The sequence below is a fragment of the Flavobacterium okayamense genome, from assembly GCF_019702945.1.
GTDB classification, from domain to species: domain Bacteria; phylum Bacteroidota; class Bacteroidia; order Flavobacteriales; family Flavobacteriaceae; genus Flavobacterium; species Flavobacterium okayamense.
Map to the genome: position 1 here is coordinate 1 of NZ_AP024749.1, position 461,373 is coordinate 461,373.

The following is a 461,373-nucleotide window of genomic DNA, read 5'->3' on the forward strand; positions in this document are numbered from 1 at the left end:
TCACATATTTGTTTCCCCGAATTAACCAAAAGACATCTATTGTCTTTATTCTGAATTACAGTTAATTAATCTAAAAAACAACTATAAAAGACTAACATTTATGAGTAGAACTGCGCAATCAGTATGGGAAAACTGTCTGTCATTCATAAAGGATAACATCCAGGAGCAAGCCTATAAAACATGGTTTGAACCTATACAGCCAGTAGACTTAAACGAAAATGCGTTATCTATTCAAGTCCCTAGTAAATTTTTTTACGAGTGGCTTGAAGAACACTATGTTAAACTTTTAAAAGTTGCTTTAACAAAAGAACTTGGTAATGGCGCAAAGTTATTGTATAAAATTAAGATGGAAAACTCTTACAGCAATAAACTTCCACTTACCCATCAAATTCCAAGTAATGACAGACAACCTGTAAAAACTCAGGAAGTAGATGTCCCTATTGTTCAAAAAGACCCAGAATTAAAAAATCCTTTTATAATTCCTGGTATCCGTAATATAAATATTGACTCTCAATTAAACTCTAACTATAGTTTTGACAACTTCTTAGAAGGAGATTCTAATCGATTGGCTAGAAGTGCAGGTATGGCAGTTGCTAATAAACCTGGTGGAACTTCTTTCAACCCATTATTGATTTTTGGTGGAGTTGGTTTAGGAAAAACACACTTAGCACACGCCATAGGTGTTGAAATAAAAGAAAAGTATCCAGAAAAAACTGTTTTATATATTTCAGCTGAAATTTTCACACAACAATATATAGAATCGGTTAAGAAAAACACTCGTAATGATTTTATTCATTTCTATCAACTAATAGATGTTCTAATCATTGATGATGTTCAATTCCTTTCAGGAAAATCTGGAACACAAGATGTTTTCTTCCATATATTTAACCATTTACATCAAAATGGAAAACAGGTTATTTTAACATCTGACAAAGCACCTGTTGACATGCAAGATATAGAGCAACGTTTATTATCTCGCTTTAAGTGGGGATTATCTGCAGAATTGCATCAACCTGATTATGAAACAAGGGTATCAATTTTAAACAATATTTTGTATCGTGATGGTGTTGAATTACCTGAAGATATAATTGAGTATGTTGCTAAAAACATCAAGTCTAATGTTCGTGAATTAGAAGGTGCAATAATTTCATTAATTGCACAATCTTCATTCAACAAAAAAGAAGTAACAATAGAACTTGCAAAACAAGTTGTAGAGAAATTTGTTAAGAACATTAAACGTGAAATCTCTGTAGATTACATTCAGAAAGTAGTTTCTGATTATTTCCAATTAGACATAGAGACTCTACAATCTAAAACAAGAAAACGTCATGTTGTTCAAGCAAGACAATTAGCTATGTTTTTTGCAAAAAAATTCACTAAGAATTCATTAGCAAATATTGGAAGTCAAATTGGAGATAGAGACCACGCCACAGTACTTCATGCTTGTAAAACTGTTGATAATTTAGTTTCAACCGATAAGCAATTCCGAAAATTTGTAGAGGATTTAAACAAAAAGCTATCGCAATAATGCCTACCAAGATTTTGATGGTTTGTTTAGGTAACATTTGCCGTTCGCCATTAGCTGAAGGCATCTTACAATCTAAATTACCGAAAGATAAATTCATAGTAGACTCTGCTGGAACTGGCGGTTGGCATGCTGGAGAAAAACCAGACAAGCGTTCCATTGAAATTGCAAAAAACAGAGGATTAAACATTACTAATCAAAGAGCTCGTCAATTCAAAGTTTCAGATTTCGACACTTTTGATTATATTTATGTAATGGATATGTCGAATTACAAAAATGTTTTAGCGCTTTCACAAAACGACAACCATAAGCAAAAAGTCAAATTAATCCTAAACGAACTCTTCCCTAACGAAAATGTAGAAGTTCCCGATCCATATTATGGCGGACAAGATGGATTTGAACAAGTCTATGACATGCTAGATAAAGCTTGTGATGTAATCGTTGAAAAATTAAAAAAATGAAACCAATACAATTTTTAGGAAAACTATATTTAATACCAACAACTTTGGGTGAAATGCAACCTGAAGATGTTTTACCTCAAACCATAAAAAGAAGTATTGATTTTATTGATCACTATATCGTTGAAAACGAAAAAACAGCCAGACGTTTTATTAAAAGTGTTCATCCAGAAAAAAAACAATCAGAATTAAAACTTAATCTTTTAAATAAACACACCGAAGAAAGTGATTATCTTAAAATGATGGATCCGCTTTTAAATGGAATGAATGTGGGTTTAATGAGCGAAGCCGGCTGTCCTGGCGTGGCCGATCCTGGAGCTGTAATTGTAAAAATTGCTCATGAAAGAGGTATTCAAGTTATACCATTAGTTGGACCAAGTTCTATTTTATTAGCAATTATGGCGAGTGGAATGAACGGACAAAGTTTTGCTTTTAACGGGTATTTACCTATCGATGCAAGTGAAAAAAGAAATGCTATTAAACAATTTGAAAAACTTTCACTAGAAAAAAACCAATCACAATTGTTTATTGAAACGCCTTATAGAAACAACAAATTATTAGAAGATTTAATTCAAATATTAAGTCCACAAACACTTCTATGTATTGCTTGTGATATTACACTTCCAACAGAATTTATTAAGACAAAAACTGTAAACGAGTGGAAAAAAAACAAGGTCGACTTACATAAGCGACCTTGCATTTTCATTATTCACAAAAGTTAATATTATAACTCTACTTTAGCGTTTTTATCGGCTTGGATATGTGAAACATCGTAACCTCCGAATTTTTTTATGTAACTTCTTAACGAAGTTCCGAATCCATCTTTAAAACCGCTTCTTCCATTACTTCTCAGGTATTTTTTTACAGAACCTGCACCACCTAAGTGAGCTGCAGCTAATAAACCTGATTCAGTAATTTCAACTCCGTTAATTACGCGACCGCAATATTTTTCAATTTCTTTGCGTAATTCCCATTTGTTTCTTGCAATTAAAGCTGTAAAAGCTTTGTTTTGCCATTCTGCATTATACAGAAAAGTGTTAAAGTCGTAAATACCAATTGTACGCAATGTACTTCTTCCAAATTGATATTTTCCCATGTAACCAAAAGGATTTACTAAACTCAATTTACCTCTTGATTCTCTAAAAGCAATTGCTTCTCTAAATCCTACAAACGTTTTCCCAACAAAAGGAACTATAACATCTGCATTGTCTTCGTTTTCTTCTTCAAGGGATACACTATAAACATAGTTTTCATTACCTGTTAAGTGAAACCCTTCTACTCTTTCGTTATCTACCGATTTAAAACCAGTTAACACTAATTGAACTAGGATGGTTAGTCCCAAAAAATACGAACCTTTTCTTATCATAAATTTTCATTTCTCAGCGTCTGTCACCCATCTGAAATTTGCGATGCAAAGATACAAAAAAAATTATATTATTGATTTACAGGATGTTAATTTTTTCTAAAAGTAGATTAAGTGCCCTTTAAGCCCGTTAAAATCACCTATTTGAAGTGTCGGTGCAGGTACTTTAATTGTGTTGAAAACAGAAAAAAGTGTCTTTAAAAAATGTGATTTTGTTTTAATTTTCGTCAAATCTACATCAAGACTTAGATAGAATTCACGTTTTGATTTTTGATAAAATCCTTCGTCAAAAGCTTCATATTTTGATCCATAAAGCATACCATTTCCACCGTACCCCAATGCAATGTTTAACCATTTTGGAAATGCTTTAGATTTAGTAAACGAATGTAAGTTAAATGACAACCAATACGTTTGCCCATTATAATCTTTTATAACTTGTTCATTGAAACTACTTCCTAAGGTTTCTGGTCGTAATGGAGCATAACGCGTTTGATGGAAAGAAAATTTAGGTACTATTCGTTGCTCATTCCAAATTAATTCTTGTGCTACATACAAACCCGTACCAGAAGCATTTGCTAACATATCACCCCAAGAAAATCCCCATTCTTGCGAATGTCCATCAAAAATTTCAACCACAGTTAAAAAACCAAAACCAACAGTTGAACCATATAATAGTTGCTCATTTTTTGAAGCACCACTCCAAGCTAAAAGTTCAGCACCAGCTCTACCAACATGATATGTAGAATAAAAATGACCTACTTTATCTAATTGCAACCATTGATTGTTATCGTCAACAGTATGAAAGTTTGATTTAGGATAATCTTTATACCACAATTGATTTAAACCAACTAAAGCTGTTCCTAATACTATACCTTCTGAAATAAGTACAGTCTTTTTTCTTTTTATATTTAAAGTATCTGAAGGCTTAAAAAAAGAATCGAATTTAGATTGCGAAAAACTAACTATTGAAAAAATAAGAAGTAAAAAAAGTGATAATCTATTTTTCAAAACCTTATCTGTTAATTCCTAATTTATTTACCCAATTAGCGTATTTTCTTGCATTAATCATATGCTGTTCATAATTTGAAGCAAAAGCATGAAATCCAGGTTTATCAGGACTTGCACAGAAATAAAGGTAATCGTGTTTTTCAGCATTTAAAACAGCATCAATAGATGATATATCTGGCATTGTAATTGGCCCTGGAGGTAACCCTGGATACTTATATGTATTGTAAGGAGAATCAATAACTAAATCTGCATGCAATACTCTTTTAATTACCTGATCAAAATCTCCAGATAGTTTTTTTATAGCATAAATAACAGTAGGATCAGCTTGTAAAGGCATACCTGTTTTTAAACGATTCAGATAAACTCCAGCTACTCTTGGACGCTCACTAACTTTTGCTGTTTCTTTTTGAACTATTGAAGCCAAAACAGAGACCTGTAATGGTGTAAGATTTAAATTTTGCGCTTTTAATTTTCTTGCATCTGTCCAAAATTTTCGATACTCCTTTGCTAATTTATCTGCTAATGTTTCAGCTGAAGTATTCCAGTAAAATTCATAGGAATTTGGGATAAATAAACTAAGTGCATTATCTTGATTAATTTCATTCTTAGTCAAAAACTTTTCATTTGTAAAAGCCTGAACTAATTGCAAACTATCAGGTTCAAGTTCGGCAGCTAATCTTTGTGCTAATTTTTCAATACTTTCTTGATTATTAAAAGAAACTTTTACAGGAATATTACTTCGCAAAGCACGAATCATATCAAAACTTGTCATTTCTTTTTTCAATAAAAACTTACCAGCTTTTACATTTGAAGAATATTTTCTTTGATTAGCTACAAAATCAAACTTATCCATATCCTTTATAAATGGACTTAATTCTTCTTTAGCTTGTTCGTAAGTTGCATCTGTTGGAATATACACAAAAACTTCTTTTTGATTAAAAGTTGTATTTGGTGTAAATGCTTTAGTATAAATATAAGCTGCAATTATTCCAGCTATTACAATTCCAGAAACCGCTATAATAGCAATTAGTTTTTTTAAATTCAAGAGTTGAGTTTATTCGTTAATTAATTGAAATAATGCTTCGTCTTTATAAACGTTATTTACCTTATTCCATTGTTTTTTTATTCCTATTTTTTGAAAACCAAATTTAGTAAAAAGTTGCAAACTTAATTGATTATCTGTTCCAATGTTAGCATATAATTGATGCAATTGTAATTTTGAAAAAGAAAAATTAATTAAAAGCTTTAAAGCTTCAGAACCCAAGCCCTTATTTCTATCTTTTGAATCTTGTATAAGAATACCAATACCTGCTCTAGAATTTTGGGGGTCATAATCAAACAAATCGATTAACCCCAATGGATCCTTGGAATCGTTATAGCAAATAACTAAACGCAATTGTTTAGCTTCATAAATATCTTGTTGAGCATTTTCCAAATATTGACGAATTAAATACCTACTATATGGAGTTTGCGTATGACTAATCTCCCAAATAGACTCATCATTTTCAATTGCATAAACAAACTCTAAATCCTCCGGCTCTAGCGCTCTTAAATAAATATTTTCACCCTTTAATGTCATCTAGATTTCAATTTCACCTCTAAATACAAATTTTGCCGGACCAATTAAAAAAACATCAGAAAAACTTCCATTTTTCTCGTTAAAGCTAACTGCCAACTCTCCGCCTTCAACATTCAATTTAACTTTATTAGAATCCGTTTTATGATTTGCATACATTGCCAATGCAACAGCTGTAACTCCAGTACCGCATGACAAAGTTTCATCTTCAACTCCACGTTCGTAAGTACGAACTGAAAATGTGTCGTTAGTAACTTGACTTACAAAATTGATATTACTTCCCGCATTACCATAAAGTTCAGAATATCTAATCTTTGCGCCTTCGTCTTTTACATTAACTTTTTTTAAATCATCTACTAATTGAATATGATGAGGAGAACCTGTATTTAAAAAAGTATAATTTGGTTCAATTTTAATCGAATCTACATCTATCATTTGAAGCGAAACAATATTATTTTCATCAATAGACGCATAATGATAGCCGTCAATAGCTTCAAACTCAGCTTCATTATTAATAACCTCTAGTTGCTTTGCAAAAGCTACTAAACTCCTTCCTCCATTCCCACACATACTACTTTCATTTCCATCAGAATTATAGTACACCATTTTAAAATCATATTTTTCATGATTTTCAAGTAAAATAAGTCCGTCAGCACCAATACCAAATTTTCTATTGCATAAAAAAGCAACAAGTTTGGTATCATTTTTGGGAAAAAACAAAGTACGATTATCAATCATTATAAAGTCGTTACCCGTACCTTGATATTTGTAAAAAGTTAATTTCATATTTAATGTAAATTCGAAAACAAATGTACGGATTATTAATAAGATGTTAAACATTGTTAATCGAACGTTAAACTGATTTTTTGTTAAAATTTTGTCATTAATTTTACTTAAGAATTTAAAAGCTAGAAGAAAATGAAAAAAATTGGAAGTTTACTTGTATTATCACTTTTAAGTGGTACTGTAACATTAGGAGCTTATAAATTATTTTTAGAACCTAAATCTAATACCATTACTACTGTAGCTCCTACATTTAGTAAAAATGTAAGCTTAGGAGCTGAAAATATTGATTTTACAAATGCCGCAGACATGGCTGTTCATAGTGTTGTACATGTTAAAAATGTAACAACACAAAGAGTTTATAGAAATCCGTTTGAGTTTTTCTTTGGAAATGGAAGCGGATCTCAACAGCAAATGCAAATTGGAACAGGTTCAGGTGTTATCATTTCCGAAGATGGTTATATTGCTACAAATAATCACGTTATACAAAATGCAAGTGAGTTAGAAGTTACTTTAAACAATAATAAGTCTTACAAAGCAAAATTAATAGGTACTGATTCTAAGATGGATATTGCGCTTCTAAAAATTGATGCTGATGAAAAATTACCCTACATGGTTTTTGGAGATTCAGATGGACTTAGAGTTGGCGAATGGGTTCTTGCCGTGGGAAATCCTTATAATTTAACTTCTACAGTTACAGCTGGAATTGTTTCTGCAAAAGCAAGAGATTTAAGCAATGAAGGTTTACAATCTTTTATTCAAACTGATGCTGCAGTAAACCCAGGAAACAGTGGAGGTGCTTTAGTTAATACTAGAGGTGAATTAATTGGAATAAACACTATGATTTCTTCACCTACAGGAAGTTATGCTGGATATTCTTTTGCAGTTCCTTCAAATATTACTCGAAAAATAATCGAGGATCTAATGCAATTTGGTAATGTTCAAAGAGGAATTCTAGGTGTTGAAGGAGCTGAGCTAAACAGCGCGGCTGCCGAACACTATGGTGTTTCTGAAACACAAGGTTTTTATGTTAACGGAATTACCAAAAATTCTGGTGCAGAAAAAGCCGGAATACAAGAAGGTGATGTAATTATCAAACTAGACGATAAAAGAGTTAGAGGTTTTTCAGACCTAACTTCTTACATTAATACAAAAAGACCAAATGAAATTGTTAATGTCACGGTAATTAGAAATGAAAACGAAAAAATAATTCCAGTAAAATTAACTAAAAAAGAATTAATTACTTACGAAGTTAACGGAATTGAATTTGAAGAAATAACATCTTCTGATAAAAAAGAGTTTGGAATTACATTTGGCGTTAAAATTAAAGATGTAACTAACAGTTCCGTATCGGACTATGCAGATTACTTAAAAGGAAGTATTGTTTTAAGTGTTGACAATGTAAAAGCAAAAGACATTGATACTATTACAAAATATTTGAAAGAAAAAGGGAATCAAAGATCTCAGTACCAATTATTAACAAAAAATGGTACCATTGAAAGAGTTATCTTCTAATTATAATTAATTATTAATTCGAACCACGCCTTTTGCGTGGTTTTTTTATTTAAAATATTTTACGAAAACGTTTGAAATGAGTATTTTTGCACCAGTTTTAAAAACAACACATTTATTTTTTACTTCATGAGTAACCATTCTTTATACGAAAAAGAGCTTGCTTTTCAAGCAGACAGAAGAAAAGCTTGCGTTGAGTTCATTAAAATCATTAGTGATTTATGGTATGACAAATCAATCGAATTGATTTTATTTAGAAATCAATTAATCGATAGAAATGTTAGCGACATCATCAATTTACATGAATATGCTGGTGAATTTGTTCGCAAACCAATTAATGTTTTTGACTCTGTTGAAATCGCTAGTGCTATTCAAAGTTTAGATTTACCACCATCAAGAATTGATATTGGTAAATTAACGTATGAATATCATTTAGAAGATGACAAATACAATGACGCCAAAGCATTTGTAATTGACAAGTTAAAAAATGCCAAAGATTATTCTGAAATCAAACCAAAAGATGTTGTCTTATATGGTTTTGGTAGAATTGGTCGTCTTTTAGCTCGTGAAATGATGAGCAAAATTGGAAAAGGTCAACAATTAAGACTAAGAGCAATTGTAACTAGAGATAAAAGTGACGCTGTTCTTTTAGAAAAAAGAGCTTCATTATTACGACATGATTCTGTTCACGGTGACTTTGAAGGTTCAGTTCAAGCAGATGTGGAAAACAATGCTTTATTAATTAATGGAACTACTGTTCACATTATTACCGCTAACGGGCCAGAAGAAATTGACTATACCCAATATGGCATTGAAGATGCATTAGTAATTGATAATACAGGTGCTTTTACTACTGAAGAAGCATTAAGTCGTCATTTAACTTCTAAAGGTGTAGATAAAGTTTTATTAACTGCTCCTGGAAAAGGTGTTCCTAATATTGTTTATGGTGTAAATCATACAGATTACAATCCAGATGAAGTAAAAATTTACTCTGCTGCTTCTTGTACTACAAATGCTATTACTCCAATTTTAGCTGCCGTAGAAGAAACATTAGGTGTTGTAAAAGGCCATTTAGAAACAATTCACGCGTATACAAACGACCAAAATTTGGTTGATAATATGCATAAAAAATACCGTCGTGGTAGAGCTGCAGCTTTAAACATGGTAATTACTGAAACAGGTGCCGGAAGTGCTGTAGCTAAAGCTTTACCAAGTTTGGCTGGAAAATTAACTTCTAATGCAATTCGTGTTCCTGTACCAAATGGTTCACTGGTAGTTTTAAATTTAGAAATAAGCAAAGAAACGACAGTTGAGGCATTAAACGACATTATGCGTAAATATGCATTAGAAGGAAATTTAGTGGAGCAAATTAAATTTTCTTTAAACAATGAGTTAGTATCATCTGATATTGTTGGAACTTCTGCTCCTTCAATTTTTGATAGCAATGCTACAATTGTTTCTGCAGATGGTAAAAATGTAGTTATGTATGTTTGGTATGATAACGAATATGGATATAGCCATCAAGTTATTCGCTTAGCTAAATATGTTTCTAAAGTAAGAAGATATACTTACTATTAATAGATATTTACATAAAAAGAAAAAGCCCAACAAATGTTGGGCTTTTTTATTAAAATGAAATCTTATATTCTAAGTTGGCTACAAAACCTCTTGTTAAACCGTCTGGTCTTTTATCTCTTACTACAAGAGGTGAACCAAAACTTAACTCTAAACTATTTCTTTGATTAATCATATAATTCAAATACAAATTAGCATTTAAAGTTAAACCATTCGAACCTTTAATTTCTTTTTCAACATCATCAACATCTGTAAATTTATCATTAGCTAAATGGTATATTGGTAATAAACTCGGAGTAATCAAGAATTTATCTGCAATATTCAATTTATAAGAAGTTCTCAACAATATGTCTCCAGCTCTTTTAAAGTTATTTGTAGAAATATAATCTGAACCAGATGTAGCTAAAAACTCGTTATTGTTTTGAGTTAAAGGCTGTTGGTATGCAAAAACAAAAGCCCAATTTTTATAACTTTTTGAAGTTCCAAGAATTAAATCTAATGTTCCTAAACTAGGTTGAAAATCCATTGGCAAGGCAAATCCATTATCTTTCAGATTTCCATCCGTAAAAGGAATTTTTAAACCTCCAATAATCTTAACACTAGAATTAACAGAATAACTAGCTGTTAAGTAAGCATCAGCAAGGGATGAAGAACTAAATCCATCAACACTTTGTGACAAATAAGTAAGCTTTGCTAAAACTTCCCAATTTGCATTCAATTGTCTTGAATATTCTAAATAAGACCCAAAAACAGAAACATCATTATCTGCAGCACCTATATTTGCTCCAAATTTCAAACTATTTGAAAAAGAAATTGAGTCTGTTGCTGTTCCCTGAAAATTTTCTAAAGTACAAAACCCTGCATCGCTACAACCTTGAGAAAATATATTTTGATAAAAAAATACAGCAAAAATTAATACTGTTGATTTAAATATTCTACTCATAACTATTCATTTTAAAAATTATCTAGTAAATGTTCCTTCAGGTAAAGATACTAAGTTTTGATTCATATTTAAAACCGTATGCGTCGTTGCCGACATAGGAACATTATGCACTAATGGTTTAAGTAAAAAAGGTGAAGGACTATTATCTGGTTCAGGTTCAATACTAATTACAATTGTACCACCTCTTAAATCTGTTGGGAAAGTTAAACCTGTAGGAGCATTTTGAAGAAAATCTTCACCAGGATAAGATGGTCCGTTACTAGAGTTTCCTTTAAAAGGAGAAGTAGCAGCATTTTCATCAGCCATATTTGTTGCTAAAAATTTACCAGTACTTACAGGCTCACCATTTATAACAGCCCAACCCTCATATTTCCAACCATTAGGCAAAGTTGGTAAAGTCAATCCATTCATAGGTGTACCTGTTGAGTTATCTAAAAACCAAACTCCGCTTTCTTCGTTATCCATAGAACCGCCATCTGTTGGAGTAGCTAAAATATATTTACCTGCAGAATTTGAAAAATCATTACCTAAAGCAGAACTGTGAGTTACATTCATAATTCCAGAATTTCCATTAAAATTTCCTGCTAAAATATGTACAGCACTTGGAGCTGGATCATCTCCTACTGCCGGTTCAATTGTTAATACATAAGAAGTTGCAGCATTTAAGCGATTCGTATTTAATTCAAAAGTTGTTTGAGAAAGTTCTCCTAAATCATTAACACTAAATCTACCCGCTGTGACAATATTTCCACCACCAACTAACCAACCTTCATATACATAATTTGGAACTAGATTCTCTAAACCTTGAATATCAATTGTAAGATTACTTTTACTTACATTATCATCATTATCACTACTACATGATAAAAACAAAAAAGACAATGTTCCAAATAAAAAAAATTTCTTCATAGCTTAAAATTTATAATTTGACATAAACAAAACTATACAAGAAATTATTTTTGAAATGTTATGTAACTAACATTACTGTGATTTTATTAAGATTTCTCCTCTAGTAAAATCTAAAAAGCCCTCATCTTTTAATTCATTCATTAGGATATTAAGGGTTGGACGAGATGTTCCTATCAGAGTTGCCATATCCTTTTGCGTATAGGGATGTTTTACAACTGTATCACCTGAAACTTTGTTTTGATAACCAAAATCCTCTCCTAATTCTTTTAAAAACTCTTTTAATCTTGTCTTGGTATCTTTAAACAATAGCAATTGTAATCTGCGTTCTAATTTTTTAAAACGATAACCAATAAACTTATAAATCTTCAAACTAAACTCTTTATTCTGTCTCAATAAGTCCATCATTTCTAAAGAAGTGATTGGACAAATCGAAGTGTTTTTCTCAATTGCTTGAGCAAATTCATTCCTATTTTCTTCTCCTAAAATTGCCTTTTCTCCAAAAATTTCACCTTTCGATAAAATTGCCATAACAATTTCTTCACCATCTTCAGTTATGTACCCAACTTTTACTTTACCTGAATTAACTAAATAAACCATATCTGATTTATCTTCTTCAAAATAGATATAATCATTTTTATTAAACTCGTTAAAATTATGAGAATCTTTATATTCCTTAAATTTATGTGGACAAAGAATTGTAAATAAATTTACATCTTCAAAATACCAAAGTGAATTCATAATTATTGTTTTATTAGTCCATCAACTATTTCATAGAATAAATTCGAATTCCAATTTGCCAGCCCCAAATTATCTACTACTATTCTTCCTTTTTTACTAATTAAATAAGCTCTTGAGTATTCATCCATTTTCATTGGACTTGGAATTGGACTTAAACTAAAAAAGATTGGGAATGTATAACCATTTACTTCTATAATTTTTCGAACATCAACTTGACTGTCATTTGTAACAAAAACAAACTCTAATTTAGTATTATATTTATTATAAAACTTTTCTAATCTGTCAAGATTATCTAAATTCTCTTTATCTGAAGTAGACCAATAGTACACAAAAGTTACTTTATTAGCTTTTGTAATAAAATTTTGACTATTACCATTTGGAGAAATAATCTTCCAATCATAAAAAGAAACAACTTGCTGCTTTTCAAATTCTATCACATTAGGTTCTGGAAACTCTTTTTCACAAGCAGTAAAACAAAATATTACAATTAATTGTAATAAGTAAAATTTTAATTTCATTCTATTAGTTTTTTATAAAAATACAAAAAACGCTCAAGTAAACCTTGAGCGTTTTATAAAATATTCTTAAAATTAATTATGCTTTTCCAGCAGCAATTAAGTTTAACGCAGAACCGGCTTTGAACCATTCTATTTGACCTTCATTATAAGTATGGTTAGCCATAATTATATCTTTAGAACCATCAGCATGAACAAACTCTAAAGTTAATGGCTTTCCTGGAGCAAAATCTGTTAAATCTAAGAAATTGATAGTATCATCTTCTTGTACTTTATCATAATCTGCTTCGTTAGCAAATGTTAAACCTAACATTCCTTGCTTCTTCAAGTTTGTTTCGTGAATACGAGCAAATGATTTCACTAGAACCGCTTTAACTCCTAAATGACGAGGCTCCATTGCAGCATGCTCACGAGAAGAACCTTCCCCGTAGTTATGATCTCCAACTACTATTGAAGCAATACCAGCAGCTTTATATGCTCTTTGAACAGCTGGAACAGCATCATAAGAACCTGTTAATTGATTTTTAACCAAATTTGCTTTTCCGTTAAAAGCATTTTCTGCACCAATTAACATATTGTTAGAAATATTATCTAAGTGACCACGGAAACGTAACCATGGACCTGCCATTGAAATGTGGTCAGTTGTACATTTTCCAAAAGCTTTAATTAATAATTTAGCTCCAGTAATATTTTTACCATCCCAAGGTGTAAATGGATCTAATAATTGTAAACGTTCAGATGTTGGAGAAACTACAACTTGAACTCCAGAACCATCTTCAGCAGGTGCTTGGAAACCTGGATCTTCAACATCAAATCCTTTTGTTGGCAACTCATCACCTACAGGTGGATTTAATTTAACTGCTTCACCTTTATCATTTAATAAAGTATCTGTAATAGGGTTGAAATCTAATCTTCCTGAAATTGCTAAAGCAGCAACCATTTCTGGTGAAGTTACAAAAGCATGAGTATTAGGATTTCCATCTGCTCTTTTTGAGAAATTACGGTTGAAAGAGTGAACAATAGTATTTTTCTCTTGTTTATCAGCTCCTTCTCTATCCCACTGACCGATACAAGGTCCACAAGCATTTGTAAATACTTTAGTACCCATTTTTTCGAAAGTTTCGATAATTCCGTCTCTTTCAATTGTATAACGAATTTGTTCAGAACCTGGATTAATACCGAATTCAGCTTTTGGAGTAATTCCATGTTCAACAGCTTGCTCCACAATAGAAGCTGCTCTTGACATATCTTCATAAGAAGAGTTTGTACAAGAACCGATTAGTCCCCATTCTACTTTTAACGGCCATCCATTAGCTTCAGCTTCCGTTTTCATTTTTGAAACTGGAGTTCCTCTATCTGGTGTGAAAGGTCCGTTAATATGTGGTTCTAATTCAGATAAATTAATTTCGATTAATTGATCGAAGTACTTTTCAGGGTTTACATACACTTCTGCATCTGCAGTTAAGTATGAAGCCACTTTATCTGCAGCATCAACTACTTCCTGACGACCTGTAGCCGATAAATATCTTCTCATTGAATCATCATAACCAAAAGTTGAAGTTGTAGCTCCAATTTCAGCACCCATGTTACAAATAGTTCCTTTACCAGTACAAGACATTGCTTCAGCACCTTCTCCAAAGTATTCTACAATTGCACCTGTTCCACCTTTTACAGTTAAAATATCAGCAACTTTTAAGATTACGTCTTTTGGAGCAGTCCATCCGTTTAGTTTACCAGTTAATTTTACACCAATCAACTTAGGAAATTTTAATTCCCAAGACATTCCTGCCATTACATCAACAGCATCAGCACCACCAACACCAATGGCCACCATTCCTAAACCACCAGCGTTAACTGTATGAGAATCGGTACCAATCATCATTCCTCCAGGGAAAGCATAATTTTCTAGAACAATTTGGTGAATAATACCTGAACCTGGTTTCCAAAATCCAATTCCGTATTTATTAGAAACTGAAGATAAAAAGTCAAAAACTTCTCTTGATTGTGAGTTTGCAGTTGCTAAATCGGTTTTAGCACCAACTTTAGCTTGGATTAAGTGATCACAGTGAACCGTTGTAGGAACGGCAACTTTATTTTTTCCGGCATGCATAAATTGCAATAATGCCATTTGAGCAGTAGCATCTTGACAAGCAACTCTATCCGGTGCAAAGTCAACATAATCTTTACCTCTCACGTAAGCAGTTGAAGGATTTCCATCCCATAAATGCGCATATAAAATCTTTTCAGATAAGGTAAGTGGACGACCTACAATTTCACGTGCTTTATCAACACGAGCAGGCATATTTTCGTACACTTTTTTAATCATTTCAATATCAAAAGCCATAACTCAAATATATTTTTTGTTCTTAGTTTTGTTTAAAGTGCCACAAATTTAATAAATCTAAAGGAAATTTAAAAATTTTTAATAAAACCTTAAATTCATAAAAATATTATTTAAAAACATTCTATTTTAATGAGATTGTGCTATCAAAAAAACAAAAAAAGAGGTTTTAATTAATAAATTAACAATTTAAAGTCTTTTAATTATCAAATTGATAATTAAGAACTAATTATCTCTCAAATCCATAATTGGTTTTTCAAAAAAACGATATAACAGGAATGATAAAATTAGTGTAATTGATAAGTATAAAACAAGCAATGGCACTGTTGAAATCTCTATATCCAAATACAATAAACTTTGTTTAAGCAAAACAGCTATAATACTATAATGTAAAAGATACACACTATAGGAAACCTTACTCACAAACTCAATAGGAATTCGTAAAAATGAAAAAGTTTGTCTCCAGCTAATAAAAAAAGGTAATCCTAAAGCTACAGTAGTTGATGTTAGTGTGAAATAAAAAACTTTAAAATAAAGTGGTGTATTAATTAAATCGAAACGCAATACATTCATCACTGCAAATTGTAAAAAAAATAAATGCGCGGCAACTATAAATAAATACACTCGAATTTTGTGTAAAAAATCTTTGTAGAAATAATGAATCCAGGCTATGATAAATCCAAATAAAATTGCATCAATTCTATAAATTACTGTAGATTTAATTTCAGTATTCCATATGTCCATTTCATAAATCTCAAGATTTAAATACGCAAGATATCTGAATAAATGAAAAATGAAAATAAGACTCAACGTTAGTATTAAAAAAGAATACTTTCTACTTATTTTAAAAAATTTACTACCAAAAAACAAAATAAAAGGAACAAGTAAATACGTCCATTCTTCAACCGATAAACTCCAAGATTCCCTAAAAAATGGAATTTTATACGTGAACAAATTCTGTATAAATAAAAAATAGTTCCACCAACCTTTAAAATCATAATTAAAAACAATTGCCAGAATAATATTTAGCAATAAAACCAAATAATAAGCGGGTAATGTTCTATACCAACGTCGTTTCAAAAAAGTTTTAATACTTGAAAAATTAAAATCTTCTTTAAGGTATTTTTTTAGTAGGATGGTTCCAATTAAAAATCCACTTAAAACAAAAAAAACTTCAACCCCAAAATACCCAAAAACGCCACTTATCGCAATGAACGTTGGATTATAACTATCTACAACATAAAACAAGTGCGAAAAAACAACAAAAGATATCGCAGCAGCTCTAACCACATCTAATCCAAATATTCTTTCACTAGATTGCATTTGTTGACTCATTTATAGTATTTTTGTTTAAAAAGTAATCGGTTTTGTCAAAGATATATAAATACATCATTTTTACATTTATACTTTCAAGTCTTTTTGGAACATTTACGTATTTATCTTTAACAAATAGACACCAAGCCATTATTAAAACAAAGCTACTTTACGTTTTTGGTCTTGTTGATAATGATTGGAACATTGAAAAAAATGAACACCATTTTAAAATGTTATCGCCAACATTTGTTATTGATGGCATTTACAAATCAATGGAAGGCCCAAAAGCAACAAGAGTAATGCAATTAAGCAATTCTGATGAATTGTATTGGATAACTGGTTTTGACATAAAAGCGGTTGATGCAAAAACTAATGAGGAAGTTTCTAAAGAATTCATCTGTCACATGAATGTTGATTTAAATGATGTTAGCTACTATACTACTTTTGGACTTGAAGATAGAATCGGGAAACAGTATCCACGTTTAACATCATTATCAAGTGGTTTTGAAAGCTATTCCTATCCTAAAGGATATGGAATTCCTATTAAAGGAAATGAAATTTTAACTGTTATCTCACAATCACTAAATCATAATCAAGAGAAAATCAATAAAAAAATAAAACACCTTATTGATTTTGAATATGAAAAATATGATGGTTCACAAAAACCATTATTGAGTAAAACGGTATACATACAATTACCTTATAACAAATACGACCCATTTAAATCTCCTTTAGATCCTAATAGTAACCAATGTATTCCTGTAGAAACTAAAAACCACAGTTATGTTGATGAAAACGGAAATATGCTTTCTGGGCATTGGGTAGTTCCTAAAGGAAAATTTACCTATAGAAGTAGCATAACGGACCAATTGCAATTGAAAGATAGCTTACGTTTACATTTTTCTGCCATTCACGTGCATCCCTTTGCTACCTCAATTTCTTTGTTTGACAAAACGGAAAACAAATATATTTTTACTAGTAAAATTGAAAATTACAAAGATAAAATCGGTTTAGTTAACGTTGAACCTTTTTCTTCTGAAGAAGGTATTTCGTTGTATTCTAATCATGAATACGAATTGATTTTAGATGTAAACAATACTACTAATATTGACCAAGACATGATGGGAAGTATGTTTTTGTTTTTCTATGATAAGGAATTGGATGAGAAGTTGAAGTAATTATTTTTGAAATTTACTAAAATCAATTTCCTCTTTCAAAAAAACTAAATCTACAAAATATTCATCCTCGGAATAATTATTTAAATAAACTGATACATAATCTTGTAACCTAATTTTAAATTCAACTACCGTTTTATCATAATCAACAATACTTGAAAATTTTTTAACAACTTTTCCATCTTGTTTATATTGTAGCAATATTTTTGTCCTTGATAAATCAATCAACTCTTCCCCATTAGGATTTTTATTTATGTAATCATAAAATGTTTCATCCTCTTTAATCAAATAATAAGCATCTGAATTTTTATCAATTTTTGTGTCAAAATTTATGACAACAATATCTTTAGAGTCAATTCTAAATTCTTTCCAATTATTCCTAGCAAAGTTTATAAATTTAGAATGTTCATTTTCTTTTAATTCATTAAACTTTTTTTTAGATCTTTTATTAAAAAAGTAGGCAGATATATAAAAAACAAATGTTATTAATATAAATATCCAATTCATATTTACACTAACTAAAACAACTTCTTAATAATATCTTCTTCAGAAATTCCTTCAGCGTCGGCTTTGTAGTTTTTAACGATTCGATGTCTTAAAATTCCGTAAGCAACCGCTTGAACATCTTCAATGTCGGGTGAAAATTTACCATTTAAAGCGGCTTGAGTTTTTGCTGCTAAAATCAAATTTTGAGACGCACGTGGACCAGCACCCCAATCGATATATTGTTTTACAAAATCTGGTGCTAATACATTATCTGGTCGGGTTTTACTAACCAAAGTAACCGCATACTCAATTACATTATCAGCTACAGGAATTTTGCGTATTACATTTTGAAAATCGATTATCTCTTGCGATTTAAACAAAGCTTTAACATCAGCTTTAACATCCGTAGTTGTTGCTTTTACCACTTGCACTTCTTCGTCAAATGTTGGATAATCTAATTTTATCGCAAACATAAAACGGTCTAGTTGTGCTTCAGGCAATGGATACGTTCCTTCTTGCTCAATAGGATTTTGCGTTGCCAACACAAAATAAGGTAAGTTTAATTGATAATTATGTCCGGCAACAGTAACCGCTCTTTCTTGCATGGCTTCTAAAAGTGCCGCTTGTGTTTTTGGTGGTGTTCGGTTAATCTCATCCGCTAAAATAATATTTGAAAAAACAGGCCCTTTTATAAATTTAAAATTGCGATTTTCATCTAATATTTCGCTTCCTAAAATATCAGACGGCATTAAATCAGGTGTGAACTGAATACGTTTAAAATCTAATCCTAATGCTTTAGAAATCGTATTTACCATTAAGGTTTTTGCTAATCCTGGAACACCAATTAGCAAAGCATGCCCACCAGCAAAAATACTTAATACAATTTGGTTTACTACTTCTTCTTGACCAACAATAACTTTAGCTATTTCTTGTTTTAATTCTTTTTGTTTTTGAACTAAATTTTGGATAGCAGCTACATCTGACATAATTTCGATTTTAATTTTGACTAAAGTAAGAAAAAAATTGCATAAAAAAGCCCTTCAAAAGAAGGGCTTTAATTATTTTTTCAACCAATTACTAGTGAAGTCACATTCTTGGTAATCTTTATCAATTTTGATATAAGTCTCTTGGATTTTTTCTTCCATCCACTTAGAAATAGCTTTAATTTGCTTATCTCTTAATGCTAATTCTTTAATCTTTAAATAATCACTTGCATAATCTGCTTTGTGCTCTGGAAGTTTATTATTTATAGTAAGAATTTTGTAATATTTATCACCTCTTTCTTCTTGATCTAAATATGGAAGTGAAACCTCACCCACTTTTAAATCAACAATTTGATTGTACAATGCTGGATCCATTTTTGTTAACTCAAACTTAGTTTCCATTGTTTGAGGATTAAACAGGACACCACCATTATTTTTTGTCTCTTTTTCATCAGATGAAGCTTTAGCAGCATCTTCAAAAGAAATTTCACCTTTTACAATTTTTTCTCTAATAATTTCAATATCGGCTTTTGCTTGTTTTAAAGCTTCATCTGTAACTTTAGGTTTAATTAAAATGTGACGAAGTTCAATTTCTTGCCCTTTAATTTTTTCAACTAAAATAATATGATAACCGAATTCTGTTTCAAAAGGTTCAGAAATTTCGCCTTCTGCTAAACTGAAAGCTACTTCTTTAAATTCTTTTACAAAAGGAGTTTTACGTGTTATTTTGTAAAAACCACCTGTTCCAATAGACGCTTTATCATCAGTATTTAATACAACTTTACTGTAAAAACTTGCACCTTCTAATACTTCTTTTCTAATTCCTTTAAGCTTGTTTATTGCATTTTGTTTCTCTTGTTCAGAGATTTTAGGTTTTATAACAATTTGAGCTACTTCAACTTCGGCACCAAACATAGGAATTTCATCCTGTGGAATTTCTTTAAAGAAATTACGAACTTCTTCTGGAGTGATTTCAACTTCATCAACAATTTTTTTCTGCATTTGAGAAGTTAATTTATTCATTTTGATAACATCAAAAAAGAAACTTCTAAAGTCCTCTTCATCTTTTTTGTTGTAATAATTCACAACTTTTTCAATCGATCCAACTTGCTCTACCATTGCATCAATTTGCTGGTTCATATAATCATTTACTTCTTGATCGGTAACAATTATACTATCTTGAATCGCTTGATGCGCATACAATTTATCTTCTAATTGTTTTCCAAAAAGTTCGCAACGTGTAATATTTTTAGTATCTACACCTTGTGCTTTTAATTGAATATATTCTAAATCGATATCAGAATCTAAAACAACATAATCTCCTACTACACCTATAACTCCATCAACCTTTTGTTTTTTTGGTTGTGCAAAAACCGAAGTTGTTACTAAAAGAAGTAAAGCTAAAGGCTTATTTATAAATTTCAAATTTCTTGTCTTTAATCGCATCATCCGTTATTTCCTTTTCTATTGTTTTAACTAATTCTAATTTTCTATTATTTATAATAACTTGTTTAATCGTTGGTTTTATAAACTGTAGAGGCGCTGGACTCTCTTTTGGTAAAACCTGTCTAACTTTTACTAACCAAATTGTTGTAGAATCTGGATATTGATAATTTAATCCATCTGCAACATATTGTTGTTTATTATCCATATTGATAAAAGGCAACTTTTCATAAACCTGATTAATATCTACCCAAACCGAGTCGTTAAAAGCATAACTTTTAAACTGAATAGACAAATCGTTTAATTCCTTTTTATCTTTTTCGGTAAAGGACGTAAACTTTGCTTTAATTTTTTCAAATTTTGGATTTTCTTTAACTAAATTAATATACCTTAACTTGACTAACTCACTACCGTTTTTGAAAAATTGTTTATTCTTTTCATAATACTGATTAATTTCTTCATCAGTAACAATTGTATCAATTTTCCGAATAACTAATTCTTCTAAATAGGCTTTTGTAAATAAATCTGTTTTGTATTGATTAATAAGTTGCTTGAATTCTTCTTGTTTATCATCTGACAAATTAACTTCAGCGGCATTTAATAATAAATTTTGTGTAGCCCATCTATCAATATAAGCTTTAACAATTGCAATACTATCCGCTTTAGAAGTTCCTTTAGGAACCAAGTTTAAGATATCTTCTTTGAATAAATAGTTTTCTCCAACTCGAGCAATAGCTTCTGGTTCTTGTGGCTTTTTAAAATAGTCGCAAGAAATAAATGAAATTAAAATCGCTATTACTAAAATTCTTTGCATTCTATTTTGTCAATTCTGATTTTACTTGATTAAATACTTCTTGATTAACTTTTACTGTAAAATCTTTCTTTAAATCATTAACCCAATTATCTTCTAAATATTGTTGGTAATCACTAACAACTGCTCCTTTACATTCTTCTAGAGGCTTAGGTTCGCTTGACTTAATCGATTTTACATTTGCCACAAAATAATAATTCCCTTTTTGAACAATTTTAGTTGTCCCCTCTTTATTAATATCAAAATCAGGCAAAACATCATAATCTTTCTCAAACAAACCTGATTTTACCATGACATTTACTTTACCATTCTTATTAATTTTCTCTTTGATGTAATCTACTGATTTGTTTTTACCCGCATATTTTTGAGCTTTTTCTACAAAACTTTTATCCGTTGAAGAATAAATATCTACATCATATCTATCTTTCCATTTGTATTTATCTATATGGCTTTTATAAAAACTTTCAAGACCAATTGTATCTTGTTTAGCTCTATCCCAAATTTCTTTTTCCATTAAATCAAACAACAATAAACCATCTCTATACTCTTCCATTACATAACGAAATTCTGGAACTTCTCTCTCTAAATTTTCATTGTAAAAACTTATTAATTGTTCTTCGCTCCAATTTTTATATAAATCTGCAACTAAAGTTGAAATTGGTCTTGTTTTATGTCCTACTTTTTGTTGGCTTTCTAAATAACTTAAAAATGCAGAACCATTTACTTTCTTATCATTATTAATTGTCAATAATGTTTCATTATAGTTTTTAGCACCTTCTGGTTGTTTCCAATTTAAACTGTAATAATCATCATTAACTGTATTTACAATCTTATTATAAAGTTTAGCATTTTTATCAAGTGAATATTTTTTGCTTAACTTATTTACTAAAGAATTTGTAATTAAACGAGAACGATCATCTCTTTTAATATTGTTTTCAATATCAAATCTAAGATCTTCTAAACTCTTTAAAGGATGTTTATCAATTAACTTAACAATATGCCAACCAAATTGAGACTTAAATGGTTTTGAAATTTGTTCTTTTTCCTTTAATCCAAAAGCAACATCTTCAAATTCTTGAGATGTTAATTGCCCTGAACCAAATTTTTGTAAAACACCACCTTTAGCAGCAGTTGATTTATCATCAGAGAATTGTTTAGCAAGCTCTTCAAAACTCTCTCCTTGTTGAATTTTTTGATAAATATCATTAATATCCTTTTCAACTTCTTTAGTTTTTTCAGGATCAAGGTTTTCAGGTTTTAGCAACATGATATGAGCCACAGTTACTTCTCCTCTATTTTCTCTTTTATCAGTAACTTTTATAAGATGGTAACCAAAACGCGTACGAACAATTTTAGATACTTCACCTACTTTAGTGTTATAAGCAGCTGATTCGAATGGATAAACCATTTTAAATGCTGAGAAATATCCTAAATCCCCTTTATTAACTTTAGCAGATGGGTCTTCAGAAAATTTAAGTGCTAAATCTTCGAACTTTTCACCAGATTTTAGTCTTTTAGTTATATCTAAAACCTTATTATAAGCTTTCAAAGTATCTTTTGCATCTGCATTTTCATCAACCATTACTAAAATATGAGAAGCTCTTACTTCAGTTTTCATTCTGTCATAAGCTTCGTTAACTAACTCAGTTGTAACTTTAGAATCATTCAAATAATTCTTAGCCAATTGAGTTCTATAAGAATTTAATTCATTCTGATATTTAGTATTATTTTGAAGGCCTAATTTTTTAGCTTTTTCTACTTTTAGTTTATAACCAATGAAAAGATCTAAATAATTGTTTAAGTTTTTTTGAGAATCGTCTTTAACTAATTCTAAATTTTTGTTATATACTCGAGTAAATTCATCCGTATAAAAAGAATCGTTATCGATTGTAAATAAAACTTGTTTTTCGCTTTGTTGTGCAAAACTCACAACTGAATTTACCAGAACAAATAGAAATACTACTACTTTCTTCATTATTAAAAATAGATTTTTGGTTGCAACTAGCAAAAATAATAATTAGAAACTATTAACCAAGAAGAATCTAAAGCTATTAACAAAAAATTATCGAGTTGAATTTTTAATTTAATAACGTAACTTTGCAACCTCAAAAAAAATGACGATGAGTTTTTTACAAGAAATAGCAAAACGAAGAACTTTTGGAATTATCTCGCATCCTGATGCTGGTAAAACAACTTTAACTGAAAAGTTACTTTTATTTGGTGGTGCCATACAAGAAGCTGGTGCTGTTAAAAGTAACAAAATTAAAAAAGGAGCTACTTCCGATTTCATGGAAATCGAACGTCAAAGAGGTATCTCAGTAGCAACTTCTGTTTTAGCTTTTATTTATAAAGACAAAAAAATTAATATTCTAGATACTCCAGGTCACAAAGATTTTGCAGAAGACACCTTTAGAACACTTACAGCAGTTGATAGTGTTATTGTGGTTATTGATGTTGCCAAAGGGGTTGAGGAACAAACTGAAAAACTTGTTGAAGTTTGTAGAATGCGAAACATTCCTATGATTGTATTCATTAACAAACTTGACCGTGAAGGTAAAGATGCCTTTGATTTATTAGATGAAGTTGAGCAAAAGTTAAAATTAACAGTAACGCCTTTGAGTTTCCCAATTGGAATGGGTTACGATTTTAAAGGTATATATAATATTTGGGAAAAGAATATTAACTTATTTACAGGTGATAGTAGAAAAGATATTGAAGACACTATTGCTTTCGACGATGTTGCTAATCCAGAATTAGATAAAATTGTAGGTGAAAAAGCAGCAAATAAATTAAGAGAAGAATTAGAATTAGTTACAGAAATCTATCCCCAATTTGACAGAGACACTTATTTAAAAGGAGACTTACAACCTGTGTTTTTTGGTTCGGCATTAAATAATTTCGGAGTAAGAGAATTATTAGATTGTTTTATTGAAATAGCTCCACAACCAAGATCTAAAGAATCCGATACGCGTTTAGTTAAACCAGAAGAAGATAAATTTAGTGGATTCGTTTTCAAAATACATGCTAATATGGACCCTAAACACAGAGATAGATTAGCATTCATAAAAATTGTTTCAGGAGTTTTTGAAAGAAACAAACCTTATCTTCATGTTAGAAATAATAAAAATTTAAAATTCTCTAGTCCTAATGCATTCTTTGCTGAAAAGAAAGAAGTTGTTGACATTTCTTATCCTGGAGATATTGTTGGTTTACATGATACTGGAAATTTTAAAATTGGAGATACTTTAACTGAAGGAGAATTAATGAATTTCAAGGGAATTCCGAGTTTCTCTCCAGAACATTTCCGATACATTAATAATGCAGATCCATTAAAAGCAAAGCAATTAGAAAAAGGTATCGACCAATTAATGGATGAAGGAGTTGCTCAGCTATTTACATTAGAAATGAACGGAAGAAAAGTTATTGGAACTGTTGGAGCTCTTCAATATGAAGTTATTCAATACCGTCTAGAGCATGAATATGGTGCAAAATGTAGTTATGAAAACTTCCCTGCGCACAAAGCATGTTGGGTAAAACCTGATGATGCTAAAAATGATGAATATGCAGAATTTAAAAGAGTTAAACAGAAATTCTTAGGAAAAGATAAATACGGCCAATTGGTGTTTTTAGCAGATAGTGAATTTTCAATCCAAATGACGCAGCAAAAATATCCAAGTGTTAAGTTATTCTTTACTTCTGATTTTCATAGTAATTAAATTTTTTTAATACTTTTTTTTTTATTATCATTGCAGTCTCAAATTAAAACTTAACCTAATACAGAAATATTAAAAACATTATTATGAAATCTAATATTTTTAAATTTTATGTAACTTTAATGATGGCTTTTGTAAGCTTCTTAAGTGTTGCACAACCAGTTGACCCACCAGCAGATGATGATCCGCCACCAGCACCGATTAACATGTATTTAATTTGGTTAGCAATTATTGGAATTGGGTTTGTATTTTACTTTTTAAATTCAAGAAAAACAGTAAATCAATAATAAAAAAAGCGTTGAAAATTTCAACGCTTTTTTTATATCTATAAATATTATTTTATTTCATTTTTCTTCCTTCTCTCGCTAATAAAGTATTTTTCAATAACATTGCAATTGTCATTGGCCCAACACCTCCGGGAACTGGAGTAATATGAGAAGCCTTTTTCGATACATTTTCAAAATCAACATCTCCAGTTATTCTATACCCTTTTTCAGTTGTTTCATCTGCAACTCGAGTAATACCAACATCAATAACTACTACATCATCTTTTACCATTTCTGCTTTTAAATAATTAGGGACACCTAATGCAGTAATAATAATATCAGCTTGTGAAGTTATTTGAGTTATATTTTTTGTATGACTATGCGTTAAAGTTACTGTTGAATTTCCGGGAAAACCTTTACGTCCCATTAAAATACTCATTGGACGACCAACAATATGACTACGACCAATAACAACAGTATGCTTCCCTTTAGTTTCAACATTATAACGCTCTAATAATTCTAAAATTCCAAAAGGTGTAGCAGGAATAAAAGTACTCATGTCTAAAGCCATTTTACCAAAGTTTTCAGGATGGAAACCATCTACATCTTTACTTGGATCGATAGCCATCAATATTTTTTGAGTATCAATTTGTTTTGGTAAAGGAAGCTGAACAATAAACCCATCGATATCGTCATTTTCATTAAGTTCTTTTATCTTCTTTAAAAGTTCTATTTCAGTTGTTGTACTTGGCATTTTAATTAAAGTCGATTCGAATCCAACTCGTTCACAAGCTTTAACTTTACTTCCAACGTAAGTCAAACTTGCACCATCGTTACCTACAATAACTGCGGCTAAATGAGGAACTTTTTCTCCGTTTTCTTTCATCTTAGCTACTTCTGCAGCTATTTCATTTTTAATGTCTTCAGAAACTTTTTTACCGTCTAATAATACCATTTTGTTTTGTTGTTGTGTGTTTATTTATATAAAAAAAGAAGACGCGAAAAATCGCGTCTTATCTGTAATTATCTCATTCCTTTCATTCCACCCATCATTCGCATCATGTTCTTCCCAGCTCCTCCTTGCATCATTTTCATCATTTTGCTCATTTGATCGAATTGCTTCATTAACTGATTAACTTGCTCAACTTTAGTTCCTGAACCTTTTGCAATTCTTGTTTTACGTTTACCATCAATAATCGAAGGCTTACTTCTTTCTGCAGGTGTCATCGAATGAATAATTGCTTCAATGTGTTTGAAAGCATCATCTTCTATTTCAACATCTTTTAATGCTTTTCCTGCACCAGGTATCATTCCAACTAAATCTTTCATGTTACCCATTTTCTTAATTTGTTGGATTTGCGTTAAGAAATCGTCGAAACCAAATTCATTCTTAGCAATCTTCTTTTGTAGTTTACGTGCTTCTTCTTCGTCGTATTGTTCTTGTGCTCTTTCTACTAAGGAAACAACGTCTCCCATACCTAAAATTCTGTCAGCCATACGAGATGGATGGAAAACATCGATTGCTTCCATTTTTTCTCCAGTACCGATGAACTTTATTGGTTTATTAACAACCGATTTAATAGAAATTGCAGCTCCACCACGTGTATCACCATCTAACTTAGTTAATACAACACCATCAAAATTTAATCTATCATTGAAGGCTTTTGCAGTGTTAACTGCATCTTGACCTGTCATTGAGTCAACTACAAATAATGTTTCGTGAGGTTGAATTGCAGCATGTACATTAGCAATCTCGTTCATCATTTGTTCGTCTACAGCTAAACGACCAGCCGTATCGACAATAACCACATTAAATCCATTTGCTTTTGCATGTTTAATTGCATTTTGAGCAATTTCAACAGCATTTTTATTTTCGGGTTCAGAATAAACTTCTACACCAATTTGATCACCTACAACATGCAACTGATTAATAGCCGCTGGACGATAAATATCACAGGCTACTAATAAAGGTTTTTTACCCTTCTTTGTCTTTAAGAAATTGGCTAACTTTCCAGAAAAAGTAGTTTTACCAGAACCCTGTAAACCAGACATTAAAATAACAGAAGGAGTACCAGATAAATTAACACCAGCCGTTTCACCTCCCATTAATTCAGTTAATTCGTCTTTAACGATTTTAACCATTAATTGACCAGGTTGTAACGTTGTTAATACATCTGAACCAATTGCTTTTTCTTTTACTCTAGTTGTAAAATCTTTTGCAATTTTGAAGTTAACATCGGCATCAAGTAATGCACGACGTACTTCTTTTAAAGTATCAGCAACATTTACATCGGTAATCTTACCGTGACCTTTTAATATATGAAACGCTTTGTCTAACTTATCGGTTAAATTATCAAACATCTTGTCTAATTTTTGTAAGCCGCAAAGATAACATAAAGATACGTAGTCGCCAAGTCTATTTTATCAAAAAAAACCAGCTTAAAAGCTGGTTTAGTCTAATTTTTCTTTTTCATTTAATTTTTTTCGAAGGTTAGATAATCTGTTCCTCCATTTCCTCCACTTACATCAACTAATTGAATTTTTGTATCGGTATAAGAAATGATATCCCAATCATCTGTTAATTCATCAGCAAAAACTGTAGGAGAACTAAACATGATATTAAAATCTAAATCGTTACTACTAGGACTATCGTCATTACTATCACTATTTGTAACTGACCAAGCTCCTGTATAAGTATTTGTTCCGTTTGTAGCTGTTAACACATTTGATGCTCCAAAGGTAAAATTGTAACCTGTAAAATGATATGTTTCATTAACACCATCATCTTCATAAAAAGTGATTCTCCAAGTACCACTTGATGCAGTATTTATAACAGGAGTTGGATCAGCCGAACTACTGTTATCATCATCGCTGCTACACATTGAAGCAACATTAAGCATAAATAAAAATGCTAAAACTGAAATTAATTTTAACTTACTCATATCTACTTGATTTTTAGAACATTAAATTTACAAAAAAAATCCCAACCGAAGTTGGGATACTATGATTAATCTTTAATTTTAAAAATTTTTCGAAGTATGTCCTCCATTAAACACCACTTAGTAATGGATGACTGTAACAAGTTGGCACCTACAAAAAGAGTAAACCACAACCAATTTTGGTTAACATACATAGCAAGCAGTACACTTATAATTATGAAGGCTCCAGCAATTGCTCTTATTAATCTATTTATCATTTTAATTGTGTTTTTCAACAGCTAAAACTGCTGTGTGAATATGTGAAATTGTTTCTTGTTTTGAATTAAATTTTTCGACCAAATCAAATAATGTATCTACATTTTGCTTTTCAACAAATGCAAAGAATACTACTGATTCGGTTTCGTTCATTTCAGAACCAAACCAATTGGTTTCAACTGCATCTTCTGTACTATCTCGGTAACCTTTAACATCACGATACGAATAGGACAATACTTTGGCTTCTTTAAGCATTTTTTTGACTTCTTTGTCAAACTCAGCTATTGCGGTTACTAATACTAATTTCATTTGCTTAATTTTTAATTATTGTTTTCCCATTTTTTACGTTCAGTGATGTAATAAATCAATGGAACTACAATTAATGTTAGTAAAGTTGAAACAATCGCTCCAGCAACTAACGAAATGGCTAATCCTTGGAAAATTGGATCAAATAATATGATAGATGCCCCTATTACAACTGCTCCTGTTGTTAGTAGAATTGGTGTTGTTCTTACCGCACCAGCTTCAATAATAGCTTGTTTCATTGGAATTCCATCGTTTAAACGAATCTCGATAAAGTCGATTAACAAGACGGAGTTTCGAACCATTACACCAGCCAAAGCAATCATTCCTATAAAAGAAGTTGCGGTGAAGAATGCTCCTAACAACCAGTGACCTAATACAATTCCAACTAATGAAAGTGGAATAGCAACCATCATTACAATTGGTGTTTTAAAGTTTTGGAACCAACCCACAATCAACATATAAATTACAATAATTACGACTAAGAAAGCAGCACCTAAATCACGGAAAACTTCTAAAGTAATTTGCCATTCTCCATCCCATTTTACTGTAAAATCACTCTCAGAATCGGGTTGTCCCATGTAAATTTCATTAACAGCGTAACCTTTAGGCAATTTCATTTGTTGTAATTTCTCGTTCATTCCTAAGATTGCATACACCGGACTTTCTAATGCTCCAGCCATATCTGCTAAAACGTATACAACTCTTTTTTGGTCTTTGCGATAAATCGCATTTTGTAACGTATCTACTTTTACTTTTACCAAATCACTAACTGGAACAACATTACCCTGACTTCCTTTTATTTTCAAGTTTTGAATATCTTGAATAGATGTTTTTTCAGCATCGTCTAAGGCTAATACAATTCCAACAGGATCAACAGAACGCTCATCGTATAAGTTTGAAACCGGCATTTCACGAAGCAAATAGGTTAAATTACCAACCACTTGCTGTGGTGCAATTCCGTTTAGCATTGCTTTTTCTTTATCTACTTCTAATTTGTATTCTACTTGTGGTGCTTCCACCATCCAATCGATGTCAACAACGTCTGAAGTATTTTCAAGAATGTCTTTCACTTGATTAGCCACATCTATTTGTTGTTTATAATCTGGTCCATAAACCTCAGCAACCAAAGTTGACAATACTGGTGGTCCAGGTGGAACCTCAACAATTTTTACATTGGCACCATATTTCTTTGCAATTTTTTGCACTTCTGGACGAACTAATTTTGCAATGTCATGACTTTGTAAATTTCTATCTTCTTTGTGTAATAAATTCACTTGAATATCAGCCATATTACTTCCACCACGCATATCATAATGACGCACTAAACCGTTGAAGGTTATAGGTGCTGAAGCTCCAATATAATTTTGATAATCTACCACTTCTGGTACTGTAGAAAGATATTGCGCAATTTCTTTAGTAACAGCAGCGGTTCTTTCTAATGTTGTTCCTTCTGGCATATCAATTACCACCTGGAATTCATTCTTATTATCAAAAGGTAACATTTTTACCGCTACTGATTTGGTAAAGAACATCGCAACAGAACCTAACAATAAGAAAATTGTAACAGCAAACATTACATTTCTTTTGGCTGAACTATTCAATAAAGGCTCTTCAAACTTCTTATAAATTTTGAAAATCCAAGATGTTTCTAATCCTTGTTCCTCTTTGTGTTCTTGGTCGTCTTTTTCTTGTAATAAATGATATCCTAAATAGGGAGTTACTGTCAATGCTACGAATAAAGACAACATCATCGCGATTGAAGCTCCAATAGGCATCGGACTCATATAAGGTCCCATCATTCCACTTACGAAAGCCATAGGTAAAATAGCTGCAATTACCGTAAAAGTTGCTAAGATTGTTGGATTACCTACCTCATTAATCGCATAAATTGCTGCTTGTTTGAATGGCAGACGCTTCATTTTAAAGTGCCTGTGCATATTTTCGGCAATGATAATACTATCGTCGACGACAATACCAACTACGAACACTAGGGCAAAAAGAGTGATTCGGTTTAAGGTATAACCCAACATGTAGTAACTGAACAATGTTAATGCAAAGGTTAATGGAACTGAGAAGAATACTACTAATCCACCTCTCCAACCCATAGCTAGCATTACTAAAATAGTTACGGCTAAAATGGCAACACCTAAGTGCAATAATAACTCACCTACTTTGTGCGATGCTGTTTCACCGTAGTTTCGTGTAATTTCTACATGAACATCAGTCGGAATTAAATTTTTCTTTAGTTCTTCAACATGCGTTAAGATTTTCTCTGAAATCTTCATTGCATCGGCTCCTTTTACTTTGGCAACAGAAATGGTTACTGCTGGATATTCTGAACTATGCGCTTTGAAACTCTCATTAGCTTTTCCATATCCAAATGAAACATAGTTCTTTGGCGTTTGTGGTCCATCTTGAATAGTTGCCACTTGTTTTAAGTAAACAGGCATGTTTTTATTAACACCTACAACTAAATTTTCAACATCTTCTGTATTTGCTAAAAACTTACCCGTTGTAACTAAATATTCTTGATCATTTTGCACAAAAGCACCCGATTGTGAACTTCCGTTATTGGCTTTAATCATTTGCATAATGCTTAATGCATCTACACCATTTTCAGCCATTTTATCTTTATCTAAAACTACTTTTAGTTCGCGAGTTCTACCACCAATTTCTTTTGTTATAGCAACATCTTTTACTTTTTCAATTTCATTTGTCACCTCTTCCGCTAACTGACGCAATTGAAAATCATCGTAATTTTCACTCCATAAAGTTAAACCCAGCATTGGAACATCGTCAATAGAGCGAGTTTTAACCATGGGTTGCATCACGCCTTCTGGAAACATGTCTTGGTGTTTCATTAGTTCATCGTATAATTTAACATACGAATCTTCACTATTTTCACCTACATAAAACTGAACCACCATCATTGAATAGCCATTAAATGCCATACTATGAATATGTTCTACTCCTTTTATGTTTCCAATGATTTTCTCAAGTGGTTTAACCACTCTATTTTCTACTTCACTTGGATTTGCTCCTGGATACATGACCATAACATCGGCCATAGGAACGTTAATTTGTGGTTCTTCTTCCCTTGGAATCAAGAACGAACTATACGATCCAATAATCATCAACGCTACCATTAATAAAATGGTTAGTTTTGAGTTGATGAAAAAATTGGCTATTTTACCTGAAATACCTTCTTGCATTTTCTTATTGTTTAAAAGTTAAAGGTTTAAAAGTTTGAAGTTGTTACAACTTGACTGTTAAACTGAAACTGATTACTTAACACTAATTTTAGCTCCGTTGAACAACTTACCATCAGATGAAACAATGTATTGTTCTTTATTGTTTAAGCCTGATAACACTTCAACTTGGTTACCAAAAGTTTTACCTAAACGCAACCAACGTAAAATAGCTGTATTGTTAGCTCCAACTGTATAAATTCCTGTCAACTGACCTTGTTTTACTAAAGCACTTTCCGGAACTAAAACGATATCTGAAGTAGTAACATTTGCTTTCTTTTCGATTGGGAATTGAACATTTACAAACATTCCAGATAAGATTTTAGCATCCGATTTATCCAAATCGATTTTCACTAAATATTGTCCACCAGTATTTTTTGCAGACAAACTCACTTCGCTTACCGTACCATCAACTTCAGTTTCTAACGATTTTACTAAAACTTTTACTTTCATTCCGTTAGTAATTGAAGCAATATCACTTTCAGAAACCATAGCCGTAACTTGGAGTTTTTTAGCACCTTCAACACTTACTAAAGGCATTCCTGGATTTGCCATATCACCCTCTTTTACGAAAGTATTTGTTACAACTCCATTAAAAGGTGCTGAAATATTTGAATAAGCAAACTGAGCATTGATTTCGTTACGCATTTGCTTTGCAGCTTCTAAACCGGCTTTTGCCATTTCGTAACGAGCTGTCATATCATCTAATTCTTTTTGAGAAGCACTTTGTTGGGCAAATAAATTCACAAAACGATCATAATCTTTTTTCGCATTATTATAAGCAGCTTGTGCTTGAATTATGGAAGCATCAACTTGAGCTTTTTTAGCTTGTAAATCAGTATTGTTTACCGAAACTAATAATTGCCCTTTTGATACTTTTTGTCCCACTTTGACATTTACTTTCGTAACAAACCCCATCATACGAGTACTTAAATTAGCACTATTTTCAGCTTCAATCTTTCCACTTGCCGAAACGTATGGACTTGAGTCTGTTTCTGAAATACCAGCCACTTTTACTGCAATTGCTGGTAAAGTAGCTACTTCTTCTCTTTTATCACCTCCACAAGAAATTAATAATGTAGAAGCTAATGTTAATATTGCGATTGTTTTTTTCATATTTCTATTATTTTTAGTCTTAAACATCTCGACTCCGCTCGATGTGACAAATCTGTTTAGTTAGTTAAAAATTGTTGGTATTGTTTAGTGAAATTATATTCGAAAACAGCTTGTAAAAACTCTAATTCTTTTTTTGATTGTTGGGTTTCTGCCATCAATAAATCGGTAGTTTTTTCTAAACCTTGTTCGAATCTATTTTTACGTATTCTGTATGATTCTTGTGCTTGTTCGAATGCTAATTTTGATAAGTTCACTTTATTTTCAGCATCGGCTAATTGGCGGTTTGTTTTGTTTAACTCCAACTGACTTTGTTTTTTATATTGTTCAGCTTCAGCTTCAGCTTTTTGAAAATCGGCTTTCGCTTTTTGGTTTTTACCAATGCTTTTATAGCCATCAAAAACATTCCATGATAATTGAGCTCCTAGTAAATATCCTTTTGCAGAAGTTCCGAATAATTTATCATCATACATTTGGTAATTTCCGAATGCGTTTAATCTTGGTAAGAAACCTAATTTTGTAGATTGAAACATTTTTCCATACGCTTCTGTTGCTTTTTCCATTGCTTGAATATCTTTTCTATTTTCAGAAATAGTGGCAACATTTTCTTCCACTTGAATTTGATTTTCTAAAGCTTCACTTGGTTTAAAAACCTTACCATTCATATCTTCATTTAGTAAGAAAGCCAAATAATCTGAAGCATTTTGAACGTTACTTTTTGCATATTGTAATTGGTTTGCGACTTCATTCACACGAACTTGCACATCTAACAAATCTGTTTTTTGTAGCATTCCATTTTTGAAATAGTTTTCGACCATTTTTAAGTTTCCTTGCGCAGTTTCATTAGCTTTTTCTAGAACACCAACTGCTTTATAAGCTAATTGTAATTGCATATACGCTTTTGAAACTTCCAACTGTAAATACTCTTTAGTACGTTCCGTTTGCAGCCCCATAGCATCCATTTTTGCTTTTGCTGCTTTTCTTTCGTACAAACCATCTAAATTGATTAATGGTTGTTGCACTTCAATCATAGTTGCAAAATTTTCAGTGTGTTCAGGATCATTTAACAAAGCAGGATTAAAATCATTCATTGTTAAAATTTCCTGATTTAATTTTGAACCAAATGCCATCAATGGATTTGTGGTGGTTATTGCTGTATGTGAAGCCGAGATATTTGGCATAAACAAAGCATTCGACTGACGATAATCAGCTTGAGCAGATTTGAATGCTTTTTCTGCAATTTTAATTTGCAAATTTTTATCGTTCACTTTCTCAAGTACCTCGCTTTTAGAAACTGATAAAGTATCTTGAGCTACAACAGTTAATCCCGTTGAGATAATAATTGCAAGACTTAATTTTACTTTGTTCATTGTTATTATTTTTAAGCAAATTTAGGTTTAGAAAATTCCTCATTCAGTAACAAGAGTTACACTTAATTGTAACCCTTATTACTAAAAAGACGAAAGCATCAAAAAGATGCTTTCGTACTAACCAATAAAACTAAAACAATCATCAACGATGTCGATGTGCTATTTTCGCGTTCCGCCATGTCCTCCAGCTACAATTTTTAAAATTCTAACATTTAAATAAAAGAATTTAAATAATTGTAAAAGAGGATTTTGCATTTTACGCTTTTGAGATTTTGATATTCTTTGTGTCATGATTTTTTTTTACTTTTATTATTCAGGAATTAACCACCAAAAAGGGCGCATTTTTGCTTTCCAAATAAACGCATAATGTAATGCTAATTTTACCCAATGACCAGCTAAACCGATATCTCCAAAAGTTTTTTGAATATCCCTGCCATGGGTATCTGGATATTTTTTAAAATCTGGAACAATTGGATATGTTGTAATACTTACTCCACTACCTTGTGTCATTCCATATCCTGCAGAAGCTATACAAGCTGCTCCCATATTACCCAAAGAGCCTTTATGATGTAACGATTCTTTCCCTTCTTTTATACTATCGATAATATTATCGGCTACTAATTTTGCAGTAATACCAGATGGCATTCCTGTTCGTGGTGGCGATGGAAAAATATCAGTACCATTTTTACTTTTTCTAGGTTTTGAAATAGAATGAGGAGGTGCAAATGCAATTCCTGGAGCAAAAATATTTTTATACGACGGATTTTGATACGTTTCTGGCCAATCTTGGACTGTCCATTCTTCATAAGGTTTTGGAGTGTAATCAGCATCAACAATCATAAAACCTTTAAACAGTTTATCCGTTATATCTTGTCCTTCTTTATCATACGCTTGAAAACCATGACCCGAAAAGGCAGGTATTAACATTCCAAAATCGAAACTTTCAGTTTTATATTCACCTTCTAAATTTTCATAATGTACCAATCCATCTTCAACTTTTGTTACTCCAGCTCCTAAAATCCACTTGATTCCACGATCTTCAAAAATCATTTCGACCATATCTTTAGATTTCATGTTGAAACCGTTATATTCCATCAACATACCATCCATACCAAAATCACCTAATTCATATTCGTTTGAAATCCAAGTAATTTCAGCTTTATCACGAACGCCAAATTTTTGTAATTCTTTTTCAACATTTAAAATATATTCAAATGCGGCACCTTGACAAGTAGCTTTCGCATGACCTGTTCCAATAAGAATTTTTGATTTTTTATCTGATTTTTTAAGTGAATCAATTAATTTATGTAATGCTTCAGAAGCATGCTCTGCATGGTCGTATGTACAAACCGAATACACCTTATTTGTCGCTGGTTGTAAGCCTTCTGTTAAATCAAAAGCTAATTTTGGTCCGGTTGCATTAATTAAGTAATCGTAAGTTACTTTTTCTTGTTTTCCAAGAGTTTCACCATAAACACCTTCAACTAAAATATAAGGTTTTTGTTCAGACACATCTCCTTCTGGATGAAATGAAATTGCTTTTGCTTGTTTGTACCCAATTCCTTTTCTTTTATATAATGGCTCAAGTGGAAAGATTACATCTTTTGGTTTCATTCTTCCAATTCCAACCCAAATATTTGATGGCACCCATTGGTAATTTCTATTTGGGGAAACCACCAAAACTTCGTACTCTTTGGAAAGTTTTCTTCTTAAATGAGCCGCTGCCGTATGGCCTGCAATTCCAGCTCCAAGTATTACTATTTTTGACATTTATGATTAGTTTTGTTACATCAAAATTAGATTATACCGATTTGATTAACAGCAACATTTGTTACATAAAAAAGCACCGAATTGGTGCTTTTTTATATTTAATGTTCTCCATAACCAATGTCATCCATCTTTCCTTTAAAAACACGATATTGTATGGTAAAATAAATAGCAACTAAAACTACTGCAATAAAAAACCAACTCATGCCAACAGACAGTCCATATTCATGAGCTGCGACATTCTCAACGGTTAACGATGGATTAATAGTATTAGTCGATGGTAATAATTTTGGAAATATTGAAGCTACTGTTGAAGCTAATCCACCAATTAAAAACAAAGTTGAAAATATAAATCCGTAACCATCTCTTTTAAAACTTCTCACCTTGAAAAGTCCGAAAATTCCAGTAAAAGTAATTAAAGGTAAAATCCACAGAAAAGGATATTGAATAAAATTATGAAATGGTTTTGGTTCAATTATGTGCCAGATTAATAAAGAAACAATTACTAAAGCCAAAAGAATAAAATTTGCTCTAAAAATAAAAGTTTTCAATTTTTCATTTAAACTTGAATTAGTTTTATAGATTATCCAATTAGCTCCATGAATAGTAAGAGAAACAACTGCAATTACTCCAAGTAAGAGAGTAAACCAATCTATAATTCCTTGGTGAGTTGATGTTGGACTAAATTCTGGATTCCATAACGGTAAAAAGAAATAATGTGCTTCATGAGAAGAAACTCCATTTTCTACCATGCCAAGGTTAACTCCACGAACAACATTCCCAAGAGCAACTCCAAAAAATAATGCTAAAAGTAAACTGGCTATTCCAAATGCCTTATCCCAAAGTACTTCCCACATTGGGTGATGAATTTGTCCTCTCATTTCTAATCCAATTGCTCTAAAAATTAATAACCACAATACCATAATTAACGGTAAATAAAAACCGCTAAAAGAAGATGCATACAATGTAGGAAATGCAAAAAACAAAACGCCACCAGCTGCGATTAACCAAACTTCATTAGCATCCCAAAATGGACCAATTGCATTAGTAATTGCCTTTTTATCTTTTTCTTCTTTTGCAAAAAATAAGTGAATGATACCTGCTCCAAAATCATATCCATCTAGCACAACATATATTGCAAGCATTAAAACTAAAACGATATACCAAAAATATTCCATGTTTTTAATGTGTTTGAGTTTGTGGTCCTTTTCTAATAATTTTTCCAACCAATAATAAGAATAACATTCCCAATAATAAATACAAGCCAATGAATCCTAAAAGGGTGAACAAGGTATTTCCAGAGGAAACTGTTGGTGATGCGCCTTCAGAAGTTCGTAACAAATTGTAGACTAGCCAAGGTTGGCGTCCCAATTCTGCAGTATACCAGCCTGTAGTGTTAGCGATATAAGGAAAAGGAATCATAAATAAAAATGCCCATAAAATCCATTTTGTTTGAAATAACTTTTTCCTAAAAAGTTGAAATGCTGCCAATGACATTAATCCAATAAAAATAGTACCTAAGCCAACCATTATATGATATCCATAATATAAACCTGATATATTGGTTGGATAAACATCTTCTTCATATTGATCTAAACCCTTTATTTCTTGTTCCCAATTTCCGTAAGTTAGAAAACTCAAAATATTAGGAACTGCAATTTTATTATCCAATTTTTTATTCTTCACATCAGGCTGACCAATTAAAACAATTTCAGAACCACCAGTTTCGGTATGAAAAATTCCTTCCATCGCTGCAAAGGTAACCGGCTGATATTTTACTACATTTTTAGCCAATAAATCTCCTGTAGGCATTGCCACAATTACTGAAGCAATCAACCCAAAAACAACACCTGTTTTTAGAAAAAGTTTACCAAACTCGATATTCTTTTTGTTTAAAATATAAAAAGCTCCAATTCCTGCAACAACAAAAGAACTCGTAACTAACGAAGCTGCTTGGTTATGCAAATATGAAGGCCAAAGCCAAGGATTTGTAAATAACGCTCCAAAGTTATTTAATACAAACTTTCCATTTGCTAAGATTTCATATCCTACAGGATTTTGCATCCAAGAATGCGTAGCGATGATTAAAAATCCGCTCATCCATGAACCTAAAAACACTAAAAACCCAGTTACAAAGTGTAATTTATGTCCTAATAATTTTTCACCAAATAAAAAGAGTCCTAAAAAAGATGATTCCAAAAAGAAAGAAAACATTCCTTCCATGGCAAGTGTTTGACCAATAATCCCTCCTGTTAATTCAGAAAATTTTGCCCAATTCGTACCAAACTGAAATTCCATTGGAATTCCTGTAACTACGCCCATGGCAAAATTTAATGCAAAAATTCGCATCCAAAATTTAGCCGCTTCGTTATATTGTTCAAGGTTTGTTCTTAAAAATTTCCATTTAAAATATACTATCATTAATGACAACCCCATCGTAAGTTGTGGAAATAAATAGTGAAAGGTAATCGTAAATGCAAACTGCATTCGATCATAGAAAAGCATTTCTTCCATAGTAAATTATTTTACCGCCAAAGTTCTTTAATAAAATTAGATAAATAAGTAACAACTATTACATAAAAAACAAAAGCATTTTTTTAAAATGCTTTTGTACTAACCAATAAAACTAAAAACAAATCAATCTATTTCTTAGACTGAATTATTTAAACAAATTTAGTTTACATTTTTACCGAAGACAGTTACAAATGTTACAATTAAAAAAGCCTAGCAATTGCTAGGCTTTCTGATATTAAAGAAATATTAACTAATCTTCTTTTTTAGCTTCAGATTTTTTTGAAGAACAACATCCACCTGATTTAGCCTCAGTTCCACAAGATTTTTTATCAGTAGAAGCAGTTGACTTTTTATCAGAAGAACAACATCCTTTTTTAGCTTCAGTTGAAGCAACTTTTTTTGTTTGTTTTGGTTCTTGAGCATTAGCATCTACAGAAAACATAAAAGCTGTAATAGCTAAGATTGTGATTACTTTTTTCATTTTTTTATGATTTAATTTTTTGTTTTATAATTCATTTAATAGACTTAATAGCAAATATATACATATTTTTAAATAAGCCTTGGTTTTTATTATTTTTTTAAGATTTTCTTTGAGTTAAAATATTTTTGATCAAAGATAAAAGTTAGAATTACCAGTTTTTCATTTGGCGACTCTAAATCAAATTTCATAGAATTTTTCCCAATTTTATAATCTACAATAGATCCTTCAGATATAATTTTCCCATTAATTGAAGAAATTATATAATCAAGTTTAGCTTCATACGGAGCATTAAATTCAACCTGTATAGTATCCCCTTTTACAGGATTGGGATAAACTGTAAATTCAAATGGGTTACTCCCATCAATAATTTGCGTAGATAAAGTAGGATTATAAACTAATTTCACTTCATAAATTGAAGGATCAGCACTTGTTAATCCCGTTTGATTATCTGTAAAGGCTGATGCAGATGAACTTAAAATTCCTCCATATAAATGTCCAATTACAAATTCATTACTGGCAATATTACTCAATTGAATGACTTCGTTTGAATAATGAGGTAAATTTTTATTTGGAATAAACTCAGCTCCAGCGCCTTTTAAATTTGGCATTTCAACAGGAAATTGATATTCTTCTAAATCCCCATTACTTATTCGAGAAACTCTACTAATTGTTTTTACAAATGGAACCGTATTATCTTGAATTAATGAACCTCCTTGATAATAATACTGACTCATTCCTCCAAAAAACAAACTATGCATTTGATTTGAATTAGAATCATAAAGTCCAACTTTACCACTATGGTAATTACTCAAATATTGATTGAATTGAGTTTGTGGAAAATAACCTCCAGCTTTAATATCTACGGGATACAAAAAAGGTAAATCTGCGCTGATTTGAAACACTCCTGAAGAAATTGTATAGCCTAACTCTCCATTAGGAAAAACTTGAGGCACTAAATTATAATCCCTTCTATGTAAATGAACCGCATCAGTAATAACATTATAGTTTGAAATAGAAAGATTACTTCCAGAATTATCAATTTCAAATTTTCTAATTGAACTTGAATAAGTTTGTGTAAAAGTAGGATTATTCATAGGATTGTAACGTCCATCAAATTGATGTCCTCCTACCAAATAAAATTCATTGCCTATTTTCCCTAATTGTCCACCAGTAATTGCAAATTCAGGACCAGATATTTGTTTAAAAAATGAATTAATTGAAGTTCCATTTTCAATTGCATTCATTAATCCAACAACATCAATTGATGTTAATTTATCATGAGTAACATGATCATTAGCTGTTGTTGAAAATGCATAACCACCAATAATATATAAAGTATCACCATCTTGATAGAAATTCATATTCGTAGATTGCAATTGCTCACTTAATCCAGTTGCTAAAGTTGTTACTGAAGCAGACCAAAATTGATTATTTACTACGTCTACTACATAAATAGATGTATTATTTTGATTTTCTGGAAAAGCATTAAATGGTTGACGTGCATGTAAACCATCTTTTCTTCCTCCAATAACTAACCATTTCCCATTAGATTGCGCAAATGCATATGAATGCAAGCCTGGCAAACCTGTTACATTAACAGGAGTTAGTACAACATCATAAGGAAATGAGCTTTGTGCCTGAGTGAATTGTAAAAAACTCAGTACAAATAAATATAAAAACTTTTTCATTTTGTTGTAAGTTAATATTGTCTGCTATATGCAGAATTATTTTAAAACTCTATTTACAACGAAAACTTAGGAGGATGCCAAATATTTGAGAAATAATTTGAAACTAAAAAGTTTCTATAAAAAACAGTAGTTTTTTCTTGTAATGGAATTAAATATATTGTAGGATAAACAGAAATCTCTTTTACAAACTGAACTGGACTAAAATTAAGGCTCATTACAATTTTACCTTTATCGCAACCTGAATCTTCACTTTTTTGACAACTCATTTCACAAGTTTTACCAAATTGCACCTTCATAGCTCTTATTGAAGGCAGAACAGTTAGTGCTATTAAGTAAAAAAGTAGTATGTAAATTTTAAATTTCAAGTTGTAAATATATAAATTAAATTGAATTAATCACTTTTTCTATAATTTCTTGTTTTGATAACACATTTGGAGTTTTCCAAACCATTTCTCCACTTTGGAACAATGCTAACATCGGCGCGCTAGAAATTGAAAACTCATCGGCTACAGTAGGAACGTCATCGATATTTACAACAAAAATACTTAAGCGTTTGCCTATTGAATTTTTAACTTGTTGTAATGTAGGTTCAATCATAGCACAAGGTTCACAATTTGCATTTATAAATTCAATAAGGGCTAAATCTTCTTGATTTAATAATTCTCTAAATTTTTCTTGCATATTTCTAATATTAAAACGAACAATTAGACTGACAAACTCTATTAAAGAATACCTGAATTAAAAAAAATAATGCAAAAAGTAAAAAGAAATATTCTTCAGTTTTAAAAGCATGTACACTTATACCTACAGCTAACACCAAACGAACAATTCTCATTATATTCCAATTCTTAAATAAATTCATTTGTCATTAATTTATAGTAAAATTAGATAATTGTTTTTTTTTTAAATGTAACATATATCACATTCAGTAGTTAATATCTTTTTGAAATTTGTAGCTTTGCAAACCAATTCTTCAAAACCCAAATGGAAAGTTTTTTCAAAAACAGCATTTTATTTTTAATCATTTTTAGCTTATTAAATTTAAGCCTAAAAATAGCTGTTATTCAATTTGAATATACTTTTAAAAATAAAGCTTTTATTGAAAAATATTGTGAGAACAAAAACAAACCCGAATTAAAATGTAATGGTAAATGTCATTTAAAAAAATCCATGACTTCAACCGATAGTCAAAGTGAAATTTTTCAATATTCAATTTTAGATTTAATTCCTATAAATCTCAGCCATTATATTGCTTCAAACGATATTATTCACGTTATTCGAAAAGAAAAAATTTATTCTACAAATAAATTAAGACCTAATCTTTTTCAAATCTTTATTGACCACCCTCCCCAGAATTTGATTTAACATACAAACTCATTTGCAAAAAAAGTTTAATCAAATTCATTCAATAAAAAAATGAAAAAAAATATTTACACCCTTTTCTTATTGGGTGTTACAATTGCGCATGCTCAAGATTTAGAAACAAAGAAAGAATCTGACTCAACAATAACAACTTTACTTAACGAAGTTATTGTCACAGAATATTTACCTAAAAACCCGTCACAAATACTTGTAAAACAAGATTTTTCTGAAAAAATAACACAACCTAAAAACTCAGGTGAAATTTTTAAAGATATTAATGGATTTCATTTAATTAAAAGAGGAAATTATGCTGTTGATCCTGCTTTTAGAGCTTCACAATATGAACAATTAAATGTTCAAATTGATGGTGGTACAAAGGCATTTCATGCTTGTCCTAATAGAATGGACCCAGTCACAACATTAATTAATCCTGAAGAAGTAACTAAAATTGAAGTTATTAAGGGTCCATTTTCGGTTCGTTTTGGAAATACATTTGGAGGTGTTGTAAACATCGTTTCTAAATCACCTTCATCTAATCAGAAATTATTAAGTGGAAGTATCTCTTCTGGATATGAAAGTAATGGAAAATCTATAGTTAATGTGCTTACTTTAGATAGTAAAGTTAAAAAGTTCGACTTCTCTGGTAATTTAAGCTATAGAGATTACGGTAACTATGAAGATGGAAATCAGAATGAAATTCCTTCTTCTTTTCGTAGTATTAGTTATGGTTTAAAAACGGGTTACCAGATAAATAACACGCAACGAATTCAAGCTACATTTCGTCAAAATTTTGGTAGAGATGTCTTACATGCAGGATTACCAATGGATACTCAGGAAGACAATAGCACTTTAGCAAATCTTGATTATAAATTAGAATCTAATAGTAACTATTTTAAAGGACTAAATTTAAAATTCTATTATTCGTTTGTTGATCACATCATGAGTAATTATAGACGACCAACATTTACAAGAATGTCTGCAGTTTCAAACGTAGAAGCCTTAACATATGGTGGAAAAATTGAAACTGAATGGTCATTAGGGAAAAACATCAATTTGTTTTCAGGAATAGACCTGGTAAATCTATCTCGCGATGGTGGAAGGACTAGAACTATGAAAACAGACATGATGGGAAACCCATTACCTATGCCAATGGTATTTTTCGATAAAGTTTGGCAAGATAGTTACTCTAATGATTTTGGGTATTTTGCTGAAACAAAAATAAACGCTTCAGAAAAATCTTGGTTAACTATTGGTTCCCGTTTAGATTTTATTACATCTGATGCAAATGATTTAGATCCAACTTTTGCAACTTTGTATCCTAATTTAGATAAACGGAACGAAACACTCTATAGCGGAACGGTTTCTTATCTATACAACTTTAATCAAAATTATAAATTTGAGGCTTCATTTGGTAGAGGTTCTAGAGCAGCAAATATTGAAGAACGTTTTATCGCATTTTTTAATATTGGAAGAGATGCCTATGAATATGTTGGTAACCCAAATTTAAAACCAGAAATAAATAATCAGTTTGAATTAAGCTTTGATGGAAAAAAAGAAATTAAAGGAAGTATAAACACTCTACAATTTGGAACTTCTGTGTTCTATTCAATTTATGAAAATTATATTTTAGGTGTTGTTGATGAAACTCTTATTAGAAAATACAATTCTACAACTCCTCCTATTCATCCTAAAGTTTTTAGAAATATTGACAATGCACTAAAAACTGGTTTTGAGTTTTTTACCAATCTAAAGTTTTACAATAATTTCACTTTTGGAACAGATATAGCGTATACCTATACAGAAAATAGAGATTTCAACGAGAGTTTACCGTTAACACCGCCATTAGTTACCAAACTAAAACTGAGTTATGAAAACAAAAAGTTTTGGACAAATGCGCAATATACTTTAACGGCTAAACAAAACAAGATTTCTGAAAGTTATGATGAAATTCCAACTTCAGGATATGAAGTTATGGATTTAAATATTGGATATAAACCAATAAAAAATCTCTCTTTAGGAATGGGCGTTTTAAATCTTTTTGACCAATATTATAACAATCACTTAACTTTTGCGTTTAACAATGTGGCTGGTTTTGGAAGAGTTCCAATTACTGAACCCGGAAGAAATTTTACTTTCTTTGTTAATTATAAATTCTAATTTAAAAAAGCCTCAAGTTAATCTTGAGGCTTTTTTATTTTTGGGAAAAAACGTCCCGTTATTTTTCGATATTTAATGTAATCTGAATATTTTTCCATCAGTCTTTTTTCTTCATAATTAGATTTAAAAAAAAACCAAATGAACAAGTGACCACTAATTATTAATTTATAAATAGAACCTAAATAAATAGAATAACCAAAAGTAAAAAAGATTATACCCGAATAAATAGGATGTCGAGTATATTTGTACAATCCTGATGTAATCAGATTAGAATTATTTTTTGGGGTTGGATAAACCGTAAGATTTCGGTCTAAATTAAAAACAGAAAAGATAGCTACTAAAAAACCTAAAATTGCAAGTATTAAAGCTAAATAATGTAGAAAAGCTAGTGTTTTAAACTTTTCAAAATAATCAAAAACATACAATCCAAATAAAATAAATTGGATACCAACAAAAAGATAATCCTTACTCGTTTTCTGCATTTTTAGTAGCTAAAAATCGTATAACTGAACCTTTCCCTTGATGATAAGGGCCTTCATTTAGCGATACGATTTCTTTGGTTAAAAAATCAAAAGATACTAAATTAAATTCATCTTTAACTTCTTCTTCTGAAAAAAGCATGGATATTTCTTTTGGACCTCCTGAATTATAATTTAATTGTTCTTTAGTAAAAGCTTCAAACAATATTTTCCCATTTGGTTTCAAGAAAGATTGTATTTTTTGATGTGCTTCTTTTCTAATTTCAAAAGGAAAATGAGCGAAAATTAAAACTATAGCATCAAAAAAATCTTTTGGATAACTACATTCTAAAACATCAAAAACGGAATATTGTAAGGTAACCTTTTTGTCCAATGCTAATTGTAGTGCTTTATCTTTTGCCGGTTCGCTATAATCAAAAGCATAAACATCATACCTATTTTGAGCTGCAAATACGGCATTTCTTCCTTCCCCTTCAGCTACAAATAAAATTTTCCCTTTTGGAAGTAAATGTAAATTTTCTTTTAGAAATTGATTGGGTTCAACACCGTATGCGTATTCTTTTTCGGCATATCGATTATTCCAAAATTCTTTCATTATTTATCTTTCTTTTTTGGAGAAGTAACAAACATATTAAATAACAAGCCACCCATCAAACCGCCATAAAGTGTACTATTTAATGGTTTAGAAGTAATGACACAAGTTCCCGAAGCACAGCCCACATAAAAGTAATATGTATATCCTGCAATTAAACCAACTACAATACCTATTCCTGTAACTATATATTGTTTTTTTGTCATTTTACTTTTTATCAAATACAATGCTCCAAATACCTCTTACTTCATTTTCACCGTAACCAACAGCTAAATCATTTGGATACAATTCTTTTATTTTTTTTGCTACTTCTGGTTTAATAGCATCTGGTTTTCCATGGCATTGTAGACACATAGTATTCGTGGGAATTGGATAGTAAAAATGCACTTGCTCTCCTTCCTCAACTACAATTGGCTTTACCTCTTTTTTTCCAGCCAAATCCTTTTTGAATTGCTCAATGTATTTTAACTCTTCTACATTAGCTTTATTATTCGGATTTCTATTTTTATCGGAAACTCGTTTAATTTTAGCATTGTAGTGAACCGACATACTGTCTGTTAATGGAATTGCTTCATGATTACAAAATGTTAAAGCTTTTTCTGTTCCATCTCTTTGAATAGTTCCCATTAAGTTTTTACCTAACACTTTTTTTGTACCAAGAGCATATTCTAAACCAATATCTTCAAAGGTTTTCTCTTTTTCTTTGGCAACAAATTCTTTTCCAGTTTGTTCCCAATTATCATTTCCATGACCTTGCCAATGTTCCTTGAACCAATTTGGTTGTTCAATTCTATAATCAAACATATAGGCAGCAATTTTCATAGCCGCACTATCAGGAAAAACTTGTTTTGGCATTACTCCAAATTTTCTTACCGCTCCATACATTAAAGCTTTATCATCTGTTGGGTTGGCAACAAAATCTGAAACATGCTGAATGAATTCCTCTCTCGTGTAACCTTCTTTATCAATATATCTTGCTTTTATAGCAACCATAGGCGGGGCAATTCTTCCTTCCTCCTCAGCTGCAATTGGACTATGACATAAATAGCAATGTTTTTCCATTAGTTCCTTAGCTTCTTCTGGATCATAATTAAATACCGAAACTTCATGATAAGTATCCTCTTTCTTTTGGTTACAACTAAAAAGAGCCATAACTATAATCACTAAACTAAATAATTTGATTTTTTTCATCTCTATTTTATATAAGTCTCAAAAATACTTTTATTAAAAAGGTTTTTTAGTAACTAAAGTTACAACGATTAAAACCTAATATATAAAAGCTATTTAATAATAAATAAAAACTATTATTAATGCATTTACAATAAATATTTTTAATACACAAGTATTTTTGTGGCAAATCATCATTTTTATTTAGTTGAATTTTGTCTCATCAAAAATTAATAAAAAAAATATTATGGAAGAAAATGTAACATTTATGCCTAGAATTGGAGAGAAAGCTCCGGCATTTACAGCAAAAACAACACAAGGAATTATTAACTTTCCTAAAGACTATGAAGGAAAATGGATAATATTTTTTAGTCACCCTGCAGATTTCACTCCAGTTTGTACTTCAGAGTTTATGACATTTGCCAATATGGAAAAACAATTTAATGAAGCAAATTGTGAATTAGTTGGACTTTCAGTAGATGGATTATATAGTCATATTGCATGGTTAAGAACCATCAAAGAGAAAATTGAATATAAAGGGATGAAAGACATTGAGGTAAATTTCCCTTTAATTGAAGATATTTCTATGGAAGTTTCAAAACAGTATGGAATGATTCAACCAGGAGAAAGTAGTACACAAGCGGTTAGAGCAGTTTTTTTCATTGACCCTAAAGGAATTATTAGAACAATTTTATATTACCCTTTAAGTATTGGTAGAAATTTCCAAGAAATTTATCGCGCATTAATTGCTTTACAAACTGCTGATGCTTTTGAAGTGGCTTGTCCTGCAGATTGGCAACCAGGGGATGAAGTAATTGTTCCAACAGCTGGTTCTTGTGGTGTTGCTAAAGAAAGAATGGATGACACAGAAGAATTAGATTGCAAAGATTGGTTCTTCTGTACAAAAAAATTAGATAAAGATTTAGTACTTAAAACAATACTAAAAAAATAATCTAAAATTACTATGAAAAAGAAGAGAAAGACTAGTAAATACTAGTCTTTCTTTGTAATATAGGTTACAGTTAAAAATTATTGAAATGTATAATTTTGAACATTAAAATAAATCAGAATGAAAAAAATTGTATTTATACTAACTCTCGCTAGTTTAATTTCTTGTCAAAACAAAGAAGTTAAATATGAAGAGATTAATATAGTTAGCAAAACTCCTTTAATGATAGAAGCAAGTGATTATTTCAAACCAATATCTATGGTTTCTAGTGATAATATTCCTGATAATTTTCAAGAGCTAAATAATCCCGTAAATATTACATCTGTAAAATTTGAAAATCGACTTAATGAAAAAGAACTTTTAGGACAAAAGTTGTATTACGATAAAAGATTATCTAAAAATGGTACAATTAGTTGTAATTCTTGTCATAACTTAGATACTTATGGTGTAGATAATTCTTCCTTTTCATTAGGAGACACGAAAGAATTTGGCGGAAGAAACTCACCAAGTTCTATATATGCAGCTTTACACTTTAAACAATTTTGGGATGGACGTGCGAAAGATGTCGAAGAACAAGCAGGTATGCCAATTTTAAATCCTGTTGAACATGGCATTCCTTCACAAGAATTCTTAGTTAATCGTTTGAGAAGAATTGAAGAATATCAACAATTTTTCAAAAAAGTATTTCCTAATGATAATCAACCCATTACGTATTCAAACCTAACAAATGCTATAGGAGCTTTTGAGAGAAAATTAATGCCTGAAAGTAGATTCGACAGATGGTTAGATGGTGATGATGATGCCTTAGATACAAATGAAAAAGCAGGTTTACAATCCTTTATAAATAATGGCTGTATTGCTTGTCATAGCGGAGTTGCTATTGGCGGACAAATGATGCAGAAATTTGGTGTTTATGGTAATTATTGGGAACATACTAAAAGCAAGAAAATTGACAATGGTTTACATGACATTACGAAAAACGAAAGTGATAAGTTTGTTTTTAAAGCACCCAGTTTAAGAAATATTGAAAAAACATATCCTTATTTCCACGATGGATCTGTAAAAGATTTAAGTGAAGCAGTAAAAATTATGGGGAAACTTCAAAGTAATAAAGATTTGAGTGATACTGAAGTAAAAAATATAGTAGCATTCTTAAAAACATTGACCGCAGAAGTTGATCCAAAATTTAAAAAAGCCGATTTATAAATCGGCTTTTGATTTTTAAAACTGAAAATAAATAAACGGTTGCGTTCCTTCGGCGGCTGTTGCGTATACAATCCAAAAAACAAAGCCTAATAAAATAGCTTTAATTACTAATGGAAGTTTTCCAAATAACACCTCATTTTTGGTTGTAATTGAAGTTGGTGTAAAGTGCCAAATAAATCCGAATACTAATAAAATAAATACATTTTTATAACCAACTAATATAGCTTGAATTTGAACCCAATTCCATTTTAAATTTGTAATATTCTCTACGATTTGAAATACAGTTTCAAAATCTTTTGCTCTAAAAAACAACCAACAAAAAACTACAAAGTGAAATGTCAATAAAATTTGAATTCCTTTTACAAAAGCATTTTTGGGCAACTTAATAAATTGTCCGAAATAGCGTTCAAAAGCCAAAGCTAATCCGTGTAAAACACCCCAAAACACGAACTTCCAATTGGCTCCATGCCATAAACCACCCAAGAACATGGTCATAAATAGATTGAAATAGGTTCGTACCTTTCCCTTCCGATTTCCACCCATCGAAATGTATAGATAATCTCGTAACCAACTTGACAAGGAAATGTGCCATCTTCTCCAAAATTCAGTAACCGATGCCGATTTATATGGCGTTAAAAAGTTGGGTGGTAAGGTGAATCCCATTAATAATGCTAAACCAATTGCCATGTCTGAATAACCTGAAAAATCGCAATAGATTTGAATGGCATAACCATAAGAAGCCATTAAGTTTTCAAAAGCCGAATAACTATTGGGTGCATCAAAAACACGATCTACAAAATTGACCGAAATATAATCGGATATAACTGCTTTTTTGATTAATCCACCTATAATTAAAAATAATGCCTTATTAAAATCTTCTTTGGTTAGATTTAATTTTTGATAAATCTGTGGTATAAAATCACTCGCCCTAACAATTGGTCCAGCAACCAATTGCGGAAAAAAGGAAACGAAAAATAAGAAGTCAATAAAACTCTTTGTTGGTTCTAATTCCTTTCGATAGACATCAATCGTATAACTTAAGGTTTGAAAAGTGTAAAATGAAATTCCAACAGGAAGAATAATTTCTTCAAACTTCATATTTCCACTAAACAACATATTGAAATTATCAATAAAGAAATTGGTATATTTAAAATAAGCCAATAACCCTAAATTGATGAGCAAACTTAAAACCAAATAGAATTTTCTGTAAAACTTTACTGTCTCAACATAAATCAATCGCGATAGGGTATAATCGACAACTGAAGAAAAAATGAGCAACCAAAAGTAAATTCCACTTGATTTATAATAAAAAAACAACGAGAAAAGCACTACATAAGTTATCCTAAAATAATGTGTTTTTCTACTTGCAATATAAATAGTATAAAATAAAATGAAAATACCAAGAAACAATGCACTATTAAATAATAGCGGATTTTTTGGGTCAAAAACGAACCAAGACATAACTGTTTCCCAAGTTAAATTTTGAAAAAATTGAATGATATTATTCATCAGAATTAACTTGTTTATAAGTATTTAAGAGTGCTTCAAAGAAAAGTGTTCCTTGTAGTTCATATCCTGCTTTTGAATAATGTACTTTATCTCTCGCCATTAAACCTTTTGTGTAATTTTTATTTACACTTTGTAAACCACCTAAGGCTTCAAATAGGTTCCAAACCGCATAATTTTCTGCAGCAGCGGTTTCAATTATTTTTTGCGTGTATTCTTCCACTAATGTATTTGGATATTTTCTTTTCCAAAATGATGGTGGTGGCGTTGTTACTAAAATTTCAGCCGTAGGATTTTGAGCTCTAATTGCCGAAATCATTTGGTTCAATCGCTCAAAATATGTTTGTGTTTCTAATTTATCAAAACTCTCATTTGTTCCTAATGAAATAATAACTAAATCTGCTTCTAGAACTTTTAGCTGTTCAAAAAATAGTGGGAATTTTAAATAATCTGATGCTTTAGCGCCATTTACCCCAATGTTACTATAAACGATTCCAGGTGCATTTTTTTCTAGAACGATACCATTCAAACTGAAAGCAGTAGCATCTTCAGTTGGAATTAAATAGATTTTTTCCAATTCAGTCGAACTATAGTACGAATAACTATTCGCATTTTCTTTTAATTGAAGCGGAATAAATTCTTTTCTGCTGATGATCTTTGGTTCTGTTTCGTTTGTAGGAATCTTCAATACTTTTCCTGCTCTAATATTGTTTGAATATAAACCATTAGCTTTTTTAATTGCACTTACCGAAACCTTATATTTATTAGCTATAATGGAAAGCGCTTCACCGCTTTTAATTTTATGGTAAATAACTTTTGGCGTTGCCGATTCAATTTTTATTTCGTTTGATGCTGTAGCCAAATCAATCAATCGTTGGTTTTGAGGCGAAACCACTTTAATTGTATTGAAGGTATATTGTTCGTCTCTTACTAGTAATTCAATGGCAAAATCTTTTGCAGTTGTTTCCATTGAAATTCCGCTTAAACCTATTGGTTTTGTACTATCAGCAAAAACATTACGAGAACATTCTAAAGTTGTTGAAGCTGTATACTTAATAAAATAATTTCCGTTAGTTTTTGCCAAGTTGTAGGGAAACGTAAAGCCTAAACCTCCATTACCAAAACGCTCTTGCAACATCGCTCGCATTTTCCCTGAAAATAAATCGGCTTGAATATGCGAGTCGCCAATATGAACAATTCGAAGTTTAGTATTTTTCTCTTTTTCTAATTGGTTTAGTTTTGCATAAAAATTCGAAATTGCTTTGGCATTTATAATTTCACTTTTATAACCTTGTTCCAAAATGGAATCACTAACAATCGTATCTATAACAATTTCGTCTTGAAAAACTTCAAGCGAATCAATTTGAGAAAAACCCAATTGAAAAGTTAAAAAAGCAAAGATTATTCCTATTTTAATTTGCATAAACCGAATCTTTTTGTTTTGCTACACTATCTTTCTTTATCTTGACAACTTCCCTATTCTTTTGTCTCAATTTCTTGTATTCTAAATAGCCATTATTAATGTTATCAAAAATTAATTTAGCAACAGCAACTGAACCTTTGTAGTTAAAGTGCGTAAAATCTTTATTTGCTCTTACAGGTTCTTCTTCAACCCATTTAATCATGCTATTCTCACCACCCATTTCTTTGTACAAATTCACAAAACCTGATTGTGAGCTTATAGCATAGTTTTTCTGTGCTCTTACTAAAGGAACTACGGCAGAATCTGTTTTCATCTGTAAATCGTATTTCGTAGCTTTATCGGCTGTGGAAATCACTAAAACTTCTGCATTTGGAAAACATTCTTTAACGTGAGCTACTACTTTTTGCATTCGCTTTTCGTACCAACTATAATTATATGTTCCATAGTTTAAAACGTTTGTTCCGTAATGCAAAATAATTAAATCGTACCCAAGCTCATTTTGAAATTCGTTCATCAAACTTTTGTTAAACATCGATAAGGGTAAACCTGAATTTCCTCTACTTGAAAAATTATCTATATGTATACCTTTTCCATCATCAAAATTAAAGCCATAAATTGGAATGCTATCAGTATCTTTAAAATAAACTTGTAAGGAATTAAGTTCATTATCACTAAAACGCAATTCGTTCAACTTCTTATTAGGAGAAAGGTTTTGCTCAATAGTATCACCATCTACAATTCTAAAAACTTTTCCATTTTTGTTTTCAGAATAACCATAATATAACGTTGGTTTTGGCAAACTTTTTACAAAGCGCATTCTACTTGCTTTATAACGAACCCAAGAATTAGGTAAGGTATCGTGTGCATAAAAAACATGTCCGTTTACACCAAAATTATCCTTTGGATGTTTTGTTTTTAAATACGATTGTGTTTTCCAATTACCAGAAAACTCGTGTTTTAACGAACTTCTTGAACTAGCCGACTCTGAAGTAATATTTACAAACCCAACACCAGTTCCGCCATACTTTTCTTGAAAAAGCGAGCGTAAATCTTGTACAATCATATCGCCATCTGTCATAGAATCACTGAAATAAGCAATACGAACATTTCCTTTATTTTCTGTTTCTAATTGAAATAAACTTTCGTAAAACTCAAGTAAATATTGGTAACCAACGTATTCTTCTACATCTTCAGGAGGAAAAGTAATACCATTTTCGGCTTCAAAAACAATTTCTTCTTTTATCATTTTTGAAGAAGTTGTATCAGCTTCAGTTAAAGCTTCTAACAATAAACTATCGACTACTACATTTTTAGACGTACCTTTTGGTGTTGGAAACAATTTATTGGGTAAAAATTCCTTCCAAATAAAAAAAGAAATCGTTGCCAACACTAATGTCAGCAACGTTTTAAAAAAATACTGTTTTGAAATTACCACTATAAATTAGAATTACATTCTTTCAGGAACTTGAATTCCTAGTAAGCGAAACGCATTTTTAATCGTTAAACCTACCATTTTAGATAATTGCACACGGAAAATTTTCTTATCCATATCGGTTTCTCCTAAAATCGAAACATTTTGATAGAATGAATTGAATTCTTTAACCAAATCATAGGTATAATTAGCAATTAAAGCCGGGCTATAATTAGCCGCTGCATTTTGAATTACTTCAGGAAATAATTGTACTTGTTTGATTAATTCTTTCTCTTTTTCGTGTAAAGACATTTCGACTCCGCTCAATGTGACAGAAGTGTAATCGAAATCGGCTTTTCTTAAAATCGATTGAATTCGTGCATAAGTGTATTGAATAAACGGACCTGTATTTCCATTAAAATCTACCGATTCTTCAGGATTAAACATCATGGTTTTCTTAGGATCGACTTTTAACATATAATATTTCAAAGCGCCTAAACCAATCGTTTTAAACAATTTCGTTTTTTCATCTGTAGAGTAACCATCTAATTTCCCTAATTCTTCCGAAATTCTTTGAGCGGTTTCCGTCATTTCACTCATTAAATCATCAGCATCTACAACCGTTCCTTCACGAGATTTCATTTTTCCAGATGGTAATTCGACCATTCCATAAGATAAATGATACAAATGCTCTGCCCAATCAAAACCTAATTTCTTCAAGATTAAGAATAATACTTTAAAATGATAATCTTGTTCGTTACCTACTGTATAAACCATTCCACCAACATCTGGATTATCTTTCACACGTTGGATAGCAGTTCCAATATCTTGCGTCATATACACCGCTGTTCCATCAGAACGTAGCACGATTTTTCTATCTAAACCATCTTCGGTTAAATCGATCCAAACCGAACCATCTGGATCTTTTTCGAAAATGCCTTTTTCTAAACCAAATTGTACGACTTCTTTACCTAACAAATAGGTATTAGATTCATAATAGTAGCTATCAAAATCAACACCTAGGTTTTTGTAGGTTTCTTCGAAACCATCGTATACCCATTGGTTCATTTTCTTCCATAAAGCCACAACTTCTTCATCCCCAGCTTCCCATTTACGTAGCATTTCTTGTGCTTCTAAAATAGAAGGCGCTAATTTTTTAGCTTCATCTTCTGTTTTACCTTGCGCAATTAAATCGTTAATTTCTTTTTTGTATTGCTTATCAAACTCTACATAGAAATTCCCAACTAATTTATCGCCTTTTAAACCTGTAGATTCAGGTGTTTGTCCGTTTCCAAATTTTTGCCAAGCCAACATTGACTTACAAATGTGAATACCACGATCGTTGATAATTTGTGTTTTATATACTTTTTTACCTGAAGCTTTAATAATTTCAGCTACAGAATACCCTAATAAATTATTACGAATATGACCTAAATGCAAAGGTTTGTTGGTATTAGGCGAAGAATATTCCACCATTATTGCCTTTTCTCCTTCAACAGGACTCGCATAACCAAAAGTTTCTTGGTCTTTAATCGAATTGAAGAAATTCACGTAAAAAGCATCAGAAATCACAATATTTAAAAATCCTGCTACAACATTAAATTTTTCAACCTCAGCAACATTTTCCACTAAATAGTTTCCTATTTTATTTCCTATCTCAAGTGGATTGCCTTTCAATAGTTTTACAAGCGGGAAAACAACCATCGTAATATCACCTTCAAATTCCCTACGAGTTGCTTGAAATTCAACTTTTTCAATTTGTAAATCGAATAAATTTTGAACGGCAACTTGAATGTGTTTTGTAAGTGTTTCTTGTACTGTCATTTTCCTATATTTTTAAAGGTGCAAATTTAGTAATTAGTGATTAGTAAATAGTAATTAGTTGTTAGTTTTTTTCGTTTAATGGAATTAAAAGTGTTAAAGAAAATATAAAAGTAGAATTAACTGTAACAAATGAATGTTTATGCTGTCTATTAACCTAAATCATCAATCAAACCAATTAAACAATTCTTAAAATGAAATTATCACTTTACGTACTTTTTTTATTGAGCAGTCTAGGAATTTACGCTCAAAATACAGGAAGTGTTTCTGGAAAAGTAATCGATCAAAAAACAAACGAACCTTTACCTTATGTTACCATCGTTGTTAAAAGTAATGACGCTACAGTTACTGGAGGCATTACAGACGATAAAGGTGAGTTTGAAGTTTCTAAATTAGCTTCAGATAACTACACAGTTGAAATTCAATTTATAGGATACAAAACAGTCGTTAAACAAGTTAACTTGACAGAAACTAAAAAAGTTGAACTTGGCACTATTTTAATTGCAGAAGATGTACAACAACTTGAAGGCGTTGAAGTTGTAGCCGAGCAATCACAAATGGTACAAAAAATTGACCGAAAAGTAATTAATGTTGGAAAAGATTTAATTGCTTCTGGAACAACAGCTTCGGAAATTATGAACAATGTTCCTACTTTGAGTATTGACCCACAAACTAAAGAAATTAGTATGCGTGGTAACTCTAATGTTCGCGTATTAATAGATGGAAAACCATCGAATATTCCAGTTGAACAGTTATTACAACAAATTCCGTCAGCATCTATTAAACAAATTGAATTAATTACCAATCCTTCTGCAAAGTACAATCCTGAAGGAATGAGCGGAATTATTAATATTATTTTACATAAAAATTCTCAAGACGGATTTAACGGTTCTATCAATACTGGCGTTACTTTTGGAATTACACCAAAAACAAACACAAACATCAATTTGAACTACAGAGTTGGTAAGGTAAATTTCTATACTAACTATGGTTACAATCATGGTATAAATGCAAATAATGGTTACATTGAAAGTGAAAGACCTTCTTTAGAAAACCGTCAAGATTTTAGTTTTAGAAACTTAAATAATTCTCATTTGATTAAATTAGGAATGGATTATTATATAAATGATAAGAATAATATTTCATTCTACACCAATCAAAATATTACAGATACAAATGGTGACGGAAGTTCTTTAGTGAATTTTTATAATCCTATCACAAATAGAGATACTGACCAATATTTTTTCAATAATAATGAAAGTTATAACCAAACTTACGATTTAGCATATCATCATGATTTTGATAAAAAAGAAGAAATTTTAGATATACAATTAAACTATTCTAAAACAAAAAACACAGAAGAAACTAAATACGACGAGACAACATATAACCCGACTGAAAATAGTATTAGATTTAATAACATTGAAGGAAACACAAACTATTTCCAATTTAATTTAGACTATATTAATCCGTTAACTGAAACTTCTAAATTAGAACTTGGAGTTGAATCTAGGTTACAAGATACTTCTAGTGATTTTGATGATATACAAACATCAACAACAACAATAAATAATTTTGAGTTTAATCGAAATATATATTCAGCTTATGCAAATATTGGTAAGCAAATAGGTAAATGGAGTGGACAACTTGGCGTGCGTTTAGAATATTTTGATTTAGATGCTGATTTTGCTTCAACAGGTTCAGCTAATCAAAAAGTTACTGATGATATTTTTACTGCGTATCCCTCTGCATTTTTAACATATACAAAAGATGATAAAAACTCTTTCAATTTAAATTATTCGAGAAGAGTTGACAGACCAAGTATTGGACAATTAAATCCAATTAGAGAATGGACAACACCTTTATTAGAATCTAGAGGAAATCCCGATTTAGTTCCACAATTTACTAACTCATTAGAAATAAATTATACTCGAAAAATGAAAATTGGTTCCATTACAAGTGGTGCATTCTACAGGTTAATTAATGACGAAATTTCTAGAGTAGTTTTTGCTGATCCAGATAATGTAAATAGAAACATCCTTTCTTATGACAATTTCAATAACAATAATGCATTTGGGGTAGAATCATCTGCCAACTTAAAATTCGCAAAATGGTGGTCTGTTAATACAAGTGCCGATGTGTATTTTAGAACGGTTAAAGGAACTGTACAAAATTCAGACACAGGTGTTTTTGAAAATGCTGAAGTTGATGTGACTGCTTTTAATTTCAGAATGAATAACAATTTTACAGCTACTCAAAATTTACGTTTTCAATTATTCGGATTTTATAGAGGTCGCGATTTAAGTTTACAATTTGAAAGAAAAGAAATGTATAAAATAGATATTGGTTCAAGTTATAATTTTGCCAAAGGTAAAGGAACTATTACAGCACGTTTAAATGACGTTTTTGACACGATGCGTTTTGCTTTCGACGGAAATATTCCTCACAGACAATATGGAGCATTTTACTGGGAAAACCAAACTGTTTATTTAGGCTTAAATTACCGTTTTGGTGGTGGAAAAAACAGAGCTCTTTCTAGAAAACAACGTGATGATAACGAATCGCAAGGTAGTGGAGGAATGTTTTAATTTCTTAGTAATTAGTCGTAAATGATTAGTTAATAGTAAAAACGCTCTGAAAATTCAGAGCGTTTTTTGTTTTTATTCTATTTTTTTATTCTCTTTTTTCTAAAAAAATCACCAACGAATAATAGCACTTCCCCAAGTAAAGCCTGAACCAAAAGCAGCTAAAACAACTAAATCACCTTCTTTAATTTTTCCTTGTTCCCAAGCTTCCGTTAAAGCAATTGGAATGGAAGCTGCAGTAGTATTTCCGTATTTCATAATATTATTATGCACTTGACTATCTTCTAATTTAAATTTCTGTTGGATAAACTGTGAAATTCTCAAATTCGCTTGATGCGGAATTAACATATTAATATCAGAAACTTGAAGATTATTCTTCTGTAAACCTTCATTAATTACTTCGCTAAAACGAACTACTGCATTCTTAAATACAAATTGTCCGTTCATATATGGATAATAACTTTCATCATCAGGATTGTTGTCTTTGATTATATCCGTTACCCAACGTTTTCCCATTCCTGGTGCAACTAATGCTAATTCTTCAGCATGTTGCCCTTCCGAATGTAAATGCGTAGATAAAATACCTTTCGAATTATCTTCTGTTCGTGACAAAACCGCCGCTCCTGCTCCATCACCAAAAATTACTGAAACACCTCTACCTCGAGTTGTAAAATCTAATCCACGTGAATGTACTTCAGAACCAATAACTAAAACATTTTTATACATTCCTGTTTTAATAAATTGATCAGCAACAGACAATCCATATACAAAACCAGAACACTGGTTTCTTACATCCAAAGCACCTACTGTTTTTAAACCTAAATCGCGTTGTACTAAAACTCCTGGACCAGGAAAATAATAGTCAGGACTTAATGTTGCAAAAACAATAAAATCTATATCCTCTTTTGCAACTCCAGAACGTTCAATTGCCATTTCAGCGGCTTTAACACCCATTGATGTAGTTGTATCGTCTAAACTAGAAACATGCCTTCTTTCTTTAATTCCAGTACGCTCTTGAATCCATTCATCATTAGTGTCCATCAACTTAGACAGATCTTCATTAGTTACCACATTATCAGGAACGTAATAACCTAAACCTGAAATTCTTGAATTATACATCATCATATTATCAAATTATTAATTTATTAAAGCAAAACTATAAAATTATCAAAAAAATATTGAATTTAAACACTTGTATTATTGAATCCAAAAAAAAAAATAATTTAAGTAAAATTCTATTTAACAAAATTTAAAGAAATCTAAAATCTCAATTTTTTAAATTTGGGAACCAAACAAATAAATTCCTCGATGAAAAAAACTATTTTTTATTTGTCATTACTTTTAATGACATTATCAACACAAGCTCAAGAGAACTTAAAGTATCAAAAGCCACCCAAAGAAATTTTAGATTTGGCGGATTATGAAAGAGCTCCTAGTGTAAGCATGGATTCTAAAAAAGAAAATATGCTTTTAAGTTACACTAATACATACAAGAGTTTAGACGAACTAAATCAAGATGAAATGAAATTAGGCGGATTACGTATTAATCCATCTACAAATATTTCAAGTACTGTAACTTATATTAATAATTTAAAACTTTCTAAAGTAAAAAACGGTTCGCCAAAACAAGTAATTGGTTTACCTGAAAATGCTAAGATTACAAATATTTCTTGGTCTCCAGATGAGAAAAAAATAGCTTTTACTAATACAACTGAAAAAGGTGTTGAATTATGGGTTATAGATGTAGCAATAGTAACTGCAAAAAAATTGACTGCTGATAATTTAAATGCTAACTTAGGTAATCCTACAAATTGGTATAGAGACAGTAATAAAATATTAATTAAGGTTCTTCCTGAAAACAGACCTAAATTAATCGATAACGAAAAAGATTTACCTGAAGGACCAATAGTGTCTGAAACATCTGGCGGTAAATCTTCACAAAACAGAACCTATCAAGATTTATTAAAAAACAAAATAGATGAAGCCAACTTTGAGACTTTAGTTACTTCAGAACTATATACCGTTGATTTAAATGGTAATAAAAAGCTTTTTAAACCTGCTGCAATTTATGCAGATGAAAGTTTTTCACCTGATGGAAACTACATCTTACTTACTAAAATTAACAAACCCTTTTCTTATGTAGTTCCTTACAGCAGATTTCCTCAATCTGAAACTGTTTATGATATCAATGGAAATTTAATTAAAGAAGTAAACAATGTGCCATTAGATGAAATAAGAGCAAAAGGATTCATGTCTACTCGCGCTGGAAAAAGAGGAATCGGTTGGAGAGCAGATGAACCATCAACATTATACTTTTCTGAAGCATTGGATGGTGGAGATGCTAACAAAGAAGTAGAATTTAGAGATGAAGTTTTTTTATGGAAAGCGCCATTTAATGAAGCGCCAAAATCATTCTTTAAAACTCAATTGCGCTTTGCAGGAGTTACTTGGGGAAATAAAGATATTGCGATGTTTATGGAATATTGGTACGATACTAGAACTCTAAAACGTTATTTAATCAATCCAAGTATTGAAGGTGGTAATCCTAAAAAAATCGAAGAGCGTAATTATCAAGACAGTTATAGTGACCCTGGAAGTTTTCAAATGAAAAAGAACGATTATGGAAGATATGTTTTAAATATTGAAAACAATAAAATGTATCTTTTGGGTGAAGGTTTCACTAAAGAAGGACAATTCCCATTTATTGATGAATTTGATTTAAAAACATTAAAAACTAAACGCTTATACCGCTCTGATCTAAAAACTAAAAAAGAAAATTTACTTTCTTTAGAAGATGCAAAAAAAGGGGAAGTATTAGTTCGTATTGAATCGAAAAATGAATATCCTAATTACTATTTCAGAAATTTAAAATCGAAAAAACTAACTCAAATAACCGATTTTAAAAATCCGTTTGAAAGTTTAAAGAATGTTTACAAAGAAGTAATTACCTATAAAAGAAATGACGGTGTTTCTTTATCAGGAACTTTATATTTACCTGCTGGATATGACAGAACAAAAAAAGACAAAAAACTTCCTTTATTAATTTGGGCCTATCCACAAGAATTTAAGGATAAAAATAGTGCTGGACAAACCACACAAAATCCAAATGAATTTACATTTCCATACTATGGTTCGTTTGTATATTGGGTAACCCGTGGCTATGCTGTTTTAGATGATGCTGCTTTCCCAATTATTGGTGAAGGAACAACAGAACCAAACGACACATTTATTCCTCAGTTAGTTGCTAATGCTGAAGCTGCAATTAATGCGGTTGATAATTTAGGTTATATTGACAGAACTAAAGTTGGAGTGGGCGGACATAGTTATGGCGCTTTCATGACAGCAAATTTACTTACACATTCAAAATTATTTGCTTGCGGAATTGCACGAAGCGGTGCTTATAACAGAACACTTACACCGTTTGGTTTCCAAAGTGAACAAAGAAATTATTGGGATGTTCCTAATATTTACAATGGAATGTCGCCATTTATGAATGCTGAAAAAATGAAAACGCCTATTTTATTAGTTCATGGCGAAGCCGATAATAATCCAGGTACTTTTACTTTACAAACAGAACGTTATTATCAAGCTCTAAAAGGTTTAGGTGCACCAGCAAGAATGGTAATTTTACCAAAAGAAAGTCATGGATATCGTGCAAAAGAAAATATTTTCCATTTGTTATGGGAACAAGACCAATTCTTAGAAAAACATTTAAAAAATTAATATTTAAAAAAAATCCCGAATCAATTTCGGGATTTTTCTTTTAAATATAATATTGTTCCTATTTCGTGTTCTCTATCAGAGTTAAAATAAATTAAACTTTGATTAAAATTTCCTTCAATTAAAAAATGGCTCCCTTTGAAAAAGCTCTGCTTAACTTCTACTTCAATTTCGGAGTTTTCTACTATTTCAAATTCGTTTGGATAGAATAATTTTTTTTCACCTTTTATTTCAATTTCAGAAACATCATCAAATAACGACGCTACATATTTACTTGACTTTTCTTCATAAATAGTTAAAGTTTTACCTTTAACTATTAACTCACCTTCTTTCATTACCATTATTTCGTCAGCAAAAGATAATGAATCATTAACATCATGTGTAGCAATAACACATGTAATATTTCTCTTTTTTAAATAACTAAAAATATTTCTTCTTAAACTATTCTTTCTGAAATTATCAATATGACTAAAAGGTTCGTCTAATAATAAAAGTTCAGGTTCTTTAGCTAAAACTTTTGCCAAGGCAACACGCTGCATTTGACCACCGCTTAAATATTTTACCTTCGTGTTGAAAAATTCACTCATTTCAACCACCTCAAGTAATTCATCTATCCTAGCCTTCTTTTCTTCAGGAAAAAAATTAGATAAATATTTACCTACATTTTCTGAGACGGTTATGTATGGCATCAAATCAAAATCTTGTGCTAAATATTTTATTTGTGACATACCAGGAACCAAGTTAAATTTTGGACCAGTAACCACTTCACCATTCCAATAAATATTACCAGATTTTGCATCTTCTAGACCATAAATCAACTTTAACAATGTACTTTTTCCGCAACCACTTTCCCCAATAATCGCAAGACTTTCACCTTGTTTAATGGCAAAAGAAAGTAAGTTTAGCGTATTAAATACTTGATTACTATATTGAAACGAAAGTGATTCTACTTTTAACATGAAAGAAATAAAAAACAAAAGTATTAAGTTATTTTTAAAAAAATAAATAATTACTATATTGCACCGCCCAAAATTAATACCAATATGAAATTTAATCTTTTAAAAGGAGCTCTTTTTTTAATCTCTTTATTTTCTTTTACAACTTCACAAGCGCAATATGGTCTTGAAGTTAATTATGGTTTAAACGGAGTTTTTGAACCAAGTATTAACAATCTTTCTCACTTTGGAGCTGGATTAACCTATGATTTCGATGAAACCTATGGTTTAAAATTAGATTTTGCTTCTGATAAATTTAGAACAGATATTTTAAAACTAGATGAGAAAACAGGTGTTGATATTACTAGAATATCAATTCAAGGTACTGCTAATATTTCATCATTAATTACGCGTGCTAGCAGTCATGATTTCTTTAACCTAATCGCTCATGGTGGTGCAGGTTATTCTTTAGTAAAATCATCTCTAGGTGGTGGTAATGACAACTTAGTTAATGTAATTGGAGGCTTAACTCCACGATTCAGAATTACTGACGGATTGTTTTTTGCAATAGATACATCTGTTGTGTTTAACATTTCACAACATTACAATTTTGACGGTACTTTAGCTTATACGGATGCAGTAAATTCATTTACAGGAATAACTTATAACGTTACTGGTGGTATAATTTATAAGTTTAACGAATACTAAAAATAAAACCAACCCAAACTATTTTCATGTATAAGGCTTCTCATTTTTTGAGGAGTCTTTTTTTATGTCAATTTGTCACCAAAACAACTTTGGTATTTTATTTGAAAAACCTTTTACAAGTTTAATTTAAAACAGATAGATATGTCAAGTGGAAAAATTAATGTTTCGGTAGAAAACATATTTCCTTTAATTAAAAAGTTTTTATATAGTGATCACGAAATTTTTCTTCGTGAATTAGTTTCTAATGCAACTGATGCTACTTTAAAACTAAAACACTTAACAAGCATTGGAGAGGCAAAGGTTGAATACGGCAATCCTATCATTGAAGTGAAAATTGATGCCGTAGGTAAAAAACTTCATATCATCGATCAAGGCTTAGGAATGACAGCCGAGGAAGTTGAGAAATATATTAATCAAATTGCTTTTTCTGGTGCCGAAGAATTCTTAGAAAAGTATAAAGATTCTGCCAAAGATTCAGGTGTAATTGGTCATTTCGGTTTAGGATTTTACTCGGCTTTTATGGTTGCTAGTAAAGTGGAAATCATCACCAAATCATTTAAAGATGAACCAGCAGCACATTGGACATGTGACGGAAGTCCGGAATTTACGCTAGAGCCACATGATAAAACAGAAAGAGGAACTGAAATTATTTTACATATAGCTGAGGATTCGTTAGAATTTTTAGAAGAAGGAAAAATTAGAGAACTTTTAACTAAGTATAATAAGTTCATGCCAATTCCAATTAAATTTGGCACTAGAAAAGAAGCGCTACCAAAACCCGAAGACGCTGGTGATGATTATAAAACAGAGTACAAAGATGTTGATAATATCATCAATAATCCAAATCCTGCTTGGACGAAACAGCCTTCTGATTTAACAGATGAAGATTACAAGAATTTTTATAGAGAATTGTACCCAATGCAATTTGATGAACCTTTATTTAACATTCATTTGAATGTAGATTATCCGTTCAATTTAACTGGAATTTTATATTTCCCTAAACTATCTTCAGATTTACAAATTCAAAAAGATAAGATTCAATTATATCAAAATCAAGTTTTTGTAACAGATAATGTTGAAGGAATTGTACCAGAATTCTTAACGATGTTAAAAGGTGTTATCGATTCTCCAGATATTCCACTTAACGTTTCACGTTCCTATCTACAAGCTGATGGAAATGTAAAGAAAATTTCAAATTACATTACACGTAAAGTTTCCGATAAATTGAAATCATTATTCAATGAAAACCGTGAAGATTTTGAGCAAAAATGGAACGATATTAAAATTGTATTAGAATATGGAATGCTTTCGGAACCTAAGTTCTATGAAAAAGCTGGAGATTTTGTTTTATACCCTACAACAGAAGAAAAATATTACACTTTAGCCGAATTAAAAGAAAAACTAGCTTCAAATCAAACAGATAAAGATGGAAAGTTAGTCGTGTTATATGCTTCAAACAAAGATGCTCAACATAGTTATATTGAAGCTGCGATTGAAAAAGGTTATGAAGTATTATTATTAGATTCACCTATTGTATCACATTTAATTCAAAAATTAGAAGCGGATAATGAAAATCTAACTTTTGCTCGTGTAGATGCGGATCATTTAGACAAATTAATTCAGAAAGAGGAAAATCAAATTTCAAAATTATCTGATGATGAAAAAGAAAAACTTAAAACTGCTATAGAAGGTTTTGTTCCTAAAGAAACTTATACTGTTCAAATGGAAGCTCTAGATAGCAAATCAGCTCCATTTATGATTACGCAACCTGAATTCATGAGAAGAATGAAAGAAATGAGTCAATCAGGTGGCGGTGGAATGTTTGGCATGGGTAATTTACCCGAAATGTATAATTTAGTAGTAAATACCAATTCTGAATTAGCATCAAATATTTTATCAAATGAAAATGAGGAAGTTCAAAAATCACTTGTAAAACAAGCATTAGATTTAGCCAAACTTTCTCAAGGATTATTAAAAGGAGAAGAGTTAACTGCCTTTGTAAAAAGAAGTTTTGAAAGTTTAAAATAGTTTATTTGATACTTCACAATCCTTTTAGATTCTAAATCAAGTTTAGAATTATAATTAAATTTAAAACCTGTAAGATTCTCTTACAGGTTTTTGTATTTTTAAAGAAAAAAAAAAAATGAAAAACTTTCTTTTAGGAGTGTTATTATTTTCAGTTTTCAGTTTTGGACAAGTAGACCAAAAAAAAGCTTTGAATATAGGAGACATAATAACATTAAAATCAATAATTTTAGTAGAACATCGAAATTTAAATATTGTTTTACCTGATGATTATAATGATGAAGAAAAATATCCTGTTATCTATCTATTAGATGGTTCAATAAACGAAGATTTAATTCACGTAACGGGTTTAGTGCAATTTTTTAATCTTCAATTTAAAATGCCAAAATGTATTATTGTTGGAATTTCTAATCTCGATAGAAAACACGATTTCACTTTTCCTACAACTGATAAAGATTTAAAAAAAGATTACCCAACAACAGGTGGCTCAGAAAATTTCATAGAATTCATTGAAAAAGAATTACAACCTTATATCAATTCAAATTACAGAACCAATGGTAAAAATTATTTAATTGGCCAATCACTTGGTGGATTATTGGCAACTGAAATTCTAATAAAAAAACCGAATCTATTTTCACATTATTTAATTACTAGTCCAAGTTTATGGTGGGACAATCAAAGCTTATTAGAATTAGGCAAACAAGTCTTACCAAAGAATAATTATTCAGAAAAATATATTTACTTGGCCGTTGGTCAGCAAGAACACAAGATAATGGTAAAAGATGCTAAATCACTTGCTTTATTGTTAAGTAAAATAGAAACCAAAAAAACTGATTTTGTAATTTTTCCTGAAGAAAATCATGCGACAATTTTACACAATAGTTTGTACAAAGCATTTTCATTATTATTCCCTTTTACAGAAAACAAATGAATTTACAACCAATATTACATAACGAATTAGTAACATTAATACCTTTACAAAAAGGAGATTTTGATGAATTATACAATATTGCTTCTGACGAATTGTTGTGGGAACAACATCCTAACAATGATAGGTTTAAAAAAGAAGTCTTTGAAGAGTTTTTCAACAAAGCAATAGAATCTAAAGGAGCATTCAAAATTATCGACACTGTATCCAATCAAGTTATTGGCTCGACTCGATTTTATAATTATGATGCAAATTTAAAAACTATAGTAATTGGTTATACATTCATCGATCGAAGCCTTTGGGGAACCAATTATAACTCCACAGTAAAACATTTAATGATGGATTATGCTTTCCACTTTGTAGAAAACATACATTTTCATGTTGGCGAAACTAATTTCCGCTCACAAAAAGCAGTTGAAAAACTAGGTGGAAAGAAAATTGGCGAAATAAAAGACGATACTTCGCCAAAAACAAATTGGATTTATGAAATAAATAAAAAGTCTTATTAACTAATTCTTTAATACTTCATTTCCTTCTTCTTTCTTAGTAGAATTAAGAAAATTTGAATCTTCTTTTGCTAATTTATTTCGAGTTGGAATTTTATAATTCAATGAAAAACCAATTCGCCTAGAATCATATTTACTGTAATATTGTAAATCGGTTCCAATTGCACCTAAACCTTGTTTATTTGTATTAAAAATATCGTTTACATATAATGAAACAGATAAATTATCAGATAAGAATTTCTTTGCAAATGTTGCGTCTAATTGCTGACTAAAAGGTTCTTGAATGGCATAATATTGATAATTTCCTCCAGTAGTAGATGTATTATAATTAAGTGTGAATTTAATTTTACTAGGCAACTGAACCTGAGACATTAAATTAAAATTCCAAAAACCTTTATAATCAATTCCATCAAGAAAGTGTTTTTGATGTCCTATATAAATATACAAAAAATTAATTTCATCAGGATTGAAATCAAACTTTAAGGTTTCTTTCAAGCCTTTTAAAAATAACATATAAGGCAATGGTAATCCAAAGTTAAAATTATGAACTTTCAGTTTTGGGGCATTTACAGAAACACTTGCAGCTCCGCCTGGTGTCTCAATAATTCTATTTACTACTTGATTACTTGCATCGCTAATAGAATATCCAATATAAAAATATTCAAAAGCACTTACTCTAATTTCATAATTATCAAAAATTGTAGGATCTAAATTTGGGTTACCAAAAAATGAAACATTTGGATTTTGATAATTTGTGTTATTAGGATTCAAAGCCGAAGTATTAGGCAAACTAATCTTTTTGTTGTAATTAGCATTAAAAAACACTTGCGGCATTATATTGTATTGTATTGTAGCATTAGGGAAAAATCGGGTTAAATCAAATGGCGTTAATAAACCAGTATTTGTTTCTCCTTTAATTTTATAGGATTCTAATCTTCCGCCTAAAATGAAATCAAACTTTTTATAAGTCGATTGAAATTCAGAATAAGCCGCATATGTCGTTCTCCAATAATCTAAATTTTTTACATCAAAACTCTCAGTTACAAAATCTAGTTTATCAGCTAAAACTCCAATGCTAAATTTTGTTTCATCTAATAACTTTAATTCTTGAGAATAATCTGTTTTAAATTGATAAAAATTTTGATTATAATTATTTTGAAGACCAGCAGTTCCATTTATCAATGAAGTTAAGTCAAAATCATTCTGATTATTGTTATAATTAAATCTGAAGTCTAATTTTTTGCTTCTATCTTCAAATCGTTTTTGATAATTTAATGCTACATCATTTCGATTTCTTTTATTTTTACTTAAATCAGAAGAAACAAAACCAAATCCATTAGCATCTATTGTAGATCTATTATTACTGGTATTAAAGTCATAATTTACCAACAATCTATCGTTTCCTAAATCAAATTTCAAACCGGTTTTAACAAAATAAAAACGATTTGTTCTATCGGAAAAGTTTTGAGAAATTACTTCATTTGGACTGAAGAAGTTACTCCTTTGATAGGCTTCATTATAGCTTTGTCCTATTTGTATTTGCCAACCAAACAGACTGTTTTTTGCACTAACAAGTAAACTATTATTAAAACGATGACGAGAATCATCATATTTTGTATAACTATATCCGTTTGAATACGTTGCAGATAGATAATTTTTAGCGTTTTTGGAAGTAATTATATTAATAATAGCACCACCTGATGTTGCTGGAAATTCGGCTCCTGGCTGCGTTATTATTTCAACTTTTTCAATTGAATTTGCTGGTAAACTTTCTAAATACGAAGTCAATTCATTTGAATAAATATTTAATGGTCTACTATCCATAAATACTTCTAACTGTTTACCTTGATACATCATACCAGCAACATCAGAAACTATTAAGCCTGGAAGCTTTTTTAAACCCTCCATAACCGAACCCGAATTTAAATGAGCTTGTTCTGAAAAATCAAAAATGGTACGATCTGCCTTTTGCTCTACGGCTTTTTTCTTTTTCACAAGAATAACTTCTTCTAATTCCGTTGATTTTATTGAATCATTTTCTGTTTGAGAAAATAAAAAATTAGGTAGTATTAATAAAAAAAAGGCAGGTATTAAATTTTTCATTTAAGCTTAATTATCTTGTTATATCATAGTTTGACTTATTTCTAGTAATTTTGTTACAAATTAATTTCATTCTTTACAGTTTTATAAAATGATTTTATCCTTAGAAACTCCGGCGCTACTTTTCTCAGCTACTTCATTGATACTTTTAGCTTACACAAATAGGTTTTTAACAATTGCACAGATTATTAGAAATTTAAAAAGAAATTATGAGCAAGAACATTCTAAAAGTATATTATTAGAAATTAAAAACCTTAATCTACGCTTAACATTAATTCGTTACATGCAATTATTTGGAGTAATGTGTTTGTTTATATCTGTTTTTGCAATGTTAATGCTTTTCTTAGAACAACAGTTAATTGGAATTTATTTATTTGGACTTTCACTATTATGTCTATTAGTTTCATTAGCATTATCTTTTTGGGAAATTAGTATATCGGTTAAAGCATTAAAAATTCATCTTGAAGATTTAAAATAAAAATTCAATTAAACTTTTTTATGTTTTTATAATCTAATTAGCATAAACTATTAAGATTATGAAAAAAAGACTCTCTATTCTAGTATTGTTCTTGGGTATATATTCATTTTATGCACAAGAAAACGTTACTCCTTCTAATGTTGGAAACAATTTTAGTCTTGAAGGCGCCTTAGCTACTTTAAAAGATGTAAGTACAATTGAAGAATTTGAAAAATTAATTAATCAAGAAAAAAGTGATGTAAATAATTTAGATCTGAATAATGATGGTGAAATAGATTATATTCAAGTCGAAGAATTGGTTGAAAACAATATTCACATTCTTGTGTTAAGTACTTTTTTAGATGAAAATGAAAAACAAGATATTGCAACTATAGCAATTGAAAAAACAGGTGAAGAAGAAGCTTATTTACAAATTGAAGGCGATTCTGATTTGTTTCCTGAAAATACTTTAATCGAACCTTTCGACTCTAAAGAGGTAATTAAAAGTAACTCCAAAGGTCCTTCTCTTTTTGATATTGAATGGAAATCCATAGTAGTTAATGTATGGACTTGGCCAGTAATTCGTTTTATATACGCCCCTAATTATGTGGTTTGGATTTCTCCTTACCGTTGGCGTTATTATCCTTTATGGTGGAAACCTTGGGCACCGATTCGATATTCAGTATTTTATTCAAGAAATGCAAGACATCGTGTGTATTTTAGAACAACTACAATAAGACGTTCTACTATTGCCAGAAAAATATATTTACCAAGAAGAAGAACCTCTACTATAATTGTTCGCAATAATCGAAATACTACTATTGTAAAAAAGAATAAAAGAGGCACAACAGTTATACGTAAAAAATCTAGACGATAAAAAAAAACGCCTTTTTGGCGTTTTTTTTATTCTATTATCCAAAGTAAGACGGGTTTTTCAGTATTTTTTAATTTATCATCTAACTTGTACATAAACTCATTAGAAACTGCAGGACAGCCCCAACTTAATGGAGAATATCTCGGATAAATCTCTTTATTTTTTACGGCATTCCAAGAATGTAACACCACTACTCTTTTTACAGCAGTTTCATTAGTTTCTTCCAACCCATGTAGCCAATACTTTGTTTTTATTCCCCATGAACTAACGTCTCTATCCCCTATTTTATATTTCCCTTTCATTGAACAATGACTATTAACTCTACTATCAAATTTTACATTTTGCCATTTATGTAAATTATCTTCAAATTGATCACAACTTCCATGGGTAACTAAATTTTTATCAATTACTTTCTCAGCATCAAAGTCATAAATAAAAAATCTGCTTTTACCAGAATGAAGACTCAAATCAACCAAAAAATAATAGGACTCATCAAATTTATTTTCTTTACAAAATGCTAAAGCTTCTTTATGAAAAGCGTTATAATCTTTCAAAGATTTAATAGTATTAATTGTTTTCGTCTTAGACTTTACTTCAGAGTTATTACAACACAAAAAACAAATTGAAAAAATAATTATTACAAATCTCATATAATTTAATTAAAGTATAATAACTTCAATATTGAATTTTTATTAAGTTTTATAATGTTAATTTCTTACTAAAGTTTATATATCCAAAGCTAAATTCTAAATTCTTATATTTGCGCCCCTTAAATTAAAGTCATGTCGAATAATAATATTTTAAAAGGAGCTGTATTAGTTGGATTAGGCGCTTCTAGTTATGGAATGTTAGCAACATTTGTAAAGTTAGCATACAAAGAAAACTTTACAACTGCTGAAGTTACAACTGCGCAATTTGTATATGGTATTTTAGGAATACTTATTATCATGGCTTTTCAAAAAACTAAAAAACAAAAAGAAGAAATAAAGATTACAAAAAAGCACATTGTCCAATTATTACTTGCTGGAACATCTTTAGGTCTAACAAGTGTTTTCTACTATTTGTGTGTTAAGTACATAAACGTATCTATTGCAATAGTATTATTAATGCAAACGGTTTGGATGGGTGTTTTATTAGAATGGTTTTTAGATAAAAAAGCGCCTTCTTTCCAAAAAATTATAGCCGTAGTCATTGTACTAATTGGAACATTATTGGCAACAAATATTATAAATAGTGAGTTTACTTTAGATTGGAGAGGATTAGCTTTTGGAATTTTAGCAGCCGCTTCATTTACTACGACTATGTTTACTGCAAATAAAATAGCTGTTGGTGTAAATAATGCTAAAAGAAGCTTATACATGCTTTTAGGTGGCGCAATTATCATTGCTATTTTCACATTGATTTCGCAACAAACACCTTTTAATTTTGAAATTTTTGCAAAATGGGGAATATTAGTTGCTTTATTTGGTACAATTATCCCTCCTATTTTGATGAATGCAGGTTTTCCCATTACAGGAATTGGCTTAGGCAGTATTGTTTCTTCTCTTGAATTACCAGTTTCGGTTTCAATGGCATTTTTTATTCTTAACGAACAAGTCATTTTATCACAATGGTTTGGTATTGTTTTAATCATTACAGCAATTGTAATTATGAACTTAAAACTCAAGAGTAAAATATAGTTATTAACCAATATTTGTTAAAATATTAATCAAATCTCAAAATATTAGCCTTTATTTTTTGGTATTTTTACATCACTAACAATAAAACTAAAATTATGAGAAAATTATTTGCCGAATTATTCGGAACTTTTTGGTTAGTTTTTGGCGGTTGTGGTAGCGCTTTGTTTGCTGCCGGAATTCCAGATTTAGGGATAGGCTTCGCTGGTGTAGCATTAGCATTTGGTTTAACAGTTTTAACAATGGCTTATGCTGTAGGTCATATTTCAGGAGGACATTTTAATCCAGCGGTAACAATAGGACTTTGGATAAGTGGAAGATTTAATTCTAAAGAGATTGCTCCCTATATACTTTCGCAATGTGTTGGCGCTATTTTAGCAGCAACATTTTTATATTTGATTTTATCAGGAAAAGAAGGATTCTCAATAGATGCAACCCAAGCAGGGGCATTTGCAAGTAATGGTTATGATTCATTTTCTCCACAAAACTACGCAATGGTAAGTGCATTTATTGCCGAATTTGTCTTAACAATGTTTTTTATTATTATTATAATTGGAGCAACAGACAAACTTGCTAATACAAAATTTGCGGGATTAGCGATTGGTTTAGCTTTAACTTTAATCCACCTAATCTCTATTCCAATAACTAATACATCTGTAAATCCTGCTCGTTCATTATCACAAGCTCTATTTGTAGGAGGCGAGCCTTTAATGCAACTTTGGTTGTTTTGGGTTGCACCAATTTTAGGAGCATTACTTGGCGGTTTGCTTTATAAAAATCTTTTACAAGACAATAAATAATATTTAAAAAGGAGAAGTTATACTTCTCCTTTTTATTTTTGCAATATGAATCTTTTTGAAAATGATAAAATAATTTTACCACTATCGGATGGTATTTTTGAATATTACCCAAGTTTTTTTAATTCTGAAAAAGCTAATGAATTATTTTATTTACTAAAAAAAGATATTACTTGGCAACAAGACTCAATTACACTATTTGGAAAAACACATTTACAACCAAGACTTACAGCCCTATATGGAAATAACGGAAAAAGCTATAAATATTCAAATGTTGTAATGCATCCAAAAAATTTCACTCCATTATTAACTCACATAAAAGAAGAAATAGAGGCAATTTGCCACGAAAACTTCACAACAGTTTTACTTAATTTATATAGAGATGGAAATGACAGCAATGGTTGGCATTCCGATAATGAAAAAGAACTTGGAAGAGACCCAATAATCGCTTCATTAAGTTTAGGAGAAGAAAGGAGTTTTCATATAAAAAACAATACAAAAGAGGAAAAATTTAAATTGAATCTTGAACCCGGAAGCCTTTTACTAATGAAACAAGGCTCTCAAGTACATTATAAACATCAAATTCCAAAGACTCAATTATCTAAAAAACCAAGAATAAATTTGACGTTTAGAACAATTCTTTAAAATATTTATATCTTTTATTCTAAAAGCAGCTCTCGAATTAAAAAAAAATCAAAAATTAAAAAAGTTATTTCTTGAATAATATTTTTTTGTAATATTGAACTATTAACCATTAAAATTAGAACTACAGATTAAATTTTTCAGGTAATGAAAAAGAAGAAAATTTCAGAATTAGACAATGAAACTTTAGAGCGAATTGTCACTATGGCACAAGAGGAAAAAAAACCTTTTGAAGTAATTAAAGAAGAATTCGGAGTAAATGAAAATGATGTAACCGAATTAATGCGAAAAAAAATATCAAAAGATGCTTTTGAAACTTGGAAAAAGAAAGCGACTGCATCTAAACCAAAACCAAAACCTCAACGATTTAATGATATTGAAGATGATGATTTAGACACTAAATACTACTTTAAAAATAAATTTGACTAACTAATCCCGAGAAATCGGGATTTTTTTTGTAACAAAATTCTAATATTATCTACTTATTACAAAAGATTTATACAAATGAAAAAAATAATCCTTTCAATTGCATTAGTAAGTTTATTGTGGAGCTGTAAACCTACTGCAACTACAACTAGAAATGATGTTGATGTTACTATTGACTTAGTAAACGTAAAAGACGACAAAGTGATGGTTACAATTGTTCCACCAACAATGACAACCGAAACAACTACTTTCATGATTCCTAAAACTGTACCAGGAACATATTCTGAAGACAATTATGGTCGTTTTATTGAAAATGTAAAAGCATTTGATGCAAAGGGTAATACGTTATCAATCGCAAAATTAGATGAAAACTCATATAAAATAAACAATGCAAAATCATTGGCAAAAATAACATATTGGGTAAACGATTCATTTGATACTGAAACTGGTGGACATTTTTCTGGTGAAAGTACAGATGTTTTTTCACCTGCAGGAACAAACATTAAAGCAGGAGAAAACTTTATGTTAAATACTCATGGATTTGTTGGGTATTTCGGAGACAAAACAGAAGCACCATACAAATTGACTATTACACATCCTTCTAGTTTATTGGGAGTTTCTGCAATGACAGATACTGATGCAAGCGAAACTTCAGATGTATTTTATAGTTCAAAATATGCTACTCTAGTAGAAAATCCATTAATGTATTCTAAACCTGATTTTACTTCTTTCATGGTTGATGATATGGAAATTATAATTAGTGTATATTCTCCAAATGCAAAATATACTGCTAAGGACATTACACCTAACATGGAAACTATGATGAAAGCGCAAAAGCGTTTTCTTGGTGAAATGAATACAACTAAAAAATATGCTATCTTATTGTACTTATCAGATATGCAAGCTAATGACGCCAAAGGTTTTGGAGCTTTAGAGCACCCAACATCGACAACTGTTGTAATGCCTGAAATGATGGGATTAGAGATGTTACAAGAACAATTAAAAGATGTAGTTTCTCATGAGTTTTTCCATATTGTAACTCCATTAACAGTTCATTCAAATGAAATTCAATATTTTGACTTCAACAATCCTCAAATGTCGGAACATTTATGGATGTATGAAGGAGTTACTGAATATTTTGCTAATTTATTCCAAGTTAATCAAGGATTAATTGATCAAGATGAATTCTTTGAAAGAATGGCTGGAAAAATCCGTCAATCAAGACAAATGAATGACAAAATGAGTTTTACTAAAATGAGTAAAAACGTATTAGAAGCACCCTATAAAGATCAATATATAAATGTTTACCAAAAAGGAGCTTTAATTGCGATGTGTGTTGACATTATTATTCGTGAGAATAGCAATGGTGAAAGAGGAATTTTAGATTTAATGAATAAACTTTCTCAAGAATTTGGTACTTCAAAAGCATTTAAAGATAACGAATTATTTGGTAGAATTACTGAATTAACTTATCCAGAAGTTGGTGTATTTTTACAAATGTATGTAGCTGGAGAAACACCAATCAATTACGATGAATTTTTCGCTAAAATGGGAGTAACTGAAGCAACTGTTGAAACTACTGGAAACCCTTTCTTAAAAGGAGGACAAGTTCCTTACATCACTGTTGATCCTTCAACAAAAGAAATAAAAATTTTACCAAGTATTGAACTTAATGAGTTTATGACAACTTTAGGTTTAAAAAATGATGATAAAATTTTAGCTGTTAACGGTACAAACTACAACTTAGATAATATCTATGATTTAGTAATGAGCAGCATGAACTGGAAAGATGGTGAAGATATTACAATGAAAATTAACCGTGATGGAAAAGATATGGATATCAAAGGTAAAATTGTAATGCCAAAAGAGAAAAAAGACGGGTATCAAGCAACTGACGATAATAAAAAAGCATTACGCGAAGCTTGGTTAAGAGGATAATTATTCTCTTCACATTAAACATATAATCCTCAAAGTACTCAGTATTTTGAGGATTTTTTCTTTTATTTGTGTACCAAAATTAAAACTATGCACAATCCTCCTTACTTTACAGACGATACAATTGTTTTTGGAATATTAATGATTCTAATAGGATTTGTTTTCTACACCTCTTCTAAAGAAGAAGGTTTTTGGAAAAAATTCTATGGAATTGTACCTGCTTTGTTAATGTGTTATTTATTGCCTTCAATTTTTAGTTCATTACATATAATTGCTCCAGAATGGACAGAACTAAATGACCAAAATGAAGTAATCGAAAAAAGTTCTAAAATCTATTTTGTTGCGAGTCGTTATTTATTACCTGCAGCATTGGTATTAATGACATTAAGCATTGATTTAAAAGCGCTTATCAATCTTGGACCTAAAGCTTTAATTGTTTTTCTAGCAGGAACTTTAGGTATCATTTTAGGAGGACCAATAGCAATTTTAATTGTTTCAATTTTTTCACCTGAAACTGTAGGAGGAGCTGATTTTGACGCAGTTTGGCGTGGGCTTTCTACTTTAGCTGGAAGTTGGATAGGTGGTGGCGCAAATCAAGCCGCAATGCTTGAAATCTTCAAATACAATCAAGAAAAATACGGTGGAATGGTATTAGTTGATATTGTGGTTGCAAATATCGGAATGGCAGCTTTACTTTATGGAATTGGGAAAAAAGAAATAATAAACAAATGGCTTAAGGCTGATAATTCATCTATTCAAGAATTACAAGACAAAGTATCAAGTTATCAAGAAAGTGTAAAACGAAACCCTTCCTTATCAGATTATATGATTATTGGAGCAATAGCTTTTGGTGCTGTAGGATTTTCTCATTGGGGTTCACAAGTTTTGGCTGATTTTTTCAATTCTACTTTTGAAAGTGTTCGTGATCCTAAGAGTTTCATTTCTACTTTTGGAGGAACTTTCTTTTGGATGATAACTTTGGCTACAATAATTGGTATTGCGTTGTCATTTACCAAGTTAAAATCGTATGAAGGAGCAGGGGCTAGTAAAATTGGTAGTATTTTTATTTATATTCTTGTAGCTTCAATCGGTATGAAAATGGATTTAAGTGCCGTTTTAGATAATCCCGGACTTATTTTAGTAGGTATAATTTGGATGATAATTCATTTTATTATCATATTTTTGGTTGCCAAAATTATTAGAGCTCCTTACTTCTTTATTGCAGTGGGTAGTCAAGCAAACGTTGGAGGAGCCGCTTCGGCACCAGTTGTAGCTTCGGCATTTCATCCATCGTTAGCTAGTGTAGGGGTTTTATTAGCAATATTTGGTTATGTTGTAGGAACTTATGGTGCAATTTTATGTACATTTTTAATGGAAATTGCTGCACCAAAATAAAATTGATTTAGATAAATGAGAAAAATTTTCGTATTAAGTTTAGTATTAATTAGCATTTTTGCTTGTACAAAAAAAGAAACAACAGGTAATTTACATTTAACAGGTAATGTTGAAGGTTTAGGGCAAGGAAAACTATACATTAGTAAAATTCAAGACTCTACATTAGTTGTTTTAGACAGTATAACAATTAAAGGTAAATCTAATTTTGAAAGTTTCTTGAATATTGACGGTCCTGAAGTTTTATACTTGTTTTTAGATCGTGGACAAACACAATCTATCGATAACAGCATACCTTTTTTTGCTGAACCTGGAGAAATGTCAATAAATACAAAACTGAAAGAGTTTTTTAATGCAGCTAAAATTACAGGTTCAAAAAATCACGAATTATGGACTGAGTTTAGTAAGCTAAATCAAAGGTTTACAGAAGACAATTTAGATTTAATTGAAAAACGTTTACAAAACGAAATAAACTTTAGCCAAGAAAGACAAGATAGCATTGACAAGGCTTATGAAAAGTTAATCAAAAGAAAATACCTTTATGTTGTTAATTATGCAATGAATCATGCTGATCATGAAATTGCCCCTTATTTAGCAATTACAGAAATTGCAGATGTTAATGTGATGTATTTAGATTCCATCGCAAATAAAATGTCTCCAGAAGTTTCAGAATCGAAATACGGGAAGATTCTTAAAGAACATATTAAAGAGGTTAAAAACAATCAATAAAAAAGAGGCTTTTGAGCCTCTTTTTTATTTCAATATTTTAGACACTCCTGAAGTCCGCTTTTCTTTAAACCTTGAGTTTTTTCCAAAAAAAAAGAGAAAACTTTCGTTTTCTCTTTTTGAGCCGATGGAGGGACTCGAACCCACGACCTGCTGATTACAAATCAGCTGCTCTAGCCAGCTGAGCTACACCGGCGGCTCTAAAGCGGTGCAAATATAATTCGGAAATTTACATTTGCAAAAAAAAATCCGCTTTTTTTTACTATTTTTTTTAGTTCAATCCGTTGATTTTTTCAACTACCTGATTTACAAATCCTTCGAAATCTTTACGAACTTGTCTAAAATGAGCTTTTTTGTTTTCAACTTCACGATTATTGATTTTTACTAACAATTCATCGTAAGTGCTGTAAATAGAATCAACAATTTCGTCTGTTTTTTCAGTAGGTTTTCCACCATTAGTAATTTCCCATACATATACAATGTCTACTAAATCTCCTAAAACATAGTTGATTTCTTTTTTCAAGTTTTTAACGCTTGCCATTTTGTTTACATTTAAAATTCGGTGCAAAGATAATTATTTTAGTTAATACTTAGTTGTTAAGTATTTGTTGTTTTTTTATATTTGAATATTAAACTCATTAAAAATGAACAACCTCGAACGCGTATATAAAATGTCTTTTGCAAGTGTTTATCCGCATTATGTTACCAAAGTAGAGAAAAAAGGTCGCACTGTTGAAGAGTTGCATACTGTCATTTTTTGGTTAACGGGTTACAACGAAAAAGATTTAGAAAATATCATTACTAATAAAGTTAATTTTGAAGATTTCTTTACCAATGCGCCACAAATGAATGCAAACGCTAAAAAAATTACAGGTGTAATTTGTGGTTATCGCGTTGAAGATATTGAAGATAAAATTATGCAACAAGTTCGTTACCTTGATAAATTAATAGACGAATTAGCAAAAGGTAAAAAAATGGAGAAAATTTTACGCGAGTAATTATATCCAAACTTCAAGTAAGTTGGCATTACCCGAAATTATAGCTTTTTCAATTTTAGCTGGAAGCAAAACAGTATCGCCCATTTTATAAGAATACAAAGTATTTTCAACTTCTAATGAAAATTCGCCTTGTGTACACATGAAAACCGCAAACGAACCCTTATGGGCCTCCCAATTCATTTTTCCTTCTAAAGGAATAACATTAGTTTTGAAATAATCACAATGTACTGTTTTATTGCTATGATTAATTTTGTTTTCATAATCAACCTTAGCTTTTGTAGTATTGAAATTAATTGCGTCTAAAGCTAAATCTGTATGTAACTCACGACCATTTCCATTAGCATCTACTCTATCCCAATCGTATACTCTATAAGTAACATCGCTAGTTTGTTGAATTTCGGCAATTACAACACCGCCACCAATAGCATGAATTGTTCCGGTTTCTAAAAAGAAAATATCTCCTTTTTTAACTTCTGTTTCATCTAAAAGTGAAATCAATTCTTTAGAAGCTAATTTCGCTAAATATTCATCTTTATTAGAATCCTTTTTAAAGCCTACTACTAATCGTGAGCCTTTATCGGCTTGCATAACATACCACATTTCGGTTTTCCCAAAAGAGTTATGGCGCTTTTGAGCCAATTCATCATTAGGATGCAATTGAATTGATAAATCTTCTTTAGCATCAATAAACTTGAATAACAATGGAAATTGTTTGCCAAAACGTTCTAAAACACTTTTCCCTAAAATTTCAACTGGATATAATTCGATAAGTTCATTTAAATCTTTACCTTTTAAATCACCATTGCTTACTACACTAACATCATTAGGAACAGTTGACAATTCCCAACTCTCACCTGTAGTCTCAGATGTAATTTCTTTATTTAAAACAGATTGTAATTTGGTTCCGCCCCAAATTCTATCTTTTAAAATAGGCTTAAATTGTAAAGGATAAAACTTCATTTACTTACCGTTATAGGTTACAAAATTTCGAGGCGTTTCATATAAAGTAATCTCTAAATCTTTATCACTATCAATATATGGACGTAATTTTTGCCAAATCACCACACAAATATTTTCAGCTGTAGGATTTAAATTTTTAAATTCGGCAACATCTTCGTTTAAATTTTTATGATCAAAAGCTTCCTCAATATGCTCTTTAATTAAATCGGACAAAATTTTAATATCAATTACATAACCAGTTTCTGGATTTATATTTCCAGTAACACTTGCTATTAACTCATAGTTGTGTCCGTGAAAATTAGGATTATTGCATTTACCAAAAACGGCATCGTTTTTTTCCATAGACCAATCTTTACGATATAATCGATGTGCTGCATTAAAATGTGACTTTCTGGAAACAGTTACTCTCATATAAATTTAGAAATTAGAATTCTGAATTTAGAATTTATGGTTTTCAATGTAATGATTAAACTCTTCAAAAATAATTTTAAACCAAGCAGTATATTTTTCAGGATTTTCTTGCATATCAGTTTTAATAACATCAATACTCATCCATTTCCAAGATTCAACCTCCTCTTTGTTAATCTTTGGTTCTTCATTGTATTTACCGATCATTACATGATCTAATTCATGTTCCGTTAAACCATTATCGAAAGGCGCTTTATAAATAAAATGAAACAGTTCTGTCAATTCAACTTCAAACCCCATTTCTTCTTGCAATCTCCTTTTTCCTGCTTGAATATTGGTTTCACCAGGTCGTTGATGACTGCAACAAGTGTTGGTCCATAACAATGGTGAATGGTATTTTGAAGCAGCTCTTTGTTGAAGCATTATCTCATTATTATCATTTAGAATAAAAACCGAGAATGCTCTATGCAAAAGGGCTTGTTCATGAGCCGCGATTTTTTCCATTAGACCAATTGGCTCATCATTAATATCTACTAAAATTACTTTTTCTTCTGCCATTTTATTTGAATTGTGTCAAAATTAATAAAATAAAACCTAAAAATAGATTTTAGAAAATGTTAATATGGTTTTAATTGGTTTTTTGAATTTGTACCTTTACTGAAAACCGTTTTTATGATAGAAATATTAAAGACTTTTTTGTTTTTATTTGCTGTAATTGACCCCATTGGCTCAATACCTGTCTATTTAGAAGCTTCAAAACATTTTAACTCTTCAGAAAAAAAGAAAATAGCTATTAGAGCTTCAATCATTGCTTTTTTTGTACTCCTATTTTTTATAATTGCTGGTCAAATTATAATGGAAATAATGGAAGTTTCATTGCATGCATTTCAAATTTCGGGAGGAATCATTCTCTTTTTATTTGCATTAACAATGATTTTTGGTGAAGGTAAACCTGAGTCTGAAAAGCATTTAATTAAAGATTATAAGCATATTACTATTTTTCCAATTGCTCTACCTTCAATAGCTTCTCCAGGAGCAATTATGGCAGTAGTTTTAATGACTGACAATCATATTTACACCATAAAAGAACAAATAATTACTACCTTTATGGTATTACTTGTTGTAAGCATTACTTGCACCTTCCTGTTGTTTGCTAAAATATTAAAACATAAAATTGGTGAAACAGGAATAACAGTAATAAGTAAGATTATGGGACTTTTATTAGCCTCATATGCTGTGCAAAGCATATTAAGCGGTTTTAAAGACTTCTTTAATTTATAAACAATGAAAATACTATCTGGAAATCAACTCAAAGAAGTTGACAAAATCACGACAGAAACTCAAAACATAAGTTCATTAGAATTAATGGAGAAAGCTGCTGGTGCTTGCGCTGATTGGATTTTAAAAAATTATAGTAATAAACAAGCTTTTTATGTCTTTTGTGGACCTGGAAACAATGGTGGTGATGGATTGGTTATTGCTCGAATTTTAAAATCAAGACTTTATAATGTTACTGTTTTCATAACCTCTAACATTGCTTATTCTGATGATTTTGAGCAAAATTTTGAACTTTGGCAAAGAATTTCTGGTAATACAATTTCGATAAACAATGAAGATGAATTTCCGAATTTGAACTTTGAAAACATTGTTATTATCGATGCACTTTTTGGCTCTGGAATCAATCGTCCTATTAAAGGACTCGCTGCTGATTTAATTCATTATATAAACGCCGCAAAAAAAGAAGTAATTTCAATTGATATTCCATCTGGACTTTATGTAGATAATAATGCAACAAATCTTCATAACGCAATAATAAAATCTTCCCACACTCTTACGTTAGAACTTCCTAAACTAGCATTAATTCTCCCTGAAAATAAGAATTACAGCGGCGAGATGCACATTATTTCAATTGGATTAGACAAAAATGCTATAGAAAAACAAGAATCTAACTACGAATGGATTACAGAAGAGTATTTCAAAGATTTCTTAAAAAAACGAAATAGATTTAGCCATAAAGGTGATTTTGGACACGTAAAAATTGTAGCTGGAAGTAAAGGAAAGATTGGCGCCGCAATATTAGCTTCAAAAGCTAGTTTAAGAATTGGTGCTGGTTTAGTTACTGCTGAAATTCCAGATTGTGGTTATGTTGCTTTACAAAGTTCAGTTCCTGAAGTAATGGTAGCTAGCAATGGAAAGAATTTTATTAAAAAAAGAATTGACCTTAACGACCACTTTATAGGGGTTGGTCCAGGTATTGGAACAAATGATGAAACTAAGACTGAAATTTTACGATTAATAACCCGAACTAATGACCCGCTAGTTATTGATGCTGATGCTCTCAATATTTTAGCTGAAAAAAAAGAGTATTGGGTTAAAATTCCTATTTACAGTATTTTGACCCCACACCCCAAAGAATGGTCTAGATGGATTGGCAACTGGAATAATGATTTTGAAAAACTAGACCGTACAATAAAATTTGCAAAACAATATTGTCTTTATGTTGTTATTAAAGGAGCTTACACCGTAACAGTAACTCCTAAGGGAGATTTGTTTTTTAATAGTTCTGGAAATGCGGGAATGGCTACAGCTGGAAGCGGAGATGTTTTAACCGGAATAATCATAGGATTGCTTTCACAAGGTTATACTTCTGGTAAGGCTAGTGTAATTGGTAATTATTTACATGGTCTTGCGGGTGATATTGCAAAAGAAAAATTTGGGGAACGCAGTTTAATTGCTTCAGATATTATTGATAACATTGGGAATGCATACGAATCTATTATGAACCAATAGCTTCTGCAATCTTAATAGCACATTTTTCACCATCAATTGCTGCAGAAATAATTCCTCCAGCATACCCTGCTCCTTCTCCACAAGGATATAAACCTTTAATTTGAACATGTTCTAATGAAATAGGATCACGAGGAATACGAACTGGAGATGAAGTTCTACTTTCTGGAGCATGTAAAATTGCTTCATTAGTAAAATAACCTTTCATGCTTTTTCCAAATTCTTGGAAACCTTGTCGCATAGTTTGCGTTAAAAAACCAGGAAAAACTTCTCCCAACTCAACAGAAGTTGTTCCAGGAACATAAGAAGTTTTAGGAATTTCTTTTGAAATTTTATTTTGTGAGAAATCAACCATTCGTTGGGCAGGAACTTTTTGTGTACTTCCAGCTAATTGCCAAGCTCTTTGTTCAATATCTTTTTGAAATTCCATTCCTGCTAACGGACCAAATTTTGCAAAGGGTTTAAAATCTTCCAAACGTAATTCAACCACAATTCCAGAGTTTGCAGTCGCCTGATCTCGTTTAGATGGAGACCAACCATTCGTTACCACTTCACCTTCGGCAGTAGCACATGGCGCAATTACTCCACCTGGACACATACAGAACGAATACATACCGCGACCATTTACTTGCTTAACTATAGAATATGGAGCTGGTGGTAAATAATCGCCACGAAAATCACAAGAATATTGAATACTATCAATTAACGATTGGGGATGTTCAGCACGAACACCTAAAGCAAATGGTTTTGCTTCAATTTCAATTTCTTTTTGATATAATAATTCGAAAATATCACGAGCTGAATGTCCGGTTGCTAAGATTAATTTATTGGCTAAAATTTTATCTCCATTTTGAGTTACAACACCTTCAACTTCATTGTTCTTAATCAAAATATCAGTCACTTTAGTATCGAATAAAACTTGTCCGCCACAAGAAATAATTTTCTCTCGAATATCTTGAATAATCTGTGGCAATTTATTGGTCCCAATGTGTGGATGTGCTTCCACCATGATTTCATCCGTAGCACCAAAACCAACTAACAAGCGTAAAATTCTATCGACATCGCCACGTTTTTTAGAACGTGTATATAATTTACCATCAGAATACGTTCCTGCTCCACCTTCACCGAAACAATAATTAGATTCTGGATTTACTATACCATCAACATTAATGGATTTTAAATCACGACGACGACCACGAACATCTTTCCCTCTTTCTAAAACAATTGGTTTTAAACCTAATTCTATCAACTGAAGAGCAGCGAAAAGTCCAGCCGGACCAGCGCCAACAACAATTACTTCGTGAGCATTGGCAACATTAGGATAATCGGGTAATTCAACTTTAGTTTCAGAATAAGATTCACCAACTAAAAAAACATTGGCTTTAATGTTGAATTTTATACTACGCTGGCGTGCATCAATAGAACGTTTTACAACCTCTACTTTTTGAATTTCTTTTGGTGAAACCTGAAATAACTTGGCAACATGTTGAACAAGCAAACTTTCGTTTGCTGATACTTCAGGTGAAACTTGAAATTGAAATTCGCGTGGCATTTTTAATAAATTAATTCAGTGCAAAAATAGTAATTTGAAATCAATAAAATTTCTAATGAATTTGAATCTATTTTTTAACTACTTTTGTTTCTTAACATTTAGGAAACTATGAAAAAAAACTACGCTTTTTTATGGCTAGCATTATTTATGACTAGCTTTTTGCATTTGTGCTTCGCACAAAGCGTTACTCTTACAGTGGAAACTGCTGACAACTGTATGAATCCTCTACCAAATGCTGGAGTTTATACACTGAATGGAACTTTAAATGGAAAAAACCTTTATACAAAAGGAGCGAATTTAAGAATTGCTTGGTCTGGAACACAATGGGAAGTACAAGGTGACGACCCAAATATAGGAGGAGTAAGTTGGTATACGGCATGGGCTAATACTCAAAACACAAACACACCTCCTACAAGTTGCTGGACATCTTTAGCAGGTTGCTTTCCAATATCACTTTCTGGTCCAGATGCATTTCCTATAGTCGATGTAGTAAGCAATTCTGCAACAAGTTTTAATTCTGGCACTAACACTGTAACATATACAGTTACTTTTTCTGGTACTATTAATAATTTAAGTTCTTCAAATTTTTCATTAAATACTAATGGAGTAACTGGCGCAAGTATAACAACTGTTAATCAGGTTAATGGCAGTACTTGGACAGTACAAATAAACATTGGAACTGGTAATGGTACAATTCGATTAGATATAGCAAATCAAACAGGAGCAGGTGCAATTATTGGTTGTAACACAAGTTTTCCGATACAAGGAGGCACATTTAATACTACAACAACACCTGTTACATTATCTGCGGGAGATATAGCTTTTACAAGCCATAATAGTGATGGAACAGACAGTTTTAGTTTTATTATATTAAAAGATGGAGGAATACCAACTGGTACAAAAATATTTTTTACTGATAACGGCTGGAATAATTTAACAAATTCTTTAACTGAAACTGAAGGAGTTTTAATATGGGATGTAACATCAAGTATTGCACAGTATGAGCAAGTATTAATTACTATTAATGGTGCATCTTCATACACTGCTTCAAATGGAACCGCTACAAGTGTTTCTGGATCTTTATCTCTTTCATCTGCAGGCGATCAAATTTTAGCATTTCAAGGTAATTTAGCATCTCCTACATTCATCAGTGCAATTCACATGAATGCAGAAAGTTCTGGTAATTTAGGTTCATTATCAACTTGGGATGATTTTACAAATGGAACTTCTTCTTCGAGAAGTGCTATTCCTCCTGGGTTAACTAATGGCATTAATGCTATTATGGTCGTTGATGGTACATCTGCTCCTTATACTGAATACGACAATGCTATTTTTAACTGTACTGGGATTCCTGCTGCGACTGCAAATGACACACGCCTAGCAATTAACGACAGAGCAAATTGGACAAAAGACAATACAACAACTTTTAACAGCCAACCTAACTGTACATTCTTAAATACAAATAATTTCGGTTTGGAATCTAAAATAAAAATTTATCCCAACCCAATTGAAAACGAACTAAACATTGAAGCGTTAGAAGATTTTGAAAATTTGAAAATCAATTTATATGATTTCAATGGTAAATTAATTCTATCAAAAACAATAAATGATAATAGTTTAAAGATTAATACATCAAATTTAAATTCGGGGATATATTTAATATCTATTGAAAATGAACTGGGTAAATTCAATCAAAAAATAATAAAAAAATAAAACTAAAAAAAGAGTCACATTTAAGTGACTCTTTTACATTTTATATGAATAGAAGAATTAAACTAATTTGGGATTTTAGAGGTGTTTCAGCATTAAAAATTGCTGAACATCATGAAATTCATCTGAAAGAATACTTAATAAAAGAAAATTATCCTTTACAAATTACAGGGTTTACTGAAATTAATGAAATGTATGCTATAGCATTCGTTGTTGTTGAAGAAAAAGATATGATTACTTTTAGGGATGCTTTAAAGCCTCATCGTGGAGAAGTTTATCAATAAAAAAAGGAGCAAATTACTCCTTTTTTTATTGATATTTCTTTATATTTTAAGCAGCATCTTTTTGCTCTTCTTCTATACTTTCTGTATCAGCCTCAGGAGCAGTTGTGTTATCAGGATTTAAACCTGCTTTAACTTTCTCTAATTTATCGTTTAACGTTTCTTCCGACATACCATCTTCTTTCATCTTTCTGTCTTTACAACGTGAACACAACTGATCAATTCCTTTAGTCTCATAAGATTCAGCTACAGTACCATTCATTTTCTCTGCACTATTTTTAATATAGCCACAATCTTCGTATAAATGATATCTACCTCCAGACTTTGTCCAAAACACATTATTTGTTCCTGTTAAAGCTTCTACCATATTGGTTTCTTCCGTATATTTTTCAACAGAAGCCATATTTGATTCGAAACCACCAATACCTGCAATAACTAGAGCAATACCAGCAATACTTCCTAAAATAGCTTTACTTTTACCATCTACTTTTTTATTTGTTAAAATAAAAATAATTAAAGGTAAGAAGGCTACAAATGCCATAACTACACCCAATTGATTTTGCATGTAGAATAAGAATTTATTTTTTTCTGAAGGAGGATCTAATCGATTAGATTTTTTCCATAAAACAGAACCTGCAAAAACAAGAATTAAATCAAGTACAATTAATCCTATTACCCAAACATTAACAGGTGATTCTCCTGAATTTACAGCACTCAGGAACATACGAATTGCAAAAACTTGAGCTACTATTGCGCCCAACCATAATAGACCTGCGAATAAACGAAATTGTCCTGCTTGACTTTTTGCTTCTTCAGTAGGTTTCCAAACATTTTGATTTTCTGACATAAAATAATTATAGATTAGTTATTGGTTTTTAATTCGCTACTTCGCTAATGAATTTAATTCGCATTAATCGTAATTCTTCGGTGTCATAATCACCATCGAATTCTTTTAACGCTTCATCAATTCTATCGGATTCAGAATCCATAAAATAATCGTGAATTTCTTCTTGTTGGTCTTCATCTAAGATATCATCTACCCAATAGCTAATATTTAGTTTTGTTCCCGAATAGACAATTTGTTCCATTGCTTTAAGCAACTCATCCATCTCTAATCCTTTTGCTTTTGCAATATCATCTAAACCTAATTTTTTATCAACGCTTTGAATAATATAAAGCTTTAATGCCGAATTTGTTCCTGTAGATTTTACCACTAAATCATCAGGACGTATAATGTCGTTATCGTCAACATATTGCTCAATAAGTTGGATAAAAGGTTTTCCGTATTTTTTGGCTTTTCCTTCACCTACTCCTTGAACATTTGAAAGTTCTTCAATTGTTACTGGATATTTTAAAGCCATGTCTTCTAACGAAAACTCTTGAAAAACAACATAAGGAGGAACACCTTCCTTTTTAGCCACTTTCTTACGTAAATCGACAAGCATTTTCATTAAGGCTTCATCCGAAGTGCCAGTAGATTTTGCAGCAGCTACAATATTTTCATCTTCTTCTTCACTATATTCATGATCTTCAGACATCATAAAAATATAAGGCTTATCAATAAATTGATGTCCTTTTTCGGTTACTTTTAAAACACCATACGTTTCGATATCTTTTTTGATTAAGCCATCTACTAAAACCTGACGAATTAGTGCCATCCAAAATCGCTCATCAAATTTTTCTCCTCTACCAAACAAAGGATTGTTATCAATCTTATGCGCTTTGATAATAGCATTTACCTTTCCTGTTAAAGCGAAAATAATTTCTTTTGATTTAAATTTCTCGTTTGTATCGCGAATTACTTTCAATAATAATTGTACTTGATCTTGAGCTTCAACTTTTTTCTTAGGATTGCGCACATTGTCATCCATATCTGCCCCCTCACCAGTTTCTACATCAAATTCTTCACCAAAATAATGTAATAAATATTTTCTTCTTGACATTGACGTTTCAGCATAAGCCACAACTTCTTGCAATAATGCATAACCAACTTCTTGTTCAGCAATTGGTTTTCCTGCCATGAACTTTTCAAGCTTTTCGATATCCTTATATGAATAGTATGCTAAACAATGTCCTTCTCCTCCATCACGTCCTGCACGACCAGTTTCTTGGTAATAACTTTCAAGTGATTTCGGAATATCGTGGTGAATTACATAGCGAACATCGGGTTTATCGATACCCATACCAAAAGCAATTGTTGCCACAACTACATCTACATCTTCCATTAAGAACATATCTTGATGTTTGGCTCTTGTTTTAGCATCTAAGCCGGCATGATAGGGAACGGCACTAATTCCGTTTACTTGTAAAAGTTGGGCAATATCTTCCACTTTTTTACGACTCAAACAATATATAACACCAGATTTTCCTTTGTGTTGTTTAATAAAACGAATAATATCTCCTTCAACATTTTTAGTTTTAGGGCGTATTTCGTAAAATAAATTGGGACGGTTAAAAGAAGCCTTAAAAGTATTAGCATTAGACATGTCTAAGTTTTTCAAAATATCTTCTTGAACCTTTGGTGTAGCAGTAGCTGTTAAACCTATCACAGGAATATCGTCTCCTAACTGTTTAATAATTCCTTTTAGGTTTCTATATTCTGGTCGGAAATCGTGTCCCCATTCGGAAATACAGTGTGCTTCATCTATCGCTACAAAAGAAATTTTAACATCTCGTAAAAAATAAATATATTCTTCTTTAGTAAGGGACTCTGGCGCAACGTATAACATTTTAGTTACACCATTTACAATATCTTTTTTAACCTGATTGATTTCGGTTTTAGTTAGCGAAGAATTTAATACATGGGCTACACCTAATTCAGAACCTAAACTTCTTATGGCATCTACTTGATTCTTCATTAATGCAATTAACGGAGAAACTACAATGGCAGTTCCGTCTAACACTAAAGCCGGTAATTGATAACACAAAGACTTTCCTCCACCCGTAGGCATGATTACAAAAGTGTTATTTCCGTGAATAATGCTATTAACTACTTGTTCTTGAAGTCCTTTGAACTGGTTAAACCCGAAATATTTTTTTAATTCCTTGTGTAAATCAATTTCGTTCGGTTTCATTCGCTATTAATATGATTTTACCTAAATTTGCAAACATAAAGATACAATTTTCTTTAAAAACACAAAACATAATTACAATAACTTTGAACACAACAACAACTATACTACAATCGGCTCAAAAAACCATTTTAGAGGAAAGCAAAAGCATCTCACAATTAACTGATTATCTTACCGTAGAGTTTGCAGAAGCGGTTTTAAAAATTTATGAAACCAAAGGAAGATTAGTCGTGACAGGAATTGGCAAAAGTGCCATCATTGCGCAAAAGATAGTAGCTACTTTAAATTCAACAGGAACTCCTTCTTTATTCTTACATGCATCGGAGGCGGTTCACGGCGATTTAGGAATGGTTCAACCTGGCGATATTATCATTTGTATTTCTAAAAGTGGTAATAGTCCGGAAATTAAAGTTTTAGTTCCGTTGTTAAAAAGACATGATAATATTTTAATAGGAATGACTTCCGATAGAAATTCGTTCTTAGGAAAAGAATCACATTATATTATGCATGCACATGTTGATAAAGAAGCGTGTCCGAATAATTTAGCACCAACAAATAGTACTACTGCTCAATTGGTTCTAGGTGATGCGCTTGCAGTTGCTTTAATGGAATTGCGTCAATTTAAAAGTGAAGACTTTGCTTTATATCATCCAGGTGGCGCTTTAGGTAAAAAATTATTACTTCGCGTAGCCGACATGCTCGATACCACACATACGCCTCAAGTAACTCCAGAAGCTTCTATTAAAAAAGTTATCATGGAAATTTCAGAAAAACGATTAGGTGTTACTGCTGTAATTGAAAATGAAAAAGTTATTGGGATTATTACAGATGGTGATATTCGTAGAATGTTGAACACAAATGACACTTTCACGCATTTAACAGCTAAAGATATCATGACTAAAAATCCGAAAAACATTTCCTCTGAGATTTTGGTTTCTGAAGCTTTAAGTATTTTGGAAAACAATTCGATTACACAACTTGTTGTTATTGATAACGATAATTATAAAGGCATTTTACATTTACACGACATTTTAAAAGAAGGAATAGTATAATGGCAAAAAATCTTGGCGAAATGTCATTTTTAGACCATCTTGAAGAGTTAAGATGGTTATTAGTTAGAAGTACAATTGCAATTTTAGCTTGTGCGGCGGTTGCATTTTTCTTTAGTGATTTTATTTTTGACAATATTATTTTTGGGCCAAAAAATCCAGATTTCATTACTTATAGATGGTTTTGCGATTTATCGCAGCAATTTGGTTTAGATAAAAGTTTGTGTGTAACTGAAATCCCAATGCGCATTCAAAGTCGTGAAATGGGCGGACAATTTTCGGCTCACATGTGGACCTCTATTACTGCTGGTTTTATAATAGGTTTTCCATTTATATTATGGGAATTTTGGAAATTTATTAGTCCAGCACTATATGAAAATGAAAGAAAATATGCGAAAGCTTTTATTATAATTGCTTCATTATTATTCTTTATTGGAGTTTTATTTGGCTATTATTTAATTGCACCACTTTCGGTTAATTTCTTAGCAAATTATAATATAAGCGAACAAATTTTCAACGATATTGACTTGGCTTCATATATAAGTTTATTGCGATCTTCAACTGTTGCTTGTGGTTTGCTTTTTGAACTTCCAATTATCATTTATTTCTTAACTAAACTTGGTTTAGTAACGCCTGCCTTTTTAAGAAAATATCGAAAATATACTTTAATTATAGTGCTCATTTTATCAGCAATTATTACACCGCCAGATATTTTAAGTCAAGTTATTGTAGCCATCCCTATCATGATTCTATATGAAATTAGTATTCTAATTAGTGCTATGGTTGTAAAAAAACAAATTGAAACAACAGACATCGTAAAAAAATAAGTTATGAATAATCCTGTAAAAGAATTCAACGACTATCGAGCTAAAATGAATGAAAAATTATTAGCCGATGATAATAAAGTGATTAAGCGTATATTCAACTTAGATACGAACGCTTATATGGAAGGCCATTTAGATGTTAAAACCAAAGAGCTGTTAGGCCTAGTTGCTTCAGCAGTATTACGTTGTGATGATTGTATTAAATATCATTTAGAAACAAGTTATAAAAACGGAATTACTAAAGCTGAAATGATGGAAGCCATGAGTATTGCAACATTAGTAGGTGGAACAATTGTAATTCCCCATCTAAGAAGAGCTTATGAATTTTGGGAAGCACTTGAAAACAATTAGATAATTTGAAAATGAATCAATTTGAAGATGTAATTATTTGTTAACACCTCTAATTGATTAATTATTTTTAACTTTATTTGCTTGTTGAATAAATGAAGTTTCGAAGCAATTATAATATTTTCAAATCTTCAAATTTTTAAATTTTCAAATTAAAAAAATGAAACTAAGAGCTGATAACTTAATCAAAACCTATAAAAAACGTACTGTTGTAAAAGGAATTTCCGTTGAAGTAAATCAAGGTGAAATTGTTGGTTTATTGGGACCAAATGGTGCCGGAAAAACGACTTCTTTTTATATGATTGTAGGTTTAGTAAAACCAAATAGTGGGAACATTTATTTGGACGATACTGATATTACCGATTTCCCAATGTACAAACGTGCGCAACACGGAATTGGTTATCTAGCTCAAGAAGCTTCGGTATTTAGAAAGTTAAGTATTGAAGATAATATTATGAGTGTGTTACAATTAACGAATCTTTCAAAAGCAGAACAAGAAGCCAAAATGGAAGAGTTAATTGATGAATTTGCCCTACAACACATTCGCACCAATCGTGGTGATTTACTTTCGGGTGGTGAAAGAAGACGTACGGAAATTGCTCGCGCGCTTGCTACTGATCCAAAGTTTATTTTATTAGACGAACCTTTTGCAGGAGTTGACCCTGTTGCGGTGGAAGATATTCAGCGTATTGTAGCGCAATTGAAAAACAAAAACATTGGTATTTTAATTACCGACCACAATGTACAAGAAACTTTAGCGATTACCGACAAAACCTATTTAATGTTTGAAGGTGGCATTCTAAAAGCTGGAAAACCAGAAGAATTAGCGGCTGATGAAGTGGTAAGACGTGTTTATTTAGGACAAAATTTTGAATTACGTAAAAAGAAAATCGATTTTGACGCACCTAAAACGACTATCATTCATGGTAAAGGCGAATTAAATTTGAATAAGGATTTGGAGTAATTCCTCTAAACTTTAATTCTGAACTATTTTAATAAAATTTGAAAAAAGAAGTCAAATTTTTCATTATTACAATAGACTATGATTTCATCTACTGAATTTAGGAAACATATTTCTAAAATCTTATCTGGAAAATTAAAAGAATTGGGTTTTAAAGGTTCTGGCTTTAATTATATAATGGATTCTGAACATTTTGTTTTTACTATTGGTATTCAAGCTAGTAGATATGGTGGACAATGTTGTACAGAATTTGGAATTCAACCCAAAACAGTCGATACTAACGGATATGAAAAATTAAACTTTAAAAAACTCAAATACTATAATTGTGAATTTAGAACACGTCTATCACCAAAAGGACAAGGCGATTATTGGTGGAAATATTCTGAATTAGAAAATAGAAATATTGAGATTGCTAATGATATTTTAAATGTTATTGAAAAAAAAGTCATACCAATAATTGACTTATTCAAATCAAATAATAAAATTCTTGAAACCATAGAAGTTAAAGACCTTGACAACATGTATGTAAGTACTGCAGAAAAACTTGGAGGAATGAGTTTTGGAACAAGTTATATACGAATGGCTTGGGTACTAACAAAAGTATTTGAAAAAGAAAATCCAGCTAAATCAAAAGAATTTGCTAAGTATGCATTATCTAAAATGAATGAAAAAAGCGTTTTTTTTGGAATTGATTATCTTAAGTCAATTGCTAATAAAAACTAATTTTTTCCTAAAATAATCAAACCAATCAATTATTACTGCTATTAGCAAAAAGCCATAAAAAGCATCTTCAAAAGGGATTGTTCCTATTCGAATACCTAAATTTTCAGCATCGTTGTACCAAACTACGGGTTCATCAATAAAACTTCCCGTAAGGATTCCGTTTACGATAAAAAAGAAAACTAAGGTTATAGCGTAGGAAAGATAATGTCGGCCCAAATACGTTTTTCGGTATAGATGAAACAACAAATATAAAGCTAACAGTCCAAAAGTAGAAGCGGTGTAACATTTGTCATAATTCATTACAAAAACTACAATGGAAAACGTTAAAAGAAAATTGGTAATGAGTTTATGTGATTTCTCTAGCGGATTTTGCTTTAGTAAAAATTCCATCGAAAAATAAACAAACACACTAGAATACGGAATACAAATAAAGAACAAAACTTCCTCTAGAGGTAAATTGAAAACTTTAATTCCAGTTAAATAGCGTTCGTTAAATCCCCAAACGCCAATATTTGTAAAATATGAATCCCAAACTAAAAAGAAAAGCCCAACAATAGCAATTCCTTTAAATAAAGGAATCCAATTCTTATAATACGCATGTTTCGGATAAAAACTAGCCAAGAATGGCACAGAAAGTGTCAGTAAATCTATTATTAAGTAGAGATACTTTTCCATTTACATTGAAAAATACTTTTTAGGAACAAACAACATCCCAAAACATTCACCATGCTCTTTCCCTAAATGTTTATGGTGAATTTTGTGTGCTTTTCGTAATCCTATTAAGTATTTATTTTTAGTGTTTTTAAACCATTTAAAACGTTGATGAATTAAAACATCATGCACTAAGAAGTAAGCGATTCCGTATAGTAAAATACCTAAACCAATGAAAAATTTAAAGTTTAAGACCGGCTCTAATCCAAAATAAAACAAGGCAATACTCGGAATAGCAAATATGACAAAAAACGCATCGTTTTTTTCCAATATATTTTGATATCTAGGTTGGTGATGATCCTCGTGTAAATACCATAAAAATCCGTGCATCACAAATTTGTGAGTACACCAAGTTACACCTTCCATGGTTATGAAAGTCGCTAAAGTTATTCCTATGAACAATAAATATTCCATTAAGCTTGGATTATATTAAACTGATAACGTAAATACGATTTACCCAAAATTACTAATTTTAAAGGATTTGACACACGAATTCTTTTACTTAAAAATTCATTTGGTTGTGTTTTACTAATCTTTTTCATCAAGCTTTTATAGTAACGATAGGCTGTATAAACGCCAAATTTAGCTTCAATTGGTAATTTTAAAATTCCTTTAAAAGCTTCTTCGAAATCTTGATTGATTTCATTTATTATTTTTGTTTTGTCTTCATTACTCAAAGATTCAAAATCAATACCAGGAAAATAAACTCTTCCTAAGCTTTCGTAATCGTGTTTTAAATCACGTAAGAAATTTACCTTTTGAAAAGCTGAGCCCAATCGCATAGCACTTGCTTTTAACTCTTCATACTTCTCTTCATCTCCTTTTACAAATACTTTCAAGCACATTAATCCAACCACATCAGCAGAACCAAAAATATATTCTTCATATTCTGCATACGAATTATATTCTTTCTTGGTTAAATCCATTCGCATACTATTCATAAAAGGTTTAACCAATTCTTGTAATTGATATTGATGCACTACTTTTTGGAATGCATTTAAAATAGGATTTAGACTTATTTTTCGTTCTAGTGCTTTTTCGTATTCTGCTTCAAACTCATCAAGTAATAACTCTTGATTAAATTCATCAAAAGTATCTACAATCTCATCTGCACAACGCACAAAACCATATATAGCATAAATATCGTCTTGTATTTCTGGCGAAAGCATTTTTATAGCTAACGAAAATGAAGTACTATAAGTAGTTGTAATTTTCTTGCTACACTCTAGCGAAGAAACGTCGAATAATGATTTCATAATCAGATGGATTTTAGAATTTTTTCACTTACAATTTTACCTGAAATAATTGATGGAGGAACACCTGGACCAGGAACTGTTAGCTGGCCAGTAAAAAATAAATTTCGAACTTTTCTACTCTTTATTTTGGGTCTTAAAAATGCCGTTTGACTTAAAACATTCGCCAAACCATAAGCATTACCTTTGTATGAATTATAATCTTCAATAAAATTTCGCACACAATAGCTTTCTTTAAATAATATAGAATCAGAAACATTTTGATTTATTAATACTTCTAAACGTTTAATAATCTTATCAAAATATTTAGCTCTCAATTCATCTGTATCTTCTAATCCGGGTGCAATTGGAATTAAAAAAACTCCGGCTTCTTTACCTTCTGGAGCAAAAAAAGCATCTGTTTTTGATGGAAAACTTGCATAAAACAAAGGCTCTTTAGGCCATTCTTTTGTATCATAAATTGTTTTGGCATGAACTTCAAATGAAGTATCAAAAAACAAGGTATGATGTTCAATGTTCTCAATTTTTTTATCAAACCCAACATAAAAAAGCAATGAAGACGGAGCAAATATTTTCTTATCCCAATATTCCTCTGAATACATTCTATATCTTTCTTCTAATAATGTTTCTGAATGATGATAATCAGCACCACTTAAAACAGCATCAAAAAATATTTCTTCACTATTAACTACTATTCCTTTTGCATTACCATTATCAACTATGATTTTTGAAACATTAGCATTTGTTTGAAATTCTACTCCAAGACTTTGTGCTAAAGTTACCATAGCTTCAACCACTGCATACATTCCCTTTTTTGGATGCCAAGTACCTAATCCAAAATCGGCATAATTCATAAAGTTATAAAAAGATGGCGTATTAGAAGGTTTAGCACCTAAAAATAAAACTGGAAATTCTAGAATTTGTATTAAACGTTCGTCTTTAAATACTTTTCTAACATCTCTTTTAATCGTTGAAAAAAATTGATGAACACGTAAAGCTGTTTCTAAGCTAATTAATTCTAAAATTGAATCTCCAGGCTTATACACCATTTTCTCAACCGCAATTGCATAATTGTCTTTTGCCTCTTGAATGAATTTTTTAAGCTTTTTCCCACTACCCGCTTCAATACTTTCGAAAGTAGAAGCAATATCATCTAAATTATCAGAAATAGTGATTTCTTCATTTTCACCAAAATACACTTTATAAGCTGGAGCTAACTTATCTAGCTCATAATAATCAGAAGGTTTTTTATCAAAATCATTGAAAAATTTTTCAAAGACATCAGGCATCCAATACCATGTGGGCCCCATATCAAAATTAAAACCGTCTTTAGAAAATCGCCTAGCTCTTCCTCCAATCGAAGCATTTTTCTCAAAAACAGTAACATCTAAACCGCTTTTTGCTAAATAGCATGCTGCCGATAAAGAGGAAAAACCAGAACCAATAATGGCAATTTTCTTTTTCATAAAATTTTTTGTTTAACAAATATAGTATTTTTATTGAACAAAATAAAGTATAGCAAAAAAAATTATAGCTCTAATAATAAATTTTGAATACCATTGTAGGTATAAACATCCTTTATAGTAGACTTAAAATCAAAAACTTGTTTTCCTAAAATACAGAATCTATCACTTTCTCGAGTTAAAATTTCTGACTTGAATTGATTTAAATAATCAACTAATTTTTCAGATTCAGGTTGAACGGTAAAATAACTAACAAAAGTTACTTTAGAATAGTACTTTTTCACTTCTATTAAATCTTCCATTGGAACGCTACCTCCAAGATAGATAACATGTTTGTTTCTTTTTAATAACAAATAATTCACAAACATAATTCCTAACTCATGTATCTCATGCATTGGTAAAAACAAAACAAACACTTCACTATCGTCAAAAGTATTTTTTTGCTGTTGTTCAATTTCAGAAAATAATTTTTGGCGAATCAGAGAACTAATAAAATGCTCATGAATAGGTTTTAAGGTTTCAGTTTGCCATAAAAAACCTATTTCGTCTAATAAAGGTATAAATACTTCATAAAAAATTTCTTCAAAACTTTTTGTTTGAGCTATTTCATCATAAGTTTTTTGAAACAAACTTGCATCAAAATTAAACATTGCAAGTTTCATATTAGAAACTGCGTAAGATGCATTCGTCTTTTCTGAATAAATTTTTTGAGTTAAAGAAACTATTTCTTGCTCTGAAAGTTTAGAAATTTTGGAAATTTTATAACCAAAATTATTTAGGAAAGCAATATTTAATATTCGTTTTAAATCATTAGAATTATAGGAACGAATATTATTTTCGTCCCGATTTGGAGAAAACAAATCGTAGCGTTTTTCCCAAATTCTAATAGTGTGTGCTTTAATTCCTGAAAGATTTTCTAAATCTTTTACACTGAATACAGATTTTATATTGTTCATCGTAAACACTGTTTTGATTAAACAAATATAAAAATTATTTTTTTGTTGTTTCAACTAATCGTACAAAATCTCCATTAAAAAGATTTACATCGACCAAACCATTAATGCCTTCAATTTGAGCTTTCTCGGTAAATTGCCAAATTAACCAATGTTTATCGGGATGTTTTTTCCAAAAATTATAATTTGCTATCCAAAAAGGGTAATCTGAAAATTCTTTTTTTAAAAAATCAGTATAATAACTTTCTCCCGAATAAATAATAGGCTTCATTTTATAGTGTTGTTCCACCCTATCTAACCAACGGCGTAACCCAATTTTTAAACTATCTAACGATTGGGTTCTAGGCAATTTTTCAATATCTAAAACTGGGGGCAAATCGCCTTGTTCAATTTTAACAGTTGCAATAAAATTGTTAGCTTGTTGAATGGAATTTTCGTTGGGACGGTAATAGTGGTAAGCACCTCTAATAATACCTTTTTTCTTTGCGTTTTTCCAATTTTCTTTAAAACGTTTATCTTTTTTGTCTTTCCCAGCAGTTGCCCGTATAAATACAAAATCTAACGAAAAAGTATCTTCGATTTTTCCAAGATTTTCCCAATCAATTTTTTTTTGATATTCAGAAACATCAAACCCAACCATGAAATCTTTATGTGAATCTAAAACTTCGTAAATATGAATATCTACTATCTCTCTATCTTCTTTTGAAAGTGAATCGTAATTTTTAGTTTTAAATCCTAAGTAGTATAAAACTCCATCTCCGTATTCATAAGCGAATATTCCAATTCCTAGTAGAACAAAAAACAGAAATAAATATCCAACAACCTTCCACTCTCGATTTGTTTTAGGTTTATTTTTTGAAGTTGAATATGTTTTTCGCTTAATGGTTTTTGCCATTATTTAGATTCTGCAAAATTTAAAAAGATAGATATTAGAATGTATGAAAAAATGATTAATGGAATTGCTAAAACTCCAAAAAACAATAATAAAACAACAGAATAAACTAAAAAGCTAAGTTGCACTTTACTTTTTGCCCAATTAATTTCTTTCATTTTTAAAGAAAATAATTTTATTTCAGCGTTTAACAAATAAGCACTAAGTACAGTAATTCCTAATAAAACGTAAGGATTGTAAAGTAAGTTTGTTAACCATTCATATTGATCTGCATATTGAATCATTGGAATACTCATAATAAACAACGTATTTGCAGGTGTTGGCAACCCAATAAAATTTTCGGTTTGTCTATCGTCAATATTAAATTTTGCCAAACGGTAACAAGATGCAATTGTGATTAAAAAACCTAAATAAGGCACAAATCCCATGTAATAGGTTTCATCTGTTAACATATAATCTATATCATTCATTTGAATATATTCAAACAGCTTAAAAATCATTAAACCCGGAACAACACCACTCGTTACCATATCAGCTAATGAATCTAATTGTAAACCTAGTTCGCTTGAAACATTTAATTTACGTGCAGCAAATCCGTCCCAAAAATCAAAGAAAATACCTAAACATACAAAATAAAAAGCATGATCGAAATAACCATTAAATACACTCACTAGAGCTAATAAGCCTGAAAAAAGATTAAGTAAAGTTAATGCGTTTGGAATATATTTTTTAACTGACATAGTTCTTGTTTAAACTTTGAACAAAGATAATACAATAAGTTAGCACTTTTAGAGTTTACTAATTAAGATTTTTATTTGATATTTGTAAAAAAATTGTTTTTGAAAAAGTTACTCTACTTTTTACTAATTATTTCGTGCATAGAAACAACTGCTCAGGCTGTTAGAAAATATTCTAATGAGTTTATGAGTATTGGTGTTGATGCTGCAGCTTTGGGAATGAGTAACACCGTTACTGCCCAAACTGGAGATGTTAACTCTGGTTATTGGAATCCTGCTGGTTTATTAAACCTTGAAGACAATCAAATTGGATTAATGCATGCTAATTATTTTGCCAATATTGCGCAATATGATTATGCGGCTTTTGCTATGCCAATTGACGATAGAAGTGCTGTTGGAATTTCGTTAATTCGTTTTGGTGTTGACGATATTTTAGATACTACTCAACTTATAGATAACCAAGGAAATATTGATTATAACAGAATTTCTTTATTTTCTACTGCTGATTATGGATTAACCGTTTCTTATGCCAGAAGTTTACCTATAGACGGTTTGAATTATGGTGTAAATGCAAAAGTTATTCATAGAGTTATTGGTGATTTTGCGAGTTCATGGGGTTTTGGTTTTGATATTGGACTTCAATACATTAGCGATGAAGAGGATTGGAAATTCGGTTTAATGTTGCGAGATATTACTACAACGTATAATACTTGGACAATAAACGAAGAAAAATATCAAGATATTCAAGACGCTATTCCTGGAGAAAATCAAGAATTACCAGAAACATCCGAAATTACACTTCCAAAAGCTCAATTAGGCGTTTCTAAAAAATATATAATTAGATACGATTACAGTATTACTGCTGCTGCAAATCTAAACATGCAATTTACAGAAACAAATGATATTATATCTACTGGTTTTGTAAGCATAGATCCAGCTGTAGGTTTTGAAGCTGGTTATTTGGATTTAATTTTCCTTCGTGGAGGTGTTGGTAATTTTCAACAAATTACACAAATTGATGGGAGTGATAAGCTGAGTTTTCAACCCAACTTTGGTGTTGGTTTTAGATACAAAGGAATTCAAGTAGATTATGCTTTAACCGATTTAGGAAATCAAAGCGCTGCTTTATATTCTAACATTTTTTCACTTAAAGTAGATTTTAGTATTTTTAGACATTAATTTATTAAAAATGCTTCAGAAATTCTTCACATTACTTTTTTTTTGGATTTCAACGTTTATCTTTTCACAGACGAATCTTTCGGAACAAGCTGAAATCAGTATTTTAAATTGTGGATTGGGTAACGAATCTTATTCGCTTTATGGTCATACTGCTTTGCGAGTTAAAGATACTTCTCAAAATTTAGATATTGTTTTCAATTATGGAACGTTTGATTTTAGCACGCCAAATTTTATTTTAAAATTCGTAAAAGGTGATTTACAATATTTTGTCTCCGCATATTCTTACAACGATTTTGAATATTCATATCAATATGAAAAACGTTCAATATTCGAACAAAAATTAAACCTTACACAAGCTCAAAAACAAGAGTTATTTAACAAAGTTTATAATTCGCTTTATTCTGAAGAAAAATTTTATACTTATAAGTTTATCGATCGCAATTGCACTACAATGGTTATTGATAAAGTAAACTCTACCATCAAGAGTAATACTATTGAGAGTATAAAACCGATTACAAAATCATACAGAGAGATTTTATATCCTTATCAAAAGAATCATTTCTTTTTAAATTTAGGTATCAATATAATGTTTGGTACAAAGGTAGATCAACCTGCAGAACGACTTTTCTTACCTTTTGATTTAATAGCTTCATTAGAACAAAATGAAACTTTAGCAAAACCTAAAGCAATACTTTATGAAGCACCGAAGAGCAATTATACCTCATCGATATTTGACAGTATTTATACCTTAATTATTGCTTTAGGTTTAATCCTATTAGCAAAGAAAAATTGGCTAACAAACACCTATTTTATTCTCTTAGGAGCTACAGGATTATTCTTTTGTTTAGTAGGCTTTTATTCTTTTCACGAAGAAGTATTATGGAACTACAATGCGTTATTGTTTAATCCTTTATATTTAGTTTTATTTTTCTTTTTACTTAAAAAACAAGCTAATAGAATTAAAATAACAGCAAGAATCATTTTAGTCTTTCACTTGATCTATATTGCTATGATGCTTAATAAAATTCACTTAGGAATTATTGCCCCTTTTCTAGTGGCTAATTTCATTTTATTGAGTAGAATTTTATTGCCCTCTAAAAAATAAAACAGTGCTTAGGGTTTTCATAAAAATATTAACATCTAAGAAAAGTGATCGATGTTTCATGTAGTATAAATCATAACGAAGTTTCATTAAACTATCATCAAGATTTTCGCCGTAAGGATAGTTAACTTGAGCCCAACCTGTAAGTCCAGGTTTTATTACATGTCGCGTTTTATACAAAGGAATGTTTTCAGCAATTTGTTCAACAAATATAGGCCGTTCTGGCCTTGGTCCAATAACTGACATTTCACCTTTTAAAACATTTATAAATTGTGGAACTTCGTCTAATCGAGATTTGCGAAGTAATTTCCCAAATGGAGTAATTCGAGTATCGTTTGTTTTAGCGAATACAGCACCTTCTTTTTCTGCATTAACAATCATTGTTCTAAGTTTTACAATATTAAAACTTTCACCATTTTTACCAACTCTTTCTTGTTTGTAAAATAAAGGTCCACGATTCCATATTAGATTAAAAGACCAAATAAAAGGTATTATAACTAAAAGACCCAGTAAACCTAATAATGCAAAAACAATATCAAATAAACGAGAATAGAATAAATAAAGCTTATTTTGATTACTTCTACTAAAAGGAAAGAATTTATACAATTCTTTATCATCAAAGTTTATCGGTAATCGATAAGTTGCTCCTTCATAAACGTCTGCATATTCTCTAATCACTACTCCGCTTTCTAAGATATTTAGTAATGCTTCATACATTTCAACCGAAATTGCTTTATTAGAATCGTTTGTTACTACAACTTCCGAAATATTATTTCCTAAAACATAATTAAAAAAATCACTCGTATTTACCTGAAGAATATTTGCTTTATTTTTCTTTTCATCTGTTGGAACATAAGCCTTAACTCTGTAATGCGGATTACCTAAGGTCAACTCTTTTGCATATTCATCAATTTTTTTACTACTACCTACTAAAATAACTTGTTTTATAAATCTATTAGATGCTAAAAAACTAATATAAATATTTCGCCAAAGTGCTAAAGCAAAAAGTATAGAGAAGAAGAAATATACTATTTGCAAACGATTATTTGGTAAAATTGGTGTATAAAATGGTGTAAGCAAATAAAACAAAGTTGTAATTGCACTTGTCAAAATTACACTTCGTATTATATAATAACGGTTACTCGCTACATGTAAATTATACATTTCAAAAATAGTTCCAAAACTATTGATATATAATGCCAAAACAATTGTCCAATAAAAGCTTGTTTCAGTAATTTTAAAATAATCAAAATTAAAATAAATGCTTACCCAATGTAGAATCCCTAAAACAAAAACAATATCTAGAATTCGCAAAAGAATTTTGCGTTCAGATATTTCAAAGTGAATTTTTTGGTTTTTAGGAGGCATATTAAAGATTTAATACGCAAAGTAATTAATAATTTTTAATAAAAAATGAATTATTGTAATAGTTTTTGCCAAAAAACTTTTACAGTATTCCAATCCCAAGACTCAGCTAATTCTCTTCCGTTTTTTGATAATTTTGAAGTTAAATTCGGATTTTTAAGAAGTAAATCAATTTTATTAACCATTGCATTAATATCTCCATCTTCAACTAACAATCCATTTACTTCATCTTCAACTAGAAAAGGAATTCCACCAACATTTGTAGAAACGACTGGCAGTCCAAGTGCCATAGCTTCCATTACACTTACAGGCGTATTATCAAAATGTGTTGTATTTATAAATATATCTTTAGTTTCGGATAACTCTCTCCATTCGTCTTTAGACAATCTCCCCATAAAATTAATCGCTAAACCTAATTCTAAACTTTTCTGTTTACAAGCATACAAACTTCCGTCTTTATCAGGTCCAACCATTGTAAGCGTAGCTTCTGGATAAATACCTTTTATTTTCTTAAAAACTTCAATTGCCATAAAAGGATTATAAATTGTGGCAAAAGCTCTTACCCAAAGTAATTTAGGAGCTATATCTTTTCTTTGAATAAAGTTATACTTTTTAATTTCAATTGAATTTGGAATAAATGTAACATTTGAATACCCTACACTTTCAAATTCATGTTTTAGATAATTTGAAGGTGCTACATTTTTGTAGGAGTTTTTAAAAATTAATTGGGTCAAAAAAGGATTTTTATATAATCTTTGAGGTAAGTTTCCACCATGTAGAATTGGTATATATTTTATTTTTCTAATTCTAGCTATTTGGCTGCAAATAAATGCAAACCAAAAGGCATTAGTACTGTAAGTATCAACTAACATGAAATCAACTTTAGAGCAAGTTAAAGTTGTCCAAGCCATATGCAAAAGTCTCAAAAGAAAATTTTTCTTGTTAGAAACTGAGACAACATTATACCCAACTAAATTCAAATCTTCACCTAGTGTTTCAACAGTAGTTTTATTTATACCATATTGACTTAACTTATTCCCTATGTACAATACTTTCATTCTCTTCAACAAATATTACATTTAGCAATGACAATGCATAAATAAAGGCTGGAGCAGCAAGCCTCATAGCAGCATGATTAATTGTAAGCCCCCAAAATGCTAAAAATGAAATTATAAAAATATTTCTACGATTGGCCAAAAACCTTAATATAGGCGTAAACAATAAAATTATAAAAGCTAAAACGCCAAACAAACCATGTTCAGCGACCATTCGAGTAATTTCATTATGAGACGCTGCTTCAATTCCTGTTAACTCTTCTCTATATTCTTTGTTTTTACCAACTCCTACTCCAAAAAAAGGATTATCTAAAAACATTTGCATTTCTGTGCTCATTAAAGTTTCTCTACCAGAAAGTTGACTTTCCTTCTCAATTCCTCTTGCGCTTTGATTTGCATATCGTTTATCAATCATTCCTTGAGTTTCTAATGAACTGTAAGTCCAAATTCCCAAACTGAAAATTATCCCAATAATTGCATAATAAATTAATCTTGCTTTAGCTTTAAAATTTAAAAGCAAAAATGTGAATATCAACAAAAAAACTATCATTGCTAAACCTGTCATTACACCTCCTCTAGAAAACGTAACAATTGCTCTAAAAGAGACAATTCCAAGTAAAATTGCATTAAAAAGTCTAATCGATCTACTTTTAGAATTTAATAAAATTTGAAAAAAGAATAAAAACATCCCTAAGCCCAAAACTGTTGAAACTTGATTTGGGCCATAACCTCCAGAAGCTTCAAAATTAGATTGTGTATTTGTAACAACATCTTTAACACTTGGCGTGAAAAGAAAAATATAAGTTGTAACAGTAGCTATAGGTAAAGTCATATATAATAAAACTTTCTTCAATACTTCGAATTTTATATCTTTCCCAAAACAGTAAATTGCACTTATTCCTAAACATACAGGACCAGAAATATTAAAAGCTATTGCCTTTCTTATATTTGTATCAAACCTAAGATTATTAATACCCACAAAAATACCCGGCAATAACAATAACAAGAATAGCACATAAATATAGGAGCTCTTTTTTATTCCATCATAAAACATCCCCAATATCATGAAAATAATAATAGAATATTTTGCATATTCTGTAATATGCATACCGTTTGTCATTCTAAAAAAAACTTCAATTCCAGTGATGTAAGCGGCAACTTGTAATACTTCTAAATTTCTATTTTTATTTTTTATTACATACCAAAGTCCGCCACCAAAAACTATTAAAGAATATAACTTTGTAAGTACTGGCAATAAAAAGCATATTACACCTAAAATAATGTGTAAAAAAATTAATTTTAAATATTTATTTCCAGAATTAGTTTCCATTTATTAAACTGAAATATTTTTTAAAAACCGCATTATCGGTATAATGATTTTCAATTGTAACTTTTAGATTTCCTCCCAATGTAACTCTTAGATTATTGTCTTCAATTAATGTAGATAAAGATGATACAAATTTGCTAATATCATCTACTTCAACTAGAATCCCATTATCGTTATTTTTAATAATCTTGGGTATTTCACCTACAGTTGTTGATATTACAGGTAAACCATGAATTCCATATTCTAACAAAGCAACAGGCAAACCCTCTGATTTAGAAGTTAAAATACCTATTGTTGACTGTTTCAAAATATTTGAAATATCTTCTTTTGTACCGTATAAAAATAAATTTGTATGTAAATTAAGTTCATTAATTTTTTGTTTCAATTGACTTGAATATTCATCTTGAAAATCTTTTCCAATTAAATGAAATGTCCAATCAGGATATTTCTGCACAATATTCTCAGCAATTTTTAATAAAAAAAAATGATTTTTTTGAGGCCTTAAATTTGCTAATAAAACTATTCTTTTATCTTCTTTACCCAAAAGCTCTGTTGATGCATTAGACAAAATATCTTCTTCTATTACAAAATTTGGCAAATAAGAAACTTTATCACAATTTAATTTATTCACACTCCATTTTGTTAATTGTTCGTTCACAGCAAAAATATTTGAGAAAAAATATGAAAAAATTGAAAGGACCCCACTACTTCTTTCATTCAAAAACTCACTATTCCCATAATGATCGTGCCAAACAACTTTTACTTTAGGATAAGTTAATTTTACCAATACTGCCCAAAAAAAAGAAGAACTGTGCGCGTGAATAAATTGTACCTTATGTTTAATACAAAATGTTCTTAATTTGAAAAAAGCTCGAACATCGTAATTATTTTTTTTATTCAAAAAACTATACTGTACTACTTTTTCTATTTGTTCTTTTAAAACACCTTCTTTTCTTGTCGCAATTAAACCCGAAAATGCTATTTTATTTGACAAACCATTAGCATAGTTTACTGCCATTCTCTCAGCACCACCAGGTTCTAAACTATCGATTAGTTGTACAATTCTTGTATTTTGGTAATTTGTTTCTATGCCAGATAATTTAAGGGTAAATATATAAAATCAAAACGGCTTATGTCACTTTAATAATTTAGAAATTTCAGTTTCGAATTGATCCGTAGTAAATTTTCTTGACCAAGATTGTGCTTCATTAGACATTTTTGTAAACATTACAGAATCATTCATTATTGAAACAATGCTATTAACATCTTTTTCTATATCATTTGTAAGTAAAATTCCTCTTTTTCCATAATCAAGCATATAAGGAACACATGAAACAGAAGTAACAACTGGAACGCAACCCCAAAACATAGCTTCAGCTACCACTTTTGGCCAACCTTCACTTTTAGAAGGCAATAACAAAAAATGACTTTCTTGATAAGCTACTTCAACTTTATCTTTAGGCTGATTACCTTGTAAAAAAACTTTTCCTTTCAAATCATTCTCTGAACAAAATCTTTCGACTTCTTCTCGCATTTTTCCATCTCCAAAATAATCTAATTGCACATCAAAACCTTTTAAAATTAATTGTTTTATAATTTGGGTGACATATAAAGGTTGTTTTCCTTCAGATAACATCCCAACAAATAAAAATCGAATTCTTTTAGATAAATCTCTGGACTCTACTTCTTTATTATCACTCTCAGAATAGGTTGCCGTAAAAAAAGGTTTAATATTCTTGGTTTGATTCGGCCATTCTCCATAAACTAAAACCTGCATATTTTTAGTCAAAAAAGTATTACTTAAAATCCATTTTTGAATACGATAACTCCAAGGTTGTGAACTTTTGGGATCCCAATTTCCAGCGTATTTTGCTGTTTTAGTTTTTTTAGGATAAAATATTTGAGCGATACACGCTAATAATGCCATATTCCCTGGACATCTTAAATGTAAATGATCTGCGGAATGAACTGTTTTAAGAATAATAAAAAAATTGATTATAGAATAATAAATCGCTAAAGGAATATTAGTAATTGATTTAATATTAAACTCTTTTAATTCAATTGTATTTGAAATGGGAAAAGAAATTTCATCAATTAAAAGACCTTTATCTTCTCTCCAAATAGGGCAACAAAATTGTATTTCATCTGTATATTTTGCCCATATCTTCATTTCTTTTTGATATGGACCGTACATGTACTTTTTCCCATTTAGTACAACTATTGGCGCAGATGAAACTACAACTAACTTCATATTATAAATATCCTTTTGAACCTTTTTCTGAAACTTTAACTGCTGGAACACCCACCATAACAGCATTCTCTTCAACGTCTGTAGTAACTAATGAGCAAGCACCAATTACTGCATTATTTTGAATCAAAATTTTGCCTGCCAATACAGCATTGGCTCCTATATAAACATCATTTCCAATAACAGGAACGCCTCTTTTTTCACCTTGACCTGAAACACCAATAGTTACACCTTGAGAAATATTACAATTGTTCCCAATATTTGCTTTAGCATTTAAAATGATTCCTCCAAAATGTCCAATATAAAAAGAATGTCCAATAGTTACCGAAGCGGGAATACTAATCCCAGTTGTAATTTCAATAACCTTTTGCCATAATAACATTATTAATTGAAGCAATTGCTTTACAATAGGAAAACCCATTTTATAAACACTATGTGCTAATCGATATTGAGTAATAGCCCAAAATCCTTGTGTAAAAAATACTATGGTAAAAAAATTACCCCCATATTTTTTATACTTATTATAATCGGATTGAAGTAATTTTATAAAATTCATTTTACTATTTCGGTATAAAAATCGATATTTTGTTGGACAATAATTTCTGGGTTAAACTTTTCTAATACTGATTGTCGCCCTTTTTCCGCAATTGATTTTGCTTTTCCTTGATTATCAAAAACTTTTAAAATTTGTTCTGCAATATTTTTGGGCTCATAAGGATTGGCTAAATAACCATTATAACCATCTATAATAACTTCAGGTCCTGGGCCTAGAGCAGTAAATACGACTGGTTTTTCACACAACATAGCTTCTGGCGCCACTAATCCCAAAGTTTCCATATGGGAAGGAAATACACAAACCTCTGCTTTAGCATATACTTCAGGAATTTCATCATAAGAAACCGTTCCTTTAAAAATCACATCATGGTCAAAAGGCTGAATTTTAGGTAATTCAATATTTTTTAACATTTCTATATACGAACTCCCGTCAGGAAAAAACCAATCTCTACCATAAATATTTAATATCGCTTCGGGATATTTTTCTTTCACGAAAGGAAAAGCTTGAATTAATTGCCGTACTCCTTTTTTCTCGCAAACGGTACCTGCAAAAACAATACTATTCTTTTCATAAGAAACATTTTTTAAAGGAGTGAAATGTGTATTATTTACAGGATAAAATATAATTTGAGTTAATTTATTTAAACTTAAATATTTTGCTGTATGATCTTTAACATAGTTTGAAACTGCAATAAATGCATCTGCTTTTTTGAAGGAACGTTTTTCTTGAAAACCTTTCCATTTGTTAATTCCTCTATTTTCAGATTCGGCAAAAAAGTGATGACCACCATGCAATCGAATTACATATTTAATTGTTTTTATTTTTTTTATAAATGCTAATCCTAATTCAGCGGACTCTACAACATCAATAGGGTTTTCTAAATTTATCTCTTTAATTTTAGCATTAACAGCTTTTGCGTTTAAAAACCAAGTTAACCCTTTTTTATTGTTTTTTTTTAACCGAAAAATAGTTACTCCATTCTCTATCGAAGATTCATTTAAATTGGTATAATTAATACCTACAACACTAACTTTATGACCTGCTTCGACTAATTTTGGAGCAATAGTTTTTAAGAAAGTACCAACGCCGCCGTGTGGAAAACCTTCTTTTGGATATTCATTAGAAATAAAACAAATGTGCATTATAAAAACTGCTTTTGTAACTGAGTATGTAAAGAAACGAAATATCCTTCTTTTGTAAAATAATTTTCCCAGATTTTCCTATTATCCAATTGCAGTTGAATAAAATCCTCTTCTGCAATTGACTTGTAAAATTTGTTTATCTTGTCTTCAAAATCAGAAAAATCTTCTTTTACTACTATACAATGTTTATCCCATTTTATGGATTTTGAAAATGGTAAATCAAAATTTGTATCCACAATAACCGGAATTCTCCCAAGTGCTAACGTTTCATAAAAACGAACCGAAAAATTGCCTGCACCGCGCATGCAAAATGTAAAGGGATTTTCTTGAATGTTATTAAAAAACTCTATAGTAGTTTTGAAACGATCATTTTCCGAAACGCTGCCAGCTCTGTATTTTGCTCTATGAATAAAATTAGCTTGAATTGTTGTTAAACTTTCTATCTTTTTTAAAAAATAGAATCGTTTAACACTTGACGGATAAAAGGATTGAAAATCGGTTGCATCTTTACCTAGTAATCTTCGAAAGTTTACTTTTGTAAAAACTAAAAACTCTTTTACTACTTTTTTAAACCCTGCTGCCGAATGACCTACAAAACCTATGGAAGGTTTTTCGTTTTTATCTATAGTATAAAAATTCAAATTATATTTCTCAATGGGGTCTTCGAAAAAAGGCGACATAATAAACGTGTTTTTTGCCAGCTTATTTTTAAAACCACCTAATCGAATTGTAATTACCGATTCGTCATGAATTGTTTTTCCAGCATCGCCAGAAGTAAAAACCAATAACTTTTTATGATTTTTTTTTGCTACATCTAAAAACCTTTGATAATACTCTTTTTGTTGCGTTTGCCATAAATATTCTACACTTAAAGGTAACGCTATGAAATCGGCATCTTCAACTGAATCTGTAACATGATAGAAATTTTCTAAGTTGTAACTTTTTTTTAATAAATACTCTACTAAGGGAAAAACATAACCAAAATGAGGTGCTTCAGCAACTTTATTAAAATCGGTAAACAATTTTATTTTATTCATTTCAGTCATTTAATAGTTGTGCAATATTTTTTGATGCTTCATCAACTGGGTGAAGCACAATTTTTTGTAACCACAATTTTCTATCCTTTCCTTCAACTTGTTCGTTATTTATTACTTTTTCAAGCTCCATTTGAATTGATTCTTTTGAATGTAACCACCCAACAGCATCTAAACCTTCCATACTTCTAAAGTGCTGATAATTGTAAATTGTTTTTACCGACCAATTTTTATCTGTTACTGGATCATAATTATAATAAAAACAAGGCTTGTTGAACATGGCAAAATCATGAGCCATAGTAGAACCTAAATTTACAACTGCTTCACAATGAAATGCTAAATTTACTTGTAACAAAATATCTTCTTTTTTAGGAAAATAAACTCCCCAATTTTGAGTAGCATTTGGTACATTCCAAATAGGGTCAATTGGAACTATTATATCTTTATACTGATTAAGCACCTCATCATATCTTGTAGAAAAATCGACTGGACATCTGCGGAAAATAATTTGTGGCCTTATACTTGCTTCAATGTGAGAAACTGCTTCCGCTACATCTTGTAAATATTCTGGATCATAAGGCGATGTTTTTACATCGTCTCCACTGAAACAAATCCACTTGCGGCTTATATCTAAACCATATTGATTTGCGAAATCATTTCTATTAATAATTTTATCTTCTTGCGTATAAAACTCAAATTGTGGTGTTCCTGTAACTAAAACATTTTCCGAAGTAATTTCAGGATAAAACTGTTTCATTTCAACTTTCATATAATCAGACCAAACCACATATTTATCAGCTAAAATCGCCAATCTTCCTTTTGGTAAATTATCCCAAGAATAAATAGTTGAAATAATTGGAATATTAAGCTCTTTTGCAGCCAAACAAATAGGCATTAAAGAAGCCACCCGTTGATGCGTAATAAATATAGATTTTGGATCTAGCTGTTTTAATTGCTTTTTGTATTGTTCAATGACTTTCTTTGACCAATTTTTTTGACCAATTTTTTCTAATCTTAGAATATTTTGATAATTAGACGATGCTATTTTACCAAAAATCTGAGCAATTTTATTAAGTACTTTTAATTTAAAACCTTTTGGATAATAATTCCAATTTTTTAAAATACTGGGATTATTTACAGTTTTAGCATTAAAACACAAACGCGCAAAAGTTGCTGTTTCTCGAAATAATCGGGTTATAAAACTTTCTTTTTCGAAAGTTAGTTTTTGATATTTAAAATCAGCATCAATCTGGTAAAAAGCTTCTTTGGGTAAAGTACTTAAAATGAAAATTTCATTATTATTTAATTCAGCAATTAAATTAGAATAGAGATAATTGCGAATACCAACACCATCGGGAACTATAAAAAGGATTTTGTTCTTTTTATTTATCATTTTGCATAAATATCGCCAAAATTAGACATTTTTAGCTCTTTTCTTTCTAGTTTTTCCAAAAATTCATCTAATGTTAACCAGTTTTCGCTCATTTCCAATGTTTCGCCTTTTGAAAAATTAAACCATTGGTAACCCACTGATTTAAGTTGTCTCATACATGCAATCATTTCTTCTTGTAATTCAGGTATATTATATTCAAATGAAATAATTCCACTTTTATGCTTTAAACCTTTAAAAACTTCTAATTCAAAACCTTCTACATCTACTTTAATAAATTTTGGTTCACCGTATTTTTCGATTAACATTTCTAATGTTTTAATCTCAATTTCAACACTTTTACTCCAAACTGAAGATTTATGTCTTGTATTTTTTACCTTTTCAATATAATCACTCGAAAAAGTACTCAGTACACTACTATCTGCTTCATAAAAAGTTTTGATTTCATTTTTACTACCTAACCCAATATTTTCAATTTTAATATTAGGAAATTTTTCACTTAAGTAAGCTACACATTTTTTTTGAGGTTCTACAGCAACAATCGATGCTTGTAGCTTTTGAAAAATTTCGACTCTGTTCCCATAATTGGCACCAACATCAAAAACTAAGTCATTAGTCTGAATAAACTTAGCATAAAATTTTGTTCCTTCTTCCAGTAAGTTTTTATTAAGAGGTTCGCCTTTATCTTTATTTAACAATCCTTTAATTAAATTCCATAATCCAAAAATTATTAATATCTTTTTTATAGCTTTTTTAAGTCTCTTATTAACTTTCATTTATACCTATATTGTAAAATTCCTCATTATGTATATAGCTTGCATACTTTGAAAATGCACTATTGTACATTTCTTTGGTTCTTAACAAATATATTCTTTTCGCTTCAGAAATAACAAAAAAATCAACAAATGTCTTTAAGTTCTCATTATCAGATTCAGAATTTTTAACATCAATATGACTAGGATTACCTTCTAAAACCATTACATCTGAGTTACTTTTTATGTAATTCAAAAAAGTAATGCTATCGGAAAAGACAATTTTAGGCAAATCTCCTTTAATCCTCTCAATTTCATCTTTTAATACTACTAAAATTTCTTTTTTCCTTGCAATAGAAACGGTTCGAATAGTAGTATCTTGAAAGTCTCCTAAAAGACTAGTAAATCTAGAATGTATTGCTAAATATTCTGAAGGTAAATTGAGATTATCTAATTCCTTTTGTAATAAATTACTTTTTTTAAATAATTCTTGAAAAAGTGCGCTCCATTTTTTCTTTAAAACATCAGAATGTTTTTCTGTATAAATCGTATTCAAATAATCAATATTTGCATAAACAATAAACTTTTGCTTATTCGATTTTTGTATTGTCTTTATCCAATTAAAGGAAAAATTATCCATTAAGAATAGGAATTTGGTTTGAAATGGATTCCACTTTAAATCGGAATCAGTTGCTAACCAATTGTATTGATTTGGTTCTAAAAAAGTTTCTAAATGAAAAGGATGTTTAAAATAAATTTTAAAATTGGCATTAATTTCTTTAGAAATAGCATAAAATGAAACAATACCCTTAAGCCGATCTACTAAACCACCATGACCAAAATTACCATCAAAGACGATAATAATTTCTCTTTGTTTTGTTTTTTTAAAATCTAGGTATGGAAAATAAATTATAAAGAGTTTAATGTTCTTTATAAAATGTTTTAAAAGCTTAAAAGTTTTTTTAAAAAAAATCATCAAAGATTATATATAATTTTTTCTGCCAAGATCCAATCTTCCATTGTATCAAGATTAACGTTATTTTTAGGATTAGACTCGATATATCCAATTGAATTTTTAAACAAAACCCCTTCTTTAATTAAGTTAGTTTTGATAATATAGATTGATCCATCACGGTAATACGTTTTAGGTAACTCTTGCCTTCTAGGTATGATTTGAGTATCTCCTGTTGCAATTTTTAAATGCTCTTGATTATCTACTTCAAAAGTCCAATGCGGATTAAATTGATGAGGCACTTCTAAAACACTTATCAATGTATCTACGTTAGTAGTTTTAAATTTTTCAATTGCTTTATCGATTACGCCTTCTTCACGAAAAGGTGTAGTAGGTTGTAATATGCAAATAGCGTCAAAAAAAACTTCCTGATTTTCATAAAACTTTAAAGCATGCTGTAAAACCTCTATTGTTGGTGTTGTATCTAAAGCTAGATTTTGAGGCCTAATAAATGGAACTTCTAAACCAATTGTCTTACCAACTTGAGCAATCTCATCAGAATCAGTAGATAAAATTACTTGAGTTAAGAATTTACTAGCTAATGCTTTTTCGGCTGTAAATTGTAACAATGGTTTGTTTCCTAAAAGCTTAATGTTTTTTTTAGGAATACCTTTTGAACCTCCCCGAGCGGGAATTACAGCTAATATTTTCATTAATAGGTTATGGTTTTATGAAACTTTAAAGGTAATGTTACTAATAAATTTGCAATATTTTCTCCAGCATTACCACCGCCATAAATTTCAGAAATTTGAGCTTTACCCGTATCAAGATGCTTTTGTATTGCTTCTTTTATGTCTTCTTTATTATAATTAACATCTATAACGTTAAACCCTCTATCTCTTTTATTTTGCCTAGAACCGATATTAACAACCGGAACACCTAAATAAGCACATTCTCTAATACCAACACTCGAATTTCCAATTAAGCATTTAGAATTATTCAGTAATTTTAAGAAATCATCACCTTTCATATTCTTAAAAAAATGAACATGTTCCAATTTATTTTTTTCTCTAAATGCTCTAATTCCTGTTGAAGTTCCATCTGCACCAGCATCTACATTAGGCCAAAACCATAAAGTTGGTATTTTTAATTCCTCGATAGCATGTAATGTTTCTTCAATATGTTTACGTGAATTTTGATATTCATTGGTAACAGGATGTTGCATTACCACTAAATATCCACTTTCTAAATTGGGTTGTGCGCCTACTCCACCATATTTTTCATACGGATTAAAATCTAAAGAAGCTTTTTCAACTTCTTTTGCTAAATCGATTGAAGGACAACCCGTATTAAATACAAATTCCGTTTCTTCTCCTAATTTTATTACTCTTTCCAAAGCACTATCAGATGCTACAAAATGATAATCGGCTAATTTCGTAATGGCATGACGTACTTTTTCGTCGATATTACCGGTAACTTCTCCTCCTTGTATATGAGCCAATGGAATATTCATATAAGATGCAGCAATAGCTGTAGCCATAGTCTCAAATCTATCGGCTACAGTAACTACAATATCTGGTTTCAAATTATCGAAAACTGTAGATAATTCTAAAATTCCAATTCCAGTTGTTTTAGCAGCTGCAGTTAAATTTTCACCTTCTAAAACATTAAAAACTTTTGCTACAATTTCAAATCCGTCATTCTCAATATAGTTGACTGCAGAACCATAACGATCTAGTAAAGCCGAAGCAGCAATAATAAGTTGCAACTCTAATTTTGGGTGCTCTTTTATAGCTTGAATTGCAGTTTTTACTCTACTATATGAAGGCCGCGCAGTGATGACTACTGCTATTTTTCTTTTCTCACTCATTATGCTAAATCTTCTGCATTTAAAAAACTCCATTGTTTCATGGGTTTATTTATCTTTTTCCCTAAAACAGTTAAAAATTGGCTTGCTTCAATCCCATAACCTTTTGGTTTTTTAGCCTCTAAATCTTCAAAAGTTAATACGTGATTCACTTCTAAATCTTTATTGATTGCCAATGATTTTTCAAAAATACTTTTTAATTCTGAAAAGGCTTCGTTTGAAGCTTTATTAATAGGATTATTTAAAGCTATATTTATTTCATTAGAATATTTTACTAACGATGCAATTTCATCAATTGTTAACGATGATTTTGAATCTGGCCCAAATTGTCTTCTGTCAAAAACCGCATGAAACTCAATGATTTCGGCACCAACAGCTACAGCAGCAATACAGGTAGCAATGGAAGCCGAATGATCTGAAAAACCAACTCTTACATCATATCTTTCTTTTAACTCTCGAATTACATTTAAACCATATTGTTCTGGTTTTGTTGGATATGATGTTGTACACTGCAAAATTGAAAACTTTGCATTTCTTTCTTTCAAAAATGAAACGGTTTGATCTAATTCTTCCCAACTGCTCATTCCTGATGAGAGAATTATAGGTTTTCCCGTTCGAACAATTTTTTCAAGAATTAACCAATTATTAACTTCACCAGAACCAATTTTATATTGAGACACGCCTACTTCCTCTAACCAATCTACAGCTAAATTGCTAAATGGAGAACATAAAAATTCTACTTGGCAATCATCACATTTTTGCTTGATTAACTTCCACTGCTCCAAAGTAAAACTCATACGTTTCCAATAATCGAAACGAGTATTATCTTCTAAAGAAAACTTGACACGAAAAGGCTCAAATTCACTACTTTCTGCTTCGGGAATATGCATTTGAAACTTTACTGCATCTACACCAGCTTGAGCTAAAGCTTCTATAAAAGAAAATAAAATACCTAAGCTTCCTTCGTGTGCTTGACCTATTTCGGCAATGGTATATAGTGATTTTTGGTTCATAAACAATTACATTTTCTTTAATCTCTTAAAACTTTCTATACACGTTTCATGCCCTTTAAACAAAATATTCACATTTTCTTGCTTGTAAATATTTTGAAAATCAACATATGATTTGACGGGTATTTTGCAAAAAGTTTCTATATATCTTATCTCATTTGAAACTGGCAAAAAACGTGTTCTCCAAGCATCTAATCCAAGTGAAAGATGATCATATCGTTGCACTTGCATTTGAGAAGGATACATTTTGATTATTTTTTGCTTCATATCAATTAAATCTGTTATATCTTCATAAAAATTAGGCATCAAATCAGTATGTACACTGTATAAATAAACGGGTGTATTTACTAAACTTAAATTTTCAAAAACTTTTCCTGTTAAAAAAGAGCACAATCTATGTTTAGGTGGATTATCTAAAGGCCAAACTGTAAAAATAGCATCAAAATCTTCATTTATCCATGTTTCTAACTGTTTAATATGATGATTTTCTATTTGTAAAGAAACATTATCAATGGCTAGATTTTTAATTTTAGCTCCTAGAAATTTTCCAACTTCTTTAGCTTCTTTTGTTCTAATTTCAACTGAAGATTCTTGATTTGACATTTCTTTACCATCAGTAAGAAAAATAATTTGAACTTCAGCATTCAACTCTTTCAAACGCAACAGAACGCCTCCACAACCTATAACTTCATCATCTTGATGTGGTGCCAAAACTAAAACTTTTCTTAAGTTACTAAAATCTATTTTTTGTGGCACTAATATCTGTCTAAAATAATCTAATTGAAAAGCTTTTTCAATGAAATCAATATCTGTATTTTTAAAAACATTCTTTAAAATAAATTGATAGGCACCATCTTCATTTTGGGCTAAATACTTATATTTATAAATGGATTCTATTTTATTTAATATTCTCCTAATCATTCCCAACATTTAAGTGAAATTCCTAAAAAATCCTCTAACTCTTTATTGTAAGGCTTATAAAATTCTTTCAACTGTAACTTCTCATTTATATTTGAATCAATCTTTTCTCTCTTTGAAAAATGATAAAAGCCTGTAAATGTATTTTTGAGTTTTTTCCTTGTTGTTTTATCTTGAGTTGCTTTTGAAATAATTTTTGAAATAATTTTTTCCCATAAATCAAAAATATACCTAAAAGGTAAAATTGTGGCTATTTTTTTTCTTTCTAATAATTGTTCCTTATTAGAATGAATTAATTTAATTTGAAGCCCTTCTTCAACATTTACTTCAATAAATTCGCAAACACCTTTCATAACATTATCATAATTTTGAATAAGTTCCTCTAAAATTACAATTTTTACATTTTGCTTTGGAATATATTGATATAGGTGTTTAATACTTTGAACATAACACCCTCGGTGTTTGTAATTAAGATGTAAATTTTCCCAATGTGTAATTGCTTCTTGCTTTCTACTTAAAGCTTCCTTAAAACTTAAGGTTTCCCTACCTTTAGACAACTCATTAAAATATTGACTTTCTGCTCTAGTAACAGGATTTCTTAATACAATTATAAACTTAGTATCAGGTAAATATTCTTGCAATCTTTTATGTGATGGATACCACCAAAGTAAATCCGCATCTTTTTGCCCTGTAACTCCTTTTAAATTTTCGAACTTCAAATAATAATCTTCAATATTGTGAGTTAAATTCCAGTCTTGAATTTCATCATTGGAAATGGGTTCTTTTGAAAAAAGTGGAGTTTCTATAAAAAAATCATAATCAGATTGAGTCAGCATTCCTATTCCAGGATGTTGATTAAGTAAATCATATAAAGTTGTAGAACCTGATCTACGTTCACCTATAATTATAAAATTTGGGTTACTCATAGATTGAATTTAATTTTGATAAATCTTTTTGAAATAAATTTGAAATTTTAACAATTTCATCTTCCGATTTATTCCACCATTTTAATTCTTCTAGTTCCCTTATTATATTCTCGTTAAAACGTTTTTTTAATTCTTTAGCAGGAACACCACCTACAACGCTATAGGGAGCAACATCTTTAGTTACAATACTTCCTGCAGCAATAATTGCACCGTCTCCAATAGTAACTCCTCCTAAAATAACTGCGTTTTTACCTACCCAAACATCGTTTCCAATAATTGTCTTAGTACATGTTTTATATTTTGACATTTCTCCTTTTAACAACCTTTTATTTATATAAGTTGTCATATGATTAAAGGGGTGATTAAATGTATTGATTGCTGAATAAGGTCCAAATTGACAATATTTACCTATTTCAATTTCACCATGAATTAAATTATGTATTCCAAAAGTAGTCGCATAACCTACTTTTATTTTTCCATTAAAATTAGAAAAATTTGATACTGCATTTGCCCCTTCAAATTCAACATTTTTCAAACCTTTTACCCAACCAGAAACCTCTACTGTTCCGTTTTGAGCAAAACGCGTAAAACTTAAAATTCGAACAACTATTTTATACAAAAACTTATGCATACATTCAGCTTAATATTCTTTAGCTTCGGACTTCGAAAGTCCGAATCTTGTAAAAAGATAGGTTCTAAATTTAGAACTCTTATCTAATAAAAAAACAATTTGCTTTCCTATAAATAAACCCCAAGAAGAGATTGGTTTTATTAAAAATTCGTTTCCTGAAAAATTAGTTTTTATTTCTATATCTCTTTTAGGAAACTCATCGTACATCCATTCCTCAGTGTGGTTCCCCATATGATACGCAAAGTTTTCTTTTGTAGCAATTCTTAATAACCCTAATGCTTCATTTGGGAAATCAATAAATTTATTTTCAACACCACCTACTATTTTTATAAAAGCAGGTTCATTTGTGCCTTTGTCAAAAACTTGACGCTTTAAAGTTGCAACAAAATGACCACATCCCATAACAGCTTTTGCATTATTTTTTTTATTAGTTAAAACCAAATATTTATTCAGATGAATGTCTTTATAAATGGGCTTATCGTTTCCTAAACTTACATCAAAACGATGCATAGCTACGGAATCTTCAACATTTTCAAAATATAATTTTCCTTTAATTAGACTGTAAAACCAATTATTTGCAGTAAATTTTTTATAAACTTTACTTGCAGGTACAGGTGCAACCATTCCAGCTTCAGGAAAATTAATAAATGTCTGCTCTACTGCTTTTTGCCAACCATGTTTAAATAGAACATCAGCATCCGTAATAGTTATTAAAGGCTCTAAATTTCCTTTAGCAGCTGCTAAAATGGCATTGATTTTTCCTAAATTTTCTTTTGAATGGAAAACCTGATCAATTAATTCGCACTCATGATATTTGGCATCTATATATGCTTTTACATCTGGATGACAATTATTATTGTATATAGTAATTCTAGTTTTATCATGAGAGGTAACTATTAGTGAATCAATACACAACTTAAAAACTTCAAATAGATTAGCAAAATAGCCTTCAAAATTAGGTATATAAACTGGAACTATTACTCTATGATAGTTATCGAGGGTAAGTTCTTTATTTTCTTTTGCAGGATTAAGACCTATTCTCATAATGTGCAACTAACTTTTTTATTCCATCTTCTAAAGAAACCAACTCTCTTCCTAAAATTGTTTTCATTTTAGTTGTATCTGGACATCTTCTTGTCATATCTCCTTCTTCAAGCGCTGGTAAATTAATAATATCTGACTTTGAATTTGTGACACGAATTATTGTTTGAGCCAACTCTAAAATTGTTATCTCTTTATCACTACCAACATTAATAACGTCATTTACACAATTTTGACTTTTCATAACTTTTATACAAGTATCAATATTGTCTGTTACATAACAAAAAGAACGGGTTTGCAACCCATCTCCATACAAAGTTATAGGTTCGTTATTAAGAGCTAATTTAATAAATCGAGGCACTACAAAATCTTCACTTTGATTAGGACCATAGGTATTAAAAAATCTAAAAATAGTATATTCTAAACCATATTCTTGGTAATACGATTTAAAAAATGCTTCACCAACATTTTTTACGATAGCATAAGGCAATCTTGAATTAAGTGGTGTAGTTTTTTCATTTTGAGGGATTTCAAAAGGCTCTCCATATACTTCTGAAGAGCTTGAATAAAAGACTCTTTTAACTCCAGAATTTTTTGAAAGTGATAATATGTTTTTTATACCTTCAATATCATTCAAAACCATTATTGGATTCTCTAAAGTTCTTTTGACACCAACAACAGCAGCATAATGAAAGACAAAATCAAAATTATAACGACCAAAAATAGGCACTACATCATTATAATTATTAACATCTGCTTTTATAAATGTAACATTATTTTTTTGAGGAACTTTTTCTAAATTTCCAGTAGATAAATTATCAACAATTACAATATGATTATTTGAATCTTCTGCTAGCTTATTAGCTAAAGCACTTGCTACATTACCCGCACCGCCTGTAATTAATATTGTTGTCATATATACTTTTAAGGTTCTTTTCTTTTATATTTCAAATATAATAGTAATTATTAAATTGACCTTAAAATTTGACTTTTATATTATTTTAAAATTTTTGAAATTAAATGTTTTAGGTATACTACTTTTAACCACCAAAAATTATCAAATATTCTCATTTTTGAAATAACAAAAAGTGGGTTACGCTTTAATTGATTAATGAAATTTATACCTAAACGTTCATTTAATTGCTTATAGGTCGCCGTATTAATTTTATTTTCAAAATAAGCTTGATTTAAAACTAGTTTTAAATTTAGCGGTAATTCTATGTAAGCATTCTTATTTCCTGAAATATTGTTTTTATGTATTCTGTAATAAACTAAAGGTTCATCTAAATAATAGAAATTTGTTTCAAAAGAGCATCTTGTCCAAAATTCAACATCTTCACTTGCAGCATGGATTTTTTCATTAAAAAAACCTACTTTTTCAATTACCGTTTTACGAACAAATGACGTTGGCATCATAACCGTCCATCTCCCAATCATTTTCGCTTTTACATCGCCGTGTTTATCTTGAATATTGCGTAATCTTCCAATAATTTTATTTTGTAAAACATCCTTTTCATCAATAACTTCACAACAACCATGTACTAAACCAAAGTCTTCATTATTTTCTAAAATAGCCACCTGTTTTTCAAGTTTTGTTGGCAACCATATATCATCATCATCTACAAAGGCAAAATATTTTCCTTTCGCATTTTTTATGCCCAAATTTCTAGGTTTTGCTGGCCCTCCACTATTTTCGATTTTATAATACGTTACTTTTTCAAAATCTTCACAAACGTGTTGAGCTTCATCATTAGGTGAACCATCATCAATAACATGAACTTCAAAGTTTTGATAGGTTTGACTTGCAATGCTTTCTAGAGTCAACCTTAAAAAATGAGCTCGATTATATGTTGGAATAATTACTGATACTAACGGTTTCTCCATAAACTTTTAATTTTTTTAGAAATTCTGTTTAAAATACCGCTAATAGTTTCTTTTCTTAACCGATTAATTTCTTGTTCTAGTGAGAACATTTTTTTGTAATCGGTATAATGAACTCCTAAATTTTCTCTCCACAACCTTTCGTCTTCTTCTTGTTTCTTTTTAAGATGATTAGGATTATTACTTAGACCTCCCAAATCGAAAAGTGTAATTGGATATTTTATATGTTGCCAAGTAAACAAATTACTCACACAACATTTTAAGTAAAATGCCCTATCTGCACAGATTTGATAACTTTCATCAAAATATCCCATTTTATCAAAAACTGACTTGTGAAAAAAAGTACTTTGATGAGGTAATGATGATTTTACAAAATAATAAGGAGTAATCGTATCTGGGTAAATCTTTTCACCGTTTTCAAATTGATAATCTCCGTAAATGATGTCGCCTTTAAAATTGATATGATTGATACAGTCTTGTAAGGTGTTTTTTGAAGTAAAAACATCACCACTATTTAAAAAAAGGATATATTGACCCGTAGCCATTGCTATTCCCTTATTCATGGCATTGTAAATTCCATCATCTTTTTCACTTATCCATTTAGCTATTGAATCTTTATATGATTCAATAACCTCTACACTTCCATCTACAGAATTACCATCAATAACTATATATTCTACATCTGTGTATGTTTGCTCTACAACAGATTGTAAAGTCTTTTGTAAACCTTTTGAATTGTTATAATTTATTGTGATGATTGATATTGACAACTTCATTTTACTAATTTATTATACAGTTTAGTATATAAACTTGCTTGTTTTTCTTTTGAAAAATTTTCTTTTGCAAAGTTGGCAATAAAGTTAGAATCATAAAGCCCTTTAGATAAATAAAACTTTTCAATGGCATTTGCCAATGCACTCCCTGAAATTTCTTGCGCTAAAATTCCTGTTTTATTCTCAATGATAAAATCTTTCATTCCGCCGTGATTAAAGCTCACAACGGGTGTACCACAAGCAAAGGACTCTAACATTACATTTGGTAAATTATCTTCACGGCTTGGTAAAACAAATACGTTTGAAACTGTGTAAGCTTCAGCCATTTTTGAAGCGTCATGAATTTCACCTAAAGCTATTACCTTTTGATTTTTAATAGTTATATCGCCTTTACCTATTGTTAAAACTGTAAACGAAATATTTTCCAACTGTGCTACAGCTTCTAACATTACATCAAAGCCTTTTCTTTTATTTTTTAAAGAATCTGCGACAAAAAGCAATACAAATTCATCTGGTTTTATATCATATTTCAATCTTAATTCGCTTCTATTTTGCAATCGAAATTGATCAAAATCAATACAATTAGGTATAGTCTCTAAAATAATATCAGGATTTAAATTTTCATTTTTAACTTCTTGTAGCAACCAATTAGAAGGAGAAACAATTGCTTTTATATTATTATTTAAAACTTCTAACTTATATTTTTTTAATTCATTTTCTAAATCACCAATCCATTTTTTATTTCTTATTATATCATTCTTATAATGAAATATTCCTTGAATAGGGCTTAAATCATGCATTGTCCAAACTATAGGTTTTTTACATTTTTCAAAAAATGCTGGGTAATTTAAAATTCCACCCATCCAATGAAAATTTAATATATCTGCTTCTCTAACTAAAGGATGCTCTTCTAATTTAATCGAACAAAATGGTATGGTATAAATTTCATACTCCAAGTTCGACTTTACCTTTTCGATTTTCACTCTACTTTTACTCTCTTTAGACAAAGAAAAAAAAAGGTCCATTTTTTTAAAAATACGCTGTATAAAACTTAATCTTTTATAATCAAAAAAATTATCTTTTATATGATTATTGTTAAAATCAATAGTTAGGTTTTTACTCAAATATGCAGATTGTACACCATTTTTATTAAGCGCATAATGAAGTCTTAAAGCAGCAATTCCAGCTCCTCCTCTATTTGATGCCGTTATATGGAGTACTTTCATTTTCTAAAAATTTTCCTATATGCTTTTCTACCAAATTCTTTTGAATAGCGTTTAAAATAAGTAAATGGATATTTATAAAATACAAAATCTATCATTACTACATACAATTTACTTAAAAGGCTAAATAAAGTTTCCTCTTTTGTTTTAGCTTTCCAAGAATGTTCCCATAAATGAACGGCAAAAGTATCTTTTTTAATATAGTCTTTATAATCGTTATTCTTGTACTCATAAGGTAGTGGATAAAAAACATTAGGTTGAAATATTATTTCGTTTTCATCTAAATTATCTTGAGTAATTAAATATTTAAAAGTATGCGTTATGACCGGTGGTGACCAAGCATTAAAATATGTATTTTCATAAAAGTCTAACATTTTCTCTAAAAAATGATTCTTAGGAATTGCTCCATAAAAACCATAAGCTACTCTTCCTTCTACTTCTTCTCCTGTAAAAAATTTATAACTAAGTAATTCATCTATTGATTTAACTAATAACATATCGGTGTCTAAATATATACCACCTTGTTCATAGAGTATTTTTGTTCTTATGAAATCTGAAGCAAATGCATATTTTTTTTTGCGAAGTGCATTTTTAAAAAAAGAATTGGTAATGTGTTTTGTGTTTTTTTCATTCCATTCAATAATTTCAAAATCAGGACAAAATTTTTTCCATGATAAGAAACATTGTTCAAAAACTTTTGATTTAGGATTTGGGCCAAACCAACAATAATGTAGTTTTTTTGGAATCATATTTTTATTTTTCTTTTTAACCTTTTAAATAATAAATTATTGACTCTAAAAAACATAGCTGATTTAAAAAAAAATGGTAAATCGTTACAATAATATTTAGTTTTTAAATAATTTTTATCAATTCTTATAAACTGTTCCCATATATCAATTAGCCACTTATATTTTTTTGAATATGTAAATCTTATATTTAACAATTGATGAATTTGTTTAACAACCCTTACATTCTCTAAAAAACGATTAAATGTTTGCAAAGATTTTGTTGCCGTTGCAGAAGAACTATGCATCCGGATATGATTAAAATATTTTGCAATAAATGTTACTTTACCTTGTTTAAAAATTTGTGCCCAAAACCACCAATCTCCACAATATCTAAATTCAATTGGAATTTCAATATTCTTTAAAATATCTTTTCTTATTATCGCTGATGAAACATTAATAACTGGACATTTATACCTACCATAGTTTAATAAAAGCTTTTCTCCACTTTCAACATAAGACTTTTGCCAATAAGTTAAACTTAAACTATCCCACCAATTATTAGGAATTGTTTTTTCATAAAATTCAAAATAACTATTACAATGGGCAACTACAATACTTGTATCTTTTTCAATTGCATTTACTAATTCAAATAATAAATTTTCATTTGCCCAATCATCACTTTCTGCAATCCAAATAAATTCACCTTTTGCTAATTCAAAACCTTTTTTCCACATTCCAAAAGGAGAACCGCTATTAATATCATTTAAAATTAAATGACTTACCTTACTATTTTTGCTGTAATTCTTCAAAACCTCAACACTTCCATCTAAACTTCTATCGTCCATTAGAATTATTTCGAAATCCTGAAAAGTTTGATTAAAAATACTCTTTAATCTATCATTTAAATACTTTTCATGATTATAATTGGGTACTATTATACTAACTCTTGGCAATTACTTTATGGTTTTTATTTTTTTCTTAATCTTAATGAATATATAATGCAATTTTTGTTTATAGTTTTCAAACAAAGTCTGTAGATTACAATCTTCTTTAACCAATTGCTCAAATTTATCATATGACATCAATTGCTTTTCAAAAATTACTTTATTTACTTCTTTATTATTAGAATATGACAAATAATTTATAAAAAATAAGTTAGAAATTTTAGCCATTTTTAACTTTGATTTTGTTGAATGAACACCTACACCGTAACGATATACTGCCATATTTTCTTCTATATGATGCAATTTTCCATGTTCTGCTAACAACAAATAAATAAAAAAATCTCCAAAAGGACTTCTAAAAAACTCTTCAGGAAATTCTTTAAGAATGTTTTTGAATACAACACTTGGAGTATGTATATAATTTCCAAAGCTGGCTAAATCTATTAAAGTTTGATGTTTTTTTGGAACTTTAGTAATAAAATCATCTACTAATTCACCATTTGGTTTCAGTATTTTTATTTTATGAAAACAAAGCACATATTCAGTATTACTTTCCAAAAAATTGACTTGTTTTTGAAGTTTATAAGGGTCATTCCAAAAATCATCCCCATCACAAATTGCAATGTATTTACCATTTGCTTGATTTAATGCAAAAATAAAATTTGGCATCATACCAATATTAGCTTCATGTTTTTTATATGAAATTTCAATATTGGTTTCATTAGAAATTATTAGCTCACTAACAATTTTATCTGTCTTATCAGGAGAACAATCATTAGCTATAATTAATTCGATGGAAAAATCAGCCTTTTGTAATAAAACTCCTTCTATAGCCTCTTTGATAAATTTTTCATGACCATAGGTTATCATTACTACACTGACCATTGGTATCACTTTCATATTAAAAATTTATTAAGGGTAGTTCCTTTATAATTTTAGCTGGAACTCCAACTACTAAACTGTTACTAGGAACTTCTTTGGTAACTACCGAACCTGCTCCAACAATTACATTGTTCCCAATGGTTATTTTTGGTAAAATTGTTGCATTAGTTCCAATATTTGAATAACTCCCAATTTTGCAATTTCCAGAAACATGAACACCTGGTGACATCTCAACAAAATCACCAATAGTAGAATCGTGACCAATAGTACAATTTAAATTTATCAATACACCTTTCCCTAAATGAATATCGTTTGTGATAACCGTTCCTGTCATTACATTGCTTCCATTTTCAATTTCATTTCCAAAATGACCAATATTTGCTTTTGGACTAATTGTTGAAGTAAACACACCTCCTATATCCGAGAATTTGTCGAACATTTTTTTTCTTAAAACAGGTCCTCCAATTCCTAGAGTAAATCGACTATCTACATTTTGAAAGTATTTTTTAACTTCTTCTGTATTTCTTAAAATATCAAAACGCTTATAAAGCTGTTCCGGTAAATTTTCAGAAACGTCATCATAAAAAACAACGTTTTCTATATCATTTAATTGATACAAAACTTCTAAAACTTCTTTAGCGAATCCTTTTGCTCCTACTATTAACATACTACATTATTAATTATGTTTGTAATGATATTAAGATCTTCTTCTTTATATTCTGCTGATAAAGGCAAACATAAAATTCTAGAGGCAATACTTTCTGAAATTGGCATTTTTGGTCCTGCAACATAATTTAATTTATTTAATGATGGATAAAAATAGCGTCTAGGAAAAATATCTTTCTCCTTTAATTTATCCATTACTTCTAAAAGTGCATTTTCCGATTCTAAAACAATTGGATAGTAACTAAAATTCCAATTGGTTCCTTCTCTAAGTTTTAATGTTTGAATTTTATCAAGATTTAGATTTTCATTGTAAAAACCAACAGTTTTTTCTCTTCCATTTAAAATTTCTTCCATAAAAGGTAAAACAGATAAACCCATTGCTGCTTGTAATTCAGATATTTTGGCATTGATTCCTAAACCATGAAAATCTAATGGACCATTATGACCAAAATTATGACTGTAAAAGATTTTATGTTGTAATTCTTTATCATTTGTAAAAACTGCTCCACCTTCACCTGTATGAAATACTTTTGTAGCATGAAAACTACAAGTGCTTACATCGCCGTACTCAAAAATACTTTTCCCGTTGTAGGTTACCCCAAAACAATGTGCTGCATCATAGATAACTTTTAAGTTATACTTTTGAGCTAAAGCATAAATTGCTTCTACATGACAAGGATTTCCGAATACGTGTGTCGCTAATATTGCCGAGGTTTTATCTGTAATTGCTGCTTCAATTTTAGTTTCGTCAATGGTTAAATATTCTGGATGAATATCAACAAAAATAGGAGTACAATTTTCCCACATAATAGAAGAAGTTGTGGCAACATAACTAAAAGGTGTTGTGATTATTTCTCCTCCATTTGCTAGTAGCTTTAATGCAATTTGTAATGGAATTGTTCCGTTATTAGTTATTAGAATATTATCTAAATTTAAATACTTTTTAATCTTTTCCTCTAGTTCTAATAACAATTCACCACGATTTGTTAGCCATTGATTTTGCCAAATACGTTCTAACAGTTTTTGGTAAACTTCTATAGGAGGAAAAAAAGTTTTAGTTACGTTAATCATTTAAACTATGTTTTATTTTCATGAGGAAAACCATTGTATAAAGCTTTAATTCCAAGAAAATTTGACAATTTTTGTACCGCATTTTCATCGGAAACATTTATTTCAAGAAAATTAGATTTATTTTTAAAATAATTTCTTACTGAATCATTATAATCTTCATTAAGTTTTATTAATCTATCTTTATCATAAGGATTTTCATAATCGCCATAACGCTCTTTCATTGCTTTCCAAATCCATCCGTTTTGTATATAATTTCCGTTTTGTAAATCTTCTTTTGTTGGTAATTCTCCATTCTTCCCAAATAATTTTCCATGAAATTTAGATATTGAATTATACCATTGTTCTGGTGTATCTCGAACACTTAATATAAATTTACTATTTGGAAACACATGGTCTAATACAACATATAAATAAGGCATTGAAAAAGGTATATCTTGGAAAACTTCATACTTTTTGCAATATTGAATAATTGGTTTCCAATTTCTATTTATATAATCATCAAGCAATAATTCTGCTTCTCTTTGATTGGCAACATTATAATCATGATCTTTAAAAAACTTTTCTAAAGATGTTGTTCCTGTCTTATTATTACCAATACAAAAAATTTTTAGTGTTTGTTTCTTAAATATCATTCCAAGTAATTTTCTTACCAAGTAATTCAGATAATTTTAAATTTGATTCTTTAAAATACTCTTTTAACTTTTGTTTTGTTTCTTCACTAATTTTTTCAACATATTCTCTTTCATGCAAGTTTCTTATAGTAAAATCAAATGGTTCAACTCCTAAAAACTCAATTGTTTTTTTTAATTCTTCATTAGGTTTAGACTTCAAATCTGTAGAAAACAAAACCAATATATTGTCTTTTTTTATGCTTTCATAAAGCCTGTTTATTTGTTTTTCGTATAGTCCTCTTCTCAAAAAAGATGGTTCATCTGAAGTGTTTTCAATACTTCTTTCCATTTCTATAGCTTCTTCAAATGATGGAAAATCATCCTTACTCTTAAAAAGTAAATCATAAATTTCTTCTCCTCTGTAATGTTTTAATAATTCCTCACCTTCATTTTTAACATACATATCCCTAAACATATTCCATGCTGAAAAAGCTCTTTCAACTGGTTCTCGCAATAAAATTATAAGTTTTATATTTGGATTAAGTTTTACAATTTCTTTACCAAAATTTTGTTGATACATATAATTTGGAGTTGATTCAAAGTACTTTTTTTGTTGAAATCTATTTCCCAAAAAATTTCTTTTATAATTTTTTAAAGAATCTCTCTCATGAATTTTTCTATCGAAATAATGCAATTCTTTAACCTTAGAACCTTGTAATTGAGGATGCTGATTTAATAAACTATGTAAAGTTGTTGTACCCCCTTTTTGAACCCCAACAATTATAAAATCTGGGAAATGAGATTTTAATAAAAATTTATTTAACATAATTTGTTTCAGTTTTTAATTTAAAAGGCGACCAAATTTCGCAACTATCATTTACAGTAAACTCAGCTATTGTATTTATTCTTAATACTGGATTTATATTTTCACTTTCCGAGACATTTAAATTTAAACTATATCTACCTTTAGAAAATTGAAGTTGCTTATATGTAATTTTAACTTTGAAAAATTGATTAACTTCAATAAAGTCATCATTTAAATCAGCTGTAATAACCCCAATTCCTCTTTGTTCTTTATCGAATATACTAAGATTTACAAATGGTATTTTATGTAATGCTTTATTCTTAAATTCTAATTCTATTATCATATCTTCTAACCAATTAAAATGATCTGATTCTGTATTTTTAATATTTATTAATTTACAAGAAATAAATTCTATTCTCTTGTCGTCAAAAACAACATTAAATGAAGAATTAGAAAATTTTTTATAATATAGATTTATACCTTTTGAAACTTCACTTCCTTGGTATTCTACTTTACCATGATCCATTAAAATAATTTCATTACAAATACGTGACACCATAGGCATATTATGCGATACAAATATTACGGCTGTATTTGGCAAAATAGTATCTATTTGTTTGAAACATTTTAAAATAAAACCTAAATCTCCAACAGCCAAAACCTCATCTACAATTAAAACATCGGGTTCCATTTGCGCAGCAACAGCAAAACCTAAACGCACTTTCATACCCGAACTATAATTTTGAACAGGCATATCAATAAATTCTTCAATCTCTGCAAAATCAATAATATCTTGCAATTTTGCATCGATTTCATTTTTTGTAAAACCAATTATTGCCGCATTATTATATATATTTTCTCTTCCTGATAAAATAGGATTAAATCCAGCTCCAAGTTCTATTAAAGCACCTACTTTACCATACATGGTAATGCTACCTTCATCTGGAGCAATTAATCCGTTTAGTATTTTTAACAATGTACTTTTACCCGCTCCGTTATGACCTATTAATCCTAAACATTCTCCTCTTCTTACTTCAAAACTAATATTTTGTACTGCCCAAAATTCGTCTTTTCGTAAACCTTTATTTTGCTTTTTTCGAAATACACTACTAAAAACATCTACTAGCCCGTAATAAAGACTCTTTTTAAAATCTTTAGCAAACTTTTTTGAAACGTTCTCTGCTTTAATTAATACTTCTCCCATTATGCACTCATCCTTTCTGTTATTATCGGCATCGAAACTCTATATACTATAATTGCCATAAAAAATGTAAACACAGCAAATATTAACAATACAAACCAAAATCCAATATTTTCAATTGGATGACCTGTTAAGGCATTTCTTAAATCATTAATCCAATAACTAAAAGGGTTTAATCGCATTATATCATTCATTAATCCACTTTTAGGCGTCATATATACTACAGGTGTTGCATACATAGCAAACTGAAAAAAAATTGGTATAATTCTACTAACATCATTATACAATATTCCTATGGGAGCCAATAAAATTCCAATACTAACAAAGATTATTAATGACAATAATAATAATGGTAAAAACCACAACAATGAGGTCGTTATACTAACTTTATAAAAAAGTAAAAATAAAACTACTATAACTATTTTTATTAGAAAATTTAAGCCGAATTTTAATATTCCTAAAGTGATTAATCCTTCTTTATCGAAATTAATTTTTGTAATGATTGATTTATTTGAATTAATATTATTTATAGGCAATAAAATACATTCACTAATCAAACTCCATAAAGTAGTACCAACAATCACATATAAAGGATATGGAACTGCCGTTTCGGTAATTCTAACTGTACCTGTGGCTTGTAATGTTATCCAAACAATTGAATTTACCAAAACTGGAATAATTACCCAAAACAACCCTAATAATGATTGACGGTGCTGTGCGCTAATATCTCTCTTTGCAAGTTGTCTAGCCAAATAAAATGAATTTTTATAACCTAGAAAACCTGATTTTAAAATTGTTCCTAAACTATAACTATTTGCACTTGTATAAAAGCGTTTTTCCATTTAAAAATTTTATTCGAATAATATTTTCAAATGTAAACTTTTTTTAATGGATAGTCAAACAATATCGCTATTAGAGGCAACTTCTTTTAAATCTTAAATTAAACAAAATCATCTTATTGACATTATCCCGAAAAAACTCTAAAAACAATATATTTGCAAAAAATATATTTATGTTTTCATTTCTTAAAACAAAATCTAAGCTAAAAGAATTAATACCTAGTAATTATATAGATATTCATTCGCACTTATTACCTGGCATAGATGATGGTGCAAAAACGATTGATGATTCTAAATATATTTTAGAATCTATGTTAGGCTTTGGTTTTAATCAAATAATAACAACACCGCATACCATTAAAACAGTTTGGAACAACAGTAAAGAAGGTATTGAAAGTACTTACGAAAAAACTAAAAATGAACTTAAAGAGCTAACGTCTAAAGTTCAATTAAGAGCTGCATCTGAATATATGATGGATGAGAATTTTGTTGCTCTATTCAAATCGGAAAAACTACTTACTTTAAAAGAAAATTATGTTTTGGTTGAAATGTCGTATTTGAATCCGCCAATTCAATTATTAGATATTTTATTTGAACTTCAATTAGAAGGCTACAAACCCGTTTTAGCGCATCCTGAACGTTATAATTTTTATCATTCAAAACCAAAAGAGTTTGATAAACTTAAAAAAGCAGGTTGTTTGTTTCAAATGAATTTACTTTCAAGTGTAGGCTATTACGGCAAAGAAGTTTCAGCTGCAGCCGATAAATTATTGGCTAATGAAATGATTGATTTTGTAGGTTCAGACATTCATCATGCCCAACATATTGAAGCTTTTCAGCATAAAATTATAATTAAAAATCAAAATGAATTTGAGAAAGCTATACAAAACAATACGTTTTTCTCAATTTAATTATTTCGATAGTTTATCGTTTCCAAAAAGGTTTTTTCTTAACCTCAACACCATAACCGTAGCCATAACCATAACCGTAACCATATCCTTTTTTAACATCAGTATCGTTTAAAAGGATAGACATGTTAGGAAGTTTATTTTCAGTGTATAATTTTTGAGGAAGTTCTAACATTCTCTTATCTAAGTAATTTGCTCTCGCAACATATACAAATGCATCGGCATATTTAGCAACAATTAATGTATCGGTAACTAAACTGACTGGCGCTGTATCTACAATTATATAATCGTATTCACTTTTAACCTCGTCAAAAAGTTTTTCCATTTTACCATTCATTAATAACTCGGCTGGATTTGGCGGAATTACACCTGATGGTAAGATATCTAAATTTGCAATTTCTTTAGACGCAACAATTAAATCTTTAATAGAACTAAGTGATTTATCTGCTAAGAAATTTGTTACTCCCTTTGAAGGAACCGTAACATATTCGTCTAATTTAGGGTTTCTTACATCTAAACCTATTAATAATACTTTTTTATCAGAATGCGCAATTATCGAAGCTACATTAACAGAAATAAATGTTTTACCTTCTTTAGGATAAGTAGATGTTAAAAATATTGTTTTTGCTTTTTCACTCTGAGCATTATTCAGTAAGAATTCTAAATTAGTTCTTACGATTCGAAGCGCTTCAGCGGTTCCACTTCTATCAGAAGATTGAATAATAAGATTATTACCTTCCATTCTAGGAACTTCTCCCAAAAATGGAATGGTTAATTTATTTTCAATATCACCTCTAGATTTAACTTTTGTATCGAATAAATTTATTACGTAAATAATTGCAAAAGGAATTAATAAACCTATTATAATGGCACCTAAATAAATTAAACGACGATTTGGAGCAACAGGAGATGTTGAAGCCAATGCCTCATCTATTACTTTAGCATTTGGTGCAGTAACCGCAAGGGATATTGCCGTTTCTTCACGTTTTTGTAATAAGTATAAATACAAAGCTTCTTTTACATTCTGCTTTCTAAAAATATCTTTATACACTTTCTCTTGTGTAGGAATTTGAGATATTTTTCCACTTAAAATAGCATTTTGTCGCTTTAAATCTCTTTGTTTAATTACTAAATTAGATTTTAGTTGCTTTAAACTAGATGCTACAGTTTCTCTTAAAGCTGCAATTTTGTTATCGATATTTTGTACTAAAACATTTTTCTCAGCTGCCGATTTTAGAAGCCGATTACGTTCTAAAACCAATCTGTTATAATCATTAATTTGACTTGAAGCACCTTGTTCTGCAGGAATAATGTTTGAAGGGATTAATTCATTATCATTGGTTTGAATATAACTCAACATAGATTCTACGACCTTTAGTTGAGTTTCATTTTCGATATCCATTTTTTCAAACTCACTAGCATTTTCAAGATAAAGACCAGCTTCAGAGACAATATCAGTTACTCTATTATCTTTTTTAAAACGCTCTACATCTTCTTCAACATCTTTTAACTCTTCTGTAATTAATTCCAGACGCTTTTCAATAAACTCCGATGTATTTTCAGCAACATACTTTTTATCATTAACTGCATCTTCGTTATAGTTTGTTACTAATACATTTAAAAAATCTTCTGCTTTTTCCTTAACAGGATCTACTAATGAAAGTTCAATTACACTCGAATACTTATTTAATGTTGTTACCATTAAACGAGATTTAAGTCCTTCAACTACATTTTTGATTGGTGTAATTTGTAAACCAATATTAAAAACTTTCTTGTCTTTGTAGAATTCAGTTTTTAGAAGTACAGCTTTTTGTCTTTCTAATTCAAAAGGATTATCGAAACTATATACACCTAATTTATTATCTGAAACATCAAATATTGTAAATTCTTTTTCCGATTTACTTTCTATTCGGTAATAATGTCCTTTGTTTTTAAATTCTTCAGAAGCATCTGTAAAAACAAGTTTTATGGGTGAATACTTGTATAATTCTTCCGATTTGACTCTACCTAAATTAAGGTAAACATAATTTAATTCAAGTTCCGAAACAGTTTCTTCAATAATACCTCTTGATTTTATTACTTCAATTTCATTATCTACATTACTTTTTACATTCGAAAGTAAACCTAAATCTGAAAAAGCTGCTAGTTCAGAAGCAATCCCTCCTTTTCTATCATCTTTTACTAATATTTTAGCAGTAGCTTTATATTGGGGAATTGAATATCGTAAATATAAATATGCAGTAGCGAGCGTTAGGATAACGCCTAACAAAAACCACTTCCAATTAGAAACATATTTAAATACTTCTTCCTTAAAATTGATGTTATTTTGTGTATTAAGAGGTGTTATATTTTGCATTCTATCTAGTTGTTAAAGCAATTATTGTTACTACTAACGATAAAGCTGAAATTCCCACTGCAATATTTGGTCCAACAGCAGAAGAATTTATTCTTGTCTTATTTGGCTCAACATAAACAACATCGTTTTGAGCTAAATAATAATATGGTGAATTTACAATATCCGATTTTGTTAGGTCTAATCGATGTGTACTTTTTACTCCGTTTTCATCACGTATCAGTAATACATTTTTACGTTTCCCATAAATAGTTAAGTCTCCTGCTTTACCAAGTGCTTCTAAAATTGTAATTCTTTCACTAGAAATTTCAAAAGTCCCTGGGCGATTTACTTCTCCTAAAACAGTAACTTCAAAATTTAGAATTCGCATGTTTATAACCGCATCTTTAACATGATCCTTTAACAAGCTCTTCAAATACTCTATTGCTTCTTGTTTATTAAGACCACCAATCTTTACTTTACCAAGTATTGGAAATTCAATATATCCTTCGATATCTACAATATAAGTTTGTGTTCTTTGTGTTTGAATTGCTTCTTCAGAGTTAGATTGCAATACAACACTTTTTAAGTTATAAGGTTCAGCAACCTCAGGATTTTCAGATGACACGACAATCATCAAAACATCATCAGGCTTAATCACTGTGTTATAATTCGTTTTACTTTCTGTACTTATATTATTTTGCAAATACAACATTTTATCACTAGAAGCGCATGAAAAAACAACGAGAGAAAGCGCTAAAAGTAAAAATTTGTAGAATATTTTTTTCATAGTTTTAAGTCAATAGTAATGCAAATATAGTTTTCTTAATTAAATTTCAGCAAAAAACACTAGTCAAGTGCTTCAAAAACAGAATTTTTACTTTTAAATTCAGGCACTATGTTTTTCATAATTGAAACTACCTTTTCAGTATTTAAATTTTCTGCTTGAAACTGCAATATTTTTAATTGCTCTTCTAATGTCTTAAAATTGCCATTGAAAGTTTCAACTGCAATCATTATTTTTTCGTGGTGTGTTGTAAGCGTTTTTGCACTATCATTTAACAACTCTTCATATAGTTTTTCACCGGGACGTAGTCCTACAACTTTAATTGCTATTTCTTCATCAGGTGTGAATCCGGCAAGGCGAATCATTTTTTTGGCTAAATCAATTATTTTGACGGGTTGTCCCATATCAAATATAAAAATTTCACCACCAGAGCCCATAGCTCCAGCCTCTAAAACTAACTGACAAGCTTCGGGAATTGTCATGAAATAACGAATAATGTCTGGATGTGTAATCGTAACCGGGCCACCTTCTTCAATTTGCTTGGTAAATAATGGCACAACAGAACCATTTGAACCTAAAACATTTCCAAAACGGGTAGTAATAAATTTTGTTGAATTTTGTTTGTTTTTATTCAATTCAAAAAAAAGGGATTGCACATAAATTTCGGCTATACGCTTACTCGCCCCCATTATATTACTTGGATTTACGGCTTTATCCGTTGAAACCATAACAAATCTATCAACTCCATAAGTATTTGATAAATCAGCTAGATTTTTTGTACCTAATACATTTGTAACAACTGCTTGATATGGACTTTCTTCCATTAATGGCACATGCTTATAAGCAGCAGCATGATACACCACGTTGGGGCAATAATTAGAAAAAATATGATTTAAAATCTTCTTGTCTTTAATATCGGCAACAAGAGGAATAACTTCAACATTTTGCTTAATTTTTTCAAGTTCAACACTTAAATGATACAAAGGTGTTTCTGCCTGATCTAAAAGAATTACTCTTTGAGGTTTAAAATTTAGAATTTGATATACTATTTCAGAACCAATTGAACCAGCTGCGCCTGTAATTAGAATAACTTTATCTTTAATTTGCTCTGCAATTTTAGTATTATCTAATTCGATTGGATTCCTTTCCAATAAATCTTTAATCTCAAATTTTTTAATACTCTTTGAAATTTCTTTTTGATCGTTCCAATCGGTTACTGTTGGCAACTTCAAAATTTTATAATTATGTTCTAAACAATCTTCTACAATTTTTAATTTTGAATCATTTGACAGACTCTCATTTGATAAAATTAAAGCATCAGCCTTAAGCTTTCTTAATATTACAGAAACATTTTTCTTTTTATGTATAATAGGAACACCCAAAACTTCTTTACTTAGTTTAGATTTCTTCTTGTCTATAAAACCAACAAGCTGATACCTTTTAGGTGACTCAATATTAAGAGCATTTGCAAGCGCAACAGCATTTGAACTTGCTCCATAAATTACAACTTTAGTTAAGTTTTCTTTTTTATTTGCTAATAAATAATTCTCAAATAAAAATTTTACAGCAATTCTAAAAGCAAGTAATAAAATGAATGAAATAACAAAATGAATCGCTAGTGCAGGCATCAAATAAATTTTATTACCTGTAGAAAAATAATGTAGGTAATTTAGCGATACTAAAATTAGAAAGGCTGAAAAGGTAGAAAGCAACAATCTAAAAGCGTCAATAAAAGTAGAGTAACGAATAATTCCTGCATAAGTTCTAAAAGCTAAAAAGCATAATACATTAGCTAAAATTATAATCCCATAGCGAGTAGACAAAGAGTAGGTATCGTAAAATCTTAAGGTAAGATTTGCTACAATTAAATATGTTAAAAAACTAGCAAGAATTAATATCGTAACATCAATACAAATAATTATCCATCTTGGTAAATATCCAATATTTGTAAATCGGTTTTCGAAAAAACTCTCGGCTAATTCTTTGAAATACTCTTTTTTCAAAAAACTTTTGTTTTTTTTAGACACTTGTTAAGTCTTTAATTGAATTTGGGACAACAAATGTATTAAAAGTATTTTGATAAAATGTTACATTATTGAAACTTAAGAATTAAATTTCAAAAAAATCTAACATTATATTTTTTATCCTATCCTTCTCATTTTCAGACAAATTAGAACCCGAAGGTAAACACAAACCTGTTTTAAACAAACTTTCTGCCACATTTCCTCCGTAATAAGGGCAAGCTTCAAAGACTGGTTGTAAATGCATTGGTTTCCACAATGGCCTAGATTCTATATTCTCTTTTTCAAGGGCTAACCGTAGTTTTTCTCTGGTTTCATAATCTTTTAGAACAATTGTAGACAACCAATAATTTGAAAAATATTCCGAGTAAGGTTCTTTAAAAACTTGAACTTCATCAGTATTTTCGAATAAATCATTATAAAACTGATTCATATCTCTTCGCTTAGAAACATGAACATCTAAAACTTCCATTTGTCCTCTTCCTATACCAGCACAAATATTACTCATTCTGTAATTATAACCAATTTCAGAATGTTGATAATGAGGAGCATCATCTCTTGCTTGAGTTGCTAAAAAAACCGCTTTTTCCTTATCAATTTTTGAATTGGTAACAAGAGCACCTCCTCCAGAGGTAGTTATAATTTTATTACCGTTAAATGATAAAATTGCAAAAGTTCCAAAGGTACCGCAAAAACTTCCATCATATTTACTTCCTAAGGCTTCAGCAGCGTCTTCAATTATAGGAATTTGATATCTTTCTCCTATTTCTAAAATTTCTTTAACTTTAAAAGGCATTCCATATAAATGAACAGCAATTATTGCTTTTGGCTTTTGCCCATTTTCAATTCTATCCTTAATTGCACTTTCAAGGGCAATAGGACAAATATTCCAAGTTTCAATTTCACTATCTACAAATATTGGATTCGCTCCCAAATAAACAATTGGATTCGCTGAAGCAGAAAAAGTAAAACTTTGACAAATAACCTCATCACCCATTTTAACTCCTAAAAGGATTAAAGCTAAATGTATCGCTGCTGTACCAGAACTTAGTGCTGCAACTTGAACTTTATTTCCTAAATATTGCTCTAAATCATTTTCAAAACCATTTACATTAGGTCCTAAAGGTGCAACCCAATTCGCATTAAAGGCTTCATTAATATATCTTTGTTCATTACCTCCCATGTGCGGAGAAGAAAGCCATATTTTATCTTTAGTCATTTTCTTGATATTTTATAATTTTCCCCGGAATCCCTACCACAACAGCATTATCAGGAATATTTTCGACAACAACAGATCCTGCACCAATCATCACATTTTTTCCAATTTTTAAGTTTGGCAAAACAGAAGCTCCCATTCCAATTTGTGTTCTTTCACCAACTTGAACCGAACCTCCTAAAGTGGCATTAGGTGAAACATGAACATAATCTTCTAAAATACAATCGTGTTCAACAATTGCACCTGTATTAATTATACAATGATGTCCAATTGTAGTGTCAGGATTTATTACAGCTGCAGCCATAACTTGTGTTCCGTGTCCAATTTTTGCAAATTTAGAAATAACGGCATTTGGATGAATTGTCATAACAAAATTGGTTTGTAATTGTTGAACTATCTTTTTTCTTATTGTATTATCGCCAATAGCAATAATACAATTCTTATTTTTAAAAAAATCAATATTAGGTGTAGATAACAAATTAACTCCAAAAACATTTTCAGCTTTAGGATTGTCATCATAAATAGCATTTACATTATACTTTCCTTCTTCAAAAAAAATATCTAATACTACTTTACAATGTCCACCTCCGCCATAAATCACTACATTTGTATTTCCACTAAAAGGTTCAATAGTAGCTGAATCTACAGCGTTTATACCTTCTTTAATTAAAATCTTTTTTACTGTTTTAAAAAGAATTTTTACATCTAACAAAAATGAAATGTTCTCTACATAAAATATATCTAAATCAAATTTAGTTTCCCAATCAATAGCATTTCTTCCGTTTATTTGGGCCCACCCAGTTATTCCAGGTTTTACTTCGTGACGACGATTTTGATATGGAGAATACAAATTCATGTATTGAGTTAGCAAAGGTCGTGGACCAATCAAACTCATATCTCCTTTTATAACATTTAGTAATTGCGGAATTTCATCCAATGAAGTCTTTCTAACAAATTTTCCAATAGTAGTTAATCGTTCTGCATCGGATAATAAATTTCCATTTTTATCTTTCTTATCGTTCATCGTTTTGAACTTAACAATATTAAAAATTTTGCCTTTATATCCTGGACGTTCTTGTGTGAAAAATGGTTTACCATAATTAGCGAATGCTAGAAACAGTGTAATAATAATAAATAAAGGTAATAGAATTATAAAGCCAATTAAAGCTAATATCACATCTAATATAGATTTGAAAAACTTCCTATACATTACTTATTATGACTTTATAAAATTTAACCCATTCATTTGAAATTTGCTCAGCTGAAAAGTTTTTTAAGACATATTGTCTACCCTTTTTTCCTAGATTTTTTCTCATTTCTTCATTTTCAACTAACATCTTCATTTGAGTATAAAGTTGGTTTACGTTTTTTACTTCGTGTCGAAGCCCTGTTTCCCCTTCAACAATTGTCTCTGCCAATCCGTAAGTATTACTACAAATAACAGGTAATTCGAGCAATGAAGCTTCAATTACGCTTGTACCGAAACCTTCTCTATAGCTAGGTAAACAAAAAACATCTGCTGCTTGTAATACTTCTTCTGGTTTCGCTGTTGGTCCAAAAAAAACAATATTCTCTCTCTGGATTCCTTTTATTTTTTCTAACATATTTTCTTCATCATAACCTATAAGCAACAATTTTACATTAGAACAATCTTTATTTAATTTATAAAAGGCATTAGCTAAATCTAATATACCTTTATCGGTATTCAATCTTCCTAAAAAAGCGAAAATAATATCTTCATTCAAAAAGTTAAAATCTTGCCTATATTTTTCTCTTATTTCATTAGAGGGAAAAAACCGATCTGTGTCTACTCCGCTAATAGACCCTTTACCTAATACCTTAGATTTTTTTAAAGTAATTATATTCTCATTGATTAAAAATTGTCTTTGTGATTCACCGTCAACTAAAATATGAGTATTAAAAAAAACTATTATTTTATCTAATAATTTTAAAAAAAACCTTTTAAACCCTTTTGAAGTATACCAAACTTGACCTGTAAATATATGTATTCGTATTGGAATTCTTGACATCCAAGATGCAACAGCGCTTATTAATCCTGCTTTAGGTGTTACCGAATGTGTAGCATCAAATTTATTCTTTCTTAAAAAACCATATAATAAAAATAATGCTTTTAAATCTTTTATTACATTTATATTCCTTTGGATTGCAATATGCTTAACATTTGAAACAAAAGGCATTGCGGTTTCGTGTTCGTTTTCAAAATTTGCAATTACCGTAATCTCAAATTCTTTTGACAAATGTTCAAAATGCTTAACCAAAAACGCTTTTGCGGTAATTGGGGCAGAAATTATAAAAGCAATTTTTTTTCTATCCACTTTTCAGCACTGATTTTTTTAATTCTAAAAATGAATTAACTTCTTCATTATTTGGCTTAAGAACTGCTGTTCTTAAATAAATGTTTTCCATTCCAAAAGTACTTAAAATAAAAACTATTAAGCATTTGAACCATGCAAATAATTTGAATTTGACTTTTTTTGAAAACGGAATTGGCAAATTACTAAATGAATCTATATCAACTAATATTGATTTGTAATATTTTCTAAATGAAAAGGAATTATCTCTATTGTAAGAATAAAATAGTTCAGGTGAAAAAGCATATTTTTTACCATATAAAATTCGTCTTAAAAAATCCAAATCTTCTGAAAACCTATAGTTAACATTATAATTTATTCCTTCAATATCTTTAACTCTTATAATTGATGATGCGTGTGGCAATTGAACAAACTTTGAATAATCAATACAATTAAAAATTTTAAATTGCTCAAAAGTTTTAATAACCCCATAAATCTTAAAATTTTTATCAACTACAGCCATTGCACTAGACAATAGAGTAATATCTGGATTATTTTCCATGAAATTAAACTGAGTTTCCAGTTTGTTTGGAAAATACCAATCGTCTGCATCTAACATGCACATATATTTGAAACCTAATTCCCTTACTTTTTCAAGTCCTTTTTGTCTAGCATAGCCTCTCCCTAAGTTTTGTTTTAACCTAATTATTATTAATTTATCACAATCAATTTGGCTTATTTTTTCAAACGAATTATCTGTCGAACCATCATCAATAACAATTGCTTTCCAATTCTTGAATGTTTGATTTTGTAAAGAGGTAAAAGTGTTTAAAATACTTTTGCCATTGTTGTAAATTGGAATAATAATAGCTACACTATTCATAAATTATTTAAAAAATATTAATAATGTAAATGTTAGACTTCCTAAAACTAATAAACCTATAAATAGATTTTGCTTTTTTACTAAGTTTTCATTTTTAATCAAGGGATAAACTAATACTAGTGGCATTATGAACCATGATAAATAAGCAATTCTATTTGTGAAAGCAGCATATATTAATAAAACCCAAATTGCATTTGCTATAATGTATGTATTAACTATTCTATTGTAGAAAATATCATTAAAGCCTTTTTTATATTTATAATAGTATGCCAATAAAATTGCAATTCCACTGTATATAATAAGATCAAGTCTATATCTTCTATCTATAAACTCACCATCAATTTCATCAGAAAAATAAGTATCTACCCTTTTATCTTCTAAAATTTGAGAGTTTAATAAAAAATCACTCATAAAAGTTTCAACTTGACTACCAAAAACATAACTTACTATCACTAATACAATCCAGATTCTAATTAAAAAAATTGTATTTGTAGCTTTCATAGCAATTAAAAATGCTAAAAAAGGCAATATCATAGATTTGTGAAATGACAACGACAAAATTATAAAACTATACATTAACCATTTTTTTTCATAAAAATAAATTCCTAATAAAAAAATAGAAGTTGCCAAACCATTTCGAACTCCGTTAATACCAAAAGACCAAAATGACATTGATGAAACAAACATTATAAAAGCAAAAAGAGAATATTTATCTAAGTACTTTTTACAAACTAAATAAATAGGTATTACGTATAACAATGCACAAACTACATAAAAAATATAAATATTTAAATACTCTTTTGAGAAAAGCATCAATAAATAAAATCCATAATCACTTTTTATTCCATAAATTGGGTCATCAATGAAATTAAAAAATACATTTGTGTATTGACTTGTATCTCCCAAATATCTCCAATTCCCGAATGGGTCTCTTAAACCAATAAAAAGTATTGTGGTGAGTACTAAAAGTACACTTGTAACTTTTAAATTAATAGTTGGAAACGATTCTAAATTTGGTTTAACAAAAAGTGGAAAAATTCCAAGTAAAATAATAGTACTCAGTATAAAATAATAAACAATCGAATATATTTCTACGGGTATCAATTTGTAATTATTTTAAATAATTTTTCGTTATAATGTTTCCAATTTGCTTTTTGAATTATTCTTTTTCTTGCTTTCAGTCCTTCATTTTTAACTAATTCTTGATTTTGAATTAAATTAATAAATAAATCTGCTAACATTTGTTCATTATCTTGTTCAATTAACCAGCCACCATTACCTTCTTCAATTGCATCAGGTATTCCTCCTGAACGAACTCCAATTACTGGAATTCCACAAGATTGGGCTTCTAGAAAAACTAATCCAAAGCCCTCAACAGAAGTTGAATTTTCTAATTCACGTGTGCAAAGTACAAAAATATCATTTGTATTATAAAAAGCAGGTAATTCTAAATCGGGAATAAAATCATGAAAAGTTACATTATTTTCAATTCCTAAGACTTTTACCAACTGCTTTAAATTTTCCAAATAATCACCAGTACCCCCAATATTCCATTGAATTTTATTTTTAAAATCAATCGGTAAGTTTGCAATTGTTCTTGCAATAAAGTCGTATCCTTTAAATTTTAAAATTCTAGAAACTGAAGCAATTTTCAAAATGTCTTTGTTTTCCTTAAGAACTTCATTTGGTTTGAAAAAATCTTCATTTACACCAAGCGGCAAGGCAATTACATTTCCTTTTTTATTTATTTTTTCGATTAACTTTTTGGTATAATTACTATTTGCAATATTCATTTTAGCTCTACCTAAAACCCATTTTGCATAAATAGGTAACCAAAAGTACTTTCTAAATTTTGAAATACCACTTAAAAACTCTGTCCCATGACCAAGAATATAAATATTTTTAAAACCAGCTAAAATCGAAAGTGCTGCTTCTGGATGCCATACACCACATAAAATTGTATATTCCTCTTTATTCTTAATATTTTGCAAATAGGAGAATGCTACTCTTTCACATTTAATTCTTTTCTGAGGTAGTTCAATAACTTGAACTTTATCAAAATTATATGGTTTGTTTTCACCTATTTTAATTCTTGTCAAAACTATAACATGTTCAAAATTAATTTGCTGCCCAACAGCAATTTCTTGACATAATCTAGCGATACCACCATTTGATGGCGGAAAATCATAAGAAAATATTATTAATGTTTTGTTCATTTATTTTCCTTCTAAAATAGGAAGGTATTTTTTTATTAGAATAATTGGGAAATATAATATAGGTATTAAAATTAATGAGGTAAGAAATCCATTGTCAACTCCAAACTTTAATAAAATAAACCTTGCAATAAACAGAAATTTCAAATGTAAACACATAATTAACAACGAGTTTTCTCCTAACCATTGCAATATTTTATTCTTTTGCAATAATCTACTTAAAAACAAAGAGGCTAAAATCAATAAAAGCGAAGCCGAATAGAATATAAAAGGATTACCAATTAGATTTACTCTTAGATCAGGCTTTAAAACATTCAAACTAACTAAATATATTCCAATAATCGATAAAGGTATAAACATCCAGTTCTTAAAATAATTGCCTACAATTAAGTAATACTGCTTGAAATAATTTCCTAAAATAAAAAATGGCAACGATAACAAGACCGAAATTAAATGAAATGGTAAAATTTTTGTCTCATCATTACTAAAATACAATCCAACTATGACGAAAGCAATTATTAAAAATCTCATTTTAATTAATAAAAGATAGATAAAATTTAACAAAAATAATGCAGGTAAAAACCACAAAACTATATTCCAGCTTAAATAAAATCCATCAGAAACACCTAAAAATGTTCCATAAAAAAAATCAAAAAAATTAAATTTTGAATTATTATAATTAGGTATAAAATAAATTAAAAAAGAAAGAAAACTAAAAAGTGCGTAGGGAATTAAAATACGCTTACCTTTTTTAACTAAAAAATCTTTCAATGTTGTTTCTTTAAAGAAAAAACCGGAAATAAAAAAAAATAACGGCATGTGAAAACTAAAAATTACGTTAATAATATTTCCATTTACACTTCCAGCATGACCTAGAATTACTAAAAAAATCCCTATTCCCTTTAAAATATTAAACTCGTTAAAAATAATCTTTCCCATAAATAAAAGATTAATATTTAGTACATCTAACTTTCATTTTACCAACAGTTATTCCTTCATTAAAAGAAGTTATAAATTGTTTAAATAGACTTATCTTCTTATAAGAAAAAGCATAAGCACTAACTAATTTGATTAGATAAATAATTGAAGTAATTTTATAAAAACCTTTTACATGTCTACTAATAATCAAAGAACGATTTCTAACCAAAGACCCAATATATTTTTTAATATCAGGAACACGGCACCCACCTGTTTCAGCAGCTAAATGATAAACTGAAGCTTTCGAATGAAACATTATTTTATATCCTTCTTTTTTAACACGCAAACAAAAATCTGTTTCTTCATATAAAGCAGCTCCCTTAGTAAGATTTTCATCAATTCCATTAACTTTTAACAATACTTCTTTTTTGGTTGAAAAATTACATCCCTTTCCATGATCAGTCTCAAATGTTCCTTCAAGATGAAAGCCTGCTAAAGGATTCGCAGTCCATTTATCAAAGTTCCCCGTTTTTTTTCCAGAATTTGGATTATTCTTCTCAATAACTTGCCCTCCAACTACACCAACAGAATTATCTTTTAAAGCAGAAAAGTGTTCTTTTAAAAGATTCTCTTTACAACTAATGTCATCGTCAACATATAAAATATAATCATATTTTGCATTTTGCCAACCAAAATTTCTAGCTTCAGGTAAACCTTTAAAAAAAGTAATATGATGATAACTGCAAAAAGTATAATCATTGCAAAAATTTAGCACCTCAAGATCAAATTGACTAGACTGATCGACTATAATTATCTCAAATGGAAAATCACATTTTTGAACAACCAAATCTTTGAGTGAATTCAGTAAAAATTCAGTTCTATGTAATGTTGGTATTATGACTGATATCCCTGTCATTGAAATTTATTTAATAGGTATTTTTTAAGGCGGTCCAAATATACGGCTTCAAATTTGAAAACTATAATTGTTGCTAAGAGAATAGAAATTAAAATTGGAATTAATATAATTATTTGATAATCAAACTTTAATGTTTGTATTAGATAAAATAAAACTATATAACCAATGTTCTGATGTATTAGATATAATGGATAAGAAATTTTACCTAAAAATAATAACACTTTGTTTTTACCTAAAAACTTTAATTTTTGATAGGCTACTAAATAAAAAATAATAAAGAAAAGTGTTGCTACAATACATTCAACAATATTCGATTTTGATTCTTCTTCAAACTTTGTTAATGTCAAGAAAAAATAAGCTAACAATGAAAAAACTATTAAAATGTGAGTACTCAATTTCATTTTCTCTAAATCATATTTCCATAACTTATAAAATAAAATTCCAGCAAAAAATAATGGACTCCATTTTAAATTAAATATAACTCCCAACATAAAAACACTTATATCATTAGGAATACAAATAATTGAAATCAGAACCCATAAAAAGCCAATTAATTTTATATGAGTTAGCCATTTCAATTTGAATAACAATAATATAAAACCATAGAATAAAAGTTCCACAGCTAATGACCAATAAACCCCATCAATATGCTTGGTGTGAAAAATTGGATTTACCACGTCTTGAATCATAGTTAAATTGACAAGAAAATCTTTTGAAGAAAATTGCATTTTAGGTAATCCAAAAAAAAGTATTGCACTTGTTGTAATTAAGATTGATAACCAATAGGTTGGAAATAATCGAACAAAACGTTTTATTATAAATTCTTTACTTGATTTGACTTGCTCGATAGTCATAAAAATAACAAAGCCACTTATTAGAAAAAACAATTCTACTCCAAGGTAACCATATTTAAATTCAAATTTGAAGCTTTCAGGAACACCATAATCAATTGAAAAAATGGTTGTATAATGCCTTAAAACAACTGCTAATGCTGCTAATCCTCGTAATGCATCTAAACTATCAATCCTTTTTTTTTCCATTATAGATTAGATATGATTTTTATAAAGCTTTTCGTTTGTGAAGTAGCTAAATAACTAGAACAAAACTCAATATTTGGTTTAGTTTCAGATTTTTTAAAAAAATTAGTTAAGATTACTAAATCTTGATCTATATCGTTTGTTAGAAAAACTCCTAAATTTGCCTTTGTAAGTTGGGTTTTTGCTTCGCTAATTTCTGGTACTAATGCAATTACTGTTTTTTTTAAAGCTATATAATCTACCATTTTAGCAAAAGAGCACCACCATCTTCCTTCTGAAATCAGTAAGCAGGCTTTTGCTTTTACAATTTCTTTATATAATTCCTTTTGTGGCAAATGGTCTAAAAAATCAACATCTTCTAATGATTTTATATTATCTACATTTTCTTTAATAATCTTATAATTGATCTCTTTATTACCAATTATTTTTAATTTGATTTTGAAATTTGATTTTGAATTGTATTGAGTAATTAAATCGAAAATATAAAATCCATTTTCGATTAAATATTCTCCTGAATAAAGAATTGTATCTTCTTCATTATCCGAATTAGACACCTGAAAATCATTATCTAAACCTGTAGGAATAAAATGAATTTTTTCAAAATATTCACCTTTAAATATATCGTGTAAAATATTTTTATGAGCCAATGAAGCTGTAATTACAACATCAGATTTAGCAATAACATTATGCTTAATTTTTCTTTGTTTAAAGTAAACATGATCAATCCCTGAATGATTTCTTAAAACTGTAGTTAATGGATCTCTAAAATCGGCAATCCATTTTACATTTGGATTTTGTTTTTTTATTTCTAAACCGATATTACCTGTTGTAAATGGTGGCATGGTTGTATAAACAAAATGAATATTATTTTCTTTAATTAATTTATTAGCACTTTTAATTGCACTTTTTTTCCAAGTCCAAAATCTATCTGGTACGTTAAGCCAATTTTCTAATAAAAAATTATAAGCCCTTTGTCTAATTGATAATTTTGATTTATAGTTAATTGAATTACTATTATCATTATCTTTAAAAAAACCTTCTGCTTTTAAAGTTTTAAAAGTCCTATCTTTTCCTGACAACCACATATATAAACCACGAAAAGATGGTTCAATATACTTAGTACGATGAATTTCAACACCTTCTAAATCCATTAACAAAGTTACATCTTCATTATAATTATAATTTGTATCTACAGTAATTACAATAGGCTTCCAACCCTCGCGCTTTAAATATTTAACCAATTTATGTGCTCTAAAAACAGCTGCATGTGTTTCAGGTGCAAAAAATGGTGTTATGATTAAAATATTTTTATTATGCATAATACAATTTGTAAAGTTCCTTAACGTACAGCTTTACATCATATTTTTTAACTTTTTCAATTGTACACTCTACCATTCTAAAATAAGAATCATTCAAAAGTAAAGCTTCCATTTTAATTGCCAATTGGTTTTCATCCAAATTTTCATAAACATACCCATCAACTCCATCTGAAACAATTTTTTGAATTCCGCCAGAATTTGGCACAATTGCTGGTAACCCACAAGCCATTGCTTCAATACAAACAATCCCAAATGGTTCATATGGTGCTGCATGCACAAAAGCAAAAGCGTGTGGTAAAATTTTAGGTATATCATTTCGCATTCCTAAGAATTGAACCCTTGTTACAATTCCTAAATCAAAAGCTAGTTTTTCTAATTCTTTTTTTTGCTCCCCATCACCACAAACTATTAAACCTATATCATAGCCTTTTTCACAAAGGATTGCTGTTGCTTTAATAGAAACATCTACACGTTTATTGACTCCTTTTCCAAGAGTCCCAACGGTTATGAAATTATACTTTGGTAGTTTTTGATCCAAAACCTTTTCCAAGTTTTTAACTTCAACAGGCTTAAATTTAGCTAAATCTATACAATTGTACATTACCTTTAATTTTGAATTTGCAATGTAATGTGTTGTATTTGTCCAACTTTTCAATTCGTCACTACATACTATAATTTTATCAAAAATAAATTGCGAAATGAAATTACTTATTCTAAAAAAAATAGAATTTAAATAAATATCCCCTTGTTCGAAACCGATACGATTTTTTACACCCACTAATTTAGCCGCAGTATTGGCTAATAATCTCGACCATGTTAAATGCGTTTCTACAACTGTTGGGTTTTCATTTTTTATATATCGTATTAAAAGAGAGATGATTTTAAAATAAGATTTTTTATTAAAAAAATCTCTTAGATTTAAACATTCAACTTCAACACCAATCTCTCTAAATCTTTCACTCAACGAATCATCTTCAAATAGAACTACAACTTTTTGAATATCATTTGGATGCTGTACCAACATTTCTTTAACTATTGTTAAAAGATGTGTTTGTGCACCACCCATTTTTATTTCGTCTATAAAATGTAAAATTTTCATTATAATCCTTTAGAAATTAGTTTTCTTTCTTCGCCATCAATCACAAAATACATTGTAAAAAAGAATATACAACTGAACAATCCATTTTTAATTAAAAAGACAAACCAAGTATTTGAAGTAAACTGTTGATTAATATAATAAGAAACAAGCATTACAATTATAAAAGCCAAAGTAAACTTAAATAAAGCCTTTATGAAAAATTTTGGCATATTTAATTTTAATTTAGATTGATAATAAAAATTCATTACAACTTGTAATAAAAAAACAGCAGAAACTAATCCAGTAATCATACCGTACATACCATATTGCTTAGACAAAAAATAACCCAAAATTGCGCCAATTATACTAAATAATAAAAAGTTTAACGATTTAAAACGCAACATTTTTTTAGCATCTAAAATGGCATGAGAATAGCCTTGAGCAATTGGAATTATATAAACTGCCATTATAGATAATGCAATCCAATATGCTGGTAAATATAATTCACCAATCCAAAGTTTAATAAAATCTTGCCCTGTTAGTAAGAATGCTCCAAACACATAAATTAGAAGAATATAAGAAATTCTTCCTACTTTAATCATTTGGTCTGTTAAAACTTCATTTGATGCATTATTGTAAACTGCTTGAACTGCCTTTGGTAATAATAAATTATTTATAATATTTCCAAATGTTGTAAAATACACGCCAAGCATAACACCAACACCAAAAACAGCTACAATAGTTGTGTTTGTTGTTGAACCTAAAATTACTTGTCCTGTTCTCCATTGAAATTGGTAAACTAAAGCAAAGAGAAAAATCCAAAATGAATATTTAAAAATCTCTTTTACAAATGAAAAATCCCAATTATGTAGCTTAATTTTAATTTTTAATTTCGAAAATGAATACCAAATTGTAACTAAAATAAAAACCATATTAATTATTGTATCTAAAACAACAACTCCAATAGAATCAGAACCGTAATGCAATATAAAAACTAATGTAATCGTTCTTATTATGACTTTTAATATAGATAAAATTCGGGGAAATATAAATTTTTCATAGCCTGAACAAATACCCGTAAATGCACCTCCTGGTAAAGTAAAAGCTATATTAAAAACTAAAATAATAAGCATAATTTTGGCTTTATGTAATTCTTCTACTGAAAGTGATTTTGAAAAAAAATAATCAATATTGAAATAAAACAAAGCTCCAAATACTGCTAACAATACAGCAATAGCACAATAAATAATTAAACTAGTTGCTAAGAAATTTTCTTGGGCTCTTTCATCTTTTTGTACTCGATATTGTGCTACATAACGAATGATTGCATTGTTGAGTCCTAAATCGAGAACAGATAAATATCCTACAAAAGCACCAATAAGCGTATACAAACCATACTCTTGGTTGCCTAAAGAACGAATAACATAAGGCGTTACAAGAATTCCTGTTAAATTAGTTAGACCTAAATTAACATAAGAGAGTAAAGCTGCAAACTTATGTTCTTTCACAAATTAATTTCTTGAATTTTCTAAAAACAGAAAAATTAGTTTATTATCATTCCTGCCGCAACAGTTTCATTAGTACCTTCATCAATTAAAATAAAACTACCTGTATATCTGTTTTCTCTGTAAGAATCCATCATAACTGGTCTTGTAGTTTTAATTTTAATTCGTCCAATATCATTCATATTCAAATCTTGATCGTCTTCAATTCGTTCATAAGTATTTATATTTACTTTATAAACTACTTCTTTAATCATGGCTTTCTGCTCATTTGAAGTATGAAGAATTGAATATTTTGCTCTTGGCTGGGCTGATTTTCCATTTAACCAACAAATCATAGCATCAAATTCTTGAGATTGTTGTGGTTTGTTGTTTGATTTTACAATCATATCCCCTCGACTTACATCAATATCATCTTCTAAAGTAATAGATACCGACATGGGTGCAAAAGCTTCTTTTAAAGAATCTTTATAAAAATCAATAGTTTTAATTTTTGAAGTAAATCCTGAAGGTAGAATAGTTACTTCATCTCCCGTTCTATAAATCCCACTTAAAATTCTACCTGCATAACCTCTATAATCGATAAACTCATCTTTTTGCGGACGCAATACTGTTTGAACTGCAAAACGAGCATCAATTTTATTATTATCACTACTAATGTGCATGGTTTCTAAAGTATCTAATAATGGAGAACCTTTAAACCAATTCATATTTTGAGATTCGTTCACCACATTGTCGCCTTCTAAAGCACTAATAGGAATAAAACGAATATCTTTTATTAATAATTTAGATGAGAATCCTTCGTAATCAGTAACAATATTGTTGAACACTTCTTCAGAATACTCAACTAAATCCATCTTGTTTACACAAACAATTACATGTGGAATTTGTAATAAAGAAGCTATATAAGAATGACGTTTCGTTTGTTCGATAACTCCTTTACGTGCATCAATTAAAATAATGGCAACATTTGCCGTTGAAGCTCCAGTAACCATATTTCGTGTGTATTGAATATGTCCTGGTGTATCGGCAATAATAAATTTTCTTTTTGGTGTTGTAAAATAACGATACGCTACATCAATTGTAATTCCTTGCTCACGTTCATCACGAAGTCCGTCAGTGAACAAAGCCAAATCTACACCATCGTATCCTCTTTTTTTACTTGTATTTTCAATAGCGGCTACCTGGTCTTCAAAAATTGATTTTGAATCGTAAAGTAATCTACCAATTAATGTACTTTTTCCATCATCAACACTACCTGCTGTAGCTAATCGTAATAGTTGATTGTTATCTATTTGCATAATCTTATTTTAAAAGTAACCTTGTCTTTTTCTATCTTCCATTGCCGATTCTGAGCGTTTGTCATCAGCTCTATTTCCTCTTTCTGTTAAACGCATTGTAGAAACTTCCTCTACAATTTTAGCTAAAGTATCAGCATCCGATTCAATTCCACCGGTAATCGTTATATCACCAAGTGTTCTAAAACGAATGGTTTTCACTTCAATTTTTTCGTTTTCCTCTAATTTTAAAAATTCAGAATTTGGAATCCAAGAATCGTTTCTCCAAACCACTTCTCTTTGGTGTGAAAAGTATAATGAAGGAATGGCGATATTTTCTCTTTTGATATAATTCCAAACGTCTAATTCTGTCCAGTTACTTATAGGAAAAGCTCTAAAATGTTCGCCCTGAAAATGCTTTCCGTTTAGCAAATTCCATAATTCTGGGCGTTGATTTTTAGGATCCCATTGACCAAAATCGTCACGATGTGAAAAAAAACGTTCTTTAGCACGTGCTTTTTCTTCATCTCTTCTTCCACCACCTATTGCACAATCAATTTTATTATCCTCTATAGTATCTAACAAAGTTGTAGTTTGTAATGCGTTTCTTGATGCATTTTTTCCTTTCTCTTCAGCTACTCGACCTTTATCGATTGAACCTTGAACCGAACCTACGATTAATTTAGCACCTAATTCATTAACCAAATCATCTCTAAATTGCATTGTTTCAGGAAAATTGTGACCTGTATCGACATGCATTAAAGGAAAAGGAATAGGCGAAGGATAAAATGCTTTTCTTGCTAAATGAGTCACTACAATAGAGTCTTTTCCTCCTGAGAATAAAATAACAGGATTTTGAAATTGCGCCCAAACTTCACGCAATATAAATATTGCTTCTGCTTCTAATTCGTCTAAATAGTTTAAATAATACTTACTCATTTAGCTTTATTTTATCATTAATCTTTTCAAAAATCAAATTTACTGAATTTTCTATACTTAACTTTGATGTATCTATTAATATATCTGGATTTTTTGGAGCTTCATAAGGCGAAGAAATTCCAGTAAAATCTTTAATTTCACCTAATCGAGCTTTTTTATACAATCCTTTTACATCTCTTTTTTCACATTCTTCAATTGGTGTATCAACAAAAACTTCAACATAATCTTCATTACCGACAATTTGTTTTACCAATTGTCTATCTTTTTCAAATGGAGAAACGAAACAAGCTATTATAATTGTTCCTGCATCTAAAAAAAGCTTAGAAACTTCAGCTATTCTTCTAATGTTTTCACTTCTATCTTCATCACTAAAAGACAAATTATTATTTAATCCACCCCTAACATTATCACCATCTAAAGTGTAAGTTTTAAAATTTAAAGAATGAAGTTTACTTTCAAGAGCATTTGCAACTGTAGATTTTCCAGAACCAGATAAACCTGTAAACCAAATTAATATTGATTTTTGATTCATCAATTTTTCTCTATGATTTCTACTAACGTAAAAATCTTGTTTAAAAATATTAGTACTCATCTTCTCTACTTACTCCAAATTTAATTCTGTACCAAACTCTTTCGTGCAAATAGTATAAAATCATTTTAGTTACTATTTCAAAAACACTAATTTTTGCACCAGTAAATGGATTTCCTGTAATTACCCAACCTAAAACAAAAGTATCAATAGAACCAACCACTCGCCACGAAATTGTTTTAAAAATATGTCTTTTTCTACTATCTGATTTTGCTCCAAACTTAGTTAAATCGACTCTATACCAAATTCTTTCATGAATGTAATATAAAATCATCTTAGTAACTAATTCGGCTAATCCAACTTTCAAACCCAACATTGCATTTCCCGTAATTAACCAGGAAAGAAACATTGTATCTAATGTTCCAATTACTCGCCAAGTGATAGCTTTTAAAATATGTCGGATTGGTGATACCTTAGGCATTAAATACTTACAATAAAACTTGGATTCAACAAATTTTCTTTATTATAAAGCAATTCTTCATTCGTTTCTTGAGAAATTACTTTAACACCAACTGCATTACAAATTGCTTGTCCAGCTGCTGTATCCCATTCCATAGTTGGCGCTAAGCGAGGGTAAACTTGTGCTTTCCCCGATGCTACTAAACAAAACTTTAACGAACTTCCTGCATTTACACTATTTACAACTTCAAATTGTTGCTTTAAACTATCAATATAAACTTGAGTTTCTTCATTCAAATGAGAATTACTACAAACTACATTGATAGTTTTATTGGCTTTAATTGGCTTTAATTCTGAAGAATTATTAATAAAATCGTCTATTGAAAATTTATCATCTATTACTTTGTAAAATAGGCTTTTACCTTCATTTACAAATCCAACATATAATTCCTTAGTAACTGGAACATAAATCACTCCGAAAACAGGTTTCCCATTTTCTACTAAAGCAATATTTACCGTGAATTGTCCATTTCTTTTAATGAACTCTTTAGTTCCATCAAGTGGATCAACAATCCAACATAAATTCCAATTTTTTCGTTCAGAAAAATCAGCATTTTTGATTTCTTCACTTATAATTGGTATTTCTGTTTGAAGTAAAAAATTTTTAATTATTTCATTTGACTCTTTATCTGCAATTGTTAGTGGCGAATTATCATCTTTTGAAACTACCTCTCCATTAAAACTATTGTAAATTTCAACAATTTTGTAACCCGCTTCTACTGCAGCTTGAATCGCTATATTTTGATTTTTATCTAAATTCATTACAATCTTCCATCAGCAACTTCACCTAAAACACCTTTTACATCATAAAGAATACTTTTTGGCTTTCTCAATAATGAAAAGTCAATAGCATTAAATTCTTTATGTGCAACACCTAAAACCACTGCATCATATTTACTTTTTGGTAATTCAGTAGTACTTGAAATGTTGTATTCATGTTTCACTTCCAAAGGATTAGCCCAAGGATCAAAAGTCGTTACTTTTATTCCGTAATCTTCTAATGCAGCAATTACATCAACAATCTTAGTGTTTCTAACATCAGGGCAATTTTCTTTAAAAGTTATTCCCAACATTAAAACCTCAGCTCCATTTACACTAACACCCTTTTTAATCATTTGCTTTACTACTTGAGAGGCCACATATTCACCCATAGAGTCATTTAATCTTCTACCGGCAAGGATAATTTCTGGATGATATCCTTTCTCTTGTGCTTTTTGTGCCAAATAATAAGGATCGACTCCTATACAATGTCCGCCAACTAAACCTGGTTTAAATGGTAGAAAATTCCATTTTGTACCAGCTGCTTGTAATACTGCATGAGTATCTATTTCTAATAAATTAAAAATCTTAGCTAATTCGTTTACAAAAGCAATATTAATATCACGTTGGGAATTTTCAATCACTTTTGCAGCCTCAGCAACCTTAATTGTAGGCGCTAAATGCGTACCTGCAGTTATTACACTTTTGTAAAGTGCATCAACTTTTTGGCCAACTTGAGGAGTGGAACCTGAAGTTACTTTTAAAATTTTATCAACAGTATGCTCTTTATCACCTGGATTAATTCTTTCTGGTGAATATCCTGCAAAAAAATCAACATTAAATTTTAATCCTGATATTTTCTCTAAAACTGGAATACATTCTTCTTCAGTAACACCAGGATAAACTGTAGATTCATAAACTACAACATCTCCCTTTTTTAAAACCTTTCCTACAGTCTCACTTGCTTTATACAATGGCGATAAATCGGGTTTATTGTGCTTATCAACAGGCGTTGGAACTGTTACAATATAAAAATTGCACTCAGCGATATCATTTAACTGATTTGAATTATACAATCCTACTTCGTTAGAATTTGAACTCTTTAAAACAGATTGTAATACTTCGTTTTCAACTTCTAATGTTGTATCCACACCATTATTTAATTGCTCAATTCTAGACTGATTAATATCAAAGCCTACAACAGCATATTTTGTTGCAAACAACCTAGCTAAAGGTAAACCAACATATCCTAATCCTATTATTGCAATTTTAGAATTCATTATTTCCCTATTCCTTGGTATTTAAAACCTATTTTTTCTAATTCTTTACCGTCTAAAATATTTCTTCCATCAAAAACAAAAGCTGGCTTCAACATATTGTCATATATTTTTTGCCAATCGTATGTTTTGAATTCATCCCATTCTGTTAAAACTGCTATTGCATGTGCATCTTTACAAGTTTCATAAGGATCTGTTTCAATAGAAACACCCTTTGCATTTTCTTCTTTAGAACGTGTATCCAAATAATTCAAATCGAAATGAATTTGTTCTGGTTCTACTTTTGGATCAAAAATAGCAATATGAGCTTGTTCTGACAATAAATCATCGGCAACATAGATTGCAGCAGATTCCCTAGTATCGTTTGTATCTTTTTTGAATGCCCATCCTAAGAAAGCGATTTTTTTACCCGAAACTGTATTGTATAAAGTTTTAATAATGTTTTTGGCAAATCTTCTTTTTTGGTGATCGTTCATAATGATTACTTGTTCCCAATAATCCGCAACTTCATTCAATCCATATGATTTAGCGATATAAACCATATTTAAAATATCCTTTTGAAAACAAGAACCCCCAAAACCAACAGAAGATTTTAAAAATTTAGGACCAATTCTACTATCCATTCCAATTGCTTTTGCTACCTCATTAACATCAGCACCAGTTTTTTCACACAACTCACTCATAGCGTTTATTGAAGAAACGCGTTGTGCCAAGAATGCATTAGCAGTTAATTTAGAAAGTTCAGACGACCAAACATTAGTCGTTAAAATTCTATCTTTTGGCACCCAATTGGCATAAACATCAACTAGAGCCTGAACAGCCTTTTCTCCTTCAGGAGAAGTTTCTCCTCCAATTAAAACTCTATCTGGTGCAAATAGATCTTCAATTGCTGTTCCTTCAGCTAAAAATTCTGGATTTGATAATATCTGAAATTGCACTCCATTACCTGTATTATCTAAAATATCTTTAATTGCTTGAGCCGTTCTGACAGGCAATGTCGATTTTTCAACAACTATTTTATCTGTTTTAGCAACTCTTGCAATTTGCCTTGCACAAAGTTCAATATATTTTAAATCGGCGGCCATACCTTTTCCTACACCGTAAGTTTTTGTAGGTGTATTAACCGAAATAAAAATCATTTCAGCTTCTTCAATAGCATGGTCAACTTCTGTAGAAAAAAATAAATTTCTTCCACGCGCTTCTTTTACAACAGAATCTAATCCTGGTTCATAAACGGGAAGTTTTGATAAATCATTATCATTCCATGCATTAATTCTTTCTTGATTTAAATCAACAACCGTCACTTTAATATGAGGGCATTTTTGAGCAATTACCGCCATTGTTGGGCCTCCAACATACCCTGCTCCGATACAACAAATTTTTGTAATCATTTTATTTTAAATTTTTCCAATACCACTGAACAGCCTCTTTAAGGCCTTCTTGCATTGAATATTTTGGTATATAATTTAATAACTCTTTTGCTTTTTGTACACTAGCTAATGAATGAGGAATATCACCAATTCTATTAGGTCCATGAATTACCTGAACTCCTTTTATTTTTGAGTCAAATTCTGATAAATATTCTCTTAAACAAACAACTAAATCATTCAAAGTAGTTCGTTCTCCATATGCAGTGTTATAAACCGTATTTACAGCTTTTGGATTATTTGTAAGCATTGCTAATTCATTCATTTGAATCACATTATCAATGTAAGTAAAATCCCTTGAAAAATTTCCATCTCCATTTATAATAGGACTTTCATATTTCATAAATTGCATTACAAATTTTGGTATAACTGCTGCGTAAGTACCTTTTGGATCTTGTCTTTTTCCAAAAACATTAAAATATCTTAATCCAATAGTTTCAATTCCATAAGTTTTACTAAAAACTTCAGCATATAGCTCATTTACGTACTTTGTAATAGCATAAGGAGATAAAGGTTTCCCAATTTCATTTTCAATTTTTGGTAGGTTTTCTAAATCTCCATAAGTCGAAGAGCTAGCAGCATAAACAAATCGTTTTACTTTTGCGTCCCTCGATGCAACTAACATATTTAAAAAGCCACCTACATTAACTTCATTTGAAGTTATTGGATCATTAATAGATCTTGGCACACTACCTAAAGCTGCTTGATGAAGAACATAATCTACATTTTTAACAGCTTCTTTACATGTTTCAAAGTCTCTAATATCCCCTTCGATTAATTTATAACTAGGATGATTAAGAAAATCTTGAATATTTTTATAATGACCTGTTGAAAAATTATCCAGACACACTACATGGTAACCTTTGCATAAAAAATACTCGGTTAAATTCGATCCAATAAATCCAGCACCTCCAGTAACTAATATGGTTATTTTCTCTTCCAAATTTTCATAATTTTTCTCCACCAAGTTTCTTCTCTTGTTACTTCCATGTAGGCTTCTCCATATGCACCATAACCGTAACCATAACCGTAACCATAACCGTAACCATACTTAGCTTTATTTTGAAAGCCATTAAACAAAATACTGATATTGTGTAATTCGCCTCTTTTATGCCTTTCATTTACTACATTAAGCATACCTTTCTTAGTATATCCTTGTCTAGTAACATAAAGAGTAGCATCGCAAAAATGAGCTAACTCTAATGCATCGGCAACCAATCCCACTGGAGGAGTATCTAAAATAATATAATCATAGCGCGTTTTCAATTCCTCTATCATCTCTGCCATGGCGTCACTCATCAATAATTCTGCAGGATTTGGAGGAATCGGCCCTGATGAAATAACATCCAAAAACGGCACATGTGTACTTTGTAAAACTTCATCAAGTGTTTTTTGGCCAATTAAATAATTTACTACTCCTCTAACATTATCGATATTAAAATCTCCAAATATTTTTGGTTTTCTTAAATCTAATCCAACAATAACTGTTTTTTTCTCACTTAACGCAAACACTGTTGCCAAATTAATTGAACAAAATGTTTTTCCTTCACCACTAACAGATGATGTTAGCATCAATATTTTTGCCCCTTCTGTTTTTTGTTTTTTATATAAAAACTGAAGAGATGAGCGAATCGATCTAAATGATTCCGCTAATGGTGATTTAGGTTTTTCAAAAACTGATAGATTATTATCTGTATTTTTTTTACCAATAACCCCTATTAAAGGGATCTTAGTCAATTTAGAAATATCTTCAGTATTATTAACATTATTATCTAATAAAAAAATAATAAATATGAACACAATAGGAATTAAAAAACCCATTAATGAAGCTAATATATAATTAATACTTGTCTTTGGTCCTTTTAAACCACCCCCTACATCTTTAGCCGAATCAATAAACTCAATATCTGAAACATTTGATGCCTTTACAATTAACGCTTCTTGTCTTCTTTGAAGAAAAACACTATAAATATTATCGATTAGATTATATTTTCTTGTAATTTTTAAATGCTCTTGCTTTTGTTGAGGCAATAAATTCACTTGACCTTCAGCCTTTGCAATATTGGTGTTTACCATTCTTTGATCAATCAAAATTGCCTCTTTAGCACTTTCTATATTTTCTAATAAAACTTTTTTTACTGCCTCCATTTCAACATCAAACTCAGTAAAATATTTATCACTTTTTACAGCATAACTTAACTCATCACGTTTGGTAGACAACTGAATTAATTTAGATATATTTGATAAGATATTTGGATCCTCTATTCCAGCTACAGATGGAGCAGGTAGATTTGAAAAATCAGAATTTTTTTGAAGATAACTTTTTAAGTGATTAAGATATTTAATTTTTCTATCTATATTATCTTTTTCAAAATCTAAGTCCGTAAGCTTTTGGGTTAATTTTTCACCTCCAGATTCTAATTCAAATACGTTTTTCCCTTTTCTAAAATCATTAAGTTCATTTTCGGTATCCTTAATTCTCTCCTCCATTACTGCCAGTGTACTATCAATAAAATTGATTGTATTTGTTGCAAACTTGTTTTTAATTTCTAGTTGATTTTTCTTCAAAACATCAACAGTAGTATTTAGATATTCTACCAATCTGTTTTTATTAGCACCTTGTAACTCTAATGAAATTACAGATTGTGCTTTTGAATTTATACCTACATCGATTCCTTTGTAAGAAGCAACCACCGCATTAAAATCCTCAAACCTAATGTAATACTCTTTACCAACATATGATTGTGCATCAGGCATAAGATGTAGACTCATATTAATAAACGGCAATTTAACTTTATCATTAATTGAAAAAGTTTTCTTTATGATTTTACCTCCTTCGGAAAAAGTAGTTCTTGAATTATCAACATAATGTACCAAACTAACATTTTCTCTGTCTGTTAAATCAACTATTAGATCAAATTTATCATTTGTAATAAATTTAATTTGAATGGGAACGCCTATAATTTGACCCTTATTTTTATCAATTTTAACATAAAATGGAGTTTTCCCATAAACATCCTCAAAATAATATTTGCCTTTTTTTAGATAACTAATGTAATATCCCAGCTTATCAACAACAATTTCATTATGAGATCTTGATTTCAAGGTAGTTACAATTGTTTGCACTTTTTCAGAAACTCCCCCCCAATTAAAAACCAAGCTGGTATTTGAAGTGAAAAACGAATTGTTTTCATCTTTCACAACTATTGAAGCATCTAATCCATAAATTTTTTGTTTTCTAACATTCACATTATATGCTATAAGAAATGTTACTATAAAACTCAATATAAACCATTTCCAATAACTTAAAAGTTTTAAGAAAAAACCTTTAAAATCAAATGAATTTTGTGATTCAGAAAAATTAAAATCTTTTATATCTAACATTTTATAAATTTCTTGATAATAAAATTGTAGTTGTTATTAAAGACAAAGCCGTTATAATTGTTCCAACAGTTTGCATACCTGTAGTCCCTGTTCCCCATGACTTTTGAGGAAGTGGTTTAATATAGATATAATCATTTGGTTGAATATAAAAAAAAGGTGAATTCATAGTCTCAGCCTTAGTTAAATCTAGATAATGAGTCTCAAATCCATGTGGCATTTTTCTAATAATTTGAACTTTTTTCCTATCTCCTGTCATTGTTATATCACCTGAATTCGCAATAGCCTCCATTATTGTTGCACTATCTTGAAAAAGCACATTTGTACCTGGATTACCAATTTCTCCATTAATGGTATATCTTAAACCCGCAAGTTTCACATTTACAAAAATCCTTGCCTCATTTTTAAAATATTCATCAAGTAATCTTTTTTCTATAGTTTGTCTAATTTCATCAATCGTAAAACCAAGAACATTAACTTCACCTAAAACAGGTACTCTTATATTACCATGATCATCAACTGTAAAACCATTAAAATACAATCCATTTTGAGACATCATACTAGTGTTTTGTTGACCAGAAGAACTAGGATTGAAAATATCAACAAGTTTTTGATCTAATGCTTTTATATTTACACTCAAAATATCATTCACTTGAACTTTATAAGGCTTTGAAAAAGCTTGATTAACTTCAATTGACTGTTCAGTCCCTTTTTTATTTTGTAAATAAACCAAATCTTTATTTGGGATACATGAACTCACAAAAACAATTAAAGCTATATATATTAAAAACTTAGTGCTTTTCATTTTAAAATATTTGAGGTAACAAATATAGGTTTTAGATTTAAAATTGTGAAACTCAAAAGACTTTTTCGTACAAAAAGAAGACTTTTAAATTTTCAATCCGTTTTCATAAGGTATTCTATTTATCAAACTTCTACCTAAAGTAACTTCATCTGCGTATTCTAATTCATCTCCAACAGCAATTCCTCTAGCTATTGTTGAAGTCTTTATCTTGGAATCTTTTATCTGTTTGTAAATGTAAAAATTTGTAGTATCACCCTCCATTGTAGAACTCAACGCAAAAATAATTTCACGTACTTCTCCTAAATTTATTTTATCCACAAGTGTTGAAATATTCAATTGGCTAGGCCCTATTCCTTCTATAGGATTTATCTTACCCCCTAGAACATGATATAACCCATTAAAAATCCCTGTGCTTTCAATTGCCATAACATCTCTTACATCCTCCACAACACAAATGATACTTTCATCTCTATTGGGATTAGAACAAATTTCGCAAATTTCATTATCTGAAATATTATAACATGATTTACAATACTTAACGTTTTCTCTCAAAGATGTAAGCGCATTTGAAAGCATTTGTGTTTGGTCTTCTGGTTGCTTTAACAAATGTAAAGCCAAACGAAGTGCTGTTCGTTTTCCAATTCCTGGAAGTTGTGAGATTTCACTAACCGCTTTTTCGAGAAGTTTTGAAGGTAATTCCATAAAGGCAAAAATACAAAAGTCTAATTTTAGTTCCGTTCTATTTCTGTTATATTTGCTAAAAATAAAAGTTATGGCTCCAACTACAATTCTGATTTTAATTTTAGCCTATTTTTCAGTTCTAATTGCATTTTCTTATTTCACTGGAAAAGGAGAAGCTAGCAATAACAATTCTTTTTTTAAAGCTAACAAACAATCTCCTTGGTATTTAGTTGCTTTTGGAATGATTGGCGCTTCGCTTTCAGGTGTAACTTTTATTTCGGTTCCAGGAAAAGTTGAAACTTCTCAATTTGTTTATTTCCAAATTGTTTTAGGTTATATTTTAGGTTATTTTGTGATAGGAGCTGTTCTACTTCCGCTATATTATAGATTAAATCTAACAACAATTTATACCTATTTAAAAGATAGATTTGGAAATTATTCCTATAAAACTGGTGCTTGGTTTTTCTTAGTTTCAAGAACAGTTGGCTCTAATTTAAGATTATTACTTGTTGCAAATGTTTTACAAACTTTAGTTTTCGACCCTTTAAATATTCCTTATTGGATAACGGTAACCGTAACAATTTTACTTATATGGGTTTACACTTTTAAATCGGGAATTAAAACCATCATTTGGACTGATACTTTACAAACACTTTTTATGTTAGTTTCTGTTGGCGTTTGTATTTATGTAGTTTCAACTGATTTAGGATTGAATATTTCTGGATTAGCCAATTTCGTTTCGGAAAGTTCTTTTTCTAAAACTTTATTTTTTGAAAATGTAAGTTCGCCAAAATATTTTTGGAAACAATTCTTTTCGGGAGCTTTTATAGCCATTGTAATGACAGGATTAGATCAAGATATGATGCAAAAAAACCTTACTTGTAGAAGTTTAAAAGATGCTCAAAAAAACATGTTTTGGTTTACAATTGTTTTAACAGTCGTGAATTTCCTTTTCTTAGTAATGGGTTTACTATTTACAGAATATGCTCTTAAAAATGGAATTGATGCGCATGGTGATAATTTATTTCCAATTTTAGCCAATAATCATTTAGGAATTGTTGTTGCTTTCAGTTTTATATTAGGCTTAATCGCCGCAGCTTATTCTAGTGCGGATAGTGCTTTAACTTCTTTAACAACATCTTTCTGTGTTGATATTTTAGATATTGAATCTAACCATACTGAAGATCAACAAGTAAAAATTAGAAAACGTGTTCACTTTTCATTCGTTATTATTTCAATCCTAGTTATTCTTTTCTTTAAATATGGATTTGAAGATAAAAGCATAATCGATAAAGTCTTGAAATATGCAGGTTTTACTTATGGTCCATTATTAGGCCTTTATGCGTTTGGATTATTTACAAAATGGAAAATTAAAGACAAACTAACTCCAATAGTTGCACTACTTGCGGTTCTAATTTCGCTAGTCTTAAACGCTAAAAGCATGGATTGGTTCGGATTTAATTTTGGCTTTGAAATCTTAATCGTAAACGGTTTTTTAACCTTTTTAGGTTTAGTATTGATTCGTAGCCAAAAGAACTAAAGTACAAGCAACTTCATATTCGATTCCGTTTTCTTTTAGAAGCGTATAAAATTCAGGATTTTCAGTTCCCGGATTAAAAATCACACGTCTTGGCTGAAGTGAAATTATATAATCGTAATATTCGCGTTGATGTTGCGGATTTAAGTATAACGTTACAGTATCAATACCATGATAAGGAATTTTTTCAGTTTCAATTTGAACATCTAATGCCATTCCTTTTTTTGAACCAATAGCCACTACTTGATGACTTTTCCCTATCAAATTATGAATTGCTTTATAAGAATAACGTTCTTTATTTGTTGTGGCTCCTAAAACTAATGTCTTCATCTTTTAAATTGTTTTCATAAAATTAATAAATAAAAATGAGTGAATAATAACTTTGAAATAACTTTATTTTAAATTTAATATTTCGATGAAAGATTTAATTTTGTAAAAAAATTCTATGGATACTTTTATTTATTTATTTGCCGCACTTTTTTCGGTTTTAAACCCTTTAGGAACCATTCCTATTTTTGTAGGATTAACATCTGATTATACAAAACAAGAAAGAGCAACAGTTTCATTAAAAACATCATTAAATGTTTTTATTATTTTGGTTATTTCTTTCTTTCTTGGTCAGTATGTACTTACTTTCTTTGGAATTACTATTACTGCTTTGCGTATTGCAGGTGGACTTATAATTACAAGTTCAGGTTTTGGTTTATTAAACGGACAGTTTAGTAAAAATAAAGGTATTAATAAAAAAGTACGTAAAGAAGTTGAAGAACGCCACCATATAGCACTTACTCCTTTAGCTATGCCAATGCTCGCTGGTCCTGGCTCAATTTCGTTGTTAATTGCTTATTATCAAGATCACAATACAACTTTAGAAATTGTTGCTTCAAGTTTTGCTATTTTAGCTATTGCTATAGCAATTTATTTCATTTTAAGAGGCGGACATTATTTGGCAAGAATCTTAGGTTCGTCTGGAATTGTTGCTATTTCTAGAGTTATTGGTTTCTTAACAATTGCGATAGGAATTCAATATATAATTAGTGCTATTCTAACTATTATAAGAGGAATTTAACAATCGTTTGGCTATTTTCTTTTTAATTTTATAAAAATTAATGATGAGAATAGTATTAACAGGAGCAAATGGTTATGTAGGAAAACGCTTACTTCCCGAACTTCTTGAGTTGGGCCATGAAGTCATTTGCTGTGTTCGAGATATTGACCGACTTGGAATTCCACCAGAAACTTTGAAGCTTATTACTATTTGGGAAGTTGATTTTTTAAATGAACCTGATTTTAATTCCATTCCAACAAATATTGATGTCGCTTATTATTTAATTCATTCCATGTCATCCTCTACAACTTCTTTTGATGAAATGGAATCGAAGGCTGCTAGAAATTTCAATTTGTACATGGCAAAAATGAAAACCAAGCAGGTTATCTATTTAAGTGGAATTGTAAACGACAAAACTTTATCTAAACATTTAGAATCTCGAAAAAAAGTTGAAAATATTCTATTTGAAGGAACATCCCATCTAACGGTTTTAAGAGCAGGAATAATAGTAGGATCTGGAAGTTCTTCCTTTGAAATTATAAGAGATTTATGTGAAAAGCTGCCCCTTATGATTACACCTAAATGGGTTTTAACAAAAACACAACCTATTGCAATTAGAAATGTAATTCAATATTTAATAGGTGTGATTTTAATAGAAGAATGTTACGATAAATCTTATGACATAGCAGGTCCTGATGTGTTGTCATATAAAGAAATGCTTAAATTATATGCTAAAACAAGAGGTTTTAAAAATTGGATCTTTACTTTTCCAGTAATGACACCAAAACTTTCATCATATTGGCTTTATTTTGTAACATCGACATCGTACAAATTAGCTATAAATTTAGTTGACAGTATGAAAATTGAAATTATAGCTAAAGAAAATAATTTGCAAAACCTTTTAAATATTACTCCAATCCCTTATACAAAAGCAATTGACTTAGCTTTTAATAAAATTGAACAAAACTTAGTAATTTCAAGTTGGAAAGATAGTTTAGTGAGTGGCAGGTTTAAAAAAAACCTTACTGAATTTATTCAAATTCCAAAATATGGTTGTTTGACCGATCATCAAAGTATTCATGTTACAGATGTTGGTGCAACCTTGAATAATATTTGGTCTATTGGAGGTAATAAAGGCTGGTATTATGGCGATTGGTTATGGCGCATAAGAGGTTTTATGGATAAAATAGTTGGTGGTGTTGGATTAAGAAGAGGTCGCACACATGCTACACAAATTGACAATGGAGATGCTTTGGATTTTTGGAGAGTTTTGCTTGCCAACAAAGAAAGAAAACGATTGTTATTGTTTGCAGAAATGCGACTACCTGGAGAAGCTTGGTTAGAATTTAAAATTGATGAAAATAATATTTTACATCAAACCGCTACATTCAGACCGAGAGGAATTTTAGGTCGTTTATACTGGTATTCATTAATACCTTTTCATTTTTTTATTTTTAAAGGAATGATTCGAAACATTGCTAAATAAAAAAAAGCTGCACTAAAATAGCACAGCTTCATTTTATACATATTTATTTTTAAGCTCTAGGTAAGAAAATTTCTGTCATCATACAACGTGCACTTCCGCCACCATAAGCCTCAATAACCTCTAGATTAGTATACAAAACTTTACAATGCTTTTCAATTTTAGTAATTTGATCTTTTGTTAAGCTATTATAAGCTGATTCACTCATTACTAAAATTCTTTCATCATTAGCAGCTCGAACTTGTAACATGTTCCCTGCAAAAGCATTCACTTGATTTTCTGTAATTAAAATAAGTTCTTTACCACTTTCTTTTAAACTACTTAAAACCATTTTGCGTTCAGCTTTATCATCAATACAATCGGCACAAATAATAGCAAAAGTTTCAGCAATACACATCATTACATTGGTATGATAAATGTGTTTTCTTTCACCATTAACCGTTTGAAAAGCTTCAAAAATTATTGGATTATATTCAAAATCTTCACAAAATTCAATAAATAATTCTTCATCTGCTCTTGGAGATAAAGCACAATAAGCCTTTTCATTTTCTCTATCTAAAACAATACTTCCTGTTCCTTCTAAGAAAATATTATCTTCTTCTGCAGAAGTATAATCCATAATATCATTTATTTGAAAACCTTGCTCTTCTAGAATATCTAAAATATCTTCACGTCTTTCAAGTCGACGATTTTCGGCAAACATAGGATATAAAACTACATCACCTGATTCATGAAATGAAATCCAATTGTTTGGAAAAATACTATCTGGTGTATCTGTTTCTAAATTATCATTAACCACAACTATATTAACTCCTACAGAGCGCAGTTTTTCAACAAATGCATCAAATTGCTCTTGAGCTTTCGCATTAATTGTTGCTGGCAAAACTCCATCTGAAGCTTTTTGATAAAAATTGTTTTCTAATGTTTGTTCATTCGTTCGGAAAGCTACCGGACGAATCATTAATATTGTATTTGTTGTTTGATTCAAAATTGTTGCTTGATAAATTAAAAATTAAGCTCTTTCTTTTACAACATCTGTTATAGCCTCTAAAAGGTCAAGCGTTACTTCAGCCATTTTATTCTTTTTCTCGTCTAAACAAGGATTCACCTCCACTACCTCTATACAAACTGTTTTCGGATTAGCAGCAAAATGGGTTAATAATTCCTTTGCTTCATTAGGCGTAATTCCTCCAGGAACTGGAGTTCCTGTGCCATATGAAGTTAAATCAGGATCCATTGAATCAACATCAAACGATACGTAAATTATATCACAGTCCTTCAATTGCTCATTAATATCTTTTAGAATTTCAGTAACACCCTCTTTTCGTAATTGACCTACTTCAATAGATTTAATTCCAAATTTTTCAATAACAAATTCTTCTCCTGCTTCAGTATCTCTAACACCAACATATACTAAGTCCTCAGTATTTATTTTTTTAGAAAATCCACCTACATTTTTCAACTTATTCCAATACTCTTCAGTCTCCGCATCGATATCATTAATCTTACATTCTTTATTGTCAATATCTAAAACTGATGCTAATGGCATACCGTGTAAATTACCTGAAGGCGTCGTATAAGGTGTATGAATATCTGCATGAGCATCAATCCAAACAACACCAATTCTTTTATCTGGAAAAGCAGATTTAATACCTGAAATTGTTCCTCCAGCAGAACCATGATCTGCTGCTAAAACAATCGGAAAAGTATTAGACTTAACAAGTGAAGAAACTTTTGCATTTAACTCTTCATAAACATTAAGCAATCCAATAATTCTTTTAGCATAAGGATATTTAATTGGTCTATTTAATAATTCATTCCAATTTCTTATTTCCTCAATTTTATTATCTGAAAAGATATAACTTCCTTTTTGCCTTGCTGCAGTCATAATTGCATCGGGTCCTAATGAAGCACCTCTAGTTCCAGCAGTAATTTCAGATTTATTTATAAGAAAAGTAATATTTGTATTCATAAATTTTTAATTTGATAATTTTTTTATTAATTGAAGTTTGAATATTATAAATTACTTAATAAAAAACCATTATCTATTATATCGCAAATATAAAAAAAAGCCTCTCTTTATGAGAAGCTTTTTGTTTATTTATTATCAACATTATCTTTCATTTACCTCTTTGAAGGCTCTGGCAGTATAACCTGTATATACTTGACGAGGACGACCAATTGGCTCACCGTTCAATCTCATTTCTTTCCATTGAGCAATCCAACCTGGTAAACGACCAATTGCAAATAAAACTGTAAACATTTCAACTGGAATACCCATAGCACGATATATAATTCCTGAATAGAAATCTACGTTTGGATATAAGTTTCTTGCTTTGAAATATTCATCTTCTAATGCAACTTTTTCTAATTGTTTTGCAATGTCTAATAAAGGATCATCAACCCCTAAGGCACCTAATACATCATCTGCAGCTTTCTTAATGATAGTTGCACGAGGGTCGAAGTTTTTGTAAACTCTGTGTCCGAATCCCATTAAACGGAAAGGATCATCTTTATCTTTTGCTTTTAGTACGAATTTAGCAACATCTCCTCCATTATCATGAATTTCTTGTAACATTTCTAAAACCGCTTGGTTAGCACCACCATGTAATGGTCCCCAAAGCGCAGAAACACCTGCTGAAATTGAAGCAAATAACCCAGCATGAGATGAACCAACAATTCTTACAGTAGAAGTAGAACAGTTTTGTTCGTGATCTGCATGTAAAATAAATAATTTATCTAACGCATCAATTACTCTTTTATCAATTTTATACGGACCTGTTGGTAGTTCAAACATTAAACGCATGAAGTTTTCAACATATCCTTTTGTATTATCGTAATAATTCATAGGGAATCCCATACGTTTTCTGTAAGTCCAAGTTGCAATTACAAGGAATTTACCCATTGTTTTACATACAGCTTCATATAATTCTTTTTCATTCTTAACATTAACTGATTTAGGATTAAAAGCAGTTAATGCACTTGTTAACGAAGATAAAACTCCCATTGGATGAGCTGTTTTAGGAAAACCATCAATGATATTTTTCATCTCTTCGTGAACCAAAGTATACTTACGAATGTCATTTTCAAACTTCTCTAATTGAGCAGCCGTAGGTAATTCACCAAAAATTAATAAATAAGATACTTCAAGGAAATCAGCTTTTTCGGCTAAATCTTCAATAGCATAACCTCTATATCTTAAAATTCCCTCTTCACCATCAAGAAAAGTAATTTCACTTTTACAAGAACCTGTATTTTTATATCCTGGATCAATAGTAATGGCTCCAGTTGCACCACGTAATTTTTCAATATCGATAGCAACTTCATTTTCTGTACCAACTATTACAGGAAACTCGTATTTATTGCCATCCAACTCTATTGTTGCTGTTTTTGACATATGTTGAATATTTTATAATATATAATGAAACTTTGCGAATTTAATGAATTCTTATCTATTTTTAAAGTATTTAATAAGAATTTATGTTTAATTAATATACATAAAAAAACCCGACACTATGGTCGGGTTTCAATATTAAATTTTTCATTATTTAATTCACTTTGAAAGCTCTTTCTTGAGGAAAATAAGCAACTTCTGCCAATTCTTCTTCAATTCGCAATAATTGGTTATATTTTGCCATACGATCAGAACGTGAAGCTGATCCCGTTTTAATTTGACCACAATTTAAAGCAACCGCTAAATCAGCAATTGTATTGTCTTCAGTTTCACCTGAACGATGACTCATTACAGATGTATAACCCGCATTATGTGCCATATTAACCGCAGCAATAGTTTCAGTTAACGTTCCAATTTGATTTACTTTAATCAAAATTGAATTTGCAATACCTTCTGAAATCCCTCTAGATAAACGCTCTACATTAGTTACAAATAAATCATCTCCAACTAGCTGAACTTTATCACCAATTTTCTCTGTCAATAATTTCCAGCCAGCCCAATCGTCTTCATACATTCCGTCTTCAATTGATATAATTGGGTATTTTGAAACTAATTCTGCTAAATAAGAAGCTTGCTCTTCCGATGATCTTACTTTTCCTGAAGGTCCTTCAAATTTTGAATAATCATATTTACCATCAACATAAAATTCTGAAGCCGCACAGTCTAAAGCAACCATAACATCATCTCCAAAAGTATAACCAGCATTTGTAACTGCTAATTTAATTGAATCTAAAGCATCTTCAGTACCACCAGCTAAATTTGGAGCAAAACCACCTTCATCACCTACTGCAGTTGATAAATTTCTATCGTGCAATACTTTTTTAAGGTTATGAAAAATTTCAGTTCCCATTTGCATGGCATGCGTAAAGTTTTTAGCCTTAACTGGCATAATCATAAACTCCTGGAATGCAATTGGCGCATCTGAGTGAGAACCACCATTGATGATATTCATCATAGGCACAGGAAGTGTATTTGCAGAAACACCACCAACATAGCGATATAAAGGCATTCCTAATTCATTAGCAGCTGCCTTTGCAACAGCTAAAGAAACGCCTAATATTGCATTGGCACCAAGTTTAGATTTATTTGGCGTACCATCTAAATCAATCATTGCTTTATCTATGGCATTTTGTTCAAAAACTGACATTCCAACAATTTCAGAAGCGATGGTTATATTTACATTCTCAACAGCTTTTAGCACACCCTTACCCATGTAATTTTTACCACCATCTCTTAATTCCACAGCTTCATGTTCACCAGTAGATGCTCCACTTGGAACTGCAGCTCTACCAAGCACTCCGTTTTCAGTTACAACATCAACTTCAACTGTTGGATTACCTCTTGAATCAAGAATTTGTCTTGCATGAATTTTTATAATAATACTCATATTCATATTTTTTAGCTTGTTAATTTTCAAATTTAAAATTTAAAAAGGTAAATTTTAAAGATATTTAAAAAACTTATTGACGATAACGTTTTAGTTTATTTTGCTTTAATGTTTTCAATAAATTGGTCAAATAAATATGACGAATCATGAGGTCCTGGGCTAGCTTCAGGGTGATATTGAACTGAAAAACAGTTTTTATTTTTCATTTTCATTCCTGCTACCGTTCCATCATTTAAATGAACATGGGTCAGTTCAAATTCTGGATGTTTTTCTAATTCTTCTTTAGATACTGCGAATCCATGATTTTGTGATGTAATTTCCCCCTTACCAGTTAAAAGGTTTTTTACTGGATGATTAATTCCTCTATGTCCATTAAACATCTTGTATGTTGGAATACCATTAGCTAAAGCTAATACTTGATGTCCTAAGCAAATTCCAAAAACAGGTTGGTTGTCGGCTAAAATATCTCTTGCTACTTGTTGAGCAGATTCTAGTGGCTCAGGATCACCAGGCCCATTTGACAAGAAATAACCATCAGGATTAAAACTCTTTAAATCTGAATAACTTGAATTGTAAGGAAAAACTTTAATATAGCAATCTCTTTTGGATAAATTTCTTAGGATGTTAGTTTTAATTCCCAAATCTAAAGCCGAAATTTTATACTTAGCATTTTCATTACCAAAGAAATAAGGTTCTTTAGTTGAAACTCTTGATGCTAATTCCAAACCATTCATTTCGGGTACTTGTGATAATTTTGATTTTAATTCTTCAATAGGAGTACCATCTGTACAAATTACAGCATTCATAGCACCATTATCTCTAATATAGCTAACTAAAGCTCTTGTATCTACATCAGATATAACAATTAAATTTTGTTTTTTGAAGTAATCTATCAAACTTTCAGAGGCGTTAGTTCTAGAGTAATTAAAACTAAAATTTTTACAAACTAAGCCAGAAATTTTCACACTATTAGACTCAACTTCTACATCATTTACACCGTAATTTCCTATATGAGCATTAGTTGTAACCATTATTTGCCCAAAATAAGAAGGATCTGTAAAAATTTCTTGATAACCAGTAGTACCTGTATTAAAAGCAACTTCTCCAAAAGTAACTCCTTCTATTCCAATAGATTTTCCGTGGAAAATTGTACCGTCTTTAAGAACTAAAACGGCTTTTGAACGATTTGTGTATTTCATTAGTTGTGTTGTTTGCGCAAAGGTAAATTAAATTTTAGAACCTTAAAAATTAGACATAAAAAAAGGATAAACTTTAAATAGTTTATCCTTTATATATTTGAACTTTAAATCTTCATGATTATTCAGTTGCTTCAGTGTTTTCAGAAGAATCAGCAGCTGGAGCTTCTGTAGCAGGAGCATCAGCCTTTTTAGATCTACCACGACGAGTAGATTTCTTAACTTCTTTTTTACCACCATTGTAAACTGTATTAAAGTCTACTAATTCAATCATTGCCATATCAGCGTTATCTCCTAAACGGTTACCTAACTTGATGATACGTGTGTATCCTCCTGGACGGTCACCAACTTTAGCAGCTACTTCTCTGAACAATTCTGTAACAGCATATTTGTTACGTAAGTAAGAGAAAACAATACGTCTGTTATGAGTAGTGTCTTCTTTAGACTTAGTTACAAGTGGCTCAACAAATTGTTTTAAAGCTTTAGCTTTAGCAACAGTAGTGTTAATACGCTTGTGCTCGATTAACGAACATGCCATATTAGCTAACATCGCTTTTCTATGACCTGTTTGTCTACTTAAGTGATTTACTTTTTTTCCGTGTCTCATGACGTTTCTTTTTAACCTTCATCTTGCATCAATCCGTTATGGAGAGCAAAATATGAAGTAATTTATTCTTTATCTAATTTATATTTACTTAAATCCATTCCGAAATTAAGACCTTTAGCCGCAACTAATTCATCTAATTCAGTAAGTGATTTTTTACCGAAATTACGGAATTTCATCAAGTCGTTTTTATTGAAAGATACTAAGTCTCCTAAAGTATCAACTTCAGCCGCTTTTAAACAATTTAATGCTCTAACTGAAAGATCCATATCTACAAGCTTAGTTTTTAACAACTGACGCATGTGTAATGACTCTTCATCATAAGATTCAGTTTGAGCAATTTCATCAGCCTCTAATGTAATTCTCTCATCAGAAAACAACATAAAGTGGTGAATCAACGTTTTAGCTGCTTCAGTTAAAGCATCTTTTGGATGAATTGATCCATCTGTAATGATTTCAAAAACTAATTTTTCATAATCAGTTTTTTGCTCAACACGATAGTTTTCAATTGAATACTTTACATTTTTTACTGGAGTGTAAATAGAGTCTGTAAAGATAGTTCCAATAGGTGCGTTTGCTTTTTTGTTTTCTTCAGCAGGAACATACCCTCTACCTTTTTCGATAGAAAGTTCCATGTTGATAGTTGTTTTACTATCTAAATTACAAATTACTAAATCTGGGTTTAATACTTGAAAACCAGAAATGAATTTTTGGAAATCTCCAGCAGTAATTTGATCTTTACCAGAAAGTGAAATTGAAACAGACTCATTGTCAATATCTTCTATTTGACGCTTAAAACGAACTTGTTTTAAGTTTAAGATGATTTCTGTTACATCCTCAACTACACCTGTAATTGTAGAAAACTCGTGATCTACACCTTCAATTCTTACAGAAGTAATAGCGTATCCTTCAAGTGAAGAAAGTAAAACTCTTCTTAATGCATTACCAACAGTCAATCCATATCCCGGTTCTAAAGGTCTAAATTCGAATTTGCCTTCAAAATCGGTAGAATCGATCATGATAACTTTATCGGGCTTTTGAAAATTAAATAATGCCATATTTCGACTAAAGTCTATTATTTGTTATACAACTCAACGATTAGTTGTTCTTTAATATTTTCTGGAATTTGAAGTCTTTGAGGAACAGATACAAAAGTACCTTCCATAGTATCGTTATTCCAAGTAATCCACTCATACACTTGAGAAGAATTAGATAAAGAACGCTCGATCGCCTCTAAAGATTTCGATTTTGCGCGAACAGCTACTTTATCACCAGCTTTTAAGTGAAAAGAAGGAATGTTCACAACTTCACCATTAACTGTAATATGACGGTGAGAAACAATTTGACGAGCTGCTCTACGTGAAGGAGCAATACCCATTCTGTAAACTACGTTATCTAAACGAGCTTCACATAATTGTAATAAAATTTCACCTGTTACACCTGACGCAGCAGATGCTCTTTCGTACAAGTTTCTGAATTGCTTTTCTAAAATACCATAAGTATATTTAGCTTTTTGCTTTTCCATTAACTGAACAGCGTACTCAGATTTTTTACCTCTCTTTTTTGCTAAACCATGTTGTCCTGGAGGGTAATTTCTTCTTTCGAAAGCTTTATCGTCTCCGAAAATTGCTTCGCCGAATTTACGTGCGATTTTTGTTTGTGGACCAGTATATCTTGCCATTGTAAAAAATATTAAGGTAGTGATTATGAATTCAGGTCTAAATATCCTTCGATAATCGTTAACCTACCTTGGTTATACTAAAAAAATTAAACTCTTCTTCTCTTAGGAGGACGACATCCGTTATGAGGCATTGGAGTAACATCAATGATTTCAGTTACTTCGATTCCACCATTATGGATAGAACGAATAGCTGATTCTCTACCGTTACCTGGACCTTTAACGTAAACTTTTACTTTTTTAAGTCCAGCCTCAAGAGCTACTTTACTACAATCTTCTGCTGCCATTTGAGCTGCATAAGGAGTGTTCTTTTTAGAACCTCTAAAGCCCATTTTACCAGCTGAAGACCAAGAAATAACTTCACCTTTCTTATTTGTTAAAGAAATAATGATATTGTTAAAAGTAGCATTAATATGTGCTTCTCCCGTAGATTCAACGATAACCTTACGTTTTTTTGCTGTTGTCTTAGCCATATTACTTACTTATTATTTAGTTGCTTTTTTCTTATTAGCAACAGTTTTTCTTTTACCTTTTCTAGTTCTAGAATTGTTCTTAGTTCTTTGACCTCTTAATGGAAGTCCAGCTCTATGACGAATTCCTCTTTGACATCCGATATCCATTAAACGTTTAATGTTTAATTGAATTTCTGAACGTAATTCACCTTCGATTTTGAAATATGAAACAGCATCACGAATTGCGCTGATTTCATCATCGTTCCAATCTTGAACCTTTTTATCTTCGCTTACTTGTGCTTTAGCTAAGATTTCTTTTGCTCTGCTTTTACCAATACCAAATATGTATGTTAAAGCAATGATTCCTCTTTTTTGTTTAGGTACATCTACCCCTGCGATTCTTGCCATAATTATCCTTGTCTTTGTTTAAATCTAGGATTTTTTTTATTAATCACGTATAATCTGCCTTTTCTACGCACAATAATGCACTCGGCACTTCTCTTTTTTACTGACGCTCTTACTTTCATTTTTATAAGCTTTAGTATCTATATGTAATTCTTGCTTTAGTCAAATCATAAGGGCTCATTTCAAGTTTTACCTTGTCTCCAGGTAACAATTTAATGTAGTGCATACGCATCTTACCTGAAATATGAGCAATTACAACGTGACCGTTCTCTAATTCTACACGAAACATTGCATTTGACAATGCCTCTACAATTGTTCCGTCTTGTTCTATTGCTGATTGTTTTGCCATATATTAAGCTACTGCTTTTCTATTTTTACCACTTTTCATCAAGCCATCATAGTGTCTATTCAATAAATAAGAATTTATTTGCTGAATAGTATCAATTGCAACACCTACCATAATTAACAAAGAAGTTCCTCCATAAAAATATCCCCAAGCACCTTGTACGTTTAATAAACTAACAACAATTGCAGGTAATATTGCAATTAAGGCTAAAAATAACGAACCTGGAAAAGTAATTAAAGACATAATTTTATCTAAATAATCACTTGTTTCAACACCCGGTTTAACTCCTGGAATAAATCCTCCACTTCTTTTTAAATCATCAGCCATTTTGTTTGTAGGAACTGTAATTGCGGTGTAAAAATACGTAAAAATTACAATTAACAAACCAAACACTATATTATATACTAATCCGAAAGGATTTTTAAACATAGTAGCGATTGACTGTGCAGAATCTGAACTTGAAATTCCAGATAATGCAGCTGGTATAAACATGATTGCTTGTGCAAAAATGATAGGCATAACTCCCGACGCGTTTAACTTTAACGGAATAAACTGTCTAGAACCCATCATATCTTGTTCGAAATCTCCAGATACAGTTCTTCTTGCATATTGAACAGGAATTCTTCTTACTGCCATTACTAACAATACAGAAGCAATAATTACCAACAACCATAAGATGATTTCGATAACAATCATCATAACCCCACCACCAACTTCTGTTGAAGTTCTTGAAACAAACTCTTGTAAGAATGCTTCTGGTAAACGAGCTATAATTCCAACCATGATCAATAATGAAATACCATTACCAATACCTTTATCAGTAATCTTTTCACCTAACCACATTGCAAAAATTGTACCTGTAACTAAGATTAAAACAGATGAAAATAAGAAAGCAAATGAGCTAAAACCTAATAAAAAGGCATCACCTGGTAACGTTCTGTACAAGTTATAAATATAACCAGGACCTTGAACTAAAGTGATTGCTATAGTAAGCCATCTTGTAATTTGATTGATTTTTCTACGTCCACTTTCTCCATCTTTTTGTAGTTTTTGTAAATAAGGTATAGCAATACCCATCAACTGTACTACAATGGAAGCAGAAATGTAAGGCATAATACCTAATGCGAATACAGAAGCTTGCGAAAACGCACCTCCTGTAAACACATTGATTAACCATCCAATTCCTTCATCGGTTTGATTCGATAGATTTCCTAATTTAGTAGCATCAATACCTGGAAGTGTTACTTGAGCACCAAAACGATACACTAATAACAATCCTAGAGTTAATAAAATACGATTTTTTAACTCTTCGATTTTCCAAACATTAACTAAAGAATCTATAAATTTCTTCATTTTACTAAAAGGATTATAAAGATACAGCTTCACCACCAGCAGCTTCGATAGCGGCTTTAGCAGTAGCTGTAAATTTGTGAGCACTTACTTTAAGTTTAGCTTTTAGCTCACCTCTTCCTAAAATCTTTACTAAGCTATTTTTTGTAGCTAAACGATTTTCTACTAATACGTCAAAATCTAAAGTATCAGTAATAAGACCATTGTCTACTAATAATTGAATTGTATCTAAGTTTACACCTTGATATTCAACTCTGTTGATATTTTTGAATCCAAACTTAGGAACACGTCTTTGAAGTGGCATTTGACCTCCTTCAAAACCAATTTTCTTAGAGTAACCTGAACGAGATTTAGCTCCTTTGTGACCTCTTGTAGAAGTACCACCTTTACCAGAACCTTGCCCTCTACCTACTCTTTTATTTTGGTTGTGAACTGAACCTTCAGCTGGTTGTAAGTTACTTAAATTCATAACGAAATTTATTATTTAGTTTCCTCAACAGAAACTAAGTGTTTAACTTTATTTACCATTCCAAGGATAGCAGGACTTGCGTCATGCTCAACAACTTGTCCTAATTTTCTTAACCCTAAAGAATCTAAAGTTCTTTTTTGAGTTTCAGGACAGTTAATTCTACTTCTAACTTGTTTTACTAAAATTTTTGCCATTTTCCTTGAATTTTTATCCTTTAAATACTTTATCAAGAGATACTCCTCTTTGTCTTGCAACAGTAGCAGCACTTCTCATTTGTAATAAAGCATCAAAAGTTGCTTTTACAACGTTATGAGGATTTGATGACCCTTGAGATTTTGACAATACATCATGAATCCCAACAGACTCTAATACCGCACGCACAGCACCACCAGCAATAACTCCAGTACCATGAGAAGCTGGCATTAAGAATACTCTTGCACCACCAAACTTACCTTTTTGCTCATGAGGCACAGTAACACCATTCAAAGGAATTCTCACTAAGTTTTTCTTTGCATCTTCCACAGCTTTAGCAATTGCTTCAGATACATCTTTCGATTTTCCTAATCCGTGTCCTACAACACCGTTTTCATCTCCAACTACTACGATAGCAGAAAACCCGAAAGCTCTACCACCTTTAGTAACTTTAGTAACACGATTAACGCTAACCAAACGATCTTTTAATTCAAGACCTCCTGGTTTTACTAGCTCTACATTTTTATAATTTTGATACATAATTTCTTAGAATTTTAGTCCTGCTTCTCTAGCTCCTTCTGCTAATGATTTAACACGTCCATGGTATAAATAACCACCTCTATCAAAAGTGATGTTAGAAATACCAGCTTTAAGAGCTCTTTCAGCCACCAATTTACCAACTGCAGTAGCAGTTTCGATTTTTGTACCTTTTGCAACTTCTGTTTCACGAGAAGATGCAGAAACTAATGTAGTACCGTTCACATCATCTATGATTTGCGCATAGATTTCTTTATTAGATCTAAATACAGAAAGTCTAGGTTGTGCAGCAGTTCCGCTAACAATCTTTCTAATTCTGAATTTGATTCTTTGTCTTCTTTCAGTTTTTGTTAATGACATAGTCTTAATTTTTAAGCTGATTTACCTGCTTTTCTTCTTAATTCTTCACCAACAAACTTAATTCCTTTTCCTTTGTAAGGTTCAGGCTTACGGAAAGATCTGATTTTCGCAGCAACCTGTCCTAATAATTGTTTGTCAAATGATGATAATTTCACTATTGGATTTTTACCTTTCTCAGATACTGTTTCAACTCCTACTTCAGGAACAATTTCTAAAACAATATTGTGCGAATAACCTAATGCTAAATCAAGTTTTTGCCCTTGATTTGAAGCACGGTATCCAACACCTACTAATTCTAATTGCTTAGTGAAACCTTCTGAAACTCCAACAACCATATTGTTGATCAGAGCACGATACAACCCATGTTTCGCTCTCTCATTTTTGTTATCAGATGAACGCTCAACTAAAACTTGATTATCTTCAATTTTAATTGCAACATCAGAAAACTCTTGAGAAAGCTCGCCTAATTTTCCTTTTACTGTAACTACAGCTTCTTTAACTTCTACAGTTACTCCTGCTGGAATTGCAATTGGATTTTTACCTATTCTTGACATGCTTTCGTCTTTTTATTAATATACGTAACAAATAACCTCTCCACCAACATTAAGTTGTTTTGCTTGTTTTCCTGTCATAACACCTTTAGATGTAGACACGATAGCACAACCTAAACCATTTAAGATTCTAGGTAAAGTTGAAGAGCCTGAATACTTACGTAAACCTGGTTTACTAATTCTCTGAATATCTCTAATTACTGGCTCTTTAGTTTCTTTATCATACTTAAGAGCGATTTTGATTGTACCTTGTACAGTACTATCTTCAAATTTGTAACTCAAGATATAACCTTGGTCAAATAAAATTTTTGTGATTTCTTTTTTAAGGTTAGATGCTGGAATCTCAACCACTTTGTGGTTAGCTCTCGATGCATTTCTAACTCTTGTAAGAAAATCTGCAATTGGGTCTGTGTACATATATACAAATTTGCGGTTTCGGTTTTCATAGGGCAACCCACTCTACGAACCTAAAACCAATTAAACTCATTTTTATTAACTCTTATAAGCCGCATCAACACTTCAAAATATAAAGTGCTAAAGCGACTTATAGAAGTTTTTACTTTATTACTCATTAAAAGCGTGCAAATCTACAAACTTTTTTTGAATAATAAACAAAAAATATTTTACCAGCTAGATTTCTTTACTCCTGGAATTAATCCTTGGTTAGCCATTTCACGAAAAGTTACACGTGAAATACCAAATTGACGCATATAACCTCTTGGTCTACCAGTCAATTTACAACGGTTGTGTAAACGTACAGGAGAAGCGTTTTTTGGTAATTTTTGTAATGCTTCATAATCTCCAGCTTCTTTTAAAGCTTGTCTTTTTTGAGCATATTTAGCAACTAATGCCTCTCTTTTCGCCTCACGGGCTTTCATTGATTCTTTAGCCATGTCTTAATTCTTTTTAAAAGGTAAACCTAATTCTGCTAATAACGATTGTGCTTCTTTATCTGTGTTTGCAGATGTTACAAACGTAATATCAAAACCAGCAATTTTATTTACTTTATCGATATCAATCTCAGGGAAGATGATTTGCTCAACTACTCCTAAGTTATAGTTACCTCTACCATCAAAACCAGTTGATTTGATTCCACCGAAGTCACGTACACGTGGTAAAGAAGAAGTAATTAATCTATCTAAGAATTCATACATTCTTTCTCCACGTAAAGTTACTTTAGCACCAATTGGCATACCCTTTCTTAATTTGAAAGATGCAACGTCTTTTTTAGAAATAGTAGCAACTGCCTTTTGACCAGTAATTTTAGTGATTTCTTCTACAGCGTGATCAACTAATTTTTTATCTGATACAGCTGCACCAACTCCACGGCTTACAACAATTTTTTCAAGTTTAGGAACTTGCATAACATTTTTGTAACCGAACTCTTCAGTAAGAGCAGAAATAATTCTACTCTTATATTCTTCTTTTAATCTAGGTGTATAAGCCATAACTATAATACTTGATTAGATTTTTTTGAAAATCTTACTTTCTTATCTCCTTCCATTTTAAAACCAACTTTAGTAGCTGATTTAGTTTTAGCATCGATTAATGCTAAGTTAGAAATGTGAATTGGAGCTTCTTTCTTAACGATACCACCTTGAGGGTTTTTTGCACTTGGCTTAGTGTGTTTAGAAACCATGTTTACACCTTCAACGATCGCTTTATTTGCTTCACGAATAACGCGCACAACTTTACCTTCAGCCCCTTTGTGGTCTCCAGCAATTACTTTTACTACGTCTCCTGATTTAATTTTTAGCTTTGTCATCATTTTAAGAATTAAAGCACCTCTGGTGCTAATGATACAATTTTCATGAATTGTTTTTCACGAAGTTCTCTAGCTACAGGTCCGAATACACGAGTTCCTCTCATTTCTCCAGCTGCGTTTAATAAAACACAAGCATTGTCGTCGAAACGAATATAAGAACCATCTGCTCTTCTTACCTCTTTCTTAGTACGTACAACAACTGCAGTTGAAACAGCTCCTTTTTTAACGTTTCCGTTAGGAGTTGCATCTTTTACAGATACTACGATTTTATCACCTACAGAGGCATAACGACGTTTCGTTCCTCCTAGAACACGGATAGTTAAAACTTCTTTAGCTCCCGTGTTATCTGCTACTTTTAATCTTGATTCTTGTTGTACCATAATTATTTCGCTCTTTCAATGATTTCAACTAATCTCCAACATTTAGTTTTAGATAAAGGTCTTGTTTCCATGATCTTTACTGTATCACCAATGTTACAGTCATTTTTTTCGTCGTGTGCATGATACTTTTTAGTCTTTAACACGAACTTACCGTATAACGGGTGTTTTACTCTTCTTGTTTCAGAAACAACAATAGATTTCTCCATTTTGTTGCTAGTAACAACACCTATTCTTTCTTTTCTTAAATTTCTATTTTCCATCTTTTCAGCAGAATACAATTATTGTAACTCTCTTTTAGTTAATTCAGTAGCTACTCTTGCTACCGCTCTTCTTACTCCTCTTAATTGCAACGGATTGTCAATTGGAGAAATTGTGTGAGCAGTTTTAAGCTCTGAATAAGTCTTTTTTAACTGACTAAGTTGCTCTTGTAACTCAGCTACAGATAGATTTTTAATTTCTGATTGTTTCATAATCTTTACTTATTATGCTTCGAAATCTCTAGCAACAACAAACTTAGTTTTTACAGGAAGTTTTTGAGCCGCAAGACGTAATGCCTCTTTTGCTACAGAAAGTGGAACTCCACCTACTTCAAACATTATCTTTCCTGGTTTTACAACAGCAGCCCAATATTCAACTGCACCTTTACCTTTACCCATACGTACCTCTAACGGTTTTTTAGTAATTGGCTTATCTGGGAAAATCTTAATCCATAATTGTCCTTCCCTTTTCATATATCTAGTTGCAGCAATACGAGCAGCTTCGATTTGACGAGAAGTGATGAAGCATCCTGTTTCGTGTACAGATTTGATACCGAACATTCCATTTGAAAGTTCGTGACCTCTCTGAGAAACACCCTTCATTCTACCTTTCTGTACCTTGCGGTATTTTGTTCTTTTAGGCTGTAACATTTTTCTTTAATTTAAAATAATTACTTTCTTTTACGAGCTGGTTTACCTTTTCCTGAAGATCCTGTAGATTTAGACTTTTGTTTGTCCATTCCTACTAACGGAGAAAGATCTCTTTTACCATAAACCTCACCTTTCATGATCCATACTTTAATACCCATTCTACCATAAGTAGTGTGAGCTTCAGCAAGAGCATAATCGATATCAGCTCTGAAAGTAGATAAAGGAATTCTACCATCTTTGAAGTGTTCAGAACGTGCCATTTCAGCACCATTCAAACGTCCAGAAATCATAACTTTGATCCCTTCTGCGTTCATTCTCATTGCAGCAGCAATAGCCATTTTAATAGCTCTTCTGTAAGAAATTCTGCTTTCAATTTGACGAGCAATACTGTTAGCTACTAAATAAGCATCTAACTCAGGACGTTTAATTTCAAAAATGTTGATTTGAACTTCCTTGTCAGTAATTTTCTTAAGTTCTTCTTTTAACTTGTCTACCTCTTGACCGCCTTTACCGATAATGATACCAGGTCTAGCAGTAGTGATAGTAACGGTTACAAGTTTTAAAGTTCTCTCGATAATTATCTTTGAAACACTAGCTTTTGATAAACGAGCATGGATATATTTACGGATTTTATAATCCTCGGCGATTTTATCACCGTAGTCATTTCCACCATACCAGTTTGAGTCCCATCCTCTGATGATACCAAGTCTATTTCCGATTGGATTTGTCTTTTGTCCCATACTGTTTATTAGCTTTGTGTGTTATTATTTTCTCCTAACACGATAGTAACGTGGTTTGAGCGTTTTCTAATTCTGTGTGCACGACCTTGTGGAGCAGGACGAAGTCTTTTTAACATCGCACCACCATCTACACGGATCTCTTTTACAAATAAGCCTGCTTCTTCTAAACTTGCCTCAGCATTTTTAGCTTGCCAGTTAGCGATTGCTGATAACAACAATTTCTCTAATCTTCTTGAAGCTTCTTTTTGACTAAATCTTAATGTATTTAGAGCTAATTCTACTTTCTTACCTCTTACTAAGTCAGCTACTAAACGCATCTTTCTAGGTGAAGTAGGGCAGTTATTTAATTTAGCAAAAGCAACTTGTGCTTTAGCTTCCTTAATCTGCTCTGCTCTTTCTCTTTTACGAACTCCCATAGCTTCTTATTATTTTTTACCTTTATTTTTTGCACCAGCGTGACCACGGAATGATCTAGTTGGCGAAAATTCTCCTAATTTATGTCCTACCATGTTCTCAGTAACATATACTGGAACAAATTGACGACCATTGTGTACAGCGATAGTTTGTCCAACGAAGTCTGGAGTAATCATAGAAGCTCTTGACCAAGTTTTGATCACAGCTTTATTTCCATTCTCAGCGTTTTCTAAAACCTTCTTCTCTAATTTATAGTGTACATAAGGTCCTTTTTTTAATGAACGTGCCATGTCTATCTAATTATTTCTTTCTACGTTCTACAATATACTTATTACTCGGGTTAACCTTAGAACGAGTTCTATAACCTTTAGCAGGTAAACCTTTTCTTGAACGTGGGTGACCTCCAGAAGAACGTCCTTCACCACCACCCATTGGGTGATCAACTGGGTTCATTGCTACTGGTCTAGTTCTAGGTCTTCTACCTAACCATCTAGATCTACCAGCTTTACCTGATACTACTAATTGATGATCAGAGTTAGAAACAGCTCCAATAGTAGCCATACAAGTTAATAAGATTAATCTTGTTTCACCTGAAGGCATTTTAATTGTAGCGTATTTTCCATCTCTTGCCATTAATTGAGCAAAAGTTCCCGCAGAACGAGCAATAACAGCTCCTTGACCTGGTCTTAATTCGATACATGAAATAACTGTACCTAGAGGAATTTTACTTAAAGGCATTGCATTTCCAATTTCAGGAGATGCATTTTCACCAGATACTACAGTTTGTCCAACTTGTAAACCGTTTTGTGCAATGATGTATGCTTTAGCACCATCAGCATAAGCGATTAATGAAATAAACGCTGAACGATTTGGATCGTACTCGATTGTTTTAACAGTAGCAGGAATTCCAGCTTTTGTTCTTTTAAAATCAACCAAACGATATCTTTGCTTGTGACCACCACCTGTATAGCGCATGGTCATCTTTCCTTGACTATTTCTACCTCCTGAGTTTTTTTTCGGGGCCAATAATGACTTTTCCGGCTTATCAGTTGTAATAGTGTCAAAGCTATTTACAACTCTAAAACGCTGACCAGGGGTAATAGGTTTTAATTTTCTAACTGACATTTTCTATTAGATATTATTATAAAAATCTATTGTTTCTCCTTCTTGTACTTGAACAACTGCTTTTTTGTAAGCATTTGTTTTTCCACTGATTAAACCACTTTTAGTGTACTTAACGCTTCTATCGGCTCTGTAATTCATAGTATTAACAGCAACTACATTCACACCATAAGCAGATTCTACTGCATTTTTGATTTGAATTTTATTAGCAGTTTTAGCAACTACAAAACCAAAACGGTTAAAAGTTTCACCTTCTTTAGTTATTTTTTCAGTAATAATTGGCTTAATAATGATACTCATAACCTTTATTATTAACTTAAATTAGATTCAATTCCGTTAACCGAACCTTCAGTAAGCACTAAACTCTTAGCATTCATTACAGCATAAGTGTTTAATTCTGATGCAGTTACAACAGAAGTTGATTTTAAATTGCGAGATGACAAATAAACATTATTATTTGCAGCACCTAACACGAATAATGACTTTTTATTATCTAACCCTAAAGATTTCAATACGTTGATGAAATTTTTAGTGCTTGGAGTTTCGAATGCAAAATCTTCAACAACTACTAAGTTAGACTCTTGAGCTTTTAAAGTTAAAGCTGACTTACGAGCTAATCTTTTTAGGTTTTTATTCAATTTGAATGAATAATTTCTTGGTTTTGGACCGAAGATTCTACCACCACCTACAAATACAGGAGATTTAACACTTCCTGCACGTGCAGTACCAGTACCCTTTTGTTTTTTAATCTTACGAGTACTTCCCGCTATCTCAGCTCTTTCTTTCGACTTATGCGTACCTTGTCTTTGGTTAGCTAAATAATGCTTAACATCAAGGTAAAGAGCATGATTATTAGGCTCAATAGCGAACACAGAATCGTTAAGAGTAACTTTACGACCTGTATCTTTTCCGTTGATATCTAATACTTTTACTTCCATTACTTCTGAATGATTACGTAAGAGTTTTTGTGACCTGGAACACATCCTTTAACTACTAAAAGATTTTTCTCAGCTACAACTTTTAAAACTCTAAGGTTTTGAACTGTTACATTTTCTCCCCCTGTTCTACCCGCCATACGCATTCCTTTGAATACTCTTGATGGATATGATGACGCTCCCACAGAACCTGGCGCTCTTAAACGGTTATGTTGACCATGAGTTGCTTGTCCAACACCACCAAATCCGTGACGTTTAACAACCCCTTGAAAACCTTTACCTTTAGACACACCTTGTACGTCTACAAATTCTCCTTCGTTGAATAAATCAACAGTTAACACATCTCCTAAGTTGTGTTTTTCTTCAAAATACTTGAATTCAACGACCTGCTTCTTAGCAACTGTTCCAGCTTTCTTGAAGTGACCTTCTTCAGCTTTTAACGTTTGCTTGTCAGTCTTGTCATCGAAACCAAGTTGAAGAGCTTCATACCCGTCAACCTCATTGGTTCTGACTTGGGTAACAGTACATGGACCAGCCTCAATAACTGTACACGGAATGTTTTTTCCGTTTTCGTCAAAGATACTTGTCATACCGATTTTTCTTCCGATTAACCCAGACATATTTAACAATTATTAATTAATATTCTTATTTTCAAACACATCACATATAGATGCACTTACTCAATTTGAGGGTGCAAATATATAATTTTATTTTAAATCAAACAAATTTAATTAGTTAAGTATTTTTTTGTCGAAAAATTCTTAACCAAGTTGATTCAAAATAGTAAAAAAAAACCGCTGAATCTTTCAATTCAGACGGTTTTTTATATCTGTTTAAAATATTATCAAACTTTGATCTCTACTTCAACACCACTTGGTAACTCTAATTTCATTAAAGCATCAATAGTTTTTGAAGAAGAACTATAAATATCTAATAATCTTTTATATGAGCTCAATTCAAATTGCTCTCTTGATTTTTTGTTTACGTGCGGAGAACGTAATACAGTAAAAATCTTTTTATGCGTAGGTAACGGAATTGGACCAGTTACAACTGCACCTGTACTTTTTACAGTCTTAACGATTTTCTCAGCTGATTTATCAACTAAGTTATGATCGTATGATTTTAATTTTATTCTAATTTTTTGACTCATCTTTTTAAAAATTAAGCATTAGCACCTTTAGCTTTCTTAATAACTTCTTCAGAAATATTAGAAGGAGTTTCTGCATAGTGAGAAAATTCCATAGTTGAAGTTGCTCTACCTGAAGACAATGTTCTTAAAGTAGTTACGTAACCAAACATTTCAGAAAGTGGAACAGAAGCTTTAATTACTTTTGAACCTGCTCTATCATCCATATTGTTTACTTGACCTCTTCTTCTATTTAAATCCCCAACGATATCACCCATATTTTCTTCTGGAGTTAACACCTCTAATTTCATGATTGGCTCAAGGATCACAGCACCAGCAGCTTTTGCTGATTCTTTATATCCTAATTTAGCAGCCAATTCGAAAGAAAGAGCATCCGAATCTACAGGGTGGAAAGATCCATCCGTTAAAGTTACTTTTAAACTATCAACTTCATAACCTGCTAAAGGCCCTGATTTCATAGCTTCTCTGAAACCTTTTTCTACTGCTGGAATATATTCTTTTGGCACGTTACCACCTTTAACTTCGTTAACGAATTGTAATCCCATTGGAACTTTTCCATCAACTTCGTCAGCAGGTCCAATTTTGAATACGATATCACCAAATTTACCACGACCACCAGATTGTTTTTTATAAACTTCTCTATGCTCAGCTTGTCTTGTGAATGCTTCTTTGTACTCTACTTGTGGCTCACCTTGATTAACCTCTACTTTAAACTCACGACGCATACGGTCAACAATGATATCTAAGTGAAGCTCACCCATTCCAGAAATAATTGTTTGTCCTGAAGCATGATCAGTTCTCACTGTAAAAGTAGGATCCTCCTCCGCTAATTTAGCTAAAGCCATACCCATTTTATCAACATCAGCTTTTGTTTTAGGCTCAACTGCAATACCGATTACTGGATCAGGGAATACCATTGATTCTAACACGATTGGGTGTTTTTCATCAGATAAAGTATCACCAGTTTTGATATCTTTAAATCCTACAGCTGCTCCAATATCTCCAGCTTCAATATACTCAATTGCATTTTGCTTGTTAGCGTGCATTTGATAGATACGAGAGATACGCTCTTTGTTTCCTGAACGGTTGTTCAATACATAAGAACCAGCATCTAAACGTCCTGAATAAGCACGGAAGAAAGCCAAACGACCAACATAAGGGTCAGTAGCAATTTTAAATGCTAAAGCCGCGAATGGATCATTTACAGATGGTTTTCTTGAAATAGGCTCATCAGTATCAGGGTTTGTTCCTTCAATAGCTTCTTTATCTAATGGAGAAGGTAAGAATTTACAAACTGCATCTAACATGAACTGAACTCCTTTGTTTTTGAATGAAGATCCACATAACATTGGAATAATAGCCATATCGATAGTCGCTCTTCTTAATGCATTGTTGATTTCTTCCTCAGTAATAGAGTCTTCATCTTCCATGAATTTCTCTAATAAGTTTTCATCATATGCAGCAACCTCTTCGATTAACTGTTGTCTATATTTCTTAGTATCTTCAATCATATCGTCTGGAATAGCAACGATATCGAAAGTAGCTCCTTGAGTTTCATCATGCCAAACAATCGCTTGGTTTTTGATTAAGTCAACTACTCCTCTGAAATCAGCCTCATCACCAATAGGTAAAACTAAAGGCACAGCGTTTGATTTCAACATATCTTTAACTTGCTGACATACAGCTAAGAAGTTAGACCCTTGACGGTCCATCTTGTTAACAAATCCCATACGAGGAACTTTATAGTTATCAGCTAATCTCCAGTTAGTTTCTGATTGAGGCTCAACACCATCTACCGCAGAAAACAAGAACACTAAACCATCTAATACACGTAAAGAACGATTTACCTCTACTGTAAAGTCAACGTGACCTGGAGTATCGATAATATTAAAGTGGTAACCTTGAGTTTCTGAAGTTGGCTTACCTTGCTCAGTTGGGAAGTTCCACTCACAAGTTGTAGCAGCTGAAGTAATTGTAATACCTCTTTCTGCCTCTTGCTCCATCCAGTCCATTGTAGCGGCACCTTCGTGAACCTCACCAATTTTGTGAGTTTTACCAGTATAGAATAAAATACGCTCAGTTGTTGTAGTTTTACCCGCATCAATATGAGCTGCAATACCGATATTTCTTGTATATTTTAAATCTCTTGCCATTTTGTTGTGTTCTTTATGAATTAAAATCTAAAGTGAGAGAATGCTTTGTTCGCCTCAGCCATTTTGTGAGTATCCATTCTTTTCTTAACAGCAGCACCTTCTTCTTTAGCAGCAGCTAAAATTTCAGAAGCTAAACGTGCAGCCATTGATTTCTCATTTCTTTTTCTTGCATAAAGAATCATCCATTTCATCGCCATAGAAATTTTTCTATCTGGACGAATAGGCATAGGAATTTGGAATGTAGCACCACCCACACGACGAGAACGTACTTCTACGTGAGGCATAACATTTGTTAAAGCGTCTTTCCAAGTTTCTAAAGCAGATTTTTCTTCATCTTGTTTTTTATTTTCAACGATTTCCATTGCATCGTAGAAAACTTTAAAAGCAACTGATTTTTTACCATCCCACATTAAGTTATTCACGAAACGTGTTACTAACTGATCGTTAAACTTTGGATCTGGTAAAAGAGGTCTTTTTTTGGCCTGTCTTTTTCTCATGTCTTTTCTTTAAAAGTTTTTAAAATTACTTTTTGTCTTTAGGGCGTTTAGCACCATATTTAGATCTTCTTTGTAAACGACCGTTAACTCCGGCTGTATCCAAAGCACCACGTACGATGTGGTATCTAACTCCTGGTAAATCTTTTACCCTTCCACCTCTAACTAATACTATCGAGTGCTCTTGTAGATTGTGTCCTTCTCCTGGGATGTAAGCATTTACTTCATTACCATTTGTCAAACGCACACGCGCAACTTTACGCATTGCTGAGTTTGGTTTTTTAGGTGTTGTAGTGTAAACACGCGTACAAACCCCTCTTCTTTGAGGACAAGAATCTAAAGCAGCCGATTTACTCTTCTTAGTTATTTTGGCTCTTCCAGTTCTTACTAATTGTTGAATTGTTGGCATAATTACTAATAAATTAATACTTTTTTTAACTACCCTATTTTAGGGACGGCAAAGGTAGAAATTATTTTTTATAATCCAAACCCTTAATTATTTAATTTTCAACACACTTCCATTTTATCAAAAATAACAACCCAATTTTATTTGTATTTAAAATTTAAATTAGCCAATTGTAAACAATACCAAATAATTAATGAAATGAAATAAAATTCATTTTTTACGTTACTTTTGAAGTATGAATAAAATATGCATTCTTTTATTTTTCTTTATAACGCAAAATATATTTGCGCAAAAATTCTATTTAAAAATAGAAGGAAGTTCGATAAAAGAAACTCATATAATCGACAGTTTAGATTATATAAAGCAACATCTATCAGTTGCATCAATTTTAGAAGAACAAAAAACATTTGAAAACAAACTTTTAGCAAATGGATACTTTTCACAACAATTAATAGAACAGAAAAAAATTAACGACAGCAGTTTTGTTTTTAGATATAAAATAAACAATCCCATAAGTGCAATTATTGTAAAAACTAAAAACCTAACAGATGAAGAAAGAGAACTTTTAGCAATTGACAAAGATTCTGTTTCAATTCTTCCCTCTGAAATAGAGAATTGGATGAAACTTAAACTGGGATTACTGGAAAGAAAAGGATATGCATTAGCCAAACTTCAACTTGTAAATCAAAAAAACAAAGACCTATATATATATAGTGATTTAAAATTATCTCTTAATATTAAAAGACAAGTCAACGATTTAGTAATTTTGGGTTATGACAAGTTCCCTAAAAATATAAAGCAAAATTGGTTGCGAAAATTGCGAAATCGAACTTTTAATCAAGAATTAATTAATGAAGTCAGTAATGACATTGAGAATTTTCCTTTTGTAACACAAACGCGCTCGCCCGAAATACTTTTCACAAAAGATTCTACTAAAATATATGCCTACTTAGAAAAAACAAAACCCAATAAATTTGATGGTTTTATTGGTTTTGCAAACGATGAAAAAAACACCAAATTAACATTCAACGGTTACCTCGATTTGAATTTAATCAACATTTTAAATTCTGGTGAAAAGTTTAATTTATATTGGCGAAACGATGGAAACCAACAAACTTCATTTAATATTGGAACTGAAATTCCGTATTGGTTTAAAACTCCATTCGGAACAAAAGCCAATTTAAAGATTTTTAAACAAGACAGTACATTTCAAAACACCCAATTAAACTTAGATGTTGGTTATTATTTTAGCTATAACAAAAAACTTTATTTAGGATATCAAAGTATTAATTCTGTAGACATTCAGAGTGTAAACAGTATAAATCTTAATGATTTTAGCAGTAAGTTTTACACGTTAAACTTTGACTATGTGAAACGGAATAATACAGATTTTCTATTTCCTGAAAAAACAAATTTTTATTTTAAAATAGGAACAGGTAATAGAACCATTACCGCACAAAATACTAATCAGTTTTTTGGTGAGCTTACTATTAGTCATAATTTATATTTAAACAATAAAAATGTAATTTCTATAAAAAATCAATCGTATTATCTCGAAAGTGAGAATTATGTGATTAATGAATTGTATCGTTTTGGCGGAATTAATTCTATTCGAGGTTTTAGAGAGAATACTTTACAGGCAAATTTCTTTTCTGGAATAATGGCAGAATATCGCTATTTATTAACGCCTTCACTTTATGTCCATTCGATTACAGATTATGGCTATTTTCAAGATAAAACCACCAATTTACAAGGAAGTTTATTAGGTTTAGGATTTGGCTTCGGTATATTAACCCAAAATGGATTATTCCAATTAGTTTATGCTAATGGAAGTACAGATGACCAAGCTATTAAACTATCCAATTCTATTGTTCAAATTAGCTTTAAGACGAATTTTTAAAAAACTTCTAACTTCTAACTTTTAACTTCCAACTTTAATTTATCTTTGCCAAATGGAAAAAGAACAACAAATTTTTGGAATTAGAGCTATTATTGAAGCGGTTCAAGCAGGTAAAGAAATAGACAAAGTTTTTGTACAAAAAGATCTTCAAGGTGATTTAATGAAAGAATTACTTAAAGTTCTAAAACAAAATGGTGTTAATTTTTCCTATGTACCTGTTGAAAAACTAAACCGATTAGGAGACCGAAATCATCAAGGAGCTGTTGCAAGCATCTCTCCTATTTCATTTGCCGATTTAGACGAATTAATTATGTCTTTATTAGACGAAGGCAAAAACCCTTTATTCATCGTTTTAGACGGAATTTCCGATGCTCGTAATTTTGGAGCAATCATTAGAACTGCAGAATGTACTGGCGTAAACGGCATTATTGTTCCGAAACAAGGTAGCGCTCCTGTGAATGGTGATACGGTTAAAACAAGTGCTGGTGCTGTTTTTAACATTCCTATTTGTAAAGTAGACCATGTGAAAGATGCTGTTTTTCATTTACAATCGAGCGGCATTAAAACTGTTGCTGCAACTGAAAAAACTAACAACAATGTTTACGATATCGATTTTACTGAACCCGTTGCTATTGTAATGGGAAGTGAAGACAAAGGTGTAAATCCTTCCGTTTTAAAAGTGGTCGACGAAAAAGCGAAATTGCCTATGTACGGAACAATTTCTTCTTTAAATGTTTCTGTAGCTTGCGGTGCTTTTTTATATGAAGTAGTTAGACAAAGATTGTAATTTAAAATTCGTTGATTTGATGATTTGAAAATTTATTTTTTCAAAAAATCATAAATCACTTTCATAGATAAAGTGAAATAATTTTTAATTTCATTTTCACCTTCTTTAATTTTTGGTGGCGGATTAAAATTTCCGCTTTCATCAAAGTTACGAATAAATGGATCTTCTTCGGGTTTAAAATTTGGATGTTCCCAATTATACATAATCGGTTTTCCAAATTGTGGTGTTCGAATTACTAAAGCCATTGCTAATCCAGTTACAAATCCGCTTAAATGTCCTTCCCAAGATATTCCATTTTCGATTTCTGGAAACATATACCAAACCATTCCGCCATATAATAGAACTACTAAAAACGAAACGGCCATTAAGCGATAGTATTTGGTAAAAATTCCTTTAAAAAAAATAAAACTCACCAAGACATAGATTAATCCACTTGCGCCAATGTGATAACTTGGTCTCCCTAAAAGCCATGTTCCTAGACCTGAAAATAAAATTCCGAAAACCAAAACTAAAAAGGCTTGTTTTCTATAAAAGAAAAATAAAATAGGAAGTAAAACTAAAAGTGCGAGTGAATTATTAACCAAATGTTGGAAATCGCCATGTAAAAATGGACTAAAAAGAATTCCTTTTAAACCAAATGTTTCTCTCGGATAAACGCCTAAATGATGGAAATTTTCGTAAAATTTTGTTTCATACCAAAAAACAGTCCAAATACTTAAAAGAAAAAGTAAAGGAACAATTAATACAATTGGCTCAAACTTAAATTGATGATCTTGAATAATTCGTTTCATTATTTAGAAAGTAGTCAAATATAGCACCAAAAAATATTTTATGCTTTTTTGTCATGTTTCCAATTTGATGTTTATTTTTAAGCCTTATTATTTCAATTCAAAAATGGATAAACTAAAAAATATTCTAAAAGAGAAAGTTGAGATTTCTGAAAGTGATTGGAAATTTATAGCATCTAAACTTCAAATTGCAACTTTAAAAAAGAAAGAATTCCTTACTGAAACAAATGCTATAGAACAAAATATCTATTTTATTTTAGAAGGTGTTTTCAGAATTTACATAGAACTTCCCGAGAAAGACGTAACTTCTGATTTCGGTTTTCCAAATAAATTTATCAGTAGTTATTCGTCATTTCTTACCCAAAATCCGAGCGTGGCGTGCATTCAAAGTTTAACCAAATCGAAAGTGATTTTTATTACAAGAGAAGATTTAGACGAAATTTATAAAAACACGTCGTGTGGAGAATCTATAGGAAGAGTTTTCGCAGAAGAATTCTTTATGTATAAATCTAAAAGAGAATTAAGCTTTATGAAAGATTCGCCAACAGAACGTTACTTAAACTTATTTAAAGAACAACAAAACCTAATTCAGGAAATTCCACAAAAGTATTTAGCGTCTTATATTGGCATTACGCCACAAGCCTTGAGTAGAATTCGTGCAAAAATATAAATACATTCAAATTTGTTAACCGAAGTTCATTGTTTGACCTTCTTCTTGTTCCTTTCTTTGCTTTAGAAATTTAAAACTAAAAACATGGAAACAAATCAAGTAAACAATTTAGAACAATCGAATACAAAAACGAAAGAAATTATTATTGTTCAAAAACCAACAGATGCATTCATTGGCGCTGCATGGGTTTCTTTACTAACCGGAATGGTTTCTTATTGTATCGGACTTTGGAATGCGCAAATGGAGTTAAATGAAAAAGGCTACTATTTTACTATTTTATTGTTTGGGTTATTCTCTGTAATTTCTGTTCAAAAATCAGTTCGAGATAGAGCGGAAGGAATTCCCGTAACCGATATGTATTATGGAATAAGTTGGTTCACAACTATCGCATCAATTACATTATTAGTAATTGGACTTTGGAATGCCGATTTAGAATTAAGCGAAAAAGGATTTTATGGCATGTCTTTCTTGTTAAGTTTATTCTCGGCAATTTCTGTACAAAAAAACACAAGAGATGTATTACTTGCTAAAAATTCGGTTATTCACGAATAAACCAAGTAATAAATAATAACATAAGGTTTGAAATTAAATTTCAAACCTTTTTCTTTTATATAAAATTGAAAAAAGTTTACTTTTACACTATGGAAGCACCTTTAGCAGAACGCATACGACCACAAAATTTATCCGAATATATTAGCCAATTACATTTGGTTGGCGAACAAGGTTCGTTAACGCATCAGATAGCGAAAGGTATCATTCCAAGCTTAATTTTATGGGGACCTCCAGGAACGGGAAAAACTACTTTAGCTCAAATTATGGCTGAAGAAAGTAAACGTCCTTTTTATCAATTGAGTGCTATCCATTCTGGTGTTAAAGAAGTGCGTGAAGTAATTGAAAAAGCCAAACAAAGCGGCGGACTTTTCACTTCTAAAAATCCTATTTTATTTATTGATGAGATTCATCGTTTTAGTAAATCGCAACAAGATTCATTACTAGCAGCCGTTGAAAAAGGTTGGGTTACGTTAATTGGTGCTACAACTGAAAATCCAAGTTTTGAAGTTATTCCCGCTTTATTGTCAAGATGTCAGGTTTATGTTTTAAATCCGTTTACGAAAGAAGATTTAGAAGCATTATTACATCGAGCAATTGCAGTAGATGAATTTTTGAAAACTAAAAACATTCAATTAAAAGAAACCGAAGCTTTACTGAGACTTTCTGGTGGCGATGGTAGAAAACTATTAAATGTATTTGAATTAGTCATCAATGCAACTGATGGTGATGAAATTGAGATTACTAACGATAAAGTGATGCAATTGGTTCAAAAGAATACGGTTTTATATGACAAGACAGGCGAACAACATTACGATATAGTTTCAGCGTTTATAAAATCGATTCGTGGAAGTGATCCAAATGGTGCCGTGTATTGGTTAGCAAGGATGATTGAAGGTGGTGAAGATGTTAAATTCATAGCTAGAAGAATGCTAATTTTAGCAAGTGAAGATATTGGAAATGCAAATCCGACTGCCTTAATTATGGCGAATAATACGTTTCAAGCAGTAACCACTATTGGTTATCCCGAAAGTAGAATAATTTTGAGTCAATGTGCTATTTATTTAGCCACTTCTGCAAAAAGTAATGCGAGTTATATGGCTATTGGAAAAGCGCTACAATTAGTCAAACAAACAGGAGATTTACCCGTTCCTATGCATTTGCGAAATGCACCAACGAAACTCATGAAGGATTTAGGTTATGGTGATGAATATAAATATTCACATGATTTTCCTAACAACTTTGCCGAACAAGAGTTTTTGCCAACTGAAATTTCTGAAACTACATTTTTTGAACCTGGTGAAAACGCACGCGAACGGGAATTGCGTCAGTTTTTAAAAAATCGATGGAAGGATAAATACAACTACTAAAACTTCACGCTAACTTTCTCAGAAATTAATTTTCCATCTTGGTAATATTCAAAATACCAACCGTTAATTTTCTTTAAAAATGTTCCTTGAATTTCACCTTTTTTACCAATAAAAACATCATTCATTGAAGTGCTTTGTATTAAATAAATAACTTTAGGCTCTTCATCTACTAATTTATAACCGTTTTCGATTGGTATCGCAAATAATTGATTCGGGTTAGTTGTTTTTTGTGGTGTTGCCGGAATAACCTCAACAGCTATAACATCTTCAATTTGTGTTGGTTTACTTTCAGCTTTATTTTTAAAATTCAATTGTCCTTTTAATGATGTAAGTGCAAATCGAAAGACTTCATTATAAGCTACTTTTAAAGACTTCTCACGACTACTACCTTTAAAACTCTCCAACAGAACTTTATTTTGACAATCCTTGATTTGAACAACAACATTTGTTGTAAAAAGTTTATTACTTTCAATTGCATCTACAAAAAAAGCTTTACAACGATTATTTGCTAAGTATTCTGGCAATTCATCTGTATCATAATAAACAGTAAAACCTTCTGTTTCAAAAAAAGATTTCATTAATGAATTCAAATTATATTGATCAGCTTCTTTTAAGAAATCAAATTTACTAGGTACTATAACATATTCATATTTCTCTTGTGAAAAAGAAAAAAAAGAAACTAATAAAACTATTATTAAACTAATTTTTTTCATTATAAAATTTTTTTAAGTTCTAACAAATGATTCACTTGAATCAAATCTTTATTGACTTGTATATTTTCAGCATTAAAAAAGATAGCATCCATACCAAAATCTAAGGCACCCTCAACATCCGCTTCTAAGCTATCGCCTATCATTAAACTTTCCCTTTTTGTTGCTTTTGCCAAAGATAAGGCAAAATCGAATATGTTTGGATGTGGTTTTTTTACACCTGCCATTTCAGAATTGGTAACCGATTTAAAATAATGTTCAATATTTGAATTCTTCAATTTCTTATCTTGAACAAAATGAAAACCATTTGTAATAATGTGCAATTCATATTTGGGTTGCAAATATTCTAACAATTCAATAGCTCCATCAAATAAATGATTACTATTAGGTAAATGTGTAATATAATCTTCAGAAAGTTGGTTTACTAATGTTCTTGAAACTTCTACGTTTAGAATATCAAAAACGTCTTTTAAACGATAATAACGTAAATCTTCATGTGAAATTTGATTGACTTGATATAATTTCCAATAATATTGATTTCTTGGAATATAATGCTTTAAGAATTCATCGGTCGAAAAATCAAATCCGTGCTGTTTAAAAATTACATCAAAAGCAACAGCAGAATTTCTATCGAAATCCCAAAGAGTATGATCTAAATCGAAAAAAAGGTGTTTTTTGTTTCGAAACATTATTTTCCTGCAGTAATTACAGCATTTTCAACATGATAAATCCAATCTTCTACGTCGTTGTCATTATAACGAAACGTCCCTTTTAACGTAACATATTGATCGGTTTTTAATTTTGGTAAATCACCTTTGAATTTAATTCCCATAATGGTTTCTGGCCCCGATTTTCCACAGAAAAAACATGACGCAAAAACGTTTTTACTGATTGCATAATTCTTATTATCGATAGGAATTATGAAACCTGTAATTATAACAGGCTTACCTTGTAACGCTTTTAATTTCGGATTGATTACAGGAAACATCACCTCACCATATTTCTTATCTGGTTTTTTCTGATAATCAATCTGTCCTAATAATTTCCAAGTTAAAGTGTCGGCAAAAACAACTTTTTCAGTTGATTTTTCTACTTTACTTGTATTATTTTCTGTAAAACTAAATGTTACTATTGAAAGAATCGTTACTACTGTTAATGTATATATTTTACGCATTTGCTAATGTTTTTGAAATATTTAATGTATATGCTTTTACGGCCGGAATTAATGCAGCAACTATTCCTACAAGCAATGTGAGTGCTAACAACCAACCTTCTTTGTTCCAAATAAATTCGTACGGATTAAAACTCAATTTAAAGTCGGCTTCCGATGATTTTGAAATGAGAACTAATGCTATTCTTCCCAAAATCGTACCAAAAATAAAACCAACAATACACAAAAGCAAACTTTCTATTAAAACAAGTTTTAATAATTGCAATCTTCCTGCTCCATTCACTCGTAATAAGGCAAATTCACTTTTACGTTCTTTTAAGGTATTAAACAACGCAATAAATATCGAAATTCCTGAAATCAGCATTATTCCGTAGGCTAAATAACGAAGTGCATCAATCCCAACACCAAATAATGTAAATAATCTATTAATTTCAATTGCAGGTGAAGCCGCTTGCATTTTGGTATTTTGAGGAATAATACGTTGCCAAGTCAATTTTGCCATTGGATTACGCATTTGCAATAAAACTGAAGTAATCTCCATTCCTGGCTCATCCATAGTTAAATCAGCAGCTTCGTGATGCTCGTGTTCATGTTCGTCGCCTTCTTCATGAACATGACCTTCTTCTCCATGTGCAGGATTTTCGTGTCCTTGATGGTGCATTTGCCATACACTTGGAATAGTACACAAAATTAAATTATCTACTACTTTGCCAGTCTGTTTTGCAATTCCTACTACTTTATAAGCATAATGATCATGAACTTCACCTTCTTCGCTATCGCCGTGTGAACCAAAAAATTCATCTCCAACATTCAAAGTTAGTTTTTGAGCAATTTCACTTCCAATAACTACTTCAAAGTTATTATCGAAAGTTTTACCTTCAGAAAATTCTACTTTAAAATGATTAAGATAATCCTGATTTGTTCCTAAAATTTTGAAACCTTTATAATTATCTCCAAATGCTAATGGAATGGCTTTTTCAACCATTGGGTTTTGCATCCATACTTTTGCCGAATCTAAACTAATATTCCCTGTTGGAGCATCGACTTGATAAATAGACGATAAAATTAATTGTAACGGACTTCCTTGCGCGCCCATCACTAAATCTATTCCGTCTAAATTATTGGTAAATTTCTCTTCGAACTGTTTTTCTAATAAAATTAAAACCGTAATAATGGCAACACTTGAGGTTAACAAAATAATACTCAAAATAGTATTCAACGGTTTGAACCAAATATTTCGCCAAGCTAATTTTGTAATCATTATACCATTGTTATTTTGTTAATAAACTTCTCTTTAATTCTAGCATCGTGCGTAACAATTACCAATGCTGCTTTGTATTCTTTAGATAAATCTGTCAATAACTGAATTACTTTTTCTGCATTTTTATCGTCTAAACTAGATGTAGGTTCATCGGCTAAAAGCACTTTTGGATCATTCATTAAAGCACGAGCTATTGAAACGCGTTGCTGCTGGCCAATACTTAGCTGACTTGGCAATTTATTGGCTTGATTTGCAATATCTAATTTTGCTAGCAATTCTTTTGCTCTTGTTGCATTTTTCTTTCCTGTTGCTAACCAACTCGCCATTTCTAAATTTTCTAGAACCGTAAGCGAAGCCACAAAATGTGATTTTTGCAATACTAAACCAATATTTTTTCCACGAAATTTATCCCCTTTTGATTCTGATAAAGAAACCATATTAACTTTATCAATTAAAATTTCGCCCGTTTTTGGTTTTAATAAACCAGCTAAAATATGTAAATAGGTCGTTTTCCCTTTTCCTGAATCACCTGTTATTATAATGGTGCTACCTGCCTCACAATACAAATCGGGCATGTGAAACAGTTGGTCTTTTGAATAGGAAAATGTAATTCCTTTAGTGCTTATCATTCTCTAGTTATGAAATTTTAAAGTGCCTGCAAGATAATCAATTCAATAGAAAATAATCCTTAAGAAAATCTAAAAAATTCCTTCATCTACAAAACTATAATAACTCTTTTCAGTAATAATTACATGATCTAAAACTTGAATATCTAAATTCTTTCCAGCTTCTTTCATTTTCTTGGTAATTTGAATATCGGCTTCGCTGGCTTGTAACTTCCCTGAAGGATGATTGTGCGACAAAATAATGGAAGTGGCATTGTGTTCCAAAGCAAGTTTAAACACAATTCGGATATCTACAACTGTTCCTGTAATTCCGCCTTTGCTAATTTGTGTTTTGTAAATGACTTTATTTGAATTATTGAGAAACAATACCCAAAATTCTTCGTGTGGCAATTCACCAATTAACGGTTGCATAATATCGAAAACCGCTTTACTCGAAGTTATTTTCTTGAGTTCGATGACTTCTTCTTCTCGTCTTCTTCTTCCTAATTCTAAAGCGGCGGCAATGGAAATCGCTTTAGCTTCTCCAATTCCTTTGAAATTCATCAATTGTTGAATGGATAATTTTCCGAGAAGATTTAGATTATTTTGCGAACTGGCTAAAATGCGTTGGCACAATTGAACGGCACTCTCGTTACGAGAACCCGAACCAATAAGAATAGCTAAAAGTTCAGAATCTGATAAGGAAGATTTTCCTTTCAATAGAAATTTTTCACGTGGGCGATCGTCCTCGGCCCACTGATTGATTGGCGTGTACATAAAATTTTATTTGGCGTTTAAAGAAACAAATGTATAAAAAGATTTGATACTAAAAAGATTAGACAATCGTTTTTAATTAAAAAGACACAATGAGATTATTTAGCATTATACTCCTATCAATATTTCTTTTAAACTGTAAAAAGGAAAGTAAACCAGTTTTTACTCAAAAAATTGAAATAGAAAAACCGAAAGAAGTTTATTTGTTAGAAAATCCAACGGATTTTTATCAAAAACTATCGAATGCTGCCGTTTCTATAATTGATCCTGAAGTTGTTTATACACCAACTTACGTTGGGATAAAATATCCAAATGGAGATGTTCCTGCAAAAACTGGAGTTTGTAGTGATGTGGTCATTAGAGCGTATCGAAAATTAGGTATTGATTTACAAAAAGAAGTTCATGAAGACATGAAAGCTAACTTTTCATTGTATCCAAAAACTTGGGGATTGAAATCTACCGATAAAAATATTGACCATCGAAGAGTTCCAAATTTAGAAACGTTTTTTGAACGAAAAGGTAAAAGTTTACCCATTACTCAAAACGCTAACGATTACAAAGTTGGCGATATTGTTACTTGGCGACTTTCAGGTGATGGCATTCCACATATTGGAATTGTAACGCATTTAAAATCAAATCCCGACGCTTCAGGAGGAAAACGAAATAAAATTGTCCACAACATAGGAAGTGGACAAGTTTTAGAAGATTGCCTTTTCAATTGGAAAATTGTTGGGCATTATCGTTTTGGGAAGTGATATTAACTAATTAACTCTTTTACCTCATCAAAATTCAATCCGCCGTAGTTACCAGAACTCATTAGTAATAAGGCTGAATTATCTAAATTTTGGTTGAAAAGAAAGTCTTTGAATTCGGTTGGGTTTGTATAAATTATCAAATCGTTACGTTCAAATGAATTGGCAATTTGGTCGTAGGTTACTTCTTCTAATTGTTTAATTTTAACAGCATCTGGCGAATAGAAAACCACCGCAACATCTGCAGCATCTAAAGCGCCTTGGTATTCTTTTAAAAACTCGGCATTTAAACTACTATAGGTATGCAATTCTAAACACGCAACTAATTTTCTATCGGGATATTGATTTTTTACTGCTTTTGTAGTTGCTGAAACCTTACTTGGCGAATGCGCAAAATCTTTATACGCAACCTTATTTGAACTTTCTGCAATTTTCTCTAAACGTTTGCTTGCTCCTTTAAAAGTAGCAATTGCTTCGTAGAATTCGGCTTCATCGACACCCATACATTGGCAAATCCATTTCGCTCCAGCTAAGTTGTTTAAATTGTGTGCTCCAAAAACCTCAATTGGCATCGCACCATCCGGCGTTTCTAACAATGTAGTTCCATTTTCAACTGAATATTCCGGTGTTTGGTAAGCAATTTTACGAATTTGGTTTTCACATTCTTCCGCCACTTGCTTTACTATTGGATCTTCTTCATTATATACCAAAATTCCACCTTTAGTAATTAAATTGGTAAAAATTCTAAATTGGTCTACATAATTATCGAATGTTGGAAACACATTAATATGATCCCAAGCAATTCCTGAAATTAGAGCAATATTGGGTTGGTACAAATGAAACTTAGGACGCAAATCGATAGGAGATGTTAAATACTCATCGCCTTCTAAAACAATAAATTCATTTTCTTCAGTTAAATGCACCATGGTATCAAAACCTTCTAATTGCGCACCCACCATATAATCAACCTTAACATCATGATAATTCATCACGTGCAAAATCATAGAAGTAATGGTTGTTTTTCCGTGAGAACCGCCAATTACAACACGCGTTTTATCTTTCGATTGTTCGTATAAAAATTCAGGATACGAATAGATTTTTACGCCTAATTCTTGAGCACGTAGCAATTCGGCATTGTCTTTTTTGGCATGCATTCCTAAAATTACCGCATCTAAATCGGAGGTGATTCTTTCGGGAAACCAACCTAATTCAATGGGCAACAAACCTTTTTTCTCTAAACGCGATTTTGACGGTTCAAAAATTGCATCGTCGCTTCCAGTTACTTGATATCCTTTTTCGTGTAAGGCTAAGGCTAAGTTGTGCATGGCTGCTCCGCCAATGGCTATGAAGTGTACTCTCATATTATAAGTCGAAAGTGAAAAGTAAAAAGTAAAAAGTTTTAAAACCTTCTCTTATAATTCTCACAAATTAAATTCTTTTTTTAATTGTTTGGCTTTGTCTGTATACTTAAGCTTGTTCAAATATAAGTCATATAATTTTTCAAACGTAGTTTTTGAATTGCCAATTTTATGTGCTAAACTGTAATTCTTTTCCGCACTTTGATAACGTTTAAAATAGACATCGATGTAACCTTTTGCTAAATAGCCATCTACTTTGGAGAGATTCAACAATTCTGATGCATATTTTTGTGCTTTCTTTTCGCTTCCACCAATAATTCCCGGAAGTTCTATATACAACATAACCAGTGCCCAACGCGTATCGATATGTTTTTTGTCGAGTTCTGCCGCTTTTAAAAATGCATCTTCAACATCACCTATAAGACCTAAAGCTTTCCATTTAGAACTTTCTTTGGCTTTCATCCCTAAAGCGCCACCATATTTATACCAATAATTCGCATTTTGTGGGAACTTTTCGCGAAGGCTTTTATATTTTGCAATGGCAGAATCCCAATTCTTCAAGTGTCCAAAAATATCTCCTAAATATTCAATCGCTTGATAATTATTTGGATTTTGAACTATAGCTTTTTCAAAATTATTTTGCGCTAATTCCCATTTTTTTTCTGCAAAATATTGTTTCCCTAATTCGAAGTTTGATTGGGAAAATAGTTGAAACGTAACTAAAAAAAAGAAAATTATTTTTCGCATAGTTGTCAAATTTATAAAAACAAAAAATAATGCTTTAATAATTTTAATATTTTTACTTAATATTAATTCCATTATGTTAAGAATACTAATTTTCCTTATTTCAATATCTGTATTTTCTCAGACACAATTTACTGGTAAAATAATTGACATCAAAAGTAAACAACCCTTACTAGGTGCATCAATTTACATACCAAATACAAGTATTGGTACCTCAACTGATATTGACGGAAAATTTGTTTTAGTGGTACCCACAAGAAATATTGAAATTGTAGTAAGTTATGTAGGCTACAATACAATTAATGTTAAACTTGACTTAACAGAAATTAACGAGTTTAGCAAAACAATTATGATGAGAGAAAAAAGCAATCAACTCGATGAAGTAATTGTTACTAAACAAAAAATAGATGAAGAATGGAGAAGACAATTTAAGTTATTCAAATATCATTTTATTGGGAACAGTACTGTTGCAGAAAAAGTTGAGATTTTGAATAAAGAAGACATTTTTTTTACAGAAGTAAAAGATTCCACAAGTTATTCATTACAAGCCCAGTCAAACAAACCCTTAATTATTATTAATAAAAAACTTGGATATAAACTGACTTATGATTTAATAGAGTTTAGTGTTTTTAGATCAAATGACAATCCTCAAAAATCTGTTTACTATGGCTACTCATTTTTTGAAGACATTATTGAAAAGGAGAAGTTAAATTATAAAAAAACAATTATTAACAGACAAAAAGCTTATAATGGCTCTTTAAACCATTTTATAAAATCTGTTTATCAAAATAAAATTATTGAAAATGGTTTTGTTGTAAATGAATTTATATTAAAAGAAAACCCAGAATATCCTTCTAAAGAAAGGCTTACCTATCTTAAAAATGAAGCAAAAAAAACGGGTAATTATGATAGTCTAAGAAATTTACCTAATAAATTTCAAAAAATAATTGGACGTGAATATTCAAAACAAAATTTTGTAATTGGCCTCGATGAAAAGCAGTATTTGAGTTTTAAAAATTCAATACAGATTAAATACAATGAAGAATGCGATAAAAATTACAAAACTAAATTTGATTTTCAGTTGTCTTATATATCATTAACTGAAAAAGTAGAGATTTTTGAAAATGGTAATTTTTACAATCCTTTACATATGATTATTTACGATTATATGTCATGGAAGAAAATGGGAGATGCCCTTCCATATGATTATGAGCCATAAAAAACATTTTCTCTTCCCAACCTTTTTTAAAAAAATTCACTCTATATATAAAACAGCTAATCATGAAAAAAATAATTACACTTTTATTCATCTTCCTAAGCACATTTGTTTTCTCACAAAAAGTTGAAAAAGAGTGGCAAAAAGTTTATCAATTTGAAAATGATGGAAAATTTTCTTCAGCACAAAAAGAATTGATTAAAATTAAAAAAAAAGCAAATAGGAAAAAATACGATAAAGAATTAATAAAGTGTTTTCTTTATGAATCCAAAATTCAAATGTTTAACAATGAAAACGCTAAACAAATAATAATTAAAAACTTAAAAACCGAAATCGGAAAACAATCACCAGTTCCTAAATCTGTACTTCATTATATTTTAGCTACCATTTTAAAAGATTACAAAAGAACAAACCAAAATAAAATCTCTCAACGTTCTAAAAACATTCAAAAAAATGATTTAGATTTTACTACTTGGAGTTTATCAGATTTTGAAAATGAAATCCAGATAAACTATGAGGAAATTTTTAAGTACAAAATTGAACTTTCAAAAGTATCAATTGCTGATTGGAAATCTATATTTGATATACCCTCTTACATTGATGGAAAAGAATATAGCTTATATGATTTTTTCTATGAAAAAAATCTCGAAAATTTAAAATCTAATGTTAAGTTATGGAATTTAAATTCAGCGAATTATCTAACAAATTTAGAACAATTATCTATACAAAAATCTGAAAACTTCATTAACACAAATCTTGATTTTATATTAGATCAAGATTTAAAAAAAGTAATTCAAAATATTCGAGATTATGAAAAATTTTATCTTACAAAGGATATTCAAAAATTAGAATTTTCATATTTTAAAAGAATAGAATATATATTATCAATTACCGAATCAAATCAGCTTCCAAAAGAATTAATTGAACTTGAAAAAAATACAAAAAACGAAACATTAAAGCAACTTGTAAGACTATACAAAGCTGAAAATTTAATTCAAATTGGAACTCAAAAAAAAGAAGCTAATTATCAAAAAGAGGCTATTAAAATTCTTGATACTATACTAAAATCGAGAGTGCATCCAAATATTTTAGCTGATGCAGAAAGAAAAAAACTTCTTTTAACAAATAAATCGCTATCACTTGATTATAATGACCAGATATATTCTAATCAAAACCATAGAGCTTTTGTTAGGTTCAAAAATATTGATACTGTTAAAATTAATTATTATAGACTTCCTGAAAAAAATGATTTAGAACTCAATAATTATTTTTACAATTATTCCAAAAAAAAAGATTCTTTAGTTCTTGATTATATTAAAAAGCATAAACCTATAAACTCTTCAATTATAAAATTACCAAATCAGTTTGATTATTTTGAACATACTACTGAAATAATTTTAGACAACCTTGAAACTGGAAATTATTTAATCTTTTTGGAAACTAACAATAGTATTCCTAATGAAAATGCATATACATATGACACAATAAATGTAACCGATTTTTTTGTTGTTGAAGATGAAGATAATTACAACAACAATCTTTATATTTTAAATAGAAAAACTGGTCAACCCATTGAAAACACTAAAATTATAAGTGAACAACAAACAGTTAGAACTGACAGTAATGGAAAGGCTAGTTTGAAAAAACTTAATTATGAAAAAGATAAAAAATATAAAAATGAAATATTAATTTATAAAGATAACGACTCTATATATTATGAATATAATCGAGGTTTTTATTACAATTTTGAAGATGAAGATGATATAATTTTCGAATCTAAAGTACAACTTTTTACTGATAGAGGAATTTACAGACCTGGTCAAAAAATATTTTTCAAAGGAATTGTTGTACAAAATAAAAATTACAAAAAAAGTGTTGTCCCTTTTGTTACTGTTAAAGTTATAATAGAAGATGCTCAAGGAGAAGAATTAAAAGAATTTGAAATTCAAACAAATGAACTTGGTTCCTTTAATTCAGAATTTCAAATCCCCAAAAACATCTTAACTGGTCAATTCAGAATTTACATTGCAGAGCCGGATAATTATGAAAATGATAAAGATTATTATGATTTAAAAGAAGATGAGCATTCATTTTGGGACAATGTAGAGTTTGATGAATGGCAAAGTAAAATTTATTTTCAAGTTGAAGACTATAAGAGACCAACTTTTGAAGTTAGTTTCGATAAAATTAAAGAAAATTATGCAATAGGTGATACTTTAAAAATTACAGGTAACGCAAAAGCACTTGCAGGAAATAATCTTACAAATGCAATAGTAAAATATAATATTTCAAAAAACACTTTATTAACAAATGGTTATGTTCCATATGAACCTAATTATATAGTTGAAGAAACAAACACTGATGAAAAAGGCAATTTTAAAATAAGTTTCCCTGCAATTCAAAATAATATATCAATCGATAGTATTATCGCTCAAGATTATATTATTGATTTAGAAATCACTGATACCAATGGTGAAACAAAGAGCGCTAAACAATATGTTCATGTAAACAAACATATGCTTGATTTAAATTTAGATATTAAAAATAAACTTTATAAAGAAGATGTATTAACTGCAAATATTAATACTACAACAAAAAACAATTATCCAATACCTACTAAAGTTGAAATAGAAATCTATCATGATGATAGAAAAAATTTCAAAAAAGAACGAGTTTGCCAAATTCCAGAAATTCAAACTATTAGTAAAGAACAATTCAGTCAATTATTTCCTTATGAGCCTTATGATGAGAATGATTATAAAGAAAATCTAATTTTGGTTAAATCTACTTCCCTAAATACTGCAATTAACTCAAATTTAGATTTATCATTTTTAAAAGAACTCAAAAATGGTAATTATAAAATAATAGCCAAAGCTAAAGACATTAAAGAAAATGAATTTAAAGTAGAAAAAATCTTTAATCTAGATTCTAAAATCAATCCAAATTTAGAAACTAAACTTTTTAGTTTTAAATACATCCCAAAAGAAAACAGCGACATCATAGAAATTGAATTCACTTCTGCCATTAAAGACTTATGGATTACAACCCGTTTTTTTGATGGTCAATCTAACACCTTCAATACTAGAATTGATCAACTAATAAATGGAAAAAAGATAATTCAAATAAAAAAACCAACAAAAGTAATCTATGATTTAGATTTTAAATTTCAATTTTCTTCTGTTTGGGAGAATCAGACACATGATGAACAATTTAGTTTAAAAACAAAAGAAACAGAAAAAGATTTACTAATAAATATAGAAAGTTTAAAGAACAAAATTGAACCTGGTAGTAATGAAAATTGGTCTTTTAAAATAAATAACACCAAATTAGAAGCAGAAGTATTAGCATCAATGTATGACACTTCAATTGATCAATTTAAAAATTCAAATTGGGAAAAAATATATTTAGAAAACAATCAATATCCAAATTTTCCTCGTTTTTATGATTATAAAAAAGAATTAAAACACTTATTATTAAATAGTTTTAAAAATTACAGCCTAATTTTTAAATATCAAGACATTGACCCTATAGATATTAAATGGTTTGGTTTTAACTTCAATCACTTAAATTATAATCAATATAAGAAAGCTTATGACTTCTACGTCCCTAAAGGATATAGAAAAATAACTGGAGTTGTTTCTGATGATTTAGGTCCTGTTGCTGGTGCTAGTGTAATTGTAAAGGGAACAAGTAGAGGAGTAACTACAGATTTTGATGGTAACTTTGTAATAGCCGCAAAACCAAATGAAACACTAGAAGTTTCTTATGTAGGAAATACACAAGAAGTTAAAATTGGAAAAAATGATATTTATAATGTTACTTTAACTTCAACACAATTAGAAGAGGTTGTTGTGAGTGCTCTTGGCATAAAACGATATGTAGATGAATCAACATCTTCATACACAGTTATTAAATCAAACGAAATAAATCAATTTGGAAATCAAAATATAGTACAAGCATTAAAAGGAAAAGTTTCTGGCTTGACAATTACAACAAGTTCTAACAGTATCAACTCTTCAACAAGAATTGTTTTGAGAGGAAATAGGTCTATATCAGGAAATAATGACGCATTGGTTGTGATTGATGGTGAAATTTCATCTGCAGATGAACTTCAAAAACTAAGCGCAGATAGTATTGATGAAGTTCAAGTTTTAAAAGGTGCACAAGGAGCCGCCTTATATGGAGAACAAGGAGTTAACGGAGTTATTATTGTTACTACAAAAAAAGCCTTAAAAGAATTATCCAATTTAAAGACAAGAACAAATTTTAATGAAACTGCATTCTTTTATCCAACCCTAAAAACAGATAAAGAAGGAAAAATTTCTTTTAATTTTACAACTCCTGAATCATTAACCAAATGGAAATTACGATTATTTGCTCATAATAAAAATTACGAAACAGGTTTTTTAGAATCATCAATCATTTCACAAAAAGAAGTAATGGTTCAAACCAATATGCCAAGATTTTTTAGAGAAAATGACAATATAAAAATATCGGCAAAAATAGTAAACATGACTGATGAAACTAAATCGGGGGTTGCGATGCTAATGCTATTTAATGCAGAAAATAATGAAACAATAGATTCAATTGCATTAAACAATGATAATCTTAAAAATTTTAGCTGCAAACCAAAAGAAAGTGTTCCTGTAAATTGGACAATTTCAATCCCTAAAAACATAAGTGGTTTACAATATAAAATAGTAGCAAAATCTAGCAATTTCTCAGATGGTGAAGAGAATATTATTCCGGTTTTAAGCAATAAGATTCTTGTTACAGAAAGTAGACCTATTTGGCTAAAAGGAAATGCTAAAAAAGAAATTGTTTTTGAAAAACTTTTAAATAACTCATCTACAAGTTTAGAGAATCAAAAATACACACTTGAATATTCTTCAAATCCTCTTTGGATTGTTTTACAATCACTACCCTATTTAATGGAATTTGAACACGAATGTGCTGAACAAACTTTTGCTAGATATTATGCTAATTTAATTGCTGGAGAAATTATTGAAGATAATGAGAAAATAAACTCCGTATTAGAATCGTGGAAAAATAATGATGTAAGCTCTAAATTTAATTTCAATGAAGACTTAAAGTCTATAGCGTTAAATGAAACTCCATGGCTTTTTGATGTAGAAAGTGATGAAGAAAAAAATATGAAATTAGCTCTTTTACTGGATTTAAATAATCTTGAAAAAAACCAAGAAAACACTTTAAACAAATTATTAGAAAAACAAAATATAAATGGTTCTTTTTCATGGTTTAAAGGAGGAAATGAAAATATTTTTATTACTCAACATATTTTAGCTGGGTTTGGACACTTATCACAAATGTTCCCACATAAAAAACAAGAGTTTAAAAAAATAACTTATAAAACAGTAGTATACTTAGATAATAAATTCATTTCTGATAATTCTATAAATAAAAAATATTCAAATAATTATTTGAATTTACATTTTTGGTACGCCAGAAGTTTTTATTTAGAAGATTTTCCTATAAATGAAAATTTAAAAATAATTTTTAATAAACAATTTGAAAGCTTTAAAAAAGAGTGGCTAACTTACTCTTTATATCAAAAAGGTTTAGCCGCTATATGTTTGCAAAGAATAGGCGAAAAAGAATGGGCTAAAAAAATAATTACACACCTTAAAGAAACTGCTTCTGTTAATGAAGAAAAAGGCATGTATTGGCTTGAAAATGATCATGGTTACTATTGGTATCAATCACCAATTGAAACACAAGCAATTTTAATTGAAGCTTTTGATGAAATTGAAAAAGATAAAAAATACATAGAAGAATTAAAAACTTGGCTGTTATTTAAAAAACAAGCAAATCATTGGCCAACTACTAAATCAACATCAGAAGCGATTTACGCATTATTATTGCAAGGTGAAGATTGGTTATCTGAAAAAGAAAATGTGAAATTTGTAATTGGCAATTCAAAAATTTCATCAAAAAAAATTACTGAAAGCGAAAAACAAAATGAAACTGGTTACACTAAAATCAATTGGAATAAAGAGGACATTAGTAACGACATGGGTAAAGTTTCAATAAACAATAAAGGTGAAGTTCCTGTTTTTGGTGGTATTTATTGGCAATATTTTGAAAATTTAGAAAATGTTAAAGCTGACAGTACTTTAGTTATTAATATTAATAAGAAGCTTTTCAAAAAAATAAAAACACCTGAAGGAAATAACTTAGTTGAAATAACAAATAACAATATTAAAACTGGAGATTTAATTACAATAAAATTAACCGTAAGGGTAAAAGAAAATCTTGAATTTGTTCATTTAAAAGATTCTCGAGCTTCTTGTTTTGAACCTATTGATGTTATTTCAGAATATCAATATGAAGATGGAGCATATTTCTATAAAAGTACTAGAGATACTGCAACTCACTTTTTCTTCGATGATTTAAGTAAAGGAACTTATATTTTAGAATATGATGTAAGAATAACTAACTTAGGTAGTTTTACAGATGGCATAGCAACAATACAAAGTATGTATGCTCCTGAATTTAACAGCCACTCTTCTGCTTCTAAGATTACTATCGAATAAAAAAAAAACTCCAACGTTTGTTGGAGTTTTTTTTTATTTAAGTCTTTCATACTTACAACAACCATGTAGATTGTTATAATCTTCCTCAGTTGCTTTAAAGTCTTCTGTATCGTGACCAACTTTTGCAATTGCCTTTTTAATATCGGCTAATGAGCATTTATTTTCATCATAAATTACATGAATATCATGATGATCAACATGCCAATCAGCACTTTTTACGCCTTTTACAGAAAAAGCAGCTTTTTCAATGCGCTTTTCGCACATCTCGCAATTTCCATTTACATTAAATTCTGCTTTTTTGTTTTTACTTTTTTTCTCTTGTGCTACTGTTACAAAAGAAATCAGCATTAATAGAATTACTACTATTTTTTTCATTTTTTAATTATTTTATATTGTTATTTAATTTTAAATCGTAAACCAGCATAATACATTTGACCAAATAATGGTCCGTATACTAAACTACTATCAAAATATGTTCCAAATGGGTTATCTGCTCCAATTATAGCATTACTTTGTTTGTAATTTGTAATATTTTCTCCACCAACATATACTTCAAAGGTACTCGAAAATGTTCTTGTTATTTGAGCATTTAATGTTCCAAACGATGACGAATAATCATCTAATTGGTATTGTGGTAAATTTGTTGATGTATCTGGCAAACGTTGCTTTCCTAACCAATTATATGTAGCATCAAACTTCCATTGTTGGCCTTTTTCTTTAATATGTGTTTCGAAAGCTGCATTTGCAAAGAATCGATGTTTCGCTTGCAAAGGTCTTTCTAATTTACCCACTAAATAATCACTTTGCACATCATAATATTTATAGGCCGAACGCAAGGTAAAGTGCATAATAGGTGTTACACTAAATTCTGCTTGAAAACTATTCGCATAACTTTTCCCATCTAAGTTATGAAAAACTACTTGTTGCGGACTTACATCTAAATCAACAACAGCCTGATTTTGAAAATCGGTTCTATAATAATCCAAAACAATTTCAGATTCTGCTCCAAATATTTTGAATTTTTGAATAAAATTTAAACCATAATTCCAAGCAATTTCTGGATTTAAACCATATAACTTTCCGTCATTATTAAGAATTGAAAACTGACGATTTGATGCAAAAAGTTGTTGGTTTTCAGCAAAAATATTAGCTGCACGTTTACCTCTTCCAGCTGAAAGTCTTAAAACAGCTTCTTTCCATGGATTGTAACGAATATGCAAACGAGGTGTAACAAATGTTCCTAATCGATTATGATTATCTACACGAACTCCAGCTACAACACTTAAATTATCTAAGTTATCATAAGTATATTCAAAAAATGCACCTACAGAGTTATCAATTCTAGAAAAATCTTCCGCAAAGTTTACGGCAATAAATTCATTATAATCGTCGTAAGAAACGTTTAAACCAGTTGCAAATTTATTCTTGGTATTATTAATAATAGAATTATAAATTAAATTGGAATACCAACTTTTTTGATGAATATTATATTGGTTTAAACCAAAATACGAATCTTGTTTGTGCGATTGAAATGAGTTTTGAAGTCCAAAACTTTTGTAAGGTTCATCTGGAAAAACATATCCTGTTTTATTAGAAATTTCTATTTTTTCAGTATTTACTTCACTTCCCCATGCATTTATAGTAAATTTATCTTTTTCGGGATCAAAATCTACTTGTCCTGCTTGTTTTTCGTCACGCATATATCGAACGTTTAAAAAGCTTACCCAACCTCTTTCTGCATCGGTATATTGCCAACGATTTAAAATATTAATTTGTTTCCCAACTGGATTATCTAAAAATCCATCATCGTTCATATCATTCTTAAATTGGCGTGTATTTCCATGCACAAATAATGAAGAGCTCAACTTATCGGAATACTTTTGATTGAAATGAGTATTCAATTCAAAACGTCCATCTTGAGAACCATAAGCATTTAAAAAGAACGGAATATCGTTAGCTGGTTTTAATAATTCGTAATTGATTTGTCCCGAAATACTTTCGTAACCATTAATTACACTTCCTGCTCCTTTTGTAATTTGAATACTTTCTACCCAAGTTCCCGGAATATATGATAACCCGTAAGCTTGTGAAGCACCACGAACAGATGGAATATTTTCTTCTGCAATTAAAATGTATGGACTCGTTAAACCTAACATTTTAATTTGACGATTACCTGTTACAGCATCAGAGAAATTAACATCGATGGAAGGATTTGTACTAAAGCTTTCCGAAAGATTACAGCAAGCAGCTTTTAACAACTCTTTGCTTCCCATTTTTTGAACATTGGTTGCTTGAATTAAAGAATGTTCTGTACTTTTTTGAGTTTTAGTTACCGTAACTTCATTCAAATTCGTAACTTCTTCTAAAACAATAGTAATAAAATCAGAATTTAAAATTTCTACTTTTTGAGTTTTAAACCCTATATAGCTCACTAATAAACTATTAGTTTCTTCAGTTTTAATAATACTAAATTGTCCATCTACATCAGTTGATGCTCCTATGGATGCATTTTGCCAAAAAACATTGGCGCCTAATAAAGGTTGATTATTGGTGTCTACTACTTTTCCTTTTATAGTTTCTTGTGCATTTCCAAAAAAACCAAATATGAAAAGTAATATACTTAGTGTATATTTCATGTGTTTATAAATTTTTAATGTTTGAAAGATTTTACTCTAAAGACATTAAAAATTTATGCGTAAAAAACGAGTTGGCAATATAATTTGTAAAGTGGTGGCGAATTAGATTCGCTATAATTTTCAATTAACTTTTTATTATTAATTGAAATTATTTGATTTTGAAAATTAAAATCGAATTGTTGAGTCGGAACAAATTGCCCTAAGTCTAAACTTAATGATTTTACAACAAAATTATCCGATTTTTTTTCAGCCTTTATGGAAGTTTCAGAACAACATTTCTTTTTCACATCCTTTTTTATGCAACAACAATTAGAATCATCACCACTTGGAGTTGAATAGTCTAATGAGACAGAAGCAACTTTATCATGACAATAATGAATATTGACAGCCAATCCTAAATTGGAAATCAATATAAAAAAGGATAATATGAAACCTGTTATCTTGTTCATTATGAAATGCAAAGTTAATAAACTGAAAATAATAAAGCGTTAAATTTACCTAAATTTCAAATACTTGGTTTAATGCTGGAATTAAACATTCATAATCACAGACTTCTTCAATTGTTTGTTTTAAACCTTTTGACGCTTCTTTTTCGCCATGAACTAAAAATATTTTTTGAGGTTTTGAATCTAAATCGGATAACCAATTAATCAAATCTTTTTGATCGCCATGTGCCGACAATCCTTCAATTAAAAAAACGGAAGCTTTAACTTGATAATATTTTCCATACATTTTAATTTCTGGCTCACCTTCTAGCAATCTTCTTCCTCGAGTTCCTTCAGCTTGATAACCTACTAATAAAACTGTATTTTCAGGTTTATCGATATAACGTTCTAAATATGAAAGTACTCTTCCGCCAGTTATCATTCCGCTTGCAGCAATTACAACTTTTGGTCGTTTGTCATAAATCGCTTCAATGGTATCTTTATAATCAGAAATTAACGTAAACATTCTACACATTTCTTCACATTCATGTGGTGTTAATTTATGCCATTTTGTATTCTCTAGAAATAGATGTAAAACATCAATTCCCATTGGTGTATCTATTATATAAGGAATATTTGGAATTTTGTCTTCTTTTTTAAGTTGCCAAATCAGATACATCATGGTTTGTACTCGTTCTACAGCAAAACTCGGAATAATAACATTTCCACCTCGTTGAAAAGTATTATTAATGAATAATTCTAAATCTTGCAGCGATGTATTTTCAGGATGAACTCTATTTCCGTAAGTACTTTCTAAGAAAACATAATCGGCTTGTTTTGGTTTTATTGGAGGAAATAATAATACATCATCATCTTGGCCAACATCTCCAGAAAAAACAAGCTTCTTACCTTCAATACTTAACGAAATGGAACAAGCTCCTAAAATATGTGATGCATAAAAAAAGTTAAAAGAAACAGAATCAGACAACTTTATTTCTTCATTAGGATTTACCGATTTTAATAACGGAAATACTTTCTCTGCATCGGCAATTGTATATAAAGGTTCAGCGGGATCGTGTTTTGAATAATGCTCTTTGTTTGCTTTTTCGGCTTCTTCTTCCTGAATTTTAGCGCTATCTAATAGAATTAACTTAGTAATTTCTTTAGTTGGAGCTGTACAAAATATTTTCCCTTCAAATCCATATTTTACTAATAATGGTAACCAACCGCAATGATCTAAATGTCCGTGTGTAAGAATTACAAAATCTATTATACTTACATCAAATGGTAATGGTTCTCGATTCAGTAATCTCAATTCTTTTAAACCTTGGAACAAACCACAATCTATCATTACATTAATTTCATCGGATTCTATTAATGTTTTAGAACCTGTAACGGTTTCTGTCCCTCCAAAAAAGTGAATTTTCATACCTAGTTATTTAAAAGTTGGTGACATTCATTTAATACTTTTTTCAATCGATTTTGACTCAGTTTTAAATTAGTTTTACTTTTTCCAAAATGAATAAAATCGTAAACTGTTAAAATATCTTCAAGAAGAAGTATTTCTTTTTCCGCTTGAGTTATTGTTGTTAAACAAGTTATAGGAAAAACTCGGTAATGTGTAATAATATCTTTTAAACTATTATTTTCTGGATAATTCCAACTTAATAAATTTAATTCGCTACAAACTCCAAATTTTACTGCATCTTCTGTAAACTTATTATTAGTTACAATCCAACATTTTGTAAACTGTTGATTAGATGAAAAGAAATTGTAATCTCTGTTCTTTAAATCGTTAAATCTAGACAAAATATACATCGGAACTTTTACATCGGTTTTGGTTTCTTGGCTCCCGTGGAATTTACATTCTATCATAGCTAAATGCATATCTTTTTGAACAACAACATCTAGTTCGTGTGAAACACAATTCCCTTCTACAATTAAATTTGTTTTAGTTGAATAATCTTGTAATTCAAATATTCTAGCGATAAATTTTTCAAAATAAAATCCGGCTGGACCTAACAGCTGAATTCCTTTTTTTAAGCTATATCGAGCTGCATTAGAGTTTGATCTAGTCCGAAGTTTTTGAAAAGCTAACCTGAAAATCTGCTTAGAAGTTGCTCCATCTTGAATTTTTGATTCTATTTCAGAAACTATAGCGTTAGCTAATTCATAATTAGCACCAGAATTGATAAGTGATCTAATTAATTTTTGTCTATCGAAGTTAACCCATTCACCAGATTGCTTTTTAATTTTCATGTTATAAAACTATAACACTAATTTACGAAAATTATCGATTCAGTTTTTGGTAATAAAAAGCTGGTATAAAAAGAATTAAAAAAATTGGCTGAATTAAAAATCTTCTAGTGTAAAACAATAATAAATAATCATTAACAAATTTTAATTCAATAAAAAATAGAATTATTAAAACAATAAATAAGAATACAAAAAGTAATAGCGAAAGTTTAGTTATATTTTTATCCTTAAATAAAATATATAACATGCCAATTGAAATTGCAGTATTTAAGAAGTATCTCAAAAATAAATTTAAAAGTAACTTGAAAATATCATAATTCGGTAATTCTTTGTTTTGAAAATCTGTTTTAAAGAAATCTAAAAAAGGATCATAAAATATTCTTGCTTCAAATAAACGGATACAAACTAGAAGTAGAACCAAAATCCCAATTATTGCTAATTTATATTTATCCTTCAATATTTCGTTTAGCATAACCTGAAAATTTAGTAACCCATAAAATCCACAAAAGAAAAACTATACCATATATGAAGAGCGGAAAAATAGTACCATGTAATAATTCTTCATGTTTAGGATAATAATACAAAGCATATGTTAATAGTGCAATCCTAATTATATTTAAAATATAAATGAGTAAAGAACCTACAATTATATACAATGTTGTTTTTTTAAGACCATTAGAAAAAGCAAAAATAAAAGCTGCAAATAAAATAATAACACTTATTGCATTACATCCTTCTATAATTCGTGCTGAATATTTTTCTTTAAAAAAGATTTTCATCGACGGTTCAAAATCGTGATGATACGTACTTGCTTCGCCTCCAAAAAAATTAATTACTCCAACAGTTTGGTGAGCAACCTTTTCTGAAATAGTATCTACTTCAAGTCGATTCGTATCAAATTGATTTAAATACAATTTATAAATGAGTGCAAAAGCAATATAAAAAACCAAAAATTTACCTAAAAAAGAAAAAAATGGCTTGTATTGGTTGTATATAGATTTCAAAAGAGTGAATTTTAACAAAAATAAATATTTTAATGAATCATTTTATAAATATTTTTGCAAAAAAATTTCAATCATGAATTTTGATTCATTAAAACCCCAAATCAAAACTTTAGTTTCATCTGAAGCAACTAGAGATGAAAAACTATTAGAAGTTTGCAAATTTTTAAATCAAGAAGTCCCATATTATAACTGGGTTGGTTTTTATTTTGCAAACCATGAAAACAAAACATTACATCTTGGCCCATATGTTGGTGCTCCAACAGATCATACCGTAATTCCATTTGGAAAAGGAATTTGTGGACAAGTTGCAGAATCTAATGAAAATTTTGTTGTTCCAGATGTAAAAGCTCAAGACAACTATATAGCCTGCAGTTTTACAGTAAAATCGGAAATTGTAATTCCTTTATTTGTAAATGGAATTAACATTGGTCAAATCGATATCGATTCGCACGAAATAGACCCTTTCACAGAAGCCGATGAACGATTCTTAGAATTTGTAAATCAGGAAATTGCAACTCTATTTTAAATCAATCAAAAAAAATAAATTTTATAGTTTAAAATTCATTTTTTATTATAACTTTGCACCCGAATTAGGATAGACTTAATTCATACATAAAAATCATTTAAAAAAATATTGGAATGTATTTAACTAAAGAAACTAAAGCTGACATCTTCGCTAAACACGGAGGAAAAGCTGAAAACACTGGTTCTGCTGAAGGACAAATTGCATTGTTCACTTTCAGAATCAACCACTTAACTGGACACTTAAAACAAAATCGTCACGATTACAACACTGAGCGTTCGTTAGTGAAATTAGTAGGTAAAAGAAGAAGTCTTCTTGACTACTTAAAGAAGAAAGATATCAACAGATATCGTGAGATTATTAAAGAATTAGGTATTAGAAAATAATCAACTAAAGGGGCTTTGCGCCCCTTTTTGTTTACAAAAAAAGACAGAAAAAAGTTTGGTTTTTCATTGGGTTTCAAGCAACTAACAACAACACACAACAACACAACTACCCTTTGTTTAATTAAGAATTCAAATTTATGATTCCTAAAGTAACCCAAGAAATTATCGATTTAGGAGATGGAAGAACTATCTCTATCGAAACAGGTAAATTAGCCAAACAAGCAGACGGTTCTGTCGTGGTTCGTATGGGCGACGCGATGTTATTAGCAACTGCAGTATCAGCCCGTACAGCCAATCCAGGAGTAGATTTCCTACCGTTAACAGTAGATTACCGTGAAAAATTTGCTGCAGCAGGTCGTTTCCCAGGTGGTTTCTTCAAAAGAGAAGCTCGTCCTAGTGACCAAGAAGTATTAACGATGCGTTTAGTAGACCGTGTTTTACGTCCACTTTTCCCAGATGATTATCATGCTGAAACTCAAGTTATGATTCAATTAATGTCTCATGACGAAAATGTAATGCCTGATGCTTTAGCAGGTTTAGCTGCTTCAGCTGCACTAGCAGTTTCTGACATTCCTTTTTACAACCTTATTTCAGAAGTAAGAGTTGGTAGAGTTGAAGGTAAATTAATTATCAACCCTAACCGCGAACAATTAGAACAATCAGATTTAGATATGATGATTGGTGCTTCTAAAGATTCTGTTTGTATGGTTGAAGGTGAAATGAAAGAAATCTCTGAAGCTGAAATGATTGAAGCAATTAAATTTGCTCACGAAGCTATCAAAGTACAAATTGTAGCACAAGAAAAATTAAGAGCAGCTTTAGGTTCTCCAGCTTACAGAGAATACGAAGGTGAGTTAGAAGACGAAACTGTTAAAGCTAAAGTTAAAGCAGCTGCTTACGATAAATATTATGCAATTGCGCAAGAAGCTTCTTCTAAACAAGAAAGAGGTGAAAAATTTGCAGAAGTTAAAGAAGAAGTAAAAGCTTTATATTCTGAAGAAGAATATGCAGAAAATACAGATTTAGCCGAGCTTGTTTCTAAATATAATTACAAAATTCAAAAAGAAGCTGTTCGTAATGTAATTCTTGAAAAAGGAATTCGTTTAGATGGTCGTAAAACTACAGAAATTCGCCCGATTTGGTGTGAAGTAGATTATTTACCATCAACTCACGGTTCAGCAATTTTTACTCGTGGTGAAACACAAGCTTTAGCAACTGTAACTCTTGGAACTTCAAGAGAAGCTAATCAAATTGATTTACCATCAGAACAAGGAGAAGAAAAATTCTATTTACATTATAACTTCCCTCCATTCTCAACTGGTGAAGCAAAACCTTTAAGAGGTACTTCACGTAGAGAAGTTGGACATGGAAACTTAGCACAACGTGCTTTAAAAGGAATGATTCCTGCTGATTGCCCTTACACAGTACGTGTGGTTTCAGAAGTATTAGAATCTAATGGTTCTTCTTCTATGGCAACAGTATGTTCGGGTACTTTAGCATTAATGGACGCAGGTATCCAAATCTCTAAACCAGTTTCAGGTATTGCAATGGGATTAATTACCGATGGTGAAAAATTTGCTGTATTATCTGATATTTTAGGTGATGAAGACCACTTAGGCGATATGGATTTCAAAGTAACAGGAACTGCTGATGGTATTACAGCTTGTCAGATGGATATCAAAATCGATGGTTTACGTTATGACATCATGGAACAAGCTTTAGCTCAAGCTCGTGACGGACGTATGCATATCTTAGGAAAATTAACAGAAACTATTGCTCAGCCAAGAGCTACTGTTAAACCAAAAGCTCCTAAGATTATTATGAGTTCAATTCCAGCAAGTTTGATTGGTGCATTCATTGGTCCTGGTGGAAAAAATATTCAAGAATTACAAAAAAATACTGAAACAACTATCGTTCTTAACGAAGATGGTGATAGAGGAATCGTAGAAATTTTAGGAACAAATCAAGCTGGTATTGATGCTGTTTTAGCAAAAATTGAAGCTATGATTTTCAAACCTGAAATTGGCGAAGCTTATGAAGTAAAAGTAATTAAAATGTTAGATTTTGGCGCAGTTGTAGAATACACAAGAGCTCCTGGTCAAGAAGTTTTATTACACGTTTCAGAATTAGCTTGGGAAAGAACAGAAAAACCAAGCGATGTAGTTAACTTGGGTGATGTTTTCATGATTAAGTATTTAGGAGTTGATCCTAAAACAAGAAAAGAAAAAGTTTCAAGAAAACAATTATTACCTCGTCCACCGAGAGAGGACAAAAAACCAATAGAGAAAAAAGAAAATCCTCAAGGTTAATTCACTATATTAATTCAATAAGGACTGCCCTCATTTTATGAGGGCTTTTTTATTTGAAAAAATTTTTAAAGTTTTTGTAACTTTTTGGCAACCTTATACGTATAACAAACAAAAGCATAAAAAAACAGAAGGAATAAATAAATGAGACAGCTTAAAATCACCAAGCAGGTAACTAATCGTGAAACTGCTTCCCTAGACAAATACCTACAAGAAATTGGTAAAGTTGACTTAATTACTGCAGATGAAGAAGTAGAGTTAGCACAAAGAATTAAAGCTGGTGACCAAAGAGCTTTAGAAAAATTAACTAAAGCTAATTTACGTTTCGTAGTATCGGTTGCTAAACAATATCAAAATCAAGGACTTACATTACCCGATTTAATTAATGAAGGAAACTTAGGTTTAATTAAAGCAGCTCAACGTTTTGATGAAACTCGAGGATTTAAATTCATTTCATATGCAGTTTGGTGGATTCGTCAATCTATCTTACAAGCTTTAGCAGAACAATCACGTATTGTACGTTTACCATTAAACAAAATTGGTTCTATCAATAAAATTAACAAAATGTATGCGTTGTTAGAGCAATCTAGCGAGCGTGCTCCTTCGGCTGAAGAAATTGCTAAAGAACTTGATATGACTGTAAATGACGTAAAAGAATCTATGAAGAATTCTGGTCGTCATTTATCAATGGATGCACCTTTAGTAGAAGGTGAAGATTCAAACCTATATGATGTATTACGTTCTGGAGAATCACCAAATCCTGATAGAGAGTTAATTCATGAATCATTACAAACTGAAATTGAAAGAGCTCTAGAAACATTAACGCCAAGAGAAGCAGATGTGGTACGTTTATACTTCGGTTTAGGTGATCAACACCCAATGACATTAGAAGAAATAGGAGAAACTTTTGATTTAACTCGTGAACGTGTTCGTCAAATTAAAGAGAAAGCTATCAGAAGACTAAAACACACTTCTAGAAGTAAAATATTAAAAACATATTTAGGATAATACCTAATAACAATTACAAACAGTTTAATAACTGTTCGTTTTTTGATTGATGATTGAAACTCCGGCTGATTACCGGAGTTTTATTTTTATTTATAAATTAGGTTTATATTTGCACTACAAAACAACAACACATGAAAAATACAATTATTGCCCCATCCGTTCTTGCAGCTGATTTTGCTAATCTTCAACGTGATATTGAAATGATTAATGAAAGTGACGCCCAATGGTTTCACATAGACATTATGGATGGCGTATTTGTTCCAAATATTTCATTTGGAATGCCAGTTTTACAAGCAATTGCTAAACATGCTAAAAAACCTCTAGACACACATTTAATGATTGTTGACCCTGATCGCTATATTAAAACATTTGCTGATTTAGGTTGTTCAACTTTAACTGTTCATTACGAAGCTTGTACACATTTACACAGAACATTACAAGCCATAAAAGATCATGGAATGAAAGCAGGAGTTGCATTAAACCCGCATACAAATGTTAGTTTACTTGGAGATGTTATAAATGATATTGACTTAGTGTGCTTAATGAGTGTTAATCCAGGATTTGGTGGACAATCTTTTATTGAAAACACCTATAAAAAAGTAAAACAATTAAAAGAGATTATAACTCGTAATGACGCTTCTACATTAATTGAAATTGATGGGGGTGTAACCAATAAAAACGCAAAGCAATTAGTTGATGCTGGTGCCGACGTTTTAGTTGCAGGGAGTTATGTTTTTGGAGCTGAAAATCCAAAACACACTATTAGTGATTTACTTTCAATTACAAAATAAAAAAAGCTCCTTAAGGAGCTTTTTTAATATTGGTCAATTAAATATTTAATCAAATCAGTTGTAGTAACAATCCCAACTAATAATTCATCTTCACAAACGGGAAGTGCATGAAATTCTTTAGTTGCTAAAATTTCAGCAGTTTCTTTAATTGTTGTATCTGGAGAAACTTTTACAAGATTTTTAGCCATTACTTGTTCAACAGTAAACATATTATAAACTGTTGTGTCTACTACTTCTTCATCGTCATCAACAGCGTCTGCAAAAGAAATTCGTAACAAATCTGTATAACTTAGCATTCCAATAATCTTGTTTCCGTTAACTACTGGAATATGACGAATATAATGTTTCTTAAAAAGCATTTCCGCCTTAGTTAAATCATCAGAAGTATTCAACTTAATAACATTTTTCGTCATTATAGTCGAAACAGGAACTCTATTTTTCATCTCCTTAGTTTTTAATTACTATACAAATTTAAGAAACAAAAAAGAGGATTTTAGAACGCTAAATCATTGATTATTAATTAATTTTTTCTTATTTTATAGGTTCAGAAAAATTAATCATAACTTTAACTTTTTCAAAAAGTTGCGGAAATTCTGACTGAAATCGAATTGGAGTTTCAAAAAAGTGTTCTAATAAAACCGCAATAAATTCAAATTCATTTGTGTAAGCGTAAATTCTAAAATAATCAGAATCGTGTAATCGTTTCAAATTTGCTGGATGCTTAACTTGTTCCATTATTTCATCGTAAGTAACCGCAAAAATTGTAGCCGAAGTATCTGTGTTTTTTAACCCTTGATAATGTAACACATGTCCAAACTCATGTAAACCTAAATTCAAATTATCATTTGAAATTTCATATCCTTCCAAAAAGTGTTTCCAAGAAAAAACAATAGCTTGCATCATTGGGTTAAATTCTCCTTTATGATAATCGTCACTAAAGCTTGAATAATAAACATCAGGATAGATAATTACTTTTTCTATTACGGTGAACATATAATTTCGCATACCAAAAGTTAACATAATTGCAGTAGCAGAAATTAAAACCTTCATCCTATCTGTGATTTCTAAATCTTCCTTTCCGATGAACTCATAATTTTCTATAAAAGAAGCGACTCTATGCTCAAAATATCTTTTATGTTTATGAGAAAGTTTATTATAAAATTCGAATTCCTTATTTAAAATTTGCAGTTGGTGTAAACTTAATTTTTTTGGAAATGGATAAAAATGTACATAAATAGGTTTACGAAAGAAAAAAGCATAAATAGGCTCTATAATTACATTGTAAGCAAATAAGCTTATGAAAATAACACCAATAAAAATTAAAAAATATTGCAAAAAATAAGTGAGGTTAAATTATTGTCGCTAATTTAAAAAAATAGGCCAAACTAACCTCACTAAAAAAAATTATTTTTCTAAAAATGTTAAAACAATTATACCCGCTCTGCCTATTAAAAAAGTAAAAAAAGCAAATACAACTGGTAAAAAAGTAACTTTTAAACCTCCAGCTAATATTTCAACAGAAACATTACCTACACTTTGTATAGCATCAAAAGCCTGTATTAATCCTAAGGCTTGTCCTAACAAACCCCAAACCAAAACAAATAAACTTATCGAGGATATTAATTTAATTGTTTTGCTATTATCATTTCGTTTTAATAAACCTTTTACTATCAATAATAGAACAACAATTAATAGTAAAACAATAGGTACCATAAAAAAAGGACCGCCTTCTGTAATTCTGTTTAAAATCATATTTTCATTTTTTAATTATTAATAGCACGAAGATATCCTATTAACAATTTCAAATTTTAGTTTTGCGACAGATGAAGCAACTTGAACGACAAACAACCAAATTTACATTGAAAACTTCAAAAAAAGCAATTTTTATAACTAAATCCCTTAAAAAAAACGTTATCCGTCGCAAAATAAAGTAACAACTTTAAGTTTTTAATTATCTTGGTAAAATGATTTCTAAAACCCTAAATACAACCAAATCTTTCTTACTCCATTTATTTTTTTGGGTTGGCGTTTGGTTCTTTTTTGTTTACTTTTTTAGTTACAATTCAAATGACACACATTACATCACTTGGTTTTCCAGTTTATTACTTCCCATAGCAATAATAGCAACTTATTGCACTATATATATATTAATACCAAAATACTTACTTACTAAACAATATTTTAAATTTGGCTTGTACGGATTTTATTCTTTAGTAGTATCAACCTACTTAATAGTATTAGCTATTTACGGAAGTTTCATTTTTATCACCAATTTAAATATTTCTGAAGTTCCGCCAATGGGAAGAAATTTCATCTTCATCTTTATATTGGTTTATCTTATTGTAGGATTGGTCAGTTTTATTTTCATTTTAAAACACAACTTTAACGATAGAGACAAATTAAAAAACCTCGAAAACAAAATTTTAGAAACCAATCTTCAAATTAAAGAACAAGAATTACAATATTTAAAGAAACAGATTCATCCTCATTTTTTATTTAACACTTTAAATACTATATACGCCTTTGCCTTAAAAAAATCAGATTATACTCCCGAAATCATTTTAAAACTTTCTAATCTATTAGATTATATTCTATATCAGGTTCAAAAACCAAAAGTTCTATTAACTGATGAAATTGAACATATTAAGGAATACATTGATTTGGAAAAAATACGATTTGAAGACCGACTGAAAGTGACTTTTAAAACAAATAACATTCCTGAAACCATAGAAATTGCACCGATGATTTTTATTCCTTTTATAGAAAACGCATTCAAACACGGTAGCATAATTGAAGGATATTTATTGATTGATATAAACTTGTTTCTTTTAGAACCGAACCAAATACAGTTTTCCATTAAAAACAGTTACATTGAAAATTCTGAAATGAATTCAGATGGAATTGGGCTAAACAATATTACCAAACGATTGGATTTATTATATCCTAATAATTATAGTTTACAAAAATTAACTGAAAAGAATACTTTTATCATTAATCTAATTATAAACAAATCAAACACTTATGAATAAAGCAAATTGCATAATAGTGGATGATGAAATGGCAGCACGTGAAATTTTAGAATCTTATGTATCGCAAACAACTCCTTTAAACTATTGTGGAAATTGTAAAAACGCAATCGAAGCTTTTGCAATACTAAACAAAATGCCAATCGATTTAATTTTTTTAGACATTAATATGCCTGAAATTTCTGGTTTGGCATTTGCAAAATCTATCAATAAAAACATAAAAATAATTTTCACAACAGCACATAGAGAACACGCCTTAGACGGTTTCGATTTACAAGCCGTTGATTATTTATTAAAACCCATTTCATTTGAACGTTTTTTAAAAGCCGTAAACAAATTTTTGGGAGAAAACAGTATTTCAAATTTTTCAAATCTAAAAGAAATTGAAATAGAAAAAAATGATTTTCTTTTTGTTCGAGCTGATAGAAAAATGGTAAAAATTGATTTTTCTGACATTCTATATATTGAAAGCTTGAGCGATTATATAAAAATAAATACATCAAAAAAAACTATTATCACAAGAGAAACAATTTCAAACATAGAAGCAAAGCTTCCTGTCGATCTATTCATAAGAATACATCGTTCTTACATTATTTCACTAAACAATATCGAATCTTTTACAAGTGAATTTATAGAAATAAATAAAACAGCTTTACCAATAAGTAGGAGTTACAAAAAAAGCGTTTTGGAAATACTTGAAAAATTTTAAAAATCGTCTACACATTAATTGTATACAGCTAAAAATAAAAAAATATTATAGCTAATTATCTTTTTATTTGAATTAAGTTTACATCTCTTTGATATACATCATATGTACCCGAAGTTATTCCTACACCATTAGGATAAAAAGCCAATCTGTAATAATAAGTACCTGGAGCCAAAGCCGAATCAATGTAGCTAATGTGTCCTCCTCCACCAAAACCAAGAGCCGCACTTACACCTCCATTTGGAGTTTCAATATAACAAATCCCACTAGTATATGTAAGAATAGTTGGTGCAGGAAATGCCGGATTTGTATCTCTTTGTAAAACCATAAAATAACCTCCAATTGAACTATTACTTCCGTTTAGTGAACCACCAAAAACTCTTGCGAAAGCACTAATAAAAACGGCAGAATTATTAACTCCATTACCATCTACAATTGTAATACTATTTGTAGTTCCTGTTATCGGGGTCATAACTAGATTAGTATATGGAATACTTTGTATCGTTCCAGAATGAACTCCTATCATTTCTTGATTTACAAAATCGCCATTAAACAAAATATCACCCTGAACTTCTAAAGTGTGTGACGGATTATTTGTACCAATACCTACATCTCCACCTGATTCAACTCTAAGTTTTTCAGTATTATTTGTTCTCACAACAAAATCACGATTATCTGTTGTTCCAATAAAATTATTAGTTGGGTTTGTACCTGTATTTCCAGTTAAAGACCAATCATTATTATCATTATTAGTAATTAACTTTTGCCATTGAGAACCATTCCAAAAATAAAACCCAATACCTTGTCCACCCGTAACTGTAGCATTTGTGTTGTAAACCAATAAACCTGTAGCTGGCATATTAACCGGTGTAATACCATTTGTTACATTACCTAAAGCAACTCTATTTATCAACAAACCCTTTGTTGTGTCTTCTAAATGTAATGTAGAACTAGCATTAGGGGAAGTTGTACCTATACCTACTTGAGAATAAACATTAGCAAATACTAATAAAAAGCTAATAAAACTTAAAACCTTCATAATTTACAATTTATTGTAAATCAAGAGAGTATGGCAGATTACTTGGAGAGATAAAAATACAAAAAACTTTCAATAAATCTGCATATAAAAAAACACCAAGTAAACTTGGTGTTTTTATTTTTAATTTTTTTGGTGACCCCGAAGGGATTCGAACCCCCAACCAACGGAGCCGAAATCCGTTATTCTATCCAGTTGAACTACGGAGCCAATATAACTTAAAAGTATAAAGTCAAAAGGTAAAAGTTTTTTTAACCTATTTTACTTTTAACTTTTTCCTTTTTACTTTCTTCTATTTTAAGCTAAAAGCTTTTTAACTATAGTCGAAATGGTTTTACCGTCAGCTTTTCCTGCTAATTGCTTAGACGCAGCTCCCATAACTTGACCCATTGCAGCCATTCCAGAGAATCCACCATCGGCAATAATTTTAGAAACTTCTGCTTCTACTTCTGCTTCTGAAAGTTGTGCAGGCAAGAATTTTTCAATTACTGCAACCTGTGCTAATTCTGGTTCTGCTAAATCTGCTCTTCCTTGTTCTGTATAAATTGCAGCACTATCTTTTCTTTGTTTTACTAACTTTTGCAATAATTTTATTTCTTCGTCAGCAGACAATTCATCTTTAGCACCTGATTCTGTTTTAGCTAAAATAATTCCTGATTTTATGGCTCTTAAAGCTTCTAAAGCTACTGCATCTTTTGCTTTCATTGCTTCTTTCATTTGATCCATAATTTGTTTTTCTAAACTCATATTATGATTTTTTTATATTCATTAATAAAGTGCAAAAATAAAAAAAATCCCGATAAAATCGGGATTTTTGTAGGTATAGGGTCTATGGTTTAATCTACATTGTCATGTAGAAAAGAATTATTTGATCGTAATTGTAAATCATCATTACTATCAGTTCCTAAACTCATTCGCGACTGATTATTTTCTTGTGGCGTTGATGTAACATCTACACCCATTCTTTTATAAGCCGGAACTTTTTCATACTCATCGATATGAGATGACGAATTATTAAATTTATAATTGAATTCTTTCATTTTACGCTTACGCTCTTCAGCTCTTGCTCGTAAAGTTTCTTCAATCGTCATTTCGAAAGGTGAAGTATTCTCTAAATTTTCAGCATCTTCAAATTTTGGCTGCTCAGATTTCTTAACTTCAAAGTTTAATGCCTCATCAACTGGTTCCGCTACTTTAGCAGCCGGAGTTGAAGCCGTTAATTCTTTTTCTTTTTCTAAATAATCTTCTAATGAATATTTAATTACACCTTCTTTATTAACTTCAGTAACTGGAACAACATTAATAGGATCTTTTACCTCCATTTGTTTTGTTTCTTCCGTTAACTCGAAAATTGTTTTTTGTTCGTTTGATTCTTTTGGACCGTCAAACAAATCCAATGAAAAATTAAATTCTTCAGCAACTACAAATTCTGGATCTATAACTTCTATTTCTCTAATCTCTGGAGTAATAATTTGAAATGAAGGAGCAACTTCTGGAGAAACAACTTCAAAAGTCACATCTAAATTTTTCAAAAACTCAGTTGTTGGAACCAAATCCATTGAAGGAATTGCATCTTGAATTTCAAATTTAGGTGCTTCAACTTCAACTATTTTCTCTTCTTCTTCGACATCTAAAGTAAAAACTACTTTATCTTCCACTTCTTCTGCTTTTGGCAATTCCACCTCTTCAGCTTTAGATTCAAAAATTGGTTCGTTTACTTCAATATTTTGAATATGCTTTGAAGACAAATCGTGAACGATTTTTTGTTCGTCTTCTAGAGAATGAATTATTCTTTTTGGTTCAGAATTTACAATCTCTGCTTGTTGATCGATATTAAACCCTGTAGCAATAACTGTTACTGAAATTGCTTCACCTAATGATTCATCTTCACCAACACCCATAATAATGTTAGCACTGTAACCCGCTTCATTTTGAATAAATTCATTGATTTCTCCAATCTCATCTAATGTAATTTCTGCCGTTTCAGATGTACCTGAAACAATTAATAATAACACATTTTGAGCTCCTGTAATTTTATTATCATTTAATAATGGAGAATCTAAAGCACTCACAATTGCTTCTTTTGCTCTATCTGCTCCAGAAGCTATTGCAGAACCCATAATTGCTGTTCCACTATTTGCTAAAACTGTTTTTGCATCGCGTAAATCGATATTTTGAATGTAGTGTTGAGAAATAACTTCGGCAATACCACGAGCCGCAGTTGCTAACACTTCATCAGCTTTAGAGAAACCTGCTTTGAAACCTAAATTTCCGTAAACTTCTCTTAATTTATTATTGTTTACCACAATTAACGAGTCCACTTGCTTACGAAGTTTTTCAACTCCAAGCATAGCTTGTTCTGAACGGTTTTTACCTTCAAACTGGAAAGGAATAGTAACAATACCAACTGTTAAAATATCTCTTTCCTTAGCTAATTGAGCAATTACAGGAGCAGCACCTGTTCCTGTTCCACCACCCATACCAGCAGTAATGAAAACCATTTTTGTGTTGGTGTCTAACATTTTTTCAATTTCAGCAACACTTTCAATTGCTGATTGATGCCCTACTTCAGGATTAGCACCTGCTCCTAAACCTTCAGTAAGGTTTAATCCTAACTGAATTTTATTAGGCACTGGACTATTTTGAAGCGCTTGTGCATCGGTATTACAAACAACGAAATCAACACCTTTGATTCCTTGTTTAAACATGTGATTGATGGCATTGCTTCCGCCACCTCCTACACCAATAACTTTGATAACGTTTGATTGGTTTTTTGGCAAATTGAATTCAATACTTGAAAATTCTGACATAATGTGGTACTTTTTTATTCGGCGTTATCTAAAAACTCTTTAATCTTCTCAATATACTTATCAAAAAATGATCTTTTGATTTTATCTTCAGTAGTCTCATGAACAGGTTTTTTTTCTTCCTCTTCAACTACTTGCGGCTCTTTTTCTACAGTTTTTGGTTCTTCAAAAACAGGTTCTTCTTTTTTCATTTCTACTAAAGGTGTTGCACTCTTAGTATTATTACGAATACTGTTCATTACCAAACCTACTGCAGTAGCATATAATGGACTTGACAATTCTTCTTCAGAATTTCCTGCCAAGTGTTCATTCGGGTAACCAATACGAGTGTCCATACCCGTAATGTATTCTACTAATTGCTTAATGTGTTTTAACTGTGAACCACCACCCGTTAATACAATCCCTGCAATTAATTTTTTCTTTGGATCATCGTGACCGTACAATTTTATTTCAGCATAAACCTGTTCAATTATTTCCACAACTCTTGCGTGAATAATTTTCGACAAGTTTTTTAATGAAATTTCTTTAGGTTCACGCCCTCTTAAACCAGGAATTGAAACAATTTCGTTGTCTTTGTTTTCACCTGGCCAAGCTGAACCAAATTTCACTTTTAATAATTCGGCTTGTTTTTCTATGATTGAACACCCTTCTTTAATGTCTTCTGTAATCACATTTCCTCCAAATGGAATTACAGCAGTGTGACGAATAATACCGTCTTTAAAAATGGCTAAATCTGTTGTTCCACCACCTATATCAATTAGCGCCACTCCTGCTTCTTTCTCTTCTTGACTTAATACTGCATCTGCAGATGCTAATGGTTCTAATGTTAAACCTGATAATTCTAGACCAGAACTTTTAACACATCGCCCTAAATTTCTGATTGATGCTGCTTGCCCAACTACAACGTGAAAACTCGACTCTAAACGTCCGCCATACATTCCAATTGGTTCTTTAATTTCACTTTGACCATCAACTTTGAATTCTTGAGGCAAAACATGAATAATTTCTTCACCAGGCAACATGGCTAATTTATGCACCTGATTAATCAATGAATCAATATCAAGTTCACCAATTACCTCCTCAGCATTAGAACGACTGATATAGTCACTATGTTGTATACTTCTAATATGTTGACCCGCAATTCCAACAACTACATCATTAATTTTGTAACCAGAATCGCTTTCAGCTTCTAAAACAGCTTGTTGTATCGATTGAATAGTTTGCGTAATATTATTTACTACACCTCTATGAACACCTAAACTCTTAGCTTTTCCAACGCCAAGAATTTCTAATTTTCCGTACTCATTTTTTCTACCAATCATTGCCACAATTTTTGTGGTTCCGATATCTAATCCTACTGCAATAGTGTCTTTGTTCATGATACTATTATTTTTTACAAACTACTTGTTCTGTAAACATTAAGTTTACTTCTTTATACTGTTTTACTAAAGTATCTTTTACCGCATGATAAAAGAATGCTTTGTAATTCTTCAACTTCTTTTTTACATATACAGGATTACCAAAAACGATTTTATAATCGTAATTTCTATTGGTCAGAATAACACTTCCTGAAGGAAGAATCTTCACACCTGTAATGTTTTTGTTTAAGAAATCATCTTGATTGATTTCGTTCAACAATTCCATGTATTTTGCCGTTCCATTTTCCGCAAGCGAACCAACCACAAGAGGAACTCTCGCAGAAAAATTTTCGGATAAAGGCATTTTATCTCCTTTACTATCAAGATAATACGAAGTATCACTTGATAAAAATCGGGCAATTGGGGTCTTTTGAATTATTTGCGCACTTAGAGAACCATCTATTGTTGAAAAAACTTCAGCTTTTTCAATCATCCCGTGATCATCGAGAACAGTTTCTAAAGTATTCAAATCTACTTTATCTTTTTCAACTTTTAACGAGCCTCCTAAATTTTGTTTCAACAAGTTATTAACTATTTCGTGAGTTATGAACAAATTCTCTTGACCCTTTGCAAATGAAATATTTACGTCTTCAATTACTCTTTTTTCATTTCGTGTTGATGAAAAAGAATACAAGAAAACCATAACAAATATGATTAATACAAGTCGTATATTATGCCAATTAAACTTTTTCATACAACATTTTTTTAATGTCTTTAACCATTTCTCCAATATCGCCTGCACCGATTGTTACTAACACCTCAAAAGTTGATTTTTTTATAAATCCTAACACTTCTTCTTTTTGAACCAAATGTTTATTTGTGTTCGTAATTTTATCTAACAACCAGCTTGAAGTTACACCTTCTATAGGCAATTCTCTTGCTGGATAAATTTCCATCAAGCCTATCTCGTCAAACTTTGATAAACTTTCGGCAAAACCATCTACAAAATCTTTTGTTCTTGAAAACAAATGCGGTTGAAAAATTGCCAACACTTTTTTGTTAGGATACAATTCTCTCACTGCTTGGTGCACAGCATTTATCTCGGTTGGATGATGTGCATAATCATCTATATACACTAACTTTTCTTCTCTAATTTGGAAAGAAAAACGACGACGAACACCTTTAAAAGATGCTAATGCTTTTTTAATATTTTCATTGGAAACACCATAACTTTTAGCCATTGCTAAAGCAATTAAAGCATTTGATAAATTATGATGTCCTGGTAAACCAAACTGAATATTCTCAATTATTTCGTTAGGTGTTTTTACATTGAAAACATAAAATCCGTTTTCAATTCGAATATTTTGAGCTGAAAAAGTAGCTTCTTCATTTATCCCAATTGTATCACCGTTTAATGGAAGTCCGTTAGCGATAAATAATTTTTCACCTTCTACTTTTGCCGCAAATTCTCTAAACGAATCTTCAATTGCAGATGCATCACCATAAATATCTAAATGATCAGCATCCATTGAAGTGACACACGCTAAATTAGGATGTAAGTGTAAAAACGAACGATCAAACTCATCGGCTTCAACAACTGTAACAGAAGTTCCAGCACCAATTAAATTTGAGTTGTAATTTTCAACAATTCCGCCTAAAAAAGCTGTTACATCTACTCCGCTTTCAAACAAAATATGACCTAAAATGCTAGAAGTAGTTGTTTTACCATGTGTTCCTGCGATTGCAAAACAAAACGTATCTTTGGTAATAATTCCTAAAACTTCGGCTCGCTTTTTAACTACAAAATCATTATCTAAAAAGTAATTCCATTCCGAATGATTTTTAGGAACTGCAGGAGTTATAACAACTAATGTGTTTTCTTTATTCAAATACTTTTCATCGATAAGCGAAATTTCATCATCGAAATGAATATTCATTCCAAGTGCTTCTAACTCATCAGTTAATTGTGTTTTCGTTTTATCGTAGCCCGCAACATTTTTACCCAAGTGCATAAAATAACGCGCAAGAGCACTCATACCGATTCCGCCGATACCAATAAAATAAACGTTATGTATTTGATTTAAATTCATTTATTGTCTTACTCCAATTAATCTTTCTATTTCGTCTACGATTTGATTTGTTGCATTTGGCAACGCTTTTTTATGTATTCTTTTGCTTAAATCTTCTTGCAATGTATCGTTTGAAATAAGGTCGGCAAAAGTAACTCTAAATTTATCATCAAGCTCAGATTCTTTCAATAAAATTGCAGCTTTTTTATCTGCTAAAGCCAAAGCATTTTTAGTTTGGTGATCCTCAGTAACATTGGGTGAAGGAATCAATATTGTTGGTTTCCCAACGATGCACAATTCTGAAATTGAAGATGCACCTGAACGTGAAATAATAAAATCGGCAGCAGCATAAACAAAATCCATTCTATCTATAAATGCTAAAACATGAACATTCTCAACTTCGTTTAAATGTTTATATTTTTCATAATATAATTTTCCACATTGCCAAACAACTTGAATACCTAATTGAAGAATTACATCTAATTCTTTTTCAATTAATTCGTTAATTCTTCTCGCACCTAAACTTCCGCCTAAAATCAATAACGTTCTTTTGTCGGCATTTAATTCAAAATACGTTATTCCTTGCAAACGTTTATCATCTACATTTAATAAATCTTGACGGACAGGATTTCCAGTTAAATGAAGATTTTCTTTTGGAAAGAATTTCTCCATTCCTTCATAAGCTACGCAAATTGATTTTGCTTGTTTTGCTAATAATTTATTCGTTATTCCTGGATAAGAATTTTGTTCTTGAATTAACGTTGGAATACCTAACATTGAAGCTACTTTTAAAACAGCTCCACTAGCAAAACCTCCAGTTCCTATTACAGCATCAGGTTTAAACCTTTTTATAATTCTATATGATTTCCATAAACTAGATAATAACTTAAAAGGAAATGCTAAATTTTGCAACGTCAATTTTCTTTGAATTCCAGAAATCCAAAGTCCTTTTATTTCATAACCTGCTTGTGGAACTTTTTGCATTTCCATTTTATCTTGGGCACCAACGAATAAAAATTCTCCATTTGGAAAACGTTCTTTTAATTCATTAGCAATAGAAATCGCAGGATATATATGTCCTCCTGTTCCTCCTCCACTAATTATAAATCTATGTTTCTTATCCATATTACTGATTTAAAATAGGTTCTAATGGATTTAAACCTTCTTTATCTTCGTCCGTTTCATTCGCAGAAACTTCTAACTCTTTATTAATAATTCTTTGTAAAGCTTCTTCTCGATTTTTACTTTCTTGTTCATCAAGAGCAACTTCTTCATCTTTTTTTGTAACACTTAAAATAATTCCAATTGAAATACATGTCATCCAAATTGAAGTTCCCCCAGCACTAATTAATGGTAAAGTTTGTCCAGTTACAGGCAACAATTCAACTGCAACTGCCATATTAATTAAGGCTTGAAAGATAATAGGAAAGCCAAGTCCGACTATTAATAATTTACCAAATAAGGTTGATGCTTTTTGCGCGTTTATAATGAATCTAACAAAAAGCAACAAATAGAAAAATAGTATTGTAACAGCTCCTATTAATCCATATTCTTCAACTATTATTGCAAAAATAAAATCGGAAGAAGATTGTGGTAAGAAATTTTTCTGAACACTTTTACCAGGACCTAATCCGTGAATTTTACCAGTAGCAATAGCAACTTTAGCTTGCGTTATTTGATAATCATCATCTCTTACATCATTTTCCCCATCCAAGAAACTATCCACACGACTAATCCAAGTGTCAACACGGTTAGGCATTGCGTTTGGAAATGCTTTAGCTACAAGTATAAAAAAAGTTAATGCGATTATTCCTGCTCCGATAATAACACCTAAATATTTTAATGGATATTGACCAACATAAACCAACATACAAACCATAGAAAATATTAATGCAGTCGTTGAAAAGTTAGCAGGCAAAACCAATGCTAATACTCCAAAAACTGGTAGCCATAATTCCATAAGCGAATCCTTAAAAGAATATTCCTTATCGCTTACTTTTGCCAAATACCTTGCAACGTAAACCATTAAGATTGTAAATGCTAAAGTAGACGTTTGAAAACCTATCCCTACAAACGGAATTTGAATCCATCGGCTAGCATTTGCACCTCCAATAGTTGTTCCTTGAAACAAAGTATAAATCAATAACAAAATCACTACAGGAATACCTATAATTGATAATGCTCGAAATATATGATAGGGTACTTTATGAACCCAAAAAATAATAACAAATCCTATAAATAAATGCACAAAATGTTTTAACAAATACCCAATAGTAGAACCCTTACCAATAACGTAAACCAAATTTGTACTTGCACTGTAAACAGGTAAAAAGGAAATGAGAGCCAATAGCACCACTATTGCCCAAATTACTTTATCTCCTCTTAATCTGTTTATCAAAAAATTCATCTCTTATAAATTGTGAACTGCATTTTTAAATTGGCGACCTCTATCTTCGTAATTTTCAAATAAATCGAAACTAGCACAACAAGGTGAAAGCAAAACCGTATCACCTTTTTCAGCAATTTTTTCAGCAATTTTAACTGCTTCAGTCATTGAAGTAGTTTCCACCATAACATCTACAACATTTTCAAATGTGTTAAATAACTTTTGATTATCAATCCCAAGACAAACAATCCCTTTTACTTTTTCTCGAACTAAAGACATTAACTCGTCGTAATCGTTTCCTTTATCAACACCTCCAACAATCCATACTGTTGGAGTTGTCATACTATCCAATGCAAAGAATGTCGCATTAACATTTGTAGCTTTAGAATCGTTTATATATTGAACACCTTGTATTTTCAATACTTTTTCTAAACGATGTTCAGCACCTTGAAAATTACTTAAACTCTCACGAATGGTTTGTTTTCTAATTTTCATCAACTGTGCTACTGCTGTTGCAGCCATAGCATTCTTAATGTTGTGTTTTCCCTCTAAAGCTAATTCGTTGATTGGCATAGTAAATAGTTCGTTATTGATATAGTTATTTAAATTTTCTTCTTTTATACTTCCTCCGTTTTCTAATTCTTTTAAAATCGAAAAAGGAATTACATTTGCTTTTGTTGTATTGTTTTGTAACCACTTTGTTATTTCAACGTCATCATAATCAACAATTAAATAATCATTTTCATCTTGATTCATTGTTATTCTGAATTTTGAAGCGATATACAAATTGTAATCGTAATTATATCGATCTAAATGGTCTGGGCTTAAATTTGTAATAATAGCAATGTGTGGTTTATAATTTATTATTCCATCTAATTGAAAACTACTCAACTCTAAAACATAAACATCATGCTTATCTTCGGCTACTTGCCAAGCGAAGCTTTTCCCAATATTTCCACCTAAACCAACATTCAACCCACCTTGTTTAAGCAAATGATACGTTAACAAAGTTGTTGTTGTTTTACCATTACTTCCAGTTATTCCAATAGTCATTGCTTTTGTAAACTGAATCGCGAATTCTATTTCAGAAATTACAGATATTCCTTTTTCAACCAACTTTTTTACGATGGGTGCTTTATCGGGAATTCCTGGACTTTTCATTACTACATCGGCATTAAGAATTAATTCTTCCGTATGCTTTTCATCTTCCCATTTTATTCCATTAATTGAAAGAACTTCTCTATAATTATCTTTTATTTTCCCAAAATCAGACACAAAAACATCATATCCTTTCTTCTTTCCCAGAATTGCCGTTCCAACTCCGCTTTCACCTCCACCTAATACTACTAATCGCATCTTATCTTAGTTTTAATAACACTAATGACGATATGGCTAATAGAATTCCAACAATCCAAAAACGAGACACAATTTTACTTTCGTGAAATCCTTTTTTCTGATAGTGATGGTGTAAAGGAGACATTAAAAAAATACGTCTTCCTTCGCCATATTTTTTCTTAGTGTACTTAAAGTAGCTTACCTGTAACATTACTGACAAGTTTTCTGCTAAAAAGACACCACATATAATTGGAATTAATAATTCTTTACGAATGGCAATTGCAATCACTGCAATAATCCCACCAATGGTTAAACTACCTGTATCGCCCATAAAAACCTGAGCTGGATAAGCATTGTACCAAAGAAAACCAACTAATGCTCCAACAAACGCAGCTATATAAATTGTCATTTCCCCAGAATTTGGGATATACATGATATGTAAATAATCAGAGAAAATGATATTACCAGAAACGAAGGCAAAAATACCTAACGTTAAAACCGATATTGCTGAAGTTCCGGCAGCTAAACCATCGATTCCATCGGTTAAATTAGCCCCGTTTGAAACAGCTGTGATAATAAAAATTACAACTGGAATGAATATTAACCAAGCCCAATTTTCATAACCATCTCCCATAAAAGAAAACACTTCTGCATAATCGAAAGTATTATTCTTTAAAAACGGAATTGTTGTTTCAGTAGATTTAATTTCTATTGAATTTGTTTTAACTACATTTTCAAATGTATCTTTTTTTAATTCAATTTCTTTTTTAATGGTAACACCAGGGTGAAAATAAAGAACCGAGCCAACTATTAATCCTAAACCTACTTGACCAATTACTTTGAACCTTCCTTTTAAACCTTCTTTATCCTTTTTAAAAACTTTAATATAATCATCAATAAAACCAATTGTTCCCATCCAAACTGTCGTTACAATTAGTAAAATCACATAAATATTTTCTAATTTGGCTAATAACAAAACTGGAATTAAAGTGGCTAAAATGATAATAACACCACCCATTGTTGGCGTACCTGCTTTTTGGCTTTGTCCTTCTAAACCCAATTCACGAACGGTTTCACCAACTTGTTGCTTTCTTAAAAAATCAATTATTTTTTTACCGTAAATTGTTGCAATTGACAACGATAAAATAAATGCCAATGCCGAACGAAAGGTGATATATTGAAACACTCCTGCTCCAGGAATATCAAAAGCTTTGTCTAAATATTGAAAAATATAATATAACATGGCGTTTATTTGTTTAATTGGTTCAACAATTCTTTAACTATTTTTAAATCGTCAAAATCATGACGAACTCCATTAATTTCTTGATAGGTTTCATGACCTTTTCCTGCAATCAGAATAATATCATTAGCTTGTGCGAATTGACAAGCCGTTTTTATAGCTTGTTTTCTATCTAAAATGGAAACTGTTTTTTTGAAATTTTGCGCTTCTACACCTTTTTCCATTTCTTCGATTATTGTTTCTGGATCTTCCGTTCTTGGATTATCTGAAGTAAAAATGGCTTTTGTGCTTAATTCTGAAGCTATCTTAGCCATTATAGGTCGCTTAGTTTTATCCCTATCGCCACCACAACCAACAACAGTAATCAATTCTTCGTTTTTTGTACGAATATCATTGATGGTATTCAACACATTTTCTAATGCATCTGGCGTATGCGCATAATCTACAATAGCTGTAATTTTTCCGTTTGATATAAAATATTGAAATCTCCCCGAAACACTTTCTAGTTCTGAAAGTAAACGTAAAGCTTCATTTTGTTCAATTCCTAATTCTACTGCAGTAGCATAAATGGCTAATAAATTATACGCATTGAATGAACCAATTAATTTAGTCCAAACTTCATTATTGTTTATTTTTAAAAGCAAACCTGTGAACTGATTCTCTAAAACTTGCGCTTTATAATCAGCATAAGATTTTATAGCATAAGCTATTTTCTTTGCTTTTGTATTTTGAAGCATTACACTTCCGTTTTTATCATCAACATTTGTAATAGCAAATGCCGATTTTGGAAGATTATCGAAATATGATTTTTTCACATCGCGATATTCCGCGAATGTTTTATGATAATCTAAATGATCGTGAGAAAGATTGGTAAAAATTCCGCCTTCAAAATGTAAACCTTCAGTTCTTTTTTGGTGGATTCCATGAGACGAAACTTCCATAAAACAAAATTCACAACCTACTTCAACCATTTCATTTAGATAATTATTGATTGTTAATGAATCTGGCGTTGTATGAGTTGCTTTGTGTTCTGTTTCATCAACCATAATTTTTACCGTTGAAAGCAAACCAACTTTGTAACCTGCTTTTTTGAACATTTGGTACAACAATGAAGCAATTGTTGTTTTACCATTGGTTCCTGTGACACCAACCAAACGTAGTTTTGTAGATGGATTATCATAAAAATTATTGGCTAAGTGAGCTAAAGCTTCATTAGAATTTTCAACTTTTACATACGTAACTCCGTTTATAATTTTATCTGGAAACTTTTCACAAATAATAGCAATTGCTCCTTGATTTACTGCTTTTTCAATAAAATCATGTCCATTTGAAAGAGTTCCACGAATTGCTACAAAGACATCATTTAATTCTACTTTTCTAGAATCAAACTCAATTTTATTTACCGCGATATCTGTTGAACCTTGTACCGCTTCAATAGGAACTTTATATAATATATCTTTTAATACGTTCACGATAACTCTAAAATGATTGTTTGATTTTTTTGAATAATTTCTCCAGCATTAACGGACTGACTTTTAACTTTACCAACTCCATTAACTTTAACTCTTAAACCTAAATTTTCAAGTAACGAAATTGCATCCATTACCTCCATTCCTCTCACATTAGGTATTTTAGTTGCATTTTGATTTATTTTTTCAAATTTGGAGTAGCTATTTTCAACTATATTTAACTCTTTTGAAATATCTTTAATGTGGTTAGTTGGTGGAGCATCCGTGTAAATCTTTTGAGCAATACGTTTAAAAACTGGTCCTGCCACATCTGCACCATAATACCCTGCTGAAACATTAGGTTTATGTACTACTACAATACATGAATACTTTGGATTGTCTGCGGGAAAATATCCCGCAAAAGACGAAACATAATGTAATTTAGATTTATCTCTATAATTTGCTTGCGCTGTACCTGTTTTACCAGCCATTGAAAAATCTTTAGAGTACAATTTAGAACCCGTTCCTCTTTTTACAACATTTTCAAGTATAGCTTTAACTTTTGCTAAAGTTTCATCAGAAGCAATTTTAGGATTGATAACTTCTGTATCGTATTTTTTAACGGTATTATTCCATTCTTTAATCTCTTTTACAAAAAGAGGCTTAACCATAACACCATCATTTGCCACTGCATTATATAGTGTTAATGTTTGCAATGGCGTCATTGAAACTCCATATCCGAAAGCCATCCACGGGAGAGATAATCCGTTCCAAGCCTTTGTATCAGGTTGCGGAATTTTCGGCTTTCCTTCCCCAATTAACTGTAAACCAAGAGGCTTATTTAAACCATAAGAATTAATCCTGTCGACAAATTGACTTGGATTATCTGAATAATTATCAGTAATTGCTTTTACCAATACAGTATTTGAAGAAACCTCAAATCCTTTTGCTAAAGAAATTTTCCCGTAACCTCCTTTTTTTGAATCTCGAACTTTTCTTCCGTAATACTCAATTACCCCCTCGTTAGTATCGTAAACTTTACTTGTGTCAACTTTTTTATCATCAAGCAAAGCAATTAAATCCATTAACTTAAAAGTAGATCCTGGCTCATGTGATTCCGCTACAGCATAATTCTGAGTTTCATAATACGAACCATTTTCAGCTCTCCCTAAATTAGAAATCGCTTTAACTTCTCCAGTTTTAGTTTCCATTACAACCACACAACCATGATCAGCTTCATAATATTCTAATTGTTTTAACAAAGCATGATGCGCAATATCTTGAATATAAACATCTATAGTAGAAACAATATCACAACCATCTTGTGGTTCTAGTTCGTTTTCATCACTAATAGGTTTCCATTGGTTTTTTGCAATTTTTTGCATCCAACGGTGACCACTTTTCCCATTAATATATTCACGAAATGCATATTCTAATCCTTTTCCATTAGGAGAACCATCTGCATTTGCTCTTTCATATCCAATTGTTCTTTGCGCAACCAATCCTATTGGATGCGAACGAACTGTTTTTTGCTCCACAATTAAACCTCCTTTATACGCGCCTTTGTTAAAAAGTGGAAAGCTTTTTATTCGCATATATTCGGTATAACTTAAATTACGAGCTATTAAATAATATCTGTTTTTTGTATTACGTGCTTTTTGTAATTCATTTTGATAAAACCCTGTAGATTTATCAAACATTTTTGCCAACGAATCACATAAAGGTTTAATTAATTCAGAAAAGTTTTCAGTAGATGGCGATAAAGCATCAAATCGGATTGTATATTCAGGAATTGAAGTCGCTAATAAACTTCCATCAGCAGAATATACATTTCCTTTATTAGCAGGAATGGTTACATTTTTAACCGTTCTTTCAGAAGCTATTTTTCTATAATATTCCCCTTCAACCCACTGAATATTATTCAACTTCACTAAAACCAAAATAGCCATCACAAACATTGTGAAAGCCACAAAATACATTCTATAGTTAGTATTTTTTTGGTTTACTGCCATATTTTTAATTTATCTATAAAGCTTTTTTCTTCTGTTAAGTTTTTATTTACTACAATTTTTGTTGGCGGAACTTCAGCTGGAAAAATATTTCGTTCTTCCATTTTTTTTGAAATCGTTGATTCCATTTTCAGTTTCATCAATTCCGAACGATGGTCAACAAATTCAGATTTCAACTCTTTAACCTCGTTCATTAATTCGGTTATTTTATAATTTTTTGCATCATACCAATGGTTATTTGCAATCATTATCATTGCCAAAAAAATCAGAAACACAATAAATTTCCAGTTTTTCAAAGCATCATCACTAACCAGAAATTTTGCTTTTAACAGACTGTAAATTCCTTTTTTCATCTTTTACAATTTTTCTGCTACACGCAATTTTGCACTTCTAGCTCTATTGTTAATAGCAATTTCCTCTTCCGTTGGAACAATTAATTTTTCAATAATTTTGAAAGGAACTTCAAATCGCCCAAACATGTCGCGTTCTGGCTCTCCTTCAAACATTCCATTTCGCATATATCTTTTCACCAATCTATCTTCAAGAGAATGATAAGAGATAACACTCAATCTTCCTCCTGGTTTTAAAATCTCAAGCGATTGTTCTAAAAATTCTTTTAAAACTTCTATTTCTTGATTTACTTCAATGCGAATTGCTTGATATATTTGTGCTAAAATTTTATTGCTTTTATGAGCTGGAAGAAATTTTGACAACACTTGTTTTAAGTGCTCTGTATTTCTAATTTGCTTATCTTTTCTTGCCGCAACAATAACATTCGCCATTGCTCCGCCATTTTTTAATTCGCCATACTGAACAAAAACTCTCTTCAAATCTTGTTCATCATATTCATTAACTACATGAAAGGCACTTAAATCACCACGACGATTCATTCGCATATCTAATTCCGCATCGAAACGTGTAGAAAAACCTCTTTCTGCGACATCAAATTGATGTGACGAAACTCCGAAATCACCCAGAATCCCATCCACTTCTTTAATCCCATGAAAGCGTAAAAACCTTTTTATATTTCGGAAATTTTCATTTATCAATAAAAATCGGTCATCTTCAATTGCGTTTTGCAAAGCATCTTCATCCTGATCAAATGCGAACAACCTTCCTTTCTCACCCAACCGGGACATAATCTCTCTCGAATGACCACCACCACCAAAAGTTACATCCACATAAACACCATCTGGTTTTATATTTAAACCATCAACCGTTTCTTTTAATAAAACTGGATTATGATATTCCATCTTCGTCGCCATTTAAATTACCCATTACATCTTCCGCTAGAGTTGCAAAATCATCAGTTGCATTTTCAATAGCGTTTTCATAAAGATTTTTATCCCAAATCTCAATTATATTCACTACAGAAGAAAGCACAATTTCTTTATCAATCTTCGCAAAAACCACCAAATCTTTAGGGATTAACAAACGTCCGTTTGCATCAATTTCAACCACTTTTACACCCGCAGTAAACCTTCTAATAAAATCGTTGTTCTTTTTAACAAAACGATTCAACTTATTTACTTTTAACATCATTTTATTCCACTCTTCCATAGAATACAATTCAAGACAAGGCTGAAAAACCGAACGTTTTAACACAAAACCAGAATTCATATCACCTAACTGCTTCTTTAAAGCAACAGGAACCATTAGACGCCCTTTAGCATCTACTTTACACTCGTATGTTCCGATGAATGAATTCACTTTTTACCCTTTGATTTAGACAAAAATATAAAATATTTACCACTTTTTACCACAAATAACCACTTTGTTAATAAGTTTTTACACTTTCAAAATCAAAATGTTACAAAAAACCAACAAAACACAAACTAAGTAAAGCAGTTAAGGATAAAAATATTTACAACTATAGACAAACCACTTATCAACAAATTAGGTATATCCAATTTCAAATCAATGAATTACAAAATCATTTTATGAAATTTTAAAATTGAATTAATTAAAATAGTTGTAAAGTATTTTAACACTATTGCTGTATAATTTTAAATTGCGTAAGTTTGCTGATATTTCAAGATAAATTTGAAATTTATTTATGCTTAAAAAAGATAAAAAATATACCTATTTTGAAGCTGGCGAAGGAACTCCTATAATAGTATTACACGGACTTATGGGAGGCTTGAGTAATTTTGATGGTGTTGCTAATTTCTTTCCTAAATACGGCTATAAAGTTGTTATTCCAGAATTACCATTATACACACAAAGCTTATTAAAAACCAACGTAAAAGCCTTTTCTAAATTTGTTAAAGACTTCATCGTCCACAAAGGATTTGAAAAAGTCATTCTTTTAGGGAATTCATTAGGAGGACATATAGCATTATATCATGCAAAAATGTATCCGGAATTAATGAAGGGCTTAGTAATAACTGGAAGTTCAGGATTATACGAAAGCGGAATGGGAGAAAGCTACCCAAAACGTGGAGATTACGAATACATCAAAAAGAAAAGTGAAGATGTGTTTTATGATCCAAAAGTAGCCACAAAAGAAATCGTTGATGAAGTTTTTGCTACTGTAAATGACAGAATAAAACTTTTAAAAACGTTAACAATCGCTAAGAGTGCTATTCGTCATAACATGGCAAAAGATTTACCTAAGATGGAAACTCCAACCTGCATTATTTGGGGAAAAAATGATAAAGTAACTCCTCCAAACGTTGCTGAAGAATTTAATAAATTATTACCAAATTCAGAATTGTTTTGGATAGATAAATGTGGTCATGCAGCAATGATGGAACACCCTGATGAGTTTAACAAACTTTTGCTTGCTTGGTTACAAAAAAACAACATATAATTATTCCCCGCATGGGGAATTTTATTTTAAAAAAAGATGAAGATTACAAGTGCCGAATTTATTATCAGTAATTCTGATGTGCAAAAATGTCCGAACGAACCTTTACCAGAATATGCATTCATTGGAAGATCAAACGTTGGTAAAAGTTCATTAATTAACATGTTAACTGGACAGAAAAAATTAGCCAAAACTTCGTCTAAACCAGGGAAAACACAATTAATCAACCATTTTAAAATTAACCAAAATTGGTTTTTAGTTGACTTACCTGGATATGGTTACGCAAAAGTTTCCAAATCAACAAAAGCTGTTTTTCAAAAATTTATTACTGAATATTTCGAAAAAAGAGAACAATTAGTTTGTGCATTTGTTCTAATCGACATCAGACTTGAAGCTCAAAAAATTGATTTAGAATTCATCAACTATCTTGGTGAAAGCGGCGTTCCTTTTTGTATTATTTTTACTAAAGCCGATAAAATAGGAAAAGTAAAAGCACAACAAAACATAGCAGCTTATAGAAAAAAAGTCTTAGCAAACGGTTGGGAAGAAATGCCTCAACACTTTGTTACTTCATCCTTAGATAATTTTGGAAAAGATGAAGTTTTAACTTTTATAGACGATGTAAACAAGCAGTTTTTTGAAAGTAATTCCTTAGGATTTTAACTCTAGTTTTTCAGCAAAGTAATCACAAAAATCACGCATTGTCGCACTCATTTTCTCATCAGTTGTAGCGCGTTCAAAAGTATCGGCCATTGCTACTAAAGTTTGATGGAAAAATTGCTTCATTTCATCTACAGGCATATCTTTTGTCCATAAATCGATACGTAAGGTTTCTTTTTGATTGTGATCCCAAATAGACAACAACATTGCTTTTGCTTCAGCCGCATCTACTCCACCATCTTTGGCAGACCAAAGTAATTTTTCTGGAACATTATTTTCGTCTAAACCAACTGAAATTTTTATATCAGATTTTTTATTTGCCATTATTTTGCAGGTTTGTATTTAGAGTTTTCAAAGATTGTTTTAGCGTCCATTGCTAACATATCTTGCAAAGATACATCATTATTTTCCATAAAACTTCTGACAATTTGCCATCCTAACCATTGACCTACTCGACCTGGAGACTCATTATCGATTTCTAAATAAAATTTTGAAAAAGGTGCATCATTTATAAAACGGAACTCATTTTTTTGATTGCTTTCATAGAGCAAGTTATTTTCTACAAAATAACTCCACATTTGTGCTTCATTTTCTTCGCACCATTTTTCATGGGTTTCTGAATATCCAATTTTTGCTGCATTTGTAGCTTCCGGTAATAACAAATCTTTTACATACAATTCTTTCCCATAATATACCATTTGAGAAAGTAAAGTTCTATCTGAAGGATAAGGAATTCTTGAAAAAGCAAAACTTGAAACCAAATCAGGTAAAATTTGATTTTGATTAAAACGCACTTTTTGATAATCAGGAAAATCTTTATAAAAACGATGTTTTTCACCTAAATAACAATCTAATGAAATTAAGGCTAATGAATCGGCATAAATTGCCTTAGCATCTTTATCAACCTCATTTATAAGCGTTATAATTTTTGGCGTTTTACTTTTTGGAAAATAGTATTCAACTTTGCCGAAAAGCTCACCTAAATCTACTCTTAGAAAATCGGCATCACCATATTTATTTTGAACTTCTGTATACAATTCTCGCAATAACGGATTGCTTAATTTATTTGTCCAAACCGTATCTTCATTACCAGCGGGGAAAAAGTATGGGAACTGATTTTTTAATTTCAACAAATCCTCAGGTTGCGATTCATAAAATAATTTATCAAACCTAACTAATTCTACATTAATAGGATTTGTATTAACAACCTCAACCTTTTTCTTGTCTTCCCCACAAGAAGCCAAAATTAAAATGAAAGAAAAAAACAAAAGCTTTTTCATATAGCTTACTAATTTTTTATTTTTGATGAAATTTAAGTGACTTTAAACTAACGGCAAATATACATTTATCGTATTAATTAAAATAAAAATGGCAGTTTCAAATACATTTAATTCAGAAAAAATTAACGAACATATTGTTAAATGGTTATTAGACTATGCTACAAATGCAAAAGTAAAAGGATTTGTTATAGGAATTTCAGGAGGAATTGATAGCGCTTTAACCTCAACTTTATGTGCACAAACTGGATTACCAACACTTTGTGTTGAAATGCCAATTCACCAACATCAAAGTCATGTTAACAGAGCGGTAGAACATATTATACAATTAAAAAATCGTTTTCCAAACGTTAGCAATATTAAAACTGAATTAACTCCTGTTTTTGATTCATTTGTTAACCAAGTTGAACAAAATGATGAAAGAAAAACTCTTGACATTACATTAGCAAATACTCGTGCTCGTTTACGAATGACAACTTTATATTATCATGCCGGAATTCATGGTTTGTTAGTTGCAGGAACTGGAAACAAAGTTGAAGATTTTGGAGTAGGCTTTTATACAAAATATGGTGATGGCGGTGTGGATGTTAGTCCGATTGCAGATTTAGTTAAAAGTGAAGTTCGAGCTTTAGCAAAATATTTAAATGTTCCTGAAAGTATATTAAAAGCACAACCTTCTGATGGATTATACGAAAATGACTTAACAGATGAAATGCAAATTGGCGCAAGTTATGACGAATTAGAATGGGCAATGGAACAAGTTGAACTGGGAAAATCTGCTGAAAATTTCTCTGGAAGAGAGGCTGAAGTTTTTTCTATATACAAAAGACTTAACACTATTAACCAACACAAAATGAACCCAATACCTGTTTGTGAAATTCCTAAAAACTTAAAATAATCGTAATATTTTAACAAGTATTTACATTTTTTTTCATTATCTTTGAGAGGCAATTTTGCATTAATTCAAAACTTAATGCTATATGACAAAGATATGTATCGCCGACAATCTTCCGGTTGTTGTTCATGGAATTAAATCTTACTTTAAAGACAATCCCCAATTTGAACTATCGAGTCATGCCTCAAACTTAAAAGATTTACTCGATGCGCTTCAATTAAAGAATATTGACATCCTCATTATGGATATCGAATTAGAAGGTTTCTCAAGCATTCGTGACATTAAAGCGTTAATTAAAGATTTTCCATCGACTAAAATTGTGGTTTTCTCATCTGTTTCAGAAAAAATGTATGCCCCTACAGCAATTAAAGCTGGCGTAAGTGCATACGTTAGTAAATCTTCAACATTAAAAGAACTTGAAAATGTGTTGAAAAAAGTTACTGAAGGAAAAACTGTATTTAGTGATGAAGTTAAAAAACAAATAGAGCTTTTAGGAAGAGGAAAGAAAAAAGAACGCCTTTATAAAAAACTTTCCACTCGTGAAATTGAAGTTTTACGTTACCTAAACGATGGTAAGAAAAATAAAGAAATTGCTGAAATTTTAGGTTTAGACGAAAAAACTATCAGTACTTATAAACTTCGTTTATTAGCAAAATTGAGTGTCACTAATTTAGTCGATTTATTGAGTAAAGCGAAAACTTTAGATATTATTTAAAAAAATCGGTTCTAATACGACCAATGCTTGTACTTATAGAAACTTTTAACTTATTGTAATCATTAATAAGTTGCATTACGTCTTGTAATGAAGTTTCTTGATTTTCATCTTTTAATCCTTCTACTAATTCTTTTGTAAGATTTTGAATTAAATATTCTCGATATGAAATTAATGTTTCTGAAATTAATGCTTTCAAAACTTCTTCATCATCTTTAGATTTAACAAATACTTGTTTCTTTTCAAGCCATCCATCAAGTTCGTACTTGTTTTCATTCATTAAAATATCGATAACGATTTGCTCTGAAGTTTGGTCCAATTGGTTTAAAAATTCATTTTTTTCAAAATCCCCTTTTTGTAAATAGACATTCAAAATTTGATTGACTAAATTTTTGAAAATTGGATTGGAAAACTCAATTTCGTCTTCTTGAAGATTCATATAGATTTTTTCAAAAACCTTTAGAGTTCTCTTTTCAGTAAAATTTTCCTCCTCTCCATCCTCATTAACTCTTAAATAAGTTTCTTCAAACTCTACATCTTTATTTCCATAAAGAATTAAAACTTCAATTATTTTTCGTTCTAATAAAGCTGAGATTTCTTCTGCAGAAAGCAAACGTGTTGTAGTTTCATTTCGAATTACTTCAAAAGTTTTCTCTTTTTGTTCTTGTTTGAACTTTTTATTAGCATCTTGAATTTCTTTTTTATCCAATTGCGCCAATGTATTAAACAAAACATCTTCAGAAATATCCATTATTCGTGAACATTCTTGAATGTATACCTCACGTTTAATCTTATCCGAAATTTTTGAGATACTTACAACCATATCTCGAATTAAATCGGCTTTTTTGATAGGATCATTCTTAGCCTCATCCATTAGTAATGAAGCCTTAAATTGAATGAAATCTTTGGCGTTATTCTCTAAATAAGAAACTAATTCATCATGTGGTGTTTTCTTTGCAAAACTATCTGGATCTTCACCATCTGGAAAAGCGCAAACTCTAACATTCATTCCGGCTTCAAGAATTAAATCGATTCCGCGAATTGAAGCTCGCAAACCTGCTGCATCACCGTCGAACAAAACGGTCATATTTGGTGTTAAACGTTTTACCAAATTAATTTGCTCAGACGTTAAAGCCGTTCCAGAAGAAGCTACAACATTTTCAATTCCCGTTTGATGAAACTGAATTACATCAGTATAACCTTCTACTAAATAACAATTATTTTGTTTGGCAATGGCTTGTTTTGCATGGTAAATTCCGTAAAGAATTTTACTCTTATGATAAATTTCACTTTCAGGTGAATTCAAATATTTAGCCGCTTTTTTATCGTTGGTTAAAATTCGTCCTCCAAAACCTAAAACACGACCACTCATACTTTGAATAGGAAACATCACTCGACCTTTAAAACGGTCGAATTGCTTTTCTTCCTTAACAATCGTCAATCCGGTTTTGTCTAAAAATTCTAACTTATATCCCTTACCAAGTGCTTCGCTTGTAAATGCATCCCAAACATCTGGCGAATATCCTAAATGGAATTTTTTAATGGTTTCAGTAGTAAAACCACGTTCTTTAAAATAAGACAATCCAATTGCTTTTCCTTCTTCAGTATTTAATAAAACATTTTGAAAATACTTACTCGCAAATTCGGATACCAAATACATACTTTCTTTTTCATTAGCCAATTCGGTTTCTTCTAAAGATTGCTCGGTTTCTTCAATTTCGATATTATATTTTTTTGCTAAATAGCGAATGGCTTCAGGATACGTAAAATGTTCGTGTTCCATTAAAAATGTCACGACATTTCCGCCTTTTCCAGAACTAAAATCTTTCCAAATTTGCTTAACTGGTGAAACCATGAAAGAAGGCGATTTTTCATCAGCAAAAGGACTCAATCCTTTTAGATTACTTCCGGCGCGTTTTAAATGCACAAAATCACCAATAACCTCCTCTACTCGGGCGGTTTCGAAAACGGTTTGTATGGTGTTTTGTGAAATCAAGTTTGTATTATTGGTTTATTAACTTAATAGTCGTACTCTCATTGACTGAAAGGTTTGTTAGCATTTCAATTTCTTTACCATCATAAACTAAAACAATTTTTGATGTGTTTTGATACATATCTCCATTATTTAATGCAGTAACCTTAATGTCATTAATTTTATCTTTCAAAGATATAATAAGTTCTTTTGGTTTGTTTAAAACTGTATAATTCTCTAAAAGTTTTTTACCATTTAAAGATAAATCAATTTTATCATTGTCTTCTTTAGCAGAATCAAAAATAATTAATTTCACTTCTTTAGATTTTACTAAAACTGATGTTGTCTCATCTTTTCTTAAAACATTTAATTTTAATTCATTAAGCATTTTTACCAAATTTATTTCTTCTTTTACATCATCATCAATTTTTTTTGATGAATCAATTTTTTTATCAAATTTGGATAACTTCTTTTCTGCTTTTACCTCAGTAGACAAAATAACTTTACCATCAATACACTTTTCTTTATTATTAAAAAAACTATTGAAATCAGACTTAATATTTTGATTCTTATTTAAATTTACTGTAGTCTTAAACTGTAAAGAACAGAAATCTGTTTGAACAATTTTTGACTTTGTATAAACTAAATCTCCTTCTTTAATAAATAAAACATTAGTATTACTATTGTATGAACCGATTATCAAATTTTTAGTTTCATTTTCACCATGAATATCTGTAATTGAGTATCCTGAAATTTTTCCGTTTTCAATTTTAAAGCTAAGTCTATAGGAAACTAACTGAGAATTGCTAAACTTTAATACACCAACATATTCATAATCAAACGAATATACATTGTCAAAAATTAACAAGAAAAATATTAACAGACTAGCACTTTTTATATTCATTTTTTTATATTTTTGAATCGATCACAAACTTAAAATTATTATTTATGAAATTTAAATTATCACTGCTATTTTTAATGTTTATTTTTAATTTATCTTTTGCTTCATTCCCAGTTAAAAGAGCAGAAATTGTTGACACAACAGTTAAAAAAGAAAATGTTATTTCGAAAAAATCAGAATTAGCACCAAGTCCAATTTTATCTTCTGAAAAAAGTCAAGGTATTGCACTTATATTAGCTCTAACGTTAGGATTACTTGCTGCTCATAGATGGTATGTAGGAACACCATGGCCAGTTAATGTTTTATTTATTTTTAGTTTAGGAGGTGTTGGAGTTTGGTTGTTAATTGATATAATAAGAATCTGTGTTGGCACTTTTAACCCACAAGGTAGATTTAAAAAATCATTCTTCTAATTTATATTAAATGAAAAATTTAAAATTAATAGCTTTATTCATATTTATTTCTTTAAATGCAATTTCTCAGATATCTGTTGGGAGAACTCATAGAGGTCCTTTTAAAGATTTAAAAAAAGAAGACTACAAAGCTGCCAAAGAAAGAACAACCCTTTTTGTTCTTGATGATTTTGAAGTTGAAGAGTTTGACAATATGTTAAAATCTTTTTGGAATATTAGCAAATATGAAATTGCTACAAGAGAACAATTCGACTTTAGAGAAAAAGAATTTAAAAGCGGAAATTATAGCATATTTGAATTTGGAGGTCAACTTGTTACTATGACTAGCCAGAGCGGAATGACAACAGAGTTTTTGTATTTAAATCACACACTTTATTATTGTACTGATATAAAGGAAAACAAAAAAGGAAAACTTAAATATGATTACAATGAATTAGCTTCCATTTATTTTTCTGGCGATGCAGATTCAATGTGGAAAATAATTGATTCTAAAACTTACGGAAAACTAACTGAACAATTGTACAATTACAAATTAGGTTACATGAAAAACTATTTACAGTTTATTCATGATTGTTTAAAAGATGAGTGGTATTCTTTTGCTTTTTCTTCAACTTATGAAAAGAAAAAAATAAAAGCACTAAAAAACTCAACTTTATTTATTCCTGATTATATCAAAGTTCAATATAGTGGTTGGAAAGGAACTGATAAAGAGCGTGAAAACCCTGATGAATTATTTGAAGACTACAAATCAAAATATGAATGGATAAGTTCTGAAGAACTTAACAACAAAATCTTAAACACTAAAGAAAACTTTTACTACTTAATGTATACAAAAGTTAATAGTATGAAAATGGTTAGCGTAGTTAACGGTAAAACTGGAGAAGTAATATATACTGATTATCAGTCCTTGAGTTACCAACTTAAGCCAAAAGATTTAAAAGAAATTTATTCAAAATTTAAATAAAAAAAGCCTCTCAATGAGAGGCTTTTTTGTTAATTAAAGTCGAATCGTAATCCTAAAGAAATATTGTTTTGATCTACTGCATTATTCTTAAATAGCGGATTTAAATCATATTTAGCATATAAACTCATTTGTCCGTAACCAATGTAAGCACTTAATCCGTAGTTAAAGTCATTAACATTGAAATCTCCTTTTTGTTTTACTTTGATTTTTTGATCGTCTTCTTCGTATTTTAAAATTTGTTTCGATTTAATTTTAACACCTGCATAACCACCAACTCCTAAACGAAGTGATTTATGAGTTCTAAAATATGAATTCCCATCTTTATCCGTTTTCTTTGGCGTAAAATCAAATTCTAAATGAACTGGAGCCGTTAAATACACATTTCTAAAGCGTGATTCATCAAAATTTGTAAATCCAGTTTGAAGTTCGGTTACATCTCCATTTTTAACAAAATATCTGTTATCTGTTGGTCGTAAATTATTATACATTAACGATAAACCATATTTTGCATGTAACAAATTGTGATTTTTAAAAATTCTTGTATTATACGTTAAACCCCATTCATAAAAATGAGAACCCCAAACTCTGTAATCAGAATCGTTTAAGCTTTCTCCTTCAGTTAGTAAATTATTTAATCCAAAGGCAAATACAAATTGTGAAGTTGTTCTTTTAGAAACTTTCTTAATATAATCTTCTTTTCCATTATAAACCTTCATTGAAGATAAATTGATTTCTGTTTGATTTTCCCCTAAATTATCAGAATTACCACCAAAAACAATTCGAGTACCTCCTTTATTATTCTTTTCAAACTCAACCTTACCATCAACTTTATCTTTCACTAATTGAGATAATTTTTCCTCTTGAATTGAAACTTTATCTTGAATATTTTGAGCCCTCTTTGTGGCAGCTTCCATTTTCAAATTATCAGCATCATCTTTAGATATTTTCCCTTCATTTAATTGTTTTTCAATTTCTTCTACTTCTTTTTTAAGCTGATCTTTTTCTTGTTTGGTAATATTTTCTATGTTAGTTGCAATTGCATTTGCTTTTTCTTCAAATGACAAAGGAGTTCTTTCACGTCCTTTTGTTTGTCCTGTTTCAGGAGTTGTTTCAGGAACAAAAGAAATAGTAAAATCTTTAGCAAACACTTTACCTTCTCCATCTAACAAAAAGCCATAATTAATATATTCTGCATCTTCCGATATATATAACACAATATCATAAAGTTGCCAATCATTAGTTCCTTTAATACTTCTATTTTGCATATTGTCAAATGCCAGTACTTTGTTTGAAAAATCAACACGCATCCAAAGTCCAGCCCAACCATCAACATTTTCAGATTTCACAAATGCTGAGAGCTTAATTGTTTTACCTTTATATGGTGAAGCGTCAATAATTTTTTTGATACTACCAAAACCTTCTGGTCTTTTAATTTTAGAGGCAATCATGAATTCTTGATTATCATTAGTGGAAACACTAAATTCATAACTTGATTCTTTTCCTCTTTGTCCCCAAGTGTTTTCTTGTGCATTGAGCTTATTGATAAAACTGACCAACACAACTACGGTGTAAAGAATAATTTTTTGCATAACTGTTCGTTTTTTGATTAATATTTATTTGATGATGATTATTCGTAATTTCTATTAGCAACTGCTGTTTTCGCTTGTTCAAATTTTCGCTTCAGTTTATCAAAAGTCGTTTCTCGATATTCTTCAGTAATTTCAGATTCAACAGAAGATAAAAGCGAATTAGGATCTACTTTTACAGTGCTTTTAGTTTTGTTTGAATTTGTAATTGAACTATTGTCCTGATTGTTTTTAACTGAAGCTAATAATTTTTCAGGTGAAACATATATTGGCTTATTGTTTTCAACTGTTGCTTCTTTTTCTTCAATCATCTGATTTTGAATAAAAGTCTCTCCTTTTGGACTTTCAACTTTTATTTTTTTATCAAAATTTAGCTTTTTAGGCTCTTGATTTTGAACAATAACTGAATTTTGTTTTATCCGAATTTCTTCAATTAAACTACTATTCATTTCAACTTTGTTTTCTATTGAATTTTCTTCTTCAAACGAATCTAAAATATCTTCACCTTGTGTGGTAACAATTGTATTTTGAGGTATAACTTCATTCGAGTTTTGATTTATAAACCAGTACGTCATTCCAAAAACGAAAAACAACGAAGCTGCCACATAATACCACAGAAAAGATTTCTTTTTAGGCTGTTCTTCAACCGATAGCATTGCATCTAATCTATCCCATGATTTTGCCGAAGGTTGCATTGTTCTTCCTTCTAACTTATTTTTTATTTGTTGTTCCATTTTATTTGGTTCCATTTTCAGTAGCAGTTAGTTGGTTAATTTGGTTTTGCAATAGTTTTCTAGCGTGGGCTAGTTGCGATTTAGATGTTCCTTCAGAAATTTTTAGCATTTCAGCTATTTCTTGATGTTTAAAACCTTCAATTGCATAAAGGTTAAAAACCGTTTTACATCCGTCAGGTAAATTATCAATCATAAATTGAATATCATCAACAGAAAATTCATGCATTTCTGTTACTAAATCTAATTCTTGATGGTTGTATTCTTCTATTTCGTCTGTTTTGAAAACATTCTTTTTAACGCGAATAAAATCGATACATTCATTTACCATAATTCTTCGAATCCATCCTTCAAAATTCCCTTTTCGTTCAAAACTTTTTAAATTGGTAAAAACTTTCATGAAAGCGGTAATCATTACATCTTCCGCATGATGTAAGTCTTTTATGTAAAAACGACAAACACTCAACATTTTTGGCGAATATTTTTCATACAAGCTGTGTTGTGCCTGACGATTATTTTCAATCGCTTGCTGAATAATACTGTTTTCGTCTTTATGTAAATTAATAACTTTCATTAAAGAAATTAGAATTCTAAATTTCGCCTTCTATTAGTAAAGACGAGAATGATTTTAAAATGGTTGTATGGAAAATTAAATAATTTGTTGATTTGTTGATTTGAAAATGTAATTAAATATTGATAGACACTTCGACTGCACTCAGTGTGACAATAAATTATATTTATTTCTTACGTTCGATTACGTAATTTACCATTAAAGTAAGAGCATCTTTGTATGGTGATTGTGGGAAGTTTTGAATTAACTGTAGCGCTTCTTGTTGGAACTGAACCATTTTCTGCTCAGCATAATGCAACCCGTTTTTGTCTTTCACAAATTGGATTACTTCTTTAACACGCTTTTTATCTTTGTTGTGATTTTTTACCGAATTAATTACCCAACTTTTTTCTTTAGGTGAACAATTATTTAAAGCATAAATCAAAGGTAATGTCATTTTTTGTTCTTTGATGTCAATACCTGTTGGTTTACCAATTGCATCATCAGTATAATCGAACAAATCATCTTTTATTTGAAAAGCCATACCAATTAATTCGCCAAATTTACGCATGCGTTCAATAGTTTCTGCATCTTCTGGATTAACTGAACAAGCACCTAAAGAACAACAAGCAGCAATTAAAGTCGCCGTTTTTTGACGGATGATTTCGTAATAAATATCTTCGGTAATATCTAATCGGCGTGCTTTTTCAATTTGTAATAACTCACCTTCACTCATTTCACGAACAGCTACTGAAATGATTTTAAGCAAATCGAAGTCATTATTATCAATAGAAAGCAAAAGTCCTTTCGATAATAAATAATCCCCAACCAAAACCGCGATTTTATTTTTCCAAAGTGCATTGATTGAAAAGAAACCTCTTCTCTTGTAACTATCATCCACCACATCATCGTGGACTAAAGTAGCCGTGTGAATTAATTCGATTACTGAAGCGCCTCGATACGTTCTTTCATTAACTGTTCCGCCAGAAACCATTTTAGCCGTAAGAAAAACAAACATGGGACGCATTTGTTTTCCTTTTCGGTTTACGATGTAATGTGTAATTCTATTAAGCAAAGCCACTTTTGTAGACATCGATTCGCGAAACTTATTTTCAAAAAGTTCCATTTCATCTGTTATAGGCTGTTTTATTTGCTCGACGATTTTCATTGTGGTTTCAAAAGTAAGTAAAAGTTGGTTTTATTCAAATAATAAATCAACCAGAAATAACAATTTCATTAACAAGCCGGCTTATATTTTCTCTATTTCTACCACCAGAAGATATTGATATTCTCTTTGATGGATCACAAATACTATTAATGTAAAGATTATTTTTATAGAAAAGAATTGTTATTCTTTCTCCACCAATTGAAAATATAATATTATCGCATCTTTCTGCAACTATTACATTATGTTTATTTTCTGTAAATTTCCATCCAAGTTCATTTCCAACTTTCATTATTATTTTATTAAGCTCACTTCTTGAAAGATTGGTTGAAATAATTTTAAATTTCAATTTATTTTTTTGATAAAAAAAGAATAATATAGATAGGATTGGTGGAATTATATAAAACCATATTTCCCCTTCTTTTAAAGGATTATTGACCTCTTTAAATAAGTCTACCAAACCAAAGAACATTAATAAAATAGGAATAAGCAATAAATAAAATACAAGATAAAAATGCTGAATAAATTCTAAAAAATTTAATTTTAATTCACCTGAATCTAATGAAACTTTTATTTTATATTCATCCATTTTTAAGACTTATTCGCTAATTGTCCGCAAGCTGCATCAATATCTTTCCCTCTACTTCTTCTTACTTTTACAACTATATTATTTTTCTCTAATGCAGTTATATAATTTTCAATAGCTTCGTTTGAGGCTTGTTGAAACATTCCATCATCAATAGGATTGTATTCGATTAAATTTACTTTACAAGGAACGTATTTACAAAATTTCACCAAGGCATCTATTGATTTTTTATCGTCGTTGATTCCTTTCCAAACTACATATTCGTAAGTAACTTTGCTTTTCGTTTTTTTGTACCAATACTCCAATGCCTCTCGTAATTCGGGTAAAGGAAAACTCTTGGTAAATGGCATAATTTCGTTTCGAATTTCCTCAATAGCCGAATGTAATGAAACCGCTAATTTGAATTTCACCTCATCATCTGCCATTTTCTTAATCATTTTTGAAACTCCGGATGTTGAGACTGTAATTCGTTTTGGCGACATTCCTAAACCTTCGGGTGATGTAATTTTTTCAATAGCTTTCATCACATTTGGATAATTCATCAAAGGCTCACCCATTCCCATAAAAACAATATTCGATAACGGTCGGTCGAAATACAAACGACTTTCATTATCGATAGCTGCAACCTGATCATAAATTTCATCGGGCTGAAGATTTCGCATTCTTTTTAAACGAGCTGTAGCACAAAATTCGCAATCTAAACTACATCCCACTTGACTAGACACACAGGCGGTTGTTCTAGTATTTGTTGGAATTAGAACCGATTCTACAATCAAATCATCATGCAAACGAACTGCATTTTTAACCGTTCCATCTTCGCTTCGCTGCATTGTATCCACCTTAATATGATTGATGACAAAATTAGCTTCTAACATAGCACGTGTTTCTTTTGAAATATTAGTCATATCTTCAAAAGTGTGTGCTCGTTTTTGCCACAACCATTCGTAAACTTGGTTTCCACGAAAAGCTTTATCGCCATTTGAAACAAAAAAATCTCGTAATTGTTCTTTGGTTAAAGCTCGAATATCTTTCTTTTCAGTCTGCATGGTGCAAATTTAAGTTAAAATCGGTCAACTGTAGCCTTTCTCCAAAAATAAAGAAAACTTGAAGGCACACTTTCTTCATTTAATAAGCAACCATTAGGTATTTCTGGAAAAGTTTGTGCAAATGTCTCTACTGCATTACGTTCTACTCTTGTACTAACAACATCTCTAGTAACTTCATCTGGATGATGTAAACCTGCAGAAGCCATTAACTCTAAAGCACTGTGAACCGTTTCTTTTTGATATTGCGCTACACGAACACTTTTTTCTTGCGGCACTAAACCTTTAACTAAATCTGGATCTTGCGTTGCAACACCTGTTGGACATGTATTAGCATGACATTCTAAAGCTTGAATACAACCAAGCGCCATCATCATTCCACGAGCCGAATTACACAAGTCGGCACCAAGTGACAAAGTTCTGATAATATCGAAGCCTGAAACTACTTTTCCACTGGCAATAATTTTTATTTCATTTTTAATCCCGAAACCTTTTAAACAATCATAAACAAAAGCAATAGCATCTCGCAAAGGCATTCCAACATGGTCAGCATATTCTGGTGGCGCCGCTCCTGTTCCTCCTTCGCCACCATCAACTGTTATAAAATCGAAATAGGTTTTAGTTTCTACCATTGCCTTACAAATCGCAATAAATTCTGATTTATTACCCACACAGAGCTTCATTCCAATTGGCTTTCCACCTGAATTTTCGCGTAATAGTTTTACAAAGTCCATCAATTCCAATGGCGTTGAAAAAGCAGAATGTTTTGGTGGCGAAATAATATCCTGACCTTTTGAAACTAAACGAATATTGGCAATTTCATCGGTTACTTTTGCTTTTGGAAGTATTCCTCCATGACCAGGTTTTGCTCCTTGTGAAAACTTAATTTCAATCATTTTTACATTATCTAAAGTAGCTCTTTTCGCAAATTCTTCTACCGAAAATTTGCCATCAGGCGTTCGAGTGCTAAAATAACCCGTTCCAATATTCCAAACGACATCTCCACCTTCTAAGTGATATGGAGACAAACCTCCTTCACCTGTATTGTGAAAGAAATCACCCATTTTAGCTCCAGCATTTAAAGCTTGAATTGCATTTTTACTCAACGAACCGTAACTCATAGCGCTAATATTGAACATGCTTGCATGATAAGGCTTTAAGCATTGAGATGAGCCAATTTTAACCCTTGGATTATTTGCTAATTTATCGAATGAAATAGCATTCATACTGTGATTGATCCATTCATAGCCTGTATCGTAAACATCTAATTGGGTTCCAAAAGGTTTGTTTGAAGAAACATTTTTACTTCGCTGGTAAATCATTCCTCTTTGTAAACGGTTGAAAGGTTTTCCGTCAGTATCTGTTTCTATAAAATATTGGCGTAATTCTGGACCAAGTTCTTCTAGTAGATATCGCATTCTTCCTAATAATGGAAAATTGTTACGAATGGTATGCTTGGATTGATACATATCATATAATCCCATAGAGATAAGTGGCACAAAAATTAGAAGTAATAAAAGAAATTTACTATTTACATAGCCTAAAATTCCTATTATTGACAATGAAGTAACAGCAAAAACTAGAAAAGCTTTTCTCATTCTTATTAATTTTCAATTTGTGTAAAAATACCAAATTACGAGTAGGTAAAAAAAGAGAATTCGTACTTTTGTAAAAAACATTAGCATGCATTTTATCTCAGAAGAACTAGAAAACTACGTTGCATTACATTCTGAAAGTGAACCAGAATTATTAGCTAAGTTAAATAGAGAAACACATCAGAAAGTTTTACAACCAAGAATGTTGAGCGGACATTTTCAAGGTAGAGTTTTGAGTATGCTTTCTAAAATTATTCATCCGAAACATATTTTGGAAATTGGGACTTACACGGGTTATGCAGCGCTTTGTTTAGCGGAAGGTTTAGCCGAAAACGGTACGCTTGACACTATTGATGTTAATGAAGAGTTAGTCGATTTTCAGAAAAAATATTTTGATGCTTCAGCTTATAAAGATCAAATATTTCAACATCTTGGAAATGCATTAGAAATTATCCCAACTTTAAATAAAAAATTCGATTTAGTTTTTATTGACGCTGATAAAGAAAATTATATTAATTATTTTAATATGATTGTGCCAATGATGAATAAAGGAGGAATAATTTTAAGTGATAATGTTTTATGGAGTGGAAAAGTTTTGGAAGAGCTCAACCCTAAAGATAAATCAACTAAAGTGTTAGTAGAATACAATCAATTATTAAAGGAAGATCCTAGAGTTGAAACTGTATTGTTACCCATTCGTGATGGGTTAACTGTGAGTAGAGTTTTATAAAATTACCAATTGTATTTTTTTGATAAAACTTGGTAAATTTTAAAAAATAAAGTCCCAGCTAATAACCCAAAAAAGTAGCCTGTAAGTATATCAGTTGGAAAATGTAGTCCGAGATAAATTCTACTGTACGCAAATACAAAAGGAAAGATAAATAACCAATACATTCTTTTTCCGTATTGTTTCATCAAAAGAAAAATGAATGTCATTGTTGCCATAGAATTTGAGGCGTGACCCGAAAAGAAACTATATGTATTACTACATTTAACGATTCTAATAATAGAACTTATTTCTAAATCTTTACATGGCCGTGAACGTTCAAAAGTAAATTTAAAAACATTGGTTACTTGATCCGTGAATGTTATTAGTACAGCTATAAATAGAAGAACAATTCCTAGTTTTTTCCAGTCTAATTGTTTTTTAATTAAATATAAAATTAAAAGAAAAAAAGGTGTCCAGTGCAGTTGTTTTGTAACAATTAACCAAAAATTATCAAAATTTTCAGTTCCTAAACCGTTTAAAAAAACGAATATTTTTTTATCTAAATCAATTACCTTTTCCAAACTAACCTTGTCTTTTAATTGGCCCAGTTAAATTTTCAATATCTTCTTTTACTTGCTGAATTGGGTTCTCTACAGAAGTTGAAATATCTTCGATAGGGTTTACCGATTTTTTAATTTCTGCTTTAGCTTTAGCAATTTCATCAGAAATTCCACCCGTTAAAGAATTCATATCTAAACCAGAATCTTTTGCACTATTAGAAATTTCACTTTTGATTTCGTTTGTTGCATTTTTAATTTGAGCCATAGTCTTACCCAAAAATCTTGCAATTTGAGGTATCTCTTTAGAACCAAACAACATCAAAACTGCAAAAATCACAAAAATTAATTCTGAAAAACCTATACCAAACATTTCTTGTAGTTTAAAACAAAGGTACAAAGATATAATACAAAAGCATAAAAAAAGGCACTTTAACAAGTGCCTTAACTATTATTTTTTATCTAATTCATCAAACTTAGAAGGAACCTCTTCTTTTGGCCAAGTATTATTAGTAACGTCAATATCAGCTGTTTCTAATTTTGGATCCAATTGAATTTTAGTTATTTTCTTATCTGTAGCAAAAACACGTTTTGCCGTTTGATTGTTCATCCTCCAAATTTGAGCAGGGAATTTATGTAATTCTTTTGAACCATCTTCAAATTCAAGTTCAGCGATGATTGGCATAATCATTCCTCCTGGTTTGTCAAATTCTACTTCATAAAAATATTTAGGATTTTTTAGAGCTGACTTTTCTTGAGCCGTATAATTTTTATCTAAATATTCTTCTAAAATCTGAATATCTTTTGATTCAAAAGCTTTTTTAGTTTCTGGATTGAATTCTTTATTAGTTTCATCAACCAAATAAATAAAAGGTCCCATATCTCTCAAAAATCTTCCTCTACGTTGAGCAAAATTTTTCATTTCTTCTGTAGGTTCTAGTGTAACGTAATATTGCTTTACATCTTTAATGCCTATATCTACATAGTCTGTTGAATAGAACCAACCTCTCCAAAACCAATCTAAATCTACTGCAGAAGCATCTTCCATAGTTCTAAAGAAATCTTCTGGTGTTGGATGTTTAAATTTCCAACGATTTGCATACGTTTTAAATGCATAATCAAATAATTCTGGCCCCATAATAGTCTCACGTAAAATATTTAATCCAGTCGCTGGTTTTCCGTAAGCGTTATTACCAAATTGGAAAATATTTTCAGAATTACTCATAATAGGCGTTATAAAATCTTGATTTCCTTTCATGTAAGGAACAATCTTATCCGCTGGACCTCTATCTAATGGGAAATTTGGATCAAATGTCTTTTCAGCTTGAAATTCTAGGAATGTATTTAAACCTTCATCCATCCATGTCCATTGTCTTTCGTCAGAGTTTACAATCATTGGAAAATAATTATGTCCAACTTCATGAATAATTACTCCTAACATTCCATATTTAGTTCTGTCAGTATATTTACCTTCTTTATCAGGGCGCCCAAAATTCCAACAAATCATAGGGTATTCCATACCTTGATCTTCTGCAGAAACAGAAACAGCTTTTGGATAAGGATAATCGAATGTAAAATGAGAATATGTTTTTAATGTATGTGCTACAGCTCTAGTTGAATAATCTCCCCAAAGCGGATTTGCTTCTTTAGGATAAATAGAAATTGCCATTGGTGTTTTAGTATTTAACTTCACAGCCATAGCATCCAAAATAAATTTTCTAGACGTTGAAATACCAAAATCACGAACATTTTGTGCTTTAAATTTCCACGTTTTCTTTTTATCAGAAAAACCTTTTTCAGCTCTTTCTGCTTCTTCTTGTGTAACAATTACAACCGGCTTATCAAAAGTCTTTTCTGCTAATTCCCATCGCTTTAATTGCTCAGAAGTAAATACATCTTTTCTATTTTGTAAAACTCCTGTAGCTTCCATAACGTGATCAGCAGGAACTGTAATATTTACATCAAAATTTCCAAATGGTAAAGCAAATTCTCCTCTACCCCAAAACTGCATATTTTGCCAACCTTCAACATCGTTATAAACAGCCATTCTAGGATAAAACTGAGCTATAACATATAAACGGTTACCATCTTCAAATTGTTCGTATCCAGAACGACCACCATCTACGCGGTAATTGTTGATATTATACCACCATTTAATTGAAAATGTAATTTTTTCACCAGGCTTTAAAGGCGATTTAAGATTAATACGCATCATCGTTTTGTTGATGGTATAGCTCATTGCATTACCTTTAGCATCTTTCACATAATCAATATGAAAACCTCCTTGAAAAGGTTCTTCCATAAATTGCTTTGCATATCTATCAGGTGTTAATGCAGGAGACATTCTTTGGTTAGAAACAAGAGGCGTATCTGATTCTGGAGAACGCATATTTTGATCTAATTGCACCCATAAATATTCTAATTTTTCTGGAGCATTATTGTGATATGTAATAGTTTCATTACCAAATAATTTTGCGTTTTTATCATCAATTTCGATATCCATTTTATAATCTGCTTTTTGCTGATAATAAGCCGGACCTGGTGCACCTGATGCTGTTCTAAACATATTTGGCGTAGCCATTTCTTCGTACATTTGACGAAATTTATTTTCGTTATAATGCCCTGGTTTTCTTTCCTCTTTAGTTTCTTCTTGAGCAAACGTCATCAAAGAACTTAAAACAGAAATTGTTGAAAATAAAAAATACTTTTTCATTGTTGTTGATTAATATTTAATACTTGCTATTTTGTCGATTTGAGTTAACAAAAAGCTTCTTTTTGTGTTATTTATATTTGTGTGTACTATATTTTGTTGCTCTGTATACGTTTCCGTAAGCAAATTATTAAAGACCTCGAAAGTAGTTATTTTTTTAGAATTATCTATTTTTAAGTAGCAAATTAACACATCATCATCGTATTCTGAACCTAGAAAAACTAAAGTTTGCTCCTGACCATTAATTTTAATACTAAGCCTTTGAAGTAAATATTTTTCTGTTAATTCTTTTGCATTTTTAGCTTCTATTCTTGTTGCTAAATTGAACTTTTGATTATGTTTTTTTTCTAAAGCTTTTTCTAAATCATCAATAAAAATTCGGGTTGAAATTTCAACTCTAGATTTTTTTTCATTAAAATCAATTTGAGTCACTGACACATAAAACTTATGCAATACACCAAAAGACGTTAATAAAAAAAATATAACTATAGGTAAATAAGTCTTTTTATTTTTCATCAATAACATTAGTATCATTTTGAACATTTTTGTTACTATTAAACTCCTTTGATTTCTTTACTAAATACTCAACCAACTGTATTTCGTTTTCGTATTTAAGCAATTTAGCCATTTCAGAAAATGTTGGTTCAGCAAAGAATACAAAAGAAACCAAGTCCTCGTTTTTAATATTTAGATTACTTTTAAAAAAATTATGCGAATATCTTGCCATTAAATGTTCGTGAAATGACTTCGACATAACTTTTCTTTCCCATTGTTCATTTTCATGTTTTTCTATTCGTTCAATTTTTCTTTTTTCTTTCTTCTTTTTTGAAGAAAACATCCCAAAAAGCGCTTTAAAATCGACCCCCATTAACGGGCTAAAATTTGAATTTGTTACAGGATTTAAAGGCTTTGTATTTCTAATTTCATCTGGAGATAATTTTAAAACATCTATTCCTGCCAAATCTAAACCATAAACATTAATTTTTTTTGTATCAACTTCTAATATTCCGGTTAAACTACTAGGCGTTACTATAACCTCATCAAGTTCATTTACCTTTATTTCTAATTTAATCTTAAAATCATCTATTAAAAAATCACTTTCAGTTAAAACATATTTTTGGGATAAAAACGATAATCCTTGAAAGACCAAAGTGTCTTTTGCTTTTACATTTATTGAAAAAAATCCATCCACATCTGAAACCGAACCAATATTTGTTGTTACGTTTAGTATCGTAATATTTTCAACATCCATTGAATCCGCTACTATTTGTCCCCTCAACACTTCACGTTCTTTATCTTGCGAAAAAACGGTAACACAAAAAAGCAAACCAATATAAAAGAAAATTTTACTCATTTGTTATTTCTTTTAATTCAAGATATTTTGAAGCTAGTTTACTCAAAACGAATTCGCTCATAGTTTTATTTTTCGTTTTGAATGATGTTAAGAATTCTTGCTCATCTAAAATGTAAAAATAAAATCCTTCAACATAAGCTTCAGGTATTTTTAAACGATTAGTAATAAACTCTTTATCGTAATTAAGTTTTATATTCTCGAGTAACATTTCATTTTTTTCAACCACAAGCTCTTTCTTCAACATAGCAGTTCTCCCAGAAATAGCATTAACTAACCCATCAACACTCATCCCTCCAACAGGAATCAATAACGGACTATACCAGCGAAAATCTCCTGCTGCAGCTAATTTTCTTTCTGCAGGAGTGAATTTCTTCATACCCTTTGGAATTATTCCTAAAGCTTCAGGTGTAATATTTTGATATTTTGTTAGTGTTATTTCTTCTAATTCAGTTAACATTGCTTCCATTGGTACAAAAAGTAATTCTTTTTGTTTATCATCTTCTACTACAATATGCATATACCCTTTAAGATGAACTGCACTAAAGATTAATGTATCAGAAACTTCTGCTTTAATTGAGAAATAACCTCCTCTATCTGTAGTTATTCCAATATCTTTAGAGTGATTTATTACATGAATCCCTTCAAGATTATTTGATTGAGAAACTACTTTTCCGTTTAACACAAAAGATTCTTGTCCAAAACAGCTTTGAATATATAGAAGTAATATAGCGACGGTAAAAAATAGTTTTCTATTCAAATTAAAAAAATTAGGAATGTAAAAATATTAATTATCCTTGCCAATTAAATCATAATGAGTTGATAAACTTATGTTAAACAACTAATTTTGTGAAAAATTTAAAGAATGAAAAATCTTATAATAGCTAGCACTTCAACACTTCATAATGGAAGTTATTTAGAATATCTCTTACCAGAATTAGAAATTCATTTTAAAGAAGCTTCAACAATACTTTTTATTCCATACGCTCGTCCTAGTGGAATATCTCATGATGAATACACTACTAAAGTCAGGGAAGCTTTTACCAAAATTGGTAAAAAAGTTAAAGGTATACATGAGTTTGAAAATCCTAAAGAAGCTGTAAATAATGCCGAAGGAATTTTTACAGGTGGCGGAAATACTTTTCTTCTAGTTAGCGAATTATATAGAAATGAAATCATTGATACTTTGGAGAAAAAAATTAAAAACGGAACACCTTATTTAGGCACAAGTGCTGGTAGTAACATATGCGGTTTAACTATTGGCACCACCAATGACATGCCTATCATTTATCCACCAAGTTTTAGAACACTTGGAATGGTTCCATTTAATATAAATCCACATTATTTAGATCCTGATACTAACTCTACTCATATGGGAGAAACAAGGGAAACAAGAATTAATGAATTTCATAAATTTAATCCACAACCAGTAATTGGATTAAGAGAAGGAAGTTGGTTGGATGTAAAAGAAAACAAAATTATATTAAAAGGAAATTTAACAGCTCGTTGGTTTGTTGTTGGAAAAACTCCAATAGAACTAGAACCTGAAACAAATATTTTCGAAATATTATAAATAAAAAAAGCCTTTCAAATTGAAAGGCTTTTTTGTTGAGCGGGAGACGAGGTTCGAACTCGCGACATTCAGCTTGGAAGGCTGACGCTCTACCAACTGAGCTACTCCCGCAAAATATTATAATCCAGTAAAATTAAGAGCGGGAGACGAGGTTCGAACTCGCGACATTCAGCTTGGAAGGCTGACGCTCTACCAACTGAGCTACTCCCGCAATTCAAAAGCATTAACTTTTGTGGGTGCAAATATAGTTCAAAAAAATCTTCATATGCAAGTTTTTTTTTGAAAAATTTTAACCTTATCTTTATAAACCCACTTCTTCAAAAAACTTTAATTCTAGTTTTTTATTCAAATTTTTCATCAATGAAAATTGTAAAAAAAATAAAAACAATTGATACTTACCCTGTTAGACATTTAGTTTTAAGAAAAGGTAAGCCTATAGAGTCTTGCTCTTTCACTGGTGATGACGAAGAAACTACTATTCATTTAGGAGTTTTTTACAAAGAAAAAATCATTGGAATTGCATCTTTATTTAAGATTGACAATGCAAGTTTTAAAGAATCCAATCAATTTCAGCTAAGAGGAATGGCCGTTTTAGATGAATTTAGAAAAGAGGGAATTGGCACATTACTAATAAATGAAGCCGAAAAAATATGTAAATCAAATTCATCAGATCTACTTTGGTTTAACGCTCGTGAATCTGCAGTTCCATTTTATTTAAAGTTAAATTTTAAAACTTTTGGTACAAAATTTGAAATAAACGGTATTGGACCCCATTATGTAATGTATAAAAATATATGAAGATAAAAATTACGCTACTAACATTTTTAATTATCACTTTTGTTTCTTGTAAAAAAGACAACTCTCCAATTGCTGTTGACAACAATGATTTAATTAAAGATGCTGAAACAAATGTAATCATACGACCAATTCCGAATGAGGTTCTTGAAACTTTAGACGATTCAATTAAATTGTATTATACTAAGCTAAATAATTTTGAAATTTGGTATGACAAAGAAAATAGAGCAGATTTAATAAACGAAATTAAGCTTTGCTCACATGAAGGTTTAGAAGCTAATGATTATAATTTTAAAAGTATAGAAGAATTAGAGTCGAATAGAAACAACCTTAATGATGAGGAAATGATTCACTATGATATCCTATTAACGCAATCGTATCGTAAACTTGCAAATCACTTATACAAAGGAAAATTAAACCCTAAAAATCTTTATAGCGATTGGGATTTATCAAAAAAAGAACCTTCTTTATCAGATAGTCTTACAAATGCAATTAAAAACAAAAAAGTTGCTACTCTATTTAAGAATTTAAAGCCGCAAGATTTTATGTACCAAAAAATTAAGCATAGCTTAACGCTACTTAATTTATATCCTGAAGATAAATTTGAAAAAATTTCTATTGATAAAAAGATTAAACTAAACGACACAGTTCCTCAGATAGTTGCAATAAAAAAAAGACTTAAATACTGGAAAGACTATTATAGAAAAGATAGTATTATTACTGAAGTTTATGATGATTATACTTTTGAAGCAATAAAAAACTTTCAAAAAAGACATGGGTTAAAACCAGATGGCGTAATTGGGAAAGGAACAATTAATGCTTTAAACTATTCTAAAGAAGACCGAATTCAGCAAACTATTGCTAATCTTGAACGATGGAAATGGTTTCCAAATAAATTTGGAGAAGAATACCTGATTATAAATTTACCTGATTATTCTTTAAACTATGTAATTGAAAAGGACACTGTTGCCCAACACACCTTGGTAGTGGGAAGTAAATCAAGAAAAACTCCTGTTTTAACTTCAAAAATTTCCAATTTAGTATTTAATCCTACATGGACAGTCCCTCCTACTATTATAAAAGAAGATTTAACTCCTTCAGCAACTAAAAACTTAAACTATTTTAATAGAAACAATATGAGTATTTATGATTCTACTGGTAAAAAAATCACTCCAGAAGAATGGAATCCTGAATTATCAAAAACATACCGTTATGTACAAGCACCAAGCTATAACAATTCATTAGGCCTTTTAAAATTTAACTTTCCAAACAGACATTCGGTATATTTACATGATACAAATCATCGTGATTATTTTAGTAGAGAGTACAAAGCATTAAGTTCGGGTTGTGTTAGAGTGGAAAAACCTTTAGAGTTAGGAAATGAAATCTTAGCCCATGAAATTGAAGATTGGAATAAATCTGAAATTGATACCTTAATAAAAAGAAAAAACACTAAAATTATAACTTTAAAGCATAACATTAGTGTTCTTCTATTATATTGGACCAATTGGTCAGATAACAATAAACTTATTTTTAGAGAAGATATATATAATCTTGATAAAAATCTTTACAAAGCTTTACGAAACTAATTTAGATTTAGCCACATAATTTCTTGATGGATGATAAATAAATAAAACTGATTTATCTTTAATTAGTTGAATCAATTCTTTATGTACTTTGTAGGAAACAGCGGGACAACCTTGACTTCTTCCTAATCTTCCATTTGTTTTAACGAAACTTTCAGAAACATAATCAGCACCATGAATAACTACTGCTCTATCTCTGGCATTATCGTTAATTCCATATTCTTGACCATCTAGTCTTAATGACATACCATGCTTTCCTTGATAAACTTCACCAGTTAAATAAAAACCTAAACTGCTTTGGTAAGACTCTGCTTTATTTGAAAAACTGCTAGCCATATCATTTCCAGAATTTCTTCCATGAGCAACAAGCGTTTGAAGTAAAACTTGCTTGGTTGTCATGTCAATTACCCACATTCTTTCCTCACTAGATGACAAACTAAAATCTACAATTGTTAAAACTTCATTTTCAATTTTGCCTTGTAATTTTAATTGCTCATAGCCTTCAAATGCTCTTGAAAAACTTTCAAATTGAGGAAGTGAATAATTTTCAGTACTTAACGACTCATAGAAAGATTTACATTTTACTTCAAATTCTGCTTTAGCTTTTTCAGCTAAAAGTTTTGGATCAGTTATTATATTCTTTTCAATAGTTGACTCCTTAATATTTTCCTTTATTACAGGAACCGACTCAAACGACATTAAACTCAATAAAAACAGGGGCAAAACTTTGTAAATCATTGTAAATCTTGTAGTTGGTTTGGTTAATAGAGAGCCAAATATATTTATTTTTTTTTACCAAACAAATTTTTTTACGCATTTAATCGAATTTTTTGTGCATTTAATCGATAAACTACATAAAAGTTAAAGATTTAATAATTTTTTTCTCATAAAATTTAATAATTATAATTTTGACAAAATCATCATCAAATGCTCAAAAGACTAACAGTCAATATCTTAATCCTTTTTTCATTATTCACTATTGAAGCACAAGAACTTAATCTAAACGAGAATTCTAAGAAAAAATTATATACTAAAAAGACAACTACCACGATATTAATAGACGGACAATTAAACGAAGAAGATTGGAGCACTGTAGAATCTGCAACTAACTTCGTAATGTATGAACCTGACAATGGTAAAGCCATAGATGAAAAATTTAAAACAGATGTAAAAATACTTTATGATAATGAAGCCATCTATATTGGAGCAATTCTTAGAGATGAAGAACCTGATAAAATTCTAAAAGAAATTACAGAAAGAGACAATTTTGGAACTTCTGATGCATTTGGTGTATTTATTAATGGCTACAATGATGGCCAACAAGATTTTAGATTTTTTGTAACAGCTGCTGGCGGACAATTAGATTGTGTTGCAACTGATCAAAACGGAGAAGACTTTAGTTTAAATTCAATATGGTCTAGTAAAGTTAAAATAACTAATGATGGATGGGTTGTTGAAATGAAAATTCCATATGCGGCACTTCGTTTCTCACAGGAAAGCAAACAAACTTGGGGTTTAAATTTTGTTCGAGAATTAAGACGCTTCAGACAAATCTATACATGGCAGCCAGTAAATGCAAAAATTGGTGCTGTTATTCAACAAGCTGGAATTTTAGATGGCATCGAAAATATTAAAACACCTACTCGTCTATTTTTTATACCTTATTCGTCTGGTTATTACAGTGTAAACAAAAATGATGAAGAATTAACTGGTAAAATTGGTTTAGACATAAAATATGGAATAAATGATGCATTTACACTTGATGCAATATTAGTTCCAGATTTTGGACAAACAAAATTTGACAATGTAGTTTTAAATCTTGGCCCATTTGAACAACAGTTTAATGAAAACAGACCATTTTTTACTGAAGGAACAGATTTGTTTAGCAAAGGAAACTTACTATATTCAAGAAGAATTGGTTCTGTACCAAATTTACCAATTAATTTGAATGAAAATGAAAATATAACTGAATTTCCAGCGTCAATAAATTTATTAAATGCAGTAAAAATATCTGGCAGAGATAAAGACGGCTTAGGAATAGGCTTTTTAAATGCAATTACTGAGAGAACTACTGTTAATGCATACAATTCAACTACAGATACGAATCGAGAAGTTTTAATTTCTCCTTTGACCAACTATAATGTAACTGTTTTAGATCAGAGATTTAATAAAAACTCCTCTGTTACTTTAATAAACACAAATGTTACTCGTGATGGAAGTTATAGAGACGCAAATGTAACTGGAATTTTATTTGATTTAAATACCAAAAACAACACATTTAATGTTTCTGGCGACATGAAAATGAGTTCTATTTATGACATTCAAAATTATAATGGATATAACACCTCATTATACTTAGCTGAAACAGCTGGGAAAGTTCGATTTTCTACAGGTGTAAATTATGTTTCTAAAGAATTTGACAACAATGATTTAGGAATCAATTTTTTAACAAATTATACTTCATGGTCTAGCAATGCTAATTACAGAATTTTAAATCCAAGTAAATTGTTTAATACTTTTAGAGTAAACTTAAACTCATATTTCGAATACAATAATGACTCAGGAAGAATTCAAGGAAGTAATTTTAATATTAATTTTGGAGGAAACAACAAAAAAAACCATTATGTAGGAGGCGGATTTAATTACAATCCTTTTAAAAGTTATGATTATTATGAAGCACGACAAGAAGGTAAATTTGTTATTTATCCTGAAACCTATGGGGGAAATCTATACATTTCTACTAATTACAATAACAAATTTGCTATTGATATTAACCCTTACATAACTAACACTTTTGAAAAAAACAGGTACAATTATGGAATTTCAATTAGCCCAAGATACCGTTTCAATGATAGACTTTCATTAATTTATAGCTTTGATATCTTTAAGCAAATAAACAATGTAGGTTTTATCGATCAAGACGCAACTAATATTTATTTTGCAAAAAGAGATAGAGATACCTATACTAATTCCATATCTAGTAAATATTCTATCAATAGTAATATGAATTTTAATTTAACAGTGCGCCATTATTGGTCTTACGCAGAAAACAATACAATTCATACACTTAATAATGATGGCACATTAACGGAAACTTCAATCTATACTGACAATAAAAATTCTGATTTTAGCACATGGAATTTAGATTTGTCTTATTCTTGGTGGTTTGCTCCTGGAAGTCAAATTTCCATTTTGTACCGAAATAACGCAAATGTATTCTCACGAGATATTGATAAGGATTTTAGTTCAAATTTTTCAAACTTATTATCTGATAATCTAAATCATATATTTTCATTAAGCATAAGATATTATATAGATTACAATCAAGCTAAAGGCTGGTTTAATAAAGGTTAACTAACTAAATCGATTTCGCAATTTACTGCATGATTTCGATTACAAGCTCTTACAATTTTATACCTTTGTGAAAACTCTCATTTAAGATGAATAAAAAAGTTATTTTAATGATTTTAGATGGTTGGGGAAAATCTCCTGACCCTAAGGTTTCTGCAATTGATAATGCCAATACTCCTTTTATAGATTCTCTTTATACAAAATTTCCAAATGCACAATTAAGAACTGACGGTCTTAATGTTGGTTTACCTGATGGTCAGATGGGAAATTCTGAAGTTGGACACATGAATCTTGGTGCTGGACGAATTGTATATCAAGATTTAGCTAAAATCAATCTAGCAGTTCAAAACAAAACCATGCAAAATGAAAAAGCTTTGATGGATGCTATTGAATATGCTAAAGCTAACAATAAACCTATTCATTTTCTAGGATTAGTTTCAAATGGTGGTGTTCATAGTCACACATCGCATTTAAGAGGACTAATTGAAGTAGCTCAGGAGAATGGCGTAAAAGACATGTTTGTACATGGATTTACAGATGGACGAGACGTTGACCCAAAATCTGGTTTAAAATACATAAGTGATTTAAACTTATTTTTAGACAACACAAATGCAAAATTAGCTTCTGTTATTGGAAGGTATTACGCAATGGACAGAGATAAAAGATGGGAGCGCGTTAAATTAGCTTATGATCTAGTTGTAAATGGAGAAGGTAAAAAGACTAAAAATATTGAAGAAAGTATTTTAGAAAGCTACAATAAAAACATCACTGATGAATTTATTGAGCCTATAGTTCTAACTAACGACAATAATGAACCTCTTTCAACAATTAAAGATGGAGATGTAGTTATCTTTTTTAACTTCAGAACAGACAGAGGACGTGAATTAACAGAAGCCTTATCGCAAAAAGATTTTCATGAACAAAACATGCACAAATTAAATTTGTATTATGTAACTATGACAAATTATGATGAAACATTTCAAAATGTACATGTAATCTATGATAAAGAAAATATTACCGAAACTTTAGGCGAAATTTTAGAAAAAGCAGGCAAAAAACAAATCCGAATTGCAGAAACAGAAAAGTATCCTCACGTTACATTCTTTTTTTCTGGGGGTCGTGAAGAACCATTTAATGGAGAATTGAGGATATTAAAAAACTCGCCAAAGGTTGCCACATATGATTTAAAACCAGAAATGAGTGCTTATGAATTAAAAGATGCACTTATTCCTGAATTGCAAAAGGAAGAAGTAGATTTTGTGTGTTTAAATTTTGCCAATGGAGACATGGTTGGACACACAGGTGTCATGGAAGCTGCCATAAAAGCATGTGAAGCGGTTGATGTTTGCGTAAAAGAAGTTGTTGAAACCGCTCTAGCACACAATTACACAACATTGTTAATTGCCGATCATGGAAATTGTGAAACAATGATTAACCCTGATGGCTCACCTAATACAGCACACACAACAAATCCAGTTCCTTTAATTCTTATAGATAATGAGCTAAAAGAAATACACAATGGCGTTCTTGGTGATATTGCTCCTACAATTTTAAAGTTGATGGGTATAGAACAACCAAAAGCTATGACTTGTAAATCACTATTATAATGAAACAAGTTTTATATTTATTAATTGGAATAATTTTCTTTAGCTGCTCAACAAGTTTAAAAGGATCTTCAGGTAAAAATGGAACAAAAGGTGAAGACGGAAAAAGTGGGACATCTTTAAATGAAAAAGGAGAAAATGGAAAAGACGGCATTGATGGAGAAAACGGAAAAACTAAGACAATAGGTATAAAATTATAGCAATTAACCCCGAAATATTTCGGGGTTTTTTATTGAAAAATTCTAAATTAAAAGTTAAACTTTTATAAATTAATAGTATTACTATTATATTTGTATAGTTAAACTTTCATAATATGGATAAGTTAATTCAAAATCTATCTATTACAATAAACAAAAAAATGTTTGTAAAAGATCCTGAATCAACAGAATTAGGCAAGAACATCGTACAGAATAGCATCTTACTTATTGATGAAATTGGATTTGAATCATTTACATTTAGAAAACTTGGTGAGCGAATTCAATCGAACGAAAGTTCAATCTATCGTTATTTTGAAAGTAAACATAAACTTTTACTTTACCTATCAACTTGGTATTGGTCATGGGTTGAATATCGTTTAGTTTTTACAACAAACAACATTTCAAATCCATTAGAAAAACTAGAAAAAGCAGTAGACATTTTAACTCAAAAAATTGAAGACGACGATTCAACAAAGCACATTAATGAATCTGTTTTAAATAGAATTATTATTGCTGAATTTTCTAAAACATTCTTAACAAAAGAAGTAGACCAAGAAAATAAAGATGGTTTTTTTCAAGTTTATAAAAGAGTTATCACGAGAGTTGAAGAAATGCTCACAGAATTAAACCCTAAATATAAATTCGCAAAAACATTAGCTTCTTCAATTGTTGAAGGTTCTTTACACCAACATTATTTGAAAGACCATTTTTCGAATTTAACTAATTTATCTGAGAACATTTGTCTTTCGGAATTTTATAAAGACTTAATCAAAAAAACACTACTATAAAAAATATGACACCAATTGAAAGATTTAAAAATTTAATTAAACTTGACAAAAAAGATATCTATCAGATAATCTTATATTCAATTTTTGGCGGGTTAATCAGTTTGAGTTTACCACTAGGGATTCAATCAATAGTAAATTTAATTCAAGCAGGAAAAATATCTACATCTTGGATAATCTTAATAATTTTTGTGGTTATTGGAGTTGTCTTTGTTGGGATATTTAAAATTATGCAGTTTAGAATTTCTGAAAATTTACAGCAAAAAATATTTGTTCGTTCTTCATTTGAATTTGCATACAGATTTCCAAAAATAAAACAAGAACAACTATACAATAAATATCCACCAGAACTGGCAAATCGATTTTTCGATACTATTTCGGTTCAAAAAGGACTTTCAAAATTACTATTAGATAGTTCTACAGCTGTCTTACAAATTATTTTCGGATTAATTCTTTTAGCTCTATACCACTCGTTCTTTATCTTTTTTGGAATTATACTTTCGGTATTATTATACTACATCTTTAAACTTAACTTTCAATCTGGAATAAACACTAGTTTAAAAGAATCAAAGTACAAGTATAAAGTAGCCCATTGGATACAAGAAATTGCTAGAAATAATATCAGTTTCAAAAACGAAAATTTATTTGACTTTTCATTAAATAAAAATGACAAATACGTAACTGAATATTTAAAATATAGAGAAAGTCACTTTCAAATATTAAAAAAACAATTTATTCAATTAGTTGGTTTCAAAACATTAATCACAGCTGGACTTTTAATAATTGGTGGGCTTTTAGTTTTGAATCAACAAATGAATATTGGACAATTTGTAGCTGCTGAAATTATCATTCTTACAATTATTAATGCAGTAGAAAAGTTATTTAGTGTTCTTGAATTGTTTTATGATGTATTAACTTCATTAGAGAAAATAGGAACAGTTGTAGATTTAGAAATCGAAAAAGATTTAGGAAGCAAAGACTGTGAATACTTAGAAAAAAATCTCGATATAGAACTTAAAGATATTAGTTACAAATATCCTGACAGTGAAACTTTAATACTTGACAATATAAATTTAAAAATTCAACAAGGCGACAAAATCGTTGTCAACGGACCTAATGGATCTGGAAAAACAACTCTGATGCGTCTTTTGGCTAAAATAATTGAACCTACTTCTGGAACCGTTTTTATTAACAATACAAACAGCAAAAAGATTTGCGTAGGTGAAATTCGATCAAAAATAAGTATTGTAACATACAATCAAGGAACATTTGAAGGTACAATTCTAGAAAATTTAACTTTCAATAATCAATTTATTACTATGACTGAAATAAAAGAAGTTTTAGACAAAGTTCTTTTAACTGAATTTATAAAATCATTACCCAATGGATTGGATACAAAGTTATTTACAGATGGAAAACAAATAAATTCATCAGTAGTTCAAAAAATTCTAATTGCAAGGGCAATTTTAATGAAACCAAGAATTTTATTACTTGAAGATTCATTAAATAAAGTTGAACCTACTCAAGCTAAACAAATAATTAGATATCTACTCGAAGAACAAAACGACTTAACAGTAGTAGTTATTACAAATAATAAAGCTTGGGAAAATAGTAAAACAATTACTTACACACTAGATCAAGGTAAAATAAAAGAATAAATTATGCTCAACATAACTAAAAATAGAATTGATTCTTTAATCGATTTAAACAAATATAAATCTGGATTTATATTTAGAGATAATAAAAGCTACTTGGTAATTAGAAAGATAATGCTGGTTTTTGCAATAATTGGTTTTATTTTCTTGTTTTTACCTTGGACTCAAAATATTTCTGGTAATGGATATGTAACAACACTTAAACCCTATCAGCGCCCACAAACTATTCACACTGCAATTGCTGGACGAATTGAGAAATGGTATGTACAAGAAGGTGATTTTGTAAAAAAAGGAGATACTATTCTTTTTATATCTGAAATCAAAGAAGATTATTTAGATCCAAATTTAGTTGAAAACACAGGTAATCAAGTTAAAGCAAAAGAAAGTGCAGTTGTATCTTATGATGAAAAAGTAAAAGCTTTAGACGTTCAACTAGGAGCCATCAATAGTGAAAGAAACTTAAAATTTAAACAAGCTCAGAATAAATTAAAACAGTCGTATTTAAAAGTTAAAAGTGATAGCACAGATTTAGAAGCCATAAAAACGCAATTAAAAATTGCAGAAACACAATATAACCGAACAGTAGCCTTGAATAAAGAAGGCTTAAAACCTATGACTGCGGTTGAGGAAAAACGTGTTAAGCTTCAAGAAATGCAAGCTAAAATAATTACTCAGGAAAACAAATTCATTTCAAGTCAAAATGAGGTGCTAAATGCAACTATGGAATTGAATAGGATTAATGCTGAATATGCTGAAAAATCAGCAAAAGCTAGTAGCGATAAACAAACAGCATTAAGCTCTAAATTTGACACGGAAGCTCAAGTAAATAAATTGAGAAACCAATATACGAATTACCAAATTAGAAATGGTTTATACTATATTACAGCTCCACAAGATGGTTATGTAAATAGAGCATTACAATCAGGACTTGGCGAGACTATTAAAGAAGGTACTTCAATTGTAAGTATAATGCCTGCAAATTTTGAACTAGCAGTTGAAACTTATGTTGATCCAGTAGATTTCCCTTTAATACATAAAGGTGAAAAAGTAAGAGTGTGGTTCGACGGATGGCCGACAATAGTATTTAGTGGTTGGCCAGGGATTTCATATGGTACATTTGGCGGAGTAATAGTAGCTAAAGAAAACTTTATAAGTACAAATGGGAAATACAGAGTTTTAATTGCCCCAGATCCGGCAGAGAAAAAATGGCCAGAGCAATTAAGTATTGGTGCAGGAACACAAACTTTAGCTCTATTACAAGATGTGCCTATTTGGTTCGAGATATGGCGTACATTAAATGGTTTTCCACCAAATTACTATCAACCAACAACAAATAATGAATCCAAATAAGTACTTTATGCAAAAAATTAATTACATCGTATTGATTTTGCTAAGCTTTAGTTACACTTGGAGTCAAGAAATTTCAAATGAATTAACTTATGAAGAATATATAGGTTATGTAAAGAAATTTCACCCTTTAGCCAAACAAGCTAACTTAAAAATTACTGAAGGTCAAGCAAAGTTAATGAAAGCTCGTGGTGCTTTTGACCCTAAAATTGAAGCCAGCTATGATGAAAAACAATATAGTGACAAACAATATTATAGTTTTTTAAATGGAAGTTTTAAAATTCCTACATGGTATGGGATTGAAATTAAAGCGGCCTTTGATAACAATGAAGGAATTTACATTAATCCAGAAAATACTTTACCAAATAATGGGCTTACATCACTTGGAGTAACTATCCCTATTGGACAAGGATTATGGATAAACGAGCGTATGGCTGAATTGAAACAAGCAAAATTGTATCAAAATGTAGCACAAGCCGAACAACAAATTCTTTTAACTGATGTTATATATGAAGCTTCTATAAGTTATTTAAATTGGAAACAAAGCTATGACGAAGTTAAACTTTATTTAGAATATCTAGAAAACGCAAAAATTCGATACAATGGAATTGTAAAATCTATTGAATATGGTGACAAACCAGCTATTGATAGCGTAGAAGTTGGCATAACACTTAATGCTCGAAAACTTAGTCTTGAAAAAGCCAATTTAAAATTATTTAAAGCCCGCTTAGAACTATCTAACTTTTTATGGACAAATAATAACGTTCCGCTAGAAATTAGCGAAGATTTATATCCAGAGAAGAATTTAGAATTAACGCTTCCTAATCTTTTAAATGTTGAAAATCTAAATGAAATATCAGTAGAAAATTTACCAAAACTAAACGCCTTAAAAAGTAAAATAGATATTTTTAGAGTAGATAAAAATCTTCAGGCAAACAAAATATTACCAAAGCTAGAAGCAAGTTATAACTATCTTTCTGAACCTAGTGCGTTTGAAAATTATAGATTAGAAGATTATAAAATTGGAGTAAATTTTTCATTCCCACTTTTTTTAAGAAAGGAAAGAGCTCAATTAAAACTTGCAAAAATTCAACTTCAAGATGCAGAATTTGGTTTTTCATTTGAAAAACTAAATCTTGAAAATAAAATTGAAGCTCAAAAAAGGGAGATTATTTCCTATAAAAAACAATTAGAACTTAACACAATGTTGGTTGAAAATTACAGTACTATGCTTGTAGGTGAAGAACGTTTGTTTCAAGTAGGCGAAAGTTCTGTATTTTTAATAAACTCAAGAGAAAACTCTTTAGTTAGTAGTCAACTAGCAACTATTAGCCTTGAAAATACTTTCTTAACTTCTTACTTAAATTTATTTAAGACTATTGGTAGACCAGAATAAAAAAACCCGACTTTAAAAAGTCGGGTTTTAAATTTTAAAATTATAACAAAATTAATAACGGCTTCTGCTATTATCTCTTTCTCTGTTAAAACCACCTCTATTATTACCACCATTACGGTTAAAAGATTTTCTTTCACCTTCTGGTTTTGGTTCAGATTTGTTTACAACAATTGCACGTCCGTCAATTTTTGCTCCATTTAGTTCATCGATTGCCTTTTGAGCAAACTCATCACTTGGCATTTCAACAAATCCAAAACCTTTACTTCTTCCTGTAAATTTATCTGTAATAATTTTTACAGAAGATACTTCACCGTATTCTTCAAAATACTCTCTTAAATCTGCTTCCTCTACGTTAAAAGGAAGGCTTCCTACAAAAATGTTCATTTAAAATAAATTAATTTGTGTCAAAGGTAGTCTTTTAAAGCTATCAAAATTTTTTTATTTAATTTATTTTCAATTATTTACATTTTAGCAACTCAAAATACTCTCTATCAATTCGTTCCTGATGATTTGGATGAGCAATTTTCACCATTTCTGCTACTCTTTGCTTTAGAGTTTTTCCATACAAATCGGCAATACCATTTTCGGTAATAATATAATGGACATGAGATCTTGTAGTAACAACACCAGCTCCTTGTTTTAAAAATGGAACAATTCTACTTTCCCCTTTTTTTGTTACCGAAGGTAAAGCTATAATTGGTTTCCCACCTTCGCTTAATGAAGCTCCTCTAATAAAATCCATTTGACCACCCACACCAGAATACATTCTACTTCCAATAGAATCGGCACAAACTTGCCCAGTTACATCAACTTCTATTGCTGAATTAATTGCAACCATTTTAGGGTTTTTACGAATTCTAGCAGTATCATTAACCATAGACGATTCTTTCATTTCAATAAAAGGGTTATCGTTTACAAAATCATATAATCTTTTAGAACCAATTAAAAAAGTTGCTAATGCTCTTCCCCGCAAAGTTCCTTTAAAGTTACAATTAATAACATCTTTCTCAATTAAGTCTATAACTCCATCAGAAAACATTTCTGTATGTAATCCTAAGTCTTTGTGATTCGTTAACTTACTTAAAGCTGCATTTGGAATGGAACCAATTCCCATTTGAAGCGTACTTTTATCTTCAATTAAAGAAGCAATAAATTCCCCTATTTTTTCTTCTTCTTTTGTAAAGGGAGCTACTTCATGTGCAAAAATAGGTTCATCAATTTCAACCAAATAATCAATTTCTGAAACGTGTAAAATTCCATCACCAAAAGTTCTTGGCATTTGTGGATTTACTTGAGCAATTACAATTTTTGCATTTTCTATAGCTGCTACAGTTGCCTCTACAGAAACGCCTAAAGAACAATACCCATGACTATCAGGTGGTGAGACATGAATAAAAGCTACATCTAATTTCACTACTTTCTTTCTAAACAATAACGGAAGCTCGCTCAAAAAAACTGGCGTGTAAGAACCATTCCCTGCAGTTAACGTATGCCGAACATTTGCTCCAATAAAAAATGAGTTTACATGAAAACTATCTTTTAATTCCGGATTTGCATAAGGAGCATCTCCTTCAGTATGTAAATGACATATTTCTACATTCCTTAACTCATTAGCTCTTTCCGAAAGTGCTTTTGTTAAAACTGTAGGAGTCGCTGCTGCAGCTTGTACATAGACTCGATCGCCACTTTTTACTACTTTAACAGCTTCTACTGCTGATACATATTTTTCCATACCTAATTAATTTTGAACAAATTTACTTCCTCTAGTTTTTAAAAAACATGACTTTTCTCATTAGAAAGTTAAGAAAAACTCTAAATTATTTATTGTATTTTTGCGGCAGAAATTTGGATTATGATCATAATAAAAACACGAGAAGAAATAGAATTAATGCGCGAAAGTGCGCTAATTGTTTCTAAAACTTTGGGAATGGTTGCTAAAGAAATTAAACCCGGAGTAACATCATTATATTTAGATAAATTGGCAGAAGAATTTATTCGCGACCATGGTGCTGAACCTGCTTTTTTAGGAATGTATGGGTTTCCTAATTCTTTATGTATGAGTCCAAATACACAAGTAGTCCATGGTATTCCAAATGATATTCCATTGCAAGAAGGCGATATTATTTCGGTAGATTGTGGAGCTTTAAAAAATGGTTTTTATGGTGATCACGCTTATACTTTTGAAGTAGGTGAAGTAGCTCCAGAAACTAAAAAACTACTTCAAGTTACTAAAGAATCGTTATATGTAGGAATTCGAGAAACTAAAGTGGGGAATCGTGTGGAAGACATTGGTTACGCTATTCAGCAATATTGCGAGAAACATGGTTATGGTGTTGTTAGAGAATTGTGCGGACACGGAATTGGTCGTAAAATGCACGAAGATCCTGAAGTAGCAAATTATGGAAAAAGAGGACGTGGTAAAAAATTAGTCAATGGAATGGTCATTGCAATTGAGCCAATGATTAACATGGGAACTAAAAATATTCGTCAACACAAAGACGGCTGGACCATTACAACAGCTGACGGAAAACCAAGTGCTCATTTTGAACACGATGTAGCCATAGTTGATGGAAAACCTGAATTATTATCTACATTTGCTTACATCTATGAAGCATTAGGAATTACTTCAAATGAAGAAGATGAATTTAGACAAAAACGTTTAGCTTTATAATAATCATTTTGCATGAATTGTAAAACTTGTAAATCCCAAATTGAAAATGACGCACACTATTGTTCCTATTGTGGTTCTAAAATTGTAAATGAAAGACTTTCCTTGTCAGGAACTTGGGAAGAATTTATCGGTCCATTTTTTAGTTGGGACAATAATTTTTGGAGAACTTTTTTTGGACTTTTTAAGAATCCAAAAGATGTTTTAGAAGCTTATATTAATGGTGCAAGAAAAAAATATTTTCAACCGTTTTCATATATAATTTTGTATGCAACAGTAGCTGTGTTTTTTTATAAATTTTTCCCATTAGAAATAATTTTAGATTATTCAGAAGGATTCTCAAAAGGATATAAGCCTTCAGAAACATCGGTAAATGTTCCTCAAATCGACATGACGGGCTTTATGGAAAAATTAATGAGCTACTACAACTTTTTTGTATTACTATTAATTCCATTATATTCCTTATCAAGTTATATTACATTCAAAAAAAGAGGGCATAATTTTTTCGAACATTTAGTATTCAATAGTTACTTACAAAGTAATTTGGGTTTTATATCATTATTCTTACAGGTAGTTTTAGTAAATAGCTTAGGAATAAGTTTTGGCGTTTATTCATTACTGTTTTTTTTCTTATTTATTTTATTTACGCTTTTTGCATTTAAAAAACTTTATAACCTTAGCCTGATAAAAAGTATTACTACTGGGATTAAATATATTATTATATTTTTTATATTTTATTTCGGTATAATTGCTATGATTTCAGCTTTAATAGGTATAATATACGCACTTACTGTAATGTAATGAAAAAGCTTTTCAAATTTATTTTAAATACAATTCCGAGACCAATCTTAATTCGTTTAAGCATAGTAGTCCGACCTATTTTAGCTTTTATGCTAAAAGGAAATCGTTTTACTGATCCAATTGATGGAAAAAGCTTTCGCATGTTTCTGCCTTATGGCTATGGTAACCAAAGAAATAACGTACTTTCGCCAAGTACACTTTCGCTAGAAAGACATCGTTTGTTATGGTTGTATTTACAAAATGAAACGATTTTTTTCACTTCCAATGAAAAATTAAAAGTTTTACACTTTGCTCCTGAACAAGAATTTTACAAACGCTTCAAAAAGCAAAATAATATTGAATACACTACAACCGATTTACTTTCACCCTTGGCAGATGTAAAAGCGGATATTTGTAATCTTCCTTTTGAAGACAATTCGTATGATATTATTTTTTGTAATCACGTTTTAGAACACATTCCTGACGATACTAAAGCGATGCAGGAATTATATCGCGTTATGAAACCAAACGGTTGGGGAATCTTCCAAATTCCACAAGATTTATCACGTGAAAAAACATTTGCAGACGATTCAATAACGGATGCTAAAGAACGAGCAAAAATCTTCGGGCAATACGATCACGTTCGTGTTTACGGAAGAGATTATTTCGATAAACTACGTAGTATCGGTTTTAAAGTAGAAGAAGTAGATTACACTTCAAAATTGGCTCCTGAATTAGTTGAGAAATATTGTTTGGCAAAAGGTGAAATTATTCCTGTTGTTAGAAAATAAATAAGTTCGTCACTTCGAGTGATTTTTCGAAAAAATTGAGAAAAATTGTATCGAGAAGTTTTTAAACTATCGTTGTTCTCGATACTTTTTGTTTCACAAAAAACTCGAACTGACGTAAATTCAATTCATCAAAGTTTTAATATTATCTGATTGAAAACGTTGCATTTGATTGTTTTCATCTGAATACAAAATCAACACATATAATTCAGGATGCTTTTCGACAAATTCTTTTCCTTCTTCTAAACTCATTACCATAAAAGCGGTTGCATAACCATCAGCCATAATACATGTTGGAGCTATAACGGTTGCACTTAAAACATTACTTTTTTGTGGTTTACCAGTTTTAGGATTAATAGTATGAACAAATTTTTCGCCAGTAACTGAATTAGTTATTACTTTTCTATAATTTCCTGAAGTAGCTAAGCCTAAATTTTTAAGTTGAACGGTTTCAATTAACTTACGTGCTTCGTCAGGCTTTTGTAAAGGATCATCAATACCTACAATCCAATTTTTATTTTGAATCGTATTTGTTCCAAATCCAACCAACTCTCCACCAATTTCAACAATCGCATTTTGAATTCCTTTAGATTGTAAAAACTCGGCTACAACATCTACCGAATAACCTTGTGCTATAGCATTGAAATCGAAATAGGTTTCTTGATGTTTTTTTGATATGGTTTTATCTGAATTTAAAGTCACCTTATTGAAACCCACAAAATTCAATAAACTATCAATTTGATTTTGATTCAAGTGTTTTCTCTGATGATTAGGACCAAAACCATACGCATTGACCAAAACACCAATCGTTGGATCAAAAAGTCCGTTAGTTTCTTTATAAATTTTATTGGATGCTTTAAATGTTTCTACAAACCAATTATCTACAACTATAATTGAATCGCCTTGATTGATACTAGAAATTAAAGAAGTTGGTTTATATGTCGACAAAGAATTATCGAAAGCCGTTAATAAGGAATCAATTTCTGTTTTAGAAACAACTTCTTCAGTTGCAATATATTTAATGGAATACGTACTACCTTGTGCTTCACCTTGAATGAGGAAAAACTGTTCATTTTTCTCAGTTTGACAAGAAATTAAAACAAAAAAAATAAGTAATTTTAAAAAACGTAAATCCAACATAATCTTCAAAATAACACTTTTAATACATTAAAATTTTTCATTTTTGTCTTGACACAAAAACGAATCAAAAAAGTCAAGACTGACTTAAAAAGCATAAAAAAATCTACGAAAACCCCAGCCACAGATAAAAATAACTCCTCCGATAAATCGGAGTCAAACAGATTTTTATCTCAACCTTTTCTGCTTTCTTGATTTTCAATACTTTTTAAGTAGGTCGGTTTCTATTCAATTATAATAAAACTTGATAACCATTGTAATTTAATATATAATCTGAAGTTGTGTAAACGGGAAGTTCAAAATTTTCAGCATTGGCGATACCAACACCTGCAAATAGAACTTTTGCTTTTTTCTCTTTGGCGTGTTTTAGGAAAGTTTCCATAAAAATCAGATCGTAATCATCTGGATTAATAGGATATGGAACTGCTTGTACCATTACAAAATGTAAAGTATTTTGCGTATCGACACATATAAATTGCGGATGCTTTTTTAACTGACTGTTTATGGCAATAAACTCAAAACCTTTCGATTCTAAATCTTTACCTACATGGTTCATTGCAATTTGATGTAATTCTTGTAAACTTAGTTCTTCCATAAGTATTTTCTAATAATATTAATTTACTTCTTTGAAAATTCAATTAACAGTATTAATGGCAAAAGTAAAGAGAAAATTAATAATATAACAAAATGCTTTTGACTTACAATTTCGAATTTAATTTGTGTAGTTTTCCTTTTAAAATAAAGATATACTATATACAACCAAACTGCACCAAAAGGAATAAACATTAACTTATTTGTCATATAATCTTTTGAAAAAGCAGGCACTTTTAATCCAATTAGTTTAATTAATAAAAAAACGTGAATAATCTGTATAAAAAAAACTAAACCTATAGCATTAAACTCAGGATCATACGATTTCTTTGATTTCAAAAAATTAAAAAACTTATTATATAAAAATGTATACATCTTTCTTAATTAAAATTATCAAAATTAAAAATCATTTGATCTTATCAAAAATTTGATTTTTTATAATAGAAAAAACTGAACAATTAGTATCATTTTTACTCATACTATGTATAAAATAAACTCTTTTATTTTTTTGTAAATAAAACCAGTTATATTTTCCAATTGTTAGCTCTTTGTCCAATTTTTCAATTTCAAAACGTAACTTAACCAACTCTTCTATTTTATTCATACATAGTTTTGCCTTTTCTTCAGATTCAAAAAAGAACTCAAACAAATATGTTTCTGTTACAAATGTTCCGGTATTTAAATAGCTAGAATATATTAATGCATCAAAATCTGTAAATAAATTAGTTTTAACTTTCTTGTTATACAATTTTAATAAAAAAGGTACTTGCGCTTTAGGATAGCCTTGGTCTAGTATTATTAAATGATCATATTTTGAATTAACTTTTTCAACGTCATCACAAAACTCCAAAACATTGACACTATTATTTATATCTTTTGTTAAAGATTCTTGTAATTGCACATAAAAATGTTTACCGCTAAAAATTGTATCTGTTTTTATTTGTGAAAATAAAAACAGTGGAAAAAACAATGGAAGAAGAATATATATTGACTTCATATAATAGTAAAATAAACATTTTAATTTTTTAAATAAAAAAACCGTTCCGAAAACGGAACGGTTTTTTTGAGTGAATTGCAGTATTAACCTCCAAAATCGTCGAAACGAATATTTTCAGGATCTAAACCGAAGTCCTCACCCATTTTTTGAACTGCTTTGTTCATCATAGGTGGTCCACAGAAGTACAATTCAATATCTTCTGGGTTATCGTGTTTAGATAAATAATTATCAATTACCACATTGTGGATAAATCCTACGAAACCATCTCCTTCTCCATTTACACCATCTTTCACTTTCCAGTTATCTTCTGGTAATGGCTCAGAAAGTGCTAAGTAGAATTTAAAGTTAGGGAAATCTTTCTCTAAAGCTCTAAAATGATCGGTATAGAATAACTCACGTTTAGAACGTCCACCGTACCAATACGTTACTTTTCTTCCTGTTTTCACAGTACGGAATAAGTGGTATAAGTGCGAACGCATTGGCGCCATACCAGCTCCACCACCTACATATAACATCTCTGCTTCTGATTCATTAATGAAGAATTCTCCATAAGGTCCAGAAACCACAACAGGATCTCCTTCTTTTCTTGAGAAAATGTATGAAGATGCAATACCTGGGTTAACTTTCGCCCATCCGTTTATGTTTCTATCCCATGGTGGCGTAGCAACACGAACGTTTAACATAATTTTACGACCTTCAGCAGGGTAAGAAGCCATTGAATAAGCTCTTTCTACTAATTCGGTATTTTTCATTACTAATGGCCATAAATTGAATTTATCCCATTCCGCTTTAAACTTCTCAGGTTCACCTGGATGCTCAACTGGGTGTGCAGTAATATCAATATCTGAATATTTAACTTCACACTTAGGAATTTCAATTTGGATATATCCACCTGGCTCATAGTGCATATCTTCTGGTAACTCAACAATAAATTCTTTAATAAAAGAAGCAACGTTGTAGTTAGAATATACTTTAGCTTCAAATTTCTTGATACCAAATACTTCTTCAGGAACTTCAATTTTCATGTCGCTCTTTACTTTTACTTGACATCCTAATCGCCATCCTTCAGCTAATTCTTTTCTATTAAAATGAGGAATTTCAGTTGGTAATGCTTCTCCTCCACCTTCTAATACTTTACATTTACATTGGATACAAGTTCCACCACCACCACAAGCAGATGGTAAGAAAATTTTAGCACCACCTAATGTAGATAGTAAAGTGCTTCCTGATCCAACTTCAATTTCTTCTTCTCCGTTAATTTTAATTTTAACTGGTCCTGATGGAACTAATTTTGCTTTGGCAAACAAAATAACAGCAACCAAAACCAATAATAAAATTAAAAATGCAATTACGGTTGTTGCAATTAAGCCCGTAGTACTTACTTCTAATGCTATCATAATTAATTTTGTGCTATTTCAGTTAATGAATCGTTTACAGTTTCAACAGCTGTAGAATCGATTGTAGTTTCAACTGGTGTTTCTTCAACTTCAGCAGGAACAACATTTTCTACAACTTCTTTTTTAGGTGCTTCATCTCCACCTGTTAACATACCTCCAAAAGACATGAATCCGATAGCCATTAAACCTGTTAAGATAAATGTCATACCTAATCCACGGAATGCTGGTGGTACATTTGAGTATCTAATTTTTTCACGAATAGCACCAATAGCTAAAATCGCTAAAAACCAACCAATACCAGAACCTACACCGTAAACTGTAGCCTCAGTAATGTTTGCAAACTCTTTTTGTTGCATGAATAACGAACCACCTAAGATAGCACAGTTAACAGCAATAAGAGGTAAGAAAATACCTAATGAGTTATATAAAGCAGGTGCAAATTTCTCTACAACCATCTCAACTAACTGTACCATTGTTGCAATAGTAGCAATAAATAAAATGAAAGTTAAGAAACTTAAATCATACTCAGCATACTCTTCTCCTAACCAAACTAAAGCACCTGGACGAAGAATATATTGATCTAGTAAATAGTTTAATGGTACCGTTACTAACATAACGAAGATTACCGCAGCACCAAGTCCTACTGCTGTAGACACTTTTTTAGAAACCGCTAAGTAAGAACACATTCCTAAGAACGTAGCGAATACCATATTATCAATAAAAATTGACTTTAAAAATAATTGTAATAATTCCATTTTCTTAGTGTGTTTCTTCGATTAAACTTTTATTTCTTGAGCGTTGGAAACCAATGATTAATCCTAAAGTAATTAAGGCCATTGGCGCTAACAACATAAAACCATTGTTTTCGTAACCGATAGAATATAACCAAGTTTTTTCAACTGGATTTCCTAAAACTTCATATCCGAATAATTTTCCAGAACCTAACAATTCACGGAAAAAACCAACAACTACTAAAATTAAACCGTATCCGGCTGCATTACCAATACCATCTAAGAAAGATTTCCAAGGTGTGTTACCCAAAGCAAAAGCTTCGAAACGTCCCATGATGATACAGTTCGTTATAATTAATCCAACGAATACTGATAATTTTTTTGCTAAATCTGGTACGTAGGCTTTCAACGTAAGGTCAACTATAATTACTAAAGCAGCAACTACAACTAATTGTGCGATAATACGAATAGCCGATGGAATGATGTTACGCATTAATGAAATTACTACGTTACCCATTGCAAGTACGAACATAACTGACAACGCCATAATTACAGAAGCTTTTAATTCTGCTGTAATTGCTAACGCTGAACAAATTCCTAATACTTGAACAGTAATAGGGTTATTATCAGTTAAAGGATCTTTTACAAGTCCAAGATTCTTTTTTGAGAACAATGGCTCTTTTTCTGTTTGTTTGTTATCTGCCATAGTTTTACTTTTTTAATGTTTCAAAATAAGGCAAGTAAAGACCAATTCCTTTTTTCAACATTGCAGCTACACCGTTACCAGTAATAGTTGCTCCTGAAATTGCATCTACTTGATTATCTGTTTTATCCTCATTGTTAGGATCTCCATTTGATTTAGAGATTTCAACAGCTTTATAGTTTCCTTCTGCATCAAAAATCATTTCACCTTTAAAATCATCTTTAAAGAATGACTCAGTGATGTTAGCTCCTAAACCAGGTGTTTCACCTTTGTGGTCAAAATATACACCATTGATCGATTTTAAATCATCATTTAATGCAACATAACCCCAAATAGCATCCCATAAACCATTACCTCTTACTGGTACGATGTAAACAGTCTTACCGTCTTTCTCTCCAACAAATAAAGGTAATTTTTGAGTTTTACCAGCTTTTGCAGCTTCTTGTTCTTTTTTAACATCAATTAAATATGCTTCAGAATTTTCAGTTGCTTCAGTTCCTTCAACAACATACTGTTGCTTGATATATTGACCAAACATTTCAGTTGCATTTGCACGAGTAGCATCAACTCCCATTGCATTTAAAATATCTAACTGCGTTTTAACTTTATCGTTGTTAACACGCATTTCTTTTGTAGCATTTGCGAAGAATGCCAACAATGAACCTACCACTACAACCATTACAATGGCAAAGATGATAGTATATCCGTTTGAATCTGTACGTTTTGTTGACATAATTAAGCAGTTTTAAGTTTTAAACGTTTCATTCTTCTCTTAACATTAGCTTGAACTACATAATGGTCGATAGTTGGAGCGAATACGTTCATTAATAAAATAGCCATCATAACTCCTTCTGGATAAGCAGGATTAAATACACGAATTAAAATTGAAAATAATCCAATTAAAAATCCGTAAATTAATTTACCCATATTAGTTTGTGAAGCAGAAACTGGATCAGTTGCCATAAAAACAATTCCAAAAGCAATACCACCAACTAATAAGTGTTGCCAGTAAGGAAAGCTCATTAAACTATAGAATTTTGTCCCTTCTACGATTACTCCAGAATCAACTAATCCGTTAAAGATTAATCCCATTACTACAGCACCTATAACAGCAGAAATCATAATTCGAGCACTTCCTATTCCTGTTAAGATTAAGAATAAACCTGCTAACAGAATTAAAAAAGTTGAAGTTTCACCAACAGAACCAGGAATAAACCCTAAGAAAGAATTCATTGCATCCCAATGCTCTGGCAGTGGTTTATTTTGAGCTAGAGCTCCTAAAATAGTTTCTCCAGAAATAGCATCAACACCATTAGAAGCTTTTACACCATCAACAGCTCCGTGAACCCAAACTTTATCTCCAGACATCCAAGCTGCCCAGTTAAAGAATAAGAATGCACGAATTGTTAAGGCAGGATTTAGCACATTCATTCCAGTACCACCAAATAACTCTTTACCAATGATTACACCAAATGCAACTGCAACAGCTAACATCCATAAAGGCAAATCAATAGGGACAATTAATGGTACTAACATACCTGAAACTAAATATCCTTCTTCTACTTCGTGTTTTTTAACTGTAGCGAAAATAAACTCGATACCTAAACCAACACCGTAAGACACTATTAATAAAGGAAGAATCTTCTTTAAACCAACTAAGAAGTTATCCATTGAAAGAAAATCAATATCAGCTCCAATAGTCTGCAAATTCATTTGGTAACCTGCATTAAACATACCGAATAATAAAACAGGTACCATTGCCATAATAACCGTGTTCATTACACGCTTTAAGTCGGCAGCGTCTCTAACATGTGAACCAGAATGTGTTGTCATGTTAGGCATGTAAAGAAAAGTATGAAGCGCGTTGAACGATTGTTCCATTTTAGTACCGCGATACTTTTCTTTTAAATTATGTAAATTTTGTTTTAAACTCATTTTTTGTGATTTTAAATTTCTTGAAGGGATTAACCTACTTCTTTAATCATTAAGTCCAATCCTTGTCTCACAATTCTCTGATGATCTTGTTTTGAAACATCAACAAATTCTGTTAAAGCAAAATCTTCAGGAGCAACTTCATAAATACCTAATGCCTCCATTTGGTCAATATCTTTTACCAAAATAGCTTTTAATAATTGCATTGGATAAATATCAAGAGGACAAACTTTTTCATACTCACCAGTCAACACAAAACCTCTGTGTTCACCATTTGTATTAGTATTTAAGTCGTATTTTTTATTCGGTGTTAAAAACGAGAACAACATTGCTCTATACACACTAAATTTATTAGGTTGAGGTTTATTCCAACCGAAGAAATCATAATCATCACCTTCTGGAATAGCTGTAACCTGATTATGATAAAAACCTAAGAAACCATCTTTAGATTTTTTATCTCCTGTTAATACATTTCCACTGATAATTCTGAAGTTACCATCTTTTATGTTATTAGCAACAACATCACTCATTTGAGCACCTGCAATAACTTTAACATACGAAGGTTTTTCAAATCCTGTCCCAGTTAAAGCAACTGTTCTTTCAAAGTTTACTTTCCCAGTAAGGAATAACTCTCCAATAATTGCAACATCTTCAATTTGTACAACCCAAACACGCTCTCCTTTATTTAAAGGATCAATTGAAGCAATTTGAGTAGACACTAATCCAACTGGATGTTTACCACTTCCTTTGTGAATTGAAACACCATTAACAGCAGGCATAAAATCTGCATTTGGAGCAACAGTTACATGAACTTTACCTGAAGTTAATTTTGTTAAAGCTGTAAATCCTGCTTGTAAAGCTTCTTTTTTATCTGCTAAAGTAAAATTTAAATCTCCCGCTAATGGCGCAGAGTTAATTCCTGATACAAAAATAGCTTTTGGAGTATCAGCTGCATTTGCAACAACATCATAAGGACGCTGTTTAATAAATGGCCAACAACCAGAAGCTAACAATTGCTCTTTTACTTCTTTTTCAGATAAATCATTTGGATTCTTTTTACTATGCTCTACAGCTGCATCCTGAGCATCGGCAGTAATTCTAATTTCTAAAATTACTCTTTTTTCACCACGAACAATTTCTTGGATAGTTCCGCTTACAGGAGAAACAAACTTTACCGCCTCGTCATTTTTAGAATAAAAAATAACGTCTCCGGCTTTAACTGTAGCACCTTCTTTTACAACCATTTTAGGTGTAACACCATGAAAATCGGAAGGTTTAATTGCATAGACTTTCGAGCGGGTTACTGATGCGACATTTCTGTCTGCTTCACCCTTCAACTTAAGGTCTAAACCTTTTTTAATTCGAATGTCTTTTGACATGTTATTGAAGATATGGTTAGTACTAAATTTTTAAACATGCAAATGTAAATAAATAGCTAATTGGTAACCAAAAATATAGCTATGTAATTTCTTTATTTATAATAATTCTAAATTAATTTTCAAGCCAAGATTTGTACAATCTTTGTTAATGTAAAAAGTATAATTAGTATTTTTACGTTTTATTCTTACAAAAGATGATCAAAAAACTTACAACTATCTTATTATCAATAGTTTTTAATTTTACTTTTGCTCAAATCGAGAAAGAAGTAGTTCCGCCATTTAATATAAAAACAGTCTCTTTTACACAAAATGGTAACAATGTAATTCCTTTTTTTAGATTGGGCGAACAATTTCAAATTGAATTTGATGATCTATATGGAAATGAAGCTGATTATTACTATACTATAACACAATGCAACTACGATTGGACACCTTCTATTTTAGCTAAACAAGAATATTTAAATGGTATAGACAATCAAAGAATAATGAACTACCTCAATTCTTACAACACCCTTCAACAGTACTCACATTACATTCAAGAATTTCCTAATCGTTTCAATTCAATTACAAAAAGTGGTAACTATATTATTAAAGTTTTTAATGATGAACAAGAATTAGTTTTCTCTAGAAAATTTATAATTTATGAAGATCAAATTGGGGTTCAACTATCCATTAGGCGCTCAAGAAGCTTTGATACTTTAAATGAAAAACAAAATATTGAATTAGCTATAAATTATGGCGAATCATATTTACAAAACCCTAAAGAGAATGTAAAAATTAGTATTTTTCAAAATGGAAATTTCAAAACAACCATTCAGAATATAAAACCTCAATACACTATTGGAACTGAATTAATTTACCGTTACAATAATGAAACTCAATTTTGGGCAGGTAATGAATTTTACACATTCGACTCTTCAAATATTAGAATCACTAACAATAGCGTTGCCATGGTAACAGCTGGTGATATATATAATTCACATCTTTACACAAATTATTCAAGAAAAAATAAAGTTTACACTTACTTCCCAGATTTTAATGGAAACTTCATTATACGCAATATTGGTGCAGTAGAAAATGAAGATATTGAATCCGATTATACATGGGTGTATTTTACACTAGACGCGCCGGATTTTTTTTCCAATGAAAACATATACATCAATGGTATGTTCAACAATTATTCTATTTCTGAGGAAAATAAAATGAATTACAACAAAGAAAAAGGAGTTTACGAAAAAGCTATACTACTCAAACAAGGCTATGTAAATTATCAGTATGTAATTGCAAATACAAATGGAAAAATTGATTACAAAAACGCAATTGATGGAAATTTCTATTTAACAGAAAATCAATATGATGTAATCGTTTACTATAGAGCGAACAACGAACGTTACGATAGGGTTATTGGTAAAGCTAGAAACAATAGCGAAACTATTAGAAATTAATGAGTAGAAAAGAGGCTAAATACAGAGGCACTAAATGCCTAAATTGCAATACCCCATTAGACATAAGTGAACGATATTGTCATTATTGCGGTCAATTGAATTCTACGAAAAGAATTACACTTTCTGATTTTATAGAAGAATTTTTCTCCAATTTTTACGCTTATGATTCAAAGATTAGAAATACTTTTTCTTATTTATTCACAAAACCAGCCTTTGTAGCACATCAAATTATAAATGGGAAAAGACAAACGTTTGCCAATCCTTTTAGACTTTTTTTAAGTATATCAATTATTTATTTTTTATTTTCAAGTTTTTTTAACCCTGAAGAAAGCTCAATTTTTAAAACCAAACAAATTGAAAACAACGACTCCATAAAAAGAGAAACTAATTTCACATACTACAGTTCAAAAGAAATTAAAAATTCAAGTTATTTTATAAAAAAAATCAAAACACTTGATAATTACTATTCTGCTATTGAGGAAAATGAGGAAATTGATTTTAATAATGCTAATAAAAAATTAGGCCTAACAAACTCCAGTGACAACCATTATTTATACACAAGAGCTGAATTAACAAAAGACTTTGTAAAAAACGGACTACAAAGTAAAATAATGAAAGCTTATAATGAAAAAAGGCCCTTTATAATCTTTCTCTTACTACCCTTCATAACTATTGCTTTTTTAATTTCATTTAGAAACAAAACTTATAATTACACTGATCATTTAGTATTTGTTTACACAGTAGCCACTGTACTTTTTATTAAATACTTTTTTGATTTATTGTTTTTACATATAGTAGGTTTCCCAATAGAATCTATTACAGCTATACTATTTATTCTGTACATCTACAGATCTTTAAGAAAATTTTACAACTATAGTAGATGGAAAACAATATTAAAATTCGTACTTTTGACATTCACGTCAACAATAATTGGAATTCCAATATTACTATTGACATTTATATTTGTATTTTTAATTACCTAAAAGATGGTAACACAAATAACCAAAGGCATAAAAATTTCCGTATTGACTGGTTTTGAAGGAACATATTTCAAAAACCACAAAATTCATTTTGCTTTTAGTTATGAAGTAACAATCGAAAATCAAAGTAAAGATTCTGTACAGCTTAAGTCCAGACATTGGGAAATATACGACGCATTAAACAATAAAGAAATTGTAGATGGTGAAGGTGTGGTAGGAAAAAAACCTGTTCTTAAACCTGGTGAAAAACATACTTACACATCTGGATGTTTATTATCCTCTCCTATTGGAGCAATGAAAGGTTTTTATGAAATGGTAAATTTTACAAGTACTAAAAACTTTCAAGTTATTATCCCAACTTTCAAATTAAGCGCTCCTTTTGCTCTTAACTAGTTTTCTTATATAAATTTAGTCAAATACTTTTATTACTGAAAAAACTATATTTTTTTAGTAAATTTGTGCATCAAAATTTTATAATTCTTAATTTACAATATTATGTCTAAAGGATTTTTTAATGTTCCTAAAGCAATAAACGAACCTGTAAAATCGTATGCACCCGGAACTCCTGAAAGAGAACAAGTTTTAGCAGCTTACCGTAAAATGTGGAACGAACAAATTGATGTTCCTTTATACATAGGTAGTGAAGAAATTAGAACTGGCAATACGCAAAACATGTCAGCCCCACATGATCACCAACATATAGTAGGAAAATATCATTTAGCTGAAAAATCTCATGTAGAAAAAGCAATTGCGACTGCATTAGAAGCCAGAAAAAGATGGTCTAAAATGTCTTGGGAAAATCGCGCTGCAATTTTCTTAAAAGCCGCAGAATTAATTGCAGGCCCATACCGCGCTAAAATTAACGCTGCAACTATGATTGCGCAATCAAAAACAATTCACCAAGCTGAAATTGATGCCGCTTGTGAATTAATTGACTTTTTACGTTTCAACGTTGAATATATGTCTCAAATTTATCAAGACCAACCAATTTCTGATTCTTCAGTTTGGAATAGACTTGAGCATAGACCATTAGAAGGATTTGTTTATGCAATTACTCCTTTTAACTTTACTGCTATTGCTGCCAACTTGCCTTCAAGCGCTGCGATGATGGGTAATGTTGTAGTTTGGAAACCAAGTGATAGCCAAATTTTTTCTGCAAAAGTAATTGTAGATATTTTTAAAGAAGCTGGTTTACCTGATGGAGTTATCAATGTTATTTATGGTGATCCAGTAATGGTTACCGATACATTATTAGCTAGTCCAGATTTTGCAGGTTTACATTTCACTGGTTCAACTCATGTATTCAAAGATTTATGGGCAAAAATTGGAACTAACATTCACAATTATAAAACATACCCAAGAATTGTAGGAGAAACTGGCGGAAAAGATTTCATCTTAGCACACCCATCTGCTAATGTTAAGCAAGTTGCAACAGGAATTGTTCGTGGAGCTTTTGAATTCCAAGGACAAAAATGTAGTGCTGCTTCGCGTGTTTATATTCCAAGTAGTTTATGGCCTGCAGTTAAAGCTCAATTAGAAACTGATGTTAATTCTATGAAAATGGGATCACCAGAGGATATGTCCAATTTCTTCACAGCAGTAATTCATGAGGGTTCATTTAATAAATTAGCTTCTTATATTGATCAAGCGAAGCAAGATACTGATGCCGAAATCATTTTAGGTGGTGGATATGACAAATCTAAAGGATGGTTTATAGAACCAACAGTTATTGTAACCACAAATCCTAAATATAAAACAATGGAAACCGAATTATTCGGTCCAGTTGTAACAATATATGTATATGAAGATTCTAAATGGACAGAAACTTTAGAATTAATCGATACAACTTCTGAATATGCATTAACAGGAGCTGTATTTAGCACATGTAGATACGCAATAGAGGAAGCTACAATTGCTTTAGAAAATAGTGCAGGTAATTTCTATGTAAATGACAAACCAACAGGTGCAGTTGTAGGAAACCAACCATTCGGTGGAGCAAGAGCTTCTGGAACTAACGATAAAGCTGGTTCAATGTTAAATTTATTACGTTGGGTTTCACCAAGAACAATAAAAGAAACATTTGTAACTCCAGAAGATTATCGTTATCCATTCTTAGGATAATTTAAACATAAAAAAAGGTGCAAATTGCACCTTTTTTTATTTAATGTCTTTGTTATTTAATGTTATATTTATAACATTTTACAGTTATTTTATAATATTTTTACATTTTAATAACACCATAGATTTTTTTCTGTAAATTGGAATTACAATATACTATGCATGCATAGTATATTAATAATCAATTTATTAACTATGAAAAAAATTACGCTACTTTTAATCCTATTTTTAGGATTAAACACTTTTAACGCTCAAGAATCAAATAGTTCAAGTCATAGGTTTGAATTATTAAAACAAAAATCTTCTACTAAAATTCTTTATGATAGAGTTGCACAAATCGCAGAACTTACTAAAGAAAAAAATGTGGCCTTCCCTTCAATTTATTACAAACAAGCTTTTCATGAAATTCAACGATCTGATTATTTAAATAGATTACCTAATTTAGATTATCTAGAAGATGAAACTGAAAAAGGTTTTGCTAATAATTTAATTCCAATCTCTGTTTTAATTGCTGATTTTGAAGTGTTAAAAAATGAAGTTAAATCTCAGAATTTAATTCAATTAAATTCGAATAATCAATATGAAGCTATTGATCCAAATTTCGAATATTTCACGACACATTCTATTGGTCTAGTTTCGCCTTTAATTAAACAATTAAAAGGTAAAAATATTGAGTTTATAGTAAAAAATGAATTAGTTTTTAATACTACTTCAATTGCAATTGATAAGATTGAAGCAAACTTTAACAATCAAGGTTTTAAAAGAGTAAATGTTGATGAAAAGTTTACAATTGATTTTAACACAATTGGAGAAAAGGAAATTATATTTAAAACAACATTAAAAAATGGAAAAGTATTTACAAATAAAGTATCAATTGAAATAAAAGAAAAAGCGCAAACAATAGATTACTCCGCAAATATTTCTCATAAAGCTCCTTCAACAGTTGGACCTTTAACAAGTATAACTTCAAGTCTAACTTATCAAGGTTATAATGAAGTTTCTGCACATGCCGGACAAGGAGAATTTCAAATTTATTATGATAATGAAGCAGGTTTATTAGATAAAATAATTTTGGTATGTGATGGCTTTGACCCAGCCGATGGTAGAGATGTTAATTCAATTTATGGATTATTAAATTATGGAAATCCTCTCCAAAATTTGGGAGAAAATGTACGTGATTTAGGATACGATGTAGTTGTATTAAACTTTCCACAATATACAAGACCTGATGGAATAACAAATATTGATGGTGGAGTTGATTACATCCAACGTAATGCAAGAGTAATGATAGAACTAATAAACTATCTAAATGCAAATAAAGTTGGCAATCAAGAATTAGTTATTATTGGTCCAAGTATGGGTGGTTTAATTTCAAGATATGCTTTGCGTTTTATGGAAATGAACGGTATGGATCATAAAACTAGATTATGGCTATCGTTTGATTCACCTCATCTAGGCGCAAATGTTCCTATTGGTATGCAGCATATGTTTAATTACATAGCATATGATAGTGATATTTCAGATTTAACGGTTCGTGCTATCGTAGAATCAATGTTAAAAAGTCCAGCAGCTAGACAAATGTTAATAGACCATATGGAAGGGCATTTAGTTTCAACAGCATTTGACGAAACAGATTTTATTCAATCACCTACTACAGCTTTATTACCTATTGGTCATCCGACACATAGAAATGTATTTCAAACTGAATTAAACACTATGGGATTCCCTCAAAATTGTAGAAAAATTGCCATTTCAAATGGCGCTGGAAACGGCACAATGACTGGAACGCCCGGAATGTCAATCCTTTCTGGCTTAGACGTTCCTGATAGTTCAGGTTTTACCAGAGCTTTGTTAGATTTAAATTTTGCACCAAATACAAACACAAACATTAGAGTAAGTAGAATACGCAAACAAGCTTGGACATTCTTTTGGCTAACAATTGGAACAGGACAAACAAATGCAATGTCTCCCACAACATCTGCAGGTTTAGACTCGGCACCAGGCGGTTTATTTAATTTAGAAAGTCTTGCTGCTGATTCAGGAGGTAATCCAACATTAGATAGATTTTTAAATGCAATGGCCTTAAAAGTTTTTAGCTTCATTCCTGCTAGAAGTTCTGTTGGAGTTACAAGCACAAATAACTGGTATGCAAACTTAAATTCTAGTAGCGGAAGCCCTTTTGATGCTTTCTTTATTCCAACAGTTAATGAAGACCACGTAACATTAACCGATAATAACGTTGCATTTGCAATGGACGAAATTGTAAATAATATTCAATTAAAATGCCAAACAATAACAAATTGGGATGGAAGTTCTTGGAGCAATGGATTACCAGCAAAAGACAAACAAGTTACATTTACAGGAAATTATACTTCATCTTCAGATATTGAAGCGTGCTCAATTTCGATTTCTGGTAGCGCAATAGTTTCTTTTCAATCAGGTCATGATTTAACTGTTCGAGGCGGAATAAATGTTGGTACAACTGCGCAATTAATTATGCAAGACAACGCTAATATTTATCAAATTGAAGAGATTACAAATTCAGGAAATGTTAATGTTAACAAAAACGTTTCTACTAAACGCTTAGATTATATTGGTTGGTCTTCACCTGTAGCTAATCAAAATTTAAAAGCATTTTCACCCAACACCTTAGATAATCGCTTTTATGAATATATACCAACAGGAACTACTACCCCAACAGCTTATAACAGTGTTAACCCTAATACAAACACATTTAATCAAGCTAAAGGTTATTTAATTAGAGCATCAAATAGTTATCCTTCAACATTAACTAGTTGGAATGGAAGTTTCACGGGGACTCCATTTAATGGGAGAATTAATCCAAACACAATATACGGTGGCATTGGTTTAGGTTATAATCTTGTTGGAAACCCATACCCTTCTCCTTTAAACATTCAAGAACTAATTGAAGGAAACGTAAATACTTTCGATGGAACATTATATTTTTGGACCAACACAAACTCACCTGTAGGCGGAGTCTACACTCTTAATAATTTTGCTACTCGAAACTTAACAGGTGGAACTGCAGCCGTAAATGGAAGTTTGATTCCAGATGAATATGTTCAAACCGGGCAAGGTTTTTATGTAAATTCTCTTGTAACTGGACCAATGTACTTTACGAATAGTATGCGTAATATGGTTAGTAACAATCAGTTTATCAACAGAAATTCGAATAATTCTGTTACTTTAAACGAAGCGCATAAATTTTGGTTAAATCTTTCAGAAGGAGAAAACAAACACAATGAAATATTGATTGGATACGTTCCAAATGCCACAAATGAGTTAGACTTTGGTTATGATGGAAAATTATTTAACAATGGTTCTTCAGCCTTATATTCTGTTGCACAAAATGAAGAATTAGTAATTCAAGGAAGAAGTTTACCTTTTACAAATGATGATATTATTCCTTTAGGAATTAAAACGGACAAATCGAACTTGTTTACAATTTCATTAGGTAATGTTGAAGGCTTATTTTCAGAAAACCAAAACATTTATATTAAAGATAAAGTAACTGGAGCTGTTATCGATCTAACTAAAAATGATTATTCATTTATTGCTAATGAAGGAGCTAACAATTACAGATTCGAAATTTTATTCAAGAAAGAAAACGAAGCTAATACAAACGAAAATCAAACATTAGTCTACGACAATGGAAATAGTTTGATTTTCGATAGTTCAAATAAAATTAAATCGATTGAAGTTTACGATACTTTAGGGAGATTATTGTTTTCAAAATCAAATGTTAATTTAAAACATTTTGAAACGAATTTGATTTTGAAAACGAATTCGGTTTTACTTATAAATTTGACCGACGAAAATCAGATAACTACGAAAACCAAAGTTGTTTTCTAAAATAAAAAAGTCCCGAAAATTCGGGACTTTTTTATTTTTTATATTTCATCGGCAAATAAACTACTTTCTTAGTTTCGAAAAAATCTTCTTCAAAGAAATCTTGTAAATTGTATTCAACTGCTGTTCTATAATCGGCAAGTTCAACAGACAAATCTCCACCTTTTAAATACAAAATACCATTCTTCAAATCATGATTAGAATCTTTTTTGATTTTTCCTTTAACCCAAGAAACAAAATCGGGCATATTAGTTACCGCTCTACTCACAATAAAATCGAATTCTTCTTTAACTAATTCAGCTCTTTTTTGTTCCGCTTTTAAATTTTTCAAACCAATAGCCGAAGCCACTTCATTAACTACTTTAATTTTTTTAGCAATAACATCAATTAAATAAAATTGAGTTTCTGGAAATAATATTGCTAGAGGGATTCCAGGAAAACCACCTCCAGTTCCAACATCCATAACTTTAGCACCAGCTTTAAATTCATGCACTTTAGCTATTCCTAAAGAGTGTAAAACATGACGCAAATACAATTCTTCAATGTCTTTACGTGAGATTACATTTATTTTAGAATTCCAATCTAGATACAAATCGTAAAGTGCTTCAAACTGTTCAATTTGCTTAGGTGTTAAACTCGGAAAATATTTTAAAATCAATTCCATTCTTAAAATTTTCAACAAAAATACGTTTTTCATCAACATTTCATTTTAAAAAATACTTTTGATTAAGATAATTGTTACCTTTGAATTCCAAATTGAATGATTAATGATTATGAACAGACAAGTCCCAATTTTCGCAAAAAGAGATAACGCAAACTTCTTTAGAACACTAAACAAGCGTGTTAACGAATACTTTAAAGAAAATAATATTAAAAAAACTGGTAACTGGAAATTACATCTTAAAACCATTGTAATGTTTTCTTTATTTTTAGCTCCTTACTTCTTTTTAGTAGCAATGGATATGCCTTTTTGGGTATATTTATTACTAAATGTTGTTATTGGGATTGGAATGGCTGGTGTAGGAATGAATGTGATGCACGATGGAAATCACGGGTCATATTCTGAAAAAAATTGGATAAACAAAATAATGGGTGGAAGTATCTACATTTTAGCCGGAAATGTTTACAACTGGCAAGTACAACACAATGTTTTACACCATACATACACAAATATTCACGGACATGACGAAGATTTAGACGCTGGTAAAATTATTCGTTTTACACAACAAGCTAAATGGCATCGTTTTCACAAATTCCAACATTATTATTCAGTGTTCTTATACGGATTATTAACTTTTAATTGGGCGATTACAACAGATTTTCTTCAAATGAAACGTTATTTAAAACGTAAATTATCATATGGTGAATTTAAAAAACCATCTATTCGTTGGACGACTTTAATTATTACTAAAGTAATTTACTTTTCTGTTTGGTTAGTGATTCCAATGATATTAGGAATTACATGGTGGAAAGTATTATTAGGGTTTATAGTAATGCATTACACTGCTGGTTTAATTTTAAGCATTGTTTTTCAATTAGCTCACGTAGTTGAAGAAACTCATACTCCAGAACCAAATGAAGTAGGCGAAATGGAAAATACTTGGGCAATTCATCAGTTATTTACTACTGCAAATTTTGCTCCTAAAAATTGGTTAATGAATTGGTACACAGGTGGCTTAAATCATCAAATTGAGCACCATATTTTTCCTAACATCAGTCACATACATTATGGAAAAATTGCAAAAATTGTAAAAGAAACAGCTGCTGAGTTTGATTTACCATATTATGAATTTAAAACTACTCGTGCTGCAATTGCTTCACATTTTAAGCACTTAAGAGAATTAGGTCAAAAACCGCAACTAGCATAATTATATAACAACTTTTCAACACAACTATGAATTCTGTTTTATCTGAAAGAATTAACAATTTAGCCGTTTCACAAACACTAGCAATGGCGGCTTTAGCAAGAGAATTAAAAGCACAAGGTAAAGATGTTATCAGTTTAAGTTTAGGCGAACCTGACTTTAATACTCCTGATTTCATTAAAGAAGCTGCAAAAAAAGCAATTGATGATAATTGGAGTGCTTATCCACCAGTAGATGGTTATGTCGATTTAAAAGAAGCTATTTCAAAAAAATTCAAAAGAGATAACGATTTAAATTATACTCCTAATCAAATTGTTGTTTCAACAGGTGCTAAACAATCTTTATACAATATTGCTCAAGTAATGTTAAATGATGGAGACGAAGTTATTTTACCAGCTCCATTCTGGGTTTCTTATTTTGAAATTATTAAACTTTCAGGTGGAGTTCCTGTAGAAGTTCCAACTTCTGTAGAGAGTGATTTTAAAATTACTCCCGCTCAACTTGAAAAAGCAATTACTCCAAAAACTAAAATGATGTGGTTTAGTTCCCCTTGTAACCCTTCAGGTTCAGTATATACAAAAGCGGAATTAGAGGCATTAGCAGAAGTTCTAAAAAAACACCCTAATATTTATGTAGTTTCTGATGAAATTTACGAACATATAACTTATTCAGAAAAAAATTGCAGTATTGGTTCAATTCCTGGAATGGAAAACAATACCATTACTGTAAATGGTGTTGCAAAAGCATTTGCTATGACAGGTTGGAGAATTGGATATATTGGTGCTCCAGAATTTATCGCTAAAGCGTGTACAAAAATTCAAGGACAAGTAACTAGTGGAGCAAACTCTATTGCGCAACGCGCTACAATTGCTGCGGTAGAAGCTGATCCATCAGCAATTAAATATATGGTTGATGCTTTTAAAAACAGAAGAGAAATTGTTTACAATTTACTATCAGAAATTCCTGGATTTAAATTAGCTATGCCAGAAGGTGCATTTTACTTTTTCCCAGATGTTTCTGAATATTTCGGAAAAACACTAAGAGGAAAAACAATTAATAACGCAACCGATTTTGCGATGTTTTTATTAGCAGAAGCTAATGTTGCAACTGTAACTGGAGATGCTTTTGGTAATCCAAACTGTATTCGTTTATCATATGCAACTAGCGAAGAGCAACTTCGTGAAGCTATTAAACGAATGAAAGAAGCTTTATCTTAAAACACAAATACGCCCTAAGAAATCTTAGGGCTTTTTTATTCAACACAACTCATGAGAAAAAAAATAGTATTATTAGGTGCTGGAGAATTAGGAAAAGAATTTGTAATAGCAGCACAAAGGATAGGACAATATGTAATTGCAGTAGACAGTTATGAAAATGCACCTGCTATGCAAGTCGCACACGAATCTGAAGTAATCAATATGCTTGACGGCACCGAACTAGACCGAATAATTGCAAAACACCAACCTGATTTTATTGTTCCCGAAATCGAAGCTATTCGGACAGAACGTTTTTACGAATATGAAAAACAAGGAATTACAGTTGTTCCTTCTGCAAAGGCTGCAAATTTTACTATGAATCGAAAAGCGATTCGAGATTTAGCCGCAAAAGATTTAGGAATTCGCACTGCAAAATATGCTTATGCTACTTCTTATGAAGAATTAAAAAAAGGCGTTTTAGAAGTTGGAATGCCATGTGTAGTAAAACCATTAATGAGTTCTAGTGGAAAAGGACAATCCACTATTAAAACAGAAAGTGATATTGAAAAAGCTTGGAATTATGCTGTTGAAGGTTCACGTGGCGATATTATTGAAGTAATTGTAGAAGCCTTTGTTAATTTTCATTCTGAAATTACATTACTAACGGTTACTCAAAACAACGGATTACCAACATTATTTTGTCCACCAATTGGTCATCGACAAGAACGTGGAGATTATCAAGAAAGCTGGCAACCGGCAAAAGTTTCTGATAATGATATCATTGAAGCTCAGGAAATGGCAAAAAAAGTAACCGAAGCTCTTGGAGGAGCTGGAATATTTGGAGTAGAATTCTTTTTAACAGATGAAGGTGTTTATTTTTCAGAATTATCGCCTCGTCCGCATGATACTGGAATGGTAACTTTAGCAGGTACTCAAAATTTCAATGAATTTGAATTGCATTTACGTGCTATACTAAGTTTACCAATTGCAGAAATTACTTTGGAAAGAAATGGCGCAAGTGCAGTAATTTTAGCCACTAAACAAGGTACTAACCCCACTTATGAAGGTATAGACAAAATTGCTATGTTACCAAAAACTGATTTTAGATTTTTTGGAAAGCCTACAACTAGACCATACAGAAGAATGGGAGTTGCTTTAAATTATGATTCTGTAGGAACTCCTATTGAAAATATTGTTGAGAAAGCCAAATCAGCAGCTGCATTAATTAATGTTAATTCTTAAATTATAGAATGTCGCTTGATTTATCTAACGACATTTTAAATTGTATATTAGTAGTGTTATACAACTTAAATGAGCTTAATTCTAGAAAATATTTGTAAACATGTATCACTGACTGAAGAAGAAAAAGTTTTATTCTTATCAAAAACAGAAACCATAAAAGTAAAAGCCAAAACTATGCTTTTGAATGCTGGTGAAGTTAGTAAGTACTCCTATTTTGTTAATGAAGGCATTTTAAGAAGTTTTACAATTAATGATAATATAGTCGAACATATTTTAAGTTTTGCTTGTTCCGATTGGTGGATTGGTGACATGTACAGCTTAATTTCAAAAAAACCTGGACATCTATTTATAGAAGTCATAGAAGATGCAGATTTAGTTTTACTTTCTCGAGAAAATCAAGAAGAACTATTTCATAGCATTCCTAAATTAGAACGCTTTTTTAGAATTTTAATTGAAAATTCACTTGTTGCACATCAAGATAGGCTAATGGATAATCTTAGTTTGACAGCCGAAGAACGTTTTGAAAAATTTTGCCAAAAATATCCAAGCCTGATTGCGAGTATTCCTCAAAAATACATTGCTTCTTACATAGGAGTTACTCCTGAATTTTTTAGTAAAATGAAATCAAAAATGTTAAGAAATAACTCAAATTAACATTTTTTAACTATTTACATATTAACACTTTACATTTCTTAATCTAGGTTAAGTGTAAAGATGTACTTCACATTGTAACTTTGTCGTATAAAAATTAGGAAATGAAAAGAGCCGATTTTATACGTAAAAGTTTTCTAGCTTCTACTTTTCTTTTTAGCAACAAATTTAATGCTGAAAAAAACCAAATTGAAAAAGAAAATCAAATTGGCTATAACCAAATTCCTAACACAAATTCTAATGTTATGAACAATGCTGTTTTACATAAAGCTGAGAGTAGAGGATTAGCCGATCATGGTTGGTTAAAAAGTTATCATACATTTAGTTTTGCTAACTATTACAATCCAGAAAGAGTAAATTTTGGTGTATTAAGAGTTTTAAATGATGACACTGTTGCTCCAGGAATGGGATTTGGTACTCATCCACATGAGAATATGGAAATTATATCAATCCCTCTTGAAGGTGATTTAGAACACCAAGACAGCATGGGTAACACTACAGTAATTAAACATGGTGATATTCAAATTATGAGTGCCGGTACAGGTGTAAAACATAGTGAGTATAACAAAAATAAAGATTCATTAGTAAAGTTTCTTCAAATTTGGGTTTTCCCAAATAAAAAAAATGTAACTCCACGTTACGACCAAATCACACTTAATGTTAAAGACCGACATAATAAATTGCAGCAAATTCTTTCGCCAAACGCTGAAGACGCTGGTGTTTGGATTCATCAAAACGCTTGGTTTTACATGGGTAATTTTGATAAAAATTTCACAACCGATTACAAAGTTCATGATAAAAAAAATGGTTTATATGTTTTTGTACTAAAGGGAAATATAGTTGTGGGTGAACAAAACCTTAAAACTAGAGATGGTTATGGAATTTGGAATTTTGATTCTGTAATAATTACATCAAAATCAGATTCAGAAATTTTACTAATGGAAGTACCTATGTACTAAAAAAATAAATACAAACAATAAAAATTAGATTATGGCAAAGACAAATTGGACAATTGACACAACCCACTCAAAAGTAGGGTTTAAAGTAAAACACATGATGTTTACAAATGTTTCAGGAAAGTTTAATACCTATGAAGGTACTTTTGAAACTAAAGATGATGATTTTTCAAATGCATCAATACTATTTACAGCAGATACAAACTCTATTGATACTGCTAATACGGATAGAGACAATCACTTGAAAAGCGCAGATTTTTTTGACGTTGAACAATTTCCAAAATTAACTTTCAAAGTAACCTCTTTTGCCCCAAAAGGAGACGAATATGAAGTAACAGGTAACTTAACAATTAAGGATGTTACTAAAAACGTTTCTTTTCCTGCCGAATTTAGTGGACTAATGAAAGACCCTTGGGGTAATACAAAAGCAGGTTTAAATGTTTATGGAAAAATAAACAGAAAAGAATTCGGTTTAAATTGGAATGCAGCCCTTGAGACTGGTGGCGTTTTAGTTGGTGAAGAAGTAAAACTTGAAGTTGAATTACAACTTTTAAAACAATAAATTATTCTCTGCAATAATTAGTTTTTGGTTAATTAAAGCAAAGACCATGAAAGTTTTTTCATGGTCTTTGCTGTTTATATTCTTTTAAGATTAATGCTTCTCATGAAAAAAATGTATTTTTGTCTGCTTTGATTTATATTCAAACCTAACTTTAAATACAGACTAAAAAAACAAATAAAATATGAAAGCATACGTTTTTCCAGGACAAGGAGCTCAATTTACAGGAATGGGTAAAGACCTATATGAAAACTCTCCTGTTGCTAAAGAATTATTTGAAAAAGCTAATGAAATTCTAGGTTTTAGAATTACTGATATTATGTTTGAAGGAACTGCTGAAGAATTAAAAGAAACGAAAGTTACACAACCTGCAGTTTTTTTACATTCCGTTATATTAGCTAAAGTTTTAGATGTTAAACCTGAAATGGTTGCTGGACATTCATTAGGCGAATTTTCTGCATTAGTAGTAAATGGTGCTTTATCTTTTGAAGATGGTTTGAAATTAGTTTCGCAAAGAGCTATGGCTATGCAAAAAGCTTGTGAAATTACTCCTTCTACTATGGCTGCTGTATTAAACCTTGATGATAAAATTGTTGAGGACATTTGCGCCTCTATTGATGGCGTTGTAGTTGCAGCCAATTACAATTGCCCCGGTCAATTAGTAATTTCTGGAGAATATAAAGCGGTTGAAGCTGCTTGTGAAAAAATGAAAGAGGCAGGTGCAAAACGTGCTTTAATTTTACCTGTTGGAGGTGCTTTCCACTCACCTATGATGGAACCAGCTCGTGAAGAATTAGCTGCAGCTATTGAAGCTACAACTTTTTTAGCACCAAGTTGCCCAGTTTATCAAAATGTAACAGCAACCGCAATTTCTGATGCAACTGAAATTAAGAAAAACTTAATTGCTCAATTAACTGGAGCGGTTAGATGGACACAATCAGTTAACCAAATGATTGCTGACGGAGCTACAAGTTTTACTGAAGTTGGTCCAGGGAAAGTTCTTGTTGGATTAGTAAATAAAATTAATAAAGAAGTAGAAACAGTTTCAGCTACTTTGTAAAAACTAAATACATAAATCCCTTTAAAAAAGGGATTTTTTATTTCTTATGAATTATAAAAACGTTTTTGAAAAATTAGAAGTTTCCAAAGTAATCAAGCCAGAAATTGGTTACAATTTGTACACACCTTTAGATTTATCGGCTACAAATACGCATTTAAAAAAGGAAAAGTTAGATACTGCTCAAGATTATGAAAAGTATATTCAAAAAGTTTTAGATGAGAATAAAACTAAAATTGCTTATGGTGGTTATTTAGAAACTCGAAATTTGTATAAAAGAAGTACTGTTTTTAATAATCAAGAAGAAAACGAACGTAATATTCACATTGGCTTAGATCTATGGATAAATGAAGATGCTTCTATACATGCAGTACTAGATGGAAAAATTCATAGTTTCCAAAACAACACAGCTTTAGGCGATTATGGCCCAACAATAATATTGGAACACAACTTTGATGACTTTACATTTTATTCTTTGTATGGACACCTAAATGAAGCTTCATTAGAAAATATAAAAGTTGGCGATAAAATTAAAAAAGGCCAACAAATAGCAAATCTTGGTTTACCGCCAATTAACGGAGATTATGCGCCTCATTTACATTTTCAATTGATTAAGGATTTGCAAGGTAAAAAAGGAGATTATCCTGGAGTTTGTAGCCAAAACGACTTAGAGTTTTATAAAGTAAATTGTCCCGATCCTAATTTGCTTTTGAGGATTATTTAATTTCTAATCTTTTGTTCCCATTTCCAAGCACTCGACAATGCATCTTCCAAAGAAGATTGCGCTTGCCATCCTAGAATTTTGTTAGCTTTATCAGTATTTGCGTAGGCCTCAATTACATCGCCAGCTCTTCTGCCAACTATTTTATAAGGTAATTTTTTATTCGATACTTTTTCAAAAGCAGTTATAACTTCTAATACTGAGCTTCCTTTTCCAGTTCCAATATTAAAAGTTTCTACTTTTTGAATGTTTTTATTTTTAATTAAGCGTTGCAAGGCAACAACATGGGCATTGGCTAAATCAACTACATGTATATAGTCTCGAACAGCAGTACCATCTGATGTAGGATAGTCATCTCCAAAAACGGATAATTCTTTTCGTAAACCAACAGCTGTTTGTGTAATAAATGGCACTAAGTTTTGTGGAACTCCTAAAGGTAATTCTCCTATTTCAGCGGAAGGATGTGCTCCAATTGGATTGAAATAACGTAACAAAATAGCATTGATATTAGATACCTTTGCAACATCCGAAATAATTTCTTCTCCAATTTGCTTAGTATTTCCATAAGGCGACATAGCCTCTTGTACAGGAGCATTTTCCGTAATTGGCATTTTTTCTGCTTGTCCATATACTGTACAAGACGAACTAAAAATAAAATTAGCTTTTTCTATTGCTTGTAGTTCTTGTAATAAATAGACTAAAGCATTGATGTTGTTTTCATAATATAACAACGGATTTTCAACACTTTCGCCTACCGCTTTACTAGCTGCAAAATGAATTACTCCATTTATATCCTTATGTTTTGCAAAAAAATCTTGAACTGATTTTTTATCACGTAAATCAATATTTTCGAAAACTGGACGCTTTTTTGTAATACGTTCAATTCCATCTAAAACATCAATAGAGGAATTAAATAAATTGTCGATAACAACAACTTCAAATCCTTCATTTTGAAGTTCAACTACAGTATGTGAACCAATAAACCCTAAACCGCCTGTTACTAGTATTTTCATTTTTAAAAGAATAAAGAATAAAGAAAACAGAACATAGACAAGCTTCTTTTCTCTATACTCTATTTTCTATACTCTTAAAATTAAACAAACTCTAAAACCGAATCAGTAATAAATTTAATTTGTTCGTCGTCTAATTCAGTATGCATTGGTAATGCAATAACTTCATCACACAATTGATTCGTTACTTTAAAATCTTCTTCTTTATAACGACTATCTAAATACGCTTTTTGTTTGTGTAATGGAATTGGGTAATAAATAGCACACGGAATTCCTTTTTCTTGCAAATGCGCTAATAGTCCGTCTCGTTTTCCGTTTAAAACTCTAAATACATATTGATGAAATACGTGACAATCACAATTTTTACAAATTGTTGGCACCCATAAATTTGAATTTACCCCTAAAGCTTCTGAATATTTTCTAGCGGCTTCTTGTCGGGCTTTATTATAAGCATCCAAATGAGGTAATTTTGCTTTTAAAACTCCAGCCTGAATACTATCCAAACGTGAGTTAACTCCCACAACATCATGATGATAACGAACGTACATACCGTGATTTACAATTCCTCTTAAAGTATGTGCTAATGCATCATCATTAGTGAAAATTGCTCCACCATCGCCATAACAACCTAAGTTTTTAGAAGGGAAAAATGAAGTTGCCCCAACATGACCTATAGTTCCAACTTTTTGTTTTTTACCCTCTTTATTAGTAAAATCAGCACCAATAGCTTGTGCATTATCTTCAATTACGTATAAATTGTGCTCGTTTGCAATTTCCATAATGGCATCCATATTTGCCGCACGCCCAAATAAATGCACCGGAACAATTGCTTTTGTTTTCGGTGTAATTGCTTTTTTAATAGCTTCAATTGATATATTCATATTGTTCATATCAACATCTACTAAAACAGGTGTTAGTTGTAATAAAGCAATAACTTCTACGGTTGCTGCAAAAGTAAAATCAGCTGTAATAACTTCATCACCCGGTTTTAATCCTAATCCCATCATGGCAATTTGTAACGCATCCGTTCCATTAGCACAAGGAATTACATGTTTTACACCTAAATATTGCTCTAAATCAGTTTGAAACTGGTGAACCAAAGGTCCGTTAATGTATGTATTTGTATCTAAAACTTCTTGAATAGAAGCATTAACTTCATCTTTTATTTTTTCGTATTGACTTTTTAAGTCAACCATTTGTAATTTTCGCATCGTAATAAAATTTAGCTTAACAAAAGTAAGAAATAATGCGCTACTTTTTTAGCATAAAGAAAAAGAAACGTATTTTAGCCAATAAATTGTTAGCATGCTATTTCTCTATACCATTTTAACGCACATTGCTAGTTTAATCTTAAAGGTTTTAGCCCTTTTTAGCCCGAAACTAAAACTATTTGTTAAAGGCAGAAAAGATGTTTTCTCAACTTTAAAAACTAAAATTAATTCTACTGATAAAGTAATTTGGGTTCATGCAGCTTCTTTAGGTGAGTATGAGCAAGGTATTCCTGTTATGGAAGCTTTAAAAAAAGAGTTTCCTACACATAAATTAGTTGTTACTTTCTTTTCGCCATCAGGTTACGAAGTCAGAAAAAACAACACGTTAGCTGATGTTACAGTTTATTTACCTCTTGACACCAAACCTAATGCTAAAAAGTTTATAAAAATCACTCATCCTGAATTGGTTTTATTTATAAAGTATGAATTTTGGCCCAATTATCTAAACGAGTTAAAAAGATTAAACATTTCAACTTATCTAGTTTCTGGAATATTTAGAGAAAAACAAGCTTTCTTTAAATGGTATGGTAGATTTTATAGAGATGCACTTAAAACTTTCAATCATTTTTTTGTTCAAAACGATTCTTCAAAACAATTAATACAATCTATCGGGTTTAATAATGTAACTATTTCTGGTGACACACGTTTTGATAGAGTGGTTGATATTTTAAATAGAGATAATTCATTAGATTTTATTGAAAACTTTAGATTTCTCGACTCCGCTCGAAATGACAAAGCAACTCTAATTGTTATTGGAAGTTCTTGGCCTAAAGATGAAGAATTACTGGTTAATTATATCAATCAAAGTTCAGATGAAATAAAATTTATTATTGCACCTCATAACATTAAGCAAGATCAAATATCAAATCTAAAATCATCAATCAAAAAGAAAACAATTTTATTTTCAGAAAAAGAAAATCAAAACTTAAGTGAATTCGAAGTTTTCATAATTGACACTATTGGTATTTTGACTAAGATTTACAGCTATGCTGATATTGCTTATGTAGGTGGTGGCTTCGGAAATCCAGGCGTTCATAATATATTAGAACCTGCGACTTTTGGCGTTCCAATTGTAATTGGTCCAAATTATTCACACTTTGCGGAAGCAATAGCTTTAGTTCATCAAGAAGGTTGTCTTTCTATTAAAAATGAAACCGAATTAAAATTAGCTTTTGATTCACTTTTATACAATTCAGACGAGCGAAATGAAAAAGGCCATATTTGTGAAACTTTCGTTCAGATGAACAAAGGAGCAACAACTAAAATAATTACACACATTCTTAACAAAAACCTAAATAAACAACGCTAATTTATATTTTATGTAAATTGCAGCTTTAAAACCTACAAAAAAATGAGAATTCTAAAATTACTTATTGTTTTATTATCATTCCCAATCTTTGCTCAACAAGGTGGAATGTGGATTCCTAGTATGTTACAAGGAATGAACGAAAATGAAATGCATCGTTTAGGTATGAAAATTAACGCACAAGATATTTATGACGTTAATAATTCAAGTATCAAAGATGCAATTATTCATTTCGATGGAGGATGTACTTCTGAAATAATTTCTCCAAAGGGATTATTACTTACAAATCATCATTGTGGTTATGGCGAAATTCAAAGTCATTCGACTGTTGAGAACGATTATTTACAGGATGGTTTTTGGGCAATGTCTATGAATGAAGAATTACCAAATCCTGGAATGGTTGCTACTCTAATTGTAAGCATTCATGATGTAACTAATACCGTTTTAGAAGGCGTTTCTCAACTATCTTCTGAATCTGAAAAACAAAAGAAAATTCAAGATAATATTTCAAGAGTTCAAACTACATTTCCAAAAGAGGCTTGGCAAGAGAATAAAATCAAGACTTTCTACGAAGGAAACCAATATATTTTATTTGTAACTGAAACTTTCAAAGACATTCGTTTAGTTGGAGCTCCACCGAGTTCAATTGGGAAATTCGGCTCGGATACAGATAACTGGGTTTGGCCACGTCATACTGGAGATTTTTCAATTTTTAGAATTTACGCTGGGAAAGACAACAAACCTGCCGAATATTCAAAAGATAACATTCCTTATACTCCAAAACACTTTTTACCAGTTTCTATAGACGGAATTGCAGAAGGTGACTTCACTATGGTTTTTGGTTTCCCTGGAAGAACACAAGAATATTTACCATCGTTTGCAGTTGAACAAATTGTGAACACTTTAAATCCTGCTAAAATTGAAGTTCGCGATGCAGCTTTAAAAGTTCAAGACGGATTTATGCGTAAAGATCAAGCGATTAAAATTCAATATGCTTCTAAATATGCAAGTGTTGCAAATTATTGGAAAAAATGGATTGGTGAAAGTCAAGGTTTAAAAAAATCGAATGCCATTCAACTTAAAAAAGATTACGAAACTGAATTTCTTAAACAAGTTGCTAAAAATGGTAAACAAGCACAATATGGAAATTTATTATCAAGCTTTGAGAAGAATTATTCTGCCATTAATGATTATGCTTTAGCAAGAGACTATTTTATTGAAGTCGCTTTAAGAAATACAGAGTTATTAAGTGCTGGTTTTAGACTTTATCAATTAGAACAACTATACAAAGCTAAAGGTGAACAAGCTTTTAACGACAGAAAAGACAATACAATTAAGAGTTTTGAAAGTTTTTATAAAGATTACAATGCTAAAGTAGATGAAAAAGTGGCTGAAAAATTAGTTGCACTTTATTTAGAAAAATCTCCTTTACTTTCTTCTGAATTAAAAGCATTAGATAAAAATAAAATTGTAAGCGAAGTTTATTCAAAATCAAAATTAACTTCATATAATGGATTGAAATCGTTATTAGAAGGTGATGCAAATAAAGTATTGAAAAACTTAAACAAAGACAAAGGATACTTATTTGTTAAAAAATTAGCAGATAATTTTTATGCTAATATTGGTCCAAAATATGACGAAATTAATCTTGAAATTGGTGCTTTACAACGTGAATACATGAAAGCGCAATTGGAAATGTTTCCTAACGGAAGATTCTTCCCTGATGCTAATAGTACTTTGAGAATTACTTACGGTCAAGTTAAAGGCTACAATCCAAGTGATGCAGTATACTATGAGCCTGTAACACATTTAGAAGGTGTAATGGAAAAATATGTACCTGGCGATTATGAATTTGATGTACCTACAAAATTATTAGACTTAATTAAAAATAAAGATTATGGTCAATACGCTGAAAACGGAAAAATGCCAGTTTGTTTCATTGCTACTAATCATACAACTGGTGGAAACTCTGGAAGTCCTGCTTTAGACGCTAACGGAAACCTAATTGGATTAAACTTTGACCGTGTTTGGGAAGGAACAATGAGTGATATTCATTATGACCCAGAAATTTGTAGAAATATAATGGTTGACATACGATATGTACTATTTATTATCGACAAATATGCAGGTGCTAAACATCTAATTGAAGAAATGAAATTAGCACACCCTAAAAAGATGTAAATTTAGTAGTGATTAGACAATAATTTTTCAATAATAACTCACTGAAAATGAGGATTTATAAATAATTAAAAAAATATTTTAAAAAAAATCGCAAAATTATTTTGTCAAGTCAAAAAATTTATATCTTTGCTACGAATTAATAATTAACCTTTTATAATTTAGTAAGATGAAAAAAGTTGTTTTAAGCTTAGCATTAGTTGCTATGATGTTCGTATCTTGTAAAGAAACTGCTGAAAATACAGAAGCTGTAGAAGCTGCTGCTACTGAAGCTGTTGAAGCTACTGAAGAGGCTGCTACTGAGGCTGTTGAGGCTGTTGAAGTTGCTGCTGACTCTGCTACTGCTGCTGTTGAAGCTGCTGTAGAAGAAGTTAAAGAAGAAGCTGCTCACTAAGATTAAGCTTACAGAAAAAATAAAGCTCCACTAAGTGGGGCTTTTTTTATGCTGTTTCTCCAAATATATCTAATCCAGAAGAAAAATCTAATACCTCAGCCTCAAAAACATACTTCACAACTTCATCAATCCCTTTTTGAAGTAACAATTGTGTAGTATACTTTCTGCTTTTTGCAATTTCTTTTTCTTTTAAAATAACTCTAAAGAAAAATTTACCATTTCCAGAACGGAAACGCATAAAGACTAGCTCCTCTATATGGCGTTTTAAAAATTCGATTTCTTCTTCACATTCGAAACGTAATTCAAATTCGTTACTTGTAAAAATGGTTTTTCCTTTACGAGAAACCAATTCATACTTATACGCGTCGTTTAAACGTTTAGATATTACAAAAGTGGCCATGTTTTTTTATAGTTTTCAATTGCAAAATAAAAATTAAAGATGAAACCTATCTTTAAAAAAAATAAAAGTTATCAAAAGTCTATAAACAAAAAAAGCTCCTAACAAAGTTAGAAGCCTTTAGTACTCAAGGCGGGACTTGAACCCGCACGGGCATTACTACCCACTGGATTTTAAGTCCAGCGTGTCTACCAATTCCACCACTCGAGCATTGATATATATATTGAAAATTTAAAAATAAAGCCTTTTTGAACCAAGCAAAAAGGCTTTAGTACTCAAGGCGGGACTTGAACCCGCACGGGCATTACTACCCACTGGATTTTAAGTCCAGCGTGTCTACCAATTCCACCACTCGAGCAAAATTTAAATTTTCATGGAGCGAAAAACGGGGTTCGAACCCGCGACCTCAACCTTGGCAAGGTTGCGCTCTACCAACTGAGCTATTTTCGCGTATATTTAAGAACGTTTTTCTTGATTGCGAGTGCAAATATATAATATATTTTTCTTTCTACAAGTACTTTTAAACAAAAAATAGAACTTTTTTATAACGTTTTGATAACGAATAAATTATTTTTTACCTAACATTCGTTTTATCTCATTCAACTTCATTAAAGCTTCTACAGGCGTTAAAGTATTAATGTCTAAATTTACAATTTCTTCTTTTATTTCTTCTAATAATGGATCGTCTAGATTAAAGAAACTCAATTGCATTTCATCATCTGTTGCTTTCAACCCACTTAATTCTTCTGCAGAATGGTTTTTCTCTAACTTCTTTAACATTTTCTGTGCTTTTTGAATTACCGTTTGCGGCATTCCTGCCATTTTAGCTACGTGAATACCAAAACTATGCGCACTGCCGCCTTTCACTAATTTGCGAATAAACAAAACCGTATCTTTCAATTCCTTTACCGAAACATTAAAGTTTTGAATGCGTTCAAAAATTAATTCCATTTCATTTAACTCGTGATAATGCGTAGCAAATAAAGTTTTCGGTTTGTGTGGATGTTCGTGTAAATATTCGGAAATAGCCCACGCAATTGAAATTCCATCATATGTTGATGTTCCTCGGCCAATTTCATCTAGCAACACCAAACTTCTTTCTGAAATATTATTCAAAATGGAAGCCGTTTCATTCATTTCCACCATAAAAGTAGATTCGCCCATCGAAATGTTATCGCTCGCTCCTACTCTTGTAAAAATCTTATCTACAATACCCATTCGAACGCTTTCCGCTGGAACAAAACTTCCCATTTGAGCCAACAACACAATTAAAGCGGTTTGACGCAAAATTGCCGATTTACCCGACATATTCGGACCCGTAATCATAATAATTTGTTGACTTTCTCTATCCAAATACACATCATTTGAAATATACGGAACACCAACAGGCAATTGCTTTTCAATTACTGGATGACGACCTTCTTTTATTTCTAGATCGAAAGAATCGTCTAAAATTGGTCGGGCATAATTATTCTCAATCGCTAATTGCGTGAACGATTGCAAACAATCTAATTGCGCCACTAAATTAGCATTATGCTGAACCGGTTTTATATAGGTTGCCATCCAATTTATCAATTGCTCAAAAATTTGATTTTCTAACAATTGAATCTTTTCTTCGGCTCCTAAAATCTTAGCTTCGTATTCTTTTAATTCTTCGGTAATGTATCGCTCCGCACTTACTAAAGTTTGCTTACGAATCCATTCCGACGGAACTTTATCTTTATGTGTATTTCGAACTTCGATATAATATCCAAAAACATTATTGAAAGCTACTTTTAATGAAGGAATTCCAGTGGTTTCACTTTCGCGCTGCTCTAAATCTTCTAAATACGCTTTTCCGTTTTGAGAAATATTTCTTAGTTGGTCTAACTCTTCACTAATTCCTGTTGCAATTGCATTTCCTTTATTAATGTTTACAGGCGCATCTTGATTTAAAGTATTCCCAATTTTCTCACGAAGCAATTCGCAAGCATGTAAACTATCACCAATCGTTTTTAACGCTTCATTCGAACTTTTTAAAGCTAATTCTTTAATGGGAACAATCGCATCTAAAGATTCTTTTAAATATACCACTTCTCGTGGTGACACTTTACCTGCCGCCACTTTTGAAATCAAACGCTCTAAATCAGAAATTTGTTTGATTTGGTATTGAATTGCATTTAAAACCTCACTATTCTCCTTCAAATACGAAACCACTTCATGACGACTTTCTATGCGACTTGCATCTTTTAACGGTAAAGCCAACCAACGTTTTTGCAAACGCGCCCCCATGGGCGACAAAGTCTTATCTATAACATCTAAAAGTGTTACCGCATTTACATTCGTAGAATGATACAATTCTAAATTTCGAATCGTAAAACGATCCATCCAAACGTAAGCATCTTCTGCAATACGTTGAATATTCGTAATATGTCGAATTTTATTATGTTGGGTTTCCGATAAATAATACAACACTGCACCCGAAGCAATAACGCCTTCTTGTAATTCTTCAATACCAAAACCTTTTAATGAATTGGTTTGAAAATGTTTGGTTAGACTTTCAACGGCATAATCTTCTTTGAAAATCCAATCTTCCAAATAAAAAGTGTGGTAATCTTCGCCAAAAACCTCTCTAAATTTAGTCTTAAATTGCTTTGGCACTAAAATTTCACTTGGACCAAAATTCTGCAACAACTTATCGACATATTCTTCGTTTCCTTGAGCTGTTAAAAACTCGCCTGTAGAAACATCTAAAAATGAAACACCTAAATATTTCTTACCAAAACTTACAGCAGCTAAGAAATTATTAGACTTCGCTTGTAAAACCTCATCATTCATCGCAACACCTGGTGTAACCAATTCGGTAACACCTCGTTTTACTATGGTTTTAGTCATTTTTGGATCTTCTAATTGATCGCAAATCGCCACTCGAAGTCCAGCTTTAACTAATTTGGGTAAATAGGTATTTAAAGAATGATGTGGAAAACCTGCCAATGCCGTTTCACTATCAGAACCTGCACCACGTTTTGTTAGAGTAATTCCTAAAATTCCTGCAGCTCTAACAGCATCTTCACCAAAGGTTTCATAGAAATCGCCCACACGAAACAACAAACAAGCATCAGGATATTTTGCCTTGATACTATTGTATTGCTGCATTAATGGAGTTTCCTTTTTTTCTTTGGTTTTCGTTGCTTCTTTCTTAGCCACAATTCTTAAATTTTAGTGTAGTTGCGAAGGTAATAAAAAGAGCACAATGACAATATTAAAATTAATAGCAATTTGAAAATTTATAAAGACAATTTAATAAGTTTTCCTCTTTCATTTTCTTTGCTTGTCCAAAGAAAACGAAACAAAAGAAAGGACACTTTTACGAGGAATTTTTAATCTATGATTAAAACCGTCTGAAAAACTCTGCGTCGCTTCCCTCCTGTTTTCAGAGCTTTTTCAGACTATTCTTGCGTAAAAGAATGCAAAGCTACGCTTTGCTGAAACAATAAAAATTGACACAACTCCAAATTGTCTAATTAACACATTATATCTATTTTTGCAGCATGAGAAAATTAGCCAACGAAGAATTAAATCGCATTAGTAAAGAAGATTTTAAAAAATCTGAAAAAACACCAATTATTGTAATTCTAGATGATATTAGAAGCTTACACAATATTGGTTCGGTTTTTAGAACGAGCGACGCATTCTTGTTGGAAAAAATTTATTTGTGTGGTATAACCGCAACACCACCCAATAAAGAAATTCATAAAACAGCTCTTGGCGCAACGGATACGGTTGCCTGGGAATACGCAAAAGATGTTTTAGAAGTTATTCAAAAGTTAAAAGAAGAAAACGTAAATATTTTTTCGGTAGAACAAACAGAAAATTCTATCATGTTAAATGATTTTCAAGCGGAAACAAACCAACGTTATGCGTTAATTTTTGGAAACGAAGTAAAAGGTGTTTCGCAAGAAGCGATTAATTTAAGCGATGGTGTTATTGAAATTCCACAATTAGGAAGTAAACACTCGCTAAATATTTCGGTTAGTGCTGGAATTGTAATTTGGGATTTGTTTCAGAAGTTTTTTGAGAAAAAAGAGTAAAGAAAATAGAGGATAGATTTTAATTTTTACTCTTATTAAAATCTCTTAATTTTTTATTCAAAATTTTCAATAATTCATCACACTTTATATCTAAAAAAGCAGTCTGTATACTAAATTCAGAATTAACTGCTCTCTTTGGTATAATCTCTTTTAAGATTTTATAAAATAAAGAATTTGAATATTTTTCTGAAGGTTTTTTTAATTCAACAAAAATAATTCTATTAGTCACAAAACCTCTATGATAAGTATTTACTAAAAAAAAAGATTCTATATCTTCAAACTTTACAACTCTATCTTTTTTTAAGAATATCGATATAAAAACCTCATTATCATTAACAATTAACATTGGCGATTTTTTTGACAATAGATAAATAGAATGAATAATCCCAAAACTAAAAAGTATTAAACCTAATAACAGCATAATACTTTTAAGAGGTTTAACATCGAAATTTATCATTTCATCAAAATAAAAAACACCTATAAATACAAAAAAACATCCAGCTGATAAGTAAATAGCTGCTTTCTCTTTATTTACAAATATGTTTTTAATATTTTCCAAAATACTTCTTTTCTATATTTTCTACCCTCTATTTTCTCCTTCACCTCATCCAAAATCTTCACATAATCTTCTTGATTTTTTACAAAATCAAAATCGGAAACATCAATGATTAAAACATTTAAATCGGTTTGGGTTTTGATGTAATCTAAATAACCGCGATTGATTTTTTCTAAATATTCGGCTGGAATTTCTTGTTCGTAATTACGACCTCGTTTTTTAATATTAGTCAATAATCGTTCTGTATTTTGATACAAATACACATACAAATCGGGTTTTGGCATTTCTTTGTGAATAATGTCAAACATGGTTTTGTACAAACGAAATTCATCTTCTTGCAAAGTAACTTTGGCGAAAATCAACGATTTTACGATGTGATAATCGGATACAATAAAATCTTTAAACAAATCAAACTGCGATAAATCATCTGTTAATTGTTGGTAACGATCGGCTAAAAAAGACATTTCTAAAGGAAATGCGTAGCGATTTTGGTCTTTATAAAATTTCGGTAAAAAAGGATTATCGGCAAAGCGTTCTAAAACCAATTTTGCATTCAAATCTTCAGCAATCTTTGAAGATAATGTAGTTTTTCCAGCGCCGATATTTCCTTCAATTGAAATGTAATTGTAATTATCGAATTGTAAATCTTGTAAAGGCGATTTTAGTTTTCCAAAAACTGTACAATCTGATTTATCTTCGGTAATTTCTAAAAGCTCTTGAATTGATTTTTTGAAAACAGGATGTTCCCATTGAAAATTCAAATCTGAGAAGGGTAACAAAACAAACTTTCTATCTTGCATTCGCGGATGTGGTACTTGCAATTCGTTTGCTTCAATAATTTCTTCATTACAAGCTATAACATCTAAATCAATTGTTCGCGAAGCATATCCATTTTCAGTAGAACGAATTCTACCCAATTCTTTTTCTAGTTTCAATAATTGCTTTAAAACTTTAGAAGCCGATTTAGAAGTATGAACCAAAACAACCGCATTTAAAAAAGCATCGCCTTCAAAACCTAAAGCTGGCGTTTCATACACTTTTGACGCTTGAACAACAGTTGCAATTTTGTTATGAATCGACAAAACCGCTTGTTCTAAATAGTCCAAACGATTACCTTCATTACTTCCTAATGCTATTACAATTTGATTTTGATTCATCATTGGCAAAATAACAAACTATTTTTTCTAAAATAAACCAAAAAAGTTTTTTTTATGAACATGTAACATTTTTAACAATTTACACACTAACTTTTTAAATAAAATTACTGACAAAATGAAATTTTTAGGAAATGTATTAGCAACTGTAATTGGGATATTTGTATTCTTCATGTTGTTCTTTTTTGGCATCATGTTTATTGGGCTAATTTTTGGTGGAGATGGTGAAACTGTAAAAGTTAAAGAAAACTCTATTATTGAGTTAGATTTATCTAAAGTTAATCTTGATTATGCAGGAAAAATAAACTTTAAAGAATTTAATTATTTTGAAAGCAAGCACAATGGATTGATTGATGTCATAAATGCCATTGAATATGCAAAAACAGATGATAAAATAGAGGGAATTTCAATCTTGAACAATTTCTCAAGTTTAGGTTTAGCGCAAAGTAAAGCACTTCGTGATGAATTAGAGAGCTTTAAAAAATCAGGAAAATTTGTTGTTGCTTATTCTAATTATTTAACACAAAACGATTATTATTTAAACTCGGTTGCAGATACTTTGTACTTAAATCCAGTTGGTGAACTTGATTTTAAAGGATTAGCTTCAGAAATTATTTACATGAAAAATCTTCAAGAGAAAACAGGTGTTAAAATGGAAGTTTTACGTCATGGAAAATACAAAAGTGCTGTTGAACCTTTCTTAGCACAAGAAATGAGTCCGGAAAACCGTGAACAAATGACGGTTTTATTAGAATCGGCTTGGGAAACTATTGTAACCGATATTTCGAAAAGTAGAAATATTTCGGTTGATAGTTTAAATAGTATTGCTAATTCACTTGGTGGAAGAACTCCAGATTTAGCTTTAGCTAAGAATTTAATAGACAAAGTTGCTTATGAAGATGTTTATCACAATGCTATTCGTAAAAAACTTGATGTTGAAGCTGAAGAAGAATATAACAAAGTAACTATTGTTGATTATGCAAAAAGCGTAGCAACTACTTCAGTAGATTTTTCAAAAAAAGATATAGTTGCTGTTATATATGCACAAGGAGAAATTCAAGGTGGCGAAGGCGATGTAAATATAATTGGCGAAGGTGCCATTAGACGTTCTTTAAAAGAAGCACGAAACGATGACGATGTAAAAGCAATTGTTTTGCGTGTGAATAGCCCTGGTGGAAGTGCTTTGACTTCAGAATTAATTTGGAGAGAAATCGAATTAACTAAAAAAGTAAAACCAGTCGTAGTATCAATGAGTAATTATGCCGCTTCTGGAGGATATTACATTGCGTGTAATGCTGATAGAATTTTTGCGGAGCCAAGTACAATTACAGGTTCGATAGGCGTTTTTGGAATGTTACCAAACATGGAAGAACTAGCAACAAATATTGGTATTAACGCTGAACAAGTTAAAACGCATAACAACGCAAGTGGTTATAGTGTATTTGAACCATTAGACGAAAATTTTAAAATGGTTACATTAGAAAGTATCGAAAATATCTATACAATTTTTTTACAACGTGTTGCAGCAGGAAGAAACATGACGGTTGAACAAGTTGATAGTATTGCTCAAGGTAGAGTTTGGACAGGCTCTGACGCTGTTAAAAATGGTTTAGTTGATGAATTAGGCGGATTAGATAAAGCTATTGCATACGCAGCTAAATTAGGTAAAACAGATTCCTATAGAACTGAAAATTATCCTGAATACGAAAAAAACTTTGATGATGTTTTAGCTAATTTCGGGTTATCTACTTTTTATAAATCAAAAGAGACTATCTTAAAAGAAGAATTAGGCGAAGAAAACTACAAAGTTTTCGAACAAATTAAAAAAGCCAACCAATTAAAAGGTATTCAAGCTTTAATGCCTTACGAATTGAATATTAAATAATAGTATAGATATTTTAAGTTAAAAGGTTACAACAAGTTTGTAGCCTTTTTTTTATTTTTACCAAATGGAAACACAAAACAAATTCTTAGCCCAACGTATTTACTTTATCTTAAGTGCACTTTTCATTTGTTCTTTAGTGGTTTCTAATTTAATTTTTCAAAAGTTTTTCTATTGGTATCCGTTTGGAGATGTTGAGTTTCTTGGCGCAAAGTTTTTCGAAGTTTCTGTTGGTATTTTACCTTACCCTATTACGTTTTTAATTACAGATATTATCTCTGAAATCTATGGGAAGAAAAAAGCCAATCAAGTTGTAACCAACGGAATTTTTGCTTCTATTTTTTCATTGGGAATAATTTATGTTGCAAATCAAGTTCCAGCAATAGAAAATTCCCCAGTAGACAATGCATTGTTTTCAAAAGTATTTGGACAAACAGCTTTAGCTGTTTTAGCCTCTATGTTAGCCTATTTAGCGGCACAATACATAGATATACAAGTATATCATTTTTGGAAAAAATTGACACAAGGAAAAAAATTATGGCTACGTAATAATTTCTCAACTATGACTTCTCAAGCTGTTGATACATTTACAGTTTTGTTACTTCTTTGTTCATTTGAAATTTTACCATGGGAAGTTTTCTGGAAGTTATTTATAAGTGGATTTGCTTTTAAAATATTTATAGCTTTGATAGATACACCTTTTATGTATTTAGCTGTTTTTCTCTTCCGTAGAAAATTCAACTTAAAGGTAAATGAAGAACTTTCTATCGATTAATTATTTTTTTTAACGAAAGCTTAAACAAATTTGAACTTTTTGGCGTTAAATTTGTAGTAAAATTTCATCAAATTAACATACATTCTTATGGTTAAGAAAATTCTAAAAGGTCTGGGAATATTTTTATTGCTAACAGTTATCGTTTTAGCAGCAGCTCCTTTCTTATTTAAAGACAAAATAAAAGCTCTAGTTTTAAAAACAATTAATGAAAATGTTGATGCAACTGTTGCATTTACCGATGTTGATTTAAGCTTATTAAAGAATTTTCCACAAGCTAATGTTACTATAAATGAATTAAGTATAATCAACAAAGCTCCATTTGAGGGTGATACTTTATTTTACTCAGGTGAATTAAACCTTAAAATGAGTATTAAAGAATTACTAAAAGATGAAACTGAAACTATGAATTTGGAAAGTTTTAGTTCTTCAAATGCTTTAGTGAATGTAATTGTTAACAAAGAGGGTATTGCAAATTATGATATTGCTTTAAAAACTGATAAAAAAGAAAGTGAAAGTGAAAGTAAACCTTTCAATTTGAATATTCAAAACTATGAAATTGAAAATTTAAAAGTTTCGTATTTAGATGAAGGTACAAAAATGAAATTAGCCTTAAATGATTTGAATCATTCGGGTAAAGGTAATTTTGGTTCTCAAAAATTAGATTTAGACACTAAAACATCTACTCGATTGTCTTTTGAAATGGATGGCACAAATTATATGAATAATGTTTTACTAAAACTTGATGCCGTTTTGGGAATTGATTTAGAACAAATGAAATTTGAGTTTAAAGAAAATAAAGCACTAATAAATCAATTGCCTTTAGAGTTTGATGGTTTTCTCCAAATGTTAGAAGATGGACAATTATACAATTTAACTTTCAAAACGCCTACTTCCGATTTTAAAAACTTCTTAGGATTAGTTCCAGAAGCTTATGCAGGAAATATCAGCCAAGTTAAAACCACCGGTGAGTTTAAAGTTTCAGGAAAAGTAGAGGGCAAATTAACCGAAACTACTATTCCAAAATTCAATATTGAATTGGCTTCAAATAATGCTTCTTTTCAATATCCTGATTTACCTAAATCGGTTAAAAATATTATAATTGACACGCATATAGTAAATGAAACAGGTTTAATGCAAGATATTTATGTGGATTTAGACAAGTTATCTTTTGCAATCGACCAAGATGTTTTTAACGCTAAAGCCAACATTAGAAATCTTGACACAAACCCATTAGTTAACGCTGAACTAAAAGGTGTTATTAATTTAGCTAATGTTTCAAAAGCATATCCAGTGCAATTAGAAAAACCTTTAACAGGAATTTTAAAAGCAGATGTTACAACAAAATTTGACATGAATTCCGTTGAAAAAAGTCAATACCAAAATATACAAAATTCAGGTTTGATTCAGTTGACAGGCTTTCAATATGAAGGGGAAGAAATGGCAAAACCTTTCAAAATAAACAATACAGAAGTGGCTTTTAATACTAATCAAATTCGATTAAATGCTTTTGATGCTAAGACTGGCGATAGTGATTTACAAATTAATGGTAGTCTTGACAACCTTTATGGTTTCTTATTTAAGAAACAGGTATTAAAAGGAAATTTCAACATGAATTCAACAAAATTTGTTGTTTCTGATTTTATGTCGCCCACTACAACTACTAATGAAGAAGGTAAAAAAACAACGGAAGCTGTAAAAATTCCTTCGTTCTTAGATTGTTCACTATCAGCAAAAGCTGTAACTGTTATTTATGACAATTTAAACTTGAAAAATGTTACGGGTAATTTAGCGATAAAAGATGAAGCCGTTACGTTATCAAACTTAAATATGGATGTTTTTGGTGGAAGTATTGGTCTAACGGGAACCGTTTCTACAAAAGGAGCTACACCAAAATTCAATATGGATTTAGGACTTAACGCCGTAAATATTGCAGAATCTTTTACGCAATTAGACATGCTAAAAAGTATTGCTCCTATTGCCAATACAATTAACGGTAAATTGAATTCAAATATAAAACTATCAGGTGATTTAACACAAGACATGACGCCTAATTTAAAAACAATTTCTGGAGATTTAGCTGGACAATTATTATCAACAACTATAAATGAGAACAACTCAAAATTATTAAGTACGTTAAGCTCTAATGTTAAGTTTTTAGATGTAAGCAAATTAAATTTAAATGATGTTAAAGCATCGCTTTCTTTCAAAGATGGCAAGGTTGCTTTGAAACCAATGAATTTAAAATACGAAGACATTCATATGACAATTGGTGGTACGCATGGCTTTGACCAAAGCATGAATTATGATGTAAAATTTGATGTTCCAGCAAAATATTTAGGAACTGAAATTACTTCTTTATTGTCAAAATTAACACCTGCTGACCAACAAAAAATTGAAAGTGTACCTGTTACGGCAAACTTAACGGGAAGCTTTACAAATCCTGCTGTAAAAACCGATTTAAAATCTGCAACAACTAATTTGGCTTCACAATTAGTTAAAATGCAAAAAGAAAAATTACTAAATCAAGGCGCAGGTGCTTTGGGTAATCTTTTAGGAGGAAACAAAGACACAACTAGTTCAAGTGCTAACCCAACAACAGATTCTACAAAAACAGAGACTCCAAAAAATCAAGTTAAAGATGCTGTTAAAGATGGTTTAAATAGTTTATTTGGAAATAAGAAAAAGAAAAACGAATAATATGCCATTAGTAACTCCCCTTTCTCCAGAACATGATCTGGAAACGAAACAATTAGCCGAATTTTTTAATGAAACCTTGGGGTTTTGTCCGAACTCAGTATTAACCATGCAACATCGTCCGGCAATTTCAAAAGCTTTTATTGAGTTAAATAAAGCTGTAATGGAAAACAAAGGTCGTGTTACCTCATCTCTAAAAAGAATGATTGCTTGGGTAAGTAGTAATGCTACAGGCTGTCGATATTGTCAGGCACATGCCATTCGCGCTGCTGAACGTTATGGAGCCGAACAAGAAAAATTAGATAATATTTGGGAATATAAAACGAATCCTGCTTTTAATGATGCTGAAAGAGCTGCTTTAAATTTTTCATTAGCTGCTTCAGTACTTCCAAATGCCGTAAATGAGGATATAAAAACGGAACTTTACAAACATTGGAATGAAGGTGAAATTGTTGAAATGTTAGGTGTAATTTCACTTTTTGGTTATCTCAATCGTTGGAATGATTCAATGGGAACTGTTTTAGAAGATGATGCTATTGAAAGTGGCAATCAATATTTAGAAAAAACAGGTTGGGAAGTTGGAAAACATCAATAATTAAAAAATGCACTGAAAATCAGTGCATTTTTAATTTTTAGTTTCAAATAAAGACTTTATTTTTAAATTTTCAGGAGCTTTAGACAACTTAATTATTCGCTTTTCATTTGGCAGCAAATCAAAATAATTATCTTCAAAAAAGGCATTATTAGTTGAAGAGAGAAAAACATTTTTAGCTAAAATATCCGATGATATTTCTATGGTTCGTTCATCAAACTTTCTGATTTGAATATTTGGTTTTTGAAGCTTTAAATCTTTAGGTTTTACAAAGAAGTAATTGGCTGCTATTTGATTGAATTGAATATGTAAAACGCAGTTTTTTAAATCACGTTTTTCAAATTCATCCTTTGGAATTTCATAAACTATCATACTCGAATTCTCCTTTATAGTTACCTCTTTAGAAACTTTCCAAAGCGAATTTCCATCAAAAGAAAGTAATTCCAATTCTAAATTCCCAGAATAATTTTCAAAATTATCATTTATCAAAAACACTTTATATTTATTACTTTCCTCTTCAACCGAAAATAACAAATTCTCAAAACTTCGCTTTGCTTGATAATGAAACGCTTTCCAATTACCGTAATAATCCAACGAACTCCAAGATGTAACGGGCCAACAATCATTCAGTTGCCAATATAACGTTCCCATACAATACGGCTTCGCTCTTCGGTGGGCTTCTATAGCGATTTTCATGCCACGTGCTTGCAACAATTGCGAAACATAAAGGTAATCTTCAAAAATCTTTGGAACAACAAAATCGCGTTCCATGTATTCATTTATGGTTTCGTAACCTCTTGGATGTTTTTGATGATTTTTAAAAGCTTCGGAAGTAAAATTCAAGTCTTCCTTATTCATAACTTTTTGCAAGGTTTCCAAATTAGGCATTCCTTGAAAACCGTATTCACTCATGAAACGCCCAACTTTTTTTTCATAAATTTCAAAAAGTTCTTTTCCCCACCAAACGCCCCAATAATGTGAATCACCTTGTAACAAACTTTCCTTTCTTCCCCAACCTATCGATGGCGAAGACGACCAGTAAATGTTCTTTTCTTTCGGAAGCAAACTATCTAATGCCTGCGGAATCATTTCGTGAAATACTTTTTTGTAGTCGTTCCAAATTTGGGTTGAATCCGATTGTGAATAGTTGAATTGTTTTTGCCAACCCCAATTGTGCCAACCTTCGTCGTTTTCATTGTTACCACACCAAATTGCAATACTTGGGTGATTTTGCAAACGATTTACATTATCTATAACTTCTTGTTTTACATTTTGCACAAACGCATCATCGCCAGGATACATTGAACATGCAAACATAAAATCTTGCCACACTAAAATTCCGTTGACATCACAAGCTTCATAAAACGCATCATCAAAATAAACACCACCACCCCAAACACGAAGCATGTTCATATTCGCTTTTTTAGCATTTTTTACTAAAGAAAAATAAGTAGAATCAGAAACTCGTGGTAAAAAACTATCGGGCGGAACCACATTAGTACCTTTCATAAAAACCGGTTTTCCATTTAATTTAAAGTAAAAACTTTTCCCAATTTGGTCTTTTTCTTGAATTAATTCGATAGTTCGTAAACCAATATTTAGTTTTTTCGTATCTAAAAATTGATTTTTATGACTGATTTCAACTGTAAAAGGATATAAATTCGCGTCACCTAATCCGTTACACCACCACAATTTTGGATTCGTAATTTCATATTGCATTTGAATTATGTTTTTACCTTTTTTAAGGTTGAATGTTTCGATTTTTTCATTGATTTTTAACTGTATTGTTTTGACTTTGGAAACATAAATTTCGGTTGTGAATTCTAAAACAGCCTTTTTTTCTTTCAGTTCAATTTGGTTGTATTTAATATTTTCAATTTTTGCTGTATTCCAAAATTTCAATTGTACTAGTTTACAAATTCCAGCCGTTACAAATCGTGGTCCCCAATCCCAACCGAATTGATATTGCGCTTTTCGAACAAAAACACGTTCTTTTTCAGGTAATGTATAAGTCAATTTTTCAGCTTCATCTTTTCCTTTTTGAACAGCGGAATTAAAAACTACTTTTAAATGATTCGCGCCAATCTTCAAATGCGTTTTAGCTGAAATGGTCCATTTTCGGAACATATTATTGGCTTCTAAAACTACTTTTCCGTTCAAAAAAACAGTTGCATACGTATCTAAACCTTCAAATTCCAAGTCGATATTTTGAGTTTTGAGTTCGGATTTTGATAATGTAAAATACGTTTCGTATTCCCAATTTTCATTTTCAATCCACTGCAATTGCTTTTCATTGTCGCCAAAAAAAGGATCTGGAATTAATTGGTTTTGAAACAAATCCGTATGAACAGTTCCAGGAATGGTTGCCTTGTGTTTTTTTACTTCGTTTTGCTTGTTGAATGTCCAGTTTTCTAATGATAAATTGCGATAAGAAGTTTGTGCCGAAATGGAACAATTTAATAGAAATAAAAAAACTATATAGTATATTCTACTTAGCATGAAGTTTGTTTTTTAAGCTAATAATTTCCTCTTCATTTGCAGTTTCTGTTTCATCAGTAATTGCTGAAGAATGATACCAATTCGCATTGACTATTTCGTCTAATACTGAAATATTAGCCGAACGCAATCCGCCACCAGGCATGATTTCGATGCGATTATTGGCTTGAATTACTAATTGTTTCAAAACTTCTTTTCCTTCCATTACATTTGGGTAACTTCCAGAAGTCAAAATCGTTGAAAATCCACAAGAAATGATATCTTCTAATGCTTTCTCATAATCTAAAACTTCATCAAAAGCACGATGAAACGTGCAAGAAAAAGGTTTTGCTAATTCCACTAAAGCTTTATTCTGTTCAAGATTAATTGCTTTATCCTCATTCAAAATTCCGAATACAAATCCGTTAACTCCAAATTTTTTAATGGTTTCGATTTCTGATTTCATTTGTTTAAATTCAGCATCCGAGTAAGCAAAATCTCCTCCTCTTGTTCGAATCATCACATACAAATCGATGGTCAAATTTTCACGAGCTTGTTGAATCATTTCAATTGATGGAGTTGTTCCGCCAACTGAAATATCTACGCATAATTCTACTCTATCAGCTCCTGCTTTTTGAGCTATTAGTACAGACTCCAGATTAAAACAAGCGATTTCGATTTTTTTCATTATTTCATAAAGTAGTTCGCATCGATTAATTTATTTCCTGTTGCATCGTGAACGGCATAATTAAATCCGCCTTGTACACAATACGAACCGTATTCTCCTTTTTTATTCAAGGCGATAAATCCTACTTGGATATCTTTTAAATTTTTTCCACGATTTTGCGTCAGTTTTACAATTCGCATTACGGCTTCTTCGCACGCTTTTTGTGGCGATTTTCCTTGACGCATTAATTCTACTACTAAATGACAACCCGTAATTCTAATTACTTCTTCACCATGACCTGTTGCGGTTGCGGCTCCAATTTCGTTATCCACATACAAACCAGCTCCGATAATTGGAGAATCACCCACTCTTCCATGCATTTTAAAAGCCATACCACTTGTTGTACAGGCTCCAGACAAGTTCCCTTGATTGTCTAAAGCAATCATTCCTATAGTATCGTGATTTTCAATATTAGCTTTAGGATGATACTCACTCTTCTTCAACCATTCTTTCCATTCTTTTTCAGATGCTTCTACTAATAAGTTTTCTTTTTGAAAACCCTGTTCTAAAGCAAAATCCAATGCCCCTTGACCAACTAACATAACATGTGGTGTCTTTTCCATAACAGCTCTTGCTACAGAAATAGGATGTTTAATGTGTTCCAAACAAGCAACCGAACCAATATTTGAAAACTCATCCATAATACAAGAATCAAGCGTTACCTTCCCTTCTCTATCAGGTCGACCTCCATAACCTACACTTCTTTCATTAGGATCGCCTTCAGGTATTTTCACACCAGCTTCTACAGCATCTAAAGCTCTTCCATTATTTTGAAGAATTTTCCAAGCTTCTTCATTGGCTTGAATACCAAAATTCCAAGTCGACAAAACTATAGGTTTATTGACTTTTTGATTTGAATAAGATAATTCATTCTGATCCAAACCTTTAAAACTTGGAAGTGTAATTGCAGCAGATGCTAATGCCGTCTTTTTTAAAAAATCTCTTCTGTTTTTCATAATTCTACACTTATTTCGTCAACAAATAACCAACTTTTTGAACCTGCTCCGGGTTTTCCGTCTGCAATAATTCCGTTGTTTTTTGCTATTACTTTTATAAATTTAGTTTTTCTCTTTGGAAACTCAATTATAATTTTTCCTTTTGCGGTAATTATTTCGTTTTGAGAAATTGATTTTACAATTTGGAAATTAACACCATCAATTGAAGTAAAAAACTTAATTTCTTTAGGAAAATAAATCCAACTTCCTTCAGAAAGTAATGTGTTAATTCCAATTTTAGAAATAGTAGTATTTATTCCTAAATTGATAGTTGCTTCTAAATCGTCACCCCAGAATCCTAACCAATCCCTACCAAATTTTGAAGAATTTCCTTTCATTCCATCTACCAAAGTAAAACTTCCTCCGATTCCATAATTTTCATGCGGCTGATGCACCAATTCAATCTCTTTACCCGTTGATTTAGTAATGAAAAATGGTTGTTCGATAGTTGCACTTTTGGCTTTCCCATTTTCAAAATAAGCTGCTTTTATAGTTTGGCTTTTAGTAACTAAAATTGGTTTTTCATAAGGAATCGAATTTACATTTGGCTCTGAACCATCAGTTGTGTACTTAATTCCGTTTGGATTTGCTGATTTTAATTCGAATGCCACTCCATTTTCGGCAGGTTGGACTTTGGAAGTTACTTCAAAAATGGCTTTACTATAATTGATTCCTTTTTTATCATAGATTTCAAAATGTGAAATCAATCTTTTTTCGAATTCTTTGTATTCTTTCGAATTTGATGTTCCCCAAACCACTTCAGAAAGTGCTGCAATTCTTGGAAAAAGCATATATTCAGCATGTTCTGGTGTGTTGATATATTCTGTCCAAAGATTGGCTTGAGCACCTAAAATATATTTCGATTCTTCTGTTGAAAGTTCCTTTGAAATAGGATTAAAAGAATACACTTTTTCCACATTGGTATAACCGCCAAAAGCAATAGGTTCGTTTTTAGGTTCGCCTTGATAATGATCAAAATAACAATGTGAACCTGGCGACATCACTACGAAATGTTTTTGTTTAGCCGCTGCAATTCCGCCTTCGGTGCCACGCCAACTCATAACAGCTGCGTTTGGTGCTAATCCGCCTTCTAAAATTTCGTCCCAACCGATGATTTTTCGACCTTTACTATTTACGAATTTTTCAATTCGTTGGATGAAATAGCTTTGTAATTCGTGTTCATCTTTCAAGTTTTCATCTTTAATTCTCTTTTGACAATGCGGACAACTTTTCCAACGTACTTTTGGAGATTCATCACCACCGATGTGAATGTATTCCGAAGGAAATAACTCCATTACTTCTGTCAAAATATTTTCTAAAAAAGTAAAGGTTTCGTCTTTTGGACAAAAAACATCTTCTAAAACGCCCCACGTTTTTCCTACTTCAAAAGGTCCGCCATTACAAGAAAATTCAGGATACGAAGCTAATGCTGCTAGGGCATGACCAGGCATTTCGATTTCTGGAATAATGGTAATGTGACGTTCTTTAGCGTAAGCTACGATTTCTTTGATTTCATCTTGCGTATAAAATCCACCATATGGAATGTTATCAAAAGTTTGATCGGTGTAATGTCCAATCATTGAGCCATTTCGCCATGCTCCTACTTCAGTTAATTTGGGATATTTTTTGATTTCGATGCGCCAACCTTGATCATCGGTTAAATGCCAATGAAACGTATTCATTTTATAAATGGCGAGATAATCGATATACTTTTTGATGAATTCTTTAGAAAAGAAATGACGAGAAACGTCTAAATGCATGCCTCGCCATTGGAATTTGGGTTCATCTGTAATATTCAAACATTGAATTTTAATTCCCCTAATATTTTCTAAAGGAAGTAATTGTATTAAGGTTTGAACACCGTAAAAAGCACCTTGTGAAGTAGTAGAATTGATTATTATCTTATTTTTTGAAATGGATAAATTATACCATTCTTTAAAACTCTTCTCAATTTCAATTATCTTACTTAAGAAAACAATCTTAGAATCGGCTTTAGATGATGTTGAGATTTCTAAATTTAATCCCAATTGATTTTTTATGATCTGTTGTAAATATTTAGCTTCAAAAGAATCTTCATCTGCTTGAATAACTGTTTCTGAATTCAACTCAAAAAAGCCATCGTGGTAATCAATTTGGTGTGGTTTTGGAATAAATGCTAAATTCTCTTGTGAAAAACTTAACCAAGAAATTTGAAATAAAATTATAATCAAAAAAAACCTTTTCATTTGGAAAAATTTAGTCAGCTAAATATATAAAAAAAAGCCCCGCTAATGCGAGGCTTTTCTATAAAATCAAAAAATTATCTTTGTCCTAATTTATCTATTTGAGCTTGAACTTCTAGGTCGTCTCCTTCAAAAACATGCTCTTCAGTTTTAACTTCACCGTTGATTTCTGTTGTTAAAGTAACTGTTGCTTTTACTTTTCCATCATCATTTTTCTCTTTAATCACTTTCATATCTACAACTTTCATTTCTGCTCCATGATTGCAATTTGGTCCGTGAACGTGAGCTTCCCCGCCAATATATTTTCCATTCTCATCATATTGAGCCATACATTTTGCTTTACAAGCATCAGAGCATCCTTTTGCTTCACACATAGCAGCACATTCCTCTTTTGTCATTGTAGCGCATTTAGATAAATCGCAATGTCCATTTTCGCCACAAGTCATTTCAGTTTTTGCACAACAAGCACCTTTTTCTGTTGTAGCACCATGACCACCTAAGATTGGAGCAATTACTAGACCAATTAAACATGTTAATTTAATTAAGATGTTCATTGAAGGCCCTGAAGTATCTTTAAATGGATCTCCAACTGTATCTCCAGTTACAGCTGCCTTATGAGCATCTGAACCTTTGTATGTCATTTCTCCATTGATTTCAACACCAGCTTCGAAAGATTTTTTAGCATTATCCCAAGCTCCACCTGCATTATTTTGGAAAACTGCCCAAAGTACACCTGAAACCGTAACACCAGCCATATAACCTCCTAACATTTCTGCTACTAATTGGTTGTTATCTGGATATACTAACATTCCCACTAATACAATTGCAATAGGGAAACCAATTGTTAGAATTCCTGGTAACATCATTTCACGTAAAGCTGCTTTTGTAGAAATTTCAACACATTTACCATATTCTGGTTTTCCAGTACCTTCCATAATACCAGAAATTTCTTTAAATTGGCGACGTACTTCGTATACCATGTCCATTGCTGCTTTACCTACAGAGTTCATTGCTAATGCAGAGAAAACAACTGGAATCATACCACCAACGAATAACATTGCTAATACTGGAGCTTTGAAAATGTTAATTCCATCAATTCCTGTAAAAGTAACATAAGCCGCAAACAACGCTAATGAAGTTAAAGCAGCTGAAGCAATAGCAAAACCTTTACCAGTTGCAGCTGTAGTATTTCCTACTGAATCTAAAATATCTGTTCTTGTACGAACTTCTTTTGGCAATTCACTCATTTCAGCAATACCACCTGCGTTATCAGCGATTGGTCCGAAAGCATCAATTGCTAACTGCATAGCAGTTGTAGCCATCATTGCAGAAGCTGCTAAAGCAACACCATAGAAACCTGCTAATGCGTAAGAAGCCCAAATAGCTCCACCAAATAATAAAACTGTTGGGAATGTAGAAATCATACCTGTTGCTAAACCAGCGATTACGTTTGTTCCTGCTCCAGTTGATGATTTTTGTACGATTGCTAATACTGGCTTTGTACCTAAACCTGTATAATATTCTGTAACTGATGAAATAGCTCCACCTACAAATAAACCAATTAATGTAGCATAGAAAACTCTCATTGAAGAAATATCTTTTAATCCTTCTCCAAAGAATTCCATTTTCATTGTTTCAGGCAACATATATTTCACTAAGAAATAACACGAAACTAATGTTAATCCAATTGAAACCCAGTTACCAATATTTAAAGCACCTTGAACTTGTTTTTCTTTAGCATCGTCAGATGAAATTTTAACTAACATTGTTCCAATGATAGAGAATAAAATTCCGAAACCAGCAATTGCCATTGGTAATAAGATTGGTCCAATTCCGCCAAAAGCATCTTCAATTGCACCACCCATATCTTTAATAACATAGTTACCTAAAACCATAGCTGCTAAAACTGTTGCTACATAAGAACCAAACAAATCGGCACCCATACCTGCAACGTCACCAACATTATCCCCAACGTTATCAGCAATAGTAGCTGGATTACGCGGATCATCTTCAGGAATACCTGCTTCAACTTTACCTACTAAATCCGCACCTACATCGGCAGCTTTAGTGTAAATACCCCCACCTACACGTGCGAATAAAGCGATTGATTCAGCACCTAATGAGAATCCCGCTAATGTTTCTAAAACGATAGTCATATCTTCCGTTGAAGACCAACCACCATTCATAAAAACTTGGTATAAAATGATGAAAAAACCTGTTAAACCAAGAACTGCTAAACCAGCAACTCCTAATCCCATAACGGTTCCACCACCAAAAGAAACTTTTAATGCTTGTGGTAAACTAGTACGTGCCGCTTGAGTCGTTCTAACGTTTGTTTTTGTAGCAATCTTCATTCCCATATTTCCTGCTAGAGCCGAAAATATCGCTCCGAAAATAAACGCAACTACAATTAATATGTGAGTTGTAGGAACAATAAATGAAATTGCTGCTAAAGCAATACTTGCTCCTATAACGAAAAAAGTTAATAGTTTATATTCTGCTTTTAAAAAGGCTAATGCTCCTTCGTAGATATAATCTGAAATTTCTTTCATTTTACCATCTCCAGCATCTTGTTTTAAAACCCATGCTCTTTTATAAAGCATAAAAGCTAATCCTACTAATGCCATTATTATTGGCACATAAATCATTATTGAATCCATAAAAAATTTTGGTTGTTAGTATTATAATTTTTTGTAAATCAAACAAAAATAAACAAAAAAGGCAATATTGCTAGTGAATATTACCTTTTTTAATTGCTAATTTACTATATAGTTACTAGCGAATACTAAATAATCCTTCTGGTTTATTTTCTAAATCGTTAAAACGATTTGTACATTTTCTTAAAATTTCTTTTGCTTCATTAACGTCCCCCCAACCTTCAACATCTACTTTTTTATTTTCCAAGTCTTTATATACTTGGAAGAAGTGTTCGATTTCTTTAATTAAGTGTGGATTTACATCACTTAAATCGTTTAATTTATTCCAAATTGGATCAGAAACAGGCACACAAATTACTTTTTCATCTGGACCTTTATCATCTGCCATGTGGAAAACCCCAATTGGTTTTACCTCCATAACACAACCTGGAAAAGTTGGCTCGTTAACTAACACTAGAACATCTAATGGATCACCGTCTAATGCTAAAGTTTCAGGAATAAAACCATAATCTGCAGGATACATCATTGAAGAGAACAACATTCTATCGAAACGCATTCTTTTTAATTCAAAGTCATATTCATATTTGTTTCTACTTCCTCTTGGAATCTCAATCAATACATCAAATGTAGTAATTTTATCTGCTGTCATTTTATCTTATATTTTTAAAAGCGGGTGCAAAGGTAAAAAACAATTACGAATTACCAATTACGAATTAATAAATTAAAGGTTTTCTTCCTCTGCTTTCTAAATAATGATGCCATAAGAAAAATGCAGCCATACTTCTGTATGGTTTCCAATTATGTGAAAGATTAATTATTTCATCAGAAGTTAAGTAGCCAAACAAATCTTTTATTGTATTTACAATAGCAATATCGCCAATTGGTAAAATGTCTTGATATTGAAGTGAAAACATCAAATAAATATCGATTGTCCAATTTCCAATTCCTTTTACTTGAATTAATTCGGAACGAACAGTTGTTTCATCTTTATTTTGAAGTGAATTTAAATCTATTTTTTTTGACAAAACAGCCTCTGAAAGTGAATGCAAATAAGTTGCTTTTTAACGACTAACTCCGTTAATTCTTAAATCTTCAATTGAACTTTTCAAAATAGATTCTGGTTTAATTTCTCCCAAAAAAGATTCTAATTTTTGATAACACGCTTTTGCACAAGCTAATGAAACCTGTTGTTCTATTATAAGTTTGCACAAAGTTTCAAATCCTTGCTTTCGAAAAGGAATAAAAGGAACTCCATATTTTTTATATAAATTATCAAATACAGGTTCTTTCTCTATTAAGAATTGTATACTTTCTTGCATTTTAGAAATAAAAACCGAAGGAAGCTTTTACACCAAATTTTCTAGCATTAGGCATATCTAAATAGTTTCCACGCCATGCAAAATCGATTCGTAAGACTTTAAAAATATTTCCAACACCAGCGTAGTATTCCCAATAAAGATTTTCTGGCGCTACATAGTTTAAATTCGATGCATTTAACATTCTATTTTCATCAGAAACATGCCCAATTACTCCTTTAACACCAACAATTTCTCTTAAATTTAGCTTTCTTAACCCTGGAATTCTAGAAAACAATCTACCATTAAAATGATGTTCAAAATGTAATGACGCATATTCATCGGCAACAAAATCATAGTAATCTAAAAGATTATAGGTATTTTCGATAACAAACCACGATTGGTTACCTGGAATAACTCCCATTAAACCAAGAGGCACTTCTCCAAAAATCTTTCCAGTCTCAAATGTTGTAAACAATCTTCCAAATCCTCCTATTAAAACAGGTTGCCTGTAATAAAATTGCAATTTTTGGTAATTAAAATCACTAGACATTACTCCTTTTAAACCATTACTATAGCTTAAAAACAATCGGGCATAATTGTTATCAACTTCTAATCGATCAACTCCATAACCTACTGTTTTTCTTTTAGGTGTATATTCAGCAACTAGGTTTATTTCTGATTGCTTAACTTCACTTTTAATTTCAGATTGAGTTAAATCAGTATAATAATCTAAACTGAATTCGCTTGAAGCAGATTTTAAAGTTCGATAACTAAAATTGGTTTGAAAAATTAAGTTCTTTAAAGGCTCTATTTCTGCGCCTAATGTTGTTAAATTTATTGAAGTTAGCTGATTATTGACTCCACTTGCGAATAAAGCTGAAGATGCAAAACTTCTACCTAAAACATCATTTGACGTAGTTAGACTAACTCCAATTTGTTCAACATCTCTTCTATTTCCAAGTGAAAGAATTAATCGGTTTTTAGTATTAACCATCCACTTACCAATAATTCCATATTTGAATTGATTGTCTCTCAAACCGTAAGCTGTATAACCTTGAATTCTCCATCTATCATTTGGTCCAAAATACGTTCGACCTCCAACTCTTATTCTTTGTCCTTCAACGTCATTATAACCAAAAGTTGAAAAAATAGGACCAAAATCTAAATTACCGAATTGAATGTATCCACTTCCCAAAATTGAAGCTAAATTATAAATCTTCTTAAACTTTGGAACCGTTTGAAGTGTGTCCAACATTTTATAGATTCCGGCTTCATTTTCATTTAATTTTTCAAATCTATTTTCTACCCAAAAATCATCTGTTTGATTAAAAACTTCATTATCATAGAAATTTACTTCTTCTCGATAAAACTTTTCATCTTTAGGTTTATTGAACTCGTGATTTTTTACTATAGTTGTTCGTTTACCATAAACCCCTTTTGATTCTTCTTTTTTAGTCAAACTAAAATCAGACATCATGTAATCTCTTTTTAGTAAAAAAACAGAATCGTTTAACACATCAAATTCTTGTTCAATATAAATTTCTTTCACCCAGTTTATGTTTGCACTTTTACTAGCTTCAAGATTTATTTTTTTAATAGCCCAAGTTGTGTCGTTTACCCAAAAGTCTCCTTTAAAAGTTAATTCTCCTTTTCTTCTAGGGTAGTAAACAATATTATAACACCATTTATCATCAATAAATGTACTATCACTCAAGACATAATTATATACATCAATACCTGTTCGAGATAAAGGACTTATGAAAGACTTATCAAAGAATTTTAAATAATTTTTATAAATATCGTAATCAGCATAAAGATCTTTAATAAAAGTATTAACACCATCTCCATTACCAAAACCAGAATTCCTATTACCTTTTAATATTTCTTTTTTCTTATTTAAAACATTATCACCATAAACCTCACTAGCGCTTTCATTAATAAAAATAGGCAAATACGTTTTTCCAGTAATTCGTGAAGTATCAATATTGTCAAAAATAAACTCCATGCCTTTAAAAACTTTACTATTCATAAAAGCACTATCAATTGTATTCATATCAAATTCAACCTTTTCGTATTTATCATACTTATATTGGTCGAACATATACAAACCATTCTTACGTTTACGAGCCCAAATTTTTCGCAAAATATCAATTGCAGGATTGTTTTTCTTTGAAGTTTTTCCTGTGTAAACAATTACTTCTTTAAGTTCTGTTCCTTCTTTTAGAATAATTTTTAAATTGGCATTTAGCCCTTTCTTTAAAGGAACCTCTTGTGTTTGAAAACCAACAAAAGACACTACAATTGCAGAATACTCTTCATCAGCTTCAAAATAAAAACTTCCGTTTTCATCTGTTATAACTCCAGTTTTAGAGTTTTTAAATAAAACATTTGCAAAAGCTACTGGATCTCCAAATTCATCATAAACTTTTCCACCAACTTTTGTTTGTGAAAAAGCAACTAAACTAAAAAACAGAAAAAATAATATCTTTTTTACCATACCTGTATTCAAAAAAAAACTTCATCAGTATTGCTGATGAAGTTTCAAATATAAGAAGTTATATTTTATTTGTAAGCTACTTTTTTTACAGCTTTAATTACATCATTAGCATTTGGCAACCATTCTTTCAATAAAGCTGGAGAATAAGGTGCTGGAGCATCTGCTGTAGTTATTCTTTGAATAGGAGCATCTAAATAATCAAAAGCTCTTTCTTGAACCATATAAGTAATTTCAGAAGCAACTGAAGCAAATGGCCAAGCTTCTTCTAAAACAACCAATCTATTTGTTTTCTTAACCGAATTAATAATTGTATCGTAATCCATTGGACGAACAGTTCTTAAATCGATTACTTCACAAGAAATTCCTTCTTTTGCTAATTCTTCTGCTGCAGTTAAAGCTTCTTTAATAATTTTACCAAAAGAAACTATTGTTACATTAGAACCCTCTCTTTTAATATCAGCAACACCTAATGGAATTGTATATTCTCCTTCAGGCACTTCACCTTTATCACCATACATTTGCTCAGATTCCATGAAAATAACTGGGTCATTATCACGAATAGCAGATTTTAACAACCCTTTTGCATCATAAACATTTGAAGGAACAACTACTTTTAAACCTGGACAGTTTGCATACCAGTTTTCAAAAGCTTGTGAATGCGTTGCAGCTAATTGTCCTGCAGAAGCCGTAGGACCTCTAAACACGATAGGAATATTAAATTGACCACCAGACATTTGACGCATTTTAGCCGCGTTATTTATAATTTGATCAATACCTACTAATGAGAAGTTAAATGTCATAAACTCAACAATTGGTCTATTTCCATTCATTGCGGAACCAACAGCAATACCGGCAAAACCCAATTCGGCAATAGGAGCGTCGATAACTCTTTTTGGACCAAACTCGTCTAACATTCCTTTCGAAGCTTTGTATGCTCCGTTATATTCAGCTACTTCTTCACCTATTAAATATATTGATTCATCGCGACGCATTTCTTCACTCATTGCTTCGCAAACCGCTTCTCTAAATTGAATTGTTTTCATTCTTTTTAATTGTATGATTGGCAAAAATAAAAAAAATAGATCATTAAAAATAACTCTTGTTGGTTAAAAATAACTACAACGTTTTCTTAAAATACATTTTTTTCAAAAAAATATTATGCACGCATAGTATTTTTGGATTTATTTTATTAATTTCGTAACCCAAAATGATTAATAAACATAAACAATTTAAGTGATGAAAATACTAGTTTGCATCAGTCACGTACCTGATACTACATCAAAAATCAATTTCACCAACGGTGACACAGAATTTGACACAAATGGAGTACAGTTTGTAATTAACCCAAACGATGAATTTGGTTTGACTAAAGCTGTAATGTTAAAAGAACAACAAGGTGCATCAGTAACAGTTGTAAATGTTGGCGGTACTGACGCTGAAGCTACATTAAGAAAAGCATTAGCTATTGGTGCTGACGAAGCAATTAGAATAAATGCAAATCCAACAGATGGAATGTTTGTTGCTAAACAATTAGCCGAAGTTGTAAAAAATGGAGGTTATGACTTAATCATTGCAGGAACAGAATCTATTGATTATAATGGTGGAATGGTACCAGGAATGATGGCAGCATTATTAGGTTACAATTTTGTTAACTCATGTATTGGTTTAGAAGTTACTGGATCCGAAGCTAAAGTTGTAAGAGAAATTGATGGCGGAAAAGAAACTGTCTCGACTTCATTACCATTAATCGTTGGAGGTAAAAAAGGATTAGTAGAAGAAAAAGACTTGAGAATACCAAATATGAGAGGAATCATGATGGCTCGTTCTAAAGCTCTAGCAGTAAATGAACCAACAGGTAACGAAACTGCAACACAAGCAGTGAAGTTCGAAAAACCAGCTCCAAAATCAGCTTGTAAAATGATAAGTCCAGACAATATCGATGAGTTAGTAGACTTATTACACAATGAAGCTAAAGTAATCTAATTTTAATTTTAAAAAAAAGAATCATGTCTATTTTAATATACGCAGAATCGTCTGAAGGAAAATTTAAAAAAGTAGCTTTAGAGTTAGCTTCATATGCTAAAAAAGTTGCTGATAGTATGGGCACTAGCGTAACAGCTGTAACCATTAACGCAGGAAACACAGAAGAATTATCAAAATACGGAGTTAGTAAAGTTTTAAATGTTTCAAACGACAAATTAAATAATTTTAATGCAAAAGCTTATGCAGATGTTATAAAACAAGCTGCCGAAAAAGAAAGTGCAAAAGTTATCGTTTTATCGTCTACAACAGATAGCAAATACCTATCTCCTCTTGTTGCTGTAAACTTAAACGCTGGATTTGCATCTAATGTAGTTGCATTACCAGAAAGCACAAGCCCTTTCCAAGTAAAAAGAACTGCTTTTTCTAATAAAGCTTTCAATGTAACTGAAATTTCAACCGATGTAAAAGTAATCGGTTTAGCGAAGAATTCATTTGGTTTAGTGGAAGATTCAGTTTCATTAGCAGAAGAGGTATTTTCTCCGTCATTAAACGATGTAGATTTTGGAGTGAAGGTTGAAAACGTAGAAAAGGTAACTGGAAAAGTAACTATTGCAGATGCTGAAATTGTTGTTTCTGCTGGTCGAGGAATGAAAGGCCCTGAAAACTGGGGAATGATTGAAGAATTAGCTTCTGTTTTAGGTGCTGCAACTGCTTGTTCTAAACCAGTTTCTGATATTGGATGGAGACCTCACAGTGAACACGTTGGTCAAACAGGAAAGCCAGTAGCTTCAAACTTGTATATAGCTGTAGGTATCTCTGGAGCAATTCAACATATTGCCGGCATCAACGCTTCAAAAGTAAAAGTGGTAATCAATACAGACGCTGAGGCTCCTTTCTTCAAAGTTGCTGATTATGGAATCGTTGGTGATGCTTTTGATGTTGTTCCTAAACTAATCGAAAAATTAAAAACTTTTAAAGCTAATAACGCTTAATTTAGTTTTAAAATAGAATTTTATATTTGAAAATTAGAGTTATCTTTGTTTAGATAGCTCTTTTTTTTATTTTTGACACCTTATTCTATTAGCTATCATTTTTTAATGATTATTTGATCTATGAGTTTAGTGAAACTAACTATAAAAGGAATTTCGTACAGCCAAACCCAAAATGGAGCTTATGCTTTAATTTTAAATGAAGTTGATGGCGAACGTAATCTACCTATTGTTATTGGTGCTTTTGAGGCCCAATCCATTGCAATTGCTTTAGAAAAAGAAATAAAACCACCACGTCCTTTAACTCATGATTTATTTAAAAACTTTGCCGATCGTTTCGACATTGTGGTTAAACAAGTTATTATCCATAAATTAGTAGATGGTGTTTTCTTTTCAAGTATAATTTGTGAAAGAGATAAAATTGAAGAAATAATTGACGCACGAACATCTGACGCTATTGCTTTAGCTATACGTTTCAGTGCGCCAATTTTTACTTATAAAAACATTTTAGATAAAGCGGGAATTTATTTAAAAATGAACCCCTCTGAAAAAGAAGATGATGAAAATTCTGATGAAATTTTATCAACACCAGAAACTTTTGGAATAGAGGCCGAAAACGAAGTTAAACCTGGTGATTTTAGTCATTATACTTTAGAAGAATTATATCAAAAATTAGAAGAAGCTGTTCAAAACGAAGATTACGAAAAAGCAGCAAAAATTAGAGACGAAATCTCTAAAAAAGAATCATAACCCTAGCAAAAGATTATATGAATACAAGAATAGTTACCTTTTTCTTAATGCTTTTTTGCGCATTACAATTAAATGCACAAGAATTAGAAAAAAAATGGCAATTACAATCTTCAGAAAATGACTTCCTTGAATTAAAAGAAGGAACTTTTAGTTTAAAGTTATCTAATGACAGTGTTGTAAGAAAAGGAGATTACCTTATACAAGATAAGTATTTGTTTTTATTTGAAAACGGATCAGATTCTCCTACAAAAAGATTTAGAATTGAAACTACTACTGATTCTACTTTAACTTTAAAAAAAGGAGAAAAAGCATATTCTTTCTTTTCGTCTAATAAAGTAAAAAAAGAAGTTTCTGGTACAGAATTAATTCCTAATAAAGGATTAACGGCTACTGGAATTGGAAGAGGAATACTTGGAATGTTATCTTTATTAGGTATTGCATTTGCTTTTAGTTCAAACCGAAAAGCTATTAACTGGAAAACAGTTGGAATAGGTTTAATGGCTCAACTTTTTCTTGCATTCGGGATTTTAAAAGTTCCGTTCATTCAAGCGTTTTTTGACATTGTAGGAAAACTATTTACTAAAGTCTTAGAATTTACAAGAGCAGGAAGTGAATTTTTACTTGGAGGAATGATGGACATTCAAAGCTTTGGATTTATTTTCTTGTTCCAAGTTTTACCTACAATCATATTCTTTTCTGCATTAACATCATTGCTTTTTTATCTTGGAATTATTCAAAAAGTTGTTCAAGCAATGGCTATTGTTTTAACAAAGCTTCTTAAAATTTCTGGAGCTGAAAGTTTATCAGTTGCTGGTAATATTTTCTTAGGTCAAACGGAAGCTCCTTTGCTTATCAAAGCTTATCTTGAGAAAATGAATAAAAGTGAAATCCTATTAGTTATGATTGGCGGAATGGCAACAGTTGCTGGAGGTGTTTTAGCTGCTTACATAGGCTTTTTAGGTGGTGGAGATAAAGTTCTTGAAGCTGAATTTGCAAGACACTTATTAGCAGCTTCAGTTATGGCTGCACCTGGAGCAATTATAATTTCTAAAATTTTATATCCACAAAGTGAGATTATTAATACAGAAGTTGAAGTTACTAAAGATAAAATTGGTTCAAATATTCTTGATGCTATTGCAACAGGAACTACAGAAGGCTTAAAATTAGCTGCAAACGTTGCTGCAATGTTGCTTGTATTTATTGCTTTTATAGCCATGATCAATTATGGTTTAGATCAAATTGGTTATTACACTGGATTAAATTCTATTATTGCAGAAAACACTCCATACACAAAATTTTCATTAGAAACGATTTTAGGTATTGTTTTCTCTCCATTAATGTGGCTGATTGGTGTTGCAACTGAAGATATGATGTTAATGGGGCAATTATTAGGTATTAAATTAGCCGCTTCAGAATTCGTAGGATATATTCAATTGGCAGAGTTGAAGAATATGGCTAATGATATTCATTTTACCTATGAAAAATCAGTAATAATGGCAACCTATATGTTGTGTGGTTTTGCTAACTTTGCTTCAATCGGAATTCAAATTGGAGGAATTGGCTCATTAGCACCTAATCAAAGAAAAACATTGTCAGAATTTGGATTAAAAGCGGTAATTGGGGGTAGTTTAGCTTCGCTATTATCAGCTACAATTGCCGGGATGATTATCGGTTAATTAGGAATTATAAGTTGAAACTTTTTAACTTTCGACTTTTAACTTTTGACTTAAAAAAATGAAACAATACCACGACTTAGTAAAACATGTATTAGAGAATGGAAATCAAAAAGGAGATAGAACCGGAACGGGAACTATTAGTGTTTTTGGCTATCAAATGCGATTCGATTTAAGTGAAGGTTTCCCTATGGTTACCACAAAAAAATTACACTTAAAATCGATTATACATGAGCTGTTGTGGTTCTTAAAAGGTGAAACCAATATTGCCTATTTAAAAGAAAATGGCGTAAAAATTTGGGATGATTGGGCAGATGAGAATGGCGATTTAGGGCCGGTTTATGGTCACCAATGGCGTAATTGGAACAGTGAAGAAATCGACCAAATTACTGAATTAATTGAAACTATCAAGAAAAATCCAAACAGCAGAAGAATGCTAATTTCTGCATGGAACCCTAGTGTTTTACCTGATACTTCTGTTTCATTTGCTGAAAATGTAGCGAATGGAAAAGCAGCGCTTCCTCCATGTCATGCTTTCTTTCAGTTTTATGTTGCTGATGGAAAATTAAGTTGTCAGTTGTACCAGCGAAGTGCAGACATTTTCTTAGGCGTTCCGTTTAACATTGCTTCTTATGCTTTATTAACCATGATGATTGCACAAGTATGCGATTTACAACCTGGAGATTTTGTACATACATTTGGTGATGCACATATTTACAACAATCATATTGAGCAATTAGAATTACAATTATCTAGAGATTGTCGACCATTACCAACCATGAAAATGAATCCTGATGTAAAAAATATTTTCGATTTTACTTATGACGATTTCACTTTAGAAGGTTACGACCCACATCCACATATTAAAGGGCAAGTTTCGGTTTAAAATCGATGAAAAGGATATTTACAACAATATTTATTTTATTATTCTATTCATCATTTTCTCAAATATTAGATAATGAAAATAGAGATTATTCATTTATTGAATTAGATGAATATCCTACGACGCAAGAATGTCAAAATCACAGCAGACAAGAAAAATTTGATTGTTTTAAACAATTTCTAAATGATCATGTAAATAAAAATTTTAATTACCCAGAAAAAGCAATAAAAAATAAAATTAGTGGTAAGGTTTTGATCACATTTACCATAAACAAAGAAGGCAAAGTTGATAGTATTTTAACCGATGGATCAGATGAAATATTACAAAAAGAGGCTCGGAGAATAATATCAATATTACCCCAATTTAAACCAGGAATTGAGTCTGGAAAGCCAGTTAATGTAAAATATTCAGTACCTCTGACTTTTAAACTTCCTGATTAAAAGAAATCCTCACAACATACCCTTCATACGAACGAACATTAAAAACGGTTCCATCGTTGAAAATTAAATACTGTCCTTTTATTCCAGCTAAAATTCCAGAATAATTAGGCGTTTTATCTAAGTTAAGACTAGTTACTTTTGTTGGGTATTGTTCCACTGGATAATTTAAATAATACAAATGTGGTTCATTCAAAAAATAAGGTTTTACTTCATCTGGTAATACATTTTCTATTTTTAAACGCTCAGCAATTAAATCAGCATGAGAAACATCATTTTTTAACATTTTTTGCCAACTTGTTTTATCGGTAAAATAATCTTTCAAAGCAACTTCAGTAATTCCAGCTAAGTATCTATTCGGAACCTCCACAATTGGAATCGCTTGTATAGCTCCTTGATCTATCCATCGTGTAGGTACTTGAGTTTTACGCGTTACACCCACTTTTACTTCGCTCGACAACGCTAAATATACAATATGCGGTTGCAATTGTACTTTTTTTTCGTATTCCAAATCTCGATCTTCAATATCTAAATGTGCCTTGCTCAATTCGGGTTTCATTATCCAATCTCCAACAGCCGGACTACTCATAAAACAGTCATAACAAAATCCTTGTCGGAAAATTTTCTTAGGTTGGCCACAATTTAAACATTGATACCCTACAAATTCCATTGAAAAATTCTTTCCTATCGCCTGATTTACATGTATAAAACTATCTTCAAAAACTAAATAATATTGAATAGGGTTTCCTAATTCTGTTTGCATTTTTTGAAGTGTTCCTTGGTAATCCATGATTGAATTTTAATTGAGATGAATTAATAAATTAAAAAAAATGTTATTTTTGGTAAAGTTATCATTACTATTTTGATAATCATAATTTGACAAAACAAAATGCCGTTACCAATAATTAACTCAATAGCGTCATGGATTTTAAAGAAACGAATTCATCAAATGGAATTGTTCCTAAAGTATCCTCATGAAGTTCAAGAAGAGTTAATGTGTAATTTATTAAAATCTGCGGAAAATACAGTAATTGGTAAAAAGTACGATTTTTCAAGTATAAAAAACTACGAAACATTTTCTGAAAGAGTTCCTGTATCTACTTATGAAGATTTAGAACCACTTATTGAGGAAACTAGAAAAGGGGCTCAAAATGTTTTATGGAATACGCCTATAAAATGGTTTGCTAAATCGAGTGGAACTACAAATGCAAAAAGTAAATTTATACCAGTTAGTAGCGAGGCACTTGAAAATTGTCATTACAAAGCGAGTAAAGATTTATTGTGCTTATATTTAAACAACAATGAAAATTCGCAATTATTCACTGGAAAAAGTTTACGATTAGGTGGAAGTAAACAATTGTATGAAGACAACAATACATTTTTTGGCGATTTATCGGCCATTTTAATTGACAATATGCCTATTTGGGCAGAGTTTAGTTCAACACCAAGCAATAAAGTTTCTTTAATGGGCGATTGGGAAACCAAACTTCCAGCTATAATTAATGAAACTATACAAGAAAATGTAACAAGTTTAGCTGGCGTTCCAAGTTGGATGATGGTTTTACTAAATAAAACTTTAGAAACAACAGGAAAGCAAAATCTATTGGATATTTGGCCAAACGCTGAAGTATACTTTCACGGAGGTGTAAGTTTTGAACCTTATCGCGAGCAATACAAAAAACTATTTCCAAAAGATAATTTTAGCTATTACGAAATTTACAATGCTTCTGAAGGGTTTTTCGCTATTCAAGATTTAAACAATTCCAATGAATTATTATTAATGCTTGATTATGGAATATTCTATGAATTTATTCCAATGGAAACCTTTGGAACTACAAATCAAAAAGCGATTCCTTTACATCAAGTAGAATTAAATAAGAATTATGCAGTAGTAATTACTACGAATTCGGGTTTGTGGCGTTACTTAATTGGCGACACTGTTCGCTTCACGTCGATAGATCCTTTTCGAATCGTTGTTACTGGACGCACAAAACACCATATTAATGTTTTTGGTGAAGAATTAATGGTAGAAAACACTGATAAAGCATTAGCCAAGACTTGTAATGAATTAGGTTGCGAAGTTATAGATTATACCGTAGCTCCAATTTTCATGAAAGATAAAGAAAAGGGTGCTCATGAATGGATAATTGAATTTAAAACCTTACCTTCAAACATTGAAGGATTCGCAGCATTGTTAGACAAGAACCTACAAACTGTAAACTCTGATTATGAAGCAAAACGCTACAATAACATGACATTAAATCCGTTAAAAGTTAATGTAGCTCGTACTAATTTATTTTACGATTGGCTTAAAGAAAATGACAAGTTAGGTGGTCAACATAAAATACCTCGATTATCTAACGAAAGAAAGCACTTAGAAGAATTATTAAAAATGCAATTAATGCATATCTAAAAAATGGAGTTATGAAAAAGAGTATTGCCCTAGCATTAGTAAGTTTATTTATTTTATCATCTTGTGGACCAAGAAGATATAGATGTGGTCCTTATAGAAAATGTGAGAATGAAACCAAAATAGATTCTAAAAAAATCGAACCAAAAGTTCAAGAAAAGTATATTGTAAAAACTTAAAAAACATCTAATTATATTTTTTACCAATCGATTTACTCAGCAGTAAATCGATTTTTTTTGCATTTTATCGAAATAAATAACATAAAAATAACTTTTCATTAATTAAACCTACTTTTATTGAATAATTATTCTAATTTTGCCCGCGTTTTAAGTTTTTTTGTAAAAACAACTGTTATTTAACTCAATTTATTATGAAATTAATCTCTAAATTAACATTAGTTTGTATTCTAATTCAAAATGTTTTATTTGCTCAGGAGCCTCAGCGTTTAGAACATTTAGATTCAATCCTTAACATTATCAATACTTCTACAAAAGGTATTCGTTATAATTTGAGTGATACTGGTATTAATTCAGAATTAAATGAGGTAGGTACTACTTTTTTTATGAATAAATATATTATTCTTTCTAATAAAAAAAGAAGACATTACGAAACCACTTTAAATGAAAAAACAAATACTTTCAACAACAATATGTACTGTGTAAATGTTGATGAAGAAGGTAATTTATCATTCCCTTTATTGTTTTCAAGTGCGCTTGATTCTAAAAACAATGAAGGTTCGTTAACTTTTAGTCCAAATCAAAAAACTATTTTCTATACTCAAGAAAATCCAGATAATGCTGAAGTATTTGATTTATATAAAGCAGAATTAGATACAGATTCTAAAGAATATTGGACAAATATTCAAAAAGTAGATATTATCCCTGCTGGTTATTCGGTTGAAACTCCTACGGTTTCTGCAGATGGTAAAAAGTTAGTTTTTGCATCAAACATGCCAGGCGGTTTTGGTGGTTACGATTTATATGAGGCTACAATTAATGAAGATGGTTCTGTTTCTAAACCAAGTAACTTAGGAGCTAACATTAATACAAACGAAGACGAAAAATATCCAACTTTAACAAAGGATGGTAAACACTTATATTTCTCATCAAAAGGTCACTTAAACATGGGTGGATTTGATGTATTTAGAAGTTCGTGTGTAGACAATTCTTATTTACCTGCTTTAAACTTAGGCACAACATTAAATTCAAGAAGAGATGACCAAGCATTCTTACTAGTTGAAGAAAACAAAGGATATATTTCTACAGATAAATCAAGTGGTGGAAATTTCGATATTTTAAAGTTTGAAATTAAACATTTAGATAAAGCAAATAAAACATATCAAGTTGTTGAGCAAGAATCTTTAACAGCTTTACCTAATGCTAAAGTTACAATCAAGGATGAATTTGGGAATATTATCACTGAAGCAATTACTGATAAAAATGGTGAAATTAAAGTTGAAATGAATCCTATTTCATACAACTATATCACAGTAGAAAAAGAAGGTTATAAACCATTCAAAACAAACTTTACTACTGAAAATATTTTATCTAGTCCAATTAAACTAGAACAAGATAAACCAGTTATAACTGAAGATGCTATTGTTATTGAAAATATCTTCTTCAACTTTAACAAGGCTTCAATAACTGCTGAATCTCAATTATCATTAAACAAAATTGTTAATGTTTTAAATGAGTATCCAGAAATGAAATTAGCAATTGGGGCACACACTGATAATAAAGGTTCTGATAAATATAACCAAGCGTTATCTCAAAGAAGAGCTAAATCTACTGTAGATTATTTATTATCAAAAGGTATTTCTAAAGAACGTTTAACTTTTAAAGGATACGGAGAATCTCAACCATTATTTGATTGTGGAGGAAACTGTACACAAGAGCAAGATCAAAAGAATAGACGTGTAGAATTTAAAATTATAAAAGAATAACACAAATAAATTACAACTATAAAAACTCTCTCTAAAATGAAAAAAGCAATTACAGTTTTAGCAATTTCTACATTAACATTAACATCATGCTCGAGCGGTTGGAGCTGCAAAGCTCGCTATGTAAAAGCCGATAAAAAAGTAGAAGTTGAAAAAACTAAAAATGCGTAAAACAAAAAGCGACTCAAATGAGTCGCTTTTTTTTATTCTTCTAGTAATCGATTGGTATTTTTAAATCTCATTTATTACTATAAATTATACTTCAAACTCAATATAATATATCTTGGCTGTACGATATAACTTGAAAATGTACTTGTTCCTCCTAATTGGCTGAAGCTATTTGTATTTAAAGCTTTTGTCTCTAATAAATTAGTTCCAGATAATTTCCACTCCCATTTGCTACCTTTCTTCATATACATTAATGACGCCGATAAGAAGTCATATTCACTATCCACGGTTTTATCTTTACTTCTATTGTGGTAAAAACTATATTCTGAAACAAAAGAAAAAGCATCTAAAAAGTAATATTCTAATTCTACAGATGGATTATCTGTATAGAAAATATTGGCTTGGTTATCATTTAAAGTAAATGCGTATTGTAAACTTAAATTAGGTAATTCTTTAAAATTTGTAGAAAACTTTGCGTTATAACTTTGCGTAACCGATTTTGTTGTTTGAACTTCGGTTGGATTATTCGTTGGATCTGTATCAGCATCAGGATACACACGAATGTTATTAAACTTACTCCAGTTAAAACTTGCTCCAACAGAAGCTTTATAATATTTTAAAAATGAACGTCCGTAATTTCCACTTGCAGAAAACGATTCGTCAGCAAAATTAGAATTTATATTTACTGATGAAGATGTTTGGTTAATTCCTGTTAACAAAGCTCTATTTTTAATAGCATCTACTTGTCTTGTATAATTAGCAAAAGCAAAAATATTCTCGAAATTAAACATGTTATATTTAAAATAACGTAAGCTATGCGATTGAGACAACGAGTTTTCTAAGTAACGATTTCCTTGAAACAAACTATTATAATTTGAAAACACATAACCTTCAGCTAACTTACTAATATCTGTAAAGTTGTTTGTTAAAGCATAATTATACGTTAATGTTTCTGATTTTTTAATTTGCCACAACGCATATAAATCTGGCAGAAAACGATTAAAGCTTTGCGTATTTTCAGTTCCCAATTGTGAATCTTTTGTGTTGTATTGATGCACACTGAAACCTGGTGTAAATGTAAATTCTCCTAAAATAAATTTATAATGCACACCTAAAAACACATCGTTAAAAGCATATCTAACATTGTTGGAATTAATATCATCATTAAGATCGTTAACATTTCCATTATCTAAAATTTGAAAAATTGACGAATTGAAATTTTGATACGAATATGTATTTCCTAAGGTTAAGTTGATATTACTTTTTGGCGTTAGCATGTAATAATAATCAAATTTAGTGTCAACTTTATTTGTCTTGATAAAACGACTTTGATTCACATCGTTTCTAGCCTGACTTGTATCGTAATCTGTTCCTAAATTAAAGGGCTGAAAAGCTAAATTTGCATTATAAAAAGGATCCTCTTCTTGAAACAAATGTTGCATTTCAAAAGCAAAAACATTCTTTTCGTTTAAGGTATAATAATAATTTAAGTTTTGATTAATAGAAAATGGAGTTTGATTTTTATTTGAATAAACATCATTAAAAATACTTGCAGTTCCTGAATTATCAGTAATCGTTTGATTCGAAAACAAAGTGTTGTCTTCATTTTGTTTTGATAATTTCATTAACACATCATAATCTAAATGTACTTTTTCTGAAGGAACATAACTAGAACTTAATTTAACTAATCCTAGGTTATTTTGTTGTTCAGTAAATGAGTTTTCATCATTAACAATTTTCGCTTCATTAGAAGGATCTTGCGTATCTACTCGAGTTGATCTCGAAATGTTTTGGATTTGCGTATCGTTTCCTAAAAATATTCCGAAACCACTCAACGTCCAGGCTTTACTTGGATTGTAGCTGAAATTAGCCGCGCCAAACTTAGTTTTAATATTTGCAGCTTGATTATTGTTTAACCCTAAGATTCCTAAATCATTAGAAGTAACATTAAAAGAAGAACCTCCTTTACGCATCATACTTCTAAATCCTCCTGTAAACTTGAAATAATCTCTAGCAGTTAGTGGCAATTCACCTATATTATTAATATTACCAATAACGTTTATGCTATATTTTGGACTATAGTAAAACAGCTTTGGATTAACTAAATGCCTATCTTCTTCATGTCCCACGCCAATTCCTGCAGTAATATCGCCAAACCAAAAATTCTTTTTACCTTCTTTTAGTTTGATATTAATAGCAATATTTTCTTCATTATTTTCTAATCCTTTTAAATTAGAAACTTCATTATAATTACGTAATACTTGAATTTTATCTAAAGCATCAGCAGGAATATTTTTAGTAGCAATTTTAGTATCACCATCAAAAAAATCCTTTCCTTCCACCATAACTTTTTGAACGGTTTTACCTTCTACTTGAATTTCACCATCTTTATTAACTTCAACACCAGGAAGTTTTTTCAACACATCTTCAAGCTTTCTTTCTGTTCCATTTGTAAAAGAATCTGAATTATAAATAATTGTATCTCCTGAAATGGTAACAGGCATTTCATATACCAATTCCACGTCATTTAATTGAACACCTTGGTTCATTTCAATATTATAAGTCATGTTTTCTCCTGAAGTATTAACTACTTTTTCATAGGTAGAAAAACCAATATAACTTGCTTTTAAGGTATAAGGTGTATTCGCTTTTAGGTTTAATATAAATTTACCTTTATCGTTAGTAATTGCATAAGCATCCATGGCTTTGGTTTCGTTATTTATAGCCATAACATTAGCCATTTCTAAACCTAAACCTGTACTATCTTTTACAATTCCTTCAAAACGTATATTTTGAGAAAAGGCACTTATTGAAAGTGCCATAATCAGAAATAAAAATATTTTTTTCATACAATAAATTAACGACCAAAGCCTCCTCTTCCACCTCTGTTTCCTCCACTACTTCTCCACATTTCACGCATTTCTTCCATTTTCTTTTTCACAGTTTCATCAAATTCTTTTTGAGAAACCTCTTTCCCTTTTGTAGGTGCTTTAATATCTACTTTATCTTTAGTATTTAAAACAATTTTTGAACACAAGATAGTTGTTTTACCATCATTCACTTCTAAAATTAAACCCGGTAACCCCCAATAATTTTCAGGACCTTGGTTAATAGGTATTTCAGGAGAATACCAAGCTGTAATTATTTTTTCTTTTGGCATTTCCCACTGATCCATTAGATTTGTTGTTGATGTTTTTGTTGTGTCCTTTTTAGTTTCATTTTTATCTTCATCTTTATTTCCTCTAAATCTAAAATTTCTAAAATCAGACTCATCAATTGGAACAACAGCAGTTGCCTTAAAACAGTTGTAATTTCCAATCATGCGGCTTTCTCCTTCTAATTTCCAATCATATTTAGGCAAAGAATCTTTTATTAAGAACTCTTTTCCAAAGACTTCTTTATCTACTGTATAATTTTGTTCTTTTACATTTTTGAAATGGGTTCCTCCTCCACCCATCATGCTCATCATCATTCTTCCTCCTCCTTGACCAGGAGCTTCTAATTTTTCTTCTTCTTTATAAATAGATGAAGTTCTGTTGAAATTTAAAATAAAGGTTTTTTCAAATGCTTTTTGCATTCTTGCTTCGATATTCTTTTGCATTTCGGGTGTCAAATCTCGATTTTGAGACATTCCCTTCATAAAATCTGCCGTACTGGTTTTAGATTCATATACGGCTATACCTTGAAAATCTTGTGCATTTGACAAGATCCCTGTTAAAATTGCAAATGCAAAAACTATTTTTTTCATTGTAAAAGGTTTTATTATATAGACTTATAAATTAGATATTTGTTACAAAATTTTATAAAAAATGTATCAAAATACATTAACTTTAGACTTTTCTATTTAAGAATGGTTTAATTTAAACATGAAAAAAATTTATATAGTTGTTCTTTTTTATTTACCTCTATTCATTTTAGGTCAAAATAATATCTCTGTCAAACTAATTGACTCAATAACTATAAAAACTGAAAAGTTTATTGGAAAAGATGTTTACGATAATTATTATTCTATATCGCAAAACACTTTTTTAAAAGAAAATAAATCCCAAAAACTTAACTATCAAAATTTAACTTTAGGAAATCTTTATACTGTAGATTATTCAAATCCATTATTATTAGTTCTTTTCTATAAAGATTTTAATTCTGTTGTGCTTCTAGATCAACAATTAAATGAAGTACAAAAAATATCAGGAAATGATGTCGGATTAATTTTTGACATTATAGGTTTGGCTCGTCAAAATAGTTTGTGGTTCTATGATGCAGTAAATCAAAAATTCGGAATTTATAATTTCAAAGAAAACACATTTCAACTTATTTCAACTTATTTTCCTACAAAAATCAAATACTGGAAATCGTCTTATAATAGTTTAAATTTTATAAATGAAAATAATGAGGCTTTTACTTTAAATTATTTTGGAAAAATTCAAAACCTTGGTAATGTAAAACAATCAGAATCAGCACTAATTATAGAAGAAAATAAAATCATTTTGAAACAAGAAGGCAAACTATATTTTCAAACACCTGAAAACATCACTGAGATAAAGATTAGTCAAAAATCATTTGAAAATTTTTGTTTCAACGATGGAATTTTGTCTATTTTTACAAACGAAAAAGTATATAATTACAAAATAAATTTACCTTAATGCATATTGCTGTTGCCGGAAATATTGGAGCTGGAAAAACTACATTAACTAGATTATTAGCTAAACATTTTAAGTGGGAAGCTCATTTCGAAGATGTTGTTGACAATCCATATTTAGATGATTTTTATAATCAAATGGAACGTTGGAGTTTTAATCTTCAAATTTACTTTTTAAATAGCCGCTTTCGTCAGGTTTTACAAATTCGTGAAACTGGAAAAACTACGATACAAGACCGCACTATTTACGAAGACGCTCATATTTTTGCACCCAATTTACATACAATGGGTTTAATGAGTAATCGTGATTTTAACAACTATCAATCTTTATTTGAATTGATGGAAAACCTTGTTGGCGCTCCAGATTTGTTGATTTACTTGCGTAGTTCAATTCCAAATTTAGTTAGCCAAATTCACAAAAGAGGTCGCGATTATGAAAATAGCATATCTATTGATTATTTGAGCCGATTAAACGAACGTTATGAAGCTTGGATTCAAACCTATACCAAAGGTAAATTAGTTATTATTGATGTTGACAATATTAATTTTGTTGACAATCCTGAAGATTTAGGAAACATTATTAATAAAATTGATGCCGAAATAAACGGTTTATTCTAATGACGATTACTTTAATTGCTGCTGCAGCTGAAAATAATGCTTTAGGTAAAGACAACGATTTGGTTTGGCATTTACCTGACGACTTTAAACGCTTTAAAGCAATTACTAGCGGTCATTATATTATTATGGGACGAAAAACTTTTGAAAGTTTTCCTAAACCTTTACCTAATAGAACGCACATTATTATTACGCGACAAAAAGAGTATCAAGTCCCAGAAGGCTGTTTAGTTGTTGCTAGTATTGAAGAGGCTTTACGAATTTCTCCTCAAGAAGAAGAAGTTTTTATCATAGGAGGAGGAGAAATCTACAAACAATCTATTGCGTTAGCAGATAAAATTGAGTTAACACGCGTTCACACAGAAATTGAAGCCGATACTTTTTTCCCTGAAATTGACCTAAACCACTGGAAACTTTTAGAAGAAGAATACCACCCAAAAGACGAAAAACACCAATTTGATTTTACGTATTTAACGTATTTGAAAAAGTAAAGAGAGTGAATGAAAAAAACTTTTTTAATATTAATATTATTCTTTTCAACCTTTACTTTTGGACAAACAATTACTGATATAACTAAAAGAGATACTATTTATATTTACTTCAAAGAAGGTGTTAATCAAAAAAAGAAAGAAGCTAATAAAAACAGTTATAGTGTTTTAGAAGAAAAATGTAACTATGAATTTAAATTTGATAACCGAAACTTCATAAATTTATCTGAACGAAAATATTTAGACCTTGATAAGTATGATTCTAAAATTAAATCTGACATTAAATCTGTTAAAAAATCATTTTTAAGAAGAAATAAAGATATAATAATAGATTTAAATTTTATAAAGAAATATGGTTTAGAGCAAACTTATTTTTTAATACGAACAAAAAAAATCTATTTAATTGATTCAAGCGAAACAAACTGTAATAAAATTTTATTAAAAGAGGTTGCATTTGGACGTGTAAGTTATTCCGCTCAAGAATAAATTATCAAAATTGTGTATTTAGAAAAACTTTTATATTTTACACACAAATACCAATTACAATTTCATAAATCAAAAAAGCGTTAAGAATTCTTAACGCTTTTTTTTAATGAATTTTACACATGATGATATTTTAATTATTAATCGTATTTTTGTCTTCTCAAAAAATAGAGCATGTCTAAAAATATTACGCCATATAAAGATTCAAACCTTGGAAAAAAAGAGCAAGTAGCTCAAATGTTTGATACTATTTCTGGAAATTATGACGGTTTAAATCGTGTTATTTCCTTTGGAATTGATGTAAAATGGCGTAAAAAAGTTTTAAAAATTGTTTCAGACAAACAACCGAAAACAGTTTTAGACATTGCAACAGGAACTGGTGATTTAGCAATTTTAATGACCAATACTTCGGCGGAAGAAATTATTGGTTTAGATATTTCAGCTGGAATGCTTGAAGTAGGTAAAAAGAAAATTGCTGAAAAAAAATTAGACAACAAAATTCAAATGGTTTTAGGTGATAGTGAAAACATTCCTTATCCTGATAATTATTTTGACGCAATTACAGTTGCTTTTGGTGTTCGTAATTTTGAAACTTTAGAAAAAGGCTTAGCAGAAATTTTAAGAGTTTTAAAACCAAATGGCGTTTTTGTAATTTTAGAAACTTCAGTTCCTACTAAATTTCCTTATAAACAAGGTTACGCATTTCATTCAAAATTTATTTTGCCTTTAGTTGGAAAATTATTTTCAAAAGACAAATCGGCTTATAAATATTTATCAGATTCGGCAAATGAATTTCCTTTTGGTGAAGCTTTAAACAATATTTTACGAAAAGTTGGGTTTATAGAAGTAGAAGACTTACCTCAAACGTTTGGGGTTGCAACCATTTACAAAGCTTCAAAAAAATAATATGAAGAAGTGGCTATTTTTACTTTTACTATCTAGTTCGGCATTTGCTCAGTTTGGTTTATTTGGTAAAGATCCTTTGGTAAATAAGGAAAACTTTGACAAGCAAAGAGTACATTGGGGTTATTATTTAGGCTTTAATATGCTCGATTTCAAATTTGATTATTTGTCAGTAACCGAAGATATTGAAGTGCAGTCGCAAACTGGTTTTAATGTAGGTTTAATAGGAAATTTAAGATTGAGTGATCATTTAGATTTTCGTTTTGAGCCAGGTTTATCAATAACGCAAAGAAATTTACTTTTTCCAAATTTTACTAATGAAATAGACCAATTAAGAGAAGTAAAATCAACGTACATACATTTGCCTTTTTTAATGAAATTTTCAGCAAAACGTACTGGAAATATTAAGCCTTATTTAATTGGTGGATTGTCAACTGCTTTAAATTTAGGAAGTAATGCAGATGCGCCTGATGATAATTCCAACCAACGCTTTAGAATGACAAAATGGTCTTCTTTTTATGAAGTAGGTTTCGGAATTGACATTTATTTTGAATATTTTAAATTCTCACCATCAATAAGAGGTGTTTTTAGCACCAAAGATGAATTAATTCGCGATAACGACCCTAATAGTCCATGGACAAGTAATATTGGCGCCATGCAAACTCGCGGAATCTTTATCAATTTTGCATTCCATTAATTTCGCTTAAATTCACTTAGAATAATTGCCGTTGCTGTTGCAACATTTAAGCTTTCTGTTTGTTGTAATTTTCCAAACCTAGGAATAGCTATTTTTTGAATAACCAAATTTTGAATTGCTTCAGAAATTCCATTGGCTTCATTTCCCATTACAATAATTCCTTCTTTTGGTAATTCCTCATTGTAAATATTTTCGCCATCCATAAAAGTTCCAAAAATAGGCAAAGTGGTTCCTTTCAAAACTTTTTCTAAATTGGTGTAAACCACATTCACTCTAGAAATAGAACCCATTGTCGCTTGCACCACTTTTGGATTATAAACATCAACCGTTCCTTCCGAACATAATAACGTTTCTATACCAAACCAATCGCATAAACGTATAATCGTACCTACATTTCCTGGATCGCGAATATCATCAAGAGCTAAAACTAAGCCTTCAATTTTATTTTCAGAAGCAATTGGCATCTTAATCTTAAAAACAGCCAAACAATCATTTGCAGTAGTTAAAACGCTTATCTTTTTTAACTCATTTGGAGTTATGGCATTAATTTTGCTTTCAGAAATTGTAGTAAAAAGCTTATCATTCGTTACAAACAAGGATTCTAATTCAAAGTTAGATTGCAACAATTCATCAATTACTTTTTTGCCTTCGGCAATGAACAATTGATGTTGTTTTCTATATTTTTTTTGCGTTAAACTCGTTATCAGTTTAATTTGGTTTTTACTTAGCATAAAAATTGTATTTTTGACTAACTATAGAAAGCGTCTTGAGAAAATTTTCATCAAAAATAGCAATACTATTTTTAATTAGTATACTTTATTCAGCTTGTTCTTCTACTAAAAAAGTTGGAAAGAATGAACAGCTACTTACTAAAAACATTTTAAGCATTAATGATACAATTATAAAAAGTGAAAAAATAGAAAGCTTATTGTATCAAAAACCCAATAGCTCTGTATTAGGTTTTCCGCTTCGTTTAAATATGTATAATTTAGCAAAGGACAATCCGGATTCGGCTTATTACAAATGGCTTGACAGAAAACCAAACAGAAGAAAAAATCTTGCAAAAATCCTTTCTGACAAACAAGTGGATAGACTAAGTCAATCCTTTTTAGTTTCGGGCTTAAGTAGAACATTAAAAAACTTAGGAGAAGAACCTGTAATTATTGATAACAAAAAAGTCTTAAAATCGAGAAACAGATTAAAAGACTATTACACCTTTATTAAAGGTTATTTTGATGTAGAAATCGACACTAAAATAGACTCTGTTGGCGATAAAAAAGGTAAAGTTACTTATATTATAAAAACTGGAAGAGCCTATACTCTTGATACAATTACTCACGAAATAGAAACTCCAGCTTTAGATACACTTTACACTAAAATTGAAAACAAAACTTTAATCAAAAAAGGTGATGTTTTTAACAATGAAAATCTAAGTCTTGAAAGAGAGAGAATAACGAATTACTTTAGAAACAATGGAGTTTTCCACTTTCAAGTAAATAATATTTCATATGATGTAATTGACACAATAAACCCTTATAAAAACTACAAACTTAATGTAGTAACTAGAATTGAAAATAGAGATGTTAGAAAAGGTGACACAATTGTAAAAGAACCTTTCAAAGTCTTTAAAATTAGCCAAGTTAATATTTTTACTAATAGTCGTAAAAATGAGATAGACAAGCAAAACGATAGCGCTACTTATAAAGATTACAACATTTATAGTCTTGGAAAATTAAATTACAAGCCAAAAGCTCTTGCGAATTCTGTTTTTATTAATAAGGGCGATTTATACAGTGACAATAATAGAAAACTTACTTCTACTGCTTTTAACAATTTAAGAGTATTCAACTTTCCAACTATAGAATATGTTGAAGACACTATAAACGGCAAAAGTGAACTTATTGCAAATATTTATTTAACGCCAATTAAAAAATACAATTTAACCGCATTTTTAGATTTAACTCATTCTAATATCCAAGATTTTGGTATTACTGGAGGCTTATCCTATACATTTAGAAATATTTTTAGAGGAGCTGAAATTTTAGAAATTTCAGGAAAAGGAAATATTGGTTCTTCACAAGATTTAGCGAATCCTAATAATACTTTCTTTAATATTTCAGAATATGGTGGCAATGTAAAATTAACATTCCCAAGAATTTTCTTTCCTTTAAATACCAGTTCGATAATTAAGAAAGAAATGTTTCCAACAACTCAATTCAATACTGGTTTTGCTATTCAAAATAATATTGGACTTGATAAACAAACTTTGACGGGAGGAATTAACTATAATTGGTCTACTAATGACAACAGAAATAACTTTAAATTTGAATTAGTAGGAATTAATTATGTTAGAAATCTTAACGTAGGAAACTATTTTAATGTTTATAGAACATCTTATAATACATTAAATAGTTTGGCACAAATTTACAATGTTAATCCCGCTTATGTTGATGGAAATGGTGAGTTAATTTTTGAAAACACTTTAGATTTTGTAGCTGATGTTTTAGATGGAAATACTTCTCTTACGTCAGGTGATGAAGACTATAAATCTGTTTCGAGTATATTTGAACGCTACAATAGATTAACTGAGGACAACCTAATTGTTTCATCAAGTTTTACATTCAACCGTTCTACAAAAACTAATTTCACCGATAGAAATTATTACAATTTCAGAGCAAAACTAGAATCGGCTGGTAATCTTTTATCTTTATTTGCTCAAAATGTAAAACCAGAAGAAACTGTTAGTGCAAATGGTAATAAAAAATTGTTTGGCATTGAATATTCTCAATATGCAAAAGGTGAAATTGAATATGTTAAACATTGGGATTTAGGAGGACAAAGCAGTATTGCAATAAGAACTTTTGGCGGATTAGCCATTCCTTATGGAAACGGAACATCAATACCATTTTCACGAAGTTATTTTGGTGGAGGTTCTAACGATAATAGAGGCTGGCAAGCTTATAGTTTAGGTCCAGGAAGAAGTGGAAGTCAATTTGATTTTAACGAAGCGAATATGAAATTAGGATTTAACTCAGAATATCGTTTTAACTTTTTTGGTCAACTTAATGGTGCTTTATTTACTGATATTGGAAATATTTGGAACATTTATGATAATGTTGAAGATCCTGATTTTATATTTCAAGGTATAAAATCTTTAAATGATTTAGCCGTAGGTTCGGGAATTGGGTTCCGTTATGATTTTAATTATTTTGTTTTTAGATTAGATTTTGGTTATAAAGTTCACAATCCTGCACGTCCAGAAGGAGATAGATGGTTTAAAGATGTAAGTTTTGGAAAAACCGTTCTAAATTTTGGTATTAATTATCCATTCTAATTTTTTTAATTCTTATTTTTGCTAACTAAACCAAAAACAAATAACTATGAGTCATAACATCAAACCGGGCGTTGCAACGGGAGATCAAGTTCAAGAGATATTTAATTATGCTAAAGAAAAAGGGTTTGCTTTACCTGCAGTAAATGTTGTAGGTTCTAGTACAATTAATGGTGTTCTTGAAACTGCTGCTAAATTAAACGCTCCTGTTATTATTCAATTTTCAAACGGTGGCGCACAATTTAATGCAGGAAAAGGTTTAAGTAATGAAAATCAAAAATCTGCTATTTTAGGTGCTGTTGCTGGAGCTAAACATGTTCACACACTTGCGGAAGCTTATGGGGCTACTGTAATTTTGCATACTGACCATTGTGCTAAAAATTTATTACCATGGATTGATGGTCTTTTAGACGCATCTGAAAAATATTTTGCAGAAACAGGCAAATCGTTATTCAGTTCGCACATGATTGATTTATCGGAAGAGCCTTTAGAAGAGAATATTGAAATTTCAAAAAAATACCTTGAAAGAATGAGCAAAATAGGTATGACACTTGAAATTGAATTAGGAATCACTGGTGGTGAAGAAGATGGTGTAGATAATTCTGACGTTGATAGTTCTAAATTATACACTCAACCTGAAGAAGTGGCTTACGCTTATGAAGAATTGATGAAAGTTAGTCCAAAATTCACTATTGCTGCAGCATTTGGAAATGTTCATGGAGTTTACAAACCCGGTAACGTAAAGTTAACCCCTAAAATCTTAAGAAACTCACAGGAATACGTTCAAAATAAATACAACACTGGAAACAATCCAGTAGACTTCGTTTTCCATGGCGGTTCAGGTTCTACTTTAGAAGAAATAAGAGAAGCTATTTCTTATGGTGTAATCAAAATGAACATCGATACAGATTTACAATTTGCATTTACAGAAGGTATTCGTGATTATATGACAGAAAAAATCGACTACTTAAAAACTCAAATTGGTAATCCTGAAGGTCCAGAAAGTCCAAATAAAAAATACTACGACCCTAGAGCTTGGGTTCGTAAAGGAGAAGCTACTTTTAATCAAAGATTAGAACAAGCATTCGCTGATTTAAATAACGTTAACACTTTATAACAAATAAAGATTTAGAATTTAGAATTTAGAAATATTTTTTTGGATTCTGAATTCTAATTTCTTACTTCTAACTTCAAGAAATATGGCTTGGTTTAAGAGAAAAGAAAAAGGGATTACAACCCCTACTGAAGAAAAAAAAGATGTTCCTAAAGGTCTTTGGTACAAATCTCCTACAGGAAAAATTGTTGATACTGAAGAGCTTGCAAAAAACCTTTGGGTTAGTCCAGAAGATGATTTTCATGTTAGAATTGGAAGCGCAGAATATTTTCAAATCTTATTTGATGATAATGAATTCACTGAGCTAGATGCTAAAATGACGTCTAAAGATCCATTAAAATTCGAAGACACTAAGAAATACAAAGATCGTCTTAAAGATGTAATGGACAAAACAAAATTAAAAGATGCAGTACGTACAGCAGTTGGAAAATCTAAAGGAAAAGATTTAGTTGTTGCTTGTATGGATTTTGCTTTTATTGGCGGGTCAATGGGAGCTGTTGTTGGAGAAAAAATAGCGAGAGCTATTGATTATTCAATAAAAAACAAAGTGCCTTTTTTAATGATTTCGAAATCAGGAGGAGCTCGTATGATGGAAGCTGCTTTATCTTTAATGCAGTTAGCGAAAACCTCAGCAAAACTTGCTCAGTTAGCTGAAGCTAAAATTCCATACATTTCTTTATGTACAGACCCAACAACCGGAGGAACAACTGCTTCTTACGCCATGTTAGGCGACATTAACATAGGAGAACCTGGAGCCTTAATTGGTTTTGCAGGTCCGCGTGTTGTTAAAGATACTACAGGAAAAGATTTACCTGAAGGTTTCCAAACTTCAGAATTCTTATTAGAACATGGTTTCCTTGATTTTATTGTTCATAGAAAAGAACTAAAAGATAGAGTAAATCTTTATATTGATTTAATCGAAAACAACGAAATTAGATAATAAAATCCCGCTTAAAAGCGGGATTTTTTTTAGAATTTATATTGAATACTGCCATAAATATTTCTACCAGGCGCATTAATTCCAGAAGCAAAAACACGATATTGCGTATCTAAAATATTTTCGCAACCTACATACAAAATAACATTTTCAAATAAAGAAACACTCATTTTAAAGTTATAGGTTTCCCAAGCTGGCATTCCTCCCTTTGGCGCATATTGCTCATTATCTTCACCATTTAAATAGTAATCTTTAATGTCCTTTTTACCATGGTAAAGCATATATGCTTCGAGGTTTACTTTACTTACTTTATAAGTTAAACCTACTTTACCGAAATAAGGTGCTATATGATCTAATGGTTTATTTCCTTCCTCGTCTATAATTCTACCTAAAGTATAATTGAACGAAGCATTAAAATCAAATTGCGGCATTAATTGAGCAAAGAAATTAGTCGAAATTCCAGTTATAAATGCTTTTCCTTGATTTTGATTTGCTAAAACCTGACTCAAAGTTCCATCATACATAATTTCACTTTGACCTTCATAGTTAAAATTATCGGTCACAATTGCATCAAATAATCTTGTATAGAAATATGTGTTTTCGAATTTCACATTTTTAGAATCCGATTGAACTTCAATTCCAAAATCAGCAGTAACAGATTTTTCTGGCTTTAAATCTTCATTTGGCACCACTAAATAACCACCACCCGATTCGAATATTTTAGCTAAATCATCAATATTAGGTACTCTAAAACCAGAAGAAATATTTCCTTTAAGAGCAAAATTATTAGATGTTTTATGTTTTATTCCTAATGTTCCACTGTACGTTAAATTTCCTTGAGAAACATCATTAAAAGGCAACGGGAAATAAGCATCCTCACTAATTGAAGATTTTAAAGTAGTATAACCTACTCTACCGCCAATATTCCAAAAAGTTTGAGTTGAAATATTCTCGTTAAACGAAATATATAAATCATTTCTAAACATATTATTATCGCCATTAGGATAGCGAGAATCTAAACCAGAAACTTGTCCAGTATTAATGTTTTTAGCATACGCCGAAGAATTTAAAGTTTCAAAATACGATTCGAATCCATAAAACAATTCACCTTTTAAAAACTTATGCTCCATTTCTAATGAAGCCGAATAAACATTAACACTTTCTTCTCTATGTTGCAAATTATAATTACCAAATCTTCTGTTGTGACGACTTTCTTGAGCATTTTGATAAGCCAAATTAAACGTCATATCACTATTTAAAAATGCTTTTTCTTTAGATAACGAATAAATTCCTAAAATGCGCTGTTGCGGGCCATAATACCATTCGGCATGTTTTAAAACAGAACCAGAAGTTTCTGAAAGTCTATCATAACGAGGAACGTTCGAAGTAGTCGAAAATTGCAAATTCAATTGATGTTCAAAACCCCTATTCGTTTTATAAGCCAACTTCTGTAATGCATTGTATTGCTTATAACCTGTAAATTTTTGAACATATTTATTGTCATTTGTAACCACTTGGTCAACTCCATTTATGGTTTCAACATAAGTAGGTCTTTCACCAAAATAATCTCCATTATGATTCTTTTGTTTACCCATTTTTAAATCGCCAAAATCATTATAGCTAAAAATAGTAAGGGAAGCAAAATTATCTTTAGCATAATTTAAGTCAAATGCTACCGATTTCTCTTCATTTACTGAGCCATATCGTGCGTTAATTCCGCCAGAAAACTTTTTTTTAGCATCTTTTAAATATTTTACATTTTTTGTATTCATATTTACAGTTCCGCCTAAAGCATCACTTCCGAAAAGCGTAGATGATGGACCATAAAAAACACCTACATTACCTAACATATTCTCATCTACAGTAATTACATTTTGTAAATGTCCAGCTCTAAAAATTAAGTTATTCATTCGAATACCATCAACTAATAACAATACTCTACTTGCCTCAAAACCTCTAATAGATGGGCTTCCACCACCTTGTTGCGATTTTTGAACGAATAACTTTCCAGAATTTGAAAGCATTTCGGCTGTAGTTTGATAATTTTGAAATTCAATTTCTTTTTGATCAATAATTTCAACTTGATTAGGTAAATTATCGAAATCTTTAACGACTTTTTTAGAAAGAATCACTTCTTCCAAATTGACTGACTTTATGGTATCTTTATCTGTTTGCGAAAATCCCAAAAAAGGAATCATCGCAACAATAATTAAAATATTTTTTTTCATTATTTAATTTTAGTTACAATTCGAGGATAATTTTTTTCTTAGCAACTAAAGTTATTAGGAGGACGAAATAAAGACTTCTCCGCTAAAAACTTATATAAATTTGAACTAAAATAAATTTCTTCATTATGAATAGATTGAAAATTAAAAAGATTTAAATCTTTAGCTTCAAGGAAATAAAGTGATTTGTAGAATTGATAAAAGCTTAGTTTTTGTTTTTGCATTGGAATATCCTTTCGGCAAACTTCAACCAAAAGAGTATTTAATTTATTGTTTAATTCTGTTTCTTGTTTATCTAACCAACACCAAAATGAAATTGAATCTTTAGTCTTTTTCAATTGAATTATGTCGAACATTTTTCCTTCAAATTCAAACTCTTTTGAATGTTTCCAACGCACTTTTGCGTCAAGCTCATGATTTGAAAATCTTAGAAGAACTAAATCATCAAAGTTTAAATTGGCTAATTGAAGTTTTACTTCGCGTTTTATTTCCTTTCTTCGATATTGAAAATAAGTATAAGTAACGACTGTAGGTAATACCAGAATCAATAAAAATAATATACTACAAACTTGTCTTTTCAAAGGAAATTAATTTCCTCAAATGTAAACAAAATTACATTCCGGTGCGAATTGCTTCAACAGGATCTAACTTAGAAGCCGAAATTGCAGGAACAATTCCAGCTATTAATCCAATAAATGCAGCTAATCCTGATCCTAATAAAATATTTTTAGTACTCAATACAAATTCGAAATCTAAAGCAGAACTTAATATTATAGCAATTATCCAAACTAAAAACATTCCTATTAAACCACCAATAACAGACAGAATAACAGCTTCAAATAAAAATTGAAATAATATAAATTTATTTTTTGCACCTAAAGCTTTTTGAATACCAATTAAATTTGTTCGCTCTTTAACAGAAACAAACATAATATTAGCTATCCCAAATCCACCAACTAACAATGAAAAAATACTAATCCCCCAACCTATTTTATTCATTTGTCCGACTATATTATCAATAAAATCAGTAAATCCAGATAAAACATTTAAAAAGAAATTATTTATTTCTCCAGGCTTAACCCCTCTAAAAGTTCTCAAATTTTGAGTGAGTTCAGCTTTAAATTCTTCAATATCAATTCCTCTTTCAGGCTTAATTAAAATAGCTGGAGTTAACATATCGCTATTGTCTCCATAAAGTCTTCTAATGAAATTCACCGGAAAAAATACTGCTACATCACTACTGTCTCCAAACATTCCTTCTCCTTGTTTTTTTAGCACACCAATAACTGTAAAACGTTGCCCATAAAGTCTAATCTTTTTACCAATTGGCTCAGTATTTCCAAATAATCCTTCAGCTACTTCATTCCCAATAACAATAACTGGAGTACCGGAATTAGATTCTGCTTCGTTAAAAAATCTTCCCTTTTCAATTTTAATTGGTTCAATATCAATAAATTCATCTGTTGAAGGCTTTACACGAATTGAACTAACTGTTTTATTTTCGTATTTAATATTTTCGTTTCTCGTAAAAAGATTAAAAGACATTTTATCTATTCCGTGAACATTTCTTCTAAGGTATTCGTATTCTTCGTAAGTTACATCTGGAAACTGTTCTCTCTTCCACCTTGGCACATCCGAAGGTCCGAATGAAAATCGAATTAAGTAAACAGTATTCAAATCCATATCGCTTAAATCTTCTTTAATTTTTTTATCCATTGAATCAACAGCTGCAAGTACTGCAATAATTGAAAAAATACCAATAGTAACCCCTAATAAGGAAAGAAAAGTACGCAGTTTATTAGTTCGCAATGCGTTAATTGCAAAACCAAAACTCTCTTTAAGTAAACGAAGGTATAAAAGCATGATTTAAATTTACTTCTTAATAAGTAGAACAAACGCTAAAAATGTTACAATTTACTTGTAATAATTTATTCTAAACCTTGAATGTTTTAAGAACTATAACTACTTTTGCAACTTAATTAAAAACAACACAATGAACACAACAAAAACCATCCAATCAGCATTAATTTCAGTCTTCGACAAGACAGGATTAGAACCTATCGTAAAAGCCCTTCATCAAAACCAAGTTATTATTTATTCTACTGGTGGAACTGAAGCTTTTATTAAAGATTTAGGTATTCCTGTTGTTGCAGTAGAGAGTGTTACTGATTACCCTTCAATTTTAGGCGGAAGAGTTAAAACTTTACACCCTAAAATTTTTGGTGGAATATTAAATCGTCAAGACAATCCAAGTGATGTTGAGCAAATGAATGAATTTAATATTCCTCAAATAGACTTGGTTATTGTTGACTTATATCCTTTTGAAAAAACTGTAGCTTCTGGAGCTAATGAAGCAGACATCATTGAGAAAATCGATATTGGTGGAATTTCTTTAATTAGAGCTGCGGCCAAAAACTTTAAAGACACTGTAATTGTAGCGTCTGTTAATGAATATAGCGAATTTTTAAAATATTATACAACTGAAAAAGGAGCTACTACAATTGAACAAAGAAGACTTTTAGCAACAAAAGCTTTTCACGTTTCATCAAATTACGATACAGCAATTTTCAATTACTTTAATACTGATGAAACCTATTTTAAAGCTAGTATTGAAAATGGAGAAACACTTAGATATGGAGAAAACCCTCATCAAAAAGGATTTTTCTTTGGAAACTTTAATGAAATGTTTACTAAGTTAAATGGTAAAGAATTATCATATAATAATTTACTAGATGTTGATGCAGCAGTCAATCTAATGAATGAATTTAAAGGAGATGCACCTACATTTGCTATTTTAAAGCACAATAACGCTTGTGGTTTAGCTACAAGAAGCACAATGAAAGCGGCTTACGTAGACGCATTAGCTGGAGACCCAACATCAGCTTTTGGCGGAGTTTTAATTGCCAATGGAAATATTGACTTAGCAACTGCTGAAGAAATCCACAACTTATTCTGTGAAGTAGTTATCGCTCCATCTTTTGACAATGAAGCTGTTACTTTACTTTCTGAAAAGAAGAACAGAATTTTACTAGTTTTAAATAATGTAACATTATCTGAAAAACAAGTTCGAACTTGCTTAAATGGATTGTTAGTTCAAGATAAAGACAATATAACAGACACAAAGGCACAATTACAAAATGTTACAAATTTAAAACCTAGTGATAGTGAAATTGAAGATTTATTATTTGCTTCAAAGATTTGTAAGCACACTAAATCAAACACTATTGTATTGGCAAAAAACAAACAGCTTTGTGCTTCAGGAACTGGACAAACATCGAGAGTAGATGCTTTAAGACAAGCTATTGAAAAAGCAAATTCATTTAATTTTGATTTAAATGGTGCTGTAATGGCTAGTGATGCATTTTTTCCATTTCCTGATTGTGTTGAAATTGCTAATAATGCTGGTGTTAAATCTGTCATTCAACCTGGTGGTTCAATTAAAGACGAATTAAGTATAAATTATTGTAATGAAAATAAAATGGCTATGGTTTTCACAGGAACACGTCATTTTAAACATTAATTTTGTAAATTAGAGCAATAAATTAAATCTCTTACGTTAATTTCTTTAAAGACGTAGAAAATTTCTACATTTTATTTAAGTTTGTAAGATTGATAATAACGGATTAATAATAGTTAAACCCTTTAACAAAGTATGGGATTTTTTGATTTTATGACTGAGGACATCGCAATTGACCTTGGTACTGCTAATACCTTAATTATTCATAATGACAAAGTCGTTATCGACAGCCCTTCCATAGTAGCTCGAGATAGAATTACTGGAAAGATAATTGCTGTGGGTAAAGAAGCCAATATGATGCAAGGTAAAACGCATGAAAACATTAAAACCATACGACCTCTAAAAGATGGTGTAATTGCCGATTTTGATGCTTCGGAAAAAATGATAAACATGTTTATCAAAAGCATTCCTGCATTAAAGAAAAAATTATTTACTCCAGCTTTACGAATGGTTATCTGTATTCCTTCTGGTATTACAGAAGTTGAAATGCGTGCCGTTAAAGAATCTGCAGAAAGAGTAAATGGTAAAGAAGTTTACTTAATACACGAGCCTATGGCAGCAGCTATTGGTATTGGTGTAGATATCATGCAACCGAAAGGAAATATGATTGTTGATATTGGAGGTGGTACTACAGAAATAGCAGTTATTGCTCTTGGTGGAATTGTTTGTGACAAATCAGTTAAAATTGCGGGTGATGTTTTTACAAATGATATCATTTACTATATGAGAACTCAACACAATTTATTTGTTGGTGAATCTACTGCCGAAAAAATTAAAATTCAAATTGGTGCTGCAACTGAAGACTTAGATAGTCCTCCAGATGAAATGTCAGTTCAAGGTAGAGATTTATTAACTGGAAAACCTAAACAAGTTGATGTTTCTTACCGAGAAATTGCAAAAGCCTTGGATAAATCTATTCAACGTATTGAAGACGCAGTAATGGAAACGTTATCGCAAACTCCTCCAGAATTAGCAGCCGACATTTATAATACGGGAATTTACTTAGCAGGTGGAGGTTCAATGCTTAGAGGACTTGACAAACGTATTTCTCTAAAAACTGATTTACCAGTTTACATCGCAGAAGACCCTTTAAGAGCAGTGGTAAGAGGAACAGGAATTGCTCTAAAAAACATTAATAAGTATAAAAGTATTTTGATTAAATAAAGAAAAGTAAATGCAGCAAATAATCTATTTTTTAGTAAAAAACAGCTATCGATTGCTGTTTTTGCTGCTTTTAGGCATCAGCCTTGTGCTTACTATTAAATCACATTCTTACCACAGGAGTGAATACATTAACTCTGCCAATAACTTAACAGGAGGTGTTTATGAAAAAATAAACTCTAGTAAAGAATATCTTAGTTTAAAAGAGAAAAACAAATCTTTAGCCGAAGAAAATGCTAGATTAAAAGAAATGCTATTTAACACAAAAGATACGCTTATTGGAAAAGAAACAATATTAAGTAATCTTGATTCTGTTTTTACTGTTAAAAAAGCTAAGGTTATAAAAAACGTATTCAATACTAGAGAAAACTATTTAACCTTAAATATTGGAAAAAGAGAGAATATTAAAACCGATATGGGGGTGATTAACGACAAAGGGATTGTTGGTATTATTGAAAAAACTTCTAATAATTACGCAACAGTCTTGAGTGTATTAAACACCAAGTCTAGAATCAATGCTAAGATTAAAAACTCAAATCATTTTGGAACTTTAGTTTGGGACGGAAAAAATGTTGGCTACGTTCAGTTAATAGATGTTCCTCGATTAGCTTCGCTACATAAAGGGGATTCAATTGTAACGGGTTCTGAATCGGAAATTTTTCCAGAGAACATACCGATTGGAAAAGTAGATAAAGTTTTTGTTGATAATAAAACTAATTATTACACCATTAACGTTAGATTGTTTAATGATATGACTTCTCTAGGATACGTCTACATTATTAACAATAAATTGAAGGAAGAAAAAAAGAAATTAGAAAACGAAACCATTTCAAAGTAGTTTGAATTCAACATTATTAAATATTTTCAGATTTTTAATTTTAATAATCTTACAAGTTTTAATATTCAACAATATTAATCTTTTTGGTTACTTAAATCCATATCCTTATATTTTATTCATTTTATTATTTCCAATAAATGGCAATAAAAGCTCGCTTTTATTTTTTAGTTTTCTTCTAGGTTTAATTTTAGATATGTTTTCTAATTCTGGTGGAATTCATGCTGCTTCAGCAACTATACTTGCATTTGTTAGGCCAAGTTTATTTAAGTTTTCATTTGGTATAAGTTATGAATATCAAACTATTAAAATTGTAGATAAAATCTCATCTGAACGAATTACTTTTTTAGTAACTTCAGTATTTATCCATCATTTTGTAATGTTTTCTTTAGAATACTTTAGATTTTCATTAATTTTAAATGTTCTTCTTAAAACTTTACTTTCAACCTTTTTTACAGTAATAGTTTGTTTGATATTAATTTTCTTAATCAAGCCAAATAAACGATGAGAAAAATTCTTTTACCTGCTATCGTTATTTTAACCAGTTTATTATTAATTGGTAAGATTTTCTATTTGCAAGTAATAGATGAATCATTAAAATTACAGTCTGAAAACAATGCTATTAAAAAGGTATTTGACTTCCCTGAAAGAGGATACATATACGACAGAAATGGAAAGCTTTTGGTAGCCAATCAACCTTCTTACGATATAATGGTTATCCCTAGGGAAATTAAAGATATTGATACTCTTGAATTTTGTAACTTATTAGGAATAACTAAAGAAACCTTTATTAAGAAAATTGAAAAAGCAAAAGTTTATAGCCCAAGATTACCATCTGTTTTTCTTCCACAATTAAACAAGAAAGAATATGCAGCCTTTCAAGAAAAAGAAAGAAAATTTGAGGGTTTTTATACGCAAAAAAGAGCTTTACGTGACTATCAAGTTGATTACGGTGCTAATATTTTTGGTTTCATTGCACAAGTAAACAATCATGAAATCGAAACCAACCCTTACTACAATAGTGGTGATTTAATAGGAAAACAAGGCGTTGAAAAACAATATGAAGAAATATTAAGAGGAATAAAAGGTGTAAAATATTTACTACGCGACAAGCATAATAAAATTATAGGCCCATATAAAGAAGGCAAATATGACACTATCTCTCAACAAGGAAAGGATTTAGTTCTAACTATTGACGCTGAATTACAAAAATACGGAACGGAGTTAATGGTTAATAAACGTGGTGGTATTGTTGCAATTGAACCTAGCAGTGGTGAAATTTTAGCCTTAGTTTCTGCTCCAACTTATGACCCGGCTCTTTTAGTAGGTAGGAAAAGGTCTGCAAACTATACGCAATTATATTATGACTCCATTGCCAAACCTTTGTATGACAGAGGCCTTTTAGCACAATATCCTCCTGGTTCACCATTTAAAATTGTTACTGGGTTAATTGGATTACAAGAAGAAGTAATTAATGAAGAAACAGGTTTTGTTTGCCATCATGGTTTTTATTATGGTCGCGGAGCATTCATGAAATGTCACGATTCTGGAGTTTCTAAATTAAACAATGGAATCTATCAATCATGTAATACTTATTTTGCGAATGTTTACAAGAAAACAATTGATAAATATAAAAACCCTAGTGAGAGTGTTGATATTTGGTCACAACATGTAAAAAGCTTTGGTTTGGGTCAATTCTTAGGAACAGATATGCCGATTGGAGCAAAAGGTTTAGTACCTGATTCTAAGACATATCAAAGAGCATATCCTAATGGTGGTTGGAGAAGTACAACAATTATATCAAATTCAATTGGGCAAGGTGAGGTTTTAACTACGCCTATTCAGTTAGCTAATATGATGGCTGCAGTTGCAAATAAAGGATTCTTTTACACACCACACATTGTCAAAAATATTAAAGGTGATACTATCGATAAAAAGTTTACAACTAAACATGTTGTAACAGTTAATAAAGATTATTTTGATCCAGTAATTAAAGGTTTGGCGGATGTTTACAATAAAGGTACCGCTTCTAGCTTAAAAGTCGACAGTCTACAAATTTGTGGAAAAACGGGTACTGCCGAAAATAAAATTCGAGTTGCAGGCAAAACATATCAACTAAAAGACCATTCAATATTTGTCGCTTTTGCTCCTGCAGAAAATCCTAAAATTGCCATTGCCGTTTTTGTTGAAAATGGTTATTGGGGAAACCGATGGGCTGGCCCTATAGCAACTTTAATGGTTGAAAAATATATTAGAGGAAAAATTACTAGAAAAGATTTAGAAGACAGAATGTTAAATGGAAGCTTATTGGATGAATACAAAAAGATTGAAGATATTATATTCCAAAGAAACACTTCAGTGAATTTAGATAAACAAAATTCTGAAGCAACACTAACTAATAAAGAGGAGGAAGTCAATTAATGTTAAATCAAAGTGTAAAAAAAGGTATCGATTGGTTAACACTTTTTCTATATTTTACTTTAGTAATTATGGGCTGGTTTACTATTTATTCTGCTTCATTACCCTTAGAAGAAACTTCAGTTTTAGATTTAAGTCAAATTTACGGAAGGCAAATGCTTTTCATATTTTTAAGTATTCCTCTTATTTTTATTTTACTCTTTTTAGATGCTAAAATATTTGAAAGACTTTCATTCGTTTTTTATGGAATAGGTATTTTACTCCTCATGGGACTTTTCGTTTTTGGAGTTACAAAAAAAGGGCAAACTAATTGGTATCAATTTGGAGGGTTTGGATTTCAACCTTCAGAATTTGTTAAAACAGCTACCGCCTTATTATTAGCAAAGTACCTTAGCTTTTCACAGATAAACTTAAAAATATTTAAACATCAACTACTTGCTTTTGCAATTATTGGTTTACCTATACTCTTAATTTTAATGCAACCCGATGCTGGTAGTGCAATGATTTTTTTATCATTAATCTTTGTACTGAATAGAGAGGGTTTACCTACTTGGTATATAATAGCGGGTATTTCAGCAATTGTACTTTTCATATTATCCTTAATATTTAACCCTCTTTACATTGGAATTGGATTTTTTGTAATAGCCTTAGTTCATTATTTTAATAATAAAAAGATTAGTCGAAATCCGTTTTTATATTTATTTGTAAGCTTACTAGTTTTTGGCTTTGTTTTTTCGGTAAGTTATGTTTACAACAACATACTAGAGCCACATCAAAAAGATAGAATTGACGTATTATTAGGAGACAATGTTGATTTAAAAAACGAAGGTTATAATCTAAATCAATCTATGATTGCGATAGGTTCCGGTGGTTGGACAGGTAAAGGATATTTAGAAGGAACACAAACAAAAGGCGGTTTTGTACCAGAACAACACACCGATTATATTTTTACTACTGTTGGTGAAGAATGGGGATTTGTAGGTTCAACTTTAGTAATTCTTTTATTTGCTTCTTTATTTCTAAGAATACTTTACTTAGCAGAAAATCAAAAAACAAAATTTAGTAGAGTTTATGGTTATTGTGTCGCCACCTATTTATTTACTCACTTTTTTGTAAATATTGCTATGCTAGTCAAATTGTTTCCTACAATTGGAGTACCATTACCTTTCTTTTCCTATGGAGGATCAAGTTTATGGGCATTTACGATTATGCTTTTTATATTTATAAAACTTGATGCGAATAAAGTGAATGAATGGTAATTAAAAACTCCAATCTTTATAACTAGAATTAGATTCCAGTTGACTTTCCAAAGTATCTTCTAATTCTGGAAAAAAATCTAAACCAGTTATTTTTTCAATTGAATCTACCGAAACCACAAATTCATATAAAGGCTTATTAGAATCTTTATGCGGAACTAAAAAACCGATCATTCTAGTTCTATCGTTAGTCAATAAAACTTTATAAAAGTATTTTGGAACAGCTACATCTTCATACCCGATAGTTTCCAAATCACTCGATAACACTCCTGCTGTAACAACATATAACCCATCATATTTACCAGCCCAATATCTTACTTTTTGTTCTAGGCGGTTCCAAATACCACTATTGAACTTATACTTTTGAGGAGAAATGTTAGAAGTTAAAAAAGTCTCTTCAAATTCCTCATAACTAGCTCTTCTATCTCCAGCTGGTAATAAATGACCTTTATTATAACCTGAGTTTTTAAAATTACGCCAATGCGCTGATCCAGTTATAACTTCATCATCCACTTCAAATAGAGGTCGTTTATAGTTTATGTACTTAATATCTTCTTTATCTAAATAGTAAGCTACCCACTCAGCTTGTTCAAACTCTTCCGCATAAGAAAGTGTATAAGTATTGTGTGTATAAACTGCATTGGTCGTATTAGTAGGTAAATAATTAAATTCACCTACAGTTTCATTACTAGAAAAACTAGAATCGTCTTCAACTATAATAACTTCTTTACAAGCAATTACAAATAGTAAAAAAACAAATAAAAGTAAAATCTTATTAAAATTCATTTAGGCATACAATTTGAGTGTGTATCTTTGTAAAATTAATTAAAACAGTCTAAAATGAAAACAAAATTTACTTTAATAACTGCTTTAGTATTGATGAATTTAGGATTTTCTCAAGAAGTAGTAAATGATTCAATAGCAATTAAGGAAAAAGCTTTAAAAGAACAAAAACAACAGCTTAAAGAAGAAAAAGAAAGAGAGAAAAAAATAGAAAAGCTAGAAAAAGAAAAAGAAGCTGCCGAAAAAGAAAGAAAGAAAGCCGAAAAAGAAGCTAGCAAAGCCGAAAAAGAGCTTAAAAAAAGAAAAAAAGCAGACGATAATATAAAAAGCATCCACAATAAAATAGATAAAAAAAGAAAAGATATCGAACAACATAAAAAGAAGCTTGCTAAACTAGAAAAGAAAGAAAAATTAAGTCCGGAAGAACAAATCAAATGGAATGAAAAAATCTTGAAAAAGGAAGAACAATTAAAAGATTTAGAAAAGGATTTAAGTAAAGCTGAAAAGAAACGCAGAAAATTATAATATAAAAAAAGCCCTATTTAAAATAGGGCTTTTTTTATATACTTAAAGTAAATTATTTTACTCTATTATCTTCAATATCAGCTTTATCTTTTAAAGCTTGGAAAACTCTCATTTGAGCTGCATTTTGTTGTTGTTGCATTTCTTGAGCAGTTTGTGTTTTATAACTAGTTACTGCAGGTTCATTAACAACTTGCTTCGTTCTAATTTTATAAACTCCCATTGTGCCATCAATTAAATCAGAAGTTTTTCCAGCTTCTAAATTAAATGCAGTTCCAACAACTTTAGTTTCTCTACCAATATTTGGAATTACAGCAGTACCTAAAGCAACATTAGAAGCTAAAATAACAGACCCTCCTGTTGATTTAGCAATATCTTCTAAAGTAGCAGCATTCATTTTCTCACGAATTTTTAATGCTTTTTTCTCGTTTCTTAAAATTGCACCCACAGACTCTCTTGCTACATCAATTGCTAATAAACCAGTTTCATTTTTGTTAGTAACTTTTGCAACAACAAATCCTTGAGGAACATCAAACCTTCTAACATCACCTACATTTGTATCGCTGTTAAAAGCCCACATTACAATTTGACGTTGTGCTCCTAAAGCACCAACGTACTCATCAGTAGCTTTTAAATTTGTAACTGGAGAACTCGTTAAATTCTCAGCTTTAGCAGTTTCAGAAAAATCTTTTGAGCTAACAGTAGCTTCAAATTTACTTGCTTTAGTATAATTTGCATCAACAGTTGCCTCAGACGGTTCAACTTTTTGAGATATAGTAGCTAATAAAACAGATTCGTATTTTGCACTCACTTTAATTACGTGGAAACCAAAATCAGTTTCAACTAAACCAATCGACCCAACTGGACTATCGAAAATAAAATCATTAAATTGAGGAACCATTTGTCCTGGCATAATGTTATCGTATTCTCCACCTTTAGTTTTAGAACCCGGATCATCAGAGTTTTCTTCAGCTAACTTAGCAAAATCTGCAGGGTTTGCTTTTGCTTTACCTAACAATTCGTTTGCTAAAGCTTCAGCTTCTTCTTTTGTTCTTGTAGCAGTTGAACGAGCAGCATCTTTATAAGCAATTAAAATGTGACTTGCTTTAACACTTGCATTTGCCTTACGATCTAACATTCTAGATACGTTTTGACTACCATTAAAAGAGTAAGGGCCGAAAACTTCTCCTTGAGACAAGTTAAATAATTGCTCTTGGTAATCTAAAGGCAATTCGCTTTTTGCTAAATAAATAGAATCGAACTTAACATCAGAATTTTTATTTACAAACTCGGCAACGTTTTCAGCTTTGATATCTTTGAAAGCTGGAATTGTATCATTTGAATTTGTTTTGTTATTAAACTCAACAATTCCAAACATAACTTTATCCATTGCTTTTTGCATTGCTCTTTCATCAGCTTCAGATGGCTTGTTTTCGAATAAAACAAACTCTAAACTTCTAGTGTTATCAGATTTGTAACGTTTAGGGTGTTTCTTCATGTAAGCAATAATTTCATCATCTGAAACTTTTACTTCATCATCATTAATTGTACTGTAAGGTACAGTTACATATTCAAAATCAACTTTTCTGTTATCTGAAACGTATTTAAATTTCCCTTCTGCTTGAGTTGTATAAACACCACCCTTAATCAAGTTGTAATACATTTGTTGAACAGATGTTTTTGCAACTTCATTCTCAAAACTTTTCCACTCATTCCAACGGTCTTGATTAGGATCATTTTGAATAGATTTCACAAACTCTCTAAATTTATTCTCATCAAACATTCCAGCTTCATTTAGAAACTGAGGGTTTTGAGAAAAATACGGGTTTTTCTTTATTTCGTTGATTAATTGATCGTTTGCAATACCTAAACCAGCTTTTTCAATTTGCTCGCCTAAAATAATGTTGCGAATTTCTTGTTCCCAAACACTATTCATTGCTTGTGCATTTGTAGTATTTTGGTTTTGCTGTTCAAGTTGAGCAACCTTTTGCATAAATTGTTGCGCATCGATATCTGTACCATTAACAGAACCAACATTGTTTGCATTTATACCAAAACTACCGTTTTGTACAACATCCCCAATAACAAACGCAAATAAACAGAATCCAATAACTCCAATTAATAATATTGAGCGCTGTCTAATTTTTCCTAAAACTGCCATTTTATATTAATTTACTTTTTTTCAGAGGGCGAAAATACAATTATCTATTCAATAATAAAATAGATAAAATTAGAATTTCGCTATTTTTTTGTAAAATTTTATTGTTTTTCTTCTAGAATAGAAAGTTTTACCAATTCTATCTTTTTATTTGAAGCCGAATGAATCGTAATCTCGAAGTTCTCTATTCTTATTTTTTCTTCATTTTGAGGAATTTCTTTAGTATGATATACAACAAACCCGCCCAAAGTACTATAAGAATCTGTTTCTGGAATATCTAAATTATACTTTTCATTTATAAATTCAACATCTAGTCGCGCTGAAAATAAATATGAATTTTCATCTAATTTTTCATCAATTAGCTCTTCATCTAAATCATGCTCATCTTCTATTTCTCCAAACAATTCTTCAATAATATCTTCCACCGTAACAATACCCGATGTCCCACCATATTCATCGAGAATTACAGCCATACTTTTACGCTTTTTGGTTAGAATATCGAGCAAATCTTTAATGTAAATAGTTTCAGGAACATACTCAATAGGAATCATTACTGATTTAATTGTTTTTGGTTTTTTAAACAATTCAAACGAATGTACATAACCTAAAACTTCGTCAACTGAATTTTGATAAACTACAATTTTAGAATAACCTGTACTAATAAACAATTCGCGGAGTTCTTGAACTGAATCTAAAATATCGACACCTGAAATTTCAGTTCTTGGCGTCATAATATCTCTTGCTTTCAAATCTGAAAACTCAAGTGCATTTTGAAAAATTTGAATTTCTGAATCAATTTCATCTTCATCAGAAACACCATTCATTTGCTCGGAAATAAAATTACCTAACTCTACTTTACTAAAATAATCTTGAACTTGATCACCTTCAGTTTTGAAAAATTTAATCAAAATAAAATCAGAAATCCAAATAATAAATCTAGAAACCCAATAAAATAATTGATAAAATACGTAAGCTGGAACAGCAAAAATCTTTACAAAACTATTAGCATAAATTTGAAAGAATACTTTAGGTAAAAATTCAGCTGTTATTAAAATAATTAAAGTTGATATTATAGTTTGGAGCATTAAACTTGCAAAAGATGTTAGTTCAAAATTGAAAGATTCAATCCATTGCATTATCATCTCTCCCGAAAAGATACCATAAACAACTAAAACCACGTTATTACCCACAAGCATTGCAGTAATAAACTGTGATGGTTTTTCAATTAACCGAGATAAAATTTTAGCATTAAAATTGTCTTGCTTTTTTTCGATAGAAAGATATACTTTGTTTGAAGAAACATATGCAATCTCCATTCCTGAAAAGAAAGCTGAAAGAAGTAAACAAATGAGTATGACGGCTATGTCCATTTGTAATTAACGCTTGGGATTTTGATGCTTATTGTAAAAATGCCTTCTAAAAAAAAACATACCAATTGCCACCAAAGCAATTATGACACTAAGCCAATAGTTTTCGCCATTCAATGCTTTAGTGTAAGCATCATAAATAAAAAATCCAGCAAAGACTAAATACATATACTGAACTATCTTTAAATAAGTCATAATTAAAAACTTGTTTTCTCAAAAGTAGTAAAAAAAAGTAAATTGGAAAGATTTATTCAGCAGCGTTTACTTCACCCGTACTGTTTTGCATGTTAAAGATTTTAAAATCTTTACTAAAATCCACACCTGGCCCTTGAAGATAACCGCCTTCACCGTCTGTAAATTTGAAGAATTTTTCGGTAAAAAACCACTCATTTTTTTGATCAAAGTACAACTGAGAAGTTTCCATTTTCTTTCCATCATTAGAAGCTATAACAACGTTACCTTGTAAATCTATAATATCTGTTTTCTTATACGAAATAGCATAATCAGATTTTATTGTAGTTGTTATTGTTCCATTTTTATCATACATCGAAACTAAAACCCCTTTGGGAAATTCAGTAAAAGGATTATCGATATTTGAATAATCAAGCATTTTTGGACTCACAAGAGTTGTAAGTATTTTGCCTGAATCGGTATATTTTAAATTTATAGAATCGGCTTCACCAACAGGCACAAAAGCAGACAAATTAGATTTTTGAACTTCTTTTAACGAACCTTCACATGAAAAAAACATAGCCACGATTAAAATCGTGACTATGCTTAAAATTATATGTTTTGATTTTTCAATCATTTTATAAACTAGGAACAACTATACTCTCACCTACCCAACAATCAAAAGCAAGTCTTTTTCCTGACATATTAGCTTGGAAAATTTCAGTTCTTGAAGGAGCAGAAGCTCTATAGCTTGTAGCCATTTTAGCGGCAGTAGTTTTTACTGATGGATCAACTGCACCCGCTTTATCTGCATAGTTAGCTGCTAACCAGTATACAGCTCTTTTTTCAAATGGGTTAGAACCACATTCATTTATACTACTTGCGTATAATTGAGCCATTAATAAGTAAGCCGCTCCATAAGATGGTTTAACTGCCAATGCTTTTCTTGCATAAGTTCTAGCTTGACTCTTACTTGAGTTTTTATAAGCATAAGCCATTTTCATATAAACTGCTGCTTTTTTAGAGTTATCTTGGAACATTGCAGCCGCTTGATTAAAATAATCCATAGCTTTAGAAGTATTCTTTCTTTGCAATTCTACAACACCTAATTTATAAGCCGCATCTGCACTTGGATTTAACTTATATAAAGCCTCAGAAATTTGAGAGAATAATGGATCATTATCACATTCTTTAGCCTCTAATCTATCAGCTGCACGTTTTAACCATTGCTCGTTAGATTTGTTAGCTTCAAATGATTTTTGATAGAATGGTATTAATTTCTCACAAGTAGACAGCTCAACAATAATTGCATCCATACTAGAACCTACAGTTGCGATATCTCCTAAATTAGCTTCAATTTTTGTTTTAGCTTTTTCTTCTTTAACATCTAAAGCTTGACCACCTTCAACTTTATTTAATAATTGATCTAAAGTATTTGAATCTTCTTTTGATAATTCAGTTAATTTTTCAGAGATATCATCATATTTATCAAAAACATGCTGTAAATCAATCCCTTTAACACCAGCTTTGTAATCATTTACAAAAATCTCAAAATAAGCATACAAAGCTCTCGGACTATCAAAATTAGCTAAATCATTTTTGAAAGCATTATCGAAATAACCAAAAGTTTGCTCTTTTGTACCTACTCCATAATCAAACAATGCTAATCCTTTTTTAACATCTACACCTGCTTTACCATATTGAGGGAAGTTAGTTGCATATTCATCATACAACTTTACTAAATCCTGAACATACTTAGCTTTTTCTGTAGGATTACCTTCAGCTCTTTCAATTTGTTGTTTAATTGCATACTCTCCATAAGTATAAACTGCTTTATGGATTGTAGGACAATCTTTTCTTAATTGTGTTAAATATTCGTATGCCGATGGATCTTTAGCCTTTACAGCTGTACCCATTAAACTTACAGTTTCAACACAATCTTGCGCTTGAGCAAAAAAGCCAAAAGCTGCTACAAATAATAATGACAATTTAGTTTTCATATTCAATTTCTATATTTAGTCAATTAATGTTTTCTTAAACCATTTATCTCCTAGAGATAAACCTACTCCTACGTTGAAATAATTCTCTTGAATTAGGCCGTTACTGGTTGTTCCTCTTTTACCAAATTCGAAGCTCAAATCAATTTTAGACAATCCAACTGGTAAACCTAAACCAAAATTCATGCCATAATCATTAATACTCTCATTGTTTATGATTAAACCTGTTTTTTCATATCTAAAACCTGCTCTATAAACCACTCTACTAAAGTAGCTCGAAAAAGAATCGTATTTTGGAATGTAATAACCTCCTAAAGAAACTTTTTGTCCATTTTCAAAACTTGAACTACCATTATCTCCAAAACGATTAATCATTTTTTTAGAACCAATAAAAGAAACTTCAGTTCCAATCATCCATTTATTAGTTTGCCCAATTCCAAAACCTAAAGCTAATTTCGATGGTACAACTAATTTTGAATCAGGTAAATTATATTCGTTAAAATCACTTACAAACTCAGTACCACCAAGACTGTAAGAAACCGTAGCAATATTTCTGTAATTTTTAGAATTTAATTTTGATTCAGGAGAGAAAGTCAAACTTGAAAAAAACTTTCGTTTCTCATCTAATTTCCCACTGTATAATAGTCCAAAATTTGTTGTTACTCCATTTATAGTATACTCATTTCTCTCTCTAGTAGTTAGCTGAACTCCCTCTATTGATTCTCTGATTTCATCACCAGATTTTCCAAAATTATATTCAAGATTCAATCCAAAACTAAAATTTTTATTAATCTTGTATGAAAAACCAAGAAAAACTCTATTGATACTTCCCGAACCTTCTTTTTCAATATATCTAGTTTCATCATCATCTGTAGTTGAAGGGTCATTTTCATTAAATACAGTGTTTTGAATTTGATAACCTGTAACACTGTAAGGCATTAAACCAAAAGACGCACCTAATTTACCCATTGGAATACCAACAGCGATATAATCCAGACTTGTCCTTCTAGCTTTTTCTTCCTGTTCTGTTGTTTTCAAATTATTAAAAGTTGAAGTACCTCCAACACTAAAAGTTGTTATTAATAAATTTGAATACGATGCTGGATTATTTAAATTAACTGACAAACTATCTCCTGTAATAGCCAATCCTCCCATAGCTCTTGCTTCTTGAGTGCCTTTGAATTTGATTTCTCCTAAACCATAATATGAATATGGTGAAGCAGTATTTTCTTGAGAATAACCAACAAACGATGTTAGTAAAATTCCGAAACAAAAAATAAGTTTTTTTAGCATTTTATATTTTTGTGATAATGAAATAATGCGTTCAAACTTTCAAGTAAAAAATTTGAATGGGCAAATATGGTGCTTTTTAAACTTTTAGCCAAAAAATCTGTATCTCCACCTGTTAAAATTATTGTTAAATCTTGAAATTTAAGAGAATATTGTGAAATAAACCCTTCAATTTCAAACATCAAACCATTTACAACACCTGAATAAATCGATTCATTTGTACTATTTCCAATCAAATCACTTGGTAATTCATTCTTTAATAACGGAAGCTTTTCAGTAAAAGTATGTAAAGCTTTGTATCTCATTTGTAATCCTGGTGAAATTGCCCCACCAAAATATTCTCCTTTTATACTTAAAAAATCATATGTAACACAAGTACCACAATCAATAACCAAAATATTTTTTCGGGGATATAAAAGCGCAGCCCCAGACATTAGAACCATTCTGTCTACCCCAAGTGTCTTTGGAGTACTATATTTATTTAAGAAAGGAAACTTTGAAGTATGATCAATGTTGATGTAATTTGTTCGAGATTTTAATAAATCTAATAACTCAAAATTATCTTTTCCTACTGAAGAACTAATCGAATACTTGATTTTTGAAAAATTTCGAAAAATTTTTTCAATAATTTTTAGAGCTTCGCTTTTATCAAAACTTCTCTTATCAAGTAGCTTATCTTGTTCAAAAACAGCAGTTTTAATTTTAGTATTTCCAATATCTATTACTAAAAGCATCGTTATTTTTTAGAGACGACAAATATACAAATAGATTTTTTTTGAAAATTGTTTTGGAAAATATAAAATTGGTTCTATATTTGCACCCGCAATCAGCAAGTACTACTTCTGATTCTGGAAGGTACCTTAGCTCAGTTGGTAGAGCAACGGACTGAAAATCCGTGTGTCCCTGGTTCGATTCCTGGAGGTACCACTAAAAAAAACCACTCAAATGAGTGGTTTTTTTTGTTTGTATTCTTTTTTATTTTTAAATTGGTTACCCCAAATTTAAAAATAGAATGAAAATAAAATTACTTTTCTTATTAATTACTAATATTTTATTTGCACAAATTCCTGCTTATTATAATAGCATTGATTTTACCCAAACTGGAAATGCATTAAAAACACAATTAGCTACATTAATTACAAATACTCATACAACAAATTTAAGTTACACACCAGGTGTATGGGACGCATTAAAACAAACCGATTTAAACCCAAACGACAATACAAATGTTTTTTTAATCTATGGCTTTAATGATTTTAATGCCTCTGTGATTGATGATAGAAATCGTGGGGTTAACAATAATGGTGGAAACGTAGGCGACTGGAATAGAGAACACTGTTACCCAAAATCTTTAGGCAATCCTGACTTAGGAACTTCAGGCCCTGGATCAGATGCGCATCATTTAAGAGCATCTGACGTTCAATTTAATTCTAACAGAGGAAATAGACCTTATGCTGATGGAGAAGGAGATGCTGGCCCAGTTGGAACAAATTGGTACCCAGGAGATGAATGGAAAGGTGATATTGCTAGAATGATGATGTATATGTATGTTAGATACGGAAACCAATGCTTAGCAACTGTTGTGGGTTCAGGCAGCTTAACTTACAGTGTTGAAATGCCAGACATTTTTTTAGAATGGAACGAAGAAGATCCAGTTAATTTCTACGAAACGAATAGAAACAATATTCTTCAATCTATTCAAGGTAATAGAAATCCCTTTATTGACAACCCTTATCTGGCTACATTGATTTGGGGAGGACCGCAAGCTCCAGATTCATGGAACACTTTATCATGTCCAAATCTTACAACATGGAATGGAAGCACTTGGGATAATGGGACACCTAACAAAGATACAAGAGCTGTTTTTAATGGAAATTTTACCTCTAATGGCGATTTAGAGTTTTGCTCTTTAGATATAACCGGAACTTCACAAGTAACACTTCAAACTGGAGATACATTTACAGTTGTTAGAAATATAAATGTAGATAATTCTGCCAATTTCACAGTAGAAAACAACGCCAACTTAATTCAAATCAACAATATTACAAATACAGGAAATATTACTCTTATAAAAGAGAGCGCACCAATACTTCGTTTGGATTACACTTCATGGTCTTCACCTGTAACTGGACAAAATTTATTAGATTTCTCTCCACAAACTGTAACAAATAGATTTTATGAATATATTACTAGTGGAACAACTCCATTAACAGCATATTCTTCGATAGACCCAACAGTAAATGACTTTATTCCTGCAAAAGGGTATATAATTAGAGCACCTAACAATTGGTCTTCGACAATAGCTTCACCATATATTGGTCAATTCACTGGAGTTCCAAATAATGGAAATTATGAAATAAATACTTCTACGGGATTTAACATGGTTGGAAATCCTTATCCCGCAACTATTGAAGGAAGCCATTTTATAGCTAGTAATAGAACTATTGAAACCTTATATTTTTGGACACATACCATTGCAGCATCAGGAGGAAGTTATCCGCAAAATAATTTTGCATCTTACACCACATTAGGTGGAGTTGCTGCTGCTGCTGGAGGACAAATACCTGACGGTAGTATAAAACCAGGGCAAGGGTTTTATTTTTATTCTGGTGAAGATGAAACTATATTGTTTCATAATGCTTTACGATATGATCTTAAAAACACGCAATTTTTCAAAAACAACAATGAGTTAATTTCTAAAAAAGACACTTACAGATTAAATCTTTTTGAAAATGAAACACCAACTAACCAAATTTTAATTGGTTATACTAATACATCTACATTAGATTTTGATTTAGGAATAGATGGAAAAATTATAGATACAACTCCTTCAATTATTTACACTAGTATAAATGATGAAAAATATGTAATCAATGGAAGAGGTGAATTCACTATTGATGATAAATTTAATTTAGAGTTTAAAGCTAATACTAATTCGATTTATAAGATTTCTTTACAAAACAGTGAAGGTGTTTTTGAGAACACACCTATTTATTTAAAAGACAATTTTAATGGAAATATTGTAGACTTAACAAACACCGATTATTCCTTTTTATCAAATGAAGGAACCTTCAAAAACAGATTCGAAATCCTTTACAAAAAAGAAGTAAAAACAAATATTTCTAGTAGCTTTTATGTTAATTCAATTGACAATACTATATACATAAGCTCAAAAGAAAGTATTTCTAGAGTTTTAATTTATGATGTTTCTGGAAGAAAAATTCTTGATGAAGTAACTTCGAGTAATCAAGTTGAAATAAACTCAATTTTAAAATCAAATTCAGTTTTGATTTTGAAGACATTTTTCAAAGATGGAACTTCATCTTTTAAGAAAATTTTACATTAAAAAAAAGCCGCTTATTAAGCGGCTTTTTTTTTAATGAATATATTCTGAATTATTCAAAATCTTTATCAGTTACACCTTCGTTGATTTTAACTTCAGAAGTTGTGAACTCTAAATCCATTCCAACACTTAAGATTGTTTTATATGGAAATTTCAAACCTTTAACATCTTTGTAATCTTCAAAATATGTCATTTGTGTCATTTTCTGACCAGCTTGCTCCAACTCTCTTGCTTCTGCAACTTTAAAACCTGAATTCATATCATAATAATATGTAGCATCACCTAATTGAACTGCATAAGCATCATTATCTTTGATTGTTTCGATTCCTTTTAAAACAACCTCTTTATTACTCAATAATTTCAATTCTTTAAAAGTTCCAGCTGCAGCTTGCATCTTTTTTAAATTATCACCTTCAAAAGTAGTTTTCTTACCTTGAGCTTCCATATAAGCTCCACTAGGACTAACTACATTTTTAGAAACTGTCATTCCCATAGCTTTTACTTCTACTGCCATTTTATTTGCAGCATATTTTTGATGTAATTCTAATGGAGTTCCTTGCACTGTTCCCGAAGCTATGCTATATATAGTTTTAACCTCTCTTACAGCTTTCTCTCCGCCTATAACATCAATATACTTTTGTAAAACCGATTGAGCAGTAACACCAGCTGGCACCTCTTTCTTCACAACTGGTTTCTCTGTTGGATTTCCATACTTATCAAAATAGAAAATAGGTAATTTATGTTCCTTACTCATTTTTTCTAGACTAGGTAAAACATCAGCAGCTTTACCAACCACAACAACCCTAGTATTATTTGCTAAGAAATATTTTTGAGCAGCATTTAAAACATCTTGAGGAGTTACTGCATTAATATTTTCCATGTATGTTTCATAGAAATTATCCGGTAAATTTTGAGTTTCCTTGTTTAAAGCATAACGAGCTACAGTTGCAGGTTTTTCAATTTGCATTACAAAATTACCTACATATTTCGCTTTAGCATTTTTTAAATCTTCTTCTGAAACTAGTTCCGTTCTAATTTTTTTCAATTCATTAAAAATCTCTACAATTGCACTATCAGTAACTGCATTACGCACAGAAGCGGAAGAACGGAATTTCTTAATATATTTATCAGCCCCTATTGACGAATAAGAACCATATGTCCAACCATGTTTTTCACGTAAGTTTAAAAACAAACGCCCTTCTCCACCACCACCAAGAATTTGGTTGGCCATTAATACTGCAAAGTAATCTTTGTCAGTCATTTTTAAAGAAGATAAATTCACTAAAGAAACTTCAGATTGTACTGCATTTGGCGCATCAACAAAGTTAATTTGGCTATACTGAACATCTTTTGGATCACTATATTCTAAATTAGGAGCAATTGCTTTTTTCCATTTTCCAAAAAGTTTTTCAACTTTCTTTTTAGTTGCTGAAAAATCTACATCACCTACAATTACTAGATAAGCATTACCAGGAACGAAGTAAGTGCTATAGTTTAATTTAACATCTGCAAGAGTTACATTGTTAAGTGTTTCTTCAGAAGTAAATTCACCATTGTAATGATTTTTACCATATGTTAGAACATTTTCGACTCTTCTCGCAATTGCTGGAACACTTTTTTCATCTGATTTTAGCCCCTCAATTAATTTAGCTTTTTCTTTGTCAAATTCTTCTTGAACAAACAACGGATTAAGTGCTCCATCCGCCATTAATTCTAAAATTCTATCTGAATATCTAGACAAACCATTAGCTGAAGCTCCCGAAGACCAAAAATTAATATTTGCTCCTAGGAAATCAATTTCTTCATTATATAAATCTTTTGATGTAGATGTAGTCCCATTACCTAACATTGCGCTAACTAAATCAGAAACTCCTTTTTTAGCACCTTCAGCATATGGAGGATTATCTAATGTTAAAGTATAAGAAACACGTGGTAATTTGTGATTTTCAACAACTAAAACCTTCATACCATTTTTTAAAGTAAATGTTTCAGGTTTTTTAATGTTGATTTTTGGAGCCGGACCTGGATTCGGCATTTTTCTATCTTGTGCTTGCATTGAAATAAAAAATAAGCAGGCTACTATATATATTATTTTTTTCATTGTAATCTTAGTTTTGAGTTTTCTCTTTAGCTGGCATATAATCCAAAATCATTCTTTGATTTGGCATTAAATATTTATTAGCAACCGCTTTAATCTCTTCTCTAGTAATTGATTTATACAAATCAATTTCTGTATTGATTAAATTAATATCGTCATACAATAAATAATAAGTCGCTAAATTACTTGCAATACCTTCTACACTTGCATTACTATTTACATATTGACTTTCAAATTTATTTTGAAGTTTTTGGTAGTCACTTTCAGAAATTAACTCAGTTTGTAATTTCACAATTTCTTCATCAATATTCTTCAGTATATCCTCTTTAGAAGTTTGCCCCATTGGCAAACTATATACAAAATACATTCCGTAATCTTCTTGACTATAATTAAATGCTCCAACTTGTAATGCATATTTTTTATCATCTACAAGTTTTTTGTAAAGTTTAGAGCTTTTCCCATCAGACAAATACGATGAAATCATATCTAAAACTCTAGCATCGCGAGTTTTCATTGATGGTGTTCTATAACAAGTTACATACATTGGAATTTGAATATTTGGATCTTCCCATGTCGCAGTAAACTCTTTTGTTATTGGAGCTTCTTCATACTTCTGGCGTGCCACTGGAGTACCTTTTGGAATTGCACTAAAGTATTTGTTAATCCATTGTTTTGCTTGTGCTGTATCAAATTGACCTGCAACTACTAAAACAGCATTATTTGGAATATAGAATTTTTTATTAAAAGCTTGGAATTCTTCTAAAGTAGCGGCATCTAAATGCTCCATCTCTCCAATTGTTGTCCAACGGTATGGATGAACTTTAAACATATTTTCTTTTACAGCCTTGATTAAATTTCCATAAGGTTGGTTGTCAACACGCAACCTTTTTTCTTCTTTTACAACTTCATTTTGCGTATCTACCCCAATTTGATTAATCACAGGATGCATTAATCTTTCAGACTCCATCCAAATTGCTAATTCTAAATTATTTGAAGGAAAAACTTCATAATAATACGTTCTATCATCAGTTGTATTAGCATTGTTTTGACCTCCATTAGCAGTTACAATTTTAAACCACTCACCTCTTTCTATATTTTTTGTTCCTTCAAACAATAAATGTTCGAAAAAGTGAGCAAAACCAGTTCTATCTGGTTGTTCATCTTTTGCACCAACATGGTACATTACTGAAGTAATTACAACAGGTGCAGAATTGTCTTGATGTAAAACAACATGTAAACCATTGTCTAAATCATACTCCTCAAATGTTACTTTTTGAGCGCTAGCAACGCCACCCAATAAAGCAGAAGCACTTAAAGCCATTACAAGTTTTTTCATAAAATTAATTTAGTTTATTCAAATATATTTTAAATATGTCGCAATTTCAGAAATTTGTTACAAATAAAACACTCTATTTAACAGTTATTTAGAATCCAATTAGATATTTTGTTTTTTTTAAACCTTTAGGTGTTGTGCATTAAATATTTAGTTGTATATTTGCACTCCTGAAATTTAAATTAAATTCATTGTATATGTACGCAATCGTAGAGATAGCAGGGCAACAATTTAAAGTAAGCAAAGACCAAAAAGTTTTTGTACACCGTTTGGCTGAAGAAGAAGGAAACAAAGTTTCTTTTGATAAAGTTCTTTTGTTAGACGACAATGGTACAGTAACTTTAGGCGCCCCAGCTATAGATGGTGCTTCTGTAGAAGCAAAAGTGTTACAACACTTAAAAGGTGATAAAGTAATTGTTTTCAAAAAGAAAAGAAGAAAAGGTTACAAAAAGAAAAACGGTCACCGCCAGTCATTAACACAAATTATCATTGAAGGAATTGTGGCTTCTGGTGCTAAAAAAGCAGCTCCAAAAAAAGAAGCAGCTCCAAAAGCTGAAAAATTAGTAGACGCTCCTGCAGCGGCTCCTAAAGCAAAAGCTTCAAAAAAAGGTGATGATTTAAAGAAAATTGAAGGTATTGGACCTAAAGCTGCTGAAGTATTAGTTGCTGCTGGTATTGATACTTTTGCTAAATTAGCTAAAACATCAGCTGACAAAGTTAAAGAAGTTTTAGATGCTGCTGAAGCTAAAGTTCAACACTTAGACCCAACAACTTGGGCGCAACAAGCACAATTAGCTGCTGATGAGAAGTGGGATGAATTACAAAAATTGCAAGACGAATTAAACGGCGGTAGAGCAGTTTAATTTTAATATTAACTTAAAAAACTTAAAACGTCATGGCTCACAAGAAAGGTGTCGGTAGTTCTAAGAACGGTAGAGAATCAGAATCGAAACGTTTAGGCGTTAAGATTTATGGTGGTCAAGCTGCAATTGCAGGAAACATCATCGTTAGACAAAGAGGTTCTAAACACAATCCAGGTGAAAACGTTTACATGGGTAAAGATCATACTTTACATGCAAAAGTTGATGGAGTTGTTCAGTTCCAAAAGAAAAAAGACAATAAGTCTTATGTTTCAATTGTACCATTTGAAGCATAATTAAATACATCTATAAAAAAGCCACTCATTGAGTGGCTTTTTTTATATCTAAACTTTATAAATTTTATTTTCTACTCGAAAAATAAACTCCTAGTAAAACTACCAAAGCTCCAATTGCCTGAATGAAGTTTAATGTTTCTCCCATAAAAGCAAATCCTAAAATAAAAGCTACTACTGGTATTATATAAGTAGTTGAAGAAGCAAATACAGGTGAGGAAATTTGAATTAACTTGAAAAACAAAATATTAGACAAACCTGTACCTACGATTCCTAAAACTCCTATATAACCCAAAGCTGTTTGCGTCTCAGTATTTGAAACTAACTCAAAAAAACCGGTACTATATAAAATAACTAATGCCGGAACAAACATTATAGCAAAATTTCCTACACTAATTGTTAAAGGTTTTAAATCTGAAAGATACTGTTTTATAAAGTTTACATTCATTCCATAAAATAAAGAAGCAATTGCAATTAAAATGGCATACATATAATTACTTGAATTACTATCATTATCTCCAAAAATCACTAATAGAACACATCCTATAAAACCGAGAGCAACACCAAATATTTGCCTTCTTTGGACAGAAACCCCGAAAACCAATAATCCGATTAACAATGTATTTACAGGTGTTAAAGAATTTATTATTGAACTAACTGATCCATCAATATGTTTTAATGCAGTCGCAAACATAAAAGCAGGAAGAAAAGTTCCAAACAAAGACGTTAATGCAATATACTTCCATTTATATGAAGGGATTTTTGCTAAATGTTTAAAGCCAATTAATAACAAAAAAGTTCCTGCAAATAAAATTCTTAAAGCTCCTAGTTGAATGGAATTAACACCTTTTAATCCAAATTGCATTAAAATAAATGAACTTCCCCAAACCGAACCTAATAATATTAATAAGAACCACTTTAAATTTTTACTTTCCATAGCTTTTTTCAAACTTCAAAATTCGAACTTTATTTTTAAATAAAAACATGATTTTTTAGTAATTTTGTTAGATAATAAAAAATAATTTTTTAAATCATGAAAATATTAAAAGCTATTTCTGCTTTATTTTTAATTGGAGCACTAACTCTAAGCTGTAAAAATGAAAGCGGAAACAAAATAGACGAGAGCGAGCAATTAAACACTGAAAACGTTATCCCTGAAGATGCAAAATTAGAAACTGCTAGTTTAACAATTGAAGGCATGACATGTGAAATAGGATGTGCTAAAGCCATTGAAAGTAAACTTTCAAGCACGGCAGGAGTTAAAGAAGCTAAAGTTGATTTTGAAGGTAAAGTTGCAATTGTAACTTTTGATTCAAACCAACAAGACTTAACTTCGCTGACAACAACAATTGAAGCTGTAGCTGGTGGCGATTCTTACAAAGTTACTGATTCAAAACTGAATGTGAATTAAAATAAAAATAAAAAAAGGAACTTATCGAGTTCCTTTTTTTATCTAAAATGTATAAGTTAAACCTACACCTAAAATCTGTTTTAATTGAACTTTTGGACCGACTTCAACTTGCTCACCGTTAATTTCCTCTTTTGCCTTTATATCATCATCATATACTAAATGGGTTCCTAAGTTAGCTTTAACAAAATCATTTACTGTCATTTCCAACAAAACTTGCCAATCTACATCTACATTTCCAAAATTATTTATATAGTCTGTATATAAACTCATTCTGTGTTCTAAATTGATATTTTTCCATATCTCTTTTTCCCACTGATTTGTAATTAAAATCCCTATTTCTGTCCTCGATCTTTTCCCTTCCGACAAAAGCTCACCTGTTACTGCATCGTAAACTGCTGGATCAACTCCAAATGAGCCTTTATTAGCCAAACGTCTATCTAAAACTAAAGTCGTTTTCTGAGTTAAAGGAGACATATAAACATTTAAATTTAAATCATCACGTTTATATTCAGAACCAATACCTAAAAAGAAATAAGCAGGTGCCATAAAACGAGAAATTGGGTCATCAATATTTGGGTAATTATAACCATTATAAAATTGAGTCAAAAAATTAGCTTTAGCTCCATAATACCAATTTGAAATCGTATCTGTTCTATAACCAAAAGTAGAGTTAATTTGTAACTGATCATCGGTTTTTCTAATTTCTTGTCCTTCTTGTTTATTTAAACCATAACGAGCAATTAATTCATTCTTCCAGTTTGTATTTTTTTTTGAAAACTCTCTAATAAATTTCCCTTTAACTAAACCAGAAATAGAATTATTACCACCGGCATTCCAGTTTACAAATGATATTTGAGAAATATCAAGACCAACTTTATTAGTTTTTTTCCAAAATGATATAGTGTCTTCTTTTTGAGTTCTAATTTTTTGTGAATATCCGTTTAAAGCAGTAAACAATAAACATACTGAGGTTAATATCAGTAATTTTCTCATAATAAATGTGTTATTTGGGATGCAAAAATCTTAAAAATTATAACTTGAAAAAAGTTTTTTCAAAGAATTAACGTCAAATTCACAGATTTCTTGTTGTTGCTGAACAGTTGCTTGTTCAATAAATTTATCGGGTACACCAATTTTATGAATTAAAATGTTGACTTTTTCTTCTGAATAAAAATTAGAAACTAAGCTTCCAAAGCCACCAATCTTAACTCCATCTTCAATAGTTATTATTGATTTGTGATTTTGTGCTATATTAAAAAGCAAACCTCTATCTAAGGGTTTAACAAATGGAAAATGATAGTGAGAATAATCATCTTTATTTGAAATAGAATGCAATGCTTTGGCAACATTGTTACCTATAGTTCCCGTAGTTAGAATCGCAACTTTTGATCCATCACTTAACTTTATCGCTTTTCCTACTTCAATTTTTTGAAACGGTTGCTTCCATTCTAAAATTTCTCCTCTACCTCTAGGATATCGAATTGCTATTGGATGTTCCAATCCTAATTGTGCAGTAAACATTAAATTACGCAATTCTATCTCGTTTATTGGAGCTGCTAAAACTAAATTTGGGATGCAACTTAAAAAAGCAATATCAAATACACCGTGATGCGTTGCTCCATCCTCACCAACAAAACCAGCTCTATCCAAACAAAAAACTACAGGTAAATCTTGGAGTGCAACATCATGAATTACTTGGTCATAAGCACGTTGTAGAAAAGTAGAATAAATATTGCAAAAAACAGTCATTCCTTGCGTTGCCATTCCAGCAGCTAGTGTAACTGCATGTTGTTCAGCAATCCCTACATCAAAAGCTCTATCAGGAAATTTATCCATCATAAACTTCATCGAACTACCAGTTGGCATTGCCGGAGTAATACCAATAATTTTCTGATTTTTTTCTGCTAATTCAACTAAAGTATGTCCAAAAACATCTTGAAATTTTGGTGGTAAATTATCTTCATTATTGGGGTGAATCTTACCTGTTTTCGCCTCAAACTTTCCTGGCGCATGATATTTTACTTGGTCTTCTTCGGCTAACTGTAAACCTTTCCCTTTGGTCGTAATAACATGTAGAAACTTCGGACCTTTAACCTTTTTTAATCGTTCTAATTCCGAAATTAATTTTGGTAAATCATGACCATCAATCGGTCCAGAATAATCAAAATTTAGCGATTTAATAATATTATTTGCTTTAGGATTTTTTCCTTGTTTGACGGCAGTTAAATAATCTTTCAAAGCACCAACACTCGGGTCAATTCCAATCGCATTATCATTTAAAACAACTAACAAATTAGCATCAGTAACACCCGCATGATTTAACCCTTCAAAAGCCATTCCGCTTGCTAAAGAAGCATCGCCAATAACTGCAATGTGTTGTTTTTCAAAATCTCCATTTAATTTTGAAGCAATTGCCATTCCTAAAGCAGCAGAAATTGACGTAGAAGAATGTCCCACACCAAAAGCATCATACTCACTTTCGTTACGTTTTGGAAAACCAGAAATCCCTCCTTCTTCTCTATTCTTATGAAATATATCTTTTCGTCCAGTCAAGATTTTGTGTCCATATGCTTGATGACCAACATCCCAGATCAATAAATCTTCAGGTGTATTAAAAACATAATGCAAGGCTATTGTTAATTCAACCACACCTAAACTAGCTCCTAAATGACCTCCTTTTTGTGAAACAATATCAATAATAAAGTCACGCAATTCTTGAGCAACCTGTGGTAATTGATTTACTTGAAGTCTTCTTAATTCAACAGGAAAATTTATTTGATCTAGTAATTTTGATTGCATGCAACAAAAGTAGTGATTGAATTTGTAATTTTGTACGTATGGAAAACATTTTCACAGACGAATATTTTATGAAAAAGGCTTTAGCAGAAGCTGAAACCGCATTTGAAAAAGGTGAAATTCCTGTTGGGGCTGTAATTGTTATAGATAATCGCGTTATTGCTAGAAGTCACAATCTTACTGAATTACTAAATGATGTTACCGCACATGCCGAAATGCAAGCCATAACAAGTGCAGCTAACTATTTAGGCGGTAAATATTTAAAGGATTGCACGCTTTATGTAACACTTGAACCTTGTCAAATGTGTGCTGGAGCATTATATTGGAGTCAAATTTCAAAAATTGTTTTTGGCGCATCTGATGAAAATAGAGGTTTTTCAAAACTAGGTACTCAATTACACCCAAAAACTCAGGTAGTTAGTGGTGTTTTAGAAAATGAATGTTCATTACTAATGCGTGCATTTTTCAGAACAAAAAGATAAAATTAAAAAAATCAATTTTATCAAAATTTTTCCTACCTTTAAGACAATATTTTTTCTTCCTTTTAAGTTTTAAAGGTATTCTCTATTTAAATTCTACTTTATCATGAAAAAACAACGAATCTTGTCGGTTGTAATAGCTTTGCTATTAGTAGTGAGCTGTTCTAAAAAAAAATCTGAAAATTTTGATTCTGATTATTCACTTTTTAAAGATTATATACTCAATTATAGTCCGGGAATCATTTCTAGTTCAGATGACATTAGAGTTGTTTTAGCCTTTGACAATCAAGATTGGTTAGAAAACAAAGAACTTGATAAAAATTTATTTGAAATAAATCCTTCTGTAAAAGGTAAAGTAGTTGCTTTATCTTCAAACACTGTTGCATTTGTTCCAGATGATAAATTTAATCAAAACTCAACCTATCAAATAAGTTTTAAACTAGGTAAACTTAAACAAGTTGACAAAAAGCTGAAAGAATTTAATTTCACGGTAAAAACGATAAAGCAAGATTTTATGGTTTCTGTTATAGATTTACAATCGTATAGCAAAGATTATCAATACATAAATGGTGTTTTAAATACAAGCGATAATTTAGATTTTGAAACCGCAAAACAATTGGTCCAAGTTTCTCAAAAAGACAAAAAAGTAAATGTAAAATTCAATAAAGAATTAAGCTCTAATCGCGAATTCAAATTTGTAATTGACAGTATTCAGCGATTTGAAGATGATAGTAAAATAAATATTTCTTGGAACGGAAAAGATTTTGATATTGACCAAAAAGGAGAATTAGAATTTGACATTCCGGGCAAAAACAATTTTAAAATAATCTCAGCAGAAGTAGAAGAAGGAGACAACCAAGTCTTATTATTAAACTTTTCTGATCCCTTAAAAAAAGGACAAGATTTTAACGGATTAGTGGAAGTAGAAACAGCTCAAAAATTAAAATTTGCAACTGCAGGAAATCTTTTAAAGGTATTTTTTAATGAGCCATTAAAAGGTGAATTATTAGTTGAAGTTTTTCAAGGAATTCAAAGTGAAGATGGTTATAAAATGAAACAAAATTTTTCCCAAAAAATTTCATTTGAACAAATTAAACCACAAGTTCGTTTCATTAAAAGTGGAACAATTTTACCAAGCTCTAATAATTTAAAAATCAATTTTGAAGCCGTAAACTTAAAAGCTGTCGATGTAAAAGTTTATAAAATATTTAAAAATAATATTTTACAATTTCTTCAAGACAATGAAATAAATGGCAATAATAACTTAAGAAAAGTAAGTTCGCCTATTGCAAAGCAAACCTTATACTTAAAAAAGAATAACCTAGCTAATTATAGTAAATGGAATGCTTACGCCATTGATTTATCTAAAATTATTCAACCTGAACCTGGAGCCATTTATAGAGTTGAGCTCACTATCTTAAAAAAATATTCACTTTTCAAATGTAATTCTAGTGATGAGAAAGAAGAAGAAAATGAAGACGATGTAGAAAATGAATCTGATGAAGTTCGTTCAACGGAATACTATTATGATGACGATTATTACTATTACAATTGGTATGAGCGTGAGGACCCATGTTCATCATCCTATTATTATAATAATACTATAGGAACGAATGTTATTGCTTCCGATTTAGGGGCGATTGTAAAAAGAGGTGAAAATGGCAGTTATCTTATTGCTGTGAATAACATTGTAGATACAAAACCTATTTCTGGCGCTAACGTAGAATTGTATGATTACCAACAACAAAAATTAGCCTCTACTGCTACCGATGTAGATGGATTCGCAAAAATAGAAGTTAATCGCTATGCCTATTTCGCCATCATAACAAAAGATAAAAGCACAACCTATATTAAACTCGACGAAGGAAAATCTTTATCGGTTAGTGATTTTGAAGTAGGTGGCGTTACTTTAGAAAAAGGATTAAAAGGATATATATATGGTGAACGCGGTGTCTGGCGTCCTGGCGACACTTTGCATATTGCATTTATGCTTAATGATAATGAAAGTAAACTCGAAAAATCGCACCCTATTAAATTCAAACTTTCAGATCCAAGAGGAAAACTTTCTTATCAAGCAGTTCAAAAATATAAAGAATCGAATCATTATAAATTTACGGTTGCTACAAAACCAACAGATATTACAGGTAATTGGGAAGCTAAAATAAGTGTTGGTGGTGCTAATTTTTATAAAAACATTAAAATTGAGACCATTAAACCAAATCGTTTAAAAATTAAAAACAGTTTTGCAGGCGCTACAATTTCTGGAAGTAATCCAAACAAAGGAACTTTAGAAGTCTCTTGGCTACATGGCGCAGTTGCTAAAAATTTAAAGGTAGAAATGCAGGCAAAATTTATGAAAGAAGCCACTACTTTTAAAAATTACAGCAATTATGATTTTGACGATGATGTAAGAGATTTTTACACTGAAGAAGTTAACGTTTTTTCAGGTAAAGTAGATGAAAATGGTAAAACAGATGTAACCTTAAAACCAACTGTTTCTAAACAAGCGCCTGGAAAATTAAAAATTGTAATGCAAACAAAAGCCTTTGAAACAGGTGGCGATTTTAGTACTGATGTTGTTTCGGCTTCATTTTCGCCTTACAAAACGTATGTTGGATTAAAAAGTCCAACTCCAAACAAATATGGTTTTTTAGAAACTGACAAAGTCAACAAATTTGAAGTGGTTACACTTTCTGAAAACGGAAAACCAAAAGCTGTAAAAGATTTAGAAGTACGGGTATATAAAGTCGATTGGCGTTGGTGGTGGAATTCATCTGGAAACGATTTATCAAAATACAATTCAGATAATGTAACAACTGCTTATAAAAACTTCACTATTTCAACTAATTCAAGTGGAAAAGCAAGTTTTCAATTTTCAGTTCCTGAAGGCGATTGGGGAAGATATTTAGTTCGCGTTGTAGATCCAAACGACGGACATGCAACGAGCACAACAGAAATTATCGATTGGCCTTATTGGTCGGGTAAAACTAAAAACGGTGATGCTTCAGCAGCAAACATGCTTGTATTTACTTCCGATAAAGAAAAATATGCTGTAGGCGAAAAAGCTATTGTTTCTTTCCCTTCAAGTTTAGGCAATCGCGCTTTACTTTCTCTAGAAAACGGAACTAAAGTAGTAAAAACACTTTGGGCAGATACACAAAAAGGTGAAACCAAAGTCGAAATTCCAGTTACTGCTGATATGGCCCCAAATGTATACATCAACATTACGTTATTGAAACCACATGCTTCAACTGTAAATGATGCGCCAATTCGTATGTATGGAATTTTACCTATTGAAGTGGTTGATAAAAACACGATTCTAGAACCTGTTTTAACCATGCCAGAAGTACTTCGTCCCGAGCAAAAAGCTTCTTTAAAAGTGAGTGAGAAAAATGGTAAAGCAATGAGTTATACTATTGCTATAGTAGATGAAGGTTTACTGGATTTAACCCGTTTTAAAACGCCAAATGCTTGGGATAAATTTTACTCTAAACAAGCACTTGGTGTAAAAACTTGGGATATTTATGATGATGTTATTGGTGCTTATGGAGGAAAAATAAATCAAATTTTCAGTATTGGTGGTGATGAAGATTTAGGTGGTGGAAGCAATAAAAAAGCAAATCGCTTTAAACCTGTTGTCATTTATCTTGGACCATTTAAACTAGAAAAAGGACAAACCAAAACACATTCGTTTGAAATGCCAAATTATATTGGTTCGGTTCGAACCATGGTAGTTGCAGGAAATGATGACGAAAATGCTTATGGAAGTACTGAAAAAACGACTCCTGTTAGAAGTCCGTTAATGGTTTTAGCATCTGTTCCGAGAAAAATTTCTCCGAACGAAAAAATTACCTTACCAGTTACGGTTTTTGCAATGGAACCAAAAGTTAAAAATGTTACGGTTCAAGTAAAAACAAACAATGGGATTAGAGTAGCTCAACCTTCACAATCGGTTAGTTTTAGTTCTCCAGATGAAAAAATGGTGTATTTCGATTTGAATGTTGGCGAACTAACTGGTTTAGGAAAAATTGAAGTAATCGCAACTTCTGGAAGTGAAAAAGCATCTTATCCAGTTGAAATTGACATCGTCAATCCAAATCCAGAAACTACTGATTTTGTAGATGTAATTTTAGAACCCAATAGTACCAAACAAGTTAATTGGACAACATTTGGTGTAAACGGGACAAATAAAGCATCAGTTGAAGTTTCATCTTTCCCGACAATTGATTTCAATAGAAGGTTAAAATATTTAATTCAATACCCTCATGGTTGTGTGGAACAAACTACTTCAAGTGTATTTCCTCAACTATACTTAAACGATATTGTATCGATTGATGATGGTAAAAAACAGCAAATTCAACGCAATATTAATATTGGTATTCAACGATTGGGTAATTTCCAATTAGCTAGTGGTGGTTTATCGTATTGGCAAGGAAATGCACATCCAGACGATTGGGGAACTTCATATGCAGGTCATTTTATGATGGAAGCTGAGAAAAAAGGTTATGTGTTACCTATTGGTTTCAAACAAAAGTGGATTTCACATCAACAACGAATGGCTAAACAATGGCGCTTCGATGCTCGTTATCATAATGATTTTGCACAAGCCTATCGTTTGTACACTTTAGCGCTTGCTGGTTCATCCGATTTAGGTTCAATGAACAGACTTCGTGAAACGGTTGGTATTTCTAACGAATCGAAATTCCGTTTAGCAGCTGCTTATGCTATAATTGGTCAGAAAAAAACGGCGTTAAATTTAATTAACGGATTAACTATTGAAAACAACAATTATTACTATTACTATGGTTCGGAAGAGCGAAATAGAGCGATGCTATTAGAAACCTATTTATTAGTTGGTGATAAAGCAAAAGCCTTTGACGTAGCTACTAAACTAGGTAAAAACTTATCTTCAAGTAATTGGATGAGTACACAAACTACGGCTTATAGTTTATATGCGATGTCTAAATTTGCTATGGCAAATGGAGGTAAAGGAATTTCTGTTTCATTAACTCAAAAAGGAAAAACACAACCTTTAACGACTTCAAAATCAATTTTAGATAAAACGTTAGATGTGAGTACTGGAAACAATGCCATTTCATTAAAGAACAACGGAAATAATACGTTGTATGTTCGTGTATTGAATAGTGGAATTTTACCTGTTGGCGAAGAAAAAGAAGTGTACAAAAATATTAGTTCTGTTATTACTTATAAAGCTAAAAATGGAACCACTTTAAATCTATCTTCAGTAACTCAAGGAACAGAAATTGTAGCACAAGTTACGGTAAGAAATACATCTTATGAACGTGTTGAAAATGTAGCTTTAACGCAAATTGTTCCTTCAGGATTTGAAATTTTGAACTCGAGATTTACCGATTTTGGAAATTCAACAGAAAACAAAGCCGATTTCATAGATATTCGAGATGATAGAACCAATTTCTATTTCGACTTAAAAGCAGGTGAAACCAAAACATTTACCATGTATTGGAATGCATCTTATTTAGGAAATTATTATTTACCTGGCGTTCAATGCGAAGCCATGTATGACGATAATTATCTAGCACGAAACAAAGGACAATGGATTACAATTGTTAAAGAATAATGTTTTTAAATCGTCTTTGGCAATATATAAAGCGTAATAAAATAAAAACTACCATAGGAATTATTCTTGTGGTAGTTTATTATTTTTCGTTACCAAAAGTGTTGTTTAAAAACGATTATGCAACTGTAATTGAAAGTAAAGAAGGCCAACTTCTAGGTGCAAAAATTGCAGATGATGGTCAGTGGCGGTTTCCAGAAAGTGATAGTATTCCACATAAATTTAAAACGTGTATTGTAGCTTTTGAAGACCAACATTTCTACAAGCATTTTGGCTTCAACCCTATTTCAATGTACCACGCTTTTTTACAAAACAGAAAAGCCAATAAAGTCGTTCGAGGGGGAAGTACGTTGACACAACAAGTAATTCGGTTACATCGAGAAAATCAAAAAAGAAGCTATTTTGAGAAATTCATTGAAATAATTCTAGCGACTCGTTTAGAATTTAGATGCAGTAAAGATGAAATTTTAGGATTATATGCCGCACATGCTCCTTTTGGAAGTAATGTTGTAGGATTAGAAATGGCATCTTGGCGTTATTTCGGATTACAACCACACCAATTATCTTGGGCGGAAGCTGCTACTTTAGCCGTTTTACCAAATGCGCCTAGTTTGATATATCCCGGAAAAAATCAACAAAGATTATTAGACAAAAGAAACCACTTGTTAAAGAAACTTTGGCAAGACAAAATAATTGATAAAGAAACGTATGAGTTGGCTTTATTAGAAAGCTTACCGCAAAAACCATTCGATGTTCCGCAAATCGCACCACATCTTTTACAAAAAACTGCAAAAGAACATAAAGGTGAAAAAATAAAAACGACACTATCAGTATATCATCAAGAACGAATAAATGATATCGTAAAACAATACTATAATTTGTACAAACAAAATGAAGTATACAATATTGCGGTTCTGATAGTCGATGTAAAAACTCGAAATATTGTTTCGTATGTTGGTAATAGTCCAACAGATAAAAACCATCAAAAAGATGTTGATATAATCGAAGCTCCAAGAAGTACCGGAAGTATTTTAAAACCTTTCCTTTATGCTTCTATGCTAGACGATGGCGATATTTTACCTGAATCCCTAATTCCAGATGTTCCAACACAAATTTCTGGTTATTCGCCACAAAATTATAACCTGACTTACGACGGAGCTGTTCCTGCAAATAGAGCTTTAGCGCGTTCATTGAATATTCCAGCAGTTTTGATGCTTCAAGAATATTCTGTAAATAAATTTTACGAGCAATTGCAGAATTTAAAATTACGCAATGTTAATCGCCAACCTTCAAATTATGGTTTGTCGCTTATTTTAGGCGGAGCTGAAACCAATTTGTGGGATTTGTGTCGTGCCTATGCCTTCATGTCAGGAACTGTTAATCATTTTACCACAACACAAGATGAGTATAGGACAAATGAATTAGCTAATTTGAATTATAATTGGAATGAAAAAGTAGATTTTGGAAAATCAATTCAAAGTAAAAATATTTGGAATACAAGTTCTATTTGGCAAACGTTTGAAGCCATGAAAAAAGTTAACCGACCAGAAGGTGATGAAGCTTGGCAATTTTACGATTCATCTATTGAAATTGCTTGGAAAACAGGAACAAGTTTTGGCGGAAGAGACGCTTGGGCAGTTGGGGTAAACAAAGATTATGTTGTTGGGGTGTGGGTTGGAAATGCAACTGGCGAAGGAAGACCTTTATTAACTGGTGTTGAAAGTGCAGCTCCTATTCTATTTGATGTTTTTAGAATTTTTCCAAGAAGTAAATGGTTTGAAACACCTTATAACGATTTAGAAGAAGTTAGTATTTGTAAAAATTCAGGATTTTTAGCAACAAATAATTGTCCTAGTGAACTAAAATGGGTTCCAAAAACGGCTAAAAAATCGAAAAACTGTCCGTATCATAAGTTAATTCATTTGAATCAAAACAAGCAATATCGAGTAAATAGTAGTTGTGAAGCAATTGAAAAAATAGTTACAGATTCTTGGTTTGTGCTTCCGCCTGTAATGGAATGGTATTACAAGAAAAAAAATATTGATTATAAACTACTTCCACCGTTTAAAGAAGGCTGCGAAAATAATGATGTAAGCAAAAAAATGGATTTTATTTATCCTACAAGCTTTACTAAAATCATTTTAACCAAAAACTTTGAAGGGAATACACAACCCGTTATTATTAAAGTCGCACATTCAAATCAGGAAGCTGAATTGTTTTGGTATTTAAATGAAAAGTACTTAGGAAGTACCAAAACCTTTCATGAAATGCCGATTATAGCTTCTTCTGGTATTTATACAATTACAGTAATTGATGAAGAAGGTTTCGAAATAAAACGAAAAATTGAGATTGAGAAATCATAATTCAGAAAGCGAAAATGTTTTTTCAGCAATACACTTTTAATTAAATAATTTAAAAGACTATTTTTGGTTTTGTGAATTCAAAAATAAAACCATACTTCATTTTAATTTTTCTATTTCTTTACTTCATAAGTATAGGGCAAAATCCGTATTACTACAGTTTATCTGATGAAACTGCTTTACCCGACACTGAAATATACTCTATTCTTGAACACAAAGACAACACATTTTGGATTGCAGCCAACAGAGGTTTATATCATTTTGATGGAGTTAATTACACGCATTATACGCATCCAGAAAAAAAAGGGTTATCAGTTTTTGGATTAAAATATGATACGAAAGGAAATATTTGGTGTAATACAATTTCAGGGCAGTTTTTCTACGTTGAAAATAATCAAATGAAATTGTTTATTGATCTTAAAGAAGAATTAAATGGCAATTTAGCAGAGTTTTTATTCCATAAAGATGAACTTTATGTTTTTACATCGTCTAAAATTATAGTGGTTCGTAAAAATAAATCCTTAGTTAAAATTTTCGATTCTGAAAAAAGAATTGGTTCACCTTTTCTATATAGGGATTCGATTTTGTTTGCTGTTGAAAATAAAGCGTATAAAATCCATAACAATACAATTAACTTAGTTGCATCTATTAATGGTGTAGTTCTTAATGAACCCAATAATTCTAAGTGGTTTTCATATAACGATAGTTTATATTTAATTAACTACGATCAAAAAAACAATCAAAATTTATTTTTTAAATTTCAAAACGAATCACTATCAATTAATAATAGTTTTAAAGAACTTGAAAAGCTTAGAATAGTAAGCGTTGATAATCATAATCACAAACTCTATTTTTCAACTTCAAAAGGAATATTTATTTACAATGAAAATAATAATAATATTACATTTTCTAAAAAGTTTTTTGTGAATCTTTTTATAACTGCAATTCGTAAAGATCAAAATAATTCGTATTGGGTTTCAAGTATTAACGAAGGAATTTTTATTGTTCCAAGCTTAGATTTTGAGTTTCATAAATTGCTTGACAAAGAAGATTATATTACTACAATTGAAAAAATTGATTACAATACAACTGCCATTGGTACTTTTAGAGGGAAGTTAATTTTTTATGATGCCGAAAAAAAATTAAAAACGTTAATTAAAACTCCTGAAAATACATCAAAAATAACGCGTTTAAAATACGTGCCAAATCTCAATCAACTATATGTAAGTTCTGAAAATAATTTCTTTAGTTATGACTTATACAACAATTCCCTTTTACCGTCAAAATTTGGTTTAAACAATGCTAAAGCATTATGTTATTCGAAATTTAAAAATGCGTTATTGTTTAGTGGTTTTGACAGAGCCTCGATTTTATACTTTGATGATTATAAAACAAAAATTTTAGAAAGAAAGAGAGCTTATTCGATTATTGAAAACGCTGTTACGAAAGACATTGTTGTTTCCTATAATGACGAAACAAAAGTTTATCCAGATAATAAAAAACCATATTCTTTAAAATATCAAAACGGTTCGTTATTTTCAAATTGGTTAACATCTTCAACTAATGGAATTATTTGGATAAGTACGTATAATAATGGTGTATTGGGGTTTAAAAACAACAAACTTATTAAAGAAATCAATCTTAAAAATGGATTGTCATCTAATTTGATTAAGAAAATTGTTGCTACAGATAATTTATGGATTTTAACTGATAAAGGTATACAACTTTATTACATTGAATCTCAAAAGTTAATTAATTACATTGAAAGCTCTAATGAAAATAGATTTATTGATATAATTGATTACGATAATAACATTTTTATTGCAACAAACAATTCACTTTTGCAATTACCAAAAGAAAATGTTTTTTTTAAATACAAACCTCAATCTTTAGAAATAAAGAGTATTACGGCCAACTCTAAACCAGTTAAAGTAAGTGATGGTTTAGAATTTGAGCATTATGAAAATCAACTTACTTTTGAAGCGTATTGCAAAGGATATTTTCCAAGAGGGGCATTAGAATATGAATATAGACTTTCTAATTCTAATGATGTTAGTTGGAAAACTTTTAAAAATAATAATATTTCATTTGAAGGTTTAGCACCTAACAAGTATACATTACAAATTAGAGCAAAAAACACTGCATCAAATGAATACACCTATTCTAAAACCATTAAAATTAATATATTAAGTCCGTTTTGGAAAAGAAGTTGGTTTATAAGTAGTTTGGTATTTTTTCTCTTACTATTAAGCTATTTGTTTTATCGATATCAAATAAAATTAAAAGAAAAGGAAAATATTTTAGCTGTAAAACAAGCAACTTATGAAAAAGAACTAGTGAGTTTACAGTTAGAGAATTTAAAATCGCAAATGAATCCGCATTTTATATTTAATGCTTTAAATTCCATTCAAGAATATATCATTATAAATGAGAAAAATTTAGCTAGTACCTATTTAGCAAAATTTGCTCAATTAATTAGAGCTTATCTCGATCATAGCTCTCAAGGAATGATTTCTATATACGAGGAAATAGAATGTTTAAAGAGTTATTTAGAACTGGAAAAACTTCGTTTTGAAGAGAAACTAAAATATGAAATTAAGGTCAACTCTATTAATTGCGATATAAAAATTCCGACCATGTTAATTCAGCCATATGTGGAAAATGCATTAAAACATGGTTTACTTCATAAAAAAAACAACCGATTCATAAAAATTGAATTTTCTCATAACCAATTAGAAAACGAAGTTATATGCTTAGTATTAGATAATGGTGTAGGCAGAGAAAAAGCATCCGAGCTAAATAAAAATAAACATAAATCGTTTGCAACCAAAGCAAACTTAAATCGACTTGAGCTTTTAAACAAAGAAAGAGATAAAAATATTGGAGTTATTATTGAAGATTTATATGAGAATAACAACCCAACTGGAACCAAAGTAACATTACGAATTCCAATTTTATAAAAAATGAAAATACTCATTATAGACGATGAACCAAAAGCAAGAAAATTGTTATCCATTTTATTACAAGAAAATTGTTCTGAAATAGATACTATTTTAGAAGCGGAAGATTTACTATCTGGAATAGAAATTATAAAAAAAGAAAAACCATCAATTGTATATTTAGATATTGAGATGCCGGAACACTCTGGACTTGAAATTTTAGATTTTATAGATAATAAAGATGTTAATTTCGAAATCATATTTACTACAGCGTATAATGAATATGCCTTAAAAGCATTTCAACTATCAGCTATAGACTATATTTTAAAACCTTTACAAGCCGAAACAGTTAAAGCTGCTACAGATAAAGCCATTAATCAATTAGGTAAATTAAATGTTGCATTTCAACTAGAAGAGTTAAAAAAAAGTTTAAAATCGGCTAATTTTGATAAAATTGGATTACCCTTTTCAGACGGCTTTAAATTTGTATCTATTCAATATATAATAGCATTCGAGGCCGATGGAATGTACACTAAAGTGAGTACAACCAATGATAAAGAAATTTTGGTTTGTAAACCTTTACGTCATTTTGTTGAAGCCTTAAACCATATTCCTAATTTTTACAAACCTCACCGTTCCTATTTAATCAATTTAAGGTTTATTAAAGAATATATAAAGAAAGATGGAGGCTATATTGTAATGGATAATAATTTAAACGTATCGCTTTCAGTCGACAAAAAAGAAGAGTTTTTAAACATTATACAAAACATAGGATAAGATTTCAGAAAGTGAAATCTTAAATTCAGAAAGTCGTTATAAAAACGGCTTTTTTTATGCTCAATTTTGGAGTATAAAAAATTAAAAATCATGAAAAAAATTTTACTATTAATTTTATTATCCACAATTTCATGGGCACAATTTCCAACGAATGGACTTTTAGCTCAATACGGTTTTGACAATGGAAGTTTAATTGATGGAGCAAATGGAATCAACTTTACTCAAACAGGTTCTTCATTACAAGTAGTTGAAGATCGATTTCATACGGCTTCAAATGCAATTCAATTAAATGGAGATTTTTTAACAAGAACCGATGTTAATTATTCATCAACTTATGATGATTATTCTATTAGTTTTTGGGTTAAAACTCCTACCAATTCATCAGATACAAAAACTATTTTTTATGATTTTGGAGGAACATTCCCAGTTGGTTACCATATCTTTCTGAAAGATGGGAAAATAACTTTAACTCAAACTTCCGCTTTTGGTTCAAGTTATGTAACTACTTCTGCTCAATCAAATTATATCGCAGATAACAATTGGCATAACATTGTAGCTATTTTAGATCAATGTGCGGCTAAAATATATGTAGACGGCCAATTACTAGCTACTGGACCAAATAACAATCCAAACTTATATCTTAACAGACTTGTAGATAGTGTAGGAAGTTTTATGGTTTCAAATAATAGAAATGGAAATTTATCTGCTTCAAATAAATATACTGATATCTTAGACGATATATTAATTTACAATAGAGTTCTTTCAAATTCAGAAATTAATGGTATAATTACTTATAACAATTATTGTTTTGCACCAAGTAATACTTTATTATCAATTAGTGGATTAACAGAAAATAATGCTACTTTAACTTTAAACACTTCAAATTCTGGCACATTTGAATATGTTTTAGTTGAAAAAGGACAACCTATTTCTTCAGGTCAAATATTAGTAATAAATAATGGAGTCCCTGTTTCTTTATCAGGACTTTTAAAATCAACAAGTTATGAAGTTTTTTTAAGAAAAGATTGTACATCAAATTCAAATACAGATTGGTCTTCTGCATTTAACTTTAGGACTAAGGGTACAGTATATGTTAATGCTAATGCATCAGGTGACAATACAGGATCAAACTGGGGAAATGCTTTTACCTCATTACAAAATGCTTTGAGTGTAATTAATGCTAATGACGAAATATGGATTGCAAGTGGTACATACAACCCTAGTACTTCAGATAGAAATTCTTCGTTTAACATCCAAAAATCTAACCTTAGAATTTATGGAGGATTTGCAGGTACAGAAACAAATATAAATCAAAGAAATTTTTCTTTAAATAACACAATTCTTTCTGGTGATTTGTTGGGGAATGATAATACTATTCTAGATTTTGTAAATACAACAAGAGATGATAATTCATACAATATTGTCTTAATAAATGCAAACGATATAGTTTTAGACGGACTAACAATTGCAAACGGACATGCAAACGGAAGCGTTATTGAAAAAAAATTGGGAGCTGCTATTTATAAGACTCCAACTACTACTAATTTAGATATAAAAAATTGTGTTTTAAAAAACAATGTATCACTTGAAGGAGCATCTGCAATCTTTTCAAGATATAGCACTAATGGTAATTTAAAAATTCATAATTGCAATTTTAATAATAATGTTTCAAGATATGGAACATCTATTTATAGTTATACTGATAATAATTTTACTGCAAATATTGAAATTGTAAATTCGTTGTTTTTTAATAATGTAGCTAAAGATAATTCAACTGCTTTAGGATATGCTGGAAGTGCTGGATGGTTTAGAGCTTACGGAACTTCATCAACCATGAATGTAACATTAGTTAATAATACTTATGCAAATAATATTGATACGGGTAGTACAAGTGGATTAAATAATTTCAATAGAGCAACTATCGGATTAGGATACACTAATGGAACGCTTAATGCAACCGTAGCAAATAACATCTTTTGGGGTAATACAGCAACAGGGGGGGCTGTTGCAAAATCTTTAGCTCAAATTGTTGACAACTTAGGCCAAAACATTACTGTTAAAAATTCTACTGCACAAGACAACTTTTCAAATATTCCTAGTGGAGGAGTTAGTAATGTTTTAAATACTGATCCAATGTTTACAAATGCTGGAAGTGATGATTTTACATTATCTAATGGCTCAACTGCAATTGATAATGGAGATAATACAAACGTAGTTGGAACAACCGATTTACTAGGAAACATAAGAATTTTTAACGGAACTGTTGATAGAGGAGCTTATGAATATGGTTCGACCTTAACAAACGATAGTTTTACAACTAATAATGAATTTAAAATGTATCCTAATCCAGTACAAAACGTTTTGACCATTGAATCAAATTCAGATATAGAAAATATTGAAATATATAGTTTAGAGGGTAAATTAGTTCTAAAATCAAATCAAAAACAAATTGATGTTCAATCTTTAGTATCGGGTATTTATTTATTAAAAATAAATAGTATGAATGGGGAAGTAATTTATAAGAAAATTATGAAAAAATAATGAAAAACAAAGAAGATTATAGAATTGAAGTAATGTTAATTCTATTCTATTTAGGCTTGTCTATTGTTATTGGATATCTACTAAACTAGTATTAAAAAAACGCTAATCATTTGAAAGGCGTTTTTTTATTTAATTAAATAAATTTGCTTTTAAACACAGAAATGGTATTCTAAATTCGTTTAAGTATTAAAGATTTAATATCAAAAGGAGAAAAACTTTCGACTTCAGCTATAAAAAAACCGCTTCTCAATTACGAAAAGCGGTTTTGTTTTTTTAACCGAATGTAGATTCAGTTATAATTTAATTTCATTTCCTTCTTTGTCAAAGAAATGGTATTCTAAATACGTGTAAGCGTCACGAGGTATAATTTTCACCCATTTTTTATGTTCGAAAAACCATTTGGTTCGAACAGATGGAAAACCTTTTGTAAGGTATGCTGCCACAAAAGGATGTGCGTTTAACACAACTTTATTATGGTCTTTCAAAATTCTTTCAACGTTATCGGTAATCTTGTCTATAATTACAATTGGAGCTTCAATTTCTCCATTTTCATTAGGGTCTTCTTCCCTAGTTTTTATAGCCACTTCCGGCCTAACGCGTTGTCTAGTAATTTGAATCAATCCAAATTTACTAGGAGGCAAGATCTTATGCTTAGCCTTATCGTCACTCATCTCTTCTTTTAAGAAATCATACAATTGTTTTCTATTGTCTGCATTTTGCATATCAATAAAATCGACAACAATAATCCCTCCCATATCACGTAAACGCAATTGACGAGCTATTTCAGCTGCTGCAATCATATTTACTTCTAGAGCAGTTTCTTCCTGACTTTGTGCTTTATTTGAACGGTTTCCGCTATTAACATCAATAACATGCAATGCTTCCGTATGTTCAATAATTAAATAGGCACCTTTAGGCATAGAAACGGTTCTACCGAAAGAAGTTTTAATCTGTCTTTCTATGTGATACTTCTCAAAAAGAGGTAATTCTTTACTTTGATAGTGCTTTACGATAGAAGCCTTATCCGGAGCTATTTCTTGCAAATAGTCCTTCGTTTGTAGATATAATTCTTCATCATCTACATGAATACCCGTAAAGGTATCGTTAAAAACATCCCTTAGTATGGAAGAAGCTTTATTTAATTCTCCTAATACTTTTGAAGGATGATGTGCAGTTTGTAACCTTTTACACATGGCCGACCAGCGGTCCATTAGATTTTGTAAATCTTTGTCAAGTTCGGCTACTTTTTTGCCCTCGGCTACTGTTCGCACAATAACCCCAAATCCTTTTGGCTTAATAGATTGAACCAATCGCTTTAGTCTATCTTTTTCTTCTTTAGACACAATTTTCTGTGAAACAGAAACTCTATCTGAAAAAGGAACCAAAACCACATATCTCCCTGCAAGAGAAATTTCCGAACTAATACGTGGTCCTTTAGTAGAAATAGGTTCTTTAACTATTTGCACTAAAACCGATTGATTTGCACTAAGCACATCAGCTATAGCGCCATCTTTATTAATTTCTGGCTCAAAAGGAAAGTTTTTGAGTGAATAATCTTTTACTTTACCTGCGCTTACAAGTTTAATAAATTTAAGCAAAGAGGAAAGATTCGGACCTAAATCATGATAATGCAAAAACGCATCTTTTTCATATCCTACATTTACAAATGCAGCATTAAGTCCTGGCACAGGTTTTCTAATTTTAGCAATGAAAATATCACCAACTTGAAATTGTGTACCTTTTTCTTCTTCTTTGTGTAATTCTATTAGTTTTCCATCTTTTAATAAGGCAAAATCTACTGCGTCTGAACTTGATCTTACAATTAATTCTTTGTTCATGCTGTACATTTATATCTGTAAGAGTTTTCGTTTATTGTTATGTTACAAGTAAAACTTCTAACTTCTAACTTCTAACTTCTAACTTATTTACAGATGGATTAATTTTTACAGGTAATTTACCCGAGAATCGTACTATACGATTCATTTCAAAGAACGATTTAAAAAAAGAAAAGTAGTTTAGAACTACTTTTTCTTTTTATGACGGTTAGCTCTTGCTCTCTTCTTACGTTTGTGAGTTGCTACCTTATGTCTTTTTCTTTTTTTACCACTTGGCATAACTAAATTGGTTTAGATTAATAAAAATTTTTATACTGTTACTTCAGTTTTTGTTTTAACACCTTCTACAAACACTTTTGCAGGTTTAAAAGCTGGAATGTTGTGTGCAGGAATTTTAATTGTAGTGTTTTTAGAAATGTTTCTACCAGTTTTTTCAGCTCTAGTTTTGATGATAAAACTTCCAAAACCTCTTAAATAAACATTATCACCTTCCTCTAATGAGTTTTTTACTTCTTCCATAAAAGACTCTACAGTTGCTTGAACGTCATTCTTTTCAAGACCTAATTTCTCAGAAATTTTCGCTACGATATCAGCTTTCGTCATTTTCTTTCGTATTTATTTTTAAGTGTTCATTTTTTTGAGAGTGCAAATATACAAATTAAAAAACCAATAAATCAATCTTAATTAATTAAATTTTAACTGTTAAAGTTTTTACTTTTGTCTTTTGAAAGGAATTTATGAATTTTTCTAAAGCATTAATTAGTTGGTACTTACAAAATCAAAGAGATTTACCTTGGCGCAAAACGGTAAATCCATACAATATTTGGTTGTCTGAAATTATGCTTCAACAAACAAGGGTTGCCCAAGGCCTACCCTATTATCTCAGTTTTGTTGAGGCATTCCCCACAGTTCATGATTTAGCAAGTGCCGATGAAGAAAAAGTTTTAAAACTATGGCAAGGCTTAGGCTATTACTCTAGAGCCCGAAATCTTCATGCTACTGCAAAATTTGTAAGCAAAGAACTAAAGGGAAACTTCCCAAACAGTTACAAAGAATTACTAAAACTCAAAGGCGTAGGTGAATATACAGCAGCTGCAATTGCCTCAATATCCTTCAATGAAAATGTTGCAGTTGTTGATGGTAATGTATTTCGTGTATTAGCCCGATATTTTGGAGTTGAACTAGATATTTCTAATAGCAAAACAAAAAAAACTTTTCAAGAATTAGCCAACTCCTTAGTGCCAAAAAATAATGCCGCAAATTTCAATCAAGCTTTAATGGAATTTGGAGCGATTCAATGTACACCTAAATCCCCTGATTGCAACAATTGTATTTTTAATAAAAGTTGTTTCGCTTTGCAAAAGAAGAAGGTTGACCAACTTCCAATAAAAACTAAAAAAACTAAAATTAAAGAAAGGTTTTTAAACTTTATTATTGTAAAAGATTGTGAAAGCAATTTTTTAATTGAAAAAAGGACTGAAAACGGAATCTGGAAAAACCTTTTTCAATTTCCTTTAATTGAAACAGAAAAAAAATTAAACGAAAATAAGATTGTAGAATTAATCCAAAAGGAGTTTTCTATTGAAAACGTTTTACATTTTAATTCTGAGCCGATAATTCATAAACTGTCACATCAACATTTATATATTCGCTTTTTTGAAATTACACAAAATACGAAAAACCCAAAAGCTATTTCTTTTGAGGAGTTAATAAAAAAACCATTCCCAATTGTCATCCATAACTTTATTGAATCCAATTATTTTTGAATTCATTAAAAAATAGTATATTTGATTTTAATTAATTACACGCCATGAACGGAACAGTTAACAAAGTCGTTTTAATTGGTCATTTAGGAGACGAGGTTAAAATGCATTATTTTGATGGAGGAAATTGTATAGGAAGATTTCCGCTTGCAACAAACGAAGTTTACATCAATAAAACTACAGGAGAAAAAATTACTTCTACCGAATGGCACAATATAGTTGTTCGTAATAAAGCCGCAGAAATTTGTGAAAAATACCTTTCAAAAGGAGACAAAATTTATGTTGAAGGAAGAATAAAATCACGTCAGTGGCAAACAGAAGACGGTACTACAAAATATACTACTGAAATTCAAGTGACCGAGTTTACTTTTTTAACGACTAAAAAAGAAACTGAAAATAATTTTAAACAAGAAAATAAAGGATTTTCTGAAGCTCCAAAAAGCAATGATTTTAGCTCTGATGGAGACGACAATAATGATGATTTACCTTTTTAATGTCTAACTAATTTTTTAAAATTTGGACCCAGACCCTTCCAGTTTTCTCAACTTCATAAACATTGAAATACTAATAGGTAGTATTGCAGTATTAGTATTACTAATTTGTTCTGCATTTATATCAGGTTCTGAAGTTGCTTTATTTTCTCTTTCTCAAAAAGACATTGATGATTTAAAAGAAACTGATTACAACAAAGGCAATTTAATTTCTAATTTACTTGACAGACCTAAAAAATTATTAGCAACAATTTTAGTAGCAAATAATTTCATAAACATTGCAATCGTAATCATCTTCACTTCATTTAGTGAAGAACTATTCGGGAGTATAGCCTCTCCAATTTTTCGATTTGTTTTAGAAGTTGTTGTTGTAACATTTTTAATTTTACTTTTTGGTGAAGTTTTGCCAAAAATTTATGCCAACAGAAACAACATTTCTTTCTCTAAAATAGTTGCTATCCCATTGTTAATTTTAGATAAGATTTTCTCACCACTAACAATTCCAATGCGAAATATTACGTTGTATATCGAGAAAAAGTTCAGTGTACAAAAAACAAATTTCTCAATTGATCAACTTTCGCAAGCTTTAGAATTAACTAATCAAGAAGAAACAACACAAGAAGAGCAAAAAATACTTGAAGGAATTGTAACTTTCGGAAACACAGATGTTAGACAAGTTATGAGTCCAAGAATCGATATTTTTGCTTTAGATTTTGAAGAAACTTTCGGAGAAATCATGCCAAAAATTATCGAAAAAGGATATTCAAGAATACCTGTTTATAAAGAAAATATTGATCAAATCGAAGGAGTCCTTTTTATCAAAGATTTAATTCCCCATATTGATGAAAAGAAAGACTTTAATTGGCAACAATTAATTAGAGAACCATTTTTTGTTCCAGAAAATAAAAAACTGGACAATCTTTTAAAAGAGTTTCAAGGAATGAAAAACCATTTAGCAATTGTTGTAGACGAATATGGCGGAACTTCAGGTTTAATTTCCTTAGAAGATATTTTAGAAGAAATTGTTGGTGATATTAGTGATGAGTTTGATGATGAAGATTTAATTTACTCTCAAATTGATGACAAAAACTTTGTATTCGAAGGTAAAATCGGTTTAAAAGATTTTTATCGGATTGTAGATGTTAACGAAGAAGAATTTGAAAACGCAAAAGGAGAAGCTGAAACTCTAGCAGGGTTTATTTTAGAAATATCAGGAAATTTCCCAAAAAAGAATCAGAAAATAAATTTCAACAATTGTACGTTTACTATTGAGAGTTTAGACAAGAGGAGAATAAAACAAATAAAAGTTACGTTAGAATAGAACATGAAAAAAGCACTTTTAGGTATCGGATTTTTTTTACTAGTTTCATGTGGAGAAGAATCCACACCAAAGCCTAACGCACAATTACGATTAGAATATCCTAATGCAACATACGGAGAATTAAATAGCGATTGCTCGTTCAATTTTATGGTTAATGATTTGGCCAAAATAAAATCCAAACAACCTTGCACATTTGAGATTAATTATCCAAAAATGAAAGGCACAATTTATATCACTTATAAAAATGTAAACAACAACATTGATAGTTTACTAAGAGACGCACAAAAATTAACATACGATCATGTTGTTAAAGCAGATGAAATAATTACACAACCTTACATAAATAAAGAAAGAAAAGTTTACGGTATGTTCTCAGAGGTTGGAGGGAATGCTGCCACAAATGCTCAGTTTTATGTGACCGATAGTACCAAAAACTTTATTTATGGAAGTATGTACTTTTATGCAAAACCGAATTTTGACTCAATTTTACCCGCAGCCAGTTATATTAAAGATGATATAAGAAAAATAATAGAAACTGTTGAATGGAAATAAAATAGTCTATAAATAAAAAAGCCTCTTGAAATCAAGAGACTTTTTTATTAAGTGCGGGTGAAAGGACTCGAACCTTCACACCTTGCGGCACCAGATCCTAAGTCTGGCGTGTCTACCAATTTCACCACACCCGCTGTACGTGAAATGTGGGTGCAAATATAGATATTAGATTGATATAAACAAAATAGTAAAGTAAAAATATTTTTATTAAACTTTTTTATTATTTTAGCACCTAAAACCCAAATTTCATGAAACTTAATAATGCTTTTTTAGTAAAAAATGTTTATTTACTATTTTTTACTCTAATTTATTCAACATTATCGATTTCACAAACCCCTGAACAGGTAAAACAAATTGTATCTAAATACGATTTGAAAAAAGCTGAAATATTATTAGAAAAAGTTCGTAAAAGAGAATCTGTCGAAAAACAGAAAGCAATTTCATTTGCTAAAACCAACAACATCCCTATTTATAGAGAAAATAAAAATGGTGGATTTGATGAGTTAATGTATCTTTTACCTAGTGGAGAACCAATTTATTATGCTTTAGACAATGCCAATGCAGCAACCTCAACTAGAGTTAATTTCCTTAGATCTGGAGGAGGTTTAGGTTTAAACTTAACTGGAACTGGAATGGTGCCAAGAGTTTGGGACGGGGGACCAATTAATGCAAACCACCAGGAATATGTTGGCAGAACAACATTTGGCGATGGCAATTCAACTGTTAACACAAACAGCTTTCACGCGATACATGTTACCGGTACAGTAATTGCATCTGGCGTTCAAGCTAATGCTAGAGGTATGGCATACCAAGCAACAGCAAGAACGTTTGACTGGAATGATGATGAATCTGAAGCTATTAGTGAAGCAATGAATGGCATGTTACTTTCTAATCATTCTTATGGCGTGCCAGTTGCAAATGCTCCAGGTAATTGGTATATGGGTGCTTACTCCTCAGAGGCTTATAATTGGGACGTTATTGCCTATAACTTTCCTTACTATCTAGCTGTAATGTCAGCGGGTAACGATGGAAACACTAACAACTCTCAACCTACAACAGCTGGTTTTGATAAATTAAATGGAAATAAAAACGCAAAAAATAATTTAGTAGTTGCTAATGCTCAAGATGCTACTGTTAATGCAACTACAGGAGCAATTACTGCAGGAGCAGGTATTAACTCTTCATCTAGTGAAGGACCTTCAGACGATAGGAGAATAAAACCTGATATTACAGGTAACGGTACTTCATTGTATTCAACTGGAAGTGGAACAGGAACTGGTGGAAACAACACTGCATATTCTACACTAACAGGTACTTCAATGGCAGCTCCTAATGTAACAGGTACACTAACCTTAGTTCAACAACATTATTTCAATGTAAACGGTTCATTTATGAAAGCTGCTACATTAAAAGGACTTGCTTGTCATACTGCAACAGATAGAGGAAATCCTGGACCTGACGCCGTATTTGGATGGGGATATTTAGACGCGAAAAGTTGTGTCGAAACTATTACAAACAATGGATTATCATCTTGGATATCTGAAGAAACACTTTCACAAGGCCAAACTTTTACTATGCAAGTTGTTGCTCAAGGTGGTGGCGTTCCTTTATTAGGATCAATCACTTGGACTGATGTGCCAGATGCATCTAAAATAAATAATGGAACTTTAAACGAATCTACTCCCGATTTAACAAACGATTTAGATATTAGAATTACTCAAGGAGCTAATACTTATTTCCCATGGAGATTACAAAATAACGCGACATCAAATGCAACTAGAAATAGTGACAACAATGTAGATAATGTTGAACGTATTAATATAGACACTCCAACTGCTGGACAGGTATATACAATAACAGTAACTCACAAAGGTACTTTAGCAGATGGACTTCAAAATTTTTCACTTGTTGTTACTGGAATTTCATCTCAATTTACATTTAGTACTACTGAAAGTAATAAAATTGTTTGTTCTAACTCAGGAAATGCCGTTTATAATTTTAACTTTCAAAAAATTGGCGGTCCAGCTGTGAGCTTATCAGCAAATAATGTTCCAACAGGAGCAAATATAAGTTTTAGTCAAAGTTCAATTAATACAAATGGTGCTTTTACAGCTACATTTAGCAATTTAACAAATGTTGCTGCTGGAGAACATCAGATTGAGATAATTGGAAATAATGGTATAGAAACTGAAACCAGAAAAATTTATCTAACTGTATACCATTCAGATTTCACAGCATACCCTCAATTGACAAACTTACCTTCAAACGGCGCAACTGGAATATCAACTTCACCAACAATTTCATGGACTGCAAATGATAATGCTGAAAGTTACAATCTAGAAATAGCAACTGATGCTGCATTTACATCAATTGTACACTCTTCAAATGAAAATGGAACTTCTGTGCAAGTTAATGGATTAACTGACCAAACAGTATATTATTGGAGAGTTACACCTACCAACAGATGTGGTACTGGAATTCCTTCAGAAACTAAAGCTTTTCAAACAGGTATATTAAATTGTTCATTTAGTTATACTAATGGCACAAACGTAGCTATTGATAACACTGTTGACAATTCAGGTTTTGGAATGGGCGCTGGTTGGAGTGTTTCACAAATAAATGTACCTGATAATTTTACAGTAGGTAATGTTGATCTGGATTTATTACTTCAGCATACTTATATTCAAGATTTAACAATGTATCTTGAAGCTCCTAATGGGACATACATAATATTAGCGCAAGAGCCTTGTGGAAATAATGATGATATTGATGCAAAATTTATTGATGGCGGAAATGCTATAAGTTGTTCAACAGGACCGGGTGCCGATTTATCAGGAAATGTCCAACCAAATCAACCAATGAGTACCTTCCAAAATTTAAATTCAAATGGAGATTGGTTATTATATGTCAATGATGCTTATGGTGGCGACAATGGAACTATTGATAGCTGGACACTTAACTTATGTAGTATTGCGGCAATTACAAACACTCCAAGTCTATTAAACAACGGAATCACTACATTAGTAAACTCTACCTATGATTTAACGAATTCTGACATTCAAGCATCTACTGTTGCTGAAAGTGCTTCGCAGCAAGTTTATACAATTGTTTCTACTCCAACATTAGGAAATTTAAGATTAAACAATACTATCTTATCAATTGGTGATACTTTTACACAAAATGATATAGATACTGGAAACTTAAACTACATCAATACTGAATCTTCATCTAATACTACAAATTTTATTGTTGATATTAAAAATAGTGTGAATGGATGGTTAGGTAATCAAGTGATTAATATTGCTATAATTTCATGCGGAGATATAACAACTACTTGGAATGGTTCGTCATGGAGTAATGGAGTTCCAGATAGAACTTCAGCAGTTACTTTTACAGGTAATTATTCTTCATCTTCAGATTTAGAAGCTTGTTCGGTTACTGTAAGTAATAATTCTCAAATTACTGTTAATTCAGGTCATACGTTGCTTGTTGGCGGAAATGTTACTGTGGACTCAGGCTCTTTAATTACAATTGAAAATAATGGAGCTTTACGCCAAATAGATGATTTAGCTACAAATACTGGAAACATTATAGTAAAACGAATTTCAAGTCCTATGATTCGTTTAGATTACACCGCTTGGTCTTCTCCAGTTTCTGGACAGCAATTACAAGCTTTTTCTCCTAATACGGTTGCAACTCGTTTTTATGAGTATTTATATACGGGTACTACAACTCCAACAGCTTACCAATCGGTAACTGCTACAAATAATTTTACATCAGGTAAAGGATATATGATTCGTGTTGATAATACTTGGTCTTCATCTACTCCAGCTGCATATAACGGACAATTTAATGGAGTGCCTTTCAATGGTATTGTTAACCAAAGTGTAGGTACTGGATATAATTTATTAGGAAATCCTTATGCTTCACCTGTAGATGCAGATACTTTCTTAACAGATAATGCTAGTGTAAGCACACTTTATTTCTGGACAAATACAACACCTGCTAGTGGTGGTGTATATCCTCAAAACAATTTTGCAGCATATACAACTTTAGGAGGAACAGCAGCTTTTGCTAGTGCAAAAATTCCAAATGGAACTATCCAAACTGGACAAGGATTTTATGTTCAATCTGGAGCATCTGATATCATTGAATTCAACAATGCGCAAAGAATTAATGCTTCTACAAGCACTCAATTCTTTAAAACAGGTAATTCAACTCTTACTTCTGTTGAAAAACACAGAGTTTGGTTAAACTTAAACGATTCAAATACTTCGTACAATCAAATTTTAGTTGGTTATATGGATGGCGCAACCATCGGAATTGATAATTTAATTGATGGAAAAGTAATTGATACTTCAAAACCAATGTTGTATAATGTTCTAAATGATGAAGCTTATGTGATTCAAGGTAGAGCTTTACCATTTAACGATGAGGATGTAATTGCTCTAGGTTTACAAATTTTAGAGGCAGGAAATTACAATATTAACATTGAGCAGGTAGATGGATTATTTGACAACCAAGATGTTTTCTTAAAAGATAACCAAACTGGAATAACACATGATTTAAAACAAGGAGCATATTACTTCACAACAAATACTGGAATGTTTAACAATCGTTTCGAATTAGTATTCAAACAAGGAACATTATCACAAGAAGAAATAGCTTTAAACAACAGTATTTTGGTGTATGCTAATAGCAATGGAATTGAAGTACAATCATCTGTACAAATCGATGAAATTGTAGTGTTTGATGTTTTAGGAAGAACACTATTTGAAAACAAATCGGTGAATGAAAACAATTATACGATACAATCGATACCACAAACTAAACAAGCATTGATTGTAAAAGTAAAAGACAACAATGGTAATACTAAAACACAAAAAGTAGTATTCTAATTATTAAAACATGCTAATAAAAAAGCCCATCGATTTCGATGGGCTTTTTTATGTTTAGCTTTCAAATTAAAATTTTAATTAATCAATTCTAGAAAGCTTAATTTTTTTATTCTTATTTTGAGCTACTTGCTTGTCTGAAAAAATAGTATTTAAATCTTCTAAAATATTTAATGCTTCATCTACATAAACATCTCTTTCCATTTCTTCATACCAACGAACTCGTTTTTCTTTTAATATTGAATCTTTTTCAAAAATAGCCTTTTCATAAGGCAAAGAATTGAAAGCTAATCCATTTTTATAACTTGAAATTGGTTTAAATTTCTTTAATTGAACATCCACAGAATCTAACTCAGCTTGGAATGACGAAATGTTTAAACTAAAATCATTATCATCTTTTCTATCAAAAATCCATTTTGCATTTTCTTTAATCAACTTAAACTGCTCGTTTTGGTCAATTCTTGATTTACTCTTAGCAATTATGTCTTGAAAACCATTTGTTACTGTTTCATACTTAGCTGGAGAAATTTTATCCCAAGGTAAAGCATTATCTTCATCTCTTTCTCCCATATCTAAATAAGAAAAACGATCTGGTAAAACAATATCACTTAAAACACCTTCTCTTTGCGTAGAACCACCATTAATTCTATAAAACTTTTGAATTGTAGTCTTTAAAGCGCCTAAATCTCCATAAGAACTTCCTCTAACAAATTGATTCAAATCAATAATGTTTTGAACAGTTCCTTTCCCATAAGTATGCTTACTACCAATTACAATTCCACGTTTGTAATCTTGAATTGCAGCCGCGAAGATTTCTGAAGCCGATGCAGAATAATTATCAACCATTACCACTAAAGGACCATCCCATTGTACATTAGGATCTTTATCCGATAACACTTCTTGTTTTCCTCCAGAAGTTCTAATTTGAACTACAGGTCCTTTTTCGATAAATAAACCAGTCATATTCACAACTGTCTCTAAAGAACCTCCACCGTTTCCTCTTAAATCTATAATTAATCCTTCAATACCTTCTTCTTTTAAACGCTCTATTTCTAAAGCAACATCTTTAAAAGCATCACGTTCATCTTTATTATCAAAACTTATGTAAAATTTAGGTAAATAAATAATCCCGAATTTTTTCCCGTCTTTATCTACAGTTGATGATTTTGCAAAAGTTTCTTCTGTCTCTACTTCGTCACGAATGATTGAAATTATTTCAATTGTTCCGTCAACTTTTTTAACCGTTAAACGAACTTCAGTTCCTTTCGGACCTTTAATTTTTTTAACTACATCATCAAGACGCATTCCCGCAATATCTAAAGGTTCTTCATCGCCTTGCGCTACTTTTAAAATAATATCTCCAGCTTCTAGCTCCTTGCCTCTCCAAGCTGGACCTCCTGAAATTAATTCAGAAATTTCAACTGCGTCATTTTTCTTTTGTAAGCGCGCACCTATTCCTTCAAATTTACCGCTCATGCTCACATCAAACTTTTCTTTATCATCAGGTGAAAAATAGAAAGAATGCGGATCAAAACGCTCAACTATTGAATTTAAGAAAATTGAAAACCAATCATTTCTATCCAATTCTTTTTCAATAAAATCAAAATATTCATTTAAGGATTTTAAAGAGCTTTCACGAGATTCTTTCTCAATAACTTCAAAAGTCTTTTTCGAATAGGTTGAATCTTTTTTAAACTTACTTTCTTCAATTTCTAACTTATCAGAAACCGATGTTAAAACTGAAAGTTTTAATTGTTTTCTCCAACGATCTTTTAGCTCGTTTTTATTTGCAGCATAAGGTAAGTTCTCATAATCTACATTAATAGTTTCTTCTTTATTGAAATCAAAAGGTTTACTTAAAATAGCTTCATAAACTGCTCTTGATTCATTAATTCTTTTTAACAATCTTGAATTTGTTAACTCAAAAAAAGTTAAATCCTTATTGTGAATTAAATCATCAATTTTATCTTCATACTTAACAAATTCATTTACATCAGATTGTATGAAAAATCGCTTGGTAGGATCAATTCCATTAATATATTTTTTATAAACCTGTTTAGAAAAACTATCATTAATTTCAGAAGGACTGTAATGCCCTCTTTCTAAGACATAAGTTAGTAATTCCAGTAACAATTTATCTTTTTCTGGATCTTCAATTTTTTTTGAAGGAATAAAACTCCATAACACAGCCGACAATGCTGTAACTAGCAAAATAATTTTATAATTTCTTTTCATATACTCCACAATTCGGTTCATTGCTAAATTTTCAACTAAGGTACATAAAAAATTATGCCACACTTATGCAATATACGATAAAATTTTGTTAAAGACTTCTCTAAATATTAACCTTGATAAAACTCATTTCAACTTAAATTATTTAATTTAGCAAAAAATAAAAATTCATGAAACGTCCTTTAATATTAGTTACTAACGACGATAGCATTGTTTCACCGGGCATTAGAACTTTAATTAGTGTAATGAAAGAAATTGGAGATGTAGTAGTTGTAGCCCCTGATAGTCCACAAAGCGCTATGGGTCATGCTATAACAATTAACAACACCCTCCATTTAGACAAAATAAATCTAGATCCCGAAATTGAACACGAATATAGTTGTTCTGGGACTCCTGTAGACTGTGTAAAAATGGCTGTACATGAAATATTAAAGCGTAAACCTGATTTATGTGTTTCAGGCATTAATCATGGTTCAAATTCTTCAATTAATGTAATTTATTCTGGAACAATGAGTGCGGCTGTTGAAGCTGGAATAGAAGGCATTCCTGCAATAGGATTTTCTCATTTAGATTATAGCTGGGAAACTGACTTTTCTCCAGTAAAAAGACATGTAAAAAAAATTGCTCTAGAAGTATTAAAAAATGGTCTACCTGAAGGCGTAGTCCTTAATGTTAACTTTCCTAAAAGTGAAAAAGGAGAGATCAAAGGCATAAAAGTTTGCAGACAAGCTAAAGCAATGTGGATTGAAGAATTTGATAAAAGAACTAATCCTCAAGGAAAAGAGTATTATTGGCTCACAGGCGAATTTGTAAATCAAGATAAAGGTCAAGATACAGATGAGCATGCTCTTGAAAATGGATTTGTTTCTATTGTACCTGTTCAGTTTGATTTAACTGCACATCACGCTATTCAAACAATTAATAATTGGGAATTATAACATGAAGAAAAAAGATTTATTTGTAGGCTTAGTTTTAGGTTTAATAATTGGATTATTAGGCACTTTAGTTGTAATCCTTATAATGACTAAAGGGAATCAATCTTTATCAAATGGTTTTCAATATATGAGAAACATTGGTTCTATTGGAAAAGTTATAACCTTGGGAGCTATTCCAAATTTACTTTTGTTTTTTTATTTACTTAAGAAAAACAAAGAAATGATGGCAAGAGGAATTATACTTGCTCTTTTTATCTTAACAATTGTGACTTTAGTATTATAATATGAAATATTATATCATTGCAGGAGAAGCTTCAGGCGATTTACATGGTTCAAATTTAATGAAAGCTCTATACAAAGAAGATACAGCAGCTGAAATTAGATTTTGGGGAGGCGACTTAATGCAAAATGTTGGAGGAACTTTAGTAAAACACTATCGTGAACTAGCATTTATGGGATTTATTGAAGTGCTTGCTAACTTAAAAACCATATTGAACAATATAAAGTTTTGCAAAAATGATATTGAAAAATTCCAACCTGATGTTATAATTTTTATTGACTACCCTGGTTTCAATATGCGTATTGCAACTTGGGCAAAACAAAAAAAGATTCCAACACATTACTATATTTCACCTCAAATTTGGGCTTGGAAAGAAAATCGAATTAAAGCCATAAAACGCGATGTCGATTTTATGTATGTAATTCTTCCCTTTGAGAAAGATTTTTACGAGAATAAACATAACTATGCAGTAGATTTTGTTGGACATCCTTTAATTGACGCCATTAATAATCGTAGCGCTGTAAATGAAACCGAATTTAGAAAAGAATATCAACTTGACGAAAAACCAATAATAGCCTTATTGCCAGGAAGTCGAAAACAAGAAATAAATACCAAACTAAAAATAATGGTTTCGGTTGTAAAAGATTTTCCAGAGTATCAATTCCTTATTGCTGGGGCACCTAGTCAAGATTTTGAACTTTATAAACCATATTTAGAAAACAAAAACGTTCATTTTATTTCAAACAGAACCTATGATTTGCTAAGTGTTTCACATGCTGCTTTAGTTACATCGGGGACAGCAACTTTAGAAACCGCTTTATTTAAAGTTCCTGAAGTGGTATGCTACAAAGGAAGTTGGATTTCTTATCAAATTGCAAAGCGAATAATAACGTTAAAGTTTATTTCTTTGGTAAATTTAATTATGGATAAAGAAGTCGTAAAAGAGCTAATTCAGGGAGAATTGAATACTAAAAATTTAAAAGTCGAGTTAAGTAAAATTTTAGAAGGCATAAATCGTAAAAAAATGCTTGAAAACTATACTATTTTAGAAGAAAAACTTGGTGGAATTGGAGCAAGTGAAAAAACTGCACAATTAATTGTTTCGAGAATTAAAAAATAATTTTACTTTAGCATAAAAGCCAAAATAATGCTTAAAAAAATACTATTTGCCTTACTAATTTCAATCGGTTTTGTAGCCTGTAAATCGAGTTCTAACATTGTAACCTCTAAAGATGAGGCTATTGAAAAAGGAATTTATGATTATGACTCTAAAACCACTTCAACTCCAAAAAAATCAACTAGAAAAAGTTCTTCTAAAAAAACTAGTATTCCTAGCTTAAACAGACAAATTGTTGAAGATGCATTAGACAATGTTGGGGTTAAATATCGTTTAGGAGGAACAAACAAAAAAGGTATGGATTGTTCAGGTTTGGTTTTTAGCACTTATGAAAATCATGATGTTCGATTACCTAGAACTTCAATTGACATGTCTCGACATGGCAAAAAGATAAAAAAACGCGAAGCACTTCCTGGCGATTTAATTTTCTTTAAAACTAACGGAAGAAGTGTAATTAACCATGTAGGAATTATCACGGAAATAAATGATGACCAAATTACATTTGTACACGCTTCAACCAGTAAAGGCGTTATAGTTTCATCTACTTCAGATGATTATTATAACAAAACATTTGCACAAATTAATAGAGTTTTAAATTAAGAATAGCTAGTGAAAGTTTTTGCTTATCCTTTAATTCCTTTCACTATTTCTTTAAGTTTAGGGATTGTGTTTAATTATTATTTAAATCTCAATTTCTTAGTACTACTACTATTTTTACTATTTTTTCTTATTACATTAGGAATATTCTGGATTAAAGAAAAAAGAAGTTGGAAACCAACAATTAATTTTGGAATAATCACATATATCCTTGCTTTTAATATTGGAACAATAATTCAGCATTTAAATTATAATCCAAATTCCGATTATCACTATTCTAAAAGAATTAATTCGAGTAATTCACAAAGTGTAAAGGGTACAATACTATCCAATCTAAAGTCAACCGCAAAAAACACTAAACATTTAGTAGCCATTACTGAAGTAAATTCTGAAAAAGTTAATGGGAAAATATTGATTTACGTTAGAAAAAACAATCAAAAAGGATTGGTGCCTGGCGATGAAATTGCATTTATTTCTGAATTTCAAAACATCCCGAATACTTTTAACCCTTATCAATTTGATTATGCTACTTATTTAAAAAACCAGAATATTTTCCATCAAGTTTTCTTGAATAACAATGATTTTATTGTACTGCATCATCATGAAAATTGGAATTCATTTTGGTATTCGGTACAAAATAAATTAATAGATAGTTATGCGATTCATCACTTTGATTCAAAAACAAATGCAATACTAAATTCGTTATTATTTGGACAAAGGAAACTATTAGACCAAGAAACGCTAGCAAAATATTCAAATGCAGGTATAATTCACATTTTAGCCATTTCAGGTCTACATGTCGGAATTATATATTTACTATTACTAACACTATTTAAACCCTTCCATAGAATTAAAAACGGAAAATTAATTGCTCTTATTTTAATTCTCATTTTCTTATGGAGTTTTGCTATCATAACAGGTTTATCGGCTTCAGTCACAAGATCCGTAACCATGTTTACAGTAATTGCCATCGGAAATTATTTAAATCGGAATTCAAATATTTATAATACTATAGCTTTTTCCGCTTTACTATTACTACTCTTTAATCCTAATTTTATTTTTGACGTAGGTTTTCAAATGAGTTATGCAGCAGTTTTAGCAATAGTTTCTTTGAATCCAATATTTCATTATTTTCATTTTTCAAATTCGAAAATTATTAAATTCTTTATCGATTTATCACTAGTTTCAATTGCTGCGCAAATTGGTGTTTTACCTCTAAGTTTATTCTATTTTAATCAGTTTCCTGTTTTATTCTTGATAGCAAATATTGTAGTTATTCCATTAACAATACTTATTTTATGGATAGGAATTACAACACTTATTCTTAACGTATTACTTCCTAAATTGTCTATTCTTTTTGGTGAAATTTTAGAATTTTTAATTTCAATCTTAAACAATTATGCTGAATGGATTTCAAAATTTGAACTATTTATAATTCGCAATATTTCATTTAATGAAATTTTATGTTTACTAAGTTATTTTATCATAATTTCATTCATCTTTTGGACTCATAAAAGAACCTTTAAAAACTTTAAAACGTTTTTACTTGGTATAATTTTCTTACAAGTAGGCTTTTTATTTACAAAACAAGAATCTACTTTTAAAAATGAATTAATAGTTTACAATAGTCAGAAACCTATAATAAGCTTGAAATACAACAACTCCGTTTCATTTTATACTAATGATATTGAGTTTAATTCCAATACGATTAATCACTATAAAAGAGGAAGCTTTGGGGATGATTTTAATATTTCAAGTTTAGAAAACATTTATTTATTTAAAAACAATAAAATTCTAATTATTGATAGTATTTACTATCCTATAATCGAAAAACCAACCCATTTAATAATTACCAATAATCCGAAAATTAATTTTGATAGAGTATTAGAAGAAACACATCCTAAACAAGTAATTGTAGACAACAGTAACCCATATTACAAAGTTGAAAAATGGAAAGCTACTTGCGAGAAAAGAAAAATCCCTTTTCATGCAACTGCTGAAAAGGGATTTTATAAGTTAAAGTAAAAAATTACTTATTAAGTATCTTATTTGATTTAGATATCCAAACTTCAGGACCTCCACGTTCATAACCAATATTTCCTAAAGCATCTAAATTTACTTTTTTACCTTCTTTTTGAACAGGATTAACAAACCATATTGTAGGATAACCCGTTACTCCGAACATTTGTTGCATAGAATAGTTTTGGTTTCTTAATTCTTCGCTTTGCTGTGTTTTCCTAGGAAAATCCAATTCTACTAAAACAACATTATCATTTGCCCATTTAGCAAATTCAGGTTTATGAAAAACTTCTTTTTGTAAACGAATACACCATCCACACCAATCTGAACCTGTAAAAAACATCATTAAAGGTTTCTTTTGCTCTAATGCAATCTTAGCAGCATCAGATACATCAGTATGCCATTTTAATTCTTGAGCTTGTGACACAAAACTTGAAACAATTAAAACCGCAATAATTAAAAATCTCTTCATTATATTTTATTTTTATTCAAAAGTAGACAAAAAGAATGCCATTTTTTGTAACCTACTTAACACCATGCATTAGTTTCTTAATCACTGGAGTCATAATTACCGCAAAAATAGCCATTACTATAGACACTATAGTCAACATCCAAAAGAAGTAACTTAATCCGTGTTCGTTTGCAATTTTATCAATGTTTTCTCCAAATTTACCTGCGCCTTTCATACCGATAGCAACCGCTAAATACCAAACTCCAAACATAAAAGCAATCATTCTTGCTGGAACCAATTTTGATACATAAGATAAACCTACTGGTGAAATACATAATTCACCCATAGTATGGAACAAATACACTAAAATCAACCAAATCATACTTACAGAAGCAGTCTTTGCTCCAGGCTCAATACCTGTTGCACCTATAGCCACACATGCCATCCCTAATGCTAATAATCCCATACCAATACCGTATTTCATATTCGCATTTGGATTGTATTTACTTTCCCACCATTTTGAAAATAATGGTGCTAATGAAATAATAAATAAAGAATTTAAAGTTGAGAACCATGTTGCCGGAACCTCAGTAATAGGGCTAGTTACTTTTTCAATTTTTAAGAATTCTAAAGTTGAATCTGAAAGTGCTAAATAACCTGCAGAATAAAAATCTTTTAGTAACATCCAAATTGCAATTGCCCAAATAATTACAAAACTCGTTGATAAAATGATATTTGCTACAGCGTAATTTTTAAAAGTTTGTTTGAACAACAAGTATAATACCCAAGTAATAATTGCTAATGGAACAACTGTAATTAATGAGTTTATAATTAAGAAGAATGTACTCCAATTCCCCTCAAGAACTCTATTTGTATAATCGCTGGCAAAAATGGTTAGCGAATTTGGTGATTGCTCAAAAATTGCCCAAAAGAAAATCGTTAAAAATGCAAAGAATGTAACAGCAATCATTTTTTCTCTTGTAATTTGAGAATAACGTAAAAGCCTAGAAATTAAAAGTCCAATAAAAATTACTAATGCTGAAACAATAGCGATATTATTCCCATTTTCACCTAAAAATCCAAAAATATCAATTTCTCCATTTGAAATTTTTGAAGCAGGATCATTCAAAATCCATAGTAATCCTAAAACAGAAGAAATACCGATTAAAACTAAATCGATTGTCGTAAAAGGGTTTCTTTTATCGGTATCACCAATTTCAGATTTTGCTTTACTTTCTGCAGTTGGCTTTAATCCAATATCTCCGAAGATATTTTGGGACAACCAAAATTGTAACATACCGAAGAACATAAAAATACCAGCTAATCCAAAGCCATATGTCCAACCCACTTTTTCACCTAAATAACCACATAATAAGATTCCGAAGAAAGCTCCTGCGTTTACACCCATGTAGAATAAAGTATATGCTCCGTCTTTCTTTTCTGGTCTATCCTTATACATTTCAGAAATAATAGAAGTCATATTAGGCTTAAAAAATCCATTTCCAAAAACTAAAAGAACCAAACCTAAATAGATTGAAAATTCAGTTTCTATTGCCATAGAGGCGTGACCTAAAGTCATTAAAACTGCTCCAACTACAACAGCCCATCTAAAACCAATTATTTTATCAGCAAAATAACCTCCTAACATAGTAGACAAGTACACTAACCCTACATATGAACCAAATAGAGCGGATGCATTTTCTCTAGTCCAACCCCAACCTGGCATTTCACCAAAGACTGAAGCTGTTAAGAATAATATTAAAAGAGCTCGCATTCCATAGAATGAAAAACGCTCCCACATTTCTGTAAAAAACAATACAAATAAACCTGCTGGATGTCCTAAAACAGGGTTTTTAAAAAATTGATCTGTTGAATTTTGACTCATAATGATTAATTATTTAGTTCTTTATCTACTCCTTGCATTAATTTCTTTATAAAAGGCGAAAATACTAAAAGTAAAGCACCAAAACCAATATGAAATTAATTTACAATTAAAATTTATTGATTTTTAATGAATTCCTTTCATAAGTTTTTTAAGCAATGGCACTAATAAAAGTAAAACTGCTGCACATCCTAAAACAACATAAACACCCCATTGAAGATAAACATCTACGTAAGGATTTATTTGCTCAGACATTGAAGCATTTTCACCAATTTCACCAACGGTAATTAATTTTCCAATTTCGGTAGCTACTTTATTTCCTACCGAATAAGATAAAAACCAAACTCCCATTGTAAAACCTACTATATGAGATGGTGATAATTTTGTTATCATAGATAATCCCACTGGAGATAAACATAATTCTCCTAAAGTGTGAAATAGGTACATGAAAATAATCGCCCAAATAACAATTTTATCACCTGAGGCCATTGCTGATTTTGCACCTAATACAATAATTAAAAATCCTAAAGCTAAAAGAACTAATGAATACACAAACTTTAATGGTGTACTAGGTTCTAATTTTAGTTTGTTAAGTTTCATCCAAAGCCAAGCAAAAACTGGTGCAAAAATTACTATAAACAATGCATTTAGAGCTTGAAATTGTGAAGCAGGAATTTCTGAACTACCAATAAATCTGTCCACAAATCTATCAGTAATTAAGGTTAATGAACCTCCTGCTTGCTCAAATAGAGCCCAAAACATTGCGTGGAATACAAACAATATTAAAACGACTAATAATCTTGAACCATTTTCGTATTTTGTGCTTAGATAAATCAAATATGCTAAAACAACAACTGTAATTCCAGTTAATCCAACTTTAAAAACATCGTCGTAACTAAATAATATAGCCCATAATGGAACTGCAAGAAAACTCAATAATACAATTATCTTATTAATACTAAGACCCGCAAAAACACTTTGTGTATCAAATTTATCATCAGGAACAAGTCCTTTATCTTCAAAATGTTTAAGATTTTTCCAAAAGACAATTAACCCAACAAACATCCCAATTCCGGCTAAACCAAATCCCCAATGCCAACCTACACTTTCTCCTAAATAACCACAAGTTAAAGCAGATAAAAATGCTCCTACATTAATACCCATGTAAAAAATATTATAGGCAGGATCTTTTCTAGGATCATCTTGCTCATAAAATTTACCTAAGAAACTTGAAATATTTGGTTTAAAATAACCTGTACCCACTACAATAAATGAAAGTGCAATAAAAAAGAAAAACTCATTAGTTTCTGCTACTAATCCTTGAGCAGCTAATACTATATGACCTATACTAATTAATACTCCTCCTAATAAAATAGATTTTCTAAAGCCTAAAAATTTATCTGCCATCATCCCTCCAATAATAGGTCCGAGATAGATTGAAGCTGTATAAGTCCCATAAATGGCAAGAGATTTTACATCTGCCTCCCCGCTAGCTATTTGTTGAAAAACAACCTTAACCATATACAAAGTAAGTAACGCTCTCATTCCATAATAAGAAAAACGTTCCCACATTTCTGCAAAGAAACAAACAAAAAGTGCTCTTGGGTGTATTTTAACATTTGCTTTGATTACCATAGGTATCCATATCAAGCAAAAAATCCATCCAAAAATTATTAGTCCTAATGAAAAATCCATATTTAAAAAATTAAAAATTATGAAGGCTTAAATTGCCTATTTTATAAATTGTTTATGATAAAATTGGTCATTTTTGTATACAATTGAAGACGTGTTTTTCCACCATAAATTCCGTGGTTTTTATCAGGATAAATTGCCCAATCAAATTGCTTGTTTGCTTGCACCAAAGCTTCAATCATTTTCATAGTGTTTTGAACATGTACGTTGTCATCAGCCGTTCCATGAACTAATAAAAAGTTTCCTTTTAATTTTTCAACATGGTTAATTGGCGAATTATTATCATAACCACTAGCGTTTTCTTGTGGTGTTTGCATGTATCTTTCAGTATAAATTGAATCGTAATATCTCCAACTTGTAACTGGCGCTACAGCAATTGCTGATTTGAAAACATCGGCTCCTTGAAAAATACAATTTGAAGCCATAAAGCCACCATAACTCCAACCAAAAATTCCAATTCTGTTGGCGTCAACATAATCGTATTTTGCTAAAACTTTTGCCGCATCAATTTGATCTTCGACTTCATATTTTCCTAATTCTTTATAGGTACATTTTTTAAATTCAGCACCTTTAAAACCAGTCCCCCTTCCATCTACACAAGCTACAATATAACCTTTTTGTGTAAGCATTTTAAACCAATAATCGTCGTAACCATTCCAAGAATTATCTACTTGTTGCGAACCTGGTCCAGAATATTGATACATAAAAACAGGATATTTTTTTGTAGCATCAAAATCTACGGGTTTTAAAATCCAAGCGTTTAATTTATTTCCCTTTTCAGTTGTTAGTTCAAAAAATTCTTTATCTGGCAGATTGTAATTTTTTAGTTTTTGCTCCAATGGATCATTGTTAACGATTTCCTTAACTAAACCTCCGTTTTTTGCATTGCGTAATGTAAAGTTGGGCGCTTTTGTAGCACTTGAAAACGAATTAATGAAGTATTGAAAATTTGGACTAAAAGTTCCTCGATTAGTTCCAGTTTCACTAGTTAAACGTTTTTTGTTTTTTCCGTTTAAACCGATACTGTAAACATCTCTATTTATCGAACCATTTTCAACCGATTGGTAAAAAACAGTTTTCGATTTTTCATCGAAACCATAATAAGAAGTTACTTCCCAATTTCCTTTTGTTACTTGATTTTTTAATTTTCCATTCTTATCGTAATAATATATATGATTGAAACCATCTTTTTCTGAAGTCCAAATAAAACTATTGTCAGCTAAAAAAGTTAAATTATCGGTTACATCGACATAAGCTTTATCTTTTTCGTTTAAAACCACTTTATATGTTGCCGAATTCCCATCAACAAAAAGTAAGTCTAAATTATTTTGATGGCGATTTAAAACTTGAGCACTTAATGTGTTAGCATCATTTGTCCATTCAATTCTGGCGATATAAAAATCATTATATTTTGACAAATCGACTTGCTTAGATTGTTTAGTATTTACATCATAAATATGAAGAGAAACCTCAGCATTTTTCTCTCCAGCTTTAGGGTATTTAAATTTAACTTGTGTAGGATATAGGCCCTGATTATACATATCCATTGAAAATTCTGGAACTTGAGATTCATCAAAACGGATATAAGCAATTTTATTACCTAATTTGTTCCAATCGAATGCTCTTACAAAAGCAAATTCTTCTTCGTAAACCCAATCTGTAATACCATTTATAATTGCATTTTTCTTTCCATCATTTGTAATTTGCATATGCTTTTTTGAAGCAATATCATAAACAAACAAGTTATTTTGATAAGCATAAGCAATTTTTGACCCATCAGGTGAAAAAGTTGGCTCTTGAATTTGGTAATCAGCTATTTTAGTTAGCTTTTTTGATGCCATATCATACAAATAATAATCGGCTGTAAAAGAATGACGAAATATTTGTTCAGAATTATTAGCAATTAAAATTTGATTTTCTTTTTGATTAAAAGTATAAGAGTCTATTCCGCTCAATTCTGAAAAATCTTTTGAATCAACTAAAGTAGAAACTTTTTCTAAAGTAGCATAATCAAACAAATCGATTTGCATAGAGCGAGAAGCACGATCAAAATTTAAAACTGTATATTGATTAGTGTTTTTCATAGCATTTAACTCATCCATTCCTTGAGTTCTAAATGCTCCTGACCAAATTTCTTCTAATGTGATACTTTTCTGAGCTTGAACAGAAAAAGTAATGAATAATAAAAATGAGAAGGTAATTTTTAATAATTTCATAATTTCTAAGTAAAAAAACCCCCAATTTTAGTGAAAAAATATGACACTTACACCATATTTTTTGTTAAAAGGCAATTTTTAATTCCCCTCCAAAAATTGTAAAACAAAAATTGATTTTAAAATAAATTTAATTTTACAATATAATTTAATTGATTTATCAACAACTTTTAGTAAATTCAAAGTCTTAAACTCATTATAATTTGTTTATGCTGAAGAAATTACTGCTAGTCATTTTTTATTTCTTTACATCACAATTGGCATTTTGCCAAGTCTATGACTATGAGTTGTATAATCAAGAAAATGGATTGCCCTCATCTACAGTAACTTCAATTATACAAGACAACAAAGGCTTAATCTGGATTGGTACAGCTGGTGCTGGTATTGTGAGTTATGATGGTGAAAAATTTAATACTTACAATAAATTTAAAGACTTAGAAGGTTTTAATATCTTGGATTTAATTCAAGATAGAAACAATAATATTATAGTATCAACTAAATATAAAAATGTTTTAGTGTTTAATGGAAAGCAGTTTGTAAAACAAATTTATTTCCCTTTTCCTATACAAAAATTTATTTCATCTCAAGAAGGCGTTTTCTGTATAAGTCATAAATCTATAACATTAATCAAAGATGACTATTCCATTGAAGAAGTTGCAAATTTTAACATAGACATCTCAAGTATAAACTCTTACTTCCAAAATGAAGATTCAAATATTTTTATTGCAACAGATAATGGATTATTTTTATTTAATAAAAATGAAATATCTCCTTTTAAGCCTTCCGAATTAGATGGTTATTTCAATATCTCTAAAACTTCAAAAAACAGTGCAATTATAGGAAGTTCAAATGGAGATGTTTTTGAACTAACCTGTAATAACAATGATTATAAATTAGATTTTTTAGAAAAATTAATAACTCCTGATGGCGAACCATTTTCAATAGCTTGTATGCTAACCGGAAAAAGTAAATTCACTTGGATTGCTGGTAAAAATGGACAGGGGTTATCTATGTATTCAAAAAACTATAACAGCTTTATAACCAAGAAAAATGGATTTAACGGCAAACATCCTAGTTGCATTTTTCAAGATAAAGCAAACCAACTATTCATAGGAACACTTGAGTCTGGATTATTAAAAACAAGTTTTCAAACCTCATATAATTATAATAATATTCCTGAATTGAACACATCTTCAATTTTTGCAATTGAAGCCACAAATAATGGCGTTTTTGTGAGCGTTTTAGATAAAGGTGTTTATTTTTTAGTTGAGGATGAAATTGAAGAATATAGAATTAAGAAAACCTTGTTAAAAAACAAACGAATTTATTGTTTTGAAAGTATAAATGATAATTTAATTCTAGCTGGCTCTGGTAAAGGTTTATATAAAATTGAAAATGGAAAAGAAGTATTTTTAAAGACAAATACTAGTTTAGATAATTCAAGAATTAATCTTATAAAGAAAGATAGCACAAGATATTTGGTTGGAGGCTATAGTGGTATTAGTTTTTTTGATAATGAGTTAAATTTAATTAAACAAATACAACATCCAAATCTAGTTTTAAATGTTAATTCCATTGATAAAATTAACGCCCATAGTTGGTATATAGGTTCTAATCAAGGTTTATTTATTTTATATGAAAACAACGACGGAAACTTTTACTTTTCTAAAACTATCATTAAAAGCAACATTGATACCTCAACTATTGATAGCTTTGGTAATTTATGGATTTCCGGAGGAAATAAACTTTACAGCATAATTGACAACAAAATAAAAACGTATAGTACCGATAACGGATTGTCTTCGGGCTTAATTTTTACACTTTCTGCCGACAAAAACTCAAACATTTACCTTGGTAGTAATTTAGGAATAGACAAATTAAATATATCTAAAGAAGGTAATATTTTATCTATAACAAACTTTAATTCTAAAAATGGCTTTAAAGGTTTAGAAACAAACATTAGAGCGCAAGCAACAGATGTTGATGGTACTTTTTTCTTAGGAACCGTAAAAGGTCTATTCAAATTTCTTCCTTTTTATGATATAAAAAAGAAATATTCTCCCAAGATTTCGATTACAAACATTGACGTTTTAAATCAAAATAAGCAATGGGAAATTAACAATTCTGAAAACTGTTTTAATTGTCCTCCACAAAATTTCATCTTCAAACCTAATCAAAACCAAATTTCATTTGAATTTACGTTAATAAATGCAGCACCAAAAAACAATAATTATTTTTCATATTTCTTAGAAGGCGCTGATAAAAAATGGTCTAAAGCTTCATCGCAAAAAAAAGTTACATATTCTAACTTAGATTATGGGAAATATTCTTTCAAAGTTAAAGAAGTAGATGCTTTTGGAAATCAACTAAATGACACAACTGAATTTAACTTTAAAATAGACACTCCTTTTTACTACAAATGGTGGTTTTTAATCCCATTTTTTATTCTACTTATTTTAGTTTTTAGAAAAATTATTAAAGCAACCTCATATTACAACAAAAACTTTGTTTTAAATTTCACAGAAAATAGTTTTCCTGACAGTGAATTAAGGTTAAACTATCTTTATTTAGGTTTAATTTTTCCAGTTGCTGAAATAATTTATTTAGCGTTTATGAATAGAGAGCCAATAGATACTTTTGCTCATTTTTTTATGGGCGCTCTTTGTCTTGGAGTCTATTTCTTTTATAACCTAAATAATTTTACAAAAAAGAATCTGCGTAAAATTCAATATGTTTATTTTTTATTTTTTACTGCCTTTACTTTCTCGAGGATTTTACTAGGTCATTTCGACATTGTAATTTATGCTGAAATGAGTATGATATTTTACTATTCTTATATAGCTATTCCGAAAATTAAAGAATATAACTATTTCATTTTATTCAGTCTTAGTTTTCTACTTGTTATATTCATAAGTGGAATTGTTGATTCGATTGAAATAATTTCACTTGCTGTTTTATCAATTGTTATTTTACTTATTAATTACGCTAGAAGAATAGGCACTTTAAATATTAATGAAAAATACATTTTTTCTAAAAATATTATAGACAATTCAAGTACATTAACTATTGCAACAGACAAGATGGGTAATGTAAATTATTGTGGCAATTCAATAGAAAAAATTCTTGGCTATACTGCAGAAGAAGTAATGGGCGAAAACTTTTGGAAATTGACTCAAGACAGTGACTTTAAAAAAGTAGACTATAATTTACAATTTAAACCAAATTCGATTTATGTTAGAAAATTAAAATGTAAAAATGGCGAATATAAATTTATTCAATGGATAGATTATAAATATTCTGATAATCTTTTTGTAGCAAACGGACAAGATATAACTCAAAAAGTAACGCTTGAAAAGAAATATTCAGACTTAGTTCAATCTGCAAGAGATGTAATCTATGAAATGGATAATTTTGGCAAAATTCTATATGTCAACTCGTATACTTTAAAACATTTAGGATATAAAGAAAAAGATTTAGTAGGACAACACTTCTCAAAATTTATCCCGGAAGAATTTAGAAAAGATGTTGTAAACTTTTATGCTAATCAAAAAGATGATGTAGATGAATTTGAAATTTTAGAGTTTCCTTTGAATAAAGCTGATGGAGATTTTATTTGGGTTTCTCAAAGTGTAACGATAAAGAAAGACGAACAAAATAATATAATTGGATTTTCTGCAATTATTAGAGATATAACTAATTCTAAACTTCAAGAATTAGAAGAACAAGAACGAATTGAAAGAAGCAATCATCTTACTACAATTTCAAACCGTCTATCCACATTAAATTTTTTAAAGTTTAAGGACTTAAAAACACTTATTGAACATATTTGTGAAGAAGCAGCAGTAGGTTTAAAAATAGATCGGGTAAGCCTATGGACGAACTCTAAAGACAGTATTGAACTTTTCAATATTTATGTTCGAAGCGAAAACAAACATTATAGTGATTTAACTTTAAATAAAAAAGATTTTCCATTATATTTTGAGTCAATCAACAGAGATGCTATAATTGTTGCATCTGATGTATTAAATCATCCTTCATTAACCGAATTTACAGATCCATATTTTTTAGAATTTAACATCAAGTCTCTCCTCGATATTCCTATTTATGTTTCTGGAAAATTAATAGCAATTACTTGTTTTGAAAGCACAAATGAAATTAAAAACTGGACTAATGAAGATATTAATTTTGTAAAAACAGTATCTGATATTATTGCCCTTGCTATTGAAACCATCAAAAGAAAAGAAGCTGAAGATGAAATACGATATAAAAATGAAATTTTATCAGCAATTAATGAAGCGACTACAGAGCTTTTAACAAAAAACAACTTAGAAGATGTTTTTAATGATACGCTTTGCAAAGTTGCAAAGGTAATTAATGCGGATAGATTTTATTATTTTGAAAACAATCAACAAACAAACTTATTAAGTCAAAAATTTGAATGGGTTAAAAAAACAGATTTAGCAGAAATTAATAACCCAAAACTTCAAAACATCCGATTAGATTTATTACCAAATTTTATTGAACAATTATTAAAAGCAGTGCCTTATAATTCGATTGTTAGTAATATTAAAGATGAAGAACTAAAAGAAATTCTTGAGGAACAAAAAATAAAATCAATCTTAATTATTCCTTTAATCTATCAGCAAAAATTTTATGGATATATTGGTTTTGACGATTGTACAAATGAGAGAATTTGGAGTAATACTGAAATTCAGACGTTGAAAACATTAGCTACAAATATTTCTACTACAATAATTAGGATAGAAAATGAATCTAAGTTATATGAAAACCAGCAAAGAACAAATTATAAAAATGAAGTATTAGCACACTTATCAAAATATACAAATAAGCTAATTCAAAAAAACAATATCAATGATTTTTTTGACGATTCTTTAGCGGAATTAACAAGAGTAATAAATTCAGATAGAATTTGCTTTTACGAATTCATAAAAGAATCAAACGTAGTTAACCAAAGATTCGAATGGTTTAAAAAAGATAATATTTTAAAAATTAACAATCCTGAATACCAAGGTTTAAAATCTAATGACTTACCTGAAATGTTTACTTCACTACTAAATAAAGAAACTTTTCATCTAGTTGTTGAGAATTTAAAAAATGAAAAGCTAAAAGAAAAATTAAAGTCTAGAAATTTAATTTCTGCTCTAATTGTTCCAATTATTCACGATAATGAATTAATTGGATATTTAGGAATAGACTCCTATACAACTTCAGAAAATTGGGATAGTTTTACAATATCTGCACTTGAAACATTAGCAAACAACATAGCTATTTCATTAATCAAAATACAAAATCAGAATGCTGTATTAGAAAGTGAAGAAAAATTCAAATTATTAGCAAATAATATTCCAGCTGCTGTTTACTTGGTTAAATACGACGAAAAAAGAACAAAAATTTATCTTAATGACGAAATTGAAAAACTAACGGGCTACAGTAAAAAAGAATTTTTCGACAACAAAATTGCGCTTTATGATTTGTATCATCCTGAAGATAAAGATGAAGCTTTAGAAAAAGTTGCCACAGCAGTAAAAAATAAAAAACCATTTATAATTAGATGTAGATTAATTAAAAAAGATGGTAGTATAGTATGGATTGAAGAATATGGAGAAAGTATTCTAATAGAAGGTAAAATTGAATACTTAGAAGGTGTTCTTTTAGACATTACTGAACGTAAAAACGTAGAAGAAGCAATACTTGCAAAAGAAATTGCTGAAACTTCAAATAAAGCAAAATCTAATTTCTTGGCAAACATGAGTCATGAAATTAGAACACCTTTAAATGGAATTATTGGCTTTAGTAATTTATTACTAAACACTACTATAACGGATATTCAAAAACAATATTTAAATACTGTAAATCAATCGGCTATAAGTTTACTAGGCGTTGTAAACGACATTTTAGATATTTCTAAAATTGAAGCCGGTAAATTAATTTTAGACAACCATAAATCTAACTTATTTAAAATTATTAATGAATCCATTGATATGCTAAAATTTAGTGCACATCAAAAAGGAATTGAGTTAATAATTACTATTGACCCTGAGGTTGATTGTGCTATTTGGGTAGATGAACTTCGTATTAAACAAATCATTCAAAATTTACTAAGTAATGCTATAAAATTTACACATAAAGGAGAAATAGAAATTATTGTAAAAGGACTTGGTAAGGTTAATGATATCTCTAAAATAAAGTTTGCAGTTAGAGACACAGGTATTGGAATTAAAGAAGAAAATAAAGAGAAAATCTTAGAAGCTTTTACACAAGAAGATGGCTCAACAACAAGAAATTTTGGAGGAACAGGATTAGGACTAACTATTACTAATAATTTATTAAAAATGATGAATAGTCATTTAGAAATTGAAAGTATTGTTGGCAAAGGAAGCACTTTTAGTTTTGATTTATTATTGAAAACCGAACTATGTGAAAACCACAAAAAATTAACCTTTAATAAATTTAAACACGCATTAATTTTTGAAGATAATGAGCTTGTCATAAAATCTTTAGAACAAATATTTAAACAATTTAAAATTGATGTTTCATTTTCAAAATCTACAAAGGATTTAGATGCTAAAAAACATGATTTAGTAATGATAGATTATGAATTTATTGAAAACAAAAAAACAATTAGTCTTATTAAAGAAAATCCTAAAATTGAATTTTTAATCATGTTAAACTCTACAAGTAATTTTTCAGATTTTGAAAAATACAAAAACTGCCAAATTATAGTAAAACCTATCAAAGTAGACATTCTTCAAAATTTCATAAATAAATTAAATGCTCATGATGAAGCATCAATAATTGAATCTAAAACTACAACTTCAAATAATGAACCATTAACAATCCTCCTAGTTGAAGACAATAAAATTAACGCTTTACTTACTAAAACTTTAATCTTAAAAAAGTTTCCATCAGCAAGAGTAATAGAAGCAGAAAATGGATTAGAAGCAGTAAAAATTTACAATGATGAAAAACCTGAAATTGTTTTAATGGATATACAAATGCCAATAATGAATGGTTATGAAGCAACATTAGAAATTCGTAGAATAAATCCTAAATCTATAATAATTGCACTAACTGCAGGAGCCATAACCGGTGAAAAAGAAAAATGTATGGATATTGGTATGAACGACTTTATCTTAAAACCTATAGATAAAACAATTTTTGATGAAACACTTATTAAGTGGATAAACAAGCTTCAAAATTAAACTCTTTCTTATCTTTGCATTTCAATTTTGCACTCACATGACACAAAATATAAAAGGTTTTTCTAAACTCTCAAAAGAAGAAAAAATAGATTGGATTGTAAATACGTATTTCCATAATCCAAATGAAGCTAAAGAAGTTGTTTTACAATATTGGAACAATAATGAGAATATCCAAAAACTTCATGATGAGTTTATCGAAAATACTATTACTAATTTTTATTTACCATATGGAGTTGCGCCAAATTTCGTAATCAACGGAAAAGATTACACCATTCCAATGGCTATTGAAGAAAGCTCAGTTGTTGCTGCCGCTTCAAAAGCAGCAAAATTTTGGGGTGAACGTGGCGGATTCAAAGCAACTATTATTGGAACAGAAAAAATTGGTCAAGTTCATTTCTTGTTCAATGGAAACAAAGAAAAATTAAAACAATTTTTTAACGAAATAAAGACAAAGTTTTTCAGCGATACGGAAAATTTCACTAAAAACATGCAAAAACGTGGTGGTGGAATTCTCGATATCGAACTGCGCGATAAAACTTCAGAATTAGACAATTACTTCCAACTTCATGCTACTTTTAATACAAAAGATAGTATGGGTGCTAATTTCATCAATACGTGTTTAGAGCAATTTGCTAAAACTTTGGAAAACGAAGCACATCATTATGATAACTTTACTGAAGATGAAAAAAACCTTCAAGTTATCATGAGTATTTTGAGTAATTATGTTCCGAATTGTGTCGTTCGTGCAGAAGTTTCTTGTCCAGTCGAAAATATGAGTGATACCGCTTCTATCGATGGAAAAGAATTTGCAGAAAAATTCGTAAACGCTATAAAAATTGCCGAAATCGAACCGTATCGTGCCGTTACGCATAACAAAGGTATTATGAACGGAATTGATGCTGTAGTTTTAGCTACAGGAAACGATTTTAGAGCTGTTGAAGCAGGTGTTCATGCGTATGCAAGCAAAAACGGGCAATATTCAAGTCTTTCACATGCGAAAATAGAAAACGGAATTTTTACTTTTTGGTTAGATGTTCCACTAGCATTAGGAACCATTGGCGGATTAACGTCTTTACATCCATTAGTGAAGTTTTCTTTAGAAATGTTAGGCAAACCATCAGCCGAAGAATTAATGAAAATTGTTGCCGTAACAGGTTTAGCGCAAAACTTTGCTGCGGTTCGTTCGTTAACTACAACTGGTATTCAACAAGGGCATATGAAAATGCACATTATGAATATCTTAAACCAACATCACGCAACTAAAGAAGAAAAACAACAAGTTTTAGATTATTTTAAAGACACTACCATTTCACATAGTTTAGTGGTAGATTATTTAGAAAATCTTAGAAAATAGTTAGAAGCTTTTTCCCGCTTTCGCAAGTCGCTTTTTATTTATCAGTTCGAGCGGAGTGGACAACCAAAAAACAAATAAAAGAGCTCCAACAATTGCTCAATCGGGGCTAAAAAACAAATGATGGAAACTAAAAAATTCTACAGTAACGGAAAATTATTACTCACAGGCGAATACGTAGTATTAGATGGTGCCAAAGCATTAGCCGTTCCTACAAAATTCGGTCAAACCTTAGAAATAAAAAAAGATACTGGATTTGCTTTTCACTGGACGAGTTACGATAAAGATTTATCGGTTTGGTTCCAAGACATCATTACATTTGAAGAAGTAGTTTATAAGACAAAATCAGAAACTAACAATTCTATTAAAAACAAACTAATCGATATATTACACCAAGCGTATAAACTAAACCCAACATTTGTAATTAATTCGGAAGGATATCAAGTAAAAACACATTTAACTTTCCCTCGACTTTGGGGTTTAGGAACCTCATCCACTTTAATCAACAACATTGCGCAATGGTTAAAAATTGATGCTTTTGAGTTATTACGCAAAAGTTTTGGTGGAAGTGGTTACGATGTCGCTTGCGCACAAACTGATGCTCCAATTATTTACCATTTAGAAAATGAAAAACCCGTTTTTGAAAAAGTAAACTTCAATCCAGTTTTTAAAGACAATATACATTTTGTGTATTTAAATCAAAAGCAAAGTAGCTCAGCTGCGATTGCCAATTATTTAGCAAAACATCATCATGTAGATAAAACCATAGCGAAAATTTCTTCAATTACTGATGAAGCCTTAGCTATAACCGAAGGTCGTGATTTTGCACTTTTAATGGAAAAACACCAAGCCATTATGAGCGATGTTTTAGAAACTGAAACCGTAAAAGAAAAATTATTTCCCGATTTAAAAGGTGTTGTGAAAAGTTTAGGTGCTTGGGGCGGCGATTTTGTTATGGTTATTTCAAAACACAACCCTAAAGACTATTTTATAGAAAGAGGTTATACTACAATTTTGAGTTACGAGGAGATGGTGTTGTAAATATTTATCTTTTAAACTCACTAAAGACTTCAACAAATGATATTATCATTAATACAATAGTAATGAATGAGAAAAATAAATGTCCTATAAAAAATCTTACTCTTTTTGTTGAATTACCTTCTTTTAGACTTCTACTTTTATTTGCATAATATAATCCAATAGGCGCTAAAAAAGCTGTAATTAATAATGGAAATGCAATTAAAAAATCAAAAAGAGAATTATAATCAGTAAACAAAGGTTTCACAAAAATTGAAATCAGTGTAACTAATAGACTATAAGCATAAATTCTATATATAGTAACGGATTTATTTAAATATGGAGTGTCGCTTTTCATATCAACTATTCACTAAACTGATAGTCCGCATACACTTCTTCAATTTCTTTAAATACATCAAGCAATTGGTGTAAACCATCTGTAGTCACCAACTTTTGTTTGTATTCCTTAAATCCGTGAATACCTTTAAAGTAATTGGTATAATGACGACGCATTTCCACAACTCCTACTCTTTCATTTTTCCACTCTACACTCCAAATCAAATGATTACGAGCTGCTTCAATTCTGTCTTTCATCGTTGGAACAGGTAAATGTTCGCCTGTTTTCATGAAGTGTTTAATTTCATTAAAAATCCAAGGATAACCAATCGCAGCACGACCAATCATAATTCCGTCAACACCGTATTTATTTTTGTATTCCAACGCTTTTTCAGGCGAATCAATATCGCCATTTCCAAAAATAGGCATGGTAATTCTCGGATTGTTTTTAACGCGTGCAATATGCGCCCAGTCTGAATGTCCTTTATACATTTGCGCTCTTGTTCTGGCATGAATGCTCAAGGCTTGCACACCAATATCTTGTAAGCGCTCAGCAACCTCATCAATATTTATCGAATCTTCATCCCAACCTAAACGCGTTTTAACCGTAACGGGTAACGATGTACTATTGATAACTGCTTTTGTTAAGCGAATCATCAAATCGACATCTTTTAAAACACCAGCTCCAGCTCCTTTAGAAACCACTTTTTTAACGGGACAACCAAAGTTAATGTCTACTAAATCAGGCTGAACGGTTTCAACAATTTTAGCACTCATAGCCATTGCTTCCTCGTCTCCACCAAAAATTTGAATTCCCACTGGACGTTCATAATCGAAAATATCCAATTTCTGACGACTTTTAATCGCATCACGAATTAATCCTTCCGAAGAAATAAATTCAGAATACATTAAATCGGCTCCATGAAGTTTACACAATCTACGAAAAGGCGGATCGCTCACATCTTCCATTGGAGCTAAAAGCAAAGGAAATTCAGGTAAATCTATGTTGCCAATTTTGGGCATAAGTGCATTATTTTTTTGCAAAAATACGATTTTTTAAAACTTTTATAACTACTTCACAGAAATAGCTGTTTTTTAATGAAAACTTTGAATTATATTTGCAGATTGAATCCCATAGTATTTAGGGAAAACGATAGTTTTTTGAAGATGAAGAATATTAGAAATTTTTGCATTATTGCGCATATTGACCATGGTAAAAGTACTTTGGCAGATAGATTGTTGGCAGCTACACAAACGGTAACAGCTCGTGAAGAAAAAGCGCAATTGCTTGATAACATGGACTTAGAACGTGAACGTGGAATTACCATTAAAAGTCACGCCATCCAAATGGAATATGAATACAAAGGAGAAAAATATATTTTGAATTTGATTGATACACCAGGTCACGTTGACTTTTCTTACGAAGTATCTCGTTCTATTGCGGCTTGTGAAGGCGCATTGTTAATTGTTGATGCAGCTCAAAGTATTCAAGCGCAAACGATTTCTAACTTGTATTTAGCTTTAGAAAATGACTTGGAAATTATTCCAGTTTTAAATAAAGTAGATTTACCAAGTGCCAACCCTGAAGAAGTAAGTGACGACATCATGGAATTACTTGGTTGTGATTTAGAAGATATTATTCACGCTTCTGGTAAAACAGGTTTTGGTGTAGATAAAATCTTAGAGGCCATTATTGAAAAAGTTCCAGCTCCAAAAGGAGATCCAGAAGAACCGCTTCAAGCCTTAATTTTCGATTCACATTACAATCCTTTTAGAGGAATTGAAGTAATTTTCCGTGTTATTAATGGTGAAATTACTAAAGGCCAGAAAATCAAATTCATGGCTACTGGTAAAGAATATTTTGCTGATGAAGTGGGAACTTTGAAATTAAACCAAGTTCCAAAACAAAAAATATCAAGTGGCGATGTTGGTTACTTAGTTTCTGGAATTAAAGAAGCAAAAGAGGTAAAAGTAGGTGATACTATTACCGATGCAAAGAATCCAACAACTAATATGATTACTGGTTTCGAAAATGTGAAACCGATGGTATTTGCTGGAATTTATCCGGTAGATACTGAAGATTTTGAAGACTTACGTGCTTCAATGGAAAAATTACAATTAAATGATGCTTCTTTAGTATTTGCTCCTGAAAGTTCAGCCGCATTAGGCTTTGGATTCCGTTGTGGTTTCCTTGGAATGTTGCATTTAGAAATTATCCAAGAGCGTTTAGAACGTGAATTCGACATGACAGTAATTACTACTGTTCCAAACGTTTCGTATTTAGCGTATACTAAAAAAGAACCTGAAACAGCTATTATTGTTAACAATCCTTCTGACTTACCAGAACCATCAAAATTAGATCGAGTTGAAGAGCCTTTTATCAAAGCAACTATCATTACAAAATCGGATTTCGTTGGAAACGTAATGAGTTTATGTATTGAAAAAAGAGGAATTATTACCAATCAAACCTATTTAACACCAGAGCGTGTTGAATTAAATTTTGATATGCCATTGGCAGAAATCGTATTTGATTTTTATGATAGATTAAAAACTGTTTCTAAAGGATATGCATCTTTCGATTATCATCCAATAGGAATGCGTCAATCTAAATTAGTAAAACTTGATGTTTTATTGAACGCTAATCAAGTAGATGCTTTATCAGCACTAATTCACGAAGATAATGCGTATAACATTGGTAAAAAAATGTGTGAAAAATTGCGTGAATTAATCCCAAGACAACAATTTGATATTCCTATTCAAGCCGCAATTGGAGCTAAAATTATTTCGCGTGAAACTATTAAAGCGCTTCGTAAAGACGTAACGGCTAAATGTTATGGTGGAGATATTTCACGTAAACGTAAATTATTAGAAAAGCAGAAAAAAGGTAAAAAACGTATGCGCCAAGTAGGAAATGTAGAAATTCCTCAAGAAGCGTTCATGGCCGTTTTAAAATTGAACGATTAGTATATTTTTTACATTAAATATTTAAAATGGTTAAGAAAAATTCAATTCTTAACCATTTTTTTATTTTTAAATTAACCAGTAAGTATATATTTGCTAACTTTAAATTAGATTAACCCCAAATAATCGACATGAAAAACTTATATGTAATATTTTTCCTATGCTGTGGATTGTTTTCATCGTCTCAAACAGTTTCGATTGATAATTCAAGTTATAACGCCAATGATTTAGTAGATTTATTACTGAATAGTTCTTGTATTGAATATACAAATGCAACCTTTTCTTCAAATCAATCTGTTGCTTATTTTAACAACAATAGTGGTAGTTTCCCCATCGCCGAAGGTATAGTTATAAGAAGTGGAAATGTTATTGATTCACAAGGATTATATACCGATTCAAATTTAGGTTCGACCACAACTAATGGCGGAACAGATCCCTTCTTACAAAATTTAAGTGACACAAGTAGTGGGACAACAGGTAGTTTAACGGATTTAGCTTATTTGCAATTTGATTTTATATCGATTTCAACGTCCTTTAATTTTAGTTTTTTATTTGCTTCAAATGAATATGGTCAATACCAATGTTTGTCAAATGACATTTTTGCTTTTGAATTAGAAGATTTGGTAAGTGGCACAATCACAAATTTAGCTGTTATTCCTACAACTTCAACACCTGTATCAGTAAAAACTATAAAAAACTCAGCTTATAATAATACTTGTAGTTCAACAAACCCAACTTTATTTGACACTTATAATGTAAGTAACCCAGCGGCCTCAACTATTAATATGCGAGGTCATACTGTTGTTTTATCTGCTGGTTCGGCTATTATTCCTAATCATCCTTATCGCTTAAAAATGGTAATTGGAGATTATGTAAGTACAAACTTTGATTCAGCTGTTTTTATAAGTGCAGGAAGCTTTAATACTGAGTTTGATTTAGGAGAAGACCAAATTATTTGTAGCGGCGACGAATATCTTTTAGACACTGGCTTAGATAATACATACACATTTCAATGGCTTCTTAATGGAAATATAATTGCTGGTGCAAATAACTCAACTTACACCGTAAATCAACCTGGTATTTATCAAGTTCTAATTGACAAAGGAACTTGTCATATAGAAGATGAAATAATTTTTAATCCTTTACTAGTAAATTCACCTCAAGATTTATTCATTTGTGATACTGGGGCTTCAACCTATCCATTTGATTTAACACAAAACGATATAAATTTTTTAGGTTTAGATAGTTCAATTTATGAATTATTCTATTACGAATCTCCTGCCGACATTACTGCAAACAATCCTATACCCGCTAGTGATTTAGCATCTTTTCAAAGTAGCGGACAAACCATTTATATTAAGGTTTTTAATACCCAAACTTCATTGTTTTGTGATGCTACGAATCCATTTGACTTAATTATTACACCAACAGTTACAGCAGGAACAAATATTACAAATTCAGTTTGTGATACACCTAGTGAATTAAATTATGATTTAGCACAACATGACATTGCAGTGATTAATGGACAACCTGGAACATTTAATATTACATATTATAGTAACCAAACTGACGCGCAAAATGGAACTGGTGCAATTGGGAATAACGTAGTTATTCCAAGTGGAGCTGGAACTATTACATATTGGATTAGAATAGAAGACAGTAGTAATTCTAGCTGTTTTGATGTTACTAATGTAACAATAACCATTAATCCTTTACCAGTAGTTGACACAATAAATAGTGTTGTTGAATGTACTCAATATCAATTACCAACAATTACTAATGGGACTTATTATTTACTGCCTGGCGGACCTACAACTCCAGGTCAGGTACAATTTAATGCAGGAGATATAATTGATATTGGAGGAACCTATTATATTTTCATAGGACCTGATGCAAATGGATGTACAAATGAATCAAGTTTTACTTTAACTTTTATCGATGAATATGTACCAGTTTTAGATTACTGTGAAACATTTAATGTTCCACCTCCTCCTTATGGCATTGGAGGGTTTTATACAGATTTTGGAGGACCAAATGGTTCTGGAACTTTAATTCCAACCGGTACAGAATTCACAAATAATACTGGAGCAACCATAATTCAACCTATTTTTTATTATGGCGAAATTAACGGTGTAATGTGTAGAGATGAACAATTTGATATTTATATCCATCCAAATCCAATAGTTGACACCCCATCTGATGTAATTTCTTGTTTTTCTTATACCTTAGAAGCGCCGATATTAGGTGGAAGTTATTACTCTGGTCCAAATGGAACAGGAACCAACTATCCAATTGGGCATGTTATAAATAGTTCTCAAATAGTTTATATTTATGGTTCAGAGCCTCATGTTACCTCAAGCGGGAGTAATAGTTCTTGTACTATTGACATTCCTTTTGATGTTAAAATTGTAAATCCAAATTTTCAAGATGTTTATGCCTGTGGTGAATATTATTTAACACAACCTGAAACTGGAGGTTATTATACGCAACCGCTTGGACAAGGCACACAATTTGACATAAGTCAACCTATCACTCAATCTACAACTGTTTATTATTACGCAAATATAACTAATGGTACCAATTGTACAGATAATACTAATTTTAATGTCACAATTTACCCTCAACCTTTAATTGATCCTATTGATGACGGAACTTATTGTGGGGAATATATTTTACCTCAAAACAGTGGAACTTATTATATGTTATCTGGTGGACCTACAACTCCAGGACAAGTTCAATTAAATGCAGGAGATATTATCGATTTAACTGGAGGTTATTCACCAGGAACCTATTATGTATATAACGAAGAAACTCATAATTATCCGGGCGGAACAATTATATGCATAAACGAAAATCCTTTTACCATAACTATTGAACCTTTCCCTGGTCTAAACGATTATATAAGTACATCAGAATGTAGTCCGTATTCAATTGCTCAACCCACAACTGGTGATATTTACAATCAACCCAATGGTCCGGATGGAACGGGTTCAATTATAGACTACAACCAAGTTTATACAACAACCGAAACATTCTATTTTTATTACGAAGATCCAGTAAATGGTTGTAAAATTGACAAAGAGTTTCAACGTATATATAGTGCTTTAGATTTACCTAATTATCCAGATGTTGTAAAATGTAATAGCTATATGTTGCCTGCATTAAATAACCCAACTCCAAATCCAGAGCCGGTTAATTACGTTGGTTATTATTTTAACTCTGGAGGAAATCCAGCTGATGCTATTGATTTTACAACTTACGTTTTTACACCTCAAAACACCCCGCAAACAGTTTATGTTTATGGTGTTAATACTGACAATCACTTAACCAATTGTATTGAAGAAAGATCATTTGTTATTACAGTTTTAGAAACACCCGATTTATCGCCTTATAATTTCGGTGCTTTAAACAATCAAAACTATTGTGGTGATTATACTTTACCTACATTACCGAGTGGTAATTTTACTATAAATTATTATTCGCTACCAGGTGGTGACCCAGCAAATATTATAAATCCTAATGATTACACATTTAGCGTAAATTCAGGTGATGCTGCTCAAACTTTTGATATTTGGGTTTATGCCGAAAACTCTGGTTATGATGAATCTACAGATTCGCAAACAATATGTTTTGATGAAGAGCATTTTCAATTTACTATTTATCCGAGACCAACATTCACCGTTGAAGGAGGCGTAATTTGTGTTCATCCAACTACTAATGAAACTATAGAAAGTTTTATGCTTGTTTCTGGATTAGACCCTAATGATTTTGATGTTGAGTGGTATTTAAATGGAAATTTAGTTGGAACTGGAGTTAACTATGAAGCTGTAGAAGCAGGAACTTATACTGCAGTTCCTATAAAATTAACAGCTGAAAACGCTCCTGACTGTAACTATGAATCTACAACTGTTGTAGTAACTCAATCGAGCACTGCTATTGCCTCTGTAATTGTAAGTTCTCCTTTTGCTGAAGTTGCAAATGCAACGGTTATTATTGAAAATGGGTTTGGAAATTATATTTATGAATTAGATGATAATCAACCACAAACTAGTAACGAATTTTATGATTTAAGTTCTGGTGAACATATAATTACCATTTATGATACTCTTGGTAATTGTGGGAATTTTGTATTAATTTTTAATGTGATTAAATACCCTAATTTCTTTACTCCAAATAATGATGGTTTTAATGACACTTGGAATATTTGGGATATGAGAACTGATCACCCGGAAGCAGTAATTTCAATATTTGATCGTTACGGTAAGCTTATCAAACAAATTTCACCTTTAGGAAATGGCTGGGACGGAACTTATAATGGAGAAAAACTTCCTTCTTCTGATTATTGGTTTTTGGTAGATTATAAGCTAAATGGACAAGACAAACAATTTAAAGCCCACTTTAGCTTGAAGAGATAATTAAAAAGGCTGTTTCAAAATTGAAACAGCCTTTTTAATATTCTTATGATAATCATCTATCCGTGATATACTCTAGAAAAAATAATTTTATCATCTTTAATTTCTAAAACTTCAGCTACCAACATATCATCTTCACCTTCAACTTGTCTTATATACTCCATAAAAACCCTATCGGTGTTTGCAGTCAAACTCGTTACTTTGTAATGTAATGTAGGTAATCTATCAAAAGCATCTTGCCACCAAGTACGCATTGATTGCTTGCCAATTATTAAACCTTTGGTTTCAGGTTGACGAATTTTCAATTTCGGACTGAAATGTTGTGCTTCGTCGTCATATAAATCTAATAATTTATCAAGGTTTTTAGAATTAAAAGCATCAAACCATTTTATTGCTATTGATTGAAGTTGATTCGACATAAATAAGTATAGATAAAATTAAAAAAGACACAAAGATTAAATTCTGAGTGTCTATTTATTATGTAGTTAATTCTAATTAGAAATTTTTTAAATTAATCACTTCTTGATCGGTTAAAAATCTCCAGTTTCCTCTTGGTAAATTCTTTTTCGTTAATCCTGCAAAAGTAACACGATCTAATTTGATTACATTATAGTCTAATTCTTCAAAAATCTTGCGAACAATCTTAACATTAGCTGTTTTCATTTTTACGCCGATTTCTGATTTTGCTTCATTTTCGATATAATCAATTTCTTCTACAAATATTTTATGATCGTCAATGTATAACCCTTTTTTAATTTTTTCTAAATCTTCAAACTTTAGATTTTTATCTAAACTAACATGATACAATTTAGACGAACGTTGGTTTGCACTAGTGAACTTAGTAATCATTTCTGTATCATTTGTAAAAAGCAACAATCCAGTAGTTGTTTTATCCATTCTACCAACGGCTTGTAATTGAGATTTTGATGCGTTTTTCACTAGACTCAATACATTTTCATTACTTCTAACGCCATCAGCTGAAGTTGAAAAGTTTTTTGGTTTGTTTAATAAAACATATACTTTCTTTTCTGGCGTAATAGTTGCCCCATCAAATTTAACTACATCGCCTGGCTTTACTTTGTAACCCATTTCAGTTACTACTTCGCCGTTAACCATTACATTACCACTATGAATGTAAATATCAGCTTCTCTTCTACTGCACATTCCAGAATTTGAAATATAACGATTTAAACGAATTTCATCTGACTCAGGTTTCGCTTTTGCTTTTGGCTGTGCCGATTTGTTTTCATTTCTAGAAAAACCTGCCGAATTACTTCTTACAGGAGCATTTCCTCTTGAAAAACTATCTTTTTTAAAACCTCCTTGTCTTCCTGATCCTGGATTTCTTTTATCATTGCCTTGATGACGTGACATAACTTCTAATTTTGTGCAAAGATATGATTAATAAGTTGAAAGTAATTTTTTTCCGTGAATTAAAACCTGAGGCTCAATTAGCATAATGCAAAAAACACCGCTAACAATTATCAGTTTTAATAGAAAATGAAGTTTTATATAATCTTCTTTTAAAGTGGCTTTCCAAAGTCGGAGTAAGAAAAAAATCAATAAAACTAAGCTTATATAAAAGTAAATATCCATATAACCAACGTTATAAACATCGGTTAAAAAATAAACTGGAATTATAGTCGAAGACGTTAAAATTGTAATCATTGTTTTGGCAATATTTTCGCCAAATAAAACAGGAATAGTTTTGTAATTATTCGCCAAATCGCCCTCAATGTTTTCTAAATCCTTAATAAATTCACGTATTAAAATCAAAAGAAACAAAAAAGTTGCATGTGCAAAAATGACATGATAAAAATTTTTGAAATGCATTAGCACAGCAAAAAATGGTAAAACCGCCAAAACTGACGCGGTTAAATTCCCTATTAATGGATATTTCTTAAGCTTGTGTGAATAGAACCAAATTAAGAAAATATAAGCAGAAAAAAATAAAACGGCACGCCAAGAAATTAATGAAGCTAAAGCCGCAACAAGAAAATTGATTGCAAAATACACTTTCAACTTGGTTGATTGACTTACTAATCGATCAATCATTGCTTTTTTAGGACGATTAATTAAATCTTTTTTAGCATCATAAAAGTTATTAATTATATAACCCGAAGCAATACACAGCGAAGAAGCTAAAACCAAAACAAACAAGCGCCAATCTAATAAAATTGACAACGCTGATTTTTCTGGAGCCAAAATAAATATAGCCGATAAATACTGAGCTAAAGCAATAACCCAAATATTGTATCCTCTAATTACAGAGAAAAAGCTGAAAATTTTTGTAAGTAATAATTTTGACTTTCTTGTAAGCATTAAACTTAGAAATTATATACAACTTCTAATTTATAATCTTTTAAAGACTGTTTTGCTTTTTCTAAATCTTGAGTAAAACCTAAAATGTAACCACCACCACCAGAACCGCAAAGTTTCAAGTAATAATCGTTACTTTCAATTCCTTTTTGCCAAACTTGGTGAAATTGCTCAGGAATCATAGGTTTAAAGTTATTCAAAACAACTTTTGAAAGTTTTTTAGTATTCTCAAATAATGATTTCACATCACCGTTAAGGAAGTTCTCCACACAAGCATCAGTATGTTTGATAAACTGTGATTTTAACATTTTTCGGAAACCTTGATCTTTTAAGTTTTCCATAAAAATATTTACCATTGGCGCTGTTTCTCCAATAATTCCAGAATCAATTAAGAAAACGGCTCCTTTTCCTTGCGTGCTTTGGCTTGGAATTCCGGTTGGTTCAATATTATCTTTTGAGTTGATTAAAATTGGTAAACTTAAATAACTATTTAACGGATCTAAACCAGAACTTTTACCGTGGAAAAACGATTCCATTTGTCCGAAAATAGCTTTTAGTTGTAATAATTTTTCTCGCGTTAAATTCTCTAAAACTGTAATTTTGTTTAAAGCATACTTATCATAAATAGCTGCCACTAAAGCACCGCTACTTCCTACGCCATACCCTTGAGGTATACTAGAATCAAAGTACATCCCATTAGAAACATCTTGCTTTAAAGTATCTATATCGAAAGTAACCAATTCTGGTTGTTGGCTTTGTAATTTTTCTAAATACTCCGTAAATCTAACTAAACTTTCATTTGATTTTTTAGCTTCATTCGTCAGATTTTCTTCTGATTTTAAAGCGCCTTTATAAAAGTTGTATGGAATTGAAAGCCCTTTAGAATCTTCAATAATTCCGTATTCACCAAATAATAAAATCTTCGAATAAAATAGTGGTCCTTTCATCTAGAACTGTTTTAGTTTAGTAAAGATACAAATTATTTCAATTGATTTGCACCTGTTCCAATTTGGTCGCAAATATACTGCTCGTTTTGACAATATACAACCAACTCATTCTTAATAAATTGCAAAACTTTTTCTTTTACATTTACTGGATATAGAATATGAACATTCGCACCAGCATCTAATGTAAAACAAACCGGAGTTGCTGTTTCGTTTCTAAACTTCCAAATTTTATTTATAATTTCAAGTGTGTTTGGTTTCATTAAAATAAAATAAGGCATAGATGTCATCATCATGGCGTGTAATGTCAAAGCTTCACTTTCAACTATTTTAATAAACTCTTCTACATTACCTTCTTTTAATATCTGTTTTATTTGTGTTAGATTTTCGTGAGCTTGTCCAAAACGTTTTTCAGCGAAAGGATGGTTGTGCATTAAATCATGTCCAACAGTACTCGAAACTTGCTTTTCGCCTTTATCGACTAATAGAATCGTATCTTGATAATTTTGGAAACTAGTATGTAATTCTGAATACTCTACTCCAAATAAATCAGAACTATTGCTATTTTGATGTTCGCCCCAAATAACAACTTCACCTATTACGCTTCTACAAGCACTGCCACTACCTAAACGTGCTAAAAAAGAAGCTTTTTTAAAAAAATAATCATCAGAAATTTCAGGTTTCAAAGCTTTTTCTAAACTCATAATATTCATCGCTAAAGCCGCCATTCCTGAAGCTGAAGAAGCAATACCTGAACTATGTGGAAAAGTATTTTGCGAATCTATTTCAATATGATATTCTTTTAAATACGAACAATATTGCTCAATTCGTTCAAAAAACTTTTGAATTTTTGGTTTAAAATCCTCTTTAGGCTTCCCTTCAAAAAAGAAATCAAATGAAAAATCGTCTTTATTATCCTTTTTAGTGAATGACGCTGACGTAATTGTTTTACAATTATTCAATGTGAAACTTATCGATGGATTAGCCGGAATTTGCTTCGCTTTCTTCCCCCAATATTTTACCAACGCAATATTACTTGGTGCAGACCAACTAAAACATGCCTTTTCGATTGAATTAAATTGCGAAACTTCAAAATCCTTTTCTGAATACATATTGAAAATTTTAGGCAAAAATACCAATATTTCGTTACTTTGCTTTATAATAATGTATTTATGAGCAAATATCTACGAATTGTATACATGATTGCCATTTGTTTAGCAATTGGTTTTCTAGGAAGTCGAATAACTCAAATGACTATTGATACTTGGTACCCAACAATAGAAAAGCCAATTTTTAATCCGCCAAATTGGGTTTTTGCGCCAGTTTGGACATTGCTTTTTATTCTTATGGGTATTGCTGCTGGTTTAGTATGGAATAAACTAGAAGAAAATAAAGAAGACGTTAAAAAAGCTATGCTTTTTTTTATTATTCAGCTCTTATTAAACCTTCTATGGTCATACTTATTTTTTGGTTTAAACAATTTACTTTTAGCTGCTATTGAAATTATATTATTATGGCTAATAATCTTTGAAACCTTCATGTTATTCAAGAGAATAAACTTAAAAGCTGGATATTTATTAATTCCTTATTTAGCTTGGGTTGGCTTTGCATCTATTTTAACAATTACCATTTATATTCTAAATTATTAAATAAAACTACATTTTGTAAAACAAATTCTACAAAAAAATTTATTCTTTTTTGTTAAAATTTTATATTTTTGATAAACATCAAAATGTAAAGTTATGACAAAAAAAGTACTTTACCTTTTAGGAATAGCCTTTACTATCCTTCTTGGAACTTGGCTTCAATACAGTTTTTGTTGTAAAACTTGCAACGAAAATAAGTCTGTGAATAATGAAACAAAACAAATTGAAGTTGAAATTGAAAAGCCCAAAACAAATGAAAGTACTTCGCCAACCTCTGGTTTCTCTTTTACAACTGAAACAAGTTCTTTTAAAACTATTGATAACTTTTTATTTTTAAGTTCTGATTTTAACCTTTTATTACCGATTTCTGACTCTATAAATCTTGGAATTGAACAATTAAAATCCAGCTTAATCAATTCAACTTCAAAATTTAAAATAAATGGTTCATATACTTCTGAAGAAGAAAATAATTCAATATTTCCTGATCTAGGAATTGCCAGAGCAACTTCGGTTAAAAATTATCTAATTTCAAAAGGAATTCCTGAAAACAAGCTTTCAGTTTCAAGTTCATTAGCGAATAATCCAATTAAGATTGGTGACACTCTAACAAATTCTATTTCATATAGCTTATCCAGTAAAATCTCAACTACTGAAAACATATCTAACAATTGGGAAAGTGTTAAGAAAGAGATTAATTCAAATCCATTACGATTATATTTCAATACTGGGCAATCTAAAATTAGCTTAACACAAGCTGAAAAAGATAAACTAGGACAAATCATCAATTATATTAATAATGTTAGTGATTCGAAAATATTAATTACTGGTCACACCGACAACACAACTGGCCCCAATAACACCAATGAATATTATTCAGCTAAAAGAGCAGAATTTGCAAAAGAGTATTTAGTGACAAACGGAATTTCTGCTAACAAAATAGTTACTCAAGGAAAAACCGCTTCTATGCCTATTGCAGACAACAATTCAGAAGAAGGTAGAGCAAAAAACCGAAGAGCTGAAATATCAATACAATAACTAACCCAACCAAAACCTTAGATAAATGAACAGCTTACCATGTATATTAATTCCAGCTATAGTAGGTATACTATGTGGAATTCTAGGCTATCTTTTAGGAAGATTAGGAAAAGGAAATTCGAACGATGAAGTTACTTCTTTAAGAGATGATTTAGATAATTGTAATCGTATGAATTCGCAATTACGATCTGATTTAGAAAGATTACGTGCTCAAGGAAATTCAGTTGAAAATAAAAAACCAAGAACATCTCCGCAAGCTTTTAAAAGTCCTTCAATAGAAACCGAATTAGTTTTTGATGCTGCTTTTGCAAAATCAGTATTTGGCAAAAAAGTAAATGAAAACGACTTAAAAATAATTGAAGGAATTGGACCAAAAATTGAACAATTATTCAAAACTTCTGGAATATTAACTTGGAAATCGTTATCAGAAACTTCAGTTGATAGATGTAGAGAAATACTTATGAAAGCAGGCGAACGTTTTCAAATTCACGATCCAGGAACATGGCCAAGGCAAGCTAAACTTGCTTATGAAAATAAATGGCGTCAATTAAAAGATTGGCAGGATACTTTAGAAGGTGGAAGAGAAAAATAAAAAAAATCGGCAATTGCCGATTTTTGTTTTTATATATTTTGAGAAACAATATAACTTGTTGTCCAAGCATTTTGAAAATTAAATCCACCTGTAATAGCATCTATATTTAAAACTTCACCCGCAAAATATAAATTTGGTAATATTTTACTTTCCATGGTTTTAAAGTTTACTTCTTTTAAATCAACTCCGCCAGCCGTAACAAACTCTTCTTTAAAAGTACTTTTACCGTTTACTTGAAATTGCCCGTTTGTTAATTGTTCTGATAAAGTAGTTAGCTGTTTTTTTGACAAATCAGCCCATTTTGTAGTTAATTGAACACTAGAAGCCGTAAGTAATGATTCCCACAATCGCTTTGGAAAATCAAAAGGACAAAACTTATCAACTTGCTTCTTAGCATTTTCTAATTTAATACTATTTAATTCTTCTAATGCTTCTTCAAAATTGAAATCTTTTAGCCAATTTACTTGAATTGTAAATTGATAATTTAATCCAAAAAGTTCTCTCGCTCCCCAAGCCGATAATCTAAGAATTGCAGGCCCACTCATTCCCCAATGTGTAATAAGTAATGGCCCCGAAGCTTTTAAATTAGTCCCTTTTACTTTTACAGTCGCATTTGCACTCACCCCCATTAAGTTATTAATGCGTTCGTCTTTAATATTAAAGGTAAACAACGATGGAACTGGAGAAACAATCGAATGTCCTAATTCTGATAGAAAATCCCAAATTTTAGTACTACTTCCGGTAGCAATGACTATTTTTTGACAAGCAAAAACATCAGAATTGGTTTCAATTTTCCAAAATTCATCTGATTTAAATAATGACTTAACACTTTGATTGGTTAAAACATCTATTTTTTGTTTTTTTACTTCATTTAGAAAACAATCGATAATTGTTTGAGACGAATCTGAAATAGGAAACATTCTTCCATCTTCTTCGATTTTAAGTTCAACACCACGTTTATCAAACCATTCAATAGTGTCGCCTGAACAGAACTGATGAAAAGGGCCGCGTAATTCTTTTTCACCTCTCGGGTAAAATTTTGCTAAATCATTCGGGATAAAACAAGCGTGAGTAACATTACATCTTCCACCACCTGAAACCTTAACTTTAGACAAAACTTCTTTTCCCCGCTCTAAAATTGCAATTTTAAAATCAGGATTTTTATCAGCAATATTTATTGCCGAAAAAAAGCCAGCAGCACCACCGCCAATTATAATTATATCGTATTTTGAATTCATATTCTATCGGGAAAATCAGAAATTATTCCATCAATTGAAAAACGTTTAACGTGTTCAATATCTACTTTATCGTTTAGCGTCCATGTGTTAATTTCGAAACCTATTTTTTTTGCTTTGTTACAACTTTCTTCAGTTAATAAAGAAAAATGTGGATGAATAGCCTTCGCGTTAATTTGTTTTCCAAAATCTATGGCTTGTTCAATACTTGCTTGCGTTAAAACTGCTAAAGGAAATTTATTAGACAATTGAGAAAAGGTATTTAATTCATCAATTTGGAAACTAGAAATTAAAAAATTTGATTCCGAATAATTGGTTTCATTACAAAACTGCTCTAAAACAATATGAGTCGCTTCTGCAGAATGCATCCCTTTTAATTCAATGTTTAACCAACATTTGTTCTTAGTTATGGCTAAAACTTGGGTTAACAAAGGAATTGAATACGTATTCTTAACCTTAATTTCTTGTAATTCCTTAAATGTGAAATTAGTAATCGGTCCGATAGTATTAGTTAACCTATCTAAAGTAAAATCGTGAAAAACAACTACTTCACCAGATGCACAAACGTGTACATCTAGTTCAATTCCATCTACACCTAAGTCAATAGCTTTTTGAATTGATTCTAATGTATTTTCTACTTCATAACCTGAAGCTCCTCTGTGTGCAATTTTGTAAAACATTCCTACAAAGATATAATAGTTTACTACTTTGGTCGTTTAATTTTGTATAGAATAAATT

General features: G+C 30.6%; 422 protein-coding genes, 9 tRNA genes and 2 pseudogenes. 154 read left to right on the forward strand and 279 right to left on the reverse strand.

The annotated features are described in order from the left end of the window. Positions 1-100: 100 nt before the first annotated feature. The 3 genes from dnaA to KK2020170_RS00015 are packed head-to-tail and all read left to right on the forward strand — an operon-like array spanning position 101 to position 2,705. The gene (dnaA, locus tag KK2020170_RS00005; protein ID WP_221258772.1) at positions 101-1,528 is read left to right on the forward strand and encodes a chromosomal replication initiator protein DnaA; all 1,428 of its coding nucleotides are present in this window, start codon (positions 101-103) and stop codon (positions 1,526-1,528) included. Next, positions 1,528-1,986 carry a low molecular weight protein-tyrosine-phosphatase gene (locus KK2020170_RS00010; RefSeq protein ID WP_221258773.1) on the forward strand — a complete coding sequence of 153 codons (459 nt, stop codon included), beginning with the start codon at positions 1,528-1,530 and terminating at the stop codon, positions 1,984-1,986. Before dnaA ends, KK2020170_RS00010 begins: the two co-directional genes overlap by 1 nt. After that, entirely contained in the window at positions 1,983-2,705 is a 723-nt protein-coding gene (locus KK2020170_RS00015; protein ID WP_221258774.1) for an SAM-dependent methyltransferase, read from the forward strand. The genes KK2020170_RS00010 and KK2020170_RS00015 overlap by 4 nt, the downstream gene beginning before the upstream one ends. Before the next feature lie 2 nt (positions 2,706-2,707). Here the strand turns inward: KK2020170_RS00015 and KK2020170_RS00020 are convergent, their stop codons facing one another. The 5 genes from KK2020170_RS00020 to dapF form a co-directional block, all read right to left on the reverse strand. After that, positions 2,708-3,349, reverse strand: a complete 642-nt coding sequence (locus tag KK2020170_RS00020) for a peptidoglycan-binding protein LysM (protein WP_221258775.1) — start codon at positions 3,347-3,349, stop codon at positions 2,708-2,710. A 96-nt stretch (positions 3,350-3,445) separates the two neighbouring features. After that, positions 3,446-4,354, reverse strand: a complete 909-nt coding sequence (locus KK2020170_RS00025) for a DUF2279 domain-containing protein (RefSeq protein ID WP_221258776.1) — start codon at positions 4,352-4,354, stop codon at positions 3,446-3,448. A gap of 4 nt (positions 4,355-4,358) precedes the next feature. Continuing rightward, on the reverse strand, positions 4,359-5,399 hold the full coding sequence (mltG, locus tag KK2020170_RS00030) for an endolytic transglycosylase MltG (protein WP_221258777.1): 1,041 nt from the start codon (positions 5,397-5,399) through the stop codon (positions 4,359-4,361). Positions 5,400-5,408: 9 nt separating this feature from the next. Next, a complete protein-coding gene (locus KK2020170_RS00035) occupies positions 5,409-5,933 on the reverse strand; it encodes a GNAT family N-acetyltransferase (RefSeq protein ID WP_221258778.1) in 525 nt (174 codons plus the stop codon). Next, a complete protein-coding gene (dapF, locus tag KK2020170_RS00040) occupies positions 5,934-6,716 on the reverse strand; it encodes a diaminopimelate epimerase (RefSeq protein ID WP_221258779.1) in 783 nt (260 codons plus the stop codon). Between the two features lie 132 nt (positions 6,717-6,848). On the opposite strand from dapF, the gene KK2020170_RS00045 reads away from it, so the two are divergent. Together KK2020170_RS00045 and KK2020170_RS00050 are read left to right on the forward strand one after the other, a co-directional pair. Next, the gene (locus KK2020170_RS00045) at positions 6,849-8,228 is read left to right on the forward strand and encodes a Do family serine endopeptidase (RefSeq protein WP_221258780.1); all 1,380 of its coding nucleotides are present in this window, start codon (positions 6,849-6,851) and stop codon (positions 8,226-8,228) included. Positions 8,229-8,354: 126 nt separating this feature from the next. Next, positions 8,355-9,803: a glyceraldehyde-3-phosphate dehydrogenase gene (locus tag KK2020170_RS00050; protein WP_221258781.1), complete on the forward strand. Its 1,449-nt coding sequence runs from the start codon at positions 8,355-8,357 to the stop codon at positions 9,801-9,803. 49 nt (positions 9,804-9,852) lie between these two features. Here the strand turns inward: KK2020170_RS00050 and KK2020170_RS00055 are convergent, their stop codons facing one another. The 6 genes from KK2020170_RS00055 to KK2020170_RS00080 all read right to left on the reverse strand — a co-directional run bounded on the left by KK2020170_RS00055 (position 9,853) and on the right by KK2020170_RS00080 (position 16,581). Further along, positions 9,853-10,743, reverse strand: a complete 891-nt coding sequence (locus KK2020170_RS00055; protein ID WP_221258782.1) for a hypothetical protein — start codon at positions 10,741-10,743, stop codon at positions 9,853-9,855. 18 nt (positions 10,744-10,761) lie between these two features. After that, a complete protein-coding gene (locus KK2020170_RS00060; RefSeq protein ID WP_221258783.1) occupies positions 10,762-11,652 on the reverse strand; it encodes a hypothetical protein in 891 nt (296 codons plus the stop codon). A 72-nt stretch (positions 11,653-11,724) separates the two neighbouring features. After that, entirely contained in the window at positions 11,725-12,390 is a 666-nt protein-coding gene (locus tag KK2020170_RS00065) for a Crp/Fnr family transcriptional regulator (protein ID WP_221258784.1), read from the reverse strand. A 2-nt stretch (positions 12,391-12,392) separates the two neighbouring features. Beyond that, on the reverse strand, positions 12,393-12,908 hold the full coding sequence (locus tag KK2020170_RS00070) for a TlpA family protein disulfide reductase (RefSeq protein WP_221258785.1): 516 nt from the start codon (positions 12,906-12,908) through the stop codon (positions 12,393-12,395). A 76-nt stretch (positions 12,909-12,984) separates the two neighbouring features. After that, positions 12,985-15,249 (reverse strand): aconitate hydratase, encoded by a 2,265-nt coding sequence (locus tag KK2020170_RS00075; protein WP_221258786.1) that lies wholly within the window; start codon positions 15,247-15,249, stop codon positions 12,985-12,987. A 222-nt stretch (positions 15,250-15,471) separates the two neighbouring features. After that, complete coding sequence (locus KK2020170_RS00080; RefSeq protein ID WP_221258787.1) at positions 15,472-16,581, reverse strand: acyltransferase family protein; 1,110 nt, start codon at positions 16,579-16,581, stop codon at positions 15,472-15,474. A 32-nt stretch (positions 16,582-16,613) separates the two neighbouring features. On the opposite strand from KK2020170_RS00080, the gene KK2020170_RS00085 reads away from it, so the two are divergent. Then, the gene (locus tag KK2020170_RS00085; protein WP_221258788.1) at positions 16,614-17,738 is read left to right on the forward strand and encodes a hypothetical protein; all 1,125 of its coding nucleotides are present in this window, start codon (positions 16,614-16,616) and stop codon (positions 17,736-17,738) included. On the opposite strand, the gene KK2020170_RS00090 is transcribed toward KK2020170_RS00085, so the two are convergent. The 5 genes from KK2020170_RS00090 to KK2020170_RS00110 all read right to left on the reverse strand — a co-directional run bounded on the left by KK2020170_RS00090 (position 17,739) and on the right by KK2020170_RS00110 (position 23,433). Further along, a complete protein-coding gene (locus KK2020170_RS00090; protein WP_221258789.1) occupies positions 17,739-18,242 on the reverse strand; it encodes a hypothetical protein in 504 nt (167 codons plus the stop codon). An 11-nt stretch (positions 18,243-18,253) separates the two neighbouring features. Then, a complete protein-coding gene (locus KK2020170_RS00095; RefSeq protein ID WP_221258790.1) occupies positions 18,254-19,207 on the reverse strand; it encodes an AAA family ATPase in 954 nt (317 codons plus the stop codon). 72 nt (positions 19,208-19,279) lie between these two features. Beyond that, on the reverse strand, positions 19,280-20,629 hold the full coding sequence (locus KK2020170_RS00100) for a peptidylprolyl isomerase (RefSeq protein ID WP_390640965.1): 1,350 nt from the start codon (positions 20,627-20,629) through the stop codon (positions 19,280-19,282). Beyond that, a complete protein-coding gene (locus KK2020170_RS00105) occupies positions 20,613-21,461 on the reverse strand; it encodes a hypothetical protein (protein ID WP_221258791.1) in 849 nt (282 codons plus the stop codon). The genes KK2020170_RS00100 and KK2020170_RS00105 overlap by 17 nt, the downstream gene beginning before the upstream one ends. A gap of 1 nt (position 21,462) precedes the next feature. After that, complete coding sequence (locus KK2020170_RS00110) at positions 21,463-23,433, reverse strand: peptidylprolyl isomerase (protein WP_221258792.1); 1,971 nt, start codon at positions 23,431-23,433, stop codon at positions 21,463-21,465. A gap of 145 nt (positions 23,434-23,578) precedes the next feature. Here KK2020170_RS00110 and KK2020170_RS00115 point away from each other — a divergent pair, with 145 nt between their 5' ends. Together KK2020170_RS00115 and KK2020170_RS00120 are read left to right on the forward strand one after the other, a co-directional pair. Next, positions 23,579-25,174, forward strand: a complete 1,596-nt coding sequence (locus KK2020170_RS00115) for a peptide chain release factor 3 (protein ID WP_221258793.1) — start codon at positions 23,579-23,581, stop codon at positions 25,172-25,174. Between the two features lie 83 nt (positions 25,175-25,257). Then, positions 25,258-25,458 (forward strand): hypothetical protein, encoded by a 201-nt coding sequence (locus tag KK2020170_RS00120; RefSeq protein ID WP_221258794.1) that lies wholly within the window; start codon positions 25,258-25,260, stop codon positions 25,456-25,458. Between the two features lie 52 nt (positions 25,459-25,510). Here the strand turns inward: KK2020170_RS00120 and KK2020170_RS00125 are convergent, their stop codons facing one another. From KK2020170_RS00125 to KK2020170_RS00200, 17 genes are all read right to left on the reverse strand, one after another. Continuing rightward, a complete protein-coding gene (locus KK2020170_RS00125) occupies positions 25,511-26,392 on the reverse strand; it encodes a bifunctional 5,10-methylenetetrahydrofolate dehydrogenase/5,10-methenyltetrahydrofolate cyclohydrolase (RefSeq protein ID WP_221258795.1) in 882 nt (293 codons plus the stop codon). A gap of 68 nt (positions 26,393-26,460) precedes the next feature. After that, complete coding sequence (gene ffh / locus KK2020170_RS00130) at positions 26,461-27,798, reverse strand: signal recognition particle protein (protein WP_221258796.1); 1,338 nt, start codon at positions 27,796-27,798, stop codon at positions 26,461-26,463. Between the two features lie 113 nt (positions 27,799-27,911). Beyond that, on the reverse strand, positions 27,912-28,379 hold the full coding sequence (locus tag KK2020170_RS00135; protein ID WP_221258797.1) for a hypothetical protein: 468 nt from the start codon (positions 28,377-28,379) through the stop codon (positions 27,912-27,914). Positions 28,380-28,444: 65 nt separating this feature from the next. Beyond that, entirely contained in the window at positions 28,445-28,633 is a 189-nt protein-coding gene (locus tag KK2020170_RS00140) for a YgaP family membrane protein (RefSeq protein ID WP_221258798.1), read from the reverse strand. 1 nt (position 28,634) lies between these two features. Then, on the reverse strand, positions 28,635-28,940 hold the full coding sequence (locus tag KK2020170_RS00145) for a hypothetical protein (RefSeq protein ID WP_221258799.1): 306 nt from the start codon (positions 28,938-28,940) through the stop codon (positions 28,635-28,637). 11 nt (positions 28,941-28,951) lie between these two features. Beyond that, positions 28,952-32,149: an efflux RND transporter permease subunit gene (locus tag KK2020170_RS00150; RefSeq protein WP_221258800.1), complete on the reverse strand. Its 3,198-nt coding sequence runs from the start codon at positions 32,147-32,149 to the stop codon at positions 28,952-28,954. 72 nt (positions 32,150-32,221) lie between these two features. Then, the gene (locus KK2020170_RS00155; RefSeq protein WP_221258801.1) at positions 32,222-33,301 is read right to left on the reverse strand and encodes an efflux RND transporter periplasmic adaptor subunit; all 1,080 of its coding nucleotides are present in this window, start codon (positions 33,299-33,301) and stop codon (positions 32,222-32,224) included. 56 nt (positions 33,302-33,357) lie between these two features. Next, positions 33,358-34,668: a TolC family protein gene (locus KK2020170_RS00160; RefSeq protein WP_221258802.1), complete on the reverse strand. Its 1,311-nt coding sequence runs from the start codon at positions 34,666-34,668 to the stop codon at positions 33,358-33,360. Positions 34,669-34,827: 159 nt separating this feature from the next. After that, positions 34,828-34,959 (reverse strand): hypothetical protein, encoded by a 132-nt coding sequence (locus KK2020170_RS13145; protein WP_255567321.1) that lies wholly within the window; start codon positions 34,957-34,959, stop codon positions 34,828-34,830. An 18-nt stretch (positions 34,960-34,977) separates the two neighbouring features. Beyond that, complete coding sequence (locus KK2020170_RS00165; protein WP_221258803.1) at positions 34,978-36,438, reverse strand: NAD(P)/FAD-dependent oxidoreductase; 1,461 nt, start codon at positions 36,436-36,438, stop codon at positions 34,978-34,980. A gap of 98 nt (positions 36,439-36,536) precedes the next feature. Further along, on the reverse strand, positions 36,537-37,613 hold the full coding sequence (cydB, locus tag KK2020170_RS00170; RefSeq protein ID WP_221258804.1) for a cytochrome d ubiquinol oxidase subunit II: 1,077 nt from the start codon (positions 37,611-37,613) through the stop codon (positions 36,537-36,539). A gap of 4 nt (positions 37,614-37,617) precedes the next feature. Further along, the gene (locus KK2020170_RS00175) at positions 37,618-38,949 is read right to left on the reverse strand and encodes a cytochrome ubiquinol oxidase subunit I (protein WP_221258805.1); all 1,332 of its coding nucleotides are present in this window, start codon (positions 38,947-38,949) and stop codon (positions 37,618-37,620) included. Positions 38,950-39,199: 250 nt separating this feature from the next. Next, entirely contained in the window at positions 39,200-39,430 is a 231-nt protein-coding gene (locus KK2020170_RS00180; protein ID WP_221258806.1) for a hypothetical protein, read from the reverse strand. An 89-nt stretch (positions 39,431-39,519) separates the two neighbouring features. Further along, positions 39,520-41,118, reverse strand: coding sequence for a hypothetical protein (locus tag KK2020170_RS00185; RefSeq protein ID WP_221258807.1), 1,599 nt, complete (start codon positions 41,116-41,118; stop codon positions 39,520-39,522). A 53-nt stretch (positions 41,119-41,171) separates the two neighbouring features. Then, positions 41,172-41,384 carry a hypothetical protein gene (locus KK2020170_RS00190; protein ID WP_221258808.1) on the reverse strand — a complete coding sequence of 71 codons (213 nt, stop codon included), beginning with the start codon at positions 41,382-41,384 and terminating at the stop codon, positions 41,172-41,174. Positions 41,385-41,499: 115 nt separating this feature from the next. Then, positions 41,500-41,799 carry a thioredoxin family protein gene (locus tag KK2020170_RS00195; protein WP_221258809.1) on the reverse strand — a complete coding sequence of 100 codons (300 nt, stop codon included), beginning with the start codon at positions 41,797-41,799 and terminating at the stop codon, positions 41,500-41,502. Positions 41,800-41,809: 10 nt separating this feature from the next. Then, entirely contained in the window at positions 41,810-41,980 is a 171-nt protein-coding gene (locus tag KK2020170_RS00200) for a hypothetical protein (RefSeq protein WP_221258810.1), read from the reverse strand. 122 nt (positions 41,981-42,102) lie between these two features. On the opposite strand from KK2020170_RS00200, the gene KK2020170_RS00205 reads away from it, so the two are divergent. Together KK2020170_RS00205 and KK2020170_RS00210 are read left to right on the forward strand one after the other, a co-directional pair. Continuing rightward, positions 42,103-42,483 (forward strand): hypothetical protein, encoded by a 381-nt coding sequence (locus KK2020170_RS00205; RefSeq protein ID WP_221258811.1) that lies wholly within the window; start codon positions 42,103-42,105, stop codon positions 42,481-42,483. A gap of 51 nt (positions 42,484-42,534) precedes the next feature. Beyond that, a complete protein-coding gene (locus tag KK2020170_RS00210; RefSeq protein ID WP_221258812.1) occupies positions 42,535-44,637 on the forward strand; it encodes a TonB-dependent receptor domain-containing protein in 2,103 nt (700 codons plus the stop codon). A 17-nt stretch (positions 44,638-44,654) separates the two neighbouring features. Here KK2020170_RS00210 and KK2020170_RS00215 read toward each other — a convergent pair whose 3' ends face one another. The 4 genes from KK2020170_RS00215 to KK2020170_RS00230 are packed head-to-tail and all read right to left on the reverse strand — an operon-like array spanning position 44,655 to position 46,899. Continuing rightward, positions 44,655-45,119 carry a methyltransferase family protein gene (locus KK2020170_RS00215; RefSeq protein WP_221258813.1) on the reverse strand — a complete coding sequence of 155 codons (465 nt, stop codon included), beginning with the start codon at positions 45,117-45,119 and terminating at the stop codon, positions 44,655-44,657. Continuing rightward, entirely contained in the window at positions 45,103-45,711 is a 609-nt protein-coding gene (locus KK2020170_RS00220; RefSeq protein WP_221258814.1) for a class I SAM-dependent methyltransferase, read from the reverse strand. The genes KK2020170_RS00215 and KK2020170_RS00220 overlap by 17 nt, the downstream gene beginning before the upstream one ends. Beyond that, on the reverse strand, positions 45,711-45,914 hold the full coding sequence (locus tag KK2020170_RS00225) for a DUF6132 family protein (RefSeq protein WP_221258815.1): 204 nt from the start codon (positions 45,912-45,914) through the stop codon (positions 45,711-45,713). Before KK2020170_RS00225 ends, KK2020170_RS00220 begins: the two co-directional genes overlap by 1 nt. Before the next feature lies 1 nt (position 45,915). Continuing rightward, positions 45,916-46,899, reverse strand: coding sequence for a c-type heme family protein (locus tag KK2020170_RS00230; protein ID WP_221258816.1), 984 nt, complete (start codon positions 46,897-46,899; stop codon positions 45,916-45,918). 223 nt (positions 46,900-47,122) lie between these two features. Between KK2020170_RS00230 and KK2020170_RS00235 the strand changes: the two genes are divergently transcribed. Continuing rightward, the gene (locus KK2020170_RS00235; RefSeq protein WP_221258817.1) at positions 47,123-47,827 is read left to right on the forward strand and encodes a peroxiredoxin; all 705 of its coding nucleotides are present in this window, start codon (positions 47,123-47,125) and stop codon (positions 47,825-47,827) included. Positions 47,828-47,944: 117 nt separating this feature from the next. Beyond that, positions 47,945-49,030, forward strand: a complete 1,086-nt coding sequence (locus KK2020170_RS00240; protein ID WP_221258818.1) for a cytochrome-c peroxidase — start codon at positions 47,945-47,947, stop codon at positions 49,028-49,030. Positions 49,031-49,045: 15 nt separating this feature from the next. On the opposite strand, the gene KK2020170_RS00245 is transcribed toward KK2020170_RS00240, so the two are convergent. The 4 genes from KK2020170_RS00245 to argS all read right to left on the reverse strand — a co-directional run bounded on the left by KK2020170_RS00245 (position 49,046) and on the right by argS (position 55,194). Beyond that, complete coding sequence (locus tag KK2020170_RS00245) at positions 49,046-50,539, reverse strand: MBOAT family O-acyltransferase (RefSeq protein WP_221258819.1); 1,494 nt, start codon at positions 50,537-50,539, stop codon at positions 49,046-49,048. Next, entirely contained in the window at positions 50,532-51,959 is a 1,428-nt protein-coding gene (locus tag KK2020170_RS00250; protein WP_221258820.1) for a GDSL-type esterase/lipase family protein, read from the reverse strand. Before KK2020170_RS00250 ends, KK2020170_RS00245 begins: the two co-directional genes overlap by 8 nt. Beyond that, positions 51,949-53,298 carry an SGNH/GDSL hydrolase family protein gene (locus tag KK2020170_RS00255; RefSeq protein WP_255567322.1) on the reverse strand — a complete coding sequence of 450 codons (1,350 nt, stop codon included), beginning with the start codon at positions 53,296-53,298 and terminating at the stop codon, positions 51,949-51,951. The genes KK2020170_RS00250 and KK2020170_RS00255 overlap by 11 nt, the downstream gene beginning before the upstream one ends. Positions 53,299-53,406: 108 nt before the next feature. Next, positions 53,407-55,194, reverse strand: a complete 1,788-nt coding sequence (gene argS, locus KK2020170_RS00260; RefSeq protein WP_221258822.1) for an arginine--tRNA ligase — start codon at positions 55,192-55,194, stop codon at positions 53,407-53,409. A 191-nt stretch (positions 55,195-55,385) separates the two neighbouring features. On the opposite strand from argS, the gene KK2020170_RS00265 reads away from it, so the two are divergent. Beyond that, complete coding sequence (locus KK2020170_RS00265; protein WP_221258823.1) at positions 55,386-57,779, forward strand: TonB-dependent receptor; 2,394 nt, start codon at positions 55,386-55,388, stop codon at positions 57,777-57,779. 108 nt (positions 57,780-57,887) lie between these two features. Here the strand turns inward: KK2020170_RS00265 and KK2020170_RS00270 are convergent, their stop codons facing one another. Next, the gene (locus tag KK2020170_RS00270; RefSeq protein ID WP_221259961.1) at positions 57,888-58,895 is read right to left on the reverse strand and encodes a 3-oxoacyl-ACP synthase III family protein; all 1,008 of its coding nucleotides are present in this window, start codon (positions 58,893-58,895) and stop codon (positions 57,888-57,890) included. Between the two features lie 189 nt (positions 58,896-59,084). Here KK2020170_RS00270 and KK2020170_RS00275 point away from each other — a divergent pair, with 189 nt between their 5' ends. Beyond that, on the forward strand, positions 59,085-61,499 hold the full coding sequence (locus tag KK2020170_RS00275) for an alpha/beta hydrolase family protein (protein ID WP_221258824.1): 2,415 nt from the start codon (positions 59,085-59,087) through the stop codon (positions 61,497-61,499). Between the two features lie 20 nt (positions 61,500-61,519). Here KK2020170_RS00275 and KK2020170_RS00280 read toward each other — a convergent pair whose 3' ends face one another. Further along, entirely contained in the window at positions 61,520-62,455 is a 936-nt protein-coding gene (locus tag KK2020170_RS00280; protein ID WP_221258825.1) for an ABC transporter ATP-binding protein, read from the reverse strand. A gap of 84 nt (positions 62,456-62,539) precedes the next feature. Here KK2020170_RS00280 and KK2020170_RS00285 point away from each other — a divergent pair, with 84 nt between their 5' ends. The 4 genes from KK2020170_RS00285 to KK2020170_RS00300 all read left to right on the forward strand — a co-directional run bounded on the left by KK2020170_RS00285 (position 62,540) and on the right by KK2020170_RS00300 (position 66,601). Then, positions 62,540-63,139, forward strand: a complete 600-nt coding sequence (locus KK2020170_RS00285; RefSeq protein ID WP_221258826.1) for a hypothetical protein — start codon at positions 62,540-62,542, stop codon at positions 63,137-63,139. A 141-nt stretch (positions 63,140-63,280) separates the two neighbouring features. After that, positions 63,281-65,167 (forward strand): molecular chaperone HtpG, encoded by a 1,887-nt coding sequence (gene htpG, locus KK2020170_RS00290; RefSeq protein ID WP_221258827.1) that lies wholly within the window; start codon positions 63,281-63,283, stop codon positions 65,165-65,167. Positions 65,168-65,282: 115 nt separating this feature from the next. Next, on the forward strand, positions 65,283-66,095 hold the full coding sequence (locus KK2020170_RS00295; protein ID WP_221258828.1) for an alpha/beta hydrolase: 813 nt from the start codon (positions 65,283-65,285) through the stop codon (positions 66,093-66,095). After that, positions 66,092-66,601 (forward strand): GNAT family N-acetyltransferase, encoded by a 510-nt coding sequence (locus KK2020170_RS00300; protein WP_221258829.1) that lies wholly within the window; start codon positions 66,092-66,094, stop codon positions 66,599-66,601. The genes KK2020170_RS00295 and KK2020170_RS00300 overlap by 4 nt, the downstream gene beginning before the upstream one ends. Here KK2020170_RS00300 and KK2020170_RS00305 read toward each other — a convergent pair whose 3' ends face one another. Next, complete coding sequence (locus KK2020170_RS00305) at positions 66,602-68,701, reverse strand: outer membrane beta-barrel family protein (RefSeq protein ID WP_221258830.1); 2,100 nt, start codon at positions 68,699-68,701, stop codon at positions 66,602-66,604. 88 nt (positions 68,702-68,789) lie between these two features. Here KK2020170_RS00305 and KK2020170_RS00310 point away from each other — a divergent pair, with 88 nt between their 5' ends. Then, positions 68,790-69,176: a DUF2721 domain-containing protein gene (locus KK2020170_RS00310; RefSeq protein ID WP_221258831.1), complete on the forward strand. Its 387-nt coding sequence runs from the start codon at positions 68,790-68,792 to the stop codon at positions 69,174-69,176. A 58-nt stretch (positions 69,177-69,234) separates the two neighbouring features. Beyond that, complete coding sequence (locus KK2020170_RS00315) at positions 69,235-70,032, forward strand: hypothetical protein (RefSeq protein WP_221258832.1); 798 nt, start codon at positions 69,235-69,237, stop codon at positions 70,030-70,032. A 26-nt stretch (positions 70,033-70,058) separates the two neighbouring features. On the opposite strand, the gene KK2020170_RS00320 is transcribed toward KK2020170_RS00315, so the two are convergent. Next, positions 70,059-70,583 (reverse strand): murein L,D-transpeptidase catalytic domain-containing protein, encoded by a 525-nt coding sequence (locus KK2020170_RS00320; protein WP_255567323.1) that lies wholly within the window; start codon positions 70,581-70,583, stop codon positions 70,059-70,061. A gap of 228 nt (positions 70,584-70,811) precedes the next feature. On the opposite strand from KK2020170_RS00320, the gene KK2020170_RS00325 reads away from it, so the two are divergent. The 7 genes from KK2020170_RS00325 (at position 70,812) to KK2020170_RS00355 (ending at position 77,626) form a co-directional block, all read left to right on the forward strand. Next, positions 70,812-71,708 (forward strand): EamA family transporter, encoded by an 897-nt coding sequence (locus KK2020170_RS00325; protein WP_221258834.1) that lies wholly within the window; start codon positions 70,812-70,814, stop codon positions 71,706-71,708. 95 nt (positions 71,709-71,803) lie between these two features. Next, positions 71,804-72,505, forward strand: coding sequence for an aquaporin Z (gene aqpZ, locus KK2020170_RS00330; protein ID WP_221258835.1), 702 nt, complete (start codon positions 71,804-71,806; stop codon positions 72,503-72,505). Between the two features lie 45 nt (positions 72,506-72,550). Continuing rightward, the gene (locus KK2020170_RS00335) at positions 72,551-73,147 is read left to right on the forward strand and encodes an alpha-ketoglutarate-dependent dioxygenase AlkB family protein (RefSeq protein ID WP_221258836.1); all 597 of its coding nucleotides are present in this window, start codon (positions 72,551-72,553) and stop codon (positions 73,145-73,147) included. A 144-nt stretch (positions 73,148-73,291) separates the two neighbouring features. Further along, positions 73,292-73,573 carry a TIGR03643 family protein gene (locus KK2020170_RS00340; RefSeq protein ID WP_221258837.1) on the forward strand — a complete coding sequence of 94 codons (282 nt, stop codon included), beginning with the start codon at positions 73,292-73,294 and terminating at the stop codon, positions 73,571-73,573. A 75-nt stretch (positions 73,574-73,648) separates the two neighbouring features. Further along, positions 73,649-75,508 carry a M61 family metallopeptidase gene (locus KK2020170_RS00345; RefSeq protein WP_221258838.1) on the forward strand — a complete coding sequence of 620 codons (1,860 nt, stop codon included), beginning with the start codon at positions 73,649-73,651 and terminating at the stop codon, positions 75,506-75,508. 87 nt (positions 75,509-75,595) lie between these two features. Then, positions 75,596-76,900, forward strand: coding sequence for a DUF819 family protein (locus KK2020170_RS00350; RefSeq protein ID WP_221258839.1), 1,305 nt, complete (start codon positions 75,596-75,598; stop codon positions 76,898-76,900). A gap of 15 nt (positions 76,901-76,915) precedes the next feature. After that, complete coding sequence (locus KK2020170_RS00355) at positions 76,916-77,626, forward strand: DUF4369 domain-containing protein (RefSeq protein ID WP_221258840.1); 711 nt, start codon at positions 76,916-76,918, stop codon at positions 77,624-77,626. Between the two features lie 119 nt (positions 77,627-77,745). Here KK2020170_RS00355 and KK2020170_RS00360 read toward each other — a convergent pair. After that, positions 77,746-77,819 (reverse strand) — tRNA-Thr (locus KK2020170_RS00360). A 75-nt stretch (positions 77,820-77,894) separates the two neighbouring features. Beyond that, positions 77,895-78,164 carry a hypothetical protein gene (locus KK2020170_RS00365; protein ID WP_221258841.1) on the reverse strand — a complete coding sequence of 90 codons (270 nt, stop codon included), beginning with the start codon at positions 78,162-78,164 and terminating at the stop codon, positions 77,895-77,897. Positions 78,165-78,267: 103 nt separating this feature from the next. On the opposite strand from KK2020170_RS00365, the gene KK2020170_RS00370 reads away from it, so the two are divergent. Further along, a complete protein-coding gene (locus tag KK2020170_RS00370) occupies positions 78,268-78,621 on the forward strand; it encodes a DUF2200 domain-containing protein (RefSeq protein WP_221258842.1) in 354 nt (117 codons plus the stop codon). Here KK2020170_RS00370 and KK2020170_RS00375 read toward each other — a convergent pair whose 3' ends face one another. From KK2020170_RS00375 to idi, 3 genes are read right to left on the reverse strand one after another with little or no spacing between them, the layout of a single operon-like run. Further along, positions 78,622-79,581, reverse strand: coding sequence for a type I phosphomannose isomerase catalytic subunit (locus tag KK2020170_RS00375; RefSeq protein ID WP_221258843.1), 960 nt, complete (start codon positions 79,579-79,581; stop codon positions 78,622-78,624). It lies immediately after the preceding gene. Next, positions 79,582-79,992, reverse strand: a complete 411-nt coding sequence (locus KK2020170_RS00380; protein WP_221258844.1) for a 6-pyruvoyl trahydropterin synthase family protein — start codon at positions 79,990-79,992, stop codon at positions 79,582-79,584. It abuts the gene before it with no gap. Positions 79,993-80,019: 27 nt separating this feature from the next. Beyond that, positions 80,020-80,547, reverse strand: coding sequence for an isopentenyl-diphosphate Delta-isomerase (gene idi / locus KK2020170_RS00385; RefSeq protein WP_221258845.1), 528 nt, complete (start codon positions 80,545-80,547; stop codon positions 80,020-80,022). Positions 80,548-80,661: 114 nt separating this feature from the next. On the opposite strand from idi, the gene KK2020170_RS00390 reads away from it, so the two are divergent. Together KK2020170_RS00390 and KK2020170_RS00395 are read left to right on the forward strand one after the other, a co-directional pair. Continuing rightward, positions 80,662-81,270, forward strand: a complete 609-nt coding sequence (locus KK2020170_RS00390; RefSeq protein ID WP_221258846.1) for a MarC family protein — start codon at positions 80,662-80,664, stop codon at positions 81,268-81,270. 3 nt (positions 81,271-81,273) lie between these two features. Beyond that, entirely contained in the window at positions 81,274-82,779 is a 1,506-nt protein-coding gene (locus KK2020170_RS00395) for an NAD(P)H-hydrate dehydratase (protein ID WP_221258847.1), read from the forward strand. Here KK2020170_RS00395 and KK2020170_RS00400 read toward each other — a convergent pair. Beyond that, positions 82,766-84,328: an NAD(P)/FAD-dependent oxidoreductase gene (locus tag KK2020170_RS00400; protein ID WP_221258848.1), complete on the reverse strand. Its 1,563-nt coding sequence runs from the start codon at positions 84,326-84,328 to the stop codon at positions 82,766-82,768. The two genes, KK2020170_RS00395 and KK2020170_RS00400, sit on opposite strands and share 14 nt — an antisense overlap. 108 nt (positions 84,329-84,436) lie before the next feature. On the opposite strand from KK2020170_RS00400, the gene KK2020170_RS00405 reads away from it, so the two are divergent. Both KK2020170_RS00405 and KK2020170_RS00410 read left to right on the forward strand, forming a co-directional pair. After that, the gene (locus tag KK2020170_RS00405) at positions 84,437-86,041 is read left to right on the forward strand and encodes a T9SS type A sorting domain-containing protein (RefSeq protein WP_221258849.1); all 1,605 of its coding nucleotides are present in this window, start codon (positions 84,437-84,439) and stop codon (positions 86,039-86,041) included. Positions 86,042-86,085: 44 nt separating this feature from the next. Beyond that, entirely contained in the window at positions 86,086-86,322 is a 237-nt protein-coding gene (locus KK2020170_RS00410; RefSeq protein ID WP_221258850.1) for a hypothetical protein, read from the forward strand. 46 nt (positions 86,323-86,368) lie between these two features. Here KK2020170_RS00410 and KK2020170_RS00415 read toward each other — a convergent pair whose 3' ends face one another. Both KK2020170_RS00415 and recQ read right to left on the reverse strand, forming a co-directional pair. Further along, positions 86,369-87,166 (reverse strand): hypothetical protein, encoded by a 798-nt coding sequence (locus KK2020170_RS00415; protein ID WP_221258851.1) that lies wholly within the window; start codon positions 87,164-87,166, stop codon positions 86,369-86,371. A gap of 28 nt (positions 87,167-87,194) precedes the next feature. Further along, positions 87,195-89,393: a DNA helicase RecQ gene (recQ, locus tag KK2020170_RS00420; RefSeq protein ID WP_221258852.1), complete on the reverse strand. Its 2,199-nt coding sequence runs from the start codon at positions 89,391-89,393 to the stop codon at positions 87,195-87,197. Between the two features lie 83 nt (positions 89,394-89,476). Here recQ and KK2020170_RS00425 point away from each other — a divergent pair, with 83 nt between their 5' ends. From KK2020170_RS00425 to KK2020170_RS00445, 5 genes are all read left to right on the forward strand, one after another. Next, complete coding sequence (locus tag KK2020170_RS00425) at positions 89,477-90,442, forward strand: KpsF/GutQ family sugar-phosphate isomerase (RefSeq protein WP_255567324.1); 966 nt, start codon at positions 89,477-89,479, stop codon at positions 90,440-90,442. Then, entirely contained in the window at positions 90,442-91,266 is an 825-nt protein-coding gene (gene tatC, locus KK2020170_RS00430; protein ID WP_221258854.1) for a twin-arginine translocase subunit TatC, read from the forward strand. The genes KK2020170_RS00425 and tatC overlap by 1 nt, the downstream gene beginning before the upstream one ends. Positions 91,267-91,269: 3 nt before the next feature. Beyond that, positions 91,270-91,614: a carboxymuconolactone decarboxylase family protein gene (locus KK2020170_RS00435; protein WP_221258855.1), complete on the forward strand. Its 345-nt coding sequence runs from the start codon at positions 91,270-91,272 to the stop codon at positions 91,612-91,614. Between the two features lie 157 nt (positions 91,615-91,771). Beyond that, the gene (gene lptB, locus KK2020170_RS00440; RefSeq protein ID WP_221258856.1) at positions 91,772-92,575 is read left to right on the forward strand and encodes an LPS export ABC transporter ATP-binding protein; all 804 of its coding nucleotides are present in this window, start codon (positions 91,772-91,774) and stop codon (positions 92,573-92,575) included. Positions 92,576-92,653: 78 nt separating this feature from the next. Beyond that, complete coding sequence (locus KK2020170_RS00445) at positions 92,654-93,295, forward strand: DUF4304 domain-containing protein (RefSeq protein WP_221258857.1); 642 nt, start codon at positions 92,654-92,656, stop codon at positions 93,293-93,295. Here KK2020170_RS00445 and KK2020170_RS00450 read toward each other — a convergent pair. The 7 genes from KK2020170_RS00450 to KK2020170_RS00480 all read right to left on the reverse strand — a co-directional run bounded on the left by KK2020170_RS00450 (position 93,275) and on the right by KK2020170_RS00480 (position 99,307). After that, positions 93,275-93,970, reverse strand: coding sequence for a lycopene cyclase domain-containing protein (locus KK2020170_RS00450; protein WP_221258858.1), 696 nt, complete (start codon positions 93,968-93,970; stop codon positions 93,275-93,277). The genes KK2020170_RS00445 and KK2020170_RS00450 overlap by 21 nt on opposite strands. Next, positions 93,971-94,420, reverse strand: a complete 450-nt coding sequence (locus KK2020170_RS00455; protein WP_221258859.1) for a sterol desaturase family protein — start codon at positions 94,418-94,420, stop codon at positions 93,971-93,973. Further along, positions 94,420-95,262, reverse strand: coding sequence for a phytoene/squalene synthase family protein (locus KK2020170_RS00460; RefSeq protein WP_221258860.1), 843 nt, complete (start codon positions 95,260-95,262; stop codon positions 94,420-94,422). The genes KK2020170_RS00455 and KK2020170_RS00460 overlap by 1 nt, the downstream gene beginning before the upstream one ends. Positions 95,263-95,264: 2 nt before the next feature. Beyond that, positions 95,265-96,725 carry a phytoene desaturase family protein gene (locus KK2020170_RS00465; protein WP_221258861.1) on the reverse strand — a complete coding sequence of 487 codons (1,461 nt, stop codon included), beginning with the start codon at positions 96,723-96,725 and terminating at the stop codon, positions 95,265-95,267. Positions 96,726-96,787: 62 nt separating this feature from the next. Next, entirely contained in the window at positions 96,788-97,678 is an 891-nt protein-coding gene (locus KK2020170_RS00470; RefSeq protein ID WP_221258862.1) for a MerR family transcriptional regulator, read from the reverse strand. A gap of 34 nt (positions 97,679-97,712) precedes the next feature. Next, positions 97,713-98,570, reverse strand: a complete 858-nt coding sequence (locus KK2020170_RS00475; protein WP_221258863.1) for a glycoside hydrolase family 25 protein — start codon at positions 98,568-98,570, stop codon at positions 97,713-97,715. Continuing rightward, positions 98,570-99,307, reverse strand: coding sequence for a CDP-alcohol phosphatidyltransferase family protein (locus KK2020170_RS00480; RefSeq protein WP_221258864.1), 738 nt, complete (start codon positions 99,305-99,307; stop codon positions 98,570-98,572). Before KK2020170_RS00480 ends, KK2020170_RS00475 begins: the two co-directional genes overlap by 1 nt. A 99-nt stretch (positions 99,308-99,406) precedes the next feature. On the opposite strand from KK2020170_RS00480, the gene KK2020170_RS00485 reads away from it, so the two are divergent. After that, positions 99,407-100,483: a putative type IX sorting system protein PorV2 gene (locus tag KK2020170_RS00485; RefSeq protein ID WP_488212475.1), complete on the forward strand. Its 1,077-nt coding sequence runs from the start codon at positions 99,407-99,409 to the stop codon at positions 100,481-100,483. 10 nt (positions 100,484-100,493) lie between these two features. After that, positions 100,494-101,588, forward strand: coding sequence for a lipoprotein N-acyltransferase Lnb domain-containing protein (locus KK2020170_RS00490; RefSeq protein WP_221258865.1), 1,095 nt, complete (start codon positions 100,494-100,496; stop codon positions 101,586-101,588). Here KK2020170_RS00490 and KK2020170_RS00495 read toward each other — a convergent pair. The 31 genes and pseudogenes from KK2020170_RS00495 to KK2020170_RS00645 all read right to left on the reverse strand — a co-directional run bounded on the left by KK2020170_RS00495 (position 101,568) and on the right by KK2020170_RS00645 (position 131,426). Beyond that, the gene (locus KK2020170_RS00495; RefSeq protein WP_221258866.1) at positions 101,568-102,953 is read right to left on the reverse strand and encodes an exopolysaccharide biosynthesis polyprenyl glycosylphosphotransferase; all 1,386 of its coding nucleotides are present in this window, start codon (positions 102,951-102,953) and stop codon (positions 101,568-101,570) included. The genes KK2020170_RS00490 and KK2020170_RS00495 overlap by 21 nt on opposite strands. Before the next feature lie 50 nt (positions 102,954-103,003). Beyond that, on the reverse strand, positions 103,004-104,008 hold the full coding sequence (locus KK2020170_RS00500) for a glycosyltransferase family 4 protein (RefSeq protein ID WP_221258867.1): 1,005 nt from the start codon (positions 104,006-104,008) through the stop codon (positions 103,004-103,006). Beyond that, complete coding sequence (locus tag KK2020170_RS00505) at positions 103,983-105,335, reverse strand: O-antigen ligase family protein (protein ID WP_221258868.1); 1,353 nt, start codon at positions 105,333-105,335, stop codon at positions 103,983-103,985. The genes KK2020170_RS00500 and KK2020170_RS00505 overlap by 26 nt, the downstream gene beginning before the upstream one ends. After that, positions 105,325-106,446 carry a glycosyltransferase gene (locus KK2020170_RS00510; protein WP_315861817.1) on the reverse strand — a complete coding sequence of 374 codons (1,122 nt, stop codon included), beginning with the start codon at positions 106,444-106,446 and terminating at the stop codon, positions 105,325-105,327. Before KK2020170_RS00510 ends, KK2020170_RS00505 begins: the two co-directional genes overlap by 11 nt. 21 nt (positions 106,447-106,467) lie before the next feature. Next, the gene (locus KK2020170_RS00515) at positions 106,468-107,583 is read right to left on the reverse strand and encodes a glycosyltransferase (RefSeq protein WP_221258870.1); all 1,116 of its coding nucleotides are present in this window, start codon (positions 107,581-107,583) and stop codon (positions 106,468-106,470) included. A gap of 1 nt (position 107,584) precedes the next feature. Beyond that, the gene (locus KK2020170_RS00520) at positions 107,585-108,136 is read right to left on the reverse strand and encodes a serine O-acetyltransferase (protein WP_221258871.1); all 552 of its coding nucleotides are present in this window, start codon (positions 108,134-108,136) and stop codon (positions 107,585-107,587) included. Next, the gene (locus KK2020170_RS00525; RefSeq protein WP_221258872.1) at positions 108,133-109,278 is read right to left on the reverse strand and encodes a glycosyltransferase family 4 protein; all 1,146 of its coding nucleotides are present in this window, start codon (positions 109,276-109,278) and stop codon (positions 108,133-108,135) included. Before KK2020170_RS00525 ends, KK2020170_RS00520 begins: the two co-directional genes overlap by 4 nt. Next, positions 109,278-110,315, reverse strand: coding sequence for an exostosin domain-containing protein (locus KK2020170_RS00530; RefSeq protein WP_221258873.1), 1,038 nt, complete (start codon positions 110,313-110,315; stop codon positions 109,278-109,280). The genes KK2020170_RS00525 and KK2020170_RS00530 overlap by 1 nt, the downstream gene beginning before the upstream one ends. A gap of 1 nt (position 110,316) precedes the next feature. Continuing rightward, on the reverse strand, positions 110,317-111,705 hold the full coding sequence (locus KK2020170_RS00535) for a hypothetical protein (RefSeq protein ID WP_221258874.1): 1,389 nt from the start codon (positions 111,703-111,705) through the stop codon (positions 110,317-110,319). Further along, positions 111,702-112,478, reverse strand: a complete 777-nt coding sequence (locus KK2020170_RS00540) for an FkbM family methyltransferase (RefSeq protein WP_221258875.1) — start codon at positions 112,476-112,478, stop codon at positions 111,702-111,704. The genes KK2020170_RS00535 and KK2020170_RS00540 overlap by 4 nt, the downstream gene beginning before the upstream one ends. After that, a complete protein-coding gene (locus tag KK2020170_RS00545; RefSeq protein WP_221258876.1) occupies positions 112,468-113,430 on the reverse strand; it encodes a hypothetical protein in 963 nt (320 codons plus the stop codon). Before KK2020170_RS00545 ends, KK2020170_RS00540 begins: the two co-directional genes overlap by 11 nt. Continuing rightward, on the reverse strand, positions 113,430-114,119 hold the full coding sequence (locus KK2020170_RS00550) for an acylneuraminate cytidylyltransferase family protein (protein ID WP_221258877.1): 690 nt from the start codon (positions 114,117-114,119) through the stop codon (positions 113,430-113,432). Before KK2020170_RS00550 ends, KK2020170_RS00545 begins: the two co-directional genes overlap by 1 nt. Next, on the reverse strand, positions 114,119-115,276 hold the full coding sequence (gene neuC / locus KK2020170_RS00555) for a UDP-N-acetylglucosamine 2-epimerase (RefSeq protein ID WP_221258878.1): 1,158 nt from the start codon (positions 115,274-115,276) through the stop codon (positions 114,119-114,121). The genes KK2020170_RS00550 and neuC overlap by 1 nt, the downstream gene beginning before the upstream one ends. Further along, on the reverse strand, positions 115,276-116,286 hold the full coding sequence (locus KK2020170_RS00560) for an N-acetylneuraminate synthase family protein (protein ID WP_221258879.1): 1,011 nt from the start codon (positions 116,284-116,286) through the stop codon (positions 115,276-115,278). Before KK2020170_RS00560 ends, neuC begins: the two co-directional genes overlap by 1 nt. A gap of 6 nt (positions 116,287-116,292) precedes the next feature. Beyond that, complete coding sequence (locus KK2020170_RS00565; RefSeq protein ID WP_221258880.1) at positions 116,293-117,204, reverse strand: PIG-L deacetylase family protein; 912 nt, start codon at positions 117,202-117,204, stop codon at positions 116,293-116,295. Beyond that, complete coding sequence (locus KK2020170_RS00570; RefSeq protein ID WP_221258881.1) at positions 117,201-118,127, reverse strand: sulfotransferase family protein; 927 nt, start codon at positions 118,125-118,127, stop codon at positions 117,201-117,203. The genes KK2020170_RS00565 and KK2020170_RS00570 overlap by 4 nt, the downstream gene beginning before the upstream one ends. After that, positions 118,120-118,407 (reverse strand): annotated as a pseudogene (locus tag KK2020170_RS13235) (CatB-related O-acetyltransferase); the annotation flags it as partial. The gene KK2020170_RS00570 and the pseudogene KK2020170_RS13235, both read right to left, overlap by 8 nt. Positions 118,408-118,767: 360 nt before the next feature. Further along, complete coding sequence (locus KK2020170_RS00580; RefSeq protein ID WP_221258883.1) at positions 118,768-119,802, reverse strand: glycosyltransferase family A protein; 1,035 nt, start codon at positions 119,800-119,802, stop codon at positions 118,768-118,770. After that, positions 119,786-120,715: an NAD-dependent epimerase/dehydratase family protein gene (locus tag KK2020170_RS00585; RefSeq protein ID WP_221258884.1), complete on the reverse strand. Its 930-nt coding sequence runs from the start codon at positions 120,713-120,715 to the stop codon at positions 119,786-119,788. The genes KK2020170_RS00580 and KK2020170_RS00585 overlap by 17 nt, the downstream gene beginning before the upstream one ends. 80 nt (positions 120,716-120,795) lie before the next feature. Further along, positions 120,796-121,683, reverse strand: a complete 888-nt coding sequence (locus KK2020170_RS00590) for a glycosyltransferase family 2 protein (protein WP_221258885.1) — start codon at positions 121,681-121,683, stop codon at positions 120,796-120,798. Beyond that, positions 121,668-122,456 (reverse strand): glycosyltransferase family 2 protein, encoded by a 789-nt coding sequence (locus KK2020170_RS00595; protein ID WP_221258886.1) that lies wholly within the window; start codon positions 122,454-122,456, stop codon positions 121,668-121,670. Before KK2020170_RS00595 ends, KK2020170_RS00590 begins: the two co-directional genes overlap by 16 nt. Then, positions 122,453-123,679: a glycosyltransferase gene (locus KK2020170_RS00600; RefSeq protein WP_221258887.1), complete on the reverse strand. Its 1,227-nt coding sequence runs from the start codon at positions 123,677-123,679 to the stop codon at positions 122,453-122,455. The genes KK2020170_RS00595 and KK2020170_RS00600 overlap by 4 nt, the downstream gene beginning before the upstream one ends. Continuing rightward, a complete protein-coding gene (locus tag KK2020170_RS00605; protein ID WP_221258888.1) occupies positions 123,676-124,425 on the reverse strand; it encodes a glycosyltransferase in 750 nt (249 codons plus the stop codon). Before KK2020170_RS00605 ends, KK2020170_RS00600 begins: the two co-directional genes overlap by 4 nt. Continuing rightward, positions 124,422-125,357, reverse strand: a complete 936-nt coding sequence (locus tag KK2020170_RS00610) for a glycosyltransferase family 2 protein (RefSeq protein ID WP_221258889.1) — start codon at positions 125,355-125,357, stop codon at positions 124,422-124,424. The genes KK2020170_RS00605 and KK2020170_RS00610 overlap by 4 nt, the downstream gene beginning before the upstream one ends. Beyond that, entirely contained in the window at positions 125,358-126,248 is an 891-nt protein-coding gene (locus KK2020170_RS00615; RefSeq protein WP_221258890.1) for a glycosyltransferase family 2 protein, read from the reverse strand. It abuts the gene before it with no gap. 1 nt (position 126,249) lies between these two features. Beyond that, entirely contained in the window at positions 126,250-126,897 is a 648-nt protein-coding gene (locus KK2020170_RS00620) for an acetyltransferase (protein ID WP_221258891.1), read from the reverse strand. Continuing rightward, positions 126,891-127,967: a DegT/DnrJ/EryC1/StrS family aminotransferase gene (locus KK2020170_RS00625; protein WP_221258892.1), complete on the reverse strand. Its 1,077-nt coding sequence runs from the start codon at positions 127,965-127,967 to the stop codon at positions 126,891-126,893. The genes KK2020170_RS00620 and KK2020170_RS00625 overlap by 7 nt, the downstream gene beginning before the upstream one ends. Positions 127,968-127,972: 5 nt before the next feature. Further along, positions 127,973-128,599 carry a sulfotransferase gene (locus KK2020170_RS00630; protein ID WP_221258893.1) on the reverse strand — a complete coding sequence of 209 codons (627 nt, stop codon included), beginning with the start codon at positions 128,597-128,599 and terminating at the stop codon, positions 127,973-127,975. Beyond that, positions 128,589-129,404: a sulfotransferase family protein gene (locus KK2020170_RS00635; RefSeq protein ID WP_221258894.1), complete on the reverse strand. Its 816-nt coding sequence runs from the start codon at positions 129,402-129,404 to the stop codon at positions 128,589-128,591. The genes KK2020170_RS00630 and KK2020170_RS00635 overlap by 11 nt, the downstream gene beginning before the upstream one ends. Then, positions 129,394-130,587, reverse strand: coding sequence for an ABC transporter ATP-binding protein (locus tag KK2020170_RS00640; RefSeq protein WP_221258895.1), 1,194 nt, complete (start codon positions 130,585-130,587; stop codon positions 129,394-129,396). Before KK2020170_RS00640 ends, KK2020170_RS00635 begins: the two co-directional genes overlap by 11 nt. Beyond that, positions 130,587-131,426 (reverse strand): ABC transporter permease, encoded by an 840-nt coding sequence (locus tag KK2020170_RS00645; protein WP_221258896.1) that lies wholly within the window; start codon positions 131,424-131,426, stop codon positions 130,587-130,589. The genes KK2020170_RS00640 and KK2020170_RS00645 overlap by 1 nt, the downstream gene beginning before the upstream one ends. 170 nt (positions 131,427-131,596) lie before the next feature. Between KK2020170_RS00645 and KK2020170_RS00650 the strand changes: the two genes are divergently transcribed. Next, the gene (locus tag KK2020170_RS00650) at positions 131,597-132,334 is read left to right on the forward strand and encodes a tyrosine-protein phosphatase (RefSeq protein WP_221258897.1); all 738 of its coding nucleotides are present in this window, start codon (positions 131,597-131,599) and stop codon (positions 132,332-132,334) included. Between the two features lie 13 nt (positions 132,335-132,347). Here KK2020170_RS00650 and KK2020170_RS00655 read toward each other — a convergent pair whose 3' ends face one another. The 27 genes and pseudogenes from KK2020170_RS00655 to recR all read right to left on the reverse strand — a co-directional run bounded on the left by KK2020170_RS00655 (position 132,348) and on the right by recR (position 162,480). After that, positions 132,348-134,687: a GumC family protein gene (locus KK2020170_RS00655; RefSeq protein WP_221258898.1), complete on the reverse strand. Its 2,340-nt coding sequence runs from the start codon at positions 134,685-134,687 to the stop codon at positions 132,348-132,350. 1 nt (position 134,688) lies between these two features. Beyond that, positions 134,689-135,453 (reverse strand): polysaccharide biosynthesis/export family protein, encoded by a 765-nt coding sequence (locus tag KK2020170_RS00660; RefSeq protein ID WP_221258899.1) that lies wholly within the window; start codon positions 135,451-135,453, stop codon positions 134,689-134,691. Positions 135,454-135,512: 59 nt separating this feature from the next. Continuing rightward, positions 135,513-137,453: a polysaccharide biosynthesis protein gene (locus tag KK2020170_RS00665; RefSeq protein ID WP_255567325.1), complete on the reverse strand. Its 1,941-nt coding sequence runs from the start codon at positions 137,451-137,453 to the stop codon at positions 135,513-135,515. Between the two features lie 106 nt (positions 137,454-137,559). Beyond that, positions 137,560-138,690, reverse strand: coding sequence for a DegT/DnrJ/EryC1/StrS family aminotransferase (locus tag KK2020170_RS00670; RefSeq protein ID WP_221258900.1), 1,131 nt, complete (start codon positions 138,688-138,690; stop codon positions 137,560-137,562). After that, a complete protein-coding gene (locus KK2020170_RS00675; protein WP_255567354.1) occupies positions 138,683-139,288 on the reverse strand; it encodes an acetyltransferase in 606 nt (201 codons plus the stop codon). Before KK2020170_RS00675 ends, KK2020170_RS00670 begins: the two co-directional genes overlap by 8 nt. A 9-nt stretch (positions 139,289-139,297) precedes the next feature. Next, positions 139,298-139,897, reverse strand: a pseudogene (locus KK2020170_RS13155) (sugar transferase); the annotation flags it as partial. Continuing rightward, positions 139,890-141,023 (reverse strand): glycosyltransferase, encoded by a 1,134-nt coding sequence (locus KK2020170_RS00680; RefSeq protein ID WP_221258901.1) that lies wholly within the window; start codon positions 141,021-141,023, stop codon positions 139,890-139,892. The pseudogene KK2020170_RS13155 and the gene KK2020170_RS00680, both read right to left, overlap by 8 nt. After that, positions 141,016-141,882 carry a glycosyltransferase family 2 protein gene (locus KK2020170_RS00685; protein WP_221258902.1) on the reverse strand — a complete coding sequence of 289 codons (867 nt, stop codon included), beginning with the start codon at positions 141,880-141,882 and terminating at the stop codon, positions 141,016-141,018. The genes KK2020170_RS00680 and KK2020170_RS00685 overlap by 8 nt, the downstream gene beginning before the upstream one ends. Before the next feature lie 3 nt (positions 141,883-141,885). Next, positions 141,886-142,986: an EpsG family protein gene (locus KK2020170_RS00690; RefSeq protein WP_221258903.1), complete on the reverse strand. Its 1,101-nt coding sequence runs from the start codon at positions 142,984-142,986 to the stop codon at positions 141,886-141,888. Next, positions 142,983-144,098, reverse strand: coding sequence for a glycosyltransferase family 4 protein (locus KK2020170_RS00695; protein WP_221258904.1), 1,116 nt, complete (start codon positions 144,096-144,098; stop codon positions 142,983-142,985). Before KK2020170_RS00695 ends, KK2020170_RS00690 begins: the two co-directional genes overlap by 4 nt. Next, positions 144,099-145,034 carry an acyltransferase family protein gene (locus KK2020170_RS00700; protein WP_221258905.1) on the reverse strand — a complete coding sequence of 312 codons (936 nt, stop codon included), beginning with the start codon at positions 145,032-145,034 and terminating at the stop codon, positions 144,099-144,101. A 10-nt stretch (positions 145,035-145,044) separates the two neighbouring features. Continuing rightward, positions 145,045-145,929: a glycosyltransferase family 2 protein gene (locus KK2020170_RS00705; protein ID WP_221258906.1), complete on the reverse strand. Its 885-nt coding sequence runs from the start codon at positions 145,927-145,929 to the stop codon at positions 145,045-145,047. After that, entirely contained in the window at positions 145,926-146,969 is a 1,044-nt protein-coding gene (locus KK2020170_RS00710) for an acyltransferase family protein (protein WP_221258907.1), read from the reverse strand. The genes KK2020170_RS00705 and KK2020170_RS00710 overlap by 4 nt, the downstream gene beginning before the upstream one ends. Next, complete coding sequence (locus tag KK2020170_RS00715) at positions 146,969-148,285, reverse strand: glycosyltransferase family protein (protein WP_221258908.1); 1,317 nt, start codon at positions 148,283-148,285, stop codon at positions 146,969-146,971. The genes KK2020170_RS00710 and KK2020170_RS00715 overlap by 1 nt, the downstream gene beginning before the upstream one ends. Further along, positions 148,278-149,384 carry a glycosyltransferase gene (locus KK2020170_RS00720; RefSeq protein WP_221258909.1) on the reverse strand — a complete coding sequence of 369 codons (1,107 nt, stop codon included), beginning with the start codon at positions 149,382-149,384 and terminating at the stop codon, positions 148,278-148,280. The genes KK2020170_RS00715 and KK2020170_RS00720 overlap by 8 nt, the downstream gene beginning before the upstream one ends. Continuing rightward, complete coding sequence (locus KK2020170_RS00725; RefSeq protein ID WP_221258910.1) at positions 149,384-150,871, reverse strand: lipopolysaccharide biosynthesis protein; 1,488 nt, start codon at positions 150,869-150,871, stop codon at positions 149,384-149,386. The genes KK2020170_RS00720 and KK2020170_RS00725 overlap by 1 nt, the downstream gene beginning before the upstream one ends. 35 nt (positions 150,872-150,906) lie before the next feature. After that, the gene (locus KK2020170_RS00730) at positions 150,907-152,166 is read right to left on the reverse strand and encodes a sulfate adenylyltransferase subunit 1 (RefSeq protein WP_221258911.1); all 1,260 of its coding nucleotides are present in this window, start codon (positions 152,164-152,166) and stop codon (positions 150,907-150,909) included. Between the two features lie 9 nt (positions 152,167-152,175). Then, positions 152,176-153,081 (reverse strand): sulfate adenylyltransferase subunit CysD, encoded by a 906-nt coding sequence (gene cysD / locus KK2020170_RS00735; RefSeq protein ID WP_221258912.1) that lies wholly within the window; start codon positions 153,079-153,081, stop codon positions 152,176-152,178. Next, positions 153,074-153,673, reverse strand: a complete 600-nt coding sequence (gene cysC / locus KK2020170_RS00740) for an adenylyl-sulfate kinase (RefSeq protein ID WP_221258913.1) — start codon at positions 153,671-153,673, stop codon at positions 153,074-153,076. Before cysC ends, cysD begins: the two co-directional genes overlap by 8 nt. After that, complete coding sequence (locus KK2020170_RS00745) at positions 153,663-154,091, reverse strand: DUF2061 domain-containing protein (RefSeq protein WP_221258914.1); 429 nt, start codon at positions 154,089-154,091, stop codon at positions 153,663-153,665. Before KK2020170_RS00745 ends, cysC begins: the two co-directional genes overlap by 11 nt. After that, positions 154,091-154,891: a 3'(2'),5'-bisphosphate nucleotidase CysQ gene (gene cysQ, locus KK2020170_RS00750; protein ID WP_221258915.1), complete on the reverse strand. Its 801-nt coding sequence runs from the start codon at positions 154,889-154,891 to the stop codon at positions 154,091-154,093. Before cysQ ends, KK2020170_RS00745 begins: the two co-directional genes overlap by 1 nt. Next, the gene (locus tag KK2020170_RS00755) at positions 154,891-156,168 is read right to left on the reverse strand and encodes a nucleotide sugar dehydrogenase (protein WP_221258916.1); all 1,278 of its coding nucleotides are present in this window, start codon (positions 156,166-156,168) and stop codon (positions 154,891-154,893) included. The genes cysQ and KK2020170_RS00755 overlap by 1 nt, the downstream gene beginning before the upstream one ends. Further along, complete coding sequence (locus KK2020170_RS00760; RefSeq protein WP_221258917.1) at positions 156,168-157,556, reverse strand: UDP-glucose 6-dehydrogenase; 1,389 nt, start codon at positions 157,554-157,556, stop codon at positions 156,168-156,170. Before KK2020170_RS00760 ends, KK2020170_RS00755 begins: the two co-directional genes overlap by 1 nt. A 1-nt stretch (position 157,557) precedes the next feature. Continuing rightward, positions 157,558-158,535: an SDR family oxidoreductase gene (locus tag KK2020170_RS00765; protein ID WP_221258918.1), complete on the reverse strand. Its 978-nt coding sequence runs from the start codon at positions 158,533-158,535 to the stop codon at positions 157,558-157,560. Continuing rightward, positions 158,520-160,976: an exopolysaccharide transport family protein gene (locus KK2020170_RS00770; RefSeq protein ID WP_221258919.1), complete on the reverse strand. Its 2,457-nt coding sequence runs from the start codon at positions 160,974-160,976 to the stop codon at positions 158,520-158,522. Before KK2020170_RS00770 ends, KK2020170_RS00765 begins: the two co-directional genes overlap by 16 nt. Position 160,977: 1 nt before the next feature. Then, positions 160,978-161,778 (reverse strand): polysaccharide biosynthesis/export family protein, encoded by an 801-nt coding sequence (locus tag KK2020170_RS00775; RefSeq protein ID WP_221258920.1) that lies wholly within the window; start codon positions 161,776-161,778, stop codon positions 160,978-160,980. 84 nt (positions 161,779-161,862) lie between these two features. Then, positions 161,863-162,480, reverse strand: coding sequence for a recombination mediator RecR (gene recR / locus KK2020170_RS00780; RefSeq protein ID WP_221258921.1), 618 nt, complete (start codon positions 162,478-162,480; stop codon positions 161,863-161,865). 70 nt (positions 162,481-162,550) lie between these two features. Between recR and KK2020170_RS00785 the strand changes: the two genes are divergently transcribed. Then, the gene (locus KK2020170_RS00785) at positions 162,551-163,999 is read left to right on the forward strand and encodes a sodium:solute symporter (protein WP_221258922.1); all 1,449 of its coding nucleotides are present in this window, start codon (positions 162,551-162,553) and stop codon (positions 163,997-163,999) included. Here the strand turns inward: KK2020170_RS00785 and KK2020170_RS00790 are convergent. Further along, positions 163,970-164,326 (reverse strand): CoA-binding protein, encoded by a 357-nt coding sequence (locus KK2020170_RS00790; protein WP_221258923.1) that lies wholly within the window; start codon positions 164,324-164,326, stop codon positions 163,970-163,972. The genes KK2020170_RS00785 and KK2020170_RS00790 overlap by 30 nt on opposite strands. 115 nt (positions 164,327-164,441) lie before the next feature. Between KK2020170_RS00790 and KK2020170_RS00795 the strand changes: the two genes are divergently transcribed. Both KK2020170_RS00795 and KK2020170_RS00800 read left to right on the forward strand, forming a co-directional pair. Beyond that, positions 164,442-165,065, forward strand: a complete 624-nt coding sequence (locus KK2020170_RS00795; RefSeq protein WP_221258924.1) for a MarC family NAAT transporter — start codon at positions 164,442-164,444, stop codon at positions 165,063-165,065. A 43-nt stretch (positions 165,066-165,108) separates the two neighbouring features. Further along, positions 165,109-166,530, forward strand: a complete 1,422-nt coding sequence (locus KK2020170_RS00800) for an SDR family oxidoreductase (RefSeq protein WP_221259965.1) — start codon at positions 165,109-165,111, stop codon at positions 166,528-166,530. Between the two features lie 49 nt (positions 166,531-166,579). Here the strand turns inward: KK2020170_RS00800 and ctlX are convergent, their stop codons facing one another. The 37 genes from ctlX to rpsL form a co-directional block, all read right to left on the reverse strand. Continuing rightward, positions 166,580-167,515 (reverse strand): citrulline utilization hydrolase CtlX, encoded by a 936-nt coding sequence (gene ctlX, locus KK2020170_RS00805; protein WP_221258925.1) that lies wholly within the window; start codon positions 167,513-167,515, stop codon positions 166,580-166,582. A gap of 24 nt (positions 167,516-167,539) precedes the next feature. Further along, entirely contained in the window at positions 167,540-168,499 is a 960-nt protein-coding gene (locus tag KK2020170_RS00810; protein ID WP_221258926.1) for an arginase, read from the reverse strand. 141 nt (positions 168,500-168,640) lie between these two features. Next, entirely contained in the window at positions 168,641-169,924 is a 1,284-nt protein-coding gene (locus KK2020170_RS00815) for a citrate synthase (RefSeq protein ID WP_221258927.1), read from the reverse strand. 151 nt (positions 169,925-170,075) lie between these two features. Next, positions 170,076-171,368: a phosphopyruvate hydratase gene (gene eno, locus KK2020170_RS00820; RefSeq protein ID WP_221258928.1), complete on the reverse strand. Its 1,293-nt coding sequence runs from the start codon at positions 171,366-171,368 to the stop codon at positions 170,076-170,078. Positions 171,369-171,463: 95 nt separating this feature from the next. After that, the gene (carA, locus tag KK2020170_RS00825) at positions 171,464-172,567 is read right to left on the reverse strand and encodes a glutamine-hydrolyzing carbamoyl-phosphate synthase small subunit (protein WP_221258929.1); all 1,104 of its coding nucleotides are present in this window, start codon (positions 172,565-172,567) and stop codon (positions 171,464-171,466) included. A gap of 118 nt (positions 172,568-172,685) precedes the next feature. Then, positions 172,686-173,171, reverse strand: coding sequence for a 50S ribosomal protein L17 (gene rplQ, locus KK2020170_RS00830; protein WP_221258930.1), 486 nt, complete (start codon positions 173,169-173,171; stop codon positions 172,686-172,688). Positions 173,172-173,233: 62 nt separating this feature from the next. Then, a complete protein-coding gene (locus KK2020170_RS00835; RefSeq protein WP_221258931.1) occupies positions 173,234-174,226 on the reverse strand; it encodes a DNA-directed RNA polymerase subunit alpha in 993 nt (330 codons plus the stop codon). A 17-nt stretch (positions 174,227-174,243) separates the two neighbouring features. Further along, positions 174,244-174,849 carry a 30S ribosomal protein S4 gene (gene rpsD, locus KK2020170_RS00840; protein ID WP_221258932.1) on the reverse strand — a complete coding sequence of 202 codons (606 nt, stop codon included), beginning with the start codon at positions 174,847-174,849 and terminating at the stop codon, positions 174,244-174,246. An 86-nt stretch (positions 174,850-174,935) separates the two neighbouring features. Then, positions 174,936-175,319 (reverse strand): 30S ribosomal protein S11, encoded by a 384-nt coding sequence (gene rpsK / locus KK2020170_RS00845; protein ID WP_221258933.1) that lies wholly within the window; start codon positions 175,317-175,319, stop codon positions 174,936-174,938. A 12-nt stretch (positions 175,320-175,331) separates the two neighbouring features. Further along, on the reverse strand, positions 175,332-175,706 hold the full coding sequence (gene rpsM / locus KK2020170_RS00850) for a 30S ribosomal protein S13 (protein WP_221258934.1): 375 nt from the start codon (positions 175,704-175,706) through the stop codon (positions 175,332-175,334). 2 nt (positions 175,707-175,708) lie between these two features. After that, positions 175,709-175,825 carry a type B 50S ribosomal protein L36 gene (gene ykgO, locus KK2020170_RS00855; protein ID WP_002987490.1) on the reverse strand — a complete coding sequence of 39 codons (117 nt, stop codon included), beginning with the start codon at positions 175,823-175,825 and terminating at the stop codon, positions 175,709-175,711. Positions 175,826-175,836: 11 nt separating this feature from the next. Next, positions 175,837-176,052, reverse strand: a complete 216-nt coding sequence (gene infA, locus KK2020170_RS00860) for a translation initiation factor IF-1 (protein WP_045968400.1) — start codon at positions 176,050-176,052, stop codon at positions 175,837-175,839. Positions 176,053-176,055: 3 nt separating this feature from the next. Next, entirely contained in the window at positions 176,056-177,402 is a 1,347-nt protein-coding gene (gene secY / locus KK2020170_RS00865; RefSeq protein ID WP_221258935.1) for a preprotein translocase subunit SecY, read from the reverse strand. 13 nt (positions 177,403-177,415) lie between these two features. Further along, entirely contained in the window at positions 177,416-177,868 is a 453-nt protein-coding gene (gene rplO / locus KK2020170_RS00870) for a 50S ribosomal protein L15 (RefSeq protein WP_221258936.1), read from the reverse strand. An 11-nt stretch (positions 177,869-177,879) separates the two neighbouring features. Further along, positions 177,880-178,062, reverse strand: coding sequence for a 50S ribosomal protein L30 (gene rpmD / locus KK2020170_RS00875; protein WP_221258937.1), 183 nt, complete (start codon positions 178,060-178,062; stop codon positions 177,880-177,882). Between the two features lie 13 nt (positions 178,063-178,075). After that, positions 178,076-178,600: a 30S ribosomal protein S5 gene (rpsE, locus tag KK2020170_RS00880; RefSeq protein WP_221258938.1), complete on the reverse strand. Its 525-nt coding sequence runs from the start codon at positions 178,598-178,600 to the stop codon at positions 178,076-178,078. A gap of 6 nt (positions 178,601-178,606) precedes the next feature. After that, a complete protein-coding gene (gene rplR / locus KK2020170_RS00885) occupies positions 178,607-178,957 on the reverse strand; it encodes a 50S ribosomal protein L18 (RefSeq protein WP_221258939.1) in 351 nt (116 codons plus the stop codon). Between the two features lie 11 nt (positions 178,958-178,968). Continuing rightward, positions 178,969-179,511 carry a 50S ribosomal protein L6 gene (gene rplF, locus KK2020170_RS00890; RefSeq protein WP_221258940.1) on the reverse strand — a complete coding sequence of 181 codons (543 nt, stop codon included), beginning with the start codon at positions 179,509-179,511 and terminating at the stop codon, positions 178,969-178,971. 15 nt (positions 179,512-179,526) lie between these two features. Beyond that, positions 179,527-179,925 carry a 30S ribosomal protein S8 gene (rpsH, locus tag KK2020170_RS00895; protein WP_221258941.1) on the reverse strand — a complete coding sequence of 133 codons (399 nt, stop codon included), beginning with the start codon at positions 179,923-179,925 and terminating at the stop codon, positions 179,527-179,529. A 206-nt stretch (positions 179,926-180,131) separates the two neighbouring features. Then, on the reverse strand, positions 180,132-180,401 hold the full coding sequence (gene rpsN, locus KK2020170_RS00900; protein WP_221258942.1) for a 30S ribosomal protein S14: 270 nt from the start codon (positions 180,399-180,401) through the stop codon (positions 180,132-180,134). A gap of 3 nt (positions 180,402-180,404) precedes the next feature. After that, positions 180,405-180,956 (reverse strand): 50S ribosomal protein L5, encoded by a 552-nt coding sequence (rplE, locus tag KK2020170_RS00905; RefSeq protein ID WP_221258943.1) that lies wholly within the window; start codon positions 180,954-180,956, stop codon positions 180,405-180,407. A 2-nt stretch (positions 180,957-180,958) separates the two neighbouring features. Further along, positions 180,959-181,273: a 50S ribosomal protein L24 gene (gene rplX, locus KK2020170_RS00910; RefSeq protein ID WP_221259966.1), complete on the reverse strand. Its 315-nt coding sequence runs from the start codon at positions 181,271-181,273 to the stop codon at positions 180,959-180,961. A gap of 11 nt (positions 181,274-181,284) precedes the next feature. Further along, positions 181,285-181,653, reverse strand: a complete 369-nt coding sequence (rplN, locus tag KK2020170_RS00915) for a 50S ribosomal protein L14 (protein ID WP_035129796.1) — start codon at positions 181,651-181,653, stop codon at positions 181,285-181,287. Positions 181,654-181,655: 2 nt separating this feature from the next. Continuing rightward, complete coding sequence (gene rpsQ / locus KK2020170_RS00920; RefSeq protein WP_221258944.1) at positions 181,656-181,913, reverse strand: 30S ribosomal protein S17; 258 nt, start codon at positions 181,911-181,913, stop codon at positions 181,656-181,658. Between the two features lie 18 nt (positions 181,914-181,931). Then, positions 181,932-182,123 carry a 50S ribosomal protein L29 gene (gene rpmC / locus KK2020170_RS00925; RefSeq protein WP_221258945.1) on the reverse strand — a complete coding sequence of 64 codons (192 nt, stop codon included), beginning with the start codon at positions 182,121-182,123 and terminating at the stop codon, positions 181,932-181,934. A 12-nt stretch (positions 182,124-182,135) separates the two neighbouring features. After that, complete coding sequence (gene rplP, locus KK2020170_RS00930; RefSeq protein ID WP_221258946.1) at positions 182,136-182,561, reverse strand: 50S ribosomal protein L16; 426 nt, start codon at positions 182,559-182,561, stop codon at positions 182,136-182,138. 20 nt (positions 182,562-182,581) lie between these two features. Then, the gene (gene rpsC / locus KK2020170_RS00935; protein ID WP_221258947.1) at positions 182,582-183,301 is read right to left on the reverse strand and encodes a 30S ribosomal protein S3; all 720 of its coding nucleotides are present in this window, start codon (positions 183,299-183,301) and stop codon (positions 182,582-182,584) included. An 8-nt stretch (positions 183,302-183,309) separates the two neighbouring features. After that, positions 183,310-183,717: a 50S ribosomal protein L22 gene (rplV, locus tag KK2020170_RS00940; RefSeq protein ID WP_221258948.1), complete on the reverse strand. Its 408-nt coding sequence runs from the start codon at positions 183,715-183,717 to the stop codon at positions 183,310-183,312. Between the two features lie 9 nt (positions 183,718-183,726). Further along, entirely contained in the window at positions 183,727-184,005 is a 279-nt protein-coding gene (gene rpsS / locus KK2020170_RS00945; protein ID WP_072781259.1) for a 30S ribosomal protein S19, read from the reverse strand. A gap of 10 nt (positions 184,006-184,015) precedes the next feature. Next, positions 184,016-184,840 (reverse strand): 50S ribosomal protein L2, encoded by an 825-nt coding sequence (gene rplB, locus KK2020170_RS00950; protein ID WP_221258949.1) that lies wholly within the window; start codon positions 184,838-184,840, stop codon positions 184,016-184,018. 6 nt (positions 184,841-184,846) lie between these two features. Continuing rightward, positions 184,847-185,137 (reverse strand): 50S ribosomal protein L23, encoded by a 291-nt coding sequence (rplW, locus tag KK2020170_RS00955; protein ID WP_221258950.1) that lies wholly within the window; start codon positions 185,135-185,137, stop codon positions 184,847-184,849. A gap of 11 nt (positions 185,138-185,148) precedes the next feature. Next, positions 185,149-185,775: a 50S ribosomal protein L4 gene (gene rplD / locus KK2020170_RS00960; RefSeq protein ID WP_221258951.1), complete on the reverse strand. Its 627-nt coding sequence runs from the start codon at positions 185,773-185,775 to the stop codon at positions 185,149-185,151. Then, positions 185,775-186,392 (reverse strand): 50S ribosomal protein L3, encoded by a 618-nt coding sequence (gene rplC, locus KK2020170_RS00965; protein ID WP_221258952.1) that lies wholly within the window; start codon positions 186,390-186,392, stop codon positions 185,775-185,777. The genes rplD and rplC overlap by 1 nt, the downstream gene beginning before the upstream one ends. A 224-nt stretch (positions 186,393-186,616) precedes the next feature. Continuing rightward, positions 186,617-186,922 (reverse strand): 30S ribosomal protein S10, encoded by a 306-nt coding sequence (gene rpsJ, locus KK2020170_RS00970; protein ID WP_009779180.1) that lies wholly within the window; start codon positions 186,920-186,922, stop codon positions 186,617-186,619. An 11-nt stretch (positions 186,923-186,933) separates the two neighbouring features. After that, complete coding sequence (fusA, locus tag KK2020170_RS00975) at positions 186,934-189,072, reverse strand: elongation factor G (protein WP_221258953.1); 2,139 nt, start codon at positions 189,070-189,072, stop codon at positions 186,934-186,936. A gap of 20 nt (positions 189,073-189,092) precedes the next feature. Next, the gene (rpsG, locus tag KK2020170_RS00980; RefSeq protein WP_221258954.1) at positions 189,093-189,569 is read right to left on the reverse strand and encodes a 30S ribosomal protein S7; all 477 of its coding nucleotides are present in this window, start codon (positions 189,567-189,569) and stop codon (positions 189,093-189,095) included. 25 nt (positions 189,570-189,594) lie between these two features. Continuing rightward, positions 189,595-189,975: a 30S ribosomal protein S12 gene (gene rpsL / locus KK2020170_RS00985; RefSeq protein ID WP_072781281.1), complete on the reverse strand. Its 381-nt coding sequence runs from the start codon at positions 189,973-189,975 to the stop codon at positions 189,595-189,597. A gap of 232 nt (positions 189,976-190,207) precedes the next feature. On the opposite strand from rpsL, the gene KK2020170_RS00990 reads away from it, so the two are divergent. Continuing rightward, positions 190,208-191,872: a BamA/TamA family outer membrane protein gene (locus KK2020170_RS00990; RefSeq protein ID WP_221258955.1), complete on the forward strand. Its 1,665-nt coding sequence runs from the start codon at positions 190,208-190,210 to the stop codon at positions 191,870-191,872. 52 nt (positions 191,873-191,924) lie between these two features. Continuing rightward, a complete protein-coding gene (rlmB, locus tag KK2020170_RS00995) occupies positions 191,925-192,659 on the forward strand; it encodes a 23S rRNA (guanosine(2251)-2'-O)-methyltransferase RlmB (protein ID WP_221258956.1) in 735 nt (244 codons plus the stop codon). A 32-nt stretch (positions 192,660-192,691) separates the two neighbouring features. On the opposite strand, the gene KK2020170_RS01000 is transcribed toward rlmB, so the two are convergent. Next, a complete protein-coding gene (locus tag KK2020170_RS01000) occupies positions 192,692-193,450 on the reverse strand; it encodes a rhomboid family intramembrane serine protease (RefSeq protein ID WP_221258957.1) in 759 nt (252 codons plus the stop codon). A gap of 103 nt (positions 193,451-193,553) precedes the next feature. Here KK2020170_RS01000 and KK2020170_RS01005 point away from each other — a divergent pair, with 103 nt between their 5' ends. From KK2020170_RS01005 to KK2020170_RS01015, 3 genes are all read left to right on the forward strand, one after another. After that, on the forward strand, positions 193,554-194,117 hold the full coding sequence (locus KK2020170_RS01005) for a Crp/Fnr family transcriptional regulator (protein ID WP_221258958.1): 564 nt from the start codon (positions 193,554-193,556) through the stop codon (positions 194,115-194,117). 84 nt (positions 194,118-194,201) lie between these two features. Next, positions 194,202-194,669 carry an inner membrane protein YiaA gene (gene yiaA, locus KK2020170_RS01010; RefSeq protein ID WP_221258959.1) on the forward strand — a complete coding sequence of 156 codons (468 nt, stop codon included), beginning with the start codon at positions 194,202-194,204 and terminating at the stop codon, positions 194,667-194,669. Positions 194,670-194,758: 89 nt separating this feature from the next. Continuing rightward, positions 194,759-196,036, forward strand: a complete 1,278-nt coding sequence (locus KK2020170_RS01015) for a replication-associated recombination protein A (protein ID WP_221259967.1) — start codon at positions 194,759-194,761, stop codon at positions 196,034-196,036. Here KK2020170_RS01015 and KK2020170_RS01020 read toward each other — a convergent pair. The 6 genes from KK2020170_RS01020 to radC all read right to left on the reverse strand — a co-directional run bounded on the left by KK2020170_RS01020 (position 196,033) and on the right by radC (position 200,560). Continuing rightward, positions 196,033-196,749 (reverse strand): hypothetical protein, encoded by a 717-nt coding sequence (locus tag KK2020170_RS01020; RefSeq protein ID WP_221258960.1) that lies wholly within the window; start codon positions 196,747-196,749, stop codon positions 196,033-196,035. The two genes, KK2020170_RS01015 and KK2020170_RS01020, sit on opposite strands and share 4 nt — an antisense overlap. Then, a complete protein-coding gene (locus KK2020170_RS01025) occupies positions 196,749-197,435 on the reverse strand; it encodes a YjjG family noncanonical pyrimidine nucleotidase (RefSeq protein ID WP_221258961.1) in 687 nt (228 codons plus the stop codon). Before KK2020170_RS01025 ends, KK2020170_RS01020 begins: the two co-directional genes overlap by 1 nt. After that, positions 197,435-197,920 (reverse strand): hypothetical protein, encoded by a 486-nt coding sequence (locus KK2020170_RS01030; RefSeq protein WP_221258962.1) that lies wholly within the window; start codon positions 197,918-197,920, stop codon positions 197,435-197,437. The genes KK2020170_RS01025 and KK2020170_RS01030 overlap by 1 nt, the downstream gene beginning before the upstream one ends. Continuing rightward, positions 197,913-199,178 (reverse strand): ABC transporter permease, encoded by a 1,266-nt coding sequence (locus tag KK2020170_RS01035; protein ID WP_221258963.1) that lies wholly within the window; start codon positions 199,176-199,178, stop codon positions 197,913-197,915. Before KK2020170_RS01035 ends, KK2020170_RS01030 begins: the two co-directional genes overlap by 8 nt. After that, complete coding sequence (locus KK2020170_RS01040; protein ID WP_221258964.1) at positions 199,178-199,807, reverse strand: ABC transporter ATP-binding protein; 630 nt, start codon at positions 199,805-199,807, stop codon at positions 199,178-199,180. The genes KK2020170_RS01035 and KK2020170_RS01040 overlap by 1 nt, the downstream gene beginning before the upstream one ends. A gap of 69 nt (positions 199,808-199,876) precedes the next feature. After that, positions 199,877-200,560 (reverse strand): RadC family protein, encoded by a 684-nt coding sequence (gene radC, locus KK2020170_RS01045; protein ID WP_221258965.1) that lies wholly within the window; start codon positions 200,558-200,560, stop codon positions 199,877-199,879. Positions 200,561-200,649: 89 nt separating this feature from the next. On the opposite strand from radC, the gene KK2020170_RS01050 reads away from it, so the two are divergent. After that, positions 200,650-201,312 (forward strand): DUF1287 domain-containing protein, encoded by a 663-nt coding sequence (locus KK2020170_RS01050; protein ID WP_221258966.1) that lies wholly within the window; start codon positions 200,650-200,652, stop codon positions 201,310-201,312. A gap of 2 nt (positions 201,313-201,314) precedes the next feature. Here the strand turns inward: KK2020170_RS01050 and KK2020170_RS01055 are convergent, their stop codons facing one another. Together KK2020170_RS01055 and KK2020170_RS01060 are read right to left on the reverse strand one after the other, a co-directional pair. After that, entirely contained in the window at positions 201,315-202,670 is a 1,356-nt protein-coding gene (locus KK2020170_RS01055; RefSeq protein ID WP_221258967.1) for a UDP-N-acetylmuramate--L-alanine ligase, read from the reverse strand. A 60-nt stretch (positions 202,671-202,730) separates the two neighbouring features. Then, complete coding sequence (locus KK2020170_RS01060) at positions 202,731-203,414, reverse strand: tetratricopeptide repeat protein (protein WP_221258968.1); 684 nt, start codon at positions 203,412-203,414, stop codon at positions 202,731-202,733. A 73-nt stretch (positions 203,415-203,487) separates the two neighbouring features. Here KK2020170_RS01060 and KK2020170_RS01065 point away from each other — a divergent pair, with 73 nt between their 5' ends. Continuing rightward, complete coding sequence (locus tag KK2020170_RS01065; protein ID WP_221258969.1) at positions 203,488-204,630, forward strand: carboxypeptidase-like regulatory domain-containing protein; 1,143 nt, start codon at positions 203,488-203,490, stop codon at positions 204,628-204,630. A gap of 62 nt (positions 204,631-204,692) precedes the next feature. Next, on the forward strand, positions 204,693-211,181 hold the full coding sequence (locus KK2020170_RS01070) for an alpha-2-macroglobulin family protein (protein ID WP_221258970.1): 6,489 nt from the start codon (positions 204,693-204,695) through the stop codon (positions 211,179-211,181). A 33-nt stretch (positions 211,182-211,214) separates the two neighbouring features. Here the strand turns inward: KK2020170_RS01070 and KK2020170_RS01075 are convergent, their stop codons facing one another. From KK2020170_RS01075 to xrtF, 7 genes are read right to left on the reverse strand one after another with little or no spacing between them, the layout of a single operon-like run. Further along, on the reverse strand, positions 211,215-211,556 hold the full coding sequence (locus tag KK2020170_RS01075) for a heavy-metal-associated domain-containing protein (protein WP_221258971.1): 342 nt from the start codon (positions 211,554-211,556) through the stop codon (positions 211,215-211,217). Positions 211,557-211,576: 20 nt separating this feature from the next. Beyond that, a complete protein-coding gene (locus tag KK2020170_RS01080; RefSeq protein WP_221258972.1) occupies positions 211,577-213,817 on the reverse strand; it encodes a TonB-dependent receptor in 2,241 nt (746 codons plus the stop codon). Between the two features lie 53 nt (positions 213,818-213,870). Continuing rightward, positions 213,871-214,266, reverse strand: a complete 396-nt coding sequence (locus tag KK2020170_RS01085; RefSeq protein ID WP_221258973.1) for an HYC_CC_PP family protein — start codon at positions 214,264-214,266, stop codon at positions 213,871-213,873. A 49-nt stretch (positions 214,267-214,315) separates the two neighbouring features. Then, a complete protein-coding gene (locus tag KK2020170_RS01090; protein ID WP_221258974.1) occupies positions 214,316-215,671 on the reverse strand; it encodes an MBL fold metallo-hydrolase in 1,356 nt (451 codons plus the stop codon). Positions 215,672-215,673: 2 nt separating this feature from the next. Further along, the gene (locus tag KK2020170_RS01095; RefSeq protein WP_221258975.1) at positions 215,674-216,501 is read right to left on the reverse strand and encodes an ATP cone domain-containing protein; all 828 of its coding nucleotides are present in this window, start codon (positions 216,499-216,501) and stop codon (positions 215,674-215,676) included. A gap of 31 nt (positions 216,502-216,532) precedes the next feature. Then, positions 216,533-216,970: an exosortase F system-associated membrane protein gene (locus KK2020170_RS01100; protein ID WP_221258976.1), complete on the reverse strand. Its 438-nt coding sequence runs from the start codon at positions 216,968-216,970 to the stop codon at positions 216,533-216,535. Continuing rightward, entirely contained in the window at positions 216,945-217,502 is a 558-nt protein-coding gene (gene xrtF, locus KK2020170_RS01105) for an exosortase family protein XrtF (protein ID WP_255567326.1), read from the reverse strand. The genes KK2020170_RS01100 and xrtF overlap by 26 nt, the downstream gene beginning before the upstream one ends. A gap of 73 nt (positions 217,503-217,575) precedes the next feature. On the opposite strand from xrtF, the gene KK2020170_RS01110 reads away from it, so the two are divergent. From KK2020170_RS01110 to rpe, 5 genes are all read left to right on the forward strand, one after another. Next, complete coding sequence (locus KK2020170_RS01110) at positions 217,576-218,028, forward strand: GAF domain-containing protein (protein WP_221258978.1); 453 nt, start codon at positions 217,576-217,578, stop codon at positions 218,026-218,028. Between the two features lie 113 nt (positions 218,029-218,141). Further along, positions 218,142-218,411, forward strand: coding sequence for a 30S ribosomal protein S15 (gene rpsO, locus KK2020170_RS01115; protein ID WP_221258979.1), 270 nt, complete (start codon positions 218,142-218,144; stop codon positions 218,409-218,411). Between the two features lie 137 nt (positions 218,412-218,548). After that, positions 218,549-220,720, forward strand: a complete 2,172-nt coding sequence (locus tag KK2020170_RS01120) for a polyribonucleotide nucleotidyltransferase (RefSeq protein ID WP_221258980.1) — start codon at positions 218,549-218,551, stop codon at positions 220,718-220,720. A 141-nt stretch (positions 220,721-220,861) separates the two neighbouring features. Further along, positions 220,862-221,725 carry a sigma-70 family RNA polymerase sigma factor gene (locus tag KK2020170_RS01125; RefSeq protein ID WP_045967558.1) on the forward strand — a complete coding sequence of 288 codons (864 nt, stop codon included), beginning with the start codon at positions 220,862-220,864 and terminating at the stop codon, positions 221,723-221,725. 131 nt (positions 221,726-221,856) lie between these two features. Further along, the gene (rpe, locus tag KK2020170_RS01130) at positions 221,857-222,516 is read left to right on the forward strand and encodes a ribulose-phosphate 3-epimerase (RefSeq protein ID WP_221258981.1); all 660 of its coding nucleotides are present in this window, start codon (positions 221,857-221,859) and stop codon (positions 222,514-222,516) included. Between the two features lie 23 nt (positions 222,517-222,539). Here rpe and KK2020170_RS01135 read toward each other — a convergent pair whose 3' ends face one another. The 3 genes from KK2020170_RS01135 to KK2020170_RS01145 form a co-directional block, all read right to left on the reverse strand. Beyond that, entirely contained in the window at positions 222,540-222,959 is a 420-nt protein-coding gene (locus KK2020170_RS01135; RefSeq protein WP_221258982.1) for a CBS domain-containing protein, read from the reverse strand. Between the two features lie 88 nt (positions 222,960-223,047). Next, positions 223,048-223,851, reverse strand: a complete 804-nt coding sequence (locus KK2020170_RS01140; RefSeq protein WP_221258983.1) for a zinc-dependent peptidase — start codon at positions 223,849-223,851, stop codon at positions 223,048-223,050. 69 nt (positions 223,852-223,920) lie between these two features. After that, a complete protein-coding gene (locus KK2020170_RS01145) occupies positions 223,921-224,268 on the reverse strand; it encodes a MotA/TolQ/ExbB proton channel family protein (protein WP_221258984.1) in 348 nt (115 codons plus the stop codon). A gap of 212 nt (positions 224,269-224,480) precedes the next feature. On the opposite strand from KK2020170_RS01145, the gene KK2020170_RS01150 reads away from it, so the two are divergent. Both KK2020170_RS01150 and KK2020170_RS01155 read left to right on the forward strand, forming a co-directional pair. Next, positions 224,481-225,545, forward strand: coding sequence for a sensor histidine kinase (locus KK2020170_RS01150; protein ID WP_221258985.1), 1,065 nt, complete (start codon positions 224,481-224,483; stop codon positions 225,543-225,545). After that, entirely contained in the window at positions 225,538-226,251 is a 714-nt protein-coding gene (locus tag KK2020170_RS01155; RefSeq protein ID WP_221258986.1) for a LytR/AlgR family response regulator transcription factor, read from the forward strand. The genes KK2020170_RS01150 and KK2020170_RS01155 overlap by 8 nt, the downstream gene beginning before the upstream one ends. Before the next feature lie 55 nt (positions 226,252-226,306). Here KK2020170_RS01155 and KK2020170_RS01160 read toward each other — a convergent pair whose 3' ends face one another. From KK2020170_RS01160 to mraZ, 16 genes are all read right to left on the reverse strand, one after another. Then, positions 226,307-227,287: a hypothetical protein gene (locus KK2020170_RS01160; RefSeq protein WP_221258987.1), complete on the reverse strand. Its 981-nt coding sequence runs from the start codon at positions 227,285-227,287 to the stop codon at positions 226,307-226,309. A 130-nt stretch (positions 227,288-227,417) separates the two neighbouring features. After that, positions 227,418-227,494: transfer RNA gene (locus KK2020170_RS01165), tRNA-Arg, on the reverse strand. Positions 227,495-227,581: 87 nt separating this feature from the next. Next, positions 227,582-228,031, reverse strand: a complete 450-nt coding sequence (locus tag KK2020170_RS01170; protein ID WP_221258988.1) for a GatB/YqeY domain-containing protein — start codon at positions 228,029-228,031, stop codon at positions 227,582-227,584. An 89-nt stretch (positions 228,032-228,120) separates the two neighbouring features. Continuing rightward, entirely contained in the window at positions 228,121-230,094 is a 1,974-nt protein-coding gene (gene ftsZ, locus KK2020170_RS01175; protein WP_221258989.1) for a cell division protein FtsZ, read from the reverse strand. A 14-nt stretch (positions 230,095-230,108) separates the two neighbouring features. Then, a complete protein-coding gene (gene ftsA, locus KK2020170_RS01180) occupies positions 230,109-231,470 on the reverse strand; it encodes a cell division protein FtsA (protein ID WP_221258990.1) in 1,362 nt (453 codons plus the stop codon). 7 nt (positions 231,471-231,477) lie between these two features. Further along, positions 231,478-232,203, reverse strand: a complete 726-nt coding sequence (locus KK2020170_RS01185) for a cell division protein FtsQ/DivIB (protein ID WP_221258991.1) — start codon at positions 232,201-232,203, stop codon at positions 231,478-231,480. Beyond that, positions 232,190-233,539: a UDP-N-acetylmuramate--L-alanine ligase gene (gene murC, locus KK2020170_RS01190; protein WP_221258992.1), complete on the reverse strand. Its 1,350-nt coding sequence runs from the start codon at positions 233,537-233,539 to the stop codon at positions 232,190-232,192. The genes KK2020170_RS01185 and murC overlap by 14 nt, the downstream gene beginning before the upstream one ends. After that, positions 233,540-234,643, reverse strand: coding sequence for an undecaprenyldiphospho-muramoylpentapeptide beta-N-acetylglucosaminyltransferase (gene murG / locus KK2020170_RS01195; RefSeq protein ID WP_221258993.1), 1,104 nt, complete (start codon positions 234,641-234,643; stop codon positions 233,540-233,542). A 1-nt stretch (position 234,644) separates the two neighbouring features. Beyond that, entirely contained in the window at positions 234,645-235,925 is a 1,281-nt protein-coding gene (locus KK2020170_RS01200; protein ID WP_221258994.1) for an FtsW/RodA/SpoVE family cell cycle protein, read from the reverse strand. Positions 235,926-235,928: 3 nt separating this feature from the next. Continuing rightward, a complete protein-coding gene (gene murD, locus KK2020170_RS01205; protein WP_221258995.1) occupies positions 235,929-237,260 on the reverse strand; it encodes a UDP-N-acetylmuramoyl-L-alanine--D-glutamate ligase in 1,332 nt (443 codons plus the stop codon). A gap of 1 nt (position 237,261) precedes the next feature. After that, on the reverse strand, positions 237,262-238,482 hold the full coding sequence (mraY, locus tag KK2020170_RS01210) for a phospho-N-acetylmuramoyl-pentapeptide-transferase (protein ID WP_221258996.1): 1,221 nt from the start codon (positions 238,480-238,482) through the stop codon (positions 237,262-237,264). Positions 238,483-238,487: 5 nt separating this feature from the next. Next, positions 238,488-239,951 carry a UDP-N-acetylmuramoyl-L-alanyl-D-glutamate--2,6-diaminopimelate ligase gene (locus KK2020170_RS01215; RefSeq protein ID WP_221258997.1) on the reverse strand — a complete coding sequence of 488 codons (1,464 nt, stop codon included), beginning with the start codon at positions 239,949-239,951 and terminating at the stop codon, positions 238,488-238,490. Further along, on the reverse strand, positions 239,948-241,939 hold the full coding sequence (locus KK2020170_RS01220) for a penicillin-binding protein (RefSeq protein WP_221258998.1): 1,992 nt from the start codon (positions 241,937-241,939) through the stop codon (positions 239,948-239,950). The genes KK2020170_RS01215 and KK2020170_RS01220 overlap by 4 nt, the downstream gene beginning before the upstream one ends. After that, on the reverse strand, positions 241,930-242,289 hold the full coding sequence (locus KK2020170_RS01225) for an FtsL-like putative cell division protein (RefSeq protein WP_221258999.1): 360 nt from the start codon (positions 242,287-242,289) through the stop codon (positions 241,930-241,932). Before KK2020170_RS01225 ends, KK2020170_RS01220 begins: the two co-directional genes overlap by 10 nt. A gap of 3 nt (positions 242,290-242,292) precedes the next feature. Continuing rightward, on the reverse strand, positions 242,293-243,201 hold the full coding sequence (gene rsmH, locus KK2020170_RS01230) for a 16S rRNA (cytosine(1402)-N(4))-methyltransferase RsmH (protein ID WP_221259000.1): 909 nt from the start codon (positions 243,199-243,201) through the stop codon (positions 242,293-242,295). After that, a complete protein-coding gene (mraZ, locus tag KK2020170_RS01235; protein WP_221259001.1) occupies positions 243,176-243,646 on the reverse strand; it encodes a division/cell wall cluster transcriptional repressor MraZ in 471 nt (156 codons plus the stop codon). The genes rsmH and mraZ overlap by 26 nt, the downstream gene beginning before the upstream one ends. Before the next feature lie 346 nt (positions 243,647-243,992). Here mraZ and KK2020170_RS01240 point away from each other — a divergent pair, with 346 nt between their 5' ends. Then, complete coding sequence (locus tag KK2020170_RS01240) at positions 243,993-244,748, forward strand: alpha/beta fold hydrolase (RefSeq protein WP_221259002.1); 756 nt, start codon at positions 243,993-243,995, stop codon at positions 244,746-244,748. 36 nt (positions 244,749-244,784) lie between these two features. After that, a complete protein-coding gene (gene yihA / locus KK2020170_RS01245) occupies positions 244,785-245,408 on the forward strand; it encodes a ribosome biogenesis GTP-binding protein YihA/YsxC (protein ID WP_221259003.1) in 624 nt (207 codons plus the stop codon). Here the strand turns inward: yihA and gldC are convergent. Together gldC and gldB are read right to left on the reverse strand one after the other, a co-directional pair. Beyond that, positions 245,397-245,729 (reverse strand): gliding motility protein GldC, encoded by a 333-nt coding sequence (gene gldC, locus KK2020170_RS01250; RefSeq protein WP_221259004.1) that lies wholly within the window; start codon positions 245,727-245,729, stop codon positions 245,397-245,399. The genes yihA and gldC overlap by 12 nt on opposite strands. Beyond that, entirely contained in the window at positions 245,729-246,685 is a 957-nt protein-coding gene (gene gldB / locus KK2020170_RS01255; protein WP_221259005.1) for a gliding motility lipoprotein GldB, read from the reverse strand. The genes gldC and gldB overlap by 1 nt, the downstream gene beginning before the upstream one ends. Positions 246,686-246,773: 88 nt before the next feature. On the opposite strand from gldB, the gene nadE reads away from it, so the two are divergent. Beyond that, a complete protein-coding gene (gene nadE, locus KK2020170_RS01260) occupies positions 246,774-247,580 on the forward strand; it encodes an NAD(+) synthase (RefSeq protein ID WP_221259006.1) in 807 nt (268 codons plus the stop codon). A gap of 82 nt (positions 247,581-247,662) precedes the next feature. Further along, the gene (locus tag KK2020170_RS01265; protein WP_221259007.1) at positions 247,663-248,292 is read left to right on the forward strand and encodes a response regulator transcription factor; all 630 of its coding nucleotides are present in this window, start codon (positions 247,663-247,665) and stop codon (positions 248,290-248,292) included. Here the strand turns inward: KK2020170_RS01265 and dnaG are convergent. Together dnaG and KK2020170_RS01275 are read right to left on the reverse strand one after the other, a co-directional pair. After that, positions 248,285-250,285: a DNA primase gene (gene dnaG, locus KK2020170_RS01270; protein WP_221259008.1), complete on the reverse strand. Its 2,001-nt coding sequence runs from the start codon at positions 250,283-250,285 to the stop codon at positions 248,285-248,287. The two genes, KK2020170_RS01265 and dnaG, sit on opposite strands and share 8 nt — an antisense overlap. 7 nt (positions 250,286-250,292) lie before the next feature. Then, positions 250,293-251,165 (reverse strand): hypothetical protein, encoded by an 873-nt coding sequence (locus KK2020170_RS01275; protein ID WP_221259009.1) that lies wholly within the window; start codon positions 251,163-251,165, stop codon positions 250,293-250,295. Between the two features lie 44 nt (positions 251,166-251,209). Between KK2020170_RS01275 and KK2020170_RS01280 the strand changes: the two genes are divergently transcribed. Beyond that, positions 251,210-251,575 carry an NINE protein gene (locus KK2020170_RS01280; RefSeq protein WP_221259010.1) on the forward strand — a complete coding sequence of 122 codons (366 nt, stop codon included), beginning with the start codon at positions 251,210-251,212 and terminating at the stop codon, positions 251,573-251,575. Positions 251,576-251,585: 10 nt separating this feature from the next. Next, complete coding sequence (locus tag KK2020170_RS01285) at positions 251,586-252,539, forward strand: hypothetical protein (protein WP_221259011.1); 954 nt, start codon at positions 251,586-251,588, stop codon at positions 252,537-252,539. A 29-nt stretch (positions 252,540-252,568) separates the two neighbouring features. Here KK2020170_RS01285 and KK2020170_RS01290 read toward each other — a convergent pair whose 3' ends face one another. The 7 genes from KK2020170_RS01290 to KK2020170_RS01320 all read right to left on the reverse strand — a co-directional run bounded on the left by KK2020170_RS01290 (position 252,569) and on the right by KK2020170_RS01320 (position 259,798). After that, positions 252,569-254,128, reverse strand: coding sequence for a hypothetical protein (locus tag KK2020170_RS01290; RefSeq protein ID WP_255567327.1), 1,560 nt, complete (start codon positions 254,126-254,128; stop codon positions 252,569-252,571). Between the two features lie 38 nt (positions 254,129-254,166). After that, entirely contained in the window at positions 254,167-254,874 is a 708-nt protein-coding gene (locus KK2020170_RS01295) for a hypothetical protein (protein WP_221259012.1), read from the reverse strand. Next, positions 254,861-255,430 (reverse strand): RNA polymerase sigma factor, encoded by a 570-nt coding sequence (locus tag KK2020170_RS01300; protein ID WP_221259013.1) that lies wholly within the window; start codon positions 255,428-255,430, stop codon positions 254,861-254,863. The genes KK2020170_RS01295 and KK2020170_RS01300 overlap by 14 nt, the downstream gene beginning before the upstream one ends. Before the next feature lie 163 nt (positions 255,431-255,593). Continuing rightward, complete coding sequence (locus tag KK2020170_RS01305; protein ID WP_221259014.1) at positions 255,594-256,574, reverse strand: polyprenyl synthetase family protein; 981 nt, start codon at positions 256,572-256,574, stop codon at positions 255,594-255,596. 46 nt (positions 256,575-256,620) lie between these two features. Further along, positions 256,621-257,160 carry a hypothetical protein gene (locus KK2020170_RS01310; protein WP_221259015.1) on the reverse strand — a complete coding sequence of 180 codons (540 nt, stop codon included), beginning with the start codon at positions 257,158-257,160 and terminating at the stop codon, positions 256,621-256,623. Between the two features lie 2 nt (positions 257,161-257,162). Next, on the reverse strand, positions 257,163-258,203 hold the full coding sequence (gene rlmN, locus KK2020170_RS01315; protein WP_221259016.1) for a dual-specificity RNA methyltransferase RlmN: 1,041 nt from the start codon (positions 258,201-258,203) through the stop codon (positions 257,163-257,165). A 14-nt stretch (positions 258,204-258,217) separates the two neighbouring features. Beyond that, positions 258,218-259,798: an FMN-binding glutamate synthase family protein gene (locus KK2020170_RS01320; RefSeq protein ID WP_221259017.1), complete on the reverse strand. Its 1,581-nt coding sequence runs from the start codon at positions 259,796-259,798 to the stop codon at positions 258,218-258,220. 85 nt (positions 259,799-259,883) lie between these two features. On the opposite strand from KK2020170_RS01320, the gene KK2020170_RS01325 reads away from it, so the two are divergent. After that, on the forward strand, positions 259,884-260,525 hold the full coding sequence (locus tag KK2020170_RS01325; RefSeq protein ID WP_221259018.1) for an O-methyltransferase: 642 nt from the start codon (positions 259,884-259,886) through the stop codon (positions 260,523-260,525). Positions 260,526-260,527: 2 nt separating this feature from the next. Here the strand turns inward: KK2020170_RS01325 and KK2020170_RS01330 are convergent, their stop codons facing one another. From KK2020170_RS01330 to KK2020170_RS01355, 6 genes are all read right to left on the reverse strand, one after another. Next, positions 260,528-261,085 carry a phosphatase PAP2 family protein gene (locus KK2020170_RS01330; protein WP_221259019.1) on the reverse strand — a complete coding sequence of 186 codons (558 nt, stop codon included), beginning with the start codon at positions 261,083-261,085 and terminating at the stop codon, positions 260,528-260,530. A 1-nt stretch (position 261,086) separates the two neighbouring features. Further along, positions 261,087-261,434: a Sec-independent protein translocase subunit TatA/TatB gene (locus KK2020170_RS01335; protein WP_221259020.1), complete on the reverse strand. Its 348-nt coding sequence runs from the start codon at positions 261,432-261,434 to the stop codon at positions 261,087-261,089. A 78-nt stretch (positions 261,435-261,512) separates the two neighbouring features. Beyond that, positions 261,513-263,774, reverse strand: a complete 2,262-nt coding sequence (locus KK2020170_RS01340; protein WP_221259021.1) for a M1 family metallopeptidase — start codon at positions 263,772-263,774, stop codon at positions 261,513-261,515. A gap of 9 nt (positions 263,775-263,783) precedes the next feature. Next, positions 263,784-264,305, reverse strand: a complete 522-nt coding sequence (locus KK2020170_RS01345) for a DUF6702 family protein (protein WP_221259022.1) — start codon at positions 264,303-264,305, stop codon at positions 263,784-263,786. Next, entirely contained in the window at positions 264,277-265,125 is an 849-nt protein-coding gene (locus KK2020170_RS01350) for a carboxypeptidase-like regulatory domain-containing protein (RefSeq protein ID WP_221259023.1), read from the reverse strand. The genes KK2020170_RS01345 and KK2020170_RS01350 overlap by 29 nt, the downstream gene beginning before the upstream one ends. Beyond that, positions 265,118-265,882 carry a carboxypeptidase-like regulatory domain-containing protein gene (locus KK2020170_RS01355; RefSeq protein WP_221259024.1) on the reverse strand — a complete coding sequence of 255 codons (765 nt, stop codon included), beginning with the start codon at positions 265,880-265,882 and terminating at the stop codon, positions 265,118-265,120. Before KK2020170_RS01355 ends, KK2020170_RS01350 begins: the two co-directional genes overlap by 8 nt. 105 nt (positions 265,883-265,987) lie before the next feature. Here KK2020170_RS01355 and pepE point away from each other — a divergent pair, with 105 nt between their 5' ends. Continuing rightward, positions 265,988-266,695: a dipeptidase PepE gene (pepE, locus tag KK2020170_RS01360; protein ID WP_221259025.1), complete on the forward strand. Its 708-nt coding sequence runs from the start codon at positions 265,988-265,990 to the stop codon at positions 266,693-266,695. 38 nt (positions 266,696-266,733) lie between these two features. Here the strand turns inward: pepE and KK2020170_RS01365 are convergent. Both KK2020170_RS01365 and KK2020170_RS01370 read right to left on the reverse strand, forming a co-directional pair. Continuing rightward, a tRNA-Gly gene (locus tag KK2020170_RS01365) sits at positions 266,734-266,806 on the reverse strand. A 27-nt stretch (positions 266,807-266,833) separates the two neighbouring features. Then, positions 266,834-266,906 (reverse strand) — tRNA-Gly (locus KK2020170_RS01370). Between the two features lie 149 nt (positions 266,907-267,055). Here KK2020170_RS01370 and KK2020170_RS01375 point away from each other — a divergent pair. Together KK2020170_RS01375 and KK2020170_RS01380 are read left to right on the forward strand one after the other, a co-directional pair. Further along, positions 267,056-267,493, forward strand: coding sequence for a GNAT family N-acetyltransferase (locus KK2020170_RS01375; RefSeq protein ID WP_221259026.1), 438 nt, complete (start codon positions 267,056-267,058; stop codon positions 267,491-267,493). Then, positions 267,490-269,079: a L,D-transpeptidase family protein gene (locus KK2020170_RS01380; RefSeq protein ID WP_221259027.1), complete on the forward strand. Its 1,590-nt coding sequence runs from the start codon at positions 267,490-267,492 to the stop codon at positions 269,077-269,079. The genes KK2020170_RS01375 and KK2020170_RS01380 overlap by 4 nt, the downstream gene beginning before the upstream one ends. On the opposite strand, the gene KK2020170_RS01385 is transcribed toward KK2020170_RS01380, so the two are convergent. Beyond that, a complete protein-coding gene (locus KK2020170_RS01385; RefSeq protein WP_221259028.1) occupies positions 269,068-269,814 on the reverse strand; it encodes a murein L,D-transpeptidase catalytic domain family protein in 747 nt (248 codons plus the stop codon). The two genes, KK2020170_RS01380 and KK2020170_RS01385, sit on opposite strands and share 12 nt — an antisense overlap. A gap of 189 nt (positions 269,815-270,003) precedes the next feature. On the opposite strand from KK2020170_RS01385, the gene KK2020170_RS01390 reads away from it, so the two are divergent. The 7 genes from KK2020170_RS01390 to KK2020170_RS01420 all read left to right on the forward strand — a co-directional run bounded on the left by KK2020170_RS01390 (position 270,004) and on the right by KK2020170_RS01420 (position 279,411). Beyond that, positions 270,004-272,430, forward strand: a complete 2,427-nt coding sequence (locus tag KK2020170_RS01390) for a DUF5916 domain-containing protein (protein ID WP_221259029.1) — start codon at positions 270,004-270,006, stop codon at positions 272,428-272,430. An 86-nt stretch (positions 272,431-272,516) separates the two neighbouring features. Next, a complete protein-coding gene (gene gpmI, locus KK2020170_RS01395) occupies positions 272,517-274,034 on the forward strand; it encodes a 2,3-bisphosphoglycerate-independent phosphoglycerate mutase (RefSeq protein WP_221259030.1) in 1,518 nt (505 codons plus the stop codon). Further along, positions 274,034-274,231 carry a hypothetical protein gene (locus KK2020170_RS01400; protein ID WP_221259031.1) on the forward strand — a complete coding sequence of 66 codons (198 nt, stop codon included), beginning with the start codon at positions 274,034-274,036 and terminating at the stop codon, positions 274,229-274,231. The genes gpmI and KK2020170_RS01400 overlap by 1 nt, the downstream gene beginning before the upstream one ends. A 113-nt stretch (positions 274,232-274,344) precedes the next feature. Then, entirely contained in the window at positions 274,345-275,016 is a 672-nt protein-coding gene (locus KK2020170_RS01405) for a TetR/AcrR family transcriptional regulator (protein ID WP_221259032.1), read from the forward strand. Between the two features lie 5 nt (positions 275,017-275,021). Continuing rightward, a complete protein-coding gene (locus tag KK2020170_RS01410) occupies positions 275,022-276,671 on the forward strand; it encodes a peptidase domain-containing ABC transporter (RefSeq protein WP_221259033.1) in 1,650 nt (549 codons plus the stop codon). A gap of 3 nt (positions 276,672-276,674) precedes the next feature. Continuing rightward, positions 276,675-278,018: an HlyD family secretion protein gene (locus tag KK2020170_RS01415; protein WP_221259034.1), complete on the forward strand. Its 1,344-nt coding sequence runs from the start codon at positions 276,675-276,677 to the stop codon at positions 278,016-278,018. A gap of 7 nt (positions 278,019-278,025) precedes the next feature. After that, on the forward strand, positions 278,026-279,411 hold the full coding sequence (locus KK2020170_RS01420; protein WP_221259035.1) for a TolC family protein: 1,386 nt from the start codon (positions 278,026-278,028) through the stop codon (positions 279,409-279,411). Between the two features lie 51 nt (positions 279,412-279,462). On the opposite strand, the gene rbp is transcribed toward KK2020170_RS01420, so the two are convergent. Further along, positions 279,463-279,795: an RNA-binding regulator gene (gene rbp, locus KK2020170_RS01425; protein WP_221259036.1), complete on the reverse strand. Its 333-nt coding sequence runs from the start codon at positions 279,793-279,795 to the stop codon at positions 279,463-279,465. A 73-nt stretch (positions 279,796-279,868) separates the two neighbouring features. Continuing rightward, a complete protein-coding gene (locus KK2020170_RS01430) occupies positions 279,869-281,143 on the reverse strand; it encodes an acetyl-CoA hydrolase/transferase family protein (RefSeq protein WP_221259037.1) in 1,275 nt (424 codons plus the stop codon). Positions 281,144-281,263: 120 nt separating this feature from the next. Between KK2020170_RS01430 and map the strand changes: the two genes are divergently transcribed. The 3 genes from map to KK2020170_RS01445 are packed head-to-tail and all read left to right on the forward strand — an operon-like array spanning position 281,264 to position 283,650. Next, entirely contained in the window at positions 281,264-282,082 is an 819-nt protein-coding gene (gene map / locus KK2020170_RS01435) for a type I methionyl aminopeptidase (protein WP_221259038.1), read from the forward strand. Between the two features lie 12 nt (positions 282,083-282,094). After that, complete coding sequence (locus KK2020170_RS01440; protein ID WP_221259039.1) at positions 282,095-282,880, forward strand: DUF3667 domain-containing protein; 786 nt, start codon at positions 282,095-282,097, stop codon at positions 282,878-282,880. Next, on the forward strand, positions 282,880-283,650 hold the full coding sequence (locus KK2020170_RS01445) for a class I SAM-dependent methyltransferase (RefSeq protein WP_221259040.1): 771 nt from the start codon (positions 282,880-282,882) through the stop codon (positions 283,648-283,650). Before KK2020170_RS01440 ends, KK2020170_RS01445 begins: the two co-directional genes overlap by 1 nt. A 120-nt stretch (positions 283,651-283,770) precedes the next feature. On the opposite strand, the gene KK2020170_RS01450 is transcribed toward KK2020170_RS01445, so the two are convergent. The 10 genes from KK2020170_RS01450 to KK2020170_RS01495 form a co-directional block, all read right to left on the reverse strand. Continuing rightward, on the reverse strand, positions 283,771-284,787 hold the full coding sequence (locus KK2020170_RS01450) for an FAD:protein FMN transferase (protein ID WP_221259969.1): 1,017 nt from the start codon (positions 284,785-284,787) through the stop codon (positions 283,771-283,773). Between the two features lie 229 nt (positions 284,788-285,016). After that, positions 285,017-285,379, reverse strand: a complete 363-nt coding sequence (locus KK2020170_RS01455) for a Na(+)-translocating NADH-quinone reductase subunit F (protein ID WP_221259041.1) — start codon at positions 285,377-285,379, stop codon at positions 285,017-285,019. 23 nt (positions 285,380-285,402) lie between these two features. After that, complete coding sequence (locus KK2020170_RS01460; protein ID WP_221259042.1) at positions 285,403-285,750, reverse strand: hypothetical protein; 348 nt, start codon at positions 285,748-285,750, stop codon at positions 285,403-285,405. A gap of 31 nt (positions 285,751-285,781) precedes the next feature. Then, positions 285,782-286,372 (reverse strand): hypothetical protein, encoded by a 591-nt coding sequence (locus KK2020170_RS01465; protein ID WP_221259043.1) that lies wholly within the window; start codon positions 286,370-286,372, stop codon positions 285,782-285,784. 83 nt (positions 286,373-286,455) lie between these two features. After that, entirely contained in the window at positions 286,456-287,769 is a 1,314-nt protein-coding gene (gene nqrF, locus KK2020170_RS01470; RefSeq protein WP_221259044.1) for an NADH:ubiquinone reductase (Na(+)-transporting) subunit F, read from the reverse strand. A 2-nt stretch (positions 287,770-287,771) separates the two neighbouring features. Continuing rightward, a complete protein-coding gene (nqrE, locus tag KK2020170_RS01475) occupies positions 287,772-288,524 on the reverse strand; it encodes an NADH:ubiquinone reductase (Na(+)-transporting) subunit E (protein WP_221259045.1) in 753 nt (250 codons plus the stop codon). 4 nt (positions 288,525-288,528) lie between these two features. Further along, the gene (locus KK2020170_RS01480) at positions 288,529-289,206 is read right to left on the reverse strand and encodes an NADH:ubiquinone reductase (Na(+)-transporting) subunit D (protein WP_221259046.1); all 678 of its coding nucleotides are present in this window, start codon (positions 289,204-289,206) and stop codon (positions 288,529-288,531) included. A gap of 4 nt (positions 289,207-289,210) precedes the next feature. Continuing rightward, positions 289,211-289,936 carry an NADH:ubiquinone reductase (Na(+)-transporting) subunit C gene (nqrC, locus tag KK2020170_RS01485; RefSeq protein WP_221259047.1) on the reverse strand — a complete coding sequence of 242 codons (726 nt, stop codon included), beginning with the start codon at positions 289,934-289,936 and terminating at the stop codon, positions 289,211-289,213. A 2-nt stretch (positions 289,937-289,938) separates the two neighbouring features. Then, a complete protein-coding gene (locus KK2020170_RS01490) occupies positions 289,939-291,138 on the reverse strand; it encodes an NADH:ubiquinone reductase (Na(+)-transporting) subunit B (protein WP_221259048.1) in 1,200 nt (399 codons plus the stop codon). Between the two features lie 29 nt (positions 291,139-291,167). Beyond that, positions 291,168-292,514 carry a Na(+)-translocating NADH-quinone reductase subunit A gene (locus KK2020170_RS01495; protein ID WP_221259049.1) on the reverse strand — a complete coding sequence of 449 codons (1,347 nt, stop codon included), beginning with the start codon at positions 292,512-292,514 and terminating at the stop codon, positions 291,168-291,170. Positions 292,515-292,708: 194 nt separating this feature from the next. On the opposite strand from KK2020170_RS01495, the gene KK2020170_RS01500 reads away from it, so the two are divergent. From KK2020170_RS01500 to KK2020170_RS01520, 5 genes are all read left to right on the forward strand, one after another. Then, complete coding sequence (locus tag KK2020170_RS01500) at positions 292,709-293,959, forward strand: type IX secretion system plug protein (RefSeq protein WP_221259050.1); 1,251 nt, start codon at positions 292,709-292,711, stop codon at positions 293,957-293,959. A gap of 95 nt (positions 293,960-294,054) precedes the next feature. Next, a complete protein-coding gene (locus KK2020170_RS01505; RefSeq protein WP_221259051.1) occupies positions 294,055-294,942 on the forward strand; it encodes a DUF3667 domain-containing protein in 888 nt (295 codons plus the stop codon). Between the two features lie 3 nt (positions 294,943-294,945). Then, a complete protein-coding gene (gene apaG / locus KK2020170_RS01510; protein WP_221259052.1) occupies positions 294,946-295,332 on the forward strand; it encodes a Co2+/Mg2+ efflux protein ApaG in 387 nt (128 codons plus the stop codon). Between the two features lie 102 nt (positions 295,333-295,434). Further along, complete coding sequence (gene pruA, locus KK2020170_RS01515) at positions 295,435-297,060, forward strand: L-glutamate gamma-semialdehyde dehydrogenase (RefSeq protein ID WP_221259053.1); 1,626 nt, start codon at positions 295,435-295,437, stop codon at positions 297,058-297,060. 192 nt (positions 297,061-297,252) lie between these two features. Next, entirely contained in the window at positions 297,253-300,930 is a 3,678-nt protein-coding gene (locus KK2020170_RS01520; RefSeq protein ID WP_221259054.1) for an alpha/beta hydrolase, read from the forward strand. A 31-nt stretch (positions 300,931-300,961) separates the two neighbouring features. Here KK2020170_RS01520 and rsmG read toward each other — a convergent pair whose 3' ends face one another. Continuing rightward, the gene (rsmG, locus tag KK2020170_RS01525; RefSeq protein ID WP_221259970.1) at positions 300,962-301,591 is read right to left on the reverse strand and encodes a 16S rRNA (guanine(527)-N(7))-methyltransferase RsmG; all 630 of its coding nucleotides are present in this window, start codon (positions 301,589-301,591) and stop codon (positions 300,962-300,964) included. 109 nt (positions 301,592-301,700) lie between these two features. Between rsmG and KK2020170_RS01530 the strand changes: the two genes are divergently transcribed. From KK2020170_RS01530 to KK2020170_RS01565, 8 genes are all read left to right on the forward strand, one after another. Next, a complete protein-coding gene (locus tag KK2020170_RS01530) occupies positions 301,701-302,795 on the forward strand; it encodes a fatty acid desaturase family protein (RefSeq protein WP_221259055.1) in 1,095 nt (364 codons plus the stop codon). 26 nt (positions 302,796-302,821) lie between these two features. Further along, positions 302,822-304,009, forward strand: a complete 1,188-nt coding sequence (locus KK2020170_RS01535; RefSeq protein WP_221259056.1) for a pyridoxal phosphate-dependent aminotransferase — start codon at positions 302,822-302,824, stop codon at positions 304,007-304,009. 51 nt (positions 304,010-304,060) lie between these two features. Beyond that, a complete protein-coding gene (gene purT / locus KK2020170_RS01540; protein ID WP_221259057.1) occupies positions 304,061-305,230 on the forward strand; it encodes a formate-dependent phosphoribosylglycinamide formyltransferase in 1,170 nt (389 codons plus the stop codon). A gap of 69 nt (positions 305,231-305,299) precedes the next feature. Further along, positions 305,300-305,884, forward strand: a complete 585-nt coding sequence (locus tag KK2020170_RS01545) for a Crp/Fnr family transcriptional regulator (RefSeq protein ID WP_221259058.1) — start codon at positions 305,300-305,302, stop codon at positions 305,882-305,884. 242 nt (positions 305,885-306,126) lie between these two features. Continuing rightward, the gene (locus tag KK2020170_RS01550) at positions 306,127-306,840 is read left to right on the forward strand and encodes a pirin family protein (RefSeq protein ID WP_221259971.1); all 714 of its coding nucleotides are present in this window, start codon (positions 306,127-306,129) and stop codon (positions 306,838-306,840) included. Between the two features lie 31 nt (positions 306,841-306,871). Next, positions 306,872-307,399, forward strand: a complete 528-nt coding sequence (locus KK2020170_RS01555; protein WP_221259059.1) for a YceI family protein — start codon at positions 306,872-306,874, stop codon at positions 307,397-307,399. 181 nt (positions 307,400-307,580) lie between these two features. Next, the gene (gene fabD / locus KK2020170_RS01560; protein WP_221259060.1) at positions 307,581-308,456 is read left to right on the forward strand and encodes an ACP S-malonyltransferase; all 876 of its coding nucleotides are present in this window, start codon (positions 307,581-307,583) and stop codon (positions 308,454-308,456) included. A gap of 46 nt (positions 308,457-308,502) precedes the next feature. Then, positions 308,503-309,177, forward strand: coding sequence for a peptidoglycan DD-metalloendopeptidase family protein (locus tag KK2020170_RS01565; RefSeq protein ID WP_221259061.1), 675 nt, complete (start codon positions 308,503-308,505; stop codon positions 309,175-309,177). Here KK2020170_RS01565 and galE read toward each other — a convergent pair. Together galE and KK2020170_RS01575 are read right to left on the reverse strand one after the other, a co-directional pair. Then, a complete protein-coding gene (gene galE / locus KK2020170_RS01570) occupies positions 309,174-310,187 on the reverse strand; it encodes a UDP-glucose 4-epimerase GalE (RefSeq protein ID WP_221259062.1) in 1,014 nt (337 codons plus the stop codon). The two genes, KK2020170_RS01565 and galE, sit on opposite strands and share 4 nt — an antisense overlap. Before the next feature lie 80 nt (positions 310,188-310,267). Continuing rightward, a complete protein-coding gene (locus KK2020170_RS01575) occupies positions 310,268-311,395 on the reverse strand; it encodes a DegT/DnrJ/EryC1/StrS family aminotransferase (protein ID WP_221259063.1) in 1,128 nt (375 codons plus the stop codon). Between the two features lie 94 nt (positions 311,396-311,489). Between KK2020170_RS01575 and KK2020170_RS01580 the strand changes: the two genes are divergently transcribed. From KK2020170_RS01580 to KK2020170_RS01590, 3 genes are all read left to right on the forward strand, one after another. Then, positions 311,490-312,764, forward strand: coding sequence for a 3-deoxy-D-manno-octulosonic acid transferase (locus KK2020170_RS01580; RefSeq protein WP_221259064.1), 1,275 nt, complete (start codon positions 311,490-311,492; stop codon positions 312,762-312,764). Between the two features lie 42 nt (positions 312,765-312,806). Further along, positions 312,807-314,942 (forward strand): S46 family peptidase, encoded by a 2,136-nt coding sequence (locus KK2020170_RS01585; RefSeq protein ID WP_221259065.1) that lies wholly within the window; start codon positions 312,807-312,809, stop codon positions 314,940-314,942. 166 nt (positions 314,943-315,108) lie between these two features. Then, positions 315,109-315,333 (forward strand): hypothetical protein, encoded by a 225-nt coding sequence (locus KK2020170_RS01590; protein WP_221259066.1) that lies wholly within the window; start codon positions 315,109-315,111, stop codon positions 315,331-315,333. Between the two features lie 46 nt (positions 315,334-315,379). Here KK2020170_RS01590 and KK2020170_RS01595 read toward each other — a convergent pair whose 3' ends face one another. The 5 genes from KK2020170_RS01595 to mutS all read right to left on the reverse strand — a co-directional run bounded on the left by KK2020170_RS01595 (position 315,380) and on the right by mutS (position 318,865). Beyond that, positions 315,380-315,733 (reverse strand): DUF1508 domain-containing protein, encoded by a 354-nt coding sequence (locus KK2020170_RS01595; protein WP_221259067.1) that lies wholly within the window; start codon positions 315,731-315,733, stop codon positions 315,380-315,382. Positions 315,734-315,854: 121 nt separating this feature from the next. Further along, a tRNA-Leu gene (locus KK2020170_RS01600) sits at positions 315,855-315,940 on the reverse strand. A gap of 62 nt (positions 315,941-316,002) precedes the next feature. Continuing rightward, a tRNA-Leu gene (locus KK2020170_RS01605) sits at positions 316,003-316,088 on the reverse strand. Positions 316,089-316,104: 16 nt separating this feature from the next. Next, positions 316,105-316,180 (reverse strand) — tRNA-Gly (locus KK2020170_RS01610). Positions 316,181-316,297: 117 nt separating this feature from the next. Next, entirely contained in the window at positions 316,298-318,865 is a 2,568-nt protein-coding gene (gene mutS / locus KK2020170_RS01615; RefSeq protein WP_221259972.1) for a DNA mismatch repair protein MutS, read from the reverse strand. 395 nt (positions 318,866-319,260) lie between these two features. On the opposite strand from mutS, the gene KK2020170_RS01620 reads away from it, so the two are divergent. Continuing rightward, positions 319,261-319,800 (forward strand): RNA methyltransferase, encoded by a 540-nt coding sequence (locus tag KK2020170_RS01620; protein ID WP_221259068.1) that lies wholly within the window; start codon positions 319,261-319,263, stop codon positions 319,798-319,800. A gap of 19 nt (positions 319,801-319,819) precedes the next feature. Here KK2020170_RS01620 and KK2020170_RS01625 read toward each other — a convergent pair whose 3' ends face one another. Beyond that, complete coding sequence (locus tag KK2020170_RS01625) at positions 319,820-320,359, reverse strand: STM3941 family protein (protein WP_221259069.1); 540 nt, start codon at positions 320,357-320,359, stop codon at positions 319,820-319,822. Then, entirely contained in the window at positions 320,332-321,516 is a 1,185-nt protein-coding gene (gene folK, locus KK2020170_RS01630; protein ID WP_221259070.1) for a 2-amino-4-hydroxy-6-hydroxymethyldihydropteridine diphosphokinase, read from the reverse strand. The genes KK2020170_RS01625 and folK overlap by 28 nt, the downstream gene beginning before the upstream one ends. A 112-nt stretch (positions 321,517-321,628) precedes the next feature. On the opposite strand from folK, the gene sppA reads away from it, so the two are divergent. The 4 genes from sppA (at position 321,629) to KK2020170_RS01650 (ending at position 327,456) form a co-directional block, all read left to right on the forward strand. After that, a complete protein-coding gene (sppA, locus tag KK2020170_RS01635) occupies positions 321,629-323,395 on the forward strand; it encodes a signal peptide peptidase SppA (RefSeq protein WP_221259071.1) in 1,767 nt (588 codons plus the stop codon). A gap of 64 nt (positions 323,396-323,459) precedes the next feature. Further along, a complete protein-coding gene (locus KK2020170_RS01640; RefSeq protein ID WP_221259072.1) occupies positions 323,460-324,167 on the forward strand; it encodes a queuosine precursor transporter in 708 nt (235 codons plus the stop codon). A gap of 87 nt (positions 324,168-324,254) precedes the next feature. Next, on the forward strand, positions 324,255-326,864 hold the full coding sequence (locus KK2020170_RS01645) for an AsmA-like C-terminal region-containing protein (RefSeq protein WP_221259073.1): 2,610 nt from the start codon (positions 324,255-324,257) through the stop codon (positions 326,862-326,864). Between the two features lies 1 nt (position 326,865). Beyond that, positions 326,866-327,456, forward strand: coding sequence for a carboxymuconolactone decarboxylase family protein (locus KK2020170_RS01650; RefSeq protein ID WP_221259074.1), 591 nt, complete (start codon positions 326,866-326,868; stop codon positions 327,454-327,456). A 30-nt stretch (positions 327,457-327,486) separates the two neighbouring features. Here the strand turns inward: KK2020170_RS01650 and KK2020170_RS01655 are convergent, their stop codons facing one another. From KK2020170_RS01655 to KK2020170_RS01695, 10 genes are all read right to left on the reverse strand, one after another. After that, a complete protein-coding gene (locus tag KK2020170_RS01655; RefSeq protein WP_221259075.1) occupies positions 327,487-329,952 on the reverse strand; it encodes a beta-mannosidase in 2,466 nt (821 codons plus the stop codon). Beyond that, entirely contained in the window at positions 329,942-330,616 is a 675-nt protein-coding gene (locus KK2020170_RS01660; protein ID WP_221259076.1) for a copper homeostasis protein CutC, read from the reverse strand. Before KK2020170_RS01660 ends, KK2020170_RS01655 begins: the two co-directional genes overlap by 11 nt. Next, positions 330,616-331,611: an isoaspartyl peptidase/L-asparaginase gene (locus KK2020170_RS01665; protein ID WP_221259077.1), complete on the reverse strand. Its 996-nt coding sequence runs from the start codon at positions 331,609-331,611 to the stop codon at positions 330,616-330,618. Before KK2020170_RS01665 ends, KK2020170_RS01660 begins: the two co-directional genes overlap by 1 nt. Further along, a complete protein-coding gene (locus KK2020170_RS01670; RefSeq protein ID WP_221259078.1) occupies positions 331,608-333,875 on the reverse strand; it encodes a glycoside hydrolase family 20 protein in 2,268 nt (755 codons plus the stop codon). Before KK2020170_RS01670 ends, KK2020170_RS01665 begins: the two co-directional genes overlap by 4 nt. A gap of 74 nt (positions 333,876-333,949) precedes the next feature. Next, positions 333,950-336,532, reverse strand: coding sequence for a sodium-translocating pyrophosphatase (locus KK2020170_RS01675; RefSeq protein WP_221259079.1), 2,583 nt, complete (start codon positions 336,530-336,532; stop codon positions 333,950-333,952). 115 nt (positions 336,533-336,647) lie between these two features. After that, positions 336,648-337,178, reverse strand: coding sequence for an inorganic diphosphatase (locus KK2020170_RS01680; protein ID WP_221259080.1), 531 nt, complete (start codon positions 337,176-337,178; stop codon positions 336,648-336,650). Positions 337,179-337,242: 64 nt separating this feature from the next. Further along, a complete protein-coding gene (locus KK2020170_RS13160) occupies positions 337,243-337,578 on the reverse strand; it encodes a DNA-3-methyladenine glycosylase family protein (RefSeq protein ID WP_255567328.1) in 336 nt (111 codons plus the stop codon). A 12-nt stretch (positions 337,579-337,590) separates the two neighbouring features. Beyond that, a complete protein-coding gene (locus KK2020170_RS13165; RefSeq protein ID WP_255567329.1) occupies positions 337,591-337,848 on the reverse strand; it encodes a DNA glycosylase family protein in 258 nt (85 codons plus the stop codon). A gap of 1 nt (position 337,849) precedes the next feature. Continuing rightward, positions 337,850-340,324 carry a DUF5686 and carboxypeptidase-like regulatory domain-containing protein gene (locus KK2020170_RS01690; RefSeq protein WP_221259081.1) on the reverse strand — a complete coding sequence of 825 codons (2,475 nt, stop codon included), beginning with the start codon at positions 340,322-340,324 and terminating at the stop codon, positions 337,850-337,852. 65 nt (positions 340,325-340,389) lie between these two features. Continuing rightward, a complete protein-coding gene (locus tag KK2020170_RS01695; RefSeq protein ID WP_221259082.1) occupies positions 340,390-341,367 on the reverse strand; it encodes a pyruvate dehydrogenase complex E1 component subunit beta in 978 nt (325 codons plus the stop codon). 193 nt (positions 341,368-341,560) lie between these two features. Here KK2020170_RS01695 and KK2020170_RS01700 point away from each other — a divergent pair, with 193 nt between their 5' ends. The 6 genes from KK2020170_RS01700 (at position 341,561) to KK2020170_RS01725 (ending at position 347,042) form a co-directional block, all read left to right on the forward strand. Next, positions 341,561-342,307, forward strand: a complete 747-nt coding sequence (locus KK2020170_RS01700) for an electron transfer flavoprotein subunit beta/FixA family protein (RefSeq protein WP_221259083.1) — start codon at positions 341,561-341,563, stop codon at positions 342,305-342,307. A gap of 23 nt (positions 342,308-342,330) precedes the next feature. Continuing rightward, entirely contained in the window at positions 342,331-343,299 is a 969-nt protein-coding gene (locus tag KK2020170_RS01705) for an electron transfer flavoprotein subunit alpha/FixB family protein (RefSeq protein ID WP_221259084.1), read from the forward strand. Positions 343,300-343,419: 120 nt separating this feature from the next. Next, on the forward strand, positions 343,420-344,046 hold the full coding sequence (locus KK2020170_RS01710; protein ID WP_221259085.1) for a bifunctional nuclease family protein: 627 nt from the start codon (positions 343,420-343,422) through the stop codon (positions 344,044-344,046). Between the two features lie 17 nt (positions 344,047-344,063). Next, the gene (locus tag KK2020170_RS01715; protein WP_221259086.1) at positions 344,064-345,722 is read left to right on the forward strand and encodes a NupC/NupG family nucleoside CNT transporter; all 1,659 of its coding nucleotides are present in this window, start codon (positions 344,064-344,066) and stop codon (positions 345,720-345,722) included. Between the two features lie 58 nt (positions 345,723-345,780). Further along, entirely contained in the window at positions 345,781-346,605 is an 825-nt protein-coding gene (locus KK2020170_RS01720; protein WP_221259087.1) for a thymidylate synthase, read from the forward strand. A 5-nt stretch (positions 346,606-346,610) separates the two neighbouring features. Continuing rightward, positions 346,611-347,042, forward strand: a complete 432-nt coding sequence (locus KK2020170_RS01725; RefSeq protein ID WP_221259088.1) for an energy transducer TonB — start codon at positions 346,611-346,613, stop codon at positions 347,040-347,042. Here KK2020170_RS01725 and KK2020170_RS01730 read toward each other — a convergent pair. Continuing rightward, positions 347,026-347,829: a DUF2797 domain-containing protein gene (locus KK2020170_RS01730; protein ID WP_221259089.1), complete on the reverse strand. Its 804-nt coding sequence runs from the start codon at positions 347,827-347,829 to the stop codon at positions 347,026-347,028. The genes KK2020170_RS01725 and KK2020170_RS01730 overlap by 17 nt on opposite strands. A gap of 99 nt (positions 347,830-347,928) precedes the next feature. On the opposite strand from KK2020170_RS01730, the gene KK2020170_RS01735 reads away from it, so the two are divergent. The 4 genes from KK2020170_RS01735 to KK2020170_RS13170 all read left to right on the forward strand — a co-directional run bounded on the left by KK2020170_RS01735 (position 347,929) and on the right by KK2020170_RS13170 (position 351,559). Next, positions 347,929-349,452 (forward strand): GH3 auxin-responsive promoter family protein, encoded by a 1,524-nt coding sequence (locus tag KK2020170_RS01735; protein WP_221259090.1) that lies wholly within the window; start codon positions 347,929-347,931, stop codon positions 349,450-349,452. Positions 349,453-349,463: 11 nt separating this feature from the next. After that, the gene (locus KK2020170_RS01740; protein ID WP_221259091.1) at positions 349,464-349,628 is read left to right on the forward strand and encodes a hypothetical protein; all 165 of its coding nucleotides are present in this window, start codon (positions 349,464-349,466) and stop codon (positions 349,626-349,628) included. Positions 349,629-349,819: 191 nt separating this feature from the next. Further along, complete coding sequence (locus KK2020170_RS01745) at positions 349,820-351,391, forward strand: OmpA family protein (RefSeq protein WP_221259092.1); 1,572 nt, start codon at positions 349,820-349,822, stop codon at positions 351,389-351,391. Between the two features lie 36 nt (positions 351,392-351,427). Continuing rightward, the gene (locus KK2020170_RS13170) at positions 351,428-351,559 is read left to right on the forward strand and encodes a hypothetical protein (RefSeq protein WP_255567330.1); all 132 of its coding nucleotides are present in this window, start codon (positions 351,428-351,430) and stop codon (positions 351,557-351,559) included. A 77-nt stretch (positions 351,560-351,636) separates the two neighbouring features. On the opposite strand, the gene KK2020170_RS01750 is transcribed toward KK2020170_RS13170, so the two are convergent. Both KK2020170_RS01750 and KK2020170_RS01755 read right to left on the reverse strand, forming a co-directional pair. Further along, a complete protein-coding gene (locus KK2020170_RS01750) occupies positions 351,637-354,405 on the reverse strand; it encodes a TonB-dependent receptor (RefSeq protein WP_255567331.1) in 2,769 nt (922 codons plus the stop codon). Between the two features lie 8 nt (positions 354,406-354,413). After that, positions 354,414-355,304 carry a GLPGLI family protein gene (locus KK2020170_RS01755; protein ID WP_221259093.1) on the reverse strand — a complete coding sequence of 297 codons (891 nt, stop codon included), beginning with the start codon at positions 355,302-355,304 and terminating at the stop codon, positions 354,414-354,416. Positions 355,305-355,422: 118 nt separating this feature from the next. Between KK2020170_RS01755 and KK2020170_RS01760 the strand changes: the two genes are divergently transcribed. The 6 genes from KK2020170_RS01760 to porT all read left to right on the forward strand — a co-directional run bounded on the left by KK2020170_RS01760 (position 355,423) and on the right by porT (position 359,381). Beyond that, positions 355,423-356,199, forward strand: coding sequence for a hypothetical protein (locus KK2020170_RS01760; protein ID WP_221259094.1), 777 nt, complete (start codon positions 355,423-355,425; stop codon positions 356,197-356,199). Beyond that, positions 356,199-356,813: a deoxynucleoside kinase gene (locus tag KK2020170_RS01765; protein ID WP_221259095.1), complete on the forward strand. Its 615-nt coding sequence runs from the start codon at positions 356,199-356,201 to the stop codon at positions 356,811-356,813. Before KK2020170_RS01760 ends, KK2020170_RS01765 begins: the two co-directional genes overlap by 1 nt. Then, positions 356,813-357,301: a dihydrofolate reductase gene (locus KK2020170_RS01770; protein ID WP_221259096.1), complete on the forward strand. Its 489-nt coding sequence runs from the start codon at positions 356,813-356,815 to the stop codon at positions 357,299-357,301. The genes KK2020170_RS01765 and KK2020170_RS01770 overlap by 1 nt, the downstream gene beginning before the upstream one ends. A gap of 9 nt (positions 357,302-357,310) precedes the next feature. Further along, positions 357,311-357,784: a hypothetical protein gene (locus tag KK2020170_RS01775; protein WP_221259097.1), complete on the forward strand. Its 474-nt coding sequence runs from the start codon at positions 357,311-357,313 to the stop codon at positions 357,782-357,784. A 171-nt stretch (positions 357,785-357,955) separates the two neighbouring features. Beyond that, positions 357,956-358,687 (forward strand): bifunctional demethylmenaquinone methyltransferase/2-methoxy-6-polyprenyl-1,4-benzoquinol methylase UbiE, encoded by a 732-nt coding sequence (ubiE, locus tag KK2020170_RS01780; RefSeq protein ID WP_221259098.1) that lies wholly within the window; start codon positions 357,956-357,958, stop codon positions 358,685-358,687. Between the two features lies 1 nt (position 358,688). Next, positions 358,689-359,381, forward strand: coding sequence for a type IX secretion/gliding motility protein PorT/SprT (porT, locus tag KK2020170_RS01785; RefSeq protein WP_221259099.1), 693 nt, complete (start codon positions 358,689-358,691; stop codon positions 359,379-359,381). Here porT and KK2020170_RS01790 read toward each other — a convergent pair. Further along, positions 359,378-360,112: a TrmH family RNA methyltransferase gene (locus KK2020170_RS01790; protein WP_221259100.1), complete on the reverse strand. Its 735-nt coding sequence runs from the start codon at positions 360,110-360,112 to the stop codon at positions 359,378-359,380. The two genes, porT and KK2020170_RS01790, sit on opposite strands and share 4 nt — an antisense overlap. Before the next feature lie 35 nt (positions 360,113-360,147). Here KK2020170_RS01790 and tamL point away from each other — a divergent pair, with 35 nt between their 5' ends. From tamL to accD, 3 genes are all read left to right on the forward strand, one after another. Continuing rightward, a complete protein-coding gene (tamL, locus tag KK2020170_RS01795) occupies positions 360,148-362,715 on the forward strand; it encodes a translocation and assembly module lipoprotein TamL (RefSeq protein ID WP_221259101.1) in 2,568 nt (855 codons plus the stop codon). 46 nt (positions 362,716-362,761) lie between these two features. Next, positions 362,762-363,829 (forward strand): class II fructose-bisphosphate aldolase, encoded by a 1,068-nt coding sequence (fbaA, locus tag KK2020170_RS01800; RefSeq protein ID WP_221259102.1) that lies wholly within the window; start codon positions 362,762-362,764, stop codon positions 363,827-363,829. An 82-nt stretch (positions 363,830-363,911) separates the two neighbouring features. Further along, a complete protein-coding gene (accD, locus tag KK2020170_RS01805; RefSeq protein WP_221259103.1) occupies positions 363,912-364,766 on the forward strand; it encodes an acetyl-CoA carboxylase, carboxyltransferase subunit beta in 855 nt (284 codons plus the stop codon). Between the two features lie 29 nt (positions 364,767-364,795). On the opposite strand, the gene KK2020170_RS01810 is transcribed toward accD, so the two are convergent. The 3 genes from KK2020170_RS01810 to KK2020170_RS01820 are packed head-to-tail and all read right to left on the reverse strand — an operon-like array spanning position 364,796 to position 368,851. Next, on the reverse strand, positions 364,796-366,991 hold the full coding sequence (locus tag KK2020170_RS01810) for a TonB-dependent receptor plug domain-containing protein (protein ID WP_221259104.1): 2,196 nt from the start codon (positions 366,989-366,991) through the stop codon (positions 364,796-364,798). A 38-nt stretch (positions 366,992-367,029) separates the two neighbouring features. Beyond that, positions 367,030-367,569 (reverse strand): hypothetical protein, encoded by a 540-nt coding sequence (locus KK2020170_RS01815; RefSeq protein WP_221259105.1) that lies wholly within the window; start codon positions 367,567-367,569, stop codon positions 367,030-367,032. Between the two features lie 31 nt (positions 367,570-367,600). Further along, entirely contained in the window at positions 367,601-368,851 is a 1,251-nt protein-coding gene (locus tag KK2020170_RS01820) for an ABC transporter permease (RefSeq protein WP_221259106.1), read from the reverse strand. Positions 368,852-368,981: 130 nt separating this feature from the next. On the opposite strand from KK2020170_RS01820, the gene purH reads away from it, so the two are divergent. The 6 genes from purH (at position 368,982) to rodA (ending at position 376,178) form a co-directional block, all read left to right on the forward strand. Beyond that, the gene (purH, locus tag KK2020170_RS01825; protein ID WP_221259107.1) at positions 368,982-370,508 is read left to right on the forward strand and encodes a bifunctional phosphoribosylaminoimidazolecarboxamide formyltransferase/IMP cyclohydrolase; all 1,527 of its coding nucleotides are present in this window, start codon (positions 368,982-368,984) and stop codon (positions 370,506-370,508) included. Positions 370,509-370,640: 132 nt separating this feature from the next. Continuing rightward, positions 370,641-371,669, forward strand: a complete 1,029-nt coding sequence (locus tag KK2020170_RS01830) for a rod shape-determining protein (protein ID WP_221259108.1) — start codon at positions 370,641-370,643, stop codon at positions 371,667-371,669. A gap of 10 nt (positions 371,670-371,679) precedes the next feature. Continuing rightward, a complete protein-coding gene (gene mreC, locus KK2020170_RS01835; protein ID WP_221259109.1) occupies positions 371,680-372,504 on the forward strand; it encodes a rod shape-determining protein MreC in 825 nt (274 codons plus the stop codon). Between the two features lies 1 nt (position 372,505). Continuing rightward, entirely contained in the window at positions 372,506-373,009 is a 504-nt protein-coding gene (locus KK2020170_RS01840; protein WP_221259110.1) for a rod shape-determining protein MreD, read from the forward strand. Beyond that, the gene (mrdA, locus tag KK2020170_RS01845; protein WP_221259111.1) at positions 373,006-374,922 is read left to right on the forward strand and encodes a penicillin-binding protein 2; all 1,917 of its coding nucleotides are present in this window, start codon (positions 373,006-373,008) and stop codon (positions 374,920-374,922) included. Before KK2020170_RS01840 ends, mrdA begins: the two co-directional genes overlap by 4 nt. Further along, positions 374,922-376,178 (forward strand): rod shape-determining protein RodA, encoded by a 1,257-nt coding sequence (rodA, locus tag KK2020170_RS01850; protein WP_221259112.1) that lies wholly within the window; start codon positions 374,922-374,924, stop codon positions 376,176-376,178. Before mrdA ends, rodA begins: the two co-directional genes overlap by 1 nt. On the opposite strand, the gene KK2020170_RS01855 is transcribed toward rodA, so the two are convergent. Beyond that, positions 376,179-376,961, reverse strand: a complete 783-nt coding sequence (locus KK2020170_RS01855) for a DNA/RNA non-specific endonuclease (RefSeq protein WP_221259113.1) — start codon at positions 376,959-376,961, stop codon at positions 376,179-376,181. A 54-nt stretch (positions 376,962-377,015) separates the two neighbouring features. Between KK2020170_RS01855 and KK2020170_RS01860 the strand changes: the two genes are divergently transcribed. After that, complete coding sequence (locus tag KK2020170_RS01860) at positions 377,016-377,483, forward strand: hypothetical protein (protein ID WP_221259114.1); 468 nt, start codon at positions 377,016-377,018, stop codon at positions 377,481-377,483. A gap of 52 nt (positions 377,484-377,535) precedes the next feature. On the opposite strand, the gene KK2020170_RS01865 is transcribed toward KK2020170_RS01860, so the two are convergent. The 6 genes from KK2020170_RS01865 to KK2020170_RS01890 all read right to left on the reverse strand — a co-directional run bounded on the left by KK2020170_RS01865 (position 377,536) and on the right by KK2020170_RS01890 (position 385,197). Next, a complete protein-coding gene (locus KK2020170_RS01865; RefSeq protein WP_221259115.1) occupies positions 377,536-379,641 on the reverse strand; it encodes a peptidylprolyl isomerase in 2,106 nt (701 codons plus the stop codon). 98 nt (positions 379,642-379,739) lie between these two features. Further along, positions 379,740-381,008: a hemolysin family protein gene (locus KK2020170_RS01870; RefSeq protein WP_221259116.1), complete on the reverse strand. Its 1,269-nt coding sequence runs from the start codon at positions 381,006-381,008 to the stop codon at positions 379,740-379,742. Positions 381,009-381,252: 244 nt separating this feature from the next. Beyond that, positions 381,253-381,813, reverse strand: coding sequence for an LPS export ABC transporter periplasmic protein LptC (gene lptC, locus KK2020170_RS01875; protein WP_221259117.1), 561 nt, complete (start codon positions 381,811-381,813; stop codon positions 381,253-381,255). Position 381,814: 1 nt separating this feature from the next. Beyond that, on the reverse strand, positions 381,815-383,176 hold the full coding sequence (locus tag KK2020170_RS01880) for a tetratricopeptide repeat protein (RefSeq protein ID WP_221259118.1): 1,362 nt from the start codon (positions 383,174-383,176) through the stop codon (positions 381,815-381,817). Positions 383,177-383,191: 15 nt separating this feature from the next. Continuing rightward, positions 383,192-384,466, reverse strand: coding sequence for a BamG family beta-barrel-assembly machinery protein (gene bamG, locus KK2020170_RS01885; RefSeq protein ID WP_221259119.1), 1,275 nt, complete (start codon positions 384,464-384,466; stop codon positions 383,192-383,194). Further along, positions 384,460-385,197 (reverse strand): type III pantothenate kinase, encoded by a 738-nt coding sequence (locus KK2020170_RS01890; protein WP_221259120.1) that lies wholly within the window; start codon positions 385,195-385,197, stop codon positions 384,460-384,462. Before KK2020170_RS01890 ends, bamG begins: the two co-directional genes overlap by 7 nt. Positions 385,198-385,317: 120 nt before the next feature. On the opposite strand from KK2020170_RS01890, the gene KK2020170_RS01895 reads away from it, so the two are divergent. Then, positions 385,318-385,390 (forward strand) — tRNA-Phe (locus tag KK2020170_RS01895). An 85-nt stretch (positions 385,391-385,475) separates the two neighbouring features. Continuing rightward, positions 385,476-387,809 (forward strand): endonuclease, encoded by a 2,334-nt coding sequence (locus KK2020170_RS01900; protein WP_221259121.1) that lies wholly within the window; start codon positions 385,476-385,478, stop codon positions 387,807-387,809. A 49-nt stretch (positions 387,810-387,858) separates the two neighbouring features. On the opposite strand, the gene KK2020170_RS01905 is transcribed toward KK2020170_RS01900, so the two are convergent. Both KK2020170_RS01905 and KK2020170_RS01910 read right to left on the reverse strand, forming a co-directional pair. After that, on the reverse strand, positions 387,859-389,907 hold the full coding sequence (locus tag KK2020170_RS01905; protein ID WP_221259122.1) for a M16 family metallopeptidase: 2,049 nt from the start codon (positions 389,905-389,907) through the stop codon (positions 387,859-387,861). 7 nt (positions 389,908-389,914) lie between these two features. Further along, entirely contained in the window at positions 389,915-391,240 is a 1,326-nt protein-coding gene (locus KK2020170_RS01910; protein ID WP_221259123.1) for a M16 family metallopeptidase, read from the reverse strand. Positions 391,241-391,434: 194 nt separating this feature from the next. Between KK2020170_RS01910 and rplU the strand changes: the two genes are divergently transcribed. After that, positions 391,435-392,100: a 50S ribosomal protein L21 gene (rplU, locus tag KK2020170_RS01915; protein WP_221259124.1), complete on the forward strand. Its 666-nt coding sequence runs from the start codon at positions 391,435-391,437 to the stop codon at positions 392,098-392,100. 32 nt (positions 392,101-392,132) lie between these two features. Then, positions 392,133-392,393, forward strand: a complete 261-nt coding sequence (rpmA, locus tag KK2020170_RS01920; protein ID WP_140997365.1) for a 50S ribosomal protein L27 — start codon at positions 392,133-392,135, stop codon at positions 392,391-392,393. Positions 392,394-392,457: 64 nt separating this feature from the next. Here the strand turns inward: rpmA and KK2020170_RS01925 are convergent, their stop codons facing one another. Beyond that, entirely contained in the window at positions 392,458-393,327 is an 870-nt protein-coding gene (locus KK2020170_RS01925; protein ID WP_221259125.1) for a DMT family transporter, read from the reverse strand. 96 nt (positions 393,328-393,423) lie between these two features. Between KK2020170_RS01925 and KK2020170_RS01930 the strand changes: the two genes are divergently transcribed. Next, entirely contained in the window at positions 393,424-393,801 is a 378-nt protein-coding gene (locus tag KK2020170_RS01930) for a heavy-metal-associated domain-containing protein (RefSeq protein ID WP_221259126.1), read from the forward strand. 42 nt (positions 393,802-393,843) lie between these two features. Here KK2020170_RS01930 and KK2020170_RS01935 read toward each other — a convergent pair whose 3' ends face one another. Together KK2020170_RS01935 and KK2020170_RS01940 are read right to left on the reverse strand one after the other, a co-directional pair. After that, positions 393,844-394,794 carry a DUF3078 domain-containing protein gene (locus tag KK2020170_RS01935; RefSeq protein ID WP_221259127.1) on the reverse strand — a complete coding sequence of 317 codons (951 nt, stop codon included), beginning with the start codon at positions 394,792-394,794 and terminating at the stop codon, positions 393,844-393,846. A gap of 30 nt (positions 394,795-394,824) precedes the next feature. After that, entirely contained in the window at positions 394,825-396,600 is a 1,776-nt protein-coding gene (locus KK2020170_RS01940) for a 1-deoxy-D-xylulose-5-phosphate synthase (RefSeq protein WP_221259128.1), read from the reverse strand. A gap of 38 nt (positions 396,601-396,638) precedes the next feature. Between KK2020170_RS01940 and KK2020170_RS01945 the strand changes: the two genes are divergently transcribed. The 6 genes from KK2020170_RS01945 (at position 396,639) to KK2020170_RS01970 (ending at position 411,289) form a co-directional block, all read left to right on the forward strand. Next, positions 396,639-397,079 carry a nucleoside deaminase gene (locus tag KK2020170_RS01945; RefSeq protein WP_221259129.1) on the forward strand — a complete coding sequence of 147 codons (441 nt, stop codon included), beginning with the start codon at positions 396,639-396,641 and terminating at the stop codon, positions 397,077-397,079. 103 nt (positions 397,080-397,182) lie between these two features. Next, positions 397,183-402,675 carry an alpha-2-macroglobulin family protein gene (locus KK2020170_RS01950; RefSeq protein WP_221259130.1) on the forward strand — a complete coding sequence of 1,831 codons (5,493 nt, stop codon included), beginning with the start codon at positions 397,183-397,185 and terminating at the stop codon, positions 402,673-402,675. Further along, positions 402,675-405,035 (forward strand): penicillin-binding protein 1C, encoded by a 2,361-nt coding sequence (gene pbpC / locus KK2020170_RS01955; RefSeq protein WP_221259131.1) that lies wholly within the window; start codon positions 402,675-402,677, stop codon positions 405,033-405,035. Before KK2020170_RS01950 ends, pbpC begins: the two co-directional genes overlap by 1 nt. 71 nt (positions 405,036-405,106) lie before the next feature. Beyond that, complete coding sequence (locus KK2020170_RS01960) at positions 405,107-407,992, forward strand: sensor histidine kinase (RefSeq protein ID WP_221259132.1); 2,886 nt, start codon at positions 405,107-405,109, stop codon at positions 407,990-407,992. A 3-nt stretch (positions 407,993-407,995) separates the two neighbouring features. After that, entirely contained in the window at positions 407,996-408,748 is a 753-nt protein-coding gene (locus KK2020170_RS01965; RefSeq protein ID WP_221259133.1) for a LytR/AlgR family response regulator transcription factor, read from the forward strand. 90 nt (positions 408,749-408,838) lie between these two features. After that, positions 408,839-411,289, forward strand: coding sequence for a T9SS type A sorting domain-containing protein (locus KK2020170_RS01970; RefSeq protein ID WP_221259134.1), 2,451 nt, complete (start codon positions 408,839-408,841; stop codon positions 411,287-411,289). A gap of 293 nt (positions 411,290-411,582) precedes the next feature. On the opposite strand, the gene KK2020170_RS01975 is transcribed toward KK2020170_RS01970, so the two are convergent. Together KK2020170_RS01975 and KK2020170_RS01980 are read right to left on the reverse strand one after the other, a co-directional pair. Further along, positions 411,583-413,127, reverse strand: coding sequence for an Rne/Rng family ribonuclease (locus KK2020170_RS01975; protein WP_221259135.1), 1,545 nt, complete (start codon positions 413,125-413,127; stop codon positions 411,583-411,585). 306 nt (positions 413,128-413,433) lie between these two features. Continuing rightward, positions 413,434-413,727 (reverse strand): HU family DNA-binding protein, encoded by a 294-nt coding sequence (locus tag KK2020170_RS01980; protein WP_221259136.1) that lies wholly within the window; start codon positions 413,725-413,727, stop codon positions 413,434-413,436. Positions 413,728-413,861: 134 nt separating this feature from the next. Between KK2020170_RS01980 and mutY the strand changes: the two genes are divergently transcribed. Genes mutY through gldD form a run of 4 tightly spaced genes read left to right on the forward strand, consistent with a single transcriptional unit; the run spans position 413,862 to position 417,251 of the window. Continuing rightward, a complete protein-coding gene (gene mutY / locus KK2020170_RS01985; protein ID WP_221259137.1) occupies positions 413,862-414,890 on the forward strand; it encodes an A/G-specific adenine glycosylase in 1,029 nt (342 codons plus the stop codon). A 44-nt stretch (positions 414,891-414,934) separates the two neighbouring features. Next, positions 414,935-415,381 carry a single-stranded DNA-binding protein gene (locus KK2020170_RS01990; RefSeq protein ID WP_221259138.1) on the forward strand — a complete coding sequence of 149 codons (447 nt, stop codon included), beginning with the start codon at positions 414,935-414,937 and terminating at the stop codon, positions 415,379-415,381. Between the two features lie 22 nt (positions 415,382-415,403). Further along, on the forward strand, positions 415,404-416,699 hold the full coding sequence (locus KK2020170_RS01995) for a gliding motility-associated protein GldE (RefSeq protein ID WP_221259139.1): 1,296 nt from the start codon (positions 415,404-415,406) through the stop codon (positions 416,697-416,699). Positions 416,700-416,702: 3 nt separating this feature from the next. Further along, a complete protein-coding gene (gene gldD / locus KK2020170_RS02000; RefSeq protein ID WP_221259140.1) occupies positions 416,703-417,251 on the forward strand; it encodes a gliding motility lipoprotein GldD in 549 nt (182 codons plus the stop codon). Positions 417,252-417,303: 52 nt separating this feature from the next. Here gldD and KK2020170_RS02005 read toward each other — a convergent pair. Then, positions 417,304-417,385 (reverse strand) — tRNA-Leu (locus KK2020170_RS02005). Positions 417,386-417,499: 114 nt separating this feature from the next. Here KK2020170_RS02005 and KK2020170_RS02010 point away from each other — a divergent pair. Continuing rightward, a complete protein-coding gene (locus KK2020170_RS02010) occupies positions 417,500-422,149 on the forward strand; it encodes a S8 family serine peptidase (RefSeq protein WP_221259141.1) in 4,650 nt (1,549 codons plus the stop codon). A 78-nt stretch (positions 422,150-422,227) separates the two neighbouring features. Here KK2020170_RS02010 and KK2020170_RS02015 read toward each other — a convergent pair whose 3' ends face one another. Beyond that, positions 422,228-424,402: a carboxy terminal-processing peptidase gene (locus KK2020170_RS02015; protein WP_221259142.1), complete on the reverse strand. Its 2,175-nt coding sequence runs from the start codon at positions 424,400-424,402 to the stop codon at positions 422,228-422,230. 146 nt (positions 424,403-424,548) lie between these two features. Here KK2020170_RS02015 and surE point away from each other — a divergent pair, with 146 nt between their 5' ends. Genes surE through KK2020170_RS02040 form a run of 5 tightly spaced genes read left to right on the forward strand, consistent with a single transcriptional unit; the run spans position 424,549 to position 429,332 of the window. Beyond that, positions 424,549-425,316, forward strand: a complete 768-nt coding sequence (gene surE, locus KK2020170_RS02020) for a 5'/3'-nucleotidase SurE (RefSeq protein WP_221259143.1) — start codon at positions 424,549-424,551, stop codon at positions 425,314-425,316. A 1-nt stretch (position 425,317) separates the two neighbouring features. Continuing rightward, on the forward strand, positions 425,318-425,596 hold the full coding sequence (locus KK2020170_RS02025) for a hypothetical protein (protein ID WP_221259144.1): 279 nt from the start codon (positions 425,318-425,320) through the stop codon (positions 425,594-425,596). Position 425,597: 1 nt separating this feature from the next. Further along, positions 425,598-426,713: a lipid-A-disaccharide synthase gene (lpxB, locus tag KK2020170_RS02030; protein ID WP_221259145.1), complete on the forward strand. Its 1,116-nt coding sequence runs from the start codon at positions 425,598-425,600 to the stop codon at positions 426,711-426,713. A gap of 27 nt (positions 426,714-426,740) precedes the next feature. Continuing rightward, positions 426,741-427,310, forward strand: a complete 570-nt coding sequence (locus KK2020170_RS02035; RefSeq protein WP_221259146.1) for a C40 family peptidase — start codon at positions 426,741-426,743, stop codon at positions 427,308-427,310. Positions 427,311-427,319: 9 nt separating this feature from the next. After that, a complete protein-coding gene (locus tag KK2020170_RS02040) occupies positions 427,320-429,332 on the forward strand; it encodes a ComEC/Rec2 family competence protein (RefSeq protein WP_221259147.1) in 2,013 nt (670 codons plus the stop codon). Between the two features lie 4 nt (positions 429,333-429,336). Here the strand turns inward: KK2020170_RS02040 and KK2020170_RS02045 are convergent, their stop codons facing one another. The 4 genes from KK2020170_RS02045 to KK2020170_RS02060 all read right to left on the reverse strand — a co-directional run bounded on the left by KK2020170_RS02045 (position 429,337) and on the right by KK2020170_RS02060 (position 435,567). Beyond that, complete coding sequence (locus KK2020170_RS02045; protein ID WP_221259148.1) at positions 429,337-429,798, reverse strand: thioredoxin family protein; 462 nt, start codon at positions 429,796-429,798, stop codon at positions 429,337-429,339. 52 nt (positions 429,799-429,850) lie between these two features. Beyond that, positions 429,851-431,662: a peptide MFS transporter gene (locus KK2020170_RS02050; protein WP_221259149.1), complete on the reverse strand. Its 1,812-nt coding sequence runs from the start codon at positions 431,660-431,662 to the stop codon at positions 429,851-429,853. 123 nt (positions 431,663-431,785) lie between these two features. Continuing rightward, a complete protein-coding gene (locus KK2020170_RS02055) occupies positions 431,786-433,354 on the reverse strand; it encodes a peptide MFS transporter (RefSeq protein WP_221259150.1) in 1,569 nt (522 codons plus the stop codon). Between the two features lie 41 nt (positions 433,355-433,395). Then, the gene (locus tag KK2020170_RS02060) at positions 433,396-435,567 is read right to left on the reverse strand and encodes a S9 family peptidase (protein WP_221259151.1); all 2,172 of its coding nucleotides are present in this window, start codon (positions 435,565-435,567) and stop codon (positions 433,396-433,398) included. A 206-nt stretch (positions 435,568-435,773) separates the two neighbouring features. On the opposite strand from KK2020170_RS02060, the gene KK2020170_RS02065 reads away from it, so the two are divergent. The 3 genes from KK2020170_RS02065 to KK2020170_RS02075 all read left to right on the forward strand — a co-directional run bounded on the left by KK2020170_RS02065 (position 435,774) and on the right by KK2020170_RS02075 (position 445,179). Continuing rightward, the gene (locus tag KK2020170_RS02065) at positions 435,774-442,787 is read left to right on the forward strand and encodes a PAS domain S-box protein (protein WP_221259152.1); all 7,014 of its coding nucleotides are present in this window, start codon (positions 435,774-435,776) and stop codon (positions 442,785-442,787) included. Positions 442,788-442,824: 37 nt separating this feature from the next. Continuing rightward, positions 442,825-444,141, forward strand: a complete 1,317-nt coding sequence (locus KK2020170_RS02070; RefSeq protein WP_221259153.1) for a hydroxymethylglutaryl-CoA reductase, degradative — start codon at positions 442,825-442,827, stop codon at positions 444,139-444,141. A 117-nt stretch (positions 444,142-444,258) separates the two neighbouring features. Continuing rightward, on the forward strand, positions 444,259-445,179 hold the full coding sequence (locus tag KK2020170_RS02075) for a GYDIA family GHMP kinase (RefSeq protein ID WP_390641126.1): 921 nt from the start codon (positions 444,259-444,261) through the stop codon (positions 445,177-445,179). 4 nt (positions 445,180-445,183) lie between these two features. On the opposite strand, the gene KK2020170_RS02080 is transcribed toward KK2020170_RS02075, so the two are convergent. After that, positions 445,184-445,513, reverse strand: a complete 330-nt coding sequence (locus KK2020170_RS02080) for a hypothetical protein (protein WP_221259154.1) — start codon at positions 445,511-445,513, stop codon at positions 445,184-445,186. A gap of 5 nt (positions 445,514-445,518) precedes the next feature. Beyond that, positions 445,519-446,514 carry a tRNA dihydrouridine synthase DusB gene (dusB, locus tag KK2020170_RS02085; protein ID WP_221259155.1) on the reverse strand — a complete coding sequence of 332 codons (996 nt, stop codon included), beginning with the start codon at positions 446,512-446,514 and terminating at the stop codon, positions 445,519-445,521. 144 nt (positions 446,515-446,658) lie between these two features. Between dusB and lepA the strand changes: the two genes are divergently transcribed. Together lepA and KK2020170_RS02095 are read left to right on the forward strand one after the other, a co-directional pair. Next, on the forward strand, positions 446,659-448,455 hold the full coding sequence (gene lepA / locus KK2020170_RS02090) for a translation elongation factor 4 (RefSeq protein ID WP_221259156.1): 1,797 nt from the start codon (positions 446,659-446,661) through the stop codon (positions 448,453-448,455). Between the two features lie 128 nt (positions 448,456-448,583). Continuing rightward, complete coding sequence (locus tag KK2020170_RS02095; RefSeq protein ID WP_221259157.1) at positions 448,584-452,867, forward strand: T9SS type B sorting domain-containing protein; 4,284 nt, start codon at positions 448,584-448,586, stop codon at positions 452,865-452,867. A 56-nt stretch (positions 452,868-452,923) separates the two neighbouring features. Here the strand turns inward: KK2020170_RS02095 and KK2020170_RS02100 are convergent, their stop codons facing one another. The 5 genes from KK2020170_RS02100 to mvaD form a co-directional block, all read right to left on the reverse strand. Then, on the reverse strand, positions 452,924-453,283 hold the full coding sequence (locus KK2020170_RS02100) for a nuclear transport factor 2 family protein (RefSeq protein WP_221259158.1): 360 nt from the start codon (positions 453,281-453,283) through the stop codon (positions 452,924-452,926). A gap of 76 nt (positions 453,284-453,359) precedes the next feature. Then, positions 453,360-454,238 (reverse strand): pseudouridine synthase, encoded by an 879-nt coding sequence (locus KK2020170_RS02105; RefSeq protein WP_221259159.1) that lies wholly within the window; start codon positions 454,236-454,238, stop codon positions 453,360-453,362. A gap of 27 nt (positions 454,239-454,265) precedes the next feature. After that, positions 454,266-455,186, reverse strand: coding sequence for a geranylgeranylglycerol-phosphate geranylgeranyltransferase (locus KK2020170_RS02110; protein ID WP_221259160.1), 921 nt, complete (start codon positions 455,184-455,186; stop codon positions 454,266-454,268). 5 nt (positions 455,187-455,191) lie between these two features. After that, a complete protein-coding gene (locus KK2020170_RS02115; protein ID WP_221259161.1) occupies positions 455,192-456,130 on the reverse strand; it encodes a mevalonate kinase family protein in 939 nt (312 codons plus the stop codon). A gap of 32 nt (positions 456,131-456,162) precedes the next feature. Beyond that, positions 456,163-457,239, reverse strand: coding sequence for a diphosphomevalonate decarboxylase (mvaD, locus tag KK2020170_RS02120; RefSeq protein WP_221259162.1), 1,077 nt, complete (start codon positions 457,237-457,239; stop codon positions 456,163-456,165). 60 nt (positions 457,240-457,299) lie between these two features. Here mvaD and KK2020170_RS02125 point away from each other — a divergent pair, with 60 nt between their 5' ends. The 3 genes from KK2020170_RS02125 (at position 457,300) to KK2020170_RS02135 (ending at position 459,400) form a co-directional block, all read left to right on the forward strand. Beyond that, positions 457,300-457,776: a TspO/MBR family protein gene (locus KK2020170_RS02125; RefSeq protein WP_221259163.1), complete on the forward strand. Its 477-nt coding sequence runs from the start codon at positions 457,300-457,302 to the stop codon at positions 457,774-457,776. A gap of 93 nt (positions 457,777-457,869) precedes the next feature. After that, positions 457,870-458,808 (forward strand): OmpA family protein, encoded by a 939-nt coding sequence (locus tag KK2020170_RS02130; protein WP_221259164.1) that lies wholly within the window; start codon positions 457,870-457,872, stop codon positions 458,806-458,808. 25 nt (positions 458,809-458,833) lie between these two features. Beyond that, on the forward strand, positions 458,834-459,400 hold the full coding sequence (locus tag KK2020170_RS02135; protein ID WP_221259165.1) for a hypothetical protein: 567 nt from the start codon (positions 458,834-458,836) through the stop codon (positions 459,398-459,400). A gap of 29 nt (positions 459,401-459,429) precedes the next feature. Here KK2020170_RS02135 and KK2020170_RS02140 read toward each other — a convergent pair whose 3' ends face one another. Next, positions 459,430-460,638: a BaiN/RdsA family NAD(P)/FAD-dependent oxidoreductase gene (locus KK2020170_RS02140; protein WP_221259166.1), complete on the reverse strand. Its 1,209-nt coding sequence runs from the start codon at positions 460,636-460,638 to the stop codon at positions 459,430-459,432. Next, positions 460,635-461,315, reverse strand: a complete 681-nt coding sequence (locus KK2020170_RS02145; RefSeq protein WP_221259167.1) for a glycerophosphodiester phosphodiesterase — start codon at positions 461,313-461,315, stop codon at positions 460,635-460,637. The genes KK2020170_RS02140 and KK2020170_RS02145 overlap by 4 nt, the downstream gene beginning before the upstream one ends. Positions 461,316-461,373 lie beyond the last annotated feature (58 nt).

Excerpts from the sequence above, each read along its gene's own strand:
- dnaA (WP_221258772.1), top strand. The coding sequence starts at position 101 with ATGAGTAGAACTGCGCAATCAGTATGGGAAAACTGTCTGTCATTCATA.
- KK2020170_RS00010 (WP_221258773.1), top strand. The coding sequence starts at position 1,528 with ATGCCTACCAAGATTTTGATGGTTTGTTTAGGTAACATTTGCCGTTCG.
- KK2020170_RS00015 (WP_221258774.1), top strand. The coding sequence starts at position 1,983 with ATGAAACCAATACAATTTTTAGGAAAACTATATTTAATACCAACAACT.
- KK2020170_RS00020 (WP_221258775.1), bottom strand. The coding sequence starts at position 3,349 with ATGATAAGAAAAGGTTCGTATTTTTTGGGACTAACCATCCTAGTTCAA.
- KK2020170_RS00035 (WP_221258778.1), bottom strand. The coding sequence starts at position 5,933 with ATGACATTAAAGGGTGAAAATATTTATTTAAGAGCGCTAGAGCCGGAG.
- dapF (WP_221258779.1), bottom strand. The coding sequence starts at position 6,716 with ATGAAATTAACTTTTTACAAATATCAAGGTACGGGTAACGACTTTATA.
- KK2020170_RS00045 (WP_221258780.1), top strand. The coding sequence starts at position 6,849 with ATGAAAAAAATTGGAAGTTTACTTGTATTATCACTTTTAAGTGGTACT.
- KK2020170_RS00050 (WP_221258781.1), top strand. The coding sequence starts at position 8,355 with ATGAGTAACCATTCTTTATACGAAAAAGAGCTTGCTTTTCAAGCAGAC.
- KK2020170_RS00055 (WP_221258782.1), bottom strand. The coding sequence starts at position 10,743 with ATGAGTAGAATATTTAAATCAACAGTATTAATTTTTGCTGTATTTTTT.
- KK2020170_RS00060 (WP_221258783.1), bottom strand. The coding sequence starts at position 11,652 with ATGAAGAAATTTTTTTTATTTGGAACATTGTCTTTTTTGTTTTTATCA.
- KK2020170_RS00065 (WP_221258784.1), bottom strand. The coding sequence starts at position 12,390 with ATGAATTCACTTTGGTATTTTGAAGATGTAAATTTATTTACAATTCTT.
- KK2020170_RS00070 (WP_221258785.1), bottom strand. The coding sequence starts at position 12,908 with ATGAAATTAAAATTTTACTTATTACAATTAATTGTAATATTTTGTTTT.
- KK2020170_RS00075 (WP_221258786.1), bottom strand. The coding sequence starts at position 15,249 with ATGGCTTTTGATATTGAAATGATTAAAAAAGTGTACGAAAATATGCCT.
- KK2020170_RS00080 (WP_221258787.1), bottom strand. The coding sequence starts at position 16,581 with ATGAGTCAACAAATGCAATCTAGTGAAAGAATATTTGGATTAGATGTG.
- KK2020170_RS00090 (WP_221258789.1), bottom strand. The coding sequence starts at position 18,242 with ATGAATTGGATATTTATATTAATAACATTTGTTTTTTATATATCTGCC.
- KK2020170_RS00095 (WP_221258790.1), bottom strand. The coding sequence starts at position 19,207 with ATGTCAGATGTAGCTGCTATCCAAAATTTAGTTCAAAAACAAAAAGAA.
- KK2020170_RS00105 (WP_221258791.1), bottom strand. The coding sequence starts at position 21,461 with ATGCAAAGAATTTTAGTAATAGCGATTTTAATTTCATTTATTTCTTGC.
- KK2020170_RS00110 (WP_221258792.1), bottom strand. The coding sequence starts at position 23,433 with ATGAAGAAAGTAGTAGTATTTCTATTTGTTCTGGTAAATTCAGTTGTG.
- KK2020170_RS00115 (WP_221258793.1), top strand. The coding sequence starts at position 23,579 with ATGAGTTTTTTACAAGAAATAGCAAAACGAAGAACTTTTGGAATTATC.
- KK2020170_RS00120 (WP_221258794.1), top strand. The coding sequence starts at position 25,258 with ATGAAATCTAATATTTTTAAATTTTATGTAACTTTAATGATGGCTTTT.
- KK2020170_RS00125 (WP_221258795.1), bottom strand. The coding sequence starts at position 26,392 with ATGGTATTATTAGACGGTAAAAAAGTTTCTGAAGACATTAAAAATGAA.
- ffh (WP_221258796.1), bottom strand. The coding sequence starts at position 27,798 with ATGTTTGATAATTTAACCGATAAGTTAGACAAAGCGTTTCATATATTA.
- KK2020170_RS00135 (WP_221258797.1), bottom strand. The coding sequence starts at position 28,379 with ATGAGTAAGTTAAAATTAATTTCAGTTTTAGCATTTTTATTTATGCTT.
- KK2020170_RS00140 (WP_221258798.1), bottom strand. The coding sequence starts at position 28,633 with ATGATAAATAGATTAATAAGAGCAATTGCTGGAGCCTTCATAATTATA.
- KK2020170_RS00145 (WP_221258799.1), bottom strand. The coding sequence starts at position 28,940 with ATGAAATTAGTATTAGTAACCGCAATAGCTGAGTTTGACAAAGAAGTC.
- KK2020170_RS00150 (WP_221258800.1), bottom strand. The coding sequence starts at position 32,149 with ATGCAAGAAGGTATTTCAGGTAAAATAGCCAATTTTTTCATCAACTCA.
- KK2020170_RS00155 (WP_221258801.1), bottom strand. The coding sequence starts at position 33,301 with ATGAAAAAAACAATCGCAATATTAACATTAGCTTCTACATTATTAATT.
- KK2020170_RS00160 (WP_221258802.1), bottom strand. The coding sequence starts at position 34,668 with ATGAACAAAGTAAAATTAAGTCTTGCAATTATTATCTCAACGGGATTA.
- KK2020170_RS13145 (WP_255567321.1), bottom strand. The coding sequence starts at position 34,959 with ATGACACAAAGAATATCAAAATCTCAAAAGCGTAAAATGCAAAATCCT.
- KK2020170_RS00165 (WP_221258803.1), bottom strand. The coding sequence starts at position 36,438 with ATGTCAAAAATAGTAATACTTGGAGCTGGAATTGCAGGCCATACGGCA.
- cydB (WP_221258804.1), bottom strand. The coding sequence starts at position 37,613 with ATGGAATATTTTTGGTATATCGTTTTAGTTTTAATGCTTGCAATATAT.
- KK2020170_RS00175 (WP_221258805.1), bottom strand. The coding sequence starts at position 38,949 with ATGGAAGAAATGCTTTTCTATGATCGAATGCAGTTTGCATTTACGATT.
- KK2020170_RS00180 (WP_221258806.1), bottom strand. The coding sequence starts at position 39,430 with ATGAAAAAAGTAATCACAATCTTAGCTATTACAGCTTTTATGTTTTCT.
- KK2020170_RS00185 (WP_221258807.1), bottom strand. The coding sequence starts at position 41,118 with ATGAAAAAGTTTTTATATTTATTTGTACTGAGTTTTTTACAATTCACT.
- KK2020170_RS00190 (WP_221258808.1), bottom strand. The coding sequence starts at position 41,384 with ATGAGTTGTCAAAAAAGTGAAGATTCAGGTTGCGATAAAGGTAAAATT.
- KK2020170_RS00195 (WP_221258809.1), bottom strand. The coding sequence starts at position 41,799 with ATGCAAGAAAAATTTAGAGAATTATTAAATCAAGAAGATTTAGCCCTT.
- KK2020170_RS00200 (WP_221258810.1), bottom strand. The coding sequence starts at position 41,980 with ATGAATTTATTTAAGAATTGGAATATAATGAGAATTGTTCGTTTGGTG.
- KK2020170_RS00205 (WP_221258811.1), top strand. The coding sequence starts at position 42,103 with ATGGAAAGTTTTTTCAAAAACAGCATTTTATTTTTAATCATTTTTAGC.
- KK2020170_RS00210 (WP_221258812.1), top strand. The coding sequence starts at position 42,535 with ATGAAAAAAAATATTTACACCCTTTTCTTATTGGGTGTTACAATTGCG.
- KK2020170_RS00215 (WP_221258813.1), bottom strand. The coding sequence starts at position 45,119 with ATGCAGAAAACGAGTAAGGATTATCTTTTTGTTGGTATCCAATTTATT.
- KK2020170_RS00220 (WP_221258814.1), bottom strand. The coding sequence starts at position 45,711 with ATGAAAGAATTTTGGAATAATCGATATGCCGAAAAAGAATACGCATAC.
- KK2020170_RS00225 (WP_221258815.1), bottom strand. The coding sequence starts at position 45,914 with ATGACAAAAAAACAATATATAGTTACAGGAATAGGTATTGTAGTTGGT.
- KK2020170_RS00230 (WP_221258816.1), bottom strand. The coding sequence starts at position 46,899 with ATGAAAAAAATCAAATTATTTAGTTTAGTGATTATAGTTATGGCTCTT.
- KK2020170_RS00235 (WP_221258817.1), top strand. The coding sequence starts at position 47,123 with ATGGAAGAAAATGTAACATTTATGCCTAGAATTGGAGAGAAAGCTCCG.
- KK2020170_RS00240 (WP_221258818.1), top strand. The coding sequence starts at position 47,945 with ATGAAAAAAATTGTATTTATACTAACTCTCGCTAGTTTAATTTCTTGT.
- KK2020170_RS00245 (WP_221258819.1), bottom strand. The coding sequence starts at position 50,539 with ATGAATAATATCATTCAATTTTTTCAAAATTTAACTTGGGAAACAGTT.
- KK2020170_RS00250 (WP_221258820.1), bottom strand. The coding sequence starts at position 51,959 with ATGCAAATTAAAATAGGAATAATCTTTGCTTTTTTAACTTTTCAATTG.
- argS (WP_221258822.1), bottom strand. The coding sequence starts at position 55,194 with ATGACAGTACAAGAAACACTTACAAAACACATTCAAGTTGCCGTTCAA.
- KK2020170_RS00265 (WP_221258823.1), top strand. The coding sequence starts at position 55,386 with ATGAAATTATCACTTTACGTACTTTTTTTATTGAGCAGTCTAGGAATT.
- KK2020170_RS00270 (WP_221259961.1), bottom strand. The coding sequence starts at position 58,895 with ATGTATAATTCAAGAATTTCAGGTTTAGGTTATTACGTTCCTGATAAT.
- KK2020170_RS00275 (WP_221258824.1), top strand. The coding sequence starts at position 59,085 with ATGAAAAAAACTATTTTTTATTTGTCATTACTTTTAATGACATTATCA.
- KK2020170_RS00280 (WP_221258825.1), bottom strand. The coding sequence starts at position 62,455 with ATGTTAAAAGTAGAATCACTTTCGTTTCAATATAGTAATCAAGTATTT.
- KK2020170_RS00285 (WP_221258826.1), top strand. The coding sequence starts at position 62,540 with ATGAAATTTAATCTTTTAAAAGGAGCTCTTTTTTTAATCTCTTTATTT.
- htpG (WP_221258827.1), top strand. The coding sequence starts at position 63,281 with ATGTCAAGTGGAAAAATTAATGTTTCGGTAGAAAACATATTTCCTTTA.
- KK2020170_RS00295 (WP_221258828.1), top strand. The coding sequence starts at position 65,283 with ATGAAAAACTTTCTTTTAGGAGTGTTATTATTTTCAGTTTTCAGTTTT.
- KK2020170_RS00300 (WP_221258829.1), top strand. The coding sequence starts at position 66,092 with ATGAATTTACAACCAATATTACATAACGAATTAGTAACATTAATACCT.
- KK2020170_RS00305 (WP_221258830.1), bottom strand. The coding sequence starts at position 68,701 with ATGAAAAATTTAATACCTGCCTTTTTTTTATTAATACTACCTAATTTT.
- KK2020170_RS00310 (WP_221258831.1), top strand. The coding sequence starts at position 68,790 with ATGATTTTATCCTTAGAAACTCCGGCGCTACTTTTCTCAGCTACTTCA.
- KK2020170_RS00315 (WP_221258832.1), top strand. The coding sequence starts at position 69,235 with ATGAAAAAAAGACTCTCTATTCTAGTATTGTTCTTGGGTATATATTCA.
- KK2020170_RS00325 (WP_221258834.1), top strand. The coding sequence starts at position 70,812 with ATGTCGAATAATAATATTTTAAAAGGAGCTGTATTAGTTGGATTAGGC.
- aqpZ (WP_221258835.1), top strand. The coding sequence starts at position 71,804 with ATGAGAAAATTATTTGCCGAATTATTCGGAACTTTTTGGTTAGTTTTT.
- KK2020170_RS00335 (WP_221258836.1), top strand. The coding sequence starts at position 72,551 with ATGAATCTTTTTGAAAATGATAAAATAATTTTACCACTATCGGATGGT.
- KK2020170_RS00340 (WP_221258837.1), top strand. The coding sequence starts at position 73,292 with ATGAAAAAGAAGAAAATTTCAGAATTAGACAATGAAACTTTAGAGCGA.
- KK2020170_RS00345 (WP_221258838.1), top strand. The coding sequence starts at position 73,649 with ATGAAAAAAATAATCCTTTCAATTGCATTAGTAAGTTTATTGTGGAGC.
- KK2020170_RS00350 (WP_221258839.1), top strand. The coding sequence starts at position 75,596 with ATGCACAATCCTCCTTACTTTACAGACGATACAATTGTTTTTGGAATA.
- KK2020170_RS00355 (WP_221258840.1), top strand. The coding sequence starts at position 76,916 with ATGAGAAAAATTTTCGTATTAAGTTTAGTATTAATTAGCATTTTTGCT.
- KK2020170_RS00365 (WP_221258841.1), bottom strand. The coding sequence starts at position 78,164 with ATGGCAAGCGTTAAAAACTTGAAAAAAGAAATCAACTATGTTTTAGGA.
- KK2020170_RS00370 (WP_221258842.1), top strand. The coding sequence starts at position 78,268 with ATGAACAACCTCGAACGCGTATATAAAATGTCTTTTGCAAGTGTTTAT.
- KK2020170_RS00375 (WP_221258843.1), bottom strand. The coding sequence starts at position 79,581 with ATGAAGTTTTATCCTTTACAATTTAAGCCTATTTTAAAAGATAGAATT.
- KK2020170_RS00380 (WP_221258844.1), bottom strand. The coding sequence starts at position 79,992 with ATGAGAGTAACTGTTTCCAGAAAGTCACATTTTAATGCAGCACATCGA.
- idi (WP_221258845.1), bottom strand. The coding sequence starts at position 80,547 with ATGGCAGAAGAAAAAGTAATTTTAGTAGATATTAATGATGAGCCAATT.
- KK2020170_RS00390 (WP_221258846.1), top strand. The coding sequence starts at position 80,662 with ATGATAGAAATATTAAAGACTTTTTTGTTTTTATTTGCTGTAATTGAC.
- KK2020170_RS00395 (WP_221258847.1), top strand. The coding sequence starts at position 81,274 with ATGAAAATACTATCTGGAAATCAACTCAAAGAAGTTGACAAAATCACG.
- KK2020170_RS00400 (WP_221258848.1), bottom strand. The coding sequence starts at position 84,328 with ATGCCACGCGAATTTCAATTTCAAGTTTCACCTGAAGTATCAGCAAAC.
- KK2020170_RS00405 (WP_221258849.1), top strand. The coding sequence starts at position 84,437 with ATGAAAAAAAACTACGCTTTTTTATGGCTAGCATTATTTATGACTAGC.
- KK2020170_RS00410 (WP_221258850.1), top strand. The coding sequence starts at position 86,086 with ATGAATAGAAGAATTAAACTAATTTGGGATTTTAGAGGTGTTTCAGCA.
- KK2020170_RS00415 (WP_221258851.1), bottom strand. The coding sequence starts at position 87,166 with ATGTCAGAAAATCAAAATGTTTGGAAACCTACTGAAGAAGCAAAAAGT.
- recQ (WP_221258852.1), bottom strand. The coding sequence starts at position 89,393 with ATGAAACCGAACGAAATTGATTTACACAAGGAATTAAAAAAATATTTC.
- tatC (WP_221258854.1), top strand. The coding sequence starts at position 90,442 with ATGGCAAAAAATCTTGGCGAAATGTCATTTTTAGACCATCTTGAAGAG.
- KK2020170_RS00435 (WP_221258855.1), top strand. The coding sequence starts at position 91,270 with ATGAATAATCCTGTAAAAGAATTCAACGACTATCGAGCTAAAATGAAT.
- lptB (WP_221258856.1), top strand. The coding sequence starts at position 91,772 with ATGAAACTAAGAGCTGATAACTTAATCAAAACCTATAAAAAACGTACT.
- KK2020170_RS00445 (WP_221258857.1), top strand. The coding sequence starts at position 92,654 with ATGATTTCATCTACTGAATTTAGGAAACATATTTCTAAAATCTTATCT.
- KK2020170_RS00450 (WP_221258858.1), bottom strand. The coding sequence starts at position 93,970 with ATGGAAAAGTATCTCTACTTAATAATAGATTTACTGACACTTTCTGTG.
- KK2020170_RS00455 (WP_221258859.1), bottom strand. The coding sequence starts at position 94,420 with ATGGAATATTTATTGTTCATAGGAATAACTTTAGCGACTTTCATAACC.
- KK2020170_RS00460 (WP_221258860.1), bottom strand. The coding sequence starts at position 95,262 with ATGAAATCATTATTCGACGTTTCTTCGCTAGAGTGTAGCAAGAAAATT.
- KK2020170_RS00465 (WP_221258861.1), bottom strand. The coding sequence starts at position 96,725 with ATGAAAAAGAAAATTGCCATTATTGGTTCTGGTTTTTCCTCTTTATCG.
- KK2020170_RS00470 (WP_221258862.1), bottom strand. The coding sequence starts at position 97,678 with ATGAACAATATAAAATCTGTATTCAGTGTAAAAGATTTAGAAAATCTT.
- KK2020170_RS00475 (WP_221258863.1), bottom strand. The coding sequence starts at position 98,570 with ATGGCAAAAACCATTAAGCGAAAAACATATTCAACTTCAAAAAATAAA.
- KK2020170_RS00480 (WP_221258864.1), bottom strand. The coding sequence starts at position 99,307 with ATGTCAGTTAAAAAATATATTCCAAACGCATTAACTTTACTTAATCTT.
- KK2020170_RS00490 (WP_221258865.1), top strand. The coding sequence starts at position 100,494 with ATGCTTCAGAAATTCTTCACATTACTTTTTTTTTGGATTTCAACGTTT.
- KK2020170_RS00495 (WP_221258866.1), bottom strand. The coding sequence starts at position 102,953 with ATGCCTCCTAAAAACCAAAAAATTCACTTTGAAATATCTGAACGCAAA.
- KK2020170_RS00500 (WP_221258867.1), bottom strand. The coding sequence starts at position 104,008 with ATGAAAGTATTGTACATAGGGAATAAGTTAAGTCAATATGGTATAAAT.
- KK2020170_RS00505 (WP_221258868.1), bottom strand. The coding sequence starts at position 105,335 with ATGGAAACTAATTCTGGAAATAAATATTTAAAATTAATTTTTTTACAC.
- KK2020170_RS00515 (WP_221258870.1), bottom strand. The coding sequence starts at position 107,583 with ATGAAGTTAGTTGTAGTTTCATCTGCGCCAATAGTTGTACTAAATGGG.
- KK2020170_RS00520 (WP_221258871.1), bottom strand. The coding sequence starts at position 108,136 with ATGAATTTTATAAAATTACTTCAATCCGATTATAATAAGTATAAAAAA.
- KK2020170_RS00525 (WP_221258872.1), bottom strand. The coding sequence starts at position 109,278 with ATGCACATTTGTTTTATTTCTAATGAATATCCAAAAGAAGGTTTTCCA.
- KK2020170_RS00530 (WP_221258873.1), bottom strand. The coding sequence starts at position 110,315 with ATGAATAAAATAAAATTGTTTACCGATTTTAATAAAGTTGCTGAAGCA.
- KK2020170_RS00535 (WP_221258874.1), bottom strand. The coding sequence starts at position 111,705 with ATGATAAATAAAAAGAACAAAATCCTTTTTATAGTTCCCGATGGTGTT.
- KK2020170_RS00540 (WP_221258875.1), bottom strand. The coding sequence starts at position 112,478 with ATGAAAGTTAATAAGAGACTTAAAAAAGCTATAAAAAAGATATTAATA.
- KK2020170_RS00545 (WP_221258876.1), bottom strand. The coding sequence starts at position 113,430 with ATGATTTTTTTTAAAAAAACTTTTAAGCTTTTAAAACATTTTATAAAG.
- KK2020170_RS00550 (WP_221258877.1), bottom strand. The coding sequence starts at position 114,119 with ATGAAAATATTAGCTGTAATTCCCGCTCGGGGAGGTTCAAAAGGTATT.
- neuC (WP_221258878.1), bottom strand. The coding sequence starts at position 115,276 with ATGAGTGAGAAAAGAAAAATAGCAGTAGTCATCACTGCGCGGCCTTCA.
- KK2020170_RS00560 (WP_221258879.1), bottom strand. The coding sequence starts at position 116,286 with ATGAACCAAAAATCACTATATACCATTGCCGAAATAGGTCAAGCACAC.
- KK2020170_RS00565 (WP_221258880.1), bottom strand. The coding sequence starts at position 117,204 with ATGATTAGGAGAATATTAAATAAAATAGAATCCATTTATAAATATAAG.
- KK2020170_RS00570 (WP_221258881.1), bottom strand. The coding sequence starts at position 118,127 with ATGAGTAACCCAAATTTTATAATTATAGGTGAACGTAGATCAGGTTCT.
- KK2020170_RS00580 (WP_221258883.1), bottom strand. The coding sequence starts at position 119,802 with ATGAGAATAGGTCTTAATCCTGCAAAAGAAAATAAAGAACTTACCCTC.
- KK2020170_RS00585 (WP_221258884.1), bottom strand. The coding sequence starts at position 120,715 with ATGACAACAATATTAATTACAGGCGGTGCGGGTAATGTAGCAAGTGCT.
- KK2020170_RS00590 (WP_221258885.1), bottom strand. The coding sequence starts at position 121,683 with ATGGAGAAACCGTTAGTATCAGTAATTATTCCAACATATAATCGAGCT.
- KK2020170_RS00595 (WP_221258886.1), bottom strand. The coding sequence starts at position 122,456 with ATGAAGTTGTCAATATCAATCATCACAATAAATTATAACAATTCAAAA.
- KK2020170_RS00600 (WP_221258887.1), bottom strand. The coding sequence starts at position 123,679 with ATGAAAGTACTCCATATAACGGCATCAAATAGAGGAGGAGCTGGAATT.
- KK2020170_RS00605 (WP_221258888.1), bottom strand. The coding sequence starts at position 124,425 with ATGATTCCAAAAAAACTACATTATTGTTGGTTTGGCCCAAATCCTAAA.
- KK2020170_RS00615 (WP_221258890.1), bottom strand. The coding sequence starts at position 126,248 with ATGAAAGTGATACCAATGGTCAGTGTAGTAATGATAACCTATGGTCAT.
- KK2020170_RS00620 (WP_221258891.1), bottom strand. The coding sequence starts at position 126,897 with ATGTTAATAGTAGGAGCAAAAGGATTCGCTAAAGAAGTTTTAGAAGTT.
- KK2020170_RS00625 (WP_221258892.1), bottom strand. The coding sequence starts at position 127,967 with ATGATTAACGTAACTAAAACTTTTTTTCCTCCTATAGAAGTTTACCAA.
- KK2020170_RS00630 (WP_221258893.1), bottom strand. The coding sequence starts at position 128,599 with ATGATATTTAAGAAACAAACACTAAAAATTTTTTGTATTGGTAATAAT.
- KK2020170_RS00635 (WP_221258894.1), bottom strand. The coding sequence starts at position 129,404 with ATGTTAAATAAATTTTTATTAAAATCTCATTTCCCAGATTTTATAATT.
- KK2020170_RS00640 (WP_221258895.1), bottom strand. The coding sequence starts at position 130,587 with ATGGGAGAAGTATTAATTAAAGCAGAGAACGTTTCAAAAAAGTTTGCT.
- KK2020170_RS00645 (WP_221258896.1), bottom strand. The coding sequence starts at position 131,426 with ATGGAAAAACGCTTTTATACAAGTGCAAATAGTTATAGTTTAGGAACA.
- KK2020170_RS00650 (WP_221258897.1), top strand. The coding sequence starts at position 131,597 with ATGTTTTCATTTCTTAAAACAAAATCTAAGCTAAAAGAATTAATACCT.
- KK2020170_RS00655 (WP_221258898.1), bottom strand. The coding sequence starts at position 134,687 with ATGCAAAATATAACACCTCTTAATACACAAAATAACATCAATTTTAAG.
- KK2020170_RS00660 (WP_221258899.1), bottom strand. The coding sequence starts at position 135,453 with ATGAAAAAAATATTCTACAAATTTTTACTTTTAGCGCTTTCTCTCGTT.
- KK2020170_RS00670 (WP_221258900.1), bottom strand. The coding sequence starts at position 138,690 with ATGACTAAAGATAAAATATGGCTTTCTTCTCCGCACATGGGAGGTAAT.
- KK2020170_RS00685 (WP_221258902.1), bottom strand. The coding sequence starts at position 141,882 with ATGAATAGTGTAGCTATTATTATTCCAATTTACAACAATGGCAAAAGT.
- KK2020170_RS00695 (WP_221258904.1), bottom strand. The coding sequence starts at position 144,098 with ATGAACAAAACATTAATAATATTTTCTTATGATTTTCCGCCATCAAAT.
- KK2020170_RS00700 (WP_221258905.1), bottom strand. The coding sequence starts at position 145,034 with ATGGGAAAGATTATTTTTAACGAGTTTAATATTTTAAAGGGAATAGGG.
- KK2020170_RS00705 (WP_221258906.1), bottom strand. The coding sequence starts at position 145,929 with ATGACAGGGATATCAGTCATAATACCAACATTACATAGAACTGAATTT.
- KK2020170_RS00710 (WP_221258907.1), bottom strand. The coding sequence starts at position 146,969 with ATGGAAAAAAAAAGGATTGATAGTTTAGATGCATTACGAGGATTAGCA.
- KK2020170_RS00715 (WP_221258908.1), bottom strand. The coding sequence starts at position 148,285 with ATGCATAATAAAAATATTTTAATCATAACACCATTTTTTGCACCTGAA.
- KK2020170_RS00720 (WP_221258909.1), bottom strand. The coding sequence starts at position 149,384 with ATGAAAATTTTACATTTTATAGACGAAATAAAAATGGGTGGTGCACAA.
- KK2020170_RS00730 (WP_221258911.1), bottom strand. The coding sequence starts at position 152,166 with ATGCAAATAGATAACAATCAACTATTACGATTAGCTACAGCAGGTAGT.
- cysD (WP_221258912.1), bottom strand. The coding sequence starts at position 153,081 with ATGAGTAAGTATTATTTAAACTATTTAGACGAATTAGAAGCAGAAGCA.
- cysC (WP_221258913.1), bottom strand. The coding sequence starts at position 153,673 with ATGAGTACTAATATTTTTAAACAAGATTTTTACGTTAGTAGAAATCAT.
- KK2020170_RS00745 (WP_221258914.1), bottom strand. The coding sequence starts at position 154,091 with ATGCCTAAGGTATCACCAATCCGACATATTTTAAAAGCTATCACTTGG.
- cysQ (WP_221258915.1), bottom strand. The coding sequence starts at position 154,891 with ATGAATTTAGATAAAAATCAAAATATAGCGATTCAAGCTGCAGTAGAA.
- KK2020170_RS00755 (WP_221258916.1), bottom strand. The coding sequence starts at position 156,168 with ATGAATTCTAAAATTGCAATAATAGGATTAGGATATGTTGGTTTACCT.
- KK2020170_RS00760 (WP_221258917.1), bottom strand. The coding sequence starts at position 157,556 with ATGATTACAAAAATTTGTTGTATCGGAGCAGGGTATGTTGGAGGCCCA.
- KK2020170_RS00770 (WP_221258919.1), bottom strand. The coding sequence starts at position 160,976 with ATGTTAGATATAAAAGATTTTAATTTTTCTGAATCACAAAATTCATTT.
- KK2020170_RS00775 (WP_221258920.1), bottom strand. The coding sequence starts at position 161,778 with ATGAAAAGCACTAAGTTTTTAATATATATAGCTTTAATTGTTTTTGTG.
- recR (WP_221258921.1), bottom strand. The coding sequence starts at position 162,480 with ATGGAATTACCTTCAAAACTTCTCGAAAAAGCGGTTAGTGAAATCTCA.
- KK2020170_RS00785 (WP_221258922.1), top strand. The coding sequence starts at position 162,551 with ATGGCTCCAACTACAATTCTGATTTTAATTTTAGCCTATTTTTCAGTT.
- KK2020170_RS00790 (WP_221258923.1), bottom strand. The coding sequence starts at position 164,326 with ATGAAGACATTAGTTTTAGGAGCCACAACAAATAAAGAACGTTATTCT.
- KK2020170_RS00795 (WP_221258924.1), top strand. The coding sequence starts at position 164,442 with ATGGATACTTTTATTTATTTATTTGCCGCACTTTTTTCGGTTTTAAAC.
- KK2020170_RS00800 (WP_221259965.1), top strand. The coding sequence starts at position 165,109 with ATGAGAATAGTATTAACAGGAGCAAATGGTTATGTAGGAAAACGCTTA.
- KK2020170_RS00810 (WP_221258926.1), bottom strand. The coding sequence starts at position 168,499 with ATGAATACAAATATTACTTTTCTTATAAATAAATCTGAAATTACTGCT.
- KK2020170_RS00815 (WP_221258927.1), bottom strand. The coding sequence starts at position 169,924 with ATGTCAAAAACAGCAACAATAGAGTTGGATGGCAATAAATACGAGTTT.
- eno (WP_221258928.1), bottom strand. The coding sequence starts at position 171,368 with ATGAGTATTATTATAAAAATTCATGCAAGACAAATTCTTGATTCAAGA.
- carA (WP_221258929.1), bottom strand. The coding sequence starts at position 172,567 with ATGAAATACACAAATCGTTCAAAAGCCGTTTTAGTTCTTAAAGACGGT.
- rplQ (WP_221258930.1), bottom strand. The coding sequence starts at position 173,171 with ATGAGACACGGAAAAAAAGTAAATCACTTAAGTAGACAAACAGGTCAT.
- KK2020170_RS00835 (WP_221258931.1), bottom strand. The coding sequence starts at position 174,226 with ATGGCATTATTTAATTTTCAAAAGCCCGATAAAGTTATCATGATCGAT.
- rpsD (WP_221258932.1), bottom strand. The coding sequence starts at position 174,849 with ATGGCAAGATATACTGGTCCACAAACAAAAATCGCACGTAAATTCGGC.
- rpsK (WP_221258933.1), bottom strand. The coding sequence starts at position 175,319 with ATGGCTAAGACAACAGCAAAAAAACGTAAGGTTATCGTTGAATCTACG.
- rpsM (WP_221258934.1), bottom strand. The coding sequence starts at position 175,706 with ATGGCAAGAATCGCAGGGGTAGATGTACCTAAACAAAAAAGAGGAATC.
- ykgO (WP_002987490.1), bottom strand. The coding sequence starts at position 175,825 with ATGAAAGTAAGAGCGTCAGTAAAAAAGAGAAGTGCCGAGTGCATTATT.
- infA (WP_045968400.1), bottom strand. The coding sequence starts at position 176,052 with ATGGCAAAACAATCAGCAATAGAACAAGACGGAACAATTGTAGAGGCA.
- secY (WP_221258935.1), bottom strand. The coding sequence starts at position 177,402 with ATGAAGAAATTTATAGATTCTTTAGTTAATGTTTGGAAAATCGAAGAG.
- rplO (WP_221258936.1), bottom strand. The coding sequence starts at position 177,868 with ATGAATTTAAGTAACTTACAACCAGCTGAAGGTTCAGTTCACAACCAA.
- rpmD (WP_221258937.1), bottom strand. The coding sequence starts at position 178,062 with ATGGCAAAAATTTTAGTAAAACAAGTTAGAAGTAGAATTAACTGTCCT.
- rpsE (WP_221258938.1), bottom strand. The coding sequence starts at position 178,600 with ATGTATCAAAATTATAAAAATGTAGAGCTAGTAAAACCAGGAGGTCTT.
- rplR (WP_221258939.1), bottom strand. The coding sequence starts at position 178,957 with ATGTCATTAACAAAAACTGAAAGAAGACAAAGAATCAAATTCAGAATT.
- rplF (WP_221258940.1), bottom strand. The coding sequence starts at position 179,511 with ATGTCAAGAATAGGTAAAAATCCAATTGCAATTCCAGCAGGAGTAACT.
- rpsH (WP_221258941.1), bottom strand. The coding sequence starts at position 179,925 with ATGTACACAGACCCAATTGCAGATTTTCTTACAAGAGTTAGAAATGCA.
- rpsN (WP_221258942.1), bottom strand. The coding sequence starts at position 180,401 with ATGGCTAAAGAATCAATGAAAGCCCGTGAGGCGAAAAGAGAGGCATTA.
- rplE (WP_221258943.1), bottom strand. The coding sequence starts at position 180,956 with ATGGCTTATACACCTAGATTAAAAGAAGAATATAAGAGTAGAATTATT.
- rplX (WP_221259966.1), bottom strand. The coding sequence starts at position 181,273 with ATGACAAAGCTAAAAATTAAATCAGGAGACGTAGTAAAAGTAATTGCT.
- rplN (WP_035129796.1), bottom strand. The coding sequence starts at position 181,653 with ATGGTACAACAAGAATCAAGATTAAAAGTAGCAGATAACACGGGAGCT.
- rpsQ (WP_221258944.1), bottom strand. The coding sequence starts at position 181,913 with ATGGAAAATAGAAATTTAAGAAAAGAAAGAATAGGTGTTGTTACTAGC.
- rpmC (WP_221258945.1), bottom strand. The coding sequence starts at position 182,123 with ATGAAACAATCAGAAATTAAAAATCTATCTGTAGCTGAGTTACAAGAG.
- rplP (WP_221258946.1), bottom strand. The coding sequence starts at position 182,561 with ATGTTACAGCCTAAAAGAACAAAATACCGCAAGGTACAGAAAGGTAGA.
- rpsC (WP_221258947.1), bottom strand. The coding sequence starts at position 183,301 with ATGGGACAAAAGACAAATCCAATCGGAAATAGACTTGGTATCATCAGA.
- rplV (WP_221258948.1), bottom strand. The coding sequence starts at position 183,717 with ATGGGAGTTCGTAAAAGAGAAAGAGCAGAGCAGATTAAGGAAGCTAAA.
- rpsS (WP_072781259.1), bottom strand. The coding sequence starts at position 184,005 with ATGGCACGTTCATTAAAAAAAGGACCTTATGTACACTATAAATTAGAG.
- rplB (WP_221258949.1), bottom strand. The coding sequence starts at position 184,840 with ATGTCAGTTAGAAAATTAAAACCTATTACCCCTGGTCAGCGTTTTAGA.
- rplW (WP_221258950.1), bottom strand. The coding sequence starts at position 185,137 with ATGAGTATCATTATTAAGCCAATTATTACTGAAAAAATAACTAAAGAA.
- rplD (WP_221258951.1), bottom strand. The coding sequence starts at position 185,775 with ATGGAAGTAAAAGTATTAGATATCAACGGAAAAGATACAGGTCGTAAA.
- rplC (WP_221258952.1), bottom strand. The coding sequence starts at position 186,392 with ATGTCTGGGTTAATCGGAAGAAAAATCGGTATGACAAGTATCTTTGAC.
- rpsJ (WP_009779180.1), bottom strand. The coding sequence starts at position 186,922 with ATGAGTCAAAAAATTAGAATAAAATTAAAATCATACGATCATAACTTA.
- fusA (WP_221258953.1), bottom strand. The coding sequence starts at position 189,072 with ATGGCAAGAGATTTAAAATATACAAGAAATATCGGTATTGCAGCTCAT.
- rpsG (WP_221258954.1), bottom strand. The coding sequence starts at position 189,569 with ATGAGAAAAAGACAGGCCAAAAAAAGACCTCTTTTACCAGATCCAAAG.
- rpsL (WP_072781281.1), bottom strand. The coding sequence starts at position 189,975 with ATGCCAACAATTCAACAATTAGTAAGAACTGGAAGAGCCAAAATAACT.
- KK2020170_RS00990 (WP_221258955.1), top strand. The coding sequence starts at position 190,208 with ATGAATAAAATATGCATTCTTTTATTTTTCTTTATAACGCAAAATATA.
- rlmB (WP_221258956.1), top strand. The coding sequence starts at position 191,925 with ATGGAAAAAGAACAACAAATTTTTGGAATTAGAGCTATTATTGAAGCG.
- KK2020170_RS01000 (WP_221258957.1), bottom strand. The coding sequence starts at position 193,450 with ATGAAACGAATTATTCAAGATCATCAATTTAAGTTTGAGCCAATTGTA.
- KK2020170_RS01005 (WP_221258958.1), top strand. The coding sequence starts at position 193,554 with ATGGATAAACTAAAAAATATTCTAAAAGAGAAAGTTGAGATTTCTGAA.
- yiaA (WP_221258959.1), top strand. The coding sequence starts at position 194,202 with ATGGAAACAAATCAAGTAAACAATTTAGAACAATCGAATACAAAAACG.
- KK2020170_RS01015 (WP_221259967.1), top strand. The coding sequence starts at position 194,759 with ATGGAAGCACCTTTAGCAGAACGCATACGACCACAAAATTTATCCGAA.
- KK2020170_RS01020 (WP_221258960.1), bottom strand. The coding sequence starts at position 196,749 with ATGAAAAAAATTAGTTTAATAATAGTTTTATTAGTTTCTTTTTTTTCT.
- KK2020170_RS01025 (WP_221258961.1), bottom strand. The coding sequence starts at position 197,435 with ATGTTTCGAAACAAAAAACACCTTTTTTTCGATTTAGATCATACTCTT.
- KK2020170_RS01030 (WP_221258962.1), bottom strand. The coding sequence starts at position 197,920 with ATGCGTAAAATATATACATTAACAGTAGTAACGATTCTTTCAATAGTA.
- KK2020170_RS01035 (WP_221258963.1), bottom strand. The coding sequence starts at position 199,178 with ATGATTACAAAATTAGCTTGGCGAAATATTTGGTTCAAACCGTTGAAT.
- KK2020170_RS01040 (WP_221258964.1), bottom strand. The coding sequence starts at position 199,807 with ATGATAAGCACTAAAGGAATTACATTTTCCTATTCAAAAGACCAACTG.
- radC (WP_221258965.1), bottom strand. The coding sequence starts at position 200,560 with ATGTACACGCCAATCAATCAGTGGGCCGAGGACGATCGCCCACGTGAA.
- KK2020170_RS01050 (WP_221258966.1), top strand. The coding sequence starts at position 200,650 with ATGAGATTATTTAGCATTATACTCCTATCAATATTTCTTTTAAACTGT.
- KK2020170_RS01055 (WP_221258967.1), bottom strand. The coding sequence starts at position 202,670 with ATGAGAGTACACTTCATAGCCATTGGCGGAGCAGCCATGCACAACTTA.
- KK2020170_RS01060 (WP_221258968.1), bottom strand. The coding sequence starts at position 203,414 with ATGCGAAAAATAATTTTCTTTTTTTTAGTTACGTTTCAACTATTTTCC.
- KK2020170_RS01065 (WP_221258969.1), top strand. The coding sequence starts at position 203,488 with ATGTTAAGAATACTAATTTTCCTTATTTCAATATCTGTATTTTCTCAG.
- KK2020170_RS01070 (WP_221258970.1), top strand. The coding sequence starts at position 204,693 with ATGAAAAAAATAATTACACTTTTATTCATCTTCCTAAGCACATTTGTT.
- KK2020170_RS01075 (WP_221258971.1), bottom strand. The coding sequence starts at position 211,556 with ATGAAAAAAATAGTAGTAATTCTATTAATGCTGATTTCTTTTGTAACA.
- KK2020170_RS01080 (WP_221258972.1), bottom strand. The coding sequence starts at position 213,817 with ATGAAATATACACTAAGTATATTACTTTTCATATTTGGTTTTTTTGGA.
- KK2020170_RS01085 (WP_221258973.1), bottom strand. The coding sequence starts at position 214,266 with ATGAACAAGATAACAGGTTTCATATTATCCTTTTTTATATTGATTTCC.
- KK2020170_RS01090 (WP_221258974.1), bottom strand. The coding sequence starts at position 215,671 with ATGAAAATTCACTTTTTTGGAGGGACAGAAACCGTTACAGGTTCTAAA.
- KK2020170_RS01095 (WP_221258975.1), bottom strand. The coding sequence starts at position 216,501 with ATGAAAATTAAAAAGCAATCTGGTGAATGGGTTAACTTCGATAGACAA.
- KK2020170_RS01100 (WP_221258976.1), bottom strand. The coding sequence starts at position 216,970 with ATGCTAAACGAAATATTGAAGGATAAATATAAATTAGCAATAATTGGG.
- KK2020170_RS01110 (WP_221258978.1), top strand. The coding sequence starts at position 217,576 with ATGAATTTTGATTCATTAAAACCCCAAATCAAAACTTTAGTTTCATCT.
- rpsO (WP_221258979.1), top strand. The coding sequence starts at position 218,142 with ATGTATTTAACTAAAGAAACTAAAGCTGACATCTTCGCTAAACACGGA.
- KK2020170_RS01120 (WP_221258980.1), top strand. The coding sequence starts at position 218,549 with ATGATTCCTAAAGTAACCCAAGAAATTATCGATTTAGGAGATGGAAGA.
- KK2020170_RS01125 (WP_045967558.1), top strand. The coding sequence starts at position 220,862 with ATGAGACAGCTTAAAATCACCAAGCAGGTAACTAATCGTGAAACTGCT.
- rpe (WP_221258981.1), top strand. The coding sequence starts at position 221,857 with ATGAAAAATACAATTATTGCCCCATCCGTTCTTGCAGCTGATTTTGCT.
- KK2020170_RS01135 (WP_221258982.1), bottom strand. The coding sequence starts at position 222,959 with ATGAAAAATAGAGTTCCTGTTTCGACTATAATGACGAAAAATGTTATT.
- KK2020170_RS01145 (WP_221258984.1), bottom strand. The coding sequence starts at position 224,268 with ATGATTTTAAACAGAATTACAGAAGGCGGTCCTTTTTTTATGGTACCT.
- KK2020170_RS01150 (WP_221258985.1), top strand. The coding sequence starts at position 224,481 with ATGATTTCTAAAACCCTAAATACAACCAAATCTTTCTTACTCCATTTA.
- KK2020170_RS01155 (WP_221258986.1), top strand. The coding sequence starts at position 225,538 with ATGAATAAAGCAAATTGCATAATAGTGGATGATGAAATGGCAGCACGT.
- KK2020170_RS01160 (WP_221258987.1), bottom strand. The coding sequence starts at position 227,287 with ATGAAGGTTTTAAGTTTTATTAGCTTTTTATTAGTATTTGCTAATGTT.
- KK2020170_RS01170 (WP_221258988.1), bottom strand. The coding sequence starts at position 228,031 with ATGAGTTTAGAAAAACAAATTATGGATCAAATGAAAGAAGCAATGAAA.
- ftsZ (WP_221258989.1), bottom strand. The coding sequence starts at position 230,094 with ATGTCAGAATTTTCAAGTATTGAATTCAATTTGCCAAAAAACCAATCA.
- ftsA (WP_221258990.1), bottom strand. The coding sequence starts at position 231,470 with ATGAACAAAGACACTATTGCAGTAGGATTAGATATCGGAACCACAAAA.
- KK2020170_RS01185 (WP_221258991.1), bottom strand. The coding sequence starts at position 232,203 with ATGAAAAAGTTTAATTGGCATAATATACGACTTGTATTAATCATATTT.
- murC (WP_221258992.1), bottom strand. The coding sequence starts at position 233,539 with ATGAATTTAAATCAAATACATAACGTTTATTTTATTGGTATCGGCGGA.
- murG (WP_221258993.1), bottom strand. The coding sequence starts at position 234,643 with ATGGATAAGAAACATAGATTTATAATTAGTGGAGGAGGAACAGGAGGA.
- KK2020170_RS01200 (WP_221258994.1), bottom strand. The coding sequence starts at position 235,925 with ATGAATTTTTTGATAAACAGATTAAGAGGAGATAAAGTAATTTGGGCA.
- murD (WP_221258995.1), bottom strand. The coding sequence starts at position 237,260 with ATGCGATTAGTAGTATTAGGTGGAGGTGAAAGCGGAGTTGGAACGGCA.
- mraY (WP_221258996.1), bottom strand. The coding sequence starts at position 238,482 with ATGTTATATTATATTTTTCAATATTTAGACAAAGCTTTTGATATTCCT.
- KK2020170_RS01220 (WP_221258998.1), bottom strand. The coding sequence starts at position 241,939 with ATGGCAGTAAACCAAAAAAATACTAACTATAGAATGTATTTTGTGGCT.
- KK2020170_RS01225 (WP_221258999.1), bottom strand. The coding sequence starts at position 242,289 with ATGAAAAAAGGAATTTACAGTCTGTTAAAAGCAAAATTTCTGGTTAGT.
- rsmH (WP_221259000.1), bottom strand. The coding sequence starts at position 243,201 with ATGGCGACGAAGATGGAATATCATAATCCAGTTTTATTAAAAGAAACG.
- KK2020170_RS01240 (WP_221259002.1), top strand. The coding sequence starts at position 243,993 with ATGCTTAAAAAAGATAAAAAATATACCTATTTTGAAGCTGGCGAAGGA.
- yihA (WP_221259003.1), top strand. The coding sequence starts at position 244,785 with ATGAAGATTACAAGTGCCGAATTTATTATCAGTAATTCTGATGTGCAA.
- gldC (WP_221259004.1), bottom strand. The coding sequence starts at position 245,729 with ATGGCAAATAAAAAATCTGATATAAAAATTTCAGTTGGTTTAGACGAA.
- gldB (WP_221259005.1), bottom strand. The coding sequence starts at position 246,685 with ATGAAAAAGCTTTTGTTTTTTTCTTTCATTTTAATTTTGGCTTCTTGT.
- nadE (WP_221259006.1), top strand. The coding sequence starts at position 246,774 with ATGGCAGTTTCAAATACATTTAATTCAGAAAAAATTAACGAACATATT.
- KK2020170_RS01265 (WP_221259007.1), top strand. The coding sequence starts at position 247,663 with ATGACAAAGATATGTATCGCCGACAATCTTCCGGTTGTTGTTCATGGA.
- KK2020170_RS01275 (WP_221259009.1), bottom strand. The coding sequence starts at position 251,165 with ATGAATATAAAAAGTGCTAGTCTGTTAATATTTTTCTTGTTAATTTTT.
- KK2020170_RS01280 (WP_221259010.1), top strand. The coding sequence starts at position 251,210 with ATGAAATTTAAATTATCACTGCTATTTTTAATGTTTATTTTTAATTTA.
- KK2020170_RS01285 (WP_221259011.1), top strand. The coding sequence starts at position 251,586 with ATGAAAAATTTAAAATTAATAGCTTTATTCATATTTATTTCTTTAAAT.
- KK2020170_RS01290 (WP_255567327.1), bottom strand. The coding sequence starts at position 254,128 with ATGCAAAAAATTATTCTTTACACCGTAGTTGTGTTGGTCAGTTTTATC.
- KK2020170_RS01295 (WP_221259012.1), bottom strand. The coding sequence starts at position 254,874 with ATGGAACCAAATAAAATGGAACAACAAATAAAAAATAAGTTAGAAGGA.
- KK2020170_RS01300 (WP_221259013.1), bottom strand. The coding sequence starts at position 255,430 with ATGAAAGTTATTAATTTACATAAAGACGAAAACAGTATTATTCAGCAA.
- KK2020170_RS01305 (WP_221259014.1), bottom strand. The coding sequence starts at position 256,574 with ATGAAAATCGTCGAGCAAATAAAACAGCCTATAACAGATGAAATGGAA.
- KK2020170_RS01310 (WP_221259015.1), bottom strand. The coding sequence starts at position 257,160 with ATGGATGAATATAAAATAAAAGTTTCATTAGATTCAGGTGAATTAAAA.
- rlmN (WP_221259016.1), bottom strand. The coding sequence starts at position 258,203 with ATGCAGACTGAAAAGAAAGATATTCGAGCTTTAACCAAAGAACAATTA.
- KK2020170_RS01320 (WP_221259017.1), bottom strand. The coding sequence starts at position 259,798 with ATGAGAAAAGCTTTTCTAGTTTTTGCTGTTACTTCATTGTCAATAATA.
- KK2020170_RS01325 (WP_221259018.1), top strand. The coding sequence starts at position 259,884 with ATGCATTTTATCTCAGAAGAACTAGAAAACTACGTTGCATTACATTCT.
- KK2020170_RS01335 (WP_221259020.1), bottom strand. The coding sequence starts at position 261,434 with ATGTTTGGTATAGGTTTTTCAGAATTAATTTTTGTGATTTTTGCAGTT.
- KK2020170_RS01340 (WP_221259021.1), bottom strand. The coding sequence starts at position 263,774 with ATGAAAAAGTATTTTTTATTTTCAACAATTTCTGTTTTAAGTTCTTTG.
- KK2020170_RS01345 (WP_221259022.1), bottom strand. The coding sequence starts at position 264,305 with ATGATACTAATGTTATTGATGAAAAATAAAAAGACTTATTTACCTATA.
- KK2020170_RS01350 (WP_221259023.1), bottom strand. The coding sequence starts at position 265,125 with ATGAGTAAAATTTTCTTTTATATTGGTTTGCTTTTTTGTGTTACCGTT.
- pepE (WP_221259025.1), top strand. The coding sequence starts at position 265,988 with ATGAAAAATCTTATAATAGCTAGCACTTCAACACTTCATAATGGAAGT.
- KK2020170_RS01375 (WP_221259026.1), top strand. The coding sequence starts at position 267,056 with ATGAAAATTGTAAAAAAAATAAAAACAATTGATACTTACCCTGTTAGA.
- KK2020170_RS01380 (WP_221259027.1), top strand. The coding sequence starts at position 267,490 with ATGAAGATAAAAATTACGCTACTAACATTTTTAATTATCACTTTTGTT.
- KK2020170_RS01385 (WP_221259028.1), bottom strand. The coding sequence starts at position 269,814 with ATGATTTACAAAGTTTTGCCCCTGTTTTTATTGAGTTTAATGTCGTTT.
- KK2020170_RS01390 (WP_221259029.1), top strand. The coding sequence starts at position 270,004 with ATGCTCAAAAGACTAACAGTCAATATCTTAATCCTTTTTTCATTATTC.
- gpmI (WP_221259030.1), top strand. The coding sequence starts at position 272,517 with ATGAATAAAAAAGTTATTTTAATGATTTTAGATGGTTGGGGAAAATCT.
- KK2020170_RS01400 (WP_221259031.1), top strand. The coding sequence starts at position 274,034 with ATGAAACAAGTTTTATATTTATTAATTGGAATAATTTTCTTTAGCTGC.
- KK2020170_RS01405 (WP_221259032.1), top strand. The coding sequence starts at position 274,345 with ATGGATAAGTTAATTCAAAATCTATCTATTACAATAAACAAAAAAATG.
- KK2020170_RS01410 (WP_221259033.1), top strand. The coding sequence starts at position 275,022 with ATGACACCAATTGAAAGATTTAAAAATTTAATTAAACTTGACAAAAAA.
- KK2020170_RS01415 (WP_221259034.1), top strand. The coding sequence starts at position 276,675 with ATGCTCAACATAACTAAAAATAGAATTGATTCTTTAATCGATTTAAAC.
- KK2020170_RS01420 (WP_221259035.1), top strand. The coding sequence starts at position 278,026 with ATGCAAAAAATTAATTACATCGTATTGATTTTGCTAAGCTTTAGTTAC.
- rbp (WP_221259036.1), bottom strand. The coding sequence starts at position 279,795 with ATGAACATTTTTGTAGGAAGCCTTCCTTTTAACGTAGAGGAAGCAGAT.
- KK2020170_RS01430 (WP_221259037.1), bottom strand. The coding sequence starts at position 281,143 with ATGGAAAAATATGTATCAGCAGTAGAAGCTGTTAAAGTAGTAAAAAGT.
- map (WP_221259038.1), top strand. The coding sequence starts at position 281,264 with ATGATCATAATAAAAACACGAGAAGAAATAGAATTAATGCGCGAAAGT.
- KK2020170_RS01440 (WP_221259039.1), top strand. The coding sequence starts at position 282,095 with ATGAATTGTAAAACTTGTAAATCCCAAATTGAAAATGACGCACACTAT.
- KK2020170_RS01445 (WP_221259040.1), top strand. The coding sequence starts at position 282,880 with ATGAAAAAGCTTTTCAAATTTATTTTAAATACAATTCCGAGACCAATC.
- KK2020170_RS01450 (WP_221259969.1), bottom strand. The coding sequence starts at position 284,787 with ATGTTGGATTTACGTTTTTTAAAATTACTTATTTTTTTTGTTTTAATT.
- KK2020170_RS01455 (WP_221259041.1), bottom strand. The coding sequence starts at position 285,379 with ATGGAAGAACTAAGTTTACAAGAATTACATCAAATTGCAATGAACCAT.
- KK2020170_RS01460 (WP_221259042.1), bottom strand. The coding sequence starts at position 285,750 with ATGTATACATTTTTATATAATAAGTTTTTTAATTTTTTGAAATCAAAG.
- KK2020170_RS01465 (WP_221259043.1), bottom strand. The coding sequence starts at position 286,372 with ATGAAGTCAATATATATTCTTCTTCCATTGTTTTTTCCACTGTTTTTA.
- nqrF (WP_221259044.1), bottom strand. The coding sequence starts at position 287,769 with ATGATAGCATTAGAAGTAAGTACTACGGGCTTAATTGCAACAACCGTA.
- nqrE (WP_221259045.1), bottom strand. The coding sequence starts at position 288,524 with ATGGAATTATTACAATTATTTTTAAAGTCAATTTTTATTGATAATATG.
- KK2020170_RS01480 (WP_221259046.1), bottom strand. The coding sequence starts at position 289,206 with ATGGCAGATAACAAACAAACAGAAAAAGAGCCATTGTTCTCAAAAAAG.
- nqrC (WP_221259047.1), bottom strand. The coding sequence starts at position 289,936 with ATGTCAACAAAACGTACAGATTCAAACGGATATACTATCATCTTTGCC.
- KK2020170_RS01490 (WP_221259048.1), bottom strand. The coding sequence starts at position 291,138 with ATGAGTTTAAAACAAAATTTACATAATTTAAAAGAAAAGTATCGCGGT.
- KK2020170_RS01495 (WP_221259049.1), bottom strand. The coding sequence starts at position 292,514 with ATGTCAAAAGACATTCGAATTAAAAAAGGTTTAGACCTTAAGTTGAAG.
- KK2020170_RS01500 (WP_221259050.1), top strand. The coding sequence starts at position 292,709 with ATGATCAAAAAACTTACAACTATCTTATTATCAATAGTTTTTAATTTT.
- apaG (WP_221259052.1), top strand. The coding sequence starts at position 294,946 with ATGGTAACACAAATAACCAAAGGCATAAAAATTTCCGTATTGACTGGT.
- pruA (WP_221259053.1), top strand. The coding sequence starts at position 295,435 with ATGTCTAAAGGATTTTTTAATGTTCCTAAAGCAATAAACGAACCTGTA.
- KK2020170_RS01520 (WP_221259054.1), top strand. The coding sequence starts at position 297,253 with ATGAAAAAAATTACGCTACTTTTAATCCTATTTTTAGGATTAAACACT.
- rsmG (WP_221259970.1), bottom strand. The coding sequence starts at position 301,591 with ATGGAATTGATTTTAAAATATTTTCCGAGTTTAACACCTAAGCAAATT.
- KK2020170_RS01530 (WP_221259055.1), top strand. The coding sequence starts at position 301,701 with ATGAACAGACAAGTCCCAATTTTCGCAAAAAGAGATAACGCAAACTTC.
- KK2020170_RS01535 (WP_221259056.1), top strand. The coding sequence starts at position 302,822 with ATGAATTCTGTTTTATCTGAAAGAATTAACAATTTAGCCGTTTCACAA.
- purT (WP_221259057.1), top strand. The coding sequence starts at position 304,061 with ATGAGAAAAAAAATAGTATTATTAGGTGCTGGAGAATTAGGAAAAGAA.
- KK2020170_RS01545 (WP_221259058.1), top strand. The coding sequence starts at position 305,300 with ATGAGCTTAATTCTAGAAAATATTTGTAAACATGTATCACTGACTGAA.
- KK2020170_RS01550 (WP_221259971.1), top strand. The coding sequence starts at position 306,127 with ATGAACAATGCTGTTTTACATAAAGCTGAGAGTAGAGGATTAGCCGAT.
- KK2020170_RS01555 (WP_221259059.1), top strand. The coding sequence starts at position 306,872 with ATGGCAAAGACAAATTGGACAATTGACACAACCCACTCAAAAGTAGGG.
- fabD (WP_221259060.1), top strand. The coding sequence starts at position 307,581 with ATGAAAGCATACGTTTTTCCAGGACAAGGAGCTCAATTTACAGGAATG.
- KK2020170_RS01565 (WP_221259061.1), top strand. The coding sequence starts at position 308,503 with ATGAATTATAAAAACGTTTTTGAAAAATTAGAAGTTTCCAAAGTAATC.
- galE (WP_221259062.1), bottom strand. The coding sequence starts at position 310,187 with ATGAAAATACTAGTAACAGGCGGTTTAGGGTTTATTGGTTCACATACT.
- KK2020170_RS01575 (WP_221259063.1), bottom strand. The coding sequence starts at position 311,395 with ATGCGAAAATTACAAATGGTTGACTTAAAAAGTCAATACGAAAAAATA.
- KK2020170_RS01580 (WP_221259064.1), top strand. The coding sequence starts at position 311,490 with ATGCTATTTCTCTATACCATTTTAACGCACATTGCTAGTTTAATCTTA.
- KK2020170_RS01585 (WP_221259065.1), top strand. The coding sequence starts at position 312,807 with ATGAGAATTCTAAAATTACTTATTGTTTTATTATCATTCCCAATCTTT.
- KK2020170_RS01590 (WP_221259066.1), top strand. The coding sequence starts at position 315,109 with ATGAAAAAAGTTGTTTTAAGCTTAGCATTAGTTGCTATGATGTTCGTA.
- KK2020170_RS01595 (WP_221259067.1), bottom strand. The coding sequence starts at position 315,733 with ATGGCCACTTTTGTAATATCTAAACGTTTAAACGACGCGTATAAGTAT.
- mutS (WP_221259972.1), bottom strand. The coding sequence starts at position 318,865 with ATGCAGCAATACAATAGTATCAAGGCAAAATATCCTGATGCTTGTTTG.
- KK2020170_RS01620 (WP_221259068.1), top strand. The coding sequence starts at position 319,261 with ATGAGAAAATTAGCCAACGAAGAATTAAATCGCATTAGTAAAGAAGAT.
- folK (WP_221259070.1), bottom strand. The coding sequence starts at position 321,516 with ATGATGAATCAAAATCAAATTGTAATAGCATTAGGAAGTAATGAAGGT.
- sppA (WP_221259071.1), top strand. The coding sequence starts at position 321,629 with ATGAAATTTTTAGGAAATGTATTAGCAACTGTAATTGGGATATTTGTA.
- KK2020170_RS01640 (WP_221259072.1), top strand. The coding sequence starts at position 323,460 with ATGGAAACACAAAACAAATTCTTAGCCCAACGTATTTACTTTATCTTA.
- KK2020170_RS01645 (WP_221259073.1), top strand. The coding sequence starts at position 324,255 with ATGGTTAAGAAAATTCTAAAAGGTCTGGGAATATTTTTATTGCTAACA.
- KK2020170_RS01650 (WP_221259074.1), top strand. The coding sequence starts at position 326,866 with ATGCCATTAGTAACTCCCCTTTCTCCAGAACATGATCTGGAAACGAAA.
- KK2020170_RS01655 (WP_221259075.1), bottom strand. The coding sequence starts at position 329,952 with ATGCTAAGTAGAATATACTATATAGTTTTTTTATTTCTATTAAATTGT.
- KK2020170_RS01660 (WP_221259076.1), bottom strand. The coding sequence starts at position 330,616 with ATGAAAAAAATCGAAATCGCTTGTTTTAATCTGGAGTCTGTACTAATA.
- KK2020170_RS01665 (WP_221259077.1), bottom strand. The coding sequence starts at position 331,611 with ATGAAAAACAGAAGAGATTTTTTAAAAAAGACGGCATTAGCATCTGCT.
- KK2020170_RS01670 (WP_221259078.1), bottom strand. The coding sequence starts at position 333,875 with ATGAAAAGGTTTTTTTTGATTATAATTTTATTTCAAATTTCTTGGTTA.
- KK2020170_RS01675 (WP_221259079.1), bottom strand. The coding sequence starts at position 336,532 with ATGGATTCAATAATGATTTATGTGCCAATAATAATGGCATTAGTAGGA.
- KK2020170_RS01680 (WP_221259080.1), bottom strand. The coding sequence starts at position 337,178 with ATGACAGCAGATAAAATTACTACATTTGATGTATTGATTGAGATTCCA.
- KK2020170_RS13165 (WP_255567329.1), bottom strand. The coding sequence starts at position 337,848 with ATGCAAGAAAGTATACAATTCTTAATAGAGAAAGAACCTGTATTTGAT.
- KK2020170_RS01690 (WP_221259081.1), bottom strand. The coding sequence starts at position 340,324 with ATGGTAAAAAAGATATTATTTTTTCTGTTTTTTAGTTTAGTTGCTTTT.
- KK2020170_RS01695 (WP_221259082.1), bottom strand. The coding sequence starts at position 341,367 with ATGAAAACAATTCAATTTAGAGAAGCGGTTTGCGAAGCAATGAGTGAA.
- KK2020170_RS01700 (WP_221259083.1), top strand. The coding sequence starts at position 341,561 with ATGAAAATACTAGTTTGCATCAGTCACGTACCTGATACTACATCAAAA.
- KK2020170_RS01705 (WP_221259084.1), top strand. The coding sequence starts at position 342,331 with ATGTCTATTTTAATATACGCAGAATCGTCTGAAGGAAAATTTAAAAAA.
- KK2020170_RS01710 (WP_221259085.1), top strand. The coding sequence starts at position 343,420 with ATGAGTTTAGTGAAACTAACTATAAAAGGAATTTCGTACAGCCAAACC.
- KK2020170_RS01715 (WP_221259086.1), top strand. The coding sequence starts at position 344,064 with ATGAATACAAGAATAGTTACCTTTTTCTTAATGCTTTTTTGCGCATTA.
- KK2020170_RS01720 (WP_221259087.1), top strand. The coding sequence starts at position 345,781 with ATGAAACAATACCACGACTTAGTAAAACATGTATTAGAGAATGGAAAT.
- KK2020170_RS01725 (WP_221259088.1), top strand. The coding sequence starts at position 346,611 with ATGAAAAGGATATTTACAACAATATTTATTTTATTATTCTATTCATCA.
- KK2020170_RS01730 (WP_221259089.1), bottom strand. The coding sequence starts at position 347,829 with ATGGATTACCAAGGAACACTTCAAAAAATGCAAACAGAATTAGGAAAC.
- KK2020170_RS01735 (WP_221259090.1), top strand. The coding sequence starts at position 347,929 with ATGCCGTTACCAATAATTAACTCAATAGCGTCATGGATTTTAAAGAAA.
- KK2020170_RS01740 (WP_221259091.1), top strand. The coding sequence starts at position 349,464 with ATGAAAAAGAGTATTGCCCTAGCATTAGTAAGTTTATTTATTTTATCA.
- KK2020170_RS01745 (WP_221259092.1), top strand. The coding sequence starts at position 349,820 with ATGAAATTAATCTCTAAATTAACATTAGTTTGTATTCTAATTCAAAAT.
- KK2020170_RS13170 (WP_255567330.1), top strand. The coding sequence starts at position 351,428 with ATGAAAAAAGCAATTACAGTTTTAGCAATTTCTACATTAACATTAACA.
- KK2020170_RS01750 (WP_255567331.1), bottom strand. The coding sequence starts at position 354,405 with ATGAAAAAAATATTTTTATTTCTGATTATGGCACTTTCAATAAGTGCC.
- KK2020170_RS01755 (WP_221259093.1), bottom strand. The coding sequence starts at position 355,304 with ATGAAAAAAATAGTTTTTGCATTTGCAATTTTAACAGGGATCTTGTCA.
- KK2020170_RS01760 (WP_221259094.1), top strand. The coding sequence starts at position 355,423 with ATGAAAAAAATTTATATAGTTGTTCTTTTTTATTTACCTCTATTCATT.
- KK2020170_RS01765 (WP_221259095.1), top strand. The coding sequence starts at position 356,199 with ATGCATATTGCTGTTGCCGGAAATATTGGAGCTGGAAAAACTACATTA.
- KK2020170_RS01770 (WP_221259096.1), top strand. The coding sequence starts at position 356,813 with ATGACGATTACTTTAATTGCTGCTGCAGCTGAAAATAATGCTTTAGGT.
- KK2020170_RS01775 (WP_221259097.1), top strand. The coding sequence starts at position 357,311 with ATGAAAAAAACTTTTTTAATATTAATATTATTCTTTTCAACCTTTACT.
- ubiE (WP_221259098.1), top strand. The coding sequence starts at position 357,956 with ATGTCTAAAAATATTACGCCATATAAAGATTCAAACCTTGGAAAAAAA.
- porT (WP_221259099.1), top strand. The coding sequence starts at position 358,689 with ATGAAGAAGTGGCTATTTTTACTTTTACTATCTAGTTCGGCATTTGCT.
- KK2020170_RS01790 (WP_221259100.1), bottom strand. The coding sequence starts at position 360,112 with ATGCTAAGTAAAAACCAAATTAAACTGATAACGAGTTTAACGCAAAAA.
- fbaA (WP_221259102.1), top strand. The coding sequence starts at position 362,762 with ATGAGTCATAACATCAAACCGGGCGTTGCAACGGGAGATCAAGTTCAA.
- accD (WP_221259103.1), top strand. The coding sequence starts at position 363,912 with ATGGCTTGGTTTAAGAGAAAAGAAAAAGGGATTACAACCCCTACTGAA.
- KK2020170_RS01810 (WP_221259104.1), bottom strand. The coding sequence starts at position 366,991 with ATGAAAAAAAATATTTTAATTATTGTTGCGATGATTCCTTTTTTGGGA.
- KK2020170_RS01820 (WP_221259106.1), bottom strand. The coding sequence starts at position 368,851 with ATGCTTTTATACCTTCGTTTACTTAAAGAGAGTTTTGGTTTTGCAATT.
- purH (WP_221259107.1), top strand. The coding sequence starts at position 368,982 with ATGAACACAACAAAAACCATCCAATCAGCATTAATTTCAGTCTTCGAC.
- KK2020170_RS01830 (WP_221259108.1), top strand. The coding sequence starts at position 370,641 with ATGGGATTTTTTGATTTTATGACTGAGGACATCGCAATTGACCTTGGT.
- mreC (WP_221259109.1), top strand. The coding sequence starts at position 371,680 with ATGCAGCAAATAATCTATTTTTTAGTAAAAAACAGCTATCGATTGCTG.
- mrdA (WP_221259111.1), top strand. The coding sequence starts at position 373,006 with ATGAGAAAAATTCTTTTACCTGCTATCGTTATTTTAACCAGTTTATTA.
- rodA (WP_221259112.1), top strand. The coding sequence starts at position 374,922 with ATGTTAAATCAAAGTGTAAAAAAAGGTATCGATTGGTTAACACTTTTT.
- KK2020170_RS01855 (WP_221259113.1), bottom strand. The coding sequence starts at position 376,961 with ATGAATTTTAATAAGATTTTACTTTTATTTGTTTTTTTACTATTTGTA.
- KK2020170_RS01860 (WP_221259114.1), top strand. The coding sequence starts at position 377,016 with ATGAAAACAAAATTTACTTTAATAACTGCTTTAGTATTGATGAATTTA.
- KK2020170_RS01865 (WP_221259115.1), bottom strand. The coding sequence starts at position 379,641 with ATGGCAGTTTTAGGAAAAATTAGACAGCGCTCAATATTATTAATTGGA.
- KK2020170_RS01870 (WP_221259116.1), bottom strand. The coding sequence starts at position 381,008 with ATGGACATAGCCGTCATACTCATTTGTTTACTTCTTTCAGCTTTCTTT.
- lptC (WP_221259117.1), bottom strand. The coding sequence starts at position 381,813 with ATGATTGAAAAATCAAAACATATAATTTTAAGCATAGTCACGATTTTA.
- KK2020170_RS01880 (WP_221259118.1), bottom strand. The coding sequence starts at position 383,176 with ATGAAAACTAAATTGTCATTATTATTTGTAGCAGCTTTTGGCTTTTTT.
- bamG (WP_221259119.1), bottom strand. The coding sequence starts at position 384,466 with ATGCTAAAAAAACTTATTTTTTGTTTCGGAATTTTACTAACATCGTTT.
- KK2020170_RS01890 (WP_221259120.1), bottom strand. The coding sequence starts at position 385,197 with ATGCTTTTAGTAATAGATATTGGAAATACTAAAATTAAAACTGCTGTT.
- KK2020170_RS01900 (WP_221259121.1), top strand. The coding sequence starts at position 385,476 with ATGAAAATAAAATTACTTTTCTTATTAATTACTAATATTTTATTTGCA.
- KK2020170_RS01905 (WP_221259122.1), bottom strand. The coding sequence starts at position 389,907 with ATGAAAAAAATAATATATATAGTAGCCTGCTTATTTTTTATTTCAATG.
- KK2020170_RS01910 (WP_221259123.1), bottom strand. The coding sequence starts at position 391,240 with ATGAAAAAACTTGTAATGGCTTTAAGTGCTTCTGCTTTATTGGGTGGC.
- rplU (WP_221259124.1), top strand. The coding sequence starts at position 391,435 with ATGTACGCAATCGTAGAGATAGCAGGGCAACAATTTAAAGTAAGCAAA.
- rpmA (WP_140997365.1), top strand. The coding sequence starts at position 392,133 with ATGGCTCACAAGAAAGGTGTCGGTAGTTCTAAGAACGGTAGAGAATCA.
- KK2020170_RS01925 (WP_221259125.1), bottom strand. The coding sequence starts at position 393,327 with ATGGAAAGTAAAAATTTAAAGTGGTTCTTATTAATATTATTAGGTTCG.
- KK2020170_RS01930 (WP_221259126.1), top strand. The coding sequence starts at position 393,424 with ATGAAAATATTAAAAGCTATTTCTGCTTTATTTTTAATTGGAGCACTA.
- KK2020170_RS01935 (WP_221259127.1), bottom strand. The coding sequence starts at position 394,794 with ATGAGAAAATTACTGATATTAACCTCAGTATGTTTATTGTTTACTGCT.
- KK2020170_RS01940 (WP_221259128.1), bottom strand. The coding sequence starts at position 396,600 with ATGCAATCAAAATTACTAGATCAAATAAATTTTCCTGTTGAATTAAGA.
- KK2020170_RS01945 (WP_221259129.1), top strand. The coding sequence starts at position 396,639 with ATGGAAAACATTTTCACAGACGAATATTTTATGAAAAAGGCTTTAGCA.
- KK2020170_RS01950 (WP_221259130.1), top strand. The coding sequence starts at position 397,183 with ATGAAAAAACAACGAATCTTGTCGGTTGTAATAGCTTTGCTATTAGTA.
- pbpC (WP_221259131.1), top strand. The coding sequence starts at position 402,675 with ATGTTTTTAAATCGTCTTTGGCAATATATAAAGCGTAATAAAATAAAA.
- KK2020170_RS01965 (WP_221259133.1), top strand. The coding sequence starts at position 407,996 with ATGAAAATACTCATTATAGACGATGAACCAAAAGCAAGAAAATTGTTA.
- KK2020170_RS01970 (WP_221259134.1), top strand. The coding sequence starts at position 408,839 with ATGAAAAAAATTTTACTATTAATTTTATTATCCACAATTTCATGGGCA.
- KK2020170_RS01975 (WP_221259135.1), bottom strand. The coding sequence starts at position 413,127 with ATGAACAAAGAATTAATTGTAAGATCAAGTTCAGACGCAGTAGATTTT.
- KK2020170_RS01980 (WP_221259136.1), bottom strand. The coding sequence starts at position 413,727 with ATGACGAAAGCTGATATCGTAGCGAAAATTTCTGAGAAATTAGGTCTT.
- mutY (WP_221259137.1), top strand. The coding sequence starts at position 413,862 with ATGAATTTTTCTAAAGCATTAATTAGTTGGTACTTACAAAATCAAAGA.
- KK2020170_RS01990 (WP_221259138.1), top strand. The coding sequence starts at position 414,935 with ATGAACGGAACAGTTAACAAAGTCGTTTTAATTGGTCATTTAGGAGAC.
- gldD (WP_221259140.1), top strand. The coding sequence starts at position 416,703 with ATGAAAAAAGCACTTTTAGGTATCGGATTTTTTTTACTAGTTTCATGT.
- KK2020170_RS02010 (WP_221259141.1), top strand. The coding sequence starts at position 417,500 with ATGAAACTTAATAATGCTTTTTTAGTAAAAAATGTTTATTTACTATTT.
- KK2020170_RS02015 (WP_221259142.1), bottom strand. The coding sequence starts at position 424,402 with ATGAACCGAATTGTGGAGTATATGAAAAGAAATTATAAAATTATTTTG.
- surE (WP_221259143.1), top strand. The coding sequence starts at position 424,549 with ATGAAACGTCCTTTAATATTAGTTACTAACGACGATAGCATTGTTTCA.
- KK2020170_RS02025 (WP_221259144.1), top strand. The coding sequence starts at position 425,318 with ATGAAGAAAAAAGATTTATTTGTAGGCTTAGTTTTAGGTTTAATAATT.
- lpxB (WP_221259145.1), top strand. The coding sequence starts at position 425,598 with ATGAAATATTATATCATTGCAGGAGAAGCTTCAGGCGATTTACATGGT.
- KK2020170_RS02035 (WP_221259146.1), top strand. The coding sequence starts at position 426,741 with ATGCTTAAAAAAATACTATTTGCCTTACTAATTTCAATCGGTTTTGTA.
- KK2020170_RS02045 (WP_221259148.1), bottom strand. The coding sequence starts at position 429,798 with ATGAAGAGATTTTTAATTATTGCGGTTTTAATTGTTTCAAGTTTTGTG.
- KK2020170_RS02050 (WP_221259149.1), bottom strand. The coding sequence starts at position 431,662 with ATGAGTCAAAATTCAACAGATCAATTTTTTAAAAACCCTGTTTTAGGA.
- KK2020170_RS02055 (WP_221259150.1), bottom strand. The coding sequence starts at position 433,354 with ATGGATTTTTCATTAGGACTAATAATTTTTGGATGGATTTTTTGCTTG.
- KK2020170_RS02060 (WP_221259151.1), bottom strand. The coding sequence starts at position 435,567 with ATGAAATTATTAAAAATTACCTTCTCATTTTTATTATTCATTACTTTT.
- KK2020170_RS02065 (WP_221259152.1), top strand. The coding sequence starts at position 435,774 with ATGCTGAAGAAATTACTGCTAGTCATTTTTTATTTCTTTACATCACAA.
- KK2020170_RS02070 (WP_221259153.1), top strand. The coding sequence starts at position 442,825 with ATGACACAAAATATAAAAGGTTTTTCTAAACTCTCAAAAGAAGAAAAA.
- KK2020170_RS02075 (WP_390641126.1), top strand. The coding sequence starts at position 444,259 with ATGATGGAAACTAAAAAATTCTACAGTAACGGAAAATTATTACTCACA.
- KK2020170_RS02080 (WP_221259154.1), bottom strand. The coding sequence starts at position 445,513 with ATGAAAAGCGACACTCCATATTTAAATAAATCCGTTACTATATATAGA.
- dusB (WP_221259155.1), bottom strand. The coding sequence starts at position 446,514 with ATGCCCAAAATTGGCAACATAGATTTACCTGAATTTCCTTTGCTTTTA.
- lepA (WP_221259156.1), top strand. The coding sequence starts at position 446,659 with ATGAAGAATATTAGAAATTTTTGCATTATTGCGCATATTGACCATGGT.
- KK2020170_RS02095 (WP_221259157.1), top strand. The coding sequence starts at position 448,584 with ATGAAAAACTTATATGTAATATTTTTCCTATGCTGTGGATTGTTTTCA.
- KK2020170_RS02100 (WP_221259158.1), bottom strand. The coding sequence starts at position 453,283 with ATGTCGAATCAACTTCAATCAATAGCAATAAAATGGTTTGATGCTTTT.
- KK2020170_RS02105 (WP_221259159.1), bottom strand. The coding sequence starts at position 454,238 with ATGTCACGTCATCAAGGCAATGATAAAAGAAATCCAGGATCAGGAAGA.
- KK2020170_RS02110 (WP_221259160.1), bottom strand. The coding sequence starts at position 455,186 with ATGCTTACAAGAAAGTCAAAATTATTACTTACAAAAATTTTCAGCTTT.
- KK2020170_RS02115 (WP_221259161.1), bottom strand. The coding sequence starts at position 456,130 with ATGAAAGGACCACTATTTTATTCGAAGATTTTATTATTTGGTGAATAC.
- mvaD (WP_221259162.1), bottom strand. The coding sequence starts at position 457,239 with ATGTATTCAGAAAAGGATTTTGAAGTTTCGCAATTTAATTCAATCGAA.
- KK2020170_RS02125 (WP_221259163.1), top strand. The coding sequence starts at position 457,300 with ATGAGCAAATATCTACGAATTGTATACATGATTGCCATTTGTTTAGCA.
- KK2020170_RS02130 (WP_221259164.1), top strand. The coding sequence starts at position 457,870 with ATGACAAAAAAAGTACTTTACCTTTTAGGAATAGCCTTTACTATCCTT.
- KK2020170_RS02135 (WP_221259165.1), top strand. The coding sequence starts at position 458,834 with ATGAACAGCTTACCATGTATATTAATTCCAGCTATAGTAGGTATACTA.
- KK2020170_RS02140 (WP_221259166.1), bottom strand. The coding sequence starts at position 460,638 with ATGAATTCAAAATACGATATAATTATAATTGGCGGTGGTGCTGCTGGC.
- KK2020170_RS02145 (WP_221259167.1), bottom strand. The coding sequence starts at position 461,315 with ATGTTTTACAAAATTGCACACAGAGGAGCTTCAGGTTATGAAGTAGAA.